We start from the raw sequence: 456,828 nt of genomic DNA, 5'->3' as shown, positions 1-456,828 counted from the left end.
CGTGTCACGGCCATAGCCGGAGTCATGATAGAGCGTGGCGATCTTGACGCCCTTGAGCTTGTCGTAGCCGCCGGATTTTTGGGCGATGTAGTCGACGATGATCTGGGCTTCGCTCCAATAGTCGAAGATCAGCGGATATTGATAGGGGAAGACCCGCCCGTCGGTGGCGATGTTCTGGCCGCCGCCCGGCGAGACGATCGGCACCTTGTCGATGCGCGCCTTGTCGGTGAGCGCCACGTCCAGGCCGCTGGAATGGGGATAGATCGCCGCCGTCGGCGCGCCGTCATAGCCGTTCTTGTAGCGTTCGTAGCATTCGATGCCCCGCTCGATCGTATAGGCCGTCTCGCATTCCTGGATCAGGATCTTGACGCCGTCGACCCCGCCTTCGACCTCGTTGATATAGGTCAGATAGTCCCGGTTGCCGGCGCCGAAGGGGATGAAGGAGGGCGCGTAGGGGCCGGTACGATAGGTGAAGAGCGGATAGAGCTGCTCGTTCTTGTGGTCCTGGGCCATGGCCGGGCCGGCGGCCGCAAGAGCGGCCAGGCCAACGCCTGCAAAGCCGAGCCCGGTCGCCAGTGCGAGGGCCTTGATGAGGGAGGGTGACATCCGGTTCGTCTCCATTCGGTTGGGATGTTCGAGGGCGCAGCTCTCCCGTCGGCGGAAATGACGTCCGCTTTTCGGGATGCAGAGGGTGGGAGGTTTGTTCAGTCCCCGGTAGCGGCGGCTGCCGGCCGCCGCCGCGGCAGGCGGATCCGCCTCACTAGGCGTGCGAGACCGTCGGGCTCCTTGATCAGCAGCGCGATGATGATCACGCCAAAGATGATGTGCTGGATATTGGCGAGCGCCCCCTGGTCGGCCAGGAACTGCAGGCCGGTGAGCGGGGCGAGGCGGTCGAGCAGGATCGGCATCAGCACGATGAAGGCCGCGCCGAGGAAATTGCCGGCCAGGGTGGCGGTGCCGCCGATCAGCACGATGAACAGCACCTGGAAGGACTTGTCCAGGTTGAAGGCATGGGCATCTGCGGTGCCGAGATAGCCGAAGGCCCAGAGCGCGCCGGCAATGCCGCAGACGAAGGAACTGATGGCAAAGGCGAGGAGCTTGCGACTGGCGACATGGATGCCGATCACGGAGGCGGCCGTGTCCATGTCGCGGATCGCCATCCACTCGCGTCCGACGCGGCTTTTGACCACCGCGTAGGCAAAGGCGATCAGCGCGGCCGCCGTCACCGCCACCAGGAGATAGCGCCCCGTCGCCGAGGTGAGGTCATGGCCGAGGAATTGCAGCCGCGGCGCCGAGATGGTGAGGGACTGGCTACCGTTCGAAAACCAGTTGTAATTGGTGAACAGCCATTCGAAGAAGAACTGGGCGCCGAGCGTCGAGGCCCCGAGATAGAAACCCTTGATGCGCAGGCTCGGCAGGCCGAAGACGATGCCCGCCGCCGCCGCGATCAGGCCTGCCAGCACCAGCACCACCGGCAGCGGCAGGAACGGCGCGCGAAGCAGGAGATTGTAGCTCGCAAAGGCGCCGACCGACATGAAGGCGGCCGAGCCGAGCGACACCAGCCCGGTATAGCCCATCAGGAGGTTGAGGCCGAGGCCGGCCACGCCCATCACCAGGGTGGGGATGATGATGGAGGAAAGCCAGTAGTCGCTGGCGATGAGGGGCACGACCACCAAACTTACCGCCAGCGAGGCGGCGACGGCGAAGAAGCGGGGATTGAGGCTGCGGCCCTGCGACAGGACGAGGCCTTCGCCGGATTGCGATAGGAGGGACATCGCTAGACCCTTTCGATGGCGCGGTCACCGAACAGCCCGGCCGGACGCACCAGCAGGAAGGCCACGGCGAGGATATAGGCGAACCAGGTCGACACGCTGCCCTGCAGCAGCGGCCCCAGATAGATGTCCACCAGGGCTTCTGCGGCGCCGACCAGGAGGCCGCCGACGATGGCGCCCGGCACGGAGGAGAAACCACCGATGATCAGCACCGGCAGGGCCTTCAACGTCACCAGCGACAGCGAATATTGCACACCCTGGCGGGCACCCCAGACCAGGCCGGCAACCAGAGCGACGATGCCGGCCACGCTCCAGACGATGCGCCAGATCGTCGGCAGGCGGATGCCGATCGACTGGGCGGCGAGCGTGTCGTCGGCGACGGCCCGGAGCGAAATGCCCATGCGGGTGCGGTCGAACAGGATGGAAAGCACCACCACCAGGACGAGGGCGCCGCCGGAGACGAAGAGATCGAACTGGCTGATCGAGAGGCCCGCGACCGAGATCGGCACGTCGTCGATGCCGAGATCGAGCATGTGCACGTCCGAGCCCATCAGCAATTGCGCCAGCCCCTCGATCACGAAGGTGAGGCCGAGGGTCGCCATGAACAGGGTCAGCGCATCGCGATTGACCAGGGGGCGCAGGACGAGGCGCTCGATCAGGACCGCACCGAAAACCATCACCGCGACGGTCAGTAGGATCGCGGCCCAGAACGGCACCTCGCGCTCGACCAGCGTCACGAAAGTGAGGGTAGCGAACAGCAGCATGGCGCCCTGAGCAAAATTGAAGACGCCGGAAGCCTTGTAGATCAGCACGAAGCCGATGGCGACCAGGCCGTACATCACACCGGCGAGGAGGCCACCGATCAGGGTTTCGAGGAAAAAGGCCATGACGATCCCTCAGTGAACCGTGCCGAGATAGGCGGCGATGACATCGGGATTCTCGCGTACGGCATCGGGCGTGCCGTCGCCGACCTTGCGGCCGTAATCGAGCACGACGACGTGGTGGGCGAGGCCCATCACGATGCCGATATCGTGTTCGATCAGCACGATGGTGGTGCCCAGCTTGCCGTTCACATCGGCGATGAGGCGGCTCATCGCCTGCTTTTCCTCCTGGTTCATGCCGGCCATGGGCTCGTCCAGGAGCAGCAGTTTCGGCCAGGCCGCCAATGCACGAGCGAGGTCGACGCGTTTCTGCAGGCCATAGGGCAGCGTGGACACGACCGTGTTGGCATGGCGCTCCAGGCCGAGAAAGCCGAGAATCTCGTGCGTGCGCGCTTCGAAGCGCCAGCGTTCCGCGGCATCCCGCCCCACCCGGAAGATGTTCTCCACGAAACTCGCGCGGCCCCAGCGCGCCAACCCCGCCTTGACGTTCTCGACGACGCTCAACCTGTCGAAGAGGGCGTTGTGCTGGAAGGTCCTGCCGATGCCGAGATGGGCTGCCTTGTAGGGATGGATCGCCTCGAACCTGGCGCCGTCGAAGACGACATCGCCGTCGTCGGCCCGGTAGACGCCATTGATCACATTGAGAAGGGAGCTCTTGCCGGCGCCGTTGGGTCCGATCAGCGCGCAAATCTCCCCCTGCTCGACCGAAAAGCTCAGCCGGCTCAAGGCGCTGACGCCCTTGAAGGACAAGGAGACGTCGTGAAGCTGCAGGAGAGGCGCCGGCATCGGTATCACCGTCCGGCGGCGAGGCGCGAGACACCGGCCTCGCGTTCGGCCGCCTCGCGGCGCTTCACCGCCTCGATGTCGCGATAGGCGTGGGCGGGATGGCTCGCCGGCAGATAGGGGCCTTCGCCGAACAGTTTTTCGCGCAGCGTGCCCGGCTTGTAGGCGGTGGGATAGGCCCCGCGCTTCTGCAATTCCGGCACGAGATAGCCGACGGCGTCCTCGAAGCTCTCGGGCGTTACCGCATAGGCGAGGTTGAAGCCGTCGACATCGGTCTCCTCGACCCATTCCTGCAGCGTGTCGGCGATATGGGAAGCCGAGCCGACGAAAACCGGGCCGAGGCCACCAATGCCGCCCCAGCGTGCCAGTTCCTCCATGGTCCAGGTCTTGTCCTCGCCGGCGAAATGCTCGACCACCGAGATGATGGCATTGGTCTCGACCTTCTTGATCGGATCGCTGGGCGCATATTGGCCGAAATCGATGCCGCTCCAGCCGGAGAGGAAGACCAGCGAGCCGTCATAGGAGGTATAGGACTGATAGTCCTTGAACTTGGCCTGCGCCTTGGCCTCGGTCTCGTCGACGATCACCGTGGTGAGGTTGTAGATCAGGATCTTGCGCGGATCACGGCCGGCGGCGGCGGCCTGGCGGCGGATATCGGCGACATAGGCCTTCAGCAGCGACTTGGTCGGTGCCGCTACGAAGACGCATTCGGCGTGACCGGCGGCAAAGGCCTTGCCCGGCCCGGAGGCACCGGCCTGGTAGAGCACCGGCGTGCGCTGCGGCGAGGGTTCGGTAAGCTGGTAGCCGGGCACCTCGAAATATTTGCCCTTGTGGCCGATCTCATGGACCTTGTCGGGATCGGTGAAGATGCGGTTCTCGCGGTCTCGCCGCACCGCCCCTTCCTCCCAGGAGCCTTCCAGGAGCTTGTAGAGCACCTCGACATATTCGCTGGCGACTTCGTAGCGGTTGTTGTGCTGGCGCAGGCCGCCCTGGCTGATGTTCTTGGCGCCGCTCTCCAGATAGGAGGTGACGATGTTCCAGCCGACGCGGCCCTTGCTGTGATGATCGGCCGTGGCGAGGCGCCGGGCGAAGGTATAGGGATGCTCGAAGGAGGTCGATGCGGTGATGCCGATGCCCAGATGCTCGGTGGCCAGCGCGATCGGGGCCGCCAGCTGCAGGGGGTCGTTGACCGGGATCTGCGCGGCCTGTTGGATGGCGTGGTAGTTCGAGCCCTTGTAGACGTCGTAATAGCCGATGACATCGGCGATGAAGATGCCGTCGAAGATGCCCTTCTCCAGCGTCCGCGCCAGATCCTGCCAGTAGTCGAGATCCTTGTATTTCCACGATTTGTCGCGCGGATGCGCCCACAGGCCCGGCGATTGATGGCCCACGCAATTCATATCGAAGGCGTTGAAGCGTATTTGGCGGGGCATTCCAATCTCCACATCTGAAACAGCGTCGGTGCCGCGGCTCTGAAACAGCGGCGAGGCCGCACCCGGCTACCGCGTCGGACTGTTCCTATGAAAACGTTCTGCAAACTAAATGTCTAGTATTTTTATAGAGAATATATACAAAATGAATGGAATCGACGCCGCTGCGGGCCGGAAAGGCCGTCGTCCAGGCGTCGAGTCACTCGATAAAACCCAAGAGAATCAGATAGATGACACAGAAGGCATCGACAGTGGCGGCAGGCTGGGGCAGCGGGCCGGGACATAATTACAACGACCTCGCCGCCACCTTCCGCCCCGTCTTCGATCGCATCCGCGCGGGTGCCGTCGAACGGGAGCTCAATCGCACCTTGCCGCATGAGCCGATCGGCTGGCTCAAGGATGCCCGCTTCGGCGCCTTGCGCGTGCCGGAAAAGGACGGCGGCTTCGGTGCCAGCCTGCCGCAGCTCTTCGCCCTCCTGATCGAATTGTCCCACGCCGATTCCAACGTCACGCAGGCCCTGCGCGCCCATTTCGGTTTCGCCGAGGACATCGTCAATGCCCGCGCGCAGGATCGCCGCGACCGTTGGCTGCCGCGCCTCTCCCGGGGCGAGATCACCGGCAGCGCCTGGACGGAGATCGGTGAAGCAAGGCAGGCCGCCTTCTCCACCATCGTGAAGCTTGGGGACGGCAAGGCCGCCTCCGTCACGGGCGCCAAATATTACACGACCGGTTCCCTCTTCGCCGACTGGATCGACATCGGCGCCAGCGGCGAGGAGGGCCAGTCGCTTTCGGCGACGGTCGCCCGCCATGCGCCGGGCGTCGACGTGATCGACGACTGGGACGGCTTCGGCCAGATCCTCACCGCCAGCGGCACCACCACCTTCACCGATACACCTGTCGACCCCGCCGATGTCGTCATCGATGACGACCGCTTCAAATATTCGGCCGCCTTCTACCAGCTGGTGCATCTGGCAACGCTCGCCGGCATCGGGCGCGCCGCCAGCGACGACGTCGCCAAGGCGGTGAAGGCCCGCCGCCGCAGCTATTCCAACGCCCCCTCCCCGCGCCCCAGCGAGGATGCCCAGGTGCTGCAGGTGGTCGGCCGGATCCGCGGCGCAGCCTATTGCGCCAGTGCCATCGTGCTCAAGGCCGCCGAGGCCGTGCAGCACGCCTTCGACACCCGCTTTGCCGGCGACGCGGCGGCGGAGGAAGCGGCCAATGCCGTCGCCGAGCTCGAGGTGGCGCAGGCCCAGACCGTGGTCACCACCCTGATCCTCGAAGCTTCCACCATCGTGTTCGACGCCCTCGGCGCTTCCGCCACGCAGCGCTCCGCCGCCCTCGACCGCCACTGGCGCAATGCGCGTACCCTCTCCTCGCACAATCCCCGCATCTACAAGGATCGCATCATCGGGGACTTCGCCGTCAACGGCACGCCGCCGCCCTATCAATGGCGCATCGGGCAGGTGTGAGGGCATGCTCCTTACCCTCCCCTGGAGGGGGAGGGTAGAGTTCGCCGCCGCTTCCTGTCACGAGGAGACCCCCACGACATCTCCCATTTGACGGAATCACCAGGCATTGCGAGATCTTGGGGCATAAGGAGGCAGCACAAGCGGCCTGCCCGAACGCCCCAAGGAGCCGATGTCACCTCTGGTCGAAACCGTGCTGTTCGTCTTCGGCCTGGTCGCGCTCGGTTATGGTGCGGGGGCAAGCGGCTATCTCAAGGCAGCGACCGGCGACGCCCTTTCCGATTTCGCCGTCCGCGTGGCCCTGCCGCTGCTGCTGTTCCGCACCATGGTCACCTCCAGTTTCCACGGCTCGGCGCCCTGGCAGTTATGGGCCACCTATTTCACCGCCGTCATCGTGGCCTGGATCGCCGGCCACCTGGCGATCACCCGCCTGTTCCAGCGTGACGGACAGGCCGGTGTGATCGGCGGGGTCTCTTCCGCCTTCTCCAATCTGGTGCTGCTCGGCATTCCCTTCATGCTCGGCGTCTTCGGCAATGAAGGCTTCGAAATCCTGTCGCTGATCATCTCGGTGCATCTGCCCACCATGCTGATGGCCTCGATCCTGCTGTTCCACTGGTTCGGGCCACGGCGCCAGGAGCCGCTGCATCCCCTGGCGGTCATTCACGACTTCCTGCGCAGGCTGCTCACCAATCCCCTGATCATCGGCATCTTTGCCGGCCTCGCCTGGCGGGCAAGCGGCATTGCCCTGCCTGCTATCGCCAATCGCTTCGTCGACGCCCTCGCCGACGTGGCCGGGCCGATCGCCCTGTTCGCCATGGGCCTCGGCCTGAAGAAGTTCGGGCTGACAGGCAATCTCAAGCCGGCTCTGCTCCTGTCCGGCCTGAAACTGCTGCTGATGCCGGCCGTCGCCCTCGCCGCCGCCTGGCTGTTCGGCCTGCCGCCTTTCCCGGCCAAGGTGGCCGTGGCCGCAGCGAGCCTGCCGTCGGGCGTAAACTCCTATCTGATCGCGATCCAGCTCAAGACGGAGCAATCCCTGGCTTCCAACCAGATCACCATCGCCACCGCCTTTTCCGTGGTGACGACCGCTTTCTGGCTCGAGATCGCCACCATGCTGCTGGGCTGAAGGGTGTCCTTCAGACCGCCTCTTCGTCCGGATCCCGCGTCCAGGGCGCGAAGATCTCGGCCGCGAATTCCACGAAGGCCCGGATCTTGCGATCACGCGTGGCGCGCTTGGAGTAGAGCGCCCAGACCTCGGCATCCTCGGCCCGGTGCCAGTCCGGCAGGACGATCTCGAAGGGCTGGTCTCCAGCCCGGTTGGCCATCAGCCGGGTGGACACCAGGGCAATGCCGGCTCCCTTGAGCATCTGGCGGATGATGGTGTCGGATTCGTTCGACATCAGGATCGGGCGGACGGCGACCTCGACTTCGGCCCCGGCCTTGCTTCTCAGCCGCCAGGTGGTCAGGAACTCTCCCGGCCCATGCGCCAACACGGCATGATTGGAAAGCTCCTGCGGCGAGGCAGGGCGCCCGGCGCGCTCGAGATAAGAGGGGCTCGCAAGCAGGCGCGCCCGCGATCGCCCCAGGCGCCGGGCCACATAGCTGGAATCGGGCAGCACGCCCGTCCGCAGCGCCACGTCGAAGCCATGCTCCACCAGATCGAGCGGATGGTTGTCGAAGGTCAGCGCCAGCCTGATCCTGGGATAGCGGCGGCGGAACTCCTCCAGAGCCGGTTCCAGCGCGATCAGGCCGAGGGCATAGGGAACCAGGAGGCGCAGCGTGCCCTCCGGCTCTGTCCTCAAGGCGCGGACCGACAGATCGGCTTCCTCCAGGATCTCCTCGGCGAGGCTGCAGCGTTCGTAAAAATCGCGCCCGGCTTCGGTGAGCGACACGCGCCTCGTCGTCCGGTTGAGCAGGCGCACGCCGAGATCCTCCTCGAGCGCCGTGACGCGCCGGCTCACCGTGCTCAGCGGCAGGCCGAGCTGGCTCGCCGCGGCGGTGAAACCGCCCCTTTCGACCACGCGCAGGAAGATCCAAAGACTCTGGAGATTGTGCAATCGGCACTCCGATGGAATCATGCCAAGCCTCGAAAATGCTTACGCATTCCCGGCTTGGACACCTGGCGTTTTTCGACACCAAATCAAAGAGTTGGCGAAAACCACCAGAAGGAACCGAGAGACGTTGAAAATGACTCTCGGTATTATTCCATATTCAGCAATAGTTTTTGCCAAATAGCCATAGTTATTCCATTCCCGTCCTGGCGCTATAAGCGCCTGCATGACCGCCCTGTCCACGTCCACGCATGGGCCGACGCCCTTCTGGACTCGGCTGACCCAGGCGCCGCCCGGCACCAGCTGGAGAGGCATCGCCTTCGCCTTGCGGACGACAGCCGCCTCGCTGATCGCGCTCTACATCGCCTTCCTGATCAATCTGGACAGCCCGAAATGGGCGGCGATGACGGTTTGGATCGTCGCCCAGGGCAACCGTGGCATGACGCTGTCGAAGGCGCGTTATCGCGTTATCGGCACCTTCGCGGGAACGGGTATCGCCGTCACCCTCACGGCCTTGTTCGCCCAGGCGCCGGAATTGCTGCTCTGCGCCCTCGCTATCTGGATCGGGCTATGCACCGGCGTCGCCACGGCGCTGCGGAATTTCCGGGCCTATGGCGCGGTGCTCGCCGGCTATACCGCGGCGATCATCACCCTGGATGCGGCGGCCACCCCCTCGCAGATCTTCGACGTCGCCGAGGCGCGTCTCATCTATATCCTGCTCGGTATCGGGGTGGAGGCAACGCTGAGCGCCATCCTTGCCCCCTCCCGCCCCCTGGACGATGTCCGCGCCGGCCTGGGCGCCTATATCCGGCAAGCCGCCGGCATCTGCGCCCGTGCCCTCGGCGGAGAAGCGGCGGCGACCCCGGCGCTGCAGCGCCTGTTCGCCAAGGCCCTCGCCCTGGACACCACGGCCGAATATGCCGCGTCCGCCTCCACCGTCGCGCGCGGCGCCCTCGGACATGTCCGCGCCGCCGCGAGCGCAACCCTGGCCCAGCTCGCCGCCGCGCACAGCCTGCGTGACTATCTGGCCCGACGGGACAGCGGGGAAGATGCGTTGCTGGCCGAGAGCGCGGGAGTGCTGCAAGCTGTCGCCAATGGCAACACCAACGAGCAGGCGACAATCGTCGCCTTGCGTGAGCGCCTGGATGCGGCCTGCCCTGGTGACCATGGCGAACACGGGAACGAGCGGTCGTTCCTGCATGACCGGCTCGACGCGCTGCTCTCTTCCCTGCAGACGGCCTTGATGCGCCAGGCTCTCCTGGCGCGGCCAACGCCACCGCCCTCGCGCCTAGACTTCGCCTTCCACATCGACTTGACGGCCGCGCTGCATAACGGCATCCGCGCCATCGCTGCCGTCCTGCTGGCCTCCGCCGCCTGGATCCTGACGGCAGCGCCGACGGGCTCGGGCTTCGTCACCATCGTCAGCGTGGTCTGCGCCCTGTTCGCCACGCGGGACAATCCCGTCGCCGCCGGCCTCGGTTTCCTGAAAGGCACCGGCTGGGCCTTTGCCGCGAGCGCCATCTGCAATTTCGCGCTGATCCCGATGATCTCCGGCTTCCCTCTGCTCGCCGTCGTGATCAGCCTGTTCATGCTTCCTGCCGGGATCGCCATGCGCCATCCACGCACCGCGGCCCCCGCCGCTAGCTTTGCCATCTTCTTCTGGGACCTGGTGGGGCCGAGCAACGACGTGCGCACCGAGGCTGCCGGCTTCTTCAATGGCAGCCTGACGCTGCTGGCCGGCATCGCCTGCGGCACGCTCGCCTTCGCCTTGCTGTTCCCGCCGAATGTCCAGGCGACGCGACGCCGCCTGCACCGGGCCATACGGCGCGATCTCGCCTTGATCGGCAGCACCCCGGGGATCTGGACCTCGGTGGAATGGTTCAGCCGGACCGCGGACCGCTTCGGCCGGCAGCTTGCCGCTGAAAAAGCCCTGCCCGCCGCCGTGATGGACCAGGACATGGCCGGCATGCTGGCGGCGCTGACCATCGGCGCGGCCGCCATGGACCTCGACAGTCTGGCCAAGACCCAGAAGGCCGCCATGCGACCAATTCGCTCCGTACTGCGCCGTCTGGCTTCAGCCGATCCGCAGGCCCTGGCCCGGGCTGCCCGGCAGGCAGCAGCGCGTCTGCTTCGGCAGGCTCGGCGGGCGGACAACCACGCCTCGCGCGAGCTGTATCGGGCCGGGGTGCTGCTGCAGGAAATTGCGCGCGAAGCCACGGAACAGGCCGCGTTTCTGCAGGGGTGAGAACACCGTTCGGAAGAGGGCGGTGGTGGCACCGCCATGGGCTTATGCGGTGGCACTGCCCCTCACCCTCACCCTTACCCTCTCCCCGCAAGGAGCGGGGCGAGGGTAAGGGTGAGGGGCAGCACAAGCCTCTGTGGGCGATTCCAAAAAAGAAAGGCGCCGGATGGCTCCGGCGCCCCTTGATCTTTCTGGCCTGTCCGCAGCGATCAGATGTCGAGCGTGTGGTCACGTTCCCACTGGGTCAGATGGCTGGCGTAGCTGTTCCATTCCTGACGCTTGAGCTTGAGATAGGCAGCCGAAAAGTCATTGCCCAAAGCGGCCTTCAGTGACTCGTCCGCGTCGAAGTTGCGCAGGGCATCGAGCAGGTTCAGCGGCAGCTTGGGCGCGTCCGTCACAGTATGGCCCATCTGATACATGTCGATGTCGTAGCGCTTGCCGGGATCGGCCTTGGAATGGATGCCGTCGAGGCCGGCGGCGACGATCACGGCCTGCATCAGATAGGGGTTGGCGGCGCCGTCGGGCAGGCGCAGCTCGAAGCGGCCCTTGCCGGGCACGCGCACCATGTGGGTGCGGTTGTTGCCGGTCCAGGTCACCGAATTCGGGGCCCAGGTCGCGCCCGAGATGGTGCGGGGGGCGTTGATGCGCTTGTAGGAATTCACCGTCGGATTGGTGATCGCCGACAGGCTTTCGGCATGCTTCATGATGCCGCCGAGGAAGTGATAGCCCTGCCGCGACAGGCCCATCTCGTCCTTGTTGTCGTAGAACATGTTGACCTTGCCGGTCTCGTCCCACACCGAGATATGGGCATGGCAGCCCGAGCCGGTCAGCCCCATGAAGGGCTTGGGCATGAAGGTGGCGCGCAGGCCGTGCTTCTCGGCGACCGAGCGCACCATGAACTTGAAGAAGGAGTGCCGATCGGCCGTGATGAGGCAGTCGTCGAAGTTCCAGTTCATCTCGAACTGGCCGTTGGCGTCCTCGTGGTCGTTCTGGTAGGGGCCCCAGCCCAGTTCCAGCATGTAGTCGCAGATCTCGGCAATGACATCATAGCGGCGCATCAGGGCCTGCTGGTCGTAGCAGGGCTTGGCGGCGCAATCCATGGCATCGGAGATGGCCGTGCCGTCGGCATCGATCAGGAAGAACTCGGCCTCGACGCCGGTCTTCACATAGAGCCCTTCCTTGGCCGCATTGGCCATGACGTTCTTGAGCACCACGCGCGGCGCCTGGCCGACATGCTTGTCTTCCATGACGCAATCGGCGGGGACCCAGGCAACCTCCTTCTTCCAGGGCAGCTGGATCACCGCGCTGGGATCGGGCAGGCCGAAAAGATCGGGATGGGCCGGTGTCAGGTCCAGAAAGGTGGCAAAGCCGGCGAAACCGGCACCGTCCTTCTGCATGTCGGCGATCGCTGCTGCCGGAACCAGCTTGGCACGCTGGGCGCCGAACAGGTCCGTATAGGAAATCATAAAATAGCGAATGCCTTTTTCCCTAGCGAGCGTCGCCAGATCCTGGGTCATGGTCAAAGTTCCTGGTTCGGGATGTCTATCGTTTTGATTTATAAGGTATTCTGTCATTCCCGTTGGCTTCGGCCCTGATACCTTCCTATCCCGGGGGATCGGAAGGCCTACTCGGCTCTTTGAAGCCCACTGCGAAATCCGACGTCCGGAGAACCGAATTTCACCTGGGGATGGCAGTACGCAAAGGGCGCCCGCCTGCTGGCGAGCGCCCTTTCATGATGTCAGAAACCCTGCCCGGGAATCCAGCTCGTACCGGCCAGCGGTACGCGGGCCATGGCCGCAGCCTCGATGGTGAGGGCGCACAGATCTTCCGGCTCGAGATTATGCACGTGGTTCTTGCCGCAGGCACGGGCGATGGTCTGGGCCTCCAGCGTCATCACCTTGAGATAGTTGGCCAGGCGACGGCCAGCCTTGACCGGATCGAGCCTTTCCATCAACTCGGGATCCTGGGTGGTGATGCCGGCAGGGTCCTTGCCCTCGTGCCAATCGTCATAGGCGCCGGCAGTGGTGCCGAGCTTGCGGTATTCGTCCTCAAGCGCGGGATCATTGTCGCCGAGGGCGATCAGGGCGGCCGAACCAACGGAAACCGCATCCGCGCCGAGCGCCAGGGCCTTGGCGACATCGGCCCCGTTGCGGATACCGCCGGAGACGATCAACTGCACCTTGCGATGCATGTTAAGATCCTGCAGCGCCTGCACGGCGGGACGGATACAGGCAAGGGTGGGCTGACCGACATTCTCGATGAAGACTTCCTGGGTGGCGGCCGTGCCGCCCTGCATGCCGTCGAGCACCACCACGTCGGCACCGGCCTTCACCGCCAGCGCCACGTCGTAATAGGGCCTGGCGCCGCCGACCTTCACATAGATTGGCTTTTCCCAATCGGTGATTTCGCGCAGCTCCAGGATCTTGATCTCGAGATCGTCCGGCCCGGTCCAGTCGGGGTGGCGGCAGGCGGAGCGCTGGTCGATACCCTTGGGCAGCGTACGCATCTGGGCGACGCGGTCGGAGATCTTCTGGCCGAGCAGCATGCCGCCGCCGCCGGGCTTGGCGCCCTGGCCGACCACGACCTCGATGGCGTCGGCCTTGCGCAGATCATCCGGATTCATGCCGTAGCGCGACGGCAGATATTGGTAGACCAGGGTCTTGGACTGGCCGCGCTCTTCCGGCGTCATGCCGCCGTCGCCGGTGGTGGTCGAGGTGCCGGCCAGCGAGGCGCCGCGTCCGAGGGCTTCCTTGGCACGGCCCGACAGCGAGCCGAAGCTCATGCCGGCGACGGTGATCGGGATCTTCAATTCGATCGGCTTCTTGGCGAAGCGCGAGCCGAGCACGACATTGGTGGCGCAGCGCTCGCGATAGCCTTCGAGCGGATAGCGCGAGATCGAGGCGCCGAGGAAGAGCAGGTCGTCGAAATGCGGGACCTTGCGCTTGGCGCCGCCGCCGCGGATGTCATAGATGCCGGTGGTGGCGGCGCGGCGGATCTCGGACAGGGTGTAATCGTCGAAGGTCGCGGACTTGCGCGGAACGGTCGGCGGATTGTGATAGCTCATGAAAGGATCCCTGGGATCGCAGGCGTCTCTGCCTGCTCTTGAAAACGGCGACGCTTCGGGAAGAGGCAGGCTAGAAGCCTGCGATCCCAGGCATCAATACGCATCCGCATTGTCGATGTTGAAGTTGTAGAGCGTACGGGCCGAGCCGTAGCGCTTGAACTCCTCGGGCTTGACGTCGGTGAAGCCGGCCTTGGCCAGCAACCCACCGAGGATTTCCAGATGCTCGGGACGCATCTCCTTCTCGATGCAGTCGGCCCCCAGGCTCTTCACCTTGCCGCGCACGAACAAGCGAGCCTCGTAGATCGAGTCGCCCAGGGCGTCACCGGCATCGCCGCAGACCACCAGATTGCCCGACTGCGCCATGAAGGCGGACATGTGGCCGATATTGCCCTTCACCACGATGTCGATGCCCTTCATCGAGATGCCGCAGCGCGAGGAGGCATTGCCTTCGATCACCAGGATACCGCCCTTGCCGGTGGCGCCGGCATATTGGCTGGCATCGCCCTTGATGCGGACTTCGCCCGACATCATGTTCTCGGCCACGCCCGGGCCGGCGGAGCCGTGCACGACGACAGTGGCTTCCTTGTTCATGCCGGCACAGTAATAGCCGACACTGCCCTTGACATCGATGCGTACGGGCGCGTCGACACCCACGGCCAGGGCATGCGAGCCCTTGGGATTGCTCACCTCCCAGGACGTGGCGTTGGTGCCGGCCTTGAGGGCGTGCAGGGCCTGGTTGAGCTCGCGCAGCGGCGTCTTGGCCAGATCGATTTTTTCAACGTCCGTGCTCACGCTCGCGACTTTCTTCGCAAGTTGATCCATGCCTCAGCGCTCCCAGAAATAGACGGTGGCGGGCTCGGGCTCCCACACCTTGGCATCCTCGATGCCGGGCAGGTTGACCAGAGCGCGATATTCGGACCCGAAGGCGACATATTGATCGGTCTCGGCGAGCACGGCCGGCTTGCACGCGACAGGATCGCGCACGACCCCGAAGCCGTCCTTGGTGCCGACCACGAAGGTGAAGAAGCCGTCGAGATCGTCGAGACCCTTCTCCATGGCCTCGCCGAGATTGAGGCCCTGATTCATGCGCCAGGTCAGATAGGCGGCCGCGACCTCGGAGTCGTTCTCGGTCTCGAAGCTCATGCCGTCATGCCTGAGTTCGCGGCGCAGATTGTTGTGGTTGGACAGCGAACCGTTGTGCACGAGGCACTCGTCGGCGCCGGTCGAAAAGGGATGGGCGCCGAGCGTGGTCACCGCCGATTCCGTCGCCATGCGGGTATGGCCAATGCCATGGCTGCCCGTCATCTCGGCGAGACCGAAGCGCTTGGCGACCTCGGTGGGGTAGCCCACTTCCTTGTAGATCTCGATCGCTTCACCCGCGCCCATGATGCGGATCGAAGGGCGCTCCGCCTTGATGGCCTGGCGAGCCGCCTCGGCCTTGTCGGCATCGAGGACGAGAACGGCGTGGGTGTCCTTCGGCGAGATGGAGACCTTGGCACCCACGGCCTTTTCGACCAGGGCAGCGAGGCCCTCGAAATCCTTGGCTGGATCGGCCGACTGGACGGTGATCTTGGCCTTGCCGGCTTGCGGCGCGCCATAGATCGCGAACCCGGCCGAGTCCGGGCCGCGGTCGCACATGGTGGCGAGCATACCCGACAGGAGCGTACCCAATTGGGGCTCCAGGCTCTTATCCTTCAGAAACAGGCCGACAATGCCACACATAGCACGGGTCCCTCATGCGATTGATTTCAGGGAGGCTAGCAATTTCCTGAGGCGCCAGCAATATCCACCTGAACATTTTTTTCCTGTGAGGAATATTTTTTTGGAAACGGATTTTCCTCACAGGAAACAGCCAAAAAATGAAGCTCTCAGGCCTGCTGGCGCCAGCGTTCCCAGCGCAGGCGCGCCACCCGGTAGGCATCCGGGATCGAAAGCGCCCAGACGAACAGGCCTCCCGCCATGCGGCCGATCGGAGACGTCTCCGGTGTCGACAAATGCCAACTCAGAAAGGCGAACAGGAGCGTGAAGAACGCAAATCCCAACCCGCGCATCTGGCGGCCGAGAGCGACATGGCCGACCCCTGGAAGCGCAACGGCGAGGGCGAGGATGAGATAGGGATGAAAGGGTTTCGCGAGCATGGCTGCGGCCATGGCGCCCTCCTGACGGTGATTCATGCATTGCGATTCTGGTTCAATCGCCATTGCGGGAGCGGCGAAGCAATCCAGACGTCCATTCATAACAGCCTCTAGGCCCGCTGGCCGCGCGTCTGCGCCAACTGCGCTGGCGTCGGTGCGGGCGACAGCCTGCGGGCGATCTCCTCCAGGCCGTCATAAAGCCGCATGAACAAAGCGGGATCGAAACCTGCGTCGCCGAAATCGCATTGGCGCAGCAGCAGATGCTGGCCTCGCTGCCCTTCGGCGGCCTGAAAGATCACCCTCAAGCCGGCCGGCATCACCAGCACTTCCTTGACCCTGGGGTCGGCCATCAGGTCTGCGATCGCCCGCTCCGCCTGGGCCAGGAAGGCTGCACCGCGCCGCCGGCCTCGTACCATCACGTCCTCGGGCAGGCTGGCGGGCGGCTCGAGACGCGCCGGCAAATCGGGCGTGCGGGCGTAGAACTCGCTGCCGGAAGGGCGCGCCAACACGCCGAAGGCAGCTCCCCCCGGCAGCGGCGTCATGACCGTCAGCGAAAGCCAAAGCTGCGGCAAGCGCCGCAGCGTCATCGTATCGGGCATCAATTCGACGATGACGCGACGGCCGGCGATCTCACCGGACAACCGGGGAAATCCCCCGACGCCATCCGCCTGCTCCACCCGCTCGAACAGCGGGTGGCAATCGGCCAGCAGGGCCCTCCGCCGGCGCCAAAGCGCCGACCTCTCGCGATTCAACAGCCAGCCCAGGCCGGCAAAGCCCGCCGCCAGGACTGCGAGAAATGCGAACAAGGTCATGCTGGCCGCCTCCTCATCGCCTCAATATCCCCTGGGCCGAGGCCAGGGCATGGTGAACTGGTCGCCGCGCCGCACATATTTGTAGCGGTGGAAGGCAAACCACATCGAGACCACGATATAGAACACCATCATGGCGATGAGCTGGGTGCCATAGCCCAGGAACACCGCGAAATAGGCGGTCGAGCACAGCAGGAACAGCACGATCGCCGGCAGCGGATGCAGGGGATGCACATAGCCGCGCTTGATGCTGCCCACCGGCCATTTCCAGCGGAACATCATCACGTTGAACGTCATGTAGGAGTAGCCGAGCAGGCCCGACAGGATCGAGAAGGTCACCACCTGGTCGAGCGGCGCTCCCAGGGCGAAGATCAGCGCGATCGGCACCAGGAAGAAGATCGACCGGAAGGGCGTGCGGTATTTCGGATGCACGGCGCCGAACCAGGCCGGCATGTAGCGATCACGCCCCATGGAGAACCAGGCACGCGAGGCATCGTTGATGCAGCCATTGGCCGAAGCCAGCGTGGCGAAGATGGTGCCCACGAACAACAGGACCATCAGCCCGGTCGAGCCGGTCATGCGGGCCGCGTCGAACAAGGGCGTTGTGGCCTGGCCGAGATATTCCCAGGGCATCAGGCTGACGCAGACATACCAGGTCATGGCGGCGGCGATCAGCAGGGTGATCATGCCGAGCATGGTGCCGAACGGCAGCGAGCGCGCGGGCGAACGCACCTCCTCGGCCGCCTGGCAGGTGCCCTCGATGCCGAGATAGAACCACAGGCCGAAATGCAGCGAAGCAACCACGCCGAGCCAGCCATAGGGCAGGCCCGTCAGCAATTCGGCAGGCTTGAGCAGGTCCTCCGACCACGGCTTGGCGCCGACGAACAGGAAGACGATGGCGAGGAAGGCGATGGCGGTGATCACCAGGTTGAAGGTGAGCGTGGCATAGACGCCGCGATAGTTCAGCAGGGCCAGGCCCATGATGGTGAGCACGATGAAGGGCTTGTCATGCACCGCATCGAAACCGGCCATGCCGCCCACCGTCTGGATCAGATAGCCGGCGGTGATCGCATTGGCCGCTTCGAGCATGGTGTAGGCCATCACCAGATAGAGGCCGACATTGAAGGCCATCAACGGGCCGACGATGTGCTTGGCCTGGGCATATTGGCCACCGGCCGCAGCGACGGTCGAGGTCACCTCGGAATCGATCATGGCCACGCAGGTATAGAGCAGGCCCGCCGTCCAGCACGCGATCAGGGCCGCGAGCGCCCCGCCCTTGCCGACGGCGAAGTTCCAGCCCATGAACTCGCCGACCAGCACGATGCCGACCCCGAGCGCCCAGACATGGGCGGGGCCGAGCACGCGCAGCAGCGAGATCTTCTCGCCATGGATGACGGTCTGCTGGACATGCGCCGAAGCCCCCGCATTGGAGGTGATCTCACTCATTTTGCACCTCTATGCGTTGGGTCGATGATCAGCTCATCTTCGATTTCGCCTTCGCGGGAGGACATCAGCATGTCCTCCGAATAGGTCGCGTTGGTCTTGATCAGGTCGTAGAGCATCCAGGCGCCGATCAGGATCGAGATCGCCCAGGCCGCATATTCGAGAAGATGGAACGTATTCACGGCAGCGCCCTCACTTGTCGCCGAAGCGTTCGGCGATCACATCCCGGTATTCCTTTTCCGAGAAGTAGATCAGGAAGCCGAAATAGATCACGATGATCGCCGCAGTGAGCAGGAAGGCCAGCAGCGAGAAGGAATAATCGAAGCGCGAGGCGATGATCGGCGCTGCCGTTTCGGCGGTATAGCCGAGCTTTTCCCACAGCGACTGGGCGAACGACGATTGTCCCATGCCGGCCCAGCTCTTGTCCGAAAAGGTCAGATCCACCTTGCCCCCCCCGGCAAGCCCAAGGGCGATGGGCGCGAACAGGCTGGCGATCACTAGGGCGAGTAGCACGATGGAATCGATGACCTGGCCGAGCGCCGATTGTTCGGGCGGCTGATAGGGTGTCTTGCCTGAAGGTGTCTTGGCCATGTCAGCTCCTCACCGCTTGCTCTTCTTCATTTCATCGATGTAGTGGAGGTCGAGCCCGTAGAGATGCAGCTTGTCCTCGTGATAGTGGCGCAGCAGCGCGATGATCGCGGCCGTGTTGAACAGCAGCACCAGGCCCCCGGCGATGAGCAGGGCAATGGTGATGCCCGTCGAGCCGCTGTCGGGCGCTATCTTGAAGAAGACGAAAAGCAGGATGAGCCAGAGGGCGCCGATGGCGCCGAAAGCCCAGGCGCGGTCGCGGCGATACATCACCTCGATCCGCGGATCTTCCGATCCCGGTGTCATTGATATTTCCTCCCCGAATATCGCCTCTGGCGGGTTCGCTTTTGTTACTGAGAGGCAATTTGTTTTTATGCCAGGAAAGTCTGCGCCCGTTGCGCGGCCCCTGTCAAGCGCTTGTCTGACAAGAAACTTCGCATTCGCGACATTCTTTGGCAGATTCACGCCATTTTTCTGAACGTTTAATGCTCGGAAAATTTCTTGCACTTCAGGAAGACCCGCAGCAAGATCACCGGGAGCAGGAGGCGGGCATGAGGGTCCACTGCAGTTTGCGCGTGCGCAGACGATGCCGGAAGACGGGCGGCGATTCGCCCATCGATCCTGCGCGGCTGGCCGGGGACGCGGCGCTGCCGGGCGAAAAATGCCCTTCGATCGCCTCTCCCTTCAAAAATCGCAGCTTCTTGTCTGGAATCCCGGCCTGTGGTCGCCATATTGGCGGGATAACGAGCGGCATCCAGCTTGTCGCTCGGTGGGTCGCACGATATTTTTTCAAGCGTCAGCCCAATGCAGCCGAGGAGTTGGCTGTCGCACAGCTGGGCAACCGCAACAGGGTTGCCTTCATACGAGCGGGAACGACTCTCCTCTCGTTACGAGAGAGCGTGTTTTTTCTGAAGCCGGCCGCGGTCTTGGAATTCAGAACGTCCGGCTGCGAGGCAAATGGGAATGAGCGGGGAGGAAGCGCCGAACGCGCCATGCTCTCTGCAGGGACGTGAAAGGAACGAGCATGACGAAGCGGGTGGTTACACCGGCTGTCAGGACAGTGCCGACGCCCACCGCCGGGCGTGGAGGCCAGACGGTCATTGCCCCGACATTGGGCCCCCGTTATGCCGATCCAATCGATCCGGACGATGGCGAAGGCCTGTTCTCGGATGCCTTTCCCACCCGCGAACTGCCGCCCGCCTCCGCCTTTCCGGGCCAGGACCCGCATGCGCTCGGCGGCGCCCGCGACAATATTCTGGAAGTGGCGATCGGACGCGAGGTTCGCTCCTTCCGCAACAAGCTCGGCATCACCGTCGCCGACCTGGCCGCCGCGACGGGCCTGTCGCTCGGCATGCTCTCCAAGATCGAGAATGGCGTGACCTCGCCCTCGCTCACCACGCTGCAGACCCTGTCGCGTGCCCTCGGCGTGCCGGTGACCGCCTTCTTCCGGCGCTTCGAGGAACGGCGCGAGGCGGTGTTCGTCAAGGCCGGCGAAGGCCTCCTGATCGAGCGGCGCGGCACGCGCGCCGGCCATCAATATCGCCTGCTCGGCCACAATGCCGGCAATACCGGCCGCGTGGTGGTCGAACCCTATGTCATCACGCTGACGGAAGAGTCCGACGTCTTCCCGCTGTTCCAGCATTCGGGCCTGGAGTTCATCTACATGCTGGAAGGCGAGGTGGTCTACCGCCACGCCGACAAGCTCTACCACCTCACGCCCGGCGACAGCCTGTTCTTCGACGCCGATGCCCCGCACGGCCCCGACGAGATGCGGCAATTGCCGATCCGCTTCCTATCGATCATCTCCTACGCGAAGGATGAGGTGTAGGGAGCAAGCGGCTCGCTATCCGCGGCCCGCAGCCGTCTTCGGCGCGTCTGAGAAAGAACCGAGCGGCAGGGCCCGCAGGAAGCTCATCGCCACCGTGGTGCAGAGAATGAGCGAGGCTCCATGAAGGCTGAAAGGCAATTTCAGCTGACGCTCGAGCCATTCCCCTCCCAGGCAACTGGTGATCTGAAACGCGCAAAGCATCCAGAAAACAAGTCTGGAGCGCGTCACGAACCCCGCCTGTGCGCCATTGCGAAGCCAAGTTCGCATATAGGCAAAACAAAAGAGCGGAAGCAGCAAGGCAAGCAAGAGCAGCCGAAGCGGGCGACCATAGCCCAGCCAAGCATAAGCGGTATCGAGCGATGGACCGAACGCCAGAAGCAGTGACATGACATGGCCCAGAACGATATCGGCCAGCAGCGGCGGCCAGATCAATGCCAGGCTCGCCGTCCTTCCGGCAAGGACCGCTTCGTGGTTTGGAACCGCCTGAGGTGCGATATCGAGCCAAGTCTGGTCAACGAGCAGCAAGTTCACGATGACGGCCGCAACGCATACCACCAGCAGGAAACCGGCCAAAATCAACCAGATATCGGTTCCGACCCAGCCCGTCTGCGTCAGGTCCGCAAGCTGAGCCACATTCTTCGGAAAGCTTGAGACGATGCTGGCCACCCAGACCAGCCAGAAACCGTTGCCAAATCCCAGCAGAGTGATGCGATCGACGAGCCACCACAGCAGGACGGCGCCCCCGAGCAAGGTGGCAATCGTTACCGGGACGAAACCGCCTTGCTCTTCGGCGACAAGATTGGGTCCCTGTTGCAACGCCAGGGCCACGCCATAGGCTTGAAAGACTGCGATCGCGATGGCGGCGAGACGCGCATAATCGCTCAGCTTGAACATGTTTTCGGCAGAAGCCTTCTGCCATCGTGCCAGGCTGGGAACCAGCAGCTTTGCCATTTCCAGATAGGCCAACGCAGTGAAGAGCGAAGTGAGACCGAGCGCGAAGATGGAGATCTGCTTCAGCATTCCATGGCTGAAGGGACCGAACAGCGACTCCATCGCTTCCTGGCTCAACCCCGGCAGCGGAATGACGTTACCCAGCCGGCATAGCGCCAGGAGCAACACCAGCAAAGCCAGGCGAAACAATAATCGTCTGCCGCCTGCCGCAGCCATGCCAGTTTCCTTCCAGCTCTTGAGCGCATCCTGCTCCAGCGTGCCATCCTCGGCAAGGCGCCGCCCTCGGCCGCTCGAGCATTCGACTTGACAACGGCAACCTTCGCAGCGGAAACTCGTTTGCATACGAACGATTTTCCGCCGTTTCAGCCTGCCTGCGGCGGTTTGCGCCCTCTCCCAGCAGCCATGAGGCTGGACCGGGAGGACGCGAGCCGACACAGTCCAAGAATCATAAAGCCTCCAACATCCAGAGCGGAGACCCTGAATGCGGATCTTGTCTCGACTGGCCCTCGCGGGCACCGTCGCCGTAACCTTGTTCACGGCCCTTCCTTCCCTTGCGGCCGACAGCATCAAGATCGGCGAGATCAATTCCTATTCCGGCCTTCCCGCCTTCACCGAGCCCTACCGCAAGGGCTGGCAGCTCGCGCTGGAGGAAATCAACGCCGCCGGCGGCGTCAACGGCAAGCCGATCGAGGTGATCTCCAAGGATGATGGCGGCAAGCCGGCCAGCGCCATCACCGCTGCCAACGAGCTCACTTCGAGCGATGGCGCGGTCATGCTGATGGGCACCTTCTTCTCCAATGTCGGTCTGGCCGTCTCCGACTTCGCCAAGCAGAAGGACGTGATGTTCCTGGCAGCCGAGCCGCTGACGGACGCCATCACCTGGTCGAAGGGCAATGCCCAGACCTTCCGCCTGCGCCCCTCCAACTACATGCAGGCGGCGATGCTGGCGGAAGAAGCCGCCAAGCTGCCGGCGAAGAACTGGGCCACGGTGGCGCCCAATTACGAGTATGGCCAGTCGGCCGTCGCCGTGTTCAAGCAGATCCTCAGCGCCAAGCGCCCCGACGTGAAATGGGTGGGCGAGCAGTGGCCGACGCAGGGCAAGATCGATGCCGGCCCGGTGGTGGAGGCCCTCATCGCCACCAAGCCTGACGCCATCCTAAACGTCACCTTCGGCGGCGATCTCGTAAAATTCGTGCGCGAGGGCTCGACCCGCGGCCTGTTCAAGGACCGCGCCGTGGTGAGTTTCCTCACCGGCGAGCCCGAATATCTCGCCCCCCTGAAGGATGAGGCGCCGACTGGCTGGATCGTCACCGGCTATCCCTGGAATGCGGTGAAGACCCCGGCGCACGAGGCCTTTCTCAAGGCCTACCAGGCCAAGTACAACGATTATCCGCGTCTTGGTTCGATCGTCGGCTACGTCACCATGAAGGCTGCCGCCGCGATCCTCGCCAAGGCCGGTTCGACGGAGACCGCCGCGCTGATCAAGGCGGCCGAGGGCCTGCCGCTGGACACCCCTTTCGGGCCGATCCGCTTCCGCGCCATCGACCATCAATCCACCATGGGCGCCTTCGTCGGCAAGACGGGGGTCGCGGACGGCAATGGCGTGATGACCGATTTCGTCTATCGCGATGGCAAGGACTATCTGCCGGATGACGCCACAGTGAAGGGCATGCGGCCGGCGCCGTGAAGGGCAGGCCAGGCCGGGAAGGGCGGAACAAGCGCCCAAGAAGCCCAGAACGCCGCGGGGCCCCTCCCCCTACCCTCTCCCCGCAAGTGGCGGGGCGAGGGGGACTCCGACCGGGCGTCTCGAACTGAAAGCATCCAATCTCGCCCGACCATTGGGCGCGAGGAGCGATCAAAGGATCAATCGCAACGCCTGCGCCCCCCTCGCCCCGTCCTTACGGGGAGAGGGTAGGGGTGAGGGGCTGCACCACCGATCAGACAAGCCACCTGATCTCCGACGCTCCCCAATTTGAGGTCTTCGTGGGAACCATCATCGCCCAATTCCTGAGCGGCCTTGCCGGGGCTGCCTCCCTGTTCCTGGTCGCATCGGGCCTGTCGCTGATCTTCGGCGTGACCCGCATCGTCAATTTCGCCCATGGCGCCTTCTACATGCTGGGCGCCTATGTCGCCTGCACGCTTGCCAATGCCTGGTCCGGTCCGCTCGGCTTCTGGCTGGCTCTGCCGGCCGCCGTGGCGATCGTGGCGGTCATGGGCGGCCTGCTGGAGATGACGCTGCTTCGACGGATCTATCGGGCGCCGGAACTGTTCCAACTGCTCGCCACCTTCGGCGTCACCCTGGTGGTACAGGACCTCGTGGTGATCGTCTTCGGCGCCGACGACCTGCTGGGGCCACGCGCGCCGGGCTTGAAGGGCGCGGTCGAGATCGCCGGCAAGGCGATCCCCGCCTATGACCTCTTCCTCATCGCCATGTCGCCTTTGGTGCTCGGCCTGATCTGGCTGCTGCTCAACCGCACCCGCTGGGGCATCCTGGTGCGGGCCGCCACGCAGGACCGCGACATGGTCGCCGCCCTCGGCGTCAACCAGAAATGGCTGTTCACCGGCGTGTTCATGCTGGGCGTCGGCCTCGCCGCGCTCGGCGGGGCCCTGCAGATCCCGCGCGACGCCGTCACCCACCAGATGGACCTCGCCATCATCGTCGAGGCCTTCATCATCGTGGTCACCGGCGGGCTCGGCTCCATCGTGGGCGCGCTCGTCGCCGCCATCCTGATCTCCGAGCTCAACGCCTTCGGCATCCTCGCCTTTCCCAAGATTTCGATCGTGCTGATCTTCCTGGTGATGGCGGTGGTGCTGGTGGTCAGGCCCTGGGGCCTGTTCGGCAAGCCGACGAGCCCGCAGCGCCCGGCCCTGGGCCTCACTACACAGCCCTGGCAGCCCATGCGAACGTCCGGACGGCTGCTCATAGCCGCAGCCATCGCCCTTGCCGCATTGCTTCCGCTCGGCGCCAGCCCCTATGTGCTGTCGGTGGGCAGCGAGATCCTGATCTTCGTGCTCTTTGCGGCCAGCCTGCAGTTCCTGGTTTCGGTCGGCGGCCTCGTCTCCTTCGGCCATGCCGCCTTTTTCGGCCTGGGCAGCTATGGCGCCGCTCTGCTGACGACGATGCTGGGCTGGCCAATGGAAGCCGTGCTGCTGGCCGCGCCCCTGCTCGCGCTGGCAGGAGCCGTGCTGTTCGCCGGCTTCGCCGTTCGGCTTTCGGGCGTGTATCTCGCCATGCTCAGCCTCGCCTTCGCGCAGATCTGCTGGTCGATCGCCTCGCAATGGGTCGACTTCACCGGCGGCGACAATGGCATCTTGAGCGTATGGCCAGCGAAATGGGCTGCCAAGCCCTGGGCCTTCTACGAGTTGACCTTGGTTCTGGCCATGCTGGGGGTCGGCCTGCTCAGGCTCGCCACCTTCGCCCCTTTCGGCTTCATGCTGCGGGCCGTGCGCGATTCCGACCTGCGTGCCGAGGCGGTCGGCATCGCCAAGGCGCCGGTGCAATGGGCCGCTTTCGTGCTGGCGGGCCTGCTGGCCGGCGTTTCCGGCGCTCTGTTCGCCTTCCTCAAGGGCAGCGTGTTTCCCGATGCCTTCGGCGTCACGACCTCGGTGGACGGGCTGGTGATGGTGCTGCTCGGCGGCATGGGCAGTGTCTCCGGCGCCATGCTCGGCGCCGGCGTGTTCAAGACCCTGTCGATCTGGCTGATGAGCGCGACCGATTATTCCAAGCTTGCCATCGGCCTGTTCATCATCGCAGTCGTGGTGGTGCTGCCGCGCGGACTGGCGGGCCTGCGCGATCTCCTGCCGTCTCGAAATCTCTCACGGACCAAGGAGAACCGGCCATGACGGTGCTGCTGGAGGTCCAGGGGCTCGCCAAGACCTATGGCGGCGTCGAGGCGGTGAAGGACGTTTCGCTCACCGTCGCAGCCGGCGAGATGGTGGCGCTGATCGGCCCCAACGGCGCCGGCAAGAGCACCTGCTTCAACATGATCCACGGCCAGATCAAGCCCGATCGCGGCTCCATCCGCCTGTTCGGCCGCGAGACGGCCGGCATGCGGCCCGCCGCGATCTGCCGCCTCGGCGTCGGGCGCACCTTCCAGATCACCGCCACCTTCGCCTCGATGCGGGTGATCGAGAACCTCCAGGTCGCCCTGGCAAGCCATGACGGCATCATCTGGCGCCGCTTTGCCCGCCTCGACCGCTACAAGCGGACAGAAGCCCAGGCCCTGCTCGACCTCGTCGGCATCGGCGCCCTGGCCGACCATCCCTGCGGCGAGCTCGCCTATGGCGATCTCAAGCGGCTGGAACTGGCAGTGGCGCTCTCCAATGAGCCACGCCTCCTCTTGATGGACGAGCCGACAGCCGGCATGGCGCCGGGCGCGCGCATCGCCATGATGGCCCTGGCGGCCGGCATCGCTCGCCAGCGCGGCATCGGCATCCTGTTCACCGAGCATGACATGGACGTGGTGTTCGAGCATGCCGACAGGCTCCTCGTGCTCGATCGCGGCCGCCTGATCGCCGCCGGCGATGCCGACACCGTGCGCAACGACCCGCAGGTGCGCGCCGTCTATCTCGGCGACGGCACGGTCTTCGCGTCCGCCGCAATCCACGCGCAGGAGCCTGCCCGATGAAGCTGGAAATCGCCGCCCTCGACAGTTTCTACGGCCCAGCCCACATCCTGCACCAGGTCTGCCTCGAGATCGGGCCGGGCGAGGTCGTCGCCCTGCTCGGCCGCAACGGCGCCGGCAAATCCACCACCTTCCGCTCGATCATCGGGCTGGTCGCCGACCGGCGCGGCGCCATCCGCCTCGACGGTGCCGACATCATCCGCCTGCCCGTCTATGAGATCGCCCGCCGCGGCATCGGCTATGTGCCCGAGGATCGCCGCGTCTTCACCGACCTGACGGTCAGGGAGAACCTGGAAGTCGGCCGCCGCCCCCCACGCCAGAACCTGAAGCCCTGGACGCCGGAACGGCTCTACGAGCTCTTCCCCAATCTCGCTGCCATGCCGGGCCGGCTCGGCGGGCGGATGAGCGGCGGCGAGCAGCAGATGCTCACCATCGCCCGCACCTTGATGGGCAATCCCGCCATCGTGCTGCTGGACGAGCCTTCCGAGGGCCTCGCACCCAAGATCGTCGAGGACATGGCCCGCGCCATCCTGCGCCTCAAGCAGGAAGGGCTGTCGATCCTGCTCTCCGAGCAGAACCTGCATTTTGCCCACCTGATCGCCGACCGCGCCTACGTCATCGAGAGCGGCATGATCCGCTATTCCGGTACGATGGCGGCGCTGGAAGCCGACAGTGCCGTGCAGACGGAATATCTGGCGTTGTAGCCGGCCCAAGCCGGCAGCACGCAAAGCTCTTCTTCAAAAAAATCTTTGTCTTCGGGAATAAAACGCCGATTGCCGCGATCTGGATCGGCATGGGCTGCCGGCAGCCCCTTCCGTATCCGGAGCGCGAGATGACCCATTCCGACGAACCTCCTTCACCGGATGAGAACGGTGCCGGCCGTCGCTGGCGTAAGAGTCTTGTGGAGATGCCCGCGGTCCCCCGTTACTATCGCCCTGCCCTCGCGCGGCTCGTCCTGCAATTGGCCCTGCTGTCCCTGCCCGCCCTGATCGGGGCTCGGTGCCCGTTTGAAGTCATCGCCGACAACTTCGCCTTCGCGCAGCCCCGGGATTTCAGCTATTCCTGTTCTCGGCCCATGCCTTCTCAGTCCACGCCGATCACCGGCAAGGTCGCGATGCGGTGGGCTGCGCATTGATCGAACTCGGGCTGGGACGGGAAGGACGAGCGGCCATGACGGCCCATGCCGGCACGAATCCCGACATTCCCTGGCTGCTGCCGGCGATCCGGCGGCTGGCCGCGTGGTGGCATGGCGTCTGGACCATGGCCGCAAACGGGCAGCCTTCCGCCAGGACGGCAGGGAACGCCGACGCGCTCGCCCGGTTCCAGGCCGTAATGCTGCCGCATCTCGACGCGGCGCATAATCTGGCGCGTTATCTCTGCCGCGATGCCGACACGGCAGAGGACATCGTGCAGGAGGCTTTCCTGCGCGCCTTTCGCGGCTTTGCAGACTATCGGGGCGGCAGCGCGCGCGCCTGGCTCCTGACCATCGTGCGCAATTGCCATCGCTCCTGGTGGCAGGCACGCCAGCGCAGCGTCCGCACAGAGCCGCTCGACGCCGGTGAAGGCGAGGAGGAGAGGACCGACCTGCCGCATGAGGAGGCGAGTCCCGAAACCGCCTTGCTGCAGCAGGCCGAAGCAAGCGAGATCCGCGCGGTTCTCGACCGCCTGCCCGAAGCCTTCCGCGAAGTCCTGGTCCTCAGGGAAATGGAGGAGCTTTCCTATCGGGAGATCGCCGAAACGATTGCGGCCCCCATGGGCACGGTGATGTCGCGGCTCGCCCGCGCACGCACCCTGTTCGCTGCTGCCTGGAAGAACCGGCAGGCAACGCCGGGAGGAGAGGCATGAGCATGGCCGAGACACCGCACCAGGACTGGGACCGGCTGCTGCAGCTCTATGCCGATGGCGAACTCGACGCTGCCAATGCCCTGCGGGTGGAGGACCATCTCGCCGGTTGCCCCGATTGCACGGCGCGGCTGGCCGAAATCGAGGCGATCCGTGCGATCATTACCCAGGACGGCGTGCGCTGGCCGGCCTCAGCAGCCTTGCATGGCCGAGTGGCGGCGGCCCTGCGCCGCGAAGCCGGCGCTTCCCGGGCTTCCACCCTCGCTGGCCTCGACTGGCGCCTGCTCGTCGACCGCTTCACGCGCTGGAGCCTGCTGCCTTCGCTGGCCATCCTGGCGGCTTGTGTGCTGTTCGTGACGATGCGCCCCGAACCAGGTCCCTCGCTGGAGGACGAGCTGATTTCCAGCCATGTCCACTCCCTGCTCGCCAATCACCTGACCGACGTCGCTACCTCCGACCAGCACACCGTCAAGCCCTGGTTCAACGGCAAGATCGACTTCTCGCCGCCGGTGGTGGACCTCAAGGCGCGCGGCTTTCCGCTGGTCGGCGGGCGTGTGGACTATCTCAAGGGACGCGTCGTCGCCACGCTGATCTATCGGCGCAGCGGCCATGTCATCAATCTCTTCATCTGGCCTGCCGCGGGCGCCTCTGCCCCAGTCGGGGAGCGCGATGGCTATACGCTCCTGAACTGGACCCAGGCAGGGCTGAATTTCTGGGCTGTCTCCGACTTGAACGAGCCGGAACTGAAGCAATTCCAGCAGGATTTCGCCGAAGCGACACCGAAATGACGCCGGTATTTCGGCCCATCGAAGCCAATTGCCTCACACCTCGCATTGCCGGGCTCGTCCCGGCCGGTGCTTCGGGATCGCGTAAATGCCGGCATGCCCGGCTCAAGCCCGGGCATGCCGAGAACCAGTAACCACTACCCCACCGCCCGGCGGTAGAGGTGCCAGGTCGCGTGGCCGAGCACCGGCATGGCCACGATCAAGCCGAGCAATGCGGGGAGCGAGCCGAGCACCAGGGCGCAAGCGACGATGAAGCCCCAGGCCAGCATCGGGCCGGGATTGGCGCGCACCACATCCACCGAAGTCCTGACGGCGGTGCCGATCCTCACCTTGCGGTCGAGCAGCATCGGGAACGACACCACGCTGATCGCCAGCACCACCAGGGCGAACAGGAAGCCGGCTCCGACGCCGAGCACGATCATCGCCCAGCCGGCAGGCGTGGTGAAGACATCCGAGACGAAGGCGGAGACCGAGACCGGCAGGGCCGGGCCGAGCGTATAGCGATAGATCAGGGCGGCGACGCCGAGCCAGAGCGCGAAGATCACCGCCAGGATCAGGCTGAGCCCGAGAATGGCACCGAAATTGGGCGAGCGCGCCACGTCGAGCGTATGGGCCCAGGTGGCCTCGAGGCCCTGCTCGCGGCGGCGGCTCATTTCATAGAGGCCGATCGCGGCAACCGGGCCGACGAGCGCGAAGCCCGATACCAGCGGGAAGAGCATCGGCAGCATGCCGTTGCCGAAGGCGAACTGGGCCAGGACCAGGCCGGCGAGCGGATAGATCAAGCCGATGAAGATGACGTCGGTGCGATAGGCGCCGAAATCCTGGAAGCCCTTGGCCAGGACCTCGCGCAGATCGGCAAAACCGATCTGGCGGACGATGGGCGTCGAGGTTTCGAACTGGGCAGCGGGGCGATGCAGGGTGGTGCCGAGGGCGCCCACGCCATTGGCGGCACCGCGGACGGCATCGATACCCCATTCGACGGGATTTCTGATCGTCATGGTCCTACTCCCGAAAGGAATGAAGGCCGCGACCGAAGTGGAACGCCGGCGGGGTGCCGACGCCGAAACAGCCACGACGAGCGCGACCTGTAGATCCGCGACAATACGCCTCATGCGCGCGGATGTCAGCCGTCTATCTCGTCTCGATCCAGTCACTTGCGCGTGTGCTTGCCGCCCGTCCGGCCATCGGCAAGAGTGTTCTTTTGGGAGCGCTGCGGATTCGCCAATGATCACACTTCTCGCGCTATCCGGCAGCCTCCGCCTCGGCTCTTCGAATACGGTGCTGCTCGAAGCCGCCGCCTTGCTGGCGCCGGCCGGCATGCGCATTGCGGCCTATGACGGCATCGGTTCGCTGCCACATTTCAATCCGGATCTCGATGGCGACAATCCGCCTCGAAGCGTCATGGCGCTGCGCCATCTGGTCGGCGCCGCCGACGGGCTGATCATTTCCTGCCCCGAATATGCCCGCGGCATTCCCGGTTCCTTCAAGAACGCCCTGGACTGGCTGGTCGGCAGCTCCGAATTCCCCGGCAAGCCCATCGCCCTTTTCAATGCTTCGCCGCGCGCCAGTGACGCGCAGGCAGCCCTGCGCCTGGTGCTGACCACGATGTCGGCGCGCATCGTCGAGGAGGCCTCGATCACCCTGCCCTTGCTGGCGACGCGGATGGATGCCGCCGGCATGGCCGGAAATGTCGAAATTGCCGCTTCGGTCACCGCGGCACTGGCGGCCTTCGCGCGAGCCATCGAGACCTTCGCACAGGCAGAGCCGGGAGGCTCGGGCTAGATCAAAATGGCTTTTCTTCGAATCGCCATTTCGATCTAACTCTTTGTTTTAACGCATTTTCTTAATCGAAAAGTCTATCAACTTTTCTGGAAAACGCTTTAACTCGCCCGCACCAGCCTGCGGACATCCGCCTCGAGCTGACGGGTCAGGGTCTTGCGATCGGTGGCGGCATCGCAGGCCAGGGCCTCACCCCAGGTCACCACGGCATCGATCGGCGGGCCGGAGAGAATGCCGACGAGATGCGGTGCCAGATCCATGTCGCCGATCCAGGCGACTTCCTTCATGGCGCCGCGGCCGATCGGCAGCCCACCGCGCTTGGCATAGCGCAGGGCGAGCGGCTGGACATAGGCCGCCGCCTCGCCGCCATCCAGCGCCTCGCGCGCGGCCCCCACCAAGGCGGAACGGAAGGGCAGGACGTGCACGCCGTCTCCAGTGGTGCCTTCGCCGAACAGCACCATGGCATCCCCGGCCTTCAGCCTGGCACCGATGGCGGCAGTGGCATGGCCGGTCTTGTGGCGGCGTTCGCGCTCGATGAAGACCGAGCGCTGCAGCCGGGCGAACAGGCCGATCACCGGCCAGCCGCGCACCTCGCTCTTGGCGATAAAGGACAAGGGCGCCAGGGCGCCCAGCACCACGATGTCGAGCCAGGAGACATGGTTGGCGACGATCAGCAGCGGCCGTTGCCGGGCCTGGGTGCCGTTGACGGCAACCCGGACGCCGATGATGGCAAGCACGCTGCGATGGAAGAACACCGGCAGGCGGCGGGCCAGCGCCCAGTCGCGCCTCACCGCCAGCCATTGCAGCGGGATCAGGGGCATGGCCAGCAGGGCGACGGCGGCAATACGGCAGATCGCCTTGAGGCGCATGGGAAGACATCCGGGGAAATCGGGGCCTTCATAGGCGAAAGCGGGGGCAGAGGGCAAATGAGGCTTCTGGGATCGCAGGCATCCTTGCCTGCTCTTGGAAGCATCCCGCGTGGGGAAGAGGAAGAGCCGGCAGAGATGCCGGCGATCCCAGAAGAGTCCCCCTACTCCGCCGCGGTCATCAGGCCGGGCTTCTTCTCGGCAGCGATGGCGGGCTCGCCCGGCGCGGGCGGCCTGACGTCGTGCTGCTCGGGCTCGGGCAGGACGTCGTCGGTGCGCGCCGGCAGGTCCTCCGGCTTGCGTGCGAACCAGCTGGCGACGCGGTCGAGGGAGAGATAGACCACCGGCGTGATGTAGAGGGTGAGCAGCTGCGAGACGATCAGGCCACCCACCACGGTGACGCCGAGCGGCCGGCGCAGCTCGGCGCCGGCGCCATGGCCGAGGGCGATCGGCAGCGCGCCGAGAATGGCGGCGAGCGAGGTCATCATGATCGGGCGGAAACGCAGCACCGCCGCCTCGACGATGGCCTCCTTGGCCGGCAGGCCGGCGGCCCGGCGCTGCACGGCGAAATCCACCATCATGATGGCGTTCTTCTTGACGATGCCGATCAGCATGATCAGGCCGATCATGGCGATGATGGAGAGGTCCATCGAGAACAGCTGCAGCGTCAGCAGGGCGCCGATACCGGCCGTCGGCAGGCCCGACAGGATGGTGATCGGGTGGATGAAGCTCTCATAGAGGATGCCGAGCAGGATATAGACCACCAGTACCGCCGCAAAGAGCAGCAGCGGCATGCTGGCGAGCGAATCCTGGAACTGCTGGGCGGTACCCTGGAACTGGGTGGCGATCGTCTTGGGAATGTCGAGCTCCGCCGTCGCCTGCTGGATGGCGTCCACCGCCTGGCTGAGCGCGACGCCGGGCTGGAGGTTGAAGGAGATCGTCACCGAGGGCAGCTGGCCGATATGGGAGAGCGAGACCGCCGACGGCTTCTGCTCGATGCGCGCCACGCTGTCGAGCGGGATCAGCACCCCCGAACTCGAGCGGACATTGAGCTTGCGCATCAGGTCCTGGGGCGAGCTATAGGCCTGGCTCGCCTCCAGGATCACTTCATAGGTATTTTCCGGCGCATAGATGGTCGAGACCTGGCTGGTGCCATAGGCCGAGTAGAGCGCAGAGCGGATCTGGTCGACGGTAACGCCAAGCTTGGCGGCATTGTCGCGATCGATCGAGACGACGGCATCGCGCGCCTTGATCTGCAGGTCGGAGTTGACGCCGGTGATACCCGGAATCTGGGCCATGCGGGCTTGCAGCTTCTGGGCATTGGCGCGCAGTTCGTCGACGTCGGGCGACATCAGGGCGTATTGATACTGGCTGCGCGAACGGGTGGCGCCGATATTGATCGACTGCACCGCCTGGAAATAGGTGTTGATGCCAGGCACCTTCGCCGCTTCCTGGGCGAGGCGCTTGATCACCACGTCGATCGGATCCGTGCGGGCCGGCTTGTCGCGCAGCTGGATGTTCATGCTGCCGGAGCTGATCTGGCTGGTCGCCCCGCCGCCGATGCTCGACAGGATGGCGACGACATCGGGATCCTTGCGCAATTCGGTGACGACGGCCTGCTGGCGCGCCATCATCGCCTCGAAGGAAACGTCGTCGGGTCCCACGGTCGAGACGGAAACGAAGCCCATATCCTCCTGCGGGAAGAAGCCCTTGGGGATATTGACGAAGAGGATCGCGGTCACGACGAAGGTCGCCGCCGTGACGGTGAGCATGAAGCCAGGTGAATTGACGGCCCAGCGCACCGTGAGGGCATAGCCCCTGGTCAGCCAGTTGAAACCGGCTTCGAACAGCCGCAGCAGCAGCCCCGGGCGCTTTTCCTCGGAATGCTCCTTGATCAGGCGCGAGCACAGCATCGGCGTCAGCGTCAGCGAAACCACGCCGGAGATCAGGATGGCGATGGCCATCACATAGCCGAACTCGGAGAACATCCGCCCGATGATGCCGCCCATGAAGATCACCGGGATGAACACGGCGATCAGCGACAGCGTCATCGACAGAATGGTGAAGCCGACCTCGCGCGAGCCGATCAGGGCCGCCGCAAAGGGTTTCTGCCCCAGTTCGACATGGCGGACGATGTTCTCCAGCATGACGATGGCATCGTCGACCACGAAGCCGACGCACAGCGTCAAGGCGAGCAGCGAGATGTTGTCGATCGAAAAACCGAGCACATACATGCCCGCGAAGGTGCCGATCAGCGAGATCGGCAGTGCGATGGCCGGGATCAGCGTTGCCCGCGCGCTGCGCAGGAAGAAGTAGATCACGATCACGACCAGCAGGATCGACAGGCCCAGCGTGAACTCGACATCCTCCACTGCCGCGCGGATCGGCACGGAACGGTCCATCAGCGTGTCGAGGCTGACGCCGACCGGCAGGCTTTCCCGAATCTTGGGCAGCGTGTTCTTGACCGCGTCGACCACGGCGACGGTATTGGCGTCGGGCTGGCGCTGGATGGCGATGATGATGCCGCGGGTGTCGTTGCGCCAAGCCGCGGTCTTGTCGTTCTCGACGCTGTCGATGGCGCGGGCGACGTCCTGCAGCAGCACCGGGGCGCCGTTCTTGGAAGACACCACGATCGGCATGTAGCCCTTGGCATAGCGGATCGGACCAGTGGCATCGAGGATGAGGTTGCGGCCGTTATTGCTGGTCGAACCGACGGGCGTATTGGAATTGGCGGCGGCGACGGCCTTCTGCAGGTCGTCGAGGGTGAGGCCACGCGCGGTGAGCTGGTCGAGATCGGCCTCCACCCGCACGGCATATTGCTGCGATCCCCAGATATTGACCTGGGCGACGCCTGGCAGCGTCGCCAGCAACGGCTGGATGTTGGACTGCGCGAAGCGGTCGATGTCGGATGTGCGCGCCTGGTCCGAGGTCAGCGCCATGAAAATCACCGGCTGGTCGGCCGGATTGACCTTCCTGAAGCTCGGCGGCGTGGTCATCTCGGTGGGCAGCTGGCGCTGCGCCGTGGCGATGGCGGCCTGCACGTCCAGCGCCGCACCGTCGACATTGCGATTGAGATCGAACTGCAGGACGATCTGCGTCGAGCCCAGATAGGAGGTCGACGACATCGTGGAGATGCCGGAAATCGCCGAGAACTGCTTCTCGAGAATGGCGGCCACCGAGGAAGCCATGGTTTCCGGGCTCGCGCCCGGCAGGGTGGCGGTCACCGAAATCGTCGGATAGTCGACGCGCGGCACGGCCGCCACCGGCAATTGCCGGTAGCCGAACCAGCCGGCCGCAATGAAGGAGACCATCAACAGGATGGTCATGACCGGGCGGCGGATGCACAATTCCGAAAGCAACGGCTTGTCTCCCGGCTTCAGCTTTTGGCACTGGTATTGGCGGCGGTGCTCTCCTTGGCCCCCGCATTGATGGCGACCGGCGCACCGTCGACCAGGCGCAAAACCCCGTCGACCACCACCTGTTCGCCGCTCTCGACGCCCTTGGTGATCACGGCATCGGCGCCGGCGACGCGCGCAACGGTCACGGACCGAAGCTCAGCCGTTTTACCATCTTTCACCACGAAGACGTAGCTTCCCTTTTGGCCGAGCTGGACGGCGGCATCGGGAACCACCACTTGCGGGCTGGCATTGGGCAGGACGACCTGCACGTTGACGAAGGCGCCGCCCCACAGGATTTCGTGCGGATTGGGGATGTCGGCCTTGACCATGATGGTGCCCGTGGCGGCATCGATGGCGTTCTCGACGAAGGACACCTGGCCGGTGAGCGTATTGCCGCCGGTAATGGCGTCGACGCGTACCGGTCCCTTCGCCATCGCCTCGCGCAGTTCGGCCAGGCGCGACTGCGGGATCGAGAAGGCCACCACGGCCGGGTCGAGTTGGTTCACGGTGGCGAGCGGCGCGGTGTCGGAGGTGCGCACCGTCGAGCCGGGCTTGACCGGGATCGAGCCGATGCGCCCGGGCACGGGTGCGCGGATCACGGTATAATCGAGCGTCACCTCGGCCGCTTCCAGCGAGGCCTGGTCTGCCTGAAGCTGCGCCTGCCCGACCTTGAGGGCGGTCGCGGCCGTATCGCGCGTGGTCGCCGCACCGGCATTGCGGGCGAGCAGGTCATTGGCGCGGGACAGGTCGATCTGGGCCTGGGCGATCTGGGCCTGGTCGCGCGCGATCTGGGCCTGGATCTGGGCGATCTGCGCCTTGATGGCGCGATCATCCAGGGTGAAGAGAATATCGTCCTGCTTGACCTCTGACCCCTCGGCGACACGGACGCTGGTGACCGCGGTGTTGTCGATCCGGGTGCGGATCTGGATAGAGGCATAGGGAGTGGCGGTACCGACGGCATCGATCACCATCGGCATCTGCTTGGCGACCGCCTGGACGAGCACCACGGGCACCGGCGCGACGTTGCGCTGCGAAGACTTGCCTGCCCCGGCCGCCTGCGGCGCTTCGGGAGCATGCAGCGCATCGGAGAAGCCGGGAAGAGCGGCAATGAGAGTCTTGGAGGAAGGCACCGTCTGCACCAGCCACGGCACCAGTGTGGCACGCTGCCACCAGGCCAGGCCGACGACCAGGACGAGAACAAGCACGAAATTGAGAAGACGCTTCATCGAGCCGCCATCAGATCTTCATTAGGTCCGGGCAGGCGAGGCCTCCCCCTTTTTCACGACGATACCCCCCGCTGCCGATCATATCCGGAAACGGGTGTTGCGATGTATCAATGCGTACAAATTGCAGCGAGTATGTGAACGCATTGTTTCTCATCCGGCACAACGAGCCTCCGCGCGCACACGTTTTCGTGTATAGGAACCGAAATTTCGTGATCACGGTTCAGGCTGGCTCGGGCCCGCAACCAATAGTCTACAAGATTGATAGAAAGATATTGACCATAGCAATCAGCTTGCCTAATCGTCGCGGCTGAAAGGCCGGGAACCGGGCATTCCCCAAAGGTTTCGGCTGTCATGAGGTGTGAAATGGGTAAGTTCTGGAACAGGGCCGGCATCGCCATGATGGCCGCCGGCCTGTCGACCATGCTGGTGGTCGCGGCGCAGGCCGAAACGCCACCCGGCCTGCTGGTGGTCGGCCAGTCGATCGACGATGCCGTCAGCTTCGACCCGGCCGAGGGCTTCGAATTGACGACGGTGCAGGCCTTCAATGCCCTTTACCAGCGCCTGGTGCAGTCGAACCGCCAGGACGGCACTCGCATCGAGCCGGCGCTCGCCACTTCCTGGGAAGCCGGCAGCGACGGCAAGAGCCTGGTCTTCACCCTGGCCAAGGACGCCAAATTCGCCTCGGGCAACCCCGTGCGTCCTGAGGACGTGATCTTCTCCTTTTCACGGGCGGTGAAGCTCAACAAGGCGCCCTCTTTTATCCTGGGCGAACTCGGCTGGACCGCGGAGAATGTCGACAAGTCCGTGACGAAGGCCGATGACGGCAAGGTCAAGCTGAGCTGGCAGGCCGATGTCGGCCCGGCCTTCGTGCTCGCCATCCTGACCGCGCCGATCGCCTCTATCGTCGACGAAGCCACGGTCTCTCCCCAGGCCGCCAATGGCGATTTCGGCAATGGCTGGCTGAAGTCGCACTCGGCCGGCAGCGGCGCCTTCAAGATCAACACCTATACCGCTCATGAAGCGCTGGTACTGGATGCCAACCCGACCTCGCCGGGTGGCGCCCCCAAGCTGCAGGGCGTGATCCTGCGTAACGTGCCTGATGCGGCCGCCCGCCGTCTGCTGATCGAGCAGGGCGACATCGACATCGCCCGTGGCCTGGGCGCCGACCAGATCGATGCGCTCAAGAAGGAGGGCAAGCTCAACGTGCTCGCCATCCCCTCGGCCCGCTCGGACTATCTCCTGATCAACAGCAAAGCCAATGCCGCCCTCGGCAATCCCGCCTTCTGGGAGGCAGCCCGCTATCTCGTCGACTATGAGGGCATCGCCAAGAACCTGCTGCGTGGCCAGTCGCAGGTGCACCAGGCCTTCCTGCCCACCGGCTTCCCCGGCGCGCTGAACGACAATCCCTACAAGCTCGATGTCGAGAAGGCCAAGAAGATCCTGGCCGATGCCGGCATCGGCCCGACCAAGATCGCCTTCCCCGTCTTCAACGAAGAGCCCTATCTGCAGATCGCGCAGTCCCTGCAGCAGACTTTCGGCCAGGCCGGCCTCACGCTCGACATCCAGCCGGGCGTCGCCAGCGACATCTACAACAAGGGCCGCTCGGGCCAGTATGAATTCACGCTGCGCTACTGGATCCCCGACTATTTCGACCCGCACTCCAATGCCAGCGCCTTCGCCGTCAACCGCGACAACAAGTACAACACCATCGCCAAGCAGGCGGGCTGGGTGATCCCGGAACTCAGCGACGAGACGGCCGCCGCCGTGAAAGAACAGGATCCGGCCAAGCGCGCCGCCCTCTATGAGGACCTGCAGCGCAAGATCCAGAAGAGCGCTCCCTATGTGCTGATGTTCCAGGGCAGCGACCAGGTGGTGCTCGGCAAGGCCGTCAAGGGCTATGCCCAGGGCCTCAACGCAGACCAGGTTTATTACGACCAGGTCGAGAAGTGACTTGATGTCTCGTTCCAATCGTCGAGATTGGAGCGAGACGGCCTTCTTCCTCGTGGCGCCGGGACTTCGCATTCGCGCCACTTCCAGGACTGACGATGCAAGCTGATGAAACGCCGGGCGCCAGGCCCTTCTTCCGCCCGGTGCTCAGGGTACTGCGCTGGCTGCTGTCCGTCGTTCTGACGCTGTTCGGCCTGATCGTCGTCACCTTCATCCTGACCAGGCTCTCCAGCATCGATCCCGCCCTGCAGCAGGTCGGCGATCACGCCAGCCAGTCGAGCTACGAGGCCGCGCGCCGCGAACTCGGGCTCGACCAGCCGCTGGTGATGCAATTCCTGCGCTATCTCGGCCATGTCGTCCAAGGCGATCTCGGCATGGCCACTTCGACGGGCCAGCCGGTCCGCTCCGACATCCTGCGTACCTTCACCGCGACGCTCGAACTGGCCACCGCCGCGGCGCTGATCGGCGCCGTACTCGGCCTGGCGCTCGGCATCCTGGCCGCGCTGCGGCCGCGCGGCCTGGTCGACAACCTCGCTCGATTGTTATCGCTGATTGGCTATTCGACCCCGATCTTCTGGCTCGGGCTGATCTTTCTGCTGCTGTTCTACGCCCGGCTGCACTGGGCGCCGGGACCGGGGCGCCTCGACATCGTGTTCCAATACACCATGAAGCCCATCACCGGCTTCGCGCTGATCGACGCCTGGCTCTCGGGAACACCTGGCGCCTTGCGCAGCGCCCTCGCCCATCTCGTCCTGCCGACGGCGGTGCTGGCCCTCTATGCCATGGCCGGCATTTCGAGGCTGACGCGCGCCGCCATTCTCGAACAGCTTTCCAAGGAATATGTGCTCACCGCCCGCGCCAAGGGAGCCAGCCCCCTGCGGGTGGTGCTGGTCCATATCCTGCCCAATGTGGCCGGCACGCTGATCACCGTGATCGCCCTCGCCTATGCCAGCCTGCTCGAGGGTGCGGTGCTCACCGAGACGGTGTTCGCCTGGCCCGGCATCGGACGCTATCTCACCGTCGCCATGTTCGCCGGCGACACCGCCGCCATCCTCGGCTCGACGCTGGCGATCGGCATGGCCTTCGTTTTGCTCAACAGCCTCACCGACCTGATCGTCACCCGCGTCGATCCGACTGCCCTGGCGGAGCGCGGATGATGGCATCCCCTGCAATCTCTTTCTCGGCATTGCGCCGTTCGCCATCCGCCCTGATCGGGGCGAGTGTGCTCGTCCTGCTCGTCTTCATGGCGCTGGCGGCCCCGCTGATCGCCCCCTACGATCCCAACCTGCAGGACAGCGCCATCCGTCTCGCCGCCCCGTCCTGGCAGCACTGGCTCGGCACGGACGGCTTCGGGCGCGACCTGCTTTCGCGCCTGATCTACGGCGCGCAGCCGACCCTGCTGCTGATCGTCCTGGTCACCGTGCTGATGGCTCCGCTCGGCGTGGCGGTCGGGCTGCTCGCCGGCTTCTTCGGCGGCCTCACCGAGCGGGTGCTGATGCGCCTGACCGACATCGTGATGTCCTTCCCGCGCCTGGTGCTGGCCTTCGCCTTCGTCGCCATCCTCGGCCCCGGCCTGGTCAATGGCGCCCTCGCTCTGGCCCTGACGAGCTGGCCGGCCTATGCCCGGCTCGCCAGAGTGGAAACATCGGCGCTCGCCCGCAGCGATTATCTCGCCGCCGCGTCCATGGTCGGCATCAGGGGACCGCGCCTGCTTCTCGGCCATGTGCTGCCGCTCGTGCTGCCCTCGGCCATCATCCGACTGGCGCTCGACCTCGCCGGCATCATCCTGGCCGCGGCAGGCCTGGGTTTCCTCGGCCTCGGCGTGCGTCCGCCCATGGCCGAATGGGGCTCGATGGTGGCTGATGGTACCAAGGTGATCTTCGACCAGTGGTGGATCGCCGCCGCGCCGGGCCTTGCCATCTTCGTCACCAGCCTCGCTTTGAACCTGCTGGGGGATGGGCTGCGCGACATCTTGGATCCGCGCCATGACTGATACCCTGCTGCAGGTCGAGGATCTGGTGGTCGAGACCAAGGACAAGACAGTCGAGGGCAAGGAAGGCCGCAAAGCGGCGCCTCGCCAGCTCGTGCACGGCATCTCTTTCACGGTCGGGCGCGAGAAAGTGGCGATCGTCGGCGAATCCGGCTCAGGCAAGTCGCTGACCGCACGGGCGATCATGGGTCTGCTGCCGACCGGCCTCGCGGCGCGGGCAGCCGGCCTGTGGCTGGGCGAGACCGACCTCGCCGGTCTCGACGCCCGGGGTTGGCAGCGCCTGCGCGGCCGGCGCATCGGCCTGGTGCTGCAGGATCCGAAATTCTCGCTCAATCCGGCTCACCGTGTCGGTCGCCAGGTGGAAGAGGCCCTGCTGCTGCATCATCGCCTGCCCAAGGCCGAGCGGCGGCGAAAGGCTCTCGCCATGCTCGCCCAGGTCGGGCTCGACGATCCCGAGCGGGTCTATGCCAGCCTGCCGGCCGAACTCTCCGGCGGCATGGGCCAGCGCGTGATGATCGCCGCCATGCTGATCGGTGAACCGGAGCTGCTGATCGCCGACGAACCGACTTCCGCGCTCGACCATGTCGTGCGCGATCAGATCCTCGGATTGCTGGAACGCCTGGCGCGCGAACGCGGCATGGGCCTGCTGCTGATCAGCCATGATCTGCAGCAGGTTTCCCGCTTCGCCGACCGCGTCCTGGTGATGCGCCAGGGCTCGATCGTCGACGCCCTCCCGGCCAGTGAACTCGCCCAGGCAAGCCACCCCTATACGCGCGGCCTGTGGCAGGCGCGGCCCTCGGCGGCGACCTACGGTACCCGCCTGCCGACTCCCGACACGCCGCAAGCGCCTTACCCGGGGGATGCACGCCCATGACGGCGTTGTCGATCGACAATCTGGAGGTCAGCTTCCAGCGTCGCGGCCGCAGCTTTGCCGCCGTGCGCGGCGTGAGCTTTGCCGTGGAGCCCGGCGAGACCTTCGGGCTGGTCGGCCCGTCGGGCTGCGGCAAAAGCACGGTGCTGCGCGTCCTTGCCGGCCTGAACCTGAACTGGCAGGGCACGATCTCGGTATTCGGGCATTCCCTGCAGCCGGGACGCGCCATCGAGGGCGCCCTGAGGCGCGACATCCAGATGGTGTTCCAGGATCCCTATGCCTCGCTGCATCCGCGTCACGCCATTGCGCGCGTGCTCGGCGAACCGCTGGAGATACGAGGAGAGACCGATATTGCCGGCCGTGTCAGGGCCAGCCTCGCCGATGTCGGCCTCGCCGCCGAGATCGCCGGGCGCTACCCGCACCAGCTGTCCGGCGGCCAGCGCCAGCGCGTGGCGATCGCCCGGGCCCTGCTGCTCGAGCCTCGCCTGCTGCTGCTCGACGAGCCTACCTCGGCACTCGACATTTCGGTGCAGGCCGGCATCCTCAATCTGCTCAACGACCTCAAGCGGCGCCATGGCATGACACTGGTGCTGGTGAGCCACGACCCCGACGTGATCGGCCATATGTGCGACAGGGCAGCGCGCATGGCGGGCGGCCGGATCGAGGCGCTGCTCGACCGCCGCGATCTCGCACGCGGCTGAAGTCCCCGGCCTGGAATCAATGCGGCTGTTGGCATGAAATCTACTTCTTGTCTTCGAGGATCCTGAAATCATCGAGGCAGGCTTTGCGTTCGATGTCCGGCTTCGACAGACAAGCCGTGAGCTGCTTCCCGCGCAGTTCGAAAGCGGAACGCACGCAAGCACGCCCCAGCACCGGCGGAATGCCGCCGACTGCGCCGAGCGGACAGGTTCCCTGCACGAAGGCGAGCCATCGACGCTGGCTTTCGACCAGAAGCTTCCTGTCCGGCTCGCCTGCCACGGTCTTCCTTGCATTTTCGTAGATGGCGGCGAGCCTGATGTCCGCCTGCCCGAGGTCCGTATCGGCGCAGATGGCGATTTCCAGCGGCGTGGAGGGTTTGTCGCAATCGAAACTCGCCCGCAGGCCCGGATCGGCCGCATCGGCTGCGCCGTCGGCCGTCTCGGCAAGGCAGTCGATGCTGATGCCCGCCTCACCGCAACCGTCGAGCAGAGCAAAGCGCTTCTCGAAGGCGCCACGGGCACAGGCAAGGCTCTTGGCGGAAACAAGGCTCTTGGCGGAAAACGGCCTGCTGCCATCAACAAGATCGCATTTTCGGGCGACGCGATCGAGCCAGCGACGCTGGTCGGCAATGAGGGCGCCGCGCGTCTCCGGATCGGCCTTCAGGCTAGCGACTGCCTCGCGATAGCTCTGGGCCAGGACGAGATCGGCTTGCCCCAATTTCCGGTCGGAACAAATCGCCTTCTCCAGCGCCGTTACCGCCTCGCCGCAGTTGAAGCTGGCGCGGCCGAGCGGCTCGCGGGCGGTGTTCGGATCGGCAAAGCGCGCCGCGACCTCGCTCTGGCAGGTCGCGGCCATCGACATATAGAGCGTACCCTGCTGGCCGGCATAGCGGTAGGCGCAGAGCTGCATGCGATCGCCATAGTCGATCTGATCCGCCTTGGAGAGTTGCGGGTAAAACTCCTTTTCGCAGATGGAGACGACGATGGCGCTGAAGCTGGTATCGGCGCTGGAGCCCCACCGGCATTCGCGCAGCAGCGCCGTCGCCGCCTTGCAGCTCTTCTGCTCCCGCAGCAGATTTTCGAGGCCCTCTATACCGGATTCCCCTGGTTTGGCGCAGGAATTGTCCTGCCCCAAGGCCGGTTGCGCGGCCACAAGCAGGATCGAAAGGATCAGAAAACCAAAATAGCGCATCGCGCACCCTCTCAAAGGGGAATAGCGAGAGGCTATAGGAGGCCGGGCCTGTCCGGCCATCGCCTTTGACCGGCGTTATCGGCACAAAACCGGCGGGTCCATGCCGAAATGTACGGATGATTCGAGGCTGAAGCTCAGCCCAGGATCGGATGGCCCTTGAGGGTGTTGCTGACGGTGCAGATCCGTTCCGCGTCGGCAATGATCGCCGCCTTCGTCGCCTCGTCGAAATCGCCCGTCACCTCGATCGCGACATGGAAACGTTCGATGCGCGAGGGTTCGTCCGCCGCCTTCTCGCCCTTGACCTCGGCCCGCACCTCGCCGAGCCGGTCGAGCACGCCGAGATTGCTGGCGGCGATGCGGGCGCTGAGCACGAGGCAGGCCGACAGCGAGGCATAGAGCAGGTCGAGCGGATTGAAGCCGGCCTCCGAGGGACGGGTGACCACGCCGATCTCCCCGCCCGTGGCCGACGTCACCAGAGGGTGTCCCAGGCGGGACAGCACGGCCGTTGCCCCCGTCTGCCTCGGTTTCACTTTTGCAACCGACATGCCGTTCTCCCTTATGGCCCAAGCAGGTAAATTCCCGCTTTCGGCAGGAAGATCCGGCCCGCTCCGGCCGCTTCCTGTCCACGGCGCCGGCAGCGCGTGTCCGCCTTTCGGTCACGGTGCCACCAAATTACCACTCTAGCCTGGGCGACGCCCGTAGCGCGTGGCCACAGGCACCCACCCCATTGCTCATGCTTCTTCATCCAACAGGCCGGAGACGTTTTCAATGACCATGACCATGCTGAACCGTCGCACCCTCCTCGCCTCCGCGACAGGCATTGCCCTGGCTGCCAGCGCTGGAGCCGCGCCCGCCCGCGCGGCCGCCTCGGAATCTGCAGGCCCGAAAGGCCCCGCCAAACTGCCGCCCCTGCCCTATGAAGCCGCGGCACTGGCACCGACCATCGATGCCGAGACCATGACGCTGCATCACGACAAGCACCACCAGGCCTATGTCAGCAATTTCAACGCGGCCCTGAAACAGGAACCCTCGCTGGCGGACCTGTCCTATCCCGATATCCTGGCCGGCCTGGACAAGGTGCCGCAGAGCGTCCGCCAGGCGGTGCGCAACAATCTCGGCGGCCATGTCAACCACACCATGTTCTGGCAGATCATGGGCGCCAAGGGCGGCGAGCCCGCAGGCGAAGTCCTCGCCGCCATCGAGCGTGATTTCGGTGGTGTCGCCAAGCTGCAGGAAGCCTTCGGTGCCGCCGGGGCCAAGGTCTTCGGTTCGGGCTGGGTGTTCGTCACCGTGACGAGCGAGGGCAAGCTCGCCCTCGACAGCAAACCCAACCAGGATACGCCGCTGATGGACGGCAAGCGCGTGCTGTTCGGCAACGACGTCTGGGAGCATGCCTATTACCTGACCTACCGCAACCGCCGGCCCGATTATCTCAAGGCGTGGTGGAAGGTGGTCGACTGGCGCAAGATCGGCGAACGCTATGCGCTCGCCAAGCAGGGCAAGCTGGTGATCTGACGTCCGTGGCGGGCACGGGACGGCCGGCAACAAAAAGCCCTCCCCGCACCGGCGGGAAGGGCTGAAACGCGAACGCGTTGCGCGAACTCAGTAGCGGTAGAGTTCCGGCTTGAACGGGCCGTTCTGGTCCACGCCGATATAGGCCGACTGCTTTTCCGAAAGCTTGGTCAGGGTGGCGCCGACCTTCGCGAGATGGAGCGAGGCGACCTTCTCGTCCAGGTGCTTGGGCAGCGTGTAGACCTGCTTGCCGTATTGGCCGGGGTTGGTCCACAGCTCGATCTGCGCCAGCGTCTGGTTGGTGAAGGAGGCCGACATCACGAAGGAGGGATGGCCGGTGGCATTGCCCAGATTGACCAGGCGGCCTTCCGACAGGAGGATGATGCGGTGGCCGTCGGCGAACTGGATCTCGTCGACCTGCGGCTTCACATTGGTCCACTTCAGGTTGCGCAGGCCGGCGACCTGGATCTCCGAGTCGAAGTGACCGATGTTGCAGACGATGGCGCGGTCCTTCATGGCGCGCATATGGTCGAGCGTGATGACGTCGACATTGCCGGTGGCGGTCACGAAGATGTCGGCGCGGGGAGCAGCCTGCTCCATGGTGACGACTTCATAGCCTTCCATCGCGGCCTGCAGGGCGCAGATCGGATCGACTTCCGAAACCAGCACGCGGCAGCCGGCATTGCGCAGCGAGGCCGCCGAACCCTTGCCGACGTCGCCGAAGCCGGCGACCATGGCGATCTTGCCGGCCATCATCACGTCGGTGCCGCGGCGGATGCCGTCCACCAGCGATTCGCGGCAGCCATAGAGGTTGTCGAACTTCGACTTGGTCACCGAATCGTTCACGTTGATGGCGGGGAAGAGCAGCGTGCCCTTCTTGGCCATCTCGTAGAGGCGATGCACGCCCGTGGTGGTCTCCTCGGTCACACCGCCGATGGCGAGCGCATTCTTGGTGTACCAGCCCGGATGCGTGGTGAGGCGCTTCTTGATGGCGGCGAAGAGGACTTCTTCTTCCTCATTGGTGGCGCCATCGAGGAAGGCGGTGTCGCCCTTCTCGGCGCGCAGGCCCAGATGCATCAGCATGGTGGCGTCGCCGCCATCGTCGAGGATCAGGTTCGGCGTGCCGCCATCGGCCCATTCGAAGATCTTGTGGGTGTATTCCCAGTAGTCTTCCAGGCTCTCGCCCTTGATGGCGAAGACGGGCGTGCCGGCGGCGGCGATGGCGGCGGCAGCATGGTCCTGGGTGGAGTAGATGTTGCAGGATGCCCAGCGCACATCGGCGCCGAGAGCCTGCAGGGTCTCGATCAGCACGGCCGTCTGGATGGTCATGTGCAGCGAGCCGGCGATGCGGGCGCCCTTGAGCACCTGGCGCGGGCCATATTCGGCGCGCGTGGCCATCAGGCCCGGCATTTCGCTCTCGGCGATCTCGATTTCCTTACGGCCCCAGGCGGCCAGACCCATATCCTTGACGATATAATCTTGCGTGCTCATTCGATGCTTCCCGCATTTGACATGGCGGGCGTCTAGCACAGTCGGCCTTTGCCGGCAATAAGGATATAAGGATTTCTTTATGTGACGAAGGTGCCGGCGCCTCGCTCCCAGCCCGGCACGACGCCAAAAGGGCGGGCCAATCCGCCCGCCCTTCTGTTTCGATCCGACGCCGAGGCTCGGCGAATAGCGGCCTTACTGGCCGAGTTCGTCCCGCGTGGGAATGCGCCCGTTCGGCGTCAGCTTGTTGATGATCTCAGGCAAATGCTGCGCGAGCTGGCCGAGCAGGTCGTTGGGATTGACGCCCGCCTTCTGGGCAAGGTTGTTCAGCGTATCCTGGCCGAGGACTTGGCCGAGTTGGCCCGGCTGGATCGGTTGGTTCTGCCCGCCGCCGATCCAGGAATTGATCACGTCGCCCTGGCCCGACTGCTGGAATTTCTCCAGGAGGCCGCCGAGGCCGCCGAGCAGGCCGCCATCGTTGGAGGCGTCCGCCTGCGGTGCGGACGGCGCGGGAGCCGGTGCCGGTGCAGGCGCAGGGATGGAGGCTTGCGTCTCCGGCTGGGCATCGTCGCTACCCCCCTTCAGCCATTTCGCGAGCAGAAGCGCACCGGCGGCGATGATCAGCGGCTTGGTGAAATTGTTCTGTGGCACGGCATCGTTCACGGCAGTGTCGAAAAGGCCCATGTCTGCGTCTCCTCGTGAAGGAATGGGGTGCCGCGATAACCGCGGTCGCCTCCAATGTTGTGTATCCTGTCTCTAACGACAAGCATTTTACAACAGTGAATGCGGCAAAATTTTTTCCGAAATTGACTTTGCCTTACGGCAGGTTGCCCCTTGCCAAAAGAATTTGTCCCCCTACGATCATTTAATGGTAAGATTCGTATCTGTCATCCGCCACGAGGGAAAGGCGACTCCATGGGTATCTTGTCTTGGATTATTCTGGGCTTGATCGCGGGCTTTGTCGGCAGCAAGGTCGTCAACAAATCGGGTTCCGGTTTGCTGATGGATATCGTGATCGGCATCATCGGCGCGCTCGTCGGCGGCTTCATCGCCAAGGCAATGGGCATCGGCACCGTCGATGGCATCAATATCGGCAGCATCCTCATTGCCATTGCCGGCTCGATCATCGTGCTGGTGGGTTACAACGCCCTGGCCCGGCGCTGACCCTGCCGAGATCACGATGCGCTGAGAGGCCGGCTGCGTAACCGGCCTTTTTCTTTGGAACCAAGGACGTTCCGGCGAGGCCCGCTTCACCGCCTTGCCTGGGCGCATGCTCCCATTCGGAGGCGATCCCACCCAGTCGCAAAATGTTTCAGCGATGCAGCACGAAGTCCGGATCGTAGGGCACGCTGAATTCGCCGACATCGGACAGCACTGCCAGCCGGTTTCCGCGGGCCTCCACCTCCGTCACCCGGTCCCAGCCCGCCGGCACCGGCATGATGCCGATGGCCTGCCGCAAGTCGATCTCACCCGACGGCGTCAGGCTGATCGAGGTCGGGATGCCCTGTTCGCTATAGTCGTTGGGCTCGATCGATGCCTTGTGGCCCGCCAGCAGATAGGTCCGCACTTCCTCCATGCCGAGCACACCCCGATGGCGGCTGTTCCAGGGGCTGTAATAGCGGCCGCCATTGCTCATCCACAACAGGGTGGAGGGGAAGTCTTCCGTCCGCTTCAGGCTGAGCACCAGATCCGCCTCGCGATGCCGTAGCGCGGCGCCCCAGGCGAGTTCCCGGCCAGGCGCCTCGGGCATCATCACGCAATCCTCGTGGTTGCGGTCGAAGGGGTAGCAGCTGAGATTGGCCGTGCCGCCATCGGCTAGTGGGGCCTTCTTGAGATCATTGAAGCGCGCGGGATAGGCCAGTGCCGAGCGCCCCTTGAGCGGATCGGCCTCCAGCGGATCGGTCGACGTCTCGATGAAACGCTTGGGCGAAAAGCTCAGATGGCCGCCCTGTGGCAGCGACACCATCATGTGCAGGCCCACGGATACCGCTCCCTCGCCCCCCTGGAACAGATGGCGCTGATAGAGGAAGGGATGGTCGTCACGCAGGGTGAGTTCCTTGACGACGCGCGCGCCCATCACCCGCTTTTCCAGTTCGAAACGGGCCTGGCGCCCGCCATCGACCGTGCGGGTCTCCAGGTGCCTCCAGGCCGAATTGGCCGGCCAGCCATGGGCCGGTGAGCCATCGACATCGCTCAGGCCGAAAGGAGCGCAGAGGAAATCACCCGACAGGCGCTGCAGATGGGCCGGCGTGTCGGCGGTATGCGCCTCCTCCAGCCAGGGGGCACTATGCAGCGGCGCGACCTGGCGGCCGTCCCGCTCCACCATGAGTTCCCGGATATGCCCGACCGCAAGATCCAGAGTCGCGCGGATGCCGTGCGCCTCGATCGTGACAAACTCCCCATCGGCGGCCATCGACTGCATCTCCCCTGAATCGTCTAATTTTATTCGTGTCAAAACAATAGGATAGGCTTCCTGCGGCTCCAGTATGATCCAAAAGCGGGCGGACGCAACAGGGCGGCGAGCACCGCACGCAGCCGCTCCGGTCACCTCGTCTTCTTCGCCGACGGACCTCGAGCCAAGCGAAGAAGGTGCTTGCAACAATATAAATGCACTAATATATTAATCGACACCGCACAGGGCGCGATTATCGGAGCCACCCGCCATGCTGGACACGCTGCGACATGCGAATGTGAGGCCGCGCTCCACGGCGACCAATGTCTATGAGATGTTGCGCAGCGACATCGTGCTCGGCGTGCTCAGGCCACAGCAGCCGATCCGCGAGGCCGATATCGCCGCCAGCCTCTCCGTGTCGCGCACGCCGGTGCGCGAAGCCTTGCTGCGCCTCGCCAATCTCGGCCTGGTCGAGATCTTCCCGCAGAGCGGCACGGTGGTTGCGCCGATCCGGGTGGAGAAAGTCAAGGCCGCCCAGCTGATCCGCGAGGTCGTGGAGGTGGAAATCAGCCGCAGGGCGTGCCAGGCGGTGAACCAGGCCGATCTCGACGCACTGGCGGGCATCGTCGACGAACAGGAATTCGCGGCGGGCCGCAAGGATGTGCGCCGCTTCTACGAATTGGACGAAGCCTTCCATCGCCGTATTTTCGCAACGGTCGACTGCCTGGCCGCCGCAGACGAGCTGGAGGACATGAAGGCCCACCTCAATCGCCTGCGCTTCGTCACCGTGAACTGGCCGAACCGCTCGGAAGCCATCATCGCCGAACATCGCGACATCCTTGCCGGCCTCGCCGCCGGTGACGAGGACGCCACCGCCATCGCCATGCGCAACCATCTGCGCACGATTCTGCAGGCGCTCGACAATTTCGTCACACGCACGCCGTGAACCAGAGCCGCCGCAAAGGCGGCCTTCACAACGACCAAACCAAGGCTGCGGCAACGACCGCAGGCAGGAGGGAACCCCATGATCTTGACGAAGTTACGTGCAGCGGCCGTTGCCGGCCTGCTCGCCGCGGGCTTGTCGGCCCCGATGGCCCACGCCGCCGACAAGCCGCAACTGACGGTGTCGCACGACAAGGCCGGCTGGCAGGCCAATTTCGAGGCCTATGGCAAGGACGACCCCACCGCGAGCTGGCAGGTCACGCCCTTCGGCGACACCACCAACTACCAGGCGGCGGTCCGGGCAGCCCTGCCCACCTCCTCGGCGCCCGGCATGTTCACCTGGTGGTCCGGCTACCGCATGAAGGACCTGGTGGAGGCAGGCCAGCTAGAAGATCTCACCGCGATCTGGAAGCCCCTGCTGGCCGACGGCAAGGTCAAGCAGGAAGTCGCCGATGCCTTCTCCTTCGACGGCAAGATCTATGCCGTGCCCAACAACGTCGCCTATTGGGCGATGTTCTACAACAAGAACGTCTACAAGGAGCTCGGCCTCGAAGTCCCCAAGACCTGGGCAGAGCTGGAAGGCAACCTCGCCAAGATCAAGGCCGCCAACAAGATACCGATCGGCCAGACCATCGAGGGACGCTGGCCGGCCTTCATCTGGTTCTCCGAATTCCTGGTGCGGTCCGATCCGGATTTCTACGTGAAGCTGATGGCCGGCAAGGCCAAATATACCGATCCGCAGGTCGCGGCGGCCTTCGCCACCTGGAAGGACTGGATGGCCAAGGGCTGGATGGACGACGGCACTTCGCCCTTCGGCTTCACCACCGGCGACAGCATGAACAACTCCTTCGCCCAGGGAAAGGTCGTCCACATGCTGGTCGGCACCTGGTTCGCCGACACCGTCACCAAGGCCGGCACCATCGAGGGGCGCGACTGGGGCCTGTTCGTGCTGCCCAACAAGAATGCCAGCCTGCCGCCGAGCGTGATCTTCGAGGCTGGACCGCTGCTGGTGTCGAAGAACTCCGACACGCATGACACCGCGGTGAAGGCGGCTACCTATTGGATGAGCAAGGAAGGCGAGCAGCGCTGGGCCGACCTCACCGGCTTCCTCGTCGCCAATAGCGATGCCAAGCTGCCTGATGACAAGGAAGTCGCCAAGCTCAACGATGTGGTGGCCAAGGACCACTACAAGCTGCTCGGCCGCTACTGGGAAACCACGCCTTCTCCGATCGCCGAGGCGGCCGTCGACGAGATCTCCAAATTCGTGCTCGACCCGAATTCCGCTCCGGAGGTGATGCAGAACCTGCAGAAGATCGCGGACGATTACTGGGCGGCGCACCCCAAGCCGTGAGGTCGCTCGCAGCATCTGCTCAACAGTAAGACGAAGCACAACTTGCCTTCTCCGCGAAGCGGGGAAGGTGGCCCGGCGAAGCCGGGTCGGATGGGGTGCAGCGGGCAATGCGCCGATCGCAACCCGATTGCACAACCATCCTGCCAGCCTTCCGGGGTTTCGAGCTGCCCACCACACCCCATCCGTCATTTCTTCGAAATGACACCTTCCCCACTACGTGGAGAAGGCTTTCTGAAGCACTTCCGGAGCCCGACGCAGCGATCATGTCTCCCCTGTCCGACCCCAAGCAGCGCGAAGCCTATCTCTATGTCGCCCCGGCGGCGTTGATGGTCGGCGTCTTCCTGATCCTGCCGATGCTCTACACCACCATGCTGGCCTTCACCGACTGGAACGGCATGACGGCGCCGACCTTCATCGGCTTCGCCAACTTCTTCAAGCTGGTGACGGACACCAATTTCACCCGCCCCTTCGTCAACACGCTGAAATGGATGGTGCTGGGCGTGGTACTGCCGGTCGGGCTCGGCTTCTTCTTCGCCTACGCCATTTCGGGGCTGAGGGGGGCGAAGCTGATGCAGATCTGCATCTACATTCCCGCAACCATCTCGGCCTCCGCCGCCGGCATCGTCTTCGGCTTCGTGCTGCGCGACCAGGGCGCCCTCAACATCCTGCTGGATGCCATCGGCCTCGGAGCCCTCAAGGTGAACTGGCTCTATGTCCAGCCCTACAACACCTATGCGATGATCGGCGCCTATACTTGGCAGGCAACCGGAATCAATGTGATGATCTTCCTGGTGGGCCTGCAGAACCTGCCGAAGGAGCCGGTGGAAGCGGCCACGCTCGACGGCGCAGGCGGCTTCGTGCTCGCCACCAGGATCATCATCCCCATGCTGATGCCCTATGTGGTGATCGCCTCGCTGCTGGCGGTGATCAACTCCTTCAAGGTGTTCGACACCATCTGGGTGATGACCGGCGGTGGCCCGGCCCGCATGTCCGAAACCCTGGCGGTGACCATGTACAAGGAGGGCTTCGCCAATTTCAAGATGGGCTACGCCTCGGCCGTCGCCGTGGTGATCTCGGCGCTCTCGCTGGTGTTTTCCTATCTCTATCTGCGCAACATGCTCGCACGGGAAAACCAGGTATGAGCCGGCAGCGCGCGATCGCCGCGGAACCCCGCAACCTCAGGAAGAGCGTGCTTTCGGGTGCCATGCTGGCGGTGACGCTGGTCTGGCTTTCGCCGATGGCCTTCCTCTTGATGAACACGCTGAAGACGGCCACCGACTACACACGCGGCCCGCTCAAGCTGCCGACCAGCTTCAATCTCTTCCACAATATCGCCAATGCCTGGGCGCAGGGGATCCAGAGCGGCTTCATCAACTCGCTGCTCTATGGCGCGGCGAGTTCCCTCACGGCGGTGCTGCTCGCCGCCTTCGCTGCCTATGGCATCGTCCGGCTGAAGCTGCCGCGGGGCCTCGGCTGGTTCCTGTTCATCTATTCGGGCACGATCTTTCCGCTGCAGATGTATCTGATCCCTTTGTTCAAGAGCTACATCGCCCTCGGCCTCTATGACACCAAGCTAGGCCTGTTCGCCTTCTACACCGCGATCTGCATCCCCTTCGCCACCTTCGTGATGCGCGGCTTCTTCCTCACAGTGCCCTGGGACATCCAGGAGGCGGCCGAGATGGATGGCGCCTCGAGCTGGGAAGTGTTCTGGAAGATCATGATGCCGCTCGCCAAGGCGCCCTTCCTGATGCTCACTTTGGTGCAGTTCACCTGGGTATGGAACGACCTCCTCTTCGGCATGATCCTGGTGCGCTCGCCCGATGCCCGCCCGGTCCAGGTCGCCCTGCTCGGCATGCAGAGCCTCTATGGCCAGGCCGACGCGCCGACCATCATCACCGCGACCCTGATCGTCTCGTTGCCGACCCTCATTCTGTTCCTCATGCTGCAGAAACATTTCGTCCGCGGCCTCGCTTTGGGGGCCGCGAATTGATGCGTCCTTTCTCCCTCTTCTCTTCCTGCAATCGGATAGTGCGATGAAGATCGTCGACCTCAAGGCCACCACCGTCGCCGTGCCGCTCGAAGCGCCGCTGCGCCATGCCGCCGGCGCGCATTGGGGGCGCTTCATCCGCACCATCGTGGAAGTCATCACCGACGAGGGCATCATCGGGCTCGGTGAGATGGGCGGCGGCGGCGAGTCGGCCGAGGCGGCGGTGCGCGCCCTGCTGCCTTATCTCGAGGGGCACGATCCGCTGCAGCTCGAGCAGTTGCGCTGGAAGATCATGAATCCCACCGCCTCGCTCTACAACAACCGCATGCAGCTCCATGCCGCCATCGAAATGGCCTGCATGGATGCCGCCGGCAAGAAACTGGGCATAAGGGCCTGCGACCTGATCGGCGGCGCCATCCGCGAGACAATCCCCTTTGCCAGCTATCTTTTCTACCGCTACCCCCATGAGGCAAGCGGCCAAGGCGGCGAGACCAGCCCCGACGAGATCGTCGCCCATGCCCGTGCGCTCAAGGCCCAGCATGGTTTCACCAGCCACAAGCTGAAGGGCGGCCTCTTCCCGCCGGATCATGACATCGAAACCGTCCGCGCCCTGGGCGCGGCGTTCCCTGGAGACCGGCTGCGCCTCGATCCCAACGCGGCCTGGTCGGTGGAAGAAGCGGTCCGCGTGGGGCGGGCGATCGAGCATCTCAACAACGACTATTTCGAGGACCCGACCTGGGGCCTCGAGGGGATGCGCCGGCTGCGGAACCTGGTGCGTATTCCCACGGCGACCAACACGGTGGTGGTGAATTTCGAGCAACTCGCCACCAACCTACGGCTGGAGGCCGTGGACGTCGTGCTGCTCGACACCACCTTCTGGGGCGGCCTGCGCCAGGCCCACAAGGCCGGCACCGTGCTGGAGACCTTCCAATACGGCGCCGCCGTGCATTCCTCGGGCGAGCTCGGCATCCAGCTCGCCTCGATGCTGCATCTGGGCGCCGCGCTGCCGAACCTCTCCTTCGCCGCCGACGCGCATTACCATCACCTCACCGACGACATCATCGTCGGCGGTCCCTTGCGCTATGTCGGCGGTGCCATCGCTCTGCCGCAAGGACCGGGCCTTGGCGTCGAGCTCGATCGCGACAAGCTCGCCCGCTATGCCGAGCATTACCGCGAGGTCGGCGGCTACACCTATGACCGCGATCCCGGCCGCCCGGGCTGGTATTCGATCCTGCCCGAGCAGCGCTTCGCCGATCCCCGAAAATAAGGGGCCTTTCAGGCCGCCCGATAGCGCTCGGCCGCGTGTTCCTGCCGGAAGTTCGGCAGCATGGCGCGGCGGGCGGCATCGAAGGCCTCCCACTGGCTCGCATCCGGCAGCGGCGGAATGGTGACGGCTTCGCGCCTGTCGAAGCCGACCAGCGCGGCGTCGACCAGTTCGCCGACGTCCATCACGCCCTCCAGTGCGTTCACATCACGGCCGGAGCGTTCCCAGATTTCGGTGCGGGTTGCCGCCGGCAGCACGGCCTGGACATAGAGGCCGCGCGGGCCGAGTTCCACCTGCAAGGTCTGCGACAGGGTCAGCACGAAGGCCTTGGTCGCCGCATAGACGCCCAGGGAAAACTCCGGCGCCAGCGCCACCACCGAGGCGATATTGACGATGGCACCGGTGCCCGCGGCAAGGAAGCGAGGCGTCACTGCACCGGCCAGTCGCGTCAGCGCCGTCACGTTGAGGCGAATGAGCTTGTCCAGCGCTTCCGGGTCTTGGTCGGCAAAGCCGCCATGGGCGGCGGCACCGGCATTGTTGACCAGGATGCCGATCTTGGCATCCTCGCGCAGGCGCGCCTCGATACGAGCGAGATCCTCGGAGGCCGTCAGATCCGCCTTCAGGACATCGACGGCGACGCCTTCTTCCTGACGAAGGCGGCCGGCGAGCGCGTTCAGGCGCGCCTCGTCCCGTGCCACCAGCACGAGGTCATGGCCGCGCCGGGCAAAGCGCTCGGCATATACGGCGCCAATGCCGGTCGAGGCACCGGTGATGAGAACGGCGGGAAGGGATTTGGTCATGGCATTTCTCCAAACTTATTCATGATAGTCATCATATATAATGCATTCATGATAGACATCATGTATAAAGTCAAGCGAGACAGGAGGGCCCGTCATGAAAGTCAGCCGCGAGCAGGTTGCCGAGCATCGTCACCGCATTCTGGAGGCAGCCGCGCGTCTCTATCGGGAGAAGGGTCTGGAAGGGGTCGGCGTCGCGCAGATCATGGCCGCCGCCGGGCTCACCCATGGCGGCTTCTACGGTCATTTCAAGTCGAAGGAGGACCTGATCGCCCAGGCGCTCGCCCATGTGCTGTCCCAGTCCGAAGGCGCCAAACCTCCGGGCCGAACCATGGCCGACTATGCCGCGGCCTATCTCACCCCGGCGCATCGGGACGCCCGCGCCGAGGGCTGCCCCTTTGCCGCACTCGGCTCGGAGGCCGTGCGCGGGTCGCCGGACATTCGTGCCGTGATGACCCGTTCCCTGCGCGATCAGATCGAGGATTTCAGCGCGACCGCTGCCGGCGAAACGCCGCAGGAACGGCGAAGCGCCGCGATCGCCGGCTGGGCCGCCATGGTCGGCGCCGTGATCCTGGCCCGCATCGCCGACGATCCCGCCCTTTCCAACGAGATCCTGTCGGCGACGCTCCGGCGCGTGGCCGGTTCGTAACGAAACTCGATTTTTCCTCGCCGGGCCGCCGGCGCTCACTCATGCGGCCGAGCCGCCCAGGCTCAGGCCCAGCCGAACAAGGTCGGTTCCGGCTTTGGCAAGGCGCCTTCGATCTCGAGCAGGCGGCGCTTGGTCGCCACGCCGCCATAGGCAGAGAAGCCACCGAACTTGCCGCCGGCCGCCATCACCCGATGGCAGGGCATCACGATGGTGAAGGGGTTCTGTCCCATGGCCTGGCCGACATCGCGCGCCAGCAGGGGATCGCCCAATTGCTTGGCGATCTCGCCATAGGTCATGGTGGAGCCGGGAGGGATGGCTCGCGCCACGGCATAGACCCGGCGATTGAATTCCGGCACAGCGGTCATGTCGAGCTCGATGAAGGACAGATCGGCCGTCTCTCCCGCCAGCAGGGCCTGGATGGCCGCGATGGCCTGGCGCACCGGTGCCGGCGGCTCGGCCTCCACTGCACCCGGCAGGGAGCGCAGCATGCGCGCCCTCAGGCCCGCCGGGCTATGGGACGGCAGTTGCACGCTGACCAGGCCCTTATCACCCCAAGCCAGGGCGCAAGTGCCGATTTCGGTGTCGAACAAGGCAAAATGGGGGGAAGTCATCGCTTCGTTTCCCTGTGGTTGAACTTGCCGCGATATCACCGCAAAAAGCCCCGCGCTTCCACCCGATATCTATGGTCGGCAAGTATAGTTCGCCAGTCCCCTGACATCCGCCGAAGCTTCACCAGCAAGGCCTTCACTTTACCAAACGGCATCACCATGCGGGCGTTTGCAAATTCAAACCGTTCCAAACAAGGGTTGAGCGCGAGAAAATCCGTTCATATCCGTTAAAAAAGCAGGATTTCCGTGCGTTTCCGGTGTACATGCGATGGCGATATCGAACCGGTCATGCGATAACGCCATCGGACGAATCATCGAAAGGATAACATCATGCCTGTCAGCACCAGCGATCTTGCCGACCGTATTGCCGCCGCTCATGGCCTGACTAAGACTGCCGCTAAGGCAGCTGTCGAGGACGTTCTGAAAGGGATCACCGAAGCGGCTGTCAAGGGTGAGGAAGTCTCCCTGAACGGCTTCGGTAAGTTCAAGGTGCAGGCCAAGCCCGCACGCGAAGGCCGCAACCCTTCCACCGGCGCCACCATCAAGATCGCCGCTTCCAAGAAGGTGGTCTTCCAGCCTGCCAAGGCGCTCAAGGATGCCGTGAACGGCTGATTTCGCGGGCCGCAAGCCCCATTTCAAAAACGGGACGGTGTCGGTGAGACACCGTCCCGTTTTTATTTTGCGCCTACGCTTGCGGTCTCAGGCAGGCGGCATCGCGAGGCCGCAGCCGCGCAGAACGATATCGCCGATAGCAAGCGCGGCCGCCTCGAAATCCTTCTTGGTCAGCCGGCTGACTTCCATGGCATCGCAGGCCAGCACCTCGAAATCGGCGTAGAACTGCGTCGTGCTCCACAGCATGATGAAGAAATGCGGAATGGCGATCGGTGCCATCCTGCCGGCAGCGATCCAGCCTTCGACCACGGCCGCCTTGGCGCGGGTCGCCTGCTTGACGTGGCTGCGGCCGGCCTTGTCGAGAAACTTCGCGCCGCTGAGGATCTCGTTGGCGAACAGCTTGGACTGGGCGGCGAACCGGCGTGAATAGTCGAGCTTGGCCCGGATATAGGCCATGATGGCTTCGGCCGGGTCGCGCTCGGGCTGCAACTCTTCGAGCGCCGTATCCCAGCTGGCGATCAGCCGGTCGATCAAGGCGCGATAGATATCCTCCTTGGCCGGGAAGTAATAATAGACGTTCGCCTTGGGTAGCCCCGAATGTTCGGCAACCTCGGCGATCCGCGTCCCATCGAAACCCTTGCGGGCGAACAGGTCGATCGCAGCGGCCAGGATTGCCGCCTCGTTGCGGGCCCGGATGCGTTCCTCGTTGTCCGAACCATCCTTGCGCGCCTTCTTTGCGCTGGTCGTCGCCACCTTGTCCTCCCGCATTCTCGAGATGCGTCCGTGTCCCGGAAATGCCGGTATCGGAACCCGATGTCAAAACCTGACCGAAGCGTCAGATTTTTTCAACTCATAACTTGACGTTTTGGTCAGGTTTTGCCTATCCTCCTTGCAACGAGGGGGATGCAGCAGCGATGCCGACATCATTGCGTGACGTCATGCGGGACGTGCTGGATGGCTGGCATGACGATCTGCCGCCTGCCTGGCGCGATATCCTCGCACCGGTCGAGCTGGGCTTCGCCGACATGGATGGCGAACTGGCGCTGGAGCCGTGGGAACCGGTCTTCCCCGTGCGCAAGGGTCGCCTCTTTCCCGGCCAGCCCAGAGGGGCGCATATGCTGCGCGCCTTCGACATTGAGCCCCAGCAGGTGCGCTGTGTGGTGCTGGGCCAGGATCCCTATCCCAGCCCTGACTTTTCGACTGGCCGCGCCTTCGAGGCCGGCAATGTCGCCGAATGGCGCGAACTGGAGAAGATGTTCTCGGTCAGCATCCGCACGGTGATGCAGATGATCGTCGCCGCCCGCACCGGCGAGGCCGGCTGGGCCGGCAGCACCGCCGACTGGCCACGCCTGCGCACCGCCATCGAGGCCGGTACCGTCGCGCTCGAACCCGCCAATGCCGTCGCCGATCGCTGGGTGGCCAGCGGCGCCCTGCTGCTCAATGCCTCGCTGACCCTCAGCCGCTTCCAAGTCTCCATCGATCCGCATCAAAGCCGGGGCCATCTGCCGCTGTGGCGGCCACTGATCGTGGCGGTGCTGCGCCATCTCGCCGGTTCCGGACAAAAAGTGGTCTTCCTCGGCTTTGGCGAGGCAGCGGCGCAGACCCTCCGGACGGCCGGCATCATGGAGGGCGACGACTGCATCCTGCGCGAGCATCCGGCCCGGGGCGATGCAGTGCTCGGCCTGCCCAATCCCTTCATTCTCGGCAATGAGCGGCTCAAGGCGCTCGGCGCCGCCCCGATCGACTGGTGAGGCCATGCGCAGCGATGCCGAATATGACTATGTGATCATCGGCGCCGGCTCGGCAGGCTGCGTCGTCGCCAACCGTCTGTCCGCGGATCCGGGCAATCGCGTATTGCTGCTCGAAGCGGGCGGACGCGACCGCAATCCCCTGTTCCGCCTGCCCATGCTGATGGGCAAGCTCTTCAATTCCGGCCTCTACAATTGGAATTACCGCACCGAGCCCGAGCCGCATCTCAACAACCGCACGCTCTATTGGCCGCGCGGCAAGGCGCTCGGCGGCACCTCGACCATCAACGGCATGATCTATGTGCGCGGCAACGCCCAGGATTACGACCGCTGGGCCCAGATGGGCCTGCCGGGCTGGTCCTATGACGAGGTGCTGCCCGCCTTCCGCCGTTCCGAGACCCATGTCGAGCGCAACGGTGCCTTCCACGGCACCGAGGGCGCCCTCACCGTCTGCCGCGCCCGCGGCCGCAACGGGCTATTCGATGTCTTTATCGAAGCCGGCGTGCAGGCGGGCTATCCCCGCAACGACGATTTCAACGGAGCCGAACAGGAAGGCTTCGGGCGCTATGATTTCACCATCCGCAAGGGCAAGCGCTGGTCGACCTCCCACGCCTTCCTGCGACCGGTGCTCGACCGGCCCAACCTGACGGTAGAGGTGAACGCGCTCAGCCAACGTATTCTGGTGGAGAACGGACGTGCTACCGGCGTCCTGTTCACGCAGGGCGGGCGGGCACGCACCGTGCGGGCCGGACGGGAGGTCATCCTGTGCGGAGGAGCCGTCAACTCACCGCAATTGTTGATGCTTTCCGGCATCGGGCCGGCTGATGAGCTGGCTAAACATGGCATTGAGGTACGGCACGACCTGCCGGGCGTGGGCCGCAACCTGCAGGACCATGTCGATTGTTGCCTCAGCTACGAATGCAAGCAGCCGGTGACGCTCTATGGCGATCTTCGCGCCGACAAGCTGATCGCTTCGGTCGCGCAGGGCATGGTGCTGGGCACCGGCATCACCACCACCTTCCCCTATGAGGCCGGCGCCTTCATGAAGTCGCGGCCTGACCTGGTGGCGCCCGACATCCAGGCTCATTTCATGCCGGCGCTGGAGAAGACCGCCAATCTGCATTGGCCCAATCCCTTCCGCAAACAGGCGGTGGAGGCCAATCATGGCTTCACCATCCGGGTCGGCCCGGTCAATCCGGAGAGCCGGGGCACCATCACGCTGCGCTCCGCCGATCCGGCGGCGGCGCCCCGTATCCAGGCCAATTACCTCGCCACCGAGTTCGACCGCAAGACGATGATTTCAGCCATCCGCATGATGCGCGAGGTCATCGCTCAACCGGCCTTCGATCCCTATCGCGGCAAGGAACTGGCGCCGGGGCCTGGCGTGCTCAGCGACGGTGAACTGCTGGAATGGCTGCGGGCCTCGGCCCTGACCACGCTCCATCCGGTCGGCACCTGCAAGATGGGCAACGATACCGAGGCCGTCGTCGATGCCGAGCTCAGGGTCCGCGGCATCGAGGGGCTGAGGGTCGCGGACGCCTCGATCATGCCGATCATTTCGAGCGGCAACACCAATGCGCCGACCATCATGATCGGTGAGCGGGCTGCCGATTTCATCCTCAACACCAAGCTATGACACGGAAGCGGCAGCCATGATCATCGAACAGCGCACCTACAGCTTCAAGCCGGGCCAGCTCGACCGCTGGCTCAAGAAATATGAGACCGAAGGCCTGCCGATCCAGAAGAAGCATCTGGGCACCTTCATGGGCCTCTGGGTCAGCGAGATCGGCCCGCTGCATCAGATCGTGATGATGTGGGCCTATCAGGGCCTGGGTGACCGCGAGACACGGCGCGCCGCCATGGCTGCGGACCCGGCCTGGACCAAGTTCATCGGCGAAGTCTGGGGCCTGGACGCCATGATCTCGCAGGAGGTCAAGATGCTCAAGCCGACCTCGATCTGCCCGCCCTTGCCGGCGGCCTGACGGCGAAGTGACGAACCGGGGCGCCGAAGCGTCGCGGAAAACAACAAGAAACCAACACCATCCAGATCAAGAGAAGGGAACTGACAGATGACGAAGACTCCCTCCGTTTCAGGCCTGTTCCGGCATTCGGCCTCACGCCGCCAATTCCTCATCGGCACAGCAGGCGTCGCAGCGCTCGGCCTGCTGTCGAGCCAGGCCCGGGCCGCCGATGGCCTGGTGGCGCTGGTGCATACCCAGGCGGCTGGCGACAACGGCCCGGTCGACGGCATGATCGCGTCGCTGAAGAGGCTGGCCGGCGAAAAAGGCTTTGCCACCCGCATCATCTATGCGCAGGACGCCGCGACCTATGAATCGATCTTCCGCAGCCTCGGCGATGCCGGCGCCAGCGTGGTCGTCTCGACCTTCAACGAGGTCGCCGAGCCCTTCAAGGCCGTGGCGCCCGAATATCCCAACACCAAATTCGTGCAGCTCTACGCCGACCCGTTCGAGCCGGCGATCCCGAATGTGGTGACAGTGGCCTATGACTATTATCTGGGCTGCTATCTCTCGGGCCTGTTCGGCAGCCGCATCTCCAAGACCGGCGCGATCGGCTATATCGGCGGCGCCAGCATTCCCGGCCAGATCGCCGATCTCAACGCCCTCAAGGCGGCGGCCGCGGTGATCGGCCCCAACATCAAGTTCACCGGCGCTTTCGCCGGCTCGTTCCAGGACCCCGCCAAGGGCCACGAGATCGCCAACCAGCTGTTCCAGTCCGGCGTCGACTACATCCAGACCGACTCGGCCGCCACGGATACAGGCATAATCCAAGCCGCGACCGAAGCGCCCGGCCGCCTGGTCAGCGCCATTTCCAGGGAGCAGTACAAGCTCGGCCCCAAGGCGGTCGCCGCCATCGTCAAGCTCGACTTCGGCCTGTCGCTCTATCAGGAAGTCAGCAAGGCGCTGGCCGAAGGCTGGAAGGGACATCACGTCTCCACCGGCATCGACACCGGCGTGATCGACTTCGAGCTCTCGGACACCTTCCTCAAGGAAGGTCCGGCCGATCTCGTGGCCAAGGCCAAGGAGATCTGGCCCGACATCGAGAAGGCAAAGAAGGAGATCATCGCCGGAACGCTCAAGGTGCCGCTCAACACCGCGCTCTAGAGCCCCCTCCTCGCCGCCTCGACACGCGCCGTCTTGCCTGCGGCCGTGGCGAGGCGCAGTGCTCCATCCGACAGGTTGCGGCCCCAGGGCCCGCGCATCCGGGAAGACCACCATGCCCCAGCACGCCCTCGAATGCGGCGATGTCAGTGTCCTCTTCGGCGAGGTTGCGGCGCTCAGGCAGGTGAGCCTGGGCTTCGAGGCCGGCCGCATCCATGCCGTCGTGGGACAGAACGGCGCCGGCAAGACCACCTTTGCCCGCGTCTGCGCCGGCATCGTCAGGCCTTCCTCCGGACAATTGCTGATCGGGGGACAACCCGTGCCGCTCGGCAAGGTCAATGCCGCTCGCGCCGCCGGGGTCGAACTCGTGCATCAGAGCTTCGCCCTGCCGCCCTCCTTCACCGTCGCCGAAGCCATGGAATTCGGCGCACAGGGCCGCGGGGCGCTGTTCTCCGCCAGGATCCTGCGGGCCCGCTGGACCACCCATCTCGAAGGCCTCGGCGTGAAGGTCGATCCACGCGCCCGCATCCGCGACCTGCCGGTGGAAACCCGCCAGGCGGTCGAGATCGCCCGTGCCCTGGTGACGGATGCCCGCATCCTCATCCTGGACGAGCCGACCGCCGTGCTGTCGCCTTCGGGTATCGAGACCCTGTTCGAGCGCCTGCGCGGCCTGCGCGAGCGCGGCGTCACCATCATCCTGATCCTGCACAAGATCCGCGAGGTGCTCGGCATCGCCGAGACCGTCAGCGTCCTGCGCGGCGGACGCCTGATCGAGGCCTGTGTGCCCGTGGGCACGATCGACGCCACCCGCCTCGCCAATGCGATCATCGGCACCGCCGCCGGCCTCGACAAGGCGGATAAGGCCGCTCTGGTCGGCGAGGGCGTCAGCGCACCTTCCACCCACGCCGCGATGCCATCCTCTGCCGCCCCCATCCTCGACATGAAGGCCGTCACCACCCGCCCGGACGGCGAAGGGCGCCCGCTCGACCGGGCCGACCTCGCCATCCGCGGCGGCGAAATCGTCGGCATCGCCGGTGTCGAAGGCAATGGCCAACAGACGCTGGTCCGTGCCCTCGCCGGGCTCGTCGGCCTGGAACGCGGCACCATCGCGCTCGATGGACTGGATGTCACCAGGCGCCCCGTGATCGAGCGCCGCGCCGCCGGCCTGCGCATCATTCCCTTCGACCGCAACAGCGAGGGGCTGAGCCTGACCAGCTCGCTGTGGGAGAACTGGGCCGCCCGCAACCTGCTGCTGGGGCGCATCCTGTCTTTCGTCGCTCCCTCCAGGCTGCGGAAGGCCTGCCAGGCCAGCCTGCATGGGTGGGACGTCCGTTTCGCCACCACCACCCAGCCGGCCGGCTCGCTCTCGGGCGGCAATGCCCAGAAGGTCATCCTCGCCCGCGAGATCGACGAGACGGCGCGGCTGGTCATCGCGGCCCAGCCCACTCGCGGCCTCGACATCGGCGCCACCGCCTTCGTCTGGCGCGCGCTCAGAGCCTGCCGCGACCAGGGCTGCGGCGTGCTGCTGATCTCCTCCGACCTCGACGAACTCTTCGACATCGCCGACCGCGTGGTGGTGATGTTCTCCGGCCGCATCGTCGCCGAGTTCACCGCTCCCTTCGACATGGCGGCGGTGGGCCAGGCCATGGTCGGCGATGTCGGCCTGGATGAAGCCGCATGACCGCCCGCCTCCTTTCCATCCTGCGCGCCGTCAGTTTCGTTGCCCTGGCGCTCGGCCTGTGCGGCATCGTGTTCGAATTTGCCGGCTATTCGGCCCCGGACATGTTCCGCAGCATCGCCGACGGCGCCTTCACCTCGCCCAATGCGCTGATGAAGAGCCTGCGCTGGGCTCTGCCGCTGGTGATCACCGCCGCCGGTGTGCTGGTCTGCTTTCGCTGCGGCTATTTCAATGTCGGGGCACAGGGCCAGTTCTATCTCGGTGCCATCGGCGCGGCGACGGCCGCCCAGCTGTTGAACGGCGCACCCGCATTGGTCGTGGTGCCCGTGGCCATGCTGGCCGGCATGCTGGCCGGCGCCCTGTGGGCGGCCTGGCCCGGTTTCCTCAGGCTGCGCTATGGCACCGACGAGGTGATCACCACGCTGATGGGCAATTTCATGGCCGGCCTGCTGCTGGTCTATGTCACTTCCGGCCCGCTGAAGGATCCCTCCGGCACCGGACAGGTCACCGCAAGCCGCCCCGTCGCCTCCGCCTATCGCATCGCCACCTCGGTCGGCGTCTCACCCACCACGATCGCCCTGTCCGTGCTGGTTCTGGTTCTGGTCTGGCTCCTGGTAAACCGCACCGCCTATGGCGTGCTCTCCAGCCTGGCCGGCCGCAACGCGGTGATGATCGCCTGGCAGGGCGCCCGCCTCTCCCGTCTGGGGCTGTCGGCCTTCCTGATCTCAGGCGCCCTGGCGGGCCTCGCCGGCTCGATCGAGCTGCTCGGTCCCAATGGCCGCCTGGTCAGCGGCTTCCTGCCCGGGCACGGCTTCACCGCGATCCTGATCGCCCTGGTCGCGGGGCTGTCCGTGGCCGGCGCGGCCATCGTCTCGCTGTTCTTCGGCGGCCTTGCCGCCGCCAGCCTCTATCTGCCGGTGATCGCCGGCCTGCCAGCCGCTGCCATCGACGTGATCAACGCCGCCATCGCTTTGTTCATCACGGCGCGCACCTGGCTGCTGCCGGACTTCATCAAGCGGCGCCTGCCGGCGCGGAGGACCCAGCCATGAGCGACATCCTCATAGCCATCCTGCGCTCGGGCACGCCGCTGATCTATGTAGCCATGGCCGGCATGCTGGCCCAGCGCGCCGGCATCTGGAATCTCGGTCTGGAAGGGCTGATGATCGCGGGCGCCTGTGCCGCCGCCGTCGGCACCGCCAAATCCGGCTCCGTCGCCTTCGGCCTCGGCCTTGCCATCGTGGTCTGCGTGCTCGGCTCTATGCTGCTGTGGTTCGTGGTCGAGAAGCTGCGCGCTCATCCGATCATCGCCGGCCTCGGCCTCACCGGCCTCGGGCTCGGCGGCACGGATCTCGCCGTCCAGGCCATCTATGGCAGCCAGGCCTCGGTGATGGCCGGCCGGGGGCTGCCCCGGCTCGGCGAGGCCTTCGGCCCCTTCGGGGTGCTCTCCGTGCTGGTGATATCAATGCCCTTCGTGGTGCTGGCGCTCTGGGTCATCGTGCGGCGCACCCGTTTCGGCCTGCAACTGACGGCCTGCGGCGAGCACCCCTTCGCCGCCCGCAGCGTCGGCGTGGCGCCGGCTCGCATGCGCCTGATCGCCCTGATGGGCGGCGGCGTGCTCTGCGCCCTCGGCGGCGCCGAACTGGCGCTCGGCACGCTCCAGCTCTTCAGCATCAACATGACGGCCGGCCGCGGCTTCATGGGCTTCGCTTCGGTGATCTTCGGCGGCGGCCATCCGATCGGCTCGGCCCTGGCTGCGCTGTTCTTTTCCGTCGTCGATGCGCTCGGCATCCGGGCCCAGCTCCTCTTCGGCGACAAGGTGCCCCGCGATCTCCTGCTTGCACTGCCCTATCTCGCCACGGTGCTGGGCGTGTGGATCAGCGGGCAGCTGCGCGGTGGCGTCAAGGCAGCCGCGACCGGCGGCGAATTACGGGATTACTGACAATGACGGCCTTTGCCCAACGCCACGCGATCAGCGATGTCTGCATCCTCACCGCCGACATCGAACGCTCGATCGCCTTCTACACCGGCAAGCTCGGCTTCGCCCTGAAGCATCGCGCCCCCGGTTTTGCCGATTTCAACGGCGCCGGGCTGACCCTGGCCCTGTGGGAGATCGGCCATATCAGCCGTCATGCCGGCCTGTCGGCCAAGCGCGGTTCGGGCCATCACAACGTGCTGATCGCGGTGTTGATGTCCTCGCCGGCTGAGCTGGATGCCTGCCATGCCGAGCTCGCAGCCAAGGGCGTGGCCTTCGAAAGGCCGCCCGCCGATTATGCCTGGAATGCCCGCTGCTGCTATTTCGCCGGACCGGACGGGGAGGTCTGGGAGCTCTATGCCTGGCTCGACGGCGGCGCCCCGGGGAAACTGGCATGAACACAACCCTGATCCGCAACGCCACCATCCTCGCCATGGGCGGCGAACAGGGCAGCACGCCCTTCAGCGGCGACCTCCTGGTCGAGGGCAATCGCATCGCCGCCATCGGCCCTGATCTTGGCGACCACCCCGGTGCGAGACTGATCGACGGGCGCGGCCGGCTGGTGATGCCGGGCCTCGTCAACGCCCACACCCATTCCGGCGAAACCTTCTTCCGGGGGCGCTATGAGCGCCTGCCGTTGGAATTATGGCTGCTCTATGCCTATCCGCTGCTGATGGGCCCGCTGCTGCCGCCGCGCCTGCTCTATCTGCGCACGCTGCTGCTCGCGATGGAATCGCTGAAGGGCGGCGTCACCCTGCTGTGCGACGACTTCTTCGACCCGCCCCGGCACGATCTCGACAGGCTCGGCACCGTGTTCCGCGCCTATGAGGATGTCGGCATCCGCGCCAATGTCTCCAGCGCGGTGATGAACATCCACCCGCTCGATGCCCTCGCCTATGGCCGCCAGACCATGCCCGCAGACCTGCAGGCCAAGCTCGATTTCGGGCCGCCGATCACCGCCTCCGCCTATGTCGATTATTGCCGCTCAGCCCTGGCGGCCTTCCAGGACAAGGCCGGACGGCTGCGATTCATGATCGCTCCCTCCGCGCCCCAGCGCTGCACGCCCGACCTCATGCTCGCCTGTGACGAGCTGGCCCGGCAATGGCGCGTGCCCTTCCACACCCACATCCTGGAGACCAAGACCCAGGCGGTGACGGGACAGCTTTTCCACGGCAAGAGCCTGATCCGCTACCTGCACGATCTCGGCTTGCTTCACCCCGGCATCACCATCGCCCATTCGGTCTGGGTCGACGAGGACGATATCGCCCTGATGGGCGCGGCGGGTTGCTCGGTGGCCCATAATGCCGTTTCCAACCTGAAGCTCGGTGCCGGCATCGCGCCGCTCCGCCGCCTCATCGATGCCGGCGTCACCATCGGCCTCGGCACCGACGGCGTCTCGTCGAACGACAGCGCGCGCATCTTCGACGTGATGCGCACGGCCGCTTTGGTGCAAAGTGCCACCGGCCCCGATCATGAGCGCTGGGTCTCGGCGCAGGAAATCCTCAACGCTGCCACGCTGGGCGGCGCGCGCAGCGCCCTGCTGGGCGAGATCACCGGTTCGTTGGAAGTCGGCAAGCGCGCCGACCTGATCATGCTTCGGCTCGACAGCCTCTCCTTCACGCCGCTCAACGACATCGTCCGGCAGCTCGTCCATGCCGAGAATGGTGCTTCGATCGAGCGCGTGATGGTCGAGGGCGAGATCGTGGTGGAACAGGGCCGCCTGACCCGCATCGACGAGGAGGCCGTCCTGGCCGAGATCCGCGAGGCCATGCCGGCCTTCCTGGCTGGTCATGCCGAGATCGAAGCCCGCAACGCCATCTTCCACCCCTATTTCGAGCAGATGCACCAGCGTGCCACGGCCCTGGATGTCGGCATGGACCGATATGCGGGAACGCGGGGGTAAGCGACGCAAATTCCATTGAAGCCTGACCGTCATCCCCGGCGAGGCCATAGGCCGAGGAAAGGGGATCCAGGGGCCATAAGTCGAGCTCTCCAGCCCTGGATCCCCAGTCACAAGCAAAGCTTGTGACGATACCCTCGCCCTCTCTCGCTTTGCTTGCGAGCGGCTTGGCCGGGGATGACAGCCTCGCCTCTCCAGGCCCGTCAAAGCCCGCTACGAGCGGCATGATACATCGATAGCCGAAAGCCATCTGATCAGGCAGCGGCCGCGCCCGGCCGTCGCCCCGTCTCGACCAGGCCGGCCCAGCGTCCCGGGGTCACCCCATAGGCTTTCTTGAAATGGCGTGTGAGGTGGCTCTGATCGGCAAAGCCGGTGGCGGCGGCGACCTCGGCGAGCGGTTCGCCCGCCGCGATCAAGGCGCGGGCCTGCCCCAGGCGCCGCATCAGCAGGAAACGGTGCGGGCTGGTGGCGAAGGCGGCGCGGAAATGTCGGGACAGGGCGTAGCGATCGAGCCCTGCGATCTCCTCCAGTTCCTCCGAACGTACCGCCTCGAGGGCATGGGCCTCGAGATAGTCGCGGACCCGGTCGACCTGCCGCCAAGCCAGGCTGCCGAGAGGCTTGAGCGGCTGGCCGGCGTGGCGAGCCAGGCCCTGTGCCAGGCGGGCAAGGAGATCGTCGGCTGCAAGCTGTTCCAGCCCGCGGTCGAGCGGACCGAGCAAGCCGAGAATGTCCTCGCGCAGTGCCGGATCGCTGAATACCGGCTGGCGCAGGAAAGGCAGCGACACCGCTCCGTCGCCAAGGCCGCGCATCAAGAGCGAGGGCTCCAGATAGAGGATGCGGTAATGCAGCCCCTCCTCGGTGCCGGCGCCGCCATCATGCAGCTCGTCCGGATGCAGCACCAGGATCTGCCCCGGCAGGCTGGCGCGCGAGGCGCCGCGGTAACGGAAGCTCTGGACACCGTCGAGAGTGACGCCGACGGCATAGGTGTCATGGCGATGCAGTTCGAAGGCATTGCCGTGAAACCAGGCTTCCATGCGCTCGATGCCGGGCAGCGGGGGCGCGGTACGGATGCCGTCGTCGCACGAACGTTCAAGACCCTGGAAGGCCTGCCGCCCTAGGGATGGCGGCAAGAGACCGGCCTGGGGCTCGGCATCCAAAGATTCTGACTCGAAAGTCGTCATTCATGTTCGATACCAAGTTTGCCATCGTGTTGCGAGACGATCTTGCCGCCTGGCAGGCGCTCAACGTCACCGCCTTCCTCACCAGCGGTATTGTCGCCCAGGCACCCGACATGATCGGCGAAGCCTATCGTGATCGCGCCGGGCGTTTCTACAACGCTCTGTCGGTGCAGCCCGCCATCGTGCTGGCCGCGGATGCGGAAACGATGGGCGCCATCCACCGTCGCTCGCTCGACCGGGGCGTCAGGACCTCGCTCTATATCGAGGAGATGTTCAAGACCGGCCACGATGCCGCCAATCGCACCGTCTTCGCCGATTTCACCGTCGACGACGCCAAGGTGGTCGGCATTGCGCTGCGGGCCGACAAGAAGCTCGTCGACAAGATCATCAAGGGCGCGAAAATGCACCCCTGAGACCTAATACGGTTCACTTAAGCAGGAACCGCCCCACTTTGTCATAGCCGGGCTTGACCCGGTTACCCAGAAGCCGCTCGAACGAACCGCCGGGGAGCTGGATTGCCGGGTCAAGCCCGGCAATGACAAAGGTCGAGCCCCCCGAAACGCTTAAGTGAACTGCATTGCCCCTGAGACCGGCAAACGGGATGGGACGCGCCGAGCCAGACGAGGCAGGAAACGCTCAGGCCTTCACATTAGCCACCGAACCGCCGGTCACCCTGACGAGGTCGGCGGGTGTGGTGCGGAAGGCATGGGTGGGTGACCCCGCCGCGGCCCAGACCGGATCGAGGGCCAGCAGGTCTTCGTCGATCAGGATGAGGGCCGGCGCCAGATGCCCGACCGGCGCCACGCCGCCCACCGCAAAGCCGGTGGTGGTCTCGACCCAGGCGGGATCTGCCCGCTCGACCTTGCGGCCAAGGGCGGCGCCGACCTTGGCGCGGTCAATGCGGTTGATGCCGGAGGCGACCACCAGGATCGGCGTCTCGCCCGAGCGGAAGATGATCGACTTCGCGATCTGGGCGACACTGCAGCCCACCGAAGCGGCAGCCTCGGCGGCGGTATGGGTGCCCTCGGCGAACATCGCGATGGTGTCGGGATGCCCGGCCTGCAGCAGGGCCTGCCGGACCCGGTCAATGGCTTGCGTCATGAAATCGTCCTCATCCGAAAGCCTGGCAAGTTAGGGCAGGCAGGCGAGGGTGCCAAGCGAGTCGTGTTTCCCGGGACCGCAGGCGTCTCGCCTGCTCTTGGAAGCACCGAGCTTGCAGGAAAGATAGAGGCAGGCGAGACGCCTGCGGTCCCAGGAACCTCTCCTCACGCCATGCCGTAGCAGAAGCGCGGGATCAGACCGTTCTCGCGGGCCTCGCGTTCCAGGCCCTCCCGGAAATCGGGATGGGCGAGGCCGATCAGGGCCTTGGCGCGCTCGGCCACCGAACGCCCCTTGAGATTGACCATGCCGTATTCGGTGACGACATACATCACGTCGGTGCGCGGCGTGGTGACCACATTGCCCGGCGTCAGATTGAGCACGATACGGCTGCGGCGGTCGCCGCGCTTGTCGAAGGTCGAGGACATGCACAGGAAGGACTTGCCTCCCTTGGAGGCATAGGCGCCGCGCACGAACTGGAGCTGGCCGCCGGTGCCCGAGATATGGCGATGGCCGTCGCTCTCGGAGGCCGCCTGGCCCTGCAGATCCATCTGCGTGGTGTTGTTGATCGACACCACATTGTCGTTCTTGGCGATGTTGTGCGGCAGATTGGTGTAGTCGACCGGATAGGATCTGAAATCGGGGTTGCGGTTGATCGCTTCATATTGGCGGCGCGAACCGGCCGCGAAGGTGAAGGCCGAGCAGCCGCGGTCGATGATCTTGCGCGCACCGGTCACCAGGCCGGCGTCATAGAGCGAGACGATGCCGTCGGTCATCATCTCGGTATGGATGCCGAGATCATGGATGCCGCTATCCTTGAGGATGGTGCAGACGGCGTTGGGCATGCCGCCGATGCCGATCTGCAGGCAGGCCCCGTCCTCTATTTCCTCGACGATACGGGCCGCGACCGCCCGGTCGATCTCGCTCGGCTCGGGATTGCCGATCTCAGGCGCCTTCTGGCCATCGCCCTCGATGATGTGGTCGACCGCGCCGACATGAACGCGGTTGCCCTCGCCATAGACCGCAGGGGTGTCCTCGTTGACCTCGACGATGATCAGGCGGGCCCGCTCGAGGATGGCCTCGACATAGGTGGCGCCGCCGCCGAAGTTGAAATAGCCCTCCGAATCCATCGGCGCCGTCTTGATCACGACGATGTCCACGGGATCGATGAAGCGGCGATAGAAGTCCGGCGCCTCGCCGAAATTGAACGGGATGTAGTTGCAGCGCCCGGCATCGTGCTGCTTGCGGTCATAACCGGAGAAGTGCCAGTTGAACCAGCCGAAATGCTCGCCATTGGGGTCGCATTCCTGGGTGGCGCGCGCCCGCATCGTGAGGCAGTGGCGGATCTTGACGTCATGGAGTTCGTCGCGCCGGGCAGCGAGGGCCACCTCGAAGGCATCGGGCTGGGTCAGTCCGAATCCGTAGTCGAGCCACATGCCGGGCTTGACCCGCGCCGCCGCCTCGGCCGCCGTGATCTTCGTCGCCTGCTTGCCCCGAAGCCCAATGGTCATGGCGCTTCCTCCCAATCGTGACGGCGCTTTGCGCCCTTTGCGTCAGCTTCCCTGACGACCACAGCGCTGTCAACCGAAGGGGAGGGACGGACATGGCTTTCCGGAAGCCGGAGCATCCCGTCCGCGGACGCGATGTGCCGATCTCCTCAACTCCGTCAGGTGATGGAGCGGGACCGGTGTCTTCCTTGAGAAAAATGCGGTGTTTCCAAAGATGCCGATCGCGCTCCATCGCCTGATGGAGCTGAGGAGATCGGCACCCCGGATATACGCCGCCGCCGAAAGGCCATTGCGTCCGCCCGCAAACTCCTCTATATCCCCCTTGAAATGAATATCACATAGTGAAATTTATTTCAACATCAAACGACAACACCGGGAAACAGCCCGGCGAACACCATCGGGAGGTGAGGATGCCCATCAGGAAATGGCTCATCGGACTGGCCGCGAGCGCGGCTTTCGTCTCCAGCGCGAGCGCGCAGGCAGACAGCAAGTTCCGCTGCAAGGAAGGCGAGACCTATGTGATGAACGTCATGGTCTCGGGCGTGGAATATTGGTTCCCGGTCTATGAGGCCTTCAAGCAGGCCGCCCAGTCGATGGGCTGCAAGACGGCCTATACCGGCACGCCGGAATATGACGTCACCAAGCAGATCGCGAGCTTCGACCAGGCCCTGGCCAAGAACCCGGCCGGCATCCTGGTGCATCCGATGAATTCGGATCCCTTCATCGAGCCGATCAACCGCGCCGTGGACTCCGGCGTTTCCGTGGTGACCTTCGCGGCCGACTCGCCCAATTCCAAGCGCGCCTCCTATGTCACCTCCGACAACAATCGGGAGGGTATCGCGGCCGCCGACATGGTCGCCAAGGCGCTGGACGGCAAGGGCGACTATGCCGTGCTGGAGAACCCAGGGCAGGACAACCACGACAAGCGCGTCGCCGCCTTCATCGCCCGCATGGGCGAGAAATATCCCGGCATGAAGCTGGTCGGCCGCGTCGCCACCAACCAGGACCCGACCAAGGCCTATCAGGCGGTGCAGTCCCTCGCCCAGGCCAATCCCAATCTTGCGGCCCTGTTCATGCCCGAGGCCAATTCGGCACTGGGGGCAGCCCAGGCTTCCCAGGAGCTCGGCGGCAAGATCAAGGTGATGACCGCCGACGTGAACGCCAAGATCCTCGACATGATCAAGGCCGGACAGGTCTTCGGCTCGGTCAATCCCAACCAGGGCATCCAGGGCTATATGGGCTTCATGCTGCTGTTCATGGCCCAGCATCCCGACCTGATCGACCCGATGAACGACTGGAAGCGCGCCGGCTACAACCCGATGGGCGTACCCTTCGTCGACAATGGCTTTGCCGTCGTCTCCAAGGACAATGCCGACGACTTCTACTGGGACGCCTATCTCAAGCGCCGCGGCACCAAGGGCATCGAGGAATAATCGGGGCCCGTCGGACCTGCCTGCAAGCGCAGTGTTCCCAGGCGGCTTTGAACTCCGGGTAGCGCGGAGCGACCCCTCATCCGCCCCTTCGGGGCACCCAGTCCACTCCAAGGGGAGTGGACGACACCCGCAAGGGGAGAAGGCGATTGGCAGTGCTGCGCCATCCAAAAGATTGCCTTCTCCCCTTGCGGGAGAAGGTGCCGGCAGGCGGATGAGGGGTTGCGTTGCCCTATCCGAACGTCAGCCCTCTCCCCCCTCACCCAGGACGAAGACCGGCCATGATCCATGATCTCGCCCTCGAAGTGACAGGCATCAGCAAGGCCTATGGCGCGATCCAGGCCCTGCGCAATGTCAGCCTCAGCGTCCGCAAGGGCGAGATCCACGCCCTCGCCGGGGAGAACGGCGCGGGCAAGTCCACGCTGATGAACATCATCGACGGTATCGTCAGGCCCGATGCCGGTGAGATCCGCATCCGCGGCGAAAAGGTCGAGATCGGCTCGCCGGCGCGGGCGCAGGCGCTCGGCATCGGCCTCGTGCACCAGGAGATCGCCTTGTGCAGCGGCATCTCGGTGGCCGAGAACATCTTCATGGCCGCGACCAACCGTCGCCAGGCCTTCTTCATGAATTATGGCGAATTGCGCGAAAAGGCCCGCGCCATCCTGGCCGAACTCGGCAGCATCGATCCCGACAGCCTGGTCGGCGAGCTCACCATATCCGAGCAGCAGATCGTCGAGATCGCCAAGGCGCTCACCCTCGACTGCTCCATCCTCATCCTCGACGAGCCGACCGCCGCGCTGACCGAGCGCGAAGCCGGCAAGCTCTTCGCCATCATGGCCGGCCTCAAGGCGCGCGGCATCTCCATCATCTATATCAGCCACCGCATGGCGGAGATCTTCGCCCATTGCGACCGCATCACGGTGCTGCGCGACGGCCAGCACGTCTCCACCGACGACATCGCGGCTATGACGCCCGAAAGCGTCGTCGGCAAGATGGTCGGCCGGGCGCTGGGCACGCTCTATCCACCGAAGAACCCCGGCAGCGCCGAAGCGCCCGCTGTGATGTCGGTGCAGGGCCTCTCCGACGGCGCGCATTTCAAGGACATCTCCTTCGAACTCCGGCGTGGCGAGGTGCTGGGCGTCGCCGGGCTGATCGGCGCCGGCCGTACCGAAATGGCGCTCGGCATTTGCGGGCTGATGCGCCGCAGCGCCGGCAGGATCGTGCTCGACGGACGCGAGGTGACACCGTTGAGCTATGCCGACAGCATCGCCAGCGGCATCGTCTATCTCTCGGAGGACCGCAAGGGATCGGGCGTTTTCCTCGATCTGCCGATCGCCGCGAATGTCTCGGCCCTCGACCTCGGCCGTGTCTCCACCCGCATCGGCTTCGTCGACCGCGCGGCCGAACTGGAGCAGGCGCGGCGCCTCGGCGATCTCCTGCGCCTGCGCCGGGGCTCGCTGAACGATGCGGTCAGCACGCTGTCGGGAGGCAACCAGCAGAAGGTCGCCATCGCCAAGATGCTGTCGGTGGCGCCGAAGGTCATCCTGCTCGACGAGCCGACCCGCGGCGTCGATGTCGGCGCCAAGGCGGAGATCCATCGCATCCTGCGCGACCTCGCCGACCAGGGCACCGGCATCCTGGTGATCTCGTCCGAACTGCCCGAATTGATCGGTCTCGCCGACCGCATCCTCGTCATCCACGAGGGCGGGATCGTCGGCGAGGTCATGGGACCCGACATGACCGAAGACAAACTGATCCGCCTCGCATCGGGACTGAACAAAAACACCGGGAGGGCGGCATGACCGTGATGGGTGAAACCTCAGTGAACCAGAAGCACCCCGAAGCGCCGTCGCCGGCCCGTTCGAACTGGCTGCGCGGCCTCGGCAACATGCGCGAGCTCGGCCTCGTGCTGATCATCCTGGCCCTGTGCGTGGTGATGTCCTTCGCCTCGCCCTATTTCCTGACCTGGACCAATCTGCGCGCCATGACGATGTCCTTCGCCGTCGAGGGTATCGTGGTGGTCGGCATGACCGTGCTCCTGATCGTCGGCGCCATCGACCTGTCGGTCGGCTCGGTCGTCTGCTTCGCCATGGTCGTCGGCGGCTGGCTCTTCCTGGCGGGTGTCGACCCCTGGCTTGCCAGCGCCATGGCCATCCTCGCCTGCTCCGCCATCGGCGCCGCCATGGCGCTGGCCGTGACGCGCATCGGCCTGCATTCCTTCATCGTCTCGCTCGCCTTCATGGTGATCGTGCGGGGCCTGTGCCTTGCGATCACCGGCGGCACGCCGCTGTCGCTGTTCTCCCTGCCGCCGAGCTTCAAGTTCGTCGGCCAGGGCTCCGTCTACGGTGTGCCCGTGGTGATCCTGATCTTCCTCATCGTCGTCGTCACCTTCGACCTGCTCCTGCGCAAGGCGACCCTGTTCCGCCGCGTCTTCTACACCGGCTCCAACGAACGGGCCGCCGCCTATTCGGGCATCCGCACCGCCCGGGTGAAGTTCTTCTGCATCGTGCTGTGCTCGACCCTGGCCGGTGTCGCCGGCGTCATCTACATGGCCCGCTTCGGGGCGGCGACGCCGACCTTCGGCGTCGGCATGGAGCTCAACATCATCGCCGCCGCCGTGATCGGCGGGGCCAGCCTCAATGGCGGCTCGGGCACCATCCTCGGCGCCATCCTGGGCATGGCGCTTTTGTCGGTGGTGTCGAGTTCACTGATCCTTCTCGACGTCTCGCCCTACTGGCAGGACACCATTCGCGGCCTGATCCTGTTTGCCGCCGTCGCCTTCGATCACCTGCTACATAAGCGCAAGCAGGCTCTGACTCGTAAGGCATAGGACAAGCACCGTGGCAAAAGACAACGAAGGCGACCAGCGGCTCCGCCGCATCCATCGGGTATTGGTCATGCATTACATCGAGGGCCTTTCGCAGGCGGAGATCGCCAAGCGCACCGGCCTGTCCCATCCGATGGTCAACCGCCTCGTCAAGGAAGGGCATGAGCGCGGCTATGTCAGGATCGAGGTGAAGTCGCCGCGCCAGGACCTGTTCGAGCTCGAACAGGCCTTGGCCGAGGCGAGCGGCCTCGCTGAGGCGATCGTAGTGCCCTCCGCCTCCGACCAGGACGGCGTCAACCTCCAGGCCGCCGGGCGTTCGGTCGCCGACCACATCCTCACCGTGCTCCGGGACGGCGATACCATCTGTGTCTCCGGCGGGGTCGGCGTCAGCGCCGTGATCCAGGCCCTGGCGCCCACTCGCGCCTATGACGTCACCGTGGTGCCGGCCACCGGCGGCGTGCAGGGCAAGCATTTCGTCGACGTCAACCACCTCGCCGCCCAGCTCGCCTCCAAGCTGCAGGGACGCGCCTTCCAGATCCATGCGCCGATCTTCGCGGCCTCGCGCGCCGAGCGGGATGTGCTGATGTCGCTACAATCGGTCGGCGAAGTGCTGGACCGGGCGCGCGGCGCCCGCATCGCCTTGGTCGGCATCGGCTCGGTGCTGTCGGAAAGCTCGACCTATTTCAGCCTGCATGCCCCGGGCGCCGATGGGCTCGACGGCCTCAGGCAGAGCCGGGCGGCCGGGGAGCTGATCGCCCATCTCATCGATGCCGACGGCCGCCCCTGCCACTACCCCCTCAACGAGCGCGTCGTCGCGCTCAGCCCCGAGGAACTCAGGGCCATCCCGATGACCATCGGCATCGCCACCGGCGCGCACAAGGCCGAGCCGATCGCCGGCATCCTGCGCGGCGGCTATCTCGACATCCTCGCCACCGACGAAGCCACCGGCACCCACGTACTCGACATTCTCAAGAGGCCGACATGACCCCTCCGATTCCCTTGCGCCCACTCGGCCATTCCGACATCGCAGCCAGCGCCATCGCACTCGGCACCTGGGCCATGGGCGGCTGGATGTGGGGCGGCCATGACGACGAGTCCTCGATCGCCGCGATCCGCGCCTCCATCGACAAGGGCGTCACGCTGATCGACACCGCCCCGGCCTATGGGCTCGGCCGGGCCGAGGCGCTGGTCGGGCAGGCCGTCAAGGGCCGCCGCCACGAAGTCGTCATCGCCACCAAATGCGGGCTCAACTGGCATCACGGCAAGGGCAATCACTTCTTCGACGAGATGGACCACAAGGTGCATCGCTATCTCGGACGCGACGGCATCCTGCACGAGATCGAGCAGAGCCTCGAACGCCTCAAGACCGACTATATCGACCTCTACATCACCCATTGGCAGGACCCGACTACTCCGATCGCCGAGACCATGGACACGCTGCTCGAGCTGAAGCGCGCCGGCAAGATCCGCGCCATCGGCGTCAGCAACGTCAGCGCCGACGACCTCACGGCCTATCTCGCCGCCGGGCCGGTCGATGCCATCCAGGAACGCTATTCGATGCTCGACCGCGAGATCGAAACCAGCCTCCTGCCTATCTGCGTCGCCAACGGCGTCTCCACGCTCAGCTATTCCTCGCTCGCGCTGGGGCTGCTCACCGGCAAGATCGGGCCGGAGCGCGATTTCGCCGGCGATGACCTGCGCAAGGACAATCCGCGCTTCTCGCGCGACAACCGCGCCCGCGTCGCCGATTTCGCCGCCGCGGTGGCCCCGATCGCCTCGGCCCATGGCGCGACGATCGCCCAGCTCGTGATCGCCTGGACCATCGCCCAGCCAGGCATCACCTATGCCCTGTGCGGCTCACGCGACGAAAAGCAGGCCAGCGAGAATGCCGCGGCCGGACGGCTCGCTTTGTCGGCCGACGACCTCGCCGCCATCGACCGCGCCATCGCGGCGCATCTCGCCGCCGTCACGGCCTGACAGGGTGGAGTTGGTGGCATGACGCCTAAACCAGGCCATGGCGAAGCCAGCTGGCGAGGCTCTTCGGAGGGCGGGTCTTCAGACCCGGCTGCAAACACCACGCTCGCAGGCGGGTCTGAAGACCCGCCCCCCAGGGTCGGTACGAGCCGGGCGGAACGGCTCGACAGGCTGCGCGCGAAAGGCCGCATTGCGGTCCTCGTGGTCGGCGGCGGCATCAACGGCATCAGCACCTTTCGCGAACTCGCTTTGCAGGGGATCGACGTCGTGCTCGTCGAGCGCGGGGATTTCATGAGCGGGGCCAGCGCAGCGCCATCCCGCATGATCCATGGCGGGCTGCGCTATCTGGAGAATGGCGAGTTCGGACTGGTGAAGGAGTCCCTGCTGGAGCGCAACCGCCTCCTGCGCAACGCGCCCCATTACGTCAGCGCGCTGCCGACCCTGATCCCGCTGGCCGATCGTTTCTCCGGCACGCTGTCGGCGGCGCGCCGCTTTCTCGGCGGGCGGCCGAAGCCGGGACCGCGCGGCGCCCTGATCGTGCGGCTGGGGCTCGCCCTCTACGATTTCTATGCCCGCCGCGAACGCCAATTGCCGCAGAGCCGTTTCTTCGGCCGCCGCGCCACCCGCTTTAACTGGCCCGACTTCCATCCCGACATCAACTATGCCGCCCTTTATCACGATGCCAAGATCAGCCGGCCGGAGCAGCTCGGCCTCGAACTGATCGCCGATGCCGAGTCGGCCTGCCCCCAGGCGCTGGCGCTCAACCATCTCGGCCTCGCCAGGCTGGACGGCACCATCGCCGAACTCACCGACAGCCTGACCGGCGAGCGCATCACCCTCACCGCCGAGGTGATCGTCAATGCCAGCGGGGCCTGGATCGACCAGACCAACGCCCTGATCTCAGGCCGACAGACCGCGCTGATCGGCGGCACCAAGGGCTCCCATCTCGTCCTCGACAGCCCCGCCCTCCTCGAGGCCATCGGCGAGCGCATGGTCTATTTCGCCAATCGCGAAGGGCGCGTGTGCATCCTGTTCGCCCATTTCGGCCATATCCTCGCCGGCTCGACCGACATCCGCGTCGACACGCCCGATGGCGTGCGCTGCGAGGCCAGCGAAGCCGCCTATATCCTGGAGTCGATCCGCGAGGTCTTCCCCGGCATCGCTTTGTCGGAAGTCGACATCCTGTTCCGCTTCGCCGGCGTGCGTCCTTTGCCGCGGGCCGATGCGAATGTGAATGCCGAGATCTCGCGCGATCATAGCTGCGAATGGTCGACGCCTCCCGGGCCGGTTCCCGTCCTCAACCTCGTCGGCGGCAAGTGGACGACCTTCCGTGCCTTCGGTGCCCAGGCCGCGGATACGGTGCTGGCCCGCCTCGGGACAGACCGCACGCGTTCGAGCGAGGCCCTGGCGATCGGCGGCGGCAAGGGCTTCCCGCAAGGCGAGGCCGAACGCCGGGACTGGCTGCGCCAGGTTGCCATCTCGACAGGGACTTCGGAAGAGCGCTGCGCCGCCTTGTTCGAGCGCTACGGCACGCGCATGCTCGATTTCATGCCCGGCGCCGACGATGCCCTCCTCGCCTCGCTACCAAGCTACAGCCGCGACGAGGTCCGTTGGATCCTCGCCACCGGTCAGGTCGCCACCCTGGCCGACCTGGTGCTGCGGCGCATGACCATCGCCTTCAGCGGCGAGCTGTCGCTCGACACCATCCACGAATTGGCCGCGCTGGCGGCTTCCCCTCTGGGCTGGAGCCAGGCGCAGACCCAAGCCGAGATCGACCGGCTGCTCACCCATCTCGATCACCATCACGGCCTCGCGGCGACGACGCTCGTGGCCCGCAACTCTTCACTTCCGGCCCCTCTTTTACCCTCCCCTGTAGGGGGAGGGTCGACGCGAAGCGTCGGGGTGGGGTGATTTCTTGGCGAGGAAGTTTCTCCTCCCTGCCCCTTTGCCGATTCCACCCCACCCCGGCCCTATGGGCCGACCCTCCCCCTCCAGGGGAGGGTAAAGAAAGCCACAGGGAAGGCCCATGTATCTCACCAAGAAAGTCCGGATGAACCGCCTGTTCGGCGCCGGCAAATGTCTTGACGTCGCCATCGACCACGGCGTGTGCAACGAGCCGTCCTTCCTCGACGGGCTGGAGGACATGGACAAGGTCGTGCGCATGCTGGCCGATGCCGGCCCCGATGCCATCCAGATGAATTACGGCCAGGCCGACCTGCTGCAGGAGATCCCGGGCAAGCACAAGCCTGCTTTGGTGATGCGCATCGACATGGGCAATCCCTATAACCGCCAGCGCCATCGCGAGATGTGGGCCCTCCTGCAGAACGCGCAGGATCCGATCGCCCCGGCGCTGCGCATGGATGCGGCCTGCGTGGTGGTCAATCTCTTCATGCTGCCGGACGAGCCCGGCCTGTTCCGGCAATGCATCGAGAATATTTCGCGCGTGGCCCAGGATTGCGAGAAATACGGCATGCCGCTGATGATCGAGCCTTTGGTCATGCAGCCTGCCAGCGAACGCGGCGGCTATCTCGTCGATGGCGACGCCGAAAAGATCGTGACATTGGTGCGCCTTGCCCGCGAACTCGGCGCCGATATCGTCAAGGCCGACCCGACCAGCGATCCCGCCGATTTCCATCGCGTGGTCGAGGCCGCCCGCTGCCCCGTGCTGGTGCGCGGCGGCGGTAAGGCGGATCTACGCCAGGTCTTCGCCAATTCCCACGCTTTGATGCGCCAGGGCGCGCATGGCATGGTCTATGGCCGCAACATCTACCAGCACGACAACCCGGCCCGCGTGGTCAAGGCCCTGATGGCGATGATCCATCAGGGCGCCGACGATGGTGAGGCCTGGGCCATCTACGAGGCCGCAGCGTGACGCGCCATCTCCTCGGCATCGATGCCGGCAATACCGTGGTCAAGGCCGTCCTGTTCGACCTCGAAGGACGGGTCCTGGCGCGGGCAGCGCTGGACGGCCAGTCGCGACAGCCCCAGCCCGGCTATGTCGAGCGCGACATCGCCGAACTCTGGGCCAATGCCGCCACGGTGATCCGGCGGTGCCTCGACGAGGCCGGCGCCGCGGGCAAGGACGTCATCGCCATCGGCACCGCCGGCCACGGCAACGGCCTTTACATGCTCGACCGGGAAGACCAACCGCTGATCGGCATCCAGTCGATCGACAACCGTGCCGCCGGCCTCGCCGCCGAACTGCGCGCCTCGCCGGCTGCCGACGCCCTCTATCCGCTCTGCCTGCAGCGGCCCTGGCCGGCGCAGACGGCGACACTGTTGCTCTGGCTGAAGCAGAACCGCCCCGATCTCTATGCCAGGGCCGGCACCGCCTTCCTGTGCAAGGATGCGCTGACTCTGCTGCTCACCGGCAACCGCGTCTCCGATTTTTCGGATATGAGCGGTGCCGGCCTGCTGCGCCTGCCCGAGCGGCGCTATAACGAAACCCTGCTCGCGGCCTATGGTCTCGGCGATGCCGCCGGATTGCTGCCCGATCTCGTCGAGTCCGAAGCCACGGCAGGCAGCGTCACCGCCCGTGCCGCTGACGCCACCGGGCTTGTCGAGGGAATGCCGGTCGCCGCGGGCTTCTTCGACATCATCGCCTCGATGATCGGGGCCGGCGTCAACACGCCCGGCGAGGCGGCGATCGTGGCCGGCACCTGGAGCATCAACCAGGTGGTGCGCGAGACGCCGCTGATCGACAACACCATCTTCCACGCCTCGACCTGGCGCCCGGACCGCTATGTCGCGGTCGAATCCAGCGCCACCTCGGCCGTCAATCTCGAATGGTTCGTACGCGAGTTCGGCGGCGGGCACGGTCCGGCCGCGTTCGAGGCCTGCAATGGGCTGGTGGCATCGGTTGCCCCTCATCCGGAGCTGCCGCTGTTCCTGCCCTTCCTGTTCGGCGCGTCCACCCATCCCGATGCACGCGGCGCCTTCATCGGCCTCGCCGGCTGGCACGGCAAGGCGGAGATGCTCCATGCGCTCTATGAGGGCGTAGTCTTCGAACATCGCCGCCATATCGAGCGCCTGCGCCGCGCCGGCGCCGAAATCACCCGCGCCTCGCTGTCCGGCGGCGGCTCACGCAGCCCGGTCTGGTGCCAGATTTTCGCCGACATCCTCGACCTGCCCGTCACCGTGACCGAATGCCAGGAAACCGGTGCGCTGGGCGCGGCGATCGCGGCGGGTGTCGCAGCCGGAACCTTTGCAACGCTCGACGACGGCATCGCCGCCATGGTGCGCCAGGCCGCTCAGTACCAGCCCCGCACCGCGGACAGGGCGCTGGTGGAGGCGCGCTACCGCCTCTATTGCGGCCTCGCGGAGACCATGCCCGAACACTGGAAACGCTATCGCGAGGGCGCATGAACGAACGTCACGATAGCGAACGCATCGATCTCGGCGCTTACGACTATGTGGTCGTCGGCGCCGGCTCCGGCGGCTGCGTGCTGGCCAACCGGCTCTCCGCCGATCCCAAGGCCAGGGTGCTGCTGCTCGAAGCCGGCGGCTCGGACCGCTATCACTGGATCCACATCCCGGTCGGCTATCTCTATTGCATGGGCAATCCGCGCACCGACTGGGGCTACAGGACCGTGGCCGAGCCGGGTCTGAACGGGCGCTCGCTCGCTTATCCGCGCGGTCGGGTGATGGGCGGCTGCTCCTCGATCAACGGCATGATCTATATGCGCGGCCAGGCCGCCGACTATGACCAGTGGCAGCAGCTCGGCAATACCGGCTGGGGCTGGGACGACGTGCTGCCGCTGTTCCGGCGCTCGGAGAACCACCATGCCGGGAGCGCGCCCTTTCATGGTTCTGAGGGCGAGTTGCGCGTCGAACGCCAGCGCCTGTCCTGGCCGATCCTGGACTCGGTGCGCGAGGCGGCCGAGGAACTCGGCGTGCCCCAGATCGACGACTTCAATGCCGGCGACAACACCGGTTCGGCCTATTTCGAGGTCAACCAGAAGGCCGGTTTCCGCTTCAATGCCGTGAGGGCCTTCATCAACCCCGTCCGGCATCGCAAGAACCTCACCATCCTCACCAGGGCGATGGCCGAGCGTATCCGCTTCGCGAACGGACGTGCCGAAGGCCTCGAACTGAAGCTGGACGGCAAGCCCGCCCACATCTCGATCAGGCGCGAGCTGGTACTGGCGGCCGGCGCCATCGGCACGCCGCAGCTCCTGCAGCTGTCCGGCGTCGGCCCGGCGGCGCTGCTGGCCAGGCACGGCATCCCGCTCGTGCTGGAGGCACCCGGGGTCGGCGAGAACCTGCAGGACCATCTGCAGATCCGCACCGTGTTCAAGATCAGCGGCGCACGCACCCTGAACGAATGGCAGGCCTCGCTGCTGGGAAAGGCCGAGATCGCCCTCACCTATGCCCTCAAGCGTTCGGGGCCGATGGCGATGGCACCGAGCCAGCTCGGCATCTTCATGAAGTCGGATCCGCGCTTTGCCAGCGCCAATATCGAGTTTCACGTCCAGCCCCTATCGCTCGACGCCTTCGGATCGCCGCTGCATTCCTTTCCGGCCATCACCGTCTCGGTCTGCAATCTCCGGCCGGAGGCACGCGGCCATGTCCGCATTATCTCGCCGGATGCCCGGACCCATCCCGAAATCGCCCCGAACTACCTCTCGACCGAGGGCGACCGCGCGGTTGCGGCCGATTCGATCCGCGCAGCCCGCCGCCTGATGGCGACGAAGCGGATGCAGGCCTTCCGGCCGGAAGAACTGAAGCCCGGGCCGGCGATCCAATCGGCCGAGGATCTCGCCAAGGCTGCCGGCGACATCGCCACCACCATCTTCCATCCGGTCGGCACGGCCCGCATGGGCAGCGATGCGGCAGCCGTGGTCGATCCCGAGCTGCGCCTGCGCGGTATGTCCGGCCTGCGCATCGCCGATGCCTCTGTCATGCCGACCATCGTTTCCGGCAATACCCATGCCCCCGTGGTGATGATTGCCGAGAAGGCCTCCGACATGATCGCGGCGGCCTGGCGGGAGTGAGGCGGCGCGACGACCCCTTTGGGGGGGGTCCTGGTGCCCTGGCCAGAAAAGTCAAGGAAACCTCGACCTTTGTCATCACCGGGCTTGTCCCGGTGATCTAGGGCCCACATTCTCCGCGAATTGCAGCAGCTGGATGCCCGGGACGGGCCCGGGCATGACAAAGGTTGAGCCTTTCTCGGTTCTGTTGCGAGTTTTGAGTCAGTATTTCAGACCCGGCTCTTTCTTGGAGTTAGCGATGCAGGCGGGTCTGAAGACCCGCCCCCTAAAGAGTGCCGCAGCCTTCTTCCAAAATAATGCGACAATCCTTCGCTCTGGACGCAGGCCGATTCCGGGTCTAACCTTGGAATCGTTCCGAGGGGTGTCCTGCGCAAGCGGGGCTGAGATGGCCTAGAGCCGAACCCTTCGAACCTGATCCGGGTCATGCCGGCGAAGGGACGGGAACAGGGCTTTGGCGCTAGAAATTGGCTCCAGGTCCCGGAATTGGCTGAGATGCCGGTTCTGCCCAGACAATCGTCGCCCCGGATCTCCATGACTCGCAACGAGGAGGAGATCCATGAACATCCAAAATCCCAAGACCAAGATCGCCGCGCCCCAAAGCGTGACCACCGGCCCCATTGCCGGCTCCCGCAAGGTCTATGCGGCCCCCGCTTCGCATCCTGAGATGCGGGTGCCCTTCCGCGAGATCGCGCTGAGCGACGCGTCGCTCGCTCCCATCCGCGTCTACGATCCCTCCGGCCCCTACACCGAGGACGGCGCCAGCATCGACCTGAAGCAGGGCCTGCCGACGCTGCGCGAGGACTGGATCGCGGCGCGCGGCTTCGGCGCGATCGAGGGCCGGGCCGTCAAGCCGGAAGACAATGGCAATGTCTCCGCCGACCGGCTGGTGGCCCCCTGCCCGGCCGAACGCAAGCTGCGCCGGAGTGCCGATGGCCAGCGCGTCACCCAATATGAATTCGCCAAGGCCGGCATCGTCACCGAGGAGATGGTCTACGCCGCCTTCCGCGAGAACCTCGCCCGCGAGAAAGCCCTCGAAGGCGCGGCCGGGCGCCGGGCCGATGGCGAGGATTTCGGCGCGGCCATTCCCGAGTTCGTCACGCCGGAATTCGTGCGCGACGAAATCGCCCTGGGCCGGGCCATCCTGCCCGCCAACATCAACCATCTCGAACTCGAGCCGATGGTGATCGGCCGCAACTTCCTGGTGAAGGTCAACGCCAATATCGGCAACTCGGCCGTCACCTCCGGCGCCGCCGAGGAAGTGGAGAAGTTGGTCTGGGCCACGCGCTGGGGCGCCGATACGGTGATGGACCTCTCCACCGGACGCAACATCCACAACATCCGCTCCTGGATCCTGCGCAACTCGCCGGTGCCGATCGGCACGGTGCCGATCTACCAGGCGCTGGAGAAGGTCGACGGCGATCCCTTGAAGCTCGACTGGGAAGTCTTCAAGGATACGCTGATCGAGCAGGCCGAGCAGGGCGTCGACTATTTCACCATCCATGCCGGCGTTCGCCTCGCCCATGTGCCGCTCACCGCCAGCCGCGTCACCGGCATCGTCTCGCGCGGCGGCTCGATCATGGCGCGCTGGTGCCTGGCCGGGCATCGCGAGAGCTTCCTCTATGAGCATTTCGGCGACATCTGCGACATCATGCGCCGCTATGACGTCTCCTTCTCGCTCGGCGACGGCTTGCGTCCCGGCTCGATCGCCGATGCCAACGACGCCGCCCAGTTCGCCGAACTGGAGACGCTGGGCGAACTGACCAAAATCGCCTGGGACAGGGGCTGCCAGGTGATGATCGAGGGGCCGGGCCATGTGCCCATGCACAAGATCAAGCAGAACATGGACAAGCAGCTTGCCGCCTGCGGCGAGGCTCCCTTCTACACGCTCGGGCCGCTGACGACCGACATTGCGCCGGGCTATGATCACATCACCTCCGGCATCGGCGCGGCGATGATCGGCTGGTTCGGCACGGCGATGCTCTGCTACGTCACGCCCAAGGAGCATCTCGGCCTGCCCAACCGCGACGACGTCAAGACCGGCGTGATCACCTATCGCATCGCCGCCCATGCCGCCGATCTCGCCAAGGGCCATCCCGCCGCCAAGGTCCGCGACGACGCCCTGTCGCAGGCCCGCTTCGACTTCCGCTGGGAGGACCAGTTCAACCTCTCCCTCGATCCGGACACGGCGCGCGCCTATCACGACGAGACCTTGCCCAAGGATGTGCACAAGGTCGCGCATTTCTGCTCGATGTGCGGGCCAAAATTCTGCTCGATGAAGATCACGCAGGATCTTCGCGACGAGGTGCGGGCGATGGAGGAAGCCGCGCGGCAGGGCATGGCGGAAAAATCGCGCGAATTCCTCGAACAGGGCGGGGCCCTCTATGTCCCGGCCGAATGACGTCAAGCGCGTCACCGTGGTGGGGGCCGGCGTCGCCGGCCTCGTCACGGCGATGGAATGCGCGGCGCGAGGCGCCGAGGTCGAGATCCTGGAGCGCAGCGAGGTCCTGGGTGCCCAGGCCTGTTCCTGGCTGGCCGGCGGTATGCTCGCGCCCTGGTGCGAGCGAGAAAGCGCCGAGATCGAGGTCGAGCGGCGCGGCGAACTCGCGCTCGCCTGGTGGCCGCGCCATGTGCGGGAAACCGTGCAGCGCGGCACGCTGGTGGTCGCGCCTGTCCGCGACGGCAGCGAGATCGCCCGTTTCGCCCGTCGTACGAAGGCGCATGTCCCGGTGGACGTATCAGGCATCGCCACGCTCGAACCGGATCTTGCCGGCCGCTTCCACCAGGGCCTGTTCTTTCCGCGCGAAGCGCATCTCGACCCGAGACAGGCGCTGCAGGTGCTGGCCGGGCGTCTCGCCGACCTCGGCGTCACCATCCGTTTCAGGGTAGAGGCCGAGCCACACGCTCTCGATGCCGATGCTGTGATCGACTGCCGCGGCTTTGCCGCGCGCGCCGAACTGCCCGATCTGCGCGGTGTCCGGGGCGAGGCCATCGTGGTCCACGCGCCGGGCGTCACCCTCTCCCGGCCCGTGCGTTTCCTGCACCCGCGTTTTCCGCTCTATATCGTGCCGCGCGCCGACCATCGCTTCATGATCGGCGCCACCATGATCGAGAGCGAGCATAGGGGGCCGCCGACCCTGCGCTCGACCATGGAACTGATTGCAGCCGCCTTCAGCCTGCATCCGGCCTTCGGCGAGGCCGAAATCCTCGAGCTCGAAGCCGGACTGCGCCCCGCCTTTCCCGACAATCTGCCGCGCCTCACCGTGGTCGGGCGCGTCATCTCGCTCAACGGCCTGTTCCGCCACGGTTTCCTGCTCTCCCCGGCCCTGGCCCAGGAAGCCGCCGACCGAATCCTGCCCGTGCGGACAGCCCAGCAAGGAATTCCAGCATGACCTTGACCGTCAACGGCGAACGCCAGGAAACCGAGGCCGCCACCCTCGCCCGCCTGCTCGAGGCGCTCGAACTCGGCGACAGCGTGGTGGCCACCGCCCTGAATGGCCGCTTCGTCAGGGCCGTCGATCGCGATCGGACCGCCCTCAAGGACGGCGATGCAGTCGAGATTCTCGCGCCCCGGCAGGGAGGGTGACGGAGCGCGGACATCACAGCGACATGCAGACATGTCGCGATGTCCGCTCTTCCCTTTTCACGACGCGTTGCGGTTCAAGAGCGGACGAGACGTCCGCGCACCCGGAAATGACACCATGACCGACACCCTCATTTTCTACGACACCCCCTTCACCTCCCGCCTGCTGCTCGGCACGGCGCAATATCCCTCGCCCGCCATTCTCGCCGAGGCCGTGCGCGCGTCCGGGGCCGGCATCGTTACCGTCTCGTTGCGCCGGGAGTCCGGCGGGGAGCGCAGCGGCCAGAGCTTCTGGGGCCTGATCCGCGAGCTCGGCGTCAAGGTGCTGCCCAACACCGCCGGCTGCCATAGCGTGAAGGAAGCGGTGACGACGGCGCAGATGGCACGCGAAGTCTTCGGCACGAGCTGGATCAAGCTGGAGGTGATCGGCGACGCCGATACCTTGCAGCCCGATGTCTTCGGCCTGGTGGAGGCGGCCCGCATCCTCGTCTCCGAAGGCTTCGAGGTATTCCCCTACACCACCGAGGACCTGGTGGTGGCCGAACGCCTGGTCGACGCCGGCTGCCGGGTGCTGATGCCCTGGGGCGCACCGATCGGCTCGGGGCGCGGTCTCAACAATGTCTATGGGCTGCGCAGCATGCGGGCGCATTTCCCCGGCATTCCGCTGGTGGTCGATGCCGGCATCGGCACGCCATCGCACGCGGCGCATGCCATGGAACTCGGCTATGACGCGGTGCTGCTCAACACCGCCGTCGCCAAGGCGGGCGATCCCGCCGGCATGGCGCGGGCCTTTGCGCTTGGCATCGAGGCCGGGCGCCTCGCCTTCCTTGCCGACCCCATGTTGCCGCGCGACATGGCAGCCCCCTCGACACCAGTCTTCGGCCAGGCAAATCTGGATTCGGTGGTGCTGGCATGAGCATCATCGACACTATCTGGCGGCTCGATCCCTTCTATCCCGTGGTCGACAGCGTCGACTGGGTCGAGCGACTGGTAAAGCAGGGCACGAAACTGGTGCAGCTGCGCATCAAGGATCGCGACGACGAGACTGTTATGCCCGAGATCCGCGCAGCCTTGACGGTCTGCCGCGCCTATGGCGCCGATCTGGTGGTCAACGATTATTGGCGGGCGGCCATCGCGGCCGGTGCCGATTTCCTCCATCTCGGCCAGGGCGACCTCGACACCGCCGACCTCGTCGCCATCCGCGCTGCAGGGCTGAAGCTCGGCATCTCGACGCATGACCACGCCGAGCTCGCGCGCGCGCTCGCGTGCGATCCTGACTATGTGGCGCTGGGGCCGATCTATCCCACCACGCTCAAGGTGATGCCTTTCGTTCCGCAGGGGCTGGAGCGCATCGGCGAATGGAAAAAGCTGATCGGCGACCTGCCGCTGGTCGCCATCGGCGGCATCACCCTCGAACGGGCGCCGGCCTGCCTCGCAGCCGGGGCCGACGTCATCGCCATGGTCAGCGACGTTGTCAGGCATCCCGATCCGGACGCTCGTACCCAAGCCTGGTTGGCCGCGACCCGGCCGGCTTCGGTCAGGACATGACGGCAATCGCGCTCAGCATTGCCGGTTCCGATTCGGGCGGCGGAGCCGGTATCCAGGCCGACCTTGCCGCCTTTCGCGCCTTCGGCGTGTTCGGCACCACTGTTATCACCGCCGTGACGGCGCAGAACACCCGCGGCATCAGCGCCATCCATGCAGTCCCGCCGGACGTGCTCGCAGCGCAGCTCGATGCCGTGCTCGACGATTTCGAGGTCAGAGCCATCAAGATCGGCATGGTGCCGAGCGCCGGGCACGCGCGCGCCATCGCCGAAAGGCTGACAGGCTTGGGATTGCCCATCGTGCTCGATCCGGTGATGTCGGCGAGCACCGGCCGGCTGCTGGGCGAGACGGGGACGCTCGCGGCCCTCAAGGCCGATCTCCTGCCGCTCGCCACCTGCCTGACGCCAAATCTGCCGGAAGCGGCAATCCTGTTGAACGAGGCATTGGCGGAGAGCGAAGCACAAATGATCGAGCAAGCCCAGGCCCTTCTCGAGTTCGGTCCGCGGGCAGTCCTGCTGAAGGGGGGACATGGCCATCTCGGCGAGGCGGTCGACATTCTCGCTACCCGCGATGATACCCGGCGCTTTGCCGGAGCCTGGGTCAGAACCCCAAACCTGCATGGGACGGGCTGCGCGCTCTCTTCGGCCATTGCCGCCAACCTCGCGGGCGGCCGCACACTCGCCGCCTCGGTTGGACGCGCCAAGGAATGGCTGGCGGATTGCCTGAAAGCCGGAATCAAGCTCCAAATCGGGTGTGGCTGTGGCCCTGCCGTGCCTTTTTGAGAGAAAATCGAGCAGCCATGCAAAAGATGCAGTCCTGCCCCCTCATTGCAGCAAAGCAATCCCACGCCACATTCCGCCCCACAATGTGGCACAAATGGGGCAGGTTCTTTGCACAATTGCCAAGCGGCTCGACTTGGTCCGGACCGTGCTGCAGAGCAGCATGAAGCGTCTCACAAGCATAGATCCCCCCTCATCGCCACCGACAGCGGTGATACCCTACGGCTAATTCGCTGACGTTCAATTCAAACAACACGTATAGTTCTTGGAATTTTTATTAATTACCCCGAAACTCAAATTCTATTGGGAAAACTTTTGCGGCTGCGAAAGTCATTTAATTGCATTTTAACTGTATGATGCCATCGCATCTGTCTTATTTTTGCCTTGAAATCTGCGCGGGCCTGTCACCAGTTCGAAGGCCGGTGTGGCGAAAACGCTACAGACTCCGTCAACGCTTTCTGCTTATATCCAGCCACTGTGATTTTCCGGTTTTTGGAGTATCGAACTATGAAAATGCGTTTGGCCCTCGCGGCTCTCCTCCTCACCTCGACCTCGGCTTTCGCTGCCGACCTGGCTCCCCAGGCTGTCGAGCCGGTCGCTCCGGTCGTCGCTCCCGTCTACAACTGGACCGGCTTCTACGCTGGTATCCATGCTGGCGCTGCCATCGGCCAGGGCAAGATTGACCACGCCAAGCTCAATGGCACCGGTTTCCTCGGCGGCGTGCATGCCGGCTACAATGCCCAGTTCGACGGCGGCTGGGTCGTTGGTCTCGAGACCGACATCGACTATTCGAGCGTCAAGAAGTCCAAGGCTGTCACCGATGGCGACATCGTCACTCGCGCCACCCTCAAGAACGAGTGGCAGGGCTCGACCCGCGCTCGCTTCGGCTATGCCTTCGACAACATCCTGCCCTACGTGACGGGCGGTGTTGCTTACGGCAACGTCAAGACCAGCATTGCCGGCGTTGGTTCCAAGACCGACACCCGCGTGGGTTGGACCGCTGGCGCTGGCGTCGAATACGCCATCGACCAGAACTGGATCGTTCGCGGCGAAGCCCGCTATGTCGACCTCGGAGACAAGAGCAGCACCTTCGGCGGCACTCGCCACAAGGTGAAGTTCAACTCCACCGACCTGACCCTCGGCGTGAGCTACAAGTTCTGATCCGCGTATCTGGATCATTGCGTAAGGAAGAGCCCGGCGGAAGCCGGGCTTTTTCTTTTGCCGGTGTCGGGTTGCAAAACGGCCACGCCGAAACGCTGGCTATCGTTATGGCACGGCGCCGCACGCCACGGTCAGCTCCCAGGGCGGCTCGAAGCAAGCTCCAGGACAAAATGCGTTCTGACCGAGCCATTCCTTCGGCTGCGCTCGCCGCTCACCAGAACATTTTGCGATTCCCGGCGATTCGTTCCGTTCCGACCGTGGGACGTTCCAGTTCCCTCTCGCCCCTGCGCCGGGGTGTACTGGTGCCGAGCCAACCTTCGGCAAGACCGGCCCCTGTCGCGCAACGGCCGATGTAGAGCACAACTCGACACTATACTTAGCTTGAAGATGGCACAATTGTCCCAGCTCGGCGCCACCCCATTGCAACGCGGTCGCACATCTGAATTTAATTTCAAATTTCTTCGAATTTAATTATTACATTCATAAATCTAATAAAATTTTAACCTTATCTCAATGAGTCCGTTTTTGGATTTTCGAAACAAGCACGACTCCAGCTTCGTTCGTTTGTCTAGCACTGTGACCGGAATGCTACAGACTCCCAGGACGGTTTCTGTTTATATGCTCCCACACTGAATTTCCGGCCCTGGAGTCCTAGTAATGAAAATGCGTTTGGCCCTCGCGGCTCTCCTCCTCACCTCGACCTCGGCTTTCGCCGCCGACCTGGCTCCCCAGGCTGTCGAGCCGGTCGCTCCGGTCGTCGCTCCCGTCTACAACTGGACCGGCTTCTACGCTGGTGTCCACGCCGGTGCACTGATCGGCCAGGGCAAGGTTGACCGTGCCAAGTTCGACGGTGCAGGCTTCCTCGGCGGCGTGCATGCCGGCTACAATGCCCAGTTCGACGGCGGCTGGGTCGTTGGTCTCGAGACCGACATCGACTATTCGAGCTTCAAGAAGTCGAAGTCGATCACCGATGGCGAAGTCGTTGCCCGCGGCACCCTCAAGAACGAGTGGATGGGCTCGACCCGCGCTCGCTTCGGCTATGCCTTCGACAACATCCTGCCCTACGTGACGGGCGGTGTTGCTTACGGCAACGTCAAGACCAGCATTGCCGGCGTGGGTTCCAAGACCGACACCCGCGTGGGTTGGACCGCTGGCGCCGGCGTCGAATACGCCATCGACCCGAACTGGATCGTTCGTGGCGAAGCCCGCTACATCGATCTCGGCGACAAGAGCGTCACCATTGCCGGCGACCGCACGAAGGTGAAGTTCGACGCCGTCGACCTGAATCTCGGCGTGAGCTACAAGTTCTGATCCGCATATCTGGATCAATGTGCAGGAAAAGCCCGGCGAAAGCCGGGCTTTTTCTTTTCCGGACCATGAACCGAATATCGCCACATGTCTGGGTACAGCTGGCGGGAATATTGGCAAGGACATCTCCTGCGGCGACCTCGCTTCGATGCATGGTCCTGCAGTCATTATTTTCTTCGTCTCATCAAGTCATATTGAAAGCCCTTCATGTCCGCCGTTCGGGACACGCCCTCCCTTCTTCGCCATAGCGACTTCGGACTGTTCTGGACAGCCCGCGTGTTTTCCACCGGCTGTTTCCAGATCATCTCCGTGGTGATCGGCTGGCAGATCTATGATCTCACCCGTTCAGCCCTTCATCTCGGCCTCGTCGGCCTCTGCCAATTCCTGCCGATGCTGGTGCTGTTCATTCCAGCCGGCCATATCGCAGACCGCTTCGACCGTCGTACCGTCGTGCGTTGCTGCCAGATGGTGGCGGGATTGACGGGGGCAGGACTCGCTTTTGCTTCCTGGCAAGGCATGATCAGCCCAGCGATCATTTTCGCCGCCGCCGTCGTGATCGGCGCCTGTCGCACTTTCGAGATGCCGACGACGGCCGCCCTGCTCCCGATGATCGTCAGCCCCCGCCAATTGCCGCGCGCGCTGGCCCTGTCGGCCTCAGCCATTCAGACCGCCACCATCATCGGTCCCGCTTTGGGAGGCCTGCTCTACATCGTCGGCCCCGGCCCAGCCTATCTTTTCGTCGCGTGCTTCTACGGCCTGGCCTCGATCCTGGTTTCACGGCTCCGGATCCTCGTGCCGCCCGCCGCACGCGAACCGGCGACCCTCAAATCGGTGTTTTCGGGCTTCTCCTTCATCAGGAGCCGGCCGATCATCCTTGGAGCGATCTCGCTCGACATGGTGGCGGTGCTGCTCGGTGGCGCCACGGCCCTGCTGCCGATCTATGCCCGCGACATTCTCCACACCAATGCCTTCGGCCTCGGCGTGCTCAGGGCATCCCCGGCCCTCGGCGCCCTGTCCATGTCCCTGATCCTGGCGCGTTGGCCGCTGGAGCGGCGGGTTGGCCTGAAGATGTTCGGGGCCGTCGCGGTGTTCGGCCTCGCCACCATCGTCTTCGGCCTGTCGTCCTGGTTTGCACTTTCGCTGCCGGCGCTGGTGGTGATGGGCGCCGCCGACGTCGTCAGCGTGGTGGTGCGTTCAACCCTGGTCCAGCTCGGCACGCCCGACGCGATGCGGGGGCGGGTCAGTGCCGTCAATGCCATGTTCGTCGGCACCTCCAACCAGTTGGGAGAGTTCGAATCGGGCCTTACCGCTGCCCTGTTCGGCCCGGTGGAGGCCGTGGTGCTCGGCGGCCTGGGCACGATCCTCGTTGCCCTGGCCTGGTCGCGCCTGTTCAAGTCGCTGCGCGATGCCGATCGTTTCCCAAGCAGGAGCGCGTGAAGGGGAGGCTGTCCCCTCCTCCACGATCGGCGCAAGCACCTCACACGACATGCCTCGACAAGTCGCCCCGGCCTGCCCATGGTGCTGGCATGCGCACGTCCTCCTTCAAACGCGATTCGAAGCCGACTCCTCCCGGTGAAGTGCCTACGGATCTGACGATCTCCGGCATTATCGACCGGGTGACCTATCACAATGCCGAAAACGGCTTCGCCGTGCTCCGCGTCAAGGTGAAGGGGCGCAAGGACCTGGCCACCGTGATCGGTCGCACCGCGGCCATCGCTCCCGGCGAAAAACTCGAGGCGGAAGGGCGCTGGAGCGTCGATCCCGAGCGAGGCCTGCAGTTCCGTGCCGATGCCATCCGCACCACGCCGCCCGGCTCCGCATCCGGTATCGAGCGCTACCTTGCCTCCGGCCTGGTCCGCGGCATCGGCCAGGAAACCGCCAAGAAGCTGGTGGCAGCCTTCGGCAAGGACACGCTCAAGGTCCTCGACAGCGAACCGGACCGGCTGAGCGAGGTGGCGGGCCTGTCGCCCCAACGCATCCGCCTGATCCGAGAGGGCTGGAGCGCCCAGCAGGAGTTCCGTGACGTCCTGGTCTTTCTTACCGAGCACGGGCTCGGGGCGACGCGTGCCGCCAGCGTGCAGAAGGCGCTCGGCACCAATGCGGTCGAACTGATCAAGGCCGATCCCTACCGGCTGTCACGCGAAGTCAAGGGGTTCGACTTCCGCACCGCCGACCAGTTTGCCCTCAGTCTCGGGCATGAGCGCGAGGATCCCTCGCGCCTCACTGCCGGCCTGCTCTGGGCGCTGGGCGAGGGCGCCACCAACGGCCATTGCGGCGTACCGCGCGAAGCCCTGTTCGAACGGGCCGGCCGTGTGCTGGAGGTGGACGACTATCTCTTCAACGATGCCGCCACCCGCCTGCTGCAGACCCGCTTGATCATCGGCGACACCATCGAGGGGGCCCCGTCCTACTTCCTGCCGGCGCTGTGGAACGCGGAGGAGGCCGTTGCCACCAGGCTGAAGCAGATGGCTGGCGGCAGCCCGCCCTGGCGTCAGGAGGGCCTGCACCAGGCGGTGCTGGATACCGAAGCTCGCACCCGCAAGCGTCTCGCCCCCGCCCAGGCGCTCGCGGTGGAGACGGCCCTCGCTTCCAAGCTGCTGGTGATCACTGGTGGCCCGGGCGTCGGCAAGACCACCATCATCGACACCATCATCAAGGCGCTCGAGCGCAAGGATGTGACGATCGCCCTGTGCGCGCCGACCGGCCGCGCCGCCAAGCGCATGGCCGAAAGCACCGGCCAGGAGGCCAAGACCATCCATCGCCTGCTCGAAATCGATCCGGTCTCGGGCACGTTCCGCCGACAGCGGGCCTATCCGCTCGATGCCGACCTCGTCATCGCCGACGAGGCCAGCATGATCGACATCGAGCTGATGCGCGCCTTGCTCGATGCCCTTTCACCGCGTGCCGCGCTGGTTCTGGTGGGTGATGCCGACCAGTTGCCCTCGGTCGGCCCCGGCCAGGTTCTGGCCGATATCATCGCCTCCCAAGTCATTCCCGTGGTGCGGCTCACCGAAGTGTTCCGCCAAGCCGAAACCAGCCGCATAATTGCCGCGGCCCATGCCGTCAATCACGGCGAGGTGCCGGAAGGCGCCAAAAGTCCCGATGACGGCGATTTCTTCGTCGTCGACATGGCGACGGCCGAGGATGGCGCCAACAAGGTGATCGACATCGTCACCAACCGCCTGCCGCGCCGCTTTGGCCTCGATCCTGTCAGGGACATCCATGTGCTGACACCGATGAACAAGGGGCCACTGGGTTCGCAGACGCTGACGCAAGCGCTGCGCGAGGTCCTCAATCCGGCCCGCGAAGGCGCGATCGTGCGCGAATTCGGTACCTTCGCCCCGCATGACAAGGTCATGCAGATCGACAATGACTATGATCGTGAAATCTTCAACGGCGATATCGGCTTCGTCACCCGCACGGATGTGAAGGCGGGGCAGCTCACCGTCACCTTCGACGGACGCGACGTCCACTACACCACCGCGCAGCTCGACAGCCTGGTGCCGGCCTATGCCACCACCATCCACAAGGCCCAGGGCTCGGAATATCCGGCGGTGGTGGTGGTGATCTCCAACGCCCATTATCCGATGCTGGCGCGCAACCTGCTCTATACGGCGATTACCCGCGGCAAGCGGCTGGTGGTGGTGGTCGCCGAAAGACGCGCCCTGAGGCTGGCGGCGGAAAATGCCATGGGGCGTCGGCGCTGGACCCGGCTCCGCGAAAAATTGGCTGCGCCCGCGCCGGATGTTTCCTGAAGAACCCTTGCCGTCATGGTACGGCGCTATACAAACATCTTGCAGAGATCGGCAAAGATGGGGGCGGGAATGTTGCGGCGAGCCATGATTGGCGCCTGGGTGCTGGCGGCTTCGGCCGTTCCGATCGGTTCGGCTTCCGCCCAGACGAAACCGACGCCCGCCGCGCCGGCACCGGCCGCTCCCCTCGATGCCGCTTTCGAAGCTGCCAAGGCGGCGGCTGCAGCGATGGGAGCGGAAGATTTCGCCTCCATCCAGCAGGACCTGATCTGGACCGGCGATCTCAACTCCCTGCCATCGGGCGAGATGGGCAAGCGCAGCTATGAGGCGATCCGCGCCTTCCAGAAGCGCATCAAGGCCAAGGAAACCGGCATATTCACGCCGCCCCAGCGCATCACCCTCGCCCAGCACGCCGCCAAATTCACGGCGCGCTATGGCTTTACGACAATCACCGAACGCGGCATCACCCTGGGCTATCCGGCCAAGCTCACCACCGAGCGCACGGAAGGCAAGAACGGCCCGCATTTCGCCACCCCCAAGAACGACACCAAGGGGAACGACGTCACCCTCGACATCCTCGCCATCCCGGCCGAGAAGGAGAGCTTCGAGGCCCTGTTCACCCGCCTCAAGACGGAGCGGCCCGGGCGCAAGGTAACCTATTCGCTGCTGCGCCCGGATTTCCTGGTGGTCGCCGGCAGCAATGACGGCAAGAGCTTCTATCTGCGTTTCGTCAAGACCGACACCGATTCACGCGGCTTCGCCCTCGGCTGGGACCCGGCGCTTTCCCCCGGCTTCGATCGGGTTTCCATTGCAATGGCCTCCTCGATGAAATTGGCCGATGGCGGCAAGCCGGCTGCAGTGGCTCCGCCGATCTTCAAGCCCGCCGACAAGCCGGCTCCCCCACCCGAACCGCCGAAGCCGACCGGTCCGCCTGTGCCCTTGCCATCAGGCGCCTCGACGGCGACCAAGACCGGCCCGGGCACGCTGGTGTCGCCGAACGGCGATATCCTGACCTATGCCGGCCTGGTGGCGGGATGCGAAACGGTGACGCTGCAGGGCGGCGCCCCGGCCAAGGTGGTCGCCGGCGATCTCGGCAATGACGTCGCGCTGGTCCGGGCCAACCTAGCTCCAGGCCCGGCACCGCTCGCCTGGCGGCAGCCGGCGCTGGCGCAAGGTGATGCTGTCGCCCTGCTGTCCGGCTCCGCCCCGGTCGCCACCACCATCACGGCACTGGTTGGCAGCAATGACGACAGTCGCCGCGTATCGCTCGCAACGGGCGCCCCCGGCGCCTTGATCGACAAGGATGGCGCCTTGGCAGGCCTTGCCGCCGCCAATGGCGATCCGACAGCCTTGAAGGGCCTGTTCGTCACCGCCTTCCTGCGCGCCAGCGGCGTCACGCCTCCCGAGCGCGGCGGCGACCCGAGCAAAGCCACCGTCACGCTGACCTGCACGCCGAAGCCATAGAGCAAGGGGGTGCCTACAGGCCGGTGCATTACTTGCGTATCTCGCCCTCCGCGCCCCGATGGTAAGAAAAGACCGCCGCCCTTCTTGGCAAATTTCGGCACTTCGCTACGACAGGTCCCGGTGCATCGTCACTTGCACTTTTCATTATTGCCAAACGCCAATCCATTGTAACAAATGATCCAGAGTTCGGCCTCGCCTCCAAACCTGTCGACGAAGGTCCCTGCGGGCGGATCTCGGCGGGCAAGGGTCTCGAGGGAAACGGCCGGCTTGCTGTTCGGGCTGAGGTAAAACCTAAAATGTTTCGACTGAAAGCGATCGCCGCTTCCCTCGGAAGAGTTTCCCGGCGTGGCCCATCGGGGGGGCTCGGCAGGAAACTCTGCCTGGCTGTGGTCCTTGCCTTGGCCGCGCCCCATGCTGCCCAAAGCCAGGAAGCCACCTTCCCCTCCGCCCAGGCGGCGGCCAATCAGTTGAGCGCCCAGCAGATCGCCAATCTGCAGGAAGACCTGGCCTGGGCCGGCATGTTTTCGGAAGAGAACTCTCCGCCGGTTTCGGGGATTTTCTACAACGCCACCTACCAGGCCATCCGCCAATATCAACGCAGCAACAACCTGCCTGAAACGGGGGCGCCCAGTGCGGCCCTGGTCAGCGAACTGGACGGCCGGGTTGCTTCGATCCGGCGGACGGCCAACCTCAAAACCCTGGAAAATGGTGTCCTGAAGATCAGCTATCCAGCCGGCGTGCTGACCAAACAGCAGACGGTCAAAGGAGAGACGCGCTACACGACGCCCTCGGGCGACGCGCTGGTCCAATTGATCAATATGACGGGATCGCGCGAACGGCTCGACCAGATGTTCGCCGACATGAAGAAGGGCGCCGGCAAGGTCAAATATTCCGTCATGCTCGATGATCAGGGCGAAGGACAGCCTACCCGTTTCGTGATCGTCGGCGGCGACGCCAAATTCACCATCTATACGAGTATCGCACAGAAGGATGATGCGATCGTCGGCTTCATCGCCAGCTGGGACCGCAAGAAACGGCCGGATTTTCGCAACAGCGCCATCGTCATGGGCCTCTCGATCCGGCCGAAGACCGTTGCCAATCCCTATACCGCCGCAGCGGCGGGACAGAACCCGAAGGGCACCATCGCGATGCCCACTGCCGAGCTGAACCGGCAACTCGACATCTGCGCCAAAGCGAAGGACGCTGCCGAGATCGTCACCGCCTGCACGGCGGCACTGTCGGCCAGCACGCTGCTGGCGGCCAACCGGCCGACCGTCCTCTACAATCGCTCCGTCGGATACAACAGGCAGAACAAGGCCGATCTGGCTCTCGCCGATCTCGACCAGGCCATCGCCCTCGATCCAGACCAGGCGAGTTATTACACGCAGCGCGGGCATGTCCGCTACGGCCAGTCGAAATATGATGCCGCGGTGGCAGATTATAGCCAGGCCCTTGCCAAGAAAACGCCGGCGGCGGCCGACTATACCAATCGCGGCAACAGCTATTATGGCCTGGAGGATTACCAGAAAGCCGTCGCCGACTATGACGCATCGCTGCGCCTGGATCCGAACGATATCGACACTCACGCCCTTCGCGGCTCTGCGCTGCTGAGGCTGAGCCGGCCGGCAGAAGCCATGACCGATCTGAACTTCACTATCGAGCGGGGTGGCGACAAGGTCGGCGCCGGCGACTACAAGAATCGCGGAGAGGCGCTGGCCGAGCTTGGCCGCGCCGAAGAAGGCAGGCCTGATTTCGCCAAGGCAGAAGCCATCGCCACCGCGAAGATCGAGACGGACAATTACAATTTCGTCTATCGTGCCTTCGTTCGTGCCTTCACTGGCAATGCCGAGGGAGCCATTGCCGATGCAGACAAATATCTATCCATCGACCCTAAGGCCAGCGAAGCCCTTCATGCGCGCGCACTGGGCAATGTCGCCAAGCAAGATTTCACCAAGGCGCTCGCCGATTTCTCCCAGGCCATCAGCATGGGGCGCAAGCGTTTGTTCATCCAGCGCCAGCGCGGTGATGTCTATTTGACGACCGGCCAGCCCGAACAGGCGATCGCAGATTACCAGGCCCAACTCAATCTTACACCCGGCAACGCCCTCGCCATGGTCGGCCTCGAAAAGGCCAGGCAGGCGATGGCTGCCAAACTCCTGGCAACCGCAGGTACCCCGCAGGGCAACAATGCACCAGCCACGGCCGGTTCACCGCAGGTGGCTGCACTGGCCGCCCTGCAACCTCCGGCCAAAGCCGAGCTTGGTCGCCGGGTGGCCCTGGTGATCGGCAATTCCAACTACGCCAATGTCGCCGCCCTGCCGAACCCGAAGAACGATGCCGCCAAGGTCGCCGATACCCTGCGCAAGATCGGCTTTGCCGAGGTGACACTGGCAGAAGACACCGATTTCCGCAGCCTCAACCGCGCCCTGCAGGATTTCGCCAGCCAGGCCGACGGGGCCGACTGGGCGGTGATCTACTATGCCGGCCATGGCATCGAGATCGCCAACACCAATTATCTGGTGCCGGTCGATGCCAAGCTCGCGTCCGATCGCGACGTCACCTTCGAGGCCGTGCCGCTCGATCGGGTGATGGCCGCCAGCGAAGGCGCCAAGGGCATGCGTCTGGTCATCCTCGATGCCTGCCGCAACAATCCCTTCCTGGCCAACATGACCCGCAAGACGGCAACGCGCGCCGTCTCGCGCGGCCTCAGTCGGGTCGAGCCGGATGGCGGCACGCTCGTCGTCTATGCCGCCAAGGCCGGCGAGGTCGCCCTCGACGGCAGTGGCGGCAACTCGCCCTTCGTCACCGCCCTCACCACCAACCTGCAGAAGCCCGGCATCGAGATCGGCAAGCTGTTCCGCCTGGTGCGCGACGATGTGATGAAGGCGACCGACCGCAAGCAGGAGCCCTTCACCTATGGCTCCCTGCCCGGCGAAGATTTCATCTTCAATCCGGGCTGAGGACAACAGGCATGAGTCGGAGTGAGAAACCGGAAACCGCCGCAATGCGTCGATTGAAACCGCCCATTCTCGGAACACTCCTTGCCGTGATCCTCGGCACGAGCTTGGCCGCCGCCACGACGGCCCAGGGGCAAACGAAACTCACGGCCACCGAGCTGCAGCGCTATATCGATATCTGCTTCAAGGCCAAGGATGGCAACGAAAACGTCGCAGCCTGCACGGCCGCCCTCTCCGCCGGCGAGAAGCAATTGTCGAAACCCAACCGCGCTATGGTGCTCTATAGCCGCGCGATCGGTTATACCAAGCTCCAGCAATTCGACCCGGCGGTTGCCGATGTCACCAAGGGGCTGGCTCTCACCCCTCAATCGGCGAAACACTATACGCTACGCGCACTCCTCTACAGAAAACAGGGCAAGAACGACTTGGCTCTCGCCGATTTCAAAGAGGCGGTCAATAAGGGAGCGAAGGGCGCAGGAGACTATGCCGACCGTGGCAGGAGTTATTTCGACGTCGGCGATTATGAAAAGGCACTTGGCGACTTCGATACCTCCCTGCGCACGGCACCCGACAATGCCATGGTTCACGGCTACCGTGGCGTGGCGCTGCTGAGATTGGGCCGGGTCAACGAGGCTGTCACCGACCTCACCTTTCAGATCGAGAAGGGAGGAAACAATGTCATCCCGGGCGATTACACCCATCGCGGCTTTGCTCTGATCGAACTGGGTAAAGCGGACGAAGCAAAGGCCGATTTCGCCAAGGCCGAAGCGCTTGCCACAGGAAAGATCGAAGGAACCAGTACGCCGGAGGCCTATTGGTATGTCGACCGCGCCTTCGCGCGGGCGCTCGGAGACAATCCGGACGGCGCCGTCGCCGATATCTCCCGCTATCTGTCGACCCAGGCCCAGACCGCCGATGCCTTTCAAGCCCGGGCCCTCGCCTATGCAGCCAAACGGAACTACCGGGATGCGTTGGCCGATTTTTCCCAGGCCATCAATCTGGATCGGAAGAAATTGTTCATCCTACGCCAGCGCGGCGATGTCTATCTGGCCGCTGGGCAGCCCGAACTGGCAATCGCCGACTATCAGGCCCAGCTGAGCCAGATAGCCGGGAACGCCCTGGCCATGACCGGGCTCGAAAAGGCCAAGCAGGCCATGGCCGCCAAGCTGCAGGCTTCCGCCACGCCGCCACAGAGTACCAGTGCCTCAACCACCGGCGGCGCCCCGCCATCCCAGGCCAAAGCCGAGCTCGGCCGCCGGGTGGCCCTGGTGATCGGCAATTCCAACTACGCCAATGTCGCCGCCCTGCCGAATCCGAAGAACGACGCCGCCAAGGTCGCCGACACCCTGCGCAAGATCGGCTTTGCCGAGGTGACACTGGCTGAAGACACCGATTTCCGCAGCCTCAACCGCGCCCTGCAGGATTTCGCCAGCCAGGCCGACGGGGCCGATTGGGCGGTGATCTACTATGCCGGCCATGGCATCGAGATCGCCAACACCAATTATCTGGTGCCGGTCGATGCCAAGCTCGCGTCCGATCGCGACGTCACCTTCGAGGCCGTGCCGCTCGATCGGGTGATGGCCGCCAGCGAAGGCGCCAAGGGCATGCGTCTGGTCATCCTCGATGCCTGCCGCAACAATCCCTTCCTGGCCAACATGACCCGCAAGACGGCAACGCGCGCCGTCTCGCGCGGCCTCAGTCGGGTCGAGCCGGATGGCGGCACGCTCGTCGTCTATGCCGCCAAGGCCGGCGAGGTCGCCCTCGACGGCAGTGGCGGCAACTCGCCCTTCGTCACCGCCCTCACCACCAACCTGCAGAAGCCCGGCATCGAGATCGGCAAGCTGTTCCGCCTGGTGCGCGACGATGTGATGAAGGCGACCGACCGCAAGCAGGAGCCCTTCACCTATGGCTCCCTGCCCGGCGAAGATTTCATCTTCAATCCGGGCTGAGGGCTGGGGTGTGGACCATCCATGTTCTCCAGGGAACTGCAGCTTCCCGCAGTTATGGCGAGAAGCTCCAAGGTGCAGGAATGCGCCCAAGCTCAGGCCCCTGCGGCCTGACGATCAAAATCTTGGCCAAACCTATCGATCCGGGGTTCCCCAATGTTGCGCTTGAAGACGATCGCCGCCCTGATCGGGCTGACGCTGGCCATCGCCACTCCGGCCGCGGCGCAGATCATCGACTATGCCCGCTTCGAGAAAGCCAAGCGGATCGGCGATCAATTGAGCAGCACCCAACTGCGCCAGCTGCAATCCGACCTGTCGTGGAACACCGGCTACAACAGCCTCACCAATTTCCCCCTCTGGGGCAGTTTTGACGAAGCGACCTTCGTCGCGATCCGGAATTTCCAATCACACAATCTGAGAAGCCTGAACATCAAGCCGCTCGAGGAAAATAGCATCCCCTCGCCCGAGTTGATCAAGCTCGCCCGCACCAAGGCGGCCAAGCAGAAAGCTCTGCTCGACTTCAGGACCGCCAGTGCCCAGGGCATGACCATCGACTATCCGGCCTCGCTGCTGCCGGCCCGTGAGGAAACGCCGACGGGCCTGCGCCTGCGGGCGCCGCGCTGGGACATGAGCGTGGAACTACAGGCCTTTTCGGCAGGAGACATGCCATTCGAGGCGCGCTTCGAGGCTATGAAGGCCACGCCGGAGGTGACCCGAATCGTCCAGGCCAAGCTGTTCAAGGCACGGGCGGGGCGTAACCCGACCTATTTCGTGCTGTTCGGCACCAAGGACAGCCTGGGCTTTTATGCCCGCTTCATCAAGGGCGCCGACGGTTCGGCGCGGGGCATGATCATCCGCTGGAACGCCGACACCGGCAAGGACACCACACAGATGGTGGAGATGTTCGAGGCCTATGATGCCTTTGGGGTCATGATCGGCTCGCTGCGGCTGGATGACGACGACAGTGGCTCGGCAGCGGAGGCACCGCTTTCCGAGATCGCCGATCTCAGGGCCAATCGCCAGCTCTGCGGACAGGCCAAGGTGGCCGACGACATCGTCAAGGCCTGCAGCGACGTGCTGGCGGTGGGTGATCTGCTCCTGCCCCAAACGCTGGCCGTCACCAATTCGAACCGGGGCTGGGGCTTCTACCTCAAGGGCGACTACGACAAGGCCATCGCCGATTACAACGAAGCCATCGCCCTGCGCCAGGATGACGATCTCTCCTTCTCGGGGCGTGGCTATGCCCGCTTCGCCAAGGGCGACAATGCCCAGGCCATTGCCGATTTCGACCAGGCCCTGCGCCTGAAACCCACTCGGACGGAACTGCTGAGCTACCGCGCCTCCGCCGCCCTCAGGCTCGGCCGTCTGCAGGAAAGCGTCGACAACATCACTTCGGTGGTCGCCGGCGGCAAGGCCGCCACCCCCGACTACCTCAATCGCGGCGTGGCGCTGCTCGAGCTCGGCCGCAAGGACGAGGCCGCATCGGATCTGAGCCGCGCCGTCGACTCCGCCAGCGATGAACTGACGGCCGATCCCGGCAAGAATGCCTATAGCCTGATGTACCGCGCCATGGCCAAGGCCTATGGCAACGATCCGGATGGTGCCATCGCCGATGCGACGCGCTTCCTGTCGACCACGCCGCAATCCCCCGAAGCTTTCCACGCACGCGGGCTGGCCCAGGCGGCAAAGCAGGACTATGCCGCAGCCATCGTCGACTATACCCAGGCCATCAGCCTCGGGCGCAAGAGCTTCATCCTGCGCCAGCGCGGCGATGCCTATCTCGCTGCCGGCCAGCCCGACCTCGCTGCCGCCGACTATCTGGCGATGCTGCGCCAGTTTCCCTCCAATCCGCTTGCAGCCGCCGGCCTGGAAAAGGCCAAGCAGGCGCTGGTGCAGAAGTTCGGGTCCGCCAATCCGCCGGCGGCCGAACAGGCCACGCCGGCAACTTCGACACCGGCCCAGGCACCGGTGTCGATGGGCAGGCGCATCGCCCTCATCATCGGCAATGGTGCCTATACCGGCACCAGCCCCCTGCCCAATCCCAAGCGTGACGCGGCGCGGCTGGCCGAGACCTTCCGCAGCATCGGCTTCAGCGACGTCACTTTGGTGGAGGACCTCGACGTCCAGGGCTTCAACCGCGCCCTGCAAGAATTCTCGGACAAGGCGGCGCAGGCCGACTGGGCCGTGGTCTATTATGCCGGCCACGGCATGGAGGTCGACAATGTCAATTACCTCATCCCGGTCGATGCCAAGCTCGAGAAGGAGCGCGACATCCTGTTCGAAGCCGTACCGCTAGACCGGGTGATGGCAGCGGGCGAAGGCGCCAAGTCGCTGCGCCTGGTCATCCTCGACGCTTGCCGCAACAATCCCTTCGAGGGCTCGATGGCCAAGAAGAGCGCGACGCGGGCCGTCACGCGCGGCCTCAGCCGCGTCGAGCCCGACGGTGCGAGCCTGGTTGTCTATGCCGCCAAGGCCGGCCAGGTGGCGCTGGACGGAGCGGATGGCAATTCGCCCTTCGTCACCGCGCTCGACACCAATCTGCGCAAGCCCAATGTCGAGATCGGCAAGCTCTTCCGCCTGGTGCGCGACGATGTGATGAAGGCGACCGAACGCCAGCAGGAGCCCTTCACCTATGGTTCCCTGCCAGGCGAGGACTTCTTCTTCAATCCGGGGAAGTAGGGAGTGGGAGTCCGCTTCGAGAGGTTGAGCATCTCCCCTCATCCGGCTGCCGCCACCTTCTCCCGCAAGGGGAGAAGGGAATCTATCCGGCTTGCGTGATGTTCGGCGACGGGAGCCGCAATCCGACCTCAATAGTATCCCTTCTCCCCTTGCGGGTGTCGTCAACTCTATCGAGTTGACTAGAGGTCCCAGCAGGGGAATGAGGGGGCCGGCGCGCGCCCTCAGACCTCGAAACAGGCGACCAGGCGATCGTGCTTCAGCTCCAGGCCCGGTCGTTCGTCCCGGCAATGCGGCTTGACGATCGGGCAGCGTGGATTGAAGGCGCAGCCCGTCGGCGGGGCGAAGGGCGAGGGCAATTCGCCCTGCAGCACGATGCGCTCGCGCTTGCGGTCGGGATCGGCTTGCGGCGTCGCCGACATCAGCGCCCTGGTATAGGGATGTTGCGGTGCCGAGAACAGGGCGTCGCGCGTGCCCATCTCGACCGCCCGTCCCAGATACATCACCATCACGTCGTCGGCGATGTGGCGCACCACCGACAGGTCGTGGCTGATGAAGATATAAGCGAGCTTGAACTCCTGCTGCAGTTCGGCGAGCAGGTTGAGCACCTGCGCGCGCACCGAGACGTCCAGGGCCGAGACCGGCTCGTCCAGCACCAGGATCTTCGGCCTGAGCATCAGGGCCCTGGCAATGGCGATGCGCTGGCGCTGGCCGCCCGAGAACATATGTGGATAGCGCAGCGCCTGCTCAGGGCGCAGGCCGACCCGCTTCATCATGGCAAGGGCAGCTTCGCGCCGTTCGCCCGAGCTCATCCTGGTGTTGACCAGCAGGGGCTCCTCCAGCGCCTGCGCGATGGTCTGGCGCGGATTGAGAGAGCCGAAGGGGTTCTGGAACACGATCTGGATTTCGCGGCGCAGGGTCTTGCGCTGCTCCGCCGTCGCCAGCTTCACATCGATGCCACCGATGGTCAGCGATCCCGCACTGGGCTGCTCGATCATGGTCAGCAAACGCGCGAGGGTCGACTTGCCGCAGCCGGACTCACCCACCACCGCCAGCGTCTTGCCGGCATCGAGCGTGAAGCTCACGCCGGCCAGCGCCTTGACGGTCGCCGTGCCGCCGAACATGCCGCGCTTGACTTCATAGGAGCGCGCGAGATCACGCGCTTCGACGAGGACTGCCATCACACGGCCTCCATGCGGGCCGCTTCGCCACCAGTCAGCGGGTGGATGCACAAGGCCTGGTTATAGTCCACGCCGGCCCGCTTGGGCGGCGCGGCGCGGCATTCGTCGGTGGCGTAGGAACAGCGCGGCGAGAACAGGCAACCGCGGGGGCGGTCATACTGGCCGGGCACCACGCCGGGGATCGACGGCAGGATCTGCGAGGTGGCCCGCTCCGGCAAGGCCGCCAGCAGGGCTGAGGTATAGGGATGGCGCGGGGTGTGGAACAAGGGCCCCGTCTTGGCCATCTCGACCTGCTGGCCGGCATATTGCACGACCACGCGCTCGGCCGTTTCGGCGACGACCCCCATGTCATGGGTGATCAGCACCACGGCCATGCCGCGTTCCTCGCGCAGCTTGACCAGGAGATCGAGGATCTGCGCCTGGATGGTGACGTCGAGCGCCGTCGTCGGCTCGTCCGCAATCAGCAGCTTGGGATTGCAGGAGATCGCCATGGCGATCATCACGCGTTGGCTCATACCGCCCGACATCTGATGCGGGAAGGCCGACAGGCGACGCGCCGGATCGGTGATGCCGACAGCCTTCAGCAGTTCCACCGCCCGGTCCCGCGCCTCGCGCCGCGATATCGACAGGTGGGCGCGTATGGCCTCGGTGAGCTGAAAGCCGACCGTGAAGCAGGGATTGAGCGAGGTCATCGGTTCCTGGAAGATCATCGCCATGTCGCGGCCGATGATCTTGCGCCGTTCGCGCGGCGTGATCTTTTGCAGGCCCAGCCCGTTGAAGGCCAGCTTGTCGGCGGTGATGCGGGCCGTCTTGGGCAAGAGGCCCATCAGCGCCAGCATGGCGACCGACTTGCCGGATCCGGACTCGCCGACGATGGAGACGATCTCGCCCGGATCGATCGAGAGCGAGACCCCGTCCACGGCCCGGAAGAAGCCATGCTTGACCTGGAACTCGACGGTGAGATTGGAGATTTCGAGCAGCGCCATGTCTATTCTTGCTCCAACATGTCTACCCTCGCTTCAACTTGGGATCGAGCGCATCGCGCAGACCGTCGCCAAACAGGTTGATGGCGACCACGGTGATCAGGATGCAGATGCCGGGCGCGATGGCGAGCCAGGGCGCGCTCTGGATGTCCTGGCGCACGTCGGAGAGCATGGCGCCCCATTCGGGGATGGGCGGCTGCGCACCCATGCCGAGGAAGCCCAGTGCCGCCGCCTGCAGGATGGCATCGGAGACGCCGAGTGTCGCCTGCACGATCAGTGGCGCCATGCAATTGGGCAGGATCGTGCGGAACAGGAGCCGGGGCGGCTTGACCCCCACGACCGTGGCAGCGGTGACATAGTCCTTCGACAATTCCCCGAGGGCGGCGGCCCTGACGATACGCACATAACGCGGCAGGAAGACAATGGTGATGGCCGCGACCGTCGGGACCAGGCCGGGCTGCAGGATGGCGACGATCACCATGGAGAGCACCAGGTCCGGGATCGACATGATCAGGTCCATCAGGCGCATCAGGACGAAGTCGAACCAGCCACCGACATAGGCCGCGATCAGCCCCAGGATGACTCCGAGCAGCATCGAGACCGCCATCACGGTCAGGCCGATGCCGAGCGAGTAGCGCGCGCCATAGATCAGGCGCGAAAGCACGTCACGACCGCCGCTCTTGTCGGTGCCGAGGATGAACTCCCAACTGCCGCCCTCGACCCAGGCCGGGGGCTGGCCGACATGACCGGGATGGCCGGCGTCCGGCCAGCCCGCCGCATTATAGGGTGCGTAAGGAGCCAGGAAATCGGCAAAAACGGCAACGAGAACCACCAAGACGAGCACGACAAGGCCCGCGACGGCGCCCTTGTTCTGCTTGAGCGAGTCCCAGATCTCGGCGGTGGCGGAAGGCGGCTTGGCCGGGCGGATTGCCGCCGCGGCTTGCGTGTCAGCGGCCATGGCGAATCCTTGGATTAATGACGCCGTAGAGCAGATCGACGAAAAGATTGATGAAGGTGACGAGGATAGCGATGATCAGGATGCCGCCCTGGAGCGCGGGATAATCACGGCGCGAGAAGGAATCGATCAGCCACTTGCCGACGCCGGGCCAGGAGAACACCGATTCCGTCTGCACCGCGCCGGCGAACAGCATGCCGATCATCAGGCCGACCACGGTGACGATCGGGATCATGGCATTGCGCAGGGCATGCAGGCCGATCACCCGCAGCGGCGACAATCCCTTGGCCCGGGCGGTGCGGACATAGTCCTCGTTCAGCACTTCCAGCATGGCCGAGCGCGTGATGCGCATGATCACTGCCAAAGGGATGGTGCCGAGCACGATGGCGGGCAGGATGAGATGCTGCAGCGCAGACCAGACCGCGCCCTCCTGGTCGGACCAGAAGGCGTCCCAGAGCATGAAGCCGGTACTGGTTTCCTCGTCGAAATAGAACGCCGTGTCGATACGCCCGCCGACCGGCGTCAGATCGAGCTTGAGGGAAACCAACAGGATCAGAAGGATGCCGAACCAGAAGATCGGCATGGAATTGCCGATCACGGCGAAGGCTGTGGCGATGTAGTCGGCGAACTTGCCGCGCTGAAGGGCGGCGAGGATTCCGAAGGGAATACCGAGGCCGATGGCGAAGATCATGGCCGCGAAGGCCAGTTCCACCGTGGCAGGAAAGAGGGTGAAGAACTCGGTCAGCACCGGCCGTTGGGTGACGATGGAGGTGCCGAAATCACCATGCAGGAGTTGCCAGAGATAGCGGCCGAACTGCTCGTAGACAGGTTGGTCGAGACCGAGTTGGTGACGGAATTCGGCCAGGCGCTCGGGCGAAATACCTCTTTCGCCCACACGCACTTCGACCGGGTCGCCGGGAACCATTCGAATGGCGAAGAATGCCAAGGCGACCAGCGCGATGAAGGTCGGAACGGTCATGGCGACACGCTTGAGCAGGAAGGTCAGCATGGGCGCTCGCGGGTCAGCAGTAGAAAATAGGATACAAAAAGGCTGCCAGGCCGATGAAGACCTGGCAGCCTGAAAGCGTGATTACTTCTTCAGGTCGGTATCGAAGAACTCGAAGCGGCCGAGCGGCGAGGGCTTGAAGCCTTCGACGTTCTTGCGAACGGGCGTGTAGACCACCGTGTGGGCGATGTTCAGATAGGGAACCTCGTCATGGGCGATCTGCAGCATCTCCTGGTAGAGCTTGGTGCGCTCGGCCTTGTCGAAGCTGGCGCGGGCCTTCTCCAGGCGCTCCTGGTGGTCCTTGTTGCACCAGCGCGGATAGTTCTGGCTGACGGGCTTCTTCTTCTCGATGTCGCAGGCGAACAGGAAGAAGAAGTTGTCGGGATCGCCATTGTCGCCGGTCCAGCCCATCTGGGGCAGCGTAGCCTCACCGTTCTGCAGGCGCTTGCGGTAGTCACCCCATTCATAGGTGACGAGCTTGGCGTTGACGCCGATCTTGGCCAGATCGGCCTGCATCAGCTCGCCCATGCGCTTGCCGTTGGGATTGTAGGGCCGGTAGACCGGCATGTACCACAGGTCGATGTCGATCGGGGTCTTCACCCCGGCGTCGGCCAGGAGCTTCTTGGAAGCTTCGGGGTCATAGCCGTATTCGGGGATCTTGTCGTTGTAGCCCAGCATGAAGGAGGGGATCAGCGTGGTCGAGGGCTTGCCGCTGCCTTCATAGACGTCCGAGAGGATCGCCTTCAGGTTGATCGCCTTGGCCAGGGCCAGGCGTACTTCCTTCTTGTCCAGCGGGGGCTTCTCCGTGTTGAAGGAGAAGTACATGTCGTTCAGGCCTTCATTGGTCAGGACCTTGATGTCCTTGTTGGCCTCCATCGACTTGAGGTCGGCGGGGTTGGGGCCGACCATGACCTGGCATTCGTTCTTCTGCAGCTTGGCATAGCGGGCGGCTGCATCCGGCGTGATCGCATAGACGAGCTGGTCGAGCTTGACCTTGCCGGCCCAATATTGCGGGAAGGCCTTGTAGCGGATCACCGCGTCCTTCTGATAGGCGACGAACTGGAAGGCGCCGGTACCGACGGGCTCCTGGTCGAACTTCTCGGGCGTGCCGGCCTTGAGCAGGTAGTCGGCATATTCGGCCGACTGGATGGTCGCGAAATCCATGCCGAGATTGGCCATGAAAGGCGCGTTCGGCTTGGTCAGGGTCATCTTGACGGTGTAGTCGTCGACCTTCTCGATCGACTTCAACAGGCTGGGCATGTCCATGTCGTTGAAGTAGTCGTACGAACCGCCCGAAACCTTGTGATAAGGATTGTCATCCTTCCACTGGCGATTGAAGGAGAACAGGACGTCGTCGGCGTTGAAGTCGCGCGTCGGCTTGAAGCCCTTCCAGGAGTGGAACTTCACGCCCTTGCGCAGATGGAAGACGATCTCGGTGCCGTCCTTGGAAACGTCCCACTTCTCAGCGAGGCCAGGCCGGAGGTCGGTGGTGCCCGGCGTAAATTCCACGAGCTGGTTGTAGACCGGCCGGGCGGCGTCAAGCGAGGTGCCGGTGGTGTTCAGGGCCGGGGTGAAGTTCTCGGGGCTTCCCTCCGAGCAATAGACCAGCGTCTTGGTCGCGGCCATTGCCGTCGTTCCCAGCAACGCGGCAAAGCCGGCCGCCAGAAGGCCTGTCTTCAGCAGTTTTGACATTTGTTCCCCACTGTCATGGTGCATTGTTCCGTCCGCCTCCAAGCGAACGCAAACGCCGAACGGGCATTGAGGGCGCGCCGCCGGTCATCGTTTCAGGCCAGACAGAGGCGTTTCGAGCCGAGGAGAAGAGGTTCGAGGACGCAAGCCTTCCGACTTGTTACGCCCGCCACGGGCCAAACCCATGGCTGAAACGATCTGCTCATCGGCCAAAGCCACAGCGCCACCGAAGGCGGTGAGGCGATGAATGGCTTTCCGCAGCGCCGCTCCGCCTCCCGGGATGCATGTCCCGACCCTGCCTGCGCCTCTCGTCCGGCCATTTTTGGCCTCATCTAGCTCCAAACCATACCCGACGTTACGCCCCTTGCCCAGTTGGCGCGTATGGAAGCCTTTTTATGCGTTTTCGGCAATCGGAATCTGACATTTTCGTGGCGTTTGTAATTTTTGTATCAGGAAGCGCCAACGAAAAACCCCGCGGCTATTCCACGGGGCTTTTCTGTAACATAAAGTTACCCGAGCGAGCGGCGCGATGGACGCGCCGCGGCAAGAATCAGGCGGATTTCACAAAGAGGTCGAGCTTCTTGAAGTGCTCGGCGAGGAGATAATAGACCGTCACGCGCGACTTCGAATTGTCGGCCTTGAGCTTCTCGATCACTGCGGCAACGGCCGCGTCAAGCTTGTCGTCGGCATCCGTCAAGGCGAGCTTCTTCTTGAGGAAGCTGTCGCGGACACGAGCAAGTTCGGTAGGGTCCTTGCCGGCAACGAGCGAAGAATCACGATTACGCAGAGCAATGCCGAGATGCTTCACGATGCCGGCAGCAGCGGCTTCGTTCACACTGGACGTGTATTTCTTGATATCAGCGACGTAGGTAGCCAGATCAGACATCGGCGTGCATTCCTCCTGGATCACGATGCATCGGACACAGTTATTTGCTGGTCGAAACAACCGTGGAATATTAGGGCATGATTTGCCCGCAGGCGCCACCGCAAAGTGCGGCTTTCCCTACGGAAGCCGCACAGAAATGCACGCAAAAGACACTCAGCGGCGCTTTTCCTCGATCGCATCCCAGATCTGGGCGGCCAGATCCGGGCCACCGAGCCGCTTGATCGCCCGCAGGCCTGTCGGCGAAGTCACGTTGATCTCGGTGAGATGGCCGTCGATCACGTCGATTCCCGTGAACAGCAAGCCCTTGTCGCGCAGGGTCGGTCCGATTCGTTCGCAGATTTCCCGTTCACGCGGCGACAGGTCGGTCGGCTTGGCGGCGCCGCCGCGCACCATGTTGGAGCGAATGTCGCCCGGTTGCGGCACCCGGTTGACGGCGCCGGCAGCGACACCGTCGACCAGGATGATGCGCTTGTCGCCCTCCGAGACCTTGGGCAGGAAATGCTGCACCACCCAGGGCTCGCGCGACAGAGAGGCGAAGAGATCGTAGAGCGAGCCGAAATTCGGATCCTGCCTGCTCACCTTGAACACGGCCGCACCGCCATTGCCATAGAGCGGCTTCATCACGACGTCGCCATGTTCGGCCCGGAAGGCTTCGATCTCGACGCGGTCGCGGGTAATCAGCGTGGCCGGCATCAGGTCCGGAAACTCGGTGACCAGGATCTTCTCCGGCGCGTTGCGCACGTGGAAGGGATCGTTCACCACCAATGTCTTGGGATGGATGCGCTCGAGCATGTGGGTGGTGGTGACATAGGCCATGTCGAAGGGCGGGTCCTGGCGCAGCAGCACCACGTCGAAGCCGGAAAGGTCGGTACGGCTTTCCGCGCCGGCCTTGACGTGATCGCCCTCGACATCCTGCACGGTGACCGGCCTGACCTGCGCGGAGACGATACCGTCGCGCTGGGACAGGGTATCGGGCGTATAGACCGCCAGCGAATGGCCGCGCGCCTGGGCCTCCAGCATCAGGGCAAAAGTGGAATCCCCCTTGATGTTGATGCGCTCGATCGGGTCCATCTGCACGGCAACGTTGAGCTTCATCAGGCAGTTCCTCGGATTTCCAGGGTCTCGAAAAAGGACTGCTAGTTAGATAGCTGTCGACGCCGCGCCGCAACAGACGCCGAGGAGGATCATTATAAAAAAAGAGGCGGGCCGCCGTGCGCCCTATTGCGCCTTGGATGCGTCGCCGACATAGCCGGCCATCAGGGTCTGGCCGCTCGCCTCGTCACGCAAGGCGAACAGGAAGGGCTTGTCGGCGACGAAGGCGAGCTCGGGCTTGTCGGCAAGGCTGCGGGAGGTGATGGCCGTGGCCGCCGCCGCTTCGGTTCCCTTCTCGTCGATGGCGATGGCGACCTTCTGGATGATCTCGTCGATCTTCTGCGGCTTGGCCGAGAACTGGCGCAGCGCGTCCGGCGCCCCCGCGGCCGGATCGAGCCCGAGGCCGTCCAGGCTGGCCCTGAGGTCGCCCCCGGCCTTGATGGTGAGGCGCGGCAGGGCGACGGTGCCGGTCGTCTCGGCGAACCCTTCCCCCGTCAGCCAGCCCGAAACCTCCGAAAAATCGGCAAGGCCGGCCGGCTTGTCCGTTGTGGTGATCAGGATCAACGCGTAGCCCTTGGTGCGGTAGGGCAGGGAAACGCCGACGAAGCGCCCCTCCTGGCGGGCCAGCCGCGACGCCGAGCCCGAATGCATCATCGCCACCCTGGCCGGACCGCCATCGGCACGATGGAAATCGGCCTCGCCGGTCTGGGCGGGATCGAAGGCCATGCGCCACTCATCCTTGAAATGAAGGGCGTTGAGCAGGACGAGGCTGCCCCCATGCAAGGGATTGTCGATGAGGCTGGGAACGAGGCCGCGCGTGCGCTCCTTGACCAGGGCGTTGATGGCATCGCGCGTTGCCGGACTGGCGATATCGGTGACCTCCACCGTTGCGCCCGCCTGCTTCAGCTTCGCCAAAGCGGCCGGCTTGGGGGTGGCGTCCCGGTCGAAATAGACCGCGCCGATACCGGTCAGCGGGCTTTCGTCCTTGCCGCCCGCGATCAGGGGCGACAAGGCCTGGCGCAGTTTGGCGAAATCGCCGGCCTTGCCTTCGAGCCGCAGCGTCTTGAGCAGCGCGGCATGGAGCTTCGGGCTGGCCCCGAGATCGAGCAGCGCGAAGGCGGCGGCGAGGCTGGCCGGAGAAACCGCGAGATTGGGCTCGCCTGCCGCTGTCTTGCCCAGCGCAACGAGGAGGTCGAAGCCGAAGCGGGCGGAGGCCTGGGACACGGCGCTCGGAGCCGATTTCGCCTTCTCGGCCGGCTTCGCATCCGTCGATCTGGCGTCGCTCGATTTGGGCTTGGGCGCGGCCTCCGCCGGCAATGGCATGGCGGCGAGCAAGCCAAGGATCATCAAGGCTCTCCTCGATACTGCAAACTCAGCGCGGCGGCCCATGCCCCATCCTCCTCAACGGGCACCAATGCCCGGTCACTGCCCCAGTTAAGCATGATGCCATGGACGCGCTGTATCGCAGAGCACCTTTCTGCGTGAATGCACCGCACAATACGGGCTTTCCCCGCACCCGCCGCCCCGCTATAAGGCTGCCTCTCGGGGTGTGGCCGGGCTCGACCTTCGAACCCGGCCCGCGCCCTCCTTGTCGTTGCATCGCCCATGCCGAAAGTCGCCAGCGCCTTCCGGCACAAGGTTCCAGCGGGGTCAGTCATGCGCAGCGCGTCGATCGAGCGCGTCACCAATGAAACGTCGGTGTCCGTGACCGTCGAACTCGACGGCACAGGCAAGCACGACATCGCCACCGGCGTCGGCTTCTTCGACCATATGCTCGACCAGCTCGCCCGCCATTCGCTGATCGACATCACCGTGCGCACCAAGGGCGACCTGCATATCGACGACCACCATGCCGTCGAGGATACCGGCATCGCCCTGGGGCAGGCCATCCGCAAGGCGCTGGGCGACCTCAAGGGCGTCACGCGCTATGCCGATGCCTATCTGCCGATGGACGAGACGCTGACACGCGCCGCCATCGACATCTCCGGCCGCCCCTTCCTGGTGTTCAAGGTCGATTTCCCGCGCGAGAAGATCGGCACCTTCGACACCGAACTGGTGCGCGAATGGTTCCAGGCCTTCGCCATGAATGCCGGCATCACGCTGCATGTCGAGACGCTCTATGGCTCGAATGCCCATCACATCGCCGAAAGCTGCTTCAAGGCGCTGGCCCGCGCCCTGAAGTCGGCTGTCGCCATCGACCCGCGCCTGGAAGGCCAATTGCCGACCACCAAGGGCAAGCTCGGAGGCTGAGACGATGCCGAGCTGGTTCGTTTTCGAGCCCGCCAAGACCGCTCCCGACACGCTGGAGGCCGCCGACAAGTCCGTCTTCGTCAAGGACGGCTTCAGCTTCGGCGCCTTTCTGGTCACGCCGGTCTGGCTGCTGTGGCGCAGGATGTGGCTGGTCTTCCTGGCCTGGCTGGGGCTGCAGGTGGCGCTCGCCGTGCTGACATCGGCGTTCTCCCTGGACCAGCGTGCCGCCGGAATCGTCTCCCTGCTGGTCAGCCTGTGCTTTGCCCTGGAGGCGAATGCCCTGCGCGCCTGGACCATGCGCCGCCAGGGCTGGCGCTTCAGCGGCATCGCCTCCGGCCATACCCTCGCGGAAGCCGAACAGCGCCATTTCGAAGGTCGTTCCCTCGCCGTTCCGGCTGCCCGGAACCCGCCGACGGCAGGCACGCACCCTCCCGGACAGGAATTCCCCGGCCCCTGGTCCTCGGCCCTGGGCCGGAACAGCGGCTCGCCGAACGTGCTCGGCGTCTTTCCCGAACCGCATGGAACAAAGCCTTGATCGCAACCATCATCGACTATGGCTCGGGCAATCTGCATTCCGCCCGCAAGGCCTTCGAACGCGCCGCAGCCGAAGCCGGCCTGCCCGTCGCCATCGAAGTGACCAGTGATCCCGAGCGGGTGGCCGGCGCCGATCATGTCGTGCTGCCAGGCGTGGGCGCCTATGCGGACTGCAAGCGCGGCCTGACTGCCGTATCCGGCATGATCGAGGCGCTCGGCCATGCCGTGACCGCCAAGGGACGCCCCTTCCTCGGCATCTGCGTCGGCATGCAGCTGATGGCCGAACGCGGGCTCGAATTCGAGACCACCGAAGGGCTCGGCTGGATCGGCGGCGACGTCAAGGCGATCCAGCCTGCGGATCCCGCTCTCAAAGTGCCGCATATGGGCTGGAACACGCTGTCCGCCAGGCGTGAGCACGCTCTCCTTGCCGGCATCCCGACCGGTCCGTCCGGCCTGCACGCCTATTTCGTCCATTCCTATCATCTGGCGGCTGCCGATCCGGCCGACGTGATTGCCGAGGCCGATTATGGCGGCCCGGTCACGGCCATGATCGGCCGCGCCAACATGGTGGGAACCCAGTTTCATCCCGAAAAGAGCCAGGCCCTCGGCCTGGCTCTGATCGCCAACTTCCTGCGGTGGCGCCCGTGATCCTCTTTCCTGCAATCGATCTCAAGGAAGGGCGCTGCGTGCGCCTCGTCCAGGGCGACATGGCCCAGGCCACCGTCTTCAACGACGATCCGGCCGAACAGGCGATCGCCTTCGAGGATATGGGCTTTTCCCACCTCCACGTCGTCGACCTCGACGGCGCCTTCGCCGGCAAGCCGATGAATTCGGCAGCCGTGGAGCGCATCCTTGCCGCCTGCACCATGAAGGTGCAGCTCGGCGGCGGCATCCGCGACTTCACGACGGTGGCGGCCTGGCTCGACAAGGGCATCGCGCGGGTGATCATCGGCACCGCCGCCGTACGCGATCCCGCCTTCGTCAAGGAAGCTGCCAAGGCCTTTCCGGGACAGATCGCCGTCGGTCTCGACGCGCGCGACGGCCTCGTCGCAGTGGAGGGCTGGGCCGAGGTCTCCACCGTGACCGCGGAGGAAATCGCCAAGCGCTTCGAGGATGCCGGCGTCTCCGCCATCATCTACACCAATATCGCGCGGGACGGCATGCTCAAGGGCATCGACTGGGACGGCACGCTGGCCCTGGCCCGGGCGGTCTCGATCCCGGTGATCGCTTCGGGCGGCCTTGCCTCGATCGCCGACGTCGAGCGCCTGGTCCAGCCCGATGCCGCCCTGCTCGAAGGCGCCATCGCCGGCCGCGCGCTCTATGACCGCCGCCTCGACCCGCATGAGGCTCTCGCCCTGTTGAGCAGGGTGGCCTGAGAGGGCGGGTCATCCCGTGCGCAGTGCAGCACGCAGTGATGCGCTGCAGACACGGGACAGCGTGCCGAATGAGTTTCATTCTGGAAACGGTCCCGTGTCTGCGCCGCAACATTTCATGTTGCATCGCGCACGGGATGACCATCCTCTCGTGATTTTCCTCTATAATTCTGTCATGGTGCCACCAACGGCCCGCAATCTCGGTCAAGAAGGTCGATGCTCAAAGCCCGCGTGATCCCCTGCCTCGACGTCAAGGACGGCCGTGTCGTCAAGGGCGTGAACTTCGTCGATCTCGTTGATGCCGGCGATCCGGTCGAGAGTGCGCGCGCCTATGACGCGGCCGGCGCCGACGAATTGTGCTTCCTCGACATCGCCGCCACCCATGAGAATCGCGGCCTGCTGCTCGACGTGATCAGCCGCACCGCCGAGGCCTGCTTCATGCCGCTCACGGTCGGCGGCGGCGTGCGGGCGGTGGAGGATATCCGCCAGCTCCTTCTCGCCGGCGCCGACAAGGTCTCGATCAATTCGGCCGCGGTGGCCGACAGGCAGTTCGTAGCCCGTGCGGCCGAGAAGTTCGGCCAGCAATGCATCGTCGTCGCCATCGACGCCAAGCGGGTCTCGACCGAAGGCGAGGCAGCCCGCTGGGAGATCTTCACCCATGGCGGGCGCCGCCCGACCGGCATCGACGCCATCGCCTTCGCCGAGGATGTCGTGCGGCTCGGTGCCGGCGAATTGCTGCTCACCTCCATGGACCGCGACGGCACCAAGATCGGCTTCGACCTCGATCTCACCCGTGCGATCGCCGACAGGGTCGGCGTGCCGGTGATCGCCTCGGGCGGCGTGGGCACGCTCGAACATCTGGTCGAGGGCGTGCGCGACGGCCATGCCAGCGCGGTTCTCGCCGCCTCGATCTTCCATTTTGGTACCTTCTCGATCCGGCAGGCCAAGACCTATATGGCCGAAGCGGGCCTGCCGATGCGTCTCGACGGATTGGCAGCATGAGCTTTTCCTTGACCGATCTCGAAGCCCGGGTGGCCGAGCGGGCCAAGGCGCCGCCGGAGCAGTCCTGGACGGCCAAGCTGCTGGCCGGCGGACCGCCACGTGCCGCCAAGAAGTTCGGAGAGGAGGCGGTGGAACTCGTCATCGCCCTCACCGAGGGCGAGGAAGGCCCGATCGTCGCCGAAGCCGCCGACGTGCTCTATCATTTGCTCGTCGGCCTCAAGGCGCGCGACATCCCGCTCGCTGCAGTCCTGCAGGAGCTCGAGCGGCGCACCGGCCAATCCGGCCTTGCTGAAAAAGCGTCCCGTCCTCGATGACGCCGACAGTTGAGGGGCAGGCAAACGCCATGGACCAGCTCGTGAAGTCGCCCGTGTCTCCCTATTCGGTGTTCACCCGCAGCGAATGGGCCAAGCTGAGGGCCGACACGCCGATGACCTTGACGGCGGCCGAGCTCGACCGCCTGCGCGCCCTCAACGACCCGGTCTCGCTGACCGATGTCGAGGAAATCTACCTGCCTCTGTCGCGCCTGCTCTCGCTCTATGTCGCGGCGACGCAGGGCCTGCACCGCGCCACCCAGCGCTTTCTCGGCACCAGCCAGGGCAAGGTGCCCTATCTCATCGGCGTGGCCGGCTCGGTCGCGGTCGGCAAGTCGACCACCGCCCGCGTACTGCGCCAATTGCTGACGCGCTGGCCGAACACGCCGAAGGTGGACCTGATTACCACCGACGGCTTCCTGTTCCCCAACGCCTTCCTGCGCGAACACGGCCTGATGGAACGCAAGGGCTTTCCGGAAAGCTACGACACCCAGCGCCTGCTGCGCTTCCTGGCCGACATCAAGGCCGGCCAGGGCAAGGTCACGGCGCCGGTCTATTCCCATCTCGTCTACGACGTGGTGCCGGGCGAGATCGTCACGGTGGACCAACCCGACATCCTGATCGTCGAAGGGCTCAACGTGCTGCAGCCGGCCCGCCTGCCCCGCGACGGCAAGGCGATCCCCTTCACCTCGGACTTCTTCGACTTCGCCATCTATCTCGATGCCGAGGTGGCGCTGCTGAGGCGCTGGTATGTCGAGCGCTTCATGACCCTGCGCGAGACGGCCTTCCGCAATCCGCTCTCCTTCTTCCGCAAATATGCCGACCTCACCGAGGCCGAAGCGCTGGAGACCGCCCTCGGCCTGTGGAGCCGCATCAACCAGCCCAACCTGATCGAGAATATCCTGCCGACCCGCCCGCGCGCCGACCTGATCCTGCGCAAGGGCGACAGCCACGACATCGAGCAGGTCTCGCTCCGCAAGCTGTGACGGGCGGCAGAAGCGAGCCATTCAGCCTCGAGAGGCGCCGCCCCCGGCCTGCTCCGTGAGAAAGGTGATGAGGGCCGCGACGCCGAAGGCCGCGCCCACCGCACATATGCCAGGCCAGCCCGCATAGACCCAGGCAAAGCCCGACAGCCCCGCCCCTGTCGACGTCCCGATGAAAAACAGACCCGTGAACAGGCCGTTGACACGCCCGCGCGCCTCCGGCCGCAACAAATTGATGGCGCGCCGCCCCAGGGTCTGGTCGCCGACGACGCCAAGGTCGAGCAGAACCGCAGCGGCGACCAAGGTCGCAAGCGCGCCATGGCAGGCCGCCGGTGATACAGCGCGCGCCAGGATGTCGCCGCCGATCTCGGCCAGGACCATGGCGCCGATCACGGCGAGATGAGCGAGCAGGGTAGCGCCGCGCGCCCTCCCCTTGTCTCCCGCACGTCCGGCGAGCGGCGCCACCACGGCACCCGCAGCACCTGCGAAAGCGAACAGGGCGATTCCGGTCTGGCCGAGACCAAAGGGGGCCTGAGCGAGACGAAGCGCCACAGACGTCCAGAACACGCCGAAGGCACCCATGCATAGCGCCTGGTAGGCCGCACGCCGCCGCAATACCGGCTCCTGGCGCAGTATCGTCCACAGCGACCCGATCAGCCGCGCATAGCTCACGGCGCCCGCCGGCTGACGGCGTGGGATGACGAAGGCCAGGATCGCCGCAAGGACGGCGACGAGAACGGCAAGGCCGCCATAGAACCAGCGCCAGCCTGCGATCTCCGCCACGAGACTGGCGGCAGGCCGCGAGAGCAGAATGCCGATCATCAGGCCGCTCATTACATTGCCGACGACCCGACCGCGATAGGCGGGCGAACTCAACTGGGCAGCGGCCGGCACCATCATCTGGATGGCACTCGCCGCCAGGCCGCAGACATAGCAAGCAGCCAGGAACAAGGCTGGCGTCGGCGCACAGGCGACAGCCGCCAGGGCGACTGCCTCGACCGCCAGCGTCGCGACGATCAGGCTTCGATTTTCGACGATGTCGGCCAGAGGCACCAGGAGAAACAGACCGCTGGCGTAACCGAGCAAGGTAAGCGTGGTGACGAACCCCGTTTCGCTGGCACTGAAATCGAAGGCAGGGCCAATCAGGCCGATGAGCGATTGCGACGCAAAAAGACCAAGCACGGCGATCGCGACGGAGACAGCGAACAGGAATGTGAGTCCGGCGGGCAGACCGGAAACCGGTTCGGCCGGCGTCGGTCCCGCCTCGGTGGTCGAGATGGAAGACGTCGAGATGGAAGATGTCGAGATGGAAGACATGGCGCTGTTTCCCGATGCGAAGATCAGGTGCGATTTTGCATCCATCCTAATGGAGTGATAATAGCTATTATTATTGAATAATTATTCCGAATTTTGTGATAATATGGCCAGCATCGAGCAATATGAAGCCTTCGTCGAGACGGTCGAACGCGGCAGCCTCACGGCCGCTGCCCATCATCTGAACCGATCCCTGCAGGCGGTCAGCCGGGCGATCGCGTCGCTCGAGGAGGAACTGGGTGTCGAGCTCATCCGGCGAACGACGCGGCGCCTGCAGACGACGCCGACCGGGATGGTCCTGCGCGAGCGCTTGCGCGCCGCCCTGAAGGACATCGACGATGCCCGGTCGGAAGCCCGGCGCGAGGCGCAACGCATCGGCGGCCTGTTCCGTATCAGCGCCTCGATCCATTTTGCCTCTCGCTTCGTGGTGCCGACCGCGGTGGCATTCGCCCAGCGCTTTCCGGAAGTCGAGATCGATTTCGTGCTCGACGACGCCCTCTCCCACCTGATCGAGGAGCGCTTGGACGTCGCGATCCGGGTTGGCGATCTCGGCGCTTCCAGCCTGCGGTCCCGCCGAATCACGCAGCTTCGCCGTGTCATCGTGGCTGCCCCTGCCTATCTGATGCGGCACGGCTATCCGCGTACCCCCGCCGATCTCTCGACGCATCCATGCGTCATCCGCACCATCGGACCGGAGGGCGATGCCTGGCCCTTCCTGGTCGACGGCCGCCTTGTGCGCATCCCGGTCAAGGGCCCCTTGAAATGCAATGACGCCGCCGCCGCCAATGCCGCTGTCCTTCTCGGTGCCGGCATCGGCATCGCACCGCTCTGGCAGGTGCGCCAAGAGGTCGATGACGGCCAGCTGGAATTGCTTCTGACGGACTACGAGCCGCCACCGACCCCCGTGAGTGCGGTCTGGCCCGCCAATGTCGGCACCCCGGCACGGACCCGTCTCTTCATCGAGATGCTCGCCCACCGGCTGACGGGCGAGCGGATCTGAAAAGACGTTCCCGGCGATGGGCCATGTCCCACTCACCGCTGCGGATGGACGAAGCGGCCCGGTTCCTCCATGATCCCTTGCACGCAATTCTGGGACCAACACCAGATTCCCGGCATGCATTGGGGAGCGCTTCATGGGGACCAGCACCGGCACGGCAGCCATTCATCGCCCGCTCGACCTCGATCCAAAGCGGGCGGGACGCCTCGATCGGGCCCATTACGGCATCATCGACATCGGCTCCAATTCGGTCCGCCTCGTGGTCTACGACCAGCTCGGCCGCGCCCCGCTGCCGCGTTTCAATGAAAAATCGCTCTGCCGTCTCGGCGAAGGCCTGGCGCAGACCGGCCTGATCTCCGTCGAGGGGTTCCGCCGGACGGTCGAGGCCGTGCGCCGTTTCCGCGCCGTGGCCGACGCCATGGGCGTTGCCCGTCTCGATGCCACCGCGACGGAGGCAGTGCGCCGGGCCGAGAACGGCAAGGACCTGGTCGAGGCCATCCGGACGGAGGCGGGCATCGATGTGCGTATCCTCAGCGGCGCCGAAGAGGCCCGATTTGCGGCGCTCGGCGTGATCTCCGGCTTCCACCGTCCCGTCGGCATCGTCGGCGACATGGGCGGGGGCAGCCTGGAACTGGCCGCGGCCTTGGATGACCAGGTCGGCGAGGACTGGGTCAGTTTCCCCCTGGGAGCCCTGCCGGTCGAAGCGCTGATGCAGGGTCCGGACGATGCGAAGCGGCGGATCGATGCGCTGCTGAAGGAGAAGACGCCGACTTCCTTCCTGAAGCAGCCGATTTTCTTTGCGGTCGGCGGAGGCTGGCGGACCTTCGCCAAGGCCCATATGGCAACGCATGCCGCGCCGGTCCCGGTGGTGCATGGCTATCGCATCCCGGCGAGCGAGGCCCGCGCCTTTGCCAAGACATTGCTGCGCCTGCCCCTCGCCAAGATCGCCGAATTGCCGGGCATATCGCGCCGGCGCGCCCGCACCATGCCGGCCGCCGCCCTGGTGCTGGACCGCGTGCTCAAATATCTGGCGCCGGACGAGGTGGTGTTCTCCGCCCTCGGCCTGCGGGAAGGCTGGCTCTATTCTCAACTCGATGCCGAGGAGCGCTATCTCGATCCGCTGGTCGAGGGTGCCCAGTTGATCGGGCTGCCGGGTTCGCGCGTCCCCGACTTTCCGCCCGCTTTGGTTGCCTGGACCGAGGGTCTGTTCACGGACGAAAGCCCGGCCGAAAAGCGCCTGCGCGTCACCTTGTGCGCGCTTTCGGATCTGGGCTGGCGCGACCATCCCGACATCCGGGCGGAGGAAAGCCACCGCCGCGTGCTGCAATTTCCCTTCATCGGCCTGGACCACCCGGAGCGAGCCTTCCTGGCCATCGCGCTCCACGCCCGCCACGCCGGACGGCTCGACGCCCCCTATCTCGCCGGGGCGCTGAAACTGCTGTCGCCGGCGGAACGCCGCCGCGCCGAGATCCTCGGACGGGCCCTGCTGGTGGCCTATCGCCTGTCCGGCGGCACGCCCGCCGTGCTGGCGAATTCGCGCCTGTCGATCGGCTCGAACCGCCTGCGGCTGGAAGTCGGCCGTTCGGCCCGGGTGCCGGACAGCGAGGCGGTAAGCGAGCGCCTGTCCCTGCTGGCCGCCGCGGCCGGGGTCAAGTTCTCGGAGATCACCGAGCTTGCCGAGGACGTCTGACTTTCGGAGAGCGCCGGCGACTGGCTCATCGGCCGTGATGTGCGGCGATCGCCCGGCATTGGAGGGGCGATCCCGTTCCATTTCGCGATCAGGCTGTGGCGATCGCCCCTCCTTGTGCCGTGCCTTTCGGCGTGGACACTTCAAGGACCTTGCTGTCATCCATCAGTTTTCTTGACTGGCACGCTCCGGACAGGCCGCGCTAGAAAGCGCTCGCCATGCTTGTCTTGTCGCACCGGCTGACTATAGTCGCGCGCGATTTTCGTCGCCGGGTTCTCCGCCCGGCGCCAATCCCAACCCGAAAGCTCCCTAGATGTCCAAATCCGTCAAGAAGGTGGTGCTCGCCTATTCCGGTGGCCTCGACACCTCGATCATCCTGAAATGGCTGCAGACCACCTATAATTGCGAGGTCGTCACCTTCACCGCCGATCTCGGCCAGGGCGAGGAATTGGAGCCGGCGCGCCAGAAGGCGTTGCTGCTCGGCATCAAGCCGGAAAACATCTACATCGAAGACCTGCGCGAGGAATTCGTGCGCGACTACGTCTTCCCGATGTTCCGCGCCAATGCCCAGTATGAGGGGGTCTACCTGCTCGGCACCTCGATCGCCCGCCCGCTGATCGCCAAAAAGCAGATCGAGATCGCCGAGAAGACCGGGGCCGACGCCGTCTGCCACGGCGCCACCGGTAAGGGCAACGACCAGGTGCGCTTCGAGCTCGGCTACTATGCCCTCAAGCCCGACGTCACCATCATCGCCCCCTGGCGCGAATGGGACCTGCGCTCGCGCGAAGCCCTGATCAAGTTCGCCGAGCAGCACCAGATCCCGATCGCCAAGGACAAGCGCGGCGAGGCTCCCTTCTCGGTCGACGCCAACCTGCTGCACTGCTCCTCCGAGGGCAAGGTGCTGGAGGATCCGGCGGTCGAAGTGCCCGATTACGTCTATTCACGCACGGTCAATCCGGAAGATGCGCCGGATACCCCCACCGTCATCACCATCGACTTCGAGAAGGGCGACGCCGTCGCCATCGACGGCGTGAAGATGAGCCCGGCCACTTTGCTCGCCAAGCTCAACGAACTCGGCCGCATCAACGGCATCGGCCGCCTCGACCTGGTCGAGAACCGCTTCGTCGGCATGAAGTCGCGCGGCATGTACGAGACGCCCGGCGGCACCATCCTGCTGCCGGCCCATCGCGCCATCGAGAGCATCACGCTGGACCGCGGCGCCGCCCATCTCAAGGATGAGCTGATGCCGAAATATGCCGAGCTCATCTACAATGGCTTCTGGTTCTCGCCCGAGCGCGAGATGCTGCAGGCCCTGATCGACAAGAGCCAGGAAGCGGTGACCGGCTCGGTGCGCCTCAAGCTCTACAAGGGCGGCGTGCATGTCATCGGCCGCGAGAGTCCCAACTCGCTCTACAGCCAGGACCTCGTCACCTTCGAGGAAGGCGCCGTGGCCTATGACCACCGCGACGCTGCCGGCTTCATCAAGCTCAATGCCCTGCGCCTGCGCACCCTCGGCAGCCGCAAGCGCAAGCTGGGCGTCTGATCCGGTTCGCATCGAATTTGAAATTGATCACGGCCCTTCCCTCCCCAGGGAAGGGCTTTTTGTTTATCAAAGCGCTTCAGATCGGCAGCATTCAGGCCCAGCCGAACGATAGCGTGTTAACTTTGATGCATTGCAGCAAATAATTTCCGCATTGCAAGATAACCCTTTGAAGTAAAATAGAGCCGTTTCTTTGGATCACCCCAAAGAATGCTCTGCGATGATACGATCTCATATCAAAGATCGCATTGATTAATCGTAATACAATTGCAATGATCGTGCCCGTTGGTCCTCCAGAGACCCGGAACACGAGCAAGGCACTCCCATGATCAGGAAATTCGTCTTGGCTGTTGCCGGCGCGATAATGGCGCTGGCAGCCTCCCTCCCGATGGCGCAGGCCGCCCCGAAGACCTTCTACTGGATATCCCATGGCGGCCCGGCCGACCCGGTCTGGACCTATTTCCTGGCGGGCGCCAAGCAATGGGCCAGTGACACCGGCAACACGGTCAACACCTCCTTCCACAATGGCGACGTTGCCTCCCATCAGGAAGCGGTGCGCGCGGCGATCGCGGCGGGTGCCGCCGGCATCGTCACCACCAGCCCGGATCCCGGCAGCCTGATCAAGGTGGTCGAGGAAGCCAACGCCAAGAAGATCCCGATCATCAACTTCAACACGCCCGACCCGCAGGCCAAGTTCGGCGCCTATGTCGGCGGCGACAATGTCAAGTTCGGTGCGGCCTGGGCCCAATATCTGGTCGACAAGAAGCTGGTGAAGTCGGGCGATTTCGTCTGGATGCCGGTGGAAATCCCCGGTGCCACCTATGGCGTGCAGGAGGAACAGGGCATTTCCAGCGTGTTCAAGCCGCTCGGCATCACCTGGGAAGTCACCGAGGCCACGCTCGACCAGGCCGAGGTCATCTCGCGCATGACCGACTACCTCACCACCAACCGCAAGAAGATCAAGGCGATCATCGGCCTTGGCGACCTCGTCACCGGTTCGATCAAGCGGGTGTTCGACCAGGTCGGCGTCAAGCCCGGCGAAATCCCGGTCGTCGGCTGGGGCAATTCGCTCGACACCACCCAAGAAGTGCTGAACGGCTATGTCAACGCCGCGCAGTGGCAGGACCCGCAGGCGACCAGCTATATCGCCCTGTCGATGGCGGCCATGGCCTCCAGCGGCATCCGCCCCGGCTTCAACGTCATCACCGGCGCGCTCTATGAGAAGGATGCCGCCCAGCAATATGACGACATCCTGAGCGGCAAGAAATAGGGCATTCACAGGCGCGGACGACCGGGAATGGCTGTCCAGCGCGGTGACCTCCTTTGATATCGTGGGAGACACCGACCGTTGTCATGCCCGGGCCTGCCCCGGGCATCCAGGCGGCCGGGGCATCGCCTGCGCGGCAGGCTGGGTTGCCGGGTCAAGCCCGGCAATGACAAAAGTCGAGCCAATCTCAATATCGCCACACCGCCCCCGAAGCGCCCTTCCGCATCCGCCACCATCACCCGCCAAGGACTTCTCGTGGAACAACGCTCCCTGCTCCAGCGCGCGATCGCCCGGCCGGAATTCGGCCCCTTCGTGCTCCTGGTCGTCGAACTCGCCATCTTCGGCGGCATCAACCCCGATTTCCTCTCCGCGGACAATCTGAGCAACATCCTAGCCTTCACCGTCGAACTCGGCTTGATCGCCCTGGCGATGACGCTCTTGATGACCTCGGGCGAGTTCGACCTGTCGGTCGGCTCGCTCTTCGGCTTCTCGCCGGTGCTGATGTGGACGCTGTTCAACTCCGGCGCCACCCCGCTGTGGACAGCCTTCCTGATCGCCCTCGTCGTCGCGGCGCTGATCGGCTGGGTGAACGGCCTCTTCGTCACCCGGCTGAAGATCCCGTCCTTCCTGGTGACGCTCGGCATGCTGCTGGTGGTGCGCGGCACGGCCCTCTTCGTCACCAACGGCTTTCCCCAGCGCACCTGGAACGCCGGCGACCAGCCGCTGGCCGAGATCCTGGTCGGCACCTTCTATGTCGGCAGCTTTCGCGTCTACATGTCCCTGCTCTGGTTCACCATCGCCGCCATCGTGCTCGGCTATGTGCTGACCAAGACCAAGGCCGGCAACTGGATCCAGGCGGCGGGCGGCAATCCCAATGCGGCGCGGGCGCGCGGCGTCAATGTCGATGCCACCAAGGTCTGGCTGTTCATCCTGTGCTCGGTGCTCTCGACACTCGCCGGTATCATCTCCTCGATCCGCACCTCCTCGGCCAATCCCAATTCCGGCACGGGCTATGAACTGGAGGTGATCGCCATGGTGGTGATCGGCGGCACCGCGCTCACCGGCGGCCGCGGCACCATCATCGGCACGGTGCTCGGCATCTTCATCCTGCGCGTGATGCGCAACGGCATCGTGCTGATCGGCGTGCCGGGCCTGGCCTACAACATCTTCATCGGCGCGATCATCCTGGGCATGATGGCCCTGCATTCATGGCTCGACCGCCGGCATCAGGAAGGGAGGTGAGCGATGGCTGAGACCAGCGAACTCATCCGCATGCAGAACATCGCCAAGTCCTATGGCCGCATCCGCGCCATCGAGGATGTCACCCTCACGGTGAACCGGCGCGAGATCGTCGGGCTGCTCGGCGATAACGGGGCGGGCAAGTCGACCCTGATCAAGATCCTGTCGGGGGCGGTGGCGGCCACCTCGGGCGACATCTTCGTGCGCGGCAAGAAGGTGGAGATGCGCTCCACCACCGATGCGATCGCCCAGGGCATCGAGACGATCTACCAGGATTCGGCCCTGGTGCCGCAACTCTCGATCGCCCGCAACCTCTTCCTGGGACGCGAGCCGATCAAGGGACCACGCTTCCTCAACCGCCTCGACCAGGCCAAGATGAACGAGGTGGCGACCACGCTGCTGAAAAGGGTCGGCATCTCCAAGAACATCGCACCGACCACGCCGATCGGCTCGCTCTCCGGCGGCGAGCGCCAGGCGGTGGCCATCGCCCGCGCAATGCATTTCGACAGCGACCTGATCATTCTCGACGAGCCCACCAACAATCTGGGCGTGGCGGAGACGCAGGGCGTCCTGAATTTCGTGCGCAATGCCCGCAGTTCCGGCCATTCCTGCATCTTCATCGCCCACAACATCCACCATGTCTTCCAGGTGGTTGACCGTATCGTGGTCATGCGCCGCGGGCGCGTCGTCGCCGACGACATCGATCCCAAGCAGACCAGCGTGGAGGCGGTGGAGCGGGTGATCACCGGTATGGATCACTGAAGAGCGGCCGGCCCTCTTCCTGGGACCGCCGGCATCCTGCTGGCTCTTCTTTCTGACGAACGCCCCGGCACCAAGGAGCCAGCAGGATGCTGGGGCCCAGGGAAGGATGCATTATGGCGTCTGCCCCGAAAGGGTGAGCCCGACTGTACCATCGTAGAGTGGCGCATCCGGCCAACTCGTCTATAACGGCCGGACTCTTTCCTTCCCCAGGGACATCGAAGCTCTTCATGAAGAAACTCGTCATTTTCGATCTCGACGGCACGCTTGCCAAGAGCAAATCGGCCATCGATGCCGAGATGGCCGCCCTTCTGGGCCAGCTTCTCACCGTCGCCCAGGTCGCCGTGATCTCCGGCGGCGATTGGCCGCAATTCGAAAAGCAGTTCCTCGCCAATCTGCCTGCCGGTGATCGCTTCGACCGGCTGCATCTGCTGCCGACCTGCGGCACGAAATTCTTCCATTTCGACGGGGGAAACTGGGTCCCGGTCTATCGCGAGGACCTGTCGGCCGAGGACAAGCAGCGCATCGTCGCAGCACTGGAGGCGGCTTTCGAGCAGGCCGGCTTCAAGCCCGAGCGGATCTGGGGCGAGCGCATCGAGGATCGCGGCAGCCAGATCACCATGTCCGCGCTCGGCCAGGAAGCACCGCTCGAAGCCAAGCACAGCTGGGATCCCGATTTCAAGAAGCGCACCATCCTGAAAACCTATCTCGACAAGTCGATCCCGGATTTCTCGGTGCGCATGGGTGGCGCCACCTCTATCGACGTGACCCGGCAGGGCATCGACAAGGCCTATGGCATCGCCAAGCTGCGCGACCGGCTGGGCATTGCCATCGAGGAGATGATCTTCGCCGGCGACGCACTGTTCCCCGGCGGCAACGACTATGCGGCCAAGGAGGCCGGCGTCGACTCGATCCGCGTCAGGGATCCGGAGGAGACCAAGCGGGTGATCGAGACGATCATCGCCTGCCTGGGGTAAGAAACTGAGGCGCTTCACAACGGCGAGCTCCTGCGCCTTGGTAAAGTACGCTCTATCGCCCTCGGCTATCTGCTTCGCATATCTCGGCCGAGCCGGACAAAACACAATAATCCTTCCCCGGTTTCGGGGAAGGTGGCGCTGCGTAGCAGCGGCGTAAGGGAGAGAGTGGCGCGAGCGAGCTTCTTTTCTTCAGCGCCACTCTCCCCCACCCGAGCCGGCTTCGCCGGCCCCAGCACACACAAATTGTGTGTGCGACCTCCCCGAAGTCGGGGAGGGATCTCTGCGCCATATCTTGGAACGCTGCGAGTCTACGGACAAGGCAAGCTCTTTCACCGAGCGATCGATCACCGCTCCTGCCGCCCCGCGATATGTTTTTCCAGCGCCGCCGCGACCTTGCCGGCACCAAAGCAGCGGAAACGAAACGTGCCCTCGTCATGCTCGACGGCGACGATACCGGTGACCCAGCCGAATTCCCGCCAGGTCTTGCGGATGGCGGCCATCGGGATGTGGACGGGCTGCAGGCCGGTGTGAAAGGCCTTGTTCAGGCCATTGGCGGCGAAGGACAGCCCATCCGGCGTGATCTCGACGCGACCGCCGACCCACAGGCCTCCCGCCTTGCTGCTCACCCGCCTAGCCGCATCGACCGCGACGCCTGGCACCAAGCGCGACGGCGTCGCATTGGGAATGAGGGCGTTGCAAAGCTTACGGATGTGAAGATCTGTCATGTTGTCTCTCTTGGAGGCTCGCCCTATCCGAAAATTCCGATTAGAGATATTTGTCAGACAACGGAAGCGCCGACCTGCCATGCGTAGCTTCGCCTGGCCGGGTCGGACTGCGCGTTGCAGCACAAATCGAATTGGAATCGGGAGGAACCCATGTCGGGTCAAGGAAAGATCGCCATCGTCACGGGCGCCGCCAGCGGCATCGGCAAGGCCGTCGCGCATGCCCTTTTGGCCGATGGCTGGTCCGTCGTGTTCACGGGGCGCCGCAAGGAGGCCCTGGAAGCGGCGATCGCCGAAAGCCCGCATGCGGCCTCCGCCCGCGCCATCCCCTCCGACGTCACCGATCCCGCTTCGGTTGCGGCATTGTTCGATGCCACCGTCGCCGCCCTCGGCCGTGTCGATCTCGTCTTCAACAATGCCGGCACCATCGCTCCCGGCGTGCCGATCGAGGACCTGCCCTTCGAGCAGTGGAAGGCGGTGATCGATACGAACGTCACCGGCGTGTTCCTGTGCACCAAGGAGGCTTTCCGCGTGATGAAGGCACAGGAACCGCGCGGCGGGCGCATCATCAACAATGGCTCGATCTCGGCCACCGCGCCGCGCCCGAATTCGGCGCCCTACACCGCCTCCAAGCATGCGGTCACCGGCCTGACCAAATCCTCGTCGCTGGACGGGCGCAAATATGACATCGCCTGCGGCCAGATCGACATCGGCAACACGCTGACGCCGATGGCATCCAAGATGCCGGGCGGCGTGCCGCAGGCGGACGGCTCGATCAAGCCCGAACCGACCTTCGACGTGAAGCATGTCGCCGATGCGGTGGTCTACATGGCCGGCCTGCCGCTCGAGGCCAATGTGCAGTTCATGACGGTGATGGCGACCAAGATGCCGCTGGTCGGGCGCGGGTAAGCGAAGTATCGGGTGCGCGGGCATCACAGCGCGCATCTGGAAGCACCGTACATCCAGGATGGGAAGAGCGGGCATCGCGACACGCATGTCGCTGTGATGCCCGCGCACCCGGGAAACCGCCTTCAGGCTCCCGGCTTGCCATGATATTTGGCGGGCAGCCGGTCATCCGCAGCTGGCGCCTCGCCACCCTCGCGGCTGAGGAAAGCCAATGCCCAATCGATGTCACCATCGGCCCGTCGCTGTGCAAAGAACTCCGCTGCGGTCAGGGCCGAAAGCTTTTCGGCAACAGCCGACACGATGAACTGATTGATCGTGGTGCCGTCCTGCCGCGCGAACTCCTCGACGGCCTTCTTCAAGGAAGTCGGCATTCTCAAAGCATAGTTGCTGGAATGAGCCATGGTCACAACCTTTCGAGCACCTCGGCCGGTGCCTGGATTTCAAGTCCGAACCGCAACGCCTGGGGCAGGAAATCGCGCCTGTTGAAGGTCACGATCGCATCGACTTGCCCATTGACGGCCGCTTCCAACACCATGTCGTCATTTGGATCCCGTAAGATCGGACGCCACAGGAATCGGATGGTGACCGGCTCGATTACACCGGCCAAAGCCGCCAGAAACCGATCGACCTGACTGCTATCGATGCCACAGCCGACAAGATGCTCTGGCCGCTTCAGGACCGCCTCATATTCCAGGAATATCGGTATACTGGCAGCCATTGCCAATTGACCGCGAAGCACCAAACGAAGCACTTCGGCGGACGCGCCAGTGGGGCTTCGCAGAGCCGTTACCAGGACATTGGTATCCAGCACCAATTTCATATCGCATATGATATGAAATTATGTGCTTTTGTCAAGATCAGGCGCGGGACGGCCTACTGTATTCAGGCCCCTCTCCTCGCCGCGGGCAGCACGCAGATCTCCTCGCCAGAGAAGGTACGCGAACGGGTGATGAAGCGTTTTTCCGTGCCGTTCTCCAGGGAGAACATGCCGCCGCGCCCCGGCACCACGTCGATGATCAGCTGGGTGTGGCTCCAGGCGGCGAATTGCGGCGCGCTGATATAGACGGGCGCCTCGCCGATACTGCCCAGCAGCACGTCCTGGTCCCCGATGATGAAGTCGCCCTGCGGATAGCACATCGGCGAGGAGCCGTCGCAGCACCCGCCCGACTGGTGGAACAACACGGGGCCGTAGCGGGCCTGGAGACTGGCGATCAGGGCGAGGGCGGCCGGTGTCGCCGTCACGCGCTCTATAGTGATGTCGTCCATGATGCTTCTCCCGTACCGAAATGCATCGCGCCCCTCGTCCTTGCGAACGCAGTGAAGCAATCCAGCTTTCGCCGGGTACCGTATTGTGGCGTCAGGATTGCTTCACTGCGTTCGCAAGGACGATAGTCGGTTAGCTTCAGCAGCGCCGTCAAAAAGGCCGCCCGGCGTGAACCGGGCGGCGAAGGCGATCGCCGGAGCAAAGTGCTCCGGCACGGATCAGAAGAAGCCAAGCTTCTTGGGGGAGTAGCTGACCAGCATATTCTTGGTCTGCTGGTAGTGATCGAGCATCTTCTTGTGGTTTTCGCGGCCGATACCGGACTGCTTGTAGCCGCCGAAGGCCGCATGGGCCGGATAGGCGTGGTAGCAATTGGTCCAGACGCGGCCGGCCTGGATGGCACGGCCGAAGCGGTAGGCGCGCGTGCCGTCCCGCGTCCAGATGCCGGCACCGAGGCCATAGAGCGTATCGTTGGCGATGGAGAGTGCTTCCTCGTCATCCTTGAAGGTGGTGACGGAAACCACCGGGCCGAAGATCTCCTCCTGGAAGATCCGCATCTTGTTGTGGCCTTTGAACACCGTCGGCTTGACGTAATAGCCACCGGCGAGCTCGCCGGGCAGTTCGTTGCGCTCGCCGCCGATCAGCACTTCGGCGCCTTCCTGGCGGCCGATATCGAAATAGCTCAGGATCTTCTCGAGCTGTTCGGAGGAGGCCTGCGCGCCGATCATGGTGGCGGGATCGAGCGGGTCGCCCTGCTTGATGGCGGCGACGCGCTTCAGCGCCTTCTCCATGAAGCGATCATAGATGCTTTCATGCACGAGCGCACGGCTCGGGCAGGTGCAGACCTCGCCCTGGTTGAGGGCGAACATCACGAAACCCTCGATCGCCTTGTCGAGGAAGTCGTCGTCTTCGGCGGCGACGTCCTTGAAGAAGATGTTCGGCGACTTGCCGCCCAGCTCCAGCGTCACCGGGATCAGGTTCTGGCTGGCATATTGCATGATCAGGCGGCCGGTGGTGGTCTCGCCGGTGAAGGCGATCTTGGCGATCCGGTTGGAGGAGGCCAAAGGTTTGCCGGCTTCCAATCCGAAACCATTGACGATGTTGAGTACACCGGGCGGCAGGATGTCGCCGATCAGTTCGGCCAGAACCAGGATGGAGGCGGGGGTCTGCTCGGCGGGCTTGATCACCACGCAATTGCCGGCGGCGAGTGCGGGGGCGAGCTTCCATATCGCCATCAGCAGCGGGAAGTTCCAGGGGATGATCTGGCCGACGACGCCGAGCGGTTCATGGAAATGATAGGCGACGGTGTCATGGTCGATCTCGGAGATGCCGCCTTCCTGGGCACGCAGCACGCCGGCGAAATAACGGAAATGGTCGACGCCGAGCGGCAAATCGGCGGCGGTGCTCTCGCGGATCGGCTTGCCATTGTCCCAGGTCTCGGCCAGAGCGAGCGTTTCCAGATTGTCTTCGATCACCTGGGCGATGCGCAGCAGCAGCAGCGATCGTTCCGTCGCGCTGGTGCGGCCCCAGGCGTCCTTGGCGGCATGGGCCGCGTCGAGGGCGGCTTCGACGTCAGCGGCGTCGGAACGAGCAATCTCGCAGAGGACCCTGCCGTTTACGGGCGAGGTGTTTTCGAAATATTTGCCGCTGCGCGGTTCCTGCCATTGGCCGCCGATGAAATTGCCGTAGCGGGGCTTGAACAGCGTTCCGGGCGAGCGGACGATCTCGGGCTTGTTCATCAATTTCCTCCTTCAGCGCGCCAATTGAGGTTCTGGGACTGGCGTCGTCTGGCTGGGAGGATGGGCGTGACGGGATGGCTTGTCAGGATGGGGATGCACGATGGCGGGGACGATGTGTCTCATCGGTGAGACAGATTTGGGGGGCGGGTCTTCAGACCCGCCGGGGCCTTCCTGCAAACGCTGCGTTTCCAGGCCGGTCCGAAGACCAGCCCCCCTTAGCTCTCCCGCCCGAGACCCAGTCGTGCGATCTTGCGATGCATGGTGGCGCGGCTGACGCCGAGCAGACGGGCCGCGGCCGAGACATTGCCCTTGGCGCGCGACAGCGCCTGGCGCACGGCGGAGCGCTCGCCGGCAAGCAACCCCTCGCCGGGCAACGCCGTTTCACCGTCGACGAGATCGCTGGCGGGGAACGGGTTGCGCAGATGTTCGTCTGTCAGCCCGTAGACGAGGCGGGCCGCGCGGCTGGCCCCGATGACGAGGTCTTCCCGATCGACGGCCAGCAGGCCGGCAGGACCATTGCCGGCGTCGGGACCGACCAGGATGCGCGCATGGCGGAAGGCCTCGCGGAAATGCTGGGTCTCGATACGGGTGGCCGCGTCCCGTGTCGCCGCCGCCACCAGCTTGAGCAGGGCCGGCGTCAGATCGGAACGGCAGGTCGAGACATCGAGCGTGCCCATCAGCCGGCCATTCGCGTCCCAGATCGGCGCCACCGTGCAGCTCAGCCCGATATTGCGGGTAAGGAAATGCTGGTCGCGATGGATGGTCAGCGCCCGCCCTTCGGCGATGCAGGTGCCGACACCGTTGGTGCCCTCGCTCTGCTCGCTCCAGACCATGCCGGTCCACAGGCCGAGGGCCTCGAAATCGGCATCATCTCCCGCGACGCCACGCCGATCCAGCGGCACGCCGTCATCATCTGTAAGCAATACGCAGCAACCGGCCTCGCCGACCGCCTGGAACAGGCGGTCGAGGGTTGCCTGCGACAGCCGCACCAGCAGTTCCATGCGCGACAAGGCCGCCTTGAATTCGCTGTCGCCGAGGCGCAGGGGCGGAGGGGCGTGGTCGGGGTCGAGACCATAATGGCTGAGGGAGCGCGACCAGGAGGCCGCGACCGCGGACTGGGCACCCGAGGTGCCGTCATTCAAGGTTGCATAGACCAGATCCGCATGATGCACGCGGTCCGACTTACCCATTCCTGGCATTCGCTCCGCCCTCCGCATGCATTCCGACAAGGGGAGCCCGAAAGGCCGCTCCCCGGCATCGACGCGGTTAACGGCATCTTCCGCTGGAATTTCCTGCCCTGTCAATCGCAGTTGCGATTTTCATCGCCATCCAAAACGTTTTGGAAAATGAATTTACAATTCGATGCGTCAACATCGCGCAGAGATGTGGCGCGCCACCTCTCCGATGGGACCGTCAGCATCCTGCTGGCTCCTGGAACCGCTGCGCCTGCAGGAAGGAAGAGCCAGCAGGATGCTGGCGGTCCCGGGCTTTTAGACGCTGATCCTCGGCCGGCCCGAGGCCCGGGCCGTCACCAGCGCCTCGACGAACAATTCGCGGCCCTCGGCCAGGATCTTCTTCTCGTCCACGCTCACCGAGGTCTCGACGGTGGCGGCACCTGCGGTCAGCGCATCGCTCTCCGCCTGGATCCGCGCCGCTTCCTCAGCATGGACCAGCGCTTCACCGAGATCGAGGATGTCGCGCGTGCCCGACCGCGTGAACACCCGGAAGATCCCCTCCACCGGCTGCAGCACCTTCACCTCGGCCGAGACATGCACGCCGCCGACCACGGCGCCGACGGCATTGGCGACCTCGGCATGTTCGGGAACCAGCGAAGGCGCGCCGACCAGGCCGGCGATATCCCCGTAATAGGTCGCGGCCGAGGCGCCGAGCCCGACTATCGGCGCCGTCAGCGACAGGCCGATCTTGACAAGGCCGCTATGGCCGTCGAGCGCCGCCACCGCCAAGGCATGGCGCGACAGGCCCGCCTCGCGGAAGCCGTCCTCGGCCAAGGCGCATTCCAGCAGGAACTCGGCGGAGCGGCGGGTGAGGGTCTCGATGATGCGCCGTGCCAGGTCCTCGGCGCCATCAGCATAGGGCAGCCCCATGGCGTTGCGCCGCCTGGCGAACAGGGTCAGCCCCTTCTCGGCCGCCGTCTTGTCCCAGGCGTGATGCAGGCCGAGCTGATGGGCCGCGTCGGACGGTGTCAGCGCGGACATGATGGCCAGGCGCCGGTTGACCAGGCGCTGCAGGGCATTGAGTTCACGCCGGTTGTTGATCAGCTTGTCGGCGGCCATCGGCCCAGCCTCCAGCCGCGCCAGCACCTCGGCCTCCAGCGCCGGCAGTTCCGCCAAAGGCGGGTGCAGGCGCAGGGCGAAGCGGCCGAAGAGGTCGTTGGGCAGATCGGCCCGGAGCTGCCGGTCGAGCGTCGAATGCACGAGGTCGGCATGGCTGTCGGCAAGCAGGGACAGCGGCACGGCACGGCGCGGACCGAGCTTGAGCGACGTATCCAGGCCGTGTTGCTCGATCGCCACCTCGCTATCGCCGCCGAGGCCGCAGGTGCGGATTGCGATCGCCTCCACCATGGTGCGGAAGCCGCCGATCAGGGCCCCCGCCGGATCGATGCGAGGCCTGGCACCGCGCAGCACGACGACATCGGTGGTGGTGCCGCCGATATCGGAAATCAGGGCGTCCGGGGCGCCGGCCAGGAAGGCGCCGCCCACCGCGCTGGCGGCCGGGCCGGAGAAGATCGTCTCGATCGGCTTGGCCTTGGCGACCTCGGCCGCCACCAGCGAGCCGTCGCCGCGCACCACCATCAAGGGCGCGGCGATGCCGAGCGCGGCGAGCCGCCCCTCGGTCGCGGCGATCAGCGCCTCGAGGAGATGGATCAGGCGCGCATTGAGCACGCAGGTGAGCGCGCGCTTCGGCCCGTCCAGCTTGGCCGAAAGCTCGTGGCCGCAGGTCACCGGCAGGCCGGTCTCGTGCCGCAGGATCTCGCGCGCCGCGATCTCATGGCTGGGGTCGAGCACGGCAAAGCGGCCGGTCACCGCAAAGCCGGTCAGCCCCGGCGCCAAAGCGCGGGCCTGTTCGACCAGGCCTGCCTCGTCGAGCGGCGCACGGACCTGGCCCATGGCGTCATGGCCGCCGGCAATCAGCAGGACCGGGTCGCCGTTCAAGGCCGCCTTGAGATCCGGCCGCTCGGCATCGGCGGCATCGAAGCCGATATAGACGAGGCCGACACGCCCACCCTGACCCTCCACCATGGCGTTGGTGGCGAGCGTGGTGGAGAGCGAGACCAGGGCGATGCGCGCAGGCGCAATGTCGGACTGAGACAGCACCGCGCCGACGGCGCCGCCGACACCGATCGCCAGATCATGATGGGTGGTAAGCGACTTGGCCTTGGCGAGAACGCCCTTCCCCTCGTCATAGAGGACGGCGTCGGTGAAGGTTCCGCCCGTATCGATACCCAACAAAACAGCCATGATGTCAGCCACTAGCAATCAGATCTTTTTTTGCTGATACGCGAATTCGGGCTGCGCCGCTCGCTCATACCCGCATTTTTTTGGCACTGGCGGCCTTTCCCAGGGGGTAAGGCACGCTCGGAGCAAAGCGTATTTAGGCGAAAACGCCGCTTTGCTCTAACTCTTCGCTTCGATGCGTCTTTGCGATTCGAGGTGAGACGGTGAAATCGCAAACTGCTTCGGCTATAGGGCGTTGCGGTGGCCGTGAGCGAGGAGATCCGCCCTCTCCTGCGCCCGGGCACTGCAGATATCGATGGCTTAAACATCCTAATTGATGCTTTAAACATCAATATTAAAATTTGGTATTTGACAAATGCGAGGCTGCCTATGATCACCGCTGCCCAGATGCGCGCTGCCCGTGCCCTGCTCGGCATCGACCAGCGCCAGCTCGCCGACCTGTCGGGGGTTTCCCTGCCGACGGTTCAGCGCATGGAGGCGAGCGAAGGCAATGTTCGCGGTGTGGTCGATACGTTGACGAAAGTGATCGAGGCGCTCGATCGCGCCGGCGTCGAGCTGATCGGCGACAATGCCGTCAGCCGCGAGGGCGGACGAGGCGTGCGCCTCAAGCTTCCCAAGCTGCCGGAAATTCCCTCGGCCTGACCCGGAGTGCAGCTCGCGGCGACGGGCACCATGCAGGCCATCGCGCCCAGCTGGCGGCACCGAAGGATACGAATCCGAGCGGAGGTTTCCAATGAAACAGCTTGTTTTTCGACCTTCCCCCATCTCTGATGGCTGACGGTATCGGAGGTTGCACGGATGAGAATTGCTGCACCCGCCTTCCTGCTCATGGGCCTCATCCTTGCGCCACAGCTGGCCTTGGCAGCGCAGGCCAAGGCTTCGATCGCTCAATGGAAAGCCCTGAACAGTCAATGCCGAGGCGGCAGTGGCGACGATCCCGTCACCCGGCATGCCTGCGATCAGCGCGACGCCCTCACCAGGCAACTCGTCGAGACCGGCTGGTGCTTCGGCCACAAGGACGATCCCGACGCTGCCGCCTATCAATGGCACCGCTGCACGGCGAAATCCCTGCGCCCCGAATGAAAAAGGCCGGCCTGGAACGATCTCCGGGGCCGGCCAAGCCGCGCTGCGACGGACCGAGGCGGAGGCCCGTCATGCGCAAAAGCGTTTTGCGATTTGGTGAAATCACCGAGAATCGCAAAGACGCGTCGGAACAAGGAGCTAGAGCAAACAAGCATTCACACTCGAACGCGCTTTGCTCTAGGGATGTCCTAGGCTCCCGCCTTCTGCGGCAGGGGCTGCACCGGCACGCCGGGGAAGATCTTCTGGACATTGCCGACGATGATCTGGTCGGTTTCCTTGACCCCCTTGGTCACCGCGATGAGCGGTCCCTGCGCCGGACCAAGCTCGACCAGACGCATCTCGACCTTGCTGCCCTCGCCGACCACATAGACATATTTGCCGAGCTGGCTCGAACCGAGGGCCGCCTGCGGCACCAGCAGCGTATCGGGCCGCTCGCCGACGCTCAGGCGCAGATTGACATATTGCCCCGGCAACAGGCTGCGATCGGCATTGGCCGTGGTGGCCCGGGCGGTGATGGTACCGGTGGCACGGTCGACGACATTGTCCAGGAAGGTGAGCTCGCCCTGATGGCTCGCCTCGTTCTGGCCGGGCACGATGATATCGGCCAGCACCTTGCCGGCTGCCTTGGCCTTGAGGATCTGGGTGAGTTCGGCTTCCGTCGGCGTAAAGGTCACATAGATCGGGCTGAGCTGCACCAGCGTGTTGAGCACCGTGCCGCCAGGGCTGACGAGCGTGCCGGCCGCGGCCTGGTTGCGGCCTATGCGTCCGTCGAAGGGGGCCTTGATCTCGGTATAATCGAGATTGAGTTCCGCCGCCTGGATCGCCGCCTTGTCGGCTAGGAGGGTCGCCTCACCCTGCTTGACCGCGCTGGTGCGCTGGTCGAACAGGTCCTTCGACAGGAAGCCTGTCTTGGTGAGGTCGTTGCCGCGGGTGAGGCTGGTCTTGGCATAGTCGAGCGCGGCGGTATCGCGCTCGGCCTGGGCCTTCACCTGCGCCAGCGCGGCCTGATAGTCGCGCGCGTCGATGCGATAGAGGACGTCACCCTGCTTCACATCGGTGCCGTCAGGTACGGCCTGGTCGAGCATATAGCCCGAGACCTTGGCCTGCAGGGCGATGCTGCGGATCGATTCCGTGCGAGCCGGGTAGTTGAGGAAGAGCGGAATCGACTTCTTGACCACGGAGGCCACCGGCACCGGCATGGCCTGCATGGCCGGTGCCGGATTGGCCGAGGCCGGCTTGCTCAGCACCCCGGCCAGGAGTTCCTGGCCGGCAGCGAGAAGATGCGGCTTGTCCTTGAGGTAGTAGCCCCCGCCGGCGGCGGCGACCACGACGATGGCGGTGGCGATTTTCCAGATACGCATCGGTATCCCCTTATTCGGCGGCCTGGATCCGGGGCGGCACGGCCTCCTCGGACTCCTCAGGCGTACTGTCGGTATGGTGTGAATCTTTCCTGGCGGAGAGCCGGCGCTCGCGCCAGCGCTCGATGATGGCGTAGAACACCGGCACGAAGACCAGCGTCAGCACGGTGGCCACCAGCATGCCGCCAAACACCGCGGTACCAAGCGACTGGCGGCTGGCCGCACCGGCCCCGGTCGCCTTCACCAGCGGCACCACGCCCAGGATGAAGGCGAAGGCCGTCATCAGGATCGGGCGCAGGCGCAGCCGGCCGGCTTCCATCGCCGCCTCGACGATGCCATGGCCCTGCTCGCGCAGATGCTTGGCGAACTCGATGATCAGGATGGCGTTCTTGGCGGCGAGGCCGATCAGCATGACGAAGCCGATCTGCGAATAGACATCGAGCTGCATGCTGCGCAGCCAGATGGCGAGCAGCGCACCGAACAGGCCGAGCGGCACCGCCAGCAGGACCATGAACGGCATGGACCAGCTCTCATATTGCGCGGCCAGAATCAGGAAGACGAACACGATGGCAAGGGCGAACACCGCCGCTGCGATCGAGCCGGCCTTGAGCTCCTGGAAGGTGATGCCGGTCCATTCATAGTTGAAGCCGTTCGGCAGGGTTTGGGCTGCGACCCTCTGCATTGCCTCGATGGCCTGTCCCGAGGAATAGCCCGGCGCGGCGGCGCCATTGATCAGGGCGGCGCCGTAATTGTTGTAATGGGTGACCGTCTCCGGCCCGACGATCGGCTTCAGCGATCCCAGGGTCGACAGGGGCACCATGTTGCCGGTGGCGTTGCGGACATAGAGGCGGCTGATGTCGCCGGGATCGGCCCGCGAATCCTTGTCGGCCTGCAGCGTGACGCGGAAGGTTCGCCCGAACTGGTTGAAGTCGTTCACATAGAGCGAGCCGAGATAGATCTGCAGGGTGTTGAAGATATCAGGCAGGTTCAAGCCCAGGAGCTTGGCCTTGTTGCGGTCGAGGTCGTAGTTGAACTGCGGCGTCGAGGTCGAGAAGGTGGTGAACAGGGTCTGCGGATTGAGCTCGGGCTGCTTGCGCGCCTCGGCGAGCAGGGCCTGCGCCGCCTCGTTGACCGCGAAGGGGCCGCGTCCGTTCAGATCCTCGATCTGGAATTCGAAGCCGCCGGTGGTGCCGAGGCCCTGGATGGAAGGCGGCTCGAAGGCCAGCACGAAACCATCGGCAATGCCGAACAGCTTCGGGCGCACCTTGTTGACGATATCGGTGGCGCTGAGGCCGGGGCCGCGCTCATCCCAAGGCTTGAGGATGGCGAACTCGACCGCGGCGCTCGACTGCTGGGCATTGGTGAGGAAGTTCAGGCCGGAGATCGACATGATGTCCTCGACCCCGGGCTCGGCCATCAGGATCTGGCGCACCTGCTTGGCGGCGGCATCGGTGCGTTCGAGCGAGGCACCATCTGGCAATTGCAGGACGACGAAGAAATAGCCCTGGTCTTCCGAAGGCAGGAAGGTGGAGGGCACCCGTGTCGAGATCCAGTAGGTGGCGGCCAGCACGATGGCAAAGGCCCCCATCATCAGCCAGCGCAGCTTGATGAAGCCGCGCACGGAGGCGGCATAGCCGTGCGACAGCCTGTCGAAGCCGGCATTGAACCAGCGGAACAGGAAGAAGCGCGAGGCCGGCTTGTGGCTGAGGAAGGCCGCCGACAAGGCGGGGCTCAAGGTCAGCGAATTGAAGGCCGAGATGCCGACCGAGATCGCCACGGTCAGGGCGAACTGGTTGTAGAGCTGGCCGGCGACACCGGGAATGAAGGCGACGGGGACGAACACCGCCATCAGCACCGCCGTGGTGGCGACGATCGGGCCGGTGACTTCCTTCATGGCGATCTTGGCCGCCTGCAGCGGGGGATGTCCCGCCTCGAGCTGTCGTTCGACGTTCTCCACCACCACGATGGCGTCGTCGACGACGAGGCCGATGGCGAGCACCATGCCGAGCAGCGAGAGCATGTTGAGCGAGAAGCCCATGGCCAGCATCACCACCATGGTCGCGATCAGCGATACCGGGATGGCGATGACCGGGATGAGCACGGTGCGCCAGTTCTGCAAGAAGATGTAGACGACGAGGACCACGAGGATGAGCGCCTCGACCAGCGTCTTGACGACGTCCTCCATCGCGGCCGACACGAAGCGGGTCGTGTCGTATTTCATCGAATATTCGATGCCCTTGGGGAATCGCGCCGAGAGCTCCTTCATCTTGGCTTCGACGGCTTCCTTCAGCTTGAGCGAGTTGGAGCCGGGCGCCTGGAAGACGCCGAGCACCACCATCGGCTTTTCGCCGTGATAGGCCGAGGACGAATATTGCAGCGAGCCGAGCTCGATGCGGGCGACGTCACGCAGGCGCACCACCGAACCGCCGGCCGGATTGGCGCGGACGACGATGTTGCCGAACTCCTCCGGATCGCTGAGGCGGCCGGTGGCGTTGACCTGCATTTCGAAGGCGGTGCCCGCCGGAGCCGGGTTCTGGCCGATCTTGCCGGCCGCAACCTGCACGTTCTGCTCGGCGACGGCGTTCTGTACGTCGACGGCGGTGATGCCGAGATTGGCAAGCTTGTCGGGATCGAGCCAGATGCGCATGGAATAGCGCCGCTCGCCGAAGATCCTGACGTCGCCGACGCCCGGCAGGCGCTTCAGGGGATCGACGATCTGCAGATAGGCGTAGTTGCTGAGCGCGACCGAATCGACCGAATTGTCGGGCGAGGTCAGGTCGACGATCAGCACGAAGTTGGGATTGGCCTTGGTGACCGAGACACCGGACTGGTTGACGATCGCCGGCAACGAGGAGGCCGCCTGAGCCACGCGGTTCTGCACGTCCATCGCCGCGATGTTCAGCGGATAGCCGACATCGAAGGTAACAGTGATGTTGGAGGAACCGTCATTGGAGCTGGCCGAGGACATGTAGATCATGCCCGGCACGCCGTTGATCTGCTGCTCGAGCGGCGTGGTCACCGTATCGGCGACGACCTGCGAGCTGGCGCCGGGATAGGAGGCGCTGACCTGGATCTGGGGCGGCGTGATGTTGGGAAACTGGGCGACCGGCAGCAGGAAATAGGCAATCGCCCCCGCCAGCACCATGATGATGGCGATGGCCGAGGCGAAGATCGGACGTTGAATGAAATAATTGACCATGGTGAAGCTCTGCGTCAGCCGCCCTGGATGCCACCATGTGGCATGACGGTGTCAGAAAATGTCAGGAGGATCGGCGGCATGTCCTGCGCTTCGGCGAGACGGCGGGCCTGACCGGTGAGCATCGTCCTCAATGAAACCGGATCGACCCTGTCGGCCCGCATGAGGGCAAGCGTCAGCGGATCGTTCAGCAACTGATCGATGGTCATATTGCAGCCTTGCTGAGCCATGACTCCTCCAGCGCGGAAACATGGGTCCATGCTCCGCCGAATCCGTTTGACGATGTGTCGTTTGCCAGAGCAAAGCGCGTTCAGGCGTGACCGTGCTTTGCTCTAGCTCTCTGGTTCGACGCGCCTTTGCGATTTGAAGAGATTCAATCAAATCACAAGACGCTCGGGTGAATTGTCTCTCTAACAAGGCTGGATCGCAGTGCAATGACGAAACGGCCTTGACGACGCCTTACCAAGCTGTTACCGATCAGTAACAGCGACACTGTTACAGGTCGGTAACAGTTTGGTCAAGCCATGAGCCAGAAAATTTTGGAACAAAGCGAAGAGTCACTCTGCTGCCCCGGACAGCGTCCGCGAGACCGCATCGTCGTCACTGCGCGCGACCTCTTCCACCGACATGGCATCAACACCATCGGCGTCGACACCATCGCCAAGGTCGCCGGCACCAACAAGATGACGCTCTACCGTCATTTCGGCTCGAAGGACGATCTCATCGTCGAATGCCTGCGGGCGGCGGAGATCGACAACCAGGCGCGCTGGGCCCAGCTCGAGGCCGAGCATCCGGGCGATGCCCACGCCCAGTTGCTGTCCTGGGTCGGCAAATGCGCCGACTATATCGAGGCCGACAACCGGGGCTGCGAATTCGCCAATGCGGCCGTCGAGCTCTCGGGCGAGGACCATCCGGCCCGGCGCCTGGTCGAAGAGTTCAAGAAGAGGCATCGCGACCGCCTGGCCCTGCTCTGCCGGGAGGCGGGCCTCGACCAGCCCGATCTGGTCGCCGATACGCTGCATCTCCTGCTGGAAGGCGCCCGCGTCAGCCGCCAGAGCGCCGGCCCGGAAGGCCCGAGCGCCCGCTTCGTGCGCATGGCAGAGGGGGTGATCGCCTCCTTCGGCAAGACTGCCTGACCCAAGGCCTCCGACTCGCCGAGACCTTCTGACGAGCTGCGGGTTTTCGTCCGGCGCGATGGTGTTCGCGCCGAATTTTCGCTATCAGCGCATGATCTTTCCGCTGTGGGCGATGCCCGGTCGCCCTCCCCGTCGGCATTGCAAGGAAGCACCGCCATGTCTCATCCAGCACTCGTTCCCGGCTCAGTCGCCGTCGTGACGGGCGGCGCCAGCGGCATCGGTCTCGCCGCGGCCGTCAAGTTTGCCTCCTTCGGCCTCAAGGTCGCCATCGCCGATCTCGGCGAAGAGAAGCTTGCGGCAGCCGCCGAGAAGATCGCGGCAGCTGCGCCGGAGGGGCGGCAGGCCGTGCTCGCCTCCGCCACCGATGTCAGCGACGTCGAGGCCCTGCTCGACCTGCAGCGGCAGGTGAATGAGCGCTTCGGCGGCACGGATGTGCTGATGAACAATGCCGGCATCCAGCCGGGCTCGAAGCTGTTCGATGCCCGGGAGGACCAGACCTGGGAGCGCATCTTCTCCGTCAACCTCAAGGGCGTGATCCAGGGCACCCAGATCTTCGCGCCCGGCATGATCGCGCGCGGACTCCCTGGCCTCATCATCAACACCGGCTCCAAGCAGGGCATCACCACGCCGCCCGGCGATCCCGCCTACAATGTTTCGAAGGCAGCGGTGAAGGCCTTCACCGAAGCCCTGCAGCACGAATTGCGCAACACCGAGGGCTGCCGGATATCCGCCCATCTACTGATCCCCGGCTTCGTCTTCACCCCGCTCGCCGCCAAGGGCCGCACCGACAAGCCGGCCGGGGCCTGGACACCGGAGCAGACCGTGGATTTCATGCTGGGACGCCTGGAAGCCGGCGATTTCTATATTCTCTGCCCCGACAACGAGGTGCCGCGCTCGCTCGACGAACGCCGCATCGCCTGGGCCGTCGGCGACATCATCGAGAACCGTCCGCCTCTGTCGCGCTGGCACCCCGATTATGCCGGGAAATTCGCCGAATTCCTGAAGAAATGAGGATGTTTGGGGGGCTGGTCTTCAGACCAGCCCGTGACCGCCACCGACGGGACTTGCGGGTCTGCAGACTTGGCGGGTCTGAAGACCCGCCCCCCGATCGGCGGGCGCTGTGGCCGGATCTATGACGGTGTGACCGCCGAACGCCGGCCGCGCTTGGGCTTGACGGCATGAGTCTCGCGGCCGGCCGCCGTCTGCAGTTCGCGGCGGAAGACATCGCGCCGCTCGTGGATGGAGGCGATCACCGGGCCGGCCGGCACACCGAGACCGGCAAGGGCTGCCTCGGACAGTTGCAGGCTCGCCTCGATGGTCTCGGGCACGGCATCGGTGACGCCCAGCGCGTAGAGCTTGCTGGCGTGATCGGCATCGCGCGAGCGCGCCACGATGACGAGATCCGGCCGTAGCGCCCGCGCGGTGGTGACCACCGCCTCGATCTGGCGGGGTTGGTCGATGGTGACGACCAGGGCCGAGGCTTCGGCGAGGCCGCAGCGTTCGAGGAAGGCGGCGTTGGTGGCATCGCCCCAAAAGACCGGCTTCTTGTCTTCGCGCCAGCGCGCCACAGCCTTGGCGTTCGCATCCACGGCGAGATAGGCGATCTTGTGCTCAGCGAGCATTTCGGCCACGAGGCGGCCGACGCGGCCATACCCCACCACGATGGCACGGCGCTGTTTGTCCTCCGGCGGTCCTTCCAGGGCCGCGGCCTCAACCGGCACCGCCAGTTCGTAGCGCTTGGCGATACGACGGCCGAGCACGCCCAGCAGGGGGATCGAGGCCATCGAGAGAGATGCGATGGCCACAACCAACGCGGACTGTTCCGCCGTGAGGATGGAAAGCTGGGTGGCGAGCGTGAACACCACGAAAGCGAACTCGCCGGCCGAGGCGAGCAGGAAGGCGGTTTCGATCGAGACGGCCTTGGGCAGCCGGTAGAGCCGGCAGAGGCCGAAGATCAACAGGCCCTTGACCAGCACCAGCGCCAGCACGGCGCCCAAGATCAGCAGCGGATAGCTGACCACCACGCCGAGATCGACGCTCATGCCGACGGTGAAGAAGAAGACGCCGAGCAGCAGGCTCTTGAAAGGCTCGATCGTCGCCTCGATGGCGCGGCGATATTCGGTCTCGGCCAGCAGCAGCCCGGCGATGAAGGCGCCGAGGGCCATGGACAACCCTTCGCTTGCCGCCGCCACGCCGGCCCCGATCGCCACGAACAAAGTGGCGGCGATGAAGAGTTCCGGATTCTCCGGATTGGCGACCAGGCGGAACAAAGGCCGCAGCAGGAAATGCCCGGCGACGACGATGGCGGCGATGGTGAGCACCGCCAGGCCGAGGGCATAGCCGAGGCCGACCAGCACGGAGCGGTCGGCGTGCCCGCCCATCGTTCCCACCAGGAACAGCACGGGCACCACGGCGAGGTCCTGCAGGAGCAGCACGGCGAAATTGACACGCCCCGTCGCCGAGGCCATGCGTTTCTGCCCGGCCAGCACCTCCACCACGATCGCCGTGGACGACAGCGCCAGACCTGCAGCGACCACCAGCGCCGCCTCGGATGGCAGCACGAGCCGGGCGAGCAGGGCGACGACGATGGTTGATACCACCACCTGCAGGCCCCCGAGGCCGAAAACCAGGCGGCGCATGGTCATCAGTCGGGCGAGCGAGAGCTCCAGCCCGATGACGAAGAGCAGGAACACCACGCCGAACTCGGCGATGCGGGCGATGGTTTCGCGTTCGCTGATGGCGATCCAGTCGATGTAGGGCACATAGGAGGAGAGCGCGCCGACGCCGGTCGGGCCCATCACGGCACCGGCGGCCAGGAAGCCGATCACCGGGCTGACATGCAGGCGGCGCACGAGCGGCACCACGACGCCGGCGGTACCGAGCACCACCAAAGCATCCTTCAAAGCCGAGAGATCGACCGCTCCAGCCAAACCCGCCCCCACATTGTTCGATTGTGCCTATCGAACAACGAAGGACCCTGCTTCGCCAACCGAAAATCGCAGCGGACAAGCATTAATTTCGGGCAAATGACGTGCCCGCAAGATCGCAGGTGCTACCGGCTACAGCTTCCAGCCCGAATGGATGGCGACGATGTTGCCGGTGAGCGAACGGTGGCTGACTTGCGAGAAGCCGGCTTCCCGGATCATGGCCGAGAAGACTGCGGGCTTGGGGAAGTTGCGGATCGACTCGACCAGGTAGCGATAGGGCTCGGCATCGCCGGTGACCATGCGGCCGATCGGCGGAATCAGGTTGAAGGAATAGAGATCGTAGATCTTGTCGAGACCGGGAAGATCGACGGTGGAGAATTCCAGGCAGAGGAAGCGCCCGCCGCGCTTGAGCACACGATAGGCTTCGGCCAGCGCCTTGTCGATGCGCGGCACGTTGCGGATGCCGAAGGCGATGGTGTAGCCATCGAAGCTGCCCGTCTCGAAAGGCAGTTCCTCGGCATTGGCCTCGACGAAATCGAGCTGGCCGGCCAGGCCGCGCTCCTCGCCACGCTGGCGGCCGACTTCCAGCATCGAACCGTTGATGTCGAGCACGGTGACATGCGTATCGGCACCGCCGGCCTTCACGATGCGGAAGGCAACGTCGCCGGTGCCGCCGGCCACGTCGAGATGGCGGAAGGGCCGCTGGCGTGGCGGGTTGAGTTTGTTGACCAGGTCGTCCTTCCAAAGCCGATGCAGCCCGCCCGACATCAGGTCGTTCATCAGGTCGTAGCGCGCGGCCACCTTGTGGAAGACATCGTCGACCAGCCCCTGCTTTTCCTCCAGCCGCACGGTGGAAAAGCCGAAATGAGTGTCGGTGCTGGCGGTCATCGGGTGAACTCCGGATAAGGTCGCTGCCTCTATAGAGCACAAAACCGAGACGGGGGAAGGAGAATGCGGCACGACATCGCCGCTTCTCCAGCTCATGCTCACAAGACGCCCTGAATGTCCGTTCGGGCGAAATCGCCCCCGACATAGAGCAACCGGCAGCTATACTCCTTCGCCACATCATAGGCGAAACAATCGCCATAGTTCAGCCCCGCCGGATGTATCCCCTTTCCCCACTTGTCGTAGGCCAACGCAATGCGCCGCGCCGACGCCGAGGTTACGCTGACGATCTCGAAGCCGAGTCCCTCGATCAGGCGATCGACCTCGTCCCGGACATTCCTGCATCCGGCCACGATCAGGATCTCTGCCACCGTGCCGGCCGAGATCAGTAGGCGATCTTCGGTTTCGAGCGTGACCGCGCAGTCATCGGCCTGCGGTTCATTCAGCACGATCGCCATCAAGGCCGAGGTGTCGACGGCCATCATCGGGGCAAGCCATTCTCGTCATAGAGGAAATCCTGGCTACGGGCAGCATCCGCACCGGCCGTCGCCTTCGCCGCCGCGCTGAGGCGGACCGCGGCGATCACCGCCTTGCGGGATTTGGCGTCTACAAGGGGCTTGACCGGCACCAGCTGGACCGCCGCATGACCATGTCGCGTCAGAATGACCTCATCCCCCGCCTGTGCGCGGCGAACAAGGTCCGTGAGCTGTCCCTTCGCCTCGGTCACCGAGATCCGCATGACGCTGTCCTCGCAGGAATGTTTGGTCGACATCCTATTTAGTCCATTCAATGGTCCGTTTCAACGACGCCGCGCGCCCTGCTGAATGCTTGGCTGGAAAACGCCTCCCCTTCGTCCTATCTCTGGCCGGCAGTCCGCGCCGGAGGAATCATGCCCGAACTACCCGAAGTCGAAACCGTCCGCCGCGGCCTTGAGCCGGCCATGACCGGTGCCCGTTTCGTCGAGATCGAGGCGCGGCGGCCGGATCTGCGCTTTCCCCTGCCCGCCGGTTTCGCCCGCCGCCTTACCGGCCAGACCATCCTCTCTATGGGGCGCCGCGCCAAATATCTCCTGGCGGACCTGTCCTCCGGCGACGTACTGGTGATGCATCTGGGCATGACCGGCCGCTTCCTGATCACGGCGCCGGATGGCGGCGTGGCGGAACCGGGCGAGTTCGCCAATGAGGTCAAGGAGGACGCCAAGCACGACCACGTCGTCTTCCGTCTCTCCAATCGTTTCACCATCACCTATAACGATGTGCGCCGTTTCGGCTTCATGGATCTGGTTCCACGCGCCGGGCTGGAGACTTCACGCCATTTCAAGGCCATGGGCATCGAGCCGCTCGGCAATGAACTGAGCGGGGAAACGATCGCCCGGCTGTTCGCGGGCAAGATGGCGCCGCTCAAGGCCGCTTTACTCGACCAGGGCCTGATTGCCGGGCTCGGCAACATCTATGTCTGCGAGGCGCTGCACCGTGCCAGCCTCGCACCCGAGCGGGCCGCGGGCACGCTCAGCGACGGGCAGGCGGAACGCCTCTCCGGCGTGATCCGCGAGGTGCTGGCCGAAGCGGTCGAGGCCGGCGGCTCGACCCTCAAGGACTACAGGCATACGGACGGCTCGCTCGGCTATTTCCAGCATCGTTTTCGCGTCTATGATCGCGAGGGCGAAGCCTGCCCGACACCGGACTGCCGCGGCACCATCGAGCGCCTGGTGCAATCGGGACGCTCGACCTATTGGTGCCGACACTGTCAGAAGTAAAGAGAAGGCCCGTGTAGCATGGGCGTCGAGCGACGGGCTCCCTCCGGCATGCCGAAAGCTGGCGGAGCGATTTGCATCAACAGTATTATGTTGTTTGGAGCTTCCTAGAGGGTTTGGAAATTCGGCTTTAAAATTGATCTTCATGAGATAGTCTATCTCGGAATTTAACATTGAAAGAGTGCATTTCGCGCTCTTCAAAGTCAGATATCTCGATATCGATAAAATTCAGCCGGACAGTGGAAAGACAGAAACTTGGATCCACAAAATTTCCATCACCATCAATGCAGTCTGTGGCGCTTTGAAATTTTCGACACGCTCTCGAAACATGTCGCCCAAAAGGGGAAGAAGGTTAAGTTCATCCACGTTGGGGCCAATGTCGGCAACAGCAGCGATGATCCTGTCTTTGGCTATGTTGTCAATCATGGCTGGCAAGGGGCATTGGTCGAACCTGTTCCTTATCTCTTCGAAAAGCTGAAGAAAAACTACGAGCCTTATTCAGACCTATCTTTCTTCCAGCTTTGCTGCAGCACTCAGCAGGGAACGCTTCCTTTCTATATGCTTGAGGAGGCCTCCGCCTCGGACAGCCCGCTTGGTCCTTTTCTTTCATCTTTTGAGAAAGAAGTAATCCTCAAGCATTCTGGATTTTTTACCGACCTTGCTTCTCACATTCGCGAGATTCAGGTCGAGACTGTCAGGGTCGACACCATCATTGAGCGAGCAAACCTGCAGGGCTTCAATGCTCTGGTCGTTGATACTGAAGGGCACGACGACAAGGTAGTGGCGGGATTGAACTTAGATGCCCATGCACCGGAACTGATCATGGTTGAATATCACCATTTGCAGCTCGAAATGCTCCGGCACATGCATGAACGGCTCTTGGATTACGGCTATCGCCCAATCTGGATGTATTATGAGATAATCTATGTCCGGCATACGGATCTAAATTATCCTCTCGTGAAGAAAATCACTACCCTCTCCGAAACCATGTATAGACTTTAGTATGAATGTAGAGCTCCAATTTCGGGATACGATCCACTTATTCTTACTGACAACGAGTGACCAGCAAGGGTTCCGACAATCGTTACAAATACGAGCGTCAAAATGGCAGCTGCCAACAAGGAAGTTGGCGACAAACTCTTCCCGTAGGTGCACCTCTTTGCCATAAAGGTACCCTGATCAACCAAGCGGAATGACGACGCTGACGGTCCAATCCTCGACCGGAATGCTCTGGGCGGAGCGGACCACGGCGATGCGGTCGAAGCGAATGGCCCGCCCGGTAAGATGTGCCTCGACCTCCCTGGCTGCGGCCTGTTTGAGCGGCCCGTCTTCCACGCCGTAGGCCAGCGAGACATGCGGCATGAAACTCTCGATCGCCGAAGCCGCGATCGAAGCGATGGCCCGCCGCTTCAGTTCGAGCACTGGTCCCGCCCGCTCGAAGCGGGCATAGAAGGCTCGGAAGAACAGGTCGCTGGTACCGACCGCCTGGATATCGGCGGCGAAGGGCGCAATACCGGCGGCGACGGTGGTGAGTTGGCGCGCAAGGTCGTCCTCCTCGCAGAGCCTGTCCTCGACGAGGGTCAGATGCGGCTGGAAGCGCGGCGTGCCGAAGGTCTGCGCCAGTTCGGCCACGATGCCGGCGAGCATGAGTTCGTCCTCGGCCACCGCCATCAGCCAGGCGGAATACATGTTCTCGGCCATCTCAGCGCCCGACCTTGGCCAGCACGTCGGCGCTGAGGAAGCGCTCGACCACGAACATGAAGGCGATGGAGGGCACCAGCAGCACCAAAGCCGTGATCGAGGCGATCTGGTAGTTGCCGCCGGCGCTGGCGGTATAGAGCAGCAGCGGCATGGTCTTGATGTCGGGCGCGCCGACGAAATAGGTGCCGGTGAATTCGTCCAATGATTCCAGGAAAACGAAGATGGCACTTGCCATCAGCCCGGGCGCGGCCAGCGGCAGCACGACGTCGCGAAAGGCGCGCGGCCCGCTGGCGCCGATCGAGCGGGCGGCCTCCTCCAGATCCACCGGCACGGCGGAGAAGGAAGCCGTGGCGATCCACACCGCATAGACCAGACCATGGGTGGTGTGGACGAGCACCACGCCGAGCACCGTGCCATTCAGGCCGATCTCGTAGAACAGGCGGGCGATGTTGACGTAGACGGGCAGGTTCGGAAAGGCCTGGGGCAGGAGCAGCAGCAGCAGGATGCCAGCGCGAAAGGGCAGCTTCAGCCGGGCGAGGGCATAGCCGGCGGGCACTGCCAGGGCGAGGGACAGGGCCACGGTGAGCAGCGCGATGGAAACGCTGATGCCGAGCGAGGCCAGGGCATCGCCGCGCGGCGCGAATACGCGCGGCCAGAAGGAAAAGCCATATTGCAGCGGCAGGCTATGCGGGAAATACCAGCGCTCCGCCACCGTCCACAGCAGGAGATTGGCGAGTGGGCCGAAGATGGCGAAGGCGAGCAGGCCGAGCCCGATGCCGCGCGGGATCCACAGCCAGTCGATTCGCCAGCTGCGGGCGGCAAGCGCGTGACCGGCATCGCTCATCGCGCATTCTCCTTCATGGTCTGTCTGAGATAGATCCAGGCCACCGCCCCGGTGAAGGCGAGAGAGAGCAGGCCGAGAGCATTGGCGACGCCGTAGTCGCCATAGGAATTGATGCGGAAGGCCATGTCGGCGGTGATCATGGTGGGCGATTGCGCGTTGATCATCAGTGGCACGGAAAGCACCGACATCATCGTCACCAGGCTGAGCACGGCCCCGACCAGCAGCGTGGAGGCCACCTGCGGCACCACGATCTCCAGGAGGATGCGCAGACGCGAGGCGCCGAGATTGCGGGCGGCCTCGATGGTGGAGCGGTCGAGCGAGGCCATGGCACCGGCGGTGAGCAGGGTGACGAAGGGCATCTGCTTCCAGACGAAGGCGATGACGATGCCCCGCCAGTCGAGGAAGCTGACAGCCTGCAGCGGCGACAGCAGGTCCGCATTCACCAGGAGGCTGTTCATCAGCCCGTTCTTGGCGAGGAAGGTCCGCAGGATCTGGCCAACCACGATGAAGGGCACGAAGAGCGGCCAGCGATAGAGCCAGCGCAAGGCCGCAACCGCCAGAGGGTTGTTGCCGAGCGTGAGATAGCCGGCGATGGCGACGGCGATCAGCACGATCAGCGCGGTGGAGATCAGGATGATCACCGCCGAAAAGACCATGTCGGTCCAGTAAAGCTCGAAGGCCTTGCGGAAATTGCCGAACCCCGGCCCCTCCGGCGTGGCGAAGGATCCGGTGACCGAGCTTGCCAGCGGCACGACGAACAGCAAGATCACCACCGCAAGCGCCGGCGCCACCAGCATCAGGCCGGTGAGGGAGGTACGGGGAGAGGTGTTTGGGCTCGGCATGGTTGATGATCGGTTGGGTTGAAGAAAGGCTGGGTCCAAAGGGCCTGCGCAGCCCCTCCCCAGTTTCGCTGAAGAAAAAAGCCCCCTACTCCGCCACCTTCTTCTCATAGGCTTCGAGCAGGTCGGCGTAGTAAGGCCCGATCGGGAAGGATTTTCCGTATTTGGCGAGGTCATCGGGCGAGATGTCGGTGAACAGCTTCTGCCAGATCGCCGGGTCGAGCTTGTCCTGGACATATTTGGCGTCGATGCCCGGATACCAGTTGAACTGCTTGACGATGCCGTTGGCCTGGACCTCGGGACTGGTGGCGAGCGCGACGAACTTCTCCGCCAGGGCCTTGTGGGCGGTCTTGCCGGGGATGACGTAATGCATCGGCTGGCCAGGCATGCCGGGCGCCGGCAGCACCAGCTTCATGGTGGGCGGCAACTGGCCATTGGCCTTCCAGGAATAGAACATGTCGACCCACACCGCGCCCATGGCGATCTCACCGCGACTGAGCATGTCGAGCGTGCCGGCATTGCCGGGGGTGAGCGCGACATTCTTGTTGAAGGCCTTCAGCTTGGCGAAGGCATCGTCCCATTTGGCCTTCTCGTTGGCGTCATAGGGTCCTTCCTGCAGGACCTTGGCGTCGCCGGCATAATTGTAGATCCAGCTGATCACGAAGGAGACGCCGGAGGCGCCGCCCTTGATGCCGTTATAGCCGAACTGCTTGGGGTTCTTCTCGGTCCAGGCCACCAGTTCGTCGAAGGTCTTCGGCGGATTGGATACCAGGTCCGGATTGTAGGCGATGGCGGTCTGGCTGTTGAACATCGGCATGACATAGCCGTCGACATCGGCCCCAAGTGCCAGCCTAGCGTTGCCCCGCGTGACCAGCTTGCCGGTATCGATATTGCCGCGATATTTGTCGAGCAGCCCGTCCTGGACCAGCTTGCCCGCCACCTTCTCGTGGATGACGGCGACATCGACGTCATAGACCTCCTTGCCGGCCTTCTTCTGGGCATCGAGGCGCTCGACGATCTTCTGCGACCCGGCATCGCCGGGGCCGGTGCCGACCACGCGCACCGTGGTGCCGGGATTCTGCTTTTCGAAGGCCGGGGCCAGGAAATTATTGACGTAGTCGACCATGTTCTGGTCACCCGCCGTGATCACCGTCAGCTCCTCGGCCGATGCCGTGGTGCTTGCCAGGGGCAACGCGGCGGCAAGCAGCCCCGCGACGGCGGACAATGCTGTCAGTCTCATCCAAACTCTCCTGTCTCTTATGGCAATTCAGCCTTGCTCGTCGGGAAAGACGAACAGGCCTGTCTGAGGGATATGAACATCGACCTTCGAACCGGCGGGCCAGGCCTTGGGCGCGTCGACGACCAGGGCACCGGCCGGTGTGGCCACGACGTGACGCCAGAACCCGCCCGGGAAACTGACCTGGCCAACCTCACCGGGCAGGGCGAGGAAACCGGCGGTCGGCTCCGCCGCGGCAGAGGCCTCATGCAGTTCGGCCGCCTCGGAGCGGAAATGGGCGATGCAGGGCCCCGGCACGGCCGGCCGTACGGTCGCGATCAGAGCGGGCGTGCCCCCCTGGGCTTGAAGCCGCAGCCGGCCATCGCCCTCCGTCGCCGGGCCGGCGTTGAGGCGCAGCCTGTTCTCGGCCCCCATGAAGGCGGCGACGAAGGCGGAAGCCGGCTGGTTGTAGACCTCTTCCGGCGTGCCGATCTGCGCGATCCTGCCAGCATCGAGAATGACGATGCGATCGGCCATCACCATGGCCTCCTCGCGATCATGGGTGACATGGATGGCGGTGATGCCGAGCCGGCGCTGCAGGGCGCTGATCTCCTGGCGCACCGTCAGGCGGATGCGCGCATCGAGATTGGACAGGGGTTCGTCGAGCAGCAGAATGTCGGGGCTGATGGCGAGTGCCCGCCCGAGCGCCACGCGCTGGCGCTGGCCACCGGAGAGCGCCGCCGGTTTGCGCTCTTCCAGCCCGGACAGGCCGAGCAAAGCGGCGATCTCGGCGACCTTGGCGGCGATCTCCGCGCGCGGCAGCCGGCGCAGCTTGAGGCCGTAGCCGATATTCTGCGCCACCGTCATATGCGGCCAAAGCGCATAGGTCTGGAACACCAGCGCCATGCCGCGCCGGTCGGGCGGCTCGCTGGTGATGTCGCGTCCCCGCACGCGGACGGTGCCAGCGCGCGGCTGGATGAAACCGGCAATGGTGCGCAGAAGCGAGGTCTTGCCGCAACCGGACGAGCCGAGCAGCGCGACGAATTCGCCTTCGCCGACCGTGAGGCTGAGATTGTCGAAGACCTGGGTGTTGCCGAGCCGCACCGAGGCCCTGTCGACCTCGAGCAAGGGTTGCCGCACCGGCGTCGTTGGGGTCGCCACCAGGGGCTGATCACTCGGCTTCACGGCGCAACCTCCCGCGGGCAGGTCCCGGCGTCCTCGGCTCAGGCAAGAAGCCTGCAGCGGACACCGTTCCCTCTCGTTTCCTCATCGCCATGTCTGATTGCACAGCTGTGCAATGCTCGCTCTGCGCGAAACTCCTGTCAATAGCGCAGAGCCATTCCATTGAAACCATCCGCCCGGTCCTGAGAGGTTGAAATCCGCTCCCATGGCGTGGAAACGAATTTAGCGACGGGCCTATTCCTTCTTGCACAGCTGTGCAGAAGCAATGCCACGTTTTATCCCTGCCGCTTCGAGGTGACAGCCATATGACGGTTCGCCTGGCAGGGATCCAAAATCACGGCTGGCAGCGCCGCCCCAAATGCCGGAGATTGGACCGCAGAGAGCCGAGCATGGGTGAAGCCGGCGCAGCAGACAGTCAGGGGGACAGCCGGCATGATCGCTCCGACATTCGCCGCCCGACCCGTCACCGCGGCCACCTGGCCTGATTTCGAAGCGCTCTTCGAAGGCAAGGGCGCGCCGAAATATTGCTGGTGCATGGCCTGGCGCCCCATGGCCGAACGGGGTTCGGCCGATAATGCCGCCTGCAAGCAGGCGCTCCACCACCGGGTCCAAACCGATGTGCCGATCGGCCTGCTCGGCTATCTCGACAGCGAGCCCGTCGGCTGGTGCTCCGTGGCGCCGCGCGAGAGCTTCCTCAGGCTCTCGTCCGACCAGGACGATGGGGAGACGGGCATCTGGTCGATCACCTGCTTCTTTGTCCGCCGCGACCACCGCAAGGCCGGCCTGTCGCACGCCTTGCTCGATGCCGCCATCGCCTATGCCCGCGGCCAGGGCGTCCAGGTGGTCGAAGCCTATCCGGTCGATCCCAGCTCGCCCAGCTATCGTTTCATGGGGTTTGTCGAGCTGTTCGCAGGGCGCGGCTTTGTTCCCGCCGGCAAAGCCGGCTCGCGGCGGCAGGTGATGCGGCTCGCATTGTGAGCGGCAACTACCGGGTCTCAGGCGGAAGGTCGCCCCTCGGCGGCAGGATCGTCGTCGCCCGCATCGGTGACGACAAGCCGCTTGGGCAGATGCACCTCGACACCGAGGCCCCCCAGGCCCGATCGGGCGATATGAAGCTCGCCGCCATAGGCCTCGATGATGTCCTTGGCGATGGCGAGGCCGAAGCCGGTGCCGCGCACGGTCTCATCGAGGCGCTTGCCCCGCTCGATGAAGGACTTTTCGGCATCGGGCGGCAGGCCGGGCCCGTCATCCTCGATCGACAGGACAATGACGGGCGAAGCCGTCTGCGCCATCAGGCGCACCCTTGCCTGGGAATTTCCCCATTTGCGGGCATTGTCCAGCAAATTGCCGGCAATGTTGGTGAAATCGCTCTCATCCATGGCGATCACGATGCCCTGCGGGGCTTCGAGGCCGAACGTCATGTCCTTGTCGCGCGAGAGCTTTTGCATGGTCGAGACCAGCTTGGACAGCACGGCATGGGTGTCGACGCGTCCCGACAATTGCGCCGCTGCGAGACTCGCCCGCGCCTCCGCCAGAGTGCGCTTGACCTGGGCATCCATCCGCCAGACTTCGTCACGGATGGCATTGGCCGCGGTGGCCTGCCCGCTATCGGCCAGGGAGCGTGCAGTGGCCTCCAGCACGGCAAGCGGCGTCTTCAGGCCGTGGGCGAGATCGCCGGCCCGGCTGCGCGCCTCGATGAGCTGCGCCTCGCGGGAGGCGATCAGCGCATTGAGATTGTCGATCAGCGGCTGGATCTCGTCGGGATAGCGCCCGCTGATCTTGCGGGCCGGGCGGCTGCGCAGCGACAGCAACTCGACGCTGAGCTTGTCGAGCGGGCGGAAGCCGTAGCGCAGGAAGGCGATCACCGCCCCGAGCAGGGCGGCCATCAGCACGGCGAGCGAGGGCGCCATCGCATAGAAGAAGCGCCATTTCACCGGCGAGAGCTGGGCATTGTCGAGGGCGATCAGGGCATTGACGGTCTGGTCGCCGCTCGCGGTCGAGATGACGATCGAGCGTTCGACCGCCAGGAGCTGGCTGCCATTCGGCCCGACGAGATCATTGACCTTGCCGCCGCCCTTGGCTGCGGTCGCCTGCAACCAGGGCAACCCCTGGTCCCACAACGACTGCGAGCGCAACTCGACATTGCCGCCCCGGCCGACCTGCCAATAGAGCCCGCCATTGGGCAATTCGAAGCGCGGATCCTGCGGCCCCTCGTCGATGGTGAGTTGGTTGGAGGCATTGACCTCGATGCTGCCGAGCAAGAGGCGCATCTCGTCCTCGATCTCGGACAGTTCGAGAGCCCGGATCGCCAGGCCCGAGATGGCATCGATGCCGATGCCGGCCAGGATGGTGGCAACCACGATCGCCACCACCGAGCCGAGCAGCATGCGCCGCCTGAGGGAGAAGGAAGTCACGGTCACTGAGGCTCGGCCGGGATGACATAGCCCTGGCCGCGGCGCGTCTCGATCACGCTGTTGTCGAGCTTGCGCCTCAGGCGGGCGACCACGACTTCGAGGGCATTGGAATCATGTTCCACATCCTGGTCGTAGATCGAATCCGTGATCTGCGACTGCGACATCACGGTGCCTGCATTGTGCAGGAGATAGGCCAGCAGGCGATATTCCAGCGGCGTCACCTGCACCGGGCTGCCATAGAAGGAGACGGCGCGCTGGCGGGTGTCGAGTTCCAGCACGCCATTCGACAGAACGGGGGAGGATTGGCCGGAAGCGCGGCGGACCAAGGCTCGGACACGCGCCAGCAGTTCCTCCATGCGGAAGGGCTTGGTCAAATAATCGTCGGCGCCCGAATCCATGCCGTCGACCTTGTCACGCCAATCGTCGCGCGCGGTGAGGATGAGCACGGGCATGCCGCGCCGCGCCAAGCGCCAGCGCCTGAGCACCGTCAGCCCGTCGAGTTTGGGCAGGCCGAGGTCGAGGATCACCAGGTCGAAATGCTCGTTCTCGCCGGCGAAGAGCGCCTCCTCGCCATCGAACACCGTCACCACGATATATTGCTGGGCTTCGAGACTGCGACGGATATCGTCGACGATGGCTCGTTCGTCTTCGGCGACCAGAATACGCATGGTTCGGGGCTGGGATCTCGTGGGCGGAACTGGCCGGGCGCTCAATGCGTTGCCGAGCCGGACATTAGGCCTATTTATCGACCAAGGCCAGTGTCACCGCATCGACGAGCACGTCGCGCCTCTTGCCGTCCGGCCTGAGAACGCGGACCATGTAGAGCAGGCGCCCACCGCGGCGCAGCTCGCGCACGCGCAGAATGCGGCCCGGCACCTCGCGGGCCACCGCCGCGGAAATATCCTTGAACGAATGTGCCCCGGGGCGGCGGATCAACACGCCGCTGGGCTGGCCGTGATGAGCAGGGCCGGCCATCGCCGCTTCGAGCGGCGGCATGAAGCAAGCGATTGTCAGCAGCAGTCCGGCACAGGCGCCGGACCTAATGCTAAAAGCCTTGGCGCTAAAAGCCGTCATGAATCTCCTAAGCAGAGTAGCTGGCAAGGCTCCCGACACGCCTCGCCGGGCATTCCGCAACTGTTGAGTCACTCACAGTTTCCCGATCGACAGTCTACCGAAACCAAGCTTGCAATTGGCTTGCAGGCGCTGTCAGACGCTCGCAACGCGCATCTCGCTAGAATAGCTGGAAACGATTTTGGCCACCATCCGAATCGCCGGCCGAAGGATTACGCGTGTGTTGTCTTTTCCTGTACCAGTAAATGCCGCCGGGCCCCTCGCCGTGGTTCGCGGCGAGCAGCGTCCCGACCTTCTCCGCGACGAAACCCTGGCGACGATCTTCAAGGCGTCCGCCGCGGCCTTTCCCGACAAGCAGGCCCTCGGTGCGATCGGCACCGGCGAGCGCCTGACCTATCGCGAGCTCGACGAGCGCTCCGATCGGGTCGCCGCCGCCCTGGCCCGCCGCGGCGTCGGCGCCGGCATGTTCGTCGGCCTCTGGTTCCAGCGCTCGATCGATCTGCATGTCGCGCTGCTTGGCCTGATCAAGACCGGTGCCAGCTTCATTCCCTTCGATGCCGACATCCCGCCCGAGCGGGTGACGGCGAGCCTTGCCGATGCCGGCGCGGGCCTTCTGATCTCGCATGCGCCGCAGGCCGAGAAATATGCCGCCGTCGAGGCCGGGACGGTAACGCTCGAAGCCCTGCTCGAGGACACACGCCGCGAGGTTCCCGCCGGTCCTGCCCCCGCCCTGACCGATGCGGCCTATGCCATCTATACCTCCGGCACCAGCGGCAAGCCCAAGGGCATCAAGGTCTCTCATCGCAACATCTGCCACTATCTGCGCGCCGGCAACGAACGCCTGCGCATCGCGGCCGATGACGTGGTGCTCCAGCAGGCCTCGATCGCCTTCGACCTCTCGCTGGAAGAGATCTTCATTCCCTATATGGTCGGCGCCACGCTGAAGATCGCCGGTGCTGCCGTGCTGCAGGACATCGACGCCCTGCCCCAGATGCTGGAAGCCGAGGGCATCACCGTGATCGATACGGTGCCGACCCTGCTGTCCATGCTCAGTCGCGACGTCGCCGGGCTGAACACCATCATCCTGGGCGGCGAAGCCTGCCCGCCCGCTTTGGTCGCCCGCTTTGCCCGGCCCGGCCGGCGCCTGCTCAACACCTATGGCCCCACCGAGACCACGGTGGTGGCGACCTCGACCGAGCTGGAAGCCGGCGACGACATCACGATCGGGCGCCCGATCCCCAATTACACCGCCTATGTCGTCGACGATCAGCTCAACCTGCTGGCGCCCGGCGAGACCGGCGAATTGCTGGTGGGCGGCCCAGGCGTGGCCATGGGCTATCTCAACCTGCCGGAGATGACCGCGGCCAAGTTCATTGCCAATCCCTTTGCCTTGGACGGCTCCGACCCGGTGCTCTACCGCACCGGCGATGCGGTAAGCCTCAAGCCGGACGGACGGATCGCCTTCCAGGGCCGCATCGACAGCCAGGTCAAGATCCGCGGCTATCGCATCGAGCTCGGCGAGATCGAAAGCCTGCTGGCCGCCGATCCCGCCATCCGCACCGCGGTGGTGACGGCCAACCAGAGCGAGGCCGGCGATACGCTGGTCGCCCATCTGGTGCCGCGGGGCGAGATCGATCTCGACCGCATCAAGCGTGACCTTGCTGCCAAGATCCCGCGCTACATGCTGCCCTCGGCCTTCCAGCTCCATGACGCGCTGCCCGTGCTGCCATCGGGCAAGGTCGACCGCAAGGCGCTCTCCTCCCTGCCGGTGCCGGAACGCCAGGCCACGGCCGGCGAGCAGGAACCTCCACGCTCCTGGACCGAAGCCCAGTTGCTCAAGGCTGCGCAGGAACTGCTGCGCGCCCCGGCGGTCGACTTCGAGGCCGATTTCTTCACCGACCTCGGCGGCCATTCGCTGCTGGCGGCGCGCTTCGTCTCCGAGGTTCGCCGCGTGCCGGCTTTGTCCGGCATCGCCATCCGCGACCTCTATACCCATCGCACCCTGCGCAATCTCGCCAGGGCCCTGGACGAGAGCGCGGCTGCTGCAGCGGCCGCGCCGCCGCCGGACCGCAGCTTCGAACCGGTGCCGCTCGCCCGGCGCTTCCTGTGCGGCCTGGCCCAGGCCGTGACGCTGCCCTTCATCGTCGCCCTCGTCTCGGTGCAATGGATCGGCCTCCTGCTCGCCAGCATGCTGCTGGTGGGCGACAACGCTTCCATCCTGACCGAGCTCGCCGTGCTGTGCGGGGTCTATATCTGCCTCAACCTCGCCACCAAGCTCGCCGTCATCGGCCTGAAATGGCTGGTGATCGGCCGCACCAGGCCGGGCGTCTATCCGCTCTGGGGCGCCTATTATTTCCGCATCTGGCTGATGCAGCGCATCGTGCAGCTCACCACGCCGAAATTCCTCAAGGGCTCGCCGCTCATCCGCGTCTATCTGCGCGCCCTCGGTGCCCGCATCGGTCATGACGCCATGATCGACGACTTCGAGGAAGGCGCGATCGACCTCGTCACCATCGGCGACCGGGCGAGCCTCGGCACCAAGCTCAAGCTCGCCAATGTCGAGGTGATCGGCAACGAGGTGCATGTCGGGCGCATCGAGATCGGCACCGGTGCACGCATCGGCAATGGCAGCGTGATCGGCGGCGACGTCGTCATCGGGGACGGCGCCGAGATCGGCGACCTCACGGCCCTGCCGCAGGGCACGATGGTGGCACCGGGCACCCATTGGGAAGGCGCGCCTGCCGCCGAAATCGGCCCCGCCGAGCAGGACGATCCGGCCGACCATCCCCATCTCGGCCGTTTCGGCCGTTTCGTGCAGGCCATCGGCTATTTCATCGCCTATAATCTGTGCCTGGTCATCGGCCTCCTGCCGATCTTCCCGGCCTTCTCGCTGTTCTCGGAAGTCGAAGCCCTGTTCGGCGCCGATCCCGACCAGCCCCTGTCCTGGAGCCTGGTGGCGGTCGCGGCCTGGCCGGCGGCGCTCGCCTTGATCGTGGTCTCGATGGCGGTGATGGTAGCCCTGCGCTGGCTGCTGCTGCCCAAGGTGCGCGAGGGCTCCTATTCGATCTTCGGTTCGCTCTATTTCCGCAAATGGGTGATCGGCCTTTCCACCGAATCCCTCCTGGAAACCCTCAACTCGCTCTATGCCACCGTGTTCATGCGCAACTGGTATCGCATGATGGGCGCCAAGATCGGCAAGGGCACCGAGATTTCGGCCAGCTTTGCCGGGCGCTACGACCTGATCGAGATGGGCCGCGACAATTTCATCGGCGACGAGACCATTTTCGGCGACGAGGAAATCCGCAATGGCCGCATGATTCTCAAGCGCCTGAAGACGGGCGACCGCTGCTTCTTCGGCAATTCCTCGGTGGTGTCGCAGGGTTCGGTGGTCGAAGACGATGCGCTGATCGGCATCAAGTCGCGCCTGCCCGATTCCCTCAAGGTCGGCACCGGCGAGACCTGGCTCGGCAGCCCCCCCATCGCCATGCCGACCCGCCAGAAGGTGGCGGCCGCCGCCGGCACCACCTATGCGCCTCCCTTCCGCATGAAGCTCCTGCGCGTGGTGTTCGAGACGCTGCACACCTCACTGCCGACGGCGGTGCTGATCGCCGCCGCCTACGTCACCGCCGACATCCTGGCCTCGGTGATCTCTGAGGGTGCCTGGCTTGCCGCCATCGGCATCTTCCTGATCGCAGGTCTCGCCATCTCCGGCCTGATGTATCTGGCCGCCGTCGCGGTCAAATGGCTCCTGATCGGCACCTACAAGCCGATGATGCGGCCGATGTGGTCCTGGTGGGCCATGCGCACGGAAGGCGTTGCGGTGATCTATGGCGGCCTCGCCAGCAAGATGCTGCTCGACTATCTCCGGGGTACGCCCTTCCTGCCCTGGCTGCTGCGCCCCTTCGGCGCCAAGATCGGCAAGGGCACCTGGATCAACACCACCGACATCTGCGAGTTCGATTGCACCGAGATCGGCGACCATGCCGTGCTCAACATGGGCGCCTGCCCGCAGACCCACCTCTATGAGGACCGGGTGATGAAGGTGGGTCGCATCTGCATCGGCCGCGGCGCCACGATCGGCACGGGCGCGACCGTGCTCTACGACACCGAGATCGGCCCCTTCGCCCAGGTCGAGCTGCTGACCTTGATCATGAAGGGCGAGGCGCTCCCCACCTCGACGGTGTGGACCGGTATTCCGGCCCAGGCCCAGGCCCTCGCCCCGGCAAGCGCCGAAGCCGAGGACGCCACTCTCAATCCCGTCCTGGCCGAGGCGGCCGAATAGGCTCCACTCCTGGGAGCGCGGACGTCCCCGTCCATAGGCGCTAAGATAAGGGGTTGGGCGAGATGAGGCAGTTGGAGATCGAGCTCGACATATGAGCCCCCTCGCCCCGTTTACGGGGAGAGGATGGAGGTGAGGGGCTACGGAAGGCGTCAGTTTGTCAGATCGCGCCGCCCCTCATCCTTACCTTCTCCCCGTAAACGGGGCGAAGGGGGGGCCGGCCTCGCGCCTCTCGCCTTATCTTAGCGCCTATGGATGTCCCCGTCCGCTCTCCTTATCTGCAGGCGTAGCGTTTCCAAGAGCGGATCGTCCGACAACTCCCTTGAGTCCTTGCCGTCGCCGCTCGCGCCAGCGCGAATGGCTTGCCAAGTGCCCTGCAATGGCCTAGCCGGAGGCTCTCCCGCCTTCCGGACCTCCAAGCGTGCCGGCTGCAGGCCTCTTGGAAGGAAGAGCTTCGCTCGTGGAATTGACCTGGACCCTCATCGCCATGCTGGGCGCCGTCGGCCTGGTGGCCGGCTTCGTCGATGCCCTCGCCGGCGGCGGCGGCCTCCTGACCATTCCAGCCCTGCTGCTTTCCGGGCTCGACCCGGTAGCGGCCCTCGCCACCAACAAGCTGCAGTCGAGCTTCGGCTCGGGCTCGGCGGTGATCGCCTTCGCCCGGCGCGGCCATATCGCCTTTCATCAGACACGCTGGATGGTGGTGACGACTTTGCTCGGCGCCTGCCTGGGCGTGGCTGCCGTCAGCGTCGCACCGCTGTCACTGCTCTCCGCGGCTCTACCGGTGCTGCTGATCGCCATGGCGCTCTATTTCGCCTTCTCCTCCCGCTTCTCGCCCAAGGCCGGCATCGAGGACGGCAGGGCCCGTATGAGCCCAGGCCTGTTCACCCTTACCATGGCGCCTCTCATCGGCTTCTATGACGGCCTGTTCGGCCCGGGAACCGGCTCCTTCTTCATGCTCGCCTTCGTGGCGCTGTGCGGCTATGGCGTCATCCATGCCACCGCCAACACCAAGCTCCTCAACTTCACCTCCAATTTCGCCTCGCTGATCCTGTTCATCCTGGCGGGCAAGATCGTCTGGGTGGTCGGCCTGGTGATGGGCGTGGGCCAGTTCCTCGGGGCCCAGGCCGGCTCCTATATGGCGGTGCGCCAGGGCGCGCGGGTGATCAGGCCCCTTCTGGTGCTGGTGTGCTGCTCGGTGGCCGTCAAATTGCTGCTCGACCCGGCCAATGCCTTGCATCAGGCCGTTATTTCGCTGTTTCAGTGAAGTCCGTCGTTGACGCCGAAGCCATTGGGATGTAAAGAGCCGCCTTCCAATAGCGAGCGCCCGCAGCGCTCGCGGCTTATCATTTTCAGGCAACGCACGGCCTTTCGGCGATCTTTCGGGATCGTTATGGATGCGGCCGGCTTAACAGGCAGGGATCATGGCCAATACGAAGTCGGCCAAGAAGGCTACGCGCAAGATCGAAGTGCGCACCGCAGTAAACAAGGCGCGCCGCTCGCGTATGCGCACCTTCATCCGTAATGTCGAGGAAGCCGTCGCTGCCGGCGACCAGACCAAGGCTGCTGCTGCGCTGAAGAGCGCCGAGCCGGAAATCATGCGCGCTGCCCAGAAGGGCGTGCTGCCGGCCAACACGGCGTCGCGCAAGGTGTCGCGCCTGGCCCATGCCGTGAAGAAGCTCAGCGCCTGAGCCGAACGGCGGGACGTCGAATAGAGACAGGCGACCGAGCCACTTTATTTAATTTCCCTTAGGTGAAGAAACCCGGCCCCCAAAGCCGGGTTTTTGTTGTTCGGCCCTTCCCGACCGGAGGCCCGTGCCACGCTCGGGCCCACGGCCTTTCGGGGGCCGCTCGCCATCGTTCCGGCTCCGTCCCCCCTCGGTCCGCGTTCCGGACACGGCCCCTCAACGGCGTCCTGGAAACATTTGTTCCGGGGCGAGCGCAGCCTGAAACCGCGACCCATGATTGTCATTGTCTCGTAACAATATTTGACGATGGAGGTATAATAATACTAACAACAATGAACTGGGCAATCTTTCCGCTTGACTCAAGGTTTGGCTGCCATGCCCATCCCCCCTCGGTAGCCGGTCAAAATTTTCCTATATATTTCATAGTCTTATGGGATAAGAGAAAAGTGGCCCGGCAGCCATCCCGGCACGCGCCGGGCAAATTACGAAGCCTCGCAATCTTTACGCATCCGAAACGAATATTTTTGAGTCATTTTGCCGCCTCCATGATTCCGTCGACTCCTCAACACCTTGCGGCTGCGGCAGTCAAAGCGCCTGCTGTCCGAATCGAGAACATTGAGGGGCCATTAACGAATCATTGAGATTTGCCTGTTGCACCCGACTGGGCCGGTTCGGTATGTTTTTTCTCGGAACGGGTCATGTGTAGGTTCCTTCCCGATATTGCGAGCGGACGTCCGTCCATTCCGGGGCATCGGTGAGGTATGCTTTGATGGCTACGTATAGTTTTGAAAACAGTAAGGTAATAGCGTCGGCATTCGATTGCTGCTTTCGAGACCAATAATGAGATGGACCTTCTGGTGAAGCGTCCCGTGCCGGCGTTACACGGCATGTTGTGTATAATTACGAACGAAGTCTGAAGAAGACGGAATTGGGGTGTCATGTCGTCGGGGTGGTTGAATGACTATGCGGGAGACGTTTCGGCGCAGGAAGCCTATGAGCTCCTCAGCCAGCAGCCTAAGGCACAGCTTGTCGATGTCCGTACCCGGGCCGAATGGTCGTTCGTTGGCGTTCCCGACCTCTCCGCGCTCGGCAAGGAACCCGTCCTCGCCGAGTGGCAGCGCTACCCCAGCATGGAAGTCGCTACCGATTTCGTCTCCCAGCTCGAGCGCGAACTCGAGCGCCGCGGCGTCGGACAGGACCAGCCCGTCCTGTTTCTCTGCCGTTCGGGCGCTCGTTCGCTGGCGGCCGCCCAGGCTATGCTGGCTGCCGGTTGGAAGGGTGCTCGCAACATAGCCGCGGGCTTCGAGGGCCCGATGGATGCCTCGCGGCATCGTGGCATTGTCGAAGGCTGGAAAGCCTCCGGTTTGCCCTGGATCCAGTCCTAAAAAAAACCAATTCGCGCTCTGCAGCCGCCGGTCCAGGACCGGAAAAGGCCGGAGCTGTTTCTTGAACTCATTTTGCCAGACGATAGCCCTATGACCTCGAGCGAACGCCTGTCAGTTATTGCCAGCCAAACCGCAAAAACCGTTTCCGGCCTGGATTCCGATTCCTCCGTCGCCGATGGCGCCATCCAGCCGGCAGCGGCCTGGGATCGCGTCAAGCGCCGCCTGCGTGCCGAATATGGCGAGGACGTGTTTTCCAGCTGGTTCGCCCGCCTGGAACTCGACGCCGTCATCGACGACACCGTGAATCTGTCGGTCCCGACCCGGTTCCTGCGCAGCTGGATCCAGGCTCACTACATCGACAAGATCCTTGGCCTCCTGTCGGCCGAACTGCCGGGCACGGCCCATATCGCGCTCAATGTCCGCACTGCGGTGGCCCGCCCACCGGCAGCGCGCGATGCCGCCTCATGCGCCAAGCCCATCGGCGAAGCGGCGGCCGCCAAGCCGGCTGTCCCCTTCCTGCGGGCGGTGGAAACGCCGGCACGCGAGGACGACCTTTCCGGCTCCCCGCTCGACCGTCGCATGTCGTTCGAAGCCTATTTCATCGGCCGCTCGAATTCACTCGCGCATGCCGCGGCCCTGCAGGTCGCCAAGGCCGGCGCCGCCGATCCGCTGCCCTATAATCCGCTGTTCATCCATGCCTCGGTGGGCCTCGGCAAGTCGCATCTGATCCAGGCCATCGCCCATCAGTCGGAAGCCCAAGGCAAGCGCGCCCTCTACCTCACCGCCGAGCGCTTCATGTATGGCTTCGTCGCCGCGCTGAAGGCGCAGACCGCCATCGCCTTCAAGGAGAAGCTGCGCGCGATCGACCTGCTCGTCATCGACGACCTGCAGTTCCTGGCCGGCAAGTCGATCCAGCAGGAGTTCTGCCATACCCTCAATGCCCTGATCGACGGCGGCAAGCAGGTCGTGGTCGCGGCGGATCGGCCGCCGGCGGATCTGGAGACCCTGGACGAGCGCGTGCGTTCGCGCCTGTCGGGCGGCCTAGTGGTGGAGATCGGTGCGCTCGACGAGGAACTGCGCATCAAGATCCTGAAGGCTCGCATCGAGGCGGCCCGCGCCCATCACGCCAATTTCGACGTGCCCGACAATGTCGTGGCCTATGTCGCCCATCAGGTCACGACCAATGGCCGCGATCTCGATGGCGCCGTCAACCGCCTGCTCGCCCATTCCGCTCTGTCCGGCTCGGGCATGTCGCTGGAGACGGCCGAGGCCGCCATCCGCGACCTCGTCAAGAACCGGGAGCCGCGCCGGGTCAAGATCGAGGACATCCAGCGCATCGTCGCCAAGCATTACAATGTCAGCCGCGCCGACATCCTGTCGCTCCGCCGCACCGCCACGGTGGTGAAGCCGCGCCAGGTTGCGATGTATCTGGCCAAATCGCTGACGCCGCGTTCCCTGCCCGAGATCGGCCGCCGCTTCGGCGGGCGCGACCACACCACGGTGCTGCATGCCGTGCGCAAGATCGAGGGCCTGGTCGGCAAGGACACCGGTCTGGCCGAGGAAGTGGATCTGCTGCGCCGGCTGCTTTCGGAATAGAATGCCGATGCGTGTCCGGCGGCGGGATGTCGGTGATCGCCGACATCTTGCCATCGGCCATGCATGGGCTTAACCCAGTTCTTGCGTGATGCAGGAACTGGAGGTGGATCCATGGCTCGACCGGTACGGACGAATCCGATCTCATCTCCGGCCGTGCATATCCGCTGGCTCGCCTGTCTTGCGGCACTGGTCGTGCCGGGGCTCGGCCACGCTCAGGGCAATGTTCAGGACGATGATCAGGGCATGGGCGTCCTGAAAGTCTTCATGGCGAGCCAGAGCTACCGGGACATCACCGGCAAAGCCCTTTCAGGCATCCCGCCGGCCATCTTCACACGCTGTCCGACGCTGGTGGCGCGGGATTCCTCCGTCACCATCCTTCAGCCGGTATCCGCCGGTCCGCAGGGCAGCCCGGCTAGTGGGCGATGGAAACAATCCTTTCCGGTCAGCGGCTGCGGCAACGACACCGTGCTCAATCTCTATTTCTCGGTGGCGGCGGACGGCAAACCCCAGGCCGGCGCCACCTTGCCCGGCACCACGCTCGCCGATCCGCTCCTCCAGCGAGACGCTCTGCTCTATGCCAATCTCGGCGCCACGCGCGCCGTGGCCGACTGCAAGAATTTTCTGGTCATCGATACCAAGGCTCCCGCATCGAGCCAACCGCCAGGAACGGGCGGCGGCCTCAAGGCTCCCTGGTCCGAAACCTGGACGCTGAGCGGCTGCAGCCGCAAGGTCGACGTCCGCATGGATTTCACCCCCGATTCCACCGGCACGACGATCGCGCCGCGCGACGCAGTGATCCGGCCCGACTGATGTCGGCTGGGCAAGCGCCCCAATCTTCCCCCTTGCATCGCCGGCGCGATCCGGGCAAAGGCGCAAACGACCCTTTGTTTCGGCGCCGCTTGCGGCACCCAGCAGATTGAGATGATCGCCATGCTCTATCTCGGCCTCGATATCGGAACTTCGGCCGTCAAGGCCGTCATCGTCGACGAACGCGAGACCGTGCTGGCCGAGAGCGAACAGCCTCTCTCGCTGTCGCGTCCGGGCCCCGGGCTCAGCGAGCAGAATGCCGATGACTGGATCGCAGCGATCGAAGCCATCCTGACGCGCTGGCGGGCCGAACAGCCGGCTCTGCTGGCCGGCGTGGAGGGCATCGGCCTGTCGGGCCAGATGCATGGCTCTGTCTGCCTCGATGCCGAGGACCGGCCGCTCGGGCCGGTGATGTTGTGGAACGACGGCCGTGCCGCAGCCGAGGCAGCCGAACTCAACCGCGAGCACCCCGAACTCGCCTGGCAGCTCGGCGTGCCGGCCGCTCCCGGCTTTACCGCTCCCAAATTGCTGTGGCTCGCCCGCCACCAACCGGCACTGCGCGCCCGTCTGAAGCGGGTGCTGCTGCCCAAGGATTTCGTGCGCCTGTGGCTGACCGGCGAGCATGTCAGCGAAATGTCGGACGCGGCGGGAAGCTGGTGGCTCGACCAGGCCAGGCGCGATTGGTCCGATGCGGCCCTGGCGGCAACCGGTGTCGAGCGCAGCCAGGTGCCGCGCCTGATCGAGGGCACCGAAATCTCCGGCCGGCTGCGCCCGGCGCTCGCCAGCCGGCTCGGCTTCAAGCCAGGCATCCCGGTGGCCGGCGGCGCGGGCGACGCCATGGCAGGCGCCATCGGCATCGGCACCATTGCCGACGGCGCTTTCCTTTCCATCGGCACGTCCGGCCAGTTCTTCGTGCCCGGAACCGACTATCGTCCGCTGCCCGACAAGTTCCTGCATACGTTCTGCCATGCCGTGCCCGGTCATTGGGTGCAGATGGCCGCCCTGCTCAACGGCGCCTCCTGCCTCGCCTGGGCCGCAGGGCTGGTGGGCGAGCCGATCGAAAAGCTGCTGGCCGACGTTGCCGCCCAGCCGTCCGGCCCGGGCCGCGTGATGTTCCTGCCCTATCTCGCCGGCGAGCGCACCCCGCACAACGATCCGGAGGCAACCGGCCTGTTCACCGGCATGACCGGCGGCACCGGCAAGGCCGACCTCATTCGCGCCGTGCTGGAGGGCGTTGCCTATTCCTTCGCCGATGCGGCGGCCTGCCTCGCCGAAGCCGGCACTGAGCTCAGCGAAGCTGCCGTGATCGGTGGTGGCGCCCGCAGCGCCTTGTGGGTGCAGATCCTCGCCGATGTGCTCGGCCTCAGGCTGAAGCGCTATCGCGGCGGCGAAAAGGGGCCGGCCTTCGGCGCCGCCCGGCTCGCACGCGCCGCGGCCAGCGGCGAACCGATCACAGCCATCGCCACCAAGCCGCCCATCCTGGATGTTGCCGAGCCGCGCCCCGAGCTGACGCAGGCCTATGTCGAAAAGGTGGCGGCCTTCCGCCGGCTCTACCAGGCAACCAGGGCGGCTCGCTAGGTCAAGCCGCGCCATACGCTATCGCGTCAATCGGGCAAACACCCGCGACAGCCTCCTGGTCCCGACATCGGCCTCCTCATCCGTCAATCCGGAAAATCCCAGCAGGAGCCCGGGCTCGGCCGCAGTTGATATATGCATCGGCGATACCGGCAGAACGGCCACGCCTTCCTGGAGCGCGGCCTGTGCTACCGCGCGATCATCCGTCCAGGTTCCCGTGCTCCGCACTGTGAAGTGAATGCCCTGCTCGGGCACGGGCGCAATCAAATGCTCCGATAGCCGCTCGTTCAGCAAGCGGGCCAGAAAGTCGCGCGAGGCACGGTAGCGCTCGCGCAGGCGCCGTAAATGGGCCGGGAAATATCCTTCGTTGAGGAAATCGGCCACGACGCGCTGATGCAGCGGCGCCGGGAAGCGATCCACAATGGGCCGCGCGGCCCTGAAGGTGGCGACGAGATCGTGGGGAACGATGAGATAGCCCACCCGGATCCCGGGCAGCAGCGCCTTGCTGAAAGTGCCGAGATAGAGGACGCGGTCGGTGGCATCCAAGCCCTGGAGCGAGGTGATCGGCCGGCCCTCATAGCGGAACTCGCTGTCGTAATCGTCCTCGATGATCCAGCAGCCCCGCTCCTGCGCAAAGGACAGAAGCTCCAGCCGGCGCGCCAGCGGCAGGGCAGAGCCGGAGGGATATTGATGCGACGGCGTCACATAGACGGCCGCCGGCCTGGGACCGTCATAGGCCTTGAGCTGCTGCGTGCTCAACCCGTCCCGATCGACTTGTATGCCGGCGAGCCGGGCGCCATTGAAGACGAAGGCCTGTCGCGCCGGCGGGTAGCAGGGATCTTCCACCAGCACCGTCTGCCCCGGCGAGGCCAGGAGACGAACGGCAAGGTCGAGGGCCTGCTGCGTGCCCGAGGTGATGAAGACCTGTCCCGGTTCGCATCGAACGCCCCGCGAGGCGATGAGATGGGCGGCTATCGCCTCCCGCAGCGCTGCCTCGCCTTGCGCCTCGCGATAGCCGTCATGCGTGTAGTCGAGATGGCGGAGCGTGAGCCGCTTCAGCAGGCTCGCTGTCCTGGCATCATGGATCACGCGGCCGGTGGTGAAGGGAGCCTGCAGGGGTAGGGCCGTCCCGATGCGCATGGCCATTTTCGCTGCCGTCGAAATGGCTCGGCTATCGCTCTCCCCGACCGCCTGATGCCCCTCGCTTGTTCCGGTCGGGATCGACGGCAAGCCGCTGGCGACATAGGTTCCGGAACCATGCCGGCCAAGGGCGTATCCCTCTGCAATCAGCATGTCATAGGCCTCCGCGACAAGGCCGCGCGACAAGGACCATTCGCGCGAGGCCGTTCGGGTCGAGGGCAGCCGATGCCCCGGCTGCAGCCGGCCTGCCACGATGCCGTCGCGCAGTTGCACGAAGAGCTGGCGCACGGCCGGCACCGGCGACGGCGTTTCGATCGCGGGAAGAAAGCCGGCCGCCGCGCTCTCCCGGCGCAGCGACCGGGCCTGGCTGTCCGACACGGAAGTGGCTCGCATCTTCATCCTAAAGTGGCCCTGGATTAGGGTCCAAGTTTGGCGTTTTGTCGATCCACTTTCAAGGATGACCGCAATGCGCCCCTCTTCAGCCCCCTTTCTCTTCGCCGGCACCATGCTGGCCGCCGCCGGTTATGGCGCCACTTTTCTGCTTGCCTCCTACTACCGCGCGCATGGCGGCGGCGACATCGAGACCGGCCTCACCCTCGGGGCGGCGATGGTCGGCACCTTCACCGGCGTTCCGCTCGTCGGCTGGCTGTCCGGCCGCTTCGATGCCGCCCGCATGTGCGTGGCCGCCTGCTGCGCCGTCGCTGCCGGCTTCCTGCTGCTGGCGGCATCGGCCGCGCAAAGCGGTTTCACACCCGGCCTGGCCTCGGGCTTCCTCATCGGGCTGGGTTGGGGCATGTTCTATATCGCCGCGCCCATGGCCCTTTCCGAACGCATCACCGATGCCGACCGAGCCTTCTGGTTCATGCGCTTCGCCGCCTTCCAGATGGCGGGCATCGGCGGCGGGCCGGTCCTTCTCAATCTGTCCATCCATCAGGCCGGCCTGTCGATCGAGGCGGCGTTCCTGCTGGTCGGCCTCGCTTGTCTGGCCGCATCGGCACTCCTCTGGATTTTCGGGACCCTCGCGCCCGGCGAGCCACGCATCGTCGCCCTGCGCCCCTGGCTGCGCGACATCGCCGTCATCGGCCGGGGCGCATCGATACGCCCGATTATCATGGTGGCGCTCGGGGCCTGCGTCTTCTCCGGCCTCATGACCTTCCAGTCCACGCTGGTGCGGGATACGGCCGCGAACGAGGCGACTTTCTTCGCCGTCTACGCCGTCACGGTCGTCGCCGCGCGTCTGCTGCTCGCCCGTACCCTGGCCGGGCTGCCGCAAGTCGCACTTGCAACCGGCCTGCTGGCCGCCATGGTGCTCGGGGTCCTGGCGATGCTGGGGGTCACCCTCCATCCGGCATTCCAGATTCTCGCCGCCATCCTGACGGGTATCGGCTATGGCCTGGTCTATCCGGTCATCCAGACCTGGGCGGTCAACGACACCCCACGGGAGTTGCGCCATGCGGCACTCACCTGGTTCGTCCTTTCCTATTTCATCGGCGTCTTCGGCTTTCCCGTCATCGGCGGCTGGATGCTGGTCAATTTCGGCAAGAGCACCTTTCTGGTCGTCCTGCTCGGCCTCGCGCTGGCGGAGTTGCTGATCGCGGTCAATATCGGCCTCGCCCGCAAGCGCTCGATCGCCCTCGGGACGGGCCGGACTTCCGCGTCATGACGGCCTGTCGCCACCGTGGGCAGGCGTACCGCATGCGCCGCCTTCTCGCCGCATCTCCCCGGCGACAGAACGCTCCGGAAGCGTGATTTCCGCACCTTCGCCCGCTTCATCCGAAGCGGGCTCTTTCTGTCCGGCGCAGGCGAAGATGCCTATCCGACCCTGCCGCCGCTCGAGGCTCGGATGACGAGTTCCGTACCGAAGACGACCCTCGGGCGCTCGATCACCTCGCGATTGAGCAGCCGGATCAGCATGCGGGCCGCCGCCTCTCCCTGTTCGATCGCCGGGTTGTGGATGGTGGTGAGGGCCGGCCTGGTATAGGCCGCGATCGGCAAATCGTCGAAACCGATGACGGCGATGTCTTCGGGCACCCGCAGGCCGGCCGCCTCGATCGCCGCCATTATGCCGAGCGCGATCGTATCGTTGCCGGCAAGAATGGCGGTCGGTGGCCGCTGCGCCCGTGCGAGCAATTCCCTCATCGCCGCAAAACCGCTCTCCGCACTGTGATGGGCAAAGCCGACCAGGTCGGGTTCGGGCTCCAAGCCATGGCTGGCCAGGCTGTCGCGATAGGCGGCCAGGCGCCGATCGGTGGCGATGTTGCCCATGGCGGAGAAGCCGATATGGCCGATGCGCCGGTGCCCGAGCCCGACGAGATGATCGACGGCGCTCTGGATCGCCCTGCGGTTGGAGAAATTGACCGAATGCTCGTTGGGATGGCCGACGGAGCCGAGCAGCACCAGGGGATAGCCATCCTCGATCAGCCCGCGCAAGGCCTGGTCGTTGCTGGCAGGGTTGAGCACGATCATGCCGTCGATGCGGCGGCTGCGCACCAGATCGGTATAGACATTGGGGGCCCCACCCTTGTCAACGACCTCCAGCAGTACGCCATAGCCATGCTCGCGATTGACCCGGCTGATGCCATAGAGGAGTTGGGGCACGAAGCCGTCGACATTCAGGAGCGCCGGGTCGGTCGCGACCAGGCCGATCGTTTCGGTGTCGCCCCGCACCAGCATGCGGGCTGCCGAATTCGGCCGATAACCGAGTTCCGCCGCGGCCCGCAGAACGCGTTCGCGCGTCTGGGTGCTGATCGAAACGGCCGTGGAGCCGTTCAGAACCATGGAGACGGTGGCGCGGGATACGCCGGCGCGCTCCGCCACGTCATGGCTCGTCACCTTCATGCGCTCCATCCATCCTCCGAGCCCGTCAGCAAGCCGCGTCGATCCCGACCTGTCAAGCCTGCGAGCACCCGTCTTGACAGCGCGTCCTTCCTCTGCATTAATCATACTAACACGTGTTAGTAAACAAGTAACACGTGTCATCAACGAATGAAAAATGAGACCAGCCTGGGGAGGCAACGCCTTTGGTATCGATCGGCGAGTCCGAATCACTGGCCAGACGGCGCCCGGCCCGCAGCGCGAGGAGCCTGCGCTGGCGCGAGAACCTGACGGGTTGGCTCTTCATCGCCCCCGCCCTCCTCGGCTTCACGGTGTTCTACCTGCTGCCGACTTTGCGGGCCGTCGAAATCAGCCTGACCGACTGGAACCTGATGCGGGCGCCGAAATTCGTCGGGCTCGACAATTACGTCCGGCTGATCGGCGATCCCCGCTTCTGGCAATCGGTCAAGATCACCTGCCTGTACGTCCTCTACAACATCCCAGTCCAGACGGTGCTCGGCCTCGCCCTCGCCGTGCTGATGGACAGGCTGTCGAAATCCGTGGCGCTGCGCGCGGTGGTGGTGGCGCCCTATCTCCTCTCCAACGTGGTCGCCGCCCTGATCTTCCTGTGGCTGCTCGATCCGATCCTGGGCATCACCAACGCCTTCCTCGGCCTGATCGGCATATCCCGGCAGCCCTTCCTGACCTCGCCCGAACTGTCCCTGGTCTCGGTGGCGGCGATCAATGTCTGGCGCCACACCGGCATGACCGCGATCCTGTTCTATGCCGGGCTGCAGGCGATTCCGCGCTCGCTCTACGAGGCAGCCAGGATCGACGGTGCCAGCGAATGGCATATGTTCCGGCATATCACCTTGCCGCTGCTGCGCCCCGTGCTGGTCTTCATCGTCGTCACCAGCGTGATCGGCTCGTTCCAGGTCTTCGACACCATCGCCGTGGCCACCAGGGGCGGGCCGGTCAATTCGACCAGCACCATCATCTGGTACATCTATGAGAGCGCCTTCCGCTTCTCCAAGATGGGCTATGCCTCGGCCATGTCCGTGCTGCTCTTCCTGGTGCTCGTTGGCGTCACCCTCATCCAGATGCGGGTGATGCGGGCCGGCAGCTCGGACCTGGAGTAGGCGCCATGGCCATCGTCGCCCCACGCCGGAACCTCGGGCGCGCCTTTGCCTGGCTGGTGCTCTGGCTCTTCGTCATCGGCTCGCTCTTCCCGCTCTGGATCGCCCTCAAGACGGCTTTCACGCCATTGCCGAACCTTTACGAAAGCGCCGGCTCTCCCCTGCCGGACGGCGTGACGACCACAAATTTCACCCGCATCTTCGGCCTGAGCCCGGAAGAGGGAGGTTTCGTCGCCCGCATCAATTTCGGGCCGGCCCTCGTGAACAGCCTCGTCTTCACGGCGATCTGCGTCACCGGCCAGATCTTGTTTTCCTCGCTGGCCGCCTATGCCTTCGCCAGGCTGCGCTTCTTCGGCCGGGACGTGATCTTCTATCTCTTCATCTCCGCCACCATGGTGCCGGCGATCGTGCTGTTCATCCCGAATTTCGTGCTGATCAAGGAGCTCGGCTGGCTGAACACCATGACAGGCATGGTGGCGCCCTTCGTGCTGATGACGCCCTTCGCCGTGTTCTTCCTGCGCCAGTTCTTCCTGTCGACGCCCTCGGAACTGGAGGATGCCGCCCGCCTCGACGGCGCCTCGCCGCTGCGCATCTTCTGGAGCGTGGTGCTGCCGGTCCATCGCGGCGCCATCGCCACGCTCGCCATCCTGCTCGCCATCAACAGCTGGAACGAATTCCTCTGGCCCTATCTGATCGGGCGCGATGAAAGCTCGCGCGTCCTGTCGGTCGCCCTCACCAATTTCCTGCAGCAGCAGCCGAACGGCAATCCCGACTGGACCGGCCTGATGGCCGCGACCTTCCTGTCGATCCTGCCGGTCATCGCCCTGCTCCTCATCCTCGGCCGGCGCGTGGTCGAGTCCCTGCAATTCAGCGGCCTGAAATAACGGGCCGAGCACATCCGGGAGGAAGCCTTGACGATCATCTCGAAAGCTCTCGCGTCACGACTGCGTTCATGGTGCTGCAGGCGGCGTGGCCGGTCCGCCGGTAATCCGAGGGGGTCCGGGCGCGGGTCCCGCCGCCTGCAGCTCGGCCTCGGTGCGATGCTGCTGGCGGGAACGAGCCTGCCGGCACGAGCCGCGACCGAGATCAGCTACTGGCTGTGGGACAACAACCAGCTCGCACCCTACCAGGCCTGCGCGGACGCCTTCCAGAAGGAGCACCCCGACATCAAGGTGAAGCTCACCCAGCTCGCCTGGAACGACTATTGGACGACGCTCTCCACCGGCTTCGTCTCCGGCACGGCGCCGGATGTCTTCACCAACCACCTCAGCCGCTATCCCGAATTCGTCGCCAACAACCAGGTGATGGAGATCACCGATTTCATCAAGCGCGACAAGGTCCCGACCGACATCTACTACAAGGGCCTGCTCGACCTGTGGTCGAAGGATGGCCGCGTCTATGGCCTACCCAAGGATTGGGACACGGTTGCCATCGTCTACAACAAGGACATGCTCGACAAGGCCGGCGTCAGTGTCGAGGAGCTCAACGAGGCCACCTGGAACCCGAAGGACGGCGGCAGTTTCGAAAAGATCCTGGCCAGGCTCTCCATCGACGCCAATGGCAATGACGGCCTCTCGGCCAAATTCGATCCGAAATCCGTCAAGCAATATGGCATCGTCTTTCCTGAGATCGACGGTTACGGCCAGTCGGCCTGGGCCCATTTCGCCGCCTCCAACGGCTTCAAATTCGTCGATGGCCTGTGGGCGACCTCCTACCATTACGATGCACCGGAGCTGGCCGCCTCCATCGGCTGGCAGCGCGATCTCGGCCTGAAGAAGGGCTTCGCCATCCCGCAAAAGGATGTCGGCAACAATTCCTCGGCCCTGTTCGTCGCCGGCAAGGCCGCGCTTACGCCGCAGGGCTCCTGGCTGATCAGCTTCTTCGGCAACAACGCCAAGTTCAAGCTCGGCTACGCCCTGCTGCCCAAGGGCCCGATGGGTCGCAAGACCATGTTCAACGGCCTCGCCGACGGCATCTGGACCGGCACCAAGCATCCGGAGGAAAGCTGGCAATGGGTGAAGTTCCTGGCTTCGCCCAGCTGCGCCCGCATCGTCGGCGCCTCCGGCGTGGTCTTCCCGGCCATAGAGGAAGCGGCCAAGCTCTCCCAGCAAGCCTCGACCACCAAGGGCTGGGACGTCTCCGCCTTCCTCAAGGAGGCTACCCCCGACCAGACCTTCTATTTCCCGATCACGGACCATTCCTCCGAAATCAATTCGCTCATGAAAGCCGCTTTCGAGCAGATCTTCCTCAACGACGTCGACGCAGCGAAGGTCCTCAAGGAAGCCAACGATGCCGTGAACGCCCTGTTCTGATCTCCCTCCCCCCTGTCGGCGGCGGTCACCGTCGCCGACCTTTTCTTCTCGATCAGGAGCCCCTGATGCCTTCCCCCAAGATCACCTTCATCGGTGCCGGCAGCACCGTTTTCGCCAAGAACCTGATGGGTGACATCCTCTCCTTTCCCGAACTCGCCGGGGCGCATATCTGCCTCTACGACATCGACGCCGAGCGCCTGGCCGTCTCCGAGCGCGTCGGTCGGCGCATCGTCGAGACTCTCGAGGTCCCTGCCCGCATCGAGGCCACCACGGACCGCTCGCGCGCCCTCGACGGGGCCGACTATGCCATCACCATGATCCAGGTCGCCGGCTACAAGCCGGGTACGGTGACGGACTTCGCGGTGCCCAAGAAATACGGCCTGCGCCAGACCATCGCCGACACGCTCGGCATCGGCGGCATCATGCGGGCTTTGCGTACCATTCCTGTGCTGCTCGACTATGCGCGCGACATGGAGAGGCTGTGCCCGGACGTCTTCCATCTGCAATATGCCAATCCGATGGCGATGAACGTCATGGCGCTGAACCGGGCGAGCAAGATCCGCAGCGTCGGGCTCTGCCACAGCGTGCAGGGCACGGCGGCCGAGATCGCCGAGGATATCGGCGTGCCGCTCGAGGAGATCAACTACACCTGCGCCGGCATCAACCACATGGCGTTCTACCTGAAGTTCGAGCGCAATGGCGAGGATCTCTACCCGCTGATCCGCAAGGTGGTCGAGGAAGGACGCGTGCCCGAATGGAACCGGGTGCGCTACGACATGTTCCTCAGGCTCGGCTATTTCGTCACCGAATCCAGCGAGCATTTCTGCGAATATGTGCCCTGGTACATCAAGACGGGGCAGGAAAAGCTGGTCGAGCGCTACAACATCCCGCTCGACGAATACATCACCCGCTCGGAGAACCAGATCCGGAAATGGAGCGAGCTCTCCAGCCAGCTGCAGGACGCCTCGGTCCCGCTCGAGGTCAAGCGCAGCGTCGAATATGGCTCGACCATCATCCATGCCATGGAGACGGGCAAGCCCGCCGTGGTCTATGGCAATGTCGAAAATCGCGGCCTGATCGCCAACCTGCCGGCCGATTGCGCCGTGGAGGTCCCCTGTCTGGTCGACAGGAACGGGCTGCAGCCGGTCAGCATCGGCAAGCTGCCGCCCCAGCTCGCGGCCCTGATGCAGACCAACATCAACGTCCAGAACCTCACGGTGGAGGCGCTGCTGACCGGCAATCGCGACCATGTCTATCATGCCGCAATGCTCGATCCGCACACCGCCGCCGAGCTCAATCTCGACGAGATCTGGGCCCTGGTCGACGAGCTCATGGCAGCCCATGGCGACTGGATCCCGCAGAATCTGCGCGAGACGGTGGCCCACGCCGCCTCGCAGCTAAGGGTGGCGTGACCGGGCGGGAAATGACGACATAGAGCGAATGTGGCTTGCTTGAATGGCCGTTATTCGGTGAGCTCTGCGCTGCCCCTCCCCCTACCCTCTCCCCGCAAGAGCGGGGCGAGGGAGGAGCAGGCGTCGCGCTTTATCCTCCAGCCTCTCATCTCCCCCAACAATTGGGCGAGATGAGACCACTTCACTATGAAACTCGCCATCGATGTCCCCCTCGCCTCGCTCTTGCGGGGAGAGGGTAAGGGTGAGGGGCTCCACAACCTTGATGCAGTCTTCAGCACTCAGCCATGCCATCAAGGCCGCAACCGCCCTTCACGCGCTCCGCGCGGCGCCGGCGCTGAGATCGGCCCAGTCGAACTCCTCCTCCAGCACATAATAGGCATCGTCGCCGATCGCCCCCTCGCGGCGCAGCTCGTTCGCCTTGAGGCGCGCGGCGGCGATCGCCTGCCGTCTGAGCGGATTGCCGGGCAGATCCCCGATCTCGCCCTGCAGCGGGCTCGCCTCGCTCAGCTCCACCACCGCCCCATATTCCTTGCACAGCAGCTTGGCATGCTTGGACTCGTCGTCCTTGATCGCCTCGATGGCGGCGCGATAGGCCTCGGTACGGGCCCATTTCACCTCCTGGCCGACAGGATCGCCATCGCGCAGATTCATCCAGCGGATCAGCGGCTTGAGCGTGAGGCCCTGCAGGACGAGCGTGCCGAACACCACGCAGAAGGCGGTGAACACGATGAGGTCGCGATAGGGAAACGGCGTGCCGTCAGCCAGATGCTCCGGCAAGGCGAAGGCAGCGGCCAGGGTGACGATACCGCGCATGCCGGCCCAGGAAATGACGATACCGCCCCGTGCCGTCGGCCGCGCCATCGGTCGGGGCGGGTGGAAGCCATAGCGGGAAATCTTGAAGCGGACCGCCGTGTTGTAGGTCATCACCCAGAGGAAACGCACCACGATGACCGTGACCAGCACGGCCAGGGCGACGGCGCAATATTGCAGGCGCAGTCCCATGTCGAGCCGCTCCCAGATCGGACGCAATTGCAGGCCGATCAGCACGAAGGCGAAGGCGTTCAGCATGAACACCACCGTCTCCCATACCGCATAGACGGGAACGCGCAGCCGCGCCGGCATGGGGGCGTCGCGCCGCCGGGCGATGGTCATGGCGTAGCAGACGATGGTGAGGATGCCGGACAGCCCCACCGCTTCCGCCAGCATCCAGACCCCGAACGTGGTGGCGAACTGCACGATCAGGGCGGTCGGCGCATCGTCGAAGCGCCCGATCACATAGGGAAAGGCCAGCCCCATGGCGATACCCGCGGCGACCGAGCCGAACACCGTGATGAAGAAGGCCGGGCCGAGGCTGCCGAGGGTGATGCCTCCGGAAACCATGGCGATCACGGCGAGGCGATAGATCAGGAGGGCGCTGGCATCGTTGAGCAGGCTCTCGCCCTCGAGGATCTTGGTCAGGCGATGCGGCAGCTTGACCTGCCGGACGATCGCCGTGGCGGCGGCCGCATCCGGCGGCGCCACGATGGCCCCCAGCGCGATCGCCGCGGCCCAGGGCATGCCGGGCACCAGCCAGCGCGCGAGCAGGGCGACGGCGAGCGTGGTGACACCAACGGCGACGATCACCAGGTTGGCGACCGGCACCCAATTGTCACGCAGGTCCCGAAGCGAGGTGTCGTAGGCAGCGTCCAGCAGCACGGGCGCCACGAACAGGGTCAGCGCCAGATGCGGATCCAGCGTCCATTCCGGGCTGTTGGGCACGAAGGCGAGGCAGGCGCCGCCAAGGGCGAGGAAGGTCGGATAGGGCGCCCCCAGGCGCCGGGCCAGGGTCGACAGCAGGGCGGCGCCCAGCAACAGCAGAATGATCCACTCGAAGGTTTCCATCGCGACCTCGACATCGTCTCCTGGTTGCATCCGGCAGTTTGCCGATAGCGTCAAGAGGACGGGGCTCACCGGCCTGTGGCCGGCTGGAACTTCCGCAGCGGGCGGACCGGTCCATCGCCATTCTTGTCAGGGGCAGGGACTTGCCCCTAGGGTGGCGCCATTCTTGCGAACCGGCCCGAAAGGACAGGATGACGACGATACGGAAACGCTCGTTTCCAAATAGAGAAGGCCTCCGGTCCTCCATCCGCCTTGCGTTCCGCGCGATCATAGTCGTGGCAGCGTTGGTGGCATTGCCGGCCGGCCTGGCCGCGCAGGAGGCCGTCGATCGCCTCGGCCTGCCCGGCCCGCTGGCCTTCGACGGCACAGAGTACAGGCTCGCCTGGAGCGCCCAGCCCAATCCAACCTATTACAAGCAGGAATATCTGCCGGCCGACGAGACCGTGACCGACTACACCAGGATGGTGCTGGTGGAACTGATCGCGGGCGGCCTGGACGTCGCCGGTGCCGCCAAGGCGCAGGTCGATACGCTCAACCAGCGCAAGGGCAAGGATCCGCTGGTGCAGATGGCCCTGATCCGCAACGCGCCGACCGGCGAGATCCTGCTCGACTTCCTGATCAGCCAGAAGAACCCCTGGGGCGAGTTCACGGTGGAGTGGAACGCCTATCGCTACGTGCCGCGTGGCGATGGCGTCATGCTGTTCGCGATCAGCCGCCGCGCCTATGGCAATGCGGCCGCCAAGGCCTTCCTGGCCCGACTGAAGACCGAGCGCCCCGCCGATATCGCCAAGCTGGCCCGCTATGAAATACCGCGGCTGCGGCTGCAGGGTGACTCACAGCAGGCCGGCTCCCCCTCGCCGCCGAGCTATGGCCGCAAATAGAGCCAGCCCTCGCTTTGGAGCTCGGCCAGCAGCACCACGCCGCCCTTCTCCGCCACCGCAAAACCGGGCAGCAGGTCGGAAAGGCCGAGCTTCATGCCGTCCATCGTGTGCCGGCAGGCATGAAAGGCAACGCCCTCCTGCACGAGCCGGCCGAAGCGCGCCTTGAAATCCTCGTTGCCACTATCCGCCCGGAAGGCCCGCAAGGCCGGGCCATGCACCACCACGGCCAGTTTCACGCCCTCGGGACCGCCCATGCCGTCGACATGGTTGCGCAGATTGCCGAGCACGAAGCCGGCCTTCTCCAGATCGGCGAGGTGATAGGCAATGCGCGGCACGGGCCTGGCCTCGGCCGCAAGCGAACCGCCGGCGCCGGCAACCAGAATGGCCGGGCCGCTCGCCAGCATGGCCCTCACGGCTGTTCTGCGATCCATCGGGACCTCCTGCGAAGCGCGGACTTCCAGTCCGTTCTCCCTTTCCTCAACAACAACTGTGTTTGGGGCAAGGATTGGCGGACAGGATGTCCGCGCTGTTTTCGTCGAAGCGGCTCATTGGCCCCGGCGCAACATCGCCTTCTCGTCTTCGTCACCGACCAGGGACAGGCAATCGGTCAGCGCGGTGCGGTCGAGCCGGAACAGCTTGTCGTCCGCTCCGAAGCGCTTGCGTTCATCGCTGTCCTCGCTGTCGCTGCCGGCCTTCCAGATGCGCGCGCCATCGGGAATGGCGACCAGGACGGATTTGTCGTTCTTGAGCCGCACGTCAATGGCGCCGCCGTCGCAATCGACACTGCAATGGGCCACATTCGCCTTGGCCGTCGGCGAGGTGGCGGAGCCGATCGCGCCACAGCCCCCGAACGTCTCGAAATGCGTGCCGGCCTTGCGGAAGGTGACGCCCAGCCCGAGCGTATAACCGGGATCGCCCCCCTCTTCCGCCGAACCCGTGACCAGCAGCGTCATGGTGCGCACATTCTGCTGTGGGTGGCTGCCCAGATGCGCCGCGTCATAGGCCCGCCTGTAGCAGGCATGGATCCTGTCCTTGCCGATGACGCGGCCGAAGACCTGGCGCTGGAAGGCCTCGTCGGGGGCCGAGCCTGCCGCCAGGGCAGGAGATGCCGCACCTGCCATCAAGGCGAGGGCAACCGGTGCCAACAGAACACGCATCGGGAAATGACGTCTCATGCGGCCCTCCGGACGACGATGCGCAGCAGGGAAAACTCTACGACATTGCGGGCGCGCTGTCCGTGCGCCCGCGCATTGCGATGCCCGATTCCGACGGTGCCGATAGTCCCCGCTATCAGCCGTTGATCGGGAAACGCACCACCCGGCTCGGCTCTTCCTCCCCCGTGCCGGGATCATCCGGCACCGGATGGGACGGCACCACCGGCATGGGCGGCGGCGGACGGCGCGGCGGCGGCTTCAGCGGCTCGGGCTTGGCGGGCTCGGGCGCCAGGACTTCGATCTTGGCAGGCTCGATCTTAGAATGCTCGATCTTGGCAGGCTCGACCTTCGCCGGTTCGACCTTGGCGGGCTCGACGGGTGCCGGCGGCACAGCGGCGACCGGTTCCACCAGCTTCTCCACCACTGGTGGCGGCGGCTCGACCGGCTTGGCGCGTGCTTCGACCAGCTTGGGCTGCTCGGGTTCGTCGACATCGGCCAGGACGTCGTCGGCATAGGAGACCACCGGCGCGCCGAGGCGCTCGACCGGCGTCTTCCACTCGAAGGCATCGATCCGGCCGGTGACGGGCGAGACCGGCAGCCAGACATCGGAGACCATGCCGTCGGCGGTCCAGACCGGATCGCGCGGCGCGCGTACGGCACGCGACAGCCATTCGCGCACCTTGCCGGTGGCGCCGTGCTCGGCCTCCTCGATATCGGCCATCAACAGGCAGACGCGCTCGGTGGCGCCCGATGCCAGGAGCGGCGACAGCGCCGAGCGGGCAACCGCAAAATCGCGGGCGGAAAGGGCGGCCCGGGCCAACGCGATCGCGGCCTCCGGATTGCCGGCCATCTGGGCGGCGAGGGTCTGGACGCGGGCATAGCGATCACGGGCGGAATCGCCGAGCCGGACATTGGTGTAGGCTTCGGCGATGTCCGGATGGGGCTGCAGGCGCCAGGCCGTCTCCAGTACCTTGGAAGCCTTGCGGATATCGTTGCCCTCCGAAAGCAGCTTGGCTGCCAGCACGGCGGCGGGCACCAGGCCCGGGGCAAGCTTGAGGGCCTCGATCACGCTGGCCTTGGCGCCGGCGCGGTCGCGCTCGGCCTGCTCGATCGCCTGGGCGGTGAGCAGCACGGCGCGGTGGCGCTTGGCCGTCTCCTTGTCGACCAGGCGATGATTGGCGTTGCGGGCCAGGGTCGAGAGCGCGCCGCTCCAGTCCTTCTCGATCGACTGGAATTCGAGCAGGGCCGTGCCGGCCCAGGGCAGGGTCGGCGAGGTCTTCACCGCTTCGGCGGCGAGCTGGCGGGCGGCATGGGCATCGCCGCGGCGCCGGGCCTCGACGAACAGGCCGCGCAGGCCGAGCGGCTTGGTCTCGGCCTCGGAGAGCATGGCCCGGAAGGCGGCCTCGGCGCCGGCGCGATCGCCCGAAAGCTGCGAGGCCTGCGCCCGCAGGAGCAGGGCCAGCGGCTCGGAGCCGAGGATACGCTCGGCATCGGAGGCCTGGCGCTGGGCGCGGCGGACATCGCCGGAACCAACGGCGATCATGCCCTGCGTCACGGCATTGAAGCCCTTGGAACGGCGGCGGGTGCGGAAAAAGCCGGCGACATTGGCAGGCGAACGCAGAAGCCAGCGCAGGAAACCGATAACGGCCATCAGGACGCCGACCAGCACCAGCACGGCGACGGCGGCCCAGACCAGCTTCACCTTATAGGTTGTCAGCCCGACGGTCAGGGCGACATCGCCCGGCCGGCCGGCCAGCAGATAGAGCCCGTAGGCCGCGAGAGCGAGAACGAGAACGGTAACGAGAGCCCGGATCATCGACGCCTCACGGTTGAGAGAATTTCTGCAGGGCGGCGCCGGTCTGCGCCTTGATCAAGGCCAGGGCTTCGGCGGCTCCCGTGGCCTGGGTGAGCCAGGCGGCGCCGGCCTGCTGGCCTGCCTCCGGCATCGCCTTGAAGGCGGTGATGGCCGCCGGCAGGTCACCCTTGTGCAGGGCCTTCGAGACCTTTTCGGCCGAGGCGGCCGGATCGCCATCGCCGCCTTCGCCTTCGCGCGTGACCGTGACGATGTTGCCGAGGCTGGCGGTGATACGGTCCATCACGCCGGCATCGGGCGACAGCGGTTCGGGCTTGGGCGTGAGCGCGGCCTCGATCTGCGGCTTCAGCGCGTCATAGCTGGTAGCCAGGGCCTCGACCGACGGCACGCCCGCCGCGGCGAGGCTTGCCAGCGGCGCCAGGGCTCCGGCATCGCCGCCGAGACCGCTGGCCGTCTGCAATTCATTGGCGAAGGGCTTGCCGCTGCGGATGGCCTCGCTGAGCTGGCCGAGCGCGACGGCATAGGCGGCCGCCTTGTCCGGCGTCGCGCTCACCGTCTGCTTGACCTGCGCGACTTCCTGCGAGAGGCCGTTGGCCGCCGTGCCGACCTGGCGCAGGCCGTCGCCGAGCGTGGCAATCTCGCCTTCGGCCTTGGCGAGGCGCTCGGTCAGGCCGGAAATGTCGGGACCGGGCGAGGGAGCTGCCGGTGTCGACGAGCCGGCGGCGCTCGCAGCCTTCTGAGCCTCACCTGCGAGAGAGAGGGCATTGTTCGCCGCTTCCTGAGTCGTCTTGACGCCGGTTTCGAGGGCAGCGAGACGGTCGAGGACCCCATCCGCGGTCTTCTTGGCGCCGGCGGCTTCCTGCTCGGCTATCGCGAGCCGGGAAGCCAGCCCGTCATCGCCGCCGCCCTTGCCGAGCGGGACGAGGCCAAGGGCGCCAGCCAGCAGCACCAGCACGCCACCGGCGATGCCGCCGGCCAGCGCCGCAGCGAGGGTCGACAAGCCCGACCGGGGCGGCGGGGAAGGAGGCGGAGGCGTGAATTCGGGATCGGAGCGGGGCGGAGGAGCGGCCGCCTCCGGTTCGGCGACCGTCTCGGTGCGCGGCGTATCGCCGCTGGCCTGTTCGCCATCGCCCGACGGCCGCGTCCAGATGGTCGAACCCGCCGCCTCCCCGGCCTCTGCCGCGGCGCCAGGACCGGTGTCCTCGGTCTTCGCAGCCTCGCCGGCGGCAGACTGTGTCTCGGCGGCGGATTCGGGACTGGAGGCGGATGTTTCCTCGCCAGCGGCCTCAGTCGGCGGCGCTGTCGACGCTGCGGGCGATTCGACGACTTCCGTGGCGTTCAAATCCAACGTCGCGGGACCGAGACCTGCGCTTTTCTGCTTTTTTGGCCTGCCTTGCGTGCTGTCTTCCCGTGCCATGCGACCCCCATGGAGACCCCCAACAGGCCCAGCCTATAGCATGAAAACCCGACAAGCCAATTTGCCCGAACCGAAGTGCGCTGGACAGCGACCGGCGTAGGGAGCGGACGCGAAACGCCTTCTCCTCGACCAAAATCGCTCATGTCAAAACCCTATCCACGGCCCATGACAGCCTCTAGCCTGTGGCCGCCGGAATCGCGGCCATCGAAGACAATTGGCGGCTCAACCGCCACGACAGGGAAGAAGCGCAGAGATGACGCAGAATGACCGTCTGACGCTCCAGCACATCATCGAGCGTGTCGACGCCAAGGCGCAATCCTTCTGCGCCTTGAGCGACCGCATCTGGCATATGCCCGAGCTTGCTTTCGAGGAGCATCGATCCTGCGAGGAGCATGTCGCGGCCCTGGCGGCAGAGGGCTTCCGCATCACACGCAAGGCAGGCTGCATCGAGACCGCCTTCATGGCCGAATATGGCGAGGGCGGCCCGGTGCTGGCCTTTCTGGGCGAGTATGACGCCCTGCCAGATCTGTCCCAGGCCAGCGGCGTCGAGAAAGCCGAACCGCTGCAGCGCGGCGGTCCCGGCCATGGCTGCGGCCACAACCTCCTTGGTGCCGGCGCCGCTTTGGCCGCGGTGGCCTTGAAGGATGCGCTGGCCGCGGCAGGCATCGAGGGCCGCGTGCGCTATTATGGCTGCCCTGCCGAGGAGAGCGGCTCGGGCAAGAGCTTCATGGCGCGAGCCGGCGTGTTCGACGATGTCGACGTCGCCTTCTGCTGGCACCCGAACGTCGTCAACGAGGTGGTAGCCGCTTCCAGCCTCGCCTTCGTCCAATGCTATTTCCGCTTCGCCGGCCGCGCCTCGCATGCGGCGGCCAGCCCGCATCTCGGCCGCTCGGCGCTGGACGCAGTGGAGCTGATGAACATCGCCGTCAATTATATGCGCGAACATATGCCGGCAGAGGCACGCATCCACTACGCCGTCACCAATAGCGGCGGCATCGCGCCCAATGTCGTACAGGCCAATGCCGAGGTGCTCTACCTGGTGCGCTCGCCCGATATCGCGGAGACCAAGCGCCTGTTCGAACGGGTCAGGAAGGCGGCCGAGGGCGCCGCTCTGATGACCGAGACGCAAGTCCGTTACCAGGTGACCGATGCCGGGCTCAATCTGGTGCCCAACGAGACCCTGCTCGAAGCCATGCACGACAATATGGTCCGCATCGGCGCCCCGACTTTCGACGGCGACGACCGCGATTTCGCCGACCGGCTGCGCCGGGCCAGCCTGTCGGACGAGGACATCGCGGCCAGCGTGGCCTCGCATGATCCCACCCTGGCCGCCCACAGCCTGCACGAAGGCATCCTGCCCCTGGCCAGGCATGCCAGCGTGCAGATGGGCAGCACGGATGTCGGCGATGTCAGCTGGATTGCGCCGACGGTACAGTGCCACACCGCCTGCTTTGCGATCGGCACCCCGTTCCACAGCTGGCAATTGGTGACGCAGGGCCTGGAACCGGCAGCCCACAAGGGCATGGTCGCGGCCGCGAAGGCGCTTGCCAGCACGGCGGCCGACTGCCTGAGCAAGCCGGACCTGATCGCCAGGGCGAAGGCGGAACTCAAGCGGCGCACCGGTGGCCGGCCCTTCGAAAGCCCGATTCCGCCGGAAATCCTGCCCGAGCACCTCCATTCGAGCCAGGGCCGCTGATCGCAGCTTACTCCAGCGCGCGAGCCTGGGAAGCGCTCAGATCAACGCCAGCAGCGCATCCTCCTCCGGACGCGCCGGAAAGACGACCCCGGCGGCACCGGTGGCCGATATCACTTCGGCCACCTTGCGCGACAGACACAGATGCCGCACCGGCAGGCGCGCCACAGCCTCGGGGCCACCGGCGCAGGCGATGAAGGCCTCCGCCGTGCGCGCGGAATAATGCAGCACGCCATCGAGCTTGCCCTGAGCCAGCGCGGCCGCGATCTCGGGCCGGAATCGCGCCGCCTGGTGCGCGGTGTAGACGACGGCAAGGTCGATGCGGTGCCCCATTCCCCCCAACGCCCCGACGAGATCGCCAGTGCGGTCGGCCCCGGCCAGATAGAGAGCCCGATGCGGTTCACGCCAGGCCTGCCGGACATGGGAGATCAGGCTGGCGACGTCGCGCCCGAAGGTCTCGACATCCTCAAAGCCCATGGCGCGGGCGACGGCCCCGGTGCGACGCCCCACCGCGATCAGCGGCGTTGCGGTCAGCCCATGGAACTCCGGCCTCTCGTAAAGGGCTGCCAGGGCATTGCCGCTGGTGACGATGAGGGCATCGAATCGCTCCGCCGGCAAGGCATCGCCGCCGAACACGATCTCCAGCATCGGCTCGATCACCGGCTCATGGCCCAGAAGCGCAAGGGCCTGCGCCGTCTGCCTTGCCTCCTCGATCGGCCGGGTGACGAGTATGCGCGCCATGATCATCCCTCCGCCGAAAAGCCGCCGGTCGCGCGGTCTGCGCGGCAAGGGGGGCCATTTCGGCAATCAGCCGGCAAAGAATCCTTCGCCGCCCAATGCGCGCAGCTCCTCGCCGGCCGAGCGTCCGAGCGCCTCCGCATCGGCGACGCTACCGCTGCGCCGGGCCTCGTGCACCTGGCTGCCGTCCGGCTTGAGGATGAGGCCGCGGAAGCGGATGGCATCCCCCTCCACCACCGCGTGGCCGGCGATCGGCGTGCGGCAGGACCCGTCCAGCACGGCGAGGAAGGCGCGCTCCAGCCTCACGGCGAGATGGGTGTCGCGATGATCGATGCCGGCGACATGGCCGTTGGTCTCGCCATCATCGGCCCGGGTTTCCAGGCAGATGGCGCCCTGGCCGACGGCCGGCAGGAAATCCTCTTCGGACAGGATGGCGCTGGCATGGGCGATGAGGCCGAGCCGCTTCAGGCCGGCAACGGCCAGCAGCGTGGCATCGGCCTGCCCCTCGGCAAGCTTGCGCAGGCGCGTCTCGACATTGCCGCGGAACAAAACGGTCTGGAGATCGGGCCTGAGATGCTTGACCTGGGCCTGGCGCCGCAACGCCGCCGTGCCGACCACGGCGCCCTGCGGCAGCTCGGCGAAGGAGGCAATGCCAGGCGCGATCAGCGCATCGCGAACATCCTCGCGCTCCAGGAAACCCGCCAGCATGAGGCCGTCAGGCAGCACGGTCGGCATGTCCTTGCATGAATGCACGCCGATATCGATATCGCCGTCTTCCAGCGCCCGCTCGATCTCCTTGGTGAACAGCCCCTTGCCGCCCACATCCGACAGCGGCCGGTCACGGATCATGTCGCCGGAGGTCTTGATCACCCGGATCTCGATACGCTCGCGCGCGATCGCCAGGAGACCGGCCAGCAGGGCCTGCGTCTGCCGGGCCTGCGCCAATGCAAGCGGACTGCCTCGCGTGCCGAGGCGCAACAGAATGGACACGATCGATATTTTTCCCAAAAAGCTCGCGGCTGCTTAGCGCCGGAGGTTGGGGGAGTCAAAGGCGACCTCACGGAAGAAGATCACAATGCCCGCCTGACGGTAGCCGATATGCCCTGGACATCGGTCGGCGCGCCGAAGTCCGCAAGAGGCTGAATAGGGTCTGTGCTAGTGACGCACCGGCGGGGGTGCCCCGGTGGTGGCGAGCCAGAGGCCGAGGGCGGTGTGCAGGGCCTCGGCGGCCTCGGGCGAGAGAGGCACCTTCAAGACGGCGTCCCCATCGAAATGAAACTCGGCGAGCACGAAACGACCGCTGGGGGGCGAGGCGAGGCGCAGCAGGCTGGTCAGCACCGGTGCTTCGATCGCTCCGCTCTTGCCCTCGAGGTCATCGATATCATCCATCATGTCGACCTACCTTGTTCCCCGGCCCAGGCACGTTCCCGCGGCACTGTCTGCGTTCGGCGTGAGATCAACGTGAAACACCGGCCTGCGTCGGCGGCCTGCATCACACGAATTTTGGTCTTGACCAAGCCGCTCGCCTTGCTTCGAGCCGGCTATTTCACTTAACCGGATCGGAAACAAAAAATTCAACAGAGCCATACAGTTAGCATCTTGTACGGATTTATAACACCGCTTGTCGTTCCTTCGATAGAGCAAAATCGCCACAGTCCTTTGCAAATCGACTCACCCCCCCGCATTCCGCTCCAGCCGGCCGGCTGCGCGACGCAAAAAAATCGCTCGTCCAATGTCGGCCAGGCCCACCTGCCGGCGTCCTCTGCCCGACACCCCGCGAGCGAAGAACGGCTCGCGCGGCGAAATCGGAACCATCGACCCCACCCGTCGAGACAGGAGTGACGAACCATGCCGAAAGCCTCCATCCTCAAATCCCTGCTGGCCGCCCTGGTGATCGGCGCCGGCAGCCTGGCCGCCACCGCAGGCGCCGCAACGGCTGCGCAGGCAGCGACGAACGACCAGGCCCCGGCCAAGAGCGGCCATGTCGAGGCCGGCGGAGTGAATTATTACTACGAGATACGGGGCAGCGGCGAACCGCTCCTCCTGCTGCATGGCGGCCTCGGCTCGATCGACATGTTCCAGCCCGTCATGCCGGTGTTCACAGCCCACCGCCAGATCATCGCCGTCGATCTCCAGGGCCATGGTCGCACGCCGCTCGGCACGCGCCCGATAGACCTCAAGGCCATAGGCGACGACATGGGCCAGATCCTCGCCAAGCTCGGCTACGGCCAGGTCGACGTCTTCGGCTATTCCATGGGCGGCGGCGTCGCCTTCCAGCTCGCCGTCCAGCATCCCGACAAGGTGCGCCGGCTGGTGCTGGTCTCCGCGGGCTTTGCCCAGGACGGCTTCTATCCCGAAATGCCGCCGATGCAGGCCCAGGTCGGCGCCGGCATGGCCGAGATGATGAAGGCCACGCCGATGTACCAGTCCTATGTCAAGGTCGCGCCCGATCCGGCCGAATTCCCGCGCCTGCTCGACGCCATGGGCACGCTGATGCGCAAGCCCTATGACTGGTCGTCCGACGTGCCGAAGCTGACCATGCCGGTGATGCTGATCTTCGGCGACAGCGACATGTATCGTCCCGAGCATGTGGTCAAATTCTACCAGCTGCTCGGCGGTGGCCTGCGTGATGCCGGCTGGCAGCGCGAGCACATGGCCAAGAACCGCCTCGCCATCCTGCCGGGCCTGACCCACTACGATATCTTCCTGTCGCCGCAGCTCACGGCAGCCGCCCTGCCCTTCCTCGACGGCAGGAGTGAGAACGCCAATTGGAGCGACCAGGCCGGCAAGTGACCGCCGCGGAGTGACCGCCGCGGAGCGCCCTCCGGAAAGGACTTGTACGAAGCGGGATTGTTGCCGATTGTCCGGCACTATCCCGCTTCGGAGCTTCCCTCATGCACGGCCAACCTTCCCCCACCCTCGACCAAGCCCGTACGGAGCGCCTCGATGCCGTGATCGACGCCGCCATCGCCGAGGAGCGCATCGTCGGCACCGTGGTGCTGGTGGCCGAGGCGGGCGAGATCGTCTACCGCCGCGCCGCTGGCCATGCCGACCGCGAAGCCGGCGTGCCGGTGGCCGAGGACACCATCTTCCGCCTCGCCTCGGTGACCAAGCCGATGGTGGCCGCTGCCGCCCTGGCGCTGGTCGAGGCCGGGCAGCTCCGGCTCGATGACCCTGTGACCCGCCATCTTCCGGCTTTCCGACCCAAGCTCGCCGACGGCAGCGAGCCGGTGATCACCGTGCGCCATCTCCTCAGCCACACGGCCGGCCTGCGCTATGACTACGATGACGCCGCCGACATCTCCAGCGGTCTCGACCGGCCCGGCCGCGGCATGGCGGAGAATCTCGAAAAGATCGCCGCGCAACCGCTAGCCTTCGCACCCGGCAGCGCCTGGCGCTACTCGATGGCGATCGACGTGCTGGGCGGGCTGATGGAGAAGGCTACCAGCAGGAGCCTGCCCGAGATCGTCGCCGAACGCGTCACCGGGCCGCTCGGCATGGCCGACACCGAATTCGTGGCCGGCAAGCCCCATCGCCTGGCGACCGCCTATGCCGATGGCGAGCCCCGGCCCGTGCGCATGGGCGAGATCCAGCGTGTATGCCACAATGGCTGGTGGCTCACCTTCGCGCCGCAGCGGGCTTTCGACCCCACGGCCTTCCCCTCCGGCGGCGCCGGCATGGTGGGCACGGCCGGCGACTTCCTCACCTTTCTCGAAGCGGTCCGCGGCGGCGGGGCACCGATCCTCTCGCCGGAGAGCCAGCGCCTCCTGAGCGAGGATGCGGTCGCCGATCTCGACATCGAGGACCCTGGCTGCGGCTTCAGCCTCGGCTGGTCGATTCTGCGCGATCCCGCCATTGCCGGCCTGCCCGGCTCGCCCGGATGCTGGCAATGGGGCGGCGTCTATGGTCACAGCTGGTTCGTGGATCCCGCGCGCAGGCTTTCGGTGGTGATGTTCACCAACACGGCGGTCGCCGGTGTCGGCGGTGCCTATCCCGAGGCCCTCCGTGCCGCGGTTTACGGCTAGAAGCATCCTGCGGCCTGGCGTTCCACCACGCCTCGCCGGCACGGCTGGCCTTCCTGCCCGGTGGGAGGTCGGTCCCATCGCCGCCGTCGAAATGAGCGGGTGGCTCAATCTTTTGGGAGGGGGGACGGGCGGGCAGCCCCTTATCCTTTCGGTGCGGCGATACCGCTCATTCCCAGCTAGCCGGGCCGGCGATCTGGGGGTACATCTTGGTTAACAGCAGTGACGCACCTGACAGGCCAATCGCAGTGAGAAGTCCCGATACGCGGGACCGGGCCGATTGAGCCCTGCAAGTATGGGAACCAACATGACTCGTGTTCTGGTAACGGGTGGCGCCGGCTATATCGGCAGCCACGCCTGCAAGGCCCTGGCCCTGGCGGGTTACGACCCCGTCGTCGTCGACAATCTCTCCCTGGGCCATGCCGATGCGGTCAAATGGGGCCCGCTGGAAGTCGGCGACATCCGCAACAGCGCCTTTCTCAACAAGGTGATCACCCACTACAAGCCCGAAGCGGTGATGCATTTTGCGGCCAGCTCCACGGTGGGCGAATCGGTCGCCGATCCCGCCAAATACTATTCCAACAATGTCGTGGGCTCGCTGACCCTGCTTGAGGCCGTGCGCCAGAACGAGATCGAGACCTTCATCCTGTCCTCGACCTGCGCGACCTATGGCGTTCCCACCTGCCTGCCGATCCTGGAGAACGCCCCGCGCAACCCGATCAGCCCCTATGGCGCGACCAAGCTGGCGGTCGAGCATGCCCTGGCCGACTACGGCACCGCCTATGGCTTGAAATGGGCGGCGATGCGCTATTTCAACGCCGCCGGGGCCGATCTTGATGGCGAGCTGGGCGAGCGCCATGAGCCGGAAACCCATGTCATCCCGCTCGCCATCCAGGCCGCCCTCAGCCATCGGCCCATCTTCAACGTGCTGGGCCGGGACTATCCCACGCCCGACGGTTCGGCCGTCCGAGACTATGTGCATGTCGCCGACATCGCCGACGCTCATGTGCGGGCGATCGACTATCTCAAGGCCGGCGGCGAAAGCTCGGCCTTCAATCTCGGCACCGGCATCGGCACCTCGGTGATCGAGATCCTCGAGGCGGTGCAGCGCTGCACCGGCCGCAAGCTCGACATCCGCTTCCAGCCGCGGCGGCCCGGCGATCCCGCCAGTCTCTACGCTGCCGCCACCAAGGCCGCCGAATTGCTGGGCTGGCATCCCCAGCACCGCGGGATCGATACCATCGTGGGCAGCGCGGTTTCCTGGTTCCGGCACAATCTGGCGGCCTGAACGCTCCGAAGACAGGCGGCCGGAGGAGCAAGCCCACCCGGCTACGCCTTGAACCGATCCGTCGCGGCCAGGCGCTGCGTCAGGGGCCGGGCCTCCGGCCATTGATAGATCTCGGCGCGGAGGAATTTCAGCTCCGCCTCCGCGTCCTCTTCCCCGACTTCGGTCCACCAGCTCTTGGGCTGGCCATTGCTGCCGTCGTTCCAGCGATAGCCACGCGCCTTGAGCCGATCCTTCATGTCGAAGGGACTGTTGGTCGCCGAGATCCTGATCCGGGCGCGTTCCGAGGCCTTCAAAAGTTCGGCGAAAGGCGCGGTCTTGCCCGGCCCGCTCGGCCGGACAAGCACCTCCAGCAGCGCATGGCAATCGTCGACCGCGCGATGCCCGTTGTGGAAATAGCCCGATTGTCCCAGGAGATAGCCGAGCTTGGTACCCTCGAAGCCACGGTCGGACCAGGCGATCTCCACATTCGAGCAGGCCCAGGGCTTGGGTGCGAATCCCGGCGCGAAGCGCTCGCAGAAGGGGCGATCGAACCGCGCATTATGCGCAATGACCAGGTCCGCGGGCTCGATGAAGGCCTCGACTTCGGCCGGCGAGATATGCTTGCCGGCCACCATGGCGTCGGTGATGCCGGTCAGCCTGGTGATCTCGGGCGGGATCGGTTCCCCGGGCTGGCGTAGGGCATTGAAGACGCCCACGACGTCGCCGACCTGGCCGGCCGGATCATAGGTGACCGCCACCATGCCGAGCTCGATGATCTCGTTCTTCTCATGGTCGAGACCGGTGGTCTCGGTATCGACGACGACCGCCAGGCGCGAAAACCGGCTCCTGTCCCGTGGGATGACGGGGCGCGGCTCCAGCTTGCGCAGGATGCGGTAGCGGCCGGTTGCTTCGAGCATGCTGACCAGGGCAGCCTCGTCGAGCGCCTCGTGCTGGCGGGCCGGTGCGGGAAGGGCACGCTTGGCCCGGGTGGCCGGTGGGCGCCTCTCCGGCAGCGCCTCGGTCCGAAACATGTCGAATTGTTCGCCCATGCTTCCCCCTTTCTCGCCGACTCAATGATCCGGCAGTGGTGAAACGTTTAGCGTTTCCGACGGCAGCCAGGCAAACCCCGGCCGGCCGTTTTCCCCCGCCAAGGCCGATGGCGCCGGTCAATCCTCCGGCGTGAAGCGCCGGCGATAATCGGCAGGCGTGACACCGACATGCCGCATGAAGGCCCGACGCAACACGTCGGCATTGGCGAACCCACAAGCCGCCGCCACCTGTTTGGGCGGGTTTTGACCTGTCTCGAGCAGGCGCCGGGCCACGGAGATACGAGCCGCCTCCACCCAACCCGCCGGCGTCACGCCGACCTCCGTGGCGAAGAGCCGGGCGAAATGACGCGGGCTCAGATTGAGGCGCCTGGCCATGCTGGCGACGCTGTGCCGCTCGGCTGGATTGGCGACCACCCAGCGTTGGAGCTCCTGTAGGGCCGAGCGCCCGGCGGGAAGGGCTTCCTCGCGGCGGCTGAACTGCATCTGGCCGCCGGGCCGCTTGAAGAACATCACCAGTTGCGCGGCGACGCGCATGGCGATGTCCCGTCCCAGATCCTCCTCAACCAGCGCCAGGGCAAGGTCGAGCCCGGCCGTCACGCCGGCCGCGGTACGCAGGCGCCCGTCGCGGATGTGGATGGCGTCGGGGTCCACGGCAATGTCGGGATAGGCCCGGGCCAGACGATCCGCCACGGCCCAATGGGTAGCGACCCGCCGGCCCGCCAGCAACCCGGCAGCGGCCAAGACGAAGGCTCCGGCGCAGACCGACCCATAGCGCCGCGTCGTGGCAGCCACCCGCTTCAGCCAGGCGAGCACGGCCGCATCGGGTTCGGTCACCGCTGCGTTGGGGCTGCCGGCAACGAGAAGCGTATCGACGGGCTCGCCGCCATCCGCCCCGATCACGATGTCGGGCAGCAGGCGGGCGCCCGAGGAACTGCGGATCGCCTCCTCGCTTCGGGACGCGACAAGGAGGCGATAGGCCTCCCGGCCGGCCTGCGTATTGGCCTCGGCGAACACATCCATCGGCCCGGATACGTCGAGCAGCTGCACGCCCTGCAGGGCCAGTATCGCAATGGTCTTGGTCTCGTTCCCAGACATGAGCATTCCTGACATCGGCGTCCGCTTGCAACCGGTTTTGGCATAAATCGGCGTAATACATCAATTGAAGACATACCTAGGGTGAGCCTAGGCTCTGCGCCAGTGAAATCCACTGGAGACATCGAAATGACCGCCATTTCAGGCATCGAAATCCCGGACAGCCGCCTGTGCCGCGACATCACCGCCTTCATCCGCGATACCGAAACCCCGCTCCTGTTCCACCATTCCAGCCGGGTGTTCTATTTCGGCGCGCTGGCCGGCAGGCGCCGCGGGCTCAATTTCGATCCCGAGCTCCTCTATGCCGGCGCCATGTTCCACGACATCGGCCTGATGCCAGCCCATAGCAGCGCAACCGAGCGCTTCGAGGTCGACGGCGCCAATGCCGCCCGCGACTTCCTGGCGAGCCGCGGCATCACGCCTGCCGACATCGACCTCGTCTGGGCGGCGATCGCGCTGCACACCACGCCCGGCATTCCCGAGCACATGCATCCCGTGGTCGCCCTGGTGACGGCGGGCGTCGAGATGGACGTTCTCGGCTTGACCTATCATCAATATGGCGATGCCGAACGCGAGGCCGTGGTCGATGCCCATCCGCGCACGTCGCATTTCAAGGAGGACATCATCCAGGCCTTCTACGAGGGTATCCGGCACAAGCCCCAGACCACCTTCGGCAATGTCAAAGCGGACGTGATCGCCGACAAGGAGCCGCATTTCGAGCGCGGCAATTTCTGCTCGGTGATCCGCTGCTCGCATTGGCACGGCTGAAACGGGAGCCTCCCGTGCTGGGCGGGCATGGCCTCGCCCCTATCCCGGCGGGCGGATCGTGCTATAGGGTGGACCATCAGCTCCAAAAGCAAGGGCACGTTTCGGCGTAAGCGTATCTTTGCTGTGGCTTTCCTTTGCAACGCGTCTTTGCGATTCCTGGTGATCCATCACATCGCAAAGCACTTAGGTACCCGCCCGCCCCATGCTCGTTCTCGGCATCGAAACCACCTGCGACGAAACTTCCGCCGCCATCGTCGCACGCAATCAGGACGGCGAGGGCGAGATTCTGTCCAATGTCGTGCTGTCGCAGATCGCCGAGCATGCCGCCTATGGCGGCGTGGTGCCGGAGATCGCCGCGCGCGCCCATGTCGAGGTGCTCGACCACATCATCGAACAGGCCCTTGAAGAGGCCAATGTCCGCTTCGACAAGCTCGACGGCATCGCCGCCGCAGCGGGGCCGGGCCTGATCGGCGGCGTGATCGTCGGCCTCACCACCGCCAAGGCGCTCGCCCTCTCGCTCGGCAAGCCGCTGGTCGCGGTCAACCATCTGGAGGCGCATGCGCTGACGCCGCGCCTCACCGACCAGGTTACCTTCCCCTATCTCCTGTTGCTCGCCTCCGGCGGGCACACCCAGCTCCTGGCCGTGCGCGGCCTCGGCGACTATGTCCGGCTCGGCACCACCATTGACGACGCCATCGGCGAGGCCTTCGACAAGACCGCCAAGATGCTGGGCCTGGGCTATCCCGGCGGCCCCGCCGTCGAGGCGCAGGCGATGAGCGGCGATGCCGCCCGCTTCGCCTTTCCGCGCCCGCTGCAGGGCCGGCCGGATCCGAATTTCTCGCTGTCGGGCCTGAAGACGGCGGTCCGGCTCGAAGCCGAGAGGCTGGCGCCGCTCGCCGCCAAGGATATCAGGGACCTCTGCGCCTCCTTCCAGGCGGCGGTGGTGGACATGGTGGTCGACCGCACCCGCGTCGGCCTGAGGCGATTCCGCGACACCGCGGGACAATCCCCCAGCGCCCTGGTGATCGCGGGTGGTGTTGCCGCCAATCTCGCCATCCGTCGCGGCCTGCAGCGCCTCGGCGCGGAGACGGGCCTGCGCATCGTCATGCCGCCGGCTGCCCTGTGCACCGACAATGGCGCCATGATCGCCTGGGCGGGGGCGGAGCGCCTCTCCGCCGGCATCACCGACGGCCTCGACGTCAGCCCGCGGGCGCGCTGGCCGCTCGACCCCAACGCACCGGGAGCGGGCAAGCAGGGCCTCGGCAAGGCCGGTGTCGGCAAGGGAGCCAAAGCTTGAGTGCGTCGGGATTGAAGAGTATCGGCGTGATCGGCGCCGGCGCTTTCGGCGCCGCCTTGGCTTGCGCTGCCGCACGCGCCGGCCGTGATGTCAGCCTGTGGGGGCGCGATGCCGCGGCCATGGCCGAACTGGCGGGGGCGCGCCGGCTGCCAAGGCTCGACGGCCTTGCCTTGCCCGAAGCCATCCATCCCACCGCCGATCTCGCAGAAGCAGCGCGCGCCGATGCCCTGATCCTGGCAGTTCCGACCCAGGCCCTGCGTGACGTCTGCGGGCGGCTGGCTGGCATGGTTGCCGCCAATACCCCGCTCATCCTGGCTGCCAAGGGTATCGAGCGCACGAGCGGCGAATTCGTCTCGCAGATCGCCACCGAGATCCTGCCGGCCTGCGTTCCCGCCGTACTCTCCGGGCCGGGCTTTGCCGCCGACATCGCCAAGGCCTATCCGACTGCCCTGACGCTGGCCTGCGCCGACGGTTCGCTCGGCGAGCGCCTTGCCCGGCTGATCGGTTCCCCGACCTTCCGGCTCTACCACACAGACGATCTGCGCGGCGTCGAGATCGGCGGAGCGGCCAAGAACGTGCTCGCCATTGCGGCCGGTATCGCCGCCGGGCGCGGCTTCGGCGAAAGTACGGTGGCCGCTCTCCTTGCACGCAGTTTCGCAGAGCTCACCCGTTTCGGCCTCGCCTTCGGCGCCCGCCCGGAGACGCTGGCGGGCCTGTCCGGCCTCGGCGACCTCATCCTCACCGGCACATCCTCGCGCTCGCGCAACCGGCGCTTCGGCGAGGAACTCGGCAAGGGCATCGGCCTGGAAACGGCGATCGCCGATGTCGGCCTGGCCGAGGGCGTCTGGACCGCCCCGATCCTGGCCGATATGGCAAGGAAGAGGCATGTCGACATGCCGATTGCCGCCGCCGTCTCCGACCTGGTGGCCGGCAAGGCCAGCATCGACCAGGCCATCAAGCAATTGCTGTCGCGCCCTCCGCGCGCGGAGTAACCCGTTCAACCAAACTGGAGACTGACATGACCCTGAAGCGTATCGGCGCCGGCAACCGCATGAGCGATGCCGTCATCCATGGCGACAAGATCCACCTGTCCGGCTATGTCGCCGAGACCACGGTCGGCAAGTCGGTCAAGGAGCAGACCGCCGACATCCTAGCCCAGATCGACGAGACGTTGAAGCAGGCCGGTACCGACAAGACCAAGGTGATCAAGGCCAATATCTGGCTCACCGATATCGGCACCTGGGCCGAGATGAACGAGGCCTGGGACGCCTGGGTGGTCGCCGGCCAGGCCCCGGCCCGCGCCACGGTGGAAGCCAAGCTCGCCGGCCCCGGCCTCGACGTCGAGATCATGGTCGAAGCAGCGCTATAAGCAGACTATTCCCGGGTGCACGGACATCCTGCCCGTGCACCCGGAGCAGCTCAACTTCGCGCTCCATGGCGTTTTGCGATCGGGCGTAATCGCCAAGAATCGCAAAGACGTGTCCAAACAAAGAGCGACAGCAAATAAGCGTTCACACTTGAACGCGTTTTGCTCGAGGATGGGCCGACTGGTAGACCCGCATCAACTCGGTGGCGTCGACCTTGGTGTAGATCTGCGTGGTCGACAGGCTGGCATGGCCAAGCAGTTCCTGGATGGACCGCAGGTCGCCGCCGCGCCCGAGCAGATGGGTGGCGAAGGAATGGCGTAGCGCATGCGGCGTGGCGCTGTCCGGCAGGCCCAAAGCCCCCCGGAGATGCTGCATGGCATATTGGATGATGCGGGGCGACAGGGGGCCACCCCGCGCGCCGACGAAGAGCGGATCGTCCGGGCCGCCCGGATAGGGCAGTATTTTCAGATAATCCTCCACAGCCTGCACCACCGGCGCGATCACCGGCACCGAGCGCATCTTGTTGCCCTTGCCGATGACGGTGAGGCTGTCGCGCCCGCTGACCGGCGCATCCTTGCGCGTCAGGCCAAGAGCTTCGGAAATGCGCAGGCCCGCCCCATAGCATAGCGCCAGCACGGCGGCATCGCGGGCCAGGATCCAGGGTTCGCGCGCCTCACCCAGGCGGGCATCGGCGGAAGCCACCTTGCGGGCGGCCTCGGGCGACAGCGGCTTAGGCAGGCTTTGCGGCAGTTTGGGCCCACGCACCGCCGACAGCGCCGCACTGGCGCCATGGCCCTGGCGCTCGAGGAAGCGGGCAAAGGCCCGCGTCGCCGCCAGGGCCCGCATCAACGAGCGCGGCTTCAGCCCATCGGCCCGGCGCGCGGCCAGGAAGGCCCTGACGTCGCGCGGAGCGAGGGAAGCGATGTCGTCGAGCCCCGGCGGCTCGCCGAAATGGCCGGTCAGGAAGCGCAGGAAGGTGGTGACGTCGCGGTCATAGGCCTCCACCGTCTTGGGGCTCATGCGCCGCTCGACGGCAAGATAGGCCAGCCATTGCACCTTGGCGGCAGCAAGGTCGGCGGCGGCGACGAGGATGGGCGGCGAAGCGTTCATTCCGCCAGTGTGGCTGGAAAAGATGAGCAGGAGGTTAGGACCTCCCGCTCTGCTCACTCCCCCGCCACCAGCGCCGGGGTCGCTGCCGGATCGGGAACCGCCGCCTCGCGTTCGCTCGACCACACCAGCACCAGCATGCACAGGCTGGAGAGGCCGAGATAGCCACAGGCGAGCGGGAAGATGGTGCCGTCATAGGCTTCGCCGATCACCGCGCCGATCACCGCGCCCATCAGCGTGGTGACGCAGCCGATGAAGGAGGAAGCGGTGCCGGCGATATCGCCCACCGGTTCCATCGCCAGCGCGTTGAAATTCGGCATGGTGAGGCTGAGCAGGAAATGCGCCACACCCATGACGATGCCGAAATAGATCAGCGGCGGCCGGCCCTGGAACAGCACGGCGAGGCCGAGCAGCAGCATCGCCATCAGCCAGAAGCCGACCATGCCGAAGCGCGACAGCCGGTGCATGCCGAGCCGCCTCACCAGGCGGGAATTGGCGAAGGAAGCCAGGCCCATGCAGATGGCGATCAGTGCGAAGGCCAGCGGGAAGAGCGGGCCGAGCTTGTAGATGTCGGTCTCGAAGATCTGCTGGGACGAGCCGAGATAGGTCATCAGGCAGCCCATGGCCAGGCCCATCGCCAGCATGTTGGCGAAGGAGGCGCGTGTGGTCACCACCCGGCGCATGCCGCTGGCGACGGCGGGCAGCGACAGCGGCCGGCGATATTCGGGATGCAGCGTCTCGGGCATGCGCAGGCCGAACCAGAACACCACCACCAGCACCAGGCCCAGCATGCTCATGAAGATGGTGCGCCAGTCGCCCAGCATCAGGAAGGCGCTGCCCGTGGCCGGCGCGATCACCGGCACGATGATGAAGATCATCAAGGTGAGCGACATCACCCGCGCCATTTCGCGGCCCTCGTAGCGGTCGCGCACGATGGCAATGGAGAGCACGCGCGCCGAGCCGGCGCCGAGGCCCTGAATGGCGCGGGCGGCCAGCAACACCTCATAGCTGGGGGCGAAGATCGCCAGGAGCGTGCCGGCCGTATAGATGCCCAGGCCGATCATCAGCACCTTGCGGCGGCCGATCGAATCGGAGATCGGCCCCCAGGCCAGCTGCATGATGGCAAAGCCCGCCATATAGGCGGTGATGATCAGCTGCATGCGGTTGGCATCGGCAATGCCGAATTCCGACCGCACGGCGGAGAAGGCTGGCAGGAGATTGTCGATGGAGAGGGAACTGAGCCCCATCATCAGGGCAATCACGAGAACAAACTCGGCGAAGGACGGCTGGGGCTCCCGCCGCACGGCAGGCTCCAGCGCCGCGCCGGCAACGGGACGGGGCATGGAAAACTCGGAAATGTGAAAATCTATAACCGGCGGGGCAATAAAGCGGCGCTCAGATGAGGGATCTGTAGCATATCAATCGTGACGAAAAGGTGATTTTTTCGCCACAGAGGGCAAATATTTCAAGTGAATTGACGAATTTTGATGGGAAACGTCAGGCCTGAGGCGCCGTTCCCGGTTCGACCGGGGCGAGTATGGGGCGCTCGCCCTGTCCGCTGCGCCGGAAATCGGAGGGCGACATGCCGGCGATCTTGCGGAAGCTCTTGTTGAAGCCCGAGAGGGAACCGAAGCCCGACTCCATCGCCACCCGCAGGATATTGCCGTCGCCGCTGATCAGGCGCGCCTGCGCATAGGACAGGCGCAGCAGGCTGACATAGTCGTTCAGCGTCATGCCCGTGCATTTCTTGAACAGGCTCATGGCATATTTGGGATGGAGGTCGGCGGCCGCCGCGATGTCGGCGCTGTCGATGTCGTCGAGGAAATTGTCGGCGATGAAGTCGCACAGGTTGCGCACATGGCGCAGGGCCTGCGGATCGGCGGCGCTGGCCTGGCCGGCATGGGCATCGAGGCTGGGCAACAGGGCATAGGGCTCGAATCGCACCCGTTCCAGCCGCAGCAGCAATTCGCTCACGGCGTGCTGCGCACGCACCATGTCGCCCGAGCGGGTGTAGCCGTTCCAGCGTGCGAAATTGGCGCCATCCGACGAGTCGGTCTCGCGGATGAGCAGGGTCGCGCCGGCCATCAGCCGGGCCGGCACCTCTTCGGGCAGCCGCAGCCGGAAGAAATGCACCAGCGGCAGATGCGCGCCGGCATAGATGGCATCGTCGGAGGCATCGTCCATCTGGTGCGGCAGGCCGCCCCAGAACAGCACCATGTCGCCCGCCGCCAGCCTGAGCTCGTAGCCGGCCATGCGATAATGCACCCAGCCCTGGACGATGAAGTTCACCTCGACCTGGGCGTGCCAGTGGGGCGAGAGCATGACGCGCGGCGTATTGTGGAAGGTCTGCAGCACCGTCGGCAGGTTTTCGACGCTGTTGGCCGTCGGCTGATAATAGGAGCGTTCCTGCATCTTACTTTCAGGCAAGTCCATCTTCCCTTTATCGCAGACAGACCGTGCTGCCTGCCTAAAGTAGCTTCCCGCCACACAAGAGCAAATGAAAAGGGGAGGAATGGAATGCGCAAGACGATCGGCTGCGCCGCGCTGGCACCTAGCGGAATTGCCCGACTTTGCGAACCAGTTCGTAAAATCGGGCAATTCCGCGGATATTTAGCGCTTTGCAGAGTGCGGTGGATCGCATCCACTGCACTCTGCTTGGCCGCGGGCCTTCACGCCACTGCCGCCTCGGCCCAGTCGGGAGAAATCCGGGTCTGGAGCTGGGACATCGCCGCCGCCTCGCTGAAGGCCAATATCGAAGGCTTCAACAAGCAATTCCCCAATGTGAAGGTCACGGTGGAGGATCTCGGCAACGCCCAGGTCTTCTCCAAGACCCAGGCCGGCTGCGCCGCCGGCGGAGCGGGCCTGCCCGACGTCGTCTCGATCGAGAACTACAAGGCGGAGAGTTATTGGAACCAGTTCCCCGACTGCTTCGCCGATCTCAAGCCGCTCGGTTACACGGCGGAGGTCGCCGGCAAGTTCGCCGATTTCAAGCGGGCGGAACTCGAAAAGGGCGAGGCCGCCTATGCCATGCCCTGGGATTCGGGCCCGGTGGTGATGTATTACCGGCGTGACTTCTACGAGAAGGCCGGCGTCGATCCGGCCGGCATCAAGACCTGGGATGATTTCATCGCTGCCGGCAAAAAGGTGGCATCAGCCAATCCCGGCGTGACCATGAGCGCCACCGATCTCGACGGCGACGGCACTACCGAATGGTTCCGCATGGTCGGCAACGAGCAGGGTTGCAACTACTTCGCCGCGGACGCCAGCGCCGTCACGGTCAATGCGCCCGCCTGCATCGCCGTCTACGACAAGCTCAAGCAGCTCAAGGACGCGGGTACCATCATCTCGGCCGGCTGGTCCGACAAGATCCAGGCCCTGAAGGCCGGCAAGGTCGCCACCATCATGTTCGGCGGCTGGTACGAAGGCACGATCCGCACCAACGCCCCCGAGCTTGCCGGCAAATGGGGAGTCTACCGCATGCCGAGCCTCACGGCGGACGGCCCGCGCGCCGCCAATATCGGCGGCTCGTCGCTGGCGATCCCCGCCGGCTCGAAGAACAAGGAAGCGGCCTTCGCCTTCGTCAAATACGCCCTCTCCACCGATGAGGGCCAGGTCACCATGCTCAAGGCCTATGGCCTGGTGCCCTCGCTGAATTCGGCGCTGGAGGACCCCTATGTGAAGCAGGGCCAGCCCTATTGGGGCAACCAGGCGATCTGGACCGACATTCTTGCCACCCTGCCCAAGATCAAGTCCACCCACGGCACCGCCTTCCTCAACGATGCCGAGGCCGCGCTGAAGACCGTGCAGACCAAGTTCCTTGGCGGCGGCTACCCCGATGCCAAGGCGGCGCTGGATGATGCCGCCAACCAGATCTCGTCAGCCTCGGGCCTGCCGGTGGCGCAGTAGCGGGGAAGGGCGCGACCTACCTTCTCCCCTTGCGGGAGAAGGTGCCCCGAAGGGGCGGATGAGGGGAGAAACGCATCCCTTGTTGGTTGATCACCAACACCCCTCATCCGTCATTGCTCCGCAATGCCACCTCTAGTCAACTCAAGAGGGTTGACGACACCCGCAAGGGGAGAAGGCTGGTCGTGCCACATTCTGTTTAGCCTCCGGTCAAACGTCCTCTTCCCCAGCGGAGTCCCTCCGATGCAGCGGCACAATCGCGCGGCCTATGGCTTCCTCGCGCCCTATCTGGCGATCTTCCTCGCCTTCTGGATCTGGCCGATCATCTCCTCCTTCGTGATCTCGCTGCATCAGACCCGGGTGTCGCCCTGGCAGTTCAGGCCGGCAGCCAATTGGGGGCGCCTGATCTCCGATCCCGCCTTCTTCAACGCCCTGAAGAACACGCTGATCATCCTGGTCATCCAGGTGCCGGTGATGATCGGCCTCGCCACCGTGATCGCCGTCTTCCTCAACTCGCCTTTGCTCAAGGCCAAGGGCCTGTTCCGCTTCGCCTTCTTCGCCCCCGTCGTGGTGGGCGAGGTCGCCTATTCGGCGGTGTTCCGGCTGATCTTCGCCCAGGATTTCGGCGTGGTGAACAAGCTCGCCGCCGCCATCGGCCTGCCCGCCATCGACTGGCTCTCCAATCCGACGGCCGCGCTGGCCCTGGTGATGATAGCGCTGACCTGGCGCTGGACCGGCTACAACGCCATCATCATCCTCGCCGGCCTGCAGTCGATACCGGGCGACGTCTACGAGGCGGCCACGCTCGACCGCGTCTCCAAGCTGCGCCAGTTCATCCACATCACCCTGCCGCTCCTGAAGCCGGTGATCACCTTCTGCGTGATCCTGTCGATCTCCGGCACCATGCAGCTCTTCACCGAGCCCTTCCTGATCACCAATCATGGCGGGCCGGGCGGGGCGACCGAGACCCTCGGCCTGCTGCTCTACCGCCAGGCCTTCCTCTCCGGCAATGTCGGCTATGCCTCCGCCATCGCCTACACCATCGCGGCCCTGGCGGTGATCGTCTCGCTGGTCCAGCTGCGCCTGTCGAGGGAACCGCGATGACCCGCTCCAACCGCCAAAGGCTCAACGCCGTCATCCTGCACGCCTTGATCGCACCGATGGCGCTCGTCTGGCTGTTTCCGCTCTGGATGATGGGCGTGTTCGCCACCATGCCCGACTACGGCATCTACGCACCGGGCCTGTCGTTCTGGTTCGGCGCGAATTTCCTCGACAACCTCGCCAATCTGCAGCGCACGACCAACTTCCTGCATGCCATGACCGTCTCGATCGTGGTCGGGCTCGCCTATACCGTGCTCTCGGCCGGGCTGACCGCCATGGCCGGCTGGGCTCTGGCGCGCTACCGCTTCTTCGGCCGCGGCGCAGTGCTCGCCATCATCCTCGGCACCATCTCCCTGCCCTTCTTCGTGGTGATCATCCCGCAATTCATCCTGGTCGCACGCGACCTCGGCATGGCCAATAGCTGGTTCGGCCTGATCGTACCGCCCTTGTTCAATTCGCTCGGCGTGCTGTTCATGCGCCAGGCCTTCACCATGATGCCGGTGGAGCTGTTCGACGCAGCGCGGGTGGAAGGCGTCAGGGAGTGGCGCATCTTCCTGTTCGTGGCCCTGCCGCTGGCGCGCCCGACCCTGGCGGCGCTCTGCATCATCCTCTTCCTGACGAGCTGGAACAACTATCTGTGGCCGCTCCTGATCGCCGGCGACAAGGCGATGTTCACAGCGCCGGTGGCGCTGGGCAGCCTGATCGGCATCTCCAATGTGAGCTGGGGCGGCATCATGGCCGGGGCCGTGCTGCTGACCGCGCCGATGCTGGCCGTCTTCCTCCTCCTGCAGCGCCATTTCATCGCCGGCATCGCGGCCGGCGCCGTCAAGTAATCTCAAGAAAGCGAGACAAGAGCGACATGGCAGGCCTCACGCTCCGTTCCGTGGTCAAGCGCTTCGGCAGTTTCGAGATCATTCACGGCGTCGACCTCGACGTCGCGGACGGCGAATTCGTGGTCTTCGTCGGCCCTTCGGGCTGCGGCAAGTCCACCTTGCTGCGCATGATCGCCGGGCTCGAGGACATTTCCGGCGGCGAGATCAGCATTGGCGGCCAGGTGGTCAACGAGGTCGAGCCGGCCGATCGCGGCATCGCCATGGTGTTCCAGTCCTACGCCCTCTATCCGCACATGACGGTGGAGCGAAATCTCTCCTTCGGCCTCAGGATGAACGGCAATCCCAAGGCCGATACCGACCGGAGGGTGACACGGGCGGCCGAGATCCTACGCATCACCGATCTTATGCAGCGCCGGCCCAAGCAGCTCTCGGGCGGCCAGCGCCAGCGCGTGGCGATTGGCCGGGCGATCGTGCGCGATCCCCAGGTCTTCCTGTTCGACGAACCCCTGTCGAATCTCGACGCCGAATTGCGGGTGCAGATGCGAGTGGAGATCGCGAGACTCCACCGCGAACTCGGCGTCACCATGATCTACGTCACCCACGACCAGACCGAGGCGATGACCCTGGCCGACAAGATCGTGGTGCTGCGCGGCGGCAATGTCGAGCAGGTCGGACGTCCGCTCGAGCTCTACGAGGATCCTGCCAACCGTTTCGTCGCCGGCTTCATGGGCAGCCCCAAGATGAACTTCCTGGCGGGCCGCACCGTCGCGGCCGAAGCCGGCGGCGTTACGGTCGAACTGGTCAACCAGAAAGGCGCGCGCCTTGCGGTGCCGCTCGCCGGCCCGGCGCCGGCAACAGGCGCCGAAGTCAGCATCGGCATCCGCCCCGAACATTTCGGGCCTGGAGGCAGCGGCGACGCCGATCTCGCCATCGAGGTCGACATGGCCGAGCATCTGGGCGCCACCTCCTATGTCTATGCCGGCACCGCCTCCGCCGAGCCGCTGATCATCCAGCGCGACGATTCCCGCCAATGGGCCGAGGAGCGCCAGCTCACCGTCGCCATCCCTCGCCACCGCGCCCTGCTGTTCGACAAAGACGGCCAGCGCCTGCGCTGAAGCGCAGCATCCCCATGTCCTGAAAGTGTTTGGAAAGACCGACATGACCGAGAAAGACAAGATCCGCTGGGGCATCATCGGGCCCGGCGCCATCGCCAAGGCCTTCACTGCCGGCCTGGCCGATTCCGAGAGCGGCGTCCTCGCGGCGATCGGCACCCGCGATCCCGACAGGCCGGGCCTTGCCGAAGCCTTCTCCGGCGCCCGCATCCATCGGGGCTATGAGGCGCTGCTGGCCGATACGCAGGTGGATGCCGTCTATATCGCCGTCCCCCATCCCGGCCACGCGCAATGGGCGATCAAGGCAGCCGAGGCCGGCAAGCATGTGCTGGTGGAAAAACCCATGGGACTGACGGCTTTCGAGGCCGATGCCATGATGCATGCCGCCCGCAAGGCCGGAACCTTCCTGGGCGAGGCCTTCATGTATCGACAGCACCCGCAGACCCTGAAGCTGGTGGAACTGATCCGGTCAGGCACGATCGGCGAAGTCAGGTTGATCCGCTCCAGCTTCGGCTTTGCCATGCCGGCGTTCAAGCCCGAGCACCGGCTCTATGCCAACGACCTGGCGGGCGGCGGCATCCTCGACGTCGGCGGCTATCCCGTCTCGATGGCGCGGCTGATCGCCGGTGCCGCCTCGGGCAAGGATCTCGCGGAGCCCGACAGCGTCTCCGGCGCCGGCCATCTCGGCCAATCCGGCGTCGATGAATGGGCCTCGGCCCTGCTGCACTTCCCCGGTGGCATCCTCGCGGAAGTCTCCTGCTCGATCTCGCTGAAGCAGGACAATGTGCTGCGCATCCTCGGCACCAAAGGCCGCATCGAGGTGCAGGACTTCTGGTTTGCCGGCGGCGTGCAGGGCGGCACCGGCGAGATCCGCATCATCGGGCCCGATGGCACGAGCGAGACGGTGACAGTCGAGGAGACGCGGCATCTCTATGCCTTCGAGGCCGACGCCGCGGGCAGGGCCATTCGCGAAGGCCGCCAGGAATTCGCCTGGCCGGGCATGGACTGGGCAGACAGCCTGGGCAATCTGCGCGTGCTCGACAAATGGCGCCAGGCGATCGGGCTCGAATACGGCATCGAGAAGCCCGAGCGGCGGAAGGAGACCCTGAAGGGTGGAGCGCTCAGGCAGGGTAGCGGGCCGATTCCCCGGCGCCGCATCCCCGGCCTCGAACCGGCCGCCTCCGCCGTGGCGCTCGGCTTCGAGGATTTCAGGACCTTCTCCAGCGCCGCCATCCTGCTCGACGCCTTTTTCGAGAAGGGCGGCAACCTGTTCGACACCGCCTTCGTCTATGGCGCCGGCATCACCGAAAAGCTGTTCGGCGACTGGCAGGCCTCACGAGGCGTGCGCAAGGACAGCGTGGTGATCGGCAAGGGTGCGCATACCCCGCTCTGCCGCCCCGAATTCATCGGTCAGCAGCTCACTTTGTCGCTCGAACGACTGAAGACCGACCATGTCGACGTCTATTTCATGCATCGCGACAATTCCGACGTGCCGGTCGGCGAATTCGTCGACGCCATGGATGCCGAGGTCAAGGCCGGCCGCATCCGCGGCCCGTTCGGTGGCTCGAACTGGACACGCGAGCGTTTCGACGAGGCGGTCGCCTATGCGGAGCGGACAGGCAAGCAGAAGCCGGGAGCGCTCTCCAACAATTTCGCCCTCGCCGAAATGCAGGACGTGATCTGGGCCGGCTGCGTCTCGGCCTCGGACGACGACTGGAAGGCCTGGCTTGCCGCCCGGCAGGTCCCCAATTTCGCCTGGTCGAGCCAGGGGCGCGGCTTCTTCACCGACCGGGCCGGGCGCGACAGGCAGGACGACAAGGAACTCGTCCGGGTCTGGTATTCCGAGCGCAATTTCGCGCGCCGGGACCGGGCGGTCGAACTGGCACGCCGGCTGGGCAAGCGCCCGATCCATGTCGCCCTCGCCTATGTGCTGTCGCAGCCCTTCCCGTCCGTACCCCTGATCGGGCCGCGCACGCTCGCCGAGCTCGACGACAGCCTCGAGGCCTTCGACATCGCCCTGACACCGGAACAGGTCGCCTGGCTCGACCGGGGATAGAGGCCGCGATAGCAGCTTATGAGGAAGGGCGCGCCGCCGACCACCCCTTCTCCCCGTTCTGACGGGGAGAAGGCCGGGATGAGGGGCAGCGCAACACGTAGAAAACTGAACTCTGCGAAGCCCCTCACCCTTACCCTCTCCCCGCAAGTGGCGGGCGAGGGGGCTTGAGCGTCGCGGCCTCACGTCACCTTCATCACCCAGCCCAATCCTTCATTCTGTTCCCGCGACAGCCAGAATTGCCCTCCGTGTGCCAGCGCGCACGGCGGGCCTGGCGGGGGGCCGTTAAGGTCTCGGCAAGTTCTCAGCCGAGCCAGGATCCCGCCATGGTCGCCCTCCCGCAGCGCCGCGTCCCCGATTATGCCGACAGCCTCGCCTTCGAGGCCAAGGCGATGGCCTTGCGGGGCCTGCGCTTCCTGCGCGAGAAATTCACAGCCGAACCCGTGGCCCGCCATGGCCGCTCGGCCCGGCTGGCCGCCGCGCCCGTGCTCGGCCGGGCCGGCTCGCCCCTGTGGACCAATCTCGCTGGGACCAGGGACCGCGAGCTCACCGCCGGCAAGGTCCAGAATTTGCGCATGGCCCTGAAGGGGCTCGACGGCGTCGAGGTGCCGGCCGGCGCCGTGCTCAGCTTCTGGAAGCAGATCGGCCGGGCCAGCCGGGCCCGGGGCTACGTGCCTGGCCGGGAACTGCGCGAAGGCTGCCTGATCGCCAGCGTCGGCGGCGGCCTCTGCCAGCTTTCCAACGCCCTCTACGAGGCCGCCCTCGCGGCCGGGCTGGAGATCGTCGAACGCCATGCCCATAGCCGCGTGGTCCCCGGTTCGCGCGCCCAGCTCGGCCGCGACGCCACCGTGTTCTGGAACTATGTCGATTTCCGCATCCGCAGCCCCCACGCCTTCCGCATTGAAGCCTCGATGAGCCGGGACAGGCTGGAGATCGTGCTGCGCGGCCATGGCCGGGCCAAGGCCGCCGAGCTGCCGGTGGAAAAGCCATCCGCCGGGCCGGTGGTGCATGACTGCACCCAATGCGGCCAGCAAGATTGCCATCGCAACGATCCCGAACGGCCCTTGCGCGCCGGCGTGCCGACGGCCTGGCTCGTCGATGCCTGCTGGCCGGAATTCGCCACCCTGCTCGAGCAGAGGGCCGGCAGCGAGGATGCCCTGTTCCTGCCCTCCCGCTATCTCGGCGCCGCGCGCTATGGCTGGCCGGCCGGTATTGCCGGCAGCGAGACCACGGCCACCATCGCTACCCTACGCCGCTCGCTGGCGCTACGGGGCGCCACGGGCGGCAGCCTGCAGGCGAAGGCCCTGCAGGGCGATGCCCGGCTCGCCGCCGCCTATGCCGCCAGACTGTCGCACCGGCATACGCATCTCGTGGTCTCGCAGAACCTGCTGCCGCATCTGTGGCTGTCGGGTGCCCTGCAGGGCCGCAGCTTCGAGGTGCTGATGGAGCGCCTGCCGCTCGCGGTCCTGCAGGCAAGGCTCGATGCCGCTGCTGCACACCACCCGGAAAGCCCCACCCTGGCCGACTTCCGGGCGCCGGAAGCGATCGTGGCAGCCGAAAGCGCCGCCCTGGCCGCCGCCGACCGGCTGCTGACCCCGCATGCGGAGATCGCCGCCCTCGCCCCCGGCAGAACCCATCTGCTCGACTGGTCCCCCGCCCGGCCACTCCCGGCCGCGAAAGGCGGCCGCACCCTGCTTTTTCCGGCCTCGGCCCTCGGCCGCAAGGGCGCCTATGCCCTGCGCGAGGCGCTTTACGGCCTGCCCATCGAGCTTGCCGTCAAGGGGCGTGCGCGCGAGAGCCTCGGCTTCTGGGGCAATATGCCCGTCCGCCTGTTGGCGCCGGGCGAGATGCCCGCCACCCTTGCCGGCGTGGTGCTGCCGGCCGTGGTCGAGCACCAGCCGCGCCTGCTCCTCGCCGCCCTGGCGGCCGGCCTGCCCGTGATCGCTACGCCGGCCTGCGGACTTTCTCCGCGACCAGGTCTCACCTTGGTACCGGAGGACGATCCGGCTGTGCTGCGCTCGGCCATCGAAACGCTGTTCGGCTGAGGCGAAGCAACGGCCGCCTCAGATCGGCTCGACGCCAGGCCGGTGCACGGCTTCCGCCTGCGGGGCCGGCACCCTGCCCATCCGCTTTGCCCACAGGGCGGTCAGAATCGGCACCAGGATCGCCGTCACCAGGCAGGCCGTGGCCACCAAAGCGGTGGCCGCCGGCACCACGGGCTTGAAGCTCGGGATCATCTCGCCGATCAGCGTCGGGTTGGCGATCGCCGCCCCCGCGGTGCTGGAAGCCGCCAGCCCGGCCGTGCCGTTGCCGCCGCCGATGAACCTGTCGGCCAGCATCAGGGGAATGCCGGTGACCACGATCACCATGAGGCCGAGCAGCACGCCGGCAAGGCCGCTCTGCGCGATGACCTTGAGATCGATGCCGTTGCCGAGGGCGAAGCCGAAGAACGGGATCAACGGATGGACGCAGCGCCCGAACAATTCGCGCAGGTCGCGGTCGAGATTGCCCAGGGCAAAGCCGATCAGGAAGGGCAGCACGGCGCCGACGAACAGGCGCGGCTCGAACACGGCCACGCCGGAGGCACCGAGGATCAGCATACTGACCAATGGTCCCGATTCGACCGACATCAGCACGAAGGCGCCGGCTTCCTCCCTGGTGCCGTATTGCTGCATCACCGCGGCGTAGAGGCCGCCATTGGTCATGTCCATCGAGGCGGTGATCGCCAGCACCGACAGGCCCGCGAACAGGCCGGAAGTGATGCCGCCATCGGGAATGAAGCGCGCCGCGATCATGGTGGCGACCCAGGCCACGATGATCTTGGTGACCAGGAGCGTGCCCGATTTGCGCAGCACCACGCCGGTCGCCCTCAGGTCGATGGTGGCGCCCATGCAGAAGAACCAGACGGCGAGGATCGGCACGGTGCCGGTGATCAGCCCGTTGCTGAACGACCCCAGATAGCTGCCGGCTCCCGGCGCAAAGGTCTTGCACAAAGCGCCGAGCACCAGCGGCACCAGCATCAGCCCGCCGGGAATCCTATCGATGACCTTCAATATCTTCATGGACTGCCTCCCAGATTGTATTTTTGGCGAACGGCCAGACGTGGCCGCTCCGCAAATTCCTTCTCCCCTTGCGGGAGAAGGTGGCATTGCGAAGCAATGACGGATGAGGGGTGCTGGCGAACACTCGTGGGGTTTGTGCATCTCCCCTCATCCGCCCCTTCGGGGCACCTTCTCCCGCAAGGGGAGAAGGAAATCGCTCAGCGCGCCAGCCAGCCGCCATCCACCGGGATGGTGATGCCGTGGACATAGGCGGAGGCCTCGGAGGCCAGGAACACGGCAGCGCCGCCGAGATCGGCGGGGGCGCCCCAGCGCCCGGCCGGAATGCGCGCCAGGATCTGGCCATTGCGCTCGGCATCCGCGCGCAAAGGCGCGGTGTTATTGGTCGCCATGTAGCCGGGGGCGATGGCGTTGACGTTGATGCCCTTGGCGGCCCATTCGCAGGCGAGCAGCTTGGTCAGCCCCATCAGCCCGCTCTTGGCCGAGGTGTAGGAGGCGACGCGGATGCCGCCCTGGAAGGACAGCATCGAGGCGATGTTGATGATCTTGCCACCAGCTGATTTGCCGTTCGGCCTGGCCGCAAGCATGGTGCGGGCCGCCGCCTGGGCCAGGAAGAAGGCCGATTTGAGGTTCACGTCGACGACCGCGTCCCAGTCCTCCTCGGTGAAGTCGAGGGCGTCGGCGCGGCGGATGATGCCGGCATTGTTGACCAGGATGTCGAGCGCGCCGAAGCGGTCAAGCGCCGACTGGACGATCGCTGGCAGAGGAGCGGTGGTGGAAAGATCAGCGGTCACGGGCAGGAAGGCGCCGCCCTGCGCCTCGATCGCCGTACGGGTTTCGTCGGCGGGGCCGCGATCGACCCCGACGATGCTGGCGCCGGCCTGCGACAGGGCGATGGCGATAGCCTGCCCGAGCCCGGTGCGCGATCCCGTCACCATCGCGACCTTGCCGGTGAGGTCGAAGGGATTGGCGAAAGCCGTGTTCATCGTGGCCGGACTCATCGCAGATCCGCCGTCGCGACCATGTCCATGTCGGCATAGTCCTGGTTGTCGCCGGCCATGGCCCAGATGAAGGTATAGGCGCCGGTGCCGACACCGGAATGGATCGACCATGGCGGCGAGATCACCGCATCGCCCTCGCCCACCAGCAGGTGGCGAGTTTCCTGCGGTTCACCCATGAAGTGGAAGATGCGCGCCTCGGCCGCAAGGTCGAAATAGAGATAGACCTCGTTGCGCCGGTCATGGGTGTGGCAGGGCATGGTGTTCCACACCGAGCCCGGCGCCAGCGTGGTCATGCCGAAGACGAGCTGGCAGGACTCGACGGCGCCCGGGATCAGCATCTGGTGGATGCTGCGCTCATTCGCGGTGCTCTTGTCGCCGAGTTCCAGGATGCGCCCGACCGAGGCGTCGATCCGGCGCGTCGGATAGCTGCGATGGGCGGGCGCCGACAGAAGATAGAAGCGCGGCGGCACAGCGCCATTCCCGGCTTCGAACACCACCTCGCCCGCCCCCATGCCGACATAGAGAGCCTCGCGGGTGCCGATGTCATGAACCTCGCCGTCGACACGCACGATGCCCGGACCGCCGATATTGATGACGCCGAGTTCACGCCGGGCCAGGAAGCTCGACTGCCCGACCTCCTTCGGCGTCTGCAGGGCCAGGGGCGCATCGACCGGGCAGGCACTGCCGATGATCATGCGCTCGACATGGGAATAGACCAGCTTGATGCGGCCGGCGGCGAACAGGTCGGGGATCAGGAATTCGCGGCGCAAGCCCTGCGTATCCAGGCCCTTGACGGCCTCGGGGTGGCTGGCGTGGCGAATTTCGAGGGATTGATGGGACATGAGAACTTTCTGGATTGTCCAAGTCGCGAGGCGCTAGCGAAACAGCAGCGTCTCGAAGGCGGCGGAGATGCCGGCGGCGTCCCCCGAGAAATAGTCGGGGTTGTGATCGCGGATGGAGGCCAGGCTGCGGCGCAGGCCATCGAGATGGTGATCCATGGCAAGGCCGGCCTTCTCGGCATCGTGGGCCTCGATGGCGTCGACGATGGCACCGTGCTCGTCGACGACGCGCAGCATGCGCCCGGCCTCCGGCAGGGTCAGCCGGCGGTAACGGTCGAGCTGGGTCTTGACCTCACGCACCATCTCCCAGGCGCCAGGCCGGCCCGCCGCCATGGCGAGCGCAGCATGGAAGGCTTCATCCGCCTCGTGAAAACCGTTGGTGTCGCCGGCCCCGAGGCTCTCGCGCTGGCGTTCGATCAGGCCGCGCAGCAGGGTGACGCTGCTGCCTCGGGCCTGGTGGGCGGCGGCGCGCGCGGTGGCGTGCTCGACGGCCGAACGCACGAAGATCGCATCGGGCAGGATGGCGGCAGGAATGCGAGCCACGCGGGTGGCGGAGCGCGCCGCGATCTCGACCAGTCCTTCGTCGGCCAGGCGCAGCAGCGCCTCGCGGACCGGCGTGCGGCTGACGGCATGCGCCGTGGCGACCTCCACCTCGGCGATCTTCTCGCCGGGCAACCTGACCATGGAGACGATCTCGTCGCGCAGTGCCCGATGCACGACCGCTGCCGTCGTCATGCCCGGCTGGGCCGCAAGCGGCCGGCCGCCGGTACGATCCTGGAAAGTGGCAAAGGCGCTCATCGCATCACCATATCTGATATATTAGATATCCTAGCTACTCACGAAGGCGACGTCAATCGCCTGGGATGGCCCCCTCGACAGAGCGGGTCCCCCATCGCCTTTCGGTACGACCTCGAACATGTTCCAGGTCGCAAGCCCCGGCCACCGCGCAGCAGGAAGGCGGCGTCAACCGCATCCCTGGAGCGTTCCATGCGCCGTTTCGCTGTCCTTCTCGCCCTCGTCGCCTGCCTGGCAGGACATGCCGCCTTGGCCGGCGAGCCCGTCGGCTCCAAACAGATCGGCATTCCCGACCCGGCCGGCGAGCGGCCGCTCCAGGCCCGCCTCTGGTATCCGGCCGGCACCTCCGGGCCCTTGACGTCGATCGGCGGGCGGGAGGGCAGCTTCCCGGGTATCGAAGTGGTGGAGAATGCCCCGCCCGCCGCCGGCAGCCATCCGCTCGTGCTGCTCTCGCACGGCTTCGGCGGCAATTGGCGGAACCTCAACTGGCTGGCGAGCGAACTCGCCGGTCGCGGCTATGTCGTGGCGGCACCGGATCACCCCGGCACCACCACCTTCGACAAGCGGCCGGAACAGGCCGCCCGCCTGTGGGAACGTCCCCACGATCTCAGCCGGGTTCTCGATGCCGTCAGCACCGATCCCGGCCTCGCCGGCCCCATCGAGGCGGGCCGCATCGCCGCCATCGGCCATTCCCTCGGCGGCTGGACCGTGATGGCGCTGGCGGGCGGGCGCTATGATGCGAGCCGTCTTCCCGCGATTTGCTCGCCCGCGCCTCTTTGCGAAGCGCTCACGGCCGTCGGGCTGCGCGATGGCGGGACCGATCCCGCCAGGCTGGGAGCCGATCTTCGCGACGCCAGGATCGGCGCCGTCGTCTCGCTCGATCTCGGACCCGCGCTCGGCTTCACGCCGCAAAGCCTGGCGGCTGTCAGGATACCCGTGCTGGTGTTCGCGGCGGGAACGCCTGTGCCCGGCATCGCGGCCCTGAAGCAGGACTCCGATTACCTCGTCAGCGCCCTGCCGCAGGCGACCACCCGCTACCTGCCCATCCCCGATGCCACCCATTTCAGCTTCATGCAGCTCTGCCTGCCGGAGGCGGCCGCCGCGATCGAGAATATCGCGCCAGGCGAGAGCTTCGTCTGCCGGGACGGCGGCACGCGCGACCGAACGGCCCTGCACCGCCAGATCGCCGACGAGATCCTCGCCTTCCTGGCCCGGGTACAGCCCTCGCGGTAAGGGCTGTAGCGCCTAAACCCCGCCCGCCAGATCGCGGCGGGCGCGGTCGGCGGCTTCGGCATAGCGGCGCAGGGCATGGGCTTCCGACAGGAGGCCGATGACGTGGCCCGCCTCGTCGACCACCGCCAGCGCCTCGGCCTCGCAGCCTTCCATGCGCTCGGTCGCCTCCTTCAGCGTCATGCCCGCCGTCAGCACCTCGTCGCGATAGAGCGCCAGGCTACCGACGGGATTGGCGCCATCCTGGATCTCGGGGCTGACCTGATAGGCATCGGCGACCCGGATCAGCCCGGCATAGCGATTGGTGAGGGTGTCGACCGCCACGATGTAATGCGTGGTGCCGAGCGGATGGGCGTTGCGGAAGACCACGAGCGAGGCGTCCTTGTCCACCGTCGGCGCCGGCTTGCGCATCACCCGGCCGACGGTGAGGTCGCGGGCCCAGCCGATATCGTGGGCGCTGCGGATCGCCTCGCCGCGCAGATGGAAGCGCCAGGTGGCGAAGGAGTAGCCGAAGGTCTCGCGCACGGTGATGCTGGCGATGATCACAGCCAGCAGCACGGCGGCGGTGAGCTGGAAATCACCCGTCATCTCCAGGACCAGGAAGCTCATGGTCAGCGGTCCGCCCATCACGGACGCGGCCAGCGCCGCCATGCCGGTCAGCGCCGCCGCGTGGGGCGTCAGCCCCGTATCCAGGGAGAAGAGATGGATGCCGCCGAGATAGAACTGGCCGATCAGGGCGCCGAGGAAGAGCGAGGCGAAGAATAGGCCCCCGCGAAAGCCCGAGCCGAGCGAGATGGAAGAGGCGAGCCCCTTCAGCAGGATCAGCCCGCCCAGCATCAGCATCGGCAGTTCGCCGCCGGCGAGCATCTTCACCAGCGCACCATGCCCCGACGACAGCACCTGCGGCGTGATCAAGGCAAGTCCACCAACCATCAGGCCGCCCAGCCCCGGCATCAGCCAGATCGGCAGGGGCAGGCGACGGAAGCCCTTCTCGGTCATGGCGACGCCCAGCATCACCAGGATGGCGACGGCGGCGCTGAACAGGCCGAGGCCGACCAGGGCCATGAAGGACGAGGCCTGCGGCTTGTAGCCGACATCGATGACGAAGGCGTAGGAATCGATCCCGAGCAGATGGGTGACGATGGTGCCGGCAATGGCCGCTGCTGCCACGGGCGCCAGATGCGAGACGGCGTAGGTACCGATGATGATCTCGAAGGCGTAGAAGGCACCGGTCAGCGGCGCGCTGAAGGCACCGGCGATGGCCCCGGCCGAACCGCAGCCCACCAGCAGGCGTAGATCCGCGCGGCGCAGATGAAAGCCGAGGCCGAGCCGTGAGGCGATGCCGGAGCCGATCTGCGAATAGGCGGCTTCGAGCCCCACCGAGGCACCGAAGGCGTTGGAGATCCAGGTCTGGATCACCACGATGATGCTGCCGGTGAGCGACAGGCGCCCGCCATGCAGGGCATTGGCCTCGATCGGATCGACCGGGCGGGGCGAGCGGGTCCGCGCCAGAACCAGGTTGAACAGGCCGAGCAGGAGGCCGCCGATCAGCGGCATGGAGACGGCCAGGATCACCGGCAGGCCGAGGGTCCCGCTCAGCCTCTCCTCCGCCTGCAAGCCGAAAAACAGCTCATGGGCGAGCTGTGCGGTGGCGGCGACGCCATAGACCGCTACGCCGGCCAGCGCGCCCACCACGGCCGCGAGTGCGACCATGCCGCTCTCGCTGCGTCGCACCAGCAAGCGCATCCAGCCAGGGATGATGCGGTCGAAGGCGAGGTTGAGAGCCTGGCGGGAAAAACGCTGATGGAACATGGCAAGCTGGCCCGCCTCTGGTGGAGGCGGGAATAAGGGGAAGGCCGATCCATCCTGTTTAGACGCTTGTTGTGAAAGGCAAAAGTCCGCAAGCGACGAAAATTGGCGCGATCGGGGATGCCAGGCACTATTCTCGCCCGCCAGGCGGGTCATCCACCACGCGCAGATCGGTCAGCAGCATCGCCACACTGCCATCGGCCGCCAGGCCGAACCAGGATGGATAGGCGCCATCGCCCCAGCCGCTCGAGAACAGCACGAGGGAATGGGGAGCTCGGGTGGTCGAGAGCGAATAGGGCAGGCCATGCTCCTTGCCGTAGCTCTCACCCAGACGGATCCAGTCGTCATAGATGGCCTGCACCTGATCGGTCGACAGGGCTGCGATATCCTTGCCGACGGCAGGATCGAGGAAGGCGCCGGTGCCCGCATCGACCGGAAAGCCGTAATATTCTTCCTTGCCAAGCTTGGCCGGATCCTGGCCCGGCACCAACGCCCGTTCCCAGGTCACGACCGGCGCCTGTGAGAATTCGACGCGCGCAAAGGCGATGCGATCGCCGAAACGCTGCGAACGCATCACCGCGATGCGTACGGGAAAGCGCCCCGTCGGCACGGTACGAATGAAGGGCCTGGCCTCGATGAAGACAAAGGGATCACAGGCCACGATCTGGCCTGTGGACACGGTGACCTCACCGAGAAGGCGGCTGTCGAGCGGCACCGGCGCGCCATTGACCGTGGCCGTCGCGCCGGGCTTGAACGCCGCCTCGAAGCGGGCTGCGTCCGGGCGCAACGGCCCCTCCTCCGCCCCGGCCGGCGCGATCATGCCGAGACAAAGGGCGAGCGCGATGGAAAGCGCCCGCCGCATCGTCATCCGCTCCCTCAGCCTCAGCCCCTCAACCCTTGGGCTTGTTCTGGCGGTTGGCGATGAGATCCTCCACCACCGTCGGGTCGGCCAGGGTGGAGATGTCGCCGAGCGAGCCGAAATCGTCCTCGGCGATCTTGCGCAGGATGCGCCGCATGATCTTGCCGGAACGGGTCTTGGGCAGGCCGGGCGCGAACTGGACGAGGTCGGGCGAGGCGATCGGCCCGATCTCGCGGCGCACCCAGCCGACCAGCTCCTTGCGCAGGGTCTCGTCGCCGCTGGTGCCGGCCATCAGGGTGACATAGGCATAGATGCCCTGGCCCTTGAGGTCGTGGGGATAGCCGACCACGGCCGCTTCCGACACCAGTTCATGCGCCACCAGCGCGCTCTCGACTTCGGCCGTGCCCATGCGATGGCCGGAGACGTTGATGACGTCATCGACGCGGCCGGTGATCCAGTAATAGCCGTCCTCGTCGCGGCGGCAGCCGTCGCCGGTGAAGTACTTGCCTTTATAGGCGGCGAAATAGGTGTCGAAGAAGCGCTGATGGTCGCCATAGACGGTGCGCATCTGGCCCGGCCAGGAATCGGCGATGACGAGATTGCCCTCGCAGGCCCCCTCCAGCACCTTGCCCTCGGCGTCGACGATCTCGGGGCGCACCCCGAAGAAGGGGCGGGTGGCCGAGCCCGGCTTGAGCCGGGTGGCGCCCGGCAGCGGCGAGATCAGGATGCCGCCCGTCTCGGTCTGCCACCAGGTGTCGACGATCGGGCAGCGATGGTCGCCGACCACCCGGTGATACCATTCCCAGGCTTCCGGATTGATCGGCTCGCCCACGGAGCCGAGCAGGCGGAGCGAGGCGCGCGAGGTCTTCTTCACCGGCTCCTCGCCGGCACCCATCAAAGCGCGGATCGCGGTGGGCGCGGTGTAGAAGATGGTGACCCGGTGCTTGTCGATCACCTCCCAGAAGCGCGACATCGACGGGTAGTTCGGCACGCCCTCGAACATCAGCGTGGTGGCACCGTTACACAGCGGGCCGTAGACGATGTAGGAATGGCCGGTGACCCAGCCCACATCGGCAGTGCACCAGTAGATGTCGCCCTCGCGGTAGTCGAAGACATATTGGTGCGTCATCGCGGCATAGACGAGATAGCCCGCCGTGGTGTGCAGCACGCCCTTCGGCTTGCCGGTGGAACCGGAGGTATAGAGGATGAACAGCGGATCCTCCGCCGCCATCTCCTCGCAGGGGCACTCGTCGGAGACATTGGCGGCGAGATCCGCATAGAAATGATCGCGGCCGGTGACCATCGCCACCGGGGCGCCCGTGCGCTTGACCACGATCACCGAGGAGACCCCGCCCACCTTGGCCAGGGCCGCATCGACATTGGCCTTGAGCGGCACGCGCTTGCCGCCGCGCAGGCCTTCGTCGGCGGTGATCACCACGGTCGAGCCGCAATCGGTGATGCGGCCGGCGAGGGAGTCGGGCGAGAAGCCGCCGAACACGATGGAATGAACCGCGCCGATGCGGGCGCAGGCCAGCATGGCGAAGGCCGCTTCGGGGATCATCGGCAGATAGATGGTGACCCGGTCGCCCTTCTTGACGCCCTCGCCCTTCAGCACATTGGCAAAGCGCTGCACTTCGCTGGCGAGTTCGCGATAGGAGATGTGCCGGCTCTCGGAGGGATCATCACCCTCCCAGATGATGGCAGTGCGATCGCCGTGCTCGGCAACGTGACGGTCAACGCAATTCCAGGCGACGTTGGTGGTGCCGTCCTCAAACCAGCGGATCGAGACATCGGGTTCGAAACGGGTATTCTTGACCCTGGTATAGGGTTCGAACCAGCCGATCCTTTTGCCGTGCTCGCCCCAGAAGGCCTCGGGATCGCTGACGGAAGCCTCGTACATCGCCTGGTAGCGCGCATTGTCGACATACGCTTCCTCGGCCCATTCGCGCGGAACGTCGTAGATCTTGGCCTCAGACATGCCTTCCTCCCATCGGCCGGGATCGTGCCGCGGCCTTGAACCCGCGCCGGCTTCGGGGCCGGCGTTTCCTCTGGAGCAAAGCGCGTCTTCGCGAAACGCCCTTTCCCTCCAGCTCCTTGTTTCAAGCCAACCTGATGGCTTGGCTCGGGCGTCCTTGCGACTCCTGGCAATTCCGCCAAAAATCACAAGACGCTTTCTAGAACGCTTATGACAAAGCGCGTGCACAGGGCAAGTCCCCCGCGCGCTCCAGCCGATACTGCGGCGTGTCTGTCATTGCTTGGCCGCCCGCGGTATAGTGAGTGCCGAACTTACGATGCCACCGCTTAATACCATCCCGCCAAGAAAGGATGTGGCCATGGACATCGAAGGCGCCGTCGCCAGCCACTACACGCAAGGTTCGCTCGAACGCACGCTCTTCGCGGCGCTGGAGGCGGCCGGCAAGGATCCGGACCACCTGACCACCGGTGATCTCGCCGGCATCGACGAGTTCCATCTCGGTTGGGCAGCCGCCACGGAAGAGCTCGCCGAGGATCTCGGCTTCACCCACGCCATGCATGTGCTCGATGTCGGCTCGGGTATCGGCGGGCCGGCGCGGCATCTGGCACAGGCGCTCGGCTGCAGTGTCACCGGTATCGACCTCACCGCCGAATTCGTCACGGTGGCTGAGGCGGTGACCCGGCGCTGCCATTTGTCGGGGCGGGTCTCCTTCGTGCAGGGCAGCGCTCTCGCTCTGCCCTTCGAGACCGCGAGCTTCGACGGTGCCACCCTGTTCCATGTCGGCATGAATATCGCCGACAAGGATACGCTCTTTCGCGAGATACGCCGGGTGCTCAGGCCGGGGGCACGCTTCGGCGTCTACGACATCATGCATCAGGGCAAGGGCGACCTGCCCTACCCGATGCCCTGGGCGATGAGTTCGGCCACCAGCTTCGTGGAACCGCCCAGCCGCTACCGCCAGGCCCTGGCCCAGGCCGGCTTCAGCCTGGAGCTCGAGCGCAGCCATCGCGACCTTGCCCTTCGGCTCGGCCGCGAGATGAGGGAGAAGGTCGCCCGCGACGGCCCCTCGCCGCTCGGGCCGCAGGTCCTGATGGGCGAGAACGCCGCCCTGCGCATCGGCAATGTGATGTCGGCCCTCGCCGACGGGCTGATCGCGCCCATCGAGATGATCGTGCGGGCCGGCTGAGAAAGCTCGCTTTCATCGCATCGCCACCGCGCGCGGCTCGGGCAGGACCAGATCCTGGTCCTCCCTCGGCTCTCCCGCCAGGACGGCTTCCGGCGGCTCGCTCGGCTCGCCTGAATCACGGCCGCTTCTCAGCCATTTCGAAAAGCCGTCGAGGTAGAGATAGATCACCGGCGTGGTGAACAGCGTCAGCACCTGGCTGACGATGAGGCCGCCGACCATGGCATAGCCGAGAGGCTGGCGGATCTCCGAGCCGGTGCCGGACCCCAACATCAGCGGGACGCCGCCGAGCAAGGCGGCCATGGTGGTCATCAGGATCGGCCGGAAGCGCAGGAGGCAGGCCCGCCTTATCGCCTCCACCGCGCTCATGCGGTGGTCGCGCTCGGCGACGATGGCAAAATCGACCAGCATGATGCCGTTCTTCTTGACGATGCCGATCAGCAGGATGACCCCGATCAGGGCGATCAGGCTGAAGTCGAAATGGAACAGCAGCAGCGTCGCCAGCGCCCCAACGCCCGCCGAAGGCAGGGTGGAGAGGATGGTGAGGGGGTGGATGAAGCTCTCATAGAGAATGCCGAGGATCAGGTAGACCACCACCAGGGCCGCCACGATCAGCATCGGCACCGAGGCGAGCGAGTCCTGGAAGGCCTGCGCCGTGCCCTGGAAGGTCGAGCCGATGGTGGCCGGCAGCTCCATGCGCCTTTCGAGAGCCTCGATGGCAGCCGTCGCCTGCCCGAGCGCCACGCCGGGTGCCAGGTTGAAGGAGATCGTCACCGCCGGGAACTGGCCCTGATGGTTGATGGCGAGCGGGCGGACCGGATCGGTGCTCCATTTCGCAAAGGCCGAGAGCGGCACCTCGCCGCCGGTGGTCGGCGAGCGCAGATAGATCTGCTGCAGCGTCGCCGTGCTCTTCTGCAGCGAGGGCAGCACCTCCAGGATGACGTAATAGGTCGAGAGCTGCGTCGAGAACTGCGCGATCTGGCGCTGGCCGAAGGCATCGTAGAGCGTGGCGTCGATGATGTCGGGCGTCAGCCCGTAGCGGGCGGCCTGGTCGCGGTCGATCGACAGGGTCAGGGTGGTGCCGGATGCCTGCTGGTCGGAGGCGACGTCGCGCAGTTCCGGCATCGCCTTCATCGCCTCCAGCAGCTTGGGCGCCCACTGGTTGAGCTGGTCGATGTCGGTGCCCTGCAGGGTGAACTGGAACTGCGTGCGCGAGGGCCGGCCGCCGAGGCGCACATCCTGGGCCGACTGCAAATAGAGCCGCGCTCCCTCGACCTTGGCGGTCTGGCGCTGCAGGCGGCGGATCACCTGGTCGGCCGAGGCGCCGCGCTCGTCGCGCAGCTTCAGCGTGATGTACATGGTGCCGTCATTGAGGGTGTTGCCATTGCCACCCATGCGCATCGCCATATGGGCGATGGCCGGGTCCTTGAGCACGATGGCGCCGAGTTCCTCCATATGGCGCGCCATGTCGGCCACGGAGGTATCCTGCGCCGCCTCGACGACCCCGGTGATCAGGCCGGTATCCTGCTGCGGGAAGAACCCCTTGGGTATGATCACGAACAGGTAGCCCGACAGCGCCACCGTGGCGAAGAAGGTCAGCAGGGTGATGAAGCGAAAACGCAGCACGAGATCGAGGCCGCGCTCATAGGCGTTCACCAGGCCCTCGAAGAAGGCCTCGCTGAGCTTGTAGAGCCTGCCGTGATGCTCCTCGTGAATCGGCTTGAGGAAGCGCGAGGCCATCATCGGCGTCAGGGTCAGCGATACGAAGGCCGAGACCACGATGGTCATGGCGAGCGTGATCGCGAATTCCCGGAACAGCCGCCCGATGATGCCGCTCATCAGCAGGAGCGGTATCAGCACGGCGATCAGCGAGATGCTGATCGACAGGATGGTGAAGCCGATCTCGCCCGCTCCCTTGAGGGCGGCGGCCATCGGCCTCTCGCCCTCCTCGATATGGCGGGTGATGTTCTCCAGCATGACGATGGCGTCGTCGACCACGAAGCCCACCGCGATGGTCAGCGCCATCAGCGAGAGATTGTCGAGGCTGTAGCCCGCCAGCCACATCAGCGCACAGGCACCCAGCAAGGCCAGCGGCACGGTGATCGAGGGGATCACCGTAGCCCATACGCTGCGCAGGAAGACGAAAATCACCATGACGACGAGGCCGATGGTGAGCAACAGCGTGAACTGCACGTCCTTCACCGCGGCGCGGATGGTCTGGGTACGGTCCGACAGCACCGAGATCTTGATGGCGGGCGAGATGCCGGCCTCCAGGCGGGGCAGCACCTTCATCACATTGTCGACGGTGTCGATGACGTTGGCGCCGGGCTGCTTGAAGATCACCAGGAACACGCCGCGCTTGCCGTCGGCCCAGCCGGCCTGGGTGTCGTCCTGGGGCGCGCTGACGGCCTGCCCGATGTCGCGCACGCGCACCGGGCTGCCGTTGCGATAGGCGATGATGACGTCGTTCCAGTCCTTGGCGTCGGTGAGCTGGTCGTTGGCATAGATGGTGTAGGAGCGGGTGGCGCCGTTGAAGGTGCCCTTGGGATTGTTGACGGTGGTGACGGCAAGCGGGGTCCGTACGTCCTCCAGCGACAATCCCTTGGCCACCAGCTTGGCCGGATCGACCTGGACGCGGATGGACGGGGTCTGCTGGCCGCCGACATTGACCTGGCCGACGCCGCCGATCTGGCTGATGGCCTGGGCCAGCTTGGTGAGCGCCTGATCGGAAACCTCGGTCAAGGGCAGCGTGTCTGAGGTGGCGCCGAGCAGGAGGATGGGGGAATCGGCTGGATTCACCTTCCGATAGGTCGGCGGGCTCGGCATGTTCTTGGGCAATTGTCCGTTGGCGGCATTGATGGCCGCCAGCACGTCGGCACCGGCGCCATCGATGTTGCGGGAGAGGTCGAATTGCAGGGTGATCTGGGTCGAGCTGGTCTGGCTCGATGAAGTCATCTCCGAAATACCCGGGATCAGCGAGAACTGGGTCTCCAGCGGCTGGGCTACCGACGAGGCCATGGTGGCGGGATCGGCACCGGGCAGGCTGGCGGAGACCTGGATGGTCGGGAAGTCCACTTCCGGCAGCGGTGCCACCGGCAATTGCGGATAGGCGATGATGCCCACGAACAGGATGCCCACCATCAAGAGCGTGGTGGCGACCGGATAGCGGATGAAGGGGGTGGAAATACCGGGCATGGTCAGTCCGCCTTCCCTGCATCGCCGCCCGTCGGCAAGGCGGCCTGATCGGCAATCTTGCCGTCCGGGGACGGCAACTGCCGCGCCTCGACCTCCGCACCGTTCTGCAGGCGCGCCTGGCCGGAGACCACGACCTTCTGCCCCACCGTCAGCCCCTGGCGGACCACGGCACGGCCATTGCCGCTCATGCTCACCTGGATCGGTGTCGCCACGGCCTTGCCGTCGTCGCCGATCACATAGGCGAAAAGGCCCGATGGCCCATGCTGGACGGCATCCTCAGGCACCACGAGAACCTGCTTGAGCGTGTCCACCAGCAGTCGGGTGTCGACCGACAGGCCAGGCCAGAGCGCATTGTCGGCATTGTCGAAACGTGCCTTCAGGCTGATCGTACCCGTCGCCTGGTTGACGGTGTTGTCGATCACCGCCAGCGTGCCGCGCGAAAGAACGGTCTGGCCATCGGAAGTGAGGGCCTCGACCGGGGCCGGCCCGCGTTCGAACGCCTTGGCGATCGCTGGCAGCAAGTCCTGGGGTTCGGTGAACTGCACCGCGATGGGCTGGAGCTGGGCGATGGTGACGATGCCGTTCTGGTCGGCGGCATGCACGATGTTGCCTGGGTCGATCTGGCGGAAGCCGGTGCGGCCGGTGAAGGGCGCCTTGATGGTGGTGTAGTCGAGATTGGTGCGGGCATTGGCAATGGCCGCGTCATCCCCCTCTATCTGGGCCTTGACCTGGTCGACCAGGGCCTGCTGGGTATCGACGGCCTGCTGCGATTCGAAGCTCTTCTGGGCAAGGTTCTGGAAGCGCTGCAAGTTCAGCTGGTCGTTCCTGAGGCTGGCCTCATCCTGCGCCTTCTTGGCGACCGCCTGATCCAGGGCTGCCTGGTAGGGGCGCTTGTCGATCTCCACCAGCGGATCGCCCTGCTTGACCATCTGGCCCTGCTTGAACAACACCCTGGTGATCTCGCCGTCGACCCGGCTTCTCACCGTCACCGTCTTGAAGGGAGAAACCGTGCCCAAACCATCGACCTCGACGGGATAGTCGGACTTCGCCGCTTGCGCGAAGGTGACCGGCACTTTGGCGGCAGGCGCGGCCTGTGCCTGGGGCGCCGGCGCCGCCTGCGCGAAATGACGCCAGGCCGCATAGCTTCCCAGCCCGACCATCAGGATTGCCAGCCCGGCGGGCCAGCGGCGCCGTCTGGGTTCACGTTCGATATTCATGGGTCCGATCCGTCGAATCGCGCCTGCCTGCAAGCGCACATGCCCTCGGACGTTTCATCGCTTATGGACGGGCGTGCGATCCATGAGCCAGGAAACGTCCTGCGGTTCGAATCCGATTTGTGGCGGCGATGACGACGGAAGTGTGGGCCAGTGTTAAGGGATGTTTCTGTCCGACTTCGATTGATGTCCAAAGGCCCCGGATCACCCCATCGTGATACCGTGTGATGGGATCACGGCCGCCGATTCACTCCGCTGCGGCGGGCGTCCGGGGCCCCGGCGCCGGGGCGAGCAGCTCGCTGCCGACATTGCGCGGCAAGGTGAGGAAGATCAGGCCCGAGGTCATGGCGATCACCCCGATCATCAGGAAGACCGGCGGGAAGACCGGCGCGGTGAGATGGCCGGCGCCGTGCAGATGCATTGAGGTCTCCAGCGCCAGCGCGGCGACGGAGACGCCGACGGAGCCCGCCAATTCCTGCAGCACCGAGGTCATCGAGGTGACCCGGCCCATCAGCTCGGGTGGAATGTCCGAGACGCCGGCAGTGTTGATCGAGGTGAATTGCAGCGAACGGGTGAAGCCGGCGGCAAGCAGGGTGAGCGAGATCAGCAGCACCGGCATGCCGGCATGGAACAAAGCGGGGGCGGCCACCAGGCAGGAAGACAGCACGGCGTTCCAGGTCAGCACCCGGCGGAAACCGAGCCGGCGCAGGATCGGCCCGGCCAGGGCCTTCATCGCCATGGCGCCGGCACCGGTGGCAAGCGTCAGCAGGCCCGACTGGAACGGGCTGAAATCGAAGCCGAGCTGGAAATAGAGCGCCAGCAGGAAGGGCGTGGCGCCGACGCCGATGCGGAACAGGAAGCCGCCGCCGATGGCGGCGCGGAAGGTCGGAAAGCGCAGCAGCCTCAGTTCGATCAGCGGGTTGGCGACCCGCCCGGCATGGTGGACATAAAGGCCGATCAGGGCGAGGCCCGCCACGGCCAGGCCGATATTGACGCTGGCCGGCACCACATCGAGGCCCGACAGCGTCGCCCCGCCCATCAGGGCCACCAGGCCCGGGGCCAGGATGAGGAAGCCGACGAGGTCGAAGGGCCGGCGCTCGTCCTCGCGCACATTCGGCACGTAGAGGCTGGCGAGGACGATGCCGAGCACGGCGATGGGAATGTTGATCCAGAAGATCAGGCGCCAATGGAAATAAGTGGTGATGAAGCCCCCGAGCGGCGGCCCGCTGAGCGGGCCGAGCAGGGCCGGCAGGGTCAGCCACATCATGGCGTTGACGAGATCGTGCTTGGGCGTGGTCTTGAGGATGATCAGCCGGCCCACCGGCGTCATCATCGCCCCGCCCATGCCCTGGACGATGCGGGAGGCCACCAGTTCGGTGAGGTTGGAGGACAGGCCGCAGGCAATCGAGCCGAGGCCGAACACCACGATGGCGGCACGGAACACGGTGCGGGCCCCGAAGCGGTCGGCCATCCAGCCGGAGGTCGGGATGAAGATGGCGAGCGACAGCAGATAGGAGGTCAGGGTAAGCTTGAGATAGATCGGGCTGGTACCGAAATCGCGCGCGATCGTGGGTAGCGCCGTCGACAGCACCGTCGAGTCCAGGTTCTCCATGAACAGGCCGGTAGCGATGATCAGCGGCAGCAATCGGCCCTGCGATTTCAGCCCCTCGCTCACGAGGGCACTCTCCCCTTGCGGCCGCGCCTGCCAGGTTCGAGCCGGGTGACCCGTCCTTCCGGCACCGGCCGTCCCTGGGCAATGCCGTTGAGCGCCATGTCGACCACGTCGCGCGTCACCTCGATGTCGGAGAGGTAGTCGGCGCCCACGCCGATCCAGGCCATGCCGATCAGCAGCCGCGCCGCCATGTCGGCGTCATAGATCCGGGCCTCGCCGCGGCGCTGGGCCTCCTCGATCACTGTGATCAGGCGCTGGGCGATGGCGCCGCGGCGACGGCGAAAGATGCGCCGCTTGGAGTTCTCGCCCTCGTTGAGGTCGCGGATGGTGCTGAGATGGGTACGCACAGTGGGCACGATCTCCGCGACGAGATAGGTCAGGCGCTCGCGGAAATTGCCCTCGCGCAGCAGGGCCGTGTCGAGCCGAACCTCGAGATCGTCGAGCGTCTGGGCAAACACCGCTTCGAACAGGGCTTCCTTGCTGGTGAAATAGCGATAGACGGTGGCCTTGCCGATGCCGGCCTCGAAGGCGATGTCATCGACCGAAGCGGAGTCATAGCCCTGCCGCGCGAAAATGCGCCCGGCGGCGTCCAGCAGATTGTTGCGCCGAACGTCACGCCAGTGCTCTTCTCCGGAGGACTTGTCGTCCGTGCGCTGCTCCATGATGGCCCCGAATCAAAACCCGCTGGTTACGGATAAAACCAGCGAGTCTCATTTCTTGCCCGAATTCCGGCAAAATTGGGAGAGGGGGAAGCGGGAGATAGGACACAATCGAGTGAGGATTGTTGCCGGACGATGAAGCAGGTCCCTCCCGGCCCTACTCCTTCAGCAGCGTGAATCCGGCCTTGGCGAAGGGTTTCTGCCCATCCGCCGTCTTGAGATAGTCCAGAAAGCCCGCAGCATCGGCATTGTTGGACGACGCCGTCAGGCCGAAGGGATAGACGATCGGCTCATGCGAATCCTCGGGGAAGGTGGCGACGACCTTCACCTTCGGATCGGCGGCCGCATCGGTGGCGTAGACCACGCCGAACTTGGCCTCGCCGCGCGCGACCAGCGCAAGGGCAGCGCGGACATTGTCGGTCTGCGCGAATTTCGGCTCGACGGCCTTGAGGATGCCGAGTTTTTCGAAAGCTGCCCGGGCATATTTGCCAGCCGGCACCGTCTTCACTTCGCCCACTGCGATCTTGCCCTCGCCGATGGCGCCGGCGAGATCGACCCCGGGCTTGAGTTCGACCGTCGTAGCGGCATCGGCCGGCGCGATCAGCACCAGGGCGTTGCCGAGCAGCTTCACCACGCTGCCTTCCTTGATCAGCTTCTTGTCGACGCCGTATTTCATCCAGTCGAGGTCGGCGGAGGCAAAGACTTCGGCCGGCGCGCCCTGCTCGATCTGCTTCATCAGCGCCGAGGAAGCGGCATAGGAGATCACCACCTTCTTGCCCGAGCTTGCGGTCCAGGCCTTGGCTGCTTCGTCGAGCGATCCCTTGAGGCTGGCGGCGGCGAAGACCGTGACGTCACCGCCCCCGGCCTGCGCGGCCTTGGCGGCGGAAGCGTCCTCGGCCCGCGCCATGGCGGGCGCGAAAACGAGACTGACGGAAAGAGCCAGAAAAGCCCGGCGGGCAAAGCGAAGCATGGTGAGATCCCCTAAAGCGTTTTGCGATTTGGTGGAGTCACCAAGAATCGCAAAGACGCGTCGAACCAAAGAGTTAGAGCAAACAAGCGTTCATGCTTGAACGCGCTTTGCTCTAGCAGCCATGATGGTTATATATCAAGGGATATAGCGACGAGGGAGAGAGCGCAAGGCGGGCCGGCAGGCGCGAATGTCGCGCCTGCCGCGTGTTGGACGCAAGTGGCGGGCAGATTGCCCGCCCCCTTCAAGCCGCGACGCCCACGCCGATCGGACAGGAGACGCCGGTACCGCCCAGGCCGCAATAGCCTGCCGGGTTCTTGGCGAGATATTGCTGGTGATAGGCTTCCGCATAATAGAAGGGCGGTGCCTCCAGGATCTCGGTGGTGACGGCGCCATAACCCTTGGCCGCCAGCGCCTCGTTGTAGCGCGCCTTGGCCGCCTCGGCCGCCTGGCGCTGCGCCTGGCTGGTGACATAGATGCCCGAGCGATATTGCGTGCCGATATCGTTGCCCTGGCGCATGCCCTGGGTGGGATCATGCGCCTCGAAGAACACCTTCAGCAGCTGGTCGTAGGAGATGGTCTTGGGGTCGAACACCACCTTCACCACCTCATTGTGCCCGGTGAGGCCGGAACAGACCTCCTCATAGGTGGCATTGGGGGTGAGGCCGCCGGCATAGCCCACCGCCGTGACCAGCACGCCCGGAGTCTGCCAGAATTTGCGCTCGGCGCCCCAGAAGCAGCCGAGGCCGAAATAGGCCGTCTCGCTGCCCTCGGCATAGGGCCCCTTCAGGGCCGCGCCGTTGACGAAATGGGTATCCGCCGTCTCGATGGCCTCGCCGCGCCCCGGCAGGGCTTCGTCGGCGGAGGGAAACGCCGTCTTCTTGCGAAAGCCGAACATGGTTCTTCCTTCCTGTTCTTATGGTCAAGTTCTATGGCTACCTGGCCAATATGGGGGTGCGAACCGCCCTTGTCAGGGGCCCTTTCATCACGGATGCGTCAGCCCGGCGACACTGCCCCTCACAGATGCGAGACATAGCCGATCCGGCTCGCGGGCGGACGTCCCAGCCAGAAGAACAGGGCCGAGGCCAGCGCCAGAACCAGGGCGAAGGGCAGGCCGAGCAGGGGCGAAACCAGATTGTTCCACAAGAAGACCGAGAGCGAGGCCTCCACCCAGGCGCGCATGCGGTCGAAGCTGGCCGGGCCGAGCCAGAGCCAGACCGCACGCACCGGCAGGAAGACGAGATGATTGTCGGCGATCGAACGCGTACCGTCGACCACCGCAGCCACGAAGGCGGCGGCGGCCAGGAACAGGCCGAGCGAACGAGCCAGGAAACGCATCACGCACTCCAACACTGCACGCGCCTGCCGAGGAGGGCAGGACTCGCAGCAGTCTAGCGCAGGGCCTCCCCCGCGCGTAGGAAATTCGGGCTCGAAGGTGAACGGTCTTTCCAGATGCGAGCGGGAGGTCTGCATCCGGCCCAAACCAAGCCTGTGTCGGCGCACAGGGCCTGCGGACCGAATGAAAGCGCTTTCCCTTTCAAAAAACTGCAATCCCCCGTTTACAAACTGCGCCGACATCGCCATAAGCACCGCTCGACGGAAGGGTGGCCGAGTGGTTGAAGGCGCACGCCTGGAAAGTGTGTATACGGGAAACCGTATCGCGGGTTCGAATCCCGCCCCTTCCGCCACTTTGACCCGAGTTTTCCAGGACTTGGTCTTCATTCCCGAAAGCGCAGAGTCTCTACGAACAGAGTGAACGCAGCAGATGCGTGCCGTCTGTGCGGATAGTAGAGATGGTAGCCCGGCAGGTCGGGGGTGAATTTGCCCAACACCCGCACCAGGCGACCGGAATCCAGGTGAGGCTGAACCTGATCCAGCGGCAGATAGGCAAGGCCATGGCCATCCAGCGCAGCGTCGAGGATCAGGTCTATGGTGTTGAGGACGAGCGGCCCGTCGATCCGCACCCGCGTTTCCCGTCCGCCACGCATCAGCCGCCAGCCGTTCAGCGTGCCGGAGGTCGGCAGGCGCAGATTGATGGCGCGATGGTCGATCAGTTGTCCCGGTGACGCCGGAGCCGGATGCAGGCGAAAATAGCCGGGGGCGCCGACGATCGCCATCGGAGTATCCGGGCCGATACGCGTGGCGATCATGTCCTTGGCAATGTCTCCTCCCAGCCTGACACCCGCGTCGAAGCGGTCGGCGACGACATCCGCCAAGCCGTAGTCGATGGTGATCTCGACCGTGATGTCCGGATTGTCGGGAAGCAACCGCTTCATGGCCGGAACGATGATCGTCTTGGCCGCGTGCTCGACCGTGGTGATGCGGATCGTACCGGAAGGCCGGTCGCGCAGATCGCGGAGCGAGGTCACCGCGGCATCGAGATCATGCAGCATGGGTCCGAGGGTGGCGATCAGGCGCTCACCGGCCTCGGTAGGCGCCACGCTGCGCGTCGTGCGCGACAGCAGCCGCATTCCCAGCCGTTCCTCGATCCGCCGGACGATCTGGCTCAGCGCGGATTGCGCCATGCCGAGACGCTGCGCCGCCTTGGTGAAGCTGCGCTCCTCGGCAACGACGACAAAGGCCGCCAGGTCGGCGATCTCATCCCGTCGCATTCATCACCTCGATGATAGGCCCAATAAGAATTATCCGTCTAATCCACACAATCTTTCTGGCCTAGATTCACGGCATCGGCAAGGCGCGCTTCTGAAGACCCGCGCGCCGGACCACAAAAGCTTCAATGGAAGGAGAGTGGAGATGGGCAAGATCAGCTTCGCCAATTCGAACAACAAGACGATCGCCATGGCGGCAGTGATCGATTTTCCCGAAGGTTTCGACGAAAAGAAGCGCTATCCGGCCATCGTGGTCTCGCATCCAGGCGGCGGCGTGAAGGAACAGACCGCCGGCACCTATGCCAGGAAGCTCGCCGCGCGGGGTTTCGTCGCCATCGCCTACGATGCCTCCTATCAAGGCGAAAGCGGCGGCGAACCCCGCCAGCTCGAAAACCCCTATATCCGCACCGAGGACGTCAGCGCCGTCATCGACTATCTGACCACTCTGCCTTACGTCGACAAGGAGCGGATCGGTGCCATGGGCATCTGCGCCGGCGCCGGCTACACGGCCAATGCCGCGATCCAGGACCGCCGCATCAAGGCGATTGGCACGGTCAGCGCTGTCAACATCGGCTCGATGTTCCGCAATGGCTGGGAAAACAACGTCAAGTCGATCGATGCGCTGCCCTATGTCGAGGCCGGCTCGAACGCGCGCACGGCGGATGCTGGCAGCGGCACGATCGCCACCATGCCGCTCGCTCCGCTGAAGGAAGCGGACGCACCGAACGAAGAACTGCGCCAAGCCTGGGAATATTATCATACCCCCCGCGCGCAGTGCTCGACGGCACCCGGCGTAGCGACACTGCGCAGCCTGAACCAGATCATCACCTACGACGCCTATCACATGGCGGACGTCTATCTCACCCAACCAATCCAGATCGTGGCCGGCAACCTGGCAGGCAGCAAATGGATGAGCGACGACCTCTACGACCGCGCAGCCAGCACCGACAAGCAGTTCCACCTCGTCGAGGGCGCCAACCACATGGACCTCTACGACGGTGAGAGATTCGTCGACGAGGCCGTGTCCGTGCTCGCGCCTTTCTTCCAGGCGAAACTTTCAGGCGACACCGCCGCGAGACAGGCCGCCGAGTAACAAGGAAGTACAGACATCGGGCGCACAGCCCGCCCGATCCGACAGGAGAGACCCATGGAAACCGTGCGCATTCGCAATCCCGGCATGTATTGGGACATCGCGGCAAATCTGCACTTCCCACCCAATTTCGATGCCAGCAAGCACTATCCGGCAGTGGTTTCAAACCATCCCATCAGTAGTTGCAAGGAACAGACCTCCGGCAACATCTATGGCGCAGCGCTAGCGAAGGCTGGTTTCGTGGTCATCGTCCCCGATGCCAGCTTCCAGGGCGGCAGCGGCGGTGAACCGCGCTGGATCGAAGATCCCGAACAGCGCGTGAAGGACTATCGCGACGTCATCGATTATCTCCAATCCCTGCCCTATGTCGACGCCGACCGGATCGGCATTCTCGGCATCTGCGGCGGTGGCGGCTATTCGATCAAGACCGCGATCATCGACAAACGGATCAAGGCACTGGTCAGCATCACCGGCGTGAACTTCGGGCGGCTGATGCGCGAAGGCTTCAGCAATTTCGATCCGGTCGGTGCACTCGAAGCGATGGCTGTGCAGCGCAGCGCCGAGAATGCGGGTGCAAGCCAGCGGATCGACATCTTCCTGCCCGCCAGTGTGGAACAGGGGAAGGCCGCCGGCATCACGGACATCGACGTGCTGGAGGCGACCGACTACTACCGCAACCGTTGCCCAGCCGAAGGATCGGGCACGCGGATGCTGTTCTCGCACGCCGCCCCCGCGATGGCGTGGGATGCTTTCGCCTTCGCCGAAACGCTGTTGACTCAGCCTATGATGGTGGTGGTCGGCGACAAGCCCGGCGGGTTCGGCGCCTATCGCGACGGCATGGAAATCTATGGCCGCGCCGCCTCCAAGAACAAGCAAATGGTCGTGGTCGAAGGCTGGTCGCACTATGACCTCTATGACCATCCGGTGCCGACCGGGGTTGCGTTGGAGCGCGTCGTTCCCTTCCTCGTACAGCATCTCGGCGAAGCCGCGGTCTCCCGCGTGACGAAACCCGCCGCGTGAGGCCATAGGGCACAATCCCCGCAAGGCAGGTTGTGCCCGCGCTTTCGTTTTCCGCCCTTCGCCTTCTTACCGCCATCGAACGGCGCCATGAAAACCGGCCATCCGCACCATGGCGTTTCTCCGGCAAGGATCTCGGCGAGGAGCTTTCCATCATGAGCCTGGCCAGCGACGCGCGTTTCTGGGACCGGAGTTCGCGTAAATACGCCAGGAGCGCGGTTGCCGATCGGGCCGGCTATGAGCGCACGCTGGAGCGGACCCGGGCCCTGCTGGAACCGGGCGACAGGGTGCTGGAACTGGGGTGCGGCACGGGCACGACGGCCCTTCGGCTCGCGGGGGGCGTTCAGGCCTATCTCGCGACCGATATCTCCACCGGCATGATCGCCATCGCCGAAGAGAAACACGCCGCCGCCTCCATCCCGGCCCTGGCTTTTCGCGTCGCGACCGCCGAGGCGCTCATGCCCGATGCCGGCGCGTTCAACGCGGTTCTCGGTTTCAACTATCTGCATCTGGTTCGCGACCTTCCCGGCACGCTGGGCTGCATCCATGCCCTGCTGGCGGCAAAGGGCCTGTTCATCGCCAAGACGCCCTGTGTCGGTGAGATGAATCCGCTCATCCGGCTTGCCTTGCCCCTCATGCGTGTGGTCGGCCAGGCACCTTATGCCGGCGTGTTTCGGGCTTCGGAACTCAGCCGGTGGATATCCGCTGCCGGCTTCGAGATCCTTGCCATCGAGAACCATGCAGGCAAGGGGGACGACAACCGCCCCTATATCGCGGCGCGCAAGGCCTAGAGCAAAGCGCTATGGGCGCAAAGCGAGGCTGCTCCCATCCGATTTCGGCCAGACAGCCATTTCAGCCCCGCCGAGGCACCTCAGCCCGATAACGTGGCCAGGAGATTGGCGTCGCGCGCCAGGCGCCACCGGCCATCGGCCTCCCTGCGCAGCAGCGTGAGCGTATAGCCTGATCGGCGGATGGCGCTGCCGCCGGGCGGCGTCGCCGTGATGTCGATATGGTTGCGGATAAAGGCCCAGTCGCCCAGCAGCTTCAATTCGGCAATCTCGCTGCTGCCTTCCATCTTCACCCCGTCGAGCCCCTTGAATGCCGCCACGAAGGCTTCCTTGCCGAAGGGTTCCCGGCCCGGGACCATGAAGACGACATCGTCCGTCATCAGGTCGAGGATCGCGGCGAGATCGCCTCGCCTGCTTGCCTTCATCCAGCCCTCGACCACGCTCCGAATGGCTTTCTCGTCATCGCTCATGCGGAATTCCTCGGCGTTTTGGTGTGGCACGGGATTGCAACATTCTGCCCCGGCAGAACAACGCTCGGAGCCAGGATGTTCCCATGTCTGCGCCAGGGCACGACGGGCATCATCCTTCTTCCGACTATGGTCTGCCGCTGTTCGGCCATCACCCTGATCGGGATGGAGGAAAGAGGCATGCTCAGGCCCGTCCGTCACGCGATATCGGTCGAACAGGGGCGCCTTTGTTACGGCCCCCCGCCTTGCGCACGAGAACCATCGCCGGCGGGACCCGCGCCCCGCAACGCGCGGTTTCTGCCGCAGAATCCCCCTTGACTCTGCTCTTTCCCGCGCGCATTGAAATAACTTGTATATACATATTCTATCATAGTGTTTGCACATCAGCTCTTGGGAGGGGCGGCATGGCGGCAGAGACGGGCGCGATCGAAAAACGGACGATCGACCGGATTCCGGAGGGCGAGCGGCATGGCTCTCCCTTCAACCAGTTCACCTTGTGGTTCGGCGCGAATCTGCAGATCACCGCGGTGGTCGACGGCGCGCTCTCGATCGTGTTCGGTGCCGAAGCGCTCACGGCCATCATCGGCCTGGCTATCGGCAACCTCCTCGGTGGCGCGGTGATGGCCCTGCATTCGGCGCAGGGTCCGCGGCTCGGCCTGCCGCAGATGATCTCCTCCCGCGCCCAGTTCGGCGTGAAGGGCGCCACCCTGCCACTCCTCCTCACCGTGGTGATGTATCTGGGCTTTGCGGCCACCGGTACCGTGCTCTCCGGCCAGGCCATCAACCTGATGTTCGGCGTGGAGAACCCGGCCTTCGGCATGATCGCCTTCGGCGTCATCACCGTGATCGTGGCGGTGATCGGCTACAATCTCATCCATGTGATCGGCCGGATCGCCACCGTGGTCGGCATCCTCGGCTTTGCCTATCTCACCTTCAAGCTGTTCGGGCAGTACAATGTCGCCGATGCCTTCGGCCAGAAGCCCTTCACCATGGCGACCTTCCTGCTCGCCATCGCGCTCGGCGCCGGTTGGCAGCTGACCTTCGCCCCCTATGTCGCCGATTATTCGCGCTACCTGCCTTCCTCCACCTCGGCCTCGGTAACCTTCTGGTCGACGCTGCTCGGCTCGGCCGTGGGCGCCCAGATCGCCATGACCTTCGGCGCCGTGGTGGCGGCCCTCGGCGGCAAGTTCCTGGCCAATCAGGTCGGCTTTCTCGGCGAGCTCGCCGGCCCGGGCGTGGCCGTGCTGGTCTATGTCGTCATCGTCACCAACAAGCTGACGGTGAACTGCCTCAATGCCTATGGCGGCTCGATGACCCTGCTCACCACCGTGAGCGCCTATGCCGGCCAGCGCAGCGTGTCGCAGGCGGCCCGCATGGCCTATATCCTCTTGTTCGTGGCCGGCTCGGTGGCGATCGCCTTGTTCGCCAGCGCCCACTTCCTCTCGGCCTTCAAGAATTTCATGCTGCTGCTGCTGGCCGTGTTCGTGCCCTGGAGCGCGGTGAACCTCGTCGACTACTATTTGATCTCCAAGGAGAAGGTCGACGTTCCCGCCCTCTACGACGCCTCCGGCCGCTATGGCGCCTATAACTGGACGGCGCTCGGCTGCTATCTCTTCGGCGTGCTGATCCAGATCCCGTTCCTGAACCAGGCCCTCTATGAGGGGCCGATCGCCAAGATGCTCGACGATGCCGACATCTCCTGGATCGTCAGCCTGGTGGTGACCTCGGTGGTCTACTACGCCCTGGCCCGAGGGGGCGCCAACGTCCCCAACGAGATGATCCTGCCGGAGGAAAAATCTGCACGGGCGTGAGGGGTGCATTCCCCACGTCAATAAACTTGCGCCGTCCCTCACCCTTACCCTCTCCCCGTAAACGGGACGAGGGACGCACAAGTGTCGCGAGTAATCATCAGATCTCTCATCTCGATCGACGGTTGGGCGAGATGAAGCTGTTTCAATACAGGCGCATCGCCAAAGCCCCCTCGCCCCGCTTCTTGCGGGGAGAGGGTAAGGGTGAGGGGCGGCACGAAACGATGCTGATTGCGGCCATTTCCGTCACCTACGGCTTGCTCCGTGCCCGCTCGAGGCCCTTGAGGATCTCCACGAACAAGCGCACCTTGGCCGGGCGGAAACGCGCGGCCGGGTAGACCACATGGATGCCGCCCGCGGGCAGTGTCCAGTCGGCCAGCAGGCGGACGAGCCGGCCGGCGGCGATGTCGCCGGCAACCAGGAAATCCGGAAACACCGACAGGCCCGCCCCCGCCAGCACCATGGCATAGGAAGTGGGCGTCTTGTCCGCGTCGACGACGGCGGTGACCTCCACCGTCTCCCGCTCCCATTCTCCGCGCGAGAAGAGCCAGCGCGTCGGCGTGCGCAAGGCATGGTTTGCCACGAAGGGCAGCCCTGCCAGGCCCTTCGGGTCGAGATCGGCGGGCAGGCGAGCTGCAAGCGCCGCCGAGCAGACCAGATGCTGCTGGAACGTGCCGAGCCTCTGGGCCTGGTTCGAGGAATCGGCCAGCCAGCCGACGCGCACGGCGACATCCACCTGCGCATCCACCAGATCCACCAGGGTATCGTCGAAGGCGACCGCCACCCGCATATGGGGAAAGCGCTCGCGAAAGGCGGCGATGGCGGGCGCGACCACCGCGCCGCCATAGTCGATCTGCGCCGCCAGGGTGAGAGTGCCGGTCGGCTCGGCTGCGTCCTTGGAAATCTCCCCGAACGCGGATTCGGCCTCGCGCAGGATCAGGGCGGCGCGGTCATAGAAGGCGCGTCCCGCCTCCGTCGCCTGCAGGCGGCGGGTGGTGCGCAGGATCAGGGTGACGCCGAGCTCCTCCTCGAGCTTGCCGACCTGGTGGCTGACCACCGCCTTGGCAACGCCGAGCCTCTCCCCCGCTGCCGTGAAGGAGCCGGTCTCGATCACCGCGGTGAAGAAGGCGAGCCGGTTGAGATTGAGAAGCTCGGACATCGTCTCCTGCACCTGAGCGCCGGTCTCCGGCCTTGCTGGCGGCGGACCAAGGGGATGCGGTGCGCATCACGCCCATTGTCTGATTCAATCAGACACTCTGTCAAATTGTTCGGTATTTTTCTGACGCAATTGGCAGCCCATGTTTCGTGGCGAGGAGATTTCGATGTCCACGCCGCTTTCTTCCGACCCGACCGTGACCTATCTGTTCGATCCGCTCTGCGGCTGGTGCTATGGCGCCTCGCCGATGCTGCAGCGCCTGCGCGCCGCGGGCGTCTCCATCAGCCCTGCACCGACCGGCCTGTTCACGGGGTCGGGCGCCCGGCCGATGGATGCGGGCTTTGCCGCCTATGCCTGGTCCAACGACCAGCGCATCGAGCGCCTCACCGGCCAGCCTTTTACCGAGGCCTACCGCAATCAGGTGCTGGATGCCGAAAACGGCCTGTTCGATTCGGGCCCGGCCACGCTGGCGCTATCAGCCGTGGCCCTGGCCGAACCGGAGCGCGAACTCGACGCTCTCGCGGCCATCCAGGCCGGGCGCTATGTCCAGGGCCTGGACACGACGTCCCTCGCCTGCCTCGTCGCCATCCTGCGCGAGGCGGGCTTCACCGCCGCCGACCGCCTCGCCACGCCGGACGAAGCGCTGCTCGCCGCCAACCGCGCCCGCATCGCGCAAGGGCGAGCCCTGATGGCCAGCCTCGGCGCCCAGGGGGTGCCGGCCCTCGTCACCCGGCAGGACGGGCGGCAGCGGCTGATCGCCTCCAACGCCCTGTTCGGCAGTTTCGACAATCTCGTTTCCCATCTCAACGCCTGACCGACATCGACCGGAGAGACAGACCCGTGATCAGCAGACGCGACACAATCAAGCTTGCCGCCCTCTTCGGCGCCGGCGCCCTCTTCCCCCTCGCGCCGGCCGAAGCCGCCGGCGGCAAGCTCGCCTGGCGTGCCTTCCAGGCCGACGAGGCAGGCTTTTCGCGCATGCCTGTGCTACTCACGGGCCGCAAGGAGGCCATCCTGCTCGATGGCGGCTTCACCCTCTCGGATGGCCGCAAGCTGGCTGAGGCCATCAAGGCCAGCGGCAGGACGCTGACCACCATCTATGTGAGCTGCCCGGACCCCGATTATTATTTCTCCCTGCGTCCGGTGGTGGAGGCCTTCTCCGCCGCCAAGGTGATCGCCAAGCCGGTGACGGTCGCCTCGATCAAGGCCAGCGTCCAGGGCAAGCTCGAGGTCTGGGGCCCCAAGCTCGGCGACAACGGCCCGCGCAACCTGGCCGAGGTGGTGATCCCCACCCCGTCCGACCTCACCGCGCTCGACCTCGAGGGCCATCGCATCGAGATCGTCGAAGTGCCCGACATGCATGACCGGCGCTATCTGTGGGTACCCGACCTCAAGGCCGTGTTCGGTGGCGTGCTGGTCAGTTCCGGCGGCCATGTCTGGCTGGCCGACAATGCCGACGCTGCCTCCCGGCAGGCCTGGCTGCGGGCGCTCGATGCCATCGCCGCCCGCAAGCCCAAGATCGTGGTGCCGGCCCATCACGCCGAACGCGCTCCCGAGGGTCTCGCCGCAGTCAAATTCACCCGCGACTATATCGCCGCCTTCAACCGCGAGGCCGAGAAGGCCAAGGACAGCGCGGCGCTGATCGAGGCGATGAAGGCGCTCTATCCCAAGCTCGGCGGCCTCGACTCGCTCGATCTGAGCGCCAAGGTCGTCAAGGGCGAGATGAAATGGGGCTGACCGCCCCGTCTCGCGCCAAGAATTCCCGCAACCGAAAGGAAAGCCAGATGAAAATCGCCCTGATCGGCGCCACCGGCAATGCCGGCTCGCGCATCCTCACCGAACTCGTCAGCCGCGGCCATGAGGTCACCGCCATCGTCCGTCATCCCGAAAAGGTGCCTGCTAACCCGAAGGTCACGGCCCGCAAGGGCGACGTCCACGACAAGGCCGGCCTTGCCGCTTTGCTCGCGGGCCATGACGCGGTCATCTCGAGCGTGCATTTCACCGCCAGCGATCCCCATACCCTGATCGAGGCAGTGCGCGCTTCCGGCGTGAAGCGCTATCTCGTGGTCGGCGGCGCCGGCAGCCTGGAAGTCGCCCCCGGGGTCACCCTGGTGTCGACGCCCGAATTCCCGGCCATCTACAAGGAAGAGGCGACCAAGGGCGCCGAGTTCCTTGGCATCCTGCGGGCGGAGAAGGATCTCGACTGGACCTTCCTCTCCCCCTCGGCCCTGTTCGTGCCGGGCGAGCGTACCGGCAAGTTCCGCCTGGGCGGCGACCGGCTCCTGACCAACGACAAGGGCAGCAGCATCTCCTTCGAGGACTATGCCATCGCTTTGGCCGACGAAATTGAAAAGCCCGCCCACAGCCGGGCGCGCTTCACCGTCGGCTACTGACGGGCGGGGTCGCTAAGCGGCAGTGCCGGCAAGCTGCATGCCCAAAGGACGGCCGGCGGCGCACTCGATCACCACCATCGAAGGCGCCGCCGCTCCGTACATCATTGTGAAGCTGGTGGCGGAGCAATGGGGTCGGCGCCGAAATCGGGTGGTTGTCAATGCGGTGAGGGAGAACGAAGCCCGTCATCGCCTGGACCCGATGCAGCATCCGAAGAATCGGAAGCCGCCGGAACGAGCTGCACGGAATTGAGGATGAAGTAGCCTTCAATCGCCCCCTCCTTCAGATGAAAGCGCAACTCGATCGGCTTGAAGGGGTCATCGACGACAAAGGAGAGCTCAAAGGAGAAAAGTCCCTGTGGCGGAAGCTTCATGATGCCGTGGTCAAGAAGTCCTTCAGAGAAGATATCGACCACGATCCGGTTTTGGGACTGACATTCGCCGACCTCTATCTCCACCTCAGCAGTCCACTTGCCGGCCGGAAGATGCAAATAGGGGCCATGAATGAGTATTCGTGCCGGACCCGCAAGGTCGATCCGTGCCGAGAGCGTCTGAAAATTCGGAGCCTCCAAAAACAGTTCCCTGGGCCAGGATATTTTTGGAAGACTTTCGCTATTGATCAACGCATCATAGGCATTGGATAATTTTCCGAGCAACTCCTCATTCTGAGTTTGAATTGCATTCCCGGTTTCAGCTTCTACAATTTTTGGAAATTGGCTTTTTACGTATTCTTCGAGTTTTGGATTTGCACAGCTTGGAACAGACAGGCGAGTGAGGATGTTCTGGAACTGCTCTGTTGAACAATTTAGTCCATAGTGATTCACCAGCGCCTCAACAAACGCAAAGAGTGACTGGCTGTATCTTTGGCTGGACAGGAATAAAATATTAGGACTTCTTGTGCTTAAGCAGATCATGCATATAGCCCGACTGGCCAATCTTATCGCACTTATGAAATCTGCCTGCCGGTCCGCCATAATATATCGAACCAAAACAGCAAAAGCGTCCGTGGAAATTACAATCGGGGTATGAGGGCGCGTGAATAGGCTCACCACATGCGATGATGGCAGGTCAGAAAAGAAAGTTACATTTTCCTTCCGTGCTTCATCCAGCTGGTCCCAGCGGTTTTTGAGATCCTGAATGGAAACCGCATAGATATGCGCATGACCGGGAGTAATTTCGCTGGAAATGCTTTCGATAATACGCTCGACGGCGTAAGAAAGCGCGGAAGGCGTTCCAAATGATATAACAATCATATCTTACAGCGTCTCGTATATTTTCAACGCCTCTTCGACATCCGAGAATAATCGGCCACGACCATTCTTGAGAACCAAAGCCTTGTCACAGAACTCCCTGATAATATTGACATCATGGCTTACGAGGATCATCGCGCAATCACGCCGGGTATGAAAAAGCGCATCATGGCATTTGCGGTGAAAGCGCTGGTCTCCGACTGAAAGAACCTCATCGATGAGGAAACACTCGAAATTGATCGCCAATGTCAGCGCAAATGCCAATCGCATGCGCATACCCGAGGAATAATTCCTCACCGGAATCTCGATCTGGCGCCCCAGCTCGGCAAAATCGTCCACAAAGGACATGACATCGCGAAAAGGGCGGTTGTAGAGGCGCGCGATGAAACGCACATTGTCGATCCCGGTCATCAAACCTTCCACGCCCCCAGAGAAGGCGAGAGGCCAGGACATGAACATGTTTCGGACGATGTCGCCGGACGTCATCGGCTCCACACCGCTGATCAATTTGACCAATGTCGACTTGCCGGAACCGTTTCGCCCCAGGACCGCAACCTTCTCGCCGGGAAGAACATCGAAGGAGATACCGTCAAGCACCCTCCTTCTTCCGATGGGCGTGTGATATTCCTTCACCAGGCTCTGGACATGGATGCCGCGTCTCGAAGCGATCGACGCAGCAGGGCGATCGTTTTCGGGCCGAGGCGCGAACTCCGCCTTGCTGGAGACCGGCAATCGGCCGGTCGGGACGATGGATCGACCGGCTATTTTTACGGAGCGGGGCAGCAAGGTCATACGGCATGCTCCTCGATCATCTTCCTCAACGACCGCAATGACACGAAAATCGCCCCAAAGACCAGGAAGCATGCGCCCAGCAACAGGAATCGCTGAGGAAACGCAGCCTGATCCGGTGCATTCGGCTCGACGATACGCTGGAGATAGAGGTGTTGTTTCTGCGCGTCCTGCCGGGCCCTGTCGCGATTCGCTTCCGCGCTGGCCAACGCACGCGCTGCAATGTCCCGTTCCAGAGTGAACTGCTCGAACTTCGCCATCTTGGCAGCAATGGATGTCGTACCGCCGGCCATGAGCTGCTTCTGATTGTCGATCTCACCCGTCAGGGCCCGGATACTCTCCCTCAATTTCGACACCGCCGGACTGTTCGGCGTGAGCGCGAGCTGCAGACTGAGATTGATCTGGGCCTTGGACAGTTCGGTCGACAGGCTGGTGATGGTCTTCATCGCCGCCGATGTCTCGGTCTCCGGATCGACGATACCGTTGCTGTTGCGATAATCGGCAAGGCGGGTTTCGGCGGCCTGAAGCTTCGAGCCGGCCTGCAGAACCATACTGTCGGCATAGGAAAGCTCATTCTCCTGAGCCCGACGGTTGAGAACATTGACAAGCCCTTCTGCATTGGTCAGCAGGGCTTGGGCAATGGCCTGCGCATCCTCCCGCCTGAAAGCCGTCACCTTCACCGTCGAGATGCCCGTCACGGGGTCGACCTCGGCGCTGACCATGCGCTTGAAATAGGCGAAGAGCTCTTCATTGTTATCGCGCTCCCAAAATCGCGGGTAGCGATTGAAGATGTCGGCCTCGTTCCTGGCAATGATGGTTTTGAGATCGTTTTGCTGAACCAGCTTGGCGAGCAGGTCGCGGGAAGTGACGTAATCGCCGACGATATAGGCTTCATCGCCGGCACGGGCCAGGCCCTGGCTGGCGAGCAAAGCCGCCGCCGTGTCGCCCGTACCCGTCGTAACCGACCGAACGATGAAACGAGCTTCGGATACATACTGATCCGAAGCCACGAAAAACAGGTAGATGAAGCCGGCCAGCATCGGCAGCACGAATGACAACAGGAAAAGCAACGGCGGCGACGAACCCGTCTTGGTGCCGGCTTCCTCGTACGGAATGATCTCTCCGTCGGTGTCCGAAACCTGCCCATCCTGTACAAGCGAACGCCCGGCAGCGGAGGCAACCGGTCGTACCGGACGCAGGACGATCTCCTGCAGAGGCGGCGGCAAGGATGTCGTGTTTTCCTGATCGTCTTTCACGACATCACTCCTAAGCGCTCTCGACCCTGCGCTCGGCATAGCGCACGAGCGGAAGCGCGATCACGGTCAGGGCCAGGCTCCAGGCCACGATGTACCCTGCATCCCACTCGGTCGGAACGTCCGGCGGAAACAGGCCGGCCCGGAACATTTCAACGCCATTGACCATTGGCGACCACAACATGATTTCACGAGCACGCGGCGGCAGCCAATCGACCAGGAAAAAGGCGCCCGTCAGCGGCATGGTCAGATACATTGCCGGGCCAACAATCTGGTGGACCGTTTCACTGAATTCAGAAACCGCGGCGATGATCAGCGCAAAGGAGAAGGAAAACCAGGAGCACAGCAGCCAGCCGACCACCAGAAGCAGCGGATCGTTGATACCGGGACACAGCCCCACCAACCACAGCGGCAAGAGAGCGATCAGGAAGGCAGCAAAGATGCTGATGACCTCCAGGAGGCCACGCGCCAGGAGGATGTCGAAATATTTGACATAGATATGATAGACGAGCGGCGAACCATTGGTCATGACGCGCATCGATTTGAAGACGAGGTGCCGCCACAGCGTCAGGAACGAATATCCCGTCAGCGCGAATGGAATGACGCCGACCTCCTCCCCGCCATGGCTCTGTCCTGTAAACGTCCAGAGAACCATGACGCCCAGGGTGAGCAGCAACGGCTCGCCGATGATCCAGAAGAAACCGAGATTCTCGTGGCCATATCGCGCCATCACCTCGCGGATCATCAAGGCACCGATGACACGCAGCTGAATGGCCAGTCCGTGCAGGAAGCCCTTCGCGCGAGCCTCCTTGCGGATGGGGGGCAGTTGAGGGACGCTATGGGTCATTCCGACACATGCTCCTTCGAGCCCGTGACCAACAGCCACCCAACGGCGGTCAGCGCGAAGGAAAACACCAGGAAGGTTGCGATCATGCGCAGCCGGCGCGGCTCGGTGGATTTATCGGGAAGATTGGGCTCGGTGATTTCCTCGATATAGATCTGCTGGCGACGAGCCTCCTGACGGGCCGACCCCAAGGACGAAATTGCCGCCGCAAGGCGTTTTTCGGCCATGGTGCGTTCGAGGATCAGCCGATCATAGGTGGCGAGCTTTGATGCCAGGGCAGCGGCCGAACCGGCCAATTTCGCGCGCTCGGCCTCGATCCCCGCGCTATAGGCCGCGCTTTGGGTCTCCAGTGCGGAAGCAGCCGGGTTCGCCGGCGCATTCTTGGACGATTGCGCAATCTGAGCCCTGGTATTTGCCAGGGCTGTAGACAAAGTCGTGATCGTTTGAAGCACGGATTGGGCATTCGCGCCTGGGTCGATCAGGTACTCCGCATTTCTGAAATCTGCGAGAGCCTGCTGGGCGTTCTTGAGAATAGTTTCCGCACCGTCGACATCACGCTCGGCCGAGCCAATCGCGTCACCATGTGCGCGCTCGTTCATCTCGTTGACCTTGGCCTCGCCGAGCTTCAGCAGTACCTCGGCGATCGCCTTGGCTTGCGCCGGTTCGAAGGCCTGGACACGCAAAACCGAAATCCCCTTGGAGGGTTGCTGCGTGACACTCACACGATCGAGATAGTAATCATACAGATCTTCGAAGCTTTCTCCCGCCCAGAATCGAGGAAACCTCGAGATTATATCCGCTCCCGCGGGAGAAAAATAGCTACGCAATGGCACCTGTTTCTCCAGGGCCCGAACAGCATCTCTGGACAGTAAATAATTTTGAACAACGTTGGTGTCATCTTGAGTTCTCGCCAGCCCAAACGTTCGAAAGAACATTTCCAATCCCGACGTCCGACTGCTCGAAATACCTCTGACGACGAAACTAGCCTCGGAAACATAGCGATCGGTGGCAACGAAACCATAGTAAATCAACGCCACGAGCGTCGGTATGCCAACCCCGATGAGAAACATCGTGCGGGGGCGCAATAGCTCCCTAAGGCTACGCTTGGCGCCTCCCTTCCTGCGAAATCCCTGAGAGCTACCGAGCTTCGGCTGAAGAAGGTTTACCGGCAAACCGCCCTACCTGTCCGCGTGTTGGCTGAACGCGCCATAACCTGCCAATGTGACCAAATTTACGCTCGGGCCCTACAGGCCCGCTCGACCTGGATCACCTCGGTCACCAAATGGCGATATCGCTGAAGAGTTTCGTCTGTCACCGAGTGTCTCGTCAATGCCGAAGCGGCATATCAATCATGACCAAGCACCCTCGATCGCACTTGTCAAACACCATAATGCGATTCGAGTCGTTCCAGGCTCATGAAATTCCACAACGCCTAATACTAAAGACTTATTGACACATATATACATATATAGCCCTGCAAAAAAGCCACATTTCTGATCGCCTAGAGTCTCGCTATCAACCCAATTGTCGCATATCCGATTCAATGTCTGCCTATATGAAAGTATCTATGTACGAACATAAGGGAAGGCTCCGCTCGGGCCGCGCACCACTCGTCCCCCGCACCGAACGCGCGGCACAATCGGTTCATCCGATCATCTCATGACGATCGCGAGGCCGGCGCCCAGTCCGTTTCATGTCCTGGCACGAAAGTGGGGAAGAAGTTTTCGTGCACGCAAGCACCAAGGCCCAACAGGAATTATGAGATCAGAGGTAAATATGCCGCGAATTGCCGTCGTAGGAAATTGTCAGGCTCTCGGCGTGGCAGAAGTACTAAAATACCTCCTCCCCAATTCTTTTATCAAGCAATCAATTTCGTGGGAAATTCAAAACTGGATTAGTTCTTACGAGGATTTTGTTCGAGACCTCGCAACTTTCGATCACGTATTCGTTCAAGACGTTGCATTTGGAAATTTCCCCGGCGCCAACCTCGAACGGCTTCGTCAAGATCTCCCGAACATCGTCGAATTTCCCATCATCGTATTTCCCGCCTTCCATCCCGATTTGGTTTATGTTTCGAATAAAAAGAAAGAAAATTCTAACTTTATATTATCTCCAATTGGACCATATAATTCGGCCATAGCATTGTATGCATACAAGAGGGATTATACTGTTATCGAAGCTCTCAACCTCTTCAAAGAGAACGTCTATAAGAGACTTGGGTATTTTGATTTTTGGGATTCCTCTACAGACGCGCTATTGGCCAATGGCAAACGCCTCGGATTCGACCTCACCGAAAACCTCGCACGCTGGAGCCGCGAGGGATGCTTCATGCATTCCATCAACCACGCGAAATTGATCGTTCTGGCTGACATAGCCCAGCTTCTCCTCGATAAGGTCGGCATCCGAGCTCGCCAAAACAATTGGAAAGACTATGTCGTCGACCCGGCTCAGATGGATGCGATATGGCCTGTATATACGGAAGTAGCCTCAAAATTCGCCTTCAATGGCTCATACATTTTCAAAAAACCGAACTACGCCTTGAAAGAAAATACTCAATTCTTCACTTTGGATACTTTTGTATCGAAGAGTTTTGAATCCTATAAGCACTTTCCAAAAACCGACCTGCTTTGCGAGCGCGTCGACCAGTGGCTGGCAGACGAGAGTCTCGCTGCCTTCCTCGACAAAGCAGCAATGTGAGAGCCTTGAAGGAGGGTAAAATGCCGGAGAATCCTTATCGCGGTCTCCCATCGCATCACTTCTGGCGGCAGTCGGTGGCCGCAATTCCCCCGTTTGCGATCGATCCGCTCGTGCGTTTTCCGTTCGAACTCGCGCAAGACCACAAAGTGGCGGCCGCCGGCTCATGCTTTGCGCAGCATATATCCCAGGCCTTGCAGCGACACGGCTTCAACTACTTCATGACGGAGCCACCCCCGGCCGGCATGTCCAGGGAGGCGGCCCAGGCTGACAATTACGGCGTTTACTCCGCACGCTACGGGAATATCTACACCGCGCGGCAATTGCGGCAGCTGATCGAGCGAGCTTTCGGTGAATTCTCACCGGATCTGCCTGAATGGCGCGACCGGAGCGGGCATTTCGTCGATCCTTTCCGTCCCCAGATCCAGCCGTCGGGCTTCGCCTCGACGGACGCCATGCGCTCCGCGCGCGAGGCGCATCTGGGCCAGGTTCGCCGGCTCGTCGAGGAGTTGGATGTTCTCGTGTTCACGCTCGGCCTGACTGAAGGGTGGGTCCATATCGCCGATGGCGCCGTGATCCCGCTCGCACCGGGAGTCGCAGGCGGCACCTTCGACGAGTCTGTCTATAAATTCGTCAACTTCTCCACCGCGGAGATCGTTCAGGATCTGTGCGCCTCGATCGACCTCATTCGAAAGGTCAACCCAAACGCTCGCTTTATCTTCACCGTATCCCCCGTGCCGCTGATCGCGACCTACCGCGATCAGCACGTATTGGTCTCGAATACATACAGTAAAGCCTCGCTGCGTGTAGCAGCAGAAGAAATTTCTCTCGCCAGGCCTGGGGTTGCCTATTTTCCTTCCTACGAAATTATCACCAGCCCCGCGACATCGCGAAATTACTATCTCGACGACTTGCGTTCCGTCTCATTATTGGGCGTTGATCACGTCATGCGCGTCTTCTTTGCTCACTGTGTCGCCGGCAGCAAAAAGACCGCAGCTTCTCCGCCTGCCCTCCCCTCCGAGTTACGGGAGGAAATCAGGAACGTTGGACAAATAGTCTGCGACGAGGAAGCTATAGTTAAATTATAAAAATACGATCTTCTTCTATCGAATTCCGCAATAATTGTGATCTGCATATAGACTGATCACAATATGCCTCAAAAGAATGAGCAAAACTTGAGTTTCGAGAGAGCTGCACTATGAACGGTCTCCAGAGGATGTTCGGCTTCAGATCTTCAAAACGCTGGGTCTCGGAGGGGCGAGACGCCAGCCGCCGGCGCGACTGGACGGCGGCAGCGTCCGCCTATCGCGAGGCCCTGTCGATCAACCCCAAATTATGGAAGATCTGGGTCCAGTATGGCCATGCCATGAAGGAAAGCGGCCACCTCAAGGAAGCGGAGGATGCCTATCGACGCTCGCTCCAACTCTCGCCCGGCATTTCCGACACGCATCTGCAGCTCGGCCATGTCCTCAAGCTGAAGAAAGATGCCACGGCGGCAAGCTCGGCCTATCTGCAGGCCGCGGTCCTGGATCCAGACAATCTGCATGCCTTTACGGAACTGGGTGCACTGGGCTGGACCAAGGAAGAGGTCATCGAGATCGTCGACCCGCAGGGGCGTCAACGCACCAAGGCCAGCATTCCCGCAGGTCGGTCGGAGATCACCAGGATCGCGACGGCGGGCTCGCCATCCTTCGACGCCCAGGCCTATGTCGGCCGTTTTGCCGACGTCCGTACGCTGCTGGATCTGGGCCTGATCAGTTCTGCTGAACAGCACTATCTGCATTACGGCTATCGCGGCGGCCGGGACATCCTGGCGACCTTCGCCGACAAGCCACCGACGCGCGTCTTCGTTCTTTGCCCCAGTTTCTTCAAACGATGCGGAATCGGCGAACATGCCCGCTATCTCGCCGACAGCATCGAAACTTTCGGCCTGGAAACGCACCGGGTCCGCACGACAGCAGTGCTCGAGACCTATCCGCCGGAGCAACTCCGCGACGCCGTGGTCATTGTCAATCACGGCCCGGGCCTGTTCGATGGCTACAATCCCGAGCTTTCGGAGGGCGAAGCGACCACGGACCTGATCACCAAGCTCCTGGCGCTTCACCGCGCTCATGGCCTGAGGCCCGTGGTCTTCATGCATTCTTTGCTGGATCGCGACAACGTCATCATGTTTCCGCGCCAGCAATTCTGGCTCGAGAGCCCGATTCCGGTCGTCACCACGATCGAGGCGGCCGGGAACGTCTTCAACATCTTGCGGGTGGAGCACGGCATGCAGCCCGCTCCGACGCCGGTGCGCAGCGAGAAGGCGCTGAATCGACGGGACCGGCCTGTCATCGGCTTCTTCGGTTTCTTCCAATGGGGTGGCAAGAATTTCGATGCGCTTCTGGATGTCGTCCAACGGCTGAAGGGCAAGCTCGTCGGCTCGGTCGCCACAGGCAGCGAATATGATGTCGAGAAGTTGCGGGGCCTCATTGCCGACCGAAACATCCAATGCAACCTCGGCACCGGCTGGGTCGAAGATTCCGAACTCATGCAGCGCCTCGCCGAGGCGGATTACTATTACCTGCCCCAGCATGACTACGACCATTGGAACAACAGCGGTACAGCGCGCCTGGTGATGAACTTCCATCAGCCGGTCATCCTGCCGCCCCACAATCCCTTCCTGGACCTGCGCGAATTCGCCATCTTCGCCGACGAACACGACCTGCCCGGCCTCATGGCCTGGATGCGCGACGAAAAGGTCTATCAGAGCGCTTGCGCCCGGGCCGCCCGCTATGCTGCCGAACATCCGATGACGGTCGAGATGCCAAAGCTGGCTATGTCGCTGCACGAGGTCGCGTCGGAAACCGGCGCCCGCAACTTCATCGACGAGAGCGCATTCAGTACCTGGTCCCTGCTCGCGATCCCGTTTGAGCAGTTCCTGGCAAGGGTTCGCCGCAGACTGCCAGAAAACGCCCTGTATTATCTGGAGAAGACACAACCGGATAGCGCCGACCGGGCTGCGCAGATCAAGACATTGAAGCTGGACAATCCCGGAAAATTCGAAACCACCTACTCGGCCCCTCTCGGCATCCAATATTGGAAAGATCACTACGAGATCGACAGCTTTTTCTTTCCCCGCATGACGGAATGCTTCGTGAATGCCTATCGCTGCTTCTTGAAGCGAGAACCGAGCATGACCGACAGGGACAAGATGATCCGCATCCTCGGAGTGGATCTCCGCGACGAAACGGCCATTGCCTGGCCCGCCAAGGTCGTGGCCATGCTGGCACTTCTCCACGACGAGGCACCCGCGCTCGAATTCGCGGCCCAAGCGCAAATATACGATCAGGGAGAGCTGTTGACGAAGACCGAGCTGGCATCGACCGCCTTGATCGAGACGCTGGAGCAGCGCTGGGTCAAGCGGCTCAAGCTGTGCCAGGATACTGCAACGGTGGGGCAGCCCGCATTCGGAACCGCTCAGGATCGGAACATCGTGCAATTGCTGCTGCTCCCGGGCCCGTGGCTGGAGGCGGCTCTGCATGCGAGCGCCCGAGCTGCTGGCCTCGATCTCAATTTCGATGGCATTGGAGCCCGGATCGGCCCCCTGTCCCGCTACCAGGGCATCATCCAAATCCTGGAGAGAGCGAATGTCCGCCTGACGGAGATCGGCCTGTTCGATCGCCCTATCGTGTCCGCCATCAACCACGCGCGCGCGCAATACAGCCTTGCCGACTTCTGGCCCCTCGAAGGCGATGCCTTTGTATTCCATGTCGTGCGCTGCCTGCTGAAACGCGACCCACTCACCCAGGAAATGTTCGGCCTCGGGGAGCTGCTTTCCAAACAAGGCAAGCTCGCGGTGATCCGCCAGGTGGCCGGCCGGCCCTTCGTCGCCACAAGCGTGGTGGATATCGCCGACGATCAAGCGGCCGCCGAGCTCGACACATTACTGCCCAATCTGGAATTGCTGGTTTCGCAATTCAGGGCCGTCTATGCGGGCGGATGGGATCTGCGGAATGCCTATCTGGAAGCGCGCCGCAATTTTGACCGCGTCTGGCTCAGGATGAAGAAGCAGAAGGATGTCTGGTGGGCCCAGGCCAACGGCGACGTCTCCCGTATCCTGCCGGCCAAGCATGCGGCCGGCGCCAAGCAGGGATCCTGAGCCGGTGTGGCGGCGACATCGCACCGAAGGCCTGCCCGCGAAGGCAGGTGAAAAACGCTCTCGGTCCCCGGTCTCCCCGATGCGCCTATATGCAGCCCTCTTGGGGATCGCCGCTGCCATGTTGGCTTGCCACCCCGGTTCGGCAGAGACAGCCCTGACCGGACTCGGCAAGGCCGATGCGGCAAGCGCCATAAACGCCCTGCTGGCCTCCGGAGCGGACGTCGAGCTTCCGGCGGGACAATATGCCTTGCGCAGCCGCTGGATCGAGATGCGAACCCCGGGACAGGTGCTGCGGTGCAAAGGGCCCAACACCACCTTGGTCGTCGACCGGCCGGGCACCACGGCCTCTCCAGCGCTGATCATGACGCAGGCGGCGGTCGGCGCGAAGGTGATCGGCTGCAAGTTCGACATGAATGGCGGACAATTCGTCAATACCGCCTTCGCTCCGCTCGCTTCGAACGACGCCATCAAATACGTGCCCGGCACCGGCCTGGTCGACAACCCACAAGGCAAGGCCAAGGCGAATGACGGCATGGCCGTCGCCGTCCTCGTGATGTGCGATCGCTGCGAGATCGCCGAAGCCGAAGTGACCCGCGGCTTCGACAACAATATCATGGTCGCAAATTTCGACCTCTCCAATGGCAAGCAGTCTCTGGGGCCCTGGGGCGTGTCCATCCGCGATACCCGCACCAGCTATGCCGGCGCTGGCCGGCACAATTGGGATCCGGACTATTATCAAGGCTGCGGCATCGACATCGGCTCCGGAGTCGCTGCTCGCCTGACCAATGTCGAGGACCGCTATTCGCGCATCGGCTTCTGTGTCGATGAAGGGGGCGGGGCATCGGCCCAGATCGTCAATGCTGCCAGCTTCAACGCCCAGGTAACCCAGAAGCCTTTTCTCCGGCCGGACAAGATGAGCAGCTACTATCCCGCTGCCGACGATCCCTGGCATGGCTCCAGCATTGCCGGTACAGGCTTTTTCTTCGGCGGCTCAGACCGCCGCGCCAATCTTGGCCAGGTCCAGCCGGGCCTGATTTCGACCACCTGCATCAACTGCCTGGCCTATGAGCCACAGGGCGTTGGCTTCTGGTTCTCGCGCTACTCCAACGGTGCTCACCTCGTCTCGCCGCACGCAGCGAGCCCGGGACTGGAATGTTTCTGGGCCGTCGGTGGCAGCCACTATCTCACCGACGCAATCTGCGACCAACCGAATGCACTGGCCGGCAGCACGAAAATCTGGGGTGGTAAATTTCCCTGGCCTCGGACGGCCGCCGTCCGGGCGAGCTGCGCCAATTGCGGTCCGTTCAGTTCTCTTCCCGCGATACGAGGCACACCAGACCAGCTGAACACCACACTGCACTTCAACGGCCTCACGATGACAGACAGAAGCCCTCTTGATGCAGCCAAGAAACCGAACTTTGCCTATTCCTTCTCAACGGCTCCAGGGAATAAGGATGAATTTTCTCGAATCCAAGTCTTAAGAGGTAATATTCAACCTGGAACATCTGGACTTATTGACCAGGGGGACGGCACAAAGATCGAAATCATCGACGGAAAATAAGGAAAGATACTGATAAGTGTTTATATTTTGAACTGATATGACGTATAGGAATCTCAGTTCAGTGGTGCGAATGGGAACAGGCCTGAATGGATCGCACAAGCCAGTGGATCGAAGAGCGCCCGGTTCGGTCTTCGACGCCTGACGAAGGCATCAGCATACCGTCCGCCAAGGGGCCCAACACCGCCTGCAGAACGCAGACGATTTCCCGCAAAGCCTTGCTCCACCTGGGAAATAAGGAGGCGAGGAATGCGCATCCTCTATGAGCTCTACAATCTCTCCCTCCCGTCGGGGACAGGCATCGCCACCTATGCGCGCAATCTCTGCAAGACCTCCAAGGAACTCGGCTACGACATAGGGGGATTGCTGCACACGAACCGCCGCCTTCGGCTGGGTGATCCGCAATCTACGGAGGCCGGACTCTTCAGCCCTCCGGGAAGACGCAAGGCGCTCGTCGGCACGACGCTGCGCCGCATGCTCGGGGCGCCCTTTGGCATACCGACCGTGCGGCTCGAAAGCGACAAGATCTCCGTCCAATCCGAGCAGTGGGAGAAACGTAGCGGTGGCGTGCAGGACGCCTATGTCGCATCGCGTTATCACGAAATGGCTCGCCTGCATTTCCAGCGCTACGGCAAAAGCGCCAGGATACTTCTCGACCAGCCGCCGGACATCTTCCACACCACGCAAGTCATTCCGCTCAGCGTGCCGGGCGCCAAGAATATCTACACGATTCACGACCTTGTGCCCCTGCGCATGCCGGAGGCGACAACGGACGACAAGAGCTATTTTGTGAATATGATCCGGTATCTCGCGCAGACCGCGGATAGGATCGTGACCGTATCGGAGACCTCGCGGAACGACATCATCGGCTTGACGGGCGTTTCCCCTGAAAAGGTAGTCAACACTTACCAAGCCGTATCCATTCCCCAAGATCTTCTCGAAATTCCGACGAATGAGGTCGAGGACATCGTGAAGAGCTTCTACGATCTAAACTATAAAGACTATTATCTTTTTTATGGGGCGATCGAACCGAAGAAAAACCTGTCCCGCCTGATCGACGCCTTCGTTGCAAGCGACACCCGGAGTCCGCTCGTCGTGGTCGGAGGCCTGGGCTGGCAATACGGTGCCGATCTTCGGAAAATAAGAGAGCACAAATCGCGCGGCTATCTTTTTGACGGTCGGCATCTGAAAGAGGATATCCGTATCCGGCGCCTCGACTATGTACCTCTGCTTCAATTGATCTCGCTGATCCGGGGAGCAAAGGCGGTTCTGTTCCCATCACTCTACGAGGGCTTCGGCCTGCCCGTGCTCGAAGCGATGCTGCTGGGTACGCCAGTCCTCACTTCAAAAGGTTCCTCGCTGTCGGAAGTTGCCGGCGATGCTGCCGTTCTGGTGGATCCCACCGACACCGTCGATATGATGCGCGGCATCCGTGCTCTTGACGGCGACGCGGAGCTGCGCGCCGAGCTTGTCGGGCGCGGACAGGCGCAATCGGCCAAATTCTCAGAACAGGCTTACGCGGAACGGCTCACCAAGCTCTACGAAGGCCTCCTGTAGGGTAGGGAGGGGGAAAATCGAAACGGATTTTCCATCCCCCTTCGCCCCCTGCCGTTGCAAATTTCGGCAGGGGCTTTTCACCGGCCTAACGGCTCGCCGTCACGACGCCTCGCGATTGTAGATGTCCTCGATGCGGATGATGTCATCCTCGCCAAGATAGCCGCCGGTCTGCACTTCGATGATTTCCAAATCGATCTTGCCGGGGTTCTCCATGCGATGCACCGCACCGATCGGGATATAGACGGATTCATTCTCATGCACCGACTTGACCTCACTACCGATGGTGACGAGAGCGGTACCACGCACCACGATCCAGTGCTCGGAACGGTGATGATGCTTCTGCAATGACAGGCGCCCGCCCGGTTTGACCACGATGGACTTGACCTGGTGCCGTTCGCTCAAATCCAGCGAGCGATAGCTGCCCCAGGGGCGGAAGGATTGCCGGTGCTCCTGTGTCAGGAGGCGGTGGCTCGCCTTGAGCTGTTCGACCAGCGCCTTGACGCCGGCTGCATCGTCACGGCGGGCGACCAGGACGGCATCGGGCGTGACGATGACGGCGACGTCGTCGAGACCGGCAATGGCGACCAGCGGGCCATCCGTGGAGACGAAATTGGCACGGGCGTCGACGAAGGCCGCCTGGCCACGGGCGGCATTGCCCGCCTCATCCAGGGCGTAGAGATCGCGCACGGCACTCCAGGAGCCGACATCCGACCAGTCGAAGGTCGCAGCCACCACGGCCGCGCGCGCCGTACGCTCCATCACCGCATAGTCGATGGAGCGGGCCTCGGCACGTGCGAAAGCAGTTGCATCGAGGCGCAGGAAACCGAGATCGCTCTGTGCCGTGGCGACGGCCTCGCCAACCGCGTCAGCCGTCTCAGGGTCGTGCATCGCATAGTCAGCGAGCATCACGCCCGCCTGGAACAGGAAATTGCCCGAGTTCCACAAAAAGCCCTCGCCGACATAGCGTTCCGCCGTCGTGGCATCCGGCTTCTCGACAAAGCGGACCACGTGCCGTCCGCCAGCGACGATCTCCTCACCCGGCTCGATATAGCCATAGCCGGTGGCAGGGCCTGTCGGCTCGATGCCGAAGGTGACGATATGGCCGGCACGGGCCGCAGTGCCGGCTTGCCTGCATGCCCGCTGGAAGCCCTCGACATCCCGCACCATGTGATCGGCAGCCAGGGCAAGCACCAGGGCCGTTTCACCGTCCTGATCGGCGATATGGCGCGCACCGGCGAGGATGGCCGGACCGGAGTCACGCGCTTCCGGCTCCAGCAGAACATCGGCCTCGATGCCGAGCGCCTCCAACTGATCGGAGACCAGAAAGCGATGGTCCTTGTTGGTGACGATGACGGGGCGTCCGAACAGGCCCGCATCGGCAACCCGACGCAGGGTTTCCTGAAACGTCGACAGCGCCCCGAAGAGAGGCAGGAATTGTTTGGGACGGTTGGAGCGGGAAGCCGGCCAGAGCCGGGTTCCTGAGCCGCCGCACATGATCAGGGGACGAATCGGATTGGACGGCTCGCGCTTGAATTCCATGATTTCGGACGCCACAAATACCTCCAGACAGGTTCCAGCCTTGCAACAAATCCAGATAACGTAACGTTATCTCAGCAAGGATTCGTGCGCACAAACATCAACTCCTCCACGACAAGCAAGCGAAATTCCAGAACATCGAGGCAAAGATAAGGCCGCTGCCTCTAATAATACCTTCGTATGCGTCGTCCGCCCGTCCGCTCTGAGCAAGGGGCGCAATCTCCGCCTAAAAATAAAATCTTTATTACCAACAAGTTATGCAACAGCGCATCAGCCCTGCCCATCAGAGCACAGGGCTCTCCTACTCCATCGCGACGATGACTAGTATTATATTACTATAGTTACTCAAGGTAATTTCAAATTCACAACACGGCTGCCGGCACCAGCTCGATCCGGGCGAGCGAGGCCATGTTGCCAAAACAAACGCGCCCCGCCCTTTCGGGCGAGGCGCGTTGAAGAAAAGCCGTTCGAGAGCTTGGGCTCAGCGCCCGATCGTCGAGAGATTGGCACCGGCACTGACGATGCCCACGCCCCCGCCGATCATCTGCAGGAACTTGGCGAGATCGGTCGACGGTGCGTTGGAGATGTAGAGCACGTCCTTGTTGCGCATCAAGAAGCGTTGCGACCACAGGAAGGAACCCGGATTCTTCATGTCGAGGCGATAGACGACGGGCACGCTGCCCGAACGATAGCCACCGGATGTCGCGCCGCCCCTGAGTTCGCGAAAGGCAGCTGCATCCTCGTAGCGGAATACGAAGACGCCGCTCGCATCCGAACGCGAATCGTTCAAGCCGCCCGACTTGCCGATGGCTTCGGCGAGGGTGACCCTGTCGCTCGTAAAATCGATGGTGTCGTTCTTGCCGGTGGCGCCGAGCACCGTGAAGGTACGCGGCTCGCGATAGATGAAGAGCTGATCGTCCGCGCGCAGATAGATGTTCTCGCGCGGATTGGAGACCAGGGAGGTCAGGCTTTCCACGCCCGTGCGCGACCCCCGCGTCAGGCGGACGAAGAGGTCGTGGGCCGCTGCCTGCGGACCGCCGGCCAGGGCGATCGCATCGAGCACGCGCGTGCCCTTGACGGCGAGGGGGAAGCGGCCGCCCTGGCCGACTTCGCCGGAGACCGTGACGAGATTGGCGGCATTCTGGGTAAGAGTAACCAGCACCTGCGGCTCGATCGCCTTGGACGACAAGGCGCTGACGATGGCCTGGCCGACCTGGGCCGGCGTACGGCCGGCGGCGACGACGCTGCCGGCATAGGGCACGTTGATGCGCCCGCCGCGATCGATCTGCTGGGGCGGCAGCTGCACGCTCTTGCTGCCGGCGCTGCCGGTAGCGTCGGAGGTGCCGAACAGGCCACCCGAGCTCGCCTCGAAGATGGAGACCGACACCATGTCGCCGATGCCCAGCGTCCCGCTCGACGGCGGGCCGCCTGCCGCGAAACTGCCGAGGAAACCGGTCGGGCGATGCCGCGACAGTACGGCAACCGTCCCGGCATTGACGTCGAAGATGGAATAGGGACTGGCGACGCCGCGCGACTGCGCACCGCCATTCTGCTGACGGCTCAGAATGGTTTTGGCCGTGGGGCCAGCATTCGGCAAGCTGGAACAAGCCGCAAGGCTGGCGGTGATCAGGAGAATGATTGGAATACGCAACACTTCGACATCACTCGCTTTTCAACGGCACCCTATCTTTTTTCCCATCACTGACGGACTGGAACAAGCCTTGATGCTTTTTGTGGTAAAGATCTCTGTTCAGAAGGAGGTAACATTTGCCCAAACATCAGGCCCCTTCGAGCTTTTCTCGCCGGCGCCGATGAAATGAACGTCACAACTTCAAACCCGAATCGACTTCCATCCAACCCACCATGGAGACCTCATTCGCTCGGGCGACCTCGCAGTCCCGCTTTCCGTCGCTCCCATATTTTCGCTTCCGTTTCGGTCTCCCGAAAGGTAAGTAGGAGCCATAGGGATTGGCGGAGGGCTCTGGCAGTGCCAACCGAAGGAGGCTGCATGGCAGCCCGCGCCAATTTGCAAACTTTCCGTGATAATGCAACAGAAATTGCGCCGCTCCTGGCAGCCATCCCGTCACGAAATCTACACATTAGATTCTCTTGTGAGAAACTTTCCTTAATTTGCCACCTGATTTTTTCCACTTTCTTCAAGAGCAAAAAAAGGTATTCTTATAATATACTGACAATCGACAGCGAGGTTTTCGCTCGAACTCCCCAGAGAGACATCTCGACTGAGAACCGTAAAGGCTCAAAGCCTGCTGAAGATACAAAGATTACTCCTTTAGTAGTAGGACGCGCCTCTTTGCCGGCGGCGTTTGCGCGGGCCCGTGCAGTTCCATTCCGCTGGGAACGGCAAGCGGTCACGTCTTTCAGATTCAGGTCATCGATCCCGGTCATGCGCCACCTGATGCAGGCGCCCCTGCAACCATCCCCGAAGCCGCCTTCCGTCATGGGCATCTTGGGCACCCTGCGCGCCGTGCCCGCCACTGCCTTTCCAGGGTCATGCTGATGGACCGGTCCTGGTTGCCACGTCCTGGCAGCGTTATCGGCCTGCCGCTGGTCACCCTGCTGCGTTTCCCGGATCTCGGCGAGTTGCTGCCGGAGTATCGGCTGGTGGCCTTGGAGCGGGCGGGACGCAGGGTGGATGCCGTCGCCGGCTGGGGCCGCAAGCTGCCGGCCCGCTGGGCCAGGCATGCGGCTGCCCGGCTGGCTCGCCCCTTTTTCACCCTGGAGGACGGCTTCCTGCGCTCTGTCGGCCTCGGCAAGACCGGGGCGGCGGCCGTTTCGGTGGTGATGGACGACCTCGGCGTCTATTACGACGCCCGCACGCAATCGCGGCTCGAGCACGAACTGGCACTGGGGAATTTTCGCGAGACCCGGCCACGCGCCACCGCCCTGCGCGACGAGATCGTGCATCATCGGCTGACCAAATATAACCATCTGCCCGACAGGCCATTGGGGCTCGGGCCGCGCGGGAACCGCCGCATCCTGCTGGTGGAGCAGGTCGCGGGCGACCTGTCGATCGCCGGCGCCTGCGCCGACGGGACGAGCTTTGCCGCCATGCTGGCCGATGCCCTCGCCTTGCAGGACGCCCAGATCATCATCCGCTCGCATCCGGATGTGATGGCGGGCCGGGCCCGGGGCAGCTTCGCCGGCCTCCCGGCCGCCTCCCATCTGCGCCGGCTCGACGATGCCGTTTCCCCCCACGCCGTGCTCGATGAAGTGGATGAGGTCTGGACCGTGTCGAGCCAGCTCGGCTTCGACGCCCTTCTGCGTGGATTGCCGGTGCGGTGCTATGGCGTGCCCTTCTATGCGGGGTGGGGATTGAGCGAGGACCGGCCGGTGCTGCCCGGCGCACGCGAAGCCCTGGTGCGCCGCCAGGCGCGGGCCGGGAACCCGCTCGACATCGTCGACCTCGTCGACGCCGCCCTGATCCGCTACCCGCTCTACGCCGATCCGATCACCGGCCGCGCCACCGGCCCCGAACAGGCGATCGCAAGGCTGCAGGGCTGGCGTGCCCATGCCGGGCGCTGGCGCGGGGAAACCGAGGCCGTCGCCATCAAGCTGCACAAGCGGCCGATACTCCGGCGCTATTGCGCCGCTCCGGGCGCCACCCTTCGCTTCAACGCCACGGCATCCGGAAAGGCACGTCAGCTCAGCTGGGGCCTGCCACGGTCTTCCGCTAACGGGGCTGCGGCGATCGCGGTCGAGGACGGCTTCCTCAGATCGGTCGGACTCGGCTTTCCCGGCACCGTCCCGATCTCGCTGTGCTTCGATGCGAGCGGTATCTATTATGATGCCACCACCGCCAGCGATCTCGAGACCCTTCTGGAGACCGGCACTTTTCCCGTCGAACTCACCGAGCGCGCCGCGCGGCTGCGGCAGGCGATCCTGCAGGCCGGCCTGACCAAATATAATCTGCGCAGCGATGTGCCCGACGAGGTCCATCGGCAGGCAAGGGGGCGCCGGCGCGTACTGGTGGCCGGGCAGGTGCCCGATGACCAATCCCTCAGGCTCGGCCTGCCCAGCCATGCCAGCAATCTCGAATTTCTGCGGGCCGTCCGCCGCGAATGCCCCGACGCCTTCATCATTTTCAAGGAGCATCCCGATCTGGTGGCCGGCAAACGGCCCGGCCTGAGCGACCCGACTGCCGCCGGCGCCCTGGCCGATCATCTGGCGGTGTCGGGGGATGCCGCGGCCTGGATCGACTTTGCCGACGAAGTGCATGTACGCACCTCGCTGGCAGGGTTCGAAGCCTTGCTGCGAAACAAGCCCGTCATCTGCCACGGAGCCCCCTTCTTCGCCGGCTGGGGCCTGACGACCGACCGCGTCGCCATTTCCCGCCGCACGCGCCGCCGCACGCTCGATGAATTGGTGGCTGCCGCCCTCATCCTTTATCCGAGCTATCTGCACCCAGTCCGAGGGCTGCCGATGGAGGCCGAAGATGCGGTGAGCTGGCTGAGCGCAGCGCGCCAGGCTCCCGCCGGCAGAACCAACCCCTTGCGCCGAATCATACGCTGGTGGCCCCGCAATGCAGTTTCTTTTTGACGTATCGCGGCATCTGCGCCGGCTCATCCGCACCACGCCCACCGGCATCGATCGGGTCGATGCCGCCTATATCCGGCTCCTGCCCGACATGGCCGGGGACGTTTCCTTCGTCGCCAAGATCCCGGGCTTCAACGGTTTGCGGCGCGTCGACAAGCTTCTCCCTTCCCCGGAATCTTCGGCCTGGCAGGGATCCGATGTCGAAAAGGATCGCATCTACACCGATCTGACCGATTATCTCGCCACGCCGGTGTGGGCCTCCGAACGCGGCTGCCGGCGCCTGGCCGAAACCAACCGGACCGAACCTTCCGCCGCCCGGGTGGCGCTCACCGGCATGCGGCAGGTCTTCGGCACCCGCGACCTGCCTCTCAATCTGCGCGGATCGGTGTATCTCAATACCTCTCATTCGGGCCTGGAGAACACTCTCAAGATTCAGGAGATGAAGCGGCGCGGGGCACGCATCGTCGCCATGCTGCACGACCTCATTCCGGTCGACTTTCCGGAATTCTGCCGCGAAGGCGAGGCGGCCAAACATCACCGCCGCATGCTCTCCCTGCTGCAGCATGCCGACCTGATCATCGCCAACTCGGCCTATTCACGCGACCGCTTCATGGCCTGGCTGGCGACGGCCATTCCGCGCGGCGAGCGCCGGCCTGCCGCGCCGCGCGTGGTGGTGGTGCCGTTGGCCGTCGAAAACGAATTCCTCACGCGCACCGCCCTGCGCCCGCCTTCTTCTCAGATTCCTTATTTCGTCTGCCTCGGCACCATCGAGGCGCGCAAGAATCACGCCTTGCTGCTGCTGCTCTGGCGCCGTCTTGCCGAGAAGCTCGGCGCGGCCTGTCCGCGCCTGGTGCTGGTAGGACGGCGGGGCTGGAAGGTCGAGCAGGTCCTGGATCTGTTGACCCACGCCGCCCCGCTGGCCCGCCATGTCGTGGAAGTGGCCGACCTCAGCGACGCCGCCGTCGCTTGCCTGATCGCCGGCGCACACGGCATGGTTCAGCCATCACTGGTGGAGGGTTTCGGACTGCCGATCCTCGAAGCCAATGCCCTCGGCGTGCCGGTGATCGCCTCCGACATTCCCGCGCATCGCGAGGTGGCCGAACTCGCCGGCCATCATGGCATCAGCCTGGTCGATCCCATCGACCTGCCGCAATGGATGGGTGCGGTGACGGCACTGGCCTCGGACCGCTTCGAGCTCAGCACCCGTGCCGCCCTCCCCACCTGGCGGGATCACGTGCAGCAAGCCCTCGAAGCCGTGCGGGATCACTTCGAGCATGCGGCTCCGAAAAACAACTTTGCCAGCAGGAGTCCCGCCTGAGGCGAGCTACCGCATGATACCACGTGACCTAACGACATTTTCCCATTCGAGACACAATTTTCTACTATATAGAACCGGCCTTCGATAAAACTCCTTTGTGATTATAGGCAAATCATCTTACCTTGCAAAAATCAGAGCGGCCCTGCACCTTAGGGCACCCATCGAAGTAAGGACGTTATTTCCCCGCTACCTGTTGCATCAAAGCTACAGACTCGCGTTTCGAAAGCTGGCATGGTGGTTTCACCTTTAGGAGTAACGCATATGAGAATCTCTGCAGCAGCAATTGCTCTCCTGCTCTCGTCGACGGCAGCTTTCTCCGCCGACCTTGCGCCTGCACCCGTTGAGCCTGTGGCACCGGTTGTCCTGCCGTTCTCCTGGACGGGCTTCTATGCTGGTGCGAACGTCGGCTATGCTTTTGGCGGCCGCGACACGGTCGGCATCCACGATCCGGATTTCCTCGGCGACATCGGCAAGCTGACGGGCAAGGGTTTCCTGGGCGGCTTGCAGGCCGGCTATAACTACCAGTTCGACAACATCGTGGTCGGTATCGAAACCGACTTCCAGGGTGCCCAGATCAAGGACACCGTGCATGGTGTGGTCGCCGACGCTCCCGGTCGTGCCCGCTCGGACATCAAGTGGTACGGCACGCTGCGTCCGCGCATCGGCTATGCCTATGACCGCTTCCTGATCTACGCCACCGGCGGTCTGGCCTATGGCAACATCGACTACAAGCTCAGCTATGACGGCGCTTCGTTCAGCGACAGCAACACCAAGGTGGGCTGGACGGCCGGTGCCGGTCTCGAATATGCCTTTACCGACAATCTCTCGGGCCGCATCGAATATCAGTATGTGAACTTCGGCAGCTACACGGTGCGCGGCAGCGGCACCCTTCACTCCAAGGCCTCGCCGGACTTCCACGCCGTGCGTCTGGGTGTGAACTACAAGTTCTGATCCGACGCTGCTGCATCAGATCTCATTGCATCAACGGGGGCAGGTTTGCCCCCGTTTTTGTTTGCCGGATCTGCAACGGCCGATGATGAGACGGGTGGGTCCGGCCCAGCACCGTCCGATAGCGCCAGCCCTCTCTCTTGTAAGCCGGCTCAATTCAGCGCAGCCCGCCATTGCGTTTGCCGCGACGGGATCGCCTGCCTGGCCGCGGACCCCTCACCACCGATTTCGGGACGCCTCTCAGGGCTGGTCGTCTCTCAGACGACCAAAGAAGGATTTCAAGCCGACTTCGGTGCGCGCACAGGCGCCTTCTTCGGCAATTCCACCACATTGTCGTCGATGCGGCCGATCAGATTGCGGATGGTCAGGTCAAAGTAACGGCTCAGATAATAGGAGCCGTTGATCTGCGTCTCCGCCACCATGTGACTGACGAAGGCGTCCCTCGCGGCCGCGTTGGGCAGGAAGGGCGCGCTCCAGAACTGTTTCAGCCTGTCTTCGCCACCATGGGCGACAAGGCCGTCAATGGCATAATGTGCATTCCCCAGCACGAAGACCGGGCAATTGCGCTGCAACGCCAGAATTCCCGTGGTGCTGTTGACCGTGATCATGCCACGGGCATGCCGGATCAACAGCCCGGTCGGCCCGTCGTCGATCAAGGAGACTCGATCGGCCACACCCGCCAGCTTGGCGAGCTGCGCCACGAAGCGGTGATAGGGCCGATGCCCGCGGTCGAGCGGATGGGCCTTGAAGGCAAGGCGGGTGCCGGGCGGGGCGTGCTTGGCAAAGGAACGGATCGTGGCCTCGATCATGCGCTCCATGGTCCAGCCTGCGCCATGGACCCTCAATTGCAGGTCATCATGCACCTGCAGGGCGGCGACAAAATATTTGCGGTCGAAATTGTCGACGAGGTCGATGATCTTCTTCGCATTGGTCCAGCGATCGGTGTATTTGCGCATGGCGTTGCGGCTCCAGAGCATCGCCTCTCCCAACAAGGAGCGCTCGCGATGATGGGAATATTGCCGAAACACCACGCTGCCGGCCGACATCGCCAGGTAATATTTGAAAGCCCACCAGGCCATGGGCTTGAAGCTGGCGGCGGGGATCGTCACCGGCGCCTCGACAGGGGCCGCCTTGTTGCGATCATAGGCCGACAGGACCCGCGGCAGCAGGGACGCCGCATTGTTGCCCTCGCGTTCGGCGGTCACGTAATCGGGTCGTAGATACCCTTCCTCCAGGCACCACACATCGATGCCGAGCTCCCGGCACAGCGCCACCGCCACCTGGTGATAGGGACGCTGATCGCCGAACAGGATCACCTTGTCCGGCTTCTGACCAAGCAGGAACTGCGAGAACCAGCCCCGCCAGGCCGACAGGCTGTCGGAAAACATGACAAACGGAATCCGCCTCGAATAGATGCGGTCGCCGAGATTGAAATTGATCTTGAGGACTCTGTCGCCACGCGCCAGGAGCGATTGCGCAAGCTCGGAAAAAAAGGGGCCGACCGGTCCCTGGAGCAGCACAATGAACTTGGGACGCGGCATAGGCAATCCGACAATTGATTCAAACTGAAACAGCTTACACATACTGATAGTTCTTGTCGCAAATATGTACATACCGCTGATTTGACAGGCTACCGTTTCGGCAGGCATGGCGGCATCGAATCCGGTTTCGGAATCGGGTCCAACCCCGCGGGCCGTTGCTGCTGCATCGCTTTTGCCGAAAGCCGGCATCCACTTTTCGGCATGATGCCCTACGCTGCGGCAATGTCCTCGATCGCACGGCCGAAAGCGCGGGCGGCCGGCCCGAGCGGTTCATCGAGACGATGGGCGAGATAGGCCTGCGTACCGGCCCTGGCATGACGACCCAGATCCTTGGTGTGCAGCCGGACAAGGCGGCCTTCCCGCAGATCCCGTTCCACCTGCCAGGCGGGGAGGCGTCCCCACCCCAACCCCGCCAGGATCATGGCGTGCTTGGTATCCTGGCTGCCAACGCGGCAGGTCTGCGGCGACAACACGCCGAAATCCCGCCCCTGTGACAAGGTGGTCGGATCCACCTGGACGATCTGCAGATGATCCGCAAGTTCGGCGACTTCGATCGCCTGGTCGTCGATCCGAGTGGCCAGCGGGTGGCCTGCCGCGGCAACCGCCACGATTTCGATCGAGGAGAGGCCCTGCAGCACCACGCGCGCATCACGGAAATTCTCGCCGGTGATCACCGCCAGCGTGCTGCGCCCCGCCAGCAGGGCCGTGAGCGGGCCCCCCAGGGGTTCGAAGGCCAGGCGGATCGCGACAGAAGGATAGTCCTGCCGCATCGTCCTGAGCGCCTCGCCGACCCAGGCGACCGGAAACAGCGTGTCCACCACCAGCGAAAGTTCGAGTTCCACCCCCTCCCCCAATCCTCGGGCACGGGCGCGCATGGCGTCGACGCGCAGGAGGATGTCACGGGCATTGGCGAGCAGGGCCTTGCCCTCACCGGTCAGCACCGGGCGATGACCGGTGCGGTCGAACAAGGCCAGCCCGAGTTCCGCCTCCAGATTGGCGATGGCATGGCTTACCGCCGATTGCACGCGTGAGAGCCTGGCGGCCCCCGACCGGAAGCTGCCGCTGTCGACCACCGTCACGAAGGTGCGCAGTTGATCCAAGGTAAGGGCATCGATCATGATCAATTCTTTCGATCGGTTTGATGCCAATTATATCACTCCGATCGATAAGCCCGAAATGCGATGCTCCCCTCATCCAGGAATGACGAGGAGCTGACAATGACGTCCGTGCTGGTGCTGTACTATTCCTCCTACGGCCATATCGAGATCATGGCGGGTGCGGTAGCCGAAGGCGTGCGTGAAACCGGCGCATGCGCCATGGTGAAACGGGTACCGGAAATCGTGCCGGATGCCGTCGCCATCCGTGCCGGCTACAAGCTGGATCAGCGGGCGGCGATTGCCGATGTCGCCGAACTGGCCGACCATGATGCCATCATCTTCGGCACGCCGACACGCTTCGGCACGATGGCCGCGCAGATGAAGAACTTTCTCGATCAGGCCGGCGGGCTGTGGGCACGCAATGCCCTGGTCGGGCGCGTCGGCAGCGTCTTTACTTCCACCGGCAGCCAGCATGGCGGGCAGGAGGCCACGATCCTGTCCACCCATATCGCGCTGCTGCATCTGGGCATGGTCGTCGCCGGCCTGCCCTATACCTTCGGGGGCCAGTCGCGCATGGACGAGATCACCGGCGGTTCGCCCTACGGCGCTTCGACATTGGCCGATGACGGCCGCGGTGGCAATCGCGAGCCCAGCACCAACGAACTGGACGGTGCGCGCTTCCAAGGACGTCACGTCGCCCATCTCGCCCGGGCCCTCGCCGCCGCGCGGCTCCAGGATGCCGCCTGATGGCTCCCCCTCTCCTCCTGCCCCGCAGCACCACGGCCTGGCCGGCAGTAGCCGTGGTGGTCGCCTCCGGCATTGCAGCCTCGCTGCAGGTCGGCAAGACGCTGATCGCCGCTCCCATGCTGCAGGCCGATCTCGGCCTCGGCCTTGGCGCCATCGGCTGGCTGGCCGGCATCTTCGCCGTGCTCGGCCTGGCCGGCGGTATCCCGGCAGGAGCGGCCATCTCCGGCTTCGGCGATCGCCGCATGCTGGTGCTGGGCCTGGGCGCCATCGCGGCCGGCAGCGGACTTGGTGCCCTTACCTCCCACTATGGCGTGCTGGTCACCTCGCGCATCGTCGAAGGCCTCGGCTTCCTGCTGGTCACGGTGGCGGGTCCCGCCATCCTGAACCGGATCAGCCCCGCCGGGCAGCGCGATCTCGCCTTTGCCCTGTGGAGTTGCTTCATGCCGGCCGGAATAGCGCTGGCCATGCTCGCCGGCCCGTTCTTCGGCAATTGGCGCGCCATCTGGTGGTCCGGCGCGATGATCACAAGCCTTGCCATCCTGGCCGCGCTGGTCACGGTGCCGGGCAGCCCCCGCCGGAGCCCGACGCCGCCGCAGCGCCTCGCCCGAAATGTCCTTGCCGTGCTGACGGCCGGTGGCCCCCCGCTGCTCGCCCTATGCTTTGCTCTCTACAGCCTGATGTTCTTCGCCCTGTTCAGTTTCCTGCCGGTGCTGCTGATGCAGCGCATGGGCTTGGGCTATGGCACCGCCGGCATGGTCAGTGCCCTCGCCAGTGCCTCGAACATTCTCGGCAATCTCGCGGCCGGCTTCCTGCTGTCGCGCGGGGCCCGCCGCGCCGTGCTGATCGCGAGCGCCAGCCTGGTGATGGGAATCGCCGCGCCTTGCGTGTTCCTGCAGATCTTCCCGAATGGCCCGCTGCTGCTGTTATGCATCATGTTTTCGGCCGTCGGCGGCCTCATCCCGGCGACACTCCTGTCCTCCGCCCCCGTCCTGGCGCCCGCCGCTGCGCTGGCTCCAATGGTGGTCGGCCTCACCATGCAGGGCAGCAGCCTCGGTCAGGTCGCCGGGCCGGTTGCGGTGGGCGCGCTCATCGACACCTATGGCTGGGGATCGGCAAGCCTGCTCGTCGTCGCCGCCGCCGCGGCTGCCATCGCCCTCGCGCTGGCCCTCGGCCGCATCGACCGGCCGGCTGCACCTTCCCCGTCAGGCCCGTGAGGAAGGACCGGCCCCGCGATTGCACGGGAAGGCCGCGGATCGCCTTCTCGCGCCACCGAGGCAGGCGACAACACAAATCGCCAGCCCCCTGCGGCTCGGGCGCATTCGTCAACATGCGCCGGCCGTGGTGGTGATCGCCCCTTTCAACCGCTGCCCGGCAGGAGCGTGCGCAAGGTTCGCGCAATGCAGGACGGGTAACGCTATGTTGGCAAGGCGCGAGGCAAGGGGACATGGGAGAGACGGGCAATGCGGATCCTGCTGGTGGAAGACGAGCCTGAGATGGTCTCGGCCTTGCGCTCCGCCCTGGTCCGACACGACATGATCGTCGACCATGTCTCGAGCATCGCCGCCGCCGAGGAAGTCCTCTGCGATCGGGTGCACGACGCCCTGCTTCTCGACAGGCAGTTGCCCGACGGTGACGGACTGTCGCTGATCCCGACCCTGCGTGCCAGCGGTAATGCCGTGCCCGTGCTGGTGCTGACCGCCCGCGGCGAGTTGATCGATCGTGTCAGCGGTCTGGAACATGGCGCCGACGATTATCTCGGCAAGCCCTTCGCCTTCGAGGAATTGCTGGCGCGGCTGCGCGCTTTGCTGCGCCGGCCCGCCAATCTGCAATCGCATATGGTGCGGGTCGGGCGGCTCTGCTTCGACTTCACCCACCAGGAGGCCAGCGTGGCGGGCACCCCGCTGGACATGCCGCGGCGGGAATTGCTGGTACTGGCCGCTTTGGTGCGGCGCATGGGGCGCATGGTGCTGCGCCCTTTCCTGATGGAAGCCGTGTTCGGCCTGGATGACGAGATCCAGTCCAACGCGCTCGACACCCATATTTCGCGGCTGCGACGCAAGCTTGCCGATGCCGATGCCGGGGTTGTCATCAACGGCATTCGCGGGGTGGGCTACCTTCTGCGCGAAACGTCATGACGGCCGCCTCGTCGCCTTCCCTGCGCTGGCGCCTGGTCAAGCGGCTGGTCGCCTTCCAGACCGTCATGCTCGCGCTGATCGTGGTGATCGTGGTCGTCGCCGTCTGGGGCACGGCGCGGTTCGCCGATGCCTATGAAGACAGCGCCCTCGACGTACTCCGCGACGCCCTGGTGCGCAACACCGACGACCTCCTCGTCCTGGGGGAGACCGGCGATCTCCGGCGGCTGCGCCGGGAAGCGCCCGATCTGTGGTTCATCATCCGCGACAAGCAAGGCCGGGATCTGAGGGAAGGCCGCGTTCCCGCCGACTATGCCCCGTTCGCAGCGGGCATGAATCACATCCAGCAGATCCGGCTCGGAGAAGACCGGGCCGGCATCGACAAGCCCGCTGCCGTGCTCAAATGGGTGGACAGCGCCGCCGGGCGCGTACAGATCCTCACCGGCACCCAGGGCCATATGTCCTGGCAGCATTTGTTCTGGGGCGTCTCCCTGAGTTCGGCCACCGTGATCGGTCCACTCTTCGTCCTGATGGCGCTGGTCACCCTTATGGTCACGCCGATCGTGGTGCGCCGAGCCCTTTCCGGGCTCGGTGCCGCCGCGACGCAGGCCGGGCGCATCGACATCGGCCAGCGCGGCGTTCGCCTGCCCCAGGCCGGTGTGCCGGCAGAGATCATGCCGCTGGTGAAGGCCGTCAACGATGCGCTGGCCCGTCTCGACAAGGGCTATGAGCGGCATCAGCGCTTCCTGGCCGACGCCGCGCATGAATTGCGCACGCCGATCGCCATCCTCACCACCCGCATCGCCTCGCTGCCGCCAGGGCCGGAGAAGACGCGACTGCTGGAGGACGCTTCGCGCCTGGCGGTGTTGACCGGGCAATTGCTTGATTTCCAGCGCCTGGACCAGCAGGAGAGGCCGACGGCGACGGTCGATCTCGCCGCGCTCGCCCAAAGGGTGATCGTCGATCTCGCACCACTGGCCTTCGCCGCCGGCTACGAGATCGATTTCAAGGCCGATGACGGGCCGATCCTGGTGACAGGCGACCAGACCTCGCTCGAGCGGGCGCTGACCAATCTCATCCAGAACGCCATCGATCATGGCGGGCGCCGCGGCACCATCGGCATACGCGTCGACCGCAGCGGCCGCATCGAGATCTGCGACGAGGGCGACGGCATTCCCGAAAGCGAGACCGAGCGGATCTTCGAGCCATTCCACCGCCTGCGCCAGGACGGCCGCGGCGCCGGACTCGGTCTCAATCTCGTGCGCGAGATCGTACGCCTGCATGGCGGCCATATCGCCGCATCCAACGGCCCCAAGGGCGGCGCCTGCCTGGAAATCGACCTGCCTTTGGCGGCGCGACAGGCTGAAGGAAAGATGCTGTCTTGAGCAATGGCCCGTTCATCGGGCTGTACTCGTCTTGAGGACGGTATTTCAGGACAGGACAGGCACTTTTACGGTCATCCTTCCAGATCGGCCTTGAGCTTGTCGAGAAGGGCGAGGGCGTGGGCGGCGTAGCCGCTGATCCAGCGGTCGTGGATGCGCTTGATCGGCAGGGCGTTGAGATGGTTCCAGCGCTCACGCCCTTCCCGCCTGACGATGACGAGATCGGCCTCCTCCAGCACCTTGAGATGCTGCATCACCGTGCAGCGATCCATGTCCGCGAAGGCTTCGCAGAGCATGCCGGTGGTGCGCGCCTCCTCCTTGAGGTGGTCGAGCATGGCCCGCCGGCGCGGATGGGCCAATGCCTTGAAAACCAGGTCTTCTTCGAGCTCGCTTGACATGTTATAAATTTATAACATATTGTCGCCTCCTGCAACAGGGAGAAGCCCGATGAAGCCGAAATTCAGGGTTTCCGCACGGATCGCAAAGCCGGTTCGCGAGGTGTTCGAGGCCGTGGTCAACCCCGGCAAGCTCAGCGCCTATTTCACCACGGTCGGCGGCGCCAGCGCCCCATTGGCGACCGGAGCGACCGTGGTGTGGTGGGGCAAGGTCCCCGTCGAAGTGGACGAGGTGATGGCCGACAGCCATATCGTGCTGCGCTGGGATGGGCCGAAACCCGCCGATGGCGCCGCGCGCTACAAAACCCGCATCGAGATGAATTTCGAGGCGCTGGAAGACGACGCGACGCTGGTTACCATCGCCGAGACCGGCTGGAGCGAGGACGCGCAGGGGCAGCACGCCTCCTACCTCAATTGCGAGGGCTGGTCGCAGATGCTGTGCTGCCTCAAGGCCTATCTCGAATACGGCATCAATCTGCGCGAGGGCTATTATCGAAGCGAATTGGCCGGCGTGCCGGCAAGCGAACCCTCCAGTGACACCCCATGACGGGACAAGGGAAACCAACCATGGCTGCGACCATCTATGGCGGCATCGATATCGCCATGAAGATCCCTCCGCATCAATATCAGGCCACGGTAGCGTTCTATCGCGATGTGGTCGGCCTGACGCCGATCACCGACAAGGCGCCTGCCATCGGCTTCGAGCTCGGCCCCAACAAATTGTGGCTCGACGAGGCGCCGATGCTGAGCCAGGCCGAAGTCTGGCTGGAGCTGTTCACCGACGATTTCAACAAGGCGTCCGGCCATCTGTCGGGTGCCGGCGTGGTCCGTTGCGACGCAATCGAGCCGCTGCCGGACGGATTCAAGGGCGGCTGGGTCACCAATCCCGCCAATATCGTCCACATGCTGCGCGAGCCGGACGCCTGGTGAGCCGAGGGCGGTCAGCCTCGCTCTCGGGCTGAAGCGACTTGACCGTGGTGACGCGCCCTATTACGAAAATGCTTGCAGCGGCCATCCATGCTGCTGCCGTAGGCGTTACCGTCATCCAACGCGTCCTTTGTCGAGGGGTTCCCAGCAGGGAGATCTCGATTCAACAGGGCGCTACGGTCATGCCATCCCACTTCTGCTCCGCCTTCCCGTCATCCCCTGGGGCTTCCATTCCGGTGCGGCTTGCCGCTGCCATGATGGTCGATGCTCACCTGGGATTGCAGGCGGCCCGCTGCCTCACGCGCAGCGGCGGCATTTCCGTGCCCCCAGCTCAACGGAGACGCAATACCCATGAAGATGACCGGCAACACCATCCTCGTCACCGGCGGCACCAGCGGCATCGGCCGCGTGCTCGCCGAAGCCTTCCACCAGCGCGGCAACCGCGTCATCGTGACGGGACGACGGCAAGGCCTGCTTGATCGGATCACGGCAAACCGGCCCGGCTTGATCGGGCTGCCGCTCGACCTCGCCGATCCCGGCTCCCTGTCGCGCCTCGCCAACGAGATACGCAGGCATTTTCCCGACCTCAACATGCTCATCGCCAATGCCGGCATCTCGCGCGCCGAGGACCTGACGGCGGACGGCTGGGATGTCGGCGATGCCGAGGCGATCGTGGAGACCAACATCCTGGGCGTATTGCGCGTGACCGCAGCACTCCTCCCGATTCTGAAGGCTCAAGCGGATGCGACGATCATCGCCACGAGCTCCAACCTCGCCTTCGTGCCTCGTGCCGACTTCCCGACCTATTGCGCCAGCAAGGCGTTCCTGCATTCCTGGCTCCAGTCCCTGCGCCACCAGCTTCGCAAGGTGCCCGTCGAGGTGCTCGAGCTGGCACCCCCTTATGTGCAGACCGAGCTCACCGGCAGCCAGCAGGCCTCCGATCCGCGCGCGATGCCCGTCGACGCCTATGTCTTCGAGGTGATGCAGTTGCTCGACCAAGGCGACCATCCGCAAGGCGAGGTACTGCTCGAACGTGACCGCGCTCGCCGCTGGGCCGAGCGGGACGGCCGCTACGAGGCCGTCTTCGCCGCCATGAATCCAGACTGAACCGCCGGTTCGCCGCATCTCCTGCGACCGACAAGCCTCGCCGCCCGGGCACATCTCGAGCGGCTTCAAATCATTTCAAAGGGGAAAATGGCGCACCCAGCACGATTCGAACGTGCGACCTTTGCCTTCGGAGGGCAACGCTCTATCCAGCTGAGCTATGGGTGCGTCGTTCGTCCTTCTAAACGATCGTTCCGCGTCCTGCAATCGCCCGATGCGATTTCGCCCGATGCGATTTTAAGCTCAGCCGAATGTCTTGCGCGGATCGAGCGCATCGCGCACCGCTTCGCCCACCAGAATCAGCAGCGAGAGCAGCAGCGCCGTCACGGTGAAGCCGGAGATGGTGAGCCAATAGGCATTGGGCCGCGCCTGGGCCTGCTTGAGCAATTCGCCGAGCGAGGCCGTGCCGGGCGGCAAGCCGAGGCCGAGATAATCCAGCGCCGTCAGCGTCGAGATGGCGCCGGAGAGAATGAAGGGCAGCATGGTCAGCGTCGCCACCGTCGCGTTCGGCAGGAGGTGCTTGATCATGATGGTGGTGTCGGACAGGCCGAGCGCCTTGGCCGCCCGGACATATTCGAGATTGCGGGCGCGCAGGAACTCGGCACGGACCACCGCCACCAGCGCCATCCAGGAAAACAACAGGAGGATGCCGAGCAGCACCCAGAAGCCCGGCGCCAGCACCGCCGAAATGATGATGAGCAGATAGAGCGAGGGAATGCTGGTCCAGATCTCGATGGCGCGCTGGAAGATCAGGTCGACCCAGCCGCCGAAATAGCCCTGCACCGCGCCGGCCGTCACGCCGATGAGCGAGGAAAAGAAGGTGAGGATCAAGCCGAAGAGCAGGGAGATCCGGGTGCCGTAGATGATGCGGGCCAGCACATCGCGGCCGGTATCGTCGGTACCGAGCCAGTTCCATTCGATGTCGCGGCACCCCGTCCCGCCCACGGTCTGGGCGGCGTCGCGGCACTGCTCGTCGCGCAGGGCCCAGGTGGGCGGCGAGGGCACGCCGCCGGCCGGCGGGTTCTTGTTGATGGTCTGCGGGCCATAGCGAATCGGTGCCCAGAGCACGAAGGCTCCGCGATCGGCCAGCAGCTTGACGAGGTAGGGATCGCGGAAATTCGCCGGTCCCGGCAGGTCTCCGCCAAGATCGGTCTCGTCGTAATCGACGAAGACCGGCGCAAAGACCTGGCCCTTGTCGACGATCAGCAGCGGCTTTTCATTGGCGATGAACTCGGCGAACAGCGACAGGATGAAGAGGGTGAGAAAGAGCCAGAACGACCAGTAGCCGCGCCGATTGGCCTTGAAATTGTTGAGGCGCCGCCGGTTGAGAGGCGACAGGGCAAGCCAGCCCCGCCGGGTTTGGGTGGCAGCCTCCATCTCAAACCTCACGCGCTTCGAAGTCGATGCGCGGATCGACGAACATGTAGATCAAGTCGGTGGCCAGATTGATGACCAGGGCCACCAGCGCCAGGATGTAGATGGAGGCCAGCACCACGGGATAGTCGCGGTTGATGACCGATTCATAGTTGAGCCGGCCGAGACCGTTGAGCTCGAAGGTCTGCTCGATCAGCAGCGATCCGGTGAACAGCGCCGCGATGAAGGCGGCGGGAAAGCTCGCGATCACGATCAGCATGGCGTTGCGAAAAACATGGCCATAGAGCACCCGGCGCGGCGACAATCCCTTCATGCGCGCCGTCAGCACATATTGCTTGCGGATCTCGTCGAGGAAGGCGTTCTTGGTCATCATGGTCAGCGTGGCGAAGGCCGAGACGCCCATGGCGATCAGCGGCAGCGTCATGTGCCAGGCATAGTCGGCGATCTTGCCCCACAGCGATAATTCGTTCCAATTGTCGGAAACCAGCCGGCCATTGGGAAAGATCTGCCAGAAGGCGCTGCCGGCAAACAGCGTGATCAACAGGATGCCGAGGGTGAAGCCGGGAATGGCATAGCCGATGACGATCACCGCGGAGGTCCAGCCGTCGAAGAAGGAACCGTCCTTGACCGCCTTGCGGATGCCCAGCGGTATCGAGATCGCGTAGGAGAGCAGCATCACCCACAGGCCGATGGAGATCGACACCGGCAGTTTCTCGGCGATCAGCGTGGTGACGGGCGTATCGCGAAAATAGCTCTGGCCGAAGCTGAAGGTGGCGTAGTTCTTGATCATCAGCCAGAATTGCTCATAGACCGGCTTGTCGAAGCCATATTGCTTGCGCAGGCTGGCGATGAAGGCCGGATCGAGGCCCTGGGAGCCTCGATATTGCGAGGCGCCGGCATTGAAGCTCGGTGCCGGGCCGCCGAGATCGCCCCCGCCCCCGGCATTGCCCGACAGCATCGACACCATGCGCTCCACCGGACCGCCGGGCACGATCTGGATGATGGCAAAGGAGATCAGCATGATGCCGAACAGGGTCGGCACGATCAGCGCGAGACGGCGCAGGACATAGGCGAGCAAATCGACGTTCCGGGTTGGCCTGTCGAACCTAGAGGAGAATCAGGGCGATGGGAATCCTGGCGGGACGCGGATCACATCCTGAATTCGCTGCCGAGATAGAGCCGGCGAGCTTCGGGATTGTCGATGATCTCCTGGGGCGTGCCCTGGGTCAGCACATGGCCGGAATGGATGATGTAGGCCCGGTCGATCAGGGCCAGCGTCTCGCGCACATTGTGATCGGTGATCAGCACGCCGATGCCGCGATTGGTCAGATGGCGCACCAGGGTCTGGATGTCGCCGACTGCGATCGGATCGATGCCGGCGAAAGGCTCGTCGAGCAGCATGAAGGACGGCCGGCCAGCCAAAGCGCGCGCGATTTCGACGCGCCGGCGTTCGCCGCCCGAGAGCGCGATCGAGGCGGTCTTGCGCAGGCGGCCGATCTTGAACTCGTCGAGCAGTTCGTCGAGCTGGCGCTCCCGCTCGGCCTTGTTGGGCTCGACAATCTCGAGCACGGCGCGGATATTCTCCTCGACATTCAGGCCGCGGAAGATCGAGGCTTCCTGCGGCAGATAGCCGATGCCGAGCCGGGCGCGCCGATACATCGGCAGCGCCGTCACGTCATGGCCGTCGAGCTCGATGCGGCCGTGGTCCGGCGGCACCAGGCCGGTGATCATGTAGAAGACCGTGGTCTTGCCGGCGCCGTTCGGACCGAGCAGGCCGACGGCCTCGCCGCGCCGAACCTCCAGGCTGACGTCGCTCACGACCGTGCGCTTGCCATAGGTCTTGGCAATCGACACCACCGAGAGCGTGCCCTCGACACTGACGGCCGGCCCTGCTTCATCGCCGTCAGCCGCATATTGCACCATCTCGTTCATGCCTGGCCCGCACTCTTCCTGCGGCATCGGGCCCGATGCCGCGTTATCCTGTTATATCAAGAGGCATTTTCAATGCCCCTGGATTCTATCCGACGATTTTCGCCAAATCTTTGATTTGGCATCGAAAATCGTCGGGTGTCCAAGCCGGGAATGCTTTAGCATTTTCGAGGCTTGGTTCCATTAAGCTGCCCATACCGAAAACCGGCCTGCATTGCGCATTCCGGTGTCCAATGACAGCTTTGCCGCACGCCGGTGAATATCTCGTTCATCGGGCAAAAACATGCCGCCTATAGCGTTTTTCTCTGGGGACGGTACGCCCCTGGATCAGCACTTCTGGTCGCCCGAGACGAAATGGCCGGTGGTGCCGCCGGTGACGGTGGCTCGGCCGGTTTGGGTGTTGACCACCAGCTTCTTGCCACGCAGCACGTTGCAGCCCTGGGTCATCACCACTTCCTGGCCCGTCAGCGTGGCGATGTTGGTCTCCATGTCGAGGATGCCGTCGTCGCCGGTCGCCTTCTGGTCCGGGGCAGTGACGACGACATTGCCCTTGGCTACCAGCTTCTTGACCTTGTTGTCAGGCGCAGGCGCCGCATCGGCATCGGCGGCTTCTGCAGTCGAGGATGCGTCGGCCGGCAGGGCAGCCGAGGGGGCCGCTGGCTTGGCCGGGCTGGCACCGGCAGCATCGGCCGGCTGCTTGCCCGGCAGGGACGCGGCCTCGTAGAAGACCGTCAGTTCCTCCGAGGTCAGCGTCGACTCGCCCTGGGTCGCCACCACATTGCCGGTGAAGATCGCCTTCTGCTCGTCCTGATGGGTTTCGAGCTGATCGGCCTTGATGTTCACCGGCTTGTCATTGTCGGAGGAGAAGCCCTGGAAAGGCGTGGAGGGCTTCTTCTCCTGCGCACCGGCCGGCAAGGCCAGTGATGAAACGAGCAGCGCCAGAGGCAGCAACAGCGCCGGAGCGAGGCGGCGAGACGTCGGGCTGGGTCGCATCATCACGGGCCTGCTCCCTCAATTGCTCTTCTTCTGGCTGCCCTGGGTGAAGACGCCCGAGACACCGCCGGTGCCACCGCCTTCGACCCTGGCGATGCCCGTCTTGAGGTTGACGGTCAGCTTGGTGCCCTTGAGCACGTTCGGACCCTGGATCATCACCACCTCGCCGCCCGTCAGCGTGGCGACATTGGTGGCCATGTCCATCACGCCATTGGCGCCGGTCGCCTTCTGGTCCTTGGAGGTGACCACGACATTGCCGCGGGCGACCAGCTTCTTGATGGAGCTGGCCGGCGTGCCGGAACCGGAGGCCGGCGCCTTGCTGGCGTCGGCCGGTTTCGTCTCGGCAGGCTTCGCTTCGGCAGCCTTGGCATCGCCAGCCGGCTGGCCGTCTGTCGGCTTGGCATCGGCGGCCTTCGGGTCGGTGGGCTTGGCATCCGCGGATTTGGCATCGGCCGGCTTGGCATCGCCCGACTTGGCGTCCTTGGCCTTGCCATCCTTGGCGGCGCCGTCCTTGGCGTTGTTGTCGACATTCTCGTAGAAGACGGTCAACTCATTGGTGCGCAGAACGGATTCACCCTGCGTCGCCACCACATTCCCGGTGAACACCGCCTTTTGCTCGTCCTGATGCACTTCGAGCGAGTCCGACTTGACGTCGACGGGTTTGCCGCTGTCGGAGGAGAAGCCCTGGAAGGGGCTGGCCGCCTTCTTCGGGGCGGCGCCGGCATCGGCAGCCGTCAGGGCCAAAGCGAGCGGCAGCACCGCGAGAGGCACCAGGCGGCGGATTTTCATCGTCATTGGGTGGGATTTCCCTGCACTGGGTTGGCTGGATTCGGGGGAGCGGCATTCGGAGCCGCAGCATCAGGAGCCGGCGCATCGTCGGATGGGGTAGCGGGCGTGTCGGCGCTGTCCGTGCCGTCTTCCGCGTCCGGCTTGTAGGGTACCTTGAAGCTGGCGCTGACGCCGTCCTTGAACAGGATTTTCGAACCGCCCTGCACGATGCTCAGGCCATTGCCCGAAATCGTGCCGGAGGTGAGATTGACGGTGACCGGCTCCTTGCTGTTGACCGTGCTGGCCTTGAGGTCGATGCTGGCGCTCTTCAAGGTCGCGTCATAGCCCTTGGTGGACTTGACGCGCACATCGCCCTTGAGATCGAGAAGCTGGCCAACCGTGTCGAAGGTACCGGTTTCGGCGCTCAGCGTGGCATCGCTCTGGTCGGGCGCGGTGATCACGGCCTTCAATCCGGTGAGGCTGACCACGCCGGGCACGCTGACTTTCTGCGTGCCGCCGGTGGCGGTGACGTCATATTTCTGCCCGCGATTGTTGGAGCCGGTCAGATGCGGCCTTTCGACGGCCAGAATGCCTTCGCCGGACGGCTTGACCGGATCGGGAACGACGATGGGCAGCGGCGCGAAGGGGTTGAACACCGCCAGAAACACAAAAATACCCGCTCCGGCAACCGCTATTGCGGGCACGGCAAACTTCAGGAAACGCACCAGCCTGCTGTGAGCGCGGGCAGCTTTGAAAGCGCTTTCACGCGAAGGCATGGCGGGTTGGGGGATCTTGACCCGCGCATCCATGATATCGGCCAAACGAATACCTATCCAAACGCTGCTAGCGGCGGGAAACCATCGCCACCGACCATCATATTGCGATGCGAAGTGGAGACGTCAACCCGGCGCCACAGGCGCCGTCCATCCCTGTCTGCAATTCCTCAACTTTGGGTGAAAATCGCAACAGGTGCGCCCTCATAGCAGATTTCGGGCGCAGGGGGAATGTGCCGAAGGGAACGCGTCACGCCGCCGTCACCCGCCAGGCCTCCCGGACGGGTGCGAGGCGTGCGGCGCCGGCTTCAGCTATGGGCGAAGATATCGGTCTCCGGCCAGCCATTGAGGTCGAGCAGCGCCCGCGTCGGCAGGAAGTCGAAACAGGCGCGCGCCACTTCCGAACGTCCTTCCCGCGCCAGGGTGGCGTCCAGCTTGGCCTTGAGTTCGTGCAGATAGAGCACGTCCGAAGCGGCATAGGCGAGCTGGGCGTCGGTGAGTGTGTCGGCGCCCCAATCGGAGGATTGCTGCTGCTTGGAGAGGTCGATGCCCAGCAGTTCGCGCACCAGGTCCTTGAGGCCATGGCGATCGGTGTAGGTGCGCGTGAGCCTCGAGGCGATCTTGGTGCAATAGACCGGCTTCGTCGCCACGCCGAAGGCGTTCTGCAGCGCGGCAATGTCGAAGCGGGCGAAGTGGAAGATCTTGGTGACCGAGGGATTGGCCAGCAATTGCTCGAGATTGGGGGCGCTCTTCTGGCCCTGGGCGATCTGCACCACATCGGCGGTGCCATCCCCCGGCGAGAGCTGCACCACGCACAGACGGTCGCGATGGGGGTTGAGGCCCATGGTCTCGGTATCGATGGCGGCGCTGGTGGTGTAGCGGGACAGGTCGGGCAGATCGCCGCGGTGGTAGCGAATGGTCACGGAAACTTCCTGAACTCGATATCATTGGGTCAGACGGCAAATAGAACCCTCGCAAGACGATGTGCAAGAGGGAGGAGAGCTTGAAGCCCACATCGGGAGAAGGTTTGCCAATGCGCCTGCGCGTGCTATCGACCTCCCCGCGAATTCATTCGGCTGGTACCCTTGGCTTCTTTCCTCGACCCTTTTCGTCTCATGCGCGCCGGCTGGACGCTGGCCCGCGAGGGCGCGCTCGGCCTCGTCGACATCCATGATTTGCCGGCACCGGCGCGACTGGCGGTGCGCCTCGGCCGGCTGGTCGAAAAACGCAACGTCAGCGGCGGCAAGGGCCTCGCGGCTGCCCTGGTGAAGCTCGGGCCGAGCTGGGTGAAGCTCGGGCAGTTCCTCGCCACCAGGCCGGATGTCGTCGGCTTTGCGGTGGCGCGCGACCTGGAAGAGCTGCAGGACCGCATGCCGCCCTTCCCGCAGGCCACCGCCATCGCCGAGATCGAAAGGGCGCTGGGCGGGCCGCTGAACCAGTTCTTCGCCGAGCTTTCCGAGCCTGTCGCCGCCGCCTCGGTGGCACAGGTGCACAAGGGCGTCATCCGCGACGCGGACGGCGAGCGCGAAGTGGCGGTGAAGGTGCTGCGCCCGGGCGTCGACCGGCGCTTTCGCTCCGACCTTTCCACCTTCTATTTCGCCGCGCGCACCATCGAGCGGCTCGACCCGCGCTCCAAGCGCCTCAAGCCGGTCGAGACCGTCGACATGCTGGCGCGGACCGTCGCCTTCGAGATGGATTCGCGCCTGGAGGCAGCGGCCCTGTCGGAAATGGCGGAGAACATCGCCGAAGATCCCGATTTCCGCATCCCTGCACCGGACTGGAATCGCACGGCCCGCAGCGTGCTGACGCTGGAATGGATCGAAGGCATTCCCCTGTCCGACATCGACAGGCTGAAGGCGGCCGGCTTCGATCTCGTCGAGCTCGCCCGCATCATCATCCAGTCCTTCCTGCGCCATGCCATCCGCGACGGTTTCTTCCACGCCGACATGCATCAGGGCAATTTGATGATCGATGCCTCGGGCCAGCTCGTGGCGGTCGATTTCGGCATCATGGGTCGTGCCGGCCTGAAGGAGCGCCGTTTCCTCGCCGAGATCCTGCACGGCTTCATCACCCGCAACTACCGGCGGGTGGCCGAAGTGCATTTCGAGGCGGGCTACGTGCCTCGGAGCCATTCGATCGACGATTTCGCCCAGGCCATCCGCGCCATCGGCGAACCGATCCACCAGAAGCGGGCCGACGAGATCTCGATGGCCAAGCTGCTGACGCTGCTGTTCGAGATCACCGAGCTCTTCGACATGAAGACCCGGCCGGAGCTGATCCTGCTGCAGAAGACCATGGTGGTGGTGGAGGGCGTCGCCCGGCGGCTCAATCCCAAGCTCGACATGTGGGCGACGGCCGATCCCGTGGTGCGCGACTGGATCGAGCGCAATCTCGGGCCGCTCGGCAAGCTCGGCGATCTGGGCCAGCAGACGCTGGAGGCGGGAAAGTCGTTCACCTTGCTGCCGAGCCTGCTCAACCGGGCCGAGACCTTGGCCGAACGCCTCAACGAGGCGGCGGAAAAGGGCTTTGCCCTGCTGCCCGACAGCATCGAGGCGATCGGCAAGGCCGAGGCCCGCCGCAATCGCTGGGGCAATGCAGCCCTATGGCTGATCGCCCTCGCCGCGCTCTACCTGGCGTGGAAACTGGTCTGAGCCCAGCGGCGTAGGCGACGGCATCATCTGGGGCCAAACGCTTCAGCGCCGAAAACCAGGGGCCGAACGGGTTCGGCCCCTTTGCTGTTCAGGAAAAGACACCGGCGACTTCGTTGCCGCCGATACCCTTGGGCGAGGGACCGTATTGGTTGGGACCCTGGGTACCGTCGAGGAAGCCGAGTTCGATGAGAACCCAGATGGCGCCGACGAGGGGAATGAAGCTGACCAGCAGGAACCAGCCACTCCTGTTGCGGTCGTGGCAGCGCCGGACCCCGATGGAAAGCCCGGACCAGACGAAGCCGACATAGACGACGATGCCGATCAGGCCCAGCACATAGATGAGCGGACTATCCGGCGTCACGGTCAGCGCCAGGCCGTAGAAGATTCCCACGACGACGCACAGGGCGAGCCATTGCAGAAGATGATAGATCCAGTAGTTGCTGCGGCGCAGCCGGCCCTGGAAACTGAACAATTTCTCCGCAAGTGTCGGTTCATTCATCGCACTCAACCCCTTTTGCTCATCAGCTCTTGCGATTTCGATGTTTGCCGACCTATCAGCACAGACGATTGGAAACAAGACGTCAATCTCGATCGGTGGAGAAACGTGTTTCCAGCGTGACAGAAGAACAGCAGCCAGACCGCTTGATCTCGTGGCACTTTACAATTCAGGAAATTGTCACAATACGAGCCATGGTCTTCATCTCACCTTGGCCTTGCAGGCCATAGGCGAGAAACCTCTTCGGCATCCCTGGGCTTTGACCGTCAGCTTGCCTTAAACGATCCTCGTTCGCTGCCCGCCATTGGCTGGCCATGCCCTCCGGTTCAGGACCGAAGCGATTGACCGCACGGGTACCGCGCCAGAAAAACAGATCGACCAGCAGCCAGAGATTGGCAAGCGGGATCAGTCCCATCAGCAGGAACCAGGCTGAATGGTCGCGATCATGGCAGCGCTTGGCCAGGATGCAGAAGCCCATCCAGCCCGCCAAGAGGCCGAGCCCTCCGAGCGGCGTCCAAGGCATCACCTGCAATGCCGCTGCCGGATCACGGCGGTAATAGGCGAATACCCATCCACCCCAGACGAAGGCGGCCGCCGCGAACATCACGCACAGGCAGGCATAGGCGAACAAGGCGTCGAAGCGAGGAATCCGGCCCTTCGGGCTGAGCAGCATCCGCCCGACGGTCATGCCGCCATCATTTGCACCGGCCTGGGCCATGTTGCATTCGTCGCGCCTGGCGTTTCCTCGAGCAAAACGCGTTCAGGCGCGAGCGCTTGTTTGCTCTATCTCTTTGGTTCGACGCGTCTTTGCGATTCGAGAGGCTTCCGTCCAATCGCAAAACACCGGAACGAGGATACACCTGGAACGATATTGCGCCAACGGCCTGCAACTTGAGGTACCGGGCGGGACGCCCCGCCTGCTCGACGACGATTTCTTCAAGCCACGGGGTTCTATGCTTGCGGAGGCCATTCGTCGGCAGGCGGGCCGAAGCGGTTGGGGCCCGGCGTTCCCTTGATGAAACCCATCTCGACCAGGGTCCACAGCGCGATGAGATTGCCCAGCCAGGCCAGCAGGGGCTGGACCATGATCGCTGCGATCCAGAAACCGAGGCAGCCCGCCGTCCAGCCGACATACCACAGGCCGGATTTACCGCGGTCGTGACAGCGCTTGAAGCCGGCGGCCAGATAGGGCCAGGCGCAGACAACCCAGCCGATCGCACTCATGCGGAAAATCTTGGCAGGCCCCTCGTCGTCGAAACTGGAGGTGGCGAACAGCCACCAGGCAATCCAGACCAGATAGACGAAAGCCAGCGGCACCGTGACGAGAAGATAGGCATGCCGGCCGATGCGGCCCTTGAAGGAAAACAAACCAGCCATCACGCCCCATGATCAATGATGCCGGTCCGACAAGGCCTTGCTGGACACCCGGCCGGCCCGACACAGGCCAGCTCCTCGTGCAAGAATCTCATCACGACGAGCCGGTCTATGCTAGATCGCGGCGGTATCCGGCACCAGCGCCTATTCGAAAATAGGTTACAGCCCCCAATCGTCCTGGTGGTCGAGCAGGCCGCGCTCGCGCAGGGCTTTCACCACGGCCTGCGCCAGGGTGTCGGGCGTCTTGCCCACGGTCTGCAGCACGATCTCGGCATTCTCGGGCCGCTCATAGGGGCTGCTGACGCCGGTGAAGTGCTTGATCTCGCCGGCCAGGGCCTTGGCATAGAGCCCCTTGGGATCGCGCTTGATGCAATCCTCGATCGGGGTGTCGACGAAGACCTCGATGAACTCGCCGGCTTCGACCAGGGAGCGAACGAGCGCACGCTCCGCCTCGAAGGGCGAGATGAAGGAGCACAGCACGATGGTGCCGCTCTCGACGAACAGCTTGGCCACCTCGCCGACGCGGCGGATGTTCTCGACCCGGTCGGCATCGGTGAAGCCGAGATCGCGGTTGAGGCCATGGCGGACATTGTCACCGTCGAGCAGCATGGTGTGATGGCCGGCATGGGCGAGCTCGGCCTCGACCAGATTGGCGATGGTCGACTTGCCCGAGCCCGACAGGCCGGTGAACCAGACGATCGCCGACTTCTGGTGCTTGAGCGCCGAACGGGCGAGCTTGTCGATAGTGAGCGACTGGCGATGGATATTGGTGGCCCGGCGCAAGGCGAAATCGATCATGCCGGCGGCCGCGGTCTGGTTGGTCGCGCGGTCGATCAGGATGAAGGCGCCGGTCTCGCGGTTGTCGACATAGGAGTCGATCGCCACCGGTACGCCGGTCGCCACGTTGACGACGCCGATCTCGTTGAGTTGCAGCGTGCGGGCCGCCAGATGCTCCTGGGTGTTGACGTCGATCTTGTGCTTGATCGAGGTGATGGTGGCGGGCGCGAACTTGGTGCCGATGCGCAGCATGTAGGAGCGCCCCGGCAGCAGGGCGTCCTCGGACATCCAGATCAGGTGGGCGGCAAACTGGTCGGTAACGTCGGGCCGCTCGGTGGTGCGGGAGAACACGTCGCCGCGAGCGGCATCGATCTCGTCGGCGAGCGTGAGGGTGACCGCATCGCCGGCGACGGCCTCCTCGAGGTCGCCGTCCTGGGTGACGATGCGCGTCACCACCGAGGTCTTGCCCGAGGCCGCCACCGTGACGCTGTCGCCCGGACGAATGGTCCCGGAGGCGAGCGTGCCGGAAAAACCCCGGAAATCGAGATTGGGCCGGTTCACCCATTGCACCGGGAAGCGGAAGGGTTTCTTCACGGCATCGGAGGCAACGTCGATCGTCTCCAGATGCTCGATCAGGATTGGGCCGTGATACCAATCCATATGGGTCGAACGCATCGAGACGTTTTCGCCGAAGCGTGCGGAGATCGGGATCAGGGTGACCGAGGTGAAATCGAGGTTGGCGGTGAAAGCCAGAATGTCGTGGACGATCTTCTCGAAGACGACACGATCATAATCCACCAGGTCGATCTTGTTGACCGCGACCACGATGTGGCGGATGCCGAGCAGCGAGCAGATGGTGGCATGGCGCTTGGTCTGCACCAGCACGCCCTTGCGGGCATCGATCATCAGGACGGCGAGATCGGCGGTGGAGGCCCCCGTCGCCATGTTGCGGGTATATTGCTCGTGACCGGGCGTGTCGGCCACGATGAAGGAGCGCTTGGCGGTGGAGAAGAAGCGATAAGCGACATCGATGGTGATGCCCTGCTCGCGTTCAGCCTCCAGCCCGTCGACCAGGAGGGCGAAGTCAATGTCCTCGCCGGTGGTGCCGTGACGCTTGGAATCCTTTTCCAGCGTGGCGAGCTGGTCCTCGAAGATCAGCTTGGAATCATAGAGCAGCCGGCCGATCAGGGTCGACTTGCCGTCATCGACGGAGCCGCAGGTGAGGAAGCGCAGCAGCCCCTTTTCGCGGGGCTTGAGCATTTCGGCGAGCGAGAGCTGGGTCTGGGGGGCAGCAGCGTTCATCAGAAATAGCCCTCGCGCTTCTTCTTTTCCATCGAGGCCGATTCGTCATTGTCGATCAGGCGGCCTTGCCGCTCGGAGGTGCGGGCCGTGAGCATTTCGCGCACGATGTCGGCCACGGAGGTCGCCTCGGAATCGATGGCGCCCGAAAGCGGATAGCAGCCGAGCGTACGGAAGCGGACGCGGCGCATCTCAGGCACCTCCCCCGGCTCCAGCGGCAGGCGCTCGTCGTCGACCATCAGCATGGTGCCGGCCCGGAACACCACCGGCCGCTCCTTGGCAAGATAGAGCGGCACGATCGGGATGTCCTCTTCGAGGATGTATTGCCAGATGTCGAGCTCGGTCCAGTTCGACAGCGGGAAGACGCGGATCGATTCGCCCTGCCGGATCTTGGTGTTGTAGAGCGACCACAATTCGGGGCGCTGGTTGCGCGGATCCCAGGTGTGATTGGCGGTACGGAAGGAGAAGATGCGCTCCTTGGCGCGGCTCTTCTCCTCGTCGCGACGGGCGCCGCCGAAGGCCGCGTCGAACTTGTACTTGTCGAGGGCCTGGCGCAGCCCCTCGGTCTTCATCACCTGGGTATGCAGGGACGAACCGGAGGTGATCGGATTGATGCCCCGCTCGACGCCGTCCTGGTTGATATGCACGATCAGGTCGAGCCCGTAGCGCTTGGCGATCTCGTCGCGGAACGAGATCATGTCCTTGAACTTCCAGGTCGTGTCGACATGCAGCAGCGGGAAGGGCAGCTTGGAGGGATAGAACGCCTTCAGGGCCAGATGCAGCATCACCCCCGAATCCTTGCCGATGGAATAGAGCATCACCGGATTGGCGAATTCGGCCGCGACTTCGCGGATGATCCCGATCGACTCGGCTTCGAGCCGCTTGAGATGAGGGGAGAGGGTGCGGGACATTGGCGCCTATGGGCCCTTTTCACATTGGAAAATGTGTAATTAGGGCATTTTACATAGAATGTCAGGGCTGCCGGCGCAAGTGCGTTTCTTGCGCGGAGAATAGGCAGGACCCCAGCATGTCACCGCGGGAGCCGGGCTGCAAGGCGAGGCCCACCTCTCGCCCCTAGGGGGAGAAAAGACAATGCCGACGCCTTTGCCGGCACTGTCTGGCCGTCACAGCTTCGGCTTCACCCGGATGATGCCGGTCATTTGCGGATGAAACCGGCAGAAATAGGACATCACGCCAGGCGCGGTCATGGGGATGCTCCCGCTCTTTCCCTCCGGCAGGGCGACGTCCCATTGGCCGCTACGGTCTGTCGCAGTATGGCCGACGAAATCGGCGTTCCGCCATTCGATGACGTCGCCGACCCGGGCTTCGACGACGGCGGGCTCGAAAGCAAGATCGCTGACCGTGATCGCGATCGTGGCGGCGCATGCCGTTCCGCCCCAGAGCAGTATCATGCCGGCTGCAATGCCGAGCGCGGCGCGGCACGATGCTCCTGCCTCGGAGTGACGCCTCATTTCAGTGAGCCCGCCAGATGTTCGGCATGCAGTTCATGACCCTGGAAGATCTTGAGCCCGGTCTGCAGCAGGCTTTTGAGCTCGGCATTGCCGGCAGCCGGAATGAGCGTATCGGCGAGGGCGGCGTTGACGGTCTTGTGATAGCCGACCTCATTGTCGGCATAGGCCTTGTCGAAGGCCGGCCCCTCGAGAGCCGCAAGGCTGGCGCGCTTGGCTTCGGCCTGGCTGACCAGCCCCTTGCTGACATCGTTGTCTTCGGGCGTGACCTTCAGCTTCTTGACCAGCGCAAGCGCCTTGCCGTTCACGGCCTCATGGTCATGGACCATGTTCCGGGCGAAGGCCACGACCTCCTTGTTCTTCGATTTCTTCAGCGCCAGCCTGGCTGTCTCGATGTCCAGCACGCCCGCCGTGTAGGCGATATGGGCGATCTGCGGATCGGTAAGGCCGCCGGCCCGGGCCGGCGCGCCGGCGGTCAGAATGGCGAGAACGGCTGCTGTTCCCGCAAGCCTGGCAATCAACATGGCATTTCTCCTGTGCAAAGACGTCTGCAGAAGATTGGATGCCGGCGCCGCGACTTGGTTTCCGCTGCCTCAGGGGCTGGACAGAATTTTTTCGATCACGGCTCGCGTCATGCGTTCGCAGCGCCAGCCATCGAATGGGAAGGTGTCCATCAGATGCGGGCCGGCCTGGCGCTCCAATGCCTCGCGCAGCAGGCGGCGCGCCCGGTGCAGACGGGTCTTCACCGTTTCGGGCCTGAGGCCGAGCAGCGCCGCCGTCTCCTCCAGGCTCATCTCCTCGACCACCCGTGCCATCAGGACAACCCGGTAGATCGCCGGCAACTCGTCGATCGCCATTTCCAGCAGGGACTGGATCTGTCTCTGGGCCATGGTCCGCTCCGGATCGGCCGCCATGGCCTGGATTGGGAAGGGGATCACCTCGCCGGCCAGAAGGGCCCTACCCGTCTCGATCCCGATTGCGGGCCGCCTTGCCCGCACGCGGCCGAGCGCCTCGTTCATGGCGATGCGAGTCAGCCAGGTCGCAAGGCTGGAATCGCGGCGAAAGGCCGGCAGCGCCGCAAAGGCCCGCATATAGGCGGCCTGCACGGCTTCCTCCGCCTCGTCGTCGTCACGCAGGATGCTGCGGGCGATCCGATAGAGGCGGCGATTGTGCTGCGTCGTGATCGTACGGATAGCTTCGGGCTCACGCCGGATCGCCCTGTCGATCAGGTCGTCGACCGGATGAATCTGCAGACCGGGATGGGACATCGGAGTCGATATCTCGTTGGGAACGCGTGATTGGATGCGTCCCGTCTCCAAAGGTTCCCGATGAAATTCGGCGCTTCCCACTGCCCTCTTGGCGGGCGAGAGCCCATCAATCGCTGGGGTAGCGCCGTACGCCCTGATCCGTAACGATGGCGTCGAGCGGGATATCGTGCGCCAGGGGATGGATGGTACGGATCGCCGCCTCGGCATAGCCGACGCCGAGCGCCACTACGCTCGCCGGGAGGCTTGCCAGCGTGCGGTCGAAATAGCCGCCGCCGTAACCGAGCCGGAAGCCTCGGGCGTCATGGCCGACCACCGGCGCCAGGCAGATGTCGGGCACCACCTTGCGACCGCCCTCGGGCACCGGGATGTTCCAGAAGCCCTTGACCAGCTTCTCGCCCTGCCGCCAGGTGCGGAACACCAGCGGCGCGTTCCTTTCCACCACCAGCGGCAGAGCCGTGATCGCGCCACGTATGGCGAGTGCCTCGGCCCAGTCGCGCAGATTGGGTTCGCCCCGCAAGGGCCAGTAGAAGCTCACCACCCGCCCGGCGACATCGCCGACGACGGCATCGAGATGTCCGGCGATCGCCTGGGTCTTCCCGGTTCTCAGATCGACAGGCATGGCCAGGCGCTCGGCGATCAGGCGCGCCCGCTCTCCTTTGCGCCAGGCCATGATCTCCGCGCGACGCTCGCCCTGCATCCGCGCTGCGGTATCGAGCTGGCCGCCCTCGGCCTCATGAGCGAAACAGGCTGACGAGGCGAAGGGACGCACAGCATCGTCGGCGTCGTTGCGATCGGCTTCCATCATGGCATCGGCCCCCTGATCGAAGGTACGGCTATCATGTCCCAAACGCCCGCTGCCGGCCAGTCTCGTGCGGGCGAGCCGCCTCCAGCGCCTGGGCGAGATCGGCCAGCAGGTCGCCCTCGGCCTCCAACCCCACCGAAAGCCGCAACAGGCTGTCCTTGATGCCCGCGGCTGCCCGCGCGGCCTCGCCCATGCCGAGATGGGTCATGGTGGCGGGGTGGGCAACCAGGCTTTCGACGCCGCCGAGCGACTCGGCGAGGGTGAACACCCTGACGGCCTCGGCGAAGCGCTTGACGGCCAGGGGGCCGCCGGCGATCTCGAAACTGAGCATGGCGCCGAAACCGGCCTGCTGACGCCGGGCGATCTCGTGGCCGGGATGGCCTGGCAGACCCGGATAATACACGGCGGCAACGCCGTCATGGCCGGCCAGGAACGCCGCGATCGCGCCTGCCGAGCGCTGCTGGTGCTCGATGCGCGGAAACAGGGTGCGGATGCCGCGCAGCGTCTGATAGGCATCGAAAGGCGAACCGGTGACACCGGTCAGATTGGCCCAGAAAGCCAGCTCCGTAACATCCTCGGCCCTCGCAGCCACCACCGCGCCGCCGATCACGTCGGAATGGCCGTTCAGATATTTGGTGGTGGAATGGATGACGAAATCGGCGCCGAGGCCGATCGGCTTCTGCAGCGCCGGCGAGAGGAAGGTATTGTCGACGGCAAGCGCTGCCCCCACCCTATGGGCCTTGCCGGCGATGGCGGCGATGTCGACGACGCGCATCAGCGGATTGCTGGGGCTTTCGACCAGCACCAGGGCTGGACGCCGGGCCAGGGCGGCATCGAGTGCGTTCTCGTCGGTCTGGTCGACCAACGCGAGGTTGAACTGGCCCTTGTTGGCACGCATGGCCAGGAGGCGCTGCGTGCCGCCATAGCAGTCATGCGGCGCCAGGATGGTCTCGCCGGGATTGAGGCGCGACAGCACCAGATCGACCGCCGCCATGCCGCTGGCGACAACCACGGCGCCGGCCCCGCCTTCCAGCGCCGCCAGCGTCTCGGCAAGCTGGTCCCGCGTCGGGTTGCGTGTACGCCCATATTCATAGGTCCCGGCCTGTTCGAAGCCGCCGAAGGCGTAGGAACTGGCGAGGTAGAGAGGCGGAGCCACCGCGCGGAAGGCCTTGTCGGCCGCCATGCCGTTGCTGGCGGCAATCGTTTCGGGAGACCTGTCGTCCGTCATGCCATTTCACTCGATACCACCGCGTTTCGATCGAAACGCGTCTTGCTTCCGCCAGGCCAGACACCGGGCCGACGCCCCGCCGCACGGCGGATCCGTCCTGCCGCATCAGGCGGTCCTGGAGTTGTGACATCGGAAATGAACTCAGACAAACGCATTGTTATTGCGGTTCAATGCAAAATCCATAATCTTATTTTCATGGATATCGGGCTTGCACGAACCTTCCTGGAAATTGCGCAGAATGGCAGCTTCGCCGCCGCGGCCGAGCGCCTGAATCTGACGCAGACGGCGGTCAGCGCGCGCATCCGGGCCCTCGAACAGCAGATCGGCCGCCGCCTTTTCGTCCGCAACAAGGCCGGGGCCCGGCTCACGCCGGCCGGCGAGCGCTTCGTCGGACCGGCCGCCGCGCTGGTGCAGGTTTGGGAACGTGCCCGGCAGGAGGTGGCGCTGCCGCCCGGACGGGAGGACGGCATCAGCCTGGGCGGCGAGCTCAGCCTCTGGCATCCCCTTCTTGCCGACTGGTTGGCCTGGATGCATCGCGAATGCCCGCGCGTCGCTCTGCGCGTCGAGGTCGATACGCCATCCCCGCTGGTCGAGCGCGTCAGGGAAGGCTCGCTCGATCTGGTCACGCTCTACAATCCACCGCAATATCGCGACATCGTCGCCGAGCTGGTGGTGGAGGAACAACTGGTGCTGGTGACGACCGCCACCGACGGCACGGTGGATCGGGACAGCTACATCCAGGTCGATTGGGGACCGGCTTTCGCCCTCAACCACCGCGCCGCCTTTCCCGATTTCGCCGCCGCCCCCCTGGCGATTTCGCTCGGGCCCCTGGCGCTGACCCACATTCTCTCGGTGGGGGGCTCGGGCTATTTTCGCGCCGGCGCGGTCACGCCCTTCCTCGCCGATGGGCGCCTGCGGCTGGTGAAGGGGGCACCGGCCTTCTCCCATTCGATCTATGCGCTCCATGCCGCCCGGCGGGACAATCCGGCCCTCCATCGGGCGCGCGAGGGCCTTCGTTTCGTTGCCGCCCGCGCCGAGCGGCCGGGACTGGGCGTTGCGACCATCGGATAGCATCGCCGAGAGGATGCGAGCGGCCTTGCTTGAACGAAAAGAAGTTTGCTGCTACTCACAACAAAATAAGACCAAAAAAGCATGATCGAGCCGGCACGTTCCGGACGGAACCCGGCCGGCGCAACAGGGCAGGATCCACCATGGACAAACTCGGCATTCATTCCTTCGTATGGACAGGCGGCACCACCCAGCAGGATCTCGAAGGCGCGATGGAGAAGTCGCATCGCCTCGGCTACAAGCTGATCGAATTTCCCCGTCTCGATCCCCGCAAATTCGATGTGTCCTGGCTGGCGCAGCGCCTCAAGGACTATGATCTTGCCGTGACAGTCACCATGGGCCTGCCCCTGGAAGGCGACATTTCGAGCGAAGATGCCGCCGTGGTGCGCCGGGGCGAGGAGATCCTGTCCGACGCGGTCGCCATCACGCGCGATCTCGGCGGCCACAAGCTGGGCGGCATCATCTTCTCGGCCCATACCAAATATCGCAGCCTGCCCACGCGCAAGGGCTGGGACAACAGCGTGGCCACGCTGTCCCGCCTGGCCGACAAGGCCAAGCAGGCCGGCGTCAGCCTCAATCTCGAAATCGTCAACCGCTTCGAGACCAACCTGCTCAACACCACCGCGCAGGGCCTTGCCTTCATCAAGGATACCGGTTCGGACAACATCTTCCTGCATCTCGACACCTTCCACATGAACATCGAGGAAGCCGACCCCGTGCAGGCCATCCGGCTTGCCGGCGACAAGCTCGGCTATTTCCACATCGGCGAAAGCAATCGCGGCTATCTCGGCTCGGGCGTGATCGACTTCCCCGCCATTTTCGACGCCCTCGTTGCCAGCGGCTACGAGGACTGGATCACCTTCGAGAGCTTTTCCTCCGAAGTGGTCGACGAGGATCTCTCGATCATCTGCGCGATCTGGCGCAACACCTGGACCGACAATGTCGAACTCGCCAAGCGCGCCAAGGCCTTCATCGACGATCGCTACGCCGAAGCCCGGCGCAAGGCCGAGACGGCCCGCACGCCGTGAAGGCGGCTTGCTATACGGCCCGCCCGCGCCGCTTCGCATCATGCGCCATCCATGCAAGCGACCGGGACAACGCTGTTCTAACACGTTGTTTCGACGCGCCTTTGCGCGGTTTGACGATTCCATCGGGTCGCAAGACATTGTAGTGTCCTCCTCCCTTCCGAGCGGATCACCCCATCTTGGCAACGCCGCAAACCGTCCGTCATCTCAATGAAATCAGGGCTCTCAATGCCCTGTTCCGCGACGCTGGCATGAGCCGGGCCGACCTCGCCCGGGCCCTCGGCCTCAACCGTTCGACCACCGGCAACATCATCACCGGCCTGATGACGGAAGGCCTCGCCGTCGAGCGCCGCGACGAACCGCGCAGCGAGAATGCCGGCAAGACCGGCCGCCCTGGCATCCGGGTGCAGATCGATCCTGCCGGCGCCAGCTTTCTGGGCGCGGAGATCGGCGTCGACCGGCTTACGGTCGTCGCCATCGACATGCTGGCACAGGAGATCCTGCGCCTCACTTTGCCCTTCCCGACCTATCGCGAAACCCCCGAGGCCGGCACCGACCGCATGGTCGCGCTGATCGCCGAGGCCATCGAAAGCCTCGATCGGCCCGAGCGCCTGCGCGGCCTGTGCGTGACCCTGCCGGCCCTGCTGGCCTCGGACGGCACCGTGATCAACGGGCTCATGCTCGGCTGGCGCGACGTGAAGCTGAGAGAGATGGTCACCGATCGATTGAAGCGGCGCTTCCCCTCGCTCGATCCCGCGATCTCGATCGAGAATGACGCCAATGCCTTCGCCATCGCCGAGACCTATCGCGACACCACGCATCGCTCGGAGACCGTCGCCTTCCTGCTGATCGAGAACGGTGCCGGCGGCGGCATCGTCATTGGCGGCCGCCTGTTGCGCGGCTCAGCCGGCTTTGCCGGCGAATTCGGCCAGATCGTGCTCGGCGGCGACAGTGTCCAGGCCGGCCGCTCCAAGCCGGGCCATCTGGAAAGCTATATCGGCAAGGACGCCATCCTCGGCTTCTATCGCAGCCAGGGCGGCGAAGCCGATCTCGACAGGCTGCTACAGGGCCTTGCACGCGGGGAAGGCGCGGCGGTGGCCACCGCGCGGGCCTGGGGCGAACGCCTCGCCGCCGGCCTGATCCAGGTCACCAGCGTGCTCAACCCCGGCCTGATCATTCTCGGCGGCTCTGTCGCGCCGGTCTTCACCCATGTCGCCGCCGAGGTCAGCAAGGCCATGCAGCGCGAACTGCTCGAGGGCTTTCCGCTGCCGCGCATCGAGGTTTCCGCTCTCGGCGTCGAAGGCCCGGCCCTTGGCGGCGCCCTCCTGATGCACCAGCGCATGTTCTCCATCGACGAGAGCGCGATCTATGCCAGTGAACAGCCCATCACGCTGTTCCAGAGCTAGGCCCCAGGCCTGCTCTCCTTTTCTCCGATATCGAGGAACCTCCCATGCTTGCAGGCAAGATCGTCACCATCGGCGAGATCCTGGTGGAGATCATGGCGACCACTACCGGCAACGGCTTCCTGGAGCCGCAACCGCTGGTCGGCCCCTTCCCGAGCGGTGCGCCGGCGATCTTCATCGACCAGGTCGGCAAGCTCGGCCATCCCGCCGCGATCGTCTCGGCCGTGGGCGACGACGATTTCGGCACGCTGAACCTCGAGCGCCTGCGGCGCGACGGCGTCGACGTCTCGGCCGTGGCCGTGCATGCGGGAGCGGCCACAGGCAGCGCCTTCGTACGCTACCGGCCGGATGGCGGCCGCGCCTTCGTCTACAACATGCGTGACAGCGCCGCCGGGCGCATCGCCGCCACGCCCGAGGCCGAGGCGGTGCTCGCCGAAGCGGGCCATCTCCACATCATGGGATCGGGACTGCCGGTGCCGGCGGTCGCCGACATGATCCTGAAGACATTGCCGGGGCTCAAGGCACGCGGCGGCACAGTCTCCTTCGACCCCAATATCCGGCGCGAGATGCTGCGCGACGGCAGCAAGGCGATCTTCCATACCGTACTGGCGGCAACCGATCTCTTCCTGCCTTCCGGCGAGGAATTGTCGCTGTTCTCCGGCGAGGGCGACGAGGACAAGGCGGTGGCGGGCCTGCTGGCGACGGGCGTCAGGGAGATCGTTCTGAAACGCGGGGCCCGCGGCGCCAGCCATTTCAGCCAGGAGGGCCGCACCGACATGCCCGGCTTTGCGGTGACCGAAATCGATCCGACCGGCGCGGGCGACTGCTTCGGCGCAACATTTCTGGTGGCGCGCCGGTTCGGCAAGCCGGTCGCGGAGGCCCTACGCTATGCCAATGCCGCCGGCGCCCACACCGTGACCATGCAGGGGCCGATGGAAGGGAGCGCGGGTTTCATCGAACTCGACCGCTTCATGGCACAAACCCGCAGCCTCTGAAGCCCGACAGCCCGCTGCACTTGTTACGAAACTGTCGCAAGCCAACGATAGCATGGCCGAGCATCGGGCCTCTCTCTCGCCCTGCCACGGCCCGGCCGGGTTCTCCAGCAGCGTTCGCTGGCTGGGCCGTGCCCCGCACCCATCGTCCGGTAGCGGTCGGGCGCAGGTCGTCGGCGCCTCAGGCGGATCGTTTCAGCATTCTTCCGAGCGCGATCAGGATGCAGGCTCCGACGAATCCGGCGATGAGATACCCAATCCAGCCACCCAGAACCACGCCGAACATGCCCAGCACCAGATTGGCGACGGCCGCGCCGACGATGCCAAGAATGATGTTCATGAGGATGCCCATATCGCTCTTCATGAACATTTCGGCCAGCCACCCCGCCAGGCCGCCGATGACGATGGCTCCGATCCAACCCACTTGCGGATTCTCCATACTGCACCCCTCTCGTGAAGCCAGGAGCCAAGCACGCCCGCTGAAGGCAATTCCTGCGACTGGCGGCAAGGCTGCCGGCTTCGCAAGGCGCTATGGCACCGAGACGGGACCCTGCTGGCCCCGCGGTGAGAACGCATGGATCGGGTCATGGTTCCACATCGAATCGGGAGGCCCGACCAGCGGGCCTCCCGACGACGAAACCCGCAGGGCTCAATAGCCGTAATAGTACCGACGGTGGTAATAGGGCCGGTAATAGTAGTAGCGCGGCCGATAATAGCGCCGATAGGGGCGATAATACCGGTAGGGCCGGTAGTAGCGCGGTCGGTAATAGCGCGGCCGGTAGTGCCGGCGATAATAGTAATACTGCGCCTGCTGGACCTGGGCCGTGCCTTCCAGCGTGTTTGCCATGGGGGCCATCCGCTCGACCGGCGCAACCGGCAGGGCCGAAGACGGCGCCGAAGTCAGAGCCAGTCCGCCGAGCATCATGACGACAGCGAACAAGGCCTTGAGTGAAAAGCGCATGCTTTATCTCCCTTTGCTTGGCATCTCTTGCCTCGGTCATTTTCGCTGACCCCGGTCATCCGGGCTATCGCCTGCGAAACACAGAACCAGGCGAACTCGGCAAGCAGCAATCGAGCTGCAATGATCGACGGGCATTCGAGATAACCGAACGGAACGCCATCAAACTCTAGGCGCTCATCAGCACAGAGGCAATGCAATCCTTAGAGGCTTTCATCGCGCAATAAAAAAGCCCGCTCGATGCCGGCGGGCTTGGTGCAACCTGACTTCTGCCATTGAAGTCCTGGAAGAAAGTGGTGGAGCCAGGCGGGATCGAACCGCCGACCTCTACAATGCCATTGTAGCGCTCTCCCAGCTGAGCTATGACCCCACTTTTGCGAAGCGGCCTGGGAGCTGCTTCGGTGTCCCTCGGCGTCACCGCCGACGGGCCGCTCGTTTGTCACGTTTCGCGGCCCGATGCAAGACGTCTTGTGAAGAAATTTTGTAAAATCTTTCGATTGGAGAAAAGACGCGGTACCGGGCCGGCTCCGCGTCCCTGAACGAGCTCGTTGCGAGCCTCAGCTTTCCTCGTCGTCCTCGATGCCGTCGCCGATCAGATCGGTGACGTCGTCATTCTCGTCCTCGTCTTCTTCGAGGAAGGTGTCGTCGGAGACCGGATCATCCTCGACATCGATGTCGTCGTCGCCGACCACAGCCTTGGCGGCGCTCGCCTCGTCATCGGCCTCTTCGAGGCTGATCAGTTCGGCGTCCGCGTTCTGATCGAGATCGTTGTCGTCCTCGGTCTGATCGGCGGCGCGCGGAGCGACCGCATCGGGACGGCCGCGCAGGAGCGGTGCTGCAATGGTGACCACCTGGCCGGTATAGGGCGAGATGATCGGATCCTTGTTCAAATCGTAGAATTTGCGCCCAGTCGTCGGACAGACGCGTTTCGTGCCAAGTTCGGGTCTGGCCACGGCGTGTACCTTATGTCGGAAATCGAAGTGCGAGGCCGCTACAGACTAGAAGCCCCTATGTCAATCAGAATCGCAAAGATGGCGTTTTTTCGCGATCTGGCAAGGGGTTGAATCAAGAATTCCTCCCACCGCCGGCTTTGCCCTTCGGGCCATCCATGCTAGGGCGTTTGGCCGGGCGGACTTCCAGGTCTGCCCATGCGGGGCCGAGCCCCTCGCCATCGGCATTCCGCCCTGCCGCAAATTCCTTCCGCCTGTTCGGAGCCGCTCCTTGCCCGCATCGCCCTCCCACGCCGTTTCGCTTCCTGCGCACCGGTCCCCGGAGCAGGGTCGGGCAAACCCGGCGGCACGCGACGATACAGCCGGTCTGCTCACCATCGTCCTCGGCCTCCTCAGCGTGGGCGAGACGCGTATCGAAAACCTTCCTGAAAGCGATGGCATCCTGGCAACCGCCGAGGCCTGCCGCAGGCTGGGTGCGGCGATCGAGCGCGCCGCGGACGGAAGCTGGCGCATTCACGGCGTCGGGGTCGGCGGCCTGCTCTCGCCGGAAGGCAGCCTCGATTTGGGGGGATCCCTGGCAGGCGCTGTCCTGATGATGGGCGTTGCCGCCAGCCACGGCGTCACGGCCAGCTTCGATGGCGATCCCACCTTGCAGGCCTGCCCGATAGCGCCTGCCTTGGTGCCCCTGACGCGGATGGGCGCCGAGATCGTCACCTCGGCCGAGGGCACACGCCTGCCCCTGACCTTGCGGGGTGCCGTCGACGCGGTGCCGATCGTCTGGCAGATGCCCGAGGGCGGCACTTCATCCCCGATCAAGCCGGACCTGGCGATCTCGGCCGTGCTGCTCGCCGGCCTCAATGCGCCCGGTGAGACCCGCGTCGTCGCGCCGCAGGCGGCCGGAGACGAAGCCATATGCCTGTTTCGGCTCTTCGGAGCGGATGTCGCGACAGCGTCCGAGCGCTCCGCACGCCTCATCGTGCTTCAGGGCCGCCCGACGCTGCGACCCGCGACCATAACCTTACCGGCGGAAACTCCGCCTTCCTCCGCTGATGTGTAGTCGCTGATGTTTAGTCCTGGTGCCTCGTCATGATCATCGCCATTGATGGCCCCGCCGCCTCCGGAAAGGGCACCCTGGCCAAGCGCCTGGCCGCCCATCTCGGCCTGCCCCATCTCGACACCGGCCTGCTCTATCGCGCCGTCGGACGAGCCGCCATCGATGGCGGCTTCGATCTCGATGATGCGGACGCCACCGCCGAGATCGCCGACGGGCTCGATGTCGGCAGCCTCGACGAGAACCGGCTGCGCGGGCGGGAAATGGGCGAAGCGGCCTCGGTGGTCGCCGCCCACCCCAAGGTGCGCAAGGCCCTGCTCGACCTGCAACGTCGCTTCGCCCATCAGCGCGGCGGCGCCGTGCTCGATGGGCGCGACATCGGCACGGTTATCGCGCCCGGCGCCGAGGTGAAGATCTTCGTTACCGCCGATGCCGAGATCCGGGCACGCCGGCGCCATCTCGAGCTCGAAAAGCGCGGCGATGCCCCGCCTTTCGAATCCGTGCTCGCCGATATCCGCAAGCGCGATGCCCGTGACGCCGGCCGCGCCGATGCCCCCCTCAAGCCGGCGCCCGACGCCCATGTGCTCGACACCACCGCCCTCGACGTCGAGAGCGCCTTTGCCGCCGCCCTGGCTCTGGTCGAGCGCCATCGGCGTTGATTCAAAATGGGCGGATTAAGGTTGTCCGCAGCATCAACCCTTGATTTTATCGGCGAGGACGCTGATATCCCGGCCGAACATGAGTTGGAAAAGGTGAAATGACCAGCAAGACCAAACCCGAAGCCGAAACCGAGACCCGCGCCGCGGCCGAGGCGGCCGCCCCGGCGGCGCCGACGGCGGACAGCGCGGGCCAGGCTGGTGGCGAACAAGCCGGCGCCGACCAGACCGCCGAGAACGACAACGCCTTCGAGGTTCTCACCAAGCTGCAGGCCGAGAATGCCGAGCTGAAGGACCGCGTGTTGCGCGCCATGGCGGAGATCGAGAATGTGCGCCGCCGCGGCGAGCGCGAACTCAACGATGCACGCCAATATGCCATCGCCAAATTCGCCGGCGACATGCTCGGCGTCGCCGACAACATGGAACGTGCTTTGGCGAGCGTCCCTGCCGAGGCTCGCGAGACCGATGCCGCCGTCAAGGCGCTGATGGAGGGCGTGGAGCTCACCGAGAAGGAAATGCTGCGCTCACTGGAAAAGCACGGCGTCAAGAAGCTCGACCCCAAGGGGGAGCGTTTCGACCCCAATTTCCATCAGGCGATGTTCGAGATCCCCGATCCCTCCGTGCCCAACGGCACCGTGGCCCAGGTGGTGCAGGTCGGCTATTCGATCGGCTCGCGCGTGCTGCGCCCGGCCATGGTCGGCGTCGCCCGCGGCGGCCCGAAGCAGGCCGCCGAAGCCGAAAAGCAGGCCTGAATCCAATAAACACCGATCCTTGTCATGCCCGGGCTTGACCCGGGCATCCAGATGTCGAGTTCTCCCGAAAGCCGGACTGGATTGCCGGGCCGAGCCCGGCAATGACAAATGTCACGGTCTTTTCAGGTAGAGAGACAGCCTCAATATCCGGCCGCCAGGCCTGATTCGACGCGGCTGTCCATGGCGCCGTTGTAACGGGCACCGTCGCCTTTCTTGATGGTGGCGAGATCCTTGCCGCCGACCAGGATGCCGGCCGCCTTGCCCCAGACCGGCCAGGCCGGGTCGCCCTCATCCACCTTGTAGCCCATCTCGACCAGCAGCTTCACCGTGTCGGGCGAGAGCGCCTGGGGCTCGGTATAGATCTGGTCGGGCAGCCATTGATGGTGGATGCGCGGCGCATCGACGGCTTCCTGGATATCCAGGCCATGGTCGATCACATTGAGGATGGCCTGCAGCGTGATGGTGATGATGCGCGAGCCGCCGGGGCTGCCGATCACCATGAAGGGCTTGCCATCCTTGGTGACCACGGTGGGACTCATCGAGGAAAGCGGCGTCTTCTTGGGTTCGATGGCATTGGCCTCGCCCTGCACCAGCCCGTAGAGGTTGGGCACGCCGGGCTTGGCGGTGAAGTCGTCCATCTCGTTGTTGAGCAGGATGCCGGTACCCTCGGCCACCACGCCGGCGCCATAGGAGCCGTTCAGCGTATAGGTGACGGCGACGGCATTGCCGTCATTGTCGATGATCGAATAATGCGTGGTTTCCTTGGACTCGCCCATGCCCTTGGGCATCAGCTCCTTGGAAACGCCGGCCTTGTAGGGATTGATCTTGGCCCGGATCTCGGCGGCGTAGTTCTTGTCGAGCAGATGCGGGACGGGGTTCTTGACGAAATCGGGATCGCCCAGGCTGGAATTGCGGTCGACATAGGCGTAGCGCATCGCCTCCACCATCAGATGCACGGTATTGGCCGAATCAGCGCCGAGATAGGAGAGCGGATAGCCCTCCAGCACGTTGAGGATCTCGCAGATGATCACGCCGCCGGAGCTCGGCGGGGGCGAGGAGATGATGTCGTAGCCGCGATAATTGCACTTCACCGGCTCGAGCTCGCGCACCTTGTACTGCTCGAAATCCTCCTTCTTGAGGATGCCGCCCTTGGCGCCGGACGCCTTGACGATGGCATCGGCGATCGCGCCCTTGTAGAAGGCATCCTGGCCCTTTTCGGAAATGGCGGAAAGCGAGGCGGCGAGATCGGGCTGCTTGAAGGTGTCGCCGACCGCATGCGGCTTGCCGTCGGCCTGCAGGAAGATCTTGGCCGCGTTGGGATCGCGCTTGAGCCAGTCGGCATTCTCCTTCACCGAGGCGACGTCGCCCTGGCCGAGCACATAGCCATCCTTGGCATAGCGAATGGCGGCTTCCATCAAATCCTTGCGCGGCAGGGAGCCATATTTCTCGCGGGCATATTCGAAGCCTGCCACCGAGCCGGGCACGCCGACGGCGAGATAGCCATCCGTGGAGGCGCCCTTCACCGGATTGCCCTTGTCGTCGAGATACATGTTCTTGGTGGCAGCGTTAGGCGCCCGTTCGCGGAAATCGATGAAGGTCGACTTGCCGTCCTTGGTGCGGATGGTCATGAAGCCGCCGCCACCGATATTGCCGGCTTCCGGCCAGACCACCGCCAGCGTGTAGCCGACCGCCACGGCGGCATCGATGGCGTTGCCGCCTTTCTTGAGGACATCCACGCCAGCCTGGGTGGCCAGGCGCTGGGTGGTGACGACCATGCCGTGCTCGGCCTCCACCGGCGCCGGCGAAGCGGCATGGGCCCCTGCAAGGGGTGCGAAGGTCAGTGCGACGACAAGACCGGTGACGGTCACCGGACGGACGTGGTGCATAGGCTCCTCCTCTGACTGCGCGGTTTCCGCCCCCCGAGGCCGGAACGCCGCGCTCATTTCCTTGACGTTCAGAGCCTGATTCGAACCAGGTTGAGAGAATCAGGCCTCCGCTGCACCCGACTTGCTCGGGAACATCGATCATCTCGGCACGACCGCTCCCCGGGACCGCATCAACGGCCCGCCGGCGGCGCACGCCTCCGAAGGTCTCATTGCTAGACGGGATTTCGGCTTGCGTCGATAGAGCCGTGTCTGACCCGGCACCCTCTCAGCCTCAAGAAATCGTTCGGCGCTTTGCCACCGGCAGGCTGGCCACGGCCGCATCGACCGCATCGCCAAGGCGCTCGACCACGGCATCGACCTCGTTGCGCTCGATGATGAAGGGTGGTGCCAGCAGGACATGGTCGCCCTCGACGCCATCGATGGTACCGCCCATCGGGTAGATCATCAGCCCGCGCGCCATGGCCTCGCGCTTGACGGCGGCGTGGAGCTTGAGCGCGGGATCGAAGGGCTGCTTGCTGCTGCGCTCGGCGACGAACTCGATGGCGCGGAACAGGCCGCGGCCCCTGATGTCGCCGATATGGGAATGGTTGGCGAAACGTTGCTCCAGCCGTTCCTGCAGGTGGCCGCCCATGACGACGACATTGGCCAGAAGATTATCGCGCACGATTGTCTCCTGTACGGCCAAGGCGGCCGCGGCGGCCATGGCATGGCCCATATAGGTGTGGCCATGCTGGAAGAATCCCGAACCTCCGGCGAAGGCCTCGAAGATCGCGCCGCTGAGCAGGACGGCGCCGATCGGCTGATAGCCGCCGCCGAGGCCCTTGGCGATGGTCATGAGATCGGGCGCCACGCCCTCCTGCTCGCAGGCATGCAGCGTGCCCGTACGCCCCATGCCGCACATGACTTCGTCGAGGATGAGCAAGACACCGTAGCGGTCGCAGATCTCGCGGATGCGGGCGAAGTAGCCCGCAACGGGCGGCACCGCGCCCGCCGTGGCGCCGACCACCGTCTCGGCCAGGAAAGCGAGGACTTCATCCGGCCCCAATTCGAGAATCTTGTCCTCAAGGGCCTGTGCGGCCCGCGCTGCATAAGCTTCGTCGCTCTCGCCCGGTGCCTGGAAGCGATAGGCGAAGCAGGGATCGATATGATGGGTCTCGATCAGCAGCGGCAGGAACTGGGCCCTGCGCCACTGATTGCCTCCGGCGGCGAGGGCCGCCAGCGTATTGCCGTGAAAGCTCTGGCGCCGGGCAATCACATGCCGGCGCTGCTGCTGCCCCTTCTCGACGAAATATTGCCGCGCCATCTTCAGGGCCGCCTCGACGGCCTCCGAGCCTCCACTGACGAGATAGGCCCGCTCCAGCCCGGCAGGCGCATGGGCGATCAGGCAATCCGCCAGTTGCTCGGCGACCTCGGTGGTGAAGAAAGAGGTATGGGCATAGGCGAGCATATCGAGCTGGCGGTGCAGGGCCTCCCGCACGGCCGGATGGCCATGGCCGAGGCAGGAGACCGCGGCCCCGCCCGAGGCATCGATATAGCGCTTGCCGGCGGCATCGATCAGTTCGATGCCGCGCCCCCCGGCGGCGACCGGCATGACGGCATTGGCGGCACGGTGGAGCAGATGGCTCATGGAGAGGCTCCCGGAAGTTTCGGCTGGGGACGCTGGGTCAAGTGGGTGCCGAGGGCGGCCAGATGCGCATCGGTCCGGCGCAAGGCGGCAAGTGCGGCTTCGCCGTCATGGCCGGCCACCAGCGCAGCCAGCACTTCGGCCGCCGCGAAGGCCGGCGTCACGGCATGCAGGAAGGAGGGGCTGGCCGTCGGCACGACGAGGTGATGGCGCGAGATCCTGGCCAGCGGCGCCACTTCGCTGTCGGTGATGGCGAGGACCGACAGCCCATGCGAAGCGGCATGCTCGGCGAGCTCGAGGGTGAGGCGCGTATAGGGTTGCAGGCTGACAGCCACCATCACCTCGCCCGGGGCGGCACCGATGAGGGCGTCGGCGCCGGTGGCGGCGATCCCGTCGAGCAGCACGCTGGGCCTGCCGATCAGGGTGAGTGCATAATGCAGGTGCCAGGCGACCGGATGGCTCGCCCGCAGGCCAAGGCAATGGATGCGGCGTGCTGAAGCAAGCGCCTGCGCAGCGCCAGCAAATGCGGCAAGCGGCTTGGCTGTCGCAAGCCCACCAAGCTGGGCGCCGAGCATGGCGAGCATGGCGGCGGCAAGGTCTCCGTCGCCGCCGCACTCCTGCCGGGTAAGATGGTCGCCCGCCTTGCCCGCGAAACCTGTCGGCGCTTCCCGCAGCGTATCGGCATGCCGTTCCCGCAGGGCCTCGTAACCGTCGAAACCCAATTGCCGGGCCAGCCGCATCATGGTCGCCGGCTGCACGCCGGCACGGCGGGCCTGTTCCCGCATCGACAGAAGGGCGACATCGCGCGGATTCTCCAGCACATAGCGCGCGGCTGCCTTGATCTGCGCCGGCATCGCGTCAAAGCCCCTGACGATCTCCTCGGCCAGGCCGTCGAGATCCACAAGCTTGGTCATGCCCTGTGCTCCGTCGGAAGGATTATTGAAACAAATGTATCATATGCTATCATATTGATACAAATGAATCCTTACCCGGAGACGGATTTGTCGGCTACGCTGGATTGCGCCCCCCGTTTCATAGCCGTCGCTCCCAATGGCGGCCGACGGACCAAAGCGGATCACCCGGCCCTGCCGATGACGGCCTCCGCCCTGGCGCAGACGGCCGCAACCTGTCTCGAGGCCGGAGCGGCCATGATCCATGTCCATGTCCGGCGCAAGGATGGCAGCCATTTGCTCGATGCCGAGGCCTATCGCGCCGTCATCGCCGCGATTGCCGCCGTGACGGGCAAGGATCTCGTGGTGCAGGTCACCAGCGAGGCGCTCGGCCTCTATTCACCGGCGGAACAAAGGGCCGTCATCCGCGCCACCAGGCCGGAGGCGGTATCGCTTGCCTTGCGCGAACTCGTGCCCGTTGCCGCCGAGGAAGCAGCCTTTGCCGAATTGCTGCTGTTCCTCAGGCTGATCGGCGCCATGCCGCAGATCATCCTCTACACGCCGGACGAAGCCGTGCGCCTGGCCGACATGCGGCAGCGGGGCCTCATCCCCTATGAAAAACTGCCCGTGCTCTATGTTCTCGGCCGCTATACGGCGGACCAGACCTCCAGCCCCGCCGATCTTCTGCCCTTCCTCGCCGAGGACATGCCACGCTTCGATCCCTGGAGCCTGTGCGCCTTCGGGCCGCAGGAAGCGGCCTGCGTCACCGCCGCAGCCCGACTTGGCGGGCACGCCCGCGTCGGCTTCGAGAACAACCTTCATCGCCCCGACGGCACGCTGGCTCGGGACAATGCCGAACTGGTGTCGCTGACACGCCAGGCGATCGAGGCGATCGGCCTGAAGATCGGCGATGCCGATGCCCTGCGTGCGGCAACGCTGGCGGCATGAAAAAGGCGGCCCGGAGGCCGCCTTCATTCACAAAGCAGATGCTGAAGCGAGTTTTCGCCTCAGGCCGCCGAGGCCGAAACCCAGCGCGACAACTCGCCCTTGGGAGCGGCGCCGACCTTCTGGGCGACGGGCTTGCCGTCCTTGAACACGATGAGCATCGGGATCGACATCACGCGGAACTGCGAAGCGATCTGCGGGTTCTCGTCGACGTTCAGCTTGGCGATCTTGACCTTGCCGGCCATCTCGGTGGCGATCTCGTCGAGGGCGGGCGCGATCATGCGGCAGGGACCGCACCACTCGGCCCAGAAATCGACGACGACCGGCTCAGCCGAATTCAGCACGTCATTGGCGAAGGAGGCATCCGTGACCTTGATCGTGTTGGCACCCATTTCGAGAATCTCCACAGCGGGAATGGCGGAATCGCCATGCAAATATCCGTTGCCCTCAAGCTAGGAATGCACCGGCCCAGCGTCAAGGAGCGGAATGGCCTCTCGCGCGAATGTGCACGGCTGATATGCAGATTCGAGGCGATTACCGGCCCAGTTCGGTGAAATCCAGCGGCTAGCCGATCACCACGCGCGTATCCGACATGCCTCGGTGCCGGATGAGCTGGTAGAGGGCCGCGGCGTGGGACGGCGCCAGCCGGATGCAGCCATGGGAAGCGGCACGACCGAGCTGCTTGACCGAATAGGTACCGTGCACCGCATAGCCCCCCTTGAAGAACACCGAATAGGGCATCGGCGAATTGTCGTATTTCTTCGAGTAATGCATGCGCTTGAGCAGCTTGGGGCGGTAGATGCCGCGCGGGGTATAATAGCCGCGCCGCGCGGTCGACACGGCCCAGACCGCCTCGACATTGCCGTCCACGATCACGGTCATGCGCTGCCTGGCGATATCGACCTTGGCCACGACGCCCGCGGAGGCCGGGGCCAGCTGGCAGAGCGCGGCGACGAAGAGCGTGAAGGCAACGGCGATCCAGCGGAATTTCGCGCTCAAATGCGGGGCAGGCATGACAGGTTCCTCGATGCGGTTCGCTGACATTGGCCGTACCGGGCCCTTATTCGCCATGCGCTTTCGCACAGGATGCAAGTCCGCCCGGAACCGAACAAAGCATGAATCGAACATGGTTAATTTTCGGTTTCCATGCTCCGGCCGGCGGGATCCGAAATCCGAGGGATTACCGCTCGATGCTGCCGTTTGGGAAAAGACAGGATAGGATGCGGTCACGAATCACTTCGCGGGAGCACGCATGCGCCGTTTCGTCCGGACCTTCCCGTCGCTCAAATGCGGCTTGGCCCTGGCCGCCTTGCCGTTCCTGGCCATGGGAGGATCGGCCGCGGCGCAGGACATCACCCCGCCCGGCTACAAACTGCCGCCGCTCGGCGCGGTGACGGCTGCCACCCCCGCCAAGCAGCTCTTCGGCCGCGCCGAGACGCCGGCCAATATCGGCCTCGGTTCGATCGGCTTCTACGCCAAGGGCTGCCTGTCGAACGGCGTGGAACTGCCGGCCGACGGACCGACCTGGCAGGTCATGCGCCCCTCGCGCAATCGCGCCTGGGGCAATGCTGCCGTCATCCGGGTGGTGAAGAATCTCGCGGCCAAGGCCCCGACCGTGGCCGGCTGGCCCGGCATCCTGATCGGCGACATGGCGCAGCCGCGCGGCGGCCCGATGTTGACAGGCCATGCCTCGCATCAGATCGGGCTCGATGCCGACATCTGGCTGACGCCCATGCCGAACCGCAGGCTCAGCGTCGCCGAGCGCGAGACCAAGAGTGCCGTGATGATGGTGCGCCCGGACCGGCTCGACGTTTCGCGCTCGTGGACCGCGGGCCAGATGGGCATCGTGCGCGCCGCCGCCCAGGATCCGGCGGTCGAACGCATCTTCGTCAACGCCGCCATCAAGAAGGCGATGTGCCGCGATGCCACCGGTGACCGCTCCTGGCTCGGCAAGGTGCGCCCGATGTATGGGCACGACTATCATTTCCATGTCCGCATCACCTGCCCGCGCGGCAGCCCGAGCTGCACGCCCCAGAAGCCGCCGACAGGCGATGAGGGCTGCGGCAAGGAACTCGACTACTGGTTCTCGGATGCGGTGCTGCATCCCAAGCCGCGCCCCAAGCCGCCGCACCCGCCGCGCCAGCTCACCCTGAGCGATCTGCCCGCCGCCTGCAGCCAGGTCATCGCAGCGCCGTAGAAACGGCCCGAAGCCTGCCTTCCGGCCGAAGGCGGCATGGGCAGTCGAGCAGCGCCAAGCCGCGACCTCAATCGTCGGGATGGCCCGCCTTGGCCTGCAACAGGTCCGAGAAGGCCAGCAACACGCCCGAGATCATGAACACCATGTGGATGCCGACCAGCCAATAAAGGTCGCGGTCGGTCAGCTTCTCGATCTGCATGAAGCCCTTCAGGAGCTGGATGGCCGAGATCAGCACGATCGAGGCCAGCAGTTTGAGCTTGAGGCCGGCGAAATCGACCTTGGTCATCCAGGACGGCCAGGACAGATGTTCGGTGCCGTCGATCTTCGAGACGAAATTCTCATAGCCCGAGAAGATCACGATCAGGATCAGGCTGCCGAGCAGGGCAAGATCGACCAGCTCCAGCACGCCGATCACCGTTTCCTCGGTGGTGAAGCCATAAGCGCCGACGACATAATGGAGCAGTTCCTGCCCGAATTTCAGCAGGACGACGAACAGGGCGATGACCAGCCCGATATAGAAGGGCGCCAGCACCCAGCGCGAGGCGACAAGGCAGCGCTCGATCATTTTTTCCATGGAAAATCTCAACCCGATTGAACAATCGCGGGCAAAATAGAGGGACGCGCCCGGCCTGGGAACCCAGCCTTGCCAAATTGTAATCGAGTTGGATGGCTATCGCGGCCGCGGCCGGCTACTTGACGCGCAGGATCTCGACGCCGGCCATGGCGCCCGGCACGGCGCGCGGCTTTTCGACATGCACGCGCACGGTTGCGGCACGGTCGAAGGCAAGGCAGCGCTGCGCGAGCCGCTCGGCGAACGTCTCGAGCAGGTCGACATGGCTGGCGGCCAGGTCCCGGCCGATGGCGGCGATCTTGTCATAATCGATCGTGCCCTCGATATCGTCGTCGCCGAAACGGGCTTCGGCCAACGTCAACTCGACATCCACGACCAGGGGCTGGGTTACGCCCTTCTCATGCTCGTAATAGCCGATATGGGCTTCGAGATTGAGGGCGCGCAGAAAGACGCGGCTATAGGATCGCGGTTCGGTCATGGCAGCGAGACATGCCACACTCAGCCGCGAAGCGCCATCGCCGTTTCGCCCGTTGCTTGCGCGGCTTCGCCATTCAGGGGGTTGTCGGGATCCCAGCCATAAAGGGTTTCGCCGAAGCGCATGTCGCGCGCATCGAGATGGATCAGGCGGCCAGTGAGCCCGGTGCCGAAGCCGACGATCTCGCGGATCGCCTCCAGCGCCATCATCGAGCCGGCCACGCCGGCAAGCGCGCCGAGCACGCCGGCCTCCGAACAGCTTGGAATGGTGCCCGGCGGCGGCTTTTGCGGGAAAAGGCAGCGCCAGGTCGGGTTGGGCTCGCCTTCGGCATTCCTCTCGAAGGGCCGCAATGTGGTCAGCATGGCATCGAACACGCCGAGCGCCCCCATGATCAGCGGCTTGCGGCCGAAGAAGCAGGCATCGGAGACGGCATAGCGGGTGTCGAAATTGTCCGAGCCGTCGATCACCAGGTCATAGGCGGCGATCAGGTCAGCCGCGTTGGCGGGATCGATGCGCAGGGCATGCGGAACCACCGTCACATGCGGATTGAGCCGTGCGATCGCCTCGCTTGCCGTCTCGACCTTGGGACGGCCGATATCGGGCGTGGCATGGATGATCTGGCGCTGCAGGTTGGAGAGCGAGACGATGTCGTCGTCGACGATACCGAGCGTGCCGACACCTGCCGCCGCCAGATAGAGCAGCACGGGGGCGCCGAGCCCGCCAGCGCCGACCACCAGGATACGGGCCCGCGACAGGGCCTGTTGCCCGGCGCCGCCGACCTCATGCATGACGACATGCCGGGCGTAGCGCTCCAGCTCTTCGGATGAGAATGCCATGGGGCGAATGTAGGGGCGCGGAAGGTTGGGCGCAATCGCGGGGAGGGCCCTCCTGGGAGGACTTATCCATGGTCTCGCCTTCTCGATGCGAGCCTGTATGATCGCGCTCCAAGAATCAGTCCTGAACAGACCGAAGACGAGGCCCTGATGACTCCTGCTCCGCGCCCCCCCGGAAAGGGCGACCACGTCTTCCTGGTCGACGGCTCATCCTTCATCTTCCGGGCCTATTTCCAGTCGATCAACCAGGACGCCCGCTACAATTACCGCTCCGACCGCCTGCCGACGGGGGCGGTGCGCCTGTTCTGCAACGTGCTGCACAAGATGATCAAGGAAGGGGTGATGGGCAAGCAGCCCACCCATCTCGGCATCATCTTCGACAAATCTGAAGACTCCTTCCGCAAGGAGATCTACCCGCCTTACAAGGGCCACCGTCCCCCGCCGCCGGAAGAGCTGGTGCCGCAATTCCCGCTGATGCGGGTTGCCGTACGTGCCTTCGGCCTGAAGCCGGTGGAGCAGTCCCGCTACGAGGCAGACGATCTGATCGCCACCTATTGCGACATCGCCGTCAAGGCCGGCGCCGACGTGACCATCGTCTCGGCCGACAAGGATTTGATGCAGCTGATCCAGCCCGGCGTGGTGATGTTCGATCCCGCTTCCGGCGACCAGAAGGCCAAGGGTTCGCGTCCCGAGCGCCTGATCGCCGAGCCCGAGGTGCTGGAGAAGTTCGGCGTGACGCCCGACAAGGTGGTCGATGTGCAGGCCCTGGCCGGCGATTCCACCGACAATGTCCCCGGCGTGCCCGGTATCGGCGTCAAGACGGCGGCGCAGCTGATCAATGAATATGGCGACCTCGAAGGCCTCCTCGCCCGGGCCGGCGAGATCAAGCAGCCCAAGCGCCGCGAGAGCCTGACCGACCCCGAAAACATCAAGCTCGCCCGTATCTCGCGCGAACTGGTGAAGCTCGTCACCGACGTCACCCTGGAAACGCCGATCGAGGATCTCATCGCCCCCGGCCTCGATGCCAAGGGCGCCATCGCCTTCCTGAAGGCGATGGAGTTCTCCACCCTGACCCGCCGCATCGCCGAGGATGCCGGCCTCGACGTCACCGATATTCCGGCCGACGAGGCACTGAAGATCCCCGACAGCGATTTCTCGCCCGCCCCGGCCCGGACGCCGGCGCCGAGGCCCGATGCCGACGGCGCCGTTCCTGCGCCGGCAGTTGCCACCGGAGCCGGCACACCCTCCGCGGTGGTGGAGAGCGTCAAGGCCAGGCTCACCGCCATTCCCTTCGACGCCGGCTCCTACGAGACCGTCGCCAGCCTGGAAGCGCTCGACCGTTGGATCAGCAGGGCCCGCGAACTCGGCTTCGTCGCCTTCGACACCGAGACCACCTCGCTCGACGCCCTGCAGGCCGATCTCGTCGGCTTCTCGCTGTCGGTCGAGCCGGGCAAGGCCTGCTATGTGCCCCTGCGCCATCGCGACAAGGCGGACCTGTTCGGCGGCGGCATGATGGCCGGGCAGGTCGATGTGTCAGAGGCCCTGAAGCGGCTGAAAGGCCTGCTCGAAGATCCCGGCGTGCTGAAGATCGGCCAGAACCTGAAATATGACACGCTGGTGATGGGCGAGGAGAACGTCAGGGTCGCGCCCTATGACGACACCATGCTGATGTCCTATGTCGTCGATGGCGGGCGCGGCAATCACGGCATGGATGAATTGTCCGTGCGTCATTTCGGCCACAAGCCGATCGCCTTTTCCGAGGTCTGCGGCTCCGGCAAGTCGCTGATCGGCTTCGACCAGGTCACCATCGAGCGCGCCACCGCCTATGCCGCTGAGGATGCCGACGTCACGCTGCGCCTGTGGCTGCTGCTCAAGGCCCGCCTGGTCGCCGAGGGGCTGGTCACCATCTACGAGACGCTGGAGCGCCCGCTCGTCGCCGTGCTCGCCAAGATGGAATCGCGCGGCATCATGATCGACCGCCAGATCCTGGCGCGGCTGTCGGGCGAATTCGCCCAGAGCGCCGCCCGGCTCGAAGCCGAGATCCACGAACTCGCCGGCGAGAATTTCAATGTCGGCTCGCCCAAGCAGCTCGGCGACATCCTGTTCGGCAAGATGGGTCTGCCCGGCGGCAAGAAGACCCCCACCGGCCAATGGGCGACCTCGGCCCAGATCCTGGAGGACCTGGCCGACCAGGGCCTGGAACTGCCGCGACGCATCGTGGCCTGGCGCCAGCTCACCAAGCTCAAATCGACCTATACCGACGCGCTGCCGACCTATGTGAACCCGAAATCCGGCCGGGTGCACACCTCCTACTCGCTGGCGGCGACCACGACGGGGCGCCTGTCCTCCTCCGAGCCCAATCTGCAGAACATCCCGGTGCGCACCGAGGAAGGCCGCAAGATCCGCTCGGCCTTCATCGCCGCTCCCGGCGCCAAGCTGATCTCGGCCGACTATTCGCAGATCGAGCTGCGCGTGCTCGCCCACGTCGCCGAGATCCCGCAGCTGACCAAGGCCTTCGAGGACGGCGTCGACATTCACGCCATGACGGCTTCCGAGATGTTCGGCGTGCCGGTCGCAGGCATGGATCCGCTGGTGCGGCGGCGCGCCAAGGCCATCAATTTCGGCATCATCTACGGCATTTCGGCCTTCGGGCTCGCCAATCAGCTCTCGATTCCCCGCGAGGAGGCGAGCGCCTATATCAAGAAATATTTCGAACGCTTCCCCGGCATCCGCGACTACATGGACCGGATGAAGGCCGAATGCCGCGCGAATGGCTATGTCGAGACCGTCTTCGGCCGCAAGATGCATTTTCCGGCGATCGAATCGAAAAATCCGTCCGAGCGGGCCTTCGTCGAGCGCCAATCCATCAACGCCCCGATCCAGGGTTCGGCCGCCGACATCATCCGACGCGCCATGAGCCGGATGGACGCCGCCCTCCTCAAGGCCGGGCTCTCGGCCAAGATGCTGTTGCAGGTGCATGACGAACTCGTCTTCGAGGCACCCGAGGAGGAAGTCGAGGCGACGCTGCCGGTGGTCTCCCAGGTGATGGAGCATGCAGCCCTTCCGGCCCTGCAGCTCAAGGTGCCGCTGCAGGTCGAAGCGCGGGCCGCCGGCAACTGGGAAGAAGCGCATTGAGGCCTGGAGCGCGGACATCCTGTCCGCTCTTGAAACAATCAGATATCAGGATAGGACAACGCCCGTTTTTCTCTGCAAAAGCCGAAGGCAAACGAATTTCCTGGCAGCGTATCGTTTCAAGAGCGGACAGGATGTCCGCGCTCCGGGGCATTACTCCTTTGTAACGCGCCCCAATTCTGGCCGGTTCTTGTCCGATTGAAGTGCAGCACCCACATGGGAGGCGTTGCGGCCTACCCCCTCAGGAAGCAGCCGCGAAGGAGAGTCAGGATGACCCCCAACGAAAAAGCCCTCATCGAGGACCTGTTCAACCGCCTGCGCAGTTCCGCCCCGACCGGGCGCGATAACGAGGCGGAAGCCGCCATCGCGGCGGAGATGGCTCGATCGCCCGGCGCAGCCTATGCGCTGGTGCAGACCGTCCTGGTGCAGGACCACGCCCTGCGCGAGGCGCATGCCAAGATGCAGGCCGCCGAAACGGCCTCCCAGCAAGCGCAACAAGCTCCGCAGGCACCCCAGCAGCCTGCACAGCCGCAATCCATTCTCGAGCGCGCCGGCTCGGCCCTGCAGGGCTTCGGTGGCCAGCGCAACCAGGCTCAGCCAGGGCAGGTGCCTCCGCAGCAGGCCGAGCAGCCCGCCCGTGGCGGCGGCTTCCTGCAGGGCGCCCTGCAGACGGCGGCCGGCGTCGCCGGCGGCGCCTTGCTGTTCGAAGGCGTGCGCTCGATGTTCGGTGGCGGTGGCGGCCTGTTCGGTGGCGGCAGCTCGGCCCCCTGGGGCGAAGGCAACACCACCATCAACGAGACCATCATCAACGAAAACGCCGACAAGGGCCGCGACAACGACGACAATGTGCGCGACGCCAGCTACGATTCGAATGACGACGACGATGATGGCGATTACGATTCGGACGATTCCGGCGGCAGCGACGACAGCTGGATCTGATCGAGCCGTCTCCGGGTGCACGGGCATCACAGCGACATGTTTGCATGTCGCGATGCCTGTCCTTGGAAACGTACCGTTTGCCGGTGAGATAGAACGGGCAGGATGCCCGTGCACCGGAAAGACGCGAACCATATGACCTGACAAAACACCCCCGGCCAGTGCCTGACCGGGGGTGTTTTGCGTGGCAGGCAGGTCGGCTTACAGCCCTTCGAACAGGGCGCTGGAAATGTAGCGCTCGGCGAAGGAGGGCACGATCACCACGATGGACTTGTTGTCCATGCCGGGGCGGGCCGCCAATTCCAGCGCCGCGGCAACCGCCGCACCCGAAGAAATACCGCAGGGGATGCCCTCGATGCGGGCGAGGAGGCGAGCGGTGTCGAAGGAGGTCTGGTTGCCGACGGTGATGATGTCGTCGATCACCGAGCGATCGAGCACATCGGGCACGAAGCCGGCGCCGATGCCCTGGATCTTGTGGGGGCCGGGCTGGCCGCCCGACAGCACCGGCGAATCCTCCGGCTCCACAGCGACGATCTTGAGATCGGGCTTGCGCGGCTTGAGCACCTGGCCGACGCCGGTGATGGTGCCGCCGGTGCCCACGCCCGAGACGAAATAGTCGATGTCACCCTTGGTGTCGTTCCAGATCTCCTCGGCCGTGGTGAGGCGATGGATCTCGGGATTGGCGGGATTGCGGAACTGCTGGGGAATGATGGCGCTCGGCAGTTCCTTGACGATCTCCTCGGCCTTGGCGACCGCGCCGCGCATGCCCTGGGCAGCCGGAGTGAGCACCAGTTCGGCGCCGAGCAGGGCCAGCATCTTGCGGCGCTCGATCGACATCGATTCCGGCATGACCAGGATCAGGCGATAGCCGCGGGCGGCCGCGACGAAGGCGAGCGCGATGCCGGTGTTGCCGGAGGTCGGCTCCACCAGCACGGTGTCGGGCTTGAGATGACCGGACTTCTCCAGCGCATCGATCATGCTGACGCCGATACGGTCCTTGACGCTGGCGATCGGGTTGAAGAATTCGAGCTTGGCGAGGATGCGCGCCTTGACGTTCTTGGCCTTGGCCAGCCGGTTGAGCTGCACCAGCGGCGTGTCGCCGATGGTCTCGGTGATCGACTGGTAGATGCGGCCGCGGCCGGGCACATGATTGGCATTCGCCATGGGGAACGTCCTTGATTGAAAGCGGCTGGAATTCAACATTAATCCACGAAAATGTCGAGGTTTATGTTGAATTACATATTTCTAATGTTTTTAGATCGCCAAGTTTTTCAGATCGCAAAGTCGATATTCGCAGGCGTGCCGCCAAAGACATGCTTGCGCTCGGCATCCCGGCAAAGATCCTCGACGGTGATCTGGTCGAGTTCGGCCAGGAAGGATTGCGAGGCCTGGTTCACCGCCGGGGCGATAACCTGGTCGACCAGGGTGGAGACAGGCGCCGGATCATCCTCGCCGGCGGCATCGGTCATCGCCGCGCGTACGATGTCGCCGACGCTGATGCGCCGCCGCTCGCGGGCCAGTTCATAGCCGCCCCGCGGACCGCGCACCCCCTTGAGAATATTGTGGCGCACCAGGGTCTGCAGCAAGGTTTCCAGATGGCGCGGCGGCAAGGCATGCCGGGAAGCAAGAGCCTTGGCGGCGACCGGCGTGGGCCTCGAATGGTGGGCGATATCGACCACGGCGGCGAGGCCAAGCAAGGAACGGCGCGAAAGCAACTGCATGTCGACCCCCTGATACGGTCCTATTCCAGAGCAAAGAGCGTTCAAGACTGAACGCCCATTTCCTCTGACTTCTCGTTCCGACGCGTCCTTGCGATTCGAATGATTCTTTCGAACCGCAAAACGCTTTAGGTTGCGGTGCCCGTCGAACCGAAGCCGCCGCTGCCGCGAACGGTCGAATCGACTTCCGCCGTTTCGACCAGGACAGACAACGTCACCGGGGCAATGACCAACTGGGCGATTCGCATGCCATGGGTGATGGCAAAAGATTCTACACTCAGATTGATCAGGGCGACTTTAATCTCACCGCGATAATCGGCGTCTATCGTACCGGGTGCGTTCAAAACGGTAATTCCGCTTTTCACAGCCAATCCGGAACGTGGGCGCACTTGTCCTTCATAGCCCTGTGGAATTTGGAAAACCAGCCCGGTCGGCACCAGAGCACGCATCATCGGTGCAAGAACCAGGGTTTCCCCCGGACCCAGCGCTGCCGGCAGGTCGAGACCTGCCGCCCCCTCGCTCTGGTAGGCGGGCAGCGGCAGGTCGGCGGCATGGGCGAGTTTCTTGACGGGAATGGTCAGGGTCATGGCAATCCTGCGTGGAGGGCGGGTCTTCAGACCCGCCTGTTTCAAAATCGTGGGGACAGGTGACGGCGTCGATGGGTCTGAAGAGCCTGTCTCAAAACTCGCAACACGGCCCGGAATAACTCCACCTTTGCCATGCTCGGCCTCGTCCGGGGCATCCCGATACCGCAACCCCATCGAGACTGGGATCCCAGGATCACCGGGACAAGCCCGGTGATGGCAAAAAGTCGAGGTTCCCCCGGTTTTCGGTCAGGCCCCGAAGACCGGCCCCCGGTCACGCCGCGGCACTGGCCAATTCGCCAAAACGAGCCACCAGAGCCCGGGCGACCGCATCCTTGTCCATGTCGGGCCAGGTCTCGATGCCCGAGGCGGAGACGAGATGAACGCGGTTGCGGTCCCCGCCCATCACGCCGCTCTCCGGCGAGACATCGTTGGCGACGATGAGATCGCAGCCCTTGCGGGCGAGCTTGGCCTTGGCATGCTCGACGACATGCTCGGTCTCCGCCGCGAAACCGACGACCAAGGACGGCCGGTGCGCCTTGTCCTTTGCGATGGTGGCGAGAATGTCGGGATTTTCCACCAGCGAAAAGCTCGGCGTGGCCTCGGCGCCCTTCTTGATCTTCTGGGCACCGGCATCGGCCACGCGCCAATCGGCCACCGCTGCCGCAAAGATGGCGATATCGGCCGGCAGCGCAGTGCTGACGGCATCCAGCATTTCGCGCGCTGTCTCCACCGGCACCAGGTTCACCCCCGGCGGCGGCAGCAGCGCAACCGGCCCCGAGACCAGGGTGACGCGAGCCCCCGCGGCCAAGGCCGCCGCCGCAATGGCATAGCCCTGCTTGCCGGAGGAGCGGTTGGCGATGTAGCGCACGGGATCGATCGGCTCATGCGTCGGCCCGGCCGTCACCAGTACATGCTTGCCGGCAAGCGGCAGTGCCGGCAGCAGGCGCGTATCGGCAGCCACCGAACCAGGCAGCGGAATGAAGGTCGGGCCCGCCAGGGCCTTTTCGATCGCAGCGACGATCTCCAGGGGCTCGGCCAGCCGTCCCGGCCCGTATTCGCCGCAGGCCATCTCACCGTCATTCGGGCCGACAAAGAGCACACCGTCCTCGCGCAACTGGGCGATGTTGCGCTGGGTCGACGGATGCAGCCACATGCGCACATTCATGGCCGGGGCGACCAGCACGCTCTTGTCGGTGGCCAGAAGCGTGGTGGAGGCAAGATCATTGGCGAGCCCCTGCGCCATCTTGGCGAGGAGATCGGCCGTCGCCGGCGCCACCACCAGTAGGTCGGCATCGCGCGACATCTCGATATGCCCCATCTCGGCCTCGTCCGTCAGCGAGAACAGGTCGGTATAGACCTTGTCGCCGGTGAGGGCGGAGACGGAGAGCGGTGTGACGAAGGCTTCGCCGGCCTTGGTCAGGATGGCCCGCACATCGGCACCACGCTCGCGCAGGCGGCGAATCAGTTCAAGCCCCTTATAGGCCGCGATACCGCCACCGATGATCAGAAGAATACGCTTGCCGACGAGGGGAGTGGACATGGATCGATCCGCCTGGAGCCATTATCGCATTGTGCCAAAGTTTTGCGATTCCTAGAGCAAAATGCGTCCAAGTGTGAACGGCTATTTGCCCTAACTCTTTGTTTGGACGCGTCTTTGCGATTCTTGGCGATTCCAGGAAATCACAAAACGCTGTGGCGAGTCAGCCAGATCGCAAAACACTCCAGGAACTGGGCGAAAGAACCTTCCACCGGAATGTGCTCTGCTCCAGGACCTGCCGCACACACATAAATAGCGGAACCCGGCGATTCAATCGTTTCAGCGTTTGCTCGCCTGCGTCTCCATCCCGACGGGGTGGGCCAGCCAGGCGAATCGATCCATCCCCGCATAACGGATCGGATCGCTGCTCGGCGACGCCGGCATGCCTTCAAGGATGAGGCTGGCAATCCTGTCGTAGTCACCGTCGAAATGGTGCCCGCCGGGGACTTCGACCACCTGCACCTTTGCGGCATCGACATCGTTGCAGCCCGACCGCGCGCCTTCATCGGCGCCGTGGAAGCACTGGATATGGGGGCCGTCAATGGCGTCGACGGCCGGGATGGTCGCCCTGCGCCCGCCGGCGACCTTCATGAAACCGACGGCGTAGTCGGCTTCCCGCGAGAGGCCGAGTAGCGAGACCTGGCGAATGCGCGCGCGCAGGTCGTCGGAGAGGCGGGTATAAATCGTGGCAGCGATATCGGCGCCGAAGGAATAGCCGACCAGGATGACCGGCCTGTCGGGGCCGATCGAGGCGGCCATCCTGTCGATCGCGGCCGCGACCTCGTCGGGGGAGCGGCGATGGATGAAATAGGCCAGGCTGTTCAGGCCGACCGTGGTCACGCCGGCGCGGGCAAGCCCCTCGGCGATACCGTCATCGATGCCCCACCAGCCGCCATTACCCGATAGCAGGATAGCAACGGGGCCATCATCGCGCCTGCCCTTGACGAGGACGACCGGAAGGTCGCGCAAGGAAGCGGGCACATTGGCATTGTCGGGGGCGGCCAATCCACCCCAGACCCCGCCAAAGGCCTGCGGAAACCAGCGCGGCAACACCTTGGCGTCGACGAAGACGCCACCTGCGACGACAAGGGTCAGAAAGGCGAAACGCCGTAATGTCAGGGAACGGACCATGGGACGGCATGAAACAGATGAACTGTCTGTTCCTGTGCCCTGAACATGGCGCGACGATGGCGGCCCGGAACCGCATTAGATCTAGAACGTCGACCACGCTCCATCAATCGATGGAGCCGAGAGATCGACAATCTTGGCGCCACCGCCTTTGCCGACAAGAAGGATGTCGACCAGTGGTCGACACTCCATCCATCCGGCTCGATCAGCGCGGTGCCAGCACCATCACCATCTGGCGGCCTTCGAGCGAGGCATCGGATTCCACCTTGGCGATCAGGCCGGTGTCGTCCTTGACACGGTTGAGCAGGCGATAGCCGATCTCCTGATGCGCCATTTCACGGCCACGGAAGCGCAAGGTGACCTTGACCTTGTCGCCTTCCTCGAAGAAGCGCTTCATGGCCTTCATCTTGACGTCATAGTCGTGATCGTCGATGGCCGGGCGGAGCTTGATCTCCTTGATCTCGACCGTCTTCTGATTCTTGCGGGCCTCGGCGGCCTTCTTCTGCTCGTTGAACTTGAACTTGCCGTAGTCCATGATCTTGCAGACCGGCGGCTCGGCATTGGCTGCCACTTCGACCAGGTCCAGTCCGGCTTCAAAGGCCATGGCGATCGCCGCCCTGGTGTCGGTGACACCGCGATTCTGCCCGTCCTGATCGATCAGCATGACTTCGCGGTTCCGAATCTCCTCATTGATGCGCGGGCCGTCCTTGACGACGGGTGCGTTTGTCCTCATAGGGCGACGAATGGCGGTAAACTCCTCTACCATGAATTGATTTGGGCGAGCCGACGGCTTCGCGTCGAAGCCCGCGCCCGGATGCGGGAAGATGTTGCCGAAGCGCCCGGAAGTCAACGCTTTCATGCCCGCTGCGCGAAATTTAGATCACAAATCAGCCCGATAGACTGTCACGGGCTCGCCATGCGGCGAACAATTCGCGGCTTTTCGCTCACTCGTCTTTGAGCTTGCGGCTCTTCATCAGAAGGTCGGCATAGACATCGAGCGTGGCATTGCACATCACGTCCAGCGAGAAATGTGCCTCGACATGCGCGCGGGCACGCGCCGCGAGGCCATCGCGGGCCGAAGCGCCCAGGGTCAGCGCCTCGTGCAGGGCCTCAGCCAGGGCTTCGGCATCGCCCACCGGCGTGCGCCAGCCCGTACGCAGATTGCCGACGATCTCCGGCGGAGCCAGCACGGTTTCGGAGGTGGCGCCATGGTCGGCCACCACCACCGGGCAGCCCATCGCCTGCGCTTCCACCGCCGTGCGTCCGAACGCCTCCGGGCTGGTGGACGGAATGGCCACCGCTGCCGCGGAGAGATAGGCGGCCGGCATGTCCGAGCAATGGCCGACGCGCAGCACCAGCCCCTTGAGGCCGCGCTCGGCGATGCGCGTCTCGAGCTCGGCGACATAGCCGTCCCGGCCCTGGGCATCGCCCGCCAGGACGAAGACGGTGTCTTCGATACCCTTCTGCTTGAGGATGGCGGCGGCGTCGATCAGCACGCGCTGGCCTTTCCAGCCGGTGAGACGGCCGGGCAGCAGCACGATGCGCTGATGCGGCGCCACGTTCCAGGCCCGGCGCAGCGTCTCCACGCGCTCGAAAGACACGGCGGAAGGCGTGAAGGCCGTCAGGTCGGTACCGCGATGGATGACGCGCAGGCGCTCCGCCGCCTCCGGCCAGTTTTCCTTGATGGTGGCGGCGGTGAAGTTCGAATTGGCGATGACGACATCGGCCTGCGCCATCACGCCGTTATAGCGCTTCTTCCATTCGGAACTCGCCGAATAGGCGCCATGATAGGTGGTGACGAAGGGCAGGTTGAGCTTCTTGGTGGCGAGGCGGGCCGACCAGGCCGGCGCGCGCGAGCGGGCATGGATGAGATCGACCTTCTCCTCGCGCACCAGGCGTTCCAGCCGCCGGGCATTGCCCCAGATGCGCAGCGGATTCTTGGTCGAGGCATTGAACGGGATCCAAAGGCCGCCACGGGCCTGCAGCTCGCCGACCAGCCGGCCGCCTTCGGTGGCGACCAGGGCCCGGGCACCCGCCCGCGTCAGCGCATCCGCGATGTCGATGGTGGTGCGCTCGGCACCGCCGGCATCCAGGGCCGGAATGATCTGCAGCACGGTGATACCGGCAAAGCGTTCCTCCTTCGGCCGTCGGCCGACCGGGCGAGCTTTGGACGAGAAATCGGACATGGGTGCAGATTTTTCCGGCTTGGTTCGGCGTGATGATGAGGGTGGCCAATGGACCTTCGTCCATGACACCCTCTATAGAGCGCCCCATGTTCTAAATGAAAGGTGATGCAGCGCAGGATTTTCGGGCCGGCCCCGCATATTTTTTCGGGCGTCCCACCAGAACGCGCCGCCGCACCAGCAAGAGGAAGTGACCGGATGACCAGCAACCCCGCCATGATCAGCGTCGGCGAAGGCCCGTCCAGCCGTGCGATTGCCTGGCGTCACCAGCCCGGACGCGGCCCGGATGTGGTATGGCTCGGCGGCTTCCGCTCCGACATGCAGGCGACCAAAGCCAATTTTCTGGCCGAGTGGGGCGCGCGCCATCACCGGGCGGTGACGCGATTCGATTATTCCGGCCATGGCGAATCAGGTGGCCGCTTCGAGGAGGGTACCATCGGCTCCTGGCTCGAGGACGCCCTGGCCGTGATCCGCGAAGGCGTGAAGACGCCGCCGATCCTGGTCGGCTCCTCGATGGGGGGCTGGATCGCCCTTCTCGCCGCGCGGGCCCTGGCCGGCACGCCGCTGGCACCGGCCGGAATGGTGCTGATTGCCCCCGCTGCCGATTTCACCGAGCGGCTGATGTGGGACCAGTTCCCCGATACGGTGAAACGCGAGATCATCGACAAGGGGGCCTGGCTGCGCCCATCCGACTATTCGCCCGAGCCCTATCCGATCACCCGGGCGCTGATCGAGGAAGGCCGCAACCATCTTCTTCTCGGCGACATGGTGAAAACCGGCTGCCCCGTCCATATATTGCAGGGGATGGAGGATCCGGACGTGCCCTGGCAGCATGCCATGGCGCTGGTCGAGAGTCTGGCCGAGGACGACGTGACGGTGACGCTGATCAAGGATGGCGACCATCGCCTGTCGCGCCCGCAGGATCTCGACAAGCTGGTCGAAGCGGTGGAGGGCATTGCGCCCAAATCGCAGCTTCTCCTATAATTGCGAGGTCCTGGCCGGCCTTGACCCGGCCCTTGGAGCGGAGAGACAGATGTTCATTCAGACCGAGGCGACGCCGAACCCCTCGACCCTCAAATTCCTGCCCGGCCGCGAAGTGCTGCCCGAAGGCATCACGCTGCACATGACGAATGCCGCCGAGGGCGCGCAATCGCCGCTGGCGCAGAAGCTCTTTTCCATCGAGGGCGTCGCCGGCGTGTTCTTCGGCTCGGACTTCATCACCATCACCCGCTCGGGCGTGGAATGGCAACACCTCAAGCCTGCCGTGCTCGGCGCGATCATGGAGCACTACCTTTCCGGCGTGCCCATCCTCAACAAGGATGTCGCGCCGCTGGAGGAAGGCGAGGAGTTCTTCGACGAGGCCGACGAGGACACGGTCGAGACCATCAAGGACCTGCTCGAGACCCGCGTGCGCCCGGCCGTGGCGGCCGATGGCGGCGACATCACCTTCCGCGGCTATCGCGAAGGCGTAGTCTATCTCGCCATGAAGGGCGCCTGCTCGGGCTGCCCCTCTTCCACGGCCACGCTGCGCAACGGCATCCAGAACCTGCTGCGTCATTTCGTGCCGGAAGTACAGGAAGTCCGCGCGGCCTGAGGCGGCAGGGTGCTTTGACGAGCGGCATCGTCCGGCCGCTTTCATCAATGTTTAAGGTGGCGGGTGCTTAATCCCCTCGGGGGGCCGGAGTTCGCTACGGCCATGCGCCTGCTGCCATCTATCCTCTTTGCGAGCGCCCTGTTCGGCGCAGCCCAGGCCCAATCCGCACCGCTGACGGAGCGGCGCCTGATCGACCTGTTCGATGTGCGCCTCGTCCGGGACGGGCTGGATCCGATCCGTGCCTGTGGCGGGAAGGACGACGAGTCCTATGCCTGCACCTTCGGCGACGCCGAATATCTGACGACGATCACGCCGAGAGGTGATGTCACCGGCTCGATCGGCACATCCCGTTCGCCCACCTCGATGACCATCGTCCTCGCCGGCGATGTAGTCGATTCGATCGGCCTGGTGGGTGACCGGGCCAGCCCGGCGGACCTGATCAATTTCACCGCTCACCTCGAAAGCCTGCTGCATACGATCGGGCCGGAGAAGAGCGACTACGACATCGAGCAGGACACGCTCGATCTCGGCGTGATGCGCGGCGATGCCGATGGCGACATCGGCAAGGCCCGGGTCGTTACCGAGGGCTTCGCCACCATCCGCTGCCTCAACCAGCGCCTCACGGTGAGCGCCGGCATTGCCTGCATGATCACGATGAGGCCGACCGGCTGAACCTTCTTCGGCTCGTATCACATGGATAATTGGGAAACGGGCGTTTCCGAAACGCCCGCCCGCTCCCCGGGATGCAAAATGCCTTATTCCCACTCGAAGAAGTCCGGATGGGTACGGCGCCATTCCGCCACGCGCTCGCGATGGGCGCCGATCATTTCGCCGAACTGGACGCAGGCCCGGCGGTCGCCCCTGTCGCAGCCTGCATGCAGGCGATCGAGGCGGTCGACATAGGGATCATAGGCGACCGGGGCCGGCTCATACACCGGCGCAGGCCGCGGCGGCGGGGCGGGACGGTCGGCCAGTGCCTGGCCGAGCAGGACGCCGCCGACCGCGCCAAGCGCTGCACCGCCGACGAAAGCACCGGTGCGGCCATCGCCGGCAGAGGCCGGCGTGACCGCCAATGCTGTCGTCACGTAAAGAATCGCGGCTGAAAGGCAGATCTTCATCGTCATTGTAACAGGAACTCCGATTTGATTACCCCAGCATTGCCAGTAAAATATCGGCTGACGCCTTAAGGCCAGATGAACAACAATGGTTTATTTCAAATATTTCTTCCTAAGAAATCAGTAATTCTTGTGACGCTGACGCCGAATTTGGCCACAATCTCGAACCGATTGACTGATTTGATTGCGATCCCTGCGGTTCAGGCAACAAGTCCGGCCAGCGGTTGAACCGGCAGCGAATCCGGGAAAACAGTCGATCCCAGCACCATTGGCGAGAGGCCGAACTGGTCGGCCAGCAATCCCTTCAGCACGCTGCGCACATCCGTGGTCGGCTTGAGATCGCGGCCCTCGTGAAGCTGGGCGATCTTCAAGCCCGGCCAATCGGCGACGACGCGCCCTCCCTTGACCGCACCGCCCGCCAGCAGCATGACCGTGCCGGTGCCGTGATCGGTCCCTTCGGTGCCATTGATGCGCGCAGTGCGACCGAATTCGGTGACGGCGACCACGATCGTATCTTTCCAATGCGACCCCAGGCCGCTCTCGAACGCCGCAAAGGCACCATCGAGACCACCAAGCAAGGTCGCGAGCCGGCCGGTCGCCCCGCCCTCATTGACATGGGTGTCCCAGCCGTCGAAGGCCAGCGCCGCCACGCGTGGCCCGTCATCGGCCGCAATCAGGCGGGCCGCTCCTTCGGCGGCCTGGCGCATGCCGGCGGCACTGTCGAGACCTCCCTTGCGCCTGGTCATGCCCATGCCGTCTCCGGCCGCCATGCGTTCGGCCTCCAGCCCCCGGCGCAAGGCGGAGGCGAGGACCGGATCGCGGTGGTCGTAGAGATCGAGAAGCCGCGCGGCGAGATCATCGCCCGCATCTGGCAGCACTTGCGGGGCCCAGCCGAGCACCGGCGCGGCACCCCGCATCACCAGGGGCGTCGAGGGCCCGACGGCGAGGCCGCCCTGCGGCGCGACGCGGTCGCCGGCAGGAAGGGCGGCGAGAGCACGGTTGAGCCAGCCCGTCGCGGTATGGCCCGGCCCCGGAAAGCCGCTCTCCAGTACGTCCTGCCCGTCGAAATGGGAGCGTTCGCGATAGCCGGTGGCAGCGGCATGCACCACCAGAGCCTGCCGGGCCTGGAACAGCCGGGCAAAGGTCGGCATAGCGGGATGGAGAGCGAAGAACCCATCCAGGGGCAGGGCCGGATGCGGCCCGTCCAGCACCAGGGCGATATCGCCATGCGATCCGCGATAATCGGGGTCACCGACCGGCGCCACGGTCGAGAGCCCGTCCAGCGCGCCACGCAGCACGAGCACGACCAGGCGCGGATCCCTTGTCCCGGCCGCTCGGGCAAAACGCGGCAGATAGGCCCAGCCGAACAGGGCGCCGCCGGCCAGCAGGACAGCGCGGCGGGAGGGATGCGGACGCTCGCATAGTGAGTTCATGACTATCTCCTCTGGAATTCGGGAGCCATCAAGAGCAGCGCCACCGCCTGCTGGCGCGACTCGGCGCGGATGACGGCCTGGCGCGTCTCGGCTGATACCGAGGGACCGATGAGCGCATCCAGGAGATCGGCAGGCTCGGCAAGCGTCCTGGCCTGGCGCGCCGCCTGCGAGGCGATATCGAGGCGCATCGCCATGCCCGCCGGGGAGGCCTGTGCATCGACGAGATCGGAAAAGCCGTTCGGGCCGGGCGGCTGCCACAGGGGCGCGCCCAGCACCGCCAGCCAATTGAGGGTCTGCCCGGGATCGGCCTCGGAACCGGGACCGATACCGCGGCGCAGGGCGAGAACGAAATCGAGGGGAGAGCGCATCTTCGCCAGCGGCTGCGACCAGGCTTCCGGCGCGTTGACCAGCGCCACGGCGATGGCGCGAAGATCGCCGTCCGTCTTCGCGAACGTCTCCGCCAGGCGTGCGACCATCCGAGGTGGTGGATCGTCCGCGATGAAATGGCGCGCGATCTTCGTGGCGATATGCCGGGCGGTGGCGGGATGGCGGGCAATATCGTTGAGCACGGCCTCGGCCTGGCCCATGCCGCCGGCCGGGTAGGTCTTGCCGAAGAAGACCTGGTCGCCGGGCTCATGCGTGTTGGCATTGAAGACGAAGCTGCCGGGCTCGCCGAGCCGCCCTTCCCGCCCCGCCACCATCCAGCCGGTGAGGATGCGCGCGAAGGCGGTCACGTCGGCCTGGCTATAGCCGCTGCCGACGCCGAGCGTATGCAGTTCGAGGATCTCGCGGGCGAGGTTCTCGTTCAGGCCACGGTTGTGATTGCGCCCCGCCCGCGAGCCTGGGCCGATGGATTGCTGGTTATCCAGGTAATAGAGCATGGCCGGATGATGCTCGACGGCCACCAGCATGTCCGCAAAGCGGCCCAGCACGAAGGGGCGGATCGCCTCCCGCTCGAAGGCGCCCGCCGCCGCGCGCACGATGTTGTCCTTGGCGGCCGAGACGCAGAAATGGTTGGACCAGAAGGCGACGAGGCGCTCGACGAAGCCGATTTCCGCCGCCATCGCCTTGGCAAAGCGCGCCTGCGCTTCCGCCTTCAGCAGCCTGGCCTCGACGGCCGGCTCCGGCTTCATCGGCCCCTGCGGGGCGGGAGCGGCGGATATAGCGGGCTTGCCTTCCGGGTCCATCTGGACGGCGGCGGGCGCCGTCATCCGCTCCATCTTGCGCTGCAGGTTTTCGTTCATGACGGCCTGGAGGGCCGCGGCACTGCCCGGCAGGCGGTCGGCATCCGCCGCAACCGGGATCAGGGCAATATCGGGTTTGGCAAGCTCCGCCCGCAACGCCGCGCGCGGGTCGCCGCCCAGCCTCGCCAGGTCGCCGGGGCGAGGCCCCAGGCCGAAACGATTGAAAACGACCCGTGCAGGGTCAAGGTCCTGCTTCGTCACCACCGCCTCCCCCATTCAGGGTGGCAGCAGTATCGGCGAGGTGTCCGCTGCCATCGCGGCGATCCGATGACTTTAAGAAGGCCGACTATTTCCAAACTTTGCTGAACAACCGACGGCCTGATCTTGACCGGGCAGCATCGTCCACCAGCAGACGCGGATGGTTTGCCTTTCTACCGTAAAGGGAGTAGGCAGGCTTCCCGCGACAGCGAATACTTTTCAATTTGGCCAAAGAAAGCCTCCTGCACCAAGTAGAGGCATGACCCAAAACAAGAAAACTGACGAGGAAAGCCCACGAGCCGGCCCTTCCCGTCCTGCCCGCCTCCTGGACGTGGCACGTCTTGCCAAGGTTTCCCGCGCAACGGCGGCCCGCGCTCTCGGCGGCTATGGCCTGGTCACCGAGGAGACGCGCGAGCGCGTCGCGGCGGCGGCCCGGACGCTGAACTACCGGCTCAACGAAGCGGCCCGGGCCATGCGGGCAGGTCGCACCCAGGTCATCGGTGTGGTGCTCGCCGACATCAGCAATTCCTTCTTCGCCAGTGCGGCCCGGGCCATCATCGATACCTGCGCTTCCCTCGGATACCAGACCCTGATCGTGAACACGGACGACGATCTCAAGACCGAGGTCGAGGCGGTGCAGACCCTGATGGAAAAGCGCGTCGCCGGCATGATCGTGGTGCCGTCCTCGCCCGACCATAACGAGCATCTGCAGAAGGCCGGCGCCGGCGAGGGACGCATGGTGCTGCTCGACCGCCGCATCGCGGATATTCCGGTCAGCGCGGTGACCACGGATGATCGCGGCGGCGCCCGCGAAGCCGTGGAATTGTTCATCGCCCGCAGACACACCCGCATCGGCCTCGTCGTCTTGACGGCAGCTGCCACCTCGCATCGACAGAGCGAGCCGCGGGGCGCCGTCTCGAGCGCGCGCGATCGCGTCCTCGGCGCGCGGGAAGCCCTGGCAGCGGCTGGCCTCGACCTGCCGAAGGCCTGGCTGCGTTACACGCCGAACAATCCCCAGATGATCATCGACGCCGCGACATCGATTCTCAGCGCCGATCCGCGGCCCACCGCGATCCTGGCGACATGCGAGGAAATCGCCATCGGGGTGCTGGCTGCCTGCCGGGCCCTGAATCTCGCGGTGGGGCGGGATGTCGCCCTCATCAGTTTCGACGAATCGCCCTGGTCGGGTGCCCTCACGCCGGCGATCTCGGTGGTGCAGCGTCCGATCCGTGAAATGGGGCGCGCAGCCGTCAATTTGCTGGTCCGGCAGATCCAGGGCGGCGAATCCGGCAGGGATGTCGAGATGCCGACCATCCTGATCGACCGGGAATCGGTCTTCGATCTCGCGCCTTGATCGCGGATCAGCGTTGACAGACCTGCCTTCTCGTGCATCATTTGAGTTGTATGCTTTTATAATAAAATGAGATCGATCTCATTCATGAGGAGGAAATCATGAAGGCTTTGAAATGCCTCGCCGGCATCGCCATGGCCGGCGCGGCCCTGGTCACGGGCCTATCGGCCCCTGCCCTGGCCAAGGAGGTCAAGACGGTCGGCATATCGGTAGGATCGCTCGGCAATCCCGGCTTCGTGATCATCGCCAACACGGCGACCCGGATCATCAAGAAGGCCTATCCCCAGGCGCAGGTGACCACCGTCGGCTACGACTACGATCTCGGCAAACAGGTCAACCAGATCGATAATTTCATCGCGGCCGGTGCCGATTTCATCCTGCTCAACCCCGGTGACCCCAAGGCGATCACGCCGGCGATCAAGAAGGCCCAGGCGGCTGGCATCCCCGTCATTGCCTTCGACACCGGCGCCGAGGGCGCCGACGCCATCGTGATGACCGACAACATCATGGCCGGCAGCGTTTCCTGCCAGTACATCGCCGATAAGCTCAAGGGCGCCGGCAATGTCGTCATCCAGAACGGGCCGCAGGTCTCCTCGGTGATCGACCGCGTGGTGGGCTGCAAGCAGGTCCTGGCCAAATATCCCGACATCAAGATCCTGTCGGACGACCAGGACGGCAAGGGCTCGCGCGACGGCGGCATGGCGGTGGCCCAGGGCTACCTGACGCGCTTCCCCAAGATCGACGCGATCTTCACCATCAACGATCCGCAGGCCATCGGCACCGCGCTCGCCGCCAAGCAGGCCGGCCGCAGCGAGTTCTTCATCACTTCGGTCGACGGCTCGCCGGATATCGAGGCCGCCTTGAAGGATCCGGCGCTGGACATGATCAAGGCTTCCGCCAGCCAGGATTTCTACGCCATTCCCAAGGTCTCGGCGCAGACCGCGATGGACCTGGTCAACGGCAAGAAGCCCGAGAAACCGGTCATCCTGATTCCCTCCGCACTGGTCACCCGCGAGAATGTCGGCGACTACAAGGGATGGAATGCCAAGCACGACGACTGACGTCGCCGTCTGGTCCAAGATGGCCTCCTCCTGCCCGAGGAGGCCATTTCAACTCCTGAAAGTACAGGCCATGCTCCCGCTCAAGACATCGACACTCGCCTCGTTCGGCCCGACCGTGACCCGGCCGACCTATGATCGCAGCCGGCTGCGGGCCGGGATCGTGCATTTCGGGGTCGGCAATTTTCACCGCGTGCACCAGGCCATCACCATCGAAGCCTGCCTGCATCATCCCGGGCAGGAGGAGTGGGCGATCTGCGGCGTGGGCCTGACCGACGGTCCCGCCGCACGGGCCAAGGCCGAAGCCTATCGCCGGCAGGACAATCTCTACACGGTGACGCAGCTCACCTCCCCGGCCCCGAAGGAAACGCAGATCGTCGGCGCGATGATCGACTATCTGCATGCCCCAGCCGATCCCGAAGCCGTGCTCGCCCGCCTCGCCGATCCCGCCACCCGCATCGTCTCGCTCACCATCACCGAGGGCGGTTACAACATCGACGAAACGAGCGGCGCCTTCCGCCTCGACGCGCCCGACATCCGCCACGACCTCGAGGGCGGGCCGCCGCGGACGGTGTTCGGCTATATCGTGGCCGCGCTGGCGCGCCGGCGGCAGGCCGGCCTGCCGCCCTTCACCGTGATGTCCTGCGACAACCTCGCCCGCAACGGCGATACCTCGCGCCTTGCCGTGCTCGGTTTTGCCCGTGCCCTCGATCCCGGCCTCGCCGACTGGATCGAAGCGAACGGCGCCTTCCCCAATTCGATGGTCGACCGCATCGCGCCGCAGGTGCCGGAGGATGAGCGCCGGCGCATCACCGCCGGCATCGGCGTCGAGGATCTCGTCGCCGCCACCTGCGAACCCTATACGAGCTGGGTGGTGGAGGATCGTTTCTGCGCCGGCCGCCCCGAGCTCGAACGGGCCGGCGTGGTATTCAGCAGCGAGGTGCCGGCCTATGTCGCGGTGAAGGGCAGGCTGTCCAATGCCGCCCATATGCTGATGTGCTATCCGTCCCTGCTGATGGGCGCCCGCCTGGTCGACGAGGGCATGCGCCATCCCGACATTCCCCGCCTTCTCCGCATCTTCTGGGAGCGCGATGCCCGCCGTCTCGTCGAACCGCCCGCCGGCTATTCGACGACGGCTTTCACCGACACGGTGATCGAGCGCTTCGCCAATCCCGCGATCAAGGACCAGCTCCTCCGGGTGGCCGGCGATGGCGCCTCCAAGATCGTGGTCTTCCACGGCAAGACCATCGGCCAGCTGATTGCCGGCGGCTCGGACCTTGCGCGCGAAGCCTTCCTGCTTGCCTGCTTTGCCCGCTATCTCGGCGGCGTGGACGATCGGGGCATTGCCTTCGACATCTTCGAGCCACGCATCGGCGAAGCCGATTGGCAGCGGCTGAAGAGCGGCGATCCCCTAGCCGTGCTCGACATCGAGGCCTTTGCCGGTCTCGGCCTGCGCCAGAGCCCGGCCTTCGTCGCCGCTTACCAAATCCAGTCAAAATCATTGGCAAGCCAGGGAACAGCTGCAACATTGGCGCAACTGCTGAAATAACAGCATGAAAACGGGGGCAGGATGAACCCAGGCCAGACGCATCCCTTCCTGGAAATGCGCAATGTTTCCAAGACGTTCGGCCGGGTCCAGGCCCTCAAGAACGTGTCGCTCGACGTCAAGCTCGGCGAGATCCATGCCTTGATGGGCGAGAATGGTGCCGGCAAATCGACCCTGATGAAGATCCTCTCCGGCGCCTACACGCCGGATGAAGGCTCGGAAATCCTGATCGATGGCCAGAAGGTGGCGATCTCGGGCCCGATGGCAGCCAAGCAATTGGGGATCGCCATCATCTACCAGGAGCTCGCCCTCGCTCCCAATCTCACCGTGGCCGAGAATATCTATCTCGGCCGCGAACCGAGCCGGGCCGGCCTGATCGACCGCGGCGCCATGATTGCCGGCGTCGAAAGCGTGCTGCAGCGCCTCGGCGCCACCTTCACGGCGCGCGACAAGGTGGCCGAGCTCTCGATCGCCGAACGCCAGCTGGTGGAGATCGCCCGTGCGGTGCATGCCCGTTCCCGCGTGCTGATCATGGACGAGCCCACCACCACCCTGTCGGAGCGCGAGACCGAGCGGCTGTTCGCCCTGGTGCGCCAGCTCAAGCAGGAGGGGCTCGCCATCGTCTATATCAGCCACCGCATGAAAGAGGTCTACGAGCTCTCGGACCGCGTCTCGGTACTGCGCGACGGCACCTATGTGGGCACCCTGGACCGCGAGGCGATCACTCCCGCCGCAGTGGTACGCATGATGGTAGGGCGCGACCTCTCCTCCTTCTACAAGAAGGAGCATGATGCCCACCAAAGCCGCGGCCGGATCATCTTCTCGGTACGCGACATCGCCGACGGCCGGCGCATCCAGCCCTGCTCCTTCGACATTCACGAGGGCGAGGTGCTCGGCATTGCCGGCCTGGTCGGCGCCGGCCGTACCGAGCTTGCCCGCCTGGTCTACGGCGCCGATGCGAGGATATCGGGCACCGTGGCGGTCGATGGCAAGGAGGTCAGCATCCGCTCGCCCCAGGACGCCATCGAGGCCGGCATCGCCTATCTCACCGAGGACCGCAAGCTGCTCGGGCTGATGCTGGACATGTCGGTGGCCGAGAACATCAATCTGGGCGTGATCGCCCGTGACGCCCTGGCCGGCGGCTTCCTCAACCTCGCCAAGGGCCGCAGGCGCACGGCCGAGGCGATCCAGGCCACCGGCATCCGTACCGCCTCGCCCGACGCGCCGGTCGGCGGCCTGTCCGGCGGCAACCAGCAGAAGGTCCTGCTTTCGCGCCTGCTCGAGACCAAGCCGCGCGTGCTGATCCTGGACGAGCCGACCCGCGGTGTCGACATCGGCGCCAAATCGGAAATCTACCGCCTGATCGACCGGCTGGCCCGCGAGGGCGTCGGCGTGGCGGTGATCTCGTCCGAACTGCCCGAAATCGTCGGCATCTGCGACCGCGTCATCGTGATGCGCGAAGGCCACATCGCCGGGGAACTCGGCGGAGGCGGCAATGCCGAAGCGGTCAGCCAGGAGAACATCATGGCCATCGCGACCTCAGCCGCGAAGGATGCCGCATGACTCACCCGGCTTCCATACCAGCTCGCCTCGAGATCGACTCTTCCTGGGATCGCAGGCATCTCAGCGACATGCTTGCATGTCGCGACTGCCTGCACTTGGAGACGGGTCGCTCGCGGGAAAGGAAGAGCAGGCAGGGATGCCTGCGATCCCAGGAATACACGGCCCCCAAGACAGGCAGGACTGTGCGATGACATCCACCAACTCTTCCACCGCAGAAACCGCCCGCCGCAAATTCGCCCTTTCGGGCACCCTGCGGGGCCTGGGCATGCTGCCAGCCCTCGTGCTGATCGCCATCCTGTTCCAGCTCCTGTCGGGCTATGTCGAATCCGGCGGCCTGTCCTGGGCCAGCGGCCGCTTCATGAGCTGGAACAATCTGTCGATCGTGGCCCAGCAGGCCTCGATCAACACCGTGCTCGCCGCCGGCATGACCTTCGTCATCCTCACCGGCGGCATCGATCTCTCGGTCGGCTCGGTGCTGGCAGCCTCGGCGATGATCGCCCTGATCGTCTCGCTGATCCCGGGCTGGGGCATGATGGGGCTGGTGGCCGCCCTGGTGACCGGCGGCCTGCTCGGCCTCGTCAACGGCGCGCTGATCGCCTTCATGCGCCTGCCGCCGTTCATCGTCACCCTCGGCTCGATGACGGCGGTGCGCGGCCTCGCCCGCCTATTCGGCGAGGACAAGACGATTTTCAATCCCAGCCTGCCCTTCGCCTTCATCGGCAACGGCACGATCTTCGGCGTGCCCTGGCTGATGGTGATCGCGCTCGCCACGGTGGTGGTGTCCTGGCTGATCCTGCGCCGCACAGTGCTGGGCCTGCGCATCTATGCCATCGGTGGCAATGCCGAGGCCTCCCGGCTGTCGGGCATCAAGGTCTGGTCGATCCTGCTCATCGTCTACGGCATTTCCGGCCTGCTGGCGGGCTTGGGCGGGGCGATGTCCGCCGCCAAGCTCTATGCCGCCAACGGCCTGCAGCTCGGCCAGTCCTATGAGCTCGACGCCATCGCCGCCGTCATCCTCGGCGGCACCAGCTTCGTCGGCGGCATCGGTTCGATCTGGGGTACGCTCATCGGCGCCCTGATCATCGCCGTGCTCTCCAACGGCCTGATCCTGATCGGCGTGTCCGACATCTGGCAGTTCATCATCAAGGGCCTGGTGATCATCGGCGCCGTCGCCCTCGACCGTCTGCGCTCCTCCGGCAGCGCCCGCACCTGAGCCGACGCGGCAAGTTCCACGCCTCGCGCCTTTCCCCGCCTCCGTTGCATATGTGACGGAGGCGGTTCTCGTTGCGGCGCTTGCCATCCCGGCTTCACCGAAACCGGCATCCGCATCGGGCGCCGTGGCGTTCTCCCGACGTCCTCCGCCCCAGGCTGAAGTCCGCCGAGCCCCTGCCGGGATTCACGGCGCTCTCACGCGATTATGCTAAAGCGTCTTGCGATCGGACGGAGATACTTGGAACCGCAAGGGCGCGTCGAAGCAGGGAGCTCGAGCAAGCAGGCGCTCAGCCGGGAGCCGACATCGGGATAGTCGAGCGAGCGGCAAGCGCCAGGCGGCAAGAGGGGGCGAAGGTGGACAAGCTCACAGGCGCGCAAGTCTCCGAACTGGCCAAGGCCCTGTCGACGACCGTCAATCTCGATGATCTCGGCAATTTCGTCTATGTGGCGACCGGCGACCAGCTCGAGGTCTACTGGGCCGATGTGAGGCAGCCGCTGGTCTCGGTGCTGCGCGAACTCGTCATTCGCCTCGAACAGGAAGGCCAGACCGGCAATTTCCTCAAGGCGATCTACGTCAACCGCCCGCATCGCGACGATATTCGCCAACTCATCGTCCGCCTGGCGCCGGAAGCGGCGGCTGAAACCCTGACCAACCCCTATGACCTGGTGGTGCTGGACAAGGATCATCGTGGCACCCAGCCCAGCGCCGAAACCTTGGGCCCCGGCCTGCAGCGCAACATCAAGCCCCATCTGCGCATGCTCGATCCCGCCTTGTGGGTCGCCGGCATGAACGAGACGCTGCGCCGGGTGTGCCGCATCGAGATCGACGGCAGCCCGGCCGGCACCGGTTTCCTGGTCGGGCCGCAGGCCGTGCTGACGAACTGGCATGTCGTCGAGGCAGCGGCCGGACAGAATGACTGGCCGATGGTCTCCTGCCGCTTCGACTATGCCCGCAAGACCGACGGTTCCTTCAACGAGGGCGAGGCGGTCGCCTTATCCGGCACTGCGCTGCTGCATCATCGCCCCTATGCGCCGGCCGAAATGACCGAGGCGCCGGACGAGCCGTCGCCCTCGGCGACCGAGCTCGACTTTGCGCTGCTGCAGCTCGCCGGGACCGTCGGCGCCGAACGCGGCTGGCTCGCCCTGCCGAAGCGGGACGAGGCCCTGGGCCAAGGCTCGCCGCTGATCATCGCCCAGCATCCCCATGGCGGCCCCGTCAAGCTGGCGATCGACACCGAGGCGATCCTGCCCACGCCCGCCCCGCCGGACCGGCCGAGACTACGCTATGCCACCAACACCGATCCGGGCTCCTCGGGCTCACCCTGCCTGAGCATGGAATGGCAGCTTCTCGCCCTCCATCATTTCGGCGATCCGGCCTGGGGCGAACCGAAATTCAACCAGGGCGTCCCGGCGGGCCTGATCCGGGCCGATATCGAGGCAGCTGGCTTCGGCGCGGCAATCCCGGCGGCCTGAGGAAGGGAGAACGGCATGGGCGTCGTCACACTTCCTCCTCAAAGCGTCATCTCGATCTCCAACGCCATCGGAGACCTGTGCACCTTTCGTGAACTCGGCGACCTCATGCAGATCTGCTACGGCACCTCGGTTGCCATCACCGGGGTAAGCTTTGCCGAACAGCCCCGGCGCAAGGTCGCCCGGGATTGCGTCGACTGGGCGCAAAAATGCGGGATCCTGACGAATTTCGTCGCCATCGTGCTGCATGCCAAGAACGACAACACCGCGTTCAGGGAGCTGGTCACGCAATTGATCCCCGATGCCCTGACCGCACCGCCGAGCGTGGCCTCGCAGGTCGGCACCGTCGTCTCCGGGCTCGACAGCCTCGCCGCCTATCTGGCCAAGGACGAGGTGCGCAAGAAGGCCGGCATCTCGAAGCAGCGGCTTGCCGAAATCGGCCAGCGCATCAACCTGCTGGCCGCCTATAAGGGGCTGCATGACAGCCTTCATCACATCCAGATCAACCACACCCGCATCCTGCTGCAGGCCGTGGCGAGCATGGACAATCCGATCAGCTATGAGACGGTGCAGGTCTATATTTCGCAGGTGCGCGCCGCCGTCACCGCCATCCGCACCCAGATCACCAGGCCGGGTGCGGACGAGATCCTGGCCGGTCTCGATCTTTCCTGGGTCGACGACCTCGAAAGCAGTTCGCAGCGTTGCCAGGAGGGGCTCGATGCCGACAGGCCGGGACCGGTGCTCATCGCCGTCCGGCAGATCGCCGCGATCAGCGACAGCCAGTCGGTGCAATTGAACAAGGGCATCTTCGATGCAGCGACCAAGTTGCCCCTGCCGGAACTGGCAGGTGCCCTGGTCGAAATCGGCGGAGCCGATACCGGCCTGCAGGCAGCGCTCGATGAGGCGATCAGCGCCCTTGGCGCCCTGCAGCGCACCTTGATGAGCCGGATCGCGACGCATAACCGCCTGCAGAGGGTGGAGCAGAACCTCTCGATCCTCGCCAGTTGCCTGGACGATCCCGGCGTCCTGATCGTGGATGAGATCGCCGCCCTCTGGCCCGAGACCAGGGCCATGCTGCTGAACCTGGCCGCGCTTGGCCTGGAACGGGCAGATCTGACTGTCGACGGGGAGGATTGCGACAAGATCGATGCCTGCCTGCAGGATGTCGAGATCGCGCAGCGCGACACCGCCTTCAACCTCAAGAGCGCCCCGGCGATCCGGGCCCTGCAGCGCTCCTTTTCGGGTTTCCAGAAGAATGCCAGCGCCCAGTTCTTCGCGCTCGACAGCAGGCTGAAGGCGGATTTCGACAGCGTCTTCCAGATCAGCGACCGCCTGAAGAACATTCTGGGAGCCGTGCAATGAGCGAGACGATGCCTCCTCATCCGCCGCAGACTTTTGCAAGCATCGCGGATATCAGCCACGAGCATCTCGACCTGCTCAGGTCCAGCAGCCAGCGGGATGGCGATACGCCGGAGGCGATCTCGGCCTTTCGCGATCGCATCACCGCTTTCCGAGGCGAAGTCGCAGCCGCCGGGGCACGGCTTGGAAAGGAGGAGGATCGCGAGGCGGCCCAGGGCATCATCGACTATTGGAGCACGCAACTGCTGACCTGGTCGACGAACGGCGCGAGGCCGGATCTCGACCTGCCGCTCGCGCCCTATCTCGACTCGCCGGAACCGCCCTTGCCTGCCGGCACGCCGCCGGCCAGGAGATCGAAGCGAGCAGGGACGGCGCAGGATGCCCGCGCCCAGATCCGCATCGGCGCCCTGGCCTATCAGTGGCGCCGATCGAACCGGGCACCCGGCTACCTGCTCACCGGCAATGCCCTGGTGGAAGCCGCCGGATATCGCGACAAGGATCCGGAAATCGAGGCCTTCGTCAGCGCGAGCACGGCGGCCGAACGCCGGACGCGCCATATTCGCATGGGCTTCCTCGTCACGCTCGTCCTGTCCATTGCCTTTGCCATCCTGGCACTCATCTCCTTCCTTCGAGAGAACGACGCGCGCAAGGAGGCCGATCGCCTGCGCGGGCAGGCCGAGGAGCTGTCGGCGGACAATGACAAACGGGCCCAGCGTTTCCTGGCGGCCGACGTTCGGCTCCAGACCGAACGATTTCAGCATGCCGCCGAACTCAAGGAGCTCAACGATCAGCTCCTGGCAATGAAAAGCGCGCTCGAGGAAGCCCAGGCCAAGCTCAAGGTCGCGCTGGCTCAGACGCCATCACCGACGTCGAATCCAACCCAGCACATGTATCTGCGCGATTCGAATGCCGTGCTGACACAGGCCATCGACCAGTCCCGCGCCTACAAGCCGCCGCCCGTCCCCCAGCTCACGGCCGGGGAGCAGCTGCTCGCCAATGTCAACCTGATCGATGGTCCCGACGGCGATGTGCGGCGAGCGACCACGGAGAATCTCGTGCGTGCCTTCCGCGACGGGACGGTCTCGCCCGACGACCAGCGCATGCTGGTCGGCGCCCTCGTCAACATGCTGGCCCGGCCCGCCGTCCAGAGCCTGACGCTGACGGGGCGCTACAATGTGCTCTATATCCTCTCGACCATCACGCAGGCCCAATGGGCCTTGCCGGACTGGTCGGCCCTGCGCGACCGGGCCCGCGTGGTCACCGCCGACCTGGTTGGCCCCAATGCCCAGAACGACCTTCCGATGGGCAGGGATTCGCAGAAATTCTACCAGCAGCTGGTGCAGAGACTGCAATAAGGACTTCGTTCAAAAATCACGGAAAGGCCGTTGCGCAGCGTCGGCCCCGCCCCGTTCAGCCCGATTTCCCCTCGCGCCGGAACACCGCCAGCAGATTGCTGCGGATGCTGTCCTGGCGCTGCACGGACGTAATCTTCGCCCCGGTGAGATCGGTGACATAGAACACGTCGACCGCCTTCTCGCCGAAGGTCGCGATATGGGCCGAGGCGATGTTGAGGTTGAGCCGCGAGATCGCCGTGGTGAGGTCGTAGAGAAGGCCGGGACGATCGAGGCCCCAGACCTCCACCACGGTGTGGCGGTTCGACCATTCATTGTCGACCACCACCTCGGGCGCGACCTGGAAGGCCTTCTGCCGCGGCTTGATGGCACCGCGCTTGGCCACGGCTTCCGGCAGGCGGATGGTGCCGGTGAGTGCCTGCTCCATCGCCTGGGCGATGCGGCCGGCGCGCCGCAATTCGTCCTCGTCCTGCGGAAATTCGCGGCTGACGAAAATGGTGTCGAGTGCCAGCCCGTCCGTGGTGGTGTTGATCTGGGCATCGACGATGTTGGCGCCGGAAGCCGCGCAGGCGCCGGTAATGATCGACAACAGGCGCGGATGGTCGGGGGCGAGAATGGTCAGCTCGGTCACGCCGCGGAAGGCATCGGTGGCGACTTCGGTCGCGAGCGTCTCGCCACGTTCGCGCGCGGCGCGGATGAAGCGAGCATGACGCAGGCGACGCGGCAGCTCGACCTTGAGCCAATAGGGCGGGTAGTGGCGTGACACATAGGCATCGACCTCCGCCGCGCTCCAATCGGACAGGCCGGCCCTGAGTTCGTCCTGGGCCAATTGAACGCTGGCGCGCCGGTCGGATTTGGAATGGCCGCCGGCCAGCACCAGCTCGGTTTCCCAGAACAGCGAGCGCAGGAGCTGACCCTTCCAGCCGTTCCACACACCCGGCCCCACTGCCCGGATATCGGCCACGGTGAGGATGAGCAGCAGCTTCAGCCGTTCCAGCGTCTGCACGGTGCCGGCGAAGGTCTCGATGGTCTTGCGATCGGAGATGTCGCGCGACTGCGCCGTCATCGACATCACCAGATGCTGCTCGATCAGCCAGGACACCGTGTCGGTCTGGCCCGGCGTCAGGCCGAGGCGGGGCCCCAATCGCTTGGCGATCTTGGCACCGGCGAGCGAATGGTCCTCCGGCCGGCCCTTGGCGATGTCGTGCAGGAAGGTGGCGACATAGAGGGCGGTGCGGTTCTGGATGGTCGGCATGATCTCGTTGACGAGGGGATGCTCGTCGCCACCCTCGCCGCGATCGATGTCGGCGAGTTCGCCGACCGAACGCAGGAGATGCTCGTCCACGGTGTAGCGGTGATACATGTTGAACTGCATCATCGCCACGACCTTGCCGAAATCGGGGATGAAGCGGCCGAGTACGCCGGCCTCGTTCATGCGCCTGAGCACGGTCTCGGGGGCATTGCGCGAGGTCAGGATCTCCAGGAACAGCCGGTTGGCCTCGACATTCTCGCGCAGCGAAGCGTTCACCAGCTTGAGCGAGCGGGTGACGAGGCGCATCGCGTCGGGATGCAACGCCAGCGAATGCAGGTCGGCAAGCTGGAACAGGCGGATCAGATTGACCGGATCGCGCGCGAACACCTGGTCGTTGGCGACATTGAGCCGACCCGTCTCGATCACGAAATCCTTGGTGCCGATCAGGGCCTGGCGCTGGCTGCGGCGGAAAGGCGCGATGAAGCGATCCAACATCGCCTTGGGTTTTTCCTGGCGCGCTTCCAGCGCGGCACAGACGATGGCGGTGAGATCGCCGACATCCTTGGCCACCAGGAAATAATGCTTCATGAAGCGCTCGACGCCGCGCAGGCCGCCACGATCCGAATAGCCCAGAAAGGCGGCGATCTCACGCTGGATGTCGAAGGTCAGGCGCTCTTCGGCGCGGCCGGTGAGGAAATGCAGGGCGCAGCGTGTCGCCCACAGGAAGTCCTCGGCCAGGGTGAACTGGCGGTATTCGCGCCGGGTGAACAGGCCGGCCTCGACGAGGTCGGCGGCATCCCTGACGCGATAGACATATTTGGCGATCCAGTAGAGCGTGTTGAGATCGCGCAGGCCGCCCTTGCCTTCCTTGACGTTGGGCTCGACCCGGTAGCGCGAATTGCCGGCCTTGATCAGGCGTTCGTCGCGCTCGGCGAGCTTGGCGGCGACGAACTCGGCTGCCGTGAGCTGGACGAGTTCGCGGTCGAAGCGGGCGGAAAGTTCGCTCGCCAGCCCCATGTCGCCGAGGATCGGACGCGCTTCGAGCAAGGCGGTGCGGATGGTCATGTCGCCGCGGGCGAGGCGCAGGCACTCGTCGATCGTACGCGTGGCATGGCCGACCTTCTGCCCGAGGTCCCACAAGACATAGAGGATGGCCTCGGTGACGCTCTCGCCCCAGGCCGTCTGCTTGGCCGGCAGCAGGAAGAGCAGGTCGATGTCCGACCCCGGCGCGAGGGTGCCGCGGCCATAGCCCCCCACGGCGATGACGGCCATGCGCTCGCCTGCCGTGGGGTTGTGGGTGGTATAGACGTAGCGCGTCACATAGGCGTAGGTGGCGCGGATGATCTCGTCCTCGAGCCAGGACAGGCGCTGGGCACAGGCCGTGCCGAGACGGTCCTCGCTGAACCAGGTGCGGATGGTCTCGCGGCCGTCACGCAGGGTGGTCTTGAGCAGGGTGACCACCGCCAGCCTGAGGGCGTCGGCATTGCCCTCATGCTCCAGCGCCAAGGCGTCGATCTCGGCTTCGAGCGCCATGCGGTCGAGGACGAGGTGAAGCTCACGATCGGGCTTGTCGAGCATTGCAGGCCTTATAGCGTTTTGCGGTTTGACGGATCACCTAGAATCGCAAAGACGCGTTGGAACAAGGAGTTAGAGCAAATGGGCGTTCACACTTGAACGCGCTTTGCTCTAGGAAGGAGAATTTCGGAGCGCGGACATCCTGTCCGCTCTTCCCATCCTGCGGATGCGGCGTTACCAGGCGTGGATGGCGGCAATGCGGACAGGATGTCCGCGCTCCAACTTACCCCTTCTTGGCGCTATCGCGCTTGGCTTTCAAGGAAAACAAGGCATCGAGCGCCTGGCGAGGCGTCATGTCGTTGGGATCGAGCCCATCGAGGGCTTCGGCGACCTCGTCCGGCACCTTGACCGTTGCCTGTGCCAGCGCCCGGGGGGCTGCGGCGAACAAGGGCAGGTCATCGACCAGGCGGGCAGCCGGAGCCTGGCGATCGGTCGCCTCGAGCTGCGCCAGCACGGCCCGTGCCCGCTCGACCACGGCGGCCGGCATGCCGGCGAGCTTGGCGACCTGGATGCCGTAGGAACGGTCGGCGGCGCCCGGCACCACCTCATGCAGGAAGACGACGTCGCCATGCCATTCGGTCACCCGCATGGTGGCGTTGGCGAGGCGCGGCAGCTTCTTGGTGAGCTGGGTGAGCTCGTGATAATGCGTGGCGAACAGAGCCCGGCAGCGATTGACGGCGGAAAGGTTCTCGATTGCCGCCCACGCGATGGAGAGGCCGTCGAAAGTGGCGGTGCCGCGGCCGATCTCGTCGAGGATGACGAGCGCGCGGGGACCGGCCTGGTTGAGGATTGCCGCCGTCTCCACCATCTCGACCATGAAGGTGGAGCGTCCGCGCGCCAGATCGTCGGCGGCGCCGACGCGCGAGAACAGCGCGTCCACCGCGCCGATATGGGCCGATTTCGCCGGCACGAAGGAACCGATCTGCGCCAGGACGGCGATCAGGGCATTCTGGCGCAGGAAGGTCGACTTACCCGCCATGTTCGGGCCGGTGAGCAGCCAGATCCTACCGGCGGCCTTGCTGCCCTCGCCCTCGCCGCTCAATTCGCAATCATTGGCGACGAAGGGCTTGCCCTCGCGCTTCAACGCCCGTTCGACCACAGGATGGCGCCCACCCTCGATGGCAAAGGCGAGCGAGGTGTCGACAACGGGACGGACATAGTTTTCCTCGTCGGCCAGCACGGCGAGCGCCACGATGACGTCGAGAAGGGCGAGGGCCTCGGTGGCGGCCCGGATGGCGGCGCCGTCACCGAGCAAGGCCGCGGCGAGATCGGAGAAGACCTGGAGCTCGCTCGCCAGCGAGCGCTCGGCCGCCGAGGCGATGCGCGATTCCAGCGTCGAGAGCTCGGCGGTGGAGAAGCGCATGGCGCCGGCCATGGTCTGGCGATGCACATAGGTCTCGCGCAGGCCTGGCTGCAGGAAGGCTTCACCGGCCTGCTGCGGCACCTCGACGAAATAGCCGATCATGTTGTTGTGCTTGATCTTGAGCTGGCGGACCTGGCTCTCCTCGGCATAGCGCGCCTGCAGGCCGGCGATGACGCGCCGGCTCTCGTCGCGCAGGGCCCTGGTCTCGTCGAGGGCCTGATCATAGCCGGCACGCACGAAGCCGCCATCGCGCTTGAGCAGCGGCAGATCGTCTTGCAGGGCTGCGGCAAGGCGCGCTGCCTGGCCCTGGTCCGGCCTTGCCAGGGCCGAGAGAATACCGGCGAGCACCGGCGGCAATTCAGCTTCGCGCTGCCGCAGCAGGGCTTCGATGGCGGCAATGCCGGTCAAGCCTTCCCGGAGAGCGGCGAGATCACGCGGCCCGGCCCGGTCGAGGGCGAGGCGCGCCATGGAGCGGGCGATGTCCGGCGCCGATTTCAACCGGGCGCGGACCTGGCCGCGCAGCAGGGCCTGTTCGGCGAAGAAGGCCACCGCATCCTGGCGCAGCGCGATGGCCTCGGGCGCTAGAAGCGGGCTCGCCAGCCATTGCGCCAGCAGGCGGCCACCGGCCGCCGTCACCGAGCGGTCGACCGCATCGAATAGGGAGCCGGCGCGCTCGCCGCCCAGGGTACGCGTCAGCTCCAGATTGGCGCGTGTCGCGGCATCGATCGCCATATGCGCGCTGGCGCCGTCCCGGCGTGGTGGGTCGAGCGCCGGCTTCTGGCCGACCTGCGTGCGCAGGATATAGGTGACGAGGCCGGAGGCGGCGACCAGCTCGGCTCGCGAGAAGGTGCCGAAGCCATCGATGGTGCCGACATCGTAGAAGGCAGCAAGCCGGCGCTCGGCCTGGCTGCCATCGAAGACGTCGCGCCCGACCGGTGTGACGGCGGCACGGCATTCGCGCCAGAGCGAGGCCAGCTCCGCATCCTCATGCACTGTCTCGGCCATGACCACTTCGGACGGGTCGAGCCGGGCGAGTTCGGCCGGCAGTCCCGCCTCGTCGCATTCGGACAGGCCGAACTCGCCGGTGGAGATGTCGGCGAAGGCGAGACCGAAGCGGGCCTCGTCGTCGGAGATGCGCAGGCGCGCCAAAGCCAGCAGCAGATTGGTGCGCGTCGGCTCCAGCAGCGTCTCCTCGGTGATGGTGCCGGGCGTGACCAGGCGGACCACGCCGCGCTTGACCACCGATTTGGAACCGCGCTTCTTGGCCTCCGCCGGATCCTCCATCTGCTCGCAGACCGCGACACGGTGGCCATGAGCGATCAGGCGCTGCAGATATTCGTCGGCCCGGACCACCGGCACGCCGCACATGGCGATGTCCTCGCCCTGATGCTTGCCGCGCTTGGTGAGGACGATGCCGAGCGTCTTGGAGGCGATCTCGGCGTCCTCGAAGAACAATTCGTAGAAATCGCCCATGCGATAGAACAGCAAGGCGCCAGGATGGCCGGCCTTGATCTCGAGATATTGCGCCATCATCGGCGTGACGGGCGCCGACGCATCGGCGGTGTCGAGTTTGCGGGGCGAGGAGGTCATGGCCGCACGCTAGCAGATGCGGTCAAAGGGAGCACGAGGCCGAGGCCGGAGGCTTGTGGATAGGTGGGTCGATCTCCGGATCGCCCCACCACCGCGCCCATATTGACGCTCCCAAACGAACATGGCCTGTTGTCACCCGATTCAATCACGTGAAAGCCGACCATGCCGCAACCGCTCACGCCCGACATCATCGTGCCCGAAGCCTTCGATCCCGCTGTAGAAGCCGAGCGGCGCATCGCCTTCCTGGCCGACTACCTCAAGACTTCGGGAGGGCGCGCCTATGTGCTCGGCATTTCGGGCGGCGTCGATTCGCTTACATCAGGCCTGCTGGCACAGGCCGCCGTCGAACGGTTGCGAACCGAAGGGTATCAGGCCCAGTTCCTCGCCATGCGCCTGCCCTATGGCGTGCAGGCGGACGAAAAGGATGCGCAGCAATCCCTGGCGACCATCAAGGCCGACCGCGTCGTCACCGTGAACATCAAGCCGGCCGCCGACGCGATGATGGCCGAACTCATGCGCGAAGCCGGCGATTTGATCGAGGGCCCGCGCTCCGATTTCCACCGCGGCAACATCAAGGCGCGCCAGCGCATGATCGCCCAGTTCGGCCTCGCCGGGGCCGTGCGCGGCATCGTCATCGGCACGGACCACGCTGCCGAGGCAGTGATGGGCTTCTACACCAAGTTCGGCGACGGTGCGGCCGACATCCTGCCGCTGGCCGGCCTCAACAAGAGACGCGTGCGGGCCCTCGCCGCCCATCTCGGCGCCCCGCGCGAACTGGTGTTCAAGGTGCCCACCGCCGATCTCGAAACCAATGTGCCATTGAAGCCCGACGAGGACGCCTATGGCGTGACTTATGACGAGATCGACGATTTCCTGGAGGGCAAGGCCATCGCCGAGGCCTCGCACCAGCGCATCCTGTCGACCTATCGAGCCAGCGCCCACAAGCGCGCTCTGCCCGTGGCGGCGGGGTAGTCGGAGCGCAGGCGGGACGCGCGACCCCCGCAAGCCCCTCTCGACAAATCGGCATCGCAGAAATTATCTATAAAATCATGAGCGGGCCCAAGGACGATACCATCGCCATCCGCATCGCCAAGGTGCTGGCGGATCGCATCATCTCCGGGGCGATCGAGCCCGGCGCCCGATTGCGCCAGGACCATGTCGCGGAGGAGTTTGCCACCAGCCATGTGCCGGTGCGCGAGGCTTTCAGGCGCCTGGAGGCACAGGGCCTGGCGGTGAGCGAACCCAGGCGCGGCGTGCGTGTCGCCGCCTTCGACCTGGAAGAGGTCAAGGAGGTCGCCCAGATGCGGGCGGCCCTGGAGGTGCTGGCCCTGCGCCAGGCCGCGCCGCACCTCACCGCCACCATCCTGGACGAAGCCGAGGAAGCCACCAAGGCAGGCGACCGCTCGCGCGACGTGCGCAGTTGGGAAGAGGCCAATCGCCGCTTCCATCGCCTGATCCTGGCCCCCTGCCGCATGCCGCGCCTGCTCGCGGCGATCGACGACCTGCATGCCGCCAGCGCCCGCTTCCTGTTCGCAGCCTGGCGCTCGGAATGGGAAAGCCCGACCGACCAGGACCACCGTGCCATCCTGGCGGCGCTGCGGTCAGGCAAGTTGGACGACGCTGCCGTCACCCTCGCCCGCCATGTGCAGCGGGTCGGCCTGAAACCGGTCCGGTCGGCCTCCGGCGCCACGCGGGAAGCCTTCGCCATCATCGGCTGAGTTCCGGGGGCGCGGGCATCTTGCCCGCTCTTGGAGCCACTATGCCTGCGGGATGAGAAGAGCGGGCAAGAGGCCCGCGCACCCGGATATTGCCAAACTTGCCGTTTTGTGACCTCTATAGATCATCGAATTCAAGATTATCTATAATTTCCAGCGGAGCCCCCATGTCGCACAGCGCCACTCCCTCACTGACCCCGGCTTTCAGCCCCCTCGACATTTCGCGGCGCTCGCTTGGCTGGCAGGCGGCGGCGGTCGTCGCAGGCACGGCCGTACTGGCCCTGGCATCGCATATCCAGGTGCCGATGTTCCCCGTGCCGATGACCATGCAGACCCTGGCCGTGACCTTGATCGGGGCGCTTTATGGCTGGCGGCTCGGTGCCATTACCGTGCTGGCCTGGCTGGCTGAAGCCTGGATGGGTCTTCCGGTCACTGCGACGGGCAGCATCGGCACCCTGTTGTTCGTCGGTCCGACGGCCGGCTATCTGATCTCCTTCCCGCTCGTCGCTGCCCTTTGCGGCTTGCTGGCCGAGCGTGGCTGGAACGGCAACCGCCCGGTTCTCGCCTTCGTCAACATGACCCTGGGCAATGCCCTCTGCCTGGCCATCGGCGGTGCCTGGCTTGGCGCTCAGATCGGCCTGGAAAAGGCCTTCCTGCTCGGTGTCGCGCCCTTCCTGCTCGGCGGCCTGCTGAAGTCGGTCATCGGCGCCGTCACCCTGATGGCCCTGGTTCGCGGCAAGGCCGGCGCCGCCCGGTGACGGTGCGGCTTCGCGCCCACCATCTCCTCTGCATGCTGACCTATGTCGGCAAAGGATACAGCCCCGGCTTCGTCGCCAATTACGACGCGATCGCAGCGCGACTGAGCCAGGGTGAAGACATCGTGATCGTGGCGGGGCCTGATGATATCTGCGCCCCGCTGCTGCAAGAAGTCGATTCGCATTGCCATGAGCCTCGGATCGACCAGCGCGACGAACTCGCCATCCGCGACGTCAGTGCCCTGATGCGCCTACCCGTCCGCACCGGCACTCGCATCGCCCTGACCCCAACCCTGCTGGCACGTTTCCGCGGCGCCTTCGCCGCCAATCTCACCCGCTCGGCCTGTGTAGGCTGCGAATGGTCGGGCCTATGCAGCGAAGTGGCCCGCGACCGCTACCAGGAGTCCCGTGTGAAGCGGGACTGAGACAACCGCGGACGAACCGCCCCCCTGCGGGACCAACCATGCGTATTCTCGACATCCGCGAACGCAGTATCTCGATCTCCCGCTATGCCGGGCCGGTGCAGCCGGGCGGATTGACCACCAGCATCGTCGCCGTCGTCACCGATACCTCCCGCGCCGGCCGGCCCCTCATCGGCTATGGCTATGCCTCGGTCGGCCGCTATGCCCAGAGCGGACTGATCCGTGAACGTTTCGCCCCGCGCCTCAAGCAGGCGCCGGCGGATGCCTTATCGGGAAAGGGTGGGGGTCTGGATCCCTTCAAGGCCTGGCAGGCGATGATGGCGGGCGAAAAACCCGGCGGACATGGCGAGCGCTGCGTCGCGGTCGGCGCCCTCGACATGGCGCTGTGGGATATTGCCGCCAAGCAGGCCGATCTGCCGCTCCACGCCTATCTTGCCGATCGGCTCGGCAGCAAGGCTGCCCAGACCGACAGGGTCCGAGTCTATGCGAGCGGCGGCTATCGCCATCCCCGCGACGACCTTGCCTTGCTGACCGAGGAGATGGGCCGCTTCGCCGATCTTGGCTTCGTCAATGCCAAGATCAAGATCGGCAGCGCCGGCCTCGACCAGGATCTTCGGCGCATCGAGGTGGCCGCCACCGCACTGGGAGCGTCTGGCCGCCTCGCCGTCGACGCCATGAACGCCTATGATCGGATATCCGGCCTGGAAGCGGCCGTAAGGCTCGCCCCTCTGGGCCTGTGGTGGTTCGAAGATATCTGCGACCCGCTCGACTTCGAGGTCCAATCCGTTTTGGCATCGGCCTATGCGCCGCCGATCGGGGCAGGCGAGGCCCTGTTTTCGGCGGCGGAAGCTCGGCTCCTTGCCCGCCATGGCGGCCTGCGCCCGGATCGCGACGTGCTGCTGTTCGACCCCGTGCATTGCTACGGCCTGCCCGGCTATCTCCAGATCATCGAGGCGATGACCGCGAGGGGCTGGACGAGGCAGGCCTTCTGGCCGCATGGCGGGCACCTGTTCGGCCTGCACCTGGCCGCAGCCCTCGGCCTCGGCGGCGCGGAGATTACACCCTTTGCCTTCCAGCCCTTCAGCGGCCTCGCGGATGACAGTGTGATCGCGGAAGGCTACGCCTCGCTGCCACAGGCCGAGGGAATCGGCTTCGAGGCGAATACGGCGCTGAAGCAGTTGTTCGGGGAGCTTGCGGGGTAACTTGCCTGGAGCGCGGACATCTTGTCCGCCTCTTCCTTGCAGCGTGGTGCTTCCAAGAGCGGACTGGAAGTCCGCGCTCCGGGATTGACGTAGCCCCGAGCAACTGCCACTTGAGCCGGCATGATCCCCAACTCCTCCGAGCCCGGTTTCGGCGTTTACGTGCATTGGCCGTTCTGCCTGGCCAAATGCCCCTATTGCGACTTCAACAGCCATGTCCGCACCGGCGGCGTCGACCAGGCCGGCTATGTCGAGGCCTACCTCAAGGAAATCGCCCACATGGCCGCCATCGCGCCGGGGCGGCAGGTCCAGTCGATCTTCTTCGGCGGCGGCACGCCCTCGTTGATGGAACCGAAGACGGTCGGCGCCATTCTCGACGCCATCGGCGGCGCCTGGACCATCGCCCCCGATGCCGAGATCTCGCTGGAAGCCAATCCAACCAGTGTCGACGCCGCCCGCTTCGCCGGCTACCGCGCCGCCGGAGTCAACCGCGTCTCCCTCGGCGTGCAGGCGATGAACGATGCCGATCTCAAGCGGCTGGGCCGCATGCATTCGGTGGCCGAGGCCATGGCGGCCGTCGAGATCGCGGCCAAATCCTTCGAACGCTATTCCTTCGACCTGATCTATGCCCGCCCGGACCAGCAGCCGAGGGATTGGCAGGCCGAGCTCGACCAGGCCATCGACCGGGCGGCCGAGCATTTATCGCTCTATCAGCTCACCATCGAGCCCGACACCATGTATGAGCGCCTGGTCGCGGCCGGCAAGCTCATCCCGATGCCGGACGAGGATGCCCGTGTCCTGTTCGACATCACCCGCGAGACCTGCGAACGGCGCGGCCTGCCAGCCTATGAAATCTCCAACCATGCCCGCCCCGGCGCCGAATGCCGGCACAATCTGGTCTATTGGCGCTATGGCGAATATGCCGGCATCGGCCCCGGCGCCCATGGCCGCCTGATCGATGCCACTGGCGCCCGCCGGGCACTGTCGACCGAACGCAGCCCCGAGAAATGGCTCGCGGGAGTCCGCACGAACGGCCATGGTCTCGTCGATGATCAGGCGTTGACGCCGGACCAGCAGGGCGACGAGATGCTGCTGATGGGCCTGCGCCTGACCGAGGGCATCGATCTCGCTCGTCTCGCCCGGTTGCGCGGCCGGCCCATGGCGGAGGCTACATTGGCCGGGCTGCAGCAAAACGGCATGGTCGAGCGCCGGGATGACCGGGTTCGCGTCACCCGCGCGGGCTTTCCGCTGCTCGATGCGGTGGTGGCGGAACTGGCGGTCTGACGGTCAACCGGCGTAGGATCGCCTGCACCACGGCACCGGCATCGCCATCGCGATCGTGCCCGCCGGGCCGCGCAATGCGCTCGGCTCCGGCAAGCTCGGGCAAGGTACAGGCGCTATGCTCCTCCCGGCCATAGAGACAGACCACCTTGCGAACGGGTAGCTGGCGGAGCATCGGAGCGACCGGCACGTCGTCGGCAGCCGGCAAGTCGAGCATTTCCGAGAGGGAAATGCGGAAATTAGCTTCCGGCAGCAATCCGACGAGGGCAATCAGTCTGGTTTCCTGCCGTGTCCTCGGCGAAAGCAGGGGCCAGGCGAAAGGCAGGGCATCGGCGCCGAAGGAATAGCCGGCCAGAGCGATGCGGCCGGCATGCCAGCGTCGGCGATAGACGGCGAGGATACGCTCGATGTCCCGGGCGAGCTCGGCAGGCGAGCGCCCAGTGAAGAAATAGCGACGCGCATCGAGCCCGACGACGCCGATTCCCGCCCGGGCGAGGCGGCGGGCCAGGCTCCGCTCCAGCCCGCCCCAGCCGGTATCGCCCGAGAGAAACAGCACCAGCCCGCCCTGCCCGGCGGGTGCCGGAGAGATTTCGAGCGGCAGGTCCGCGAGGCGGTCAACGGTCACGGAGAGCCGGGCGGCTGCGATTTGCACCGAGCCGAACAGCAGCCCGGATGCGAGCCCCATGGCGAGAACACGCCAGCCGGACCACCGGGGCAAGCGACTACCCGGCCTGCCAGGGTTCGACCAGGCCCTGGCGTAGAGCCTCGCTATAGGCTCCCTTGTCGATGGTGCCGACGATATCCTTGTCGAAAGCGATCTCGACGTCGAAGCGATGGCGGGCCGAAAGCTGGCGCAAATGCTCGATCAGCGCCATGGCGCCGGCAAAGTCGGCTTTCTCGCCCGCGATAGTGTCTCCGGCGAGGCTGGCGCGTACCGGCAGTTCCACCGCGCAGCCCATATCCGGGGCGGTTTCGCTGACCTTGTGCTTGAAGGCATCCGGCGCCTCGATCGGCCAGTCCACGCCATCGGCGAACTCCTCGATCTCATCGATGATATCATCCATGGCATCCTCGCCGGCGATGCCGAGGAGGTGAAAGGTCAAGGTATGGATCTTGCGGGCGGCGCTCATCAAGCTCTCGTTCTAACGGATCATTGCTGACAGGAAGATGTCAGCAGGCAGGCTTTATCAAGAGCTAGCGCGAAGATCGGAAAGGAACAAGCCATGGCTCTCAAAGGCAGCTGCCATTGCGGCGGCACGACATTCGAATTAAGCGAGGCACCGCGGGAGGTGACACGCTGCACCTGCAGCTTCTGTTCCAAGCGCGGCTCGCTCTGGGCCTATTACAAGCCCGAGCAGTTCCGGCTGACCTCATCGCCCGAGCAGGTGGCGACCTATCGCTAAAGCGTTTTACGATTTGAACGGACCGCTTCACATCGCAAAGACGCGTCGAAGCAAAGAGCTGGAGCAACAAAGCATTCCGTGATGAATGCGTTTTGCTCCAGGGCTCGAAGACCATCCAACATCATTTCTGCGCGACCTGCGGCTGCGGCACCTATACGCAGACGCCGGACTGGTCGACCGGCGAGCCCGATTTCGACAACCCCAAGATCAACATCAATGCCAGGCTCTTCGACGATTTCGAGCTGGAGGCCGTGCCCGTCACCGTGATCGACGGCCGGAACTTGTGGTAGCGGACGCTCAGTCCTTCCGATCGACGCGCAACGGCTGCCAGATCGAGACTTCGCGCGGCTGCGCCAGGAGTTCCGGCAGCGCCTCGTGCCAGGCCTGCCGATAGGGGCGGTTGAGCTGGACGTCGAGCACGTCCTGGTGATCGACCCAGGTTTCATGGAGCAGGAAGCGGCAGGGGTCTTCGGGATCGCTATGAAGCGTGGCGTTCACGAAATTCTCTTCGTGACGCATGGTGTCCAGCAATTCATCGAGCATGACGAGAAAGCGCTCCCGCTGCTCGGGCTTGACGATACCGGTGATCAGATAGGTCACGCTCATTCGACTGTCCTCCTGCGGCATTCCCGCTGCTAAAGCATTTGCGATTTGGTGGAATCACCAGGAATCGCAAAAACGTTTTGGAACAAGGAGTTAGAGTAAATAAGCGTTCACGCTTGAACACGCTTTGCTCCAGAGAAAGTGCGACTTCCCGCAATCGCACTTTCTCCCTAACCCGCTGTCTTGACGCCACGGACAATAGCGGGAAGGTCGGGGAAGGCGATTACCTGCCGGGTAATCGCCGAGCGCCGTGCGAGCGGGCAGGATCGGGGCCACTCAACCCGGAGGAACCGCCATGACCGCACCTTTCGTCGAGATTGCCGACGGCCACCGCCTTTTCGTTCGCGACTGGGGCCGGGGCGCTCCCGTACTGCTGCTCGCCGGCTGGGCGATGGATTCCAGTGTGTGGGCCGACACCATGACCGGGCTCAACGCCCAGGGCCTGCGTACCATCGCCTATGACCGCCGCGGCCATGGCCGTTCGAGCGATCCCGGCAGCGTCGATTTCGATGGGCTGGCCGACGACCTTGCCGCGGTGATCACCCAGCTCGATCTCTCCGACCTCACCGTGGTTGCCCATTCCTGTGCGGCCGGCGAAGTGCTGCGCTATATCGGCCGCCATGGTGCCGAACGAATCGGGCGCATCGTCATGGTCGGAGCACAAGGTCCATGCCTGCCCGCCGGGCCAGGCAACGAACAGGGCATTCCCAGGGTAGCCATCGAGGCCCTGATGGCCGAACTTGCCGACAATCTGCGGGCCTGGCTCGATGCCAATATCGAACCCTTCGCGCCCGGGGCCGACCAACGCACGCTGGACCGGCTGATCGCCGGCGTGTTCGCCTGTTCGCGTCGCGTCCTGCTCGATCTCCAGCGCGAGATCGTGGAGACGGATTTGCGCGAAGAAGCCGCCGCCCTCAGAGTGCCCGTCACCCTGATCCATGGCGACCGCGACGCCTCGGCGCCGCTGGACCTCACCGGCAAGCGCTATGCTGCCCTGATTCCGGGCGCGGATCTGCTGGTCTATGAGGGCATCGCCCATGGCGTGATGGTGACCCACGCCGCCCGCCTCGCCCGGGACATCGCCAGCATCGCCGCGCGGCTCAGGCCTCTGGCAGCCTGATCTCGCCTATTTCTGCGGCTGCAGGCAATTCGGCGGAAGCGCCGGATTGCCGAACCAGATCTCGAAGGTGTTGGGGCGCGAATCACGGGCCCCGCTCCAGCTCGTCGACAGGTCCTTGGCGGTGAGCTGCAGGCCGACGGTGGCAAACAGTTCGGCCAAGGCCTCCGCGCGCTTGCGATCGGACGCCTTGAAATAGCGTAGCTCGTGCGTCTCGCCCGACCATTTGGCCAGCACAACCGACGGGAAGGTGATGGCCGATTTGTCGCCGTCCTTCATCTCGTCGAGCAGGATGCCGGCGCAGGGGCGCTGGCTATCATTGAGGGCATGCACGAAGACCCGGCTCGGCAGGCGGGCGGTGGCCTCCTCATAGGCCGACTTCACCGAATTGTTGACCAGAGACGCCTTCTGCACCGCGCTCTCCAGCAAAGGCAGCAGATCGCGGTCGGAAGAGGAATTGGCGTAGTCGAGCTGGGCGGTGATGAACTCCACCGGCACCTTGTCGTTCTTGAGGAGATATTCGAACATGGCGACGCCATATTTGCGCTTCTCCGGCGCGGCATCGGTCATCAGGTCGATCATGGTGCGCAGATCGGCGAGATTTTGCTGCCAGCGCGTGTAATACCAGCCGATTCCGGCCACGGTGAGCGGAATCAGAGCGGTCGACAGGAGCTGCGGCAGGATCTCACGCCAGGGGCGAGGCAGCGACATTGGGGGACTCCGAGGAGAGTTCCCTGCTTAGCGCCGAATCGGCACGCCAGCCATGGCCGCCGGGGAGCAGGCACGCGTCGCCCACAGGATCCGCGTGCCCGATTGGGGGATGATACGATCGTACCGCGCCGGACCATCCCGGGGGCCACGGGCGGAACTATGTTTTCCGCCAAAGACGAGGAAAGAGCCGGTCTCAGACGACGCTGAGGCGGACGTCGAGATTCGTGCGGGTCGCTTCCGAATAGGGGCAGACGATGTGGGCCTTGGCGACGAGATCCTCGGCGCGGGCATGCTCGATGCCCGGCAGGGCGACGGCAAGAGCGACATCAAGGCCGAAACCGGCGCCATCGTCACGCGGGCCGATGCCGACCGTGGCGGTGACGCTGGCGTCCTCGGGAAGGGCGACCTTTTCCTTGCCGGCCACGAAGCGCAGCGCGCCCATGAAGCAGGCGGCATAGCCGGTGGCAAACAATTGCTCGGGGTTGGTGCCAGGGCCGCCGGCGCCGCCCAGCTCCTTGGGCAGATCGAGCTTGACCGAGAAATGGCCATCCACGGTACCGGAACGGCCGCCGTCACGGCCATTGTGATCGGAACGGGCAGCGGTGGTGTAGAGAACCTTCATGACAGAACTCCCTTCGAGGGTTGAACACGGCGATATATATCGCACACATTTATATCGTACGCGATATTTATTTTGGCAACCGAGACGATTTTTATCGGGAAAGCTTGCGAAAATGATTCTGCCTCCCTGTCGCGTGCGATATGATTCGCATCTGACAGCCGCCGGCCATGTCCTGCAGCCGGCTTCGCGACGAATGAAAGTGCGTCACGCATTTGCTGACATCCAGACGTTGCGTCACATGCATTGCGCCAGAGGAGGCACCGATGGAACCGTCTTCCAACGAGTTTACGCCACTGCTCCTGCAGAACCAGCTTTGCTTTGCGCTCTACGCCGCCAACAATGCCTTTGGCCGCTCCTACAAGCCCCTGCTCGACCCGCTCGGCCTGACCTATCCGCAATATCTGGTCATGCTCTGCCTGTGGGAGCGCGACGGCCTCAAGGTCGGCGAGATCGGCGCCCGGCTCTTCCTGGAAACCAACACGCTGACCCCCTTGCTCAAGCGCCTGGAGGCAGCGGGGCTGCTCAAGCGCCGGCGCGACAGCCATGATGAGCGCCAGGTCCGCATCTCCCTGACTGCCGAGGGCAAGGCCCTGCGCGAGAAGGCCCGGGCCGTACCGGCCCAGATCACCGCGACCACCGGCCTCGAAGCCGGCCAGGCCGGTGCCCTCAAGGACTGGCTGGAATGGCTACGCGAGGCCCTCGACCTGCACCAGAAACAGGAAAGCGACGCCGCCTGAGGCGGCATCTGCTCAGCCTTCGCCGCCAGTCTTGCGCCACACCAGGATCGCCGCGGCGAGGTCCTCCAGCGCGCTGCCGATCGACTTGAACAGCGTCAATGATTCGCCCGATGCCCGGCCGCCATGGTTGCCACGGGCGAGATCGGCGAGAGTGGCCTGGATATCGTCCCGGCCGATGATACCGGCCCTGAGGGCGAGCGCGATGTCGCCGCCTTCGGTCAGGGCACTCGGCGTGTCGATGAACAGGTCGCTGGTGCGCACGGCCTCGTCATCGGCCTCGCGCATCTGCAGATTGAAGGCGCCGACCAGATCCAGATGCATGCCCGGCCGCAGCCAGGCGCCCTTGACCAAGGGCAGATTCGACAACGTAGCGCAGGAAACCAGGTCGGCCGTGCGCACCGCCCGTTCGAGATCCGGCTCGTAGCGGGCCGCGATCCCCTGGAGCGCAAGGTCCTCCGCCAGCTTTTCCGCACGCTCCGCCCGGTGGTTCCAGATCGCTACATCGCCGATCGGCCTCTGGCTGGCGTGGGCCCGGATGAGGAAAGGTGCCAGCGCCCCTGCCCCGACCATGGCGAGGCGGCTCGCCTCCGGGCGGGCGAGATAGGAGGCAGCGAGCCCGGAGGCGGCAGCCGTGCGCCAATGGGTCAGCCGGGTGCCGTCCATCGCGGCCAGCGGCGCTCCAGTCTCTCCCGACATCAGCACATAGGTGCCGAGCACGGCCGGCAGGCCGCGGGCGCCATTGGCCGGGAACACATTCACCAGTTTCGTGCCCAAATAAGCGCCCGGCCCCGGTGCGTTGCCGCTCCAGGATGGCATGATCAGGGCGGTGGCCGCATCGGCGCCGTGTCCGATTTCGAAATGCTGGCGCGGCGGCGTGACGAAGTCGGCGGCAAAGGCCGCGCGCAATGCCTCGATCAGGTCGGGAAAACTGAGAAGGCCATCGATCTCATCGGCCGTGATGACACGCATGGCTGTTTCGCCCAAGGCAACGAGAAAGGTCCGGCCGTGTGGCCGGCAGCAGCCATTATAACCGATCCGGCTGCGGGAAGCAGGCAGGATCCGATGAAGGGGGGCCGAGAGCGGACGGGAAGGTCTGCTCTCGCGGCAGGCGCGTCAGAACGGCACGCTCGATGGCAGGACGGCGTGGCTGTCACGCGATTCGGCCGCGGGAGTCGCCTGGCTGCGCAGCCGGTCGAGCTCGTTGCGATGGCGTTCCGCCTCGACCTGGGCAACCCGTGCGGCACGGCGAAAACGGCTCTGCTTCAGCCAGACCGTGATGCCGCCGATCAGCATGCCGATGACCAGGACCCCGAACAGAATCAGGAACATCGGCAGATGCAGCGTGCTGGCTTCAGCCCCCGGTGCGCTGGGGTCGTAGGAGAGCGCGACGCCTTCGGCGATCCACTGCTTGTTTGCGATGGCAAAGGCCGCCATCACGATCAAGGCCAGGACCAGGATGAAATAGTAGAATAGGCGCTTCATGGCCTGCCCCGCTCCGGCATGATCGCAAAAGCCTCCTGCGATTTCCCGGCATCGCCAGGAATCACGAAGACGCATCCAAACAGAGAGTTAGAGCAAACGAGCATTCTCGCCAAGGCGCGCTTTGCTCTCGGTCAGGCCGTCGACTTGTTCAGCCGCAGCCGCATGTCCTTGCCGGTCTTGAAGAACGGCACGAATTTCTCGTCCACCGGCACATGCGCGCCGGTGCGAGGATTACGACCGATACGAGCGGGACGCGACTTGACCGAAAAGGCTCCGAAGCCACGCAGCTCGACGCGATCGCCCTTGGCCATCGCATTGACGATCTCGTCGAGGATGGCATTGACGATGTTCTCGATGTCGCGCTGATAGAGGTGCGGATTGGCTTCCGCAATCTTCAGAACCAGTTCGGATTTGATCATTTTCGTTCCCGTCAGTCGCCGGTCTTGTGAAGTTATGTTCGCTCGACGCGAATCGCGTCCAAGCTTCCCTTACAGCATGATGCGGATCGAACCCAAAAGCTCCCCCGCCCTTCGTCCTGGCTAGACACCCTACGCTGGTCCGGACAGACCGTGAGACACGAGTGGCTCAAGGGTGCCAAACCGAAACAAGCCCGTCAAGCGCAGCCGGAGGCGTTTCAGGCGCGGAGCGGATGGCATCGCCCAGGCTGGCGAGGCCGACACTGTCGGCAAGCCAGGCCAGGCCCGTGCGCGCAAAGGGGAAGGAGGAAGTGGTGGAAGGCTTGTCCCAATCCTCGACCGGCAGCGCCTTCATGCCCGGCTTGTCCTTGCCGAGCCAGGCAATCGCCGTGGCCTCGTCACCCATCTCGTCGACGAGCTTGAGATCGAGCGCCTGCTTGCCGGTGAAGACGCGCCCATCGGAGACAGCGGCAAGGCCGGCATCGTCGAAGTTGCGACGGTCCTTCACCAGGTTCTTGAACCAGCCATAGGTGTCGTTGACCACCGAGGCGAGGGCGGCCCGTGCCTCGGGGCTGGTCGGGGTGAATCCGTCCGGCGCCGCCTTGAGCGGGGACGACTTCACCGCTTCGACGCTGACGCCGATGCTGTCGAGCAGCTTGGAGACATTGGGATATTGCACCAGCACGCCGATCGAGCCGACCAGGGATGAACGCCGGGCCACGATATGGTCGGTGCCGACGGCGGCCATATAGGCGGCGGACGCCCCCAGCCCATCGATGAAGGCCACGGTCGGCTTGCTGGCCGAGAGCTTGCGCAGGCCGTCATAGAGTGCCTCGCCGCCGGAGGTCGTGCCGCCGGGCGAATTGATGCGCACGATCACGGCCTGGGCCTGCGACTGGGCGATCTGATCGAACAGCTTGAGGTTGGCGGTCTGGTCGCCGACGAAGCCGTCGAGTTTGATGCGGGCGATATGCGGGCTGCGATGCTGCAGGGCACTTGTGCCCGCAATGGCGAGATAGGCCACCACCAATGCAATGGCCAGGAACAGGAACGCCAGCACGCGCCAGACGGAGAGCTTGCGGCGCAGGACACGCCTGTCGACCAGGAGATCGGTCTCTAGGGACATGGAGGTATACCCTTGGGGAAATCGGCCCGAAACCTAGCCGAGCGACGAGGCCGCGGCAAGGCGAGCAATTGGGAAGCGGGACTTCGGACCCGCCTGGCACGACAGTTGCGTTTGTCCAAAGGGAAAGGGATTTGGAGTGAAGATGGCAACTGCAGTGCTGGGATCACGACGCCCGTTGGAAGGTCGGGCGGGTCCAAAGACCCGCCCCCAAACCAGCTACACCAGCATCACGAATTTGAGGTCGGGACGCGTCGTCGGATTGAGGGTGATCTGCTGGAATTCGAGCGCGCCGAGCACGGGATGATTGAATCGCCGAAGCCCGCCTTCACGACCGATCACGCTGTGGATCGGCCAGGCTTGCGCGAAAAAGGGGCTTCGCGCCGCCAGGCTGCCGACCAGGGCCTGCATCGCCTCCTCCTCGATATGATGGCCATAGTCGATGCGGAACTCGGCGATCACCCGCCGGGCCCGTCCTTCCCAATCCTCGATCAGGTTCCGGGCCGCAGGACTGAGGAAGATGTAGGCGAGGAGATTGCGGTCATGGTCGCCATCGAGCCAACCGGTGAAGAGTTCGGCGGCGCGTGCGTTCCAGCCGAGTGCGTTCCACAGATGATCGAGCAGATAAGCGGGGCCGGCAATCGTCTCGAGGGCGGCGAGCAGCGCCGGCGAGGCCGCCGGCTCAGCCTCGGCGCTGGCCTGCGGATCGCGCTTGCCGGCGAGATCGAAGAGATAGGCCCGCTCGGCGGGTGAGAAATTCAGGACATTGGCGAGCCGGCCCAAGGCGTGGGCCGAGAGCGAAATATCCCGTCCCTGCTCCAACCAGGTGTACCATGTGGTCGAAAGCCCGGCGAGCTGGGCGACTTCCTCGCGCCGCAGGCCCGGTGTGCGCCGTCGCGCCCCGCCCTGCAGGCCGAAGAGATCGGGGGTGAGCCGGGCGCGCTGGGACCGCAGGAATTCGCCGAGCTGCTGGCGGCGTGCCTGATCCGACTCCGTTGTCATGGCAACTTTCATACCAGGATAAAAAAGGATCTGGTACCAGTGTAAATCAGAACCTAGAGACGTTCCAGTGTGTTCCGGTCCGCGATGTTCCAGTCGATAGAGCATTGCCCGGAAATCACTGAAGCACCGCCCTTGTCATGCCCGGGCTTGACCCGGGCATCCAGAGGCCCTGCTTTCGACATCCGGGGCAGGAACCGGATTGCCGGGTCAAGCCCGGCAATGACAAAGGTCGAGCCAATTCGATTCGTTTATCGACGGAAGAACCCCAAGGAGGACAGAGTCATGGCCCGATCGGCCACCCTGGAAAATCTGGTCAGCAGCCAGTTCGGCTCGCAGGCCGCCGCCTATGTCGCCAGTCCCGTCCATGCCAGGGGGGAAGATCTCAGGCTGGTGGCCGACGAGATTGCTGCCACCCGTCCCGAACGCGTGCTGGATCTGGGCTGCGGCGGCGGCCATGTCAGCTTCGCGGCCGCCCCGGTCGCCACCGAGGTCATCGCCTACGACCTCTCCTCGGAAATGCTGGCGGCGGTCGCCGAGGAAGCCGCCAAGCGTGGCTTTGCCAACATCGCCACCCACCAGGGTACGGTCGAGCAGTTGCCTTTCGCCGACACCAGCTTCGACATGGTGCTGAGCCGCTATTCGGCCCATCACTGGGGTGACGTCCCGGCCGCCTTGCGCGAGGCCTTCCGCGTGTTGAAGCCGGGCGGCAGGCTGGTGATGGCCGACGCCGTCGCGCCGGTACGCACCGTCTGCGATACCTTCCTGCAAGCGTTCGAGATGCTGCGCGATCCTTCCCATGTGCGCGACTACTCGATCCGGGAATGGCAGGCCATGCTCGCCGCCACCGGCTTCACGGTGCGGGCGACCACGCCCGGGCACCAGCCCCTGGAGTTTTCCTCCTGGATCGCCCGCATGCGTACCCCGCCGGTCTTCGTCGAGGCCATCCGTGCCCTGCAGGCGGCGATGTCGGAGGAAGTGCGCCAGCACTTTGCCATTGAGGCCGACGGTTCCTTCGTCCTCGACAATGCGGTCTTCGTGGCGCAGCGCTAGGCTTTCCGCCCTGTCAGCCAGTGCTCGCCCGCCCCCTGCGGTATCGGTTCCCATCGATGAGGGGCCGATACCGCAGGTCTTCATCGGAACATCGTTCCTAAAAAAAACCCACCTCCCCCGTCATCGCAGGAAGCTGTAAACTGCGCGAGAAGGCCGTGCGCATCGTCGGCCCGGAGGGAGGGATGCCATGGCCTTGCTGACCGGCGGCTGCGAATGCGGGGCGATCCGCTATGAGGCGCGGGAGGCGCCCTTCGATGCCGGCTGGTGCCATTGCCGCATCTGCCAGCGTATTTCCGGCGCGCCCGCTCAGCCCTGGGCGCTGTTTGCCGCCGGGGCCTTCGCCTATGTGAAGGGCGATCCGCGCGTCTATCATTCCTCCAGCTTCGGGGAACGGCATTTTTGCGGCGATTGCGGTGCCTCGCTCGGCTTCCGGCTCCGCGAAAATCCGACCGAGATCAGCATCAATGCCGGCACGCTCGACGATCCCTCGCTGGCGGCGCCGCGCAAGCATATCTGGACACGTAGCCAGGTTTCCTGGTTCGCCACGGCGGACGACCTGCCGACATTCCTGGAATACGAGCCGGAAAAGGACGGCTAGAGGCACGATTGCGCCGTTACTTGCCGGCTGCGCCATTGCCGCGCCCCCCTCTCCTGTGATATTGCGGCGCAAAATCCGACAGACGATCCTCTTTTTGACGCGGCCCGATGCCATCGGCTCAAGCGTTGTGCGATTTGGTGGAACGTCGGGAATCGTGCAGTCGCTTTAGCCAAACCATCGGATTGGCTTGGAAACAACGAGTTGGGGCAGAAGAGCGTTCCGTCTAGACGCACTTGGCCACAGCCCAGGAACCCGGTTTAACCTATGCAACTTCGCAATATCGCCATCATCGCCCACGTCGACCATGGCAAGACCACGCTGGTCGACCAGCTGCTGCGGCAGTCCGGCGCCTTCCGCGACAACCAGCGCGTGGCCGAGCGCGTGATGGATTCGAACGATCTCGAAAAGGAACGCGGCATCACCATCCTGGCCAAGGCCACATCGGTGGTGTGGAAGGATACCCGCATCAACATCGTCGACACCCCCGGCCACGCCGATTTCGGCGGCGAGGTCGAGCGCATCCTCAATATGGTCGATGGCGCCATCGTGCTGGTCGACGCCGCCGAAGGACCGATGCCCCAGACCAAGTTCGTGGTGGCAAAGGCCCTCAAGATCGGCCTCAAGCCGATCGTCGCCATCAACAAGGTCGACAAGCCCGACGCCCGCACCACCGAGGTGATCAACGAGGTGTTCGACCTGTTCGCCGCGCTCGACGCCACCGACGAACAGCTCGACTTCCCCATCCTCTACGGCTCGGGCAAGCAGGGCTGGATGGGCAATTCGCCGGACGCCGACCAGAGCGCCGGCATGGCTCCGCTGTTCGACCTGGTGCTCAAGCATGTCGCCCAGCCCACCGTCGAGCCCGGCCCCTTCCGCATGCTCGCCACCATCCTGGAAGCCAATCCCTATCTCGGCCGCGTGCTCACCGGCCGCATCTCCTCGGGCACGCTGAAGCCGAACATGGCGATCAAGGCGATGTCGCGTGACGGCAAGGTGATCGAGCAGGGGCGCGTCTCCAAGGTGCTCGCCTTCCGCGGCATCGAGCGCCAGCCGGTCGAGGAAGCCGAGGCGGGCGACATCGTCGCCATTGCCGGCCTGACCCAGGGCACCGTGGCCGATACCTTCTGCGCGCTCGAAGTCACCGAGCCGCTGCAGGCCCAGCCGATCGACCCGCCGACCGTGTCGATGACCTTCACCGTCAACGATTCCCCGCTCGCCGGCACCGAGGGCGACAAGGTCACCAGCCGCGTCATCCGCGACCGCCTGCTCAAGGAGGCCGAGGGCAATGTCGCGCTGAAGATCGAGGAATCTGCCGACAAGGACTCGTTCATCGTCTCCGGCCGCGGCGAACTCCAGCTCGCCATCCTGATCGAGGTGATGCGCCGCGAGGGCTTCGAGCTCGGCGTCTCCCGTCCGCGCGTCGTCTTCCAGAAGGACGAGACCACCGGCGAGACCCTGGAGCCGATCGAGGAAGTGGTGATCGACGTCGACGAGGAGTTCTCCGGCGCCGTGGTGCAGAAGATGTCGGAGCGCAAGGCCGAGATGATCGAGATGCGCCCCTCCGGCGGTAACCGCCAGCGCCTGGTCTTCCACGCCCCGACCCGCGGCTTGATCGGCTATCAGAACGAGCTGCTCACCGACACCAAGGGCACCGCCGTGCTCAACCGCCTGTTCCATGCCTACGCCCCCTTCAAGGGCGAGGTGGCCGGCCGCCGCAACGGCGTCCTGATCTCCACCGATGCCGGCGAGGCCGTGGCCTATGCGCTGTGGAACCTGGAAGATCGCGGCCCGATGATGATCGAGCCCGGCTGGAAGGTCTATCAGGGCATGATCGTGGGCGAGCATACCCGCGAGAACGACCTGGAAGTGAACGTGCTCAAGGGCAAGAAGCTCTCCAACGTCCGCGCCGCCGGCAAGGACGAGGCCGTGCGCCTGACGCCGCCGATCCGCATGACGCTGGAAAAGTCGATCGCCTGGATCCAGGACGACGAGCTCCTGGAAGTCACGCCGAAGTCGATCCGCCTGCGCAAGGCCATCCTCGATCCCAACGAGCGCAAGAAGGCCGATCGTGCCAAGGATGCGGCTGCGTAAGAGCCGACGAACGAATTCTGAAAGGGCCGGCCTCAGCACCGGCCCTTTTTGTTTGCGAAGATGGGTTTTGGAGCGCGGACATCTTGTCCGCTCTTGGAAACGCTGTATCTGCAGGAGAGAAAGAGGCGAACATCGCGACATGCAAGCATGTCGCTGAGATGTCCGCGCTCCAAAAAAACCGCCGGCCTGGCGGCCGGCGGGTGCAATGAGGTCTCTCGCGGATCAAGTTCGTGCCGCGTCAACGGCATGGGACGAAGCTCACAGCTCCTTTTGTCGAGATTGTGGCCAGCTTCGCTGATTATCCCCGCTATTCACAGTCTCACGCAACCGGCGTCCAGATCACCTGGTCGATGCGGGATGCGCCCGTCGCCAGCATGGCGAGCCGGTCGAAGCCCAGCGCGATGCCGCTGGCCTGCGGCATGATGGCGAGAGCCGCCAGGAAATCCTCGTCGATCGGATAGCGTTCGCCATAGACGCGCTCCTTCTCGTCCATCTCCGCCTGGAAGCGGCGGCGCTGCTCGTCGGGGTCGGTCAACTCGCCAAAGGCATTGGCGAGTTCCACGCCGCAGGCATAGAGCTCGAAGCGCTCTGATACGCGCGGATCATCGGCGGTACGGCGGGCGAGCGCCGCTTCCACGCTCGGATAATCGTGGAGGATGGTGGCTCGTCCCTGGCCGAGATGGGGCTCGATCTTCTGCACCAGCACGCCGGAATAGATGTCGGACCAGGTATCGTCGGCAGCAACTCGCAAGCCCGCCCGAACGGCGGCGTGGGCCAAGGCGTCGCGATCGCTGCCGCCGTCCCGATCGAGCGTCGCCAAGAGATCGATGCCGGCAAAGCGCTCGAAGGCCTCGGCGACGCCGAGCCTCTCGGGTTCGGCGAAGGGGTCCGTCTCCACGCCGCGATAGCGGAAGCACTTCTGGCCGCCGGTTTCGGCAGCCAGCGCCAGCAGGCGGGCGCAATCTTCCATCAGTTTTTGATAGGGCTCGCCGCTGCGATACCATTCCAGCATGGTGAATTCGGGCGAATGGGTGCCCGTGCGTTCGCGATTGCGGAAGACCTTGGCGAAGGTGAACAGGCGCTCTTCCCCAGCCGCCAGCAGCTTCTTGCAGGCGAATTCCGGCGAGGTGTGCAGATAGAACCGGCGTACCGAAAGATCGGCATCGATCAGGTCGGTGGCAAAGGCATGCAGATGTGCCTCGTTGCCGGGCGAGACCTGCAGGATTGACGTGTCGACCTCGGTGAAATCTTCAGCCATGAAGAAACCGCGCAGCGCCGTCATCAGCCGGTTGCGCCCGATCAGGAAAGGCCGACGATCCTGATGGGCCGATGGCTGCCACCAGGGGGTAGGGACGGAAGGCATGGCAGATTCTCCGTGAATACGAGCACAACTCCCCTTTGGGGAGAGTGGAACCGCAGATCTTCGCCTGCGAACTGACCCGAGGCTCAATAGAAAAGGCGCCACTTGCCTTCTCCACGAAGTGGGGAAGGTGTCATTTCGAAGAAATGACGGATGGGGTGTGGAGAGCAATGCACCGACGGTGACAAGATTGCACGACCGTTGTGCAGGCCTTGAAAACATATAGCGTTGCCCGCCACACCCCATCCGACCCGGCTTTGCCGGGCCACCTTCCCCACTTCGTGGAGAAGGCAAGTGGCGCCTTACTTTGCCAAGCCTCGCCCCTACGCCAGCCGCGGCAAAACCGCAATCCGGGTTATGATGTCGGCTCAAACCTGATTCGAGCATGATATCGCTGTTTCGACGCAATCCGACGCCCCAACCCGAGCAGATCACCGTCAGGATCGGGGCGACGACCTATCCGGTCGCCGTCCGGCGGCTGGTTTCGGCGCGCCGTTATACGCTCAGGGTGCGCACGGCCCAGCGCGACATCGTGCTCTCCATGCCGGCGCGCGGCAGCCTGACCACCGCCAAGGCCTTCGCCGACAAGCATGCCGGCTGGATCGCCCTCAAGCTTGCCAAGCTCGCCCAGGATGTCAGCTTCGCCGATGGCGCCATGGTGCCCTTCCGCGATGTGCCGCACCGCATCGAGCATCGCGAGGGGCGCGGCACGGTGAAAATCGAGGCTGGCTCCCCGCCTGTCCTCGTCGTGCATGGCGATGTCCAGCATCTGCCGCGCCGCCTGACCGACTGGCTGAAGAAGCAGGCCCTGCGCGAATTGCAGGCCATCGTCGTGCGCCATACCGCGGCGCTCGGCGTCAAGCACGGCCCGATCAGCGTCAAGGACACCACCAGCCGCTGGGGTTCCTGCTCCTCGACGGGGGCGCTCGCCTTCTCCTGGCGCCTGATCCTGGCGCCGCCCTTCGTGCTCGACTATCTCGCGGCGCACGAGGTCTCGCATCTGAAGGAAATGAACCACTCGCCCCGCTTCTGGCGCCTGTGCCACCAGCTTTGCCCCCGCACCGAAGAAGCCCGGGCCTGGCTGAAGTCGCACGGCGCAGGGCTGCATCGCTACGGTTGAGCGGAAATGACGCCTGCCCTCGACATCCTCGATCGCTTCGAACGTCTTGGCTGGAAGGGCAATGACCCGATGAGCCAAATGCTGGAATTGCGCCGGGAACAGCCCACGATATTGGGTGAACTGGTCACTCTATTCCTGGATCGCGCCCTGCCGACGAACACCTTCATCGATGCGGCACTCGACTTGATGGATGACGACACCTATTCCCAGCTCGTCGGCCACGCTTGGCAGCGGGTTCGGCAGGGCGAAAGGTCGAGAGCCCTGATCGAGATCCTGGAAGGAGCCGCCCTGCAGCTTCCAAGCCTGTTCCACGATGATTGGGAACTGGTTCTCCAACTATCGGTCGAAAGCCACGTAAAATTCCATCAGCCCTTCCTCCAAGCCTGGCGTGAGCTTGACGAGGAGACCGTCCTGGATTGGTGCCGGCACTTCGAAGACTTTGCGTCTCTGGCCGAGAGGGATCGTGACAGAGCGATCGCGATCCTGCTGTCGCGGCACGAGCCGTCGGCGCGGAAGGCGTTGAGCCTGTTGAGCACCGATCCGGACGACGACGTACAGGACCTGTTGCTGGTAGCCGGCTACGCCCTGGATGATGGTGTGCTACGCAGCCTGCATAACGAAGCCCCGCATCACATCCGCTTCGATTCGCGACAATGGCGACTGATGCAGGCCCAGCAGCCTGAGTGGATACGTGAGATCCGGGACAATCAAGCCAGTTGGCAGCCAGCAGCGACAAACGGCTCTGCCGTTGTCATGGGCGGTGTTGCCGCTCATCCCTGCGGCCTCTGCCACCAGCCCTTGCATCGGTTGCTCCGGATTGCCGAACCTCGAAACTTGGGCATCGCCTGCGAGACGGATTTGGAGCTCGCGACTTGCCTGTCCTGCGAGACCTGGGAGGAGGATATTCTTTTCTTCCGACATGACCGCGATGGCCGGCCCATTCCGCATCCTTCGCAACAGCGGAAGGAAGCTCAGACCTCTAGATTTCCGGCGGAACCTTTGCTGGAGGCAGAGGCTCACCTCTTTGCTGCGCCGCGGCGCTGGGAACGACAAGATTGGGGTGCATCGAACAATCGTCAAAACCTGTCGCGCGTCGGCGGTGCGCCAAGTTGGGTACAGACGCCCTCCTATCCGGACTGCCCAGATTGCGAAAAGCCAATGCCCTTCATTGCGCAATTCGACTCAGGCCTGCCTCAGTCTGACGAGAGCGAGTGGCTTTGGGGCAGCGGCGGCTGCAGCTACGCTTTCTGGTGTCCCGATTGCCGCATCAGTGCGCATTTCTGGCAGTGCACCTGAAGCAACCCATCGCTACGGGCGGGCAAGAGCCCGTCACGCGAGATAGAACACCCGCTTCAGCGGCACCTGTACCGGGGAACTGTCCGGATTGATCGCCATGATGTCGCCCATGAAGGCCCACCAGCGCTTCATCACCGCCTCGTCGGGCAGGCGGTCGAGCTTGTGGTCGTCGCTGCGGGTGAGGATGGCGAAGAGATGATGGTCTTCCGGATCGAGCCAGATCGTGTAGTCGGAAATCCCGACCTCCTTGAGCAGCGTCACCAGCTCTGGAAAGATCTCGTCATGGCGCCTTTCATATTCGGCGGCCTGGCCGGGGTTCAGGTTCATGCGAAAGGCGATGCGGTCCGGCATGAGAGATGTCCTCGAAGCGTTTGGTGCGAACTCGGAAGCCTGATCAGCGCTTGGCAGCCGCCTCGGCGCCGATGACGTCCTGTGCCTGGCCGGACGTATCGCGCACATGTTCGAGATGCCGGCGATAGGCGGCCGTGGCCGCAGCGCCGTCGCGGGCCATCACGGCCTCGGCGATTTGGACATGCTGGGCGACGCTGATCTCGATGACGCCAGGCAGAGCGCTGGCGACGCGGCGCACGTCGAGCCCGACATCGTAGAGCCCCTCGGCCATCGCAGCGAGCAGGCGGCTGCCGCCACCGCCATAGAGGGCGCGGTGGAACTCGATGTCGAGCAGGCGGAAAGCGACCGGGTCCTCATGGAAGGCGCGGCCGTCGACGGCCAACTCGAGGATGCGCGCCCGCGTCGCCTCGTCCGCCCGTTCGGCGCAGAGCCGCACCAGTTCGAGCTCGACCACCACCCGTGCCTCGAAATGCTCGCGCACGTCATAGTCGGCGAAGGACAGCATGGTCGAGAATGGCGCCACCAGACGGCTCGGCGACAGGTCGGTGACGCTGTAGCGCCCGCCCTGGCGGCTTTCAAGCACCCCCATCAGGGTCAGCGCCTTGAGCGCCTCGCGCAAGGGCGGGCGCGAGATGCCAAAGGCGATGCCCATCTGCTGCTCGGTCGGCAGGCGGTCGCCGGAGCGAAGATTGCCCGACTTGATCATGCCCATGATGCGGGTAGCGACCTGTTCGGCGATCGGGCGCCGCTCCAGCGCGCCGCCGCCGAATGGCTCGGACAAGGCCTCGCCGGCATCCAGGGCGGCCAGATCGCTGAAATCGGGGTCTTTGATCAGCTTGCTCACAGCAGTGCCTTACTGCCTCACAGGTCGAGGCGGTAGAAGGAATTCGCGTTATCCCGGTAGAACTTGCGCAGGTGCTCGTCGGAAAAGCCGGCCAGGGCGCGATCGAGTGTCTCGACCCAGCGCGTCATGCTGGTGGCCTGCAGGCAGATCGGCCAGTCCATGGCGAAGATCGTGCGGTCGATGCCGAAGCTCTCGAAGGTGGCGTCGATGTAGGGCCTGAGGTCCACGTCGGTCCAGCTCGCGAGGTCGGCCTCCACCGGCAGGTCGGAGAGCTTGATGAAGAGGTTGGGGCAGCGCGCCAGCTCCTTCACGTCGTCGCGATACTGCGCGATGGCGCCTTCCTTGATGCCGGGCTTGCCGCAATGGTCGAGGATCATCGGTACATGCGGGATGCGCTTCACGAATTCCCGCACGATATCCATCTGGTGATGATGGACGTTGATCTCGAAATGATAGCCGAATTTCTCGAGGAGATTGACGCCCTCGATGAAGCCGTCGGACAGGGTCAAGGCGCGCGGATCGGTGTCGAACTCGACGATGCGGCGGATGCCGCGCACCGCGGGGTGCTTTTCCTTCATCTCGGCCAGGATCGGCTCGGCCCGGCTTCCCCATTCCAGCGGCGCCATCGGCACGATCGCCCGGATGCCGGGATCGCGCCGGGCCTCCTCCTCGACGAAGCGGATCTCGTCGAGATATTGGCCGCCACCCTCCCAGAAATCGGCATAGCATTCGAGGAAGACCATGGCCTCGACCTCGACGTCGCCAAGGTCGCGCCGGTAGTCCTCGACGTGATAACTCTTGGAAAAGAGCGGGCTGCCTTCGAAGGCCGAATATCTCAGCTTCGAATGGTCCCAAACGTGAAGATGCGTGTCGATGACGGGAAAATCGGGCATGGCATCCTCAGCGCAAAGTGCGTTCAAGCTGAACGCAACTATTCTCGATGTCCGATGTCGCGCCGCCCCTCACCGTACCTCGCCCCGTTCTTACGGGGCGAGGTACGGTGAGGGGCTGCGCCACGGTGCGTCAGCCTGACATCGCAGCCATTCTCCGCCAGCCAGTAAAAACTTGTCAAACTAATTTTTGTCTGACAACTTAGCCGCAAATGCGGCCGGGCTGCCCGGAACCGCCAATCCAGAAATGCCCGGGAGTGCCGCAATGCCCAAGGAATTCGAGCGCCGCCGCGTCGGCCAGACAGCGATGACCGTGCCGACCTTCGGCTATGGCGCGGCGCATCTGGGCGAGCTCTACAGCCTGGTGACGGAGGCCGATGCCAGCGCCACCATCGACGCTGCCTGGGATGCGGGCGTGCGCCTGTTCGACACCGCGCCCTGGTATGGCCTCGGCCTCTCCGAACACCGCCTCGGCTATGGCCTCCGGCACCGGCCGCGCAACGAATACCAGCTCGTCACCAAGGTCGGACGCATCCTCGAACGCCCCTTCGACCCCTCGACCTTCAAATCGGAGATGTGGCTCGGCGGCCTGCCCTTCCAGCACCGCTACGACTACACCTATGACGGCGTGATGCGCTCCTATGAGCAGTCGATGATGCGGCTCGGCCTCAACACCATCGACGCCCTGGTCATCCACGACCTCGACGCCGCCTATCAGGGTCCGGACTTCGGCTATCGCAAGAAAGACCTGGTCTATTCCGGCATCAAGGCCCTGGAGGAATTGAAGCGGCGCGGCGAGATCAAGGCCATCGGCATGGGCATCAACACCGCCGACGCCCTGGAGACGGTGGCGCCCCTGGTCGATCTCGACTTCGTGCTGGTGGCGATGCCCTACACCCTGATCGACCAAGGGTGCCTCCATACCGGCATGGCCGAATGCGTGAAGCGAAAGGTCAGCGTCGTCATCGGCTCGCCCTTCGCCTCGGGCATCCTGGTCACCGGCTCGGGCGGCAGCGCCAACTACAATTACAGCAAGGCGCCGGAGGCCGTGCAGGCCAAGGTGCGCGGCATCGAGGCGGTCTGCAAGGCCCACGGCGTGGCCTTGCCGGCGGCGGCCCTGCAATTCGTGCTCGCCCATCCAGCCGTGGTCTCGGAAATCCCGGGCGCGGTGAAGCCGAGCGAGATCGTCGAGAACGTCGCCTCCCATCACGCCCCGATCCCGGCGGGCTTCTGGTCCGACCTGAAGACCGAAGGCCTGATCGACAAGGACGCGCCCACGCCATGAACAGGGCGGGCGAGCCTGCAAGAGCGCTGCCGATCCTGATCTCGGCCCGCGACATCTCCAAGCAGTTTGCCGGCGTCGAAGTCTTGCGTGATGTCGATCTCGACCTCCATGCCGGCGAAATCCATGCCCTGCTCGGCGAGAACGGGGCCGGCAAGTCGACCTTCGCCAAGATCATCGCCGGCGTGCACCGTCCCAGCCGCGGCTCGCTCGCCCTCAACGGCACGCCCGTGGAGGTGGCTACGCCGCTGGTCGCCCAGAAGCTCGGCATCACCCTCATCCACCAGGAACCGATCTCCTTCCCCGATCTCTCGGTGGCTGAAAACCTCGTGCTCGGCCGCCATGAAGGCCCGGCACTCGGGCGGGTGCGCTGGGGCGAGCTCCGGCGCGAGGCCGTAGGCCTGATGGCCCGGCTCGGCATCGCCATCGATGTCGGCAAGCCGATGCGCGGCCTTTCCATCGCCGACCAGCAGATGGTGGAGATCGCCCGGGCGCTGGCCAGCGACAGCCGGCTGATCATCATGGACGAGCCGACGGCTCCGCTGACGCCCAAGGAAGTCGAAACCCTGTTCGGCATCGTCCGCCAGCTTCGCCAGGAAGGCCGCACCATCATCTTCATCAGCCACCGGCTCGAGGAAGTGCGGGCGCTGTGCGACCGCGTCACCATCTTCCGGGACGGCAGCAGGATTGCCACCGAGGAAACCGCCAGCCTCTCCGACGCCGACATCATCCGCCTGATGATCGGGCGGGAGGTGAAAGGCTATATTCCCCAGCACAAGTCGCGGATCGGCGCGGTGGCGCTGGCGGTTCGCGGCCTGAGCCTGCCCGGCAAGTTCGAGGACATCAGCTTCGAGGTGCGCAAGGGCGAGATCGTCGGCCTGGGCGGCCTGGTCGGTGCCGGCCGCACCGATGTCGCGCGCGCTCTGTTCGGCGTGGCTCCCGCCGCCAGCGGCAGCATCGAGGTCAACGGCAAGACCGTCGCCATCCGCGAGCCGGCAGATGCGGTGGCGCAAGGCCTCGCCTTCGTGCCGGAGGACCGGGCCGTCGCCGGCATCTTCCGCAGCCTGCCGGTCGAACAGAACATCACCGCCGCCGTGCCCGGCAAGGTGGCCCCGGGCGGCGTCATTCGTCGTGCCCTCGAACGCTCGATCGCCCGCGAACAGGTGCGCAAATTGCGCATCCGCCTCGCCAGCCTGCGCCAACCCATCGGCGAACTCTCCGGCGGCAACCAGCAGAAGGCCATTCTGGCGCGCTGGCTGCTTACCGACCCCGAAATCCTCATCCTGGACGAGCCGACGCGCGGCATCGACATCGGGGTCAAGGCCGAGTTCTACGAGATGATCGGCGAGCTGGCCGCTTCGGGTCGCGCCGTACTGCTGATTTCCTCCGAACTGCCGGAACTGCTGGCGCTCAGCGACCGCGTGCTGGTGATGTCGGAAGGGCGCCTCACTGCCAATCTTCTCCGCGGCGAGGCCAGCGAGGAAAGCGTGATGCATGCCGCCGTGCCGCGCCGCAAGTCGAACCCGGATGGACGGGCCGCCGCATGAGCATTGCCAGCCTCCTGCGCCGCCGCGAGGCCGGCATCATGGTGATGATCGCGCTGTTCGCCATCATCGTCGGCCTGATCCAGCCGCGCTTCCTCTCCGCCGAGACGCTGCGCATCGTGCTGCTGGCCGTGCCGCTGATCATGGTGGCGGCCATGGGCGAGATGATGGTGCTGGTCGCCCGCCATGTCGACCTTTCCATCGGCTCGATCCTCGGCTTTTCCGCCATCGTGGCCGGCATGCTCTGGCGCGACCATCCGGAGCTGCCCGTCATGGTCGGTGTCGTCGCCGCGATCGCCGTGGGCGGCGCGCTGGGCCTCATCAACGGGCTGGTGGTCACCCTCTTTAGGCTGCCCTCCATCATCGTGACGCTCGGCACGCTCAGCCTCTATCGCGGCCTGATCTTCTTCATCTCCGATGCCCGCCAGGTCGATCCGCAATATATTCCGCGCGGCCTGATCGAGCTCAGCCAGACCTCCCCCATTTTCGGCATTCCCTGGATCATCCTGATCTCCTTTGCCGTCGCGCTCGCCACCTACCTCTTCCTCGGCCATTCCCGGCTCGGGCGCCAGATCTACGCCATCGGCTCCAACCCGGCAGCGGCGCCGCTGCGCGGCATCCGGGCCGCGCCGATCACCGTGCTGGTCTTCGTGCTCTCCGGGGCCCTCGCCGGGCTTGCGGGCGTGATGTACGCCTCGCGCTTCGGCTATGTGAATCCCGGCATCACCGGCGTCGGCTTCGAATTCACGGTGATTGCGCCGGTGGTCATCGGCGGGGTCTCGATCAATGGCGGCTCCGGCTCGGTCGCCGGCACCGTGCTCGGCGTGCTCCTGCTCGGCGCCGTCAGCGTGGCGCTGCCGATCCTCGGCGTCTCCGGCTTCTGGCAGCAGGCGATCTACGGAGCGGTGATCCTCGCCGCTCTGGTGATCGACCGCAGCGTCCGGCAGGGCGGCCTCAAGGGCCTGCTGGCGAGGGATGCGATATGACCAGCACCGACACACATTTTACCCTCCCCTGGAGGGGGAGGGTCGAGGCGAAGCCTCGGGGTGGGGTGTCTTCTTCAAAAGAGCACCTCGCCTTATCGCCAAGTAAGAGCCCCTTCACCCCACCCCGGCCTTTCAGGCCGACCCTCCCCCTCCAGGGGAGGGTAAGGAACCCTCGTCTCGGCCAGCAAAGGGGGCACCCATGAGCCAGACCCCCGCCACCGCCGTCTCCCCGCAGGACGCCGCCAAGCCGCTGCCGCTCTGGCGTACCGTGCTGGTGCGGCCGGAGACCATGACCCTGGTGCTGCTGGCCGCCGCCATCGTCATCGCCTGCCTGCTCTCTCCCTTCTTCGCCTCGCTGACCTTCATCCTGGAAAGCGCCACCTATTACGCCGAATTCTCGATTATCGCTCTGGTGCTGACCCTGGTGATCATCGCCGGCGAGATCGACCTGTCTCCCGCCTCCACCATGGCGCTGACCGCCTGCCTGTTCGGCACCGTATTCCAGGCCGGGCTGCCGATCGGCTGGGCGATCGCGGCAAGCCTTGCCGCCGGCCTCGTCATGGGCGCCTTCAACGGCTTCCTGGTGCTGTGGCTGCGCCTGCCCTCGCTGATGGTCACCATCGGCACGCTGATCATGTATCGCGGCCTCGCCCAGGTGCTGGCCGGCGACAGGTCGATCAGCAAATTCCCGGCCTGGTTCGTCGGCATCGATTATCGCACCCTTTTCGGCGTGCCGGTGCCGGTGCTGATCTTCGTCGTCGCCTCGCTGGTCCTGGCCTTCGTGCTCGGCGCCACCATCCTCGGGCGGCAGATCTACCAGATCGGCACCAGCGAGATCGCCGCGCGCCATGCCGGCATCAAGGTCCGGCGCATCAAGTTCGCCTTGTTCCTGGCAATGGGCCTCACCAGTGCGCTTTGCGGCCTGCTCGCGGCCTCGCGGCTGGCCTCGGTGCGCTACGACCTTGCCACCGGCGGCGAGCTGCAGATGGTGCTGATCGTCATGCTCGGCGGTACCTACATCTTCGGCGGGCGCGGCACCATCGCCGGTACCTTCATCGCCTCCTGGCTCCTGGTGATCATCGCCACCGGCATGACGGTCGCCAACATCCCCGTGACCTACCAGCTCACGGTGATGGGCCTGCTGCTCATCGTCTCCATCATCGCCACCAACACGATCTACGCCCGCAACCAGAGATAGCCGGCACAGAACGGCCTTAGACCATCACCAGGAGGGAACCATGCTGAGGAAAACGCTTCTACTCGGGCTGTCGCTCGGACTCGCCCTGACCGCCGCCGTCAGTGCGCAGGCGGCCGACAAGGTCTCGATCGTCTATATTCCCAAGAACACCGGCAATCCCTATTTCGATTCGCTGGTGAAGGGCTTCCAGGACGGCTGCGCCAAGGTCGGCTGCGACTTCGACATGCAGGCCCCGGCGACCGCCGAAGCCACCTCGCAGATCCCCTTCATCACTGCGCAGACCCAGCGCGGCGTCGGCGTGATCGCCATCTCCCCCAACAGCCCCGATGCCCTCAACCAGGTGCTCGACCGCGCCCGCTCGCGCGGCATCCTGGTGCTGGCGGTCAATGGCGACCTCGTCGGCAATCTCGACCATCGCGATGCCGGCATCCTGCCCGTCGACTTCACCAAGACCGGGCCGAGCCAGGTCGAACTCCTGGGCTCGCAGATCAATTACGAGGGCGAAATCGCCATCCTCTCCGCCACCACCGACGCGCCGGACCAGAACACCTGGATCGCGGCGATGAAGGACAGCCTCGCCGGCAATGCCAAATATGCCAAGATGAAGCTGGTGGCCGTGGCCTATGGCGACGACGATCCGCAGAAATCCACCACCGAGATGGAAGCGCTGATCCAGAAATACCCCAACCTCAAGGGGGTGATCTCGCCGACCACGGTGGGCGTCGCCGCGGCGGCGCAGGTGCTGCAGACCCAGGGCAAGGCCAAGCAGATCACGCTCACCGGCCTCGGCACGCCCAACCAGATGCGCCCCTTCATCAAGGACGGCACACTCAAGGCCTTCCAGCTCTGGAGCCCCTATAATGAAGGCCTGCTCACCTCCTATTTCGCCGTGGGCGTGAAGAACGGCACCATCAAGAACGAGCCCGGCACCAAGTTCGAGGTTCCGGGTCTCGGGCAGATCACCATCGGGGCCGATCACATCATCAACACCCAGGCCGAGCTGACGACCTTCGACGCCGGCAATATCGACCAGTTCAACTTCTGACACCGATCCGGCGTGGGAAATCCCGCGCCGGCCTTCCCTCATCCCAGTTTCCCCGGACGTTCCCATGAACAGCTACGATTTCGCAGGACAGGCCGCCATCGTCACCGGAGGTGGCCAGGGCATCGGGCTGACGGTCGCCGAACGCATTTTGGCCGGCGGCGGCAACGTCTCGATCTGGGATCGGGACGCTTCCCTGCTGCAGGCCCTGGAGGTCAAATATGGCCGCAACGGCAAGGTCCAGGCCCTCAATGTCGACATCGGCGACCTCGCCTCGGTGGAGGCCGGCGTCAAGCAGACCCTGGCGCGCTTCGGCCAGATCGACGTCCTCATCAACAATGCCGCGATCGTCGGCCCCAATGCCAATACCTGGGAATACCCGCCCGAGGCCTTCGCCGAGGTGGTGCATATCGGCCTGGTCGGCACCTTCCATGTCTGCCACGCCGTGGTGCCGCACATGATCGCCCGCAATTACGGGCGCATCGTCAATTTGAGCTCGGTTGCCGGCAAGGAAGGCAATCCCGGCGCCCCCGCCTATTCCGCCACCAAGGCCGGCGTGCTGGCGCTGACCAAGTCGCTCGGCAAGGAACTCGCCAAATACGACATCTCGGTCAATGCGGTGACGCCGGCCGTGGCCAAGACCACGATGGCGATGAGCCAGGATCCCGACTTCCTGAAGATGATCCTCTCCAAGATCCCGCGCGGGCGCATGCTGGAACTCGCCGAGGCGGCCGCCATGATCTGCTGGCTGGCCACCAGGGAGAATTCCTTCACCACGGGCGCGGTGTTCGATCTTTCCGGCGGCCGGGCGACCTATTGATACCAAAGCTCGGGAATGTCGATGCATCCGAGTCTTCGAAATAGCTTTTGGTATGAAGGACATCCGGCAGAGAGATAATCGCTCACGGTCGCGCTGCCCCTCGCCTTACCTCTCCCCGTAAGAACGGGGCGAGGAGGCACAGGCGTTGCGACTGGCCCTCGGTCCATTCATCTCGCCCAACGGTTGAGCGAGATGGTGCGGTCTCGGCATGAAACGCGACGTCAAAGTCCCCTCGCCCCGTTCTTACGGGGAGAGGTAAGGTGAGGGGCAGCGCGACCTAAAAGGAGGAGAGGTGAGCAATGCCCCGTGACAGCCTCGGGCGATCACCACTCGAAGGCGTCGGTGGTCTCGCGCTTGCCCACCACCATGGCGTCGGCGACCAGATGGAAGGGCGCAGCATCGACCGCGCTCTCGCCGCGATCGAGCAGGCCGGCGAAGCGGGCATAGATGCCTTCATATTCGGCCATCGGCTCGGCCACGGTCAGGTTGCCGTTGACGGCAAGCTTGGAGCCGCCGTCGATCAGGGTGAGCCGGGTGCCGTCCTCGACAACGATCTCGATGGTCCAGGTCTGGTCGCCGGTCTGGCGCCAGTCGAACTCGGCCGTCAGTTCAGCGCCGGGCAGGCCGGCATCGGAAGCGAAGGTCAGTCTGGCCGCGATCGGCGTATCGCGATTGGCGGGATAGGTCAGGCTCGCTGCCGTGACGAAGAAGGGCTCCGGCGCGATCTCGGTGAGGATCGACAGCGCGTTGATGCCCGGATCGAACACACCGAAGCCGCCCGGCTGCCAGATCCATTCCTGGCCCGGATGCCAGCGCCGCACGTCTTCCTTCCAGGTGATGGCGAGGGAGGCGATCTTGCGGCCGGCCAGGCGCTTCTTCGCCTCTTCGACCCCGGCATTGTATTGCGAGTGCCAGGTGGCGAACAGCACGCAGCGCCGGGCCGCCGCCTGGCGCACGAGATCGGCCAGCTCGCTGACGGTGGGCGCCGGCGGCTTTTCCAGGAGCACGTTCATGCCGGCGTTCAGCGCCTCCAGCGCCACCTGGTGGCGCACCGAAGGCGGCGTGCAGATCGCCACCGCGTCGAGATCCGGCATGGCGGCATAGAGCTCGGCCGGGGTGCGGAAGGTCGGCACGCCCGCCTGCTCGACGCCGCGCTGGCTCACCAGGGCGGCCAGCCGGAAGGCCGGGTTCTTGGCGATCACAGGCAGATGCTGGTCGACCGCGATCTTGCCGACGCCGATGATGGCGATGGAATGCTGGCTCATGAAGGCCGCCTCTATTTGTCAGTCAATTCGAGGCGTGCGTAGCAGCAAATCGGGGGCGCGGGAAGAGACTCCCGCGCTCGCACGTCACATCCGTTCGGGAACCGCGATGCCGAGCAGCCACAGCCCCTTGGCCAGCACGGCACGAGCAAGGCCACACAAAGCGAGGCGGGAGGCACGCTCGGCCTCGGTATCGGCGGCCAGCACCGGGCAATCGGTGTAGAAGCGGCTGAAGGCCTGTGCCACCGAAAACACATAGTCGGCGACCTCGTTCGGCGCATTGTTGCGTCCGGCGGAAGCGACCACTTCGGGCAGCCTGGCGCATTCGAGCACCAAGGCGCGCTCGGCCGGAGCCGCCACCTGCAGGGCGCCGGCCTGATACCCCTTGGCCTCGGCATTGGCGAGGATGGAGCCGATGCGCACGCAGGCATATTGCACATAGGGCCCGGTCTTGCCTTCGAAGGAGACCATGCGGTCCGCGTCGTAGATGTAGCCCGAGATGCGGTAGGAGGAGAGATCGGCGAACTTGACCGCGGCGAGACCCACCAGCTTGGCGAGTTCGATGCGATCGAGCGTCGGATCGTCGTTGACCAGACGCTCTCCTGCCTTCTCGATCGCCTCGCCGAGCAGGTCCTTGAGCTGCGCCACCCCGCCTTCGCGGGTCTTGTAGGGCTTGCCGTCGGCGCCGTTCACCGTGCCGAAACCGGCATGGATCAGCTCGACGCCCGGTGCCAGGTCCGCCCGCTCGGCCGCCTTGAAGACCTGGCGGAAATGCAGTTCCTGGCGCTGGTCGACGACATAGACGATACGCTTGGGGTCCTGGTCGCGCACCCTGGCCACGATGGTGGCGAGATCGGTGGTGGCATAGAGGGCCGCGCCGTCCTTCTTCTGCAGCAGGAGCGGGGGCATCGGCTTGTTGTCGCCGGGCGTGGCGACGTCGACGATCAGGGCGCCCTCGCTTTCCACCGCCACGCCCTTGGCGCGCATGTCGGCGATCATGCCGGGGATCAGCGGCTGCACGTCGCTTTCGCCCAGGAAAAGATCGAAATGGGTGTCGAGAAGATCGATGTCGACGCGCTGCGCCGTCAGCGAGATGTCGCGCAGCTTCTGCCAGATCGCCGTGGCGTCGGGATCGCCCGCCTGCAAGGCGGCGGTGGCGGCGCGGGCGAGTTCCATGCGGGCGGGATCGGCCTTGCAGGCCGCGGCGGCCTCCGGATAGATGCGCTGCAGGTCGTCCATGGTCAGGTCCGGCGCCTCGCCCGGGCCGAGGTCGGGCCAGCGCAGCCGGATCTCGGAGATCAGCTGGCCCATCTGCAGGCCCCAATCACCGAGATGGATGTCGGAGACCGTGTTGAGGCCCTGGGCTGCATTGATGCGCCGCAGGCTCTCGCCGATCACCAAGGCGCGCAGATGGCCGACATGCAGCGGCTTGGCGACGTTGGGGCCGCCATAGTCGAGCACCACCGTATCTGCTGGCAGTTGCACGATGCCGAGATCGGGCGAGGCGGCCTGGGCCGCGGCGCATTCGGACAGGAATTCATCGGACAGGCGCAGATTGAGGAAGCCGGGGCCAGCCACCGAGACTTCCTTGAAGGCCGGGAGGTCCTTCAGCTTTTCGGCGATCTCGGCAGCGAGCTCGCGCGGATTGCGCTTGAGGCTCTTGGCCAGCGGCATGGCGCCGTTGCATTGCAGGTCCGCGAGCTCCGGCAGTGTGGAGCGGGTGGCTCGGGCGGTCTCGGTCGGCAATCCACAGGCTGAAAAGGCATTCGCCAACATCTCATCGACGAGGCGGTTCAAAGAGGCAGACATGCGGACGCTTCCTATCAAATCGGTCAGCGTTCGCAGTAAGCACCTTGGCGCGCGGAGGCAAGCGTCAGGCGGGCATTCGGGGCGGATTTTGCGATTTCAGCCGCTCGAAAGGGCGAATTTCAAGGAATGGGACTGGCAGTCAGCGTCGTCATCGGCACAGGACGGGCTGCCACAATTCAAGGCCGGAACGCGCCTTCGCGCTCCGGCCGCAGGAGAAGAACCATGCTCTCGGCGATCGGTTTCAGCCCCGCCCCCCGGCGACCTTCTTGAGCGGGATTTCGGGTTCCACCGCATCTTCCCCGAGATGGGTGAGGTCCGGGATCTCGCGCAGATTGTCCGGCGCGGCCAGCGGGTCGATCAGATCCTCGATGCAGGGCGGTGTCGGCACCAATGTGAACTCGGCCGTATTTTCCTGCAGCACCAGTTGGCGTGCGAGGTCCCAATGGAACAATTCGCGCCCCTCCGGCTGTCCGTCCAAGACCCACAATTCATGGGCCTTGTCGCGGATCTTCTGTTCTATCTCATTGCTCATCAATGTCTCTCCCGGTCTGGGTTATGGCAAGTAACGCCCATGGCCTAGAGTCTGTCTGGCCTTGTCAGGCTCAAACCTGAATCTACCGCGACCGGCGGCTTCCGGTCCCCGCGGACGAACTCGAAACACCTATCGTCCAGGTGCCCGGAACAAGCCGGGCGCGGCGAGCATCGCGCGATGGCACATAGCCTCAACCCGCCATGATCCCGGCGGTTCCCCGCCACGATCAATTTCCTTCCCCTCAATGGAGCAACCTTCGGAAGGCGGATGCGTGCCCTCGTTAAGATAGGGCGAGGAAGCCAGATTTCAACCAAAATCGGCATCTCAAAGCGCTTTGATAACCCTCATCTCTGATTGAACGACGAGAGACCGGGTGCATGGGCATGGCAGGTCAAGAGCATGATGGCAGCGTCCACGGCACGCCGAACGGTCGAAAACAGGCCGTGGCATCGAGCCCGGAACCTTCCATCCTGCAGGGGCGTTCTTCAGAGCCGGCGCGTTCACGACCGGACGCTGCCTCTAGTTCCTTGTTTCCAAGCCAATCCACGGATTGGCAAGTATGTCTTTGTGATCCTTGATGCCTCCGTCCAATCACAAGACGCCTCAGGCATCCGTGTTAGGATGCAGATGGGAATGCAGCCCCTGACAGGGCGGTGATCTTGGTGGGTACAATGGAGTTTCGACGCCATCTCGTCCTCAACCTCGACGACCACGTGGTCGAGCGGCGCGCCAAGACCGAGGCCCTTGGCCGGGCAAGCGAAATCGACGTGATCGAAGCAGGCTCGGGCTTCGATGCCCTCGTCCTGGTCCGCGAGCGACGGCCGACCCTGGTGCTGCTCGAGGAGAGGCTGCCCGACATGAGCGGCCACGATCTTTGCCGCATCATCAAGCAGGATTATCCCGATACCCTGGTGCTGCAGACCTCGGCATCCTTCGTTTCGGGCGACAATCGCATGCGGGCGCTGGAAGCGGGTGCCGATTCCTGCCTCGCCCAGCCCTGGGAACCGGTCGAACTCGTCGCCTCCGTCCGCGCCTTGCTGCGCATCCGGGCGGCCGAAACGGCCCTGCGCGAGAGCGAGGCCAACTTCCGCACCCTGGCGGACAACATCCCGATCCTGTGCTGGATGGCCGCCGCGCATGGCGGCATCTACTGGTATAATCAGCGCTGGTATGACTATACGGGTTCATCGCTCGAGCAGATGCAGGGATGGGGCTGGCGCTCGGTGCATGACCGCCGGCAGCTGCCCGATATCATCGCGCATTGGCGGGAATCGCTCGAACAGGGCAGCGCTTTCGAGATGGTCTTCCCGCTCCGCGGCAGGGACGGCATCTTCCGCCCTTTCCTTACCCGCGTCGCCCCGGTCCGAGACGATACCGGCCGGATCCTGCGCTGGTTCGGCACCAATACCGACATTTCCAGGCAGAGAGAGGCCGAGGCCAGGCTCCGCGAACTCAACGAGACGCTGGAGCAGCGGGTCCAGACCGCCATAGCCGCCCGGGCCACGGCCGAGAACAGCCTGCATCAGTTGCAGAAGGTCGAGGCTCTCGGGCAGCTCACCGGCGGCATCGCCCATGACTTCAACAACATGCTCGCCGTGGTCATCGGCGGCCTCACTTTGCTCAAGCGCAAGCTGGAGCGCGGCCAGACCAATGTCGGACGCTATATCGACGGCGCTCTCGACGGCGCCGAGCGCGCCGCCGCACTGACCAAGCGCCTGCTCGCCTTCTCCCGCCAGCAGCCGCTGACGGTGGAAGCCGTGTCGCCCAACGCCATGATCGCCGACATGGCCGACCTGCTGTCGCGCACGCTGGGCGAGCATATCCACATCACCACGATCCTGGCGCCGGACGGCTGGGCGGTGGAGACCGACAGGAGCCAGCTGGAAAACGCCCTGCTCAACATGTCGGTGAACGCGCGTGACGCCATGCCCGACGGTGGCGAACTCACCATCGAAACCAGCAATGCCATACTGGGCCGCAGCCAGGCCGAGGAATTCGGCATCGCCTCCGGTTCCTATCTCAGCGTGGCGGTGATCGACACCGGCATCGGCATGTCGGAAGACGTGGCCGCGCGCGCCTTCGACCCCTTCTTCACCACCAAGGGCGTGGGCAAGGGCACCGGCATGGGCCTCAGCCAGGTCTTCGGCTTCGTGCGCCAGACCGGCGGCCATGTCACCATCGCATCGATGCCGGGACAAGGCACCACGATCAGGCTCTATTTGCCACGCTCGGAGGCTGCCGAGGCCCAGCGCCCCCTGTGGGACGGGCTTCCCACCACCTTCCATGGTCATCCCGGCGAGACCGTGCTGGTGGTGGAGGATGAGGACAGGGTGCGCTCCATGGCGGTGGAGGCCTTGCGCGGGCTCGGCTACACCATTCTCGAGGCCGCATCCCCGAGCGAGGCCCTCGGTTTCGTCGCAGCCGGCCGGCCCATCACCTTGCTGTTCACCGACATCGTCATGCCCGGGATGAACGGCGGCGAACTCGCCAGCCGCGCCCGGGCCCATTCCCCCGGCATCAAGGTGTTGTTCACCACCGGCTACGCGCCGGACGACAATGGGCGGGTCGAGATATCAGGCCTCGACACCAGACCACTCTACAAACCCTACTCGATCGACCAGCTCTCACGCCGCATCCGGGCGGCAATCGACGGATGAGGCCGGCCGTTCAAGCTCCATCAAACGGAATGGGGGAGGAACACGCGTTCCTCCCCCATTCCGTCCTACTTGCTACGAAACCGGCTCAATCCCGGGGCAGGGACCGCCTGTTGCGCCGCGCGACGACCTTGACGCGAGCCGGCTGGCGCATCGACGCTACCGCGAGGGTGCAGAGCCCCGTGGCCAATAAGGTCGAAAGAACCGCAAGCAGAGTGTTCATCATGTTCTATACCCCTGATACTCGGCCAAACGTCCGATCATGCTGAATTGTTAACGCGCCGGGGCGCGCAAAGTTCAGTTACAATTTCCTAACAATCCTGCACCGATCGACCATGAGGCGGCACCTACCCTGAGGAGCACCAACAGGCGAGCATCGCCTAATCGATGACCGTCTGCCGGTCCCCTCAACAGGAAACATAGGCACTATATGACCGTTGGCAAGGGTTATTCCGCTGCGGAAGCGCCGGTCCCCCGGTCTTCCGCCTGCTGCTCGCCGTCGCCGGCAGCGGCAAGCTCCCAGGCCCCCAGGTCACCCGCAGCGAGGTCCTTCCTCTCGACTGCGTCGAGCTGCTGCACGAGGCCCAGCAGGATTCGCGAGGGCTGCGGCGGTTCCACCGGCCTGTCGGCAGCAAATCCGAAGCCGAAGCGCCCGCCGTCGAGATCCTCGATGTCGAGCGTGAGAACGAGTGCCAGGCCGGGATGCAGGATGGCGGAGGCATGGTCGACCACGAGCAGGCCGAGCGGGATAGCGCGATCCACCGGCAGCGCCATGTCGGTCCGCCCGCGTAAAGCCATGCTTTGCCCGGGGCGGCACAGCAGCCTGCCGATCACCTGTGTGACGTCACGCAGGAAGGGCTCGACCGCCACCGGATGCATCTCGCCCTCGGACAGGGCACCCCGATAGGCCGCCGACAACACGTGCACCCTGCATTCAGCCTCGCTCAAGGCCATGCGGGCATCGCCGGCATAGGCGTTCTTGGATAGGCCGATATAGCTCTGCACCACTTGGAGATTGTTCTTCACCCGGTGATGCAGCTCGCGGGTAAGGGCATGGTTGGCCGCAAGCGCCGTCTGCAGGCGGTGCTCGCGTGCTTCCTGCTCCTCCACCATGTCGTTGAAGGCGACCACCACATTGCGGATGTCCGACGGCATCTGGGCACTGAGCGGTACACGTCCCCAGCCCGAATGGCGCCGAGCCCGCGACGCAGCCTCGATGCCCTTGAGCCATTGCACCAGATGCCGTTTCATCACCCGGGCAAAGACGACCAGCAACAACAGCAAGGCGGCGAGGGGCGCCAGCAGCAGGAAAAGGAATTGCGAGCGGGCTGCCCGCAGATGGATGTCACGGAAGCTGGCGACGATATAGAGATCGGGCGCCGCCGGCATGGCATAGTAGATCCGCGTCTGGCCGGCGCCGCTGACGGCGATCCAGCGCTGTCGGGTCACGGGAAAGGTTCCCTTCGCCGGCAGCCAGCCATTGTCGTCCGCCGGGCGCCCCCGAGCAAACACGATGTCCTCATGCACGGTGATCAGGGCAGCGACGAAGTCACGCGCGCCGTCACCGAGGTTGAAGACACGATCGAGGGCCTGCGGAGCGACCACCAGCAGTGCCTGCCAGCCCGGCGCGTCCGGCTTGCCCTCGCGCCGGGCATAGACGACGATCCGGCGCTCGCCCCCAAGCACCACCGAATCATAGCGGCTGGTTACCGGCGACAACACCGCGCGGGGTTGGAGCACCGGCTTGGCAGCCTGCGCTGCCAATTCGGCGCCAAGCGAGGACCGGTCCAGGCCGGATATGCCGGAAAACAGGCAGGCCGGGCTGCCATCCCCCTGGATCAGCAGGGCCTGGTAGCCGTCGAGCTGTCCCACATTGGCCTTGCCGACCGCCTCGCAGGAGGCGCCGTTCGTGACTTCGGCGGCCGAGATCATCAGCCCCCGTACGACGCCGACATACCAGATGCCCATGCGAACGACGAAATTGCCGACCGTCTGTGCCTGGGACGTCTCGATCGTCTTGACGTCATCGCGATAGGTCACCACCGCGATGATGCTGGTGATGGCACCGACCGGTATGGCGACCATCAGGAAGAAGGTCAGCAGTTTGGCCTGGACCGTATCGAAGGCCAAGATCCTATTGAAGACCAAGATCCTATTGAAGACTTGGCGAAAGCGGGCCGTCACGAGGGAGGCTCGCGCCCGCCGGCCCGCAGTGCCGCCAGCATCTTGGCATCCGGCCCCGTTTCATCCGCATCGCTGGTCGAGAGCATTTCGGCCAGCCGCGACCTCGCCCGGTTGACGCGGCTTTTGATCGTACCGAGCGCAACGCCGCAGATTTCCGCCGCCTCCTCATAGGAGATACCCGAGGCGCCCACCATGATCAGGGCCTCGCGCTGCTCCTCGGGCAGCTTGGCGAGGGCGGCCGTGAAATCGGCGATCGCCAGGTGCCCTTCCTGGTCGGCATGGACGGCCAGGCGCTCGGCATAGACCCCATCGCTGTCCTGCACCTCGCGCGAACGCTTGCGGTAGAGCGAGTAGTAGATGTTGCGCAGGATGGTGAACAGCCAGGCTCGCATATTGGTGCCCGGCTCGAACTTGTCGGCATTGGCCCAGGCCTTCAGCAGCGTATCCTGCACCAGATCGTCCGCCAGGGTGATCGAGCCCGACAGGGACGCGGCAAAGGCACGCAGACTGGGAATATGTGCGATGAGCCCGTCCTTGAAGCTATCGCCGCTCATCGTCCTTGCCCTCCCCGGCCTTCTTCTCCTGCTCTTCGAGCTCGGCCAGGAGTGTCAAAAACCTGTCGGGCACGGGCGCCCGGACGATCGATTCATAATGGGCCTGCAGGGAGCGAGCGACATAGTCGCGGATCTGCGGATCGAGCTTGCCGCCATCGGGGGGGCTCTGATCGGGCAGATCCTCGTCTGGCTTCTTATTCCTCGACATTGCTACTCCCGTGGAAACGGCCTGGCACCGACATTGCTTCCAAGCCGCTTCCTCTCGCGCGGGCCATCGACCCGCTCGAGAGGAATCGGCACCATACCGAACATTTGCAGAGTTTCTTGGGGAGGCCCATCCACGGCCTCACCGGGAAATTCTGCTTGGGCCGGCGTGAAGGCCCGTCGTCGGGGAGGAGGCAATGCAATACCAACCGGCGAAACGCATCCCATGCCGGATACGTTCCATTCTGTCGAAGAAATAAATTCATTGTCAGGAACTATTCGTCTGTGGTGCTCTGCCGGAGCCGCATGAGCGACCGATTGGGAGCATGTCAATGTCGATCGCAGCCGAGATCGCGCCGCAACTGCCTTATCTGAGGCGTTTTTCCCGGGCCCTGAGCGGCAGCCAGGCCAGCGGCGACGCCTATGTGGTCGAGACGCTGGAGGCCCTGGTTGCCGATCCCGCTTCCTTTCCGCGCGCCCTTCCGCCACGCATCGCGCTCTATCAGGTGTTCCTGAGATTGTGGTCTTCGCTGGCGCTCAACATGGAGCCGGCCAAGCAGGTCGAGGGCATCTCGCCGGAGCAGCGCCTGGAACGCCTGGCCCCGCGCTCGCGGCAGGCTTTCCTGCTGACCACGATGGAAGGCTTTTCCTCGGAAGAAGCAGCCATCATCATGCGGGTCGACGAAAAGGAAGTGATCACCCTGGTGGCCGAGGCCACCGAGGAGGTCGCCCGCCAGATCGCCACCGAGATCCTGATCATCGAGGACGAGCCGATCATCGCGCTCGACCTGCAATCGATCGTGGAAGAGCTCGGACACCGCGTCGTCGGCATCGCACGCACCCATGCCCAGGCACTCGCCCAGGTGGCGGAACACTCACCTGGCTTGATCCTCGCCGACATTCAGCTCGCTGACGGTAGCTCCGGCCTGAAAGCCGTGAACGAGATCCTGGCGAGCGTGGAACTGCCGGTGATCTTCATCACGGCCTATCCCGAAAGGCTGCTGACCGGCCAGCAGCCGGAACCGACCTTCCTGATCACCAAGCCCTTCCGGCCCGAAATCGTGAAGGCCACGATCAGCCAGGCACTGTTCTTCAACAAACGGGCCAGCCTGCGCCCGGCCTGAACCGCGTTCCACGCAAGGAGCGATGCCCGCCAGCGACGAGCGGCGCGATCAGCATGACCTCTTCGGCAAGCACAGGAAACGGGTGGCTGGCACCCGCGCCGTCGGCTTTTGTTCGGCGATCCTTTCCCTGCCGAGGTCTGTCATGAAGACGCCCGAAAGAGACCGCTTGCCGCCGGCTTTCCGGCGCATCGGCTGGTCGAATCTCCTTGCCCAGCTCTCCGAGCAGATCGCCCTGGCCGCCGCGCCCCTCGCGGCCGTGATCCTGCTCGCCGCCGGCCCGGCCGAAACAGGCTGGCTCCAGACGGCCCAGACCCTGCCCTTTCTCCTGCTCTCCATCCCGGCCGGCCTGATCGCCGATCGCGCTTCGCGGCGAAAGCTGATGGTGGCGTCGGAGGCGTTGCGCACACTTTCCCTTGCGCTCACCGTCCTGCTGCTCGGCCTCGGCCAGATGAACCTGTCCCTGCTGGCTTTGCTCGGCTGCGTCGGCGCCATCGGCACGGTATGCTACAGCGTCGCCGCGCCGGCCCTGATCCCCACGCTGGTGCCGCGCACCCGGCTTGCCGATGCCAACCGTTGGCTGGAACTGGCGCGCAGCGCCGCCTATGCCGGCGGCCCGGCCCTTGGCGGCGCCCTCGTCGGCTGGACCGGGGCGCCCGTCGCCTACGTCCTCTCCACCGTCCTCTCGATCTGGGCTGTGCTCCTGCTCGCCGGCCTGCCGAAGGAAGAATTGGCGGCTCGCACCGGCCGCAAGCTCCTGCACGATCTGAAGGACGGCGCCGCCTTCGTCATCCGCCACGATCTGCTCAGGCCGATCCTTCTCACCGCCGTCTTCTTCAATATCGGCTGGTTCTGCATCCAGGCCGTCTATGTCGCCTATGCCGTACAGATACTTGGACTGACGGCTTTCGAGGTCGGCGTCACCCTCGGCATCTATGGGGCCGGCATGATTGCCGGAGCCGGCATCGCCCCGGCACTGGCTCGGCGCGTCTCCTTCGGCACCATGATCGTGCTCGGGCCGTTCGGCGGCTTCTGCGCCTCGCTCCTCATGCTGGGGACGGTATGGTTCCCTTCGCCGATCCTTGCCGGATTCAGCTATTTCCTGTTCGGCGCCGGGCCGATCCTGTGGACGATCACCACCACCACGCTCCGGCAGGCGATTACACCCAACGCCATGCTGGGACGCGTCTCGGCCTTGGTCATGACCGCAACCTTCGGGGCAAGGCCGGTCGGGGCGGCGGCGGGCGCCTTCATCGCCGCTTACGCCGGCGCAGCAGCCTGCCTGGGCGCAGCCGCCATCGGCTTCCTGGTCCAGCTCCTGGTCATCCTGCTGTCCCGCGTGCCGAGGCTGCGGGCATTACCCGACATGGCCTGACTCTGCCGCCGCTCAGTTCGCGCGCTCGGCCAGGCCGCGCACCTGGTTGACGAATTCGTCGGGATTGAAGGGCTTGCTGACCAGGAGGCAGTCGAAATAGAGCCGACGTCGCTCCGGCAAGCCAAAGCCGGAGACGAACATGATTTCCAGGCTGGGCCAGCGTTCCCTGGCCTTCAAGGCAAGATCATAGCCGCTCATCGGCCCGGGCATGCGGACATCGGTGATCAAGACCCGGGCATCCCCGTTCGAGGCCAGGATGTCGAGCGCGGCTTCGGCGCGGCCGGCCTGCAGCACCCTGAAGCCGGCATCTTCGAGCAAATCGGCCGTGATCAGCCGGACATCCTTGTCGTCATCGACCAGCACCACGGTCACCGGAGGGACGCCGTCGACATCGTCGCCTCCCGATTCGGCGCCGGGACTGCCATGGACCGGCTTGCGCGGGCCAGTACGATGCTCCGGCGCGTTGTGCATGGCTGGCTCGGCGAAGGCTTGCTGTTTCACGGCTCTTGTCCCCTCAGGCTCCGTCAGGACGTCCTGCGATGGATCGGCATCGCAAAGGCGTGTCGAAACAACGAGTTGAGGCAAATGAGCATTCAACAGGGAATGCTCGTTTGCTCTGGGGAACGAACGCCCGAAGCCGGCCTTTGTTCCGATTCAGCCTGCAGGCAGAATCGACCTGACCTTGGCCTCGAATTCGCCGGTCTCGAAGGGTTTGACGATGACGTCCTGCCCTTCATCCATTTCCAGATCCTGCCGCTCGGCGGCTTCATAGCCGGTGAGGAAGAGCACTTTCAGCGCCGGCCTCGCCTCGCGTGCCCGCCGGGCCAGATCCCAGCCGTTCATGCCCGGCAGCCCGATATCCGTGATCAGCAGATCGATGCCTTGCGTGCCCTCCAGCAGGGGAATGGCCGAATCGGCATCCTTGGCCTCGAGCGTGGCAAAGCCGAGATCGTTCAGGATGTCGACGACGAGCAGCTGGATGACTGCCTCGTCTTCGACGACGAGAATGGTCCTCTTGTCGTGATCGGCCATGCTTTTGATCTCGGACTCAAATCGAAATTGCTGCCGGAAACCGCTTCCGGACCTGAGAATCACTGACTGCTGAAATAGGCGCCTGGGGCGCTCGAGCCACTATAGACGATCTGACCGGGAAAGCAGGAGCGCGCTCAATCGACGCGCTCGAACAGGACCAGCGAGCGGCCGGCAAGCGCATAGGCTTCGCCGACGGCGATGTCGGCTTCGGGCAGCCCCGGATCGTCGGTGGCGACCAGGCGTTTCCATGCCGAACCGTCATAGCAGGGAGGCATGGTGAAACTCATCGTCTCGTGATGGGCATTGAGCAGGACGAGCAGCGTGGCATCCGATCCGCGCTTGCGGATGCCGCTGGCCTGGGCCCGGCCATCCAGCAACAGGCCGAAGCAGGCAGGTTCCCCTGCATCGTCCCAGTGCGACCGCGTCATTTCCTCGCCGCTGCGATGGATCCAGGTCGCCTCGCGTACGTCGATCGCCTCGTTGATGCGCTCGCCGATCAGAAAGCGTGATCGCCGCAGAATGGGATATTTGCGTCTGAGCGCCGTCAGCCTGCGGACGAAATCGGTCAGCGCCTTGCCCTCTTCCGCCGCCTGCCAATCGAGCCAGCTGATCTCGTTGTCCTGGCAGTAGGCATTGTTGTTGCCCCGCTGGCTGCGGCCGAACTCGTCGCCGGCCACGATCATCGGCGTCCCCTGGGAGAGCAGCAGCAATGCCAGGAAATTGCGCATCTGACGCTCACGCAGGTCCCTGACGGCAGCATCCTCGCTCGGCCCCTCGACACCGCAATTCCAGGAGCGGTTGTTGGAGCTGCCGTCCCGATTGTCCTCGCCATTGGCTTCGTTATGGCGATCGTTATAGGAGACCAGGTCGCGCAGCGTAAAACCGTCATGGGCGGTGACGAAGTTGACCGAGGCCCAGGACTTGCGACCGCGGTGGTCGAACTTGTCCGGCGAGCCACACAGACGCGGCGCCAGGGCCGCAGGCCGGGCCTCGCCCCGCCAGAAGTCACGCGCCGTATCGCGATAGACGTCGTTCCACTCGGCCCACCCCGGCGTGAAACCGCCGACCTGGTAGCCGCCGAGCCCGACATCCCAGGGCTCGGCGATCAGCTTGACATTCTCCAGCACGGGATCCTGGCTGACAGCCTTGAGGAAGCCGCTATCGGGATTGAAGCCATCGACCTCGCGGGCCAGCACGGTGCCGAGGTCGAAGCGGAAGCCGTCGACATGCATCTCGTTCACCCAGTAGCGCAGGCTGTCCGTCACCATCTGGATCACGCGCGGATGGCTGACATTCAGGGTGTTTCCAGTGCCGGTATCGTTGATGTAGTAGCGCGGTTGATCGGGCATCAGCCGGTAATAGGAGGCATTGTCGATCCCCTTGAAGGACAGGGTCGGACCGAGTTCGTTGCCCTCCGCCGTGTGGTTGTAGACGACGTCGAGGATGACCTCGAGGCCGGCATCGTGGAAACGTGCCACCATCTGCTTGAATTCGGCCAGCACGCCCGCGGGGTCGGCGGCATAGCGCGGATCGGGCGCGAAGAAGCCGATGGAGTTGTAGCCCCAGTAGTTCCTCAGGCCGCGCTGGAGCAGGTGATCGTCGTCGACGAAGGTATGCACCGGCAGGAGCTCGACCGTGGTGACACCGAGCGAGCGGATATGCTCGAGGGACTGGATCGAGGCGAGGCCCGCATAGGTGCCCTGCAAGGCTGGCGCGATCCCGGGATGGCGCTTGGTGAAGCCCTTCACATGAGTCTCGTAGATGATGGTCTGGTCCCAGGGCACCAGCGAGCGGTTGCCCGGCCAGTCGAAACGCGCATCCACTACCATGCAGCGGGGCATGAAGGGGGCGCTGTCGCGCGTATCGAAGCTGAGATCGCCCTCGCCGAGCGTATAGCCGAACAAGGCGGGATCCCAGGTCAGCGCGCCGACATGGGCGCGGGCATAGGGATCGAGCAGGAGCTTGTTGGGATTGAAGCGGTGCCCCGCCTCGGGCTCGTAGGGGCCGTGTACGCGATAGCCATAGAGCATGCCGGGGCTGACATCGGGCAGGTAGCCATGCCAGATCTCGTCGGTGAATTCCGGCAGTTCGATGCGCTCGAGCTCCTCGACGCCGCTCGGATCGAACAAGCAGACCTCGACCTTGGTAGCATGCGCCGAAAACAGCGCGAAATTGGTGCCGGCCCCGTCCCAGATCGCACCGCGCGGATGAGGATGTCCTTCACGGATCCGGGTGCCGAAGAGCTGGGTCATGCCATCGTCTCCCGTTCGGCCGTCCTGCGGACCACCAGCGCATCGAGCAGCGAGAGGTACCGCGCATCACCGCGGCACACTGCACTGCAACATGGGCCGATGCAAGCATTTGGGTTTCGTCGCAAATCCGGTTTCACATGAAACGCGCAAGGTCAAGGAAACTGCCTCATGCTTCGTCACACCCACTTGGCGACACGCGTCCGGATGCCCGGCAGGTGGCTTGAATGCCGGGCGCACCGGGCGGGCGCCGCAGCGCCGGCTGCCAGGCCGACAACCGGCCTGGCAGGCGGGAAACGCACTGCTTACGCGATGGTTCCGCCGGAACCTGGCCCGATCATCGTCCGTTTCATGCGGGCCGGAACTCTCAGGCCTTCCATTGTGTTGGGCCTGACCATGGCGTGCCGACGAGGCACCCTCGACGAAAAACAACGAATCCGGGCTACCAGCAGGGGCATGCATGCAAGACCAGACCACTTCCCTTTCCGCCGACAAGCCCGCCGTGCAGCCCGACGCCCCCGTCGAGCTCGACGAGGGGCCTAGCAGCGTCTCGCCCCAGACGGCCATCCAGGCCTGCCTGCTCGTTCTGGCGAGCCTGACGATCGCCTATGTCGCCGCCGACATCATTCTGCCCCTGGTGCTCGCTTTCGTATTGAAATTGCTGTTCCAGCCGGTCATGCGCCAGCTCGAGCGCTTCCGCCTGCCGCGCAGCATCGCGGCCCTCCTGATGATCTTCGTGTTCTTCGGCCTGTTCGTGGGGCTGGGGGCCGCCGTCGCCGGCCCCGCCACCGAATGGGCCACCCGCCTGCCGGATGCCCTGCCGCGGCTGCAGGAGCGCCTGTCCTTCCTCAACCAGCCGATCCAGACCTTCCAGAGCTTCATGCAGCAGATCGGCGCCGGCGGCGGTGCCAATGTCGACATTCTCGGCGCGGCCTTCCGTGGCACGCAGCATTTCGCCAGCGGCTTCTTCGAGACGATCCTGATCCTGTATTTCCTGCTGGTATCCGGCGACACCTTCCTGCGGCGTATGGTCGAAATTCTGCCTCGCTTCAGCGACAAGCGGCAGGTCGTGACGCTGTCGCAGCAGATCGAGGAGAACATCTCGATCTATCTGGCGACGATCACCGTGATGAACGCGCTGGTGGGACTGGCCACTGCCCTGACCATGTGGGCCACGGGCCTGGGCGACCCGGTTCTGTGGGGCGTCGTCGCCTTCGCTCTCAATTTCGTGCCTATCATGGGGCCCTTCTTCGGGGTCGCCCTGTTCGCCTTTGCCGGCCTGCTGCAGTTCGACACCATCCTGGCGGCCTCCCTGCCGGCCGGCCTCTATCTGGTGATCCATCTGATCGAGGGCGAGATCGTCACGCCGATGCTGCTGGCCAAGCGCTTCACCCTCAACCCGGTACTGATCATCCTCGCCTTGATCTTCTGGTTCTGGCTGTGGGGCGCGCCGGGAGCGATCCTGGCCGTCCCGATGCTCGCCATCCTCAAGATCATCTGCGACGGAGTCGGCCCCCTCAACAATATCGGCCGTTTCCTGGAAGCCTGAGGCGGCTGGAGGTCGCCATACCCTCCCCGTGATGGCAGGGCATGGACGTGGTGTCACGTGCTGCCGCCGCTCAGCCGGGCAGCATGTCCTTCAGGCGCAGGCGGGCGATCTCGCCGATCTGCTTGACGGCCTCGGCGAATTCCTGGGTCCGGCCATGCTGCAGGCGCCGCTCGAAGGCGGCGACGATCTCGGCCTTGCTCCGCCCCTTGATCGCCATGATGAACAGGAAGCCGAACCGGGCCTTGTAGGCATCGTTGAGCTCGGTGAACTGCTTGAGTTCGGCCGGCGTGAGGCGGTCGAGGCCGGCAGAGGCCTGCTCGGCGGAGGATTCGGCGGTCAGCATCTTGGCCTGGGCCAGTTTCCCGGCAAGGTCGGGATGCGCCATGATCAAGGCGAGCTTGGCCTCGTCGGAAGCCGAGTTCAGCACCTTCATCATCGCCGCATGCAGGCCCTCCGCCGTATCCTCGGCCGGCGTCAGCCCCTTGTCATAGGCGCCCTCAGCCACCCAGGGCGAATGCTCGAACACGCCGCCGAAACGCTCGACGAACAGAGCGCGGTTGAGGCGCGTCGGCACATAGCCGCCTTCCGGCGGATGCTGGCGGATCCAATGGCGGGCGATGTCGAGGCGGGTGGCGAACCAGACCTCGGCATGGCCGCGGGCGTAATCGAGGAAGCGGGCGAGTGCGGCGGCGCGGCCGGGACGGCCGACCAGACGGCAATGCAGGCCGATCGACATCATCGCCGGCTGCTCGCTGCCTTCGGCATAGAGTGTGTCGAAGCTGTCCTTGAGATAGGCGAAGAACTGCTCGCCGCTGTTGAAGCCCTGGGGCGTGGCGAAGCGCATGTCGTTGGCGTCGAGCGTATAGGGCACGATCAGCTGCGGGCCGCGCGGCCCTTCGACCCAATAGGGCAGTTCATCGGCGTAGGAATCGGCCGAATAGAGGAAGCCGCCCTCCTCCATGGTCAATTGCAGCGTCTGCGCCGAGGTGCGGCCCTGATAGAAGCCGAGCGGCCTGGAACCGGTGACCTCGGTGTGAACGCGGATGGCTTCCTCGATATGCTCGCGTTCGCCTTCCTTGGTGTAGTCGCGATAATCGATCCATTTCAGGCCGTGGCTGGCGATTTCCCAACCAGCCTCGACCATGGCAGCCACGGCCCCGGGATGGCGCTGCATGGCGCTGGCGATGCCGAAGACGGTGACGGGGATCTGGCGCTCGGTGAACATCCGGTGCAGGCGCCAGAAACCGACGCGCGAGCCATATTCGTAGATGGATTCCATGTTCATGTGACGCTGGCCCGGCCAGGGCTGGGCGCCGACGATCTCGGACAGGAAGGCTTCCGAGGCCGCATCGCCGTGCAGGATGCAGTTCTCGCCGCCTTCCTCGTAGTTCACCACGAATTGCAGGCAGACGCGCGCCTTGCCGGGCCAGGCCGCGTGGGGGGGCTTGCCGGCATAGCCGATGAGGTCGCGATCATAGGTTCCTTGCGTCGTTGCGGTCATCACTCACGAGCCTCGATAGGTCGAATAGCTGAAGGGCGAGCAGACCAGCGGCACGTGGTAATGGCCGTCCTTGTCGGCGAGCGTCACGCGCAAAGGCACGACATCGAGGAATTCGCCGGCCCCGGTGGCGCCGAGGCCGCGGAAATAGGCGCCGACGTGGAAGATGAGCTCATAGACGCCGGGCACGAAGGCATCGCCCACCATCAAAGGCTGGTCGGTGCGGCCATCCTGGTTCGTCGTCGTCGTGGTCACGGTGACCCGCCCGCCCGATGCATCCAGCCGCTGGAGTTCGATGGTCACGCCTCGCGCGGGCTTGCCGCTGGAGACGTCGAGCACATGCGTGGAGAGCCTTCCCATGTCGTTCTCACCCGATCCTGTCTTTGGGTGGCTTCGAGCACACCCTTGCGATCCGCCCGGACCGCGAAATGTTTTCGCTGGCACGGCCCATCAGGCCGCACCCCAGACCATAGCGACTTTGCCGCCCGGCATTTCCAAATATTTTGTGAAGATGTTTCGATAAAGAATACTCTTCTGCTGCAGGCCGTCCTGAGGCTTGATGGAGCGTGTCAGGCTTCATTCTCCTGCAAGGATGACAGGCCGGACGGCAAGGGCCCCAGCCGGGCGAGTTCGGTCGCGAGATAGCGTCGGCCACGCTCGACCAAGAGGTCGGCGAAAGCCTTCACCTTGAGGGGCACGAGATTTCGCGTCGGATAGAGCACGGCCAGCGTGGCAGGCGGTGGCGGATTGGCGGTCAGAACAGGAACCAGACGACCTTGGGCAAGCGCATCGGCAATTTCGTAGACCGGTTTGAGCACGATGCCGCGCCCGTCAAGCGCCCAGGCGGTGAGCACGTCGCCGTCGTCGGCATCGAGCGAGCCCTTGATCGGAACGCTGATTTCCTCGCCATCCTGGCTGAGGGACCAGCGGAATTCGCGCGAGCCGGGAAAGCGCAGGAGCAGGCATTGGTGTCGCGCCAGATCGGCCGGCGTCATCGGCATGCCGGCGCGTTCGACATAGGCGGGGGAGGCACACAGGACACGCTCGGCGTCGGCGATCTTGCGCATGATCATCGAGCCGTCGGCATAGGTGACGAATTGCAAAGCGAGGTCGCAGGATTCGGCGATGATGTCGAGGCGGCGCTCGGACAGGCGCAATTGCACGTCGATCTGGGGATGGGTGTCGCGATAGGCCGCGGCGGTCGGGCCGACGAGGCGCCGCCCCAGGCCGAGCGGCGCGGCGACCCGGATCGACCCCAGCGGCATGGCACCGAGCTCACCGATATTGGCCTCGGCCATATCGATGGTGTGCAAGGCGTCGATGACGTGGTCGTAGAAGATCCGGCCCTGTTCGGTCAGGCCCATATTGCGGGTCGTGCGATTGAACAGCCGGCAGCCGAGATGGTTTTCCAGCGCCTGGATGCGCTGGCTGATCACATTGGCGGAAACCCGCATGCGGCGGCCGGCTTCGGAGAAGCTGCCGGCTTCGACGGCTCGGGCGAAGGAACGGAAGTTTTCAAGCATGGCGGGCGGTTCCGTAGGACAGATCGGCGGCGACTGCCGTTCGTTGATCGAAACGGATGCAGCGCCCGGCAAAAGACTGCTTGTGCTTGATCATGCTCCCCCTCGTGCTGCCTGCGGCCGGAGCCGACTCTTCGTTCTCGACCTCATTCGACGAATAGAATGCGGATCGAGGACACTCAAACCGGCGAGACTCTTGCTTGCCAGCTCTTCGGGCCGGCGGTTCTTGTCGTGACTGTAGGAAATAATCATGCCTTGTGTAAGCCGGTCGTAAAGGGCCGCTTTCCAGGCAGGGAAGGAAATGGGAGAAAATAACCTATGCTGATGACCCTGTACGAATGGGGCAGTCTGATGTTGCGCTGGGCCCATGTCATCACCGGCATCGCCTGGATCGGCTCCTCGTTCTACTTCATGCATCTGGACGCAAGCATGCGCCCCACCCCGAAGATCCCCGCGGGTCAAGGCGGCGAGGCCTGGGAAGTCCATGGCGGCGGCTTCTACCAGGTGCAGAAATATCTGGTGGCGCCCGAATTCCTGCCCGAGCACCTGACCTGGCACAAATGGCAGTCCTACTCGACCTGGCTGACCGGCTTCTGCCTGTTGCTGTGGGTCTATTACGCCCAATCCAGCCTGCTCCTGATCGATCCCAGCGTGCGGGTATTGTCGCCGGCCGTGGCCCTGGTGGTCGGCATTGGCGGCCTCGCCGCCGGCTGGCTGGTCTACGACTTCCTGTGCAAATCGCCGATCGGCAAGAACGAGACGCTGCTGGCCGGCATCGGCCTGGTCTTCGTGGTGTTCATGGCCTGGTTCTTCCAGCAGATGTTCTCGGCCCGCGGCGCCTTCATCCACACCGGCGCGCTGATGGCGACGATGATGTCGGCCAATGTGTTCTTCATCATCATCCCCAACCAGCACAAGGTTATCGCCGCGCTCAAGGCCGGGCAGGTGCCCGACCCCGCGCTCGGCAAGGCAGCCAAGCAGCGTTCCTCGCACAACAACTACCTGACGCTGCCCGTGCTGTTCCTGATGCTGTCCAACCACTATCCGCTGACCTATTCCAGCCCCTACGCCTTCCTGGTGGTCGGCCTGATCCTGGTTGCCGGCGCGCTGATCCGCGTGTTCTACAACGAACGCCATGCCGGACGCGGCGACAAGTGGTGGACCTGGGCGCTTGCGGCCATCCTGATCTTCGGCGCCATCTGGATCAGCGCCTTCCGCTCGCCGGCCTTCCGCGATGCCTTCGACCTCGGCGCCATCGAGGCGCCGGCGGCAACCGAAACCGCGCTCGCCGCCACGGTGCCGGGACCGGTGCACGACATCATCACCAGCCGCTGCTCGATGTGCCACGCCGAGACACCGGTCTATCAGGGCATCAACATGCCGCCCAAGGGCGTGCTCCTGGATTCGCCCACCAACATCGCCCGCAACGAGCATGAAGTCTTCGTGCAATCGGTGATGACGCACGCCATGCCGCCGAACAACGTGACCGAAATGACCCTGGACGAACGCCGCGTGCTGCGCGACTGGGTGCTCAAGAGCGAGAAGGCCGCGGCACAGGGTACACCAGTCGACGCCGGCAAGTCCGCCGAAGCCAAAGCTGCCGAAGCCAAGCCTGTTGAAACGGGTTCCGGCGTCCAACTCGCCGTCCGCTGAGCCAGCCTCGGCGCCAGTTCCTTCCCCTTTTCCCTCGACACGTGCAATGGCCCCGCTTGCGGGGCCATTTTTGTCTTGGGCCAATGTCCTTATCGCCGAGCCACCGAGCATCCGGTCGGCGTGCCCATCCGTTTCGGCGACGGGTTGATCGAAGCAGAGCGGGCAAAGGCGGGAACCGCCTTTCTCGCCAGAGGCTGCCGCATGCCCACGTCCCGTGGTTCGCGAAAGGCGCGCGAGGTTTCGTCCCTGGCTTCGGCTGCCGCACCCACACATCGCAGCATGGGCGGATAGGGCGCAGGACTCCCTCCCCGACGTCAGGGAGGGTGGCCGGGCACAGCGAGGTCGTGTGGAGTTGAGGTCGAGTCGCGCGATCTTGCCATCCTCCGACCTGTTGGCGCCACTCTCCTCCTTCCGTCGCCGCTGCGCGGTGACAGCTTCCACGACGTTGGGGAGGGATTCCTGCGCTCCATATTGAAATTGCCAGACGGGTGGATCAGACAGCCGAAGCCGGCAAGGGATATCCGCGCCATTTCCGGCATACGGCGCGGAAAAGAAACACCGCACTATCAGGAAGCGCGCCGACGCCGGCACTTCGCAGGAAAAGGCAGGTGCGCTACGTCCTGTATCGGCGAGAGAGAATCCCGCCCCGCGGCCGCTATACCGTGGCGCTGCCCCTGCCGAAAACGGCGAAACGGGACGGAGAGCACCACGAATCCAAAGAGCCTCCCGCTGGCGGGGGAGGCTCCTTCGGCATGCTCCGGCGTGAGGTAAAGCCGCGTCAGCGCACCTTTGTCGGCGGAACAGGCCGCCAGCTCGTCGAGCCGGACCATGGCATGGTCTCCACCGGAGATGGCTGGTGCCGCGAGGGTTGGTCTCATTACAGCTTCATTCCCTCGGACAACACGAGAACGGCCCTGAAATCATTGACATTGGTCAAGGTCGGGCCGGTGACGATCTGGTCGCCAAGGACCTGAAACAGGGTATGGGCATCGTTGTTGTCGAGGCTGGCGATCGGATCGAGTCCGGCGGCGCGTGCGCGTGCAAGACTTGTCGGGTCGATGATCGCACCGGCCACCTCCTCGGCGCCGTCGACACCGTCGGTATCGCCGGCCAGGGCATGGATGCCGCGCTGTCCGCCGAGCTTGACGGCGAGCGAGAGCAGATATTCGACATTGCGCCCGCCCCGCCCCTTGCCGCGCACGGTGACCGTGGTCTCGCCGCCGGAGATCAGCACGCAGGGTGCGGCGGCAGGCTGGCCGTGCTGGACGACCTGGCGGGCGATGCCGGCCATGACGATGCCGACATCACGGGCTTCGCCCTCCAGGGAATCGCCTAGGATGATCGGCGTGATACCGGCCTTGCGGGCAACCGCCGCCGCGGCAAGCAGCGACTGCTGGGGCGAAGCGATCAGATGGGTCTCGCAGCGCGCGAGGCGCGGATCCCCGGGCTTGGGCGTCTCTTCCAGCGCTGCCTCGAGATGGGCGATCACCGGGGCTGGCCCGTCTATGCCATAGCGGGCAAGGATGGCGCGGGCATCGGCAAAGCTGGTGGGATCGGCCACGGTGGGGCCGGAGGCGATGGCAGCGAGATCGTCGCCGGGCACGTCGGAAATCACCAGGCTGACGACGCGGGCCGGAAAAGCGGCGGCGGCCAGCCGCCCGCCCTTGATGGCGGACAGATGCTTGCGCACGCAGTTCATCTCGTCGATCGGTGCGCCCGATTTGAGCAGCGCCTTGTTGATCGCCTGCTTGTCGGAAAGCAGCAGCCCATCGGCCGGGAGGCTGAGCAGGGCCGAGCCGCCGCCCGAGATCAGGGCGATGACGAGATCGTCTTCCCCGGCCCCTTCCACCAGGGCCAGCATGCGCGCGGCGGCCTTGACGCCGTTGAGATCCGGCACGGGATGAGCGGCTTCGATCACCGCGATGCGCTGGCAAGGCACGGCATGGCCGTAGCGCGTCACCACCACGCCCTGAAGCGGCCCGTCCCAGGTGTCTTCCAGGGCCTTGGCCATGGCGGCAGCGGCCTTGCCGGCGCCGACGACGATGGTCCGCCCCTTCGGCGGCCGTGGCAGGAAGGCCGGCATGCAGGCAGAAGGCGTCGCCGCAGCCACTGCTGCCTCGAACATCGATGTCAACAATGCCCGCTCCGACATGGCGAACCTTTCAGAGGAAGAAACGCTTATGCGAATTATTATGTGTCGCGCCGCCCCTCGCCCTGTCCCCAGTCCGCTCCGAGCGGGGACAGGGTGCGGGACAACGCTACGGCCGGTCGAGAGCCGGCGCGTGCTGGCGTCAACCCTTGACCGGCGCGCCGATCTCGTAATTGGCCATGATCTCCAGGGCTCGGACCAGGCCGGAATGGTCCCAGGCCGCGCCGCCATGCGAGACGCAGGCATTGAACAATTCCTGGGCCGTGGCGGTGTTGGGCAGGGAAAGTCCGAGCTGGCGGGCCGTGGTGAGGGCGAGATTGAGGTCCTTCTGGTGCAGGGCGATGCGGAAGCCCGGATCGAAGGTGCGCTTGACCATGCGGTCGCCATGCACTTCCAGGATGCGGGAGGCGGCAAAGCCGCCCATCAGGGCCTCGCGCACCTTGGCCGGGTCAGCACCGGCGCGCGAAGCGAACAGCAGGGCCTCGCCGACGGCCTCGATGTTGAGGGCGACGATGATCTGGTTGGCGACCTTGGTGGTCTGGCCGTCGCCATTGCCGCCGACGAGCGTGATGTTCTTGCCCATTGTTTCGAACAGAGTCTTGGCGCGCTCGAAGGCCGCCTCGGGGCCGCCGACCATGATGGTGAGGGAGGCCGCCTTGGCGCCGACCTCGCCGCCAGAGACCGGCGCGTCGAGATAGTCGCAGCCGAGCTCGTTGATGCGCTTGGCGAATTTCTTGGTCTCGACAGGCGAGATCGAGCTCATGTCGATGACGAGCTTGCCGGCGGAAAGGCCCTCGGCGACGCCGTTCTTGCCGAACAGCACGGTCTCCACATCCGGGGTATCGGGCACCATGGTGATGATGATGTCGGCCTTGCGGGCAACGTCGGCGGCGCTCGGCTCAGCCTTGCCGCCAGCCTTGACGAGTACCTCGGGCACATTGCCGAGCGTGGTGAGGTAGACGGTGTGGCCGGCCGCGATCAGGTGTCCCGCCATCGGGGAACCCATGATGCCCAGTCCGACAAAGCCGATATTCATGGTGAAGATCCTTGTTGTTGGAGCGTAAACGCCGGGGGAACTCCTTCTCCCCCTGCGGGAGAAGGTGCCCCGATAGGGGCGGATGAGGGGTGAACCACCACACCGGCATGGGATCGCAAGACCCCTCATCCCCCTGCCGGGACCCCTAGCGGTTCCGCAGGAACTGCGGAGTCCCGCCAGGGGAGAAGGGGATTTATGGGGCGGGCTCAGCGAGCCTGCTTCAGCCAGCCCAGGCCCGCTTCGGTCTCGCCCTTGGGCTTGTATTCGCAGCCGATCCAGCCGGCATAGCCGAGCTGGTCGAGCCACTGGTAGAGGAAGGGATAGTTGATCTCGCCGGTGCCCGGCTCGTTGCGGCCGGGATTGTCGGCCAGCTGCACATGCCAGATCTGCGGCAGGTATTTCTCGATGGTGCGGGCGAGATCCCCTTCCATGATCTGCATGTGGTAGATGTCGTATTGCAGGCCGATATTGTCCGAGCCCGTCTCGGCGATGATCTCGGCGGCCTGGCTTGTGTTGGTCAGGAAGAAGCCGGGAATGTCGCGGGTGTTGATCGCCTCGATCACCAGGCGGATGCCGGCCTTCTTGAGCTCCCCGGCGGCATAGCCGATGTTCTCGACGAAGGTGGCCCGGGCCTGCCCCGCAGCGACGGAAGCGGGCGCGATGCCGGCCAGGCAGTTGACCAGCTTGCAGTCGAGCGCCTTGGCATAGGTGATGGCCTGGGCGACGCCCTCGCGGAACTCGGCCTTGCGGTCGGGCAGCACGGCGATGCCGCGCTCCCCGCCCGCCCAGTCGCCGGCCGGCAGATTGTGCAGGACCTGGGTGAGCTTGTGCTCCCCAAGCGCCGCGGCGAGGTCGGCCGCCGCGAAGGGATAGGGGAACAGATATTCCACGCCCGAAAAGCCGTGGCGGGCGGCTGCCGCGAAGCGCTCCATGAACGGCACTTCGTTGAACAGCATGGTGAGGTTGGCGGCAAATCTAGGCATATTCTATGGCCCTCTTTTACCCTCCCCTCGATGGGGAGGGTATGACGTCATTAGTCCAGCAGCGCGATCGCGGTCGGCGCGTCGGAAGCGTCGAGGGCGAGATCCTCGAACTCCGTGACCTTGTCGAGATCGGTGCCCATGGCGACGTTCGTGACGCGCTCCAGGATCACCTCGACCACCACCGGCACGCGCAGTTCGGCCGCCAGGCGCTTGGCCTCCACGAAGCCCTCATGCAGCTTCTCGGGATCGGTGACGCGGATGGCGCGGCAGCCCAGGCCCTCGACCACCTTGACATGGTCGACGCCATAGACGCCCAGTTCCGGCGTGTTGATGTTCTCGAAGGAGAGCTGGACCTGGAAGTCCATGTTGAAGCCGCGCTGGGACTGGCGGATCAGGCCGAGATAGGCATTGTTCACCAGTACATGCACATAGGGCAGGTTGAACTGGGCGCCGACCGCCAGTTCCTCGATCAGGAACTGGAAGTCGTAGTCGCCCGAGATCGCCACCACCGAGGCGCTGCGATCGGCGGCACAGACACCGAGCGCCGCCGGCAGCGTCCAGCCAAGCGGGCCGGCCTGGCCGCAGTTGATCCAGCCCCTGGGCTTGTAGACATGCAGGAACTGGGCAGCGGCGATCTGCGACAGGCCGATGGTCGAGACATAGGTGGTGTCGCGGCCGAAAGCCTTGTTCATCTCCTCATAGACGCGCTGGGGCTTGATCGGCGTCTCGGTGAAATGGGTGCGGCGGAGCAGGGTCTTCTTGCGCTCGCGGCATTCCTCCAGCCAGGCGGAACGGTCCTTGAGCTCACCCTTGGCCTTGAGCTCCTTGGCGGCCTCGATGAAGACGTCGAGAGCCAGGCCGGCATCGGAGGCGATACCGTAATCGGGCGCGAAGACGCGGCCGATCTGGGTCGGCTCGATGTCGACATGCACGAATTTGCGGTCCTTGGTGTAGACCTCCACCGTGCCGGTATGGCGGTTGGCCCAGCGATTGCCGATGCCGAGCACGAAGTCGGAGGCGAGCAGCGTGGCATTGCCGTAGCGATGGCTGGTCTGCAGACCGGCCATGCCGACCATCAGGGGGTGGTCGTCGGGAATGGTGCCCCAACCCATCAGGGTCGGGATCACAGGCACGCCGGTCAGCTCGGCGAAAGCGACGAGCTTGTCGGAAGCATCGGCATTGATGATGCCGCCGCCGGCCACGATCAGCGGGCGCTCGGCTGCCTGGAGGAGGGCGATGGCCTTGTCGATCTGGGCGCGGGTGGCCTTGGGCTTGTAGACGGGCAGCGGCTGGTAGGTCTCCGGATCGAACTCGATCTCGGCCGTCTGCACGTCGAAGGGCAGGTCGATCAGCACCGGGCCGGGACGGCCCGAGCGCATCAGGTGGAAGGCCTGCTGGAAGGTGCCGGGCACCTGGGCGGGCTCCATCACGGTGACGGCCATCTTGGTGAGGGGCTTGGCGATCGCGGCGATGTCGACGGCCTGGAAATCCTCCTTGTGCAGGCGGGCGCGCGGTGCCTGACCGGTGATGCACAGGATCGGAATGGAATCGGCGGCCGCCGAATAGAGGCCGGTGATCATGTCGGTGCCGGCCGGGCCGGAGGTGCCGATGCAGATGCCGATATTGCCGGCCTTGGCGCGGGTATAGCCCTCGGCCATGTGGGAAGCCGCCTCGACATGGCGGGCCAGGACATGCTTGATCTGGTTGCGCGGACGCAGCGCGGCATAGAGCGGATTGATCGCAGCGCCCGGAACACCGAAGGCGCAGGTCGCACCTTCCTTCTCCATGATGTGCACAGCAGCTTCCGCCGCGGTCATGCGGGCCATGAGCGTTTCTCCTCAAGCATTCTTCGATCCGCGGATCGGAATTGCGTCTGTCTTTTGAAAATCGCGCCTCGCATGCGACCGGTGGGATCGAATCCAGGGCGTGGTTGAATTCTTCGACGGAGCGGTCTTTCCCGCCCATTGCTGCCTGAAGATTGCAGGGGAAGGGCTATTAGTCCAATATATGGTTCAGTATAATCAATATCTCAAACATATGGATGGTCGACCGTCATGGAACTGCGCCATCTGCGCTACTTCATCGCCCTGGCGGAGGAGCTCAGCTTCACGGCCGCGGCACAACGCCTGCACATCTCGCAGCCGCCGCTGAGCCAGCAGATCCGCGACCTCGAGCACGAGCTCGGCGCGGTGCTGTTCCTGCGCACCAGCCGCAAGGTGGTGCTGACCGAGGCCGGCACCGCTTTTCTCGCCCATGCCCGCAGCATCATCGCCAGTGCCGAGCTGGCGGCAACGCAGGTCAAGGCAATCGGCCAGGGCATGACGGGCGCACTCAACGTGGCGGCGACCGGTTCCATGCTGCTCGGTCCGCTCGCCGCCCTGATGGCGGAATATCGACGCCGTTTTCCGGGCGTGGTGATCGGCCTGCACGAAATGGCCCCCGAGGCCCAGCTCAACGCGCTCGCGACGCGGGCCGTCGACATCAGCTTCCTGCGCATGCCGCCCGAAGATGCCGAACTGGTGCGCGAAACCGCCTGGCGCGAGCCTGTCGGCGTCTTCCTGCCATCAGGCCATCGCCTGGCCGAGCACGGCGCCATCGCTCTGGCCGAGCTGCATGAGGACGAACATGTCTTCCTGCGCCTGCGTGATTCCAGCTTCGCGGTCTATCTGCGCCAATGCTGCGTGGAGGCGGGCTTCATCCCGCGCATCAGCCAGCAGGTGATCGAATCCTATTCGCTGACCAGCCTGGTCGCAGCCGGCTTCGGCGTCGCCCTCGCCCCTCGCAGCGTCAGCGCCCTGTCACGCCCCGAGGTGATCTATCGCGACCTGGTGCCGCCTGCCCCCAGCGCCGACGTCAGCATGATCTATCAGCGCGAACCCAGCCCGGTGCTGGCGCGCTTCCTGGCCTTCGCGCGCCGCTTCCTGGCGGATTGGCGGGCGCGGCCGGGCCACCAATGAACTTTCCACCGCTCAGGAAACCGGGATAGCGGCCAGGTCCTTGCGCAGGACCTTCAGGGCCGTCGACATCCAGATCCACACCCTGGCCGACTCGGCCTGTTCCTGGGCCAAGGTGACCTTCGTCCGGCTGAAATGCCTGTAGGCGTCATAGGCTTCCAGGGCGCCATTGGCGCCCGGCGCGGTGTATTTCAGGATTTCACGCGTCGTCCGGTCGCCGGCCAAACGATCTACGGGCGAAGCGGGAGGACGCTGTGCACCACCGGCACCAGGCGGCCGGTAATCATTGGATTCGTTGATATAGCCGTCGGGATCGGCGACGCCCCAGGGCGTGCCGCCCATGCCGCCATGGGTGCAGAAGAAATATTGCTGCTTGTAGATGGTGGCGGCACCTGGCGTGCGCCGCGTCGCATAGCTGCCGAACAGCAGCCGCGATCCCGTCTTCGGATCACGGCGGGCATGGAAGCACACCCGGACATTGGGCGGAATGAACAGCGGTGAATTGAAGGGCTGCCTGTCGACGGCATCGAACAGGAAGAGCCCATCGACGGGAATGCCTTCCAGCGCGAGCAGGGAGGCGGCATAGACGACCGCCGCACCACCCCTGCTATAGCCGGCTAAGAAAATGCGTTTGGGCCCCAACGCCTTGTGGCGATAACGCTCCCGCACGGAGCGATAGGCACCAATGCCCAGGGCCGGCGTCGAGACACCGTCGAGGCTCGGTCCACGCCGGTAATATCGTGCCTCGTTGCCCCAGCTCCGATAAAGGCGCTGCACGAAACTGTTGCGGAACTCCACCTCATAGGCTCGGTCGGAATAGGGGCCGGTACCGTCGATGCCGGCATAGATGTCGAGCGCCGCATTGGCCGCCGCAGCCTGGGCATCGCGCTGGCGCTGCTCCTCGTACCGCGCGACCTCCCTCGTGTAGAGCACCGACATGTCGTGGCTGTCGAAGGGAAAAGCGCCGTTCCAGTTCATTGCTCGCCCCGGATGATCCGCCAAGTATATGAAGCAGTCTATACGGACAACTCGATATCTCTCAAGAAGTATTATTTGACAATTATTTAAAACTCTACGCGGTAGGCACGTACCTTCTGAAACAAATTCGACACAATCTGCGCTCCAGGAGAAAATTATTATAAGAACGGGCGATTGTTCTCCGGTCTTGAAGGAAAAAGACCTGCGGCATTTCGTTCGCATTCTCCTTCAGGTCCCAGGACGGCGGACAGGGCGCCTGGTGCCCGGCAACATCCTGGATGGTACGGACTGAGGAGGGTACCGCGGCAGGGTTGCACAAGTCCGCCCCCTTGACGAACCAATGTAGGCCCGACATTTTCACCCAGGCGTGGCCCACGCCCAACCTCCCAAGGCCTTCCCCAGCATGGCCTTAAACGGGGGCAAAGGGACTTCCGTCTCGGGTCGTCGTCCTGGTCCGATCGTTTCGGGCGTGGTTGCTGGGGAACTTGCGTCCGGGACGTGAAAGGCCTGACAATGACGCAGAATGGCAATCTCAAGCGCCGTGTCCGTGCGCGCGCAGCCAAGACGGGCGAGTCCTACACCGCGGCGCTCAGACATCTTCGTGAGGCACAACCGCGCCACGCCGACACCCAATCGGTGCGGCTGGCGGTGGCGCAATCCTCGCTCTTCAACGATCCTCGCGACAGCTCCGCACTTCGCACCAGCGGCATGGAAATACGGCGCCTGATGCGCGACGCCCACAGGACCGGTGCGCGCCTCATCCATTTCCCGGAGGGTGCGACCTGCTCCCCCAACAAGCGCATCATGTCAGCGAATGGTCCCTGCGACGTCGGCCCCTCCGACTGGACCCGATTCGATTGGGCGGTTCTAAGCGAGGAACTCGACGCGATCAGCAGGCTCGCGCGCGAACTCGAGCTCTGGACGGTGTTCGGGTCGGTCCACCGCCTGACCCCGCCGCACCGGCCGCACAACAGCCTCTACGTCGTCTCCGATCGCGGAGATCTCGTCACCCGCTATGACGAGCGGATGCTCTCGCACACCAAGATCTCCTTCATGTATTCGCCGGGCAGGCAGCCGGTGACCTTCGAGGTCGACGATCTGCGTTTCGGCTGTGCGCTCGGCATGGAAGCGCACTATCCGGAGATATTCACCGACTATGAAAGGCTCGATGTCGATTGCGTCCTGTTCTCGACGACAGGTGAGAGCCCGTCGGCCGCACCGCCTTTCGCGGCAGAGGCCTTGGGACATGCCGCCAGCAATGCCTATTGGGTCAGCTATGCCGCCCATGCGCCGCAGAGCGTGACGGTCCCCTCCGGAATAGCCGCACCGGACGGCCGATGGAAAGTGCAATGTCCGGCAGATGGCACGCCGGCCATCGCCATCACCGACATCGCGACGGATCGCGACCATCCCGCGCGGCCGTGGCGGCGAACCGCCCGCTCCGACCTCTACGAGGCGCATAAAATCGACGGCGATCCCAGAAGCGATGCCCGCAATTCGTTCTGACCGGCGAGTGAGGCCCCAAAGGCAATACAGTTCACTCTAGGGTCTTCGAGTTGGCACGAGCTATTTCATTGCCGGGCTTGACCCGGCAATCCAGCCCTTTCGCGCGGATTGTAAATAGCCGGTGCAAGTCCGGCTATGACAAGTCGGAGCGTTTCCTCCTCATGTGAACTGCATTGCCCCGCCCCCCCTTGTCGCTGCCGCCGCATCGTCGTTGCGCAAAACGGGCGTCCGGCTTCCAACACGATACCTACGGCAAATGCCGGCTGGCATGCTCCTTGCTTTGATTTCCCCAGCGAGCCCGACGCGCGCCGTCGGCGACGCGGGGATGGGTTCGTCGTCACCCCCAGGTGCCAGACGTGCCGGCCGGTTGCGGGACAACTGCCGACCGCTGCGCCTCCGGACAGGAATATTCCGATGACCATGGATGCCATCACGGCCCCGGCCCGCCGGAAACCGCTCATCAATTCCCTCTTCCTCCAGGTTCTCGTCGCCCTTGCGCTCGGCGTCGTGCTCGGCATGGCCGCGCCGGCCTTTTCCGTTCAGCTGAAGGTGCTGAGCGACGGTTTCCTCAAGCTCATCTCGATGATCGTGGCGCCGATCGTCTTCTGCGTGGTGGTAAACGGCATCGCCGGCGTTGGCGACCTGCGCAAGGTCGGGCGGGTCGGCGTCAAGGCGCTGATCTATTTCGAGGTGGTGACCACGGCAGCCCTCGCCCTCGGCCTGCTGCTGGCTCTCGTCGCCGGTCCGGGCCACGGCATGAATATCGACGCGTCCAAGCTCGATGCCGGCGCCATGGGCAGCTATGCCGACAATGCCCACAAGCTGCAGGGTGCGGGCATCGGCAGCTTCATTCTCAACATCGTCCCGACCACCTCGATCGACGCCCTGGCGCGCAACGACGTGTTGCAGGTCCTGTTCTTCGCCATCCTTTTCGGTACGAGCCTCGCGCTCGTGGGCGGCGAAAAGGCGGAAAAGGTCTCCTCCTTCGTGGATGCCGTGGCGACGATCCTGTTCAAGACCATGTCGCTCATCGTGCGCCTCGCACCTCTGGGCGTCCTCGGCGCCGTTGCCTATACGGTCGGCAAATACGGTGTCGGTTCGCTGCAGCAGCTCGTCTCGCTGGTCGTCCTGTATTATGCCGCCGTCGCCGTCTTCGTCATCGTGGTGCTGGGCGGCATCATGCGGATGGCCGGCATCAACATCTTCCGCTTCCTGGCCTATCTGCGCGCGGAACTCGCCATCGTCCTGGCGACCGCCTCTTCGGACGCCGTCCTGCCGCAGGTGATGCGCAAGCTGGAGCATCTGGGCGTGCGCAAATCGGTGGTCGGCCTCGTCATTCCCACCGGCTATTCCTTCAACCTCGATGCCTTCTCGATCTATCTCACTTTGGCCGTCGTCTTCATCGCCCAGGCCACCAACACGCCCCTGTCGCTCGGAGACCTGCTTGTGGTGCTGGGGGTCTCGCTGCTGACCTCGAAGGGAGCCCATGGCGTGCCGGGCTCGGCCATCGTGATCCTGGCAGCCACGCTCAACACGATCCCCGCCATTCCCGCCATCGGCCTCGTGCTCGTCCTCTCCGTCGACTGGTTCATCGGCATGGCTCGCGCCGTCGGCAATCTCGTCGGAAACTGCGTCGCAACCGTGGTCATCGCCGCCTGGGAAGGCGACCTCGACCGGGTGCGAGCCGCCGAGGTACTCGGCGAGATGACAGAGTGACGGGGAAAGTCTCCCGCCATCTCGACCTGGCATGGAGACGTCGCCCGGGCCTGCTGCGGAATGAGGGAGCGGAATCGTTGCTCCCTCAGCCGGGTTCCTTCCTCAGGCCTTCGCGCCCGACACCTTCACGCCCGGCGCAGCCAAGCGTAGCGCGTAATAGATGACGCCCGCGATGGCGACGCCGAAGAACCAGCCATAGATGCCCCACCAGGCCGGCAGCCAATTGGTCAGGTTGGGCAGGATGGAGGAAAACAGCGCGCCGATGCCGGCGGCGATCAGGGCGTTGACATGCCAGCCGCCCTGGAAGCGGAACTCGCCGTCCTCGCGATAGAGCGCCTCGACGTCGATCTCGCCCTTGCGGATGAGATAATAGTCGACCAGCATCACCCCGAGGATCGGCCCCATGGTGGCGCCGATGATGCCGACGAAGCTGGCGGCGCTGCCTTCCCAGGGTGCGAAGGGATAGAGCACCAGGGCGATGAAGGCTGCGATGTAGCCGCCCTTCTTGAAGTCGATGGCGCGGGGGAAGACATTGGCGAAATCGAAGGCCGGCGAGACGAAATTGGCGACGACGTTGATGCCGAGCGTCGCCACCGCGAAGGTCAACGCGGCAAGCAGCGCCAGGAACCAGCTGTCGAACTTGGCCGAGATCTGGTCGGGATGCAGCAGCACCTCGCCATAGACGTCGTAGGCGGCGATGGTGGTGACGCCGGCCACCATGGAGAACAGCACCAGATTGACCGGCAGGCCCCAGAGATTGCCGGTGCGCACCGCTGATTTGTCGGGCGCATAGCGGCTGAAGTCGCAGAAATTCAGGTAGAGCGCCGAGAAATAGGTCACCCAGATCGCCGCCACCGCGAACAGCGAGGTCCAGGAGCCGGGCGTGCCGGGCACCCCGGCATCCTTGGTCTTGTCGAGAAGGACGTCGAGCGGAATATCGCTGGAAAAGGCGAACTTGCCGGATTTGACGCACAGATAGATCGCCAGGATCAGCATCATCACCCACACCGCCGGGCCGGCCCAGTCCTGGAAGCGCCGCACCGTCTCCATGCCCTTCTGGATGATCAGGAGCTGCAGGGCCCAGATCACCACGAAACAGATCACTTCGAGCCCGGAATGGCCGAGAAAATGCACGTCGCGATGGAACTGGGCGAAGCTGTCGGAGCGGATCAGCAGTGCCACGATGGCGCCCGAAGCGGCCGACGTCTGGGCACCATACCAGAAACAGGCGACCACGGCCCGCACCAAGGCCGGCAGGTTGGCGCCCCAGATGCCGAAGGAGGCACGGGCGAGCACCGGATAGGGCACGCCGGTCTTCACGCCGGCATAGCCCACCAGATTCATCAGCGCGTAGATGACCAACGAGCCGATGCCGATGGCCACGATGAAATTGACGAAGCCGCCGCAGAACAGGAACAGGCTCGCGGCGAGATAATAGCCCCACAGGCTGTGCACGTCTGAGGTCCAGACGTTGAAGATGCTGAACGGCCCCCAATTGCGAATTTTCGCCGGGGCCAGATCCTCGTTGTAGAGGTCGGGCGATGCCCCTTTGATCTCCATTATCCCCTCTCCCGCGCTCGTCCGCCAGAGGTTACAACATGACGCATGGTAATGTCCGGCGGCATTTCCATGCGTCATTGCCGGGCCGAATCTTGGCTCCGCATCCTGCAAGTCAGAGCGCTCGAAAGATGCAAGTCAATCAGCATCCATGCAATGAGCACCGATATTTTACCTGTACTGACTCCGCCTGGCCATCATTGCCGGCAATACTGTCTGAATAAAAGGCAGTCTGCACAGTCCGGCGGCGAACGCGCGCGTCCATGCGCCGGCATGGCAAGAAAAAACCCGCCTCTCGCTTGGCGATGGCGGGCTGCTGCCAGGCCTGGGGCGCAGAACCTTCCGGGGAAAGGGGCGGCGAACCGGAAGTCCGCACATCCCGGAAACAAGCCTCAGCCGCGCTTGCGCGGCTTCTTCGGCTCGCCCATCACATAGGTCTCCTCGACAGCGCGATCGTCGCCCAACGTGACCAGCACGAAGAGCTCTTCGGCCAGGGTGGTCACCGTCTCCATGCGATGCGCCATGGCAGGGGTCGCCCTGGCGTCGAGTACCACGGCGTCGCATTCATGGCCGGGCTCGAAACTGCCGATCAGATGATCGAGGCCGATGGCGATGGCGTTGCCGCGGGTCATGGCGTGGAACAGCGCCAGCGAATCCAGGCGCTGGCCCTGCAATTGCAGCACCTTGTAGGCCTCGTTCATGGTCTGCAGCATGGAATAGGAGGTGCCGCCGCCGATATCGGTGGCAACGCCGATGCGCACCGGCCGCCTGGGGTCGCGCATCGCTTTCCAGTCGAACAGCCCCGAACCGAGAAAGAGGTTGGAGGTTGGGCAGAACACGGCGACCGCGTCGACATCCGCATAACGCTGGCGCTCGCTCTCGGACAAATGGATCGAATGCCCCATCAGCGATTTGCTGCCGAGCAGCCCGTATTTCTCGTAGATCGCGGTATAGTCGGCACATTCGGGATAGAGCCGCTTGGCCGTGGCGACTTCTTCCAGATTTTCCGAAATATGGGTCTCGACCAGGCAGTCCGGATTTTCGCGCGACAGGGTCGCGGCGGCTTCGAGCTGCCCGGGCGTGGAGGTGATGGCAAAGCGCGGCGCGATCGCATAGAGCTGCCGGCCGCGGCCGTGCCAGCGCCCGATCAGGGCCTTGCTGTCGTCATAGCCGGATTGGGCGGTGTCGGTGAGCGCGTCGGGTGCATAGCGATCCATCATCACCTTGCCGGCAGCCATGCGGGTGTTGCGCCGCTCGGATTCGGCGAAGAAGGCCTCGGCCGAGGCCGAATGCACCGAGCAGAAGGCGACCGCCGTGGTGGTGCCGTTGGACAGCAATTCGTCGAAGAAGAAGGCGGCGCCGCGGGCCGCATGGGCCGGATCGCCATATTTCTGTTCCTCGACGAAGGTATAGGTGTTGAGCCAGTCGAGCAGCTGGGCCGCCCAGGACGCCACCACCTGAGTCTGCGGCAGATGGATATGCGGATCGATGAAACCGGGCGTGATCAGCCGGCCCGAATGATCATGGATCACGGCGGCAGCGGGAAGCTGGGAACGCAGAACGGAGGTCTCGCCGACCGCCAGGATCTTGCCGCCGGCCAGGACCAGCAGGCCGTCCTCGATATAGCGCACGGCGCTCTCGCCATGCTCCTCGGGGCTATCAACGAACCAGAGCAGGCGGCCGCGCAAGGCCGTATCCGCCCGCGAGATATCCTTCGTCGTCACAACGTCACTTCCTTCTGGCTGGCGCACAGCGCGCGCGACTGGAGCGCTTTTGTCTGGTGAAGACGCCGTACCTTCAAGGCGGGCACGAGCGTGGGACCCGCGAATACGTCAGGATCCCATGGCATGGTTCACCGATCATGCCAGACATCATAACCATATCCCGACCGGGCGATTGTCACATTTTTTTGGGAAGTCCTTCATATGGGGCCTGTCTACCGCCGTGAGGTTCATCGGTAAATTATAAGTGCTACAAAGAGGCTCGAGCGCCTTGCGATCTGCCGGAATTCGGCACGAAGCGCAAAGACGCTCCTGCCAATCCGCTGGATTGGCTTGGAAACAACGAATTGGGGCAAGCATGCGTTCGGACTGAACGCGCCTTGCTTCGGAAGCGAGCCCGACGAGAAGATTTTGGGAGGGAACCGCCGGCGCAGGGAGACCGGATCGAGACCTCCAATCACATTCCGATCTTGTTCGAGATCGGCCGGGCCTCCAGCCCCGGTTCCAGTTCCTTGGCATGTTCGCCGCCGTGCACCCGTCCTCGGGTCGCCAGTCGCCGGGCATGCGTTGGTATGTTCGGGGCCGGGCATGCTTCTTGCCTGGCTCGCTTCAGTGCCTTCATCGACTATGCTGCGAGGTCGGCAAGCCGGGACAAGCCGGCCGACGGACCTCGCCAAACCACACGGATGATCATGCGCCGGACCGTAAGATTCCTACTCAACGATCGCCAGTTCTCGCTGGAGGGCTTCGACCCCACGCTGACGCTGCTGGACTGGCTGCGCAACGAGCGTCGGCTCATCGGTACCAAGGAAGGCTGCGCCGAGGGTGACTGCGGCGCCTGCACCGTGCTGGTCGGGCGGCTGCGCCAAGACGGCACGGGAAAGACCGAGCTGCGCTATGAAGCCATCAATGCCTGCATTCGTTTCGTGGCAACCCTCGATGCCTGCCATATCGTCACCGTCGAGCATTTGAAGAAGGCAAGCGGCGGCCTGCATCCCGTCCAGCAGGCCATGGTGGAGCTGCATGGCTCGCAATGCGGCTTCTGCACGCCCGGCATCGTGATGTCGTTGACCGCCCTGTGGCTGGGCGCCGCCGAAGCCCCCTCGCGCGAGCGCATCGAGGAAGCCCTCGCCGGCAATCTGTGCCGCTGCACCGGCTATGGTCCGATCATCTCGGCGCTCGACCGGGCCTACGAGATCGAGGCGTCCAGCGCCGATTCCCTGAATGTCGGCCGCGCCGAGATCGCCCGCAAGCTGGCCGGCCTCGCCGACCAGGACATCATCGAGATTTCCGAGGGCGGCCGCAAGCTGTTCGCCCCCGCCACCGCTGACCAGCTCGCCGAACTCACGGCCGCTCATCCCGATGCCACCCTGGTGGCCGGTGCCACCGATGTCGGCCTGTGGATCACCAAGATGCTGATGCGCCCGGCCACCGTGATCACTCTCGGCCGCGTCGGCGAACTCGACCGCATCGAGGACAAGGGCGACCACCTCGTCATCGGTGCCCTGGTCTCGCTCAGCGACGCGCGCGCCGCGCTCGGCGCCCTCGACCCGCAGATCGACGAACTCATCCGCCGCTTCGGTTCCGAGCAGGTACGCAATGCCGGCACCGTCGGCGGCAACGTCGCCAATGGCTCGCCCATCGGCGATTCCCCTCCGGTGCTGATCGCCCTCGGCGCCAGCGTGACGCTGCGGCGCGGCGGGGAGCGGCGCACCGTGCCGCTGGAACAGTTCTTCATCGCCTACAAGAAGCAGGACCGCCAGCCGGGCGATTTCGTCGAGGCCCTGATCGTGCCCAAGCCCAAGCCGGGCACGCTGTTCCACGTCTCCAAGATCTCCAAGCGCTTCGACGAGGACATCTCGGCCGTGTGCGCCGCCTTCCGCCTCGAGCGGGATGGGGCGGGCCTGACCACGAATGCCGTGCTGGCCTTCGGCGGCATGGCTGCCACGCCCAAGCGCGCCGCTGCCGCGGAGGCGGCCCTTGCCGGCCGGAGTTTCAACGCCGAGGCCGCGGAGGCCGCGGCCCTCGCCCTGGCCAGCGATTTCAAGCCGCTCGACGACTGGCGTGCCAGCGCGCGCTACCGCTCGACGGTAGCCGCCAATCTGATCCGCCGTTTCCAGGCCGAGACGGCCACCGGCTCCGTTCATCGGGTTGCCGGCATCCTCCGGAGTGACGCCCATGCATAAGCCCGTCTTCGCAGCCAATCGCGACCAGGTCTCCGGCGGCGTCTATCAATCCACCCGCCACGATTCCGGCCACAAGCACGTGGCCGGCGAGGCCCTCTATATCGACGACATGCCCGAACCGGCCGGTCTCCTGCACGCCGCCCTCGGCCTGTCGCACTGCGCCCATGGCCTGATCAAGGAGATCGACCTCTCGGCGGTGAAGGACAGCCCCGGCGTCGAGCTGGTGCTCACGGCGGCCGACATTCCCGGCGTCAACGATATCAGCCCCTCCAACCATCACGACGACCCGGTCTTCGCCGAGGGCAAGGTGATGTTCTACGGCCAGCCCATCTTCGCCGTGATTGCCCGCACCCGCAACGAGGCGCGCCTGGCTGCGGCCAAGGCCAAGATCACCTATGAGGAGCTGCCGGCGATTCTCGACATCGCCGCCGCCCGCAAGGACGGTAAGGATCTCGTCGCCGAACCGATGAGCCTCAACCGCGGCGATCTCGATGCGGCGATGACCGCCGCGCCCCGGCGCATCAAGGGCTCGATGTCACTCGGCGGCCAGGAGCATTTCTATCTGGAAAGCCACATCGCCCTGGCCGTGCCTGGCGAGGACGGTGACGTCACCCTCTATTCCTCCACCCAGCACCCCAGCGAGATCCAGCACGCGGTGGCGCATGTGCTTGATGTACCGAGCAACGCCATCACCTGCGAGATCCGCCGCATGGGCGGCGGCTTCGGCGGCAAGGAGACCCAGGGCAACATCTTCGCCGCCATCGCGGCCCTGGCGGCACGGCGCACCGGCCAGGCGGTCAAGCTCAGGCCCGACCGCGACGACGACATGGTCGCCACCGGCAAGCGCCACGATTTCGTGATCGACTACGAAGTCGGCTTCGACGACGAAGGCCATATCCTCGCCGTCGACATCCTGTTCGCCGCCCGCTGCGGCTTCTCGGCCGACCTCTCCGGCCCGGTGACCGACCGCGCGCTGTTCCATGCCGACAACGCCTATTTCTATCCGGCCGTGCGCCTCAACGCTCAGCCCTGGCGCACCCATACCGTCTCCAACACCGCCTTCCGCGGTTTCGGCGGCCCGCAGGGCGTGATCGGCGCCGAGCGCCTGATCGAGGAAGTGGCCTATGCCACCGGCAAGGATCCGCTCGATATCCGCAAGCTCAACTTCTATGGCGGACCGGGCCGCGATCTCACCCCCTATCACCAGACGGTGGAGGCGGACCTCTCGGCCGAGATCATCGCCAAGCTCGAGGAATCCAGCGACTACCAGGCCCGGCGCGCCGAAATTCGCGCCGAGAATATCAGGGAGAATGCCCGCGGCGGCACCTTCCGGCGCGGCATCGCGCTGACGCCGGTCAAGTTCGGCATCTCCTTCACCAATAGCTGGCAGAACCAGGCCGGCGCGCTGGTGAACGTCTATACCGACGGTTCGGTGAGCGTGAACCATGGCGGCACCGAAATGGGCCAGGGCCTCTACATCAAGGTCGCCCAGGTGGTGGCGCAGGCCTTCCAGATCGATCTCGACATGGTGAAAATCACGCCGACCACCACCGCCAAGGTGCCCAACACCTCGCCGACGGCGGCCTCCTCGGGCACCGATCTCAACGGCATGGCAGCGCTCAATGCCTGCAACAACATCAAGGAGCGCATGGTCGCCTACGCCGTGGAGAAGCACGGCGTGCCCGCCGACCAGGTCGAATTCCTGCCCGGCCGCGTGCGTGTCGGCAATCGCGAGATCGAGTGGGCGGATTTCGTCAAGGAGGTCTATAGCAACCGCATCCAGCTCTCCTCCTCCGGCTTCTATCGCACCCCGGACATCTATTGGGACCGCAAGGCCGGCCGCGGGCGCGCCTTCTACTATTATTCCTATGGCGCCGCCGCCTCGGAAGTCACCATCGACACGCTCACCGGCGAATACCGGGTCGAGCGGGTCGACATCCTGCACGACGTCGGCTCCTCGCTGAATCCGGCCATCGACATCGGCCAGATCGAGGGCGGTTTCGTGCAAGGCATGGGCTGGCTGACCACCGAGGAATTGTGGTGGGACAACAAGGGGCGCCTGCGCACCCATGCGCCCTCCACCTACAAGATCCCGGTGGCCTCGGACCGGCCGCGCGTCTTCAACATCAACCTGTTGAACAAGCCCAACCACATGCCCTCGATCCATCGCTCCAAGGCGGTGGGCGAGCCGCCTCTGGTGCTGCCGATCTCCGTCCTGCATGCCTTGTCGGACGCGGTGGCCTCGATCGGCGACTACAAGATCTTCCCTGATCTCGATGCGCCCGCCACGCCCGAGCGCGTCCTCTTCGCGGTCGAGGCGATGCGCGCGAAGGTGCGGGAGAGGAGCGGGGGCCATGGTTGATCTGGAGATCGGCAGGCTCCTCGCCACGATCGAAGCCGATGGCCGCCAGGCCATCCTAGTCGAGATCGCGGCGGCACTGGGCTCGACGCCGCGCGGCGTCGATGCACTGATGCTGGTGACATCGGAAGCGGTTGCCGGCACCATCGGCGGCGGCCATCTCGAATTCCATGCCATCGACGTGGCACGTTCCATGCTGACCGAAGGCAAGGATGGGCGTGGACCCGCCTCCCAGAGCATGGACCTGCCGCTCGGCCCGATGATGGGCCAGTGCTGCGGCGGCCATGTCACTTTGCGCTTCGAGCCGGTGACCACGAAGGTCGCCGCCTGGCTCGGCGACCATGAGGCCAAGCTCCTGGATGCACGGCCGCCGGTGCTGGTGTTCGGGCTCGGCCATACCGGCCGGGCGCTGGCGAGCATGCTCTCGCTGCTGCCCTTCGCGGTGACGCTGGTGGACGATCGGGCCGAGATGTTCACCGGCCTGCCCGAGAATTGCCGCACGCTTCATCTCGAGGATCCGGCCGACGCCATCGCGGATGCCCCCGCCGGCGCCGCCTATATCATCCTCACCCACAGCCATGCGCTCGACTACCGCCTGACCGAGGCGGCCCTGGAACGCCGCGATGCCGCCTATGTCGGCATGATCGGCTCCATGACCAAGCGCAAACGCTTCGAAAGCCAGTTCCTGCGCAATAGCGGCACTAACGCCATGCTCGGCGAGCTGACCTGCCCGATCGGCGGCGCCGATGTCGACGACAAGCGCCCCGAGATCATCGCCAGCCTGACGGCGGCCGAGCTGGTGCGATGCTTCGCCCAGCGTGCTGCCCGGCTGCAACGGCCCGGCTGGGCTCCAGCCAAGGCCGGCTGACACCCGGCCGGCACCCCGTCAGAACCACCCCGGAAGACCGGCATCCTTCTCCCGCTCGCGGCGAGGATCGCCGTCGCATGCCCAAGCCCATGCCCATGCCCATGCCACGGAACTGAACCTGCCCTCGCCATCCGGCCGAAGACCGGAGCGAGACCCAACGATCAGGAGGGGAAACGTCCCATGACGACACTTGAACAGACCAGCCCGGCGGCAAGCACCGCCTCGGCACAAACCATGCGGGTGCACCCCGTCGACGAGGTCCTGCCTTTCGCCAAGCTGGCGACCTATGGCTTCCAGCATGTGCTCGCCTTCTACGCAGGTGCGGTGCTGGTGCCGATCATCGTGGCGAGCGCGCTCAAGCTCAGCCCTGAGCAACTGATCCACCTGATCAATGCCGACCTCTTCACCTGCGGCATCGCCTCGATCATCCAGGCGGTCGGCATCGGCAATATCGGCGTGCGGCTGCCGCTTCTGCAGGGCGTGACCTTCACCGCCGTGAGCCCGATGATCGCCATCGGCCTCGCCGTCGGCGGTGGCACCGAGGGCCTGCTTTCCATCTATGGCTCGGTGCTGGTGGCAGGCCTGTTCACCTTCGCCGTGGCCTCCTATTTCGCCAGGCTCACCCGCTTCTTCCCGCCGGTGGTGACGGGATCGGTGATCCTGATCATCGGCGTGGCGCTGCTGCCGGTTGCCGCCAACGACATCGTGGTTGGCAAGGGCCCGAACGCCATGCAGGACCCGGTCCTGCTCAAGAACCTGGCCTATGCCTTCGGCACGTTGGCGCTGATCGTCGGCATCCAGCGCGTGTTCACCGGCTTCATGCAGACGGTGGCGGTGCTCATCGGCCTGGTCGCCGGCACGCTGGTGGCCTGGGCCCTGGGCGATGCGCATTTCAGCGAAGTCGCCAATGCCGGCTGGGTCGGCTACACCTCGCCCTTCTATTTCGGCTGGCCGACCTTCTCGATCACCGCCATCCTGTCGATGATGGTGGTGATGATCATCACCATGGTCGAGACCACCGGGGACGTCTTCGCCACCGGCGAGATCGTCAAGAAGCGCATCGCGCCCGAGGATATCGGCCGCGCCATCCGGGCCGACGGCCTCGCCACCTTCATCGGCGGCGTGCTCAACTCCTTCCCCTATACCTGCTTTGCCGAGAATGTCGGTCTGGTCCGCCTCACCCAGGTCAAGAGCCGCTGGGTGATCGTCGCCGCCGGCGTGATCATGATCATCCTGGGCTCGCTGCCCAAGGCCGCCGCCATCGTCGCCGGTATCCCGCATCCGGTGCTCGGCGGCGCCGCGCTCGCCATGTTCGCGGCGGTGGCCGTGGTCGGCATCCAGACGCTCAGCAAGGTTGACTTCAACAACCACAACAACATCGTGATCGTCTCGACCAGCGTGGGCCTGGGCATGCTGGTGACGGCGCAGCCCTTCGTGGCCAACGCCTTCCCGGCCTGGGCCCAGATCATCTTCGGCTCGGGCATCACACTCGGCGCCATTTCGGCCATCGCGCTCAACATCATCTTCAACCATGTCGGCAAGGTGCACAGCCCCGCCGTGGCCGGACGCCCCGGCCATACGCTGGTCACCCTCTCCGACGTCAACAGGATGGGCAGCGCCGAATTCGCCAGGACCTTCGGCGGCCTGGTCGAGAATACGCCCTGGGTGCTGGAACGCGCCTACGCCTTGCGCCCCTTTGCCGACACCATCGCGCTGCGCTCGGCCTTCCACGATGCCCTGCTCACCGGCTCGGCCGAGGAACAGCTGCAATTGCTGAACTCCTTCGCCGATCTCGGCAGTGAAAGCGACGCCGGCAATGCCTATCTGCTCGACCACGCCGATGCCGGCATCGACAATGAGGACCTGGCCGAGGTGAACAGGCTGGCCGTGGCCTACCGCAAGCATTTCGGCTTCCCGCTGATCATTTGCGCGCATGAAGTCGAGCGCTATGAGCGGGTGCTGGCAACCGGCTGGTCGCGCATGGCCAACTCCCCGACCGTCGAGCGCTCCGCGGGCCTGATCGAGATCGCCAAGATCGCCAATCACCGCTTCGACAAGCTCGTCGCCAACGCCAATCCGATCGCCTCCTCCCATCTGGTGCAGTTGCAGGAGCGCTTCGCCTAGAGCGTTTTGTGTTTTCTCGGAATCACCGAGAATCGCAAAGACGCGTCGAAACAAAGAGTTAGAGCAAACCAGCGTTCACGTGTGACCGCGCTTTGCTCTGGAGCGTCTTGCGCCAGACCAATCGCAAGGGAAGCCCCCGGCAGAGTGTGCCGGGGGCTTTCGGCATTTGTAATCTTTGCCTGGCACCTGCCCGATCCGAGCAGGGTTGTTTGTGACACCCCGATGACGCATGGTCTGCCCGATTCACAATCGAAGGACCGACACGTGGGTGACACCAAGAAGAAAATTTATGAATATTTGATCGAAGGAGCGACGTCGGGCCTCACCGACGAAGCTCTCTATACGTATATAGTCGGGCGCGTCTCGAAGGCCAACAGCAAGCGTATCGCAAGGGCAGGCTTTCTCGCTCTCAGCGATCCGACGTTGACTGATCGGAATGTACTGAACACCATTTATGCTTTGGCTATCAAGCATAGGCTTGCCGGCAGTGGCGCAGAGGAAGCCGAAGAAGCCGTGGAAGAAGGTTCCGACAAGGCCAAGGCCTCCGACTCCAAGGCGGCGAGCCTGCCGCTGCCGGAGAAGAAGCCGAGGAAATCCTGAGGCCGGGTAGCGAGAGCCACGGCGCTCGAAGGTGCCGGGAACGATAGGCTTGGCTGCCGGGCCGGCTCGAACTGGACCAGCGCCAAAGCGTTTTGCGATTTGGTGGAATCACCAGGAATCGCAAAGACGCCTTAGCCAATGCTTTGGATTGGCTTGGGAACAAGGAGTTGGAGCAAATGGGCGTTCGGGCTTGGGCGCGCTTTGCTCTATCGTTCGTCGAGTTTCAAAGCCTGCCGCAGCGCCGCCAGGCTCCGGGCGGCTCCCTCATCCTCGTCCCAATAGCGGGTATGGGTGAAGATCCGCCCGAGCAGGGGCACCCGCCCGTTTATTCTGACGGCGACGTCTCTGATGCCGGCGCCGAAATTGCCGCGGACCGGGCCGGAGATGACATCGCCGAACAGCGCCCCCCGGGCCGGATCGTAGATATTGGTCCAGCGCACCAGCGAGAACGGCGCGGCGTGGTGGAGCCGCATCGCCGCCGAAGTCGGATCGGGCACCGGGTAGGCATAGTCGCCCGACGCCTCGGTGGCGGGCGGCGCACTCGGCAGCCGGCGTGCCTCGACATCCTGCTGCAAGGCTTCGATATTGCGGGCGATCAGGAACTCGGCATGGGTGAGCGGGCAGCCGAGGGTGACGAGGTCCGAGACAAGCCAGCGCTTCCTCGTGTCCGAATGCGCTTCGCGCAGGCTTGTGAACAGCCCTTTCTGTTCGGTCTGATAGGCATCGAGCAGGCTCGGATCATCCGGGTTGGCGTTCAAGCTTTCACCGGCCTTGCGTAGCTTCGCCAGGGCATCCGCCACTTTGCCCGCCGGTGCGAATGTCCGCGCCGCATATTCTTCCGCCCATAGGAGCCGCACCAAGTCATAGGCGATGACGCTGCCCAGGCTGTGGCCGACTAGGATGATGCGGTCATATTCGCCGCTCTTCGAGAGGGTCTGCAACAATTCGAGGCCACGTTTGCGGATCTCGCGGCGGGCCTGGATATTGGCCGGCTTGGCACGGATGTAATGCGCCACGTCGCCGAAATAGGCGACGGCGAAAGCGATGAAGACGGCGCTGAGGGCCGTAAAGCCCCAAAGTGCCACCTTCACCCAGCTGTCCAGCTTCCAATCGAGGATCTGCGCCAGGCCCTGCAGGGAAACGAGGCCGATCGCCGCGATCGTCGCCGCCCAGAGCAGGAGCCAGATGCCGATGACGTCGCCGGGAACCTGGCTTGGCCGACGCAGGAGCAGCGACATGAACCAATCGCGCAACTGGGCCGTGGTGGTGCTCGTGGTGAGGTCGGCCCAGTAGAATTCGAAGAAATCGATGCGCGGCGCCTCGGCCCCCTGACGATGACCGCCCGACCGCGTGGTGATGCGATAGAGTTCGTGGGAGCCATTGCGGGTATCCGGCTTCCACCAGACCGGGTTGCCTAGCACGGGCGGATCGTCCGGCCGACGGCCGTCGATGTCGGGATTGTGGACCCAGACGGCTTCGACGAAGCCGCGCAGGGTTGCCATCGGCATCTGCTCGCCCATGCCATGGGTGAGGATCACCGCACTCTTGCGACCCGGCATCGCCCCCTCCCCGCAAACGAGGTCTGCGAGGGACAGCAAACACGCAAGGTCGTGACGCCTTCGTGAACGAACCGGGCCTCAGGCCTGGTGGGTGATCCTGCCGTCGCAGATCGTCGCGACGGCGCGCAGCGTCGCCAGTTCGGCTGCGGGCGTGGCCTCGATATCGCCGGAAAGGACGACGATGTCGGCGAGATAGCCGGGCTTGAGCCGGCCCTTGCGGTCCTCCATGAACTCGACATAGGCTCCCTCGCTGGTATAGGCAGCGAGCGTTTCGGCCAGGCTCAGGCGCTGGTCCGGCATGCCCTCCTTCCAGGGCCGGCGGGTCATCGCATCCTGGATGCAGCTCAGCGGCGACAGCGGCGAGACCGGCCAGTCCGTGGCGAAGACGATGCGGGCGCCGGCATCCTTCAGGCTCCGCCAGGCGAAGGCGAGTGGCCAGCGCGCCTCGCCGATACGGGTGAGATAGGGCTCCAGGGGCAGGCCCGCCGAACCCGGCGGATGGGTCGGCTGCATCGAGGCCACCGCGCCGAGCTCGGCAAAGCGCCCGACATCGTCGGCGTGGACGACCTCGACATGCTCGATGCGATGCCGGCTGTCACGCGGCCCGTTGGCCTTACGGGCAGCCTCGTAGCCATCGAGCACGATGCGCACGGCACCGTCGCCGATGGCATGCACGGCGACCTGCAGGCCGAGCCTGTCGGCCTCGACGGCGACCTTGGCGAAATGCTCGCGCGTGAACAGGGGATCGCCCTTCCAGCCCGGCTCGTCGGCATAGTCGTCCACCATCACGGCCGTGCCGGATTCGGTGACGCCGTCGACGAAGACCTTGACGAAGTCGCAGCGCAGCCTGTCGCTGTCGAAACGCCGGCGCCAGTCCGCCGCCTTGGCCTCGATCATATCAAGATCCATGAAATTCTTCATGTGGAAGGGCATGCGCACGCGTACCGGCAAGCCATGCTCGCGCTCGATCTCCGCCAGGATCTCGAGCTGGTAAAGATTGCCGTCCATGGCCTGCACGCTGGTGAGGCCAAGCTCGGCGCAATAAGCGAGGCCCCTGCGGATCAGCGCGAGATCCGAAGCCCGCTCCTCGGGCGTGACATGGTCGGGATCCCCACCCGTGCCGATGCCGAGATGGTCGCGTCCGCCAGTGACGCCCATCTCGGCAACAGGATCGATGGCATTGGTTTCCTTGAGCTCGCCTGTGGCCAGGCCGTCCTCGCCCATGACGATCTCGTTGCCCACGCCGACGTCGCGCCCTTCGAGGATGCCGGCCGCCTTCAGTGCGGCCGTGTTGGCCCAGGCGGTGTGGCGGTCGGGCGCGAGCATCATGAAGGGCCGGTCCGGCAGGATGGCGTCGAGATGATGGCGAGTGACCTTCTCGGTCTCGGACAGGATGGTGTAGTCGGCCGACAGGCCGACGAGCAGGCCGAGGTCGGGATTGGCGGCCGCATAATCGGTGACGGCCTGCTTGAGGGCTTCGAAGCCCTTCACCCCGAACAGGGAAAGCTGGGTCAGGGAGACCGAGCCGCCGAAGATGTGCATATGGGCTTCGTTGAGCCCGGGCAACACGGTGCCGCCGCCGGCATCGATGCGCCTCGTGCCGTCCCCCGCCAGGGCCAGGATTTCGCTGTCGCTGCCGACGGCGAGCAGAAGGTTGCCTGCAACCGCCAGGGCCTGGGCCCGCGGCCGCGCCTCATCCATGGTGAGAATGCGGGCATTGTGGATGATGAGATCGGCCTGCGGCATGTGTGCCCCCGGAATGCTGCCTTTAAAGTTTGGCGCGCAACAGAGCCTATTCCGGCAGGCCGGGCAAGCCGGAGAGAGGCCGCCCGCCTGCCGCGTTTTGGCGCATGCCTCCCCTGCACGCATCGGGACGCAGGATGGTTGAGCGCCCTGGCCGATCCCTTTATTGGTAAGAGCATTCGCGCCGCTTTTCCGCATCGGCTGCCCGTTGTTTTTCCTCCATTGCGAAACGAACATCGTTTGACCGACAGATCTTTTGAGAAGCCGTTGCGGCCTTCCGCCGATGCCGAGGTCCTGCATCCGCCGCCGGGAGAGCCGCTGATCGACGTCGAGGAGGGCCCCGAGCTCGATGGGGCAAGCCTGGCGGCCCGTATCCTGCTCGGTGTCAGCCTGGTGCTGATCGCCGCCAATCTCAGGGCGGTCTTCTCGAGCCTGTCGACGGTGCTGCCGGAGATCGTGCGCGACGCCAGCCTCAACGCATTCTGGTCCAGCGTGCTGACCACGCTGCCGGTGGTCTGCCTCGGGGTCTTCTCCTTCCCGGCTCCCAACCTGGCGCGGCGCTTCTCGGCCGAGCGCGTCATCCTGGCCTGCATGCTGGTGATCGCGCTGGGCACCGGCCTGCGTGGATTTGGAAACGCTCCTTTCCTATTTCTCGGCTCCTTCCTGGCCGGCGCCGGCATCGCCATGATCAACGTGCTGTTGCCCGGGCTGGTCAAGCGCGATTTCCCCAACCAGATCGCCCTGATGACGGGTCTCTACACCATGGCCCTGTGCGGCAGCGCCGCCGCCGCGGCCGCCTTCACCGTGCCGCTCGAAAAGGCGCTGCCGGGCGGCTGGCCTGCCGCCCTGGCACTATGGGGCGTGCCGGCGCTAGTGGCCGCCCTGATCTGGGCGCCGCAGGCCCTCAAGGCCGGCCATGACCATGCTGCCGCCAAGCCGGCGGTCAAGGGACTGTTCCGCGACAGGCTCGCCTGGAAGGTCACGCTGTTCATGGGCCTGCAATCGGCCATGGCCTATATCGTCTTCGGCTGGATGGCACCGATGCTGCGCGACCGCGGCATGGAAGGCACCAGCGCGGGCCTCCTGGTGTCGGGCTCCGTGGTGGTGCAGATGCTGGCCAGCCTGGCGACACCGCCCTTGGCCATGCGCGGGCGCGACCAGCGCCTGGTCTGCCTTGTCCTGCTCGCCTGCGGCGCCGTCGGTTTCGCCGGCTGCTACTGGCTGCCTCTGTCGCTCACCTGGATCGGCGCCATTTTCTGCGGCATCGGCCAGGGCGGCCTGATCGCCGTGGCGATGACGCTGATCATCCTGCGCTCGCCCGATGCGCATGTCGCCGCCCGCCTGTCCGGCATGGCGCAGGGCTTCGGCTATATCATCGCCGGCTTCGGCCCGCTGCTGGCCGGGCTGCTGCGCGGCATCACCGGCAGCTTCGCCGCGCCGACATTGCTGTTCATCGCCTGCGCGGCCGTGGCGGCCTGGAGTGCGCTGGAAGCCGGGCAGGACAAGGTGGTGCAGGTGAAGGCCGAGTGAGGACCTGTTCCCTTCTCCCCTTGCGGGTGTCGTCAACTCTCTCGAGTTGACTAGAGGTCCCGGCAGGGGGATGAGGGGTGTTGGCGCATCCCCGGCAAAGGTCACGTTTATCCCCTCATCCGCCCCTTCGGGGCACCTTCTCCCGCAAGGGGAGAAGGTTGTCGCGCTCAAGCCTGCCCGCCCGCGATCAAGCCCGACAGCGGCCGGTTCTGGCGTTCGACCTGGGCCTTCAGCGCCTCCAGCGGCATCGCCTCGTCCTTGGCGAATTCGATGAACATCAGATTGAGATTGTTGAAGAACATCTCGCCGGCCGCCGCCGCATCGACATCGGCACGCACGGCGCCGTTTGCCTGCAGCCTCAGCACCAGGCTGGAGACCTGGCCTGAAAGCCGCCGGTCGAGCTCGGTATAGCGCCGGCTGAACGGGCTGTCCGGCTGCTGGATCGACAGCGCCATGGCGACCCGCCACATCTCCTTGGACAGATAGACCAGGGAATGGTCGTAATATTGCTCGATCAGCGCCTGCAGGGCCGCCGCAACGGTCGGCGGCGGATTGGCCACGATCCGGCGGCCTGCCTCCAGCACCTCCTCCACCTCCATGGTGACCGCGGCAAGCAGGATGTCGCCCTTGTTCTGGTAGTAGTTGTAGAGCGTGCCGACCGAGACCTCGGCGCGTTCGGCGATGTCTTCGATCCGCGCACTGTCATAGCCCGCGTCCCGGAACAGGCTGGTGGCCGCCTCGAGGATGCGCCGGTTCCTGTCCGCCTTCTGCTTTGCGCGTAACCCCGCCATGTCACCTCTCTCGGTCGCATTCCCTGAACGTATTCTAAAATTGATATTGACTTAAAAAATGAACTCACTCAATTTCTTTATCAGAGCACCATCAAGACGTGCCGCCAGCCAGAGGTAAACCATGACATCGCCCGCAAGCCGCGCGCCCGCGCGCCGTCTCCTCCTCGCCACCATCCTTGCCGGCGTGGCCGGCCTTTCCGCCACCGCATCCGCCCATGCCGCCGACGAGCTCAATGCCCTGGTCTGGTGCGACCACACCGACCCGGCCCTGATCGAGCCCTTCGAGAAGGCCAACAATGCCAAGGTCAACCTCAAGACCTATGAAGGTACGGGGGCGGGCCTTTCCATCATCGCCCAGTCCCGGCCGGGCGACTGGGACGTGCTGGTGATCGATGCCATTGACGTCAAGCGCGCCGTCGACCAGAACCTCCTCGCCGAGATGCCGGCCGATGCCCTGCCGCTCGCCGATACTTTCCCGGAAGTGCGCATGGAGGCGCAGAACAGCAAGGACGGCAAGATCTACGCCGCCACCGAGAAGTTCGGCTACAACACCATCTCCTACGACAAGACCAAGGTCGACCCGAAGGACATGAAGGACCTGTCGGTAATGTGGTCCGACAAGTACAAAGGCCGCATCGCCATCTATGACTATTACCTGCCGGTGATGGGCCTGGTTCAGGTCGGCCTCGGCAAGAAGACGGCCGAGCTCTCGGACGCTGACCTGCCGGCCATCCAGGAAAGGCTCGCCGCCATGAAGAAGGTCTCCAAGCAGGTCAGCGAGGTCACCGCCTCGCAGACGGCGCTGGCCACCGGCGAAGTCGACATCCTGGTCGGTGGCGGCGAATGGATCACCGCCGCGCTCGCGGCCGAAAAGCCCAATCTCGACTGGACCGTGCCGGACCAGGGCGCCGTGCGCTGGGCCCAGTCGATCGGGGTGATGAAGGATGCCGCCCACAAGGACCTCGCCCTGAAATTCGTGCAGTACATCCTCAGTCCGGAAGGCCAGGCGCGTCTCGCCACCTCCTCCTGCTACTGGGCGATGCCCGCCAACAGACAAGCCGGCGAGCATCTGACCGACGCCCAGAAGGCGGCTCTGCGCTGGAACGACCAGGCCGGCTATCTCGCCAAGGCCCAGCTCTATCCCGCGCCCAATGCCGAGCTCGACAAGAAGATGCAGGACGCCTGGACCGACATGATGCAGCAGTGAATTCTTTCCGGGTGCGCGGACGTCTCGTCCGCTCTTCCTACCCGCGAGCATAGCGCTTCCAAGAGCGGACGAGACGTCCGCGCACCCGGGATAAGGGATCGACCATGACCGCATCCAGCCTCGAAGCGGCCGAGCGCCGCAAGGCCTGGGGCTTCGTCCTGCCGGCGCTCGGCTGGACGCTGGCCTTCTTCGTCGTTCCCTTCGGCTTCATGGCGGCGATGAGCCTATGGTCGCTGCAGGGCGGTCAGATCATCCAGAGCTGGGATCTGAACAACTACCTCGCCTTCTTCCAGAAGGAGTCCCTGCTCAAGGGCCTGGTCAATTCGCTGGAGATCACGGCGATGGTGACCGTGCTCTCCGTGCTGCTGGCCTATCCCCTCGCCTGGATCATCGCCGAGCGCGTGCCCAAACGCTATCAGCGCCTCGCCCTCATCCTGGCCGTGCTGCCGTTCTGGACCTCCTATGTGGTGCGGTCCTATGCCTGGCTGCTGGTGCTCTCCAAGGCCGGCGTCATCAACCAGGCCCTGTTGGGGCTCGGCGTGATCGCCGAGCCGCTCGATCTCGCCTCGACGCGCACCGCCACCGTGATCGGCTTCGTGCATTTCTTCGTGATGCTGCTGACGCTGACCATCTACGCCAATCTGATCCAGCTCTCTCCGAACTACCGTCGGGCGGCGGCCGATCTCGGCGCCAACGGCCTGCAGACCTTCTGGCACGTGGTGCTGCCCCTCACTCTGCCCGGCATCATGACGGGGGCCTTCCTTACCTTCGTGCTCTGCATCGGCGACTATGTCACCCCGCAGATCCTCGGCGGCAACAATGAATTGGTGCTGCCGCAGATCATCATGCTCCAACTCGGGCGACGGGCCGACCTGCCGATGGCCGCCGCCCTGTCGATCGTGCTGATGGCGGTGGTGACGCTGGCCTATCTCGCCTGTGCGCGCTGGCTGAAGATCGAGAGGGCCTGAGCATGCCGCGCAAGACCCTCGCCGACATTCTCAGCAGCCTCTATGCGGTCGCGATCTTCGGCTTCATCTTCCTGCCGGTGGCGGTGCTGGTGCTGTTCTCCTTCCAGGACGGCCGCCTGCCGGTACCGCCCTTCAATGGCGCCTCGCTGCAATGGTACCGGGCGGTGTTCGCCGACGGCAAGCTGATGGGCGCCATGCTCAATTCGCTCCTGGTGGGCGTCGGCTCCTCGCTCGTTGCCTGCCTGCTCGGCTTCCTCGCCGCCTATGCGCTGGCGCGCTACAGGCTGCCGGGCTCGGCGCTGCAGCGCGGCCTTTTGATCGCGCCGATGACGGTGAGCTACCTCATCATCGCGCTCGGCCTGCTGACGGTGCTGAACGCCCTGCATCTGCCGCTCTCGCTGTGGACGGTGAGCATCGGCCATGTGGTGATCAATTTGCCGCTGTGCTTTGCCATCATCTATTCCTCGATGGGCGACCACCACATCAATATCGAGCGGGCGGCCCGCGACCTCGGCGCCAGCGATCTCAAGGTGATGGCACTGGTCACCGCGCCGATGCTCATGCCCTCGATCCTGGCCGCCTTCTTCCTGTCCGTCACCTTCAGCTGGGACGAGTTCATCATCGCCTTCCTGCTCTCGCGCTTCGACGTCACTTTGCCCGTCGAGATCTGGAACCTGCTGCGCTCGGGCCTCAATCCCAAGACCAACGCCATCGGCTCGCTGGTCTTCCTCATCTCGATCCTGGTGCTGGTCGTCGTCGAACTCGCCGTCTTCGGAAGGGCCAAGAAATCATGAAAGACCCGAAATCATGACCGCCTCGGTTTCCGTCCGCAACGCCAGCAAGACCTTCGGCGCCTTCACCGCCCTCGACGATGTCAGCCTCGAGATCGCGGCCGGCGAGTTCATCGTGCTGCTCGGCCCCTCCGGCTGCGGCAAGACCACGCTGCTCTCGATCCTGGGCGGCTTCCTGACGCCAAGTTCGGGGCAGGTGCTGATCGGCGGCAAGGACATGACCGACGTGCCGCCGGCGCGGCGGCCGACCACCACCATGTTCCAGGACTATGCGCTCTTCCCGCATATGCGCTTGATCGACAATGTCGGCTTCGGGCTGCGCATGCGCGGCATGGGCCGGGCGGAGCGCGACGAGAAGGCGCTCGGCTATCTCGCCCTGGTCGGCCTCGACAAGGCTGCCGCCAAGAAGCCGCATGAATTGTCGGGCGGCCAGCGCCAGCGCGTCGCCCTCGCCCGGGCTCTCGCCGTCGACCCTGACGTGCTGCTGCTCGACGAGCCGCTCGGGGCGCTCGACCTCAAGCTGCGCCGCCAGATGCAGGACGAATTGAAGGCGATCCAGAAGCGGGTGGGCACCACCTTCGTGCATGTCACCCACGACCAGGAGGAGGCGATGGCGATCGCCGACCGCATCGTGGTGATGAATTCAGGCCATATCGAGGATGTCGGCCCGCCCGCCACGGTCTATATGCGGCCGCGCTCGCTGTTCTCGGCCGGCTTCATGGGCGAGGCCAATTTCATTCCCGGCGAGGTCGCCGATCTCTCAGGCGATCATATCAGCATCGACACCGCCCTCGGCAGTATCGTGCTACCCAGCGCCGGCTTCACCGCGGGCGAGCCCCGCAGGAAAAGCGCGGTGACGCTGTGCATCCGGCCCGAGCATTTCCGGCCGACGGCGGGCGAGCAGGGGCCGACGGTCTCGCTGGGCGAGGCCAGGGTCACGGGCGGGGCCTTCTTCGGCACGCATTACCGCTGCCACCTCCAGCCTGCCGCCGGGCCGGCCCTGGTGGCGCATCTGCCGCAATCGGCAAGCCTCGCCGAAGGCCAGTCCCTGGCGCTTGCGGTCAAGCCCGATGATGTGGTGATCTTGTAGCACCTTGTCATCCCGCGCGCGGTGCAGCATGCAATGCTGCGCCGCAGATGCGGGACCGCGAGAAGGTTATGCTCTATCGTCTTGCGGTCCCGGATCTGCGCGGCGGCACTTCGCGCCGCAGCGCGTCCCCGCTACTATTCGCCTAGGCGAATAGTAGCTGAGGATGACCCAGAAGAGAAAACGCCCGATGCAGCGGATCAGCGCCGACAAATGGTATGAAGTGCGTCGCCTCGCCGACGACGTCACGGCCATCGGCGAGCCCTATATCCAGGAATTCTATCGCTGCAACATCTGGCATGTCCGTGGGCGCGATCGCGACATGCTGGTCGATAGCGGCATGGGCGTGGTCTCCCTGCGCGAGTGGGTGCCTGTGGTCACCGAGCGCGACCTGATCGCGGTGGCCAGCCACACCCATTTCGACCATATCGGCTGCCATCACGAGTTCGAATGCCGCGCGGTGCATGCCGCCGAGGCCGATCTCCTCGCCAACCCGACCCGGCAGAACACCCTGGCCGATCCCTATGTCACCGACGAGATCTTCGACGCCCTGCCGCCGGAGCCCTATTGCTCGGCCTGCTATGCCGTGAAGCGGGCGCCCGCCACCCGAATTCTGCAAGACGGCGACGTCATCGATCTCGGCGACCGCGTCTTCGAGGTCATCCACACGCCGGGCCATTCGCCGGGCGGCATCGCGCTATGGGAGGCGCGCACGGCCACGCTGTTCTCCGGCGACATCCTCTATGACGGGCCGCTGATCGAGGACACCTACCACGCCAATGCGCAGGACTATGTCGCCTCGATGGAACGGCTGCTGCGCCTGCCCGTCCGCATCGTGCATGGCGGGCATTTTCCAAGCTTCGACGGGGCACGCTACCGCCAGCTCATCCGCGCCTGGCTCGAAGGCAAGGGCAGGACTGCGCCGCCGGCCCGACGCTTCAGGCCACCCGCAGGATTCGGCCCGGGAAATCGGTGAACACACCGGCAACGCCCAAAGCGAACAGCTCCCGCGCCCGCTCGGCGGTGTTGACCGTATAGGACAACAGCGGGCGCCCCGTCGCCTTATAGGCGGCGATGCTCTCGGACGTCTCTTGCTCATGGTCGAAATTGATGGAGGCGGCGGCCACCCTGTCGGCGATATCGGCCCAATCGGCCGGCCGCTCCCAGATCAGATAGCCGCGCGGCAGATGCGGGGCGAGATCCCGGGCCGCTTCCAGGCTTTCGACCGAGAAGGACGAGAGAACCAGCGGCGCCCCGATCGGTCCAAAGGCATCGATCGTCTTCAAGGCGACCTCCGCAGTCCGGACATCGGTGCCGGGCGAGGGCTTGATCTCGACATTGAGGCCAAGCTGCAGCTCCTTGCACAGCGCAAGCACGGAAGTCAGGTCGGGAATGCGCTCACCGGTGAAAGGGCGGCCGAAGGGGGCACCGGCGTCGAGGGCCTGGAGTTCCCGCCAGGTAAGATCGATGACCGGGCCACGACCGGTGGTGGTGCGTTCCAGCGTATCGTCATGAATGACGACGGGCACCTCGTCCCTGCTGAGCTGCACGTCGATCTCGACCATGGCAACGCCGAAGGCTGCGGCGCAGCGGATCGATTCGAGCGTGTTCTCAGGCGCATGCGCGGCAGCGCCGCGATGCCCGATGACACGGGGTAGGGTGAGGGGCATCGCCGGTCTCCAGAAGCGGATCGAAAGGATCACAAGCTCCATGGCCCGAAGTGCTGCCAATGGCAAGATCACGAACCCGGCTGCCCCCACTTCTTCACGCGAGGACAGGCCGGTTCATGCGCGCTGTCCCCGCATCCGGATGGAAGCGGGGACGCAGTTTTGTTTTTTGCAGATTTTCCGTGAGACGGTGCTTCAGACCGATCTCGGATCGGCTGGGTTTACCCCCCGGAAAACGCCAGCCTGAAATCTTTGGTCATGAGACGATTGAATGAACTGTAGCGACACCAGTTTTTGGTTCTCGGCCCGGCTCGCTATGTTGAACCGCCACGAAAAGCCTATGCTTCCTTGGGACGTCAGGCTCGTGAGGCGGTTCGGAAGGGAGGCTCAGCCGGTTATTCGCTGGGCAGGCCGAGTGCGGCCGCAACGCGACGCAGATGGGCGGGGCTGGCATTGTTGCCCAGTTCGAGGTCTTCTATCTCATCGACCGTGAGACCGCAGGTGACCGCGAGGTCTTCCCTGCTGTATCCCTTGGCCTCGCGGGCCTGCCTGAAGAGGTCCGTACCGACGGGCACCGAGGACGTGCAGGTCTGGGCAAGGGTATGATCGCTTCCGGTATGGGACATGTAAATCCTCCTTGTTGAGAACCGGGGAAATGGATTTGCTATTTGTCTCCCGTCCTGGATGGTGAAGGCGGCACAACATGCCTTCCAATTAACGATTTGCCAAGTATCGGCCTGCGCGACATGTGCATTGCGAGCACACAACTGCGCGAGGGACTACTTAAGTTACTGTTTCAGCTTTGCAATATCGATCAAACGCCGGAAAAGGCCTCGGGAGAACAGCCCTTTCCTTAGGTATTGCCTTTGATCAGTCTTGGTTGGATCAGGAGCGAATCAGGCTTTTTGACCGGCAGCAGGATTATGCCCCGCCTGCCATGGTTGCCCGGCGCGGATACTGACAGCTCATGCCCGCGAGATCAAGCCATCGTTTGCCCGCGCTGCCGTCGCCTCGGTGTGTTGCGGTTCGATGCCGTCACGTGAAATTACAAAAACCTTTCGAAACAAAGCGTTAGCGAGCGAAGCATCAGGCATGCGCGCGCCTTGCCCGGGTACTGAGATAGCGACGAATGGGAACATCGTAGCAGTAATGCGCCAGCAAGCTGGCGATGATCGCGACGACCGCAACGATGGGAGCCTCGACATAGAAATTCTGCGCCCCGAAGAAGGAACGATACAGGCCGTTGACCCAGCAGAAGATTGGGAAATGCAGACAATAGAGCGGGTAGGATACAGTGCCTGCCGCCGAACAGAATGAGGCAAGCCCACCCGAGCATTGGACCCTGGCGCCCACGGCGACCAGGGCGGGCGAAAGCAGCGCCACCCAGGTGAGCTGCACGACCCGCGGCAGTTCCGTCGGCCAGAAGAACAGGACGGCCATCGCGCCGGCCAGCAGCCAGAATGTCACGGTCCATCCCCGCCACGCCGGCAACCTGTCTCGCATCTGGTAGAGCACGACGCCGATGAAGAACGAGGCGCCGACACGCGGAAAACCGGAGAGGAACGTATTGGGGGTATCCCCGCCCAGACCGGTGACCATCAGGATGCACAGGCAGGCCAAGGCAAGGGCGGCCGCCACCTTCTCCAGATTGGTGTGTCGCAGGCGCCACCACACCAGATTCGCGGTGAGCTCCAGCAGGATGGTGTATTGCGGCGCGTTCAGCGGGAAGAAGCTGGGGCCCCCGATCTCGGCGGGAGCGCTGAAATTCGGCAGGCTGAAGGTGGAGAGCATCAGCGCATTCAGCAATTCGGCATAGGGCACCGGTGCGCGCTCGAAAGCGCCGCGAGCGACCAGATAGCTGGCGCTGATGGCAAGGGCGAGCACCGTCAGCGGCAACAGGCGCAGCAGGCGGACGCGCAGAAATTCGAAACTGTCCATCGTACGGGCCTGGCCCATATAGGCGTAGGACAGCACATAACCGCTGAGGCAGAAGAACAGGTCGACCGCCAGATAGCTGTTTCTCGCGACCCACGGCACGGCCAGCCAGCTGCCGAGATGGATCAGCATCACGCAGAATGCAGCAAAGCCGCGCAAACCATCGAGCAGCAGGAAATGCGGTTTGGCAGCCTGATTGCCGGGGAACATGGAATGACGCTGCATCCTGACCTCGTCCTGTCCAGAACAATACGCGCTTGCGCCTGGACGCCTATTTGTTCCAACTCTTTGTTTCCACGCGTCTTTACGATGCGAGGTGCCTTCCGAGGCTCAAGAAGCATCCGCCCTGCCGGCAACGGCCGCAGAACTATGTAATGGCCCCGGCGCGACACCTGATCGCCGCCGGCTGCACCCGCCTCATCAGCCGGCCTCACTGCAGCCCGGCATTTCGTCCGCACCGCAATTTCATCATGACGCAGAGGAACATTTGCACATGAGCTCATAAATTGCAACATGTCTCGCTATCTGTAAAATAACAAGCTTATATCGAATTGTCATTTTTCCTGTTCATATAAAAAGTAAATTCAAATCATCGAGAACAATATTCAATACACGTCGAAGGTTTCTTGTTTTCTTGGGGAAGGGCGCACGAAAATTTACTCAAGCTCACGGGCGTGCAACGTAGGCGTACCTGCAGGACGTTTGCTCCAGGGAAGGAGATCTTCGTTCCATCCCGTATCCTGCCAACAAGTAGTGCTGCCCCGGTTCCGCAACATAGGCGATAGTAATGCCTTCACCTCGCACGGAAGCACCGGCCCTGACGGGTTGGGAAGATGCCAGCAGGCCCCGCTTCCCGCTTCACCGGATCCGATGAAGCAGGCCTTTGAGATCACGTCACATTCGCCAAGAACCGGCGCCGGTCTTCCGGTACGATGATCTAGAAGTAACGGGCGAGATTGCGGCGGATGCGCTCCAGCGGATTCTCTGCCCCGGGTGGGATTTCGAAGGCTTGCCCGATTATCGTCTCATAGGCCTGAATATAGACCTTCGAGGTTTCGGCGATCAGCTCGGCGGGGATGGCGGGAATCGCTTCCTTATAGGGATCGCAGCGCGCGGCCACCCAGTTGCGCACGAAATCCTTGTCGAAGCTTTCGGGCTTCTCGCCGGCGGCGAAGCGGGCGGGATAGCTGGCGCCAAACCAGTATCGGCTGGAATCGGGCGTATGAATTTCATCCGCCAGGATGATGCGCCCCTCGCCGTCGGTGCCGAACTCATACTTCGTGTCGGCCAGGATCAGACCCTTCTCCTGCGCCAGGGCCTGGCCGCGGGCGAACAGCGCCAGGGCATAACCGGAGACTTCCTCCCATTGCCGCGGGCTGAGCAGGCCCTTGGCGATGATTTCATTGGCGGAAAGCGGCTCGTCATGCCCCCCGTCGAAAGCCTTGCTCGTGGGTGTGATGATCGCCTGCGGCAAGGCCTGGTTGTCGCGCAGTCCGTCGGGAAAACGCGCGCCATACATTTCGCGCTGGCCCTGCTTGTAGAGCGTGAGGATGGAAGTCCCCGTCGTGCCGGCAAGATAGCCGCGCACCACGATCTCAACCGGCAGGATGGTCAATCTCTGCCCGACCACGACATTGGGATCGGGATAGTCGAGCACATGGTTCGGGCAGATGTCGCCGGTATGCTCGAACCAGTAGCGGGCGGTCTGCGTCAGCACCTGCCCCTTGCCGGGGATGCTGGCGATCGCCCGGTCGAAGGCGCTCAGGCGGTCCGTGGCGATGATGATGCGGCGCCCATCGGCAAGATCATAGTTCTCCCTGACCTTGCCACGATAGTAATTCGGCAGTTCCGGGATGAAGGCATCTTGCAGGGCGGCAATATCTGGCATGGCGAAACCGTGTCGAGGCATGGGAAAATCGCTTATGGCACGGCCGGCCCGTCATGTCACACCCGACGGCCGCCTCGCCCGGGAAGGCACCAGGCTATTCCAGCCCGCGATTCCGGGCGGTGATTCCAGGGTTCAACTCGCCCCGGAGTTCTGCTATTATAGGTGGCAACGGATCATGGGGAACCGGATCCGTTTCGATGACTGAGCCCATAGACTCAGCCAAGGACAGGTCAAACCAGTCCATGAGGCCTCGGGCCTATCGAACGCCGGATGACTAGGCGCGACTTTGGCGGCTTCAGAGCAAACCGCCCCTTCCCTCCCTCTCCCCTGCCATCCCCGCATTCGCCTGGCTTGCCCGGATCAACGGTCCGTTCCCATGCCGGCGGTTCCTGCTCGTGCCGTCTGGAGCAAAGCGCGTTTACACGTAACCGCTGCTTTTCTCTAACTCATTGTTTTGACGCGTCTTTGCGATTCTTGGTGATTCCAGGAAATCACAAAACGCTATATCGACCCGCAACCGGTCGCCCTCAATCCTTGGAGCCCGAGACGATGATCTCCGCCGCCTATTGCCGCCTCATGGCCCGCTACAACACCTGGCAGAACGCCTCCCTGGTCGCTGCTGCCGATGAACTCACGCCTGCGGATCGCTGGAAGGATCGGGGGGCTTTTTTCCAGTCGATTGCGGCGACGCTGAACCATCTCTATTGGGCCGATGCCCTGATCCTGCAGCGCTTGAAAGGGAATGAGCGCCCGGAGGACCACATCAGGCACTCTCTCACGAGCCCGTCGGATTGGGATGATTTCAAGAGGCTTCGTTCGCGGCGAAACGAAGAGATCGAAGAATGGGCAGCCAGGCTGCTCGACGCGGACCTCGATGGCATGGTCGGCTGGCGTCCCGGCGCAGGTTCAAACCGGATCGAGAAGCCCAAGGCCCTGTGCGTCGTTCAGCTCTTCAATCACCAGACCCATCACCGCGGCCAGATCCACGCGATGCTGACGGCGGCGGGAACGCAGCCAGGGCCGACCGACCTCGAAATGTTGCCATAGCCAGCCGCGCCCCCTGGCGACCTTCAGGGCTTGCAGGCCCGAGGCGCGGTCCCGCGTCCTCGTGAAGCGGGACCGATTTCTCCGATGAATTATACCGGCTGGGAGCTCAGGCGTCGACCTGGGCCGTCAGCGCGTTGTCCTGAATGAACTCGCGGCGCGGCTCGACGATGTCACCCATCAGCTTGGTGAAGATGTCCTCGGCCTCGACCACTTCCTTGACCTGCACCTTGAGCAAGGAGCGGACATTGCGGTCGAGCGTCGTTTCCCAGAGCTGGTCGGGGTTCATCTCGCCCAGGCCCTTGTAGCGCTGCAGCGACAGGCCCTTGCGGGCAGCGTTGGTCAGCGTCTCGAACAGGGCCACGGGGCCATGGATCTCGATCTCCTCGCCGCGGCGGGTAAGGATGGCCGGCTTGCCATAGACCTCGCGTAGCGCCCGGGAACGATCATCGAGCAGGCGGGCATCGACGGTGGCGAGCAACTGGGCATCGAGCGTATGGGCTTCCTTGACGCCGCGCACCATGCGTTCGAAGACATAGCCACCCTTGTCGACATGGCCGGTCCAGCCACGCTCGAACTCCTCGGCGATAGCGTCGAGACGGCGGGCGGTTTCCTCGGCTGCCTGCTGGGCCAGCGCTGGGTCGGCGACCACGCCGATGTTCAGTGCGCCGGCGATGGCCGCCTGCTCCACCACGGTGCGGTCATAGCGACTGTGGAGCTGGCCGAGCAGGGTACGGATGGTACGTGCATCGGTGATGACGCTGCGCAGGTCCTGGCCGGCCCGCTCCTCGCCGCTGCCGAGCCGCAGCACCGAGCCTTCGACGCCGGTGTCGATCAGATAGTCCTCGAGTGCACGCTCGTCCTTGAGATATTGCTCGGACTTGCCACGGGAGACCTTATAGAGCGGCGGCTGTGCGATATAGACATGGCCGCGATCGATGATCTCGCGCATCTGGCGGAAGAAGAAGGTCAACAACAGCGTGCGGATATGGCTGCCGTCGACGTCGGCGTCCGTCATGATGATGATCTTGTGGTAGCGCAGCTTGTCGGGATTGAACTCCTCCGAGCCGATACCGGTGCCCAGCGCGGTGATCAGCGTGCCGATCTGTTCCGACGACAGCATCTTGTCGAAGCGGGCCCGCTCGACATTGAGGATCTTGCCGCGCAACGGCAGCACGGCCTGGTATTCGCGGGCACGGCCCTGCTTGGCCGAGCCGCCGGCCGAGTCACCCTCGACGATGAAGAGTTCGGCCTTGGCCGGATCGCGCTCCTGGCAATCGGCGAGCTTGCCGGGCAGGGAGGCGACGTCGAGCACGCCCTTGCGGCGGGTGAGTTCGCGGGCCCGGCGCGCGGCCTCGCGGGCAGCGGCGGCCTCGGCCACCTTGCCGACGATGGTCTTGGCCTCGGCAGGATGCTCCTCGAACCAGGTCGACAAGGCCTCGTTCATGGCGCTCTCGACCACCGGCCGCACCTCGGAGGACACCAGCTTGTCCTTGGTCTGGGACGAGAACTTGGGATCCGGCACCTTCACCGAGAGCACGCAGGTCAGACCCTCGCGGCAATCGTCGCCCGTCATCTCCACCTTCTCCTTCTTGGAGATGCCGGAGGACTGGGCGTAGGAGGTGACCTGGCGGGTCAGCGCGGCGCGCAGGCCGGCGAGATGGGTGCCGCCATCGCGCTGGGGGATGTTGTTGGTGAAGCACAGCACCGTCTCGTGATAGCTGTCGTTCCACCACATCGCCGCTTCCACGCCGATGCCGTCACGCTCGACCTTCACATAGATCGGCGCCGGCACCAGGGCGGTCTTGGAGCGGTCGAGATAGCGCACGAAGGCGTCGAGGCCGCCCTCATACATCAGCTCTTCGCTCTTTTCGCCGCCATGGCGGCGATCGGTCAGCACGATGCGCACGCCGGAATTGAGGAAGGCGAGCTCGCGCAGGCGCCGCTCCAGCGTGGCATAGTCGAATTCGGTCTTGGTGAAAGTCTCGGTCGAGGGCAGGAAGGTCACCTCGGTGCCGCGCTTGTCGCCGGCCGGCCCCACCATCTTGAGCGGCGCATCGGCATCGCCATGGCTGAAGCTCATGACGTGCTCGCCGCCGTCGCGCCAGATGCGCAGCGTCAGCTTGGAGGAGAGCGCGTTGACCACGGACACGCCGACGCCATGCAGGCCGCCCGAGACCTTGTAGGAGTTCTGGTCGAACTTTCCGCCGGCATGGAGCTGCGTCATGATCACTTCGGCCGCCGACACGCCCTCTTCGGGGTGGATGGCGGTGGGGATGCCGCGGCCATTGTCGGTGACGGTGACCGAGCCGTCGGGGTTCAGCGTCACCGTGACGATGTCGGCATGGCCGGCCAGCGCCTCGTCGATGGCGTTGTCGACGACCTCATAGACCATGTGGTGCAGGCCCGAACCGTCATCCGTGTCGCCGATATACATGCCGGGGCGCTTGCGCACCGCGTCCAGGCCCTTGAGCACCTTGATGCTGTCGGCGCCATATTCGTTTTCGGGCGTTTCGGACAAAGCGGGTTCAGCCATTGAGCAACTCATTCCTTGATTCGGAAAGGAATATAGGGATTCCCGTGCCGAATTTCATGCCAAAACGGCACATTTTTGTGATTTATCAGATATTTATCGGTGGATGACGGCGATCTTTCATCGCGTTGCGATCGTCACGGCCGTGCCGGCGATCACGGTGCCGCAGCTCCTGGCCAGAAGCCGCATGGCGCGGGGGCTTGATAGCAGCGAGCGGGCCCGGCCGGCCAGCACGATGTAGAAGGCGAACACGGCGGCGAGCACCGCTTCGGTGACGATGGCAAGCTCGACGAAGCTGGCCGGCGAAAGGTGGCCGAGATCGATCAGGTTGGGCAGGAGCGCGGTGTAGAACACCATCACCTTGGGGTTGCCGAGGGTGATCGAGAGGCCGCCGAGAAAGCTGCGCCAGCCGTTCTCACGGCTTGTGTCGCGGTCGACGGCCTGGACGAGGTTCGCCGTCGTCCATAATTTCCAGGCCAGATAGAGCAGATAGGCGACGCCTGCATATTTGATCGCCAGGAAGACGCCCGAAAAGCTCTGCGCCAGCACGGCCAGGCCCGCCGCGGCGAAGCCGAGCCAGACCAGGTCGCCCAGGGCGATGCCGACGGCAAAGCCCAGGCTCTCGCGCGCACCCTTGCCGAGCACGCGCGCCACCAGCGCCGCGACGCCCGGCCCCGGCAGGGCCGCGGCCACGAACAGCGCGCCGGCATAGACGGCGAGGGCGGTGGGATCGAGCATGGGGAGGCTCCGGTGGGAGGCCTTTATAGCGGGTCGCGGCCGGAGTGGGAAGCTTTCCGGGACCGCCAGCCTCCCATCGGCGGTGCGATGAAATTAGTCCACCGCCGATTGCGCGATCTTGGCTTCGGCCTCTCCTACCGCTTCGGGCGTGCCGACATGGAGCCAGATACCGTCGAGGCGCCGGCCGAACAGCCTTCCCTTGGTCTCGGCCGCATCGAACAAGCGGTTCAGGGAGAAGATCTCGCGCGTGCCCTCGAACAGGTCCGGCTTGATCAGCAGCACCCCCGCATAGGCGAAGGGTGCGGTTTCGTTCTCGCGCCGGCGGGAGAGCAGGCCGGCGCTGTCGAGATGATAGTCGCCCCGGCCGTTGAAGCCGATACTGGTCGCCGTCGCCGCCACCAGCATCAGGATGTCCATGCGTTCGGGATCCCAGGCCGCCTCGAGGGCCTCGAGATTGTTCTGCGGCCCCTCGATCCAGAAGCTGTCGCAATTGCAGACGATGAAGGGCGCCTTGCCGAGCAAGGGCAGGGCCTTGCGCACGCCGCCGCCGGAATCGAGCAGGCCCGCGCGTTCGTCGGAAATCAGGATCCTGGGATGCCGCCGGCCGGAAAGATGAGCTTCCATCTGCTCGGCGAGATAGTGCACATTCACCACCGCCTTTTCCACGCCCGATGCCGCGAGACGGTCGAGCACGTGATCGATCAGCGGCTTGCCGGCGATCTCGATCAACGGCTTGGGCCTGACGTCGGTCAGCGGACGCATGCGCTTGCCGAGCCCGGCGGCCAGCAGCATGGCGGTCGAAAAGGGGCGGGTCATGATACTCTGGCTTCTATCGCGAAGACGAAGGTCTCGAACCATTCCCTGAGATCGGCCAAGGTGGGATGGGCCAAAGCACGGTCGAGATAGGCGCGGATGCGCGGAATGTGCCTGAGATAAGCGGGCTTGCCGTCGCGCTTGTCGAGGCGGGCAAACAAGCCGAGAAGCTTGGTGTTGCGCTGGGCCGCCATCACCGCATAGGCGCGCGCGAAGCCGGCCGGATCGAAGGCGGCGTCGGCCCCGCGGCGCGCCTTGACATAGCGCGTCAGGAGCTGGAGCTCGAGCTCCTGGTCCACGTCCACCCGCGCATCGAGGCAGAGCGAGGCCACGTCATAGGCGGGCGGGCCGATCATCGCATCCTGGAAGTCGAGCAGGCCGATACGCTTGATGCCCTCGCGCTGGGGCAGCCACATCAGGTTCGGCGAATGAACGTCACGCAGCAGCCAGCTCTGCTCGCCCTTGACGACGGGGGCGAGCGCCGAGCGCCAGAGCGCCGTGAAATGGTCGCGATTGCGCTGCGACAACTGCGGTGCGCCGATCATCGGCATGTACCATTCGATCAGCAGCTCGACCTCGATATCGAGGGCGCCGTGATCGAAGGGCGGGATCTTGTGGTTGATGGCGGAAGCGACCGGCAGCGTATCCGGCAGCTCCGTGCCATGCAGGTGGGCGAGCAGGTCGATGGCGACGCCATAGCGCTCGGCCACCGGCTTGCCGTCCTCGGCGATGAAGTCCGTGCCGAAATCCTCCAACAGGAGCAGGCCGTGCAGCAGATCCTCCTTGAGGATCTGCGGGGCCGAGAAGCCGCGTTCCGCCAAGCCCCTGGCCATGGCCACGAAGGGCTTCACATCCTGGGAGATATGGGCGATCTGGCTGTAGGTCTTGCCATAGCGCACCGGCGTGCGGTCGGTCCGGGCCGGCGAGTTCATCAGGATCACCGTGTTCTGCCCGCGCCTCAGCCGGGCATAGGAACGGGTCGAGGCGTCGCCCTGGACATGTTCGCGTGCCGCATCCTGCCAGCCGGCATGGCGCAGGAAATCGCCGGTCTGGGAAAAGCGGCGCAGCCGGGCGGACCAGTCTCCCGTGCCCGTCAGCGTCGCGCGCCGCGCGGTCTCGCTGCGGCCGGCATGCACGAAACGGAGGTCGAGCCGGTCGGCGGGAAGCGTCTCGCCGGCCTTCTCGGGCCATTCCACCAGCACCAGCGCGCCGTCGGGCGCCTCGTCCCAGCCCAGTTCGTCCAGCTCGCTGGCATGGCCGATGCGATAGAGATCGGCATGCACGATCGGAAAGGCGGGCGTGTCGTAGAGCTGGATCAGCGTGAAGGTGGGGCTGGAGACTTCCAGCTCCGAATCCTCGGCGATCTCGCGGATCAGGGCGCGGGCAAAGGCAGTCTTGCCGGCACCGAGATCGCCCGAGAGGGTAATGAGATCGCCGGCCCGAAGCGTCGCCGCCAGGTCACGGGCCAGCAGCTCGGTCGCCGCTTCGCTCGGCAGGTCGACTGTCCATTGGTGGGTCAGGAGATCGGTCAATGGGCTGGGCCTTTAATGTCATCCCGTGCGCATTGCGGCACGAAGTGACGCGATGCAGACACGGGACCGCTCTGTAAGTGAGGCTCGTTTGTCTTGCGATCCCGTGTCAGCGTTGCAGCGCTACGCGCGGCAATGCGCACGGGATGACCTGATATCCTCATTCGGCTGCCTCCCTGTGAGCGGAGGCGTCGACCGGGAAGCGGCAAGTGACGATGGTACCGCGGCCTTCCTCGGAGACCAGCTCAACCGTGCCGCCATGCAGCTCCACGAAGGAGCGCACGATGGACAGGCCGAGGCCGACGCCGCGATGGCCGCTCGAGCCGCCATGCGATTCGAAACGGTCGAAGACCCGGTCGATCACCGCCTGGGAAATGCCACGGCCGCGGTCCTCGACCCGGAAGACGATCTCCTGGCCCTTGCGCAGAGCCGAGAGCGTCACGGTGCCGCCGGCCTGCGAGAAGCCGATGGCATTGGAGAGCAGGTTGAACAGCACCTGGCGCACGCGCTGGCCGTCGGCCTCGAAATTGCCGATCGCCTGGCTCGCCTTCATCTCCAGCCGGACGCCGGTCTCGGCCAGACGCGGCTGCACCGCCTCGGCCACGCCCTGCATGGCTTCGCGGATATCGACCTTGCCGAGGTCGAGCGTCATGGCGCCGGCATCGATGGTCGCGAGGTCCAGGATGTTGTTGATGATGGCGTAGAGCGCGTCCGACGAGGTCTTGATGTAGCCGGCATATTGGCGCTGCTTCTCGTTCAGCGGCCCGGCAGCACCATCGGCCATCAGTTGCACGAAGCCGATGATATTGGTCAGCGGCGAGCGCAGTTCGTAGGAAACGTGGTGGACGAAGTCGTTCTTGAGGCGGGCGGCTTCCTCCAGCGCCTCGTTCTTCTCGACCAAGGCGTTCTCGAAATTCACCGAATCGGTGACGTCGGTGAAGGTGGCCAGCGTGCCGCCATCCGGCAGCGGCACGGTGGCGACGTCGATGACCGTGCCATCGACCCGCATCATGCGCTGGTCGGTGGAATGGCGGGCATCGCCGAAGGAGGTGATCACGCCCTTGAGCGCCTGCCACACCGCCTCGTCGCGGAACAGCACCGAGCAGCGCGATACCACGTCGTCGATATGGGGACGCTGCTCCAGCATCTCCTGGGGCAATCGCCAGATCGCGGCGAAGGCCGGGTTGGACAGGCGCAGGCGGCCGTCGGAGCCGAAGGCGGCGACGCCTTCCTTCAGATTCTCCAGCGTTTCGCCCTGGACGCGCGAGAGGGCTTTGTAGCGGGCCTCCAGGTCGATGCGCTCGGTGACGTCCTCGAACAGATAGGTGACGCCGCCGGCCGGGTTGGGCGTGGTGACCACGCGCGAGGTGCGACCGTCGGGCAGGTGCCACCAGTGTTCGGCAGGCTCGAAGGCGCGATAGGCCTCGTGCAGCTTCGATTTCCAGGCCCTGAAATCGGCCTGTTCGGGCAGGCGCCGCTGGGCACGCAGGCGGTCGAGGATCTCGCTGTCGGTCGGCCTGCCGTCGAGGAAGGCGGCATCGAGCTGCCAGAGAGCGGCAAAGGACGCGTTGTAGAAGGTGAGATGCTGGTCGGCGTCGAAGATCGCCACGGCGGTGGCGAGCTGGTCGAGCGTGCGCACATGCGCTTCGATCTGGCGGCCGATATCGGCCCGCATCGTCTCGACCTCCGACACGTCGATCGCCATGCCGGCCGAACCGCGCGAAGAAGGAATATCGATGACGTCGAGCGTGCGCCTGGCGCCGCCGACCACCGCCGGCACGCGTTTGAGGAAGGGCTTGCCGTCGTGACGCGCAGCGTTGGCCTCCTCGCGGGCCGGCCGGTCGAGCAGTTCGACGTCGCCGCTCAGTACGTCGTTCTCGTCCTGGGCGTCGACCGCCCTGGCATAGGCCTTGTTGACCCAAACCAGCTTGTCATTGGCATTGCGCAGCCAGAGCGGCACCGGCGCCTCGTCGAGCAGGGAGCGGATCGCCTCGATCTCCTCGCTGGCGCGGCGGTGCCGGTCGGCGAGGCGGGCGAGTTCCAGGCGGTCGCCGGTGACGTCGCGCAATCGGAGCACGGCGCGCCCGCCAATGGCGCGGCCATCCGCCTCGATATAGCCGCCATGGCGCGAGCGCGCCACCATGTGGAAGCTCTCGCCGCGCCCGCGCAGCGCCGCGATCTGCTCTTCCAGCGTGCGGGTATCGTGATAATCGAGCCACCCCGTGCCGATCAGGCCGCGACGGGAGGACGAGATGGTGACCCCCGGCAGTTCGCCCGAAAGCAGCGGCAGATCCTCGGTGCCCGACCAGACCGCGATCAACTGCGGCTCGGACATCAGCAGGGCCTCGGCGCGTTCGGCACGAGCGGCCAGCGCCTGCGCTTCGGCCTTGGCGGCGCGGTCGCGCTTGAGCCAGGCATTGCGGGCACGCAGATAGAACACGGCCAGGCCCGTCGCCAGGATCAGCAGGCCGGCGAACAGGGCCAGCATGGCAAGGATGCGGCGATCGGCGCTGGAAAGATTGCCGAACAGGCCCGATGCCGCCGGCACGGTATCGGCAGCCAGGGCCGCGGATACCGGCAGCATGATCGTCAGGAAAATGCCGGCGCGTAGGAAGGCCGAGAACCGGGACCACCCCGACAATCCCGTTCCTTCGTGCCTGCCTTGCCGTCTGTCCTGTCGCATCTTGCTTCGACGAATCCCTTCGGTACCGGACAGGCGCCGGCGAATGACGTTCCGCTCACCCTGAAACGCAACGCGACGTTGGCAGGACCGCGGCGGCCTCGCCCGTCCTTCGGGCGGAAACCACCAGGCTGCTGCGACCCCGTCTGCCAAGGGCGCAGGCACCGACGTGCCCTGCCCTCGCACATTTGCGGGCACCGCGGACCGAATGGAGACCGGCCCTGCCCGCAAAGGGAACCGGCTGTCATTGCGAATGACGTCCGGCCTTGCGCGGAAGCACGGCCTCCCGGTCTGCATGACCGTGAACCCGTCCCCCGAATCAGTTCACTTTACCCTCCCCTTGACTCCCGCCGGAAGAGGCCATTCGGCGGCTATGCAAGGAAATTTGAAGGTGCAGGTCCCCGATGAGGGAACCAGACATGACGAAGCGACCCGTCATCTTGGCACCGATCATGGTTACCACGGGCTTAACAAACCCCGAGACGCCGGCGAAATCGCCGAGGGAACAGGGATCGGCACCCCAACAAAAAACCGCCCCGGCAAGCGGGGCGGCGCACAATATCGCTTCACTATGATTGAGTGGAAAAGAACGTCTTTCTACGCCTAGGTGATGAAACGTCCGGCGCGAGCGGGCTCAGTAGGCCTCGCTATTGCGCAAGAGACGGGTGCCGTGCCGGACGGCGTGGACCTTGCGGGGCTGGGCGGTGCTATCGTTCACGCTGGTTTGGCGATCATTCTCGCCTGTCTGCTGAACCATCGCGGGTGCACCATAGAGTTCTGGCCCGGTAACGAGACGGCCATGGGCATTGGCAGCCGTAGCGGCAATGACAATACCAAACGCTGCAATCGTAGAAATCGTAAAGATCTTCATGATCTTCTCCTTGAAAAACCCACAGGAGGACGAACAAGCAATAACCTGAATCTACGACACGCTGCCCTTCCTCGCAATTCACGAGCGAGATATGATGCGTGAACTATTCGTGATGGCGAATTTACCGGGAGAAATAGACCGGAAACAATCCAGCAATACTTATGGCAATTCCGAGATCAGCAAAAATGCGATCGTTCCGGCAGCGGCTGCTTCAAAAATCGGAAGCGATGCCCTTCACTTCCCAGTCGCCATAGCGCACGGGTTCGGGACCGTCGCGGCCATTGATCTCGCGCGGGCGCTCGGCCGGCTTCTCCGCTTTGCGGCGCTCGGCCGCCTCCGCGAGCGCGCGCTTGGCCGCTTCGCTCAAGGTCTTGCCTGGCGCGGCATGGGGAGGCGTGTCGGAGTCGGGAGCGGACATGGGTCCTCCATCGCAAATATGGTATGTTCGATCAAGCACTTCTATGAAAACTGGCCTGGTTATATGGGCGACGCCGACGCGTGCGCCGCCCGTGGGTAACGCGCCACGAGACTTGACCTTTGGGAACCAAAGTTCACGATGGCGGGCTGGCAGGTCCGTATTGCAGGCTTCCCATAGATGGGAGCCCGGATCAAAAAAACGAAGAGCCGACTTGTCATGGCGGCAGGTGAGATTATAGTCAGGAAATAAATATTATCCGCAGTGAAGTCTGCGGGACTTGGATTGCATGTCGACGGGCATCTCCCATCCGGCGTCATGCGGGCAGGTTCCCTCAGACCAACGGCGGCCAAGTCGTGCTACGGCGGCTTCGGAGGAGGCTGGCGGAGCGCCAATAAGTACAGAAATCCAGACGCTCAAACCAACCGCCATATCGGCAGAGGGGAAGAATATATGACAAGAGTAGCCGTCATCGGCGCCGGTCCCTCGGGCTTGGCGCAGCTCCGCGCCTTCCAATCGGCCGCCCGCAAGGGTGCTGCCATTCCCGAAATCGTCTGCTTCGAAAAGCAGTCGGACTGGGGTGGGTTGTGGAACTACACCTGGCGCACGGGCCTCGACGAACATGGCGAGCCGGTGCATGGCAGCATGTACCGCTATCTTTGGTCGAACGGCCCCAAGGAATGCCTGGAATTCGCCGACTACTCTTTCGAGGAACATTTCGGCAAGCCGATCCCGTCCTACCCGCCGCGCGCGGTGCTGTGGGACTACATCAAAGGCCGCGTCGAGAAGGCGGACGTGCGCAAATGGGTGCGCTTCAACACGCCGGTACGCATGGTGCGTTTCGACGAGGCCACCAAGAAGTTCACGGTGACCGCCCATGAGCGCACCGAAGACCGCATGTATGATGAGGAGTTCGACTATGTCGTGGTGGCTTCCGGCCACTTCTCCACGCCGAACGTGCCCTATTTCGAGGGCGTGAAGAGCTTCAACGGCCGCGTGCTGCATGCGCACGACTTCCGTGACGCCCTGGAATTCAAGGGCAAGGACATCCTGATCGTCGGGCGCAGCTATTCGGCCGAAGACATCGGCTCGCAGTGCTGGAAATACGGCGCCAAGTCGGTGACCACCAGCTATCGTTCCAAGCCGATGGGCTTCAAATGGCCGGCCAATTTCGAAGAGCGCCCGCTGCTGCAGCGCCTGGAGAACCGCACGGCCTATTTCGCCGACGGCTCCAGCAAGGAGGTCGACGCGCTGATCCTGTGCACCGGCTACCAGCACCACTTCCCGTTCCTGCCGGACGATCTGCGCCTGAAGACCGCTAACCGGCTCTGGGCGGACCATCTCTACAAGGGTGTGATCTTCGACGGCAATCCGCAGCTCTTCTATATCGGCATGCAGGACCAGTTCTACACCTTCAACATGTTCGACGTGCAGGCCTGGTGGGCTCGTGACGTGATGATGGGCCGTATCAAGCTGCCGCCCGAAGCCGAACTCAAGGCCAATTTCGACAAATGGCGCGCCCGCGAGGAAACCCTCGAGGATGCCGAGCAGATGATCTGGTACCAGGGCGACTATGTGAAGGAGCTGCTGGCCGAGACCGACTATCCGCAGTTCGACATCGAGGCCACCAACAAGACCTTCATGGAGTGGGAACACCACAAGATGGAGGACATCATGGGCTTCCGCGACCATGGCTATCGCTCGCTGATGACCGGCACCATGGCGCCCAAGCACCACACCAAATGGGTCGAGGCGCTCGACGACAGCCTGGAGACCTATCTGCGCACCGAACCGGCGGCGGCCACCAAGGTCGCCTAGGGTATCCGTGACCGGAAGTCAGGACGCCGGCCCCGACGAGCGCGGGGCCGGCGTTTGCGTTTCCTGGGACCGTCGGCTTCCAGCCGGCTCTTCGTTACCAGCAAACGGCGCGGTTCCAAGAGCCGGCTGGAAGCCGGCGGTCCCGGGGATTCAGTGCCCCGGCCCTCCGATTCTTTCAGCCAGGAAATCCACAAAGGCGCGGATACGAGCCGCCAGATGGTCGTGGCCGACGAAGACGGCGTGGATCAGCTCGACGTCGAGGGCGTTGTAGTCCTCCAGCACCGGCACCAGCAGCCCGGCATCGATATCCGGCTGGACATGAAAGCGGCCGAGGCGCACCAGGCCGAGGCCATCCATGCAGAGCTTGCGCATGGTCGGCCCATTATTGGCCTTGAGATTGCCGGCAACCTGCACGCGCCGCACGGATATCGAACCGGGATCACGGAAGGGCCAGGTGTCGAGGCCACGCCGGAAGTTGAACAGCAGGCAGTTATGTCCTTCGAGTTCCTCGGGCGTGGCGGGCACGCCATGCCGCGCGACATAGGCCGGCGAAGCGGTGATCACGCGCTTGCTCTCCAGGATCTTGCGCGCCTTCAGCGCCGAATCGCGCAGGGGTCCCGAGCGGATGGCGATGTCGGCCTTCTCCTCGACGAGGTCGATGACGTCGTCGGTGAGCGAGAGATCGAGCTCCACCTTGGGATAGCGGGCCAGGAAATCGGGCAGCACCGGCACGACGCAGCGCGCCCCGAATCCCACCGAGGCGCTGACGCGTAGCCGCCCGGCTGGCACGACCTCGCCACCGCTCGAGATCATTCGCTCCGTCTCGGCGATGTCGGCGAGAATGGCCTGGGCGCGGCCAAGATAGGTTTCCCCTTCCGGCGTGAGCTGCAGGGTTCGCGTCGTGCGCACCAGCAGGCGGGCTCCGAGCCGGTCCTCGATGCGAGTGACGAGCTTGCTCACCGCCGAGGGCGAGAGATGCAACTTGCGTCCGGCTGCCGAGAAACTGCGCAACTCAGCCGCGGTGACGAACACCTCCATCTCCCCGGCCCGGTTATCCATGACTATCCCTTATGAATTCAATTCAAAGCTATTCACTCATTATGCCCGATTATCATGGCAATGCGTAGCGATCATATTCGCCCCGACACTCATTCACCCTTGTTGGGACCACTCTCATGCCCCTCGCCATCCTTGCCCTCACGATCGCGGCCTATGCGATCGGCACCACGGAGTTCGTGATCGTCGGCCTGCTACCGACGGTCGCTTCCGATCTCGGCATCACCCTGCCGCTCGCCGGCCTGATCGTCAGCGTCTACGCTCTTGGCGTGACTTTCGGCGCCCCCATCCTCACCGCCCTCACCGGACGCCTCGGCCGCAAGGGCCTGCTGCTCGGCCTGATGGCACTCTTCGTCGTCGGCAACAGCGCGGCCGCACTCAGCCCAAGTTATGAATTGCTAGTGGTCGCCCGCGTGATCTCCGCCTTCGCCCATGGCGTGTTCTTTTCGGTCGGCGCTACCATCGCGGCCGATCTTGTCGCGCCCGATCGTCGCGCCTCGGCCATCGCCATGATGTTCATGGGCCTGACGGTGGCAATCGTCACCGGCGTGCCGCTCGGCACCTTCATCGGCCAGAGCTTCGGCTGGCGCGCCACCTTCTGGGGCGTCGCAGGCCTCGGCCTGATCGCCTTCATTGCCATCGCCGTGCTGCTGCCGGCCACGCTGCGCAAGGCGCCGCCGGCCAGGTTGATCGACCAGATCCGGGTTCTCGGCAGTGGCCGCCTGCTGCTGGTCTTCGCCATGACGGCGCTCGGCTATGGCGGCACCTTCGTCGCCTTCACCTATCTTGCCTCGATCCTGGAGAAGATCACCGGATTTGCCGCCGGCAGCGTCAGCCTGATCCTGGTGCTCTATGGCGCGGCGATCGCCGTGGGCAATCTCGTGGGCGGCCGCATCGCCGACCGCAATCCCGCCAAGGCGCTGATCGGCCTGTTCGCCCTGCAGGCTGCCGTGCTGGCTGCCTTTGCCTTCACCGCTACCTCGCCGGTGCTGACCCTGGTGACGCTGGCCGCCCTCGGTTTCCTGTCCTTCGCCAACGTGCCCGGCCTGCAGCTCTATGTGGTGCAGCTTGCCAAGGTCCATCGCCCGGCCGCCGTCGATGTCGCCTCGGCCCTCAACATCGCTGCCTTCAACCTCGGCATCGCCCTGGGCGCCTGGGTCGGCGGGCTGGTGGTGGCCTCGCCGCTCGGCCTCGGCCTGACGCCCCTGGTCGGCGCCGCCCTGGTCGCCATCGCCCTGGTGCTGACGCTGTGGAGCGCCGCGCTCGACCGCCAGCCCGAACCCCAAAAGCGTTTTGCGATTTGAAGGGTTCCCCTCGAACCGCAAAGACGCGTCGAAACAAAGGATTTGAGCAAACAAGCGTTCAGCCAAGAACGCGCCTTGCTCCGGGCCAGTCAGCCTGAATCCGCTCTGCCTTTTGGAAAGGACATCACCATGGACTATCGTCGTCTCGGCGCATCCGGCCTGAAAGTGCCGGTCCTCAGCTTCGGTGCCGGCACGTTCGGCGGCTCGGGACCCCTGTTCGGCGCCTGGGGCACCACGGACGAGAAGGAGGCGCGCCGCCTTCTCGACATCTGCCTGGAAGCTGGCGTGAACCTGTTCGACACCGCGGACGTCTATTCGAACGGCGCATCCGAAGAGGTTCTCGGCGCCGCCATCAAGGGCCGCCGCAGCGAGGTGCTGATCTCGACCAAGACCGCCCTACCGATGGGCGACGGGCCCAATGACTACGGCACGTCGCGCGAGCGCCTGATCCGTGCCGTCGAGGCGGCGCTCCGCCGTCTCGGCACCGACCATATCGACCTCCTGCAGCTGCATGCCTTCGATGCGGGGACGCCGATCGAGGAGGTGCTCTCGACGCTGGACGGCCTCGTTCGTGCCGGCAAGGTGCGTTATCTCGGCGTCTCCAACTTCTCGGGCTGGCAGATCATGAAGTCGCTCGCCATCGCCGACCGGCATGGCTGGACGCGTTATGTCGCCAACCAGGCCTATTATTCCCTGATCGGACGCGACTATGAGTGGGAGCTGATGCCTCTCGGCCTCGACCAGGGCGTCGGCGCGCTGGTCTGGAGCCCGCTCGGCTGGGGCCGGCTTACCGGCAAGCTGCAGCGCGGCCAGGCACTGCCGGCCGGCAGCCGGCTGCACCAGACCGCCGATTTCGGCCCGCCGGTGGATGACGAACGCCTCTTCCGCGTCATCGACGCCCTGAACGACGTGGCCGAGGAAACCGGCAAGACCGTGCCGCAGATCGCCATCAACTGGCTCACCGGCCGCCCCACCGTCTCCTCGGTGATCATCGGCGCCCGCAACGAGGACCAGCTCAGGCAAAATCTCGGCGCCATCGGCTGGAGCCTGACGCCGGAACAGCGCCAGAAGCTCGACGCGGCCAGCGCGGTGGAAGCGGCCTATCCCTACTTCCCCTACCGCCGCCAGGAAGGCTTCGCCCGCCTGAACCCACCGGTGGTGTGAGGGGACACGCTACCCCCAATCACCGCAAGCGCCTCGCTGTCCCGGCGAGGCGCCCTTCCTGGGATCGCCAGCATCCTGCTGGCTCTTCGTCGTCGGCGAATACCCGCAAAGGTCGCATTTGCGGGAAAGCAGAGCCAGCAGGATGCTGGCGGTCCCAGAGGACACCTCCCCTATCCCTTCACCCGTTCCATCCTGGGATCATAAAGCGGCTCCAGGAACACCTCAGCCTTCACCCGTTCCGTCGCGACTTCCAGCTCATAGCTGCCGGAAAGCACATAGTCGGCGTCGACGCCGGCGGGATCGCGGACATAGCCGTAGCCGATACTCTTGCCCACAGTGTAGCCATAGCCGGCCGAGGCCAGCCAGCCGCAGCGCTTGCCGTTGCGATAGATGGTCTCGCGGCCGAGCAGGATCACCTCGGGGTCATCGACGGTAAAGCCGGCCAGCAGGCGCGGCAGCGGCTTGGCCGCCTGGTCGAGCAGGGCCTCGCGGCCGAGGAAGGGGATGTCCTTCTTCAGCTTCGCCGCCCAGCCGAGGCCGGCCATCAGGGGCGAATGATCCGGCCCGATCTCGCCGCCCCAGGCCCGGTAGCCCTTTTCCAGCCGCAGCGATTCGATGGCGCGATAGCCGGCATTGACGAGGCCGAGCGGCGTGCCGGCCGCCATCAGCGCATCATAGACCGTCAGCGCGAACTCCATCGGCACATGCAGCTCCCAGCCGAGTTCGCCGACATAGGTGACGCGCAGGGCCAGGATGCGCGCGCCGGCAATGTGCAGCGGCCGGGCGCTGCCGAAGGGCGCGGCGGCATTGGAAAGATCCTCAGCCGTGAGCGCTCCCAGGATCTCGCGCGCCTTGGGGCCCATCAGCACCAGCACGGAAAATTGCGAGGTGACGTCCTCGACCTCGACATCGAGCCCGTCCGGGATGTTGCGCCGGATCCAGTCGAGGTCATGGGTGGCAAAGCCGGTGCCGGTGACGAGGTAGTAGCTGCCGTCGCCGAGCCTGGCCACGGTGAGATCGGTCTCGATGCCGCCCTTGCGGTTGAGCATCTGGGTATAGGTCAGGCTGCCCGGCTTCTTGACCACGTCGTTGGCGCAGAGCCAGGACAGAGCCTCGTTGGCGTCGCTCCCCCTCACGGTGAACTTGGCAAAGGAGGTCTGGTCGAACACCACGGCCGCCTCGCGGCAAGCCTTGTGCTCGCGGCCGACAGCTTCGAACCAGTTCTGGCGGCCATAGCTATAGACGTCCCTGGCTTCCTCGCCCGCCACGGCGAACCAGTTGGGCCGCTCCCAGCCGAGCTTCTCCCCGAACACGGCGCCCTGCGCCTTGAGCCGGTCATAGAGAGGCGAGCGCCGCAGGGGACGGCCGGACTGATATTCCTCGAAGGGCCAAGCCATGGTGTAGTGCTTGGCATAGGCCTCCATGGTGCGCTGGTTGACCCAGCCGGTGTCGAGCGTGTTCTTGCCGAAGCGACGGATATCGACGGCCCAGAGGTCATAGGGCGGCTCGCCCCTGGCCACCCATTCGGCCAGGGCCATGCCGGCGCCGCCACCTGAGGCGATGCCGAAGGCGTTGAAGCCGCAGCCGACATAGACACCCTTGGTCTCCGGCGCCGCGCCGAGGATGAAATTGCCGTCCGGCGTGAAGCTCTCTGGCCCATTGATGAACTGCTTGATGCCGGCATTTTCCATGGCGGGCACGCGGCCGATGGCGAGCTCCATCAGCGGCTCGAAATGGTCGAGATCGTTGTCCAGCAGCTGGAACTCGAACTTTTCGGTTGCACCACTATTGGTCCAGGGCTTGGGATTGGGCTCGTAGCCGCCCATCACCAGGCCGCCGACCTCCTCCTTCCAGTAGGTGAGGCGATCGGGATCGCGCAGAGTCGGCAAATTGGAGGTGACGCCCTCGATCCGCTCGGTGATCAGATATTGATGCTGCATCGACACCAGCGGGATGTTGACCCCGGCCATGCGGCCGATTTCCCGCGACCATTGGCCGGCGCAAACGACGATTTTCTCCGCTTGGATACGCCCCTGGTCGGTCAAGATAGCCTTGGCGACGCCGCCCTCTACCTCGATGCCGGTAACGGTGACGCCCTCGCGGAAGGTGACACCGCCCATGCGCGCGCCCTTGGCGAGCGACTGGGTGATATCGGAGGGCGAAGCCTGCCCGTCCGTCGGCAGGAAGGCGGCGCCGACCACGTCGTCGACCTGCATCAGCGGCCAGAGATCCTGCGCCTCCTTCGGGCTGAGCAGCTGCATTTCCAGGCCGAAGGAGGTCGCGGTGGTGGCCTGTCGCTTCACCTCGGTCCAGCGCTCCTGGTTGCAGGCGAGCCGGAGGCCGCCATTGCGCTTCCAGCCTGTGGCCAGGCCCGTTTCCTGCTCCAGCCGATCATAGAGGGCGACGGAATAGCCAAGCAGCTGGGTGATATTGGCATTGGTCCTGAGCTGGCCGACCAGACCGGCCGCATGCCAGGTCGAGCCCGAAGTGAGCTTGCCGCGTTCGAGCACCAGCACGTCCGTCAGCCCCATCTTGGCGAGATGATAGGCGGTGGAACAGCCGATGATGCCGCCACCGATGATGACGATCTTGGCGGAAGTGGGCAGGTCGGACATGGAGATCTCCTGGGAGCGCGGACTTCCAGTCCGCTCTTGGAAACGCTGCGCTTAAGGGGAAGAGCGGATATCGCGACATGCAAGCATGTCGCTGAGAAGTCCGCGCTCCAAGCTACCCATCCCGCCAGGCGGCATACGCCACCTCGTAGCGCCTGAGATTTTCGGCGGTATAGGCGACATAGTCGAAATTGAGGGCGGAATGGATTTCCGACACCATGCTCCACATGGCCTCACGGAGCAGCGACGCCGCGGTCATGGCGGCCAGACGCCGGCGCAACCCATCATCGAGAGGCCGCTCGAAATAGGCCTCCGTCAGGCCGTCACGCGCAGCGACGTCGAGCTCGGAATTGGAGGCAAGGCCGCCGAGGTCGAACAGAGGCGAGTTGAAGCCGGCATAGTCCCAGTCGACCAGCCAGAGGCGCTTGCCGTCGTCGAGGAAATTGGCGGCGAGCAGATCGTTGTGACCGAAGACGATGTCGACCGGGCCGACGCCTTCCTCCAGCCGCTCGCTCTCGGCGAGCAGGCGCGGCAGCAGCGGCAGATGCCGGCTGGAGCCTTCCCTCAGCGTATGGCCATAGTCACGCAGGACCTGAAACACCCAGAAAATCGCGGCCGGGCCCCGGAAGAAACGGGGCATCTCGCGATGGCAGCGTCGCACCAGTTCGATCATGGCCTGGTGGTTGCGGGGATCGCGCACATCCTCGGGCGTAAAGGTGCGCCCCTCGATGAAGCGCAGCACCAGCGCGCCCGGTTCGTGATGCACCACTTCCGGCGAGATGCCGGCGGCGAAGGCCGCCTTGCTGGCGGCCAGTTCGTTGGCGCGGCTGATCTGGTGCAGGGGAATGTCGTCACCGATCCGCACGACATATTTGCCGTCGCCGTCCACCACGGTGAAGTTGGTGTTGGTGATGCCGCCGCCGAGCGGCTGCGGATCGACCCTGCCGCGCCAGCAGGCCAGGGTCGCCGCCCTCTCCCGGGGGCTGTGAAGCGGCACCTTGGGCATGGCGGCTCCGGATGGTTTGTTCAAGGTTGGGGCAGCCTAACCCGATCGGTATCAAATCGTCCAGACGGCACGCCCGACAATGGTCGGGGCACGAAGCCCCTTGGGCGTCTCCGAAGTCGGCACCTCGTCAATTCTAATACCGTCTAAGCCTTGGCTTTTCGTGCAGCATGCGACAAAAGGGGATCGGAAGCGGCGTATTGCAGCAAATGCAGTCGTCCGCGCACGAACGTTTGGAAAGAGCCGTTCGGGCTCAAGACATCGGAGTTACGGTCGGCCCGAAGGGAGACTTCAGGGAAGATTCGTCGTCTCCATTGGCGGAATGCCGCTACGGTAAGGCCGGAGTTCTTTTGTGATTCGAGTGCAACGGTAACATGGCGACCGGGCGGACAGATCGGGTGATCACCCCGACGACGCGAAGTGCCACCCAGATCATGGAGTGCCACGACTGCGGGCTGCTGCACGACGTGCCGCCGCTTCAGGACGGCATGCGCGCGCGCTGCTCGCGTTGCGGCGCCACCATGGAGCATTACCGCGTCATCTCGCTGAGCCATGCCTATGCCTATAGCCTGGCTGGCGCCGCCTGCTTTGCCATGGCCAATTTCCTGCCTTTCATCAAGCTGGAGATCTCAGGGCGGATACAGGTCGCCGGGCTCGTCACCGGCATCAAGTCGCTCTACGACCAGGGCCTGTGGGAACTGGCGATCGTCGTCGGCATCACCATGCTGGTGGCGCCAGGCCTGCAGATTCTCGCCCGCCTCGCGGTCCTGACCGGGCTGAGGATGCGGCGTCCGCCGCGCTGGCTGCCTCTGGTTCATCGCGGCTCCAGTTTCGTCGGCCGCTGGGCGATGATCGAGGTCTACATATTCGGCCTGATCGTCGCCTATGTGAAGCTGATCGAGCTCGCCAGCATCGAACTCGGTCCCGCTGTATTCGCGGTAGCGGCACTGATGCTGGTGACGGTAGCGACCAGCGCCCTGCTCGACGACGAGACCATCTGGCGCAGCTTCGAGCGCAAGGGCCTGGTGCCGCCGCCGCCGGTGGTGAACCCCAGGCGACCCGTGGCGCTGTGCGAAGCCTGCGGGCTTGCCTCCAACCTGCCCGATTCGGGCCACGGCAACTGTCCGCGCTGCAAGGCGGCGCTGCATCTGCGCAAGCCCGACAGCATCAACCGCACCTGGGCCCTGCTGATCACCGCCACCATCCTCTACATCCCCGCCAACATCTACCCGATCATGGCGGTCTACATGCTGGGGCGCGGAGATCCCTCCACCATCATCGGCGGCATCATCCAGCTGGCGGATGCCGGCATGTGGCCGGTGGCGGCGGTGGTCTTCATCGCCTCGATCCTGGTGCCCACGCTCAAGCTGGCGGGCTTGGCGACCTTGCTGATCACCACCCAGCGCGGCTCGACCTGGCGCCTGCGGGACCGCACCGTCGCCTATCGCCTCATCGAATTCATCGGGCGCTGGTCGATGGTCGACATCTTCATGATCTCGATCCTGGTGGCGCTGGTGCAATTGGGCGGGGTGGCCAGCATCCAGCCCGGCGTCGGCGCCATCGCCTTCGCCGCCGTGGTGATCATCACCATGATCGCGTCCGAATGTTTCGATCCCCGCCTGATGTGGGACAATCTCGACCGCCAGAAGGGAAAGCCAAGCCATTGACCGATTCCGATGCCCCCAAAAATGGCGCTTTCGAGCATGGCGACGGCCCGGCCACACCCGAGATCGGCAAGCCGCGCCGGCGACTGCCCCTGATCTGGCTGGTGCCGCTGGCTGCGATCGGGATCGGGCTCTATCTGGCCTGGGTGACGCTGTCGGAGAAGGGTCCCGAGATCACTATCTCCTTCCGCACCGCCGAAGGGCTGGAACCGGGCAAGACCCAGCTGCGCTACAAGGCCATCGTATTCGGCACGGTGAAGAGCGTGACGCTGGCGCCCGACGGCAGCCACGTCATCGCCACGGCCGAGATGTCCAAGCAGGCTGCTCCCCTGATGCGCCGGGACTCGCTGTTCTGGGTGGTGCGCCCGCGCCTGTCGGCGAGTTCGGGCGTGTCGGGCCTGTCGACCCTGCTGTCCGGCGTCTATATCGAGTTCGATCCGGCCAAGTCCGGCGAGACGACCGACAGCTTCACCGGTCTGGAGGTACCGCCCGTCATCCCCACCGACGCTCCGGGCACCGAATTCGCCCTCAAAGCCACCAAGATCGGCTCGGTCGGCGTCGGCTCGCCGATCTTCTATCGCGGCCTCGAAGTCGGCCAGGTCCTGGGCTACGATTCCTCCAATGCCTCGGCCGGTATCACCATCCGCGCCTTCGTCCGCGACCCCTATGACAGGGAAGTGCTGACCTCCAGTAATTTCTGGAGCGCTTCGGGCGTTTCGCTCACCACGGGTCCGCAAGGCTTCCGGCTGCAGCTCGATTCCCTCCAGGCCCTGCTCGCAGGTGGCATCGCCTTCGATACGCCGACGGGCGTGCCGGCGGGCGAGCGGGCTCCCCCCAAGACGGCTTTCACCCTCTACAGCGACCAGGCCAGCGCTGACGAGGCCAGATACACCATCCGCCTGCGCTATCTGGTCTATTTCGACTCGTCGGTCGGCGGTCTCGTTCCCGGCTCCAATGTGGAGTGGCATGGCCTCAAGATCGGCCAGGTCGTCGACGTCAACCTGCAATATGACGTCACCAAGAATGCGCCGCGCGCACCGGTGCTGATCGAGATCGAACCGCAGCGCGTCCAGGTGGTCGGCGCCACCGGCCCGATCGATCCCGAAACCGTGCTGAAGTCTCTGGTCGCCAAGGGTCTGCGCGCCGAGATCAAGACCAGCAACTATCTCACCGGCCAGAGCGTGGTGTCGTTGGATATCGATCCCAAGGCTGCACCGGCCCAATTGGGAACCGGCGACGCCTATCCGGTGATCCCGACCAATCCGAACCAGTTCGATTCGGCCTTGCGCTCGGTCAACGACATTCTCGACCGCATTTCGAAGCTGCCGCTGGACAAGCTGGTGCTCCAGGCCAACGACACCATGAAGTCGTTCCAGGACCTGGCCGCCGGGCCGGAAATCAAGGAATCGCTGCGCTCGCTCGCCGGCGCCCTCACTTCCGCACGGGAGCTGATCGACAAGGCCAAGACGGACCTTGCGCCGGCCATGCAGAGGCTGCAGCCGGTGCTCGACACCGCCCAGCAGTCGATGAAGCGCATCAATTCCACCCTGGGCTCCTTCGACCAGGGTTATGGCGGTTCATCCAGCTTCAAGCGCGACCTCACGCGCCTGATGTCGCAGGTCGACGATGCCGTGCGCTCCATCCGCGTGCTCACCGACTATATGCAGCAGCACCCCGAATCCCTGATCCGGGGCAAGACCAGAGGAAGCAACTGATGCCGTTCTCCTCCGCCCGCCGTTCTGGACGCATTGCAGCCCTTGCAGGCCTGGGCCTGGCTCTCGCTTTGCTCGCGGCCTGCGCCTCGCCCGACGCCAAGATCTACACCTTGGCTGCCCAGGGCGGGCAAAGGGTTGCGGGCCGGCCGCTCTCGGTGTCGATCGAAACGGTGGACGTGGCGAAATATCTCGACCGCCCGCAGCTGGTGCGCCGCTCCGGTGATGTCCAGCTCGGGGTCTCCGAGTTCGAGCGCTGGGGCGAGCCGCTGGGCTCCATGGTGCAGCGCGTGCTGGCCGAGGATTTGCGCCGGCGCCTGCCCGCCGGCTCGCTGGTGACCACCAGCCAGACGGTATCCGGCAAGGAATCGGCGACGCTGGAGCTCTCGGTGAGCCGCTTCGACACCAATGCAGAAGGCGTCGTGCTGCTGCAGGCACAATGGCGTCTGCATTACCGCAATGGCGGCCGCAGCGCGGCGGCCCAGGCCAATATCGCCGTGCCCCCGGCCGATGCGGGAGCGCCCGCCCAAGTCGAGGCGATGAGCTCGGCCCTCGACCAGCTCGCCGGGCATATCGCCGCCAAGCTGCGCTGACGAGAGCACGCCACTTCTCGAGTCCGCCATAAGCGCGGACCGCCCATACACGTCATTGTGAGCCGCCAAACACCGGATCAACGTAACGCCGGTTCTTTCCCAACGTAGTGGTTGCGAGGAACGCGCATCAGCGCGCCTTCGAAATCACTATGCCAAAAAGGAAAGAAGTGACCCACATGAATACAGTCTTCCACATCTCGGAAAACGGAAGCGGCTCCTATCGTTTTCTGGCGATTCTCCGCTGGGTCATGGTGATAATCTTCGTGTCGTTCGGCATGCAGAAATTCACATTGCAGTCGGCCCAGGGCATTGCCCAATTCATTACCAACAGCCCCTTCATCTCATGGTTGTCGCTGCTCGGCCTGCGGGGTGAAGCGTATTTCCTCGGTGTTGCCGAGTTCGCCATTGCGGCGCTGCTTGCGGCAGGGGCGTTCAACCCGATCCTGTCGGCTGCCGGTTCGCTGATGGGCATCGTCACCTTCGCGATCACCTGGTCGTTCTTCTTCACCACACCCGGGGTGGTGCAATGGAGCCTGTCGAGCGATCCGATGGCCTGGAATCTGACCGGGGAGTTCCTGTTCAAGGACATCGTCCTGCTTTGTGTCTGCGTTGTCCTGTTCCTGGCCTCCTTGCCGCGGTCTCTTGCAGGCTCGCGAGCAGCCTGAAACCCTTTCCGGGAAGGCCTGTCGGCCACCAGGCTAAATAACCTTTTTAAAACAAATAGTTATGGCAGACTGAAATCCACCCGGATCGCAGCTTGCGCTCGTATCGAGGCGCCTATTCCAGAATCTGGCTCAAAAAATTTCGCCTCCATGTCACAGCGGCGGAGGCCGGCTCGTCATGTCTGCGCAAACCGATCAAGAGGACATGATCATGAAAGCCAGACTGAACCCCTTCGCTGCCTCGCCCGCCATCATGAAGCAATGGCTCGATTTCTCGACCGGCATCGATGGCCTCGAGGTGAGCCTGATGGAACTGGTCAAGATGCGCGCTTCCCAGATCAATGGCTGCGGCTTCTGCCTGCATATGCACGCCCTCGATGCGCGCAAGCTTGGCGAGAGCGAGGAACGGCTCTATCTGCTCGACGCCTGGCGCGAATCGCCGCTCTATAACGAGCGCGAACGCGCAGCCCTGGCCTGGACGGAAGCCCTCACCTTGGTCGCCGACAAGCGCGCGCCCGACGATGTCTATGAGCAGGTGAAGGCGCAGTTCACCGAGGAGGAACAGGTGAAGCTCACTTTGCTGATCGTCGCCATCAATGGCTGGAACCGGGTCAATGTCGGCTTCAATGCCGTGCATCCGGTGCGCGCGAAAGCGGCGGCCTGATGGCGGGCGCTCTCCAGAGCGATGCGGCCGCAAGCTTCGACCCCTTGCGGCCGCGCCTGATCCGTATCGCCTATCGCATGCTGGGATCGGTCGCCGATGCCGAGGACGTGGTGCAGGATGCCTTCCTGCGCTGGCTCGACGCGGATCGCAGCGAGGTGCGCGTGCCCTTGGCCTTCCTCACCCGTACCGTCACCCGGCTCTGCCTCGACGTGCTCAAATCGGCCCGGCGCCAGCGCGAGACCTATATCGGTCCCTGGCTGCCCGAGCCGGTGATCGAGGAAGGTGGTGACGAGGTCGAGGACGTCACCCTGCCCCTGCTGCTGGCGCTCGAGCGGCTCTCCCCGCTGGAACGCGCCGCCTTCCTGCTTCACGACGTCTTCGGCGTTTCTTTCGACGAGATCGCCGAGACGATCGGACGCGATGCCGCCGCCTGCCGCCAGCTCGCCAGCCGGGCACGCACCCATGTCCGTGCCTCCAGGCCGCGTTTCGACATGCCGAAGGAGCGGGGCCTGGAGATCGCCCACGCCTTCTTCGCGGCCTCGCGCAGCGGCGACATGACGGCGCTCCAGGCTTTGCTGGCCGCCGATGTCGCCGTGCATTCCGACGGTGGTGGCAAGAAGCCGGCCGCGATGAAGCCGATCTTCGGCATCGAGGACGTGATGAAGCTGCAGGCGGGCCTGGCGCATTACTTCGCCGAGACCATGTCGAAGCTGGTGCGCTTCACCTATATCAACGGCCTGCCGGGCTTCATCACCATCGAACGCGACGACACGCTGCAGACCACCGCCCTCGACATCCGCGATGGCCGGATCGTCGGCATCTACGTCACCCGCAATCCCGACAAGCTCAAACATATCGGGGAGGCGACCCTGCATTGAGGGTAAGGGTGAGGGGCAGCGCTACCTTTTCTATTGGAAAATAGTCCTTTTCACCCCCGCGTCGGGATCTTCAGCCCGCCGAACATCACATTGCGTGTCAGCGGGCGATTGAGGAAGTCGTGC

The 456,828-nt window shown here is 64.8% G+C and carries 401 protein-coding genes, 3 tRNA genes, 1 pseudogene and 1 riboswitch (2 of these 406 running past the window's edge); of the genes and pseudogenes, 207 read left to right on the top strand and 198 right to left on the bottom strand.

Translation table 11 applies throughout. The features are described from left to right. The 5 genes from ABXS05_RS10665 to ABXS05_RS10645 form a co-directional block, all read right to left on the bottom strand. A protein-coding gene (locus ABXS05_RS10665; protein WP_367623866.1) for an ABC transporter substrate-binding protein crosses the window boundary here: on the bottom strand, window positions 1-606 show its start. It extends 753 nt beyond the left edge of the window; 606 of the gene's 1,359 nt are visible here — the first part of the coding sequence; the start codon lies at window positions 604-606; its stop codon lies off the left edge, out of view. A gap of 98 nt (window positions 607-704) precedes the next feature. Next, window positions 705-1,775, bottom strand: coding sequence for a branched-chain amino acid ABC transporter permease (locus ABXS05_RS10660; protein ID WP_367623865.1), 1,071 nt, complete (start codon window positions 1,773-1,775; stop codon window positions 705-707). Between the two features lie 2 nt (window positions 1,776-1,777). Further along, window positions 1,778-2,659, bottom strand: coding sequence for a branched-chain amino acid ABC transporter permease (locus ABXS05_RS10655; protein ID WP_367623864.1), 882 nt, complete (start codon window positions 2,657-2,659; stop codon window positions 1,778-1,780). A 9-nt stretch (window positions 2,660-2,668) separates the two neighbouring features. Next, a complete protein-coding gene (locus tag ABXS05_RS10650; protein WP_367623863.1) occupies window positions 2,669-3,439 on the bottom strand; it encodes an ABC transporter ATP-binding protein in 771 nt (256 codons plus the stop codon). A gap of 5 nt (window positions 3,440-3,444) precedes the next feature. Continuing rightward, window positions 3,445-4,869 carry an LLM class flavin-dependent oxidoreductase gene (locus tag ABXS05_RS10645; RefSeq protein ID WP_367623862.1) on the bottom strand — a complete coding sequence of 475 codons (1,425 nt, stop codon included), beginning with the start codon at window positions 4,867-4,869 and terminating at the stop codon, window positions 3,445-3,447. A gap of 227 nt (window positions 4,870-5,096) precedes the next feature. Between ABXS05_RS10645 and ABXS05_RS10640 the strand changes: the two genes are divergently transcribed. Together ABXS05_RS10640 and ABXS05_RS10635 are read left to right on the top strand one after the other, a co-directional pair. Continuing rightward, window positions 5,097-6,335, top strand: a complete 1,239-nt coding sequence (locus ABXS05_RS10640; protein WP_367623861.1) for an acyl-CoA dehydrogenase family protein — start codon at window positions 5,097-5,099, stop codon at window positions 6,333-6,335. Between the two features lie 169 nt (window positions 6,336-6,504). Then, the gene (locus ABXS05_RS10635) at window positions 6,505-7,455 is read left to right on the top strand and encodes an AEC family transporter (protein ID WP_367623860.1); all 951 of its coding nucleotides are present in this window, start codon (window positions 6,505-6,507) and stop codon (window positions 7,453-7,455) included. 10 nt (window positions 7,456-7,465) lie between these two features. Here the strand turns inward: ABXS05_RS10635 and ABXS05_RS10630 are convergent, their stop codons facing one another. After that, entirely contained in the window at window positions 7,466-8,386 is a 921-nt protein-coding gene (locus ABXS05_RS10630) for a LysR family transcriptional regulator (protein WP_367623859.1), read from the bottom strand. 220 nt (window positions 8,387-8,606) lie between these two features. Here ABXS05_RS10630 and ABXS05_RS10625 point away from each other — a divergent pair, with 220 nt between their 5' ends. Then, entirely contained in the window at window positions 8,607-10,625 is a 2,019-nt protein-coding gene (locus ABXS05_RS10625) for an FUSC family protein (RefSeq protein WP_367623858.1), read from the top strand. A gap of 206 nt (window positions 10,626-10,831) precedes the next feature. Here ABXS05_RS10625 and glnT read toward each other — a convergent pair whose 3' ends face one another. The 10 genes from glnT to ABXS05_RS10575 all read right to left on the bottom strand — a co-directional run bounded on the left by glnT (window position 10,832) and on the right by ABXS05_RS10575 (window position 18,967). Then, window positions 10,832-12,139, bottom strand: coding sequence for a type III glutamate--ammonia ligase (gene glnT / locus ABXS05_RS10620; protein WP_068296614.1), 1,308 nt, complete (start codon window positions 12,137-12,139; stop codon window positions 10,832-10,834). 221 nt (window positions 12,140-12,360) lie between these two features. Further along, window positions 12,361-13,686, bottom strand: coding sequence for an FMN-binding glutamate synthase family protein (locus ABXS05_RS10615; RefSeq protein WP_068296611.1), 1,326 nt, complete (start codon window positions 13,684-13,686; stop codon window positions 12,361-12,363). A 93-nt stretch (window positions 13,687-13,779) separates the two neighbouring features. Further along, entirely contained in the window at window positions 13,780-14,478 is a 699-nt protein-coding gene (locus ABXS05_RS10610) for a GXGXG domain-containing protein (protein WP_311937874.1), read from the bottom strand. Between the two features lie 33 nt (window positions 14,479-14,511). Next, window positions 14,512-15,408, bottom strand: coding sequence for a class II glutamine amidotransferase (locus ABXS05_RS10605; protein ID WP_367623857.1), 897 nt, complete (start codon window positions 15,406-15,408; stop codon window positions 14,512-14,514). A gap of 146 nt (window positions 15,409-15,554) precedes the next feature. Further along, window positions 15,555-15,836 (bottom strand): hypothetical protein, encoded by a 282-nt coding sequence (locus tag ABXS05_RS10600; RefSeq protein ID WP_156771760.1) that lies wholly within the window; start codon window positions 15,834-15,836, stop codon window positions 15,555-15,557. 95 nt (window positions 15,837-15,931) lie between these two features. Then, entirely contained in the window at window positions 15,932-16,633 is a 702-nt protein-coding gene (locus ABXS05_RS10595) for a hypothetical protein (protein ID WP_367623856.1), read from the bottom strand. A gap of 21 nt (window positions 16,634-16,654) precedes the next feature. Then, entirely contained in the window at window positions 16,655-18,076 is a 1,422-nt protein-coding gene (locus tag ABXS05_RS10590; RefSeq protein ID WP_311937869.1) for an APC family permease, read from the bottom strand. Then, window positions 18,073-18,255 (bottom strand): hypothetical protein, encoded by a 183-nt coding sequence (locus ABXS05_RS10585; RefSeq protein WP_068296597.1) that lies wholly within the window; start codon window positions 18,253-18,255, stop codon window positions 18,073-18,075. Before ABXS05_RS10585 ends, ABXS05_RS10590 begins: the two co-directional genes overlap by 4 nt. A 10-nt stretch (window positions 18,256-18,265) precedes the next feature. Further along, on the bottom strand, window positions 18,266-18,664 hold the full coding sequence (locus tag ABXS05_RS10580) for a hypothetical protein (protein WP_068296588.1): 399 nt from the start codon (window positions 18,662-18,664) through the stop codon (window positions 18,266-18,268). Window positions 18,665-18,673: 9 nt separating this feature from the next. Further along, entirely contained in the window at window positions 18,674-18,967 is a 294-nt protein-coding gene (locus ABXS05_RS10575) for a hypothetical protein (RefSeq protein WP_068296585.1), read from the bottom strand. A gap of 179 nt (window positions 18,968-19,146) precedes the next feature. On the opposite strand from ABXS05_RS10575, the gene ABXS05_RS10570 reads away from it, so the two are divergent. Then, window positions 19,147-19,674: a hypothetical protein gene (locus ABXS05_RS10570; RefSeq protein ID WP_367623855.1), complete on the top strand. Its 528-nt coding sequence runs from the start codon at window positions 19,147-19,149 to the stop codon at window positions 19,672-19,674. 11 nt (window positions 19,675-19,685) lie between these two features. Further along, a complete protein-coding gene (locus tag ABXS05_RS10565; RefSeq protein ID WP_245314995.1) occupies window positions 19,686-20,489 on the top strand; it encodes a helix-turn-helix domain-containing protein in 804 nt (267 codons plus the stop codon). Between the two features lie 15 nt (window positions 20,490-20,504). On the opposite strand, the gene ABXS05_RS10560 is transcribed toward ABXS05_RS10565, so the two are convergent. Continuing rightward, complete coding sequence (locus ABXS05_RS10560; protein WP_367623854.1) at window positions 20,505-21,656, bottom strand: hypothetical protein; 1,152 nt, start codon at window positions 21,654-21,656, stop codon at window positions 20,505-20,507. 265 nt (window positions 21,657-21,921) lie between these two features. On the opposite strand from ABXS05_RS10560, the gene ABXS05_RS10555 reads away from it, so the two are divergent. The 7 genes from ABXS05_RS10555 (at window position 21,922) to ABXS05_RS10525 (ending at window position 28,695) form a co-directional block, all read left to right on the top strand. Further along, window positions 21,922-23,127: an ABC transporter substrate-binding protein gene (locus ABXS05_RS10555; RefSeq protein WP_367623853.1), complete on the top strand. Its 1,206-nt coding sequence runs from the start codon at window positions 21,922-21,924 to the stop codon at window positions 23,125-23,127. 296 nt (window positions 23,128-23,423) lie between these two features. Next, window positions 23,424-25,283 (top strand): ABC transporter permease, encoded by a 1,860-nt coding sequence (locus ABXS05_RS10550; protein WP_367623852.1) that lies wholly within the window; start codon window positions 23,424-23,426, stop codon window positions 25,281-25,283. Then, a complete protein-coding gene (locus ABXS05_RS10545) occupies window positions 25,280-26,068 on the top strand; it encodes an ABC transporter ATP-binding protein (protein ID WP_367623851.1) in 789 nt (262 codons plus the stop codon). The genes ABXS05_RS10550 and ABXS05_RS10545 overlap by 4 nt, the downstream gene beginning before the upstream one ends. Then, window positions 26,065-26,769 (top strand): ABC transporter ATP-binding protein, encoded by a 705-nt coding sequence (locus tag ABXS05_RS10540; protein WP_367623850.1) that lies wholly within the window; start codon window positions 26,065-26,067, stop codon window positions 26,767-26,769. The genes ABXS05_RS10545 and ABXS05_RS10540 overlap by 4 nt, the downstream gene beginning before the upstream one ends. 128 nt (window positions 26,770-26,897) lie before the next feature. Continuing rightward, the gene (locus tag ABXS05_RS10535) at window positions 26,898-27,200 is read left to right on the top strand and encodes a hypothetical protein (RefSeq protein WP_311937852.1); all 303 of its coding nucleotides are present in this window, start codon (window positions 26,898-26,900) and stop codon (window positions 27,198-27,200) included. Window positions 27,201-27,235: 35 nt separating this feature from the next. Then, on the top strand, window positions 27,236-27,910 hold the full coding sequence (locus tag ABXS05_RS10530; protein WP_311937850.1) for a sigma-70 family RNA polymerase sigma factor: 675 nt from the start codon (window positions 27,236-27,238) through the stop codon (window positions 27,908-27,910). After that, window positions 27,907-28,695 carry an anti-sigma factor family protein gene (locus ABXS05_RS10525; protein ID WP_367623849.1) on the top strand — a complete coding sequence of 263 codons (789 nt, stop codon included), beginning with the start codon at window positions 27,907-27,909 and terminating at the stop codon, window positions 28,693-28,695. Before ABXS05_RS10530 ends, ABXS05_RS10525 begins: the two co-directional genes overlap by 4 nt. A 134-nt stretch (window positions 28,696-28,829) precedes the next feature. On the opposite strand, the gene ABXS05_RS10520 is transcribed toward ABXS05_RS10525, so the two are convergent. Next, a complete protein-coding gene (locus ABXS05_RS10520; RefSeq protein WP_367623848.1) occupies window positions 28,830-29,690 on the bottom strand; it encodes a DUF2189 domain-containing protein in 861 nt (286 codons plus the stop codon). A 226-nt stretch (window positions 29,691-29,916) separates the two neighbouring features. On the opposite strand from ABXS05_RS10520, the gene ABXS05_RS10515 reads away from it, so the two are divergent. Beyond that, complete coding sequence (locus ABXS05_RS10515) at window positions 29,917-30,474, top strand: NADPH-dependent FMN reductase (protein WP_367623847.1); 558 nt, start codon at window positions 29,917-29,919, stop codon at window positions 30,472-30,474. A gap of 98 nt (window positions 30,475-30,572) precedes the next feature. Here ABXS05_RS10515 and olsA read toward each other — a convergent pair whose 3' ends face one another. The 3 genes from olsA to ABXS05_RS10500 all read right to left on the bottom strand — a co-directional run bounded on the left by olsA (window position 30,573) and on the right by ABXS05_RS10500 (window position 35,961). After that, entirely contained in the window at window positions 30,573-31,397 is an 825-nt protein-coding gene (gene olsA / locus ABXS05_RS10510; RefSeq protein WP_367623846.1) for a lyso-ornithine lipid O-acyltransferase, read from the bottom strand. Window positions 31,398-31,501: 104 nt separating this feature from the next. Then, window positions 31,502-34,696, bottom strand: coding sequence for an efflux RND transporter permease subunit (locus ABXS05_RS10505; protein WP_311937840.1), 3,195 nt, complete (start codon window positions 34,694-34,696; stop codon window positions 31,502-31,504). A 17-nt stretch (window positions 34,697-34,713) separates the two neighbouring features. After that, the gene (locus tag ABXS05_RS10500; protein WP_367623845.1) at window positions 34,714-35,961 is read right to left on the bottom strand and encodes an efflux RND transporter periplasmic adaptor subunit; all 1,248 of its coding nucleotides are present in this window, start codon (window positions 35,959-35,961) and stop codon (window positions 34,714-34,716) included. Between the two features lie 363 nt (window positions 35,962-36,324). Here ABXS05_RS10500 and ABXS05_RS10495 point away from each other — a divergent pair, with 363 nt between their 5' ends. From ABXS05_RS10495 to ABXS05_RS10475, 5 genes are all read left to right on the top strand, one after another. After that, window positions 36,325-37,911 carry an ABC transporter substrate-binding protein gene (locus ABXS05_RS10495; RefSeq protein ID WP_437178642.1) on the top strand — a complete coding sequence of 529 codons (1,587 nt, stop codon included), beginning with the start codon at window positions 36,325-36,327 and terminating at the stop codon, window positions 37,909-37,911. A 95-nt stretch (window positions 37,912-38,006) separates the two neighbouring features. Then, window positions 38,007-39,065 carry an ABC transporter permease gene (locus tag ABXS05_RS10490; RefSeq protein WP_367623844.1) on the top strand — a complete coding sequence of 353 codons (1,059 nt, stop codon included), beginning with the start codon at window positions 38,007-38,009 and terminating at the stop codon, window positions 39,063-39,065. After that, window positions 39,065-39,901, top strand: a complete 837-nt coding sequence (locus ABXS05_RS10485; RefSeq protein WP_367623843.1) for an ABC transporter permease — start codon at window positions 39,065-39,067, stop codon at window positions 39,899-39,901. Before ABXS05_RS10490 ends, ABXS05_RS10485 begins: the two co-directional genes overlap by 1 nt. Then, complete coding sequence (locus ABXS05_RS10480; RefSeq protein WP_367623842.1) at window positions 39,894-40,772, top strand: ATP-binding cassette domain-containing protein; 879 nt, start codon at window positions 39,894-39,896, stop codon at window positions 40,770-40,772. Before ABXS05_RS10485 ends, ABXS05_RS10480 begins: the two co-directional genes overlap by 8 nt. Continuing rightward, window positions 40,769-41,470: an ABC transporter ATP-binding protein gene (locus tag ABXS05_RS10475; protein WP_311937827.1), complete on the top strand. Its 702-nt coding sequence runs from the start codon at window positions 40,769-40,771 to the stop codon at window positions 41,468-41,470. Before ABXS05_RS10480 ends, ABXS05_RS10475 begins: the two co-directional genes overlap by 4 nt. 40 nt (window positions 41,471-41,510) lie before the next feature. On the opposite strand, the gene ABXS05_RS10470 is transcribed toward ABXS05_RS10475, so the two are convergent. Further along, window positions 41,511-42,659 carry a lysozyme inhibitor LprI family protein gene (locus tag ABXS05_RS10470; protein ID WP_367623841.1) on the bottom strand — a complete coding sequence of 383 codons (1,149 nt, stop codon included), beginning with the start codon at window positions 42,657-42,659 and terminating at the stop codon, window positions 41,511-41,513. A 134-nt stretch (window positions 42,660-42,793) separates the two neighbouring features. Continuing rightward, on the bottom strand, window positions 42,794-43,204 hold the full coding sequence (locus tag ABXS05_RS10465; protein ID WP_367623840.1) for an OsmC family protein: 411 nt from the start codon (window positions 43,202-43,204) through the stop codon (window positions 42,794-42,796). Between the two features lie 229 nt (window positions 43,205-43,433). On the opposite strand from ABXS05_RS10465, the gene ABXS05_RS10460 reads away from it, so the two are divergent. Continuing rightward, entirely contained in the window at window positions 43,434-44,174 is a 741-nt protein-coding gene (locus tag ABXS05_RS10460; protein WP_367623906.1) for a superoxide dismutase, read from the top strand. An 87-nt stretch (window positions 44,175-44,261) separates the two neighbouring features. Here the strand turns inward: ABXS05_RS10460 and ahcY are convergent, their stop codons facing one another. Both ahcY and ABXS05_RS10450 read right to left on the bottom strand, forming a co-directional pair. Next, complete coding sequence (gene ahcY, locus ABXS05_RS10455) at window positions 44,262-45,662, bottom strand: adenosylhomocysteinase (protein ID WP_311937820.1); 1,401 nt, start codon at window positions 45,660-45,662, stop codon at window positions 44,262-44,264. A 192-nt stretch (window positions 45,663-45,854) separates the two neighbouring features. Then, complete coding sequence (locus ABXS05_RS10450) at window positions 45,855-46,343, bottom strand: YidB family protein (protein WP_367623839.1); 489 nt, start codon at window positions 46,341-46,343, stop codon at window positions 45,855-45,857. Between the two features lie 231 nt (window positions 46,344-46,574). Between ABXS05_RS10450 and ABXS05_RS10445 the strand changes: the two genes are divergently transcribed. Then, window positions 46,575-46,823, top strand: a complete 249-nt coding sequence (locus ABXS05_RS10445; protein ID WP_311937816.1) for a GlsB/YeaQ/YmgE family stress response membrane protein — start codon at window positions 46,575-46,577, stop codon at window positions 46,821-46,823. Window positions 46,824-46,971: 148 nt separating this feature from the next. On the opposite strand, the gene ABXS05_RS10440 is transcribed toward ABXS05_RS10445, so the two are convergent. Beyond that, window positions 46,972-48,072: a hypothetical protein gene (locus ABXS05_RS10440; RefSeq protein ID WP_367623838.1), complete on the bottom strand. Its 1,101-nt coding sequence runs from the start codon at window positions 48,070-48,072 to the stop codon at window positions 46,972-46,974. Between the two features lie 250 nt (window positions 48,073-48,322). Between ABXS05_RS10440 and ABXS05_RS10435 the strand changes: the two genes are divergently transcribed. The 5 genes from ABXS05_RS10435 to ABXS05_RS10415 all read left to right on the top strand — a co-directional run bounded on the left by ABXS05_RS10435 (window position 48,323) and on the right by ABXS05_RS10415 (window position 53,598). Next, on the top strand, window positions 48,323-48,997 hold the full coding sequence (locus tag ABXS05_RS10435) for a GntR family transcriptional regulator (RefSeq protein WP_311937812.1): 675 nt from the start codon (window positions 48,323-48,325) through the stop codon (window positions 48,995-48,997). Between the two features lie 78 nt (window positions 48,998-49,075). Beyond that, window positions 49,076-50,344 carry an ABC transporter substrate-binding protein gene (locus ABXS05_RS10430; protein WP_367623837.1) on the top strand — a complete coding sequence of 423 codons (1,269 nt, stop codon included), beginning with the start codon at window positions 49,076-49,078 and terminating at the stop codon, window positions 50,342-50,344. A 263-nt stretch (window positions 50,345-50,607) separates the two neighbouring features. Continuing rightward, a complete protein-coding gene (locus tag ABXS05_RS10425; RefSeq protein ID WP_367623836.1) occupies window positions 50,608-51,486 on the top strand; it encodes a carbohydrate ABC transporter permease in 879 nt (292 codons plus the stop codon). After that, a complete protein-coding gene (locus ABXS05_RS10420; protein WP_367623835.1) occupies window positions 51,483-52,334 on the top strand; it encodes a carbohydrate ABC transporter permease in 852 nt (283 codons plus the stop codon). The genes ABXS05_RS10425 and ABXS05_RS10420 overlap by 4 nt, the downstream gene beginning before the upstream one ends. A 43-nt stretch (window positions 52,335-52,377) precedes the next feature. Then, entirely contained in the window at window positions 52,378-53,598 is a 1,221-nt protein-coding gene (locus ABXS05_RS10415) for an enolase C-terminal domain-like protein (RefSeq protein ID WP_367623834.1), read from the top strand. Window positions 53,599-53,606: 8 nt separating this feature from the next. Here ABXS05_RS10415 and ABXS05_RS10410 read toward each other — a convergent pair whose 3' ends face one another. Next, on the bottom strand, window positions 53,607-54,395 hold the full coding sequence (locus tag ABXS05_RS10410) for an SDR family NAD(P)-dependent oxidoreductase (protein ID WP_367623833.1): 789 nt from the start codon (window positions 54,393-54,395) through the stop codon (window positions 53,607-53,609). 94 nt (window positions 54,396-54,489) lie between these two features. Between ABXS05_RS10410 and ABXS05_RS10405 the strand changes: the two genes are divergently transcribed. Beyond that, a complete protein-coding gene (locus tag ABXS05_RS10405) occupies window positions 54,490-55,041 on the top strand; it encodes a TetR/AcrR family transcriptional regulator (protein ID WP_367623832.1) in 552 nt (183 codons plus the stop codon). 62 nt (window positions 55,042-55,103) lie between these two features. Here ABXS05_RS10405 and ABXS05_RS10400 read toward each other — a convergent pair whose 3' ends face one another. Continuing rightward, window positions 55,104-55,652: a methylated-DNA--[protein]-cysteine S-methyltransferase gene (locus tag ABXS05_RS10400; protein WP_367623831.1), complete on the bottom strand. Its 549-nt coding sequence runs from the start codon at window positions 55,650-55,652 to the stop codon at window positions 55,104-55,106. A gap of 327 nt (window positions 55,653-55,979) precedes the next feature. Between ABXS05_RS10400 and ABXS05_RS10395 the strand changes: the two genes are divergently transcribed. Then, on the top strand, window positions 55,980-56,261 hold the full coding sequence (locus tag ABXS05_RS10395) for an HU family DNA-binding protein (RefSeq protein WP_068297566.1): 282 nt from the start codon (window positions 55,980-55,982) through the stop codon (window positions 56,259-56,261). 87 nt (window positions 56,262-56,348) lie between these two features. Here ABXS05_RS10395 and ABXS05_RS10390 read toward each other — a convergent pair whose 3' ends face one another. Beyond that, the gene (locus tag ABXS05_RS10390; RefSeq protein WP_246683640.1) at window positions 56,349-57,014 is read right to left on the bottom strand and encodes a TetR/AcrR family transcriptional regulator; all 666 of its coding nucleotides are present in this window, start codon (window positions 57,012-57,014) and stop codon (window positions 56,349-56,351) included. A 161-nt stretch (window positions 57,015-57,175) separates the two neighbouring features. Between ABXS05_RS10390 and ABXS05_RS10385 the strand changes: the two genes are divergently transcribed. From ABXS05_RS10385 to ABXS05_RS10345, 9 genes are all read left to right on the top strand, one after another. Then, entirely contained in the window at window positions 57,176-58,012 is an 837-nt protein-coding gene (locus ABXS05_RS10385; RefSeq protein WP_367623830.1) for a uracil-DNA glycosylase family protein, read from the top strand. A gap of 4 nt (window positions 58,013-58,016) precedes the next feature. Beyond that, entirely contained in the window at window positions 58,017-59,645 is a 1,629-nt protein-coding gene (locus ABXS05_RS10380) for a GMC family oxidoreductase (protein ID WP_367623829.1), read from the top strand. A 16-nt stretch (window positions 59,646-59,661) separates the two neighbouring features. Then, window positions 59,662-59,991, top strand: coding sequence for an NIPSNAP family protein (locus ABXS05_RS10375; protein WP_311937788.1), 330 nt, complete (start codon window positions 59,662-59,664; stop codon window positions 59,989-59,991). Window positions 59,992-60,078: 87 nt separating this feature from the next. Beyond that, a complete protein-coding gene (locus ABXS05_RS10370) occupies window positions 60,079-61,131 on the top strand; it encodes a BMP family ABC transporter substrate-binding protein (protein WP_311937786.1) in 1,053 nt (350 codons plus the stop codon). A 112-nt stretch (window positions 61,132-61,243) separates the two neighbouring features. Then, window positions 61,244-62,809 carry an ABC transporter ATP-binding protein gene (locus ABXS05_RS10365; RefSeq protein ID WP_367623828.1) on the top strand — a complete coding sequence of 522 codons (1,566 nt, stop codon included), beginning with the start codon at window positions 61,244-61,246 and terminating at the stop codon, window positions 62,807-62,809. Further along, complete coding sequence (locus tag ABXS05_RS10360) at window positions 62,806-63,855, top strand: ABC transporter permease (protein ID WP_367623827.1); 1,050 nt, start codon at window positions 62,806-62,808, stop codon at window positions 63,853-63,855. Before ABXS05_RS10365 ends, ABXS05_RS10360 begins: the two co-directional genes overlap by 4 nt. Further along, window positions 63,852-64,745, top strand: coding sequence for an ABC transporter permease (locus ABXS05_RS10355; RefSeq protein WP_367623826.1), 894 nt, complete (start codon window positions 63,852-63,854; stop codon window positions 64,743-64,745). The genes ABXS05_RS10360 and ABXS05_RS10355 overlap by 4 nt, the downstream gene beginning before the upstream one ends. Before the next feature lie 2 nt (window positions 64,746-64,747). Continuing rightward, window positions 64,748-65,176 carry a VOC family protein gene (locus tag ABXS05_RS10350; protein ID WP_367623825.1) on the top strand — a complete coding sequence of 143 codons (429 nt, stop codon included), beginning with the start codon at window positions 64,748-64,750 and terminating at the stop codon, window positions 65,174-65,176. After that, entirely contained in the window at window positions 65,173-66,681 is a 1,509-nt protein-coding gene (locus ABXS05_RS10345; RefSeq protein ID WP_367623824.1) for an amidohydrolase family protein, read from the top strand. The genes ABXS05_RS10350 and ABXS05_RS10345 overlap by 4 nt, the downstream gene beginning before the upstream one ends. A 251-nt stretch (window positions 66,682-66,932) precedes the next feature. Here ABXS05_RS10345 and ABXS05_RS10340 read toward each other — a convergent pair whose 3' ends face one another. Beyond that, on the bottom strand, window positions 66,933-67,808 hold the full coding sequence (locus ABXS05_RS10340; protein ID WP_437178651.1) for a helix-turn-helix domain-containing protein: 876 nt from the start codon (window positions 67,806-67,808) through the stop codon (window positions 66,933-66,935). A gap of 53 nt (window positions 67,809-67,861) precedes the next feature. Between ABXS05_RS10340 and ABXS05_RS10335 the strand changes: the two genes are divergently transcribed. Continuing rightward, window positions 67,862-68,269, top strand: coding sequence for a DUF2000 family protein (locus tag ABXS05_RS10335; protein WP_311937774.1), 408 nt, complete (start codon window positions 67,862-67,864; stop codon window positions 68,267-68,269). 223 nt (window positions 68,270-68,492) lie between these two features. Here the strand turns inward: ABXS05_RS10335 and ABXS05_RS10330 are convergent, their stop codons facing one another. Continuing rightward, complete coding sequence (locus ABXS05_RS10330) at window positions 68,493-68,957, bottom strand: YbaK/EbsC family protein (protein ID WP_149253299.1); 465 nt, start codon at window positions 68,955-68,957, stop codon at window positions 68,493-68,495. A gap of 164 nt (window positions 68,958-69,121) precedes the next feature. Next, window positions 69,122-70,465, bottom strand: coding sequence for an acetyl-CoA hydrolase/transferase family protein (locus ABXS05_RS10325; RefSeq protein WP_367623822.1), 1,344 nt, complete (start codon window positions 70,463-70,465; stop codon window positions 69,122-69,124). A gap of 518 nt (window positions 70,466-70,983) precedes the next feature. Between ABXS05_RS10325 and ABXS05_RS10320 the strand changes: the two genes are divergently transcribed. The 23 genes from ABXS05_RS10320 to ABXS05_RS10210 all read left to right on the top strand — a co-directional run bounded on the left by ABXS05_RS10320 (window position 70,984) and on the right by ABXS05_RS10210 (window position 103,854). Further along, entirely contained in the window at window positions 70,984-71,895 is a 912-nt protein-coding gene (locus ABXS05_RS10320) for a substrate-binding domain-containing protein (RefSeq protein ID WP_437178650.1), read from the top strand. A 281-nt stretch (window positions 71,896-72,176) separates the two neighbouring features. Beyond that, on the top strand, window positions 72,177-73,694 hold the full coding sequence (locus ABXS05_RS10315; RefSeq protein ID WP_437178649.1) for a sugar ABC transporter ATP-binding protein: 1,518 nt from the start codon (window positions 72,177-72,179) through the stop codon (window positions 73,692-73,694). An 86-nt stretch (window positions 73,695-73,780) separates the two neighbouring features. Further along, on the top strand, window positions 73,781-74,722 hold the full coding sequence (locus ABXS05_RS10310; RefSeq protein WP_437178648.1) for an ABC transporter permease: 942 nt from the start codon (window positions 73,781-73,783) through the stop codon (window positions 74,720-74,722). A gap of 10 nt (window positions 74,723-74,732) precedes the next feature. After that, a complete protein-coding gene (locus ABXS05_RS10305) occupies window positions 74,733-75,704 on the top strand; it encodes a sugar-binding transcriptional regulator (RefSeq protein WP_311939166.1) in 972 nt (323 codons plus the stop codon). Continuing rightward, a complete protein-coding gene (locus tag ABXS05_RS10300; protein WP_367623819.1) occupies window positions 75,701-76,696 on the top strand; it encodes an aldo/keto reductase in 996 nt (331 codons plus the stop codon). The genes ABXS05_RS10305 and ABXS05_RS10300 overlap by 4 nt, the downstream gene beginning before the upstream one ends. An 18-nt stretch (window positions 76,697-76,714) precedes the next feature. Beyond that, window positions 76,715-78,604, top strand: a complete 1,890-nt coding sequence (locus ABXS05_RS10295; protein ID WP_367623818.1) for a glycerol-3-phosphate dehydrogenase/oxidase — start codon at window positions 76,715-76,717, stop codon at window positions 78,602-78,604. A gap of 115 nt (window positions 78,605-78,719) precedes the next feature. Beyond that, on the top strand, window positions 78,720-79,565 hold the full coding sequence (locus tag ABXS05_RS10290; protein ID WP_311939161.1) for a class I fructose-bisphosphate aldolase: 846 nt from the start codon (window positions 78,720-78,722) through the stop codon (window positions 79,563-79,565). Continuing rightward, window positions 79,562-81,058, top strand: a complete 1,497-nt coding sequence (locus ABXS05_RS10285; protein ID WP_367623817.1) for an FGGY-family carbohydrate kinase — start codon at window positions 79,562-79,564, stop codon at window positions 81,056-81,058. Before ABXS05_RS10290 ends, ABXS05_RS10285 begins: the two co-directional genes overlap by 4 nt. Next, window positions 81,055-82,686, top strand: coding sequence for a GMC family oxidoreductase (locus tag ABXS05_RS10280; RefSeq protein ID WP_367623816.1), 1,632 nt, complete (start codon window positions 81,055-81,057; stop codon window positions 82,684-82,686). The genes ABXS05_RS10285 and ABXS05_RS10280 overlap by 4 nt, the downstream gene beginning before the upstream one ends. Before the next feature lie 344 nt (window positions 82,687-83,030). Next, window positions 83,031-83,138: riboswitch (TPP riboswitch) on the top strand. A 101-nt stretch (window positions 83,139-83,239) separates the two neighbouring features. Further along, a complete protein-coding gene (gene thiC / locus ABXS05_RS10275) occupies window positions 83,240-85,081 on the top strand; it encodes a phosphomethylpyrimidine synthase ThiC (RefSeq protein ID WP_367623815.1) in 1,842 nt (613 codons plus the stop codon). Beyond that, on the top strand, window positions 85,065-86,072 hold the full coding sequence (gene thiO, locus ABXS05_RS10270) for a glycine oxidase ThiO (protein WP_367623814.1): 1,008 nt from the start codon (window positions 85,065-85,067) through the stop codon (window positions 86,070-86,072). Before thiC ends, thiO begins: the two co-directional genes overlap by 17 nt. Then, the gene (thiS, locus tag ABXS05_RS10265; RefSeq protein ID WP_311939151.1) at window positions 86,069-86,266 is read left to right on the top strand and encodes a sulfur carrier protein ThiS; all 198 of its coding nucleotides are present in this window, start codon (window positions 86,069-86,071) and stop codon (window positions 86,264-86,266) included. The genes thiO and thiS overlap by 4 nt, the downstream gene beginning before the upstream one ends. A 115-nt stretch (window positions 86,267-86,381) precedes the next feature. Then, window positions 86,382-87,179: a thiazole synthase gene (locus ABXS05_RS10260; protein WP_311939149.1), complete on the top strand. Its 798-nt coding sequence runs from the start codon at window positions 86,382-86,384 to the stop codon at window positions 87,177-87,179. Further along, entirely contained in the window at window positions 87,176-87,811 is a 636-nt protein-coding gene (locus tag ABXS05_RS10255) for a thiamine phosphate synthase (RefSeq protein WP_367623813.1), read from the top strand. The genes ABXS05_RS10260 and ABXS05_RS10255 overlap by 4 nt, the downstream gene beginning before the upstream one ends. Further along, the gene (thiD, locus tag ABXS05_RS10250; protein ID WP_367623812.1) at window positions 87,808-88,590 is read left to right on the top strand and encodes a bifunctional hydroxymethylpyrimidine kinase/phosphomethylpyrimidine kinase; all 783 of its coding nucleotides are present in this window, start codon (window positions 87,808-87,810) and stop codon (window positions 88,588-88,590) included. The genes ABXS05_RS10255 and thiD overlap by 4 nt, the downstream gene beginning before the upstream one ends. A gap of 504 nt (window positions 88,591-89,094) precedes the next feature. Beyond that, on the top strand, window positions 89,095-89,748 hold the full coding sequence (locus ABXS05_RS10245) for an outer membrane protein (protein ID WP_367623811.1): 654 nt from the start codon (window positions 89,095-89,097) through the stop codon (window positions 89,746-89,748). Between the two features lie 657 nt (window positions 89,749-90,405). Next, on the top strand, window positions 90,406-91,059 hold the full coding sequence (locus tag ABXS05_RS10240) for an outer membrane protein (RefSeq protein ID WP_367623810.1): 654 nt from the start codon (window positions 90,406-90,408) through the stop codon (window positions 91,057-91,059). A gap of 204 nt (window positions 91,060-91,263) precedes the next feature. Then, window positions 91,264-92,493 carry an MFS transporter gene (locus tag ABXS05_RS10235; protein WP_367623809.1) on the top strand — a complete coding sequence of 410 codons (1,230 nt, stop codon included), beginning with the start codon at window positions 91,264-91,266 and terminating at the stop codon, window positions 92,491-92,493. Between the two features lie 89 nt (window positions 92,494-92,582). Then, window positions 92,583-94,811 (top strand): SF1B family DNA helicase RecD2, encoded by a 2,229-nt coding sequence (gene recD2 / locus ABXS05_RS10230; protein ID WP_367623808.1) that lies wholly within the window; start codon window positions 92,583-92,585, stop codon window positions 94,809-94,811. A gap of 69 nt (window positions 94,812-94,880) precedes the next feature. Beyond that, entirely contained in the window at window positions 94,881-96,272 is a 1,392-nt protein-coding gene (locus tag ABXS05_RS10225) for a S1 family serine peptidase (RefSeq protein WP_367623807.1), read from the top strand. 386 nt (window positions 96,273-96,658) lie between these two features. After that, a complete protein-coding gene (locus ABXS05_RS10220) occupies window positions 96,659-99,232 on the top strand; it encodes a caspase family protein (RefSeq protein ID WP_367623806.1) in 2,574 nt (857 codons plus the stop codon). A gap of 44 nt (window positions 99,233-99,276) precedes the next feature. Beyond that, entirely contained in the window at window positions 99,277-101,178 is a 1,902-nt protein-coding gene (locus ABXS05_RS10215) for a caspase family protein (RefSeq protein WP_367623805.1), read from the top strand. Between the two features lie 153 nt (window positions 101,179-101,331). Then, the gene (locus ABXS05_RS10210; RefSeq protein WP_367623804.1) at window positions 101,332-103,854 is read left to right on the top strand and encodes a caspase family protein; all 2,523 of its coding nucleotides are present in this window, start codon (window positions 101,332-101,334) and stop codon (window positions 103,852-103,854) included. A 221-nt stretch (window positions 103,855-104,075) separates the two neighbouring features. Here ABXS05_RS10210 and ABXS05_RS10205 read toward each other — a convergent pair whose 3' ends face one another. The 8 genes from ABXS05_RS10205 to ABXS05_RS10170 all read right to left on the bottom strand — a co-directional run bounded on the left by ABXS05_RS10205 (window position 104,076) and on the right by ABXS05_RS10170 (window position 112,990). Beyond that, entirely contained in the window at window positions 104,076-105,032 is a 957-nt protein-coding gene (locus ABXS05_RS10205) for a dipeptide ABC transporter ATP-binding protein (RefSeq protein WP_311939126.1), read from the bottom strand. Further along, entirely contained in the window at window positions 105,032-106,018 is a 987-nt protein-coding gene (locus tag ABXS05_RS10200; RefSeq protein WP_367623803.1) for an ABC transporter ATP-binding protein, read from the bottom strand. Before ABXS05_RS10200 ends, ABXS05_RS10205 begins: the two co-directional genes overlap by 1 nt. 22 nt (window positions 106,019-106,040) lie before the next feature. Beyond that, entirely contained in the window at window positions 106,041-106,973 is a 933-nt protein-coding gene (locus ABXS05_RS10195; protein WP_367623802.1) for an ABC transporter permease, read from the bottom strand. Then, the gene (locus ABXS05_RS10190) at window positions 106,963-107,979 is read right to left on the bottom strand and encodes an ABC transporter permease subunit (RefSeq protein ID WP_367623801.1); all 1,017 of its coding nucleotides are present in this window, start codon (window positions 107,977-107,979) and stop codon (window positions 106,963-106,965) included. The genes ABXS05_RS10195 and ABXS05_RS10190 overlap by 11 nt, the downstream gene beginning before the upstream one ends. An 81-nt stretch (window positions 107,980-108,060) precedes the next feature. Then, the gene (locus tag ABXS05_RS10185; protein ID WP_068293074.1) at window positions 108,061-109,668 is read right to left on the bottom strand and encodes an ABC transporter substrate-binding protein; all 1,608 of its coding nucleotides are present in this window, start codon (window positions 109,666-109,668) and stop codon (window positions 108,061-108,063) included. 547 nt (window positions 109,669-110,215) lie between these two features. Continuing rightward, complete coding sequence (locus ABXS05_RS10180; RefSeq protein ID WP_311939179.1) at window positions 110,216-110,542, bottom strand: DUF2853 family protein; 327 nt, start codon at window positions 110,540-110,542, stop codon at window positions 110,216-110,218. Between the two features lie 162 nt (window positions 110,543-110,704). Beyond that, window positions 110,705-111,646: a glutathione synthase gene (gene gshB / locus ABXS05_RS10175; RefSeq protein ID WP_311939118.1), complete on the bottom strand. Its 942-nt coding sequence runs from the start codon at window positions 111,644-111,646 to the stop codon at window positions 110,705-110,707. 123 nt (window positions 111,647-111,769) lie between these two features. Beyond that, window positions 111,770-112,990, bottom strand: a complete 1,221-nt coding sequence (locus tag ABXS05_RS10170) for a serpin family protein (protein WP_367623800.1) — start codon at window positions 112,988-112,990, stop codon at window positions 111,770-111,772. A 309-nt stretch (window positions 112,991-113,299) separates the two neighbouring features. Here ABXS05_RS10170 and hisB point away from each other — a divergent pair, with 309 nt between their 5' ends. From hisB to coaA, 7 genes are all read left to right on the top strand, one after another. After that, window positions 113,300-113,893, top strand: coding sequence for an imidazoleglycerol-phosphate dehydratase HisB (hisB, locus tag ABXS05_RS10165; protein ID WP_367623799.1), 594 nt, complete (start codon window positions 113,300-113,302; stop codon window positions 113,891-113,893). Window positions 113,894-113,897: 4 nt separating this feature from the next. Next, a complete protein-coding gene (locus tag ABXS05_RS10160; protein WP_311939113.1) occupies window positions 113,898-114,428 on the top strand; it encodes a DUF2628 domain-containing protein in 531 nt (176 codons plus the stop codon). Then, a complete protein-coding gene (gene hisH, locus ABXS05_RS10155) occupies window positions 114,425-115,075 on the top strand; it encodes an imidazole glycerol phosphate synthase subunit HisH (RefSeq protein WP_367623798.1) in 651 nt (216 codons plus the stop codon). The genes ABXS05_RS10160 and hisH overlap by 4 nt, the downstream gene beginning before the upstream one ends. Continuing rightward, window positions 115,063-115,803 (top strand): 1-(5-phosphoribosyl)-5-[(5-phosphoribosylamino)methylideneamino]imidazole-4-carboxamide isomerase, encoded by a 741-nt coding sequence (hisA, locus tag ABXS05_RS10150; RefSeq protein ID WP_367623797.1) that lies wholly within the window; start codon window positions 115,063-115,065, stop codon window positions 115,801-115,803. The genes hisH and hisA overlap by 13 nt, the downstream gene beginning before the upstream one ends. A 213-nt stretch (window positions 115,804-116,016) precedes the next feature. Then, window positions 116,017-116,802 (top strand): imidazole glycerol phosphate synthase subunit HisF, encoded by a 786-nt coding sequence (hisF, locus tag ABXS05_RS10145; protein WP_367623796.1) that lies wholly within the window; start codon window positions 116,017-116,019, stop codon window positions 116,800-116,802. Continuing rightward, the gene (locus ABXS05_RS10140) at window positions 116,799-117,116 is read left to right on the top strand and encodes a phosphoribosyl-ATP diphosphatase (protein WP_311939105.1); all 318 of its coding nucleotides are present in this window, start codon (window positions 116,799-116,801) and stop codon (window positions 117,114-117,116) included. Before hisF ends, ABXS05_RS10140 begins: the two co-directional genes overlap by 4 nt. 29 nt (window positions 117,117-117,145) lie before the next feature. Continuing rightward, entirely contained in the window at window positions 117,146-118,099 is a 954-nt protein-coding gene (gene coaA, locus ABXS05_RS10135; protein WP_082979986.1) for a type I pantothenate kinase, read from the top strand. Between the two features lie 21 nt (window positions 118,100-118,120). Here the strand turns inward: coaA and ABXS05_RS10130 are convergent, their stop codons facing one another. Continuing rightward, the gene (locus tag ABXS05_RS10130) at window positions 118,121-119,413 is read right to left on the bottom strand and encodes an MFS transporter (RefSeq protein WP_367623795.1); all 1,293 of its coding nucleotides are present in this window, start codon (window positions 119,411-119,413) and stop codon (window positions 118,121-118,123) included. A 103-nt stretch (window positions 119,414-119,516) separates the two neighbouring features. Between ABXS05_RS10130 and ABXS05_RS10125 the strand changes: the two genes are divergently transcribed. The 7 genes from ABXS05_RS10125 to ABXS05_RS10095 all read left to right on the top strand — a co-directional run bounded on the left by ABXS05_RS10125 (window position 119,517) and on the right by ABXS05_RS10095 (window position 127,876). Continuing rightward, window positions 119,517-120,410 carry a LysR family transcriptional regulator gene (locus ABXS05_RS10125; RefSeq protein ID WP_367623794.1) on the top strand — a complete coding sequence of 298 codons (894 nt, stop codon included), beginning with the start codon at window positions 119,517-119,519 and terminating at the stop codon, window positions 120,408-120,410. A 133-nt stretch (window positions 120,411-120,543) separates the two neighbouring features. Then, entirely contained in the window at window positions 120,544-122,097 is a 1,554-nt protein-coding gene (locus ABXS05_RS10120) for a Ppx/GppA phosphatase family protein (RefSeq protein WP_367623793.1), read from the top strand. Between the two features lie 310 nt (window positions 122,098-122,407). After that, a complete protein-coding gene (locus tag ABXS05_RS10115) occupies window positions 122,408-123,637 on the top strand; it encodes an argininosuccinate synthase (protein ID WP_367623792.1) in 1,230 nt (409 codons plus the stop codon). Between the two features lie 385 nt (window positions 123,638-124,022). After that, window positions 124,023-124,904 (top strand): substrate-binding domain-containing protein, encoded by an 882-nt coding sequence (locus ABXS05_RS10110; RefSeq protein ID WP_394312736.1) that lies wholly within the window; start codon window positions 124,023-124,025, stop codon window positions 124,902-124,904. A gap of 252 nt (window positions 124,905-125,156) precedes the next feature. Further along, entirely contained in the window at window positions 125,157-126,143 is a 987-nt protein-coding gene (locus ABXS05_RS10105) for an ABC transporter permease (RefSeq protein ID WP_367623790.1), read from the top strand. 3 nt (window positions 126,144-126,146) lie between these two features. Next, window positions 126,147-126,902 carry an ATP-binding cassette domain-containing protein gene (locus ABXS05_RS10100; RefSeq protein WP_149253257.1) on the top strand — a complete coding sequence of 252 codons (756 nt, stop codon included), beginning with the start codon at window positions 126,147-126,149 and terminating at the stop codon, window positions 126,900-126,902. Window positions 126,903-127,129: 227 nt separating this feature from the next. After that, a complete protein-coding gene (locus ABXS05_RS10095) occupies window positions 127,130-127,876 on the top strand; it encodes an HAD-IIB family hydrolase (RefSeq protein WP_311939090.1) in 747 nt (248 codons plus the stop codon). Window positions 127,877-128,220: 344 nt separating this feature from the next. Here the strand turns inward: ABXS05_RS10095 and ABXS05_RS10090 are convergent, their stop codons facing one another. Then, entirely contained in the window at window positions 128,221-128,601 is a 381-nt protein-coding gene (locus tag ABXS05_RS10090) for a hypothetical protein (protein WP_367623789.1), read from the bottom strand. 150 nt (window positions 128,602-128,751) lie between these two features. On the opposite strand from ABXS05_RS10090, the gene ABXS05_RS10085 reads away from it, so the two are divergent. Next, window positions 128,752-129,507 carry an SDR family oxidoreductase gene (locus tag ABXS05_RS10085; protein ID WP_311939086.1) on the top strand — a complete coding sequence of 252 codons (756 nt, stop codon included), beginning with the start codon at window positions 128,752-128,754 and terminating at the stop codon, window positions 129,505-129,507. 122 nt (window positions 129,508-129,629) lie between these two features. On the opposite strand, the gene ABXS05_RS10080 is transcribed toward ABXS05_RS10085, so the two are convergent. From ABXS05_RS10080 to ABXS05_RS10055, 6 genes are all read right to left on the bottom strand, one after another. After that, window positions 129,630-129,905, bottom strand: a complete 276-nt coding sequence (locus tag ABXS05_RS10080) for a toxin-antitoxin system HicB family antitoxin (protein ID WP_311939084.1) — start codon at window positions 129,903-129,905, stop codon at window positions 129,630-129,632. A 2-nt stretch (window positions 129,906-129,907) separates the two neighbouring features. Further along, complete coding sequence (locus ABXS05_RS10075) at window positions 129,908-130,324, bottom strand: putative toxin-antitoxin system toxin component, PIN family (RefSeq protein ID WP_367623788.1); 417 nt, start codon at window positions 130,322-130,324, stop codon at window positions 129,908-129,910. A gap of 62 nt (window positions 130,325-130,386) precedes the next feature. Further along, the gene (locus ABXS05_RS10070; RefSeq protein WP_367623787.1) at window positions 130,387-130,770 is read right to left on the bottom strand and encodes a DUF779 domain-containing protein; all 384 of its coding nucleotides are present in this window, start codon (window positions 130,768-130,770) and stop codon (window positions 130,387-130,389) included. A gap of 216 nt (window positions 130,771-130,986) precedes the next feature. Continuing rightward, window positions 130,987-132,504 (bottom strand): aldehyde dehydrogenase, encoded by a 1,518-nt coding sequence (gene adh / locus ABXS05_RS10065; protein ID WP_367623786.1) that lies wholly within the window; start codon window positions 132,502-132,504, stop codon window positions 130,987-130,989. Window positions 132,505-132,719: 215 nt separating this feature from the next. After that, window positions 132,720-133,694, bottom strand: coding sequence for a GAF domain-containing protein (locus tag ABXS05_RS10060; RefSeq protein WP_367623785.1), 975 nt, complete (start codon window positions 133,692-133,694; stop codon window positions 132,720-132,722). Between the two features lie 300 nt (window positions 133,695-133,994). Further along, window positions 133,995-135,983: a hydantoinase/oxoprolinase N-terminal domain-containing protein gene (locus ABXS05_RS10055; protein WP_367623784.1), complete on the bottom strand. Its 1,989-nt coding sequence runs from the start codon at window positions 135,981-135,983 to the stop codon at window positions 133,995-133,997. A 366-nt stretch (window positions 135,984-136,349) separates the two neighbouring features. Between ABXS05_RS10055 and ABXS05_RS10050 the strand changes: the two genes are divergently transcribed. Further along, complete coding sequence (locus tag ABXS05_RS10050) at window positions 136,350-136,622, top strand: helix-turn-helix domain-containing protein (protein ID WP_149253249.1); 273 nt, start codon at window positions 136,350-136,352, stop codon at window positions 136,620-136,622. A gap of 156 nt (window positions 136,623-136,778) precedes the next feature. Beyond that, window positions 136,779-137,063, top strand: a complete 285-nt coding sequence (locus ABXS05_RS10045) for a hypothetical protein (RefSeq protein ID WP_367623783.1) — start codon at window positions 136,779-136,781, stop codon at window positions 137,061-137,063. Between the two features lie 188 nt (window positions 137,064-137,251). On the opposite strand, the gene ABXS05_RS10040 is transcribed toward ABXS05_RS10045, so the two are convergent. The 3 genes from ABXS05_RS10040 to ABXS05_RS10030 are packed head-to-tail and all read right to left on the bottom strand — an operon-like array spanning window position 137,252 to window position 141,826. Continuing rightward, window positions 137,252-138,424 carry an efflux RND transporter periplasmic adaptor subunit gene (locus ABXS05_RS10040; RefSeq protein ID WP_311939072.1) on the bottom strand — a complete coding sequence of 391 codons (1,173 nt, stop codon included), beginning with the start codon at window positions 138,422-138,424 and terminating at the stop codon, window positions 137,252-137,254. Window positions 138,425-138,434: 10 nt separating this feature from the next. After that, window positions 138,435-141,620, bottom strand: a complete 3,186-nt coding sequence (locus tag ABXS05_RS10035; RefSeq protein WP_311939071.1) for an efflux RND transporter permease subunit — start codon at window positions 141,618-141,620, stop codon at window positions 138,435-138,437. 14 nt (window positions 141,621-141,634) lie between these two features. Further along, complete coding sequence (locus tag ABXS05_RS10030; protein ID WP_367623782.1) at window positions 141,635-141,826, bottom strand: hypothetical protein; 192 nt, start codon at window positions 141,824-141,826, stop codon at window positions 141,635-141,637. 315 nt (window positions 141,827-142,141) lie between these two features. Between ABXS05_RS10030 and ABXS05_RS10025 the strand changes: the two genes are divergently transcribed. Beyond that, complete coding sequence (locus ABXS05_RS10025; protein WP_311939069.1) at window positions 142,142-142,753, top strand: TetR/AcrR family transcriptional regulator; 612 nt, start codon at window positions 142,142-142,144, stop codon at window positions 142,751-142,753. A 156-nt stretch (window positions 142,754-142,909) separates the two neighbouring features. Continuing rightward, the gene (locus tag ABXS05_RS10020) at window positions 142,910-143,764 is read left to right on the top strand and encodes an SDR family NAD(P)-dependent oxidoreductase (protein WP_367623781.1); all 855 of its coding nucleotides are present in this window, start codon (window positions 142,910-142,912) and stop codon (window positions 143,762-143,764) included. Window positions 143,765-143,883: 119 nt separating this feature from the next. On the opposite strand, the gene ABXS05_RS10015 is transcribed toward ABXS05_RS10020, so the two are convergent. The 4 genes from ABXS05_RS10015 to ABXS05_RS10000 form a co-directional block, all read right to left on the bottom strand. Continuing rightward, a complete protein-coding gene (locus tag ABXS05_RS10015) occupies window positions 143,884-145,683 on the bottom strand; it encodes a cation:proton antiporter domain-containing protein (protein ID WP_367623780.1) in 1,800 nt (599 codons plus the stop codon). Window positions 145,684-145,812: 129 nt separating this feature from the next. Continuing rightward, the gene (gene ubiE / locus ABXS05_RS10010) at window positions 145,813-146,568 is read right to left on the bottom strand and encodes a bifunctional demethylmenaquinone methyltransferase/2-methoxy-6-polyprenyl-1,4-benzoquinol methylase UbiE (RefSeq protein WP_367623779.1); all 756 of its coding nucleotides are present in this window, start codon (window positions 146,566-146,568) and stop codon (window positions 145,813-145,815) included. A gap of 98 nt (window positions 146,569-146,666) precedes the next feature. Next, entirely contained in the window at window positions 146,667-147,050 is a 384-nt protein-coding gene (locus tag ABXS05_RS10005; protein WP_367623778.1) for a type II toxin-antitoxin system VapC family toxin, read from the bottom strand. Next, the gene (locus ABXS05_RS10000) at window positions 147,047-147,304 is read right to left on the bottom strand and encodes a type II toxin-antitoxin system Phd/YefM family antitoxin (RefSeq protein ID WP_311939178.1); all 258 of its coding nucleotides are present in this window, start codon (window positions 147,302-147,304) and stop codon (window positions 147,047-147,049) included. Before ABXS05_RS10000 ends, ABXS05_RS10005 begins: the two co-directional genes overlap by 4 nt. Before the next feature lie 150 nt (window positions 147,305-147,454). Between ABXS05_RS10000 and mutM the strand changes: the two genes are divergently transcribed. After that, window positions 147,455-148,321 carry a bifunctional DNA-formamidopyrimidine glycosylase/DNA-(apurinic or apyrimidinic site) lyase gene (gene mutM / locus ABXS05_RS09995; RefSeq protein ID WP_367623777.1) on the top strand — a complete coding sequence of 289 codons (867 nt, stop codon included), beginning with the start codon at window positions 147,455-147,457 and terminating at the stop codon, window positions 148,319-148,321. A 252-nt stretch (window positions 148,322-148,573) separates the two neighbouring features. Continuing rightward, window positions 148,574-149,320, top strand: a complete 747-nt coding sequence (locus ABXS05_RS09990; protein WP_367623776.1) for an FkbM family methyltransferase — start codon at window positions 148,574-148,576, stop codon at window positions 149,318-149,320. A 177-nt stretch (window positions 149,321-149,497) separates the two neighbouring features. Here ABXS05_RS09990 and ABXS05_RS09985 read toward each other — a convergent pair whose 3' ends face one another. The 5 genes from ABXS05_RS09985 to ABXS05_RS09965 form a co-directional block, all read right to left on the bottom strand. After that, window positions 149,498-150,019, bottom strand: a complete 522-nt coding sequence (locus tag ABXS05_RS09985; RefSeq protein WP_367623775.1) for a 2'-5' RNA ligase family protein — start codon at window positions 150,017-150,019, stop codon at window positions 149,498-149,500. Between the two features lies 1 nt (window position 150,020). Beyond that, the gene (locus ABXS05_RS09980; protein WP_367623774.1) at window positions 150,021-150,863 is read right to left on the bottom strand and encodes an ABC transporter permease; all 843 of its coding nucleotides are present in this window, start codon (window positions 150,861-150,863) and stop codon (window positions 150,021-150,023) included. Further along, entirely contained in the window at window positions 150,860-151,705 is an 846-nt protein-coding gene (locus ABXS05_RS09975; protein ID WP_367623773.1) for an ABC transporter permease, read from the bottom strand. The genes ABXS05_RS09980 and ABXS05_RS09975 overlap by 4 nt, the downstream gene beginning before the upstream one ends. 85 nt (window positions 151,706-151,790) lie before the next feature. Then, complete coding sequence (locus ABXS05_RS09970; protein WP_367623772.1) at window positions 151,791-152,942, bottom strand: ABC transporter substrate-binding protein; 1,152 nt, start codon at window positions 152,940-152,942, stop codon at window positions 151,791-151,793. A gap of 27 nt (window positions 152,943-152,969) precedes the next feature. Then, the gene (locus ABXS05_RS09965; RefSeq protein ID WP_367623771.1) at window positions 152,970-154,103 is read right to left on the bottom strand and encodes an ABC transporter ATP-binding protein; all 1,134 of its coding nucleotides are present in this window, start codon (window positions 154,101-154,103) and stop codon (window positions 152,970-152,972) included. Window positions 154,104-154,532: 429 nt separating this feature from the next. Between ABXS05_RS09965 and ABXS05_RS09960 the strand changes: the two genes are divergently transcribed. Beyond that, complete coding sequence (locus ABXS05_RS09960; RefSeq protein ID WP_311939045.1) at window positions 154,533-155,078, top strand: GNAT family N-acetyltransferase; 546 nt, start codon at window positions 154,533-154,535, stop codon at window positions 155,076-155,078. 17 nt (window positions 155,079-155,095) lie between these two features. Here the strand turns inward: ABXS05_RS09960 and ABXS05_RS09955 are convergent, their stop codons facing one another. The 3 genes from ABXS05_RS09955 to ABXS05_RS09945 form a co-directional block, all read right to left on the bottom strand. Continuing rightward, window positions 155,096-156,520, bottom strand: coding sequence for a sensor histidine kinase (locus ABXS05_RS09955; RefSeq protein WP_311939043.1), 1,425 nt, complete (start codon window positions 156,518-156,520; stop codon window positions 155,096-155,098). Next, window positions 156,517-157,182 carry a response regulator transcription factor gene (locus ABXS05_RS09950; protein ID WP_068292966.1) on the bottom strand — a complete coding sequence of 222 codons (666 nt, stop codon included), beginning with the start codon at window positions 157,180-157,182 and terminating at the stop codon, window positions 156,517-156,519. Before ABXS05_RS09950 ends, ABXS05_RS09955 begins: the two co-directional genes overlap by 4 nt. Window positions 157,183-157,252: 70 nt before the next feature. Then, window positions 157,253-157,588, bottom strand: coding sequence for a PepSY domain-containing protein (locus ABXS05_RS09945; RefSeq protein ID WP_311939041.1), 336 nt, complete (start codon window positions 157,586-157,588; stop codon window positions 157,253-157,255). A 217-nt stretch (window positions 157,589-157,805) separates the two neighbouring features. Here ABXS05_RS09945 and ABXS05_RS09940 point away from each other — a divergent pair, with 217 nt between their 5' ends. The 7 genes from ABXS05_RS09940 (at window position 157,806) to xylB (ending at window position 168,915) form a co-directional block, all read left to right on the top strand. After that, window positions 157,806-161,867 carry a Pls/PosA family non-ribosomal peptide synthetase gene (locus ABXS05_RS09940; protein ID WP_367623770.1) on the top strand — a complete coding sequence of 1,354 codons (4,062 nt, stop codon included), beginning with the start codon at window positions 157,806-157,808 and terminating at the stop codon, window positions 161,865-161,867. A gap of 484 nt (window positions 161,868-162,351) precedes the next feature. Beyond that, window positions 162,352-163,128 (top strand): TSUP family transporter, encoded by a 777-nt coding sequence (locus tag ABXS05_RS09935; RefSeq protein ID WP_367623904.1) that lies wholly within the window; start codon window positions 162,352-162,354, stop codon window positions 163,126-163,128. Between the two features lie 157 nt (window positions 163,129-163,285). Then, window positions 163,286-163,552 carry a 30S ribosomal protein S20 gene (gene rpsT, locus ABXS05_RS09930; protein WP_149253229.1) on the top strand — a complete coding sequence of 89 codons (267 nt, stop codon included), beginning with the start codon at window positions 163,286-163,288 and terminating at the stop codon, window positions 163,550-163,552. A 935-nt stretch (window positions 163,553-164,487) separates the two neighbouring features. After that, window positions 164,488-164,934 carry a rhodanese-like domain-containing protein gene (locus tag ABXS05_RS09925; RefSeq protein ID WP_068292959.1) on the top strand — a complete coding sequence of 149 codons (447 nt, stop codon included), beginning with the start codon at window positions 164,488-164,490 and terminating at the stop codon, window positions 164,932-164,934. Between the two features lie 90 nt (window positions 164,935-165,024). Then, window positions 165,025-166,530, top strand: a complete 1,506-nt coding sequence (gene dnaA, locus ABXS05_RS09920) for a chromosomal replication initiator protein DnaA (protein WP_311939035.1) — start codon at window positions 165,025-165,027, stop codon at window positions 166,528-166,530. A 111-nt stretch (window positions 166,531-166,641) separates the two neighbouring features. Beyond that, window positions 166,642-167,340 carry a hypothetical protein gene (locus tag ABXS05_RS09915; RefSeq protein ID WP_367623769.1) on the top strand — a complete coding sequence of 233 codons (699 nt, stop codon included), beginning with the start codon at window positions 166,642-166,644 and terminating at the stop codon, window positions 167,338-167,340. Window positions 167,341-167,451: 111 nt separating this feature from the next. Continuing rightward, a complete protein-coding gene (gene xylB, locus ABXS05_RS09910) occupies window positions 167,452-168,915 on the top strand; it encodes a xylulokinase (protein WP_367623768.1) in 1,464 nt (487 codons plus the stop codon). Between the two features lie 18 nt (window positions 168,916-168,933). On the opposite strand, the gene pdxR is transcribed toward xylB, so the two are convergent. After that, window positions 168,934-170,445: a MocR-like pyridoxine biosynthesis transcription factor PdxR gene (gene pdxR / locus ABXS05_RS09905; RefSeq protein WP_367623767.1), complete on the bottom strand. Its 1,512-nt coding sequence runs from the start codon at window positions 170,443-170,445 to the stop codon at window positions 168,934-168,936. A 73-nt stretch (window positions 170,446-170,518) separates the two neighbouring features. On the opposite strand from pdxR, the gene ABXS05_RS09900 reads away from it, so the two are divergent. Further along, complete coding sequence (locus tag ABXS05_RS09900) at window positions 170,519-171,715, top strand: MFS transporter (RefSeq protein ID WP_367623766.1); 1,197 nt, start codon at window positions 170,519-170,521, stop codon at window positions 171,713-171,715. 149 nt (window positions 171,716-171,864) lie between these two features. On the opposite strand, the gene ABXS05_RS09895 is transcribed toward ABXS05_RS09900, so the two are convergent. Next, on the bottom strand, window positions 171,865-172,890 hold the full coding sequence (locus ABXS05_RS09895) for a LacI family DNA-binding transcriptional regulator (RefSeq protein ID WP_311939026.1): 1,026 nt from the start codon (window positions 172,888-172,890) through the stop codon (window positions 171,865-171,867). A gap of 182 nt (window positions 172,891-173,072) precedes the next feature. Between ABXS05_RS09895 and ABXS05_RS09890 the strand changes: the two genes are divergently transcribed. The 4 genes from ABXS05_RS09890 (at window position 173,073) to ABXS05_RS09875 (ending at window position 177,726) form a co-directional block, all read left to right on the top strand. Then, window positions 173,073-174,005: a carbohydrate ABC transporter permease gene (locus ABXS05_RS09890; RefSeq protein WP_367623765.1), complete on the top strand. Its 933-nt coding sequence runs from the start codon at window positions 173,073-173,075 to the stop codon at window positions 174,003-174,005. 5 nt (window positions 174,006-174,010) lie between these two features. Beyond that, on the top strand, window positions 174,011-174,886 hold the full coding sequence (locus tag ABXS05_RS09885) for a carbohydrate ABC transporter permease (protein WP_311939022.1): 876 nt from the start codon (window positions 174,011-174,013) through the stop codon (window positions 174,884-174,886). Window positions 174,887-174,913: 27 nt separating this feature from the next. Next, window positions 174,914-176,314, top strand: coding sequence for an ABC transporter substrate-binding protein (locus ABXS05_RS09880; RefSeq protein WP_367623764.1), 1,401 nt, complete (start codon window positions 174,914-174,916; stop codon window positions 176,312-176,314). 65 nt (window positions 176,315-176,379) lie between these two features. Further along, window positions 176,380-177,726: an alpha-glucosidase/alpha-galactosidase gene (locus ABXS05_RS09875; RefSeq protein ID WP_437178641.1), complete on the top strand. Its 1,347-nt coding sequence runs from the start codon at window positions 176,380-176,382 to the stop codon at window positions 177,724-177,726. Window positions 177,727-178,035: 309 nt separating this feature from the next. Here ABXS05_RS09875 and ABXS05_RS09870 read toward each other — a convergent pair whose 3' ends face one another. Further along, a complete protein-coding gene (locus ABXS05_RS09870) occupies window positions 178,036-179,607 on the bottom strand; it encodes a Na+/H+ antiporter (RefSeq protein ID WP_367623763.1) in 1,572 nt (523 codons plus the stop codon). A gap of 272 nt (window positions 179,608-179,879) precedes the next feature. Here ABXS05_RS09870 and ABXS05_RS09865 point away from each other — a divergent pair, with 272 nt between their 5' ends. Further along, on the top strand, window positions 179,880-180,485 hold the full coding sequence (locus ABXS05_RS09865) for an HI_0983 family protein (RefSeq protein ID WP_367623762.1): 606 nt from the start codon (window positions 179,880-179,882) through the stop codon (window positions 180,483-180,485). Here the strand turns inward: ABXS05_RS09865 and ABXS05_RS09860 are convergent. From ABXS05_RS09860 to ABXS05_RS09845, 4 genes are all read right to left on the bottom strand, one after another. After that, window positions 180,470-180,916 (bottom strand): DsrE family protein, encoded by a 447-nt coding sequence (locus tag ABXS05_RS09860; RefSeq protein WP_311939013.1) that lies wholly within the window; start codon window positions 180,914-180,916, stop codon window positions 180,470-180,472. The genes ABXS05_RS09865 and ABXS05_RS09860 overlap by 16 nt on opposite strands. A 114-nt stretch (window positions 180,917-181,030) precedes the next feature. Further along, entirely contained in the window at window positions 181,031-181,660 is a 630-nt protein-coding gene (locus ABXS05_RS09855; RefSeq protein WP_367623761.1) for a hypothetical protein, read from the bottom strand. A 115-nt stretch (window positions 181,661-181,775) separates the two neighbouring features. Beyond that, window positions 181,776-183,455, bottom strand: coding sequence for a heme biosynthesis protein HemY (locus tag ABXS05_RS09850; protein ID WP_367623760.1), 1,680 nt, complete (start codon window positions 183,453-183,455; stop codon window positions 181,776-181,778). Between the two features lie 7 nt (window positions 183,456-183,462). Then, window positions 183,463-184,794: a COG4223 family protein gene (locus ABXS05_RS09845; protein WP_367623759.1), complete on the bottom strand. Its 1,332-nt coding sequence runs from the start codon at window positions 184,792-184,794 to the stop codon at window positions 183,463-183,465. A 328-nt stretch (window positions 184,795-185,122) separates the two neighbouring features. Here ABXS05_RS09845 and ABXS05_RS09840 point away from each other — a divergent pair, with 328 nt between their 5' ends. Further along, complete coding sequence (locus tag ABXS05_RS09840; RefSeq protein WP_367623758.1) at window positions 185,123-186,565, top strand: amidohydrolase; 1,443 nt, start codon at window positions 185,123-185,125, stop codon at window positions 186,563-186,565. A gap of 36 nt (window positions 186,566-186,601) precedes the next feature. Here ABXS05_RS09840 and ABXS05_RS09835 read toward each other — a convergent pair whose 3' ends face one another. From ABXS05_RS09835 to ABXS05_RS09825, 3 genes are all read right to left on the bottom strand, one after another. Next, window positions 186,602-187,303 carry a uroporphyrinogen-III synthase gene (locus ABXS05_RS09835; RefSeq protein ID WP_367623757.1) on the bottom strand — a complete coding sequence of 234 codons (702 nt, stop codon included), beginning with the start codon at window positions 187,301-187,303 and terminating at the stop codon, window positions 186,602-186,604. 66 nt (window positions 187,304-187,369) lie between these two features. Beyond that, entirely contained in the window at window positions 187,370-188,293 is a 924-nt protein-coding gene (hemC, locus tag ABXS05_RS09830; protein WP_367623902.1) for a hydroxymethylbilane synthase, read from the bottom strand. Between the two features lie 162 nt (window positions 188,294-188,455). Continuing rightward, window positions 188,456-188,692 (bottom strand): hypothetical protein, encoded by a 237-nt coding sequence (locus tag ABXS05_RS09825; protein WP_311939003.1) that lies wholly within the window; start codon window positions 188,690-188,692, stop codon window positions 188,456-188,458. A 456-nt stretch (window positions 188,693-189,148) separates the two neighbouring features. Between ABXS05_RS09825 and ABXS05_RS09820 the strand changes: the two genes are divergently transcribed. The 3 genes from ABXS05_RS09820 to galE all read left to right on the top strand — a co-directional run bounded on the left by ABXS05_RS09820 (window position 189,149) and on the right by galE (window position 192,610). Continuing rightward, window positions 189,149-190,093: an alpha/beta fold hydrolase gene (locus ABXS05_RS09820; RefSeq protein WP_367623756.1), complete on the top strand. Its 945-nt coding sequence runs from the start codon at window positions 189,149-189,151 to the stop codon at window positions 190,091-190,093. Window positions 190,094-190,194: 101 nt separating this feature from the next. Next, window positions 190,195-191,325 carry a serine hydrolase domain-containing protein gene (locus ABXS05_RS09815; protein ID WP_367623755.1) on the top strand — a complete coding sequence of 377 codons (1,131 nt, stop codon included), beginning with the start codon at window positions 190,195-190,197 and terminating at the stop codon, window positions 191,323-191,325. Window positions 191,326-191,629: 304 nt separating this feature from the next. After that, window positions 191,630-192,610 (top strand): UDP-glucose 4-epimerase GalE, encoded by a 981-nt coding sequence (gene galE / locus ABXS05_RS09810; protein ID WP_311938998.1) that lies wholly within the window; start codon window positions 191,630-191,632, stop codon window positions 192,608-192,610. Between the two features lie 41 nt (window positions 192,611-192,651). On the opposite strand, the gene ABXS05_RS09805 is transcribed toward galE, so the two are convergent. Together ABXS05_RS09805 and ABXS05_RS09800 are read right to left on the bottom strand one after the other, a co-directional pair. Continuing rightward, window positions 192,652-193,638 (bottom strand): 3'-5' exonuclease, encoded by a 987-nt coding sequence (locus tag ABXS05_RS09805; protein WP_311938996.1) that lies wholly within the window; start codon window positions 193,636-193,638, stop codon window positions 192,652-192,654. 117 nt (window positions 193,639-193,755) lie between these two features. Next, window positions 193,756-194,733, bottom strand: coding sequence for a GlxA family transcriptional regulator (locus ABXS05_RS09800; RefSeq protein ID WP_367623754.1), 978 nt, complete (start codon window positions 194,731-194,733; stop codon window positions 193,756-193,758). Window positions 194,734-194,859: 126 nt separating this feature from the next. Between ABXS05_RS09800 and ABXS05_RS09795 the strand changes: the two genes are divergently transcribed. From ABXS05_RS09795 to ABXS05_RS09780, 4 genes are all read left to right on the top strand, one after another. Then, entirely contained in the window at window positions 194,860-195,498 is a 639-nt protein-coding gene (locus ABXS05_RS09795) for an HD domain-containing protein (protein ID WP_367623753.1), read from the top strand. A 202-nt stretch (window positions 195,499-195,700) separates the two neighbouring features. Further along, on the top strand, window positions 195,701-196,795 hold the full coding sequence (gene tsaD / locus ABXS05_RS09790; RefSeq protein ID WP_311938991.1) for a tRNA (adenosine(37)-N6)-threonylcarbamoyltransferase complex transferase subunit TsaD: 1,095 nt from the start codon (window positions 195,701-195,703) through the stop codon (window positions 196,793-196,795). Then, complete coding sequence (locus ABXS05_RS09785) at window positions 196,792-197,787, top strand: NAD(P)H-dependent glycerol-3-phosphate dehydrogenase (protein ID WP_367623752.1); 996 nt, start codon at window positions 196,792-196,794, stop codon at window positions 197,785-197,787. Before tsaD ends, ABXS05_RS09785 begins: the two co-directional genes overlap by 4 nt. A gap of 26 nt (window positions 197,788-197,813) precedes the next feature. After that, window positions 197,814-198,164: a RidA family protein gene (locus tag ABXS05_RS09780; protein WP_068292912.1), complete on the top strand. Its 351-nt coding sequence runs from the start codon at window positions 197,814-197,816 to the stop codon at window positions 198,162-198,164. Window positions 198,165-198,306: 142 nt separating this feature from the next. On the opposite strand, the gene ABXS05_RS09775 is transcribed toward ABXS05_RS09780, so the two are convergent. From ABXS05_RS09775 to ABXS05_RS09765, 3 genes are all read right to left on the bottom strand, one after another. After that, a complete protein-coding gene (locus ABXS05_RS09775) occupies window positions 198,307-199,272 on the bottom strand; it encodes a tyrosine recombinase XerC (protein WP_367623751.1) in 966 nt (321 codons plus the stop codon). 53 nt (window positions 199,273-199,325) lie between these two features. Continuing rightward, entirely contained in the window at window positions 199,326-200,612 is a 1,287-nt protein-coding gene (locus ABXS05_RS09770) for a multidrug effflux MFS transporter (protein ID WP_068292901.1), read from the bottom strand. A 154-nt stretch (window positions 200,613-200,766) separates the two neighbouring features. After that, window positions 200,767-201,702, bottom strand: a complete 936-nt coding sequence (locus ABXS05_RS09765; RefSeq protein ID WP_367623750.1) for a helix-turn-helix domain-containing protein — start codon at window positions 201,700-201,702, stop codon at window positions 200,767-200,769. Between the two features lie 192 nt (window positions 201,703-201,894). Here ABXS05_RS09765 and ABXS05_RS09760 point away from each other — a divergent pair, with 192 nt between their 5' ends. From ABXS05_RS09760 to ABXS05_RS09735, 6 genes are all read left to right on the top strand, one after another. Next, window positions 201,895-203,175, top strand: a complete 1,281-nt coding sequence (locus tag ABXS05_RS09760) for an ABC transporter substrate-binding protein (RefSeq protein ID WP_437178640.1) — start codon at window positions 201,895-201,897, stop codon at window positions 203,173-203,175. Window positions 203,176-203,415: 240 nt separating this feature from the next. Continuing rightward, window positions 203,416-204,276 carry a carbohydrate ABC transporter permease gene (locus ABXS05_RS09755; protein WP_367623748.1) on the top strand — a complete coding sequence of 287 codons (861 nt, stop codon included), beginning with the start codon at window positions 203,416-203,418 and terminating at the stop codon, window positions 204,274-204,276. Then, window positions 204,273-205,106: a carbohydrate ABC transporter permease gene (locus tag ABXS05_RS09750; protein ID WP_311938979.1), complete on the top strand. Its 834-nt coding sequence runs from the start codon at window positions 204,273-204,275 to the stop codon at window positions 205,104-205,106. Before ABXS05_RS09755 ends, ABXS05_RS09750 begins: the two co-directional genes overlap by 4 nt. A 26-nt stretch (window positions 205,107-205,132) precedes the next feature. Next, window positions 205,133-206,221, top strand: coding sequence for an ABC transporter ATP-binding protein (locus ABXS05_RS09745; RefSeq protein WP_367623747.1), 1,089 nt, complete (start codon window positions 205,133-205,135; stop codon window positions 206,219-206,221). Between the two features lie 43 nt (window positions 206,222-206,264). Then, on the top strand, window positions 206,265-208,274 hold the full coding sequence (locus tag ABXS05_RS09740) for an aldo/keto reductase (protein ID WP_367623746.1): 2,010 nt from the start codon (window positions 206,265-206,267) through the stop codon (window positions 208,272-208,274). Window positions 208,275-208,597: 323 nt separating this feature from the next. Next, the gene (locus ABXS05_RS09735; protein ID WP_367623745.1) at window positions 208,598-210,316 is read left to right on the top strand and encodes a VanW family protein; all 1,719 of its coding nucleotides are present in this window, start codon (window positions 208,598-208,600) and stop codon (window positions 210,314-210,316) included. Between the two features lie 18 nt (window positions 210,317-210,334). Here ABXS05_RS09735 and kdgT read toward each other — a convergent pair whose 3' ends face one another. From kdgT to ABXS05_RS09715, 4 genes are all read right to left on the bottom strand, one after another. Then, on the bottom strand, window positions 210,335-211,333 hold the full coding sequence (gene kdgT, locus ABXS05_RS09730) for a 2-keto-3-deoxygluconate transporter (protein ID WP_367623744.1): 999 nt from the start codon (window positions 211,331-211,333) through the stop codon (window positions 210,335-210,337). Between the two features lie 197 nt (window positions 211,334-211,530). Then, the gene (gene kduD / locus ABXS05_RS09725; RefSeq protein ID WP_367623743.1) at window positions 211,531-212,316 is read right to left on the bottom strand and encodes a 2-dehydro-3-deoxy-D-gluconate 5-dehydrogenase KduD; all 786 of its coding nucleotides are present in this window, start codon (window positions 212,314-212,316) and stop codon (window positions 211,531-211,533) included. An 11-nt stretch (window positions 212,317-212,327) separates the two neighbouring features. Then, a complete protein-coding gene (gene kduI, locus ABXS05_RS09720) occupies window positions 212,328-213,173 on the bottom strand; it encodes a 5-dehydro-4-deoxy-D-glucuronate isomerase (protein ID WP_367623742.1) in 846 nt (281 codons plus the stop codon). Window positions 213,174-213,206: 33 nt separating this feature from the next. After that, window positions 213,207-213,968 (bottom strand): GntR family transcriptional regulator, encoded by a 762-nt coding sequence (locus ABXS05_RS09715; protein WP_367623741.1) that lies wholly within the window; start codon window positions 213,966-213,968, stop codon window positions 213,207-213,209. Between the two features lie 189 nt (window positions 213,969-214,157). Between ABXS05_RS09715 and ABXS05_RS09710 the strand changes: the two genes are divergently transcribed. Continuing rightward, the gene (locus ABXS05_RS09710) at window positions 214,158-215,198 is read left to right on the top strand and encodes an alpha/beta hydrolase family protein (RefSeq protein WP_367623740.1); all 1,041 of its coding nucleotides are present in this window, start codon (window positions 214,158-214,160) and stop codon (window positions 215,196-215,198) included. 12 nt (window positions 215,199-215,210) lie between these two features. Here the strand turns inward: ABXS05_RS09710 and ABXS05_RS09705 are convergent, their stop codons facing one another. The 3 genes from ABXS05_RS09705 to acs form a co-directional block, all read right to left on the bottom strand. Continuing rightward, on the bottom strand, window positions 215,211-217,007 hold the full coding sequence (locus tag ABXS05_RS09705) for a chloride channel protein (protein ID WP_311944919.1): 1,797 nt from the start codon (window positions 217,005-217,007) through the stop codon (window positions 215,211-215,213). A gap of 127 nt (window positions 217,008-217,134) precedes the next feature. Continuing rightward, window positions 217,135-217,872, bottom strand: coding sequence for a DUF4241 domain-containing protein (locus tag ABXS05_RS09700; RefSeq protein WP_367623739.1), 738 nt, complete (start codon window positions 217,870-217,872; stop codon window positions 217,135-217,137). Between the two features lie 22 nt (window positions 217,873-217,894). Further along, window positions 217,895-219,841, bottom strand: coding sequence for an acetate--CoA ligase (acs, locus tag ABXS05_RS09695; RefSeq protein WP_311944915.1), 1,947 nt, complete (start codon window positions 219,839-219,841; stop codon window positions 217,895-217,897). Window positions 219,842-220,196: 355 nt separating this feature from the next. On the opposite strand from acs, the gene ABXS05_RS09690 reads away from it, so the two are divergent. Then, window positions 220,197-221,024 (top strand): class I SAM-dependent methyltransferase, encoded by an 828-nt coding sequence (locus ABXS05_RS09690; protein WP_311944914.1) that lies wholly within the window; start codon window positions 220,197-220,199, stop codon window positions 221,022-221,024. Window positions 221,025-221,036: 12 nt separating this feature from the next. On the opposite strand, the gene ABXS05_RS09685 is transcribed toward ABXS05_RS09690, so the two are convergent. From ABXS05_RS09685 to ABXS05_RS09655, 7 genes are all read right to left on the bottom strand, one after another. Further along, complete coding sequence (locus ABXS05_RS09685; RefSeq protein ID WP_367623738.1) at window positions 221,037-224,216, bottom strand: efflux RND transporter permease subunit; 3,180 nt, start codon at window positions 224,214-224,216, stop codon at window positions 221,037-221,039. Window positions 224,217-224,218: 2 nt separating this feature from the next. Continuing rightward, on the bottom strand, window positions 224,219-225,433 hold the full coding sequence (locus ABXS05_RS09680) for an efflux RND transporter periplasmic adaptor subunit (protein ID WP_367623737.1): 1,215 nt from the start codon (window positions 225,431-225,433) through the stop codon (window positions 224,219-224,221). 244 nt (window positions 225,434-225,677) lie between these two features. Continuing rightward, a complete protein-coding gene (locus ABXS05_RS09675) occupies window positions 225,678-227,105 on the bottom strand; it encodes a DHA2 family efflux MFS transporter permease subunit (protein ID WP_367623736.1) in 1,428 nt (475 codons plus the stop codon). Continuing rightward, the gene (locus ABXS05_RS09670; protein ID WP_311934721.1) at window positions 227,102-227,764 is read right to left on the bottom strand and encodes a TetR/AcrR family transcriptional regulator; all 663 of its coding nucleotides are present in this window, start codon (window positions 227,762-227,764) and stop codon (window positions 227,102-227,104) included. Before ABXS05_RS09670 ends, ABXS05_RS09675 begins: the two co-directional genes overlap by 4 nt. A 154-nt stretch (window positions 227,765-227,918) precedes the next feature. Next, the gene (modA, locus tag ABXS05_RS09665; protein ID WP_437178639.1) at window positions 227,919-228,731 is read right to left on the bottom strand and encodes a molybdate ABC transporter substrate-binding protein; all 813 of its coding nucleotides are present in this window, start codon (window positions 228,729-228,731) and stop codon (window positions 227,919-227,921) included. Window positions 228,732-228,972: 241 nt separating this feature from the next. Continuing rightward, window positions 228,973-229,626, bottom strand: coding sequence for a peptide-methionine (S)-S-oxide reductase MsrA (msrA, locus tag ABXS05_RS09660; RefSeq protein WP_311934723.1), 654 nt, complete (start codon window positions 229,624-229,626; stop codon window positions 228,973-228,975). Window positions 229,627-229,745: 119 nt separating this feature from the next. Then, window positions 229,746-230,066 carry a hypothetical protein gene (locus tag ABXS05_RS09655; protein ID WP_311934724.1) on the bottom strand — a complete coding sequence of 107 codons (321 nt, stop codon included), beginning with the start codon at window positions 230,064-230,066 and terminating at the stop codon, window positions 229,746-229,748. 260 nt (window positions 230,067-230,326) lie between these two features. Between ABXS05_RS09655 and ABXS05_RS09650 the strand changes: the two genes are divergently transcribed. After that, window positions 230,327-230,416: transfer RNA gene (locus tag ABXS05_RS09650), tRNA-Ser, on the top strand. Between the two features lie 30 nt (window positions 230,417-230,446). On the opposite strand, the gene ABXS05_RS09645 is transcribed toward ABXS05_RS09650, so the two are convergent. Continuing rightward, window positions 230,447-231,340 carry a LysR family transcriptional regulator gene (locus ABXS05_RS09645; protein ID WP_311934739.1) on the bottom strand — a complete coding sequence of 298 codons (894 nt, stop codon included), beginning with the start codon at window positions 231,338-231,340 and terminating at the stop codon, window positions 230,447-230,449. A 142-nt stretch (window positions 231,341-231,482) separates the two neighbouring features. On the opposite strand from ABXS05_RS09645, the gene ABXS05_RS09640 reads away from it, so the two are divergent. The 3 genes from ABXS05_RS09640 to ABXS05_RS09630 all read left to right on the top strand — a co-directional run bounded on the left by ABXS05_RS09640 (window position 231,483) and on the right by ABXS05_RS09630 (window position 234,235). Continuing rightward, window positions 231,483-232,430, top strand: coding sequence for an alpha/beta hydrolase (locus ABXS05_RS09640; protein ID WP_311934740.1), 948 nt, complete (start codon window positions 231,483-231,485; stop codon window positions 232,428-232,430). Between the two features lie 54 nt (window positions 232,431-232,484). Then, window positions 232,485-233,447 (top strand): alpha/beta hydrolase, encoded by a 963-nt coding sequence (locus ABXS05_RS09635; RefSeq protein WP_367623735.1) that lies wholly within the window; start codon window positions 232,485-232,487, stop codon window positions 233,445-233,447. Between the two features lie 152 nt (window positions 233,448-233,599). Next, entirely contained in the window at window positions 233,600-234,235 is a 636-nt protein-coding gene (locus ABXS05_RS09630) for a class I SAM-dependent methyltransferase (protein WP_367623734.1), read from the top strand. Between the two features lie 80 nt (window positions 234,236-234,315). On the opposite strand, the gene ABXS05_RS09625 is transcribed toward ABXS05_RS09630, so the two are convergent. Further along, entirely contained in the window at window positions 234,316-234,702 is a 387-nt protein-coding gene (locus tag ABXS05_RS09625) for a YybH family protein (protein WP_367623733.1), read from the bottom strand. Window positions 234,703-235,103: 401 nt separating this feature from the next. Here ABXS05_RS09625 and ABXS05_RS09620 point away from each other — a divergent pair, with 401 nt between their 5' ends. Beyond that, complete coding sequence (locus tag ABXS05_RS09620) at window positions 235,104-236,510, top strand: purine-cytosine permease family protein (protein ID WP_367623732.1); 1,407 nt, start codon at window positions 235,104-235,106, stop codon at window positions 236,508-236,510. Window positions 236,511-236,757: 247 nt separating this feature from the next. Here the strand turns inward: ABXS05_RS09620 and ABXS05_RS09615 are convergent, their stop codons facing one another. After that, complete coding sequence (locus ABXS05_RS09615; protein ID WP_311934745.1) at window positions 236,758-237,666, bottom strand: LysR family transcriptional regulator; 909 nt, start codon at window positions 237,664-237,666, stop codon at window positions 236,758-236,760. 163 nt (window positions 237,667-237,829) lie between these two features. Here ABXS05_RS09615 and ABXS05_RS09610 point away from each other — a divergent pair, with 163 nt between their 5' ends. From ABXS05_RS09610 to ABXS05_RS09600, 3 genes are read left to right on the top strand one after another with little or no spacing between them, the layout of a single operon-like run. After that, entirely contained in the window at window positions 237,830-238,477 is a 648-nt protein-coding gene (locus ABXS05_RS09610) for a DsbA family protein (RefSeq protein ID WP_367623731.1), read from the top strand. 26 nt (window positions 238,478-238,503) lie between these two features. Continuing rightward, window positions 238,504-239,400: an MBL fold metallo-hydrolase gene (locus ABXS05_RS09605; protein ID WP_367623730.1), complete on the top strand. Its 897-nt coding sequence runs from the start codon at window positions 238,504-238,506 to the stop codon at window positions 239,398-239,400. Window positions 239,401-239,447: 47 nt separating this feature from the next. Next, entirely contained in the window at window positions 239,448-240,056 is a 609-nt protein-coding gene (locus ABXS05_RS09600) for an NAD(P)-dependent oxidoreductase (protein ID WP_367623729.1), read from the top strand. Window positions 240,057-240,211: 155 nt separating this feature from the next. Here the strand turns inward: ABXS05_RS09600 and ABXS05_RS09595 are convergent, their stop codons facing one another. From ABXS05_RS09595 to ABXS05_RS09575, 5 genes are all read right to left on the bottom strand, one after another. Beyond that, window positions 240,212-241,306 (bottom strand): hypothetical protein, encoded by a 1,095-nt coding sequence (locus ABXS05_RS09595; protein WP_367623728.1) that lies wholly within the window; start codon window positions 241,304-241,306, stop codon window positions 240,212-240,214. Between the two features lie 3 nt (window positions 241,307-241,309). Further along, window positions 241,310-242,095 (bottom strand): ABC transporter ATP-binding protein, encoded by a 786-nt coding sequence (locus ABXS05_RS09590; protein ID WP_311934750.1) that lies wholly within the window; start codon window positions 242,093-242,095, stop codon window positions 241,310-241,312. Continuing rightward, window positions 242,092-243,387 carry a KpsE/RkpR family capsule polysaccharide export protein gene (locus ABXS05_RS09585; protein WP_367623727.1) on the bottom strand — a complete coding sequence of 432 codons (1,296 nt, stop codon included), beginning with the start codon at window positions 243,385-243,387 and terminating at the stop codon, window positions 242,092-242,094. The genes ABXS05_RS09590 and ABXS05_RS09585 overlap by 4 nt, the downstream gene beginning before the upstream one ends. Beyond that, on the bottom strand, window positions 243,359-244,090 hold the full coding sequence (locus tag ABXS05_RS09580) for an ABC transporter permease (RefSeq protein WP_367623726.1): 732 nt from the start codon (window positions 244,088-244,090) through the stop codon (window positions 243,359-243,361). The genes ABXS05_RS09585 and ABXS05_RS09580 overlap by 29 nt, the downstream gene beginning before the upstream one ends. Before the next feature lie 98 nt (window positions 244,091-244,188). Continuing rightward, window positions 244,189-245,259, bottom strand: a complete 1,071-nt coding sequence (locus ABXS05_RS09575) for a KpsE/RkpR family capsule polysaccharide export protein (RefSeq protein ID WP_311934753.1) — start codon at window positions 245,257-245,259, stop codon at window positions 244,189-244,191. 706 nt (window positions 245,260-245,965) lie between these two features. Here ABXS05_RS09575 and ABXS05_RS09570 point away from each other — a divergent pair. The 5 genes from ABXS05_RS09570 to ABXS05_RS09550 all read left to right on the top strand — a co-directional run bounded on the left by ABXS05_RS09570 (window position 245,966) and on the right by ABXS05_RS09550 (window position 254,139). Next, the gene (locus ABXS05_RS09570; protein ID WP_367623725.1) at window positions 245,966-246,886 is read left to right on the top strand and encodes a WcbI family polysaccharide biosynthesis putative acetyltransferase; all 921 of its coding nucleotides are present in this window, start codon (window positions 245,966-245,968) and stop codon (window positions 246,884-246,886) included. A 20-nt stretch (window positions 246,887-246,906) separates the two neighbouring features. Continuing rightward, window positions 246,907-247,971, top strand: coding sequence for a GSCFA domain-containing protein (locus ABXS05_RS09565; protein WP_367623724.1), 1,065 nt, complete (start codon window positions 246,907-246,909; stop codon window positions 247,969-247,971). A 110-nt stretch (window positions 247,972-248,081) separates the two neighbouring features. Next, window positions 248,082-251,024 (top strand): glycosyltransferase family protein, encoded by a 2,943-nt coding sequence (locus ABXS05_RS09560; RefSeq protein WP_367623723.1) that lies wholly within the window; start codon window positions 248,082-248,084, stop codon window positions 251,022-251,024. A 100-nt stretch (window positions 251,025-251,124) separates the two neighbouring features. Next, window positions 251,125-252,585 carry a hypothetical protein gene (locus ABXS05_RS09555; RefSeq protein WP_311934757.1) on the top strand — a complete coding sequence of 487 codons (1,461 nt, stop codon included), beginning with the start codon at window positions 251,125-251,127 and terminating at the stop codon, window positions 252,583-252,585. 246 nt (window positions 252,586-252,831) lie between these two features. Then, window positions 252,832-254,139, top strand: coding sequence for a glycosyltransferase family 4 protein (locus ABXS05_RS09550; RefSeq protein ID WP_311934758.1), 1,308 nt, complete (start codon window positions 252,832-252,834; stop codon window positions 254,137-254,139). Between the two features lie 99 nt (window positions 254,140-254,238). Here ABXS05_RS09550 and ABXS05_RS09545 read toward each other — a convergent pair whose 3' ends face one another. Both ABXS05_RS09545 and ABXS05_RS09540 read right to left on the bottom strand, forming a co-directional pair. Further along, window positions 254,239-255,678, bottom strand: coding sequence for a mannose-1-phosphate guanylyltransferase/mannose-6-phosphate isomerase (locus ABXS05_RS09545; protein WP_311934779.1), 1,440 nt, complete (start codon window positions 255,676-255,678; stop codon window positions 254,239-254,241). A 478-nt stretch (window positions 255,679-256,156) separates the two neighbouring features. Next, entirely contained in the window at window positions 256,157-257,329 is a 1,173-nt protein-coding gene (locus ABXS05_RS09540) for a polysaccharide biosynthesis/export family protein (protein ID WP_367623722.1), read from the bottom strand. 354 nt (window positions 257,330-257,683) lie between these two features. Between ABXS05_RS09540 and ABXS05_RS09535 the strand changes: the two genes are divergently transcribed. The 4 genes from ABXS05_RS09535 to ABXS05_RS09520 all read left to right on the top strand — a co-directional run bounded on the left by ABXS05_RS09535 (window position 257,684) and on the right by ABXS05_RS09520 (window position 262,498). Continuing rightward, the gene (locus tag ABXS05_RS09535; RefSeq protein WP_367623721.1) at window positions 257,684-258,193 is read left to right on the top strand and encodes a hypothetical protein; all 510 of its coding nucleotides are present in this window, start codon (window positions 257,684-257,686) and stop codon (window positions 258,191-258,193) included. Then, the gene (locus tag ABXS05_RS09530; RefSeq protein WP_367623720.1) at window positions 258,193-260,232 is read left to right on the top strand and encodes a capsule polysaccharide biogenesis protein; all 2,040 of its coding nucleotides are present in this window, start codon (window positions 258,193-258,195) and stop codon (window positions 260,230-260,232) included. The genes ABXS05_RS09535 and ABXS05_RS09530 overlap by 1 nt, the downstream gene beginning before the upstream one ends. Next, a complete protein-coding gene (locus tag ABXS05_RS09525) occupies window positions 260,216-261,547 on the top strand; it encodes a glycosyltransferase family 4 protein (RefSeq protein WP_367623719.1) in 1,332 nt (443 codons plus the stop codon). The genes ABXS05_RS09530 and ABXS05_RS09525 overlap by 17 nt, the downstream gene beginning before the upstream one ends. Window positions 261,548-261,808: 261 nt before the next feature. Beyond that, complete coding sequence (locus tag ABXS05_RS09520; protein WP_367623718.1) at window positions 261,809-262,498, top strand: outer membrane protein; 690 nt, start codon at window positions 261,809-261,811, stop codon at window positions 262,496-262,498. A 275-nt stretch (window positions 262,499-262,773) separates the two neighbouring features. Here the strand turns inward: ABXS05_RS09520 and ABXS05_RS09515 are convergent, their stop codons facing one another. Both ABXS05_RS09515 and ABXS05_RS09510 read right to left on the bottom strand, forming a co-directional pair. Further along, on the bottom strand, window positions 262,774-264,036 hold the full coding sequence (locus tag ABXS05_RS09515; protein WP_311934763.1) for a capsule polysaccharide biogenesis protein: 1,263 nt from the start codon (window positions 264,034-264,036) through the stop codon (window positions 262,774-262,776). 209 nt (window positions 264,037-264,245) lie between these two features. Beyond that, window positions 264,246-265,154 (bottom strand): LysR family transcriptional regulator, encoded by a 909-nt coding sequence (locus ABXS05_RS09510; protein ID WP_367623717.1) that lies wholly within the window; start codon window positions 265,152-265,154, stop codon window positions 264,246-264,248. 99 nt (window positions 265,155-265,253) lie between these two features. Here ABXS05_RS09510 and wrbA point away from each other — a divergent pair, with 99 nt between their 5' ends. The 4 genes from wrbA to ABXS05_RS09490 all read left to right on the top strand — a co-directional run bounded on the left by wrbA (window position 265,254) and on the right by ABXS05_RS09490 (window position 269,397). Then, a complete protein-coding gene (wrbA, locus tag ABXS05_RS09505) occupies window positions 265,254-265,880 on the top strand; it encodes an NAD(P)H:quinone oxidoreductase (protein ID WP_367623716.1) in 627 nt (208 codons plus the stop codon). Then, window positions 265,880-267,094: an MFS transporter gene (locus ABXS05_RS09500; protein ID WP_367623715.1), complete on the top strand. Its 1,215-nt coding sequence runs from the start codon at window positions 265,880-265,882 to the stop codon at window positions 267,092-267,094. The genes wrbA and ABXS05_RS09500 overlap by 1 nt, the downstream gene beginning before the upstream one ends. A 246-nt stretch (window positions 267,095-267,340) precedes the next feature. Beyond that, entirely contained in the window at window positions 267,341-268,015 is a 675-nt protein-coding gene (locus ABXS05_RS09495; RefSeq protein ID WP_367623714.1) for a response regulator transcription factor, read from the top strand. Next, window positions 268,012-269,397 (top strand): sensor histidine kinase, encoded by a 1,386-nt coding sequence (locus ABXS05_RS09490; protein WP_367623713.1) that lies wholly within the window; start codon window positions 268,012-268,014, stop codon window positions 269,395-269,397. The genes ABXS05_RS09495 and ABXS05_RS09490 overlap by 4 nt, the downstream gene beginning before the upstream one ends. 71 nt (window positions 269,398-269,468) lie before the next feature. Here ABXS05_RS09490 and ABXS05_RS09485 read toward each other — a convergent pair whose 3' ends face one another. Further along, window positions 269,469-269,792 (bottom strand): ArsR/SmtB family transcription factor, encoded by a 324-nt coding sequence (locus tag ABXS05_RS09485; protein ID WP_367623712.1) that lies wholly within the window; start codon window positions 269,790-269,792, stop codon window positions 269,469-269,471. A 49-nt stretch (window positions 269,793-269,841) separates the two neighbouring features. Between ABXS05_RS09485 and ABXS05_RS09480 the strand changes: the two genes are divergently transcribed. The 3 genes from ABXS05_RS09480 (at window position 269,842) to ABXS05_RS09470 (ending at window position 271,823) form a co-directional block, all read left to right on the top strand. After that, window positions 269,842-270,336 (top strand): SRPBCC domain-containing protein, encoded by a 495-nt coding sequence (locus ABXS05_RS09480; RefSeq protein WP_367623711.1) that lies wholly within the window; start codon window positions 269,842-269,844, stop codon window positions 270,334-270,336. A 20-nt stretch (window positions 270,337-270,356) separates the two neighbouring features. Continuing rightward, window positions 270,357-270,719, top strand: coding sequence for a VOC family protein (locus ABXS05_RS09475; RefSeq protein WP_311934774.1), 363 nt, complete (start codon window positions 270,357-270,359; stop codon window positions 270,717-270,719). 348 nt (window positions 270,720-271,067) lie between these two features. Continuing rightward, window positions 271,068-271,823, top strand: coding sequence for an SDR family oxidoreductase (locus ABXS05_RS09470; protein WP_367623710.1), 756 nt, complete (start codon window positions 271,068-271,070; stop codon window positions 271,821-271,823). An 88-nt stretch (window positions 271,824-271,911) separates the two neighbouring features. Here the strand turns inward: ABXS05_RS09470 and ABXS05_RS09465 are convergent. The 8 genes from ABXS05_RS09465 to ABXS05_RS09430 form a co-directional block, all read right to left on the bottom strand. After that, window positions 271,912-271,988 (bottom strand) — tRNA-Arg (locus ABXS05_RS09465). A 75-nt stretch (window positions 271,989-272,063) separates the two neighbouring features. Beyond that, the gene (locus tag ABXS05_RS09460; RefSeq protein ID WP_367623709.1) at window positions 272,064-273,197 is read right to left on the bottom strand and encodes an ABC transporter permease; all 1,134 of its coding nucleotides are present in this window, start codon (window positions 273,195-273,197) and stop codon (window positions 272,064-272,066) included. A gap of 1 nt (window position 273,198) precedes the next feature. Beyond that, window positions 273,199-274,272, bottom strand: a complete 1,074-nt coding sequence (locus ABXS05_RS09455; RefSeq protein WP_367623708.1) for a microcin C ABC transporter permease YejB — start codon at window positions 274,270-274,272, stop codon at window positions 273,199-273,201. Window positions 274,273-274,343: 71 nt separating this feature from the next. Next, on the bottom strand, window positions 274,344-275,153 hold the full coding sequence (lptB, locus tag ABXS05_RS09450; RefSeq protein WP_376717713.1) for an LPS export ABC transporter ATP-binding protein: 810 nt from the start codon (window positions 275,151-275,153) through the stop codon (window positions 274,344-274,346). Between the two features lie 297 nt (window positions 275,154-275,450). Further along, window positions 275,451-276,119 (bottom strand): LptA/OstA family protein, encoded by a 669-nt coding sequence (locus ABXS05_RS09445; RefSeq protein WP_367623707.1) that lies wholly within the window; start codon window positions 276,117-276,119, stop codon window positions 275,451-275,453. 15 nt (window positions 276,120-276,134) lie between these two features. Next, window positions 276,135-276,911, bottom strand: a complete 777-nt coding sequence (locus tag ABXS05_RS09440) for an LptA/OstA family protein (protein WP_367623706.1) — start codon at window positions 276,909-276,911, stop codon at window positions 276,135-276,137. After that, window positions 276,908-277,705: an LPS export ABC transporter periplasmic protein LptC gene (lptC, locus tag ABXS05_RS09435; protein WP_367623705.1), complete on the bottom strand. Its 798-nt coding sequence runs from the start codon at window positions 277,703-277,705 to the stop codon at window positions 276,908-276,910. The genes ABXS05_RS09440 and lptC overlap by 4 nt, the downstream gene beginning before the upstream one ends. A gap of 260 nt (window positions 277,706-277,965) precedes the next feature. After that, window positions 277,966-278,580 carry a ribonuclease D gene (locus tag ABXS05_RS09430; RefSeq protein WP_367623704.1) on the bottom strand — a complete coding sequence of 205 codons (615 nt, stop codon included), beginning with the start codon at window positions 278,578-278,580 and terminating at the stop codon, window positions 277,966-277,968. 192 nt (window positions 278,581-278,772) lie between these two features. Here ABXS05_RS09430 and ubiB point away from each other — a divergent pair, with 192 nt between their 5' ends. Further along, the gene (ubiB, locus tag ABXS05_RS09425) at window positions 278,773-280,308 is read left to right on the top strand and encodes a 2-polyprenylphenol 6-hydroxylase (protein WP_367623900.1); all 1,536 of its coding nucleotides are present in this window, start codon (window positions 278,773-278,775) and stop codon (window positions 280,306-280,308) included. Between the two features lie 88 nt (window positions 280,309-280,396). On the opposite strand, the gene ABXS05_RS09420 is transcribed toward ubiB, so the two are convergent. The 10 genes from ABXS05_RS09420 to metB form a co-directional block, all read right to left on the bottom strand. After that, window positions 280,397-280,807, bottom strand: a complete 411-nt coding sequence (locus ABXS05_RS09420; protein WP_367623703.1) for a DUF805 domain-containing protein — start codon at window positions 280,805-280,807, stop codon at window positions 280,397-280,399. Window positions 280,808-280,973: 166 nt separating this feature from the next. Next, window positions 280,974-281,522 (bottom strand): DUF805 domain-containing protein, encoded by a 549-nt coding sequence (locus ABXS05_RS09415; RefSeq protein WP_367623702.1) that lies wholly within the window; start codon window positions 281,520-281,522, stop codon window positions 280,974-280,976. A gap of 233 nt (window positions 281,523-281,755) precedes the next feature. Continuing rightward, window positions 281,756-282,181, bottom strand: a complete 426-nt coding sequence (locus tag ABXS05_RS09410; protein ID WP_311939755.1) for a DUF805 domain-containing protein — start codon at window positions 282,179-282,181, stop codon at window positions 281,756-281,758. 156 nt (window positions 282,182-282,337) lie between these two features. Next, window positions 282,338-284,257, bottom strand: a complete 1,920-nt coding sequence (gene cysN / locus ABXS05_RS09405; protein WP_394313400.1) for a sulfate adenylyltransferase subunit CysN — start codon at window positions 284,255-284,257, stop codon at window positions 282,338-282,340. Continuing rightward, the gene (cysD, locus tag ABXS05_RS09400) at window positions 284,257-285,165 is read right to left on the bottom strand and encodes a sulfate adenylyltransferase subunit CysD (RefSeq protein WP_367623701.1); all 909 of its coding nucleotides are present in this window, start codon (window positions 285,163-285,165) and stop codon (window positions 284,257-284,259) included. Before cysD ends, cysN begins: the two co-directional genes overlap by 1 nt. 213 nt (window positions 285,166-285,378) lie before the next feature. Further along, window positions 285,379-285,726: a cupredoxin domain-containing protein gene (locus ABXS05_RS09395; RefSeq protein WP_367623700.1), complete on the bottom strand. Its 348-nt coding sequence runs from the start codon at window positions 285,724-285,726 to the stop codon at window positions 285,379-285,381. Next, window positions 285,723-286,247, bottom strand: coding sequence for a DUF4142 domain-containing protein (locus tag ABXS05_RS09390; RefSeq protein ID WP_367623699.1), 525 nt, complete (start codon window positions 286,245-286,247; stop codon window positions 285,723-285,725). Before ABXS05_RS09390 ends, ABXS05_RS09395 begins: the two co-directional genes overlap by 4 nt. A 69-nt stretch (window positions 286,248-286,316) precedes the next feature. Beyond that, complete coding sequence (locus ABXS05_RS09385; protein WP_367623698.1) at window positions 286,317-286,991, bottom strand: RNA polymerase sigma factor; 675 nt, start codon at window positions 286,989-286,991, stop codon at window positions 286,317-286,319. 106 nt (window positions 286,992-287,097) lie between these two features. Next, the gene (locus tag ABXS05_RS09380) at window positions 287,098-287,796 is read right to left on the bottom strand and encodes a 5-formyltetrahydrofolate cyclo-ligase (RefSeq protein WP_311939763.1); all 699 of its coding nucleotides are present in this window, start codon (window positions 287,794-287,796) and stop codon (window positions 287,098-287,100) included. Window positions 287,797-287,827: 31 nt separating this feature from the next. Continuing rightward, window positions 287,828-289,021: a cystathionine gamma-synthase gene (gene metB / locus ABXS05_RS09375; RefSeq protein WP_367623697.1), complete on the bottom strand. Its 1,194-nt coding sequence runs from the start codon at window positions 289,019-289,021 to the stop codon at window positions 287,828-287,830. Between the two features lie 195 nt (window positions 289,022-289,216). On the opposite strand from metB, the gene ABXS05_RS09370 reads away from it, so the two are divergent. The 4 genes from ABXS05_RS09370 to ABXS05_RS09355 all read left to right on the top strand — a co-directional run bounded on the left by ABXS05_RS09370 (window position 289,217) and on the right by ABXS05_RS09355 (window position 293,512). Further along, window positions 289,217-290,092: a LysR family transcriptional regulator gene (locus ABXS05_RS09370; protein ID WP_367623696.1), complete on the top strand. Its 876-nt coding sequence runs from the start codon at window positions 289,217-289,219 to the stop codon at window positions 290,090-290,092. A 140-nt stretch (window positions 290,093-290,232) separates the two neighbouring features. Further along, on the top strand, window positions 290,233-291,117 hold the full coding sequence (locus tag ABXS05_RS09365; RefSeq protein ID WP_311939769.1) for a sugar phosphate isomerase/epimerase family protein: 885 nt from the start codon (window positions 290,233-290,235) through the stop codon (window positions 291,115-291,117). 176 nt (window positions 291,118-291,293) lie between these two features. Continuing rightward, window positions 291,294-292,520 carry an ROK family protein gene (locus tag ABXS05_RS09360; RefSeq protein WP_367623695.1) on the top strand — a complete coding sequence of 409 codons (1,227 nt, stop codon included), beginning with the start codon at window positions 291,294-291,296 and terminating at the stop codon, window positions 292,518-292,520. Window positions 292,521-292,564: 44 nt separating this feature from the next. Beyond that, window positions 292,565-293,512: a tagatose kinase gene (locus ABXS05_RS09355; protein WP_367623694.1), complete on the top strand. Its 948-nt coding sequence runs from the start codon at window positions 292,565-292,567 to the stop codon at window positions 293,510-293,512. Between the two features lie 178 nt (window positions 293,513-293,690). Here ABXS05_RS09355 and ABXS05_RS09350 read toward each other — a convergent pair whose 3' ends face one another. From ABXS05_RS09350 to ABXS05_RS09335, 4 genes are all read right to left on the bottom strand, one after another. Continuing rightward, a complete protein-coding gene (locus ABXS05_RS09350) occupies window positions 293,691-293,948 on the bottom strand; it encodes a GlsB/YeaQ/YmgE family stress response membrane protein (RefSeq protein WP_367623693.1) in 258 nt (85 codons plus the stop codon). A 210-nt stretch (window positions 293,949-294,158) separates the two neighbouring features. Further along, entirely contained in the window at window positions 294,159-294,470 is a 312-nt protein-coding gene (locus ABXS05_RS09345; protein WP_367623692.1) for a hypothetical protein, read from the bottom strand. Window positions 294,471-294,761: 291 nt separating this feature from the next. After that, window positions 294,762-294,837: transfer RNA gene (locus ABXS05_RS09340), tRNA-Ala, on the bottom strand. 187 nt (window positions 294,838-295,024) lie between these two features. Continuing rightward, window positions 295,025-295,420 carry a TIGR02300 family protein gene (locus ABXS05_RS09335; RefSeq protein ID WP_367623691.1) on the bottom strand — a complete coding sequence of 132 codons (396 nt, stop codon included), beginning with the start codon at window positions 295,418-295,420 and terminating at the stop codon, window positions 295,025-295,027. Window positions 295,421-295,688: 268 nt separating this feature from the next. Here ABXS05_RS09335 and ABXS05_RS09330 point away from each other — a divergent pair, with 268 nt between their 5' ends. From ABXS05_RS09330 to grpE, 3 genes are all read left to right on the top strand, one after another. After that, the gene (locus ABXS05_RS09330) at window positions 295,689-296,474 is read left to right on the top strand and encodes a carboxyvinyltransferase (RefSeq protein WP_367623690.1); all 786 of its coding nucleotides are present in this window, start codon (window positions 295,689-295,691) and stop codon (window positions 296,472-296,474) included. 29 nt (window positions 296,475-296,503) lie between these two features. Then, window positions 296,504-297,127, top strand: coding sequence for a (d)CMP kinase (gene cmk / locus ABXS05_RS09325; RefSeq protein ID WP_367623689.1), 624 nt, complete (start codon window positions 296,504-296,506; stop codon window positions 297,125-297,127). A gap of 98 nt (window positions 297,128-297,225) precedes the next feature. Continuing rightward, window positions 297,226-297,876, top strand: coding sequence for a nucleotide exchange factor GrpE (gene grpE / locus ABXS05_RS09320; protein WP_367623688.1), 651 nt, complete (start codon window positions 297,226-297,228; stop codon window positions 297,874-297,876). 140 nt (window positions 297,877-298,016) lie between these two features. Here the strand turns inward: grpE and ggt are convergent, their stop codons facing one another. The 3 genes from ggt to ABXS05_RS09305 all read right to left on the bottom strand — a co-directional run bounded on the left by ggt (window position 298,017) and on the right by ABXS05_RS09305 (window position 302,288). Further along, on the bottom strand, window positions 298,017-299,762 hold the full coding sequence (ggt, locus tag ABXS05_RS09315; protein ID WP_311939787.1) for a gamma-glutamyltransferase: 1,746 nt from the start codon (window positions 299,760-299,762) through the stop codon (window positions 298,017-298,019). A 271-nt stretch (window positions 299,763-300,033) separates the two neighbouring features. Then, window positions 300,034-301,389: an aspartate aminotransferase family protein gene (locus ABXS05_RS09310; protein WP_367623687.1), complete on the bottom strand. Its 1,356-nt coding sequence runs from the start codon at window positions 301,387-301,389 to the stop codon at window positions 300,034-300,036. Further along, on the bottom strand, window positions 301,386-302,288 hold the full coding sequence (locus tag ABXS05_RS09305) for a MurR/RpiR family transcriptional regulator (RefSeq protein ID WP_367623898.1): 903 nt from the start codon (window positions 302,286-302,288) through the stop codon (window positions 301,386-301,388). The genes ABXS05_RS09310 and ABXS05_RS09305 overlap by 4 nt, the downstream gene beginning before the upstream one ends. 99 nt (window positions 302,289-302,387) lie before the next feature. Here ABXS05_RS09305 and ABXS05_RS09300 point away from each other — a divergent pair, with 99 nt between their 5' ends. Continuing rightward, window positions 302,388-303,224, top strand: a complete 837-nt coding sequence (locus ABXS05_RS09300) for a beta-keto acid cleavage family enzyme (RefSeq protein ID WP_367623686.1) — start codon at window positions 302,388-302,390, stop codon at window positions 303,222-303,224. A 59-nt stretch (window positions 303,225-303,283) separates the two neighbouring features. Here the strand turns inward: ABXS05_RS09300 and trxA are convergent, their stop codons facing one another. Both trxA and ABXS05_RS09290 read right to left on the bottom strand, forming a co-directional pair. Continuing rightward, window positions 303,284-303,613, bottom strand: a complete 330-nt coding sequence (gene trxA / locus ABXS05_RS09295; protein ID WP_068292695.1) for a thioredoxin — start codon at window positions 303,611-303,613, stop codon at window positions 303,284-303,286. 172 nt (window positions 303,614-303,785) lie between these two features. Beyond that, entirely contained in the window at window positions 303,786-304,235 is a 450-nt protein-coding gene (locus ABXS05_RS09290) for a L,D-transpeptidase (RefSeq protein ID WP_311939797.1), read from the bottom strand. A 238-nt stretch (window positions 304,236-304,473) separates the two neighbouring features. Here ABXS05_RS09290 and mepA point away from each other — a divergent pair, with 238 nt between their 5' ends. Continuing rightward, entirely contained in the window at window positions 304,474-305,418 is a 945-nt protein-coding gene (mepA, locus tag ABXS05_RS09285; protein ID WP_367623685.1) for a penicillin-insensitive murein endopeptidase, read from the top strand. 67 nt (window positions 305,419-305,485) lie between these two features. On the opposite strand, the gene ABXS05_RS09280 is transcribed toward mepA, so the two are convergent. The 3 genes from ABXS05_RS09280 to ABXS05_RS09270 form a co-directional block, all read right to left on the bottom strand. Then, window positions 305,486-305,992, bottom strand: a complete 507-nt coding sequence (locus tag ABXS05_RS09280) for a TIGR00645 family protein (protein WP_068292686.1) — start codon at window positions 305,990-305,992, stop codon at window positions 305,486-305,488. A gap of 115 nt (window positions 305,993-306,107) precedes the next feature. Then, window positions 306,108-306,467, bottom strand: coding sequence for a dihydroneopterin aldolase (gene folB, locus ABXS05_RS09275; protein ID WP_210249987.1), 360 nt, complete (start codon window positions 306,465-306,467; stop codon window positions 306,108-306,110). Window positions 306,468-306,487: 20 nt separating this feature from the next. Beyond that, window positions 306,488-307,300: a HesA/MoeB/ThiF family protein gene (locus tag ABXS05_RS09270; protein WP_367623684.1), complete on the bottom strand. Its 813-nt coding sequence runs from the start codon at window positions 307,298-307,300 to the stop codon at window positions 306,488-306,490. A 147-nt stretch (window positions 307,301-307,447) separates the two neighbouring features. Between ABXS05_RS09270 and polA the strand changes: the two genes are divergently transcribed. Both polA and ABXS05_RS09260 read left to right on the top strand, forming a co-directional pair. Continuing rightward, a complete protein-coding gene (gene polA / locus ABXS05_RS09265; RefSeq protein ID WP_367623683.1) occupies window positions 307,448-310,432 on the top strand; it encodes a DNA polymerase I in 2,985 nt (994 codons plus the stop codon). A gap of 267 nt (window positions 310,433-310,699) precedes the next feature. Further along, a complete protein-coding gene (locus ABXS05_RS09260; RefSeq protein ID WP_367623682.1) occupies window positions 310,700-311,368 on the top strand; it encodes a DUF2076 domain-containing protein in 669 nt (222 codons plus the stop codon). A gap of 198 nt (window positions 311,369-311,566) precedes the next feature. On the opposite strand, the gene cysK is transcribed toward ABXS05_RS09260, so the two are convergent. From cysK to ABXS05_RS09225, 7 genes are all read right to left on the bottom strand, one after another. Then, a complete protein-coding gene (cysK, locus tag ABXS05_RS09255; RefSeq protein ID WP_068292673.1) occupies window positions 311,567-312,529 on the bottom strand; it encodes a cysteine synthase A in 963 nt (320 codons plus the stop codon). A gap of 107 nt (window positions 312,530-312,636) precedes the next feature. Then, window positions 312,637-313,086, bottom strand: coding sequence for an RrF2 family transcriptional regulator (locus ABXS05_RS09250; RefSeq protein WP_311939813.1), 450 nt, complete (start codon window positions 313,084-313,086; stop codon window positions 312,637-312,639). 125 nt (window positions 313,087-313,211) lie between these two features. Next, a complete protein-coding gene (dut, locus tag ABXS05_RS09245; protein ID WP_367623681.1) occupies window positions 313,212-313,670 on the bottom strand; it encodes a dUTP diphosphatase in 459 nt (152 codons plus the stop codon). A 271-nt stretch (window positions 313,671-313,941) separates the two neighbouring features. After that, the gene (coaBC, locus tag ABXS05_RS09240) at window positions 313,942-315,210 is read right to left on the bottom strand and encodes a bifunctional phosphopantothenoylcysteine decarboxylase/phosphopantothenate--cysteine ligase CoaBC (RefSeq protein ID WP_311939817.1); all 1,269 of its coding nucleotides are present in this window, start codon (window positions 315,208-315,210) and stop codon (window positions 313,942-313,944) included. 276 nt (window positions 315,211-315,486) lie between these two features. Further along, window positions 315,487-316,338, bottom strand: a complete 852-nt coding sequence (locus tag ABXS05_RS09235; RefSeq protein WP_367623680.1) for an AcvB/VirJ family lysyl-phosphatidylglycerol hydrolase — start codon at window positions 316,336-316,338, stop codon at window positions 315,487-315,489. A gap of 202 nt (window positions 316,339-316,540) precedes the next feature. After that, window positions 316,541-317,080, bottom strand: coding sequence for a translation initiation factor IF-3 (infC, locus tag ABXS05_RS09230; RefSeq protein ID WP_371260377.1), 540 nt, complete (start codon window positions 317,078-317,080; stop codon window positions 316,541-316,543). A gap of 199 nt (window positions 317,081-317,279) precedes the next feature. Then, on the bottom strand, window positions 317,280-318,521 hold the full coding sequence (locus ABXS05_RS09225; protein ID WP_367623679.1) for a glycosyltransferase family 4 protein: 1,242 nt from the start codon (window positions 318,519-318,521) through the stop codon (window positions 317,280-317,282). A gap of 195 nt (window positions 318,522-318,716) precedes the next feature. Between ABXS05_RS09225 and ABXS05_RS09220 the strand changes: the two genes are divergently transcribed. The 3 genes from ABXS05_RS09220 (at window position 318,717) to ABXS05_RS09210 (ending at window position 320,784) form a co-directional block, all read left to right on the top strand. Next, window positions 318,717-319,502: an alpha/beta hydrolase gene (locus ABXS05_RS09220; protein ID WP_367623678.1), complete on the top strand. Its 786-nt coding sequence runs from the start codon at window positions 318,717-318,719 to the stop codon at window positions 319,500-319,502. Window positions 319,503-319,551: 49 nt separating this feature from the next. Further along, window positions 319,552-320,112, top strand: coding sequence for a NifU family protein (locus ABXS05_RS09215; RefSeq protein WP_311939824.1), 561 nt, complete (start codon window positions 319,552-319,554; stop codon window positions 320,110-320,112). 102 nt (window positions 320,113-320,214) lie between these two features. Beyond that, a complete protein-coding gene (locus ABXS05_RS09210; protein ID WP_367623677.1) occupies window positions 320,215-320,784 on the top strand; it encodes a hypothetical protein in 570 nt (189 codons plus the stop codon). A gap of 83 nt (window positions 320,785-320,867) precedes the next feature. Here the strand turns inward: ABXS05_RS09210 and ABXS05_RS09205 are convergent, their stop codons facing one another. From ABXS05_RS09205 to ABXS05_RS09195, 3 genes are all read right to left on the bottom strand, one after another. Further along, window positions 320,868-321,236, bottom strand: coding sequence for a hypothetical protein (locus ABXS05_RS09205; protein WP_367623676.1), 369 nt, complete (start codon window positions 321,234-321,236; stop codon window positions 320,868-320,870). A 191-nt stretch (window positions 321,237-321,427) separates the two neighbouring features. Next, window positions 321,428-322,660, bottom strand: a complete 1,233-nt coding sequence (locus ABXS05_RS09200; protein WP_367623675.1) for a DUF1501 domain-containing protein — start codon at window positions 322,658-322,660, stop codon at window positions 321,428-321,430. 2 nt (window positions 322,661-322,662) lie between these two features. After that, window positions 322,663-324,120 (bottom strand): DUF1800 domain-containing protein, encoded by a 1,458-nt coding sequence (locus ABXS05_RS09195; RefSeq protein WP_437178638.1) that lies wholly within the window; start codon window positions 324,118-324,120, stop codon window positions 322,663-322,665. A gap of 241 nt (window positions 324,121-324,361) precedes the next feature. On the opposite strand from ABXS05_RS09195, the gene ABXS05_RS09190 reads away from it, so the two are divergent. The 8 genes from ABXS05_RS09190 to ABXS05_RS09155 all read left to right on the top strand — a co-directional run bounded on the left by ABXS05_RS09190 (window position 324,362) and on the right by ABXS05_RS09155 (window position 335,016). Then, window positions 324,362-325,456, top strand: a complete 1,095-nt coding sequence (locus ABXS05_RS09190) for a LacI family DNA-binding transcriptional regulator (RefSeq protein WP_367623673.1) — start codon at window positions 324,362-324,364, stop codon at window positions 325,454-325,456. A gap of 98 nt (window positions 325,457-325,554) precedes the next feature. Continuing rightward, entirely contained in the window at window positions 325,555-326,514 is a 960-nt protein-coding gene (locus ABXS05_RS09185) for an ABC transporter substrate-binding protein (RefSeq protein WP_367623672.1), read from the top strand. 70 nt (window positions 326,515-326,584) lie between these two features. Further along, the gene (locus ABXS05_RS09180; RefSeq protein WP_367623671.1) at window positions 326,585-328,060 is read left to right on the top strand and encodes a mannitol dehydrogenase family protein; all 1,476 of its coding nucleotides are present in this window, start codon (window positions 326,585-326,587) and stop codon (window positions 328,058-328,060) included. A gap of 21 nt (window positions 328,061-328,081) precedes the next feature. Further along, complete coding sequence (locus ABXS05_RS09175; RefSeq protein WP_367623670.1) at window positions 328,082-329,620, top strand: sugar ABC transporter ATP-binding protein; 1,539 nt, start codon at window positions 328,082-328,084, stop codon at window positions 329,618-329,620. Between the two features lie 187 nt (window positions 329,621-329,807). Next, on the top strand, window positions 329,808-330,833 hold the full coding sequence (locus tag ABXS05_RS09170) for an ABC transporter permease subunit (RefSeq protein WP_367623669.1): 1,026 nt from the start codon (window positions 329,808-329,810) through the stop codon (window positions 330,831-330,833). A gap of 353 nt (window positions 330,834-331,186) precedes the next feature. Next, a complete protein-coding gene (locus ABXS05_RS09165; RefSeq protein WP_367623668.1) occupies window positions 331,187-332,305 on the top strand; it encodes a trypsin-like peptidase domain-containing protein in 1,119 nt (372 codons plus the stop codon). A 15-nt stretch (window positions 332,306-332,320) separates the two neighbouring features. After that, window positions 332,321-333,664 carry a hypothetical protein gene (locus tag ABXS05_RS09160; protein ID WP_311939846.1) on the top strand — a complete coding sequence of 448 codons (1,344 nt, stop codon included), beginning with the start codon at window positions 332,321-332,323 and terminating at the stop codon, window positions 333,662-333,664. Beyond that, complete coding sequence (locus ABXS05_RS09155) at window positions 333,661-335,016, top strand: hypothetical protein (RefSeq protein WP_367623667.1); 1,356 nt, start codon at window positions 333,661-333,663, stop codon at window positions 335,014-335,016. The genes ABXS05_RS09160 and ABXS05_RS09155 overlap by 4 nt, the downstream gene beginning before the upstream one ends. Window positions 335,017-335,071: 55 nt before the next feature. Here ABXS05_RS09155 and ABXS05_RS09150 read toward each other — a convergent pair whose 3' ends face one another. Continuing rightward, complete coding sequence (locus ABXS05_RS09150) at window positions 335,072-337,843, bottom strand: [protein-PII] uridylyltransferase (RefSeq protein ID WP_376717716.1); 2,772 nt, start codon at window positions 337,841-337,843, stop codon at window positions 335,072-335,074. 220 nt (window positions 337,844-338,063) lie between these two features. After that, window positions 338,064-340,793, bottom strand: a complete 2,730-nt coding sequence (gene mutS / locus ABXS05_RS09145; protein WP_311939850.1) for a DNA mismatch repair protein MutS — start codon at window positions 340,791-340,793, stop codon at window positions 338,064-338,066. Window positions 340,794-340,955: 162 nt separating this feature from the next. On the opposite strand from mutS, the gene nadE reads away from it, so the two are divergent. The 6 genes from nadE to hemW all read left to right on the top strand — a co-directional run bounded on the left by nadE (window position 340,956) and on the right by hemW (window position 346,168). Further along, complete coding sequence (gene nadE, locus ABXS05_RS09140) at window positions 340,956-341,765, top strand: NAD(+) synthase (protein WP_367623666.1); 810 nt, start codon at window positions 340,956-340,958, stop codon at window positions 341,763-341,765. Window positions 341,766-341,842: 77 nt separating this feature from the next. Continuing rightward, entirely contained in the window at window positions 341,843-342,511 is a 669-nt protein-coding gene (locus ABXS05_RS09135) for a GntR family transcriptional regulator (protein WP_367623665.1), read from the top strand. A 164-nt stretch (window positions 342,512-342,675) separates the two neighbouring features. Next, window positions 342,676-343,266, top strand: coding sequence for a biotin transporter BioY (locus ABXS05_RS09130; protein WP_367623664.1), 591 nt, complete (start codon window positions 342,676-342,678; stop codon window positions 343,264-343,266). Next, on the top strand, window positions 343,263-343,688 hold the full coding sequence (locus ABXS05_RS09125; RefSeq protein WP_311939858.1) for a DUF1284 domain-containing protein: 426 nt from the start codon (window positions 343,263-343,265) through the stop codon (window positions 343,686-343,688). Before ABXS05_RS09130 ends, ABXS05_RS09125 begins: the two co-directional genes overlap by 4 nt. A gap of 38 nt (window positions 343,689-343,726) precedes the next feature. Then, window positions 343,727-344,887: an enolase C-terminal domain-like protein gene (locus tag ABXS05_RS09120; protein ID WP_367623663.1), complete on the top strand. Its 1,161-nt coding sequence runs from the start codon at window positions 343,727-343,729 to the stop codon at window positions 344,885-344,887. 120 nt (window positions 344,888-345,007) lie between these two features. Continuing rightward, window positions 345,008-346,168, top strand: coding sequence for a radical SAM family heme chaperone HemW (gene hemW, locus ABXS05_RS09115; RefSeq protein WP_367623662.1), 1,161 nt, complete (start codon window positions 345,008-345,010; stop codon window positions 346,166-346,168). Here hemW and ABXS05_RS09110 read toward each other — a convergent pair. Together ABXS05_RS09110 and ABXS05_RS09105 are read right to left on the bottom strand one after the other, a co-directional pair. Continuing rightward, a complete protein-coding gene (locus ABXS05_RS09110) occupies window positions 346,113-346,850 on the bottom strand; it encodes an AcvB/VirJ family lysyl-phosphatidylglycerol hydrolase (protein WP_367623661.1) in 738 nt (245 codons plus the stop codon). The genes hemW and ABXS05_RS09110 overlap by 56 nt on opposite strands. 37 nt (window positions 346,851-346,887) lie before the next feature. Further along, a complete protein-coding gene (locus tag ABXS05_RS09105) occupies window positions 346,888-347,295 on the bottom strand; it encodes a hypothetical protein (protein WP_311939866.1) in 408 nt (135 codons plus the stop codon). Between the two features lie 93 nt (window positions 347,296-347,388). On the opposite strand from ABXS05_RS09105, the pseudogene ABXS05_RS34860 reads away from it, so the two are divergent. Continuing rightward, window positions 347,389-347,858, top strand: a pseudogene (locus tag ABXS05_RS34860) (GFA family protein). A gap of 7 nt (window positions 347,859-347,865) precedes the next feature. Here ABXS05_RS34860 and ABXS05_RS09090 read toward each other — a convergent pair. Then, window positions 347,866-348,174 (bottom strand): putative quinol monooxygenase, encoded by a 309-nt coding sequence (locus ABXS05_RS09090; protein WP_311939870.1) that lies wholly within the window; start codon window positions 348,172-348,174, stop codon window positions 347,866-347,868. A gap of 292 nt (window positions 348,175-348,466) precedes the next feature. On the opposite strand from ABXS05_RS09090, the gene ABXS05_RS09085 reads away from it, so the two are divergent. After that, window positions 348,467-349,291, top strand: a complete 825-nt coding sequence (locus ABXS05_RS09085; RefSeq protein WP_367623660.1) for an alpha/beta fold hydrolase — start codon at window positions 348,467-348,469, stop codon at window positions 349,289-349,291. 6 nt (window positions 349,292-349,297) lie between these two features. On the opposite strand, the gene ABXS05_RS09080 is transcribed toward ABXS05_RS09085, so the two are convergent. Together ABXS05_RS09080 and ABXS05_RS09075 are read right to left on the bottom strand one after the other, a co-directional pair. Then, window positions 349,298-349,999, bottom strand: coding sequence for a hypothetical protein (locus tag ABXS05_RS09080; protein ID WP_311939873.1), 702 nt, complete (start codon window positions 349,997-349,999; stop codon window positions 349,298-349,300). Window positions 350,000-350,192: 193 nt separating this feature from the next. Continuing rightward, window positions 350,193-350,621, bottom strand: coding sequence for an organic hydroperoxide resistance protein (locus ABXS05_RS09075; RefSeq protein ID WP_367623659.1), 429 nt, complete (start codon window positions 350,619-350,621; stop codon window positions 350,193-350,195). A 263-nt stretch (window positions 350,622-350,884) separates the two neighbouring features. Between ABXS05_RS09075 and ABXS05_RS09070 the strand changes: the two genes are divergently transcribed. Then, on the top strand, window positions 350,885-351,358 hold the full coding sequence (locus ABXS05_RS09070; RefSeq protein ID WP_311939877.1) for a MarR family winged helix-turn-helix transcriptional regulator: 474 nt from the start codon (window positions 350,885-350,887) through the stop codon (window positions 351,356-351,358). Window positions 351,359-351,370: 12 nt separating this feature from the next. Here the strand turns inward: ABXS05_RS09070 and lhpI are convergent, their stop codons facing one another. From lhpI to ABXS05_RS09045, 5 genes are all read right to left on the bottom strand, one after another. Continuing rightward, entirely contained in the window at window positions 351,371-352,327 is a 957-nt protein-coding gene (lhpI, locus tag ABXS05_RS09065; RefSeq protein ID WP_367623658.1) for a bifunctional Delta(1)-pyrroline-2-carboxylate/Delta(1)-piperideine-2-carboxylate reductase, read from the bottom strand. A gap of 144 nt (window positions 352,328-352,471) precedes the next feature. Further along, a complete protein-coding gene (locus tag ABXS05_RS09060) occupies window positions 352,472-352,840 on the bottom strand; it encodes a LapA family protein (RefSeq protein WP_311939881.1) in 369 nt (122 codons plus the stop codon). 131 nt (window positions 352,841-352,971) lie between these two features. Beyond that, window positions 352,972-353,259 carry an integration host factor subunit beta gene (ihfB, locus tag ABXS05_RS09055; RefSeq protein WP_311939883.1) on the bottom strand — a complete coding sequence of 96 codons (288 nt, stop codon included), beginning with the start codon at window positions 353,257-353,259 and terminating at the stop codon, window positions 352,972-352,974. 166 nt (window positions 353,260-353,425) lie between these two features. Continuing rightward, window positions 353,426-354,382 carry a signal peptide peptidase SppA gene (gene sppA, locus ABXS05_RS09050; RefSeq protein WP_311939884.1) on the bottom strand — a complete coding sequence of 319 codons (957 nt, stop codon included), beginning with the start codon at window positions 354,380-354,382 and terminating at the stop codon, window positions 353,426-353,428. 216 nt (window positions 354,383-354,598) lie between these two features. Then, window positions 354,599-355,381 (bottom strand): helix-turn-helix transcriptional regulator, encoded by a 783-nt coding sequence (locus tag ABXS05_RS09045; protein ID WP_311939886.1) that lies wholly within the window; start codon window positions 355,379-355,381, stop codon window positions 354,599-354,601. A gap of 84 nt (window positions 355,382-355,465) precedes the next feature. Here ABXS05_RS09045 and ABXS05_RS09040 point away from each other — a divergent pair, with 84 nt between their 5' ends. The 3 genes from ABXS05_RS09040 (at window position 355,466) to typA (ending at window position 359,120) form a co-directional block, all read left to right on the top strand. Next, window positions 355,466-356,431 carry a class I SAM-dependent methyltransferase gene (locus tag ABXS05_RS09040; RefSeq protein WP_367623657.1) on the top strand — a complete coding sequence of 322 codons (966 nt, stop codon included), beginning with the start codon at window positions 355,466-355,468 and terminating at the stop codon, window positions 356,429-356,431. Window positions 356,432-356,618: 187 nt separating this feature from the next. After that, entirely contained in the window at window positions 356,619-357,029 is a 411-nt protein-coding gene (locus ABXS05_RS09035) for a GFA family protein (RefSeq protein ID WP_311939889.1), read from the top strand. 264 nt (window positions 357,030-357,293) lie between these two features. Beyond that, entirely contained in the window at window positions 357,294-359,120 is a 1,827-nt protein-coding gene (gene typA, locus ABXS05_RS09030; protein WP_367623656.1) for a translational GTPase TypA, read from the top strand. 319 nt (window positions 359,121-359,439) lie between these two features. Here the strand turns inward: typA and epmA are convergent, their stop codons facing one another. After that, complete coding sequence (gene epmA / locus ABXS05_RS09025; RefSeq protein WP_367623655.1) at window positions 359,440-360,483, bottom strand: EF-P lysine aminoacylase EpmA; 1,044 nt, start codon at window positions 360,481-360,483, stop codon at window positions 359,440-359,442. 382 nt (window positions 360,484-360,865) lie between these two features. On the opposite strand from epmA, the gene ABXS05_RS09020 reads away from it, so the two are divergent. Then, complete coding sequence (locus ABXS05_RS09020; protein WP_311939895.1) at window positions 360,866-361,600, top strand: M48 family metallopeptidase; 735 nt, start codon at window positions 360,866-360,868, stop codon at window positions 361,598-361,600. A 6-nt stretch (window positions 361,601-361,606) separates the two neighbouring features. Further along, window positions 361,607-362,896: a hypothetical protein gene (locus ABXS05_RS09015; RefSeq protein ID WP_367623654.1), complete on the top strand. Its 1,290-nt coding sequence runs from the start codon at window positions 361,607-361,609 to the stop codon at window positions 362,894-362,896. A 33-nt stretch (window positions 362,897-362,929) separates the two neighbouring features. Here the strand turns inward: ABXS05_RS09015 and rhaM are convergent, their stop codons facing one another. The 3 genes from rhaM to ABXS05_RS09000 are packed head-to-tail and all read right to left on the bottom strand — an operon-like array spanning window position 362,930 to window position 364,984. Continuing rightward, window positions 362,930-363,247, bottom strand: a complete 318-nt coding sequence (gene rhaM, locus ABXS05_RS09010) for an L-rhamnose mutarotase (protein WP_367623653.1) — start codon at window positions 363,245-363,247, stop codon at window positions 362,930-362,932. 43 nt (window positions 363,248-363,290) lie between these two features. Beyond that, entirely contained in the window at window positions 363,291-364,091 is an 801-nt protein-coding gene (locus tag ABXS05_RS09005) for a FadR/GntR family transcriptional regulator (RefSeq protein ID WP_367623652.1), read from the bottom strand. A gap of 17 nt (window positions 364,092-364,108) precedes the next feature. Next, complete coding sequence (locus tag ABXS05_RS09000; protein WP_367623651.1) at window positions 364,109-364,984, bottom strand: amidohydrolase family protein; 876 nt, start codon at window positions 364,982-364,984, stop codon at window positions 364,109-364,111. A 262-nt stretch (window positions 364,985-365,246) separates the two neighbouring features. Here ABXS05_RS09000 and ABXS05_RS08995 point away from each other — a divergent pair, with 262 nt between their 5' ends. From ABXS05_RS08995 to ABXS05_RS08970, 6 genes are all read left to right on the top strand, one after another. Further along, on the top strand, window positions 365,247-366,266 hold the full coding sequence (locus ABXS05_RS08995; RefSeq protein ID WP_367623650.1) for an aldo/keto reductase: 1,020 nt from the start codon (window positions 365,247-365,249) through the stop codon (window positions 366,264-366,266). Further along, window positions 366,263-367,810, top strand: coding sequence for a sugar ABC transporter ATP-binding protein (locus ABXS05_RS08990; protein WP_367623649.1), 1,548 nt, complete (start codon window positions 366,263-366,265; stop codon window positions 367,808-367,810). The genes ABXS05_RS08995 and ABXS05_RS08990 overlap by 4 nt, the downstream gene beginning before the upstream one ends. Beyond that, window positions 367,807-368,793, top strand: a complete 987-nt coding sequence (locus ABXS05_RS08985) for an ABC transporter permease (RefSeq protein ID WP_367623648.1) — start codon at window positions 367,807-367,809, stop codon at window positions 368,791-368,793. Before ABXS05_RS08990 ends, ABXS05_RS08985 begins: the two co-directional genes overlap by 4 nt. Window positions 368,794-368,992: 199 nt before the next feature. Beyond that, on the top strand, window positions 368,993-369,991 hold the full coding sequence (locus tag ABXS05_RS08980) for an ABC transporter permease (protein ID WP_367623647.1): 999 nt from the start codon (window positions 368,993-368,995) through the stop codon (window positions 369,989-369,991). A 40-nt stretch (window positions 369,992-370,031) separates the two neighbouring features. Beyond that, the gene (locus tag ABXS05_RS08975) at window positions 370,032-371,036 is read left to right on the top strand and encodes a substrate-binding domain-containing protein (RefSeq protein WP_367623646.1); all 1,005 of its coding nucleotides are present in this window, start codon (window positions 370,032-370,034) and stop codon (window positions 371,034-371,036) included. A 64-nt stretch (window positions 371,037-371,100) separates the two neighbouring features. Next, on the top strand, window positions 371,101-371,853 hold the full coding sequence (locus tag ABXS05_RS08970; RefSeq protein ID WP_311934223.1) for an SDR family NAD(P)-dependent oxidoreductase: 753 nt from the start codon (window positions 371,101-371,103) through the stop codon (window positions 371,851-371,853). A gap of 323 nt (window positions 371,854-372,176) precedes the next feature. On the opposite strand, the gene ABXS05_RS08965 is transcribed toward ABXS05_RS08970, so the two are convergent. From ABXS05_RS08965 to ABXS05_RS08955, 3 genes are all read right to left on the bottom strand, one after another. Next, window positions 372,177-373,118 (bottom strand): Gfo/Idh/MocA family protein, encoded by a 942-nt coding sequence (locus tag ABXS05_RS08965; protein ID WP_367623645.1) that lies wholly within the window; start codon window positions 373,116-373,118, stop codon window positions 372,177-372,179. Between the two features lie 84 nt (window positions 373,119-373,202). Next, on the bottom strand, window positions 373,203-374,924 hold the full coding sequence (argS, locus tag ABXS05_RS08960; RefSeq protein ID WP_311934221.1) for an arginine--tRNA ligase: 1,722 nt from the start codon (window positions 374,922-374,924) through the stop codon (window positions 373,203-373,205). Between the two features lie 241 nt (window positions 374,925-375,165). Continuing rightward, entirely contained in the window at window positions 375,166-375,456 is a 291-nt protein-coding gene (locus ABXS05_RS08955) for a DUF2934 domain-containing protein (protein WP_311934220.1), read from the bottom strand. Between the two features lie 671 nt (window positions 375,457-376,127). Here ABXS05_RS08955 and ABXS05_RS08950 point away from each other — a divergent pair. Then, on the top strand, window positions 376,128-378,113 hold the full coding sequence (locus ABXS05_RS08950; RefSeq protein ID WP_367623644.1) for a response regulator: 1,986 nt from the start codon (window positions 376,128-376,130) through the stop codon (window positions 378,111-378,113). Between the two features lie 444 nt (window positions 378,114-378,557). Here the strand turns inward: ABXS05_RS08950 and ABXS05_RS08945 are convergent, their stop codons facing one another. The 3 genes from ABXS05_RS08945 to ABXS05_RS08935 are packed head-to-tail and all read right to left on the bottom strand — an operon-like array spanning window position 378,558 to window position 381,056. Then, window positions 378,558-380,240, bottom strand: a complete 1,683-nt coding sequence (locus tag ABXS05_RS08945) for a sensor histidine kinase (RefSeq protein WP_367623643.1) — start codon at window positions 380,238-380,240, stop codon at window positions 378,558-378,560. A gap of 50 nt (window positions 380,241-380,290) precedes the next feature. After that, a complete protein-coding gene (locus ABXS05_RS08940) occupies window positions 380,291-380,848 on the bottom strand; it encodes a sigma-70 family RNA polymerase sigma factor (RefSeq protein ID WP_311934217.1) in 558 nt (185 codons plus the stop codon). Beyond that, entirely contained in the window at window positions 380,835-381,056 is a 222-nt protein-coding gene (locus ABXS05_RS08935; protein WP_068292011.1) for a NepR family anti-sigma factor, read from the bottom strand. The genes ABXS05_RS08940 and ABXS05_RS08935 overlap by 14 nt, the downstream gene beginning before the upstream one ends. Before the next feature lie 328 nt (window positions 381,057-381,384). On the opposite strand from ABXS05_RS08935, the gene ABXS05_RS08930 reads away from it, so the two are divergent. Both ABXS05_RS08930 and ABXS05_RS08925 read left to right on the top strand, forming a co-directional pair. Then, the gene (locus ABXS05_RS08930; protein ID WP_311934216.1) at window positions 381,385-382,176 is read left to right on the top strand and encodes a response regulator; all 792 of its coding nucleotides are present in this window, start codon (window positions 381,385-381,387) and stop codon (window positions 382,174-382,176) included. Window positions 382,177-382,198: 22 nt separating this feature from the next. Further along, window positions 382,199-383,548 (top strand): MFS transporter, encoded by a 1,350-nt coding sequence (locus tag ABXS05_RS08925; protein ID WP_367623642.1) that lies wholly within the window; start codon window positions 382,199-382,201, stop codon window positions 383,546-383,548. Between the two features lie 12 nt (window positions 383,549-383,560). On the opposite strand, the gene ABXS05_RS08920 is transcribed toward ABXS05_RS08925, so the two are convergent. From ABXS05_RS08920 to glgX, 3 genes are all read right to left on the bottom strand, one after another. Further along, complete coding sequence (locus ABXS05_RS08920) at window positions 383,561-384,049, bottom strand: response regulator (RefSeq protein WP_311934214.1); 489 nt, start codon at window positions 384,047-384,049, stop codon at window positions 383,561-383,563. Between the two features lie 153 nt (window positions 384,050-384,202). Beyond that, complete coding sequence (locus tag ABXS05_RS08915) at window positions 384,203-384,580, bottom strand: response regulator (protein ID WP_311934213.1); 378 nt, start codon at window positions 384,578-384,580, stop codon at window positions 384,203-384,205. Window positions 384,581-384,714: 134 nt separating this feature from the next. Continuing rightward, on the bottom strand, window positions 384,715-386,832 hold the full coding sequence (gene glgX / locus ABXS05_RS08910; protein WP_367623641.1) for a glycogen debranching protein GlgX: 2,118 nt from the start codon (window positions 386,830-386,832) through the stop codon (window positions 384,715-384,717). Between the two features lie 457 nt (window positions 386,833-387,289). Here glgX and ABXS05_RS08905 point away from each other — a divergent pair, with 457 nt between their 5' ends. Beyond that, window positions 387,290-388,378: an AI-2E family transporter gene (locus tag ABXS05_RS08905; RefSeq protein WP_367623640.1), complete on the top strand. Its 1,089-nt coding sequence runs from the start codon at window positions 387,290-387,292 to the stop codon at window positions 388,376-388,378. A gap of 70 nt (window positions 388,379-388,448) precedes the next feature. On the opposite strand, the gene puuE is transcribed toward ABXS05_RS08905, so the two are convergent. The 3 genes from puuE to ABXS05_RS08890 form a co-directional block, all read right to left on the bottom strand. Then, complete coding sequence (puuE, locus tag ABXS05_RS08900) at window positions 388,449-389,879, bottom strand: allantoinase PuuE (RefSeq protein ID WP_367623639.1); 1,431 nt, start codon at window positions 389,877-389,879, stop codon at window positions 388,449-388,451. Between the two features lie 3 nt (window positions 389,880-389,882). Next, window positions 389,883-390,236: a hydroxyisourate hydrolase gene (gene uraH, locus ABXS05_RS08895; RefSeq protein ID WP_311934209.1), complete on the bottom strand. Its 354-nt coding sequence runs from the start codon at window positions 390,234-390,236 to the stop codon at window positions 389,883-389,885. A 209-nt stretch (window positions 390,237-390,445) separates the two neighbouring features. Next, on the bottom strand, window positions 390,446-391,399 hold the full coding sequence (locus ABXS05_RS08890) for a LysR family transcriptional regulator (protein ID WP_311934207.1): 954 nt from the start codon (window positions 391,397-391,399) through the stop codon (window positions 390,446-390,448). A gap of 315 nt (window positions 391,400-391,714) precedes the next feature. On the opposite strand from ABXS05_RS08890, the gene ABXS05_RS08885 reads away from it, so the two are divergent. Next, window positions 391,715-393,049: a urate hydroxylase PuuD gene (locus tag ABXS05_RS08885; protein ID WP_367623638.1), complete on the top strand. Its 1,335-nt coding sequence runs from the start codon at window positions 391,715-391,717 to the stop codon at window positions 393,047-393,049. A gap of 877 nt (window positions 393,050-393,926) precedes the next feature. Here the strand turns inward: ABXS05_RS08885 and ABXS05_RS08880 are convergent. From ABXS05_RS08880 to gcl, 4 genes are all read right to left on the bottom strand, one after another. Then, on the bottom strand, window positions 393,927-395,174 hold the full coding sequence (locus tag ABXS05_RS08880; protein WP_437178647.1) for a glycerate kinase type-2 family protein: 1,248 nt from the start codon (window positions 395,172-395,174) through the stop codon (window positions 393,927-393,929). A gap of 166 nt (window positions 395,175-395,340) precedes the next feature. Then, window positions 395,341-396,234 carry a 2-hydroxy-3-oxopropionate reductase gene (gene glxR / locus ABXS05_RS08875; RefSeq protein ID WP_311934204.1) on the bottom strand — a complete coding sequence of 298 codons (894 nt, stop codon included), beginning with the start codon at window positions 396,232-396,234 and terminating at the stop codon, window positions 395,341-395,343. Between the two features lie 206 nt (window positions 396,235-396,440). Then, on the bottom strand, window positions 396,441-397,217 hold the full coding sequence (hyi, locus tag ABXS05_RS08870; RefSeq protein ID WP_367623637.1) for a hydroxypyruvate isomerase: 777 nt from the start codon (window positions 397,215-397,217) through the stop codon (window positions 396,441-396,443). Window positions 397,218-397,267: 50 nt separating this feature from the next. Beyond that, window positions 397,268-399,043, bottom strand: a complete 1,776-nt coding sequence (gcl, locus tag ABXS05_RS08865) for a glyoxylate carboligase (RefSeq protein WP_367623636.1) — start codon at window positions 399,041-399,043, stop codon at window positions 397,268-397,270. Between the two features lie 228 nt (window positions 399,044-399,271). Between gcl and ABXS05_RS08860 the strand changes: the two genes are divergently transcribed. Beyond that, window positions 399,272-400,174, top strand: coding sequence for a LysR family transcriptional regulator (locus ABXS05_RS08860; protein WP_367623635.1), 903 nt, complete (start codon window positions 399,272-399,274; stop codon window positions 400,172-400,174). Window positions 400,175-400,186: 12 nt separating this feature from the next. Here ABXS05_RS08860 and ABXS05_RS08855 read toward each other — a convergent pair whose 3' ends face one another. Next, window positions 400,187-401,149 carry an alpha/beta hydrolase gene (locus ABXS05_RS08855; RefSeq protein ID WP_367623634.1) on the bottom strand — a complete coding sequence of 321 codons (963 nt, stop codon included), beginning with the start codon at window positions 401,147-401,149 and terminating at the stop codon, window positions 400,187-400,189. Window positions 401,150-401,662: 513 nt separating this feature from the next. Between ABXS05_RS08855 and ABXS05_RS08850 the strand changes: the two genes are divergently transcribed. Both ABXS05_RS08850 and dctA read left to right on the top strand, forming a co-directional pair. After that, window positions 401,663-402,655, top strand: a complete 993-nt coding sequence (locus ABXS05_RS08850; RefSeq protein ID WP_367623633.1) for a carbon-nitrogen hydrolase family protein — start codon at window positions 401,663-401,665, stop codon at window positions 402,653-402,655. 420 nt (window positions 402,656-403,075) lie between these two features. Next, a complete protein-coding gene (dctA, locus tag ABXS05_RS08845) occupies window positions 403,076-404,371 on the top strand; it encodes a C4-dicarboxylate transporter DctA (protein ID WP_367623897.1) in 1,296 nt (431 codons plus the stop codon). 102 nt (window positions 404,372-404,473) lie between these two features. Here dctA and ABXS05_RS08840 read toward each other — a convergent pair whose 3' ends face one another. After that, window positions 404,474-405,931 (bottom strand): NCS1 family nucleobase:cation symporter-1, encoded by a 1,458-nt coding sequence (locus ABXS05_RS08840; RefSeq protein ID WP_311934198.1) that lies wholly within the window; start codon window positions 405,929-405,931, stop codon window positions 404,474-404,476. Window positions 405,932-406,320: 389 nt separating this feature from the next. Next, window positions 406,321-407,652, bottom strand: coding sequence for a guanine deaminase (gene guaD, locus ABXS05_RS08835; RefSeq protein WP_367623632.1), 1,332 nt, complete (start codon window positions 407,650-407,652; stop codon window positions 406,321-406,323). Window positions 407,653-408,335: 683 nt separating this feature from the next. Between guaD and xdhA the strand changes: the two genes are divergently transcribed. From xdhA to ABXS05_RS08810, 5 genes are all read left to right on the top strand, one after another. After that, a complete protein-coding gene (gene xdhA, locus ABXS05_RS08830; RefSeq protein ID WP_376717626.1) occupies window positions 408,336-409,835 on the top strand; it encodes a xanthine dehydrogenase small subunit in 1,500 nt (499 codons plus the stop codon). Next, window positions 409,828-412,197: a xanthine dehydrogenase molybdopterin binding subunit gene (gene xdhB, locus ABXS05_RS08825; RefSeq protein ID WP_367623631.1), complete on the top strand. Its 2,370-nt coding sequence runs from the start codon at window positions 409,828-409,830 to the stop codon at window positions 412,195-412,197. Before xdhA ends, xdhB begins: the two co-directional genes overlap by 8 nt. After that, complete coding sequence (gene xdhC / locus ABXS05_RS08820; protein ID WP_367623630.1) at window positions 412,190-413,062, top strand: xanthine dehydrogenase accessory protein XdhC; 873 nt, start codon at window positions 412,190-412,192, stop codon at window positions 413,060-413,062. Before xdhB ends, xdhC begins: the two co-directional genes overlap by 8 nt. Before the next feature lie 180 nt (window positions 413,063-413,242). Beyond that, window positions 413,243-415,186, top strand: coding sequence for a solute carrier family 23 protein (locus ABXS05_RS08815; protein ID WP_367623629.1), 1,944 nt, complete (start codon window positions 413,243-413,245; stop codon window positions 415,184-415,186). Between the two features lie 264 nt (window positions 415,187-415,450). Then, window positions 415,451-415,786: a hypothetical protein gene (locus ABXS05_RS08810; protein WP_311934192.1), complete on the top strand. Its 336-nt coding sequence runs from the start codon at window positions 415,451-415,453 to the stop codon at window positions 415,784-415,786. Window positions 415,787-415,992: 206 nt separating this feature from the next. Here ABXS05_RS08810 and ABXS05_RS08805 read toward each other — a convergent pair whose 3' ends face one another. Beyond that, entirely contained in the window at window positions 415,993-417,345 is a 1,353-nt protein-coding gene (locus ABXS05_RS08805; RefSeq protein ID WP_367623628.1) for an alpha/beta hydrolase family protein, read from the bottom strand. A 78-nt stretch (window positions 417,346-417,423) separates the two neighbouring features. After that, window positions 417,424-419,091 carry an amidohydrolase gene (locus ABXS05_RS08800; protein ID WP_367623627.1) on the bottom strand — a complete coding sequence of 556 codons (1,668 nt, stop codon included), beginning with the start codon at window positions 419,089-419,091 and terminating at the stop codon, window positions 417,424-417,426. 264 nt (window positions 419,092-419,355) lie between these two features. Here ABXS05_RS08800 and ABXS05_RS08795 point away from each other — a divergent pair, with 264 nt between their 5' ends. Further along, a complete protein-coding gene (locus ABXS05_RS08795) occupies window positions 419,356-420,618 on the top strand; it encodes a CynX/NimT family MFS transporter (protein WP_367623626.1) in 1,263 nt (420 codons plus the stop codon). Between the two features lie 167 nt (window positions 420,619-420,785). Here the strand turns inward: ABXS05_RS08795 and ABXS05_RS08790 are convergent, their stop codons facing one another. After that, window positions 420,786-421,409 carry a TetR/AcrR family transcriptional regulator gene (locus tag ABXS05_RS08790; protein ID WP_311934188.1) on the bottom strand — a complete coding sequence of 208 codons (624 nt, stop codon included), beginning with the start codon at window positions 421,407-421,409 and terminating at the stop codon, window positions 420,786-420,788. A 121-nt stretch (window positions 421,410-421,530) separates the two neighbouring features. On the opposite strand from ABXS05_RS08790, the gene ABXS05_RS08785 reads away from it, so the two are divergent. From ABXS05_RS08785 to ABXS05_RS08765, 5 genes are all read left to right on the top strand, one after another. Beyond that, a complete protein-coding gene (locus ABXS05_RS08785; protein WP_367623625.1) occupies window positions 421,531-422,616 on the top strand; it encodes a polyamine ABC transporter substrate-binding protein in 1,086 nt (361 codons plus the stop codon). 104 nt (window positions 422,617-422,720) lie between these two features. Further along, window positions 422,721-423,584, top strand: coding sequence for an ABC transporter permease (locus ABXS05_RS08780; RefSeq protein WP_311934186.1), 864 nt, complete (start codon window positions 422,721-422,723; stop codon window positions 423,582-423,584). Window positions 423,585-423,586: 2 nt separating this feature from the next. Continuing rightward, window positions 423,587-424,378, top strand: a complete 792-nt coding sequence (locus ABXS05_RS08775) for an ABC transporter permease (RefSeq protein WP_367623624.1) — start codon at window positions 423,587-423,589, stop codon at window positions 424,376-424,378. A 13-nt stretch (window positions 424,379-424,391) separates the two neighbouring features. Further along, on the top strand, window positions 424,392-425,465 hold the full coding sequence (locus tag ABXS05_RS08770) for an ABC transporter ATP-binding protein (protein ID WP_367623623.1): 1,074 nt from the start codon (window positions 424,392-424,394) through the stop codon (window positions 425,463-425,465). 187 nt (window positions 425,466-425,652) lie between these two features. Further along, entirely contained in the window at window positions 425,653-426,438 is a 786-nt protein-coding gene (locus ABXS05_RS08765) for an MBL fold metallo-hydrolase (RefSeq protein ID WP_367623622.1), read from the top strand. On the opposite strand, the gene ABXS05_RS08760 is transcribed toward ABXS05_RS08765, so the two are convergent. From ABXS05_RS08760 to ABXS05_RS08745, 4 genes are all read right to left on the bottom strand, one after another. Continuing rightward, the gene (locus ABXS05_RS08760) at window positions 426,401-427,132 is read right to left on the bottom strand and encodes a glycerophosphoryl diester phosphodiesterase (protein WP_367623621.1); all 732 of its coding nucleotides are present in this window, start codon (window positions 427,130-427,132) and stop codon (window positions 426,401-426,403) included. The two genes, ABXS05_RS08765 and ABXS05_RS08760, sit on opposite strands and share 38 nt — an antisense overlap. A gap of 392 nt (window positions 427,133-427,524) precedes the next feature. Continuing rightward, on the bottom strand, window positions 427,525-427,755 hold the full coding sequence (locus ABXS05_RS08755; RefSeq protein WP_156771368.1) for a helix-turn-helix domain-containing protein: 231 nt from the start codon (window positions 427,753-427,755) through the stop codon (window positions 427,525-427,527). A 460-nt stretch (window positions 427,756-428,215) separates the two neighbouring features. Next, complete coding sequence (locus ABXS05_RS08750; protein WP_367623620.1) at window positions 428,216-429,289, bottom strand: acyltransferase family protein; 1,074 nt, start codon at window positions 429,287-429,289, stop codon at window positions 428,216-428,218. 712 nt (window positions 429,290-430,001) lie between these two features. After that, the gene (locus ABXS05_RS08745; RefSeq protein WP_367623619.1) at window positions 430,002-430,952 is read right to left on the bottom strand and encodes a phosphoribosylaminoimidazolesuccinocarboxamide synthase; all 951 of its coding nucleotides are present in this window, start codon (window positions 430,950-430,952) and stop codon (window positions 430,002-430,004) included. A 549-nt stretch (window positions 430,953-431,501) separates the two neighbouring features. Between ABXS05_RS08745 and ABXS05_RS08740 the strand changes: the two genes are divergently transcribed. Beyond that, window positions 431,502-431,999 carry a DinB family protein gene (locus ABXS05_RS08740; RefSeq protein ID WP_311934180.1) on the top strand — a complete coding sequence of 166 codons (498 nt, stop codon included), beginning with the start codon at window positions 431,502-431,504 and terminating at the stop codon, window positions 431,997-431,999. Between the two features lie 106 nt (window positions 432,000-432,105). Here the strand turns inward: ABXS05_RS08740 and gyrB are convergent, their stop codons facing one another. The 7 genes from gyrB to ABXS05_RS08705 form a co-directional block, all read right to left on the bottom strand. After that, entirely contained in the window at window positions 432,106-434,532 is a 2,427-nt protein-coding gene (gene gyrB, locus ABXS05_RS08735) for a DNA topoisomerase (ATP-hydrolyzing) subunit B (RefSeq protein WP_311934179.1), read from the bottom strand. Between the two features lie 117 nt (window positions 434,533-434,649). Beyond that, the gene (locus ABXS05_RS08730; RefSeq protein WP_311934178.1) at window positions 434,650-435,267 is read right to left on the bottom strand and encodes a LysE family translocator; all 618 of its coding nucleotides are present in this window, start codon (window positions 435,265-435,267) and stop codon (window positions 434,650-434,652) included. Between the two features lie 93 nt (window positions 435,268-435,360). Further along, a complete protein-coding gene (locus ABXS05_RS08725) occupies window positions 435,361-436,083 on the bottom strand; it encodes a nucleotidyltransferase family protein (protein WP_367623618.1) in 723 nt (240 codons plus the stop codon). Next, window positions 436,080-437,612, bottom strand: a complete 1,533-nt coding sequence (gene tsaE / locus ABXS05_RS08720) for a tRNA (adenosine(37)-N6)-threonylcarbamoyltransferase complex ATPase subunit type 1 TsaE (RefSeq protein WP_367623617.1) — start codon at window positions 437,610-437,612, stop codon at window positions 436,080-436,082. The genes ABXS05_RS08725 and tsaE overlap by 4 nt, the downstream gene beginning before the upstream one ends. A gap of 157 nt (window positions 437,613-437,769) precedes the next feature. Then, window positions 437,770-440,250, bottom strand: a complete 2,481-nt coding sequence (locus tag ABXS05_RS08715) for a PAS domain-containing sensor histidine kinase (RefSeq protein ID WP_367623616.1) — start codon at window positions 440,248-440,250, stop codon at window positions 437,770-437,772. A 673-nt stretch (window positions 440,251-440,923) separates the two neighbouring features. After that, complete coding sequence (locus tag ABXS05_RS08710) at window positions 440,924-441,160, bottom strand: hypothetical protein (protein WP_367623615.1); 237 nt, start codon at window positions 441,158-441,160, stop codon at window positions 440,924-440,926. 211 nt (window positions 441,161-441,371) lie between these two features. Continuing rightward, a complete protein-coding gene (locus ABXS05_RS08705; RefSeq protein WP_311934173.1) occupies window positions 441,372-441,578 on the bottom strand; it encodes a DUF1674 domain-containing protein in 207 nt (68 codons plus the stop codon). A gap of 450 nt (window positions 441,579-442,028) precedes the next feature. On the opposite strand from ABXS05_RS08705, the gene ABXS05_RS08700 reads away from it, so the two are divergent. Further along, window positions 442,029-443,393 carry a trimethylamine monooxygenase gene (locus ABXS05_RS08700; protein ID WP_311934172.1) on the top strand — a complete coding sequence of 455 codons (1,365 nt, stop codon included), beginning with the start codon at window positions 442,029-442,031 and terminating at the stop codon, window positions 443,391-443,393. Between the two features lie 150 nt (window positions 443,394-443,543). Here ABXS05_RS08700 and ABXS05_RS08695 read toward each other — a convergent pair whose 3' ends face one another. Further along, window positions 443,544-444,452 carry a LysR family transcriptional regulator gene (locus ABXS05_RS08695; RefSeq protein WP_367623614.1) on the bottom strand — a complete coding sequence of 303 codons (909 nt, stop codon included), beginning with the start codon at window positions 444,450-444,452 and terminating at the stop codon, window positions 443,544-443,546. 116 nt (window positions 444,453-444,568) lie between these two features. Between ABXS05_RS08695 and ABXS05_RS08690 the strand changes: the two genes are divergently transcribed. Continuing rightward, window positions 444,569-445,753, top strand: coding sequence for an MFS transporter (locus ABXS05_RS08690; protein ID WP_367623613.1), 1,185 nt, complete (start codon window positions 444,569-444,571; stop codon window positions 445,751-445,753). Window positions 445,754-445,882: 129 nt separating this feature from the next. Then, complete coding sequence (locus ABXS05_RS08685; RefSeq protein ID WP_367623612.1) at window positions 445,883-446,917, top strand: aldo/keto reductase; 1,035 nt, start codon at window positions 445,883-445,885, stop codon at window positions 446,915-446,917. Window positions 446,918-447,087: 170 nt separating this feature from the next. On the opposite strand, the gene ABXS05_RS08680 is transcribed toward ABXS05_RS08685, so the two are convergent. Together ABXS05_RS08680 and ABXS05_RS08675 are read right to left on the bottom strand one after the other, a co-directional pair. Continuing rightward, a complete protein-coding gene (locus tag ABXS05_RS08680) occupies window positions 447,088-449,532 on the bottom strand; it encodes a GcvT family protein (RefSeq protein WP_367623611.1) in 2,445 nt (814 codons plus the stop codon). A gap of 112 nt (window positions 449,533-449,644) precedes the next feature. Further along, a complete protein-coding gene (locus tag ABXS05_RS08675) occupies window positions 449,645-450,535 on the bottom strand; it encodes a phosphotransferase (protein ID WP_367623896.1) in 891 nt (296 codons plus the stop codon). Window positions 450,536-450,930: 395 nt separating this feature from the next. On the opposite strand from ABXS05_RS08675, the gene ABXS05_RS08670 reads away from it, so the two are divergent. The 6 genes from ABXS05_RS08670 to ABXS05_RS08645 all read left to right on the top strand — a co-directional run bounded on the left by ABXS05_RS08670 (window position 450,931) and on the right by ABXS05_RS08645 (window position 456,705). Then, on the top strand, window positions 450,931-452,199 hold the full coding sequence (locus ABXS05_RS08670) for a paraquat-inducible protein A (RefSeq protein ID WP_367623610.1): 1,269 nt from the start codon (window positions 450,931-450,933) through the stop codon (window positions 452,197-452,199). Then, the gene (locus ABXS05_RS08665) at window positions 452,196-453,911 is read left to right on the top strand and encodes a PqiB family protein (RefSeq protein WP_367623609.1); all 1,716 of its coding nucleotides are present in this window, start codon (window positions 452,196-452,198) and stop codon (window positions 453,909-453,911) included. The genes ABXS05_RS08670 and ABXS05_RS08665 overlap by 4 nt, the downstream gene beginning before the upstream one ends. Next, entirely contained in the window at window positions 453,911-454,501 is a 591-nt protein-coding gene (locus ABXS05_RS08660) for a PqiC family protein (protein WP_367623608.1), read from the top strand. Before ABXS05_RS08665 ends, ABXS05_RS08660 begins: the two co-directional genes overlap by 1 nt. 176 nt (window positions 454,502-454,677) lie before the next feature. After that, the gene (locus ABXS05_RS08655) at window positions 454,678-455,166 is read left to right on the top strand and encodes a DUF417 family protein (protein ID WP_367623607.1); all 489 of its coding nucleotides are present in this window, start codon (window positions 454,678-454,680) and stop codon (window positions 455,164-455,166) included. A 208-nt stretch (window positions 455,167-455,374) separates the two neighbouring features. After that, window positions 455,375-455,827 (top strand): carboxymuconolactone decarboxylase family protein, encoded by a 453-nt coding sequence (locus tag ABXS05_RS08650; RefSeq protein WP_367623606.1) that lies wholly within the window; start codon window positions 455,375-455,377, stop codon window positions 455,825-455,827. Further along, window positions 455,827-456,705 (top strand): sigma-70 family RNA polymerase sigma factor, encoded by an 879-nt coding sequence (locus tag ABXS05_RS08645; RefSeq protein ID WP_367623605.1) that lies wholly within the window; start codon window positions 455,827-455,829, stop codon window positions 456,703-456,705. The genes ABXS05_RS08650 and ABXS05_RS08645 overlap by 1 nt, the downstream gene beginning before the upstream one ends. Window positions 456,706-456,755: 50 nt before the next feature. On the opposite strand, the gene ABXS05_RS08640 is transcribed toward ABXS05_RS08645, so the two are convergent. After that, on the bottom strand, window positions 456,756-456,828 hold the 3' end of the coding sequence (locus ABXS05_RS08640; protein WP_367623604.1) for an aldo/keto reductase. The gene runs 995 nt beyond the window's last position; 73 of the gene's 1,068 nt are visible here — the last part of the coding sequence; its start codon lies off the right edge, out of view — the gene reads right to left on this strand; the stop codon is at window positions 456,756-456,758.

The organism is Labrys neptuniae, assembly GCF_040797145.1.
Classification (GTDB): domain Bacteria; phylum Pseudomonadota; class Alphaproteobacteria; order Rhizobiales; family Labraceae; genus Labrys; species Labrys neptuniae.
The sequence above is the reverse complement of the archived record's forward strand: the minus strand, read 5'-3'. Positions and strand labels throughout refer to the sequence as shown.

What these genes read in the sequence shown, in the direction of transcription:
- ABXS05_RS08915 (WP_311934213.1), bottom strand. Translation starts at nt 384,580, where the DNA reads ATGGCCGATCACGACAAGAGGACCATTCTCGTCGTCGAAGACGAGGCA.
- ABXS05_RS09445 (WP_367623707.1), bottom strand. Translation starts at nt 276,119, where the DNA reads ATGATGCGACCCAGCCCGACGTCTCGCCGCCTCGCTCCGGCGCTGTTG.
- ABXS05_RS09525 (WP_367623719.1), top strand. Translation starts at nt 260,216, where the DNA reads ATGCAGTTTCTTTTTGACGTATCGCGGCATCTGCGCCGGCTCATCCGC.
- ABXS05_RS09250 (WP_311939813.1), bottom strand. Translation starts at nt 313,086, where the DNA reads ATGCAGTTGCTTTCGCGCCGTTCCTTGCTTGGCCTCGCCGCCGTGGTC.
- uraH (WP_311934209.1), bottom strand. Translation starts at nt 390,236, where the DNA reads ATGGGAAGGCTCTCCACGCATGTGCTCGACGTCTCCAGCGGCAAGCCC.
- ABXS05_RS08745 (WP_367623619.1), bottom strand. Translation starts at nt 430,952, where the DNA reads ATGCCAGATATTGCCGCCCTGCAAGATGCCTTCATCCCGGAACTGCCG.
- ABXS05_RS10225 (WP_367623807.1), top strand. Translation starts at nt 94,881, where the DNA reads ATGTTGCGGCGAGCCATGATTGGCGCCTGGGTGCTGGCGGCTTCGGCC.
- ABXS05_RS09655 (WP_311934724.1), bottom strand. Translation starts at nt 230,066, where the DNA reads ATGCGTTTCCTGGCTCGTTCGCTCGGCCTGTTCCTGGCCGCCGCCGCC.
- ABXS05_RS10240 (WP_367623810.1), top strand. Translation starts at nt 90,406, where the DNA reads ATGAAAATGCGTTTGGCCCTCGCGGCTCTCCTCCTCACCTCGACCTCG.
- ABXS05_RS09980 (WP_367623774.1), bottom strand. Translation starts at nt 150,863, where the DNA reads ATGAGCGATGCCGGTCACGCGCTTGCCGCCCGCAGCTGGCGAATCGAC.
- ABXS05_RS09160 (WP_311939846.1), top strand. Translation starts at nt 332,321, where the DNA reads ATGGGCGTCGTCACACTTCCTCCTCAAAGCGTCATCTCGATCTCCAAC.
- ABXS05_RS10655 (WP_367623864.1), bottom strand. Translation starts at nt 2,659, where the DNA reads ATGGCCTTTTTCCTCGAAACCCTGATCGGTGGCCTCCTCGCCGGTGTG.
- ABXS05_RS10425 (WP_367623836.1), top strand. Translation starts at nt 50,608, where the DNA reads ATGTCTCCCCTGTCCGACCCCAAGCAGCGCGAAGCCTATCTCTATGTC.
- ABXS05_RS09690 (WP_311944914.1), top strand. Translation starts at nt 220,197, where the DNA reads ATGGACATCGAAGGCGCCGTCGCCAGCCACTACACGCAAGGTTCGCTC.
- ABXS05_RS09915 (WP_367623769.1), top strand. Translation starts at nt 166,642, where the DNA reads ATGGCTCGACCGGTACGGACGAATCCGATCTCATCTCCGGCCGTGCAT.
- ABXS05_RS10490 (WP_367623844.1), top strand. Translation starts at nt 38,007, where the DNA reads ATGCAAGCTGATGAAACGCCGGGCGCCAGGCCCTTCTTCCGCCCGGTG.
- ABXS05_RS09585 (WP_367623727.1), bottom strand. Translation starts at nt 243,387, where the DNA reads ATGCCGAGCGCAGGGTCGAGAGCGCTTAGGAGTGATGTCGTGAAAGAC.
- ABXS05_RS09075 (WP_367623659.1), bottom strand. Translation starts at nt 350,621, where the DNA reads ATGAAGGTTCTCTACACCACCGCTGCCCGTTCCGATCACAATGGCCGT.
- ABXS05_RS10130 (WP_367623795.1), bottom strand. Translation starts at nt 119,413, where the DNA reads ATGTCTTCCATCTCGACATCTTCCATCTCGACGTCTTCCATCTCGACC.
- ABXS05_RS09135 (WP_367623665.1), top strand. Translation starts at nt 341,843, where the DNA reads ATGAGCGGGCCCAAGGACGATACCATCGCCATCCGCATCGCCAAGGTG.
- ABXS05_RS09225 (WP_367623679.1), bottom strand. Translation starts at nt 318,521, where the DNA reads ATGTCCGATTTCTCGTCCAAAGCTCGCCCGGTCGGCCGACGGCCGAAG.
- ABXS05_RS09345 (WP_367623692.1), bottom strand. Translation starts at nt 294,470, where the DNA reads ATGCGCTTTTCACTCAAGGCCTTGTTCGCTGTCGTCATGATGCTCGGC.
- glnT (WP_068296614.1), bottom strand. Translation starts at nt 12,139, where the DNA reads ATGACCCAGGATCTGGCGACGCTCGCTAGGGAAAAAGGCATTCGCTAT.
- ABXS05_RS08975 (WP_367623646.1), top strand. Translation starts at nt 370,032, where the DNA reads ATGCTGAGGAAAACGCTTCTACTCGGGCTGTCGCTCGGACTCGCCCTG.
- ABXS05_RS09780 (WP_068292912.1), top strand. Translation starts at nt 197,814, where the DNA reads ATGACCCTGAAGCGTATCGGCGCCGGCAACCGCATGAGCGATGCCGTC.
- ubiB (WP_367623900.1), top strand. Translation starts at nt 278,773, where the DNA reads ATGCGCGCCGGCTGGACGCTGGCCCGCGAGGGCGCGCTCGGCCTCGTC.
- ABXS05_RS09485 (WP_367623712.1), bottom strand. Translation starts at nt 269,792, where the DNA reads ATGTCAAGCGAGCTCGAAGAAGACCTGGTTTTCAAGGCATTGGCCCAT.
- ABXS05_RS10380 (WP_367623829.1), top strand. Translation starts at nt 58,017, where the DNA reads ATGCGCAGCGATGCCGAATATGACTATGTGATCATCGGCGCCGGCTCG.
- ABXS05_RS09750 (WP_311938979.1), top strand. Translation starts at nt 204,273, where the DNA reads ATGACCCGCTCCAACCGCCAAAGGCTCAACGCCGTCATCCTGCACGCC.
- ABXS05_RS08690 (WP_367623613.1), top strand. Translation starts at nt 444,569, where the DNA reads ATGCCCCTCGCCATCCTTGCCCTCACGATCGCGGCCTATGCGATCGGC.
- xdhB (WP_367623631.1), top strand. Translation starts at nt 409,828, where the DNA reads ATGCATAAGCCCGTCTTCGCAGCCAATCGCGACCAGGTCTCCGGCGGC.
- thiS (WP_311939151.1), top strand. Translation starts at nt 86,069, where the DNA reads ATGACCTTGACCGTCAACGGCGAACGCCAGGAAACCGAGGCCGCCACC.
- ABXS05_RS09620 (WP_367623732.1), top strand. Translation starts at nt 235,104, where the DNA reads ATGGCGGCAGAGACGGGCGCGATCGAAAAACGGACGATCGACCGGATT.
- ABXS05_RS08695 (WP_367623614.1), bottom strand. Translation starts at nt 444,452, where the DNA reads ATGGATAACCGGGCCGGGGAGATGGAGGTGTTCGTCACCGCGGCTGAG.
- folB (WP_210249987.1), bottom strand. Translation starts at nt 306,467, where the DNA reads ATGACCGAACCGCGATCCTATAGCCGCGTCTTTCTGCGCGCCCTCAAT.
- gyrB (WP_311934179.1), bottom strand. Translation starts at nt 434,532, where the DNA reads ATGGCTGAACCCGCTTTGTCCGAAACGCCCGAAAACGAATATGGCGCC.
- ABXS05_RS09800 (WP_367623754.1), bottom strand. Translation starts at nt 194,733, where the DNA reads ATGTCTGGGAACGAGACCAAGACCATTGCGATACTGGCCCTGCAGGGC.
- ABXS05_RS09975 (WP_367623773.1), bottom strand. Translation starts at nt 151,705, where the DNA reads ATGCCGAGCCCAAACACCTCTCCCCGTACCTCCCTCACCGGCCTGATG.
- ABXS05_RS09960 (WP_311939045.1), top strand. Translation starts at nt 154,533, where the DNA reads ATGATCGCTCCGACATTCGCCGCCCGACCCGTCACCGCGGCCACCTGG.
- ABXS05_RS09500 (WP_367623715.1), top strand. Translation starts at nt 265,880, where the DNA reads ATGGCTCCCCCTCTCCTCCTGCCCCGCAGCACCACGGCCTGGCCGGCA.
- ABXS05_RS09625 (WP_367623733.1), bottom strand. Translation starts at nt 234,702, where the DNA reads ATGAGCGATGACGAGAAAGCCATTCGGAGCGTGGTCGAGGGCTGGATG.
- ABXS05_RS08860 (WP_367623635.1), top strand. Translation starts at nt 399,272, where the DNA reads ATGGAACTGCGCCATCTGCGCTACTTCATCGCCCTGGCGGAGGAGCTC.
- ABXS05_RS10640 (WP_367623861.1), top strand. Translation starts at nt 5,097, where the DNA reads ATGACACAGAAGGCATCGACAGTGGCGGCAGGCTGGGGCAGCGGGCCG.
- msrA (WP_311934723.1), bottom strand. Translation starts at nt 229,626, where the DNA reads ATGTTCGGCTTTCGCAAGAAGACGGCGTTTCCCTCCGCCGACGAAGCC.
- ABXS05_RS09180 (WP_367623671.1), top strand. Translation starts at nt 326,585, where the DNA reads ATGCTCCCGCTCAAGACATCGACACTCGCCTCGTTCGGCCCGACCGTG.
- ABXS05_RS08650 (WP_367623606.1), top strand. Translation starts at nt 455,375, where the DNA reads ATGAAAGCCAGACTGAACCCCTTCGCTGCCTCGCCCGCCATCATGAAG.
- ABXS05_RS09355 (WP_367623694.1), top strand. Translation starts at nt 292,565, where the DNA reads ATGCTTGCAGGCAAGATCGTCACCATCGGCGAGATCCTGGTGGAGATC.
- ABXS05_RS10235 (WP_367623809.1), top strand. Translation starts at nt 91,264, where the DNA reads ATGTCCGCCGTTCGGGACACGCCCTCCCTTCTTCGCCATAGCGACTTC.
- ABXS05_RS09610 (WP_367623731.1), top strand. Translation starts at nt 237,830, where the DNA reads ATGTCCACGCCGCTTTCTTCCGACCCGACCGTGACCTATCTGTTCGAT.
- ABXS05_RS09085 (WP_367623660.1), top strand. Translation starts at nt 348,467, where the DNA reads ATGACCGCACCTTTCGTCGAGATTGCCGACGGCCACCGCCTTTTCGTT.
- metB (WP_367623697.1), bottom strand. Translation starts at nt 289,021, where the DNA reads ATGACGGACGACAGGTCTCCCGAAACGATTGCCGCCAGCAACGGCATG.
- ABXS05_RS08725 (WP_367623618.1), bottom strand. Translation starts at nt 436,083, where the DNA reads ATGACCCGCCCCTTTTCGACCGCCATGCTGCTGGCCGCCGGGCTCGGC.
- ABXS05_RS09150 (WP_376717716.1), bottom strand. Translation starts at nt 337,843, where the DNA reads ATGCTCGACAAGCCCGATCGTGAGCTTCACCTCGTCCTCGACCGCATG.
- xylB (WP_367623768.1), top strand. Translation starts at nt 167,452, where the DNA reads ATGATCGCCATGCTCTATCTCGGCCTCGATATCGGAACTTCGGCCGTC.
- ABXS05_RS09190 (WP_367623673.1), top strand. Translation starts at nt 324,362, where the DNA reads ATGACCCAAAACAAGAAAACTGACGAGGAAAGCCCACGAGCCGGCCCT.
- glgX (WP_367623641.1), bottom strand. Translation starts at nt 386,832, where the DNA reads ATGACCCAGCTCTTCGGCACCCGGATCCGTGAAGGACATCCTCATCCG.
- ABXS05_RS09805 (WP_311938996.1), bottom strand. Translation starts at nt 193,638, where the DNA reads ATGGGCGAACAATTCGACATGTTTCGGACCGAGGCGCTGCCGGAGAGG.
- ABXS05_RS08885 (WP_367623638.1), top strand. Translation starts at nt 391,715, where the DNA reads ATGCTGATGACCCTGTACGAATGGGGCAGTCTGATGTTGCGCTGGGCC.
- ABXS05_RS09070 (WP_311939877.1), top strand. Translation starts at nt 350,885, where the DNA reads ATGGAACCGTCTTCCAACGAGTTTACGCCACTGCTCCTGCAGAACCAG.
- ABXS05_RS09310 (WP_367623687.1), bottom strand. Translation starts at nt 301,389, where the DNA reads ATGAGCCATCTGCTCCACCGTGCCGCCAATGCCGTCATGCCGGTCGCC.
- ABXS05_RS09535 (WP_367623721.1), top strand. Translation starts at nt 257,684, where the DNA reads ATGGCAGCCCGCGCCAATTTGCAAACTTTCCGTGATAATGCAACAGAA.
- nadE (WP_367623666.1), top strand. Translation starts at nt 340,956, where the DNA reads ATGCCGCAACCGCTCACGCCCGACATCATCGTGCCCGAAGCCTTCGAT.
- ABXS05_RS10650 (WP_367623863.1), bottom strand. Translation starts at nt 3,439, where the DNA reads ATGCCGGCGCCTCTCCTGCAGCTTCACGACGTCTCCTTGTCCTTCAAG.
- ABXS05_RS10345 (WP_367623824.1), top strand. Translation starts at nt 65,173, where the DNA reads ATGAACACAACCCTGATCCGCAACGCCACCATCCTCGCCATGGGCGGC.
- ABXS05_RS10525 (WP_367623849.1), top strand. Translation starts at nt 27,907, where the DNA reads ATGAGCATGGCCGAGACACCGCACCAGGACTGGGACCGGCTGCTGCAG.
- ABXS05_RS09795 (WP_367623753.1), top strand. Translation starts at nt 194,860, where the DNA reads ATGACCGCCATTTCAGGCATCGAAATCCCGGACAGCCGCCTGTGCCGC.
- ABXS05_RS10515 (WP_367623847.1), top strand. Translation starts at nt 29,917, where the DNA reads ATGATCACACTTCTCGCGCTATCCGGCAGCCTCCGCCTCGGCTCTTCG.
- ABXS05_RS09205 (WP_367623676.1), bottom strand. Translation starts at nt 321,236, where the DNA reads ATGACGATGAAGATCTGCCTTTCAGCCGCGATTCTTTACGTGACGACA.
- ABXS05_RS08940 (WP_311934217.1), bottom strand. Translation starts at nt 380,848, where the DNA reads ATGAGCGGCGATAGCTTCAAGGACGGGCTCATCGCACATATTCCCAGT.
- ABXS05_RS09900 (WP_367623766.1), top strand. Translation starts at nt 170,519, where the DNA reads ATGCGCCCCTCTTCAGCCCCCTTTCTCTTCGCCGGCACCATGCTGGCC.
- ABXS05_RS09370 (WP_367623696.1), top strand. Translation starts at nt 289,217, where the DNA reads ATGGATATCGGGCTTGCACGAACCTTCCTGGAAATTGCGCAGAATGGC.
- ABXS05_RS09935 (WP_367623904.1), top strand. Translation starts at nt 162,352, where the DNA reads ATGCTGGGCGCCGTCGGCCTGGTGGCCGGCTTCGTCGATGCCCTCGCC.
- ABXS05_RS10575 (WP_068296585.1), bottom strand. Translation starts at nt 18,967, where the DNA reads ATGACACCGGGATCGGAAGATCCGCGGATCGAGGTGATGTATCGCCGC.
- ABXS05_RS08905 (WP_367623640.1), top strand. Translation starts at nt 387,290, where the DNA reads ATGCAAGACCAGACCACTTCCCTTTCCGCCGACAAGCCCGCCGTGCAG.
- ABXS05_RS09590 (WP_311934750.1), bottom strand. Translation starts at nt 242,095, where the DNA reads ATGACCTTGCTGCCCCGCTCCGTAAAAATAGCCGGTCGATCCATCGTC.
- ABXS05_RS08760 (WP_367623621.1), bottom strand. Translation starts at nt 427,132, where the DNA reads ATGCCCCTCACCCTACCCCGTGTCATCGGGCATCGCGGCGCTGCCGCG.
- ABXS05_RS10385 (WP_367623830.1), top strand. Translation starts at nt 57,176, where the DNA reads ATGCCGACATCATTGCGTGACGTCATGCGGGACGTGCTGGATGGCTGG.
- ABXS05_RS09045 (WP_311939886.1), bottom strand. Translation starts at nt 355,381, where the DNA reads ATGACAACGGAGTCGGATCAGGCACGCCGCCAGCAGCTCGGCGAATTC.
- ABXS05_RS09855 (WP_367623761.1), bottom strand. Translation starts at nt 181,660, where the DNA reads ATGAGACGTCATTTCCCGATGCGTGTTCTGTTGGCACCGGTTGCCCTC.
- ABXS05_RS10370 (WP_311937786.1), top strand. Translation starts at nt 60,079, where the DNA reads ATGACGAAGACTCCCTCCGTTTCAGGCCTGTTCCGGCATTCGGCCTCA.
- ABXS05_RS09545 (WP_311934779.1), bottom strand. Translation starts at nt 255,678, where the DNA reads ATGGAATTCAAGCGCGAGCCGTCCAATCCGATTCGTCCCCTGATCATG.
- ABXS05_RS10335 (WP_311937774.1), top strand. Translation starts at nt 67,862, where the DNA reads ATGTTCGATACCAAGTTTGCCATCGTGTTGCGAGACGATCTTGCCGCC.
- ABXS05_RS09575 (WP_311934753.1), bottom strand. Translation starts at nt 245,259, where the DNA reads ATGTTTCTCATCGGGGTTGGCATACCGACGCTCGTGGCGTTGATTTAC.
- ABXS05_RS09170 (WP_367623669.1), top strand. Translation starts at nt 329,808, where the DNA reads ATGACATCCACCAACTCTTCCACCGCAGAAACCGCCCGCCGCAAATTC.
- ABXS05_RS10005 (WP_367623778.1), bottom strand. Translation starts at nt 147,050, where the DNA reads ATGATGGCCGTCGACACCTCGGCCTTGATGGCGATCGTGCTGAATGAA.
- hisF (WP_367623796.1), top strand. Translation starts at nt 116,017, where the DNA reads ATGCTCAAAGCCCGCGTGATCCCCTGCCTCGACGTCAAGGACGGCCGT.
- ABXS05_RS10405 (WP_367623832.1), top strand. Translation starts at nt 54,490, where the DNA reads ATGAAAGTCAGCCGCGAGCAGGTTGCCGAGCATCGTCACCGCATTCTG.
- ABXS05_RS08740 (WP_311934180.1), top strand. Translation starts at nt 431,502, where the DNA reads ATGATCTCCGCCGCCTATTGCCGCCTCATGGCCCGCTACAACACCTGG.
- glxR (WP_311934204.1), bottom strand. Translation starts at nt 396,234, where the DNA reads ATGAATATCGGCTTTGTCGGACTGGGCATCATGGGTTCCCCGATGGCG.
- ABXS05_RS10440 (WP_367623838.1), bottom strand. Translation starts at nt 48,072, where the DNA reads ATGGCCGCCGATGGGGAGTTTGTCACGATCGAGGCGCACGGCATCCGC.
- ABXS05_RS10080 (WP_311939084.1), bottom strand. Translation starts at nt 129,905, where the DNA reads ATGGCTCATTCCAGCAACTATGCTTTGAGAATGCCGACTTCCTTGAAG.
- ABXS05_RS09015 (WP_367623654.1), top strand. Translation starts at nt 361,607, where the DNA reads ATGACGCCTGCCCTCGACATCCTCGATCGCTTCGAACGTCTTGGCTGG.
- ABXS05_RS10035 (WP_311939071.1), bottom strand. Translation starts at nt 141,620, where the DNA reads ATGGTCAATTATTTCATTCAACGTCCGATCTTCGCCTCGGCCATCGCC.
- trxA (WP_068292695.1), bottom strand. Translation starts at nt 303,613, where the DNA reads ATGGGTGCCAACACGATCAAGGTCACGGATGCCTCCTTCGCCAATGAC.
- ggt (WP_311939787.1), bottom strand. Translation starts at nt 299,762, where the DNA reads ATGCACCACGTCCGTCCGGTGACCGTCACCGGTCTTGTCGTCGCACTG.
- ABXS05_RS09640 (WP_311934740.1), top strand. Translation starts at nt 231,483, where the DNA reads ATGGGCAAGATCAGCTTCGCCAATTCGAACAACAAGACGATCGCCATG.
- ABXS05_RS08850 (WP_367623633.1), top strand. Translation starts at nt 401,663, where the DNA reads ATGACGCAGAATGGCAATCTCAAGCGCCGTGTCCGTGCGCGCGCAGCC.
- ABXS05_RS10200 (WP_367623803.1), bottom strand. Translation starts at nt 106,018, where the DNA reads ATGGCGCTGCTCGAAATCTCCAATCTCACCGTCGAGTTCCAGGTCAAG.
- ABXS05_RS10660 (WP_367623865.1), bottom strand. Translation starts at nt 1,775, where the DNA reads ATGTCCCTCCTATCGCAATCCGGCGAAGGCCTCGTCCTGTCGCAGGGC.
- ABXS05_RS08775 (WP_367623624.1), top strand. Translation starts at nt 423,587, where the DNA reads ATGCCGCGCAAGACCCTCGCCGACATTCTCAGCAGCCTCTATGCGGTC.
- ABXS05_RS10140 (WP_311939105.1), top strand. Translation starts at nt 116,799, where the DNA reads ATGAGCTTTTCCTTGACCGATCTCGAAGCCCGGGTGGCCGAGCGGGCC.
- xdhC (WP_367623630.1), top strand. Translation starts at nt 412,190, where the DNA reads ATGGTTGATCTGGAGATCGGCAGGCTCCTCGCCACGATCGAAGCCGAT.
- ABXS05_RS09410 (WP_311939755.1), bottom strand. Translation starts at nt 282,181, where the DNA reads ATGGCTGGTTTGTTTTCCTTCAAGGGCCGCATCGGCCGGCATGCCTAT.
- ABXS05_RS08645 (WP_367623605.1), top strand. Translation starts at nt 455,827, where the DNA reads ATGGCGGGCGCTCTCCAGAGCGATGCGGCCGCAAGCTTCGACCCCTTG.
- ABXS05_RS10400 (WP_367623831.1), bottom strand. Translation starts at nt 55,652, where the DNA reads ATGACTTCCCCCCATTTTGCCTTGTTCGACACCGAAATCGGCACTTGC.
- ABXS05_RS09745 (WP_367623747.1), top strand. Translation starts at nt 205,133, where the DNA reads ATGGCAGGCCTCACGCTCCGTTCCGTGGTCAAGCGCTTCGGCAGTTTC.
- ABXS05_RS09385 (WP_367623698.1), bottom strand. Translation starts at nt 286,991, where the DNA reads ATGTCCCATCCCGGTCTGCAGATTCATCCGGTCGACGACCTGATCGAC.
- ABXS05_RS10245 (WP_367623811.1), top strand. Translation starts at nt 89,095, where the DNA reads ATGAAAATGCGTTTGGCCCTCGCGGCTCTCCTCCTCACCTCGACCTCG.
- ABXS05_RS10570 (WP_367623855.1), top strand. Translation starts at nt 19,147, where the DNA reads ATGCTCGGAAAATTTCTTGCACTTCAGGAAGACCCGCAGCAAGATCAC.
- ABXS05_RS09260 (WP_367623682.1), top strand. Translation starts at nt 310,700, where the DNA reads ATGACCCCCAACGAAAAAGCCCTCATCGAGGACCTGTTCAACCGCCTG.
- ABXS05_RS10060 (WP_367623785.1), bottom strand. Translation starts at nt 133,694, where the DNA reads ATGGGTAAGTCGGACCGCGTGCATCATGCGGATCTGGTCTATGCAACC.
- ihfB (WP_311939883.1), bottom strand. Translation starts at nt 353,259, where the DNA reads ATGATCAAATCCGAACTGGTTCTGAAGATTGCGGAAGCCAATCCGCAC.
- ABXS05_RS09820 (WP_367623756.1), top strand. Translation starts at nt 189,149, where the DNA reads ATGCCGAAAGCCTCCATCCTCAAATCCCTGCTGGCCGCCCTGGTGATC.
- polA (WP_367623683.1), top strand. Translation starts at nt 307,448, where the DNA reads ATGACTCCTGCTCCGCGCCCCCCCGGAAAGGGCGACCACGTCTTCCTG.
- ABXS05_RS10615 (WP_068296611.1), bottom strand. Translation starts at nt 13,686, where the DNA reads ATGAGCTATCACAATCCGCCGACCGTTCCGCGCAAGTCCGCGACCTTC.
- ABXS05_RS08755 (WP_156771368.1), bottom strand. Translation starts at nt 427,755, where the DNA reads ATGTCCCATACCGGAAGCGATCATACCCTTGCCCAGACCTGCACGTCC.
- ABXS05_RS10375 (WP_311937788.1), top strand. Translation starts at nt 59,662, where the DNA reads ATGATCATCGAACAGCGCACCTACAGCTTCAAGCCGGGCCAGCTCGAC.
- ABXS05_RS09120 (WP_367623663.1), top strand. Translation starts at nt 343,727, where the DNA reads ATGCGTATTCTCGACATCCGCGAACGCAGTATCTCGATCTCCCGCTAT.
- cysN (WP_394313400.1), bottom strand. Translation starts at nt 284,257, where the DNA reads ATGAACGCTGCTGCCCCCCAGACCCAGCTCTCGCTCGCCGAAATGCTC.
- ABXS05_RS09770 (WP_068292901.1), bottom strand. Translation starts at nt 200,612, where the DNA reads ATGCCCCGTCCCGTTGCCGGCGCGGCGCTGGAGCCTGCCGTGCGGCGG.
- ABXS05_RS10480 (WP_367623842.1), top strand. Translation starts at nt 39,894, where the DNA reads ATGACTGATACCCTGCTGCAGGTCGAGGATCTGGTGGTCGAGACCAAG.
- ABXS05_RS10050 (WP_149253249.1), top strand. Translation starts at nt 136,350, where the DNA reads ATGATCACCGCTGCCCAGATGCGCGCTGCCCGTGCCCTGCTCGGCATC.
- ABXS05_RS09440 (WP_367623706.1), bottom strand. Translation starts at nt 276,911, where the DNA reads ATGACGATGAAAATCCGCCGCCTGGTGCCTCTCGCGGTGCTGCCGCTC.
- hyi (WP_367623637.1), bottom strand. Translation starts at nt 397,217, where the DNA reads ATGCCTAGATTTGCCGCCAACCTCACCATGCTGTTCAACGAAGTGCCG.
- ABXS05_RS09895 (WP_311939026.1), bottom strand. Translation starts at nt 172,890, where the DNA reads ATGAAGGTGACGAGCCATGACGTGGCGGAGCGCGCCGGCGTATCCCGC.
- ABXS05_RS08955 (WP_311934220.1), bottom strand. Translation starts at nt 375,456, where the DNA reads ATGAGCAATGAGATAGAACAGAAGATCCGCGACAAGGCCCATGAATTG.
- ABXS05_RS10120 (WP_367623793.1), top strand. Translation starts at nt 120,544, where the DNA reads ATGGGGACCAGCACCGGCACGGCAGCCATTCATCGCCCGCTCGACCTC.
- ABXS05_RS09000 (WP_367623651.1), bottom strand. Translation starts at nt 364,984, where the DNA reads ATGCCCGATTTTCCCGTCATCGACACGCATCTTCACGTTTGGGACCAT.
- ABXS05_RS09390 (WP_367623699.1), bottom strand. Translation starts at nt 286,247, where the DNA reads ATGTTGATTGCCAGGCTTGCGGGAACAGCAGCCGTTCTCGCCATTCTG.
- ABXS05_RS08675 (WP_367623896.1), bottom strand. Translation starts at nt 450,535, where the DNA reads ATGCCCAAGGTGCCGCTTCACAGCCCCCGGGAGAGGGCGGCGACCCTG.
- rpsT (WP_149253229.1), top strand. Translation starts at nt 163,286, where the DNA reads ATGGCCAATACGAAGTCGGCCAAGAAGGCTACGCGCAAGATCGAAGTG.
- ABXS05_RS10415 (WP_367623834.1), top strand. Translation starts at nt 52,378, where the DNA reads ATGAAGATCGTCGACCTCAAGGCCACCACCGTCGCCGTGCCGCTCGAA.
- ABXS05_RS10325 (WP_367623822.1), bottom strand. Translation starts at nt 70,465, where the DNA reads ATGACCATTGGGCTTCGGGGCAAGCAGGCGACGAAGATCACGGCGGCC.
- galE (WP_311938998.1), top strand. Translation starts at nt 191,630, where the DNA reads ATGACTCGTGTTCTGGTAACGGGTGGCGCCGGCTATATCGGCAGCCAC.
- ABXS05_RS10635 (WP_367623860.1), top strand. Translation starts at nt 6,505, where the DNA reads ATGTCACCTCTGGTCGAAACCGTGCTGTTCGTCTTCGGCCTGGTCGCG.
- ubiE (WP_367623779.1), bottom strand. Translation starts at nt 146,568, where the DNA reads ATGACCGCCAGCACCGACACTCATTTCGGCTTTTCCACCGTGCGGCTG.
- typA (WP_367623656.1), top strand. Translation starts at nt 357,294, where the DNA reads ATGCAACTTCGCAATATCGCCATCATCGCCCACGTCGACCATGGCAAG.
- ABXS05_RS08925 (WP_367623642.1), top strand. Translation starts at nt 382,199, where the DNA reads ATGCCCGCCAGCGACGAGCGGCGCGATCAGCATGACCTCTTCGGCAAG.
- ABXS05_RS10350 (WP_367623825.1), top strand. Translation starts at nt 64,748, where the DNA reads ATGACGGCCTTTGCCCAACGCCACGCGATCAGCGATGTCTGCATCCTC.
- ABXS05_RS09200 (WP_367623675.1), bottom strand. Translation starts at nt 322,660, where the DNA reads ATGAACTCACTATGCGAGCGTCCGCATCCCTCCCGCCGCGCTGTCCTG.
- ABXS05_RS10125 (WP_367623794.1), top strand. Translation starts at nt 119,517, where the DNA reads ATGGCCAGCATCGAGCAATATGAAGCCTTCGTCGAGACGGTCGAACGC.
- ABXS05_RS09510 (WP_367623717.1), bottom strand. Translation starts at nt 265,154, where the DNA reads ATGATCGATGCCCTTACCTTGGATCAACTGCGCACCTTCGTGACGGTG.
- ABXS05_RS10495 (WP_437178642.1), top strand. Translation starts at nt 36,325, where the DNA reads ATGGGTAAGTTCTGGAACAGGGCCGGCATCGCCATGATGGCCGCCGGC.
- ABXS05_RS10565 (WP_245314995.1), top strand. Translation starts at nt 19,686, where the DNA reads ATGACGAAGCGGGTGGTTACACCGGCTGTCAGGACAGTGCCGACGCCC.
- ABXS05_RS09040 (WP_367623657.1), top strand. Translation starts at nt 355,466, where the DNA reads ATGTTCCAGTCGATAGAGCATTGCCCGGAAATCACTGAAGCACCGCCC.
- mepA (WP_367623685.1), top strand. Translation starts at nt 304,474, where the DNA reads ATGCGCCGTTTCGTCCGGACCTTCCCGTCGCTCAAATGCGGCTTGGCC.
- ABXS05_RS08970 (WP_311934223.1), top strand. Translation starts at nt 371,101, where the DNA reads ATGAACAGCTACGATTTCGCAGGACAGGCCGCCATCGTCACCGGAGGT.
- tsaD (WP_311938991.1), top strand. Translation starts at nt 195,701, where the DNA reads ATGCTCGTTCTCGGCATCGAAACCACCTGCGACGAAACTTCCGCCGCC.
- ABXS05_RS08980 (WP_367623647.1), top strand. Translation starts at nt 368,993, where the DNA reads ATGAGCCAGACCCCCGCCACCGCCGTCTCCCCGCAGGACGCCGCCAAG.
- ABXS05_RS08890 (WP_311934207.1), bottom strand. Translation starts at nt 391,399, where the DNA reads ATGCTTGAAAACTTCCGTTCCTTCGCCCGAGCCGTCGAAGCCGGCAGC.
- recD2 (WP_367623808.1), top strand. Translation starts at nt 92,583, where the DNA reads ATGCGCACGTCCTCCTTCAAACGCGATTCGAAGCCGACTCCTCCCGGT.
- cysD (WP_367623701.1), bottom strand. Translation starts at nt 285,165, where the DNA reads ATGTCCCGCACCCTCTCCCCTCATCTCAAGCGGCTCGAAGCCGAGTCG.
- ABXS05_RS10100 (WP_149253257.1), top strand. Translation starts at nt 126,147, where the DNA reads ATGGCTGAGACCAGCGAACTCATCCGCATGCAGAACATCGCCAAGTCC.
- ABXS05_RS10260 (WP_311939149.1), top strand. Translation starts at nt 86,382, where the DNA reads ATGACCGACACCCTCATTTTCTACGACACCCCCTTCACCTCCCGCCTG.
- ABXS05_RS10545 (WP_367623851.1), top strand. Translation starts at nt 25,280, where the DNA reads ATGACGGTGCTGCTGGAGGTCCAGGGGCTCGCCAAGACCTATGGCGGC.
- ABXS05_RS10020 (WP_367623781.1), top strand. Translation starts at nt 142,910, where the DNA reads ATGTCTCATCCAGCACTCGTTCCCGGCTCAGTCGCCGTCGTGACGGGC.
- ABXS05_RS10500 (WP_367623845.1), bottom strand. Translation starts at nt 35,961, where the DNA reads ATGAAGCGTCTTCTCAATTTCGTGCTTGTTCTCGTCCTGGTCGTCGGC.
- ABXS05_RS09950 (WP_068292966.1), bottom strand. Translation starts at nt 157,182, where the DNA reads ATGCGTATTCTGGTCGCCGAAGACGAACGAGCCATCGTCGACGATATC.
- ABXS05_RS08780 (WP_311934186.1), top strand. Translation starts at nt 422,721, where the DNA reads ATGACCGCATCCAGCCTCGAAGCGGCCGAGCGCCGCAAGGCCTGGGGC.
- thiC (WP_367623815.1), top strand. Translation starts at nt 83,240, where the DNA reads ATGAACATCCAAAATCCCAAGACCAAGATCGCCGCGCCCCAAAGCGTG.
- ABXS05_RS09060 (WP_311939881.1), bottom strand. Translation starts at nt 352,840, where the DNA reads ATGAAGCGCCTATTCTACTATTTCATCCTGGTCCTGGCCTTGATCGTG.
- ABXS05_RS08685 (WP_367623612.1), top strand. Translation starts at nt 445,883, where the DNA reads ATGGACTATCGTCGTCTCGGCGCATCCGGCCTGAAAGTGCCGGTCCTC.
- cmk (WP_367623689.1), top strand. Translation starts at nt 296,504, where the DNA reads ATGATCATCGCCATTGATGGCCCCGCCGCCTCCGGAAAGGGCACCCTG.
- ABXS05_RS09215 (WP_311939824.1), top strand. Translation starts at nt 319,552, where the DNA reads ATGTTCATTCAGACCGAGGCGACGCCGAACCCCTCGACCCTCAAATTC.
- ABXS05_RS08730 (WP_311934178.1), bottom strand. Translation starts at nt 435,267, where the DNA reads ATGCTCGATCCCACCGCCCTCGCCGTCTATGCCGGCGCGCTGTTCGTG.
- ABXS05_RS08965 (WP_367623645.1), bottom strand. Translation starts at nt 373,118, where the DNA reads ATGAGCCAGCATTCCATCGCCATCATCGGCGTCGGCAAGATCGCGGTC.
- ABXS05_RS10410 (WP_367623833.1), bottom strand. Translation starts at nt 54,395, where the DNA reads ATGACCAAATCCCTTCCCGCCGTTCTCATCACCGGTGCCTCGACCGGC.
- ABXS05_RS10450 (WP_367623839.1), bottom strand. Translation starts at nt 46,343, where the DNA reads ATGGGCCTTTTCGACACTGCCGTGAACGATGCCGTGCCACAGAACAAT.
- ABXS05_RS08840 (WP_311934198.1), bottom strand. Translation starts at nt 405,931, where the DNA reads ATGGAGATCAAAGGGGCATCGCCCGACCTCTACAACGAGGATCTGGCC.
- ABXS05_RS09885 (WP_311939022.1), top strand. Translation starts at nt 174,011, where the DNA reads ATGGCCATCGTCGCCCCACGCCGGAACCTCGGGCGCGCCTTTGCCTGG.
- ABXS05_RS10600 (WP_156771760.1), bottom strand. Translation starts at nt 15,836, where the DNA reads ATGGCCGCAGCCATGCTCGCGAAACCCTTTCATCCCTATCTCATCCTC.
- ABXS05_RS09945 (WP_311939041.1), bottom strand. Translation starts at nt 157,588, where the DNA reads ATGACGGCTTTTAGCGCCAAGGCTTTTAGCATTAGGTCCGGCGCCTGT.
- ABXS05_RS10190 (WP_367623801.1), bottom strand. Translation starts at nt 107,979, where the DNA reads ATGCTGACCTTCCTGCTCAAGCGTGTCGCCATGACCGTTCCGACCTTC.
- xdhA (WP_376717626.1), top strand. Translation starts at nt 408,336, where the DNA reads ATGATCATGCGCCGGACCGTAAGATTCCTACTCAACGATCGCCAGTTC.
- ABXS05_RS09185 (WP_367623672.1), top strand. Translation starts at nt 325,555, where the DNA reads ATGAAGGCTTTGAAATGCCTCGCCGGCATCGCCATGGCCGGCGCGGCC.
- ABXS05_RS09565 (WP_367623724.1), top strand. Translation starts at nt 246,907, where the DNA reads ATGCCGGAGAATCCTTATCGCGGTCTCCCATCGCATCACTTCTGGCGG.
- ABXS05_RS09155 (WP_367623667.1), top strand. Translation starts at nt 333,661, where the DNA reads ATGAGCGAGACGATGCCTCCTCATCCGCCGCAGACTTTTGCAAGCATC.
- ABXS05_RS09705 (WP_311944919.1), bottom strand. Translation starts at nt 217,007, where the DNA reads ATGTTCCATCAGCGTTTTTCCCGCCAGGCTCTCAACCTCGCCTTCGAC.
- ABXS05_RS09680 (WP_367623737.1), bottom strand. Translation starts at nt 225,433, where the DNA reads ATGAATATCGAACGTGAACCCAGACGGCGCCGCTGGCCCGCCGGGCTG.
- ABXS05_RS08710 (WP_367623615.1), bottom strand. Translation starts at nt 441,160, where the DNA reads ATGAAGATCTTTACGATTTCTACGATTGCAGCGTTTGGTATTGTCATT.
- ABXS05_RS09105 (WP_311939866.1), bottom strand. Translation starts at nt 347,295, where the DNA reads ATGAGCGCCGCCCGCAAGATCCATACCTTGACCTTTCACCTCCTCGGC.
- ABXS05_RS09840 (WP_367623758.1), top strand. Translation starts at nt 185,123, where the DNA reads ATGACGCAGAATGACCGTCTGACGCTCCAGCACATCATCGAGCGTGTC.
- ABXS05_RS09195 (WP_437178638.1), bottom strand. Translation starts at nt 324,120, where the DNA reads ATGGGGGAGGCGGTGGTGACGAAGCAGGACCTTGACCCTGCACGGGTC.
- ABXS05_RS10320 (WP_437178650.1), top strand. Translation starts at nt 70,984, where the DNA reads ATGAACGTCATGGTCTCGGGCGTGGAATATTGGTTCCCGGTCTATGAG.
- ABXS05_RS10590 (WP_311937869.1), bottom strand. Translation starts at nt 18,076, where the DNA reads ATGAGTGAGATCACCTCCAATGCGGGGGCTTCGGCGCATGTCCAGCAG.
- ABXS05_RS08855 (WP_367623634.1), bottom strand. Translation starts at nt 401,149, where the DNA reads ATGAACTGGAACGGCGCTTTTCCCTTCGACAGCCACGACATGTCGGTG.
- argS (WP_311934221.1), bottom strand. Translation starts at nt 374,924, where the DNA reads ATGTCTGCCTCTTTGAACCGCCTCGTCGATGAGATGTTGGCGAATGCC.
- ABXS05_RS08990 (WP_367623649.1), top strand. Translation starts at nt 366,263, where the DNA reads ATGAACAGGGCGGGCGAGCCTGCAAGAGCGCTGCCGATCCTGATCTCG.
- ABXS05_RS10290 (WP_311939161.1), top strand. Translation starts at nt 78,720, where the DNA reads ATGTATCTCACCAAGAAAGTCCGGATGAACCGCCTGTTCGGCGCCGGC.
- ABXS05_RS09090 (WP_311939870.1), bottom strand. Translation starts at nt 348,174, where the DNA reads ATGAGCGTGACCTATCTGATCACCGGTATCGTCAAGCCCGAGCAGCGG.
- ABXS05_RS09635 (WP_367623735.1), top strand. Translation starts at nt 232,485, where the DNA reads ATGGAAACCGTGCGCATTCGCAATCCCGGCATGTATTGGGACATCGCG.
- adh (WP_367623786.1), bottom strand. Translation starts at nt 132,504, where the DNA reads ATGAACAAGCCCGAGATCGTCCGCTCGCCCGGAACGCTGTTCAAGCCC.
- ABXS05_RS08750 (WP_367623620.1), bottom strand. Translation starts at nt 429,289, where the DNA reads ATGCAGCGTCATTCCATGTTCCCCGGCAATCAGGCTGCCAAACCGCAT.
- ABXS05_RS10540 (WP_367623850.1), top strand. Translation starts at nt 26,065, where the DNA reads ATGAAGCTGGAAATCGCCGCCCTCGACAGTTTCTACGGCCCAGCCCAC.
- ABXS05_RS09710 (WP_367623740.1), top strand. Translation starts at nt 214,158, where the DNA reads ATGCGCCGTTTCGCTGTCCTTCTCGCCCTCGTCGCCTGCCTGGCAGGA.
- sppA (WP_311939884.1), bottom strand. Translation starts at nt 354,382, where the DNA reads ATGTCCCTAGAGACCGATCTCCTGGTCGACAGGCGTGTCCTGCGCCGC.
- ABXS05_RS09700 (WP_367623739.1), bottom strand. Translation starts at nt 217,872, where the DNA reads ATGACGATGCGGCGGGCGCTTTCCATCGCGCTCGCCCTTTGTCTCGGC.
- gcl (WP_367623636.1), bottom strand. Translation starts at nt 399,043, where the DNA reads ATGGCCCGCATGACCGCGGCGGAAGCTGCTGTGCACATCATGGAGAAG.
- ABXS05_RS08785 (WP_367623625.1), top strand. Translation starts at nt 421,531, where the DNA reads ATGACATCGCCCGCAAGCCGCGCGCCCGCGCGCCGTCTCCTCCTCGCC.
- ABXS05_RS09630 (WP_367623734.1), top strand. Translation starts at nt 233,600, where the DNA reads ATGAGCCTGGCCAGCGACGCGCGTTTCTGGGACCGGAGTTCGCGTAAA.
- gshB (WP_311939118.1), bottom strand. Translation starts at nt 111,646, where the DNA reads ATGAAGCTCAACGTTGCCGTGCAGATGGACCCGATCGAGCGCATCAAC.
- thiD (WP_367623812.1), top strand. Translation starts at nt 87,808, where the DNA reads ATGACGGCAATCGCGCTCAGCATTGCCGGTTCCGATTCGGGCGGCGGA.
- ABXS05_RS09755 (WP_367623748.1), top strand. Translation starts at nt 203,416, where the DNA reads ATGCAGCGGCACAATCGCGCGGCCTATGGCTTCCTCGCGCCCTATCTG.
- ABXS05_RS08985 (WP_367623648.1), top strand. Translation starts at nt 367,807, where the DNA reads ATGAGCATTGCCAGCCTCCTGCGCCGCCGCGAGGCCGGCATCATGGTG.
- puuE (WP_367623639.1), bottom strand. Translation starts at nt 389,879, where the DNA reads ATGACCGCAACGACGCAAGGAACCTATGATCGCGACCTCATCGGCTAT.
- ABXS05_RS10470 (WP_367623841.1), bottom strand. Translation starts at nt 42,659, where the DNA reads ATGCGCTATTTTGGTTTTCTGATCCTTTCGATCCTGCTTGTGGCCGCG.
- mutM (WP_367623777.1), top strand. Translation starts at nt 147,455, where the DNA reads ATGCCCGAACTACCCGAAGTCGAAACCGTCCGCCGCGGCCTTGAGCCG.
- ABXS05_RS10555 (WP_367623853.1), top strand. Translation starts at nt 21,922, where the DNA reads ATGCGGATCTTGTCTCGACTGGCCCTCGCGGGCACCGTCGCCGTAACC.
- ABXS05_RS10445 (WP_311937816.1), top strand. Translation starts at nt 46,575, where the DNA reads ATGGGTATCTTGTCTTGGATTATTCTGGGCTTGATCGCGGGCTTTGTC.
- ABXS05_RS08815 (WP_367623629.1), top strand. Translation starts at nt 413,243, where the DNA reads ATGACGACACTTGAACAGACCAGCCCGGCGGCAAGCACCGCCTCGGCA.
- ABXS05_RS10645 (WP_367623862.1), bottom strand. Translation starts at nt 4,869, where the DNA reads ATGCCCCGCCAAATACGCTTCAACGCCTTCGATATGAATTGCGTGGGC.
- ABXS05_RS09415 (WP_367623702.1), bottom strand. Translation starts at nt 281,522, where the DNA reads ATGGCCCAGGCCGGTGCAAATGATGGCGGCATGACCGTCGGGCGGATG.
- ABXS05_RS10595 (WP_367623856.1), bottom strand. Translation starts at nt 16,633, where the DNA reads ATGACCTTGTTCGCATTTCTCGCAGTCCTGGCGGCGGGCTTTGCCGGC.
- ABXS05_RS09860 (WP_311939013.1), bottom strand. Translation starts at nt 180,916, where the DNA reads ATGGATCGCAGAACAGCCGTGAGGGCCATGCTGGCGAGCGGCCCGGCC.
- ABXS05_RS10460 (WP_367623906.1), top strand. Translation starts at nt 43,434, where the DNA reads ATGACCATGCTGAACCGTCGCACCCTCCTCGCCTCCGCGACAGGCATT.
- ABXS05_RS10170 (WP_367623800.1), bottom strand. Translation starts at nt 112,990, where the DNA reads ATGATCCTTGGCTTGCTCGCCGCCATGCCATTGCCGGCGGAGGCCGCG.
- ABXS05_RS10205 (WP_311939126.1), bottom strand. Translation starts at nt 105,032, where the DNA reads ATGGCAGTCCTCGTCGAAGCGCGTGATCTCGCGCGCTCCTATGAAGTC.
- ABXS05_RS09270 (WP_367623684.1), bottom strand. Translation starts at nt 307,300, where the DNA reads ATGGCATTCTCATCCGAAGAGCTGGAGCGCTACGCCCGGCATGTCGTC.
- ABXS05_RS09380 (WP_311939763.1), bottom strand. Translation starts at nt 287,796, where the DNA reads ATGATGGAAGCCGATCGCAACGACGCCGACGATGCTGTGCGTCCCTTC.
- ABXS05_RS10090 (WP_367623789.1), bottom strand. Translation starts at nt 128,601, where the DNA reads ATGACAGATCTTCACATCCGTAAGCTTTGCAACGCCCTCATTCCCAAT.
- ABXS05_RS09835 (WP_367623757.1), bottom strand. Translation starts at nt 187,303, where the DNA reads ATGGCGCGCATACTCGTCACCCGGCCGATCGAGGAGGCAAGGCAGACG.
- grpE (WP_367623688.1), top strand. Translation starts at nt 297,226, where the DNA reads ATGACCAGCAAGACCAAACCCGAAGCCGAAACCGAGACCCGCGCCGCG.
- ABXS05_RS10560 (WP_367623854.1), bottom strand. Translation starts at nt 21,656, where the DNA reads ATGGCTGCGGCAGGCGGCAGACGATTATTGTTTCGCCTGGCTTTGCTG.
- ABXS05_RS09480 (WP_367623711.1), top strand. Translation starts at nt 269,842, where the DNA reads ATGAAGCCGAAATTCAGGGTTTCCGCACGGATCGCAAAGCCGGTTCGC.
- ABXS05_RS09815 (WP_367623755.1), top strand. Translation starts at nt 190,195, where the DNA reads ATGCACGGCCAACCTTCCCCCACCCTCGACCAAGCCCGTACGGAGCGC.
- ABXS05_RS08700 (WP_311934172.1), top strand. Translation starts at nt 442,029, where the DNA reads ATGACAAGAGTAGCCGTCATCGGCGCCGGTCCCTCGGGCTTGGCGCAG.
- ABXS05_RS10310 (WP_437178648.1), top strand. Translation starts at nt 73,781, where the DNA reads ATGCGCGAGCTCGGCCTCGTGCTGATCATCCTGGCCCTGTGCGTGGTG.
- ABXS05_RS09530 (WP_367623720.1), top strand. Translation starts at nt 258,193, where the DNA reads ATGGACCGGTCCTGGTTGCCACGTCCTGGCAGCGTTATCGGCCTGCCG.
- ABXS05_RS10085 (WP_311939086.1), top strand. Translation starts at nt 128,752, where the DNA reads ATGTCGGGTCAAGGAAAGATCGCCATCGTCACGGGCGCCGCCAGCGGC.
- ABXS05_RS10255 (WP_367623813.1), top strand. Translation starts at nt 87,176, where the DNA reads ATGAGCATCATCGACACTATCTGGCGGCTCGATCCCTTCTATCCCGTG.
- rhaM (WP_367623653.1), bottom strand. Translation starts at nt 363,247, where the DNA reads ATGCCGGACCGCATCGCCTTTCGCATGAACCTGAACCCCGGCCAGGCC.
- ABXS05_RS09775 (WP_367623751.1), bottom strand. Translation starts at nt 199,272, where the DNA reads ATGAACGCTTCGCCGCCCATCCTCGTCGCCGCCGCCGACCTTGCTGCC.
- ABXS05_RS09825 (WP_311939003.1), bottom strand. Translation starts at nt 188,692, where the DNA reads ATGATGGATGATATCGATGACCTCGAGGGCAAGAGCGGAGCGATCGAA.
- ahcY (WP_311937820.1), bottom strand. Translation starts at nt 45,662, where the DNA reads ATGAGCACGCAAGATTATATCGTCAAGGATATGGGTCTGGCCGCCTGG.
- ABXS05_RS09925 (WP_068292959.1), top strand. Translation starts at nt 164,488, where the DNA reads ATGTCGTCGGGGTGGTTGAATGACTATGCGGGAGACGTTTCGGCGCAG.
- ABXS05_RS09735 (WP_367623745.1), top strand. Translation starts at nt 208,598, where the DNA reads ATGGTCGCCCTCCCGCAGCGCCGCGTCCCCGATTATGCCGACAGCCTC.
- kduD (WP_367623743.1), bottom strand. Translation starts at nt 212,316, where the DNA reads ATGAACACGGCTTTCGCCAATCCCTTCGACCTCACCGGCAAGGTCGCG.
- ABXS05_RS09350 (WP_367623693.1), bottom strand. Translation starts at nt 293,948, where the DNA reads ATGGAGAATCCGCAAGTGGGTTGGATCGGAGCCATCGTCATCGGCGGC.
- ABXS05_RS08805 (WP_367623628.1), bottom strand. Translation starts at nt 417,345, where the DNA reads ATGCCGGGTCGCAAGAGTGCGGTGATCCTCACCCATGGCATGGGCGAG.
- ABXS05_RS09110 (WP_367623661.1), bottom strand. Translation starts at nt 346,850, where the DNA reads ATGGGGCTCGCATCCGGGCTGCTGTTCGGCTCGGTGCAAATCGCAGCC.
- ABXS05_RS09220 (WP_367623678.1), top strand. Translation starts at nt 318,717, where the DNA reads ATGACCAGCAACCCCGCCATGATCAGCGTCGGCGAAGGCCCGTCCAGC.
- ABXS05_RS09550 (WP_311934758.1), top strand. Translation starts at nt 252,832, where the DNA reads ATGCGCATCCTCTATGAGCTCTACAATCTCTCCCTCCCGTCGGGGACA.
- ABXS05_RS09685 (WP_367623738.1), bottom strand. Translation starts at nt 224,216, where the DNA reads ATGCCCGGTATTTCCACCCCCTTCATCCGCTATCCGGTCGCCACCACG.
- ABXS05_RS09280 (WP_068292686.1), bottom strand. Translation starts at nt 305,992, where the DNA reads ATGGAAAAAATGATCGAGCGCTGCCTTGTCGCCTCGCGCTGGGTGCTG.
- ABXS05_RS09560 (WP_367623723.1), top strand. Translation starts at nt 248,082, where the DNA reads ATGAACGGTCTCCAGAGGATGTTCGGCTTCAGATCTTCAAAACGCTGG.
- ABXS05_RS09580 (WP_367623726.1), bottom strand. Translation starts at nt 244,090, where the DNA reads ATGATCCGCGAGGTGATGGCGCGATATGGCCACGAGAATCTCGGTTTC.
- ABXS05_RS09080 (WP_311939873.1), bottom strand. Translation starts at nt 349,999, where the DNA reads ATGTCGCTGCCTCGCCCCTGGCGTGAGATCCTGCCGCAGCTCCTGTCG.
- ABXS05_RS10580 (WP_068296588.1), bottom strand. Translation starts at nt 18,664, where the DNA reads ATGGCCAAGACACCTTCAGGCAAGACACCCTATCAGCCGCCCGAACAA.
- ABXS05_RS10115 (WP_367623792.1), top strand. Translation starts at nt 122,408, where the DNA reads ATGTCCAAATCCGTCAAGAAGGTGGTGCTCGCCTATTCCGGTGGCCTC.
- ABXS05_RS09570 (WP_367623725.1), top strand. Translation starts at nt 245,966, where the DNA reads ATGCCGCGAATTGCCGTCGTAGGAAATTGTCAGGCTCTCGGCGTGGCA.
- epmA (WP_367623655.1), bottom strand. Translation starts at nt 360,483, where the DNA reads ATGCCTTCCGTCCCTACCCCCTGGTGGCAGCCATCGGCCCATCAGGAT.
- ABXS05_RS10605 (WP_367623857.1), bottom strand. Translation starts at nt 15,408, where the DNA reads ATGTGTGGCATTGTCGGCCTGTTTCTGAAGGATAAGAGCCTGGAGCCC.
- ABXS05_RS10185 (WP_068293074.1), bottom strand. Translation starts at nt 109,668, where the DNA reads ATGTCAAAACTGCTGAAGACAGGCCTTCTGGCGGCCGGCTTTGCCGCG.
- coaBC (WP_311939817.1), bottom strand. Translation starts at nt 315,210, where the DNA reads ATGTCCACTCCCCTCGTCGGCAAGCGTATTCTTCTGATCATCGGTGGC.
- ABXS05_RS10535 (WP_311937852.1), top strand. Translation starts at nt 26,898, where the DNA reads ATGACCCATTCCGACGAACCTCCTTCACCGGATGAGAACGGTGCCGGC.
- ABXS05_RS10110 (WP_394312736.1), top strand. Translation starts at nt 124,023, where the DNA reads ATGGCGCAGGCCGCCCCGAAGACCTTCTACTGGATATCCCATGGCGGC.
- ABXS05_RS09470 (WP_367623710.1), top strand. Translation starts at nt 271,068, where the DNA reads ATGAAGATGACCGGCAACACCATCCTCGTCACCGGCGGCACCAGCGGC.
- ABXS05_RS09615 (WP_311934745.1), bottom strand. Translation starts at nt 237,666, where the DNA reads ATGTCCGAGCTTCTCAATCTCAACCGGCTCGCCTTCTTCACCGCGGTG.
- ABXS05_RS09235 (WP_367623680.1), bottom strand. Translation starts at nt 316,338, where the DNA reads ATGGTCCGTTCCCTGACATTACGGCGTTTCGCCTTTCTGACCCTTGTC.
- ABXS05_RS09515 (WP_311934763.1), bottom strand. Translation starts at nt 264,036, where the DNA reads ATGCCGCGTCCCAAGTTCATTGTGCTGCTCCAGGGACCGGTCGGCCCC.
- ABXS05_RS09600 (WP_367623729.1), top strand. Translation starts at nt 239,448, where the DNA reads ATGAAAATCGCCCTGATCGGCGCCACCGGCAATGCCGGCTCGCGCATC.
- ABXS05_RS08880 (WP_437178647.1), bottom strand. Translation starts at nt 395,174, where the DNA reads ATGTTCGAGGCAGCAGTGGCTGCGGCGACGCCTTCTGCCTGCATGCCG.
- ABXS05_RS08680 (WP_367623611.1), bottom strand. Translation starts at nt 449,532, where the DNA reads ATGTCCGACCTGCCCACTTCCGCCAAGATCGTCATCATCGGTGGCGGC.
- ABXS05_RS10330 (WP_149253299.1), bottom strand. Translation starts at nt 68,957, where the DNA reads ATGACGCAAGCCATTGACCGGGTCCGGCAGGCCCTGCTGCAGGCCGGG.
- dnaA (WP_311939035.1), top strand. Translation starts at nt 165,025, where the DNA reads ATGACCTCGAGCGAACGCCTGTCAGTTATTGCCAGCCAAACCGCAAAA.
- ABXS05_RS10095 (WP_311939090.1), top strand. Translation starts at nt 127,130, where the DNA reads ATGAAGAAACTCGTCATTTTCGATCTCGACGGCACGCTTGCCAAGAGC.
- ABXS05_RS09365 (WP_311939769.1), top strand. Translation starts at nt 290,233, where the DNA reads ATGGACAAACTCGGCATTCATTCCTTCGTATGGACAGGCGGCACCACC.
- ABXS05_RS10485 (WP_367623843.1), top strand. Translation starts at nt 39,065, where the DNA reads ATGGCATCCCCTGCAATCTCTTTCTCGGCATTGCGCCGTTCGCCATCC.
- ABXS05_RS09850 (WP_367623760.1), bottom strand. Translation starts at nt 183,455, where the DNA reads ATGATCCGGGCTCTCGTTACCGTTCTCGTTCTCGCTCTCGCGGCCTAC.
- ABXS05_RS10215 (WP_367623805.1), top strand. Translation starts at nt 99,277, where the DNA reads ATGCGTCGATTGAAACCGCCCATTCTCGGAACACTCCTTGCCGTGATC.
- ABXS05_RS09495 (WP_367623714.1), top strand. Translation starts at nt 267,341, where the DNA reads ATGCGGATCCTGCTGGTGGAAGACGAGCCTGAGATGGTCTCGGCCTTG.
- hemW (WP_367623662.1), top strand. Translation starts at nt 345,008, where the DNA reads ATGATCCCCAACTCCTCCGAGCCCGGTTTCGGCGTTTACGTGCATTGG.
- ABXS05_RS08790 (WP_311934188.1), bottom strand. Translation starts at nt 421,409, where the DNA reads ATGGCGGGGTTACGCGCAAAGCAGAAGGCGGACAGGAACCGGCGCATC.
- ABXS05_RS09420 (WP_367623703.1), bottom strand. Translation starts at nt 280,807, where the DNA reads ATGAATGAACCGACACTTGCGGAGAAATTGTTCAGTTTCCAGGGCCGG.
- ABXS05_RS10300 (WP_367623819.1), top strand. Translation starts at nt 75,701, where the DNA reads ATGACCCCTCCGATTCCCTTGCGCCCACTCGGCCATTCCGACATCGCA.
- ABXS05_RS10420 (WP_367623835.1), top strand. Translation starts at nt 51,483, where the DNA reads ATGAGCCGGCAGCGCGCGATCGCCGCGGAACCCCGCAACCTCAGGAAG.
- hisB (WP_367623799.1), top strand. Translation starts at nt 113,300, where the DNA reads ATGCGCAGCGCGTCGATCGAGCGCGTCACCAATGAAACGTCGGTGTCC.
- ABXS05_RS10030 (WP_367623782.1), bottom strand. Translation starts at nt 141,826, where the DNA reads ATGACCATCGATCAGTTGCTGAACGATCCGCTGACGCTTGCCCTCATG.
- ABXS05_RS09460 (WP_367623709.1), bottom strand. Translation starts at nt 273,197, where the DNA reads ATGGAGGCTGCCACCCAAACCCGGCGGGGCTGGCTTGCCCTGTCGCCT.
- ABXS05_RS10025 (WP_311939069.1), top strand. Translation starts at nt 142,142, where the DNA reads ATGAGCCAGAAAATTTTGGAACAAAGCGAAGAGTCACTCTGCTGCCCC.
- ABXS05_RS09740 (WP_367623746.1), top strand. Translation starts at nt 206,265, where the DNA reads ATGACCGAGAAAGACAAGATCCGCTGGGGCATCATCGGGCCCGGCGCC.
- ABXS05_RS10160 (WP_311939113.1), top strand. Translation starts at nt 113,898, where the DNA reads ATGCCGAGCTGGTTCGTTTTCGAGCCCGCCAAGACCGCTCCCGACACG.
- ABXS05_RS10055 (WP_367623784.1), bottom strand. Translation starts at nt 135,983, where the DNA reads ATGGCTGTTTTGTTGGGTATCGATACGGGCGGAACCTTCACCGACGCC.
- ABXS05_RS10360 (WP_367623827.1), top strand. Translation starts at nt 62,806, where the DNA reads ATGACCGCCCGCCTCCTTTCCATCCTGCGCGCCGTCAGTTTCGTTGCC.
- kdgT (WP_367623744.1), bottom strand. Translation starts at nt 211,333, where the DNA reads ATGAAGATATTGAAGGTCATCGATAGGATTCCCGGCGGGCTGATGCTG.
- ABXS05_RS09985 (WP_367623775.1), bottom strand. Translation starts at nt 150,019, where the DNA reads ATGGCCGAGAACATGTATTCCGCCTGGCTGATGGCGGTGGCCGAGGAC.
- ABXS05_RS08800 (WP_367623627.1), bottom strand. Translation starts at nt 419,091, where the DNA reads ATGCCGCAGGCCGATCTCATCATCCACAATGCCCGCATTCTCACCATG.
- acs (WP_311944915.1), bottom strand. Translation starts at nt 219,841, where the DNA reads ATGTCTGAGGCCAAGATCTACGACGTTCCGCGCGAATGGGCCGAGGAA.
- lhpI (WP_367623658.1), bottom strand. Translation starts at nt 352,327, where the DNA reads ATGCGTGTCATCACGGCCGATGAGATCGATGGCCTTCTCAGTTTTCCC.
- ABXS05_RS09035 (WP_311939889.1), top strand. Translation starts at nt 356,619, where the DNA reads ATGGCCTTGCTGACCGGCGGCTGCGAATGCGGGGCGATCCGCTATGAG.
- coaA (WP_082979986.1), top strand. Translation starts at nt 117,146, where the DNA reads ATGGACCAGCTCGTGAAGTCGCCCGTGTCTCCCTATTCGGTGTTCACC.
- cysK (WP_068292673.1), bottom strand. Translation starts at nt 312,529, where the DNA reads ATGGCGAATGCCAATCATGTGCCCGGCCGCGGCCGCATCTACCAGTCG.
- ABXS05_RS08770 (WP_367623623.1), top strand. Translation starts at nt 424,392, where the DNA reads ATGACCGCCTCGGTTTCCGTCCGCAACGCCAGCAAGACCTTCGGCGCC.
- ABXS05_RS09715 (WP_367623741.1), bottom strand. Translation starts at nt 213,968, where the DNA reads ATGAGCGCCTTTGCCACTTTCCAGGATCGTACCGGCGGCCGGCCGCTT.
- ABXS05_RS08930 (WP_311934216.1), top strand. Translation starts at nt 381,385, where the DNA reads ATGTCGATCGCAGCCGAGATCGCGCCGCAACTGCCTTATCTGAGGCGT.
- thiO (WP_367623814.1), top strand. Translation starts at nt 85,065, where the DNA reads ATGTCCCGGCCGAATGACGTCAAGCGCGTCACCGTGGTGGGGGCCGGC.
- ABXS05_RS09210 (WP_367623677.1), top strand. Translation starts at nt 320,215, where the DNA reads ATGCGCCTGCTGCCATCTATCCTCTTTGCGAGCGCCCTGTTCGGCGCA.
- ABXS05_RS09520 (WP_367623718.1), top strand. Translation starts at nt 261,809, where the DNA reads ATGAGAATCTCTGCAGCAGCAATTGCTCTCCTGCTCTCGTCGACGGCA.
- ABXS05_RS09395 (WP_367623700.1), bottom strand. Translation starts at nt 285,726, where the DNA reads ATGAGGCGTCACTCCGAGGCAGGAGCATCGTGCCGCGCCGCGCTCGGC.
- ABXS05_RS09870 (WP_367623763.1), bottom strand. Translation starts at nt 179,607, where the DNA reads ATGGAAACCTTCGAGTGGATCATTCTGCTGTTGCTGGGCGCCGCCCTG.
- ABXS05_RS09130 (WP_367623664.1), top strand. Translation starts at nt 342,676, where the DNA reads ATGTCGCACAGCGCCACTCCCTCACTGACCCCGGCTTTCAGCCCCCTC.
- ABXS05_RS10355 (WP_367623826.1), top strand. Translation starts at nt 63,852, where the DNA reads ATGAGCGACATCCTCATAGCCATCCTGCGCTCGGGCACGCCGCTGATC.
- ABXS05_RS08655 (WP_367623607.1), top strand. Translation starts at nt 454,678, where the DNA reads ATGAATACAGTCTTCCACATCTCGGAAAACGGAAGCGGCTCCTATCGT.
- ABXS05_RS09970 (WP_367623772.1), bottom strand. Translation starts at nt 152,942, where the DNA reads ATGAGACTGACAGCATTGTCCGCCGTCGCGGGGCTGCTTGCCGCCGCG.
- kduI (WP_367623742.1), bottom strand. Translation starts at nt 213,173, where the DNA reads ATGTCCCATCAATCCCTCGAAATTCGCCACGCCAGCCACCCCGAGGCC.
- ABXS05_RS09490 (WP_367623713.1), top strand. Translation starts at nt 268,012, where the DNA reads ATGACGGCCGCCTCGTCGCCTTCCCTGCGCTGGCGCCTGGTCAAGCGG.
- ABXS05_RS08950 (WP_367623644.1), top strand. Translation starts at nt 376,128, where the DNA reads ATGGAGTTTCGACGCCATCTCGTCCTCAACCTCGACGACCACGTGGTC.
- ABXS05_RS09175 (WP_367623670.1), top strand. Translation starts at nt 328,082, where the DNA reads ATGAACCCAGGCCAGACGCATCCCTTCCTGGAAATGCGCAATGTTTCC.
- ABXS05_RS10280 (WP_367623816.1), top strand. Translation starts at nt 81,055, where the DNA reads ATGAACGAACGTCACGATAGCGAACGCATCGATCTCGGCGCTTACGAC.
- ABXS05_RS09475 (WP_311934774.1), top strand. Translation starts at nt 270,357, where the DNA reads ATGGCTGCGACCATCTATGGCGGCATCGATATCGCCATGAAGATCCCT.
- modA (WP_437178639.1), bottom strand. Translation starts at nt 228,731, where the DNA reads ATGCTTCGCTTTGCCCGCCGGGCTTTTCTGGCTCTTTCCGTCAGTCTC.
- pdxR (WP_367623767.1), bottom strand. Translation starts at nt 170,445, where the DNA reads ATGCGAGCCACTTCCGTGTCGGACAGCCAGGCCCGGTCGCTGCGCCGG.
- ABXS05_RS10075 (WP_367623788.1), bottom strand. Translation starts at nt 130,324, where the DNA reads ATGAAATTGGTGCTGGATACCAATGTCCTGGTAACGGCTCTGCGAAGC.
- ABXS05_RS10365 (WP_367623828.1), top strand. Translation starts at nt 61,244, where the DNA reads ATGCCCCAGCACGCCCTCGAATGCGGCGATGTCAGTGTCCTCTTCGGC.
- ABXS05_RS09875 (WP_437178641.1), top strand. Translation starts at nt 176,380, where the DNA reads ATGCCTTCCCCCAAGATCACCTTCATCGGTGCCGGCAGCACCGTTTTC.
- ABXS05_RS09595 (WP_367623728.1), bottom strand. Translation starts at nt 241,306, where the DNA reads ATGATTGTTATATCATTTGGAACGCCTTCCGCGCTTTCTTACGCCGTC.
- ABXS05_RS10395 (WP_068297566.1), top strand. Translation starts at nt 55,980, where the DNA reads ATGCCTGTCAGCACCAGCGATCTTGCCGACCGTATTGCCGCCGCTCAT.
- ABXS05_RS09670 (WP_311934721.1), bottom strand. Translation starts at nt 227,764, where the DNA reads ATGGAGCAGCGCACGGACGACAAGTCCTCCGGAGAAGAGCACTGGCGT.
- ABXS05_RS08705 (WP_311934173.1), bottom strand. Translation starts at nt 441,578, where the DNA reads ATGTCCGCTCCCGACTCCGACACGCCTCCCCATGCCGCGCCAGGCAAG.
- ABXS05_RS10000 (WP_311939178.1), bottom strand. Translation starts at nt 147,304, where the DNA reads ATGCGGATCTCGGTGACCGAGGCGAAGGGACAGCTCACGGACCTTGTT.
- ABXS05_RS10475 (WP_311937827.1), top strand. Translation starts at nt 40,769, where the DNA reads ATGACGGCGTTGTCGATCGACAATCTGGAGGTCAGCTTCCAGCGTCGC.
- ABXS05_RS10295 (WP_367623818.1), top strand. Translation starts at nt 76,715, where the DNA reads ATGACGCCTAAACCAGGCCATGGCGAAGCCAGCTGGCGAGGCTCTTCG.
- ABXS05_RS10210 (WP_367623804.1), top strand. Translation starts at nt 101,332, where the DNA reads ATGTTGCGCTTGAAGACGATCGCCGCCCTGATCGGGCTGACGCTGGCC.
- ABXS05_RS10465 (WP_367623840.1), bottom strand. Translation starts at nt 43,204, where the DNA reads ATGTCGGTTGCAAAAGTGAAACCGAGGCAGACGGGGGCAACGGCCGTG.
- ABXS05_RS10435 (WP_311937812.1), top strand. Translation starts at nt 48,323, where the DNA reads ATGCTGGACACGCTGCGACATGCGAATGTGAGGCCGCGCTCCACGGCG.
- ABXS05_RS08935 (WP_068292011.1), bottom strand. Translation starts at nt 381,056, where the DNA reads ATGTCGAGGAATAAGAAGCCAGACGAGGATCTGCCCGATCAGAGCCCC.
- ABXS05_RS10195 (WP_367623802.1), bottom strand. Translation starts at nt 106,973, where the DNA reads ATGGCCGCTGACACGCAAGCCGCGGCGGCAATCCGCCCGGCCAAGCCG.
- lptB (WP_376717713.1), bottom strand. Translation starts at nt 275,153, where the DNA reads ATGCCGCAGGAAGAGTGCGGGCCAGGCATGAACGAGATGGTGCAATAT.
- ABXS05_RS08765 (WP_367623622.1), top strand. Translation starts at nt 425,653, where the DNA reads ATGCAGCGGATCAGCGCCGACAAATGGTATGAAGTGCGTCGCCTCGCC.
- wrbA (WP_367623716.1), top strand. Translation starts at nt 265,254, where the DNA reads ATGACGTCCGTGCTGGTGCTGTACTATTCCTCCTACGGCCATATCGAG.
- ABXS05_RS10045 (WP_367623783.1), top strand. Translation starts at nt 136,779, where the DNA reads ATGAGAATTGCTGCACCCGCCTTCCTGCTCATGGGCCTCATCCTTGCG.
- ABXS05_RS10625 (WP_367623858.1), top strand. Translation starts at nt 8,607, where the DNA reads ATGACCGCCCTGTCCACGTCCACGCATGGGCCGACGCCCTTCTGGACT.
- ABXS05_RS10520 (WP_367623848.1), bottom strand. Translation starts at nt 29,690, where the DNA reads ATGACGATCAGAAATCCCGTCGAATGGGGTATCGATGCCGTCCGCGGT.
- ABXS05_RS09290 (WP_311939797.1), bottom strand. Translation starts at nt 304,235, where the DNA reads ATGCCTGCCCCGCATTTGAGCGCGAAATTCCGCTGGATCGCCGTTGCC.
- dctA (WP_367623897.1), top strand. Translation starts at nt 403,076, where the DNA reads ATGGATGCCATCACGGCCCCGGCCCGCCGGAAACCGCTCATCAATTCC.
- ABXS05_RS08995 (WP_367623650.1), top strand. Translation starts at nt 365,247, where the DNA reads ATGCCCAAGGAATTCGAGCGCCGCCGCGTCGGCCAGACAGCGATGACC.
- dut (WP_367623681.1), bottom strand. Translation starts at nt 313,670, where the DNA reads ATGACCCTGACCATTCCCGTCAAGAAACTCGCCCATGCCGCCGACCTG.
- ABXS05_RS08660 (WP_367623608.1), top strand. Translation starts at nt 453,911, where the DNA reads ATGCCGTTCTCCTCCGCCCGCCGTTCTGGACGCATTGCAGCCCTTGCA.
- ABXS05_RS10530 (WP_311937850.1), top strand. Translation starts at nt 27,236, where the DNA reads ATGACGGCCCATGCCGGCACGAATCCCGACATTCCCTGGCTGCTGCCG.
- ABXS05_RS10040 (WP_311939072.1), bottom strand. Translation starts at nt 138,424, where the DNA reads ATGCGTATCTGGAAAATCGCCACCGCCATCGTCGTGGTCGCCGCCGCC.
- ABXS05_RS09765 (WP_367623750.1), bottom strand. Translation starts at nt 201,702, where the DNA reads ATGGACTTGCCTGAAAGTAAGATGCAGGAACGCTCCTATTATCAGCCG.
- ABXS05_RS09020 (WP_311939895.1), top strand. Translation starts at nt 360,866, where the DNA reads ATGATATCGCTGTTTCGACGCAATCCGACGCCCCAACCCGAGCAGATC.
- ABXS05_RS10430 (WP_367623837.1), top strand. Translation starts at nt 49,076, where the DNA reads ATGATCTTGACGAAGTTACGTGCAGCGGCCGTTGCCGGCCTGCTCGCC.
- mutS (WP_311939850.1), bottom strand. Translation starts at nt 340,793, where the DNA reads ATGACCTCCTCGCCCCGCAAACTCGACACCGCCGATGCGTCGGCGCCC.
- ABXS05_RS10070 (WP_367623787.1), bottom strand. Translation starts at nt 130,770, where the DNA reads ATGGACGACATCACTATAGAGCGCGTGACGGCGACACCGGCCGCCCTC.
- ABXS05_RS09645 (WP_311934739.1), bottom strand. Translation starts at nt 231,340, where the DNA reads ATGCGACGGGATGAGATCGCCGACCTGGCGGCCTTTGTCGTCGTTGCC.